Below are 461,373 nucleotides of genomic sequence, written 5' to 3'. Positions count from 1 at the left end.
ATGTTCATGGGACCATTAGATGCTTCAATCGCTTGGTCTGAAAATGGTCTTGACGGAGCTCGTCGTTTCCTAGACCGTGTATGGCGCCTATTCATTCAAGATAATGGTGAATTAAGTGAGAAAATCACTGATGCACCAAATAAAGAGCTTGAAAAAGCTTACCACCAAACAGTGAAGAAAGTAACAGAAGACTATGCAGAGCTTCGCTTCAACACAGCGATTTCTCAAATGATGGTATTCATCAACGATGCATACAAAGCTGAGACACTTCCGAAAGAATATGTAGAAGGTTTCGTGAAAATGATTGCACCAGTTGCACCTCATATCGGGGAAGAACTTTGGAGCAAGCTTGGATACAATGAAACAATCACATATGCAAGCTGGCCAACATTTGATGAGTCTAAACTTGTAGAAGATGAAGTTGAAATCGTTGTTCAAATCATGGGCAAAGTTCGTGCAAAATTAACAATGAGTAAAGACGCATCAAAAGAAGAAATGGAACAACTTGCACTTGAGGAAATCAAAGAACAAATTGAAGGAAAAACAGTTCGTAAAGTAATTGTCGTTCCTGGTAAACTTGTTAACGTTGTTGCAAACTAATTAATTATTAATAAAAGCTCAGAGCGTTTATGCTCTGAGCTTTTTTATGTGAAAAATAATCTCAGGATCACCTTCATCTAAGTTTTCGATCATTCCACTACGCATAAATCCATTCGCTTTAAAAACTTTTTGCATATTTGTATTCGATTCGTTCGTTGAAGAAAATATTTTTTGAGTAGGAAAATGCCTTAACATATATGAGATTAATGAGCTTGCATGACCTTGTCTTCTTTTCGTTGGCGAAACAATGATTAATGAGAGGAAAGTAGAACCAAAGAAATTTGTATCGTATGTTAGAAAACCAGAAATGGAATTGTCCTCTTTTGCAATTATGCAGTTTCCTTCATCGATAGCATGTTTAATATAATTTCGTCTACTATCGTCTCCGATTACAGCGACATCTATATGTAAGATTGAATCTAAATCATCAATTGAAGCTTTTGCTACGTTCTCCAACGAAAACGCCTCCTTTGAAAAAAATAATCAGTTAATTTAGTTTATCATGAATGAAGAACGAAGAAAAAGGTGCGGAATTCCCATATAGACAAACACCTATTCTTCTATAGGAAATATGATAAAAAAGGTAGGTTAAATTGAGCAGAAGAGGTGAAAGGAATGAAAGGGATGGACAATAATGCACCACATAGTTTCTTCGGAGGTGGATCGGATAGTTATGGACAAATGATGTTCATGGGCGGAGATGGTCAACACGGATATGGCGGAATCCCAAGTTGGATGGGAGGAGATGGTCAACACGGATATGGTGGAATCCCAAGTTGGATGGGAGGAGCAGCTGGAGGATTTCCGACGTCAGTGGCTGGAGCACAGACAGGAATTCCGACATTGGTAGGAGGAGCACAAGGAGGAGTGCCTGTAGGCATGCCAACTACATTTCCATCTTTCGTAGGAGGAGCACAAGGAGGAGTACCTGTAGGTATGCCAACTACATTTCCATCTGTTGTGGGAGGCGTACAAACAGGATTTCCTGTAACAACTGGCGTCGGTGTTGTAGCTGGTGTCGGCGGCGTTCCTCAAGGTGTTCACGGTCATCATGTGCACCACGGTCATCATCAACATCATGGCCATCAACAGCATCACGGTCATCATATGCACCACGGTCATCATCAACATCATGGCCATCATCAACAGCACCATGGTCATCAACAACAAGTACATCACCAAGGCCACCACCAAATTCATCCGCAGGCTGTTCTTTATCAAACTCATCAAACTCATCATGGTCACCACGGTCAACATCATCACCACGGTCAACATCATCACCACGGTCAACATCATCACCACGGTCAACAGCACCACCACGGTCAACATCATCACCAAGGCCACCATCAGCAACAAGTACATCACCAAGGTCATCATCAAATTCACCCGCAGGCTGTCCTTTATCAAACTCATCAAGGTCAACACCATCACCAAGGCCAACATCATCACCAGGGTCAACATCATCACCAGGGTCAACATCATCACCAAGGTCAACACCATCACCAAGGTCAACACCATCACCAAGGCCAACACCAACATCAAGGTCAACAACAACATCAAGGTCAACAACAATACCAACAGTATCAGCAGCAACAACAGCCTTGGGCAGGTGGAATTGGAGCAGGAACGGCAGCAGGAGCAGCAGCTGGTACTGCAGGAGCAGCTGGACACGCGGGACACGTGGGTCATTAATAGGCCAAAGGAAAAAAGACATAATAAAAAACTGCTAGGAGATCCTAGCAGTTTTTTTCCGCCTCTTGACGTTGGCGTTCAATTTCCGCACGAAGTTGTGGTTCCGGTGCTTGCCATCCTTCTGGTTTCATAATTTTGCCGTCGCCCTCGCGGAATCGAGGCTTTCCATCAGGGAATAGTTTTGCCATGTTAGCATTGTTTACAATTTCGAATCCTTTATCTGGACGTACGCCCATTTCTGCAAACGTTCCGAATGCAAAGTAAATAAGGTCAATAAGTGCATCATATTGATCTTCAACAGTTGTGGCTTCTAGAAATTCTTCTAGCTCTTCTTGCATAAAGCTAGCACGAATTTTTGCACGCTCTTCTGTTAGTTTTGTTGGAGTACTTGTCACAGGATGTCCGAATTCTTCATGCATTTTTGCAACAAGTTCGTATCCTTTATCTAAACCTTTTTCGTTTGTCATGTTGTTTCATCCTTTCTTACGTTATGCCGAATTTTATCCCGCATTAACGGGCAGTAAGACTCCCACCTCAAAAGTCGCAAATGCGAGGAAGCGAGGTGGGAGATAACTGCCCGTAAAAGCCCGATTGGTCAAGGCTAATAATCAGTGGGGAATGGACAAAATCCCCACTGATTAAAGTTTCACTTTATTGTAACATAAGGTAGTTATTAAATAAAAAGAACATCTTATGAGAAATAAGATGTTCGCTCGTTATTCTTCTTTCTTAATTAAAACGGATAAAATAAGATCGATGCCAAATATTCCGATGAGTAGCATTGGTATAACTACAAGTAAATAACGTGTGAAAGAAACATTTTTTAAGTATGTATGAGCAAATAAAAAGACGCCGAGAAATAAAATACCATTTAAAATAGGTTTTACTAATTTTTTAGACATAAGCTCCCCCGTGAATATCTTTTCTATCTATATTTGGTAATAAAAAACTCCTCTCTCCGTTGTATCATGCTGGAGAGAGGAGTTCAATCATTATCATTCAATTACACCAGAATTTGTAATGTTGACAGTGTATTTCACTTTAATTGGAACATCTTTATACATTTTTCGCCACTCTTCTAATTTGAATGAGCGATAATGTTCTTTATATCTTGCACCAAGGCCGAGCGGATCCACATTTAAAGATTTAAACTGTTTAATTAGTTTGTTAGCTGTTGCATCTAATTGTTTTTCAACCGATTTTTCTATTTTTTGTGTATTCTTTTTATTGTCTAAGTTGAACTGTTTAGATAGTTCTTGAATACGCGCTTCTAGTTTGACGTGTATGAAAAATGATGGTTTCCCGTTTTCTATATTTACTTGGTAAGTTGGGACGGATCGAATGTTATTAATGATTGTGTATCCAGAGTTTGCTTTAAATTCATGTGAATCTAATCGGTGTTTTTCCAATAAGCCTTTAAAGGCAAACATATCATGATAATTAATTTTGCCAATATATTTATCTCCTTTTAAAAGGCCGATGCCAGTAATTTTTATTTTATCTTTATCTTTTTTGAGAATTGGTAAATAGGAATCTTGGCCTTCACGATAATATCGATAGGCTCCTAGATGTAGATTGTCAGTAGGTAAAGGGCCTGTTTGCATATTATGGTCTAACATTTTCTTTATATAAATGGCAACGTTAGATGATGTTGTATATTTACCTTTTAGTAAGTCCATCCCAGTTCCTTCTAATAGACCGACATACATTGAGTTCCCGATGTTCACATCTCGAATTAATGTGTCAAAGGAAGTAGATAATCCTTTTTTAGCAATTCTTGTAGTAAATAGAGCAACACGCATTTGTCCGCTGGCAAATGGTTGAGAAGACTCTAAAGATGTGTCTGCTTTTACTTGTTTTACTGCGTTTCCTACTCCTTCAAAGACTTGAACTTTATTACCTTTTTTCTGTATAGGACAAACGAATGTGACTTTTACTTTATTATCTTTTGCTGTATCAAAAACAGTCCCTTGAATTAGGTTGACATCATCGATAATATTTTTTTGTAAGCAACCAGTTAGACTGAAGATGCTAATACAAGAAAGAAGAATTAATTTTCTTTTGATTTTTTCCATTTTCTTTTCACCCACACAATAATAAATAGAATTGGGATGTATATGTAAATAAGCCAAAAACTAACTTTTGATGCATTACTAATAAAATTATTAATATCATGTCTGTTCGTTAAAAGCTCTGAAACAATGAGGGTAATGAGCAAAAAAGTAATTAAAACACCTCTTTGTTTTACACGAAATACTTCGTGTGTTCCTCTTGTCGCAGCCCATAAAGGAAGAATGAAGCTTGTAACAATAACGAGAGCGTAAGCTGAGATTGCAATGTACTCTAGCCTTTCTATGAAAGGAAGTTGGATTACTTGGGTCATGGAAAGTTGTGACCATATTGTTTTTGATAATTGTTTTTCACTAAAAAACGAAAAAGCTAAAAGTGTACTAAATAAATATAGAAGGTTTGAAAATAGTGCTCCGTATTGAGCGAATTTATGAGATTGCTTAGGATTTTTCACAAATGGATAAATCATAAGATAAATCTCAAACCCTGTCATACTGTAGATTGACAGCTGGGCGGCTTTTAAAATATCTGAAAAAGAATGTGTGAAAATAGGTAGTAAATTAGGCCAATGTGAGTATTTCAAAACGAATAGGCTAAGAAATAAATATCCCAATGTACCACCAACAGAGATGACGCAAATACCAGTAATTACACGAAATCCAGAAGAAATAATGTAATAGCTAACTAAGCATAAAAAGAGTGTTAACATCCAAGTTGAAGCGGTAGGAAACATCCACACTTGAATAATTTCAACGTATGTTCGAATGACAGAAATGCTGACGGTTAAAAAATAGGCTATAAAGATGAGATTAATGCCGTTTCCTAGCCATTTTCCAAACGTTTGTCGCTGTAAATCAATTAAATTTCCATTTGTTTCTTTTAACAAGAAATACATCATCCATAGGAGAATATGAATGATGATCCCTGTGATGAGAACTCCTATCCAACCGTCATATCCAGCAGCCTTAGCAATAATACGGGCAAACCCAAGGACGCCGGCACCGAATTGTGCACCGTGAACTAAAAAGAAAACGAAGACGGGTGATATTTGGTGTTCTGCTTTAATTTTACTCATCGATGCACCTCATTTCTTAATCATCAAAATCTGACGTATGTTTCGTAGAAATTCCATTAGTTGCTTTCTTTACGTGTTGCGGTCTTGCTTGAACATCTCGTGTATCAATCATTGTTAATGGAAAACGAATCCAAGAATCTTTAAAGGATTGTTGTCTCGTTGGATAAAAGAGAGCGTACGGCTTACGTAAAGAAGTAAGTCTAAACAAATGGGTAAATAAAAAGATAAATCCAAGAGAGATACCAAATAGACCACCTATTTCTGCAAATGCGAGAAATGGGAAACGTAGTAAACGAACGGCGTTTCCCATTTTATAAATGGGCGTAATAAAGGAAGCTAACGCTGATAAGGCAACGATAATTAATAAAATATTACTCGTTAAACCAGCTTGCACGGACGCTTGCCCGATTACGATACCGCCTACAATACCGAGTGTTTGTCCGACTTTCATCGGTAACCTTGCCCCAGCTTCTCTTAATAAATCAATTGCAAGCTCTAAAAAGAGTGCTTCAATTAAAGGGGGAAACGGTACTTGTGCCCTTGATAAAATCAAAGTTTCAAGTAAATCACTTGGAATGAGTTCATAATGATAATTTAAAACTGCAACGTATAATGGTGTAGCACAAATTGAGAATAGAACAGCGATCAATCTTAAAATCCTTGAGAATGTAGCGTACAGCCAAGAAACGTTATAGTCTTCTGGCGAAATGAAAAAATCGAAATATGATACAGGTGTTAATAGGACACTCGGAGAACCATCAACAAAAATAGCTATTTTCCCATCAATAAGTGCTTTTGTGACTCTATCAGTGCGTTCTGTATTTATATAGAGAGGGAAAATTGACTTTTCACCCATTAATTCTTGTATATAAGCACTATCATTAATTTGATCATATTCAAGAGCGCGTAATGATTCCTCTAGAAAATCTACATTATCTTTTTCAGCTAGGTTGTCTAAATACATCATGATAACTTTTGTTTTTGAAAACTCACCGATAATCATTTCTTTTGTGTGTAAATCTAAAACAGGAAGGCGTTTTCGTACTAAATTAATATTCGTATCAATATCTTCTACGAATCCTTCTTGTGGCCCGATAACGGTTGATTCGTTTAATGGAGGAGTTGGTGCACGATAATTATCAATTGCAATGTTTGCAAGCATACATTTTTGATCTTGTTGGTTCAATTGAATAATCGCATGTCCCTTTAAAACCATGTCCTCAATTTTTTGTAAGTCGTTCGTAATTGTAATACCACTCATCGGAATATGTTCTTTCAGCTCTTCTAGTGAAGCGCATGGTCGTTCTAAAAGAGTAGGCATTAAATATTTTTGTAATTTCTCCCCATCAAGTGAAGGGCGATAGTAAGAAATCCAGTAAGGCATCGTTTCATCGTCAGATGTATGGTAATTAATAAAATCACTAGACTTTTTTAGCTTCGTTATTAAGTCTTGTAGAGAATGGATGCGGTCCTTTTTTGGCTTACTAAAGTCATAAATGCTGTTACTTCCAGAGCTTTGCTGCTTATCTTGAGAAGAATTGTCTTGCTTAGAACCTTGTTGCTTGTTTTGAGAAGGCTCGTCTTGCTTAGAACCTTGCTGTTTGTTTTGAGAAGGCTCGTCTTGCTTAGAATCTTGTTGTTTGTTTTGAGAAGGCTCGTCTTGCTTAGAATCTTGCTGCTTGTTTTGAGAAGGTTCGTCTTGCTTAGAATCTTGCTGCTTGTTTTGAGAAGGTTCGTCTTGCTTAGAATCTTGCTGTTTGTTTTGAGAAGGCTCGTCTTGCTTAGAATCTTGCTGTTTGTTTTGAGAAGGCTCGTCTTGCTTAGAATCTTGCTGTTTGTTTTGAGAAGGCTCGTCTTGCTTAGAATCTTGCTGCTTGTTTTGAGAAGGTTCGTCTTGCTTAGAATCTTGCTGCTTGTTTTGAGAAGGTTCGTCTTGCTTAGAATCTTGCTGCTTGTTTTGAGAAGGTTCGTCTTGCTTAGAATCTTGTTGTTTGTTTTGAGAAGAATCCTCTTGCTTAGAAGGCTCCTCAGTTTGTTCCGTATTTTTTTGTTGGTTATTCTCATATTTACTCTGTTTCATGCTTCTAGTCTGCTTTTTGTTATTGTTCTCTTGTTCGTTAGGCTGTTGTTCCGAGTCATTTGTCTCTTTTGCATCTGCTGTATTTGAGTTTTTTTTCTTACGTAACCAATTCCAAATCATATGTATTCCCTCTTTAATCTTGTAATATAGTGCTATTTTGTGGCTAATTTTGTATATTATTCATTTATTTATGAAAAGAAGAAGGAGAATTCTTTCCGCAGAAAAAAATCCTGTAGTAAGGAGTTCATAATATGACGGGAAGAAGGCGAGTCAATGCAAATTGTAAAGAAGGAGAAGTTTGTTTTAAAAGAGTTTATTTTTGAAAATGGTAGGGGAATTCCTGTTCAAATGGGGTATGAGACATATGGCACTTTAAATAGAGAAAGATCCAATGCGATTTTGGTTTGCCATTATTTTAGTGCAACGAGTCATGTGGCAGGAAAATATACAGCGCATGACGAGGAGTCTGGTTGGTGGGATGGATTAATTGGACCTGGGAAAGCAATTGATACAAATAAGTATTTTGTTATATGTACTGATAACCTTTGTAATGTACAGGTGAAAAACTCATACGTTATTACTACTGGACCAAAATCGATTAATCCAGAAACAGGAGAAGAATACGCTATGGATTTCCCTGTATTTACATTTCTTGATGTAGCTCGTATGCAATATGAGTTAATAAAAAATATGGGGATTTCAAGGTTACACGCTGTAATGGGGCCATCGGCAGGTGGGATGATTGCACAACAATGGGCTGTTCACTATCCTCATATGATAGAGCGAATGATTGGAGTTATTACGAATCCACAAAATCCAATTATAACGTCGGGCAATGTAGCGCAAAATGCGATCGAAGCAATTCAGCTGGATCCAAATTGGAAAGGTGGGAAGTATGGAGAAGAGCAGCCAACGAAGGGGCTTCATTTAGCAAGTCGAATGATGTTTATGAATGCGTTTGATGAACATTTTTATGAAACGGTATTCGCGCGTAATAGTATAGAAATGGCACCTTATCAGGAATTTTCTGCATTAACATCATTTGAGAAAGAGATAAATAAAGTGACATGCAAAAGTATAGATTTAGTAGATGCAAATTCATGGATGTACACTGCGAAAGCAGTCTTATTGCATGATATAGCGCATGGATTTTCTTCTTTAGAGGAGGCTCTTTCTAATATAGAAGCGAATGTACTCATGATTCCGTGCAAGCAAGATTTACTTCAGCCACCTCGTTATAATTATAAAATGGTAGACATTTTGCAAAAACAGGGGAAATATGCAGAAGTACACGAGATAGAAAGTATAAATGGGCATATGGCTGGGGCATTAGATGTTCATTTATTTGAAAAGAAAGTTTACGAGTTTTTAAACCGGAAAGTATCTAGTTTTGTATAGAAAATAAATGATGTGGAAAAGGTGCATTGTTTGTAGTAGGCACCTTTTTTTACATGATTTGCAGACGGAAAATATATGTAGCGATTGATAAGCCGAAGAAAGCTATACTAAGTAATAGAAATAAGAATGACATTTCTTGAGGGGATTTTATCTTTTTATTATTTTTCATACTAAGAGCAATAACTGCAGAAACTAAGAAAATGATGCCCATAATGAAAAGAAAAATTGTCATTTTAACTGGCTCCTTTCATCAAACAAGTATATTGAGGATACAATGCACTAGTTATATTTGTAAAGAATAAGTTTTGCGAGAAAATTGAGAAATAAAAACCCCGTTCTTTGCGTTCCTTCTTTCACGTGCTAAAATTGATGGGAAATGTTTGTTTAAAGAAGAAACTGAAGGTTCTATTGTATATAAGGAGGAACTACATATGACAGAAGTAAAAACGATTACTACAGAAGAAGTGCAAGAGCGATTAGAAAATGGAGAAACATTATTTTTAGTAGATGTAAGGGAAGATGAGGAAGTAGCGGCAGGGAAAATCCCAGAAGCTGTACATATTAAAATGGGCGATATTCCAAATAAAGTAGATTTCTTTGAGAAAGAGAATGAATATATCTTTATTTGCCGCTCGGGAATGCGTAGTGAAAACGTATGCCATTATTTAAATGAGCAAGGATTTAAAACAGTGAATATGGTTGGCGGTATGCTTCAATATGAAGGTGAAACGAAATAGTTAATTGTTAAAAACTTGAAACGAGTCTGTTTCAAGTTTTTTTCTTTTGCATACAGTATACAAAAGGGGGAGGCGAAATGGGAATTAACATGCGTAAAGTAAAAATTATTAATAATACAGGAGCTGTTAATGTCGGCGACTGTTATAATATCTCACCTTTAGCTGTGGCAAAAATATATGCCGGTGCTGGAGGATCAAGTACGGCTATTTTTTTAAATGGAAAGCGGCAGCCAGAAGCGGTGATTAGAACGTCAGTATTTCTTCCACCGTTAGCGACGAGTACACGTACATTAGGTTCGTAAAGGAGAGGTAGAGTGTAAGTATGCCAGCACGTATAAAAGAGTTTATTATCGTTAATAACACTGGGAATATATTTACGGGTGATAATTTGAGGGATACTTCGTTTACTGCCTCGAAATCGTATAGTGGTTCAACGGGTTGCACTTGGATTGATGTTGTTACAGTAATAGGGACGGAGACGAAGCTTTGTTTACAGCCGGGGGATTCTGTGACGACAACATATACGAGAGGTATTTCTGCTAGTACTTTAACAGGAGGGAATACGGGCCAAAGTGCAAATGCGTCGAGTACTACGCAAGCAGCACCAAATACAGATAATACAGATTCAGTTGCAGGACTCCCCTAAGACATAGGGGAGTTTTTATTTAGAAAAAGAACTTGTGTTACATAAAAATAGCAGGAATTGTTTTAAAAGTAGTATTGGAGACAGTTTTAGAAAATACAATTCAAATGGAGGGTGAATTTTTATATAGAACATATTTTGCAGCTGTAGTTTGCTTTTGAGGGGTGGAAGTGGTGGGAAAAAATGATGGAAAACAAAAAATACAAGCGTCGATAAATTCTAATTTTAAAATATCGCCAGATCTTGTCGGCCCAACTTTTCCTCCAGTGCCAACTGGAATGACAGGGATAACAGGGGCGACAGGAAGTACGGGAGCGACAGGAAGTACAGGTCCAACCGGAAGTACGGGTGCAGCGGGAGATACAGGTCCGACGGGAAATACAGGAGCAACGGGAAGTACAGGAGTGACAGGCCCGACAGGAAATACAGGAGCAACGGGAAGCACGGGTCCGACAGGAAATACAGGAGCCACAGGAAGTACGGGAGCAACGGGAAGCACGGGAGCAACAGGAGTCACAGGTGCAACCGGAAGTACTGGAACAACGGGAGATACAGGTCCGACAGGAAATACAGGAGCGACGGGAAGTACGGGAGCAACAGGAAACACGGGAGCAACGGGAAGTACGGGTCCGACGGGAAGTACAGGGGCAACGGGAAATACAGGAGCCACAGGAAGTACGGGAGTAACTGGAAATACAGGAGCGACGGGAAGTACGGGAGTAACGGGAAGTACAGGGGCAACGGGAAGTACGGGAGCCACAGGAAATACGGGAGTCACAGGAAGCACAGGTCCAACGGGAAGTACGGGAGCCACGGGAGATACAGGTGCAACAGGAAGTACTGGATCAACGGGAGATACAGGTCCAACCGGAAATACTGGATCAACGGGAAGCACGGGAGCAACCGGAAGTACGGGAGCCACAGGTCCGACCGGAAATACAGGAGCAACGGGAAGCACAGGAGTGACGGGCCCAACGGGAGATACAGGTCCAACGGGAAATACGGGAGCAACGGGAAGTACGGGTCCGACGGGAGATACAGGTCCAACGGGAAATACGGGCCCAACGGGAAGTACGGGAGCCACAGGTCCGACCGGAAATACAGGGTCAACGGGAAGCACAGGAGTGACAGGAAACACAGGTCCAACAGGAGTCACAGGCCCGACAGGAAATACGGGATCAACGGGAGATACAGGTCCAACAGGAAATACGGGATCAACGGGAAATACAGGAGCAACAGGAAACACGGGATCAACGGGAAGTACGGGAGCAACAGGAGTGACGGGCCCGACGGGAAATACAGGAGCAACGGGAAGCACAGGAGTGACAGGAAACACAGGTCCAACGGGAAGTACAGGGGTGACAGGGAACACTGGTCCAACGGGAAGTACGGGAGCAACAGGAGTGACGGGCCCGACGGGAAATACGGGAGTCACAGGAAGCACCGGTCCAACGGGAAGTACGGGAGCAACGGGAAGTACAGGGGTGACAGGAAACACTGGTCCAACCGGAAATACAGGTCCAACGGGAAGTACGGGAGCAACGGGAAGCACCGGCCCAACGGGAAGTACGGGAGCCACAGGAAGCACCGGTCCAACGGGAAGTACAGGGGTGACAGGGAACACTGGTCCAACGGGAAGTACGGGAGCAACAGGAGTGACGGGCCCGACGGGAAATACGGGAGTCACAGGAAGCACCGGTCCAACGGGAAGTACGGGAGCAACGGGAAGCACCGGCCCAACGGGAAGTACGGGAGCAACAGGAAATACGGGAGTCACAGGAAGCACCGGTCCAACAGGAAGTACGGGAGCAACGGGAAGCACCGGCCCAACGGGAAGTACGGGAGTCACAGGAAGCACCGGTCCAACGGGAAGTACAGGGGTGACAGGAAACACTGGTCCAACCGGAAATACAGGTCCGACGGGAAGTACAGGAGCAACGGGAAGTACGGGAGTCACAGGAAGCACAGGTCCAACGGGAAGTACGGGAGCAACGGGAAGTACGGGAGTCACAGGAAGCACAGGTCCAACGGGAAGTACGGGAGCAACAGGAGTGACGGGTCCGACGGGAAGCACCGGTCCAACAGGAAGTACGGGAGCAACGGGAAGCACCGGCCCAACGGGAAGTACGGGAGCAACAGGAAGCACAGGCCCGACGGGAAATACGGGAGTCACAGGAAGCACCGGTCCAACGGGAAGTACGGGAGCAACGGGAAGCACCGGCCCGACAGGAAGTACGGGACCAACAGGAGGCACCGGGTCAACAGGGAGTACGGGAACGACTGGAGTTAGTACAACGGCTACGTATGCTTTTGCTAATAATACATCTGGAACAGCTATATCGGTTCTTTTAGGGGGGACAAATGTTCCTTTACCAAATAACCAAAATATTGGACCGGGAATTACGGTAAATGGTGCTAATACGGTATTTACAGTTGCAAATGCAGGCAATTACTATATTTCATATACAATTAATATAACTGCTTCGCTATTAGTAAGTTCGCAAATTATTGTTAATGGAACTGCTTTGTCTGGAACTGTTAATTCACCAGCAGTAGCTACAACTGCTTTTAGTGCTACGGTTATTTCAAATATTCCAGCAGGAGCGACTATAAGTTTACAATTATTTGGTTTAATTGCTATTGCGACATTGTCAACGACTACACCAGGAGCGGTATTAACAATTATTCGCTTAAGTTAATAAAAAAGGGAGCCTTGAAGCTTTTATGCTTCAAGGCTTTTTATTTGTTTGAGCAAAAACATCGCAGTTCGAAAATATATTATAATAGAATGAAAAGAGAGAAATTTGGCAGAAAGGGAGGGTGGCGATGCAGGAGAAGGTTAAAGACTTTTTTGGACGTCCACTTCAAGATTTGCGCATCTCTGTCATTGATCGATGTAATTTTCGGTGTACGTATTGTATGCCGGCAGAAGTGTTTGGTCCTGATTATGCTTTTTTGAAAGATGAGTTTTTACTGACATTTGATGAAATCGAGCGATTAGCAAAAGTATTTGTTAGCATCGGTGTACGGAAAATTAGACTTACTGGTGGCGAGCCATTGCTCCGTAAGGATTTAACAAAACTTATCGCACGTCTTGCAAAGCTTGATGGCTTAGTAGATATAGGATTAACGACAAATGCAATTCATTTAACGAAACAAGCGAAGGCGTTAAAAGAAGCTGGATTACACCGAGTAAATGTTAGTTTGGATGCGATAGATGATGAGGTGTTCCGTACAATTAATGGCCGGAATATTAATACGAAGCCAGTGTTAAAAGGAATTATGGCAGCGAAAGAAGTAGGGCTTGAAGTGAAGGTAAATATGGTTGTGAAAAAAGGGATGAATGATCATCAAGTACTTCCGGTGGCTGCGTATTTTAAAGAACAAGGAATCACGCTTAGATTTATTGAGTTTATGGATGTTGGCAGTACGAATGGGTGGAATTTTGATCAAGTTATTACGAAACGAGAATTGATTGACATAATTCATCGAGTATATCCAATTGAGCCGACTGAAGCTCATTATTTTGGTGAAGTTGCGAAGCGGTATCGATACGTTGGAACGAATGTAGAGGTTGGTTTTATTACCTCTGTTTCTGAGTCATTTTGTTCTTCTTGTACGAGAGCAAGAATTTCAGCAGATGGAAAGTTTTATACTTGCTTGTTTGCGACAGAAGGCATGGATTTAAGGAAACTTCTCAGGGAAAACCTTTCGGATAATGATTTATTAAAAGCCATACAAGGTGTATGGGAGGATAGAAAAGATCGATATTCAGATGAACGGACGGAAGAAAGTGCGAAAAATCGTCCGAAAATTGAAATGTCTTATATAGGAGGATAAGAAAGGGGGATGTCGAATGAAAGAGCGATATTCAAGACAAATGTTATTTTCTGGTGTTGGGGAAGAAGGGCAACGGAAAATAAGAGAGAAGCACGTGCTCGTTATTGGTGCTGGTGCACTTGGAGCGGCGAATGCTGAAGCGATTGTTAGAGCGGGTGTTGGAAAAATAACAATTGCTGACCGTGATTATGTCGAATGGAGCAATTTACAAAGGCAACAATTATATACAGAAGAAGATGCAAAGCATTATAAGCCGAAAGCAATTGCGGCAGCAGAACATTTAAAAGCTATTAATTCAGAAGTAGAAATTGTACCGGTTGTGACCGATGTAACGGTGCAAGAAATGGAAGAGTTAATTAAAGGGGTCGATTTAATATTAGATGCGACGGATAATTTTGAGACGCGTCTTCTTATTAATGATATATCCCAGATGTATAACGTTCCGTGGATATACGGAGGATGCGTTGGAAGCTACGGAGTAACATATACAATTTTGCCAGGAAAAACACCATGTTTTCGATGTTTAATGGAACATCCAGCGAGCGGAGCGACATGTGATACGGCCGGTATTATACAGCCAGCAGTGCAATTAGTAGTTGCACATCAAATAACAGAAGCCTTGAAAATATTAGTAGAAGATTTTGAGGCACTTCGTGAAACGATGCTATCATTTGATCTTTGGAATAATCAGCAGATGGCATTTAAAGTGAATAGGCAGAAAAAGGATACATGTTTATCTTGTGGAAAGTTACGTACATATCCGAGTTTAACATTTGAAGCACAAACGAAAACAGAAGTATTATGTGGGCGAAATACAGTTCAAATCCGTCCAGGTGTGCGTCAGGGTTTTAATTTAGAAGAAATTAAAAAGCGCTTACAAAAAAGTGTGGATGTAAAAGCAACGCCGTATTTATTATCATTTTCAGTGGAAGAATATCGTTTTGTTTTATTTACAGATGGCAGAGCGTTTATTCATGGTACGAATGATATGAATGTTGCGAAACGACTATATGCAAGATATATAGGTTGAACCTAAAGGGGAATCCTTTAGGTTCAAATAGAAAAGGTAGGATTAAGAATTTCTAATATAATCTCCATTTTTTCCGCCCGTTTTTTCAAGTAAGTACGTTTCGCCAATAATCATACCCTTATCAACCGCTTTACACATATCGTATACAGTAAGAGCGGTAGCGGAAGCAGCTGTTAAAGCTTCCATCTCAACGCCGGTACTACCTTCTGTTTTAACTTTTACTTCAATAAGTAGTCGATATTGTTCTTCTGACTGTTTCCAATCGAAAGAGACATCAACACCTTTTAATAATAAAGGATGGCACATTGGGATAATATCAGAAGTACGTTTTGCAGCCATAATGCCTGCGATTTGTGCAACAGCTAATACATCACCTTTACCAATTTCGTTGCGTGAGATTTTATCAAAAATTTCTTTCGTAACGAGGATGCTAGAGCATGCTATTGCTGTTCGAACGGTTATTTTTTTGTCACTTATATCAACCATTTTAGCGCGTCCTTGGTCATTGAAATGTGTAAATGAAGACATGGAATTCCTCCTTGAAGTAATTGCTATTTAATATATAAAGTGTAATCGAGATTAGATATTTTGCAAATATGAGGTGAGAAACAATGGTAGAAAAACGAATCCCGATTCAAGTTGCTGAGGCAGTAGACCGGGTTATGAAATACGCTAAGCATGGTGAAGTAGAAGAAGTTTCTATTACAGAAAGTTATGGGAGGATTCTTGGGGAGGATGTTGTCTCAGATCACGACGTTCCTCACTTTGATCGTTCTCCTTACGATGGTTTCGCAATTCGAGCAGAAGATACGAAGGAAGCGAGTCAAGAGCAGCCGGTTGAATTTGAAGTAATAGGAGAGATCGGGGCAGGATCTATTTTTACAGAAGAAGTAGGAGCTTTTCAGGCGGTTCGTATTATGACAGGAGCAGCTATTCCAGAAGATTGCAATGCAGTCGTAATGCTAGAACTGACGGAAGGATTCGAGAGGAACGAAAGTACATATATGAAGTTAAAACGTCCTTTCCAAAACGGTGACAATGTGTCATTTAAAGGAGAAGATATAAAACAAAATCAAGTACTCGTTAAGAAAGGTGTTGTAATCAATCCAGGTATTGCCGCACTATTAGCGACGTTTGGATATAGCGCTGTGAAAGTTGTAAAACAGCCTGTTGTCGGTATTGTAACGACAGGAAGTGAATTACTAGAAGTGCATGAGGCGTTAGAGCCAGGGAAAATTAGAAATAGTAACTCTTATATGATTGCCGCTCAAATTATGAAAGCTGGCGGAAAAGTGCGTTACTATGGACAACTTGCAGATGAGCTAGATGCATGTTTTACAGCTGTTAAATCAGCGATGGATGAGGTTGATATTTTAATTACAACGGGCGGTGTTTCAGTAGGAGATTACGACTATTTACCAGCTATTTATGAAAGGCTACAGGCGAATGTACTCTTTAATAAAATAGCGATGAGGCCGGGGAGTGTAACGACAGTAGCTGAAGTTGATGGAAAGCTACTCTTCGGTTTATCAGGTAATCCGTCAGCTTGTTATGTAGGTTTCGAATTATTTGTGCATCCAATTATGAAAACGTATTTGCATGCGAAGGAGCCCCACGTATATAGAGCTGATGCTATTTTGCAAAAAGATTTTCCGAAACCAAATCCGTTTACTCGTTTCGTAAGAGCGAAAGTAACTATCGTCAATGGTTCATTGCAAGTAACGCCAGTCGGCTTAGATAAATCGAGTGCGGTATCTTCACTTGCGGATGCAAATGCGTTTATCGTGCTGCCTGGAGGGACGAGAGGATTTGAAGCAGGAATGAAAGTGTCTGTATTATTGTTAGAATGCTCTGAGGGAAGTGATTGGCCGTGGGCAAAGCCTCTTCAATCTTACAAATAGTAGGGTATCAAAATAGCGGGAAAACAACACTTGTGGAGAAGATGGTACATGCATTAGCTGAAAGAGAAATAAAGGTTGCTACAATTAAACATCATGGTCACGGGGGCTTTCCTGAAGTAGCGCAAAAAGATAGTGAAAGACACCGAAAAGCTGGTGCTGTAGTAAGTAGTGTAGAAGGCGCTGGATTACTATCTCTGTCCTCTTTACGAGATGAATGGTCCTTGCAAGAAATTATTCGCTTGTACGAATTTTTTGAAGTGGATACGATTTTAATAGAGGGCTATAAAGCTGAGGAATATCCAAAAATAGTGTTACTTCGTTCTGCGGAAGACGCTGAACTTTTACATAAGGTAGAAAATATAGCGGCGGTTATTACGTGGTATGATGCTCCGTCAAATGTACGAGAAGAATATAAAGTATTTCATATAACAGAAGAAAAATTGTATATAGACTGGTTTTTACAAACGGTTAGGGGTGCAAAATGATAAATACGTATTATGAAGTAATTGATACAGAAATCTCGATTGAAGAGGTGGCAAAGAAAGTAGTTCGCCGTGAATGTGGTGCTGTCACAACATTTATCGGAACAGTTAGGGAGTTTACGAAAGGGCGTCGTACACTATACTTAGAGTATGTAGCTTATAAGACGATGGCAGAAAAGATGCTACAGAAAATTGGGTCAGAAGTGAAGGAGAAGTGGCCCGGTACACATGTTGCGATTACGCATCGCATCGGCACGCTGCAAATTTCTGATATAGCGGTTGTTGTTGCTGTATCAACGCCTCATCGCAAAGAGGCTTATGAAGCGAATGAATATATTATGGAGCGTATTAAGCAAATTGTTCCGATTTGGAAAAAGGAGTTTTGGGAAGATGGTGACTCATGGATTGGTGACCAATTAGAAAAAACACCATATCCAGCAGGAGAGCCTGGGAAGGAGTTATAAATATGATTCGAGTATTGTTATTTGCGAACTTGCAAGAAGAAGCAGGGACGAGTGAATTACAAATAGAGAAAGAAAATATTACTGTTGCAGAGTTAAAAGATATTGTTGCGAAAGAATATAATGTACCAGTGTCAGCGCCAATTATGGTTGCGATTAATGAGGAGTATGCAAATGAAGATGATACGATACAATCTGGTGATGTAGTTGCACTAATACCACCAGTGAGCGGTGGTTAATATTGGATTTTTGCTATAAAAAACGACTTTCCTAAATAGGGAAAGTCGTTTTTTTATGGCATTTTGGAGAACACTATCTTATAGGAAAAGGAGGAAGTTATGAAAAAGATATGTGTAATGATTTCAATGATATGTTCTGTTTTTTTCTTTTCTCCAAGTAATTCTTTGGCAAAAGAATCGACGGAACAGCTTTTAGAAAGTGCGTTACTGAATAGGTACTATTCAGTTATTAGGCAAGCAACGGAAGATCAATATGAATGTGATTCAGTTATAAATATAAAACGTCTGGGTAAGAAAGATGAGTTCGTTCCTAGATTTGAAATTACGCTACAATTTCTTACGTTTCAAGGTGCACATAATCCGCCGAATGATAAAGTTACACTTACTTTGGAAGATAATTTAGATCACGTAAAGATAAAGAAAGTGGAACGAGAAAAGAATGTTTCTGGTGCTATTGTAGAAAAGATTTGTGCACGAGAAAACGAAAAAATAAAAGCTCACTCTAATGATTTAGAGCGATAACCTATGACATTTTGTAGAGAAAGGTAATGAGCGATGGATATACTTTTAGCGATTTTACCAGCTATATTTTGGGGGAGTATTGTGCTATTTAACGTGAAACTGGGCGGGGGACCGTATAGTCAAACGCTCGGTACAACGTTTGGTGCACTTATCTTCTCAATTGTTGTTTATATTTTTATGAAGCCGGTATTAACTCCGACCGTTATTGGAGTCGGAATTGTATCCGGCTTATTTTGGGCACTTGGTCAAGCGAATCAATTAAAAAGTATTGATTTAATGGGTGTTTCCAGAACGATGCCGATTTCAACAGGGCTTCAATTAGTCGCGACAACATTATTTGGGGTTATCGTGTTTCATGAATGGTCAACGACGATATCGGTCGTCCTTGGAGTTTTGGCGCTCGTTTGTATTATTATCGGGGTTATTTTAACATCGCTTCAAAGTAAAGAAGAGAAGAATGCAGAGCAAGCAGGAGATTTCAAAAAAGGAATTATTATTTTATTAATTTCAACAGTCGGTTATTTAGTTTACGTAGTGGTTATCCGGTTATTTAACGTGAACGGTTGGTCGGCTTTATTACCACAAGCGGTCGGTATGGTATTAGGCGGGGTTTTACTCACATTTAAACATCATCCATTCAATAAATATGCGATTCGAAATATTCTTCCAGGATTGATTTGGGCAGCTGGAAATATGTTTTTATTCATTTCGCAGCCAAAAGTTGGGGTCGCAACAAGCTTTTCCCTTTCGCAAATGGGAATTATTATTTCGACGCTTGGCGGGATTTTTATATTAGGTGAAAGGAAAACGAAGCGTCAATTAACTGGGATTGTTATTGGTATCGTTTTTATCATTGCAGCTGGAATTATGCTGGGGATTGCGAAAAGTTAAGGAGGTATTAAAATGTATAGCGATTTAGAAGGGAAAGTCGTCGTTATTACAGGATCAGCAACTGGTCTTGGAAGAGCCATGGGAGTAAGGTTTGCTAAAGAGAAGGCGAAAGTTGTTATTAACTATCGCTCAAGAGAGTCAGAAGCGAACGATGTATTAGAAGAAATAAAAAAGGTAGGCGGAGAAGCGATTGCTGTAAAAGGTGATGTCACGGCCGAGGCAGATGTTGTGAATCTCATTCAATCCGCTGTTAAAGAATTTGGTACGCTCGACGTTATGATTAATAATGCAGGGATAGAAAATGCGGTACCATCGCATGAAATGCCGTTAGAGGATTGGAATAAAGTAATTCATACGAATTTAACAGGTGCTTTTTTAGGAAGTCGTGAAGCGATTAAATATTTTGTAGAACACGATATTAAAGGTTCGGTTATTAATATGTCTAGTGTTCATGAGAAAATCCCGTGGCCATTATTTGTGCATTATGCGGCTAGTAAGGGGGGGATTAAGCTTATGACAGAAACGTTAGCTTTAGAATATGCACCAAAAGGTATTCGGGTAAATAATATTGGGCCTGGTGCAATTAATACGCCAATTAATGCTGAAAAATTTGCTGACCCGAAAAAACGTGACGACGTAGAAAGTATGATTCCGATGGGGTACATTGGGAAGCCCGAAGAAATCGCAGCAGTAGCAACGTGGCTCGCTTCAGCAGAGGCAAGCTACGTGACCGGAATTACGTTATTTGCAGATGGTGGAATGACTTTATACCCATCGTTTCAAGCAGGGCGTGGGTAATATGAAAGGCCAAAGAGATTTAACTCTTTGGCCTTTTTTACGCAAAAAAAAATAGCGGTCGGCTATTTTTAAAATTAATGATTGATTGTATCTTGAAGAAATTCTGTTGCTTGATGTTCTGAAACATTCTGTACGAGCGCAACTTCACTAATAACCATTTTACGCGCATTATCTAGCATTTGTTTTTCGCTCGCATTTAATGCTCTTTCTTTATTGCGACGAAGTAAATCACGAACAACTTCTGCACTATCTTGAAGATTGCCGTTCTTCATTTTTTCCATATTCATTGTATATCTTTGTTTCCAAGAGAGTGAGGGGTCTGATTCCCCATGATGAAATTCAAGAAGTATACCATCTAACGTACCTTTATCGACGATATAACGTATACCTGATTTTTGTAATTGATTCATCGGAAGCATTACTTGCATATCTTTACTAATGATACGTATAACACAATATTGACGCGTAGTGCCTAATATTTCTTTCTCTTCAATTGCTTCGATGATTCCTGCACCGTGCATTGGATAAACGATTTTATCACCAATTTGAAACAAATCATCCACCTCCATATGTGGTAACCATTTTTAATAATAACATACGAGGATAAAAATGTCAAATTTTATATAATATCACATCTGATATGCTGTAGTCAATATATAAAAGTTGGTTTTTTTCTCTTATAAGTTGAATAAATAGGGGGAATTTTTTTAGAAAAATAGTACAGGCACAGAAAGAAGGCATATCCACTTATTTTTAAGCATAAAATATAAAATCGCTAATACAATATACCTAAATCCGTTCTTTGCAAGGGAGGGAGAGAAGGTGGGGCGCACAATTAGAATTGATATTACAAATAAAGTTGTAGCTAAATTTAGGCAAGATTATTTAGAATTATATACGAGTAAGTTTATGATAGGTAAGTTTTATGTCTATACTGAAGATAAACAATATGTGTTAGAAGACGGATATATATATGAAGATGGAAAGTTTTATCGCATCATAGATACGCACCGTGGCAATAAACAAGCGGCGGAGGGCTGCGATCTAGGATGGTGTTAACATGATTCGTGTGAAAGTGTTTGATGAAAGTCATGAAAAAGACTTAGAAGATGCTGTAAATATATTTTTGAAAAAAATTGATGATGGAAATTTTGTAGATATAAAGTATCAAGTTGGTGTTTCAATTAACGATGATGAAAATCAAATTTATTGTTTTTCAGCGATGATTGTTTATAAAGCATAAAAAAGAGCTGGGGATCCAGCTCTTTTTTATGTTTTACGTTGGGACAACGTGTGTCGGTAAAATATTCATAATAGATTGAGTTTCATCTATCTTCTTTGTCGTTAAAAGAACTTCCTCTGTTGCATGCTCCTGAGCATCAGCGCACATGCCGAGGTGATAACGATCACCTAAAAATGGATCAATATAAAAACCGTTTTTAAATACTTTATCATTCGGATGTTTTTCGTGGTGAATTTCGGAACAGTTAATGCAGTAGAACATAGCTTTCATCCCCTTTTCATTGTTGGTTAAAAAAGTGAGTGGGTAGTCATTTCGCTCCTAAGGAAATGCTGAGGAGAAGAGAAATAACTACCTACCCAAAATGGTGGGCATATTCCTTCTGATTTTACATATCTCGCGTATTGTCCCCGAGGGAAGGAGGAGAGACGAAGTACAGATGAGATAAGTTAGGCACTTCGCTCAATATGAATGATGGAGTTTCGTATTGAGCGAAGTTTTTATTTTTTATTGCCTTTGTGAGTATATTATGAAGGAATGGTGAGAGGGTGTTTGTCCTGTTGAAAAAATGTTGAGAATTTCTCAACAGTGAAAAAAATCATCGTTGACATGAAACTAAAAGGTGTTATATTATTTAAATATAACCAAAAGGTGTTACGTTTTAATGCCGAATAAAGGAGATATAAAATGGAACAACAAAATACATTAAATGATATTAAACAAACAATCGTTTTTAACGCGCCTATTCAAAAAGTATGGAATGTAGTATCAACTGCAGAAGGAATTTCGTCATGGTTTATGCCAAATGATTTTGAATTAAAGATAGGACATGAGTTTCAGGTGCAATCACCATTTGGGCCATCACCATGTAAAGTGTTAGAAATTGATGAGCCAAACCATTTATCTTTCTCATGGGATACAGATGGCTGGATTGTTTCATTTGATTTGAAAGACTTAGGAGATAATAAAACAGAATTTACGTTAATACACGGCGGCTGGAAGCATCCTGATACAATTCTTCCAAAACCAAATGCGAAGAGCTCTATTATTCGCGAAAGAATGAGTGGTGGCTGGGTAGCGATTGTAAATGAAAAACTGAAAAAGGTTGTCGAAGGTTAAGTGGCATCATCGGCAGCCAAATACGATGTATTTCAAGCGATTGCTGATCCAACCCGCCGAGAAGTATTACGGTTGTTAAGTGATAAAGAGTTGCCAATTTCCAAAATAACGGATCATTTTCCGATGAGTCGTACTGCAGTTGTGAAGCATCTTCATATTCTTTCGGAAGCAAACTTAGTGAGTGGAAGAAAGAACGGAAGAGAAAAGATATATCGTTTGCAGCCAGAGCCGTTAGAAGAATTACAGCAGTGGCTCTCTTATTATGAGCGATTTTGGGGTAATAAATTGTCCATGCTTAAACATATTGTGGAGAATGAAGAGTAGATTTTATGCAAAGAGGATGACCAAAATGGTCATCCTCTTTTTATTGTTCACTTGTTTGTTTAGCTGGCTTTAATAAGATCCAAGCGATAATTAATGTAAATACTGCTAATACGAAAGTACTCATATAAATGACGTGTACACTTGCTGCTAATGCGGATTGTGATTCGGTTGCTACGTTTGCTGTAGTTCCTCCATGTCCGCCAGAAGAAACAAGATCAAGGTTTTTAATGCCACGTGCATGAATCATCGTATTGAAGATCGTTCCGAAGATTGCAGCTCCTAGTGTTTGACTAAATGTATTAATAAATGTGTTTAAACCAACTGCCGTTCCGCGCGTATGGGCCGGTACAGCTGCTTGAATTGTTACCATGTAAATTGGTGTAACAAGCCCCATTCCTAAGCCGAATAATCCGACTGCAACATAAATGAGGAATGATGGTGAATCTGTTGATAATGTAAATAATAAGAAGGTAGCAACTGATAAAATGCTAGCTCCAAGTAAAATAATTTGTTTCGTTTGTAACTTGCCAACTAAGTTACCGGAGAACATAGCACCAAATGTCCACATAACAGGAATCGGCATTAAAATGAGTCCAGCCTCTGTCGCATTTTTTCCTAAAACACCTTGGCTCCAAATTGGAAGATACACTGTAATACTAATAATCATTGCACCAGCAATAAGTGTTAGTATGTTTATTGTAGATAATGTACGGTTAGAGAAAAGTGCTAGCGGAATTAATGGTTCCGGAGATTTTTTCTCGATGTATAAGAAAATAATGAATGAAACAGCGGCAAAGATTAATAGGCCGATAATTGAAATGTCTCCCCAGTTTTGCTTACTGCTACCTGTTAATAATGCGTATAGCAGAGCGATCGTACTTAATGAGAAGACTGTCGCACCAAGATAGTCGATATGTTGCTTGGCGGCAGACTTAACAGATTCCTTATAAGAAGTGGCAAACATTAAGCAAGCGATAATTCCAAAAGGAACGTTTAAGAAGAAAATATAGCGCCAAGAAAGAGAATCAACTAAAAATCCACCTACTAACGGCCCAATAACACCAGATACACCCCAAACGGCACTCATCCAGCCTTGTGCTTTCGCGCGGTCTTTCGCTTCGCTATATAGGTCTCCAATAATCGTCATTGTGATAGGCATAACAGCACCAGCCCCTATACCTTGAAGAGCACGGAAGAAGATTAATTGTTCCATTGATGTAACGACTCCGCAAAGTGCAGAACCGATTAAGAAGATTGTTGCTCCGATGAGCAAGACTTTTTTACGGCCGAATAAATCGGCTAGCTTTCCGTATATTGGAGTCGAAACAGCTGTTGCAAGCATATAGATTGCATATACCCAACTAACAAGTTCGACGCCTGACAAATCACTCGTTATACGAGGGATCGCTGTACTAACAATCGTTCCTTCTACCGCAGAAAGAAACGTCATTAGCATTAAAGACATCATGACTTTTTTTCTCATTTGTTTTCCCCTTACCCTTTTTTAAATATTCAACAATATAAAATATAAAGGTACTAAGGTATATAAAGCAACAAAAAAGAACGAGGGGTAGGAGGAGGGCATATGTGGCGTTCCTTGTTGGTAAGTCGATATCTCTTGTCAAATCGCCGATATAATTTCATGTACATATAAAAAAAGAAACAGGAACCCCTGTTTCTTTTTTTAATACTGCATTTTTGCGTTTTCTCCAGCTGTTGTTCCGGCAATTCGACCAGTAACAAGGGCAGATGTAATGTTATAGCCACCAGTATAACCGTGAATATCAAGAACCTCTCCGCAGAAATATAAGCCGTTTGTGAATTTCGAAGCCATTTCTTTCGGATTAATTTCTTTAACGGATACCCCTCCGCCAGTAACGAATGCTTTTTCAATTGACTGTGTACCATTTACATTCACAGTAAATTCTTTAAAGTCTTTCACAAGTGCACGAATCTTCTCATGAGAAACTTGTCCAGCTTGTTCGCTACCGTCAATTTCATTTTTTTCTAATAAGAATAAGAAGTAACGCTCAGGAACATAACCTTTTAAAACATTTTTAATTCCTTTTTTCGGATCTTCTTTCATTTGTTTCAGCATACGCTGGAACAGTTGCTCACTATTTTCTTCTGGCAATGCATCGATACTCATGTGCACTGTGTTCGTTTTAAACTTTTTCATCGCTTTCACAACGAATTGGCTACAGCGAAGAGCAGCAGGACCAGATAGGCCGAAGTGAGTGAAAAGCATGTCCATTTTATGAGAAATGATAACTTTTCCTTTCGGGTTTAATACACTTAAGTTTACATCTCGTAAAGCAAGACCTTGTAATGTGCGGTCACGAATAAACGGTTCGTTTGAAAGGATTGGTACTTCTGTTGGGAAAAGCTCTGTAATTGTATGCCCAGCTTTTTCAGCCCAAGCGTATCCGTCTCCAGTAGAACCAGTTTGAGGAACAGATTTTCCGCCAACAGCGATAACGACGTGATTCGTTTCTAACACTTCGCCTGTTTGCAGAATAACAGCCTTCGTTTGACCGTTCTCATACTCGATCGTTTCAACAGGCGTATTCGTACGTATTTTCACACCTAAGTCTTTTAATCGTGTTAACAGTGCATCTACAACAGATTGCGCTTTATTTGATACTGGGAACATGCGGCCATGATCCTCTTCTTTCAGTTTTACACCGAGATTTTCGAAGAATGTAATAATATCTTCATTACTGAAAATAGAAAAAGCACTGTATAAGAAGCGACCATTTCCAGGTATATGTTTAACGATTTCATCAAGTGGTAGACGGTTCGTTACGTTACAACGACCACCACCAGAAATCGCAAGTTTACGTCCTAGTTTATTTCCTTTATCAAGAAGTAAGACGCTTGCGCCTTCTTCAGCAGCACCGATTGCAGCCATTAGCCCTGAAGGACCGCCGCCGATGACAATAACATCATAATGCATAATATATCGACCTCATTTTCTACATTTCCTGCCTAAAAGAATAGCATGTTTTCCTTTAAAAGAAAAATAGAGTGAAGTACTGCTTCAGGAGAGAATTGTGGTACAATACAAAAGTTAGAGTTCAGCACTATCCTGCTATTTATGGGCAATAAGACTACCATCTTAAGATTTATGAGAAGTAAAGAGGGCGTTGAAACGGTCCATAAATACTCGAATGATTAGTAGGAGGGGAGTCTCCCACTAATTATAGTTTTACTTTATCCCGCTATTTGTGGGCAGTAAAACTCCCACCTCAAAATTCGGCTAGAGCCAGGAAGTAAGGTGGAAGATAAACTGCCCGTAAACGCCCGATTGGTGCGGGCTAATAATCAGTGGGGATGAACAAAATCCCCACTGATTATAGTTTCACTTTATGTAGATGTAGGAGGATTTTTTGTATGTCCGATTCAAAATTTCTGCGCGGAACGCTGATTGTGACGTTAGGGACATTTTTAGTAAAGTTCTTAGGCATGATTTACGTTTTTCCGTTTCATGCATTAGTAGGCACAGAAGGCGGAACGCTCTATACATATGGATACATTCCATATACGATATTTTTAAGTATCGCAACGGCAGGGGTGCCGCTTGCTGTTTCGAAGTTTGTTTCCAAATATAATGCACTTGGAGATTATAAAACGAGCCGGAGAATGTTCCGCTCGGGAATGGTTATGATGATAGTAACAGGAGTTCTTTCCTTCTTAGTACTGTACATGACCGCACCATTATTTGCAGAAGCAATGCTTGGTAAACAAAGTTTACAAAATAAGATAGAAGAAGTTACGACGATTATTCGTCTCGTAAGTTTTGCGCTTATTGTTGTACCGGCAGCAAGTTTGATTCGTGGTTATTTCCAAGGCCACCAATCGATGGGACCGACTACGGTTTCACAAATTATTGAGCAAATTATTCGTATCGTCTTTTTATTAGCGGGTAGTTTCATCGTTATTAAAGTACTTGGCGGTACAGTAGCAACGGCAGTTGGGGTTGCGACATTCGCTGCGTTCGTTTCAGCAGTTGGAGCACTTGGCGTATTAATTTGGTACTGGTTAAAACGTAAAAAATATTTGGATCAATATTTAATTGAGCAAACTGTACCAGAATCAACGGTGAGTACCGCTCAATTGTTTAAGGAGTTGTTTGCATATGCAATTCCTTACGTTGTAATTGGATTAACAATTCCTTTATATCAACAAATTGATACATTGACATTTAACTCTATTATGCAGGCGATTGGTCAAGGAGATATCGCAGAGCGGGCACTTGGTATTTTCACGATGTGGACGCATAAATTAATTATGATTCCGGTATCACTTGCAACAGCGTTTAGTTTAACGCTCGTACCAGCGATTACAAAGTCGTTTACTGAAAAGCAATACCGTTATTTGAAATTACAAATTACACAAACATTCCAGGCGAATATGTTTTTAACATTGCCAGCAGTTATCGGTATTTCTACACTTGCATATCCAATTTACACCGCTTTCTACGATTCAGATCCACTAGGTGGACAAGTATTAATGTGGTATGCACCAGTTGCATTGTTATTCGCTTTATTTACAGTAACAGCAGCTATCTTGCAAGGGATTAACAAGCAGAAACATGCGGTTATTGCGCTTGTGATGGGTGTTATTTTGAAATTTGTATGTAACGTAATCTTTATTCGTTATTTCGGTACAGTTGGGGCGATTTTAGCTACTGCAGTCGGCTTCTTAGCTTCCGTATGGTATACGAATAGACAAATCAAAAAACATGCAAACTATTCATTTGGTGTTGTATATAAGAGAACATTCCAAATTGCAGTATTAACACTTGTAATGGTTATTGCTGTAAAACTATCACAATGGCTTCTATCCTTCATGATTTCGCCTGATGATCGTATTGGTGCTCTTATTACAGTTGCGATTTGTGCAGGTATTGGTGGCCTTGTTTACGGATTGATAGCGATTCGCACAGGAGTACTAGAAAGAGTATTTGGCGGAGAAGCTTTAGAGAAAATCCAGCGTAAACTTGGTAGTAGATTCAAAATAAAGTTGAAATCAAAAGGGGCGTAAATACGTCCCCTTTTCTATGATAAATAAAGAAGGTGAAGAATATGAGATTAGATAAATTATTAGCGAATATGGGACACGGAAGTAGAAAAGAAGTAAAGAAATTATTGAAAGACGGCGTTGTGAAGATTGATGGAACGCCAGTGAAAGATGCGAAGTTTCATGTGAATGTAGAAGAGCAAGAGGTTATGATTCACGGTGAAGTTGTGGAATATAAAGAGTTTGTTTATTTAATGATGCATAAACCACAAGGTGTTATTTCAGCGACAGAAGATGATAACCACGAAACAGTAATAGATTTATTAGAATTAGAAGATGCGATTTTCGATCCATTCCCTGTTGGAAGGCTTGATATTGATACAGAAGGTTTCTTATTAATCACAAATGATGGAAAGTTAACGCATCAACTATTATCTCCGAAAAAGCATGTGCCGAAAAAATATTATGCACACATTTCAGGCGTTGTAACGGAGGAGGATGTAATAGAATTCGCTAAAGGTGTTATTTTAGAAGATGGCTATGAAACGAAGCCAGGCGAACTTACAATTTTAAAAAGTGATGATATTTCCGAAATTGAGCTTGTTATTACAGAAGGAAAATTCCATCAAGTGAAGCGTATGTTTGAAGCTGTAGGGAAAAAAGTAGTGTATTTAAAGAGAACAGAGATGGGACCTTTAGTGTTAGATGAAGAGTTAGAACTTGGGCAATATCGTGAATTAACAGATGAAGAAGTTGAAATGTTAAAGACGTATCAAGTAGATAACGAAAAGTAACGCCAATTTCAAAGCATAGAAAAGACCCCTTTCTAATGAGTTAGAAAGGGGTATGTATTTATTTACATACAATTATTTTTTGTTATGAGGTCATTCTCACTTTCTTTCCTGTTGTTGTCCACTTACCGCGGCAGGGGCTATACACGAGTTCATTAAACTGCAACACATTTAGATCACGTTGTATCGTTCGTGGTGTGATCCCGAACTCATCTACAAGGTCTTTCGTCGTTACCGTTCCGTTTTCATTGATGTACATATAAATTGATTTAATGCGTGTTAGCATACGAGTAGTTGTAGGTTTCAAGAGAAAACCACTCCTCTACTAGTTTTTTTGACCCCATTCAGGAAAGAAGGTCGTTACTACCATTGTACTCTACGTGATAAAATTCATGCTTTAATCTACTTAAATTTTACAAAAGTTTAACAAATATTCATATAGAAAAATATTGGTAGTTGACATTTTATATTTGGTCAGTCAACTAACTCATAAATTTCTACGTAAAACGCCAAATTCCTGCAAATTTTTTTGAGAAAATAAAAGAAAAACTAATAAGAAAAATCTGAAATATTATAATTGTTTGTTATTGGATTTTCATGTATGGCATAAGAGATTTTCGTTTGCTATGATAAAAGAGACAATATAGTGAAGGATGGATGCGTGATGTCGACGATTAATTGGACAGAAGAAGTTACAAAACGAAAAGATGATTTAATTCGTGATACACAACAATTTTTACAAATTAAAAGTGTATGGGAAGAAGAATCTGCGAAAGAGGGCGCACCATTTGGTGAAGGTGTAGAAAAAGCCTTATCTTTCATGTTACATAAAGGATACGCAGAAGGTTTCGCTTCTAAAAATTTAGAAGGATATGCAGGTCATCTTGAAATGGGACAAGGAGAAGAATTAGTAGGTATTCTTTGTCACGTTGATGTTGTACCAGAAGGAGATGGCTGGACAACTCCTGCTTATAGTGCGGATATTCGCGACGGGAAGATTTTTGCACGCGGTGCAATTGATGATAAAGGGCCGACGATGGCAGCTTATTATGCGATGAAAATCGTTAAAGAATTAGGCTTACCTCTTTCAAAACGTGTTCGTATGATTTTAGGAACAGATGAGGAAAGTAATTGGAAGTGTGTAGATCATTATTTTAAAAATGAAGAAATGCCAACAATCGGTTTTGCGCCGGATGCAGATTTTCCAATTATTAATGCGGAAAAAGGAATTTCTGACATACAAGTTGTGCAAAATGGTGGCGAAGAGAAAGACGGCGCATTTAAGCTTATTTCATTTGAGTCAGGTCGTCGTTTAAATATGGTTCCTGATTTTGCAGAAGCAGTTATTACAGGAGAAGATGTAAATGCACTTACAGTAGCATATGAAGAGTATTTACAAACTGCTCAAAAAATAGGTAAAGCAATTGTAGAAGGAAATACGGTGACGTTGCAAACCAAAGGGATTTCAGCTCACGGATCTACTCCAGAAAAGGGAGAAAATGCAGGTTTATTATTGGCAAACTTCTTAATGAAAGTTTCTCTTGATGGAAAAGGGGATTCATTTGCATCGTTTGTAACAGAGACATTTACAGGTGATATTATTGGAGAAAAAGTTGGTATTTCTTATAAAGATGATATTAGCGGTCCGTTAACAGTGAATGTTGGTCGCTTGTCTTATTCGCAAGAAAACGGTGGTAATTTAGGATTAAATGTGCGCTATCCAGTTACGACTAACTTTGAAGAGACGATTGCAAAGTTAAAAGAATATGTTGGTACTCATGGATTTGAAGTAGCGGATTATTCTAACTCTCGCCCGCATCATGTTGACAAAGATCATACATTAATTCGTACTTTGCAACGCGTATATGAAGAGCAAACTGGTGAAAAAGCTGAATTGTTAGCAATTGGCGGTGGTACGTATGCTCGTTCATTGAAAGCTGGCGTTGCATTTGGCCCGTTATTCCCAGGAAAAGAAGAACTTGCGCATCAAAAAGACGAGTACATTGAAATTGAAGATTTATTAAAAGCAACAGCGATTTATGCGCAAGCAATTCATGAATTAGCGAAATAAAGTGAAACTTTAATCAGTGGGGGTACCCCCACTGATTATTAGCCTTCACCAATCGGGCATTTAAGAGCAGCCCGACGCCCACCTAACTTTTGTACTTTATAGGTGAGTTTTGAGGAGGGAGTCTTACTGCTCGCAAATAGCAGGATAAAAGATATGTAAATAATGACCGCTCTCTATTTTAGAGGGCGGATTCTTTTTAGCTGAATGAGATAAGAAAGAAAAGCAACAATAACATAAAGGGGGCGATATAGATGGTGCCACATTATTTTGTCGCAATTACTTTACCAAATCATATAAAAGAAGTGCTCTCAAATTATAAAGAGGACATGAAGGATGAATTACCATTTCGCTCGTGGGTACATGAAGAAGACTATCATATTACCCTTTCATTTTTAGGAAGTGCGGCGCAGGAACAATTAGAAGGAATAAAGAATGGATTACAAACACTTACAGAAACAAAAGAACTATCGTTCACGTTACAAGAATTTTCAACGTTTGGCCGTGAAGAAGAGCCGCGTATTTTTTTGGCGAAGGTAAGTGAAAATCCTGATTTGGTTCAGTTGCAAAAACAAGTGCATGCAATTTGTGAAGAAAATGGTTTCTCTCTAGAGACACGTCCTTATCATCCACATATTACTGTTGCTCGTAAATGGGTAGGAAAAAAAGTGTTTGATTTGACAAATGCAAAAGATTTACCTGTAACATCATTTCAAGCAGATACGATTACTTTGTATGAATCTCACGTTAAGGAAACGCCGAAGTATAAATCGATTACTGAAATAAAACTACAAAAATAGAATGTATGAAAACGTTTTTTATACAGGTGAATATACTATAGGGAATAATGTGTTACTGTATAGAGCTTCGCTGATAAGAAAACCCTTATCATTTGCAGCTCGTTTCATTTTAATTTTAAGAATGATGGTGATTTTTTATGTTGAAAGTAAAACGTCCATTTGATGCCTATTTAGATGAAATGAATAAAATTACAATTTTGCTCCCACATGCGTATGGAACAAGCCGGACATTTCGTTTACAAGAAGGAAGCAATGTGAAAGAGTTACCGATTGTTCATACTATTGCTCTTCCAGATGCAACGAAGTATGAATGTTTTATAGAAGAGCCGCTAGATGTGGGGAAGTATTATACAGTACGGGATGAACGGAATGAAGAAACCGATTTACAAATAGGCGCTGTGATTCGAACAGTAGTTTTCGATGAAAAATATTATTACGAAGGCACCGACTTAGGTGCTGTGCATAAAAAAGAAGAGACAATATTTAAAGTATGGGCTCCGACCGCAAGGCTTGCGAAAGTACGGATTTATAAAAGTGATAAAGAATATATTGATTATGAAATGTACAGAGAAGAAAACGGAGTGTGGATTCATACATTACAAGGTAATCATGATGGAGCACGATATACATTCCTTGTTTGCATTAATTTAATATGGAACGAAGCGGTTGACCCTTATGCAAAGTCTGCGACGATAAATGGAAAATACGGCGTTGTTATCGATTTGGAAAAAACGAATGTGACAAAACGAGTAGAATTATCACCATTACAGTCAATGACAGATGCCATATTGTATGAACTGCATATTCGTGACGCTACTATTCACCCAAACAGTGGGGTGAATAAGAAAGGAACATATAAAGGGCTAAGGGAAGAGGAGACAACGGGACGAAATGGGACATTAACAGGATTGTCTCATATAAAAGATTTAGGCGTTACACATGTTGAACTATTACCTTTACATTGTTTTGGTGGTATAGATGAAGTGAATCCTGCTTCCGCATATAATTGGGGTTATAATCCGTTATATTACAATATACCAACAGGATTTTATGTTACAAACCTTTCTGATCCGTATAACAGGATAGTAGAGTGTAAACAACTAATTGAAACATTTCATGATCACGGCATCAGGGTGATTATAGATGTTGTATATAATCATGTTTATGAACGAGAATTATCATCATTTGAGAAGCTTGTCCCGGGATATTATTTTCGTCATGGGGAAGATGGTATGCCTTCTAATGGGACGGGAGTTGGAAATGATATAGCATCTGAACGGAAAATGATGAGGAAATTTATTATAGAATCTGTTTTATATTGGCTTACTGAATACAATGTTGATGGATTCCGATTTGATTTAATGGGAATTTTAGATGTTGAAACGATGAACGCGTTAGAAAAAGAAGTGCGAAAAATAAAGCAGGATGCGCTGTTATTAGGCGAAGGATGGGATTTACAAACACCGCTTCCTCTTGAAGAGAAAGCGACGTTAAATAATGCGAATAAAATGCCATGTATCGCGCAGTTTAATGATCAATTTCGTGATGGAATAAAAGGAAGTACTTTTAATATAAATAAACGAGGCTTTGCATTTGGTGGACATGTGGACTGTAATCATTTGCAGTATATAGTAGCTGGTAGCCTTTTAAGTATGAAAGAAACAGGATTGTTCCTAGAGCCAATGCAAAGCATCAACTATGTAGAATGTCATGACAATATGACGATGTGGGATAAACTAGTGCAAAGTAATCCAGAATTAGAAGAAATTTTGAAAAGGCGTCATCGTTTAGCAACTGCAATGGTTATTCTTTCACAAGGGATTCCTTTCTTACATGCGGGGCAAGAGTTTTATCGTACGAAACAAGGGAATGAAAATAGTTATAATGCAAATGATGAAATCAATCGATTAGATTGGGATCAAAAAGAAAAAGAGATGGAGACAGTTAACTATATAAAAGGTTTAATTGCGATTCGGAAGGAGCATGGGGCATTCCGATTAAAAAGCGCTGACCTTATAAAAAAGCATATGACTTTTTTGCAAACATCAAAAGAAGCACTTGCATACCATTTGCGAAATGTAGAATCTTTCGGACCATGGAAAGAGATTGTTGTGCTATTCAATAGCGGTTTGCAAAATGAAATAGTTCAGCTCCCAAAAGAAGAAACGTGGCATGTATTAGTAAACGAAAAGCAAGCAAAAACACAGCCAATTTCTTCATTTAGAGGAAAGGAACTTCGAATGGCTCCAACTAGCACGTATATATTGACGATAATGTGACAAATCGATACTTGACGATGAGAATGTAATAAATGTAGAATTGATAAAGGTGACGATTTTGATAAGTTGTCATTCTATGAGTGATTTTGTAAAATAAACTAGAAGAACAGGTGATTTATCCTGTTTTCGGCTTATGCCAAGTTTTTTCATTCAAATACAGTAAAATATATGAATCCACAACATGTGTAGAAATGTTGCGGTTTTTCTTTTCATAACTATAAAAGATAAGGATTTGTTAACGGGTAATGAATATGGAATGGTTGGAACAATTATTAGGAAAAGAGTGGAGTCTTATACCGGCTGGTGGAGTAACGGGCGATGCATATATTGCGCAAAACGGACAACAAAAGTTATTTTTAAAGCGGAATACATCGCCCTTTTTAGCGGTATTGTCAGCAGAAGGAATTGTTCCAAAATTACTTTGGACAAGAAGGGTAACGAACGGTGATGTAATTTCTGCTCAAAAATGGCTTCCGGGACAGAAGTTAGAGCCAGAGGATATGAAACTAGAACGTGTTGCGAAACTTTTGAAGAAAATACACTCCTCTAAAGCGCTTGTGCAGATGATTCAAAGGCTAGGAAAGCAGCCGCTTCATGGGCAAGAGTTATTACAACAATTACAGCTCGTTTTAAGAGGAGATATAAGGGTTGATGAAACAATTCAGCAAGGTCTTCAATATTTAACTGAGTCATTAAAAGATATTGAGTACAATGAATTCGTTGTATGCCATTGTGATGTAAACCATAACAATTGGATATTGTCGGATGAAGATGAATTGTTTTTAATTGATTGGGATGGAGCTGTTATTGCTGACCCAGCTCTGGATCTTGGTATGTTATTATATTGGTATGTTCCGCGCCATGAATGGAGTGAGTGGCTCGGATATTATGAGGTTGAACTAGATGAATCATTGCTTAGGCGTATGAGATGGTATGTGATAGCACAAACGATTTTATCTATTCAATGGCACACAACAAAAAAGCAGCAAGCAGAAGCTAAATATTGGCACCAATATTTACAGCAACTACTTGCTTCAGAATAATACTTAAGAAAAATTGTCCATTCCAGCAATCCACTGAGTAAGTTGTTCTTGATTATTGGAAATATGGTTGTCCAAATTAGAGGAAGATTTACCCGATTGACTATAAGAATATACATCGTTTAGCATTGCTTTAGCGTCACTACTTATACTATCGTTTGCGAGTAACGATTGAATGAGGCGCTCTAATTGCTCGCATTCAGAAACTGTCCCGCAGCAATCACTTTGATGATTGATTAAAATATCTTTTAACACTTCTAATTGATGCTGTTGATTAATTGGCATGAACGGATCATCCTTTCGAGTGTTTTTCTCTCTCTGGAAATGTAAGAGAAAAAGCTGTTTCGTCATGGAATGTTTAATGCTTTATGTAGTTTTTATCAAAATGGTGCATCTTATACTTGAAAGAAACGGACCGAGTGCTCGTACGTACTTGGTTTTTTATTTGATAGATTGATTAAAACAGAAAGAAGGAATTTTTCCTTTAAAATAGTTTTGTAAAGAGAGGGAGACATCTATGCGTTTAAGACATAAGCCTTATGCAATGGATCGAATTAATGAGTATTCACATATCGTAATTGGGAACCCAGAGGAGTGCGCTGGTAACTGGAAAGAAGTATTTGGAAATGAACAGCCAATTCATATTGAAGTAGGTACAGGACGTGGCCGCTTTATGTATGATATGGCAAAAGCAAATCCGCATATAAACTATATTGGAATTGAAAAATTCACAAGTGTCGTTGTAGATGCACTTGATAAATTAATTGAAGAAGAAGTACCGAACTTAAAGTTAATTAATAAAGATGCTGAAGATTTAACAGTTTTCTTTGCGAAAGGTGAAATTGATCGCGTTTATTTAAACTTCTCAGATCCATGGCCGAAGAATCGTCATACGAAGCGTCGTTTAACGTATAAAACATTTTTACGCAATTATGAAGAAGTGTTAGTAGATGGCGGAGAAATTCATTTCAAAACTGATAACCAAGGCTTATTTGAGTATTCTCTTATGAGTATGGCTGAGTATGGTATGTTATTAACTTACCTTAGCCTAGATCTTCATAATAGTGATTATGAAGGAAACATTATGACAGAATACGAAGAGAAATTCTCTAGTAAAGGTCATCGTATTTACCGAGTTGAAGCAAAATACCGTACGGAGCCTATGCAGTAATGCATAGGTTTTTTATATGAAAAATAATCGGAATATTATGTTAAAATTAAATGGAAAAGGGGGATGGGATATGGAACAGTTACAAATTGGAAATATAAAAGTGACATGGCTAAAAGGTGGGAATACACATTTAGATGGAGGCGCCATGTTTGGAGTTGTGCCAAAAGTACTTTGGTCACGCAAATATAAACATAATGATACAAATCATATTTATTTACGAACAGATCCGTTACTCTTACAAACGAAAGAAGGAAACATGCTTATTGATTCAGGGATAGGGAACGGTAAATTGAATGAGAAAATGAAGCGGAATCAAGGTGTAACAGAAGAATCATCAGTTAAGGAATCTTTAGAAAAACTGGGACTGCGTACTGAAGATATTCATTACGTCCTAATGACGCATCTTCATTTTGACCATGCATCTGGTTTAACAAAGTGGGAGGAAGATCACCTTGTTCCGGCGTTTCCGAACGCAACGATTTATGTAAGTGAGACTGAATGGAACGAAATGAAAAATCCGAATGTTAGATCGCGTAATACATATTGGAAAGAAAATTGGGAGCCAATCGTTGATAAGATTGTTACTTTTCAGCAAGAAATAGAAATTACGGATGAAATAAAGATGGTGCATACGGGTGGTCATAGCGATGGACATGCCGTTGTCAGTCTTGAAAGTCAGGGTGAAACGATGCTTCATTTAGCGGACATTTTACCGACGCATGCACATCAAAATGTATTATGGGTAATGGCATACGATGATTATCCGATGACATCGATTGAACATAAACAAAAGTGGATGAAGTATGGTGCTGAAAAGGAGGCGTGGTTTACTTTTTATCATGATGCATATTACCGTGCAGTAAAGTGGAATGAGGAAGGGCATATCGTAGAAAAAGTAGAGAGAAAAGCGAGTATAGAAGCTTAATAAGAGGAGGTTGTTCTGGAACAACCTCCTCTTATTAAAAAATCGCTGATATAATTTCAATTACTATCGGTGATGAAAAAAAGAGGTTCACCTAATGGGAAACCTCTTTTTTATGCTGCTATAACCTCTAAAACAGTACCTGTTTTAGCATCAACTAAAAATTCAAATCGTTCTTGTATATCATCTAACATTGTTGTAAGACCGCCGCGATAAACTTCATATGCGACATCATATTTTTCAAATGTCTCTGGAACCATATGTACCCAAGAGCCAGTAATTTCACCTTTATGACTTAATGCTTGCTTCACCATTTTCAATGCTTTTTCTGAAGAAATATGGGATTGTTCTTGTACTTTGTTGGCAACGAGATAACCAGCTGCGAATCCAACGCCAAGACCTGCTACTAAACCTTTCCAGCTCATATATTCACCTCAATTCTATAAAATAAAAATAGTGTACCAATAATAATTATAATGCAAACGCAACTAAAAAAGAAGAAACTAGAAACATTTCGAAAATTTCGTTACAATAAAAGAGGTATTCTACTAAGGTTTGAAAGAAGGGGACTTCGTGAATAAAGAGACATTACAATTATTTCGTACGTTAACAGAATTACAAGGTGCGTCAGGTTTTGAACATGATGTGCGCCGTTTTATGAAGCAAGAATTAAGCAAATATGCTGATGAAATTGTTCAAGACGGTTTAGGTAGCGTATTTGGTCTGAAAAAAGGGGACGAAACTGGACCACGCGTTCTTGTAGCAGGTCATATGGATGAAGTAGGTTTCATGGTTACGCAAATTACGAAAAATGGGATGCTTCGTTTTCAAACGTTAGGTGGCTGGTGGAGCCAAGTGTTATTAGCGCAGCGTGTACAAGTTATGACAAAGAATGGCCCTGTTATTGGGGTTGTTGGTTCTATTCCTCCTCATTTATTAAGTGATGCGCAACGTGCAAAACCGATGGATATAAAAAATATGTTAATTGATATAGGTGCAGATAGTTATGAAGATGCGATTGAAATTGGCATAAAGCCAGGGCAACAAATCGTTCCAATCTGCCCGTTTACACCGATGGCAAATGAGAAGAAAATTATGGCGAAAGCTTGGGACAACCGCTATGGATGTGGCCTTGCTATCGAATTGCTAAAGGAATTAAAAGATGAAACATTACCAAACACATTATACTCTGGTGCGACTGTACAAGAAGAAGTAGGTCTTCGCGGAGCCCAAACTGCTGCAAATATGATTCAACCAGATATTTTCTATGCGCTTGATGCAAGTCCAGCAAATGATGCATCTGGTGATAAGACGCAGTTCGGTCAATTAGGAAAAGGAGCGCTTCTGCGTATTTATGACCGCACAATGGTAACACATAGAGGAATGCGCGAATTCATTTTGGATACAGCAGAAACACATAACATTCCGTACCAATACTTTATTTCACAAGGTGGTACAGATGCGGGCCGTGTACATACAAGTAACTCTGGTATCCCATCAGCAGTAATTGGTGTTTGTGCACGCTACATTCATACACATGCTTCTATTTTACATGTTGATGATTATGCGGCAGCGAAGGAACTAATTACGAAGCTTGTGAGAGCGACGGACAAAACGACGTTAGAGACAATTAAGAATAACGCGTAGAAAGGAAGGGCTGAAGAGCCTTTCTTTTTTTAGGTAGGAGAGATGGCCCAGCGATGCATTTAAACCCCGGATAGGAAGAAAGCGGGAGACTGTTTTTGTGTTCGGGGCTGAAAATATTGTGGAAAGCTACTTTCTTTTTTTGATGGGAGAGATGACAAAGCGATGCGTGTGTGCGATCAGTTGCACTACGTATAAGCCTCAGTCATAAAGGCCGATTTGGTGTTCGAGGCTAGTATTAGGACAGAATAATGAATTTTTGTAGAGGTGAATGAAATGAAAGTAGTAGTTGGATCGAAGAATAAAACGAAAGTTGGGGCTGTGGAGAAGGTTTGGAAAGATGCTGAAGTTACATCTCTTTCTGTTCCATCAGGAGTAGCAAACCAGCCTTTTTCAGATGAAGAGACGATGCAAGGAGCAGTAAATAGAGCGAAGAGAGCATTGCAGGAAGGTGCAGCTCATATCGGCATTGGGCTAGAAGGCGGCGTTATGAAAACGGAGCATGGGTTATTTATGTGTAACTGGGGTGCTTTAGCGACGATTGACGGTAAAACATTTGTTGCGGGCGGGGCACGTATTAAGTTACCAGACGATTTTTTAGCACCGCTTGAAGAAGGAAAAGAGCTAAGTGAAGTGATGGAAGAGTTTGTAGAGCGAAAAGATATTCGTAGTCACGAAGGTACTATCGGTATTTTTACAGATGATTATGTTGACCGAACGGAATTATTTGTACACGTTGTTAAGTTACTTGTTGGGCAATATAAGTATGATGAAAAGCAAGCATAAACCTTGCACCATGCGCGATGTATGGTAGTATAAAGAAAAGATTAAAGTGTGAAAAAGAGCACTCGTTAGAGGAGGAAATATAGATGAAATCATTAGAAAGCATGGAACAATTCCAAGAATTAAAAAATGAAGAGAATGTAGTCTTCATGTTCTCAGCAGAATGGTGCCCAGATTGCCGTTTCGTTGATCCATTTATGCCAGAAGTAGAAGAGAAGTATAGTGATTTCTCATTTTACTATGTAGATCGTGATGAGTTTATTGATCTATGCGTGAAAGTAGACGTATTTGGCATTCCAAGCTTTGTAGCGTACAATAAAGGTGAAGAAACTGGACGCTATGTAAATAAAGATCGTAAAACACAAGAGCAAATCGAAGAGTTTATTGAAGGTTTAAAATAAGACAATTAGCCAATTGAATTGTAAAAACAACCTCTACCTTCGCGGGGGAGGTTATTTTTTTGGAAGGGAGGAAAAAGAGATGAAAATGACAAGTAAAAAGATGAAAGACGAGTTAATGAAGAAATTATCTCGACCAGAATGGGGCTTTCATTATGATAGCGAGAAAGAAGTTCTTCGTATTGAACAAACAGACTCGAAAAAAGGTATTAACGTATCACTTCCAGGAGTAGTGGCAAAATGGGAAGTGAACAAAGAAAAAGCGATTGAAGAGGTCGCTTATTACGTACAAGAAGCGCTAATTGCGATGCATAAAGAAGAAAATAGCACGGCGAAAATTTTACCTGTTATTCGCTCTACTTCTTTCCCGAAACAATCAGAAGAAGGAAATCCGTTTATTATGACGGACCATACGGCGGAAACACGTATTTACTATGCGCTAGATTCTAATAAAACTTATCGATTAATTGATGAGCACTTATTGCAAAAATTAGAGCTTACAGAGGAACAAGTACGTGAAATGGCATTATTTAATGCTCGCTCATTAGGCTATGAATTTAATCAGGACACAGTAGCAGGTAATACATTCTACTTTTTAAACACAAATGATGGATACGATGCGAGTCGTATTTTAAACGAATCGTTACTACACTCGATGCGTGAAAAGATCTCTGGTGATATGGTTGTTGCAGTTCCTCACCAAGATGTATTAATTATTGCTGATATCGTCAACGAAATCGGTTATGATATTATTGCACAAATGACAATGAAATTTTTTGCCGAAGGGCATGTTCCGATTACATCACTTTCATTCGTATATGAAGATGGGGACTTTGAACCAATCTTTATTTTAGCGAAGAATCGGAAGAAGACAGATGGAAAAGAGAAAGGATGAACGAAGTGAACGTTTTTTACAACCTTGAAGGAATTGGTGACACTTTAATTGTTACCTTACAAGATATTACTTTAGAAAACCGTACATTTGACCGCAAAGGAGATGTTGCTCGCGTTTATGATCGTGAAAGCAACGTAACAGGAGGATTCAACATCTTTAATGCGTCTTCTTATGTAGAAGTAACAGACAACGGAAACGTTACATTAACGAAAGAGTTTGTTGAAAAAATTAACGACATTTTAGCAAAGAACGGCTTTGAAGAAAAAGTAGAAGCTGATTTCACGCCGAAATTTGTTGTAGGTTATGTAGCTGAAAAAGAAAAGCATCCAAATGCTGATAAATTAAACATCTGTACAGTAGAAATCGGTACAGAAACATTACAAATCGTATGTGGTGCACCAAACGTTGATGCAGGACAAAAAGTTGTCGTTGCAAAAATCGGTGCTGTAATGCCAAGCGGTATGTTAATTAAACCAGCTGAACTTCGCGGTGTTCCTTCTTCTGGAATGATTTGCTCTGCACGTGAATTAGAGCTTCCAGACGCTCCAGAAGAAAAAGGTATTCTTGTATTAGAGGATAGCTTTGAAGTTGGACAAGAATTTAAATTTTAATTGATATTAGAAAAGTAGTCTCGCATATGTGAGGCTATTTTTTTGTGTGAAATTCCTAGGGTTGTAACGTTTTCTCTCAAAATCTATATTGTATTTCAAAAATAGATTAGGTAAAATTTAGAAAAAAGAAGGGGATAGACGTATGAAACAACAACCAAAAATCGCAGAACTTCTGAAACGAATTGAAACTTCAAAACAACAAGATATCGAGTTAGGTTCCTATGAAATATATTTATTTAGCGAAGATGAATTAGAAAAAGGACAAATCGGTTACCAATATGATAAACATAAAAATTCATTAATAAGTAAAGAAAGCGGAAAATGGCAAGAAGGATGGATTGTTATCGGATATGAAACGGATATGGGCGATCCTATTTTCGTTAATGTAGATGAAGATACTTACCCTATTTATACAGCTGAGCGCGGTACGGAAACGTGGCAACCGATTTATATCGGGAATATAGATGATATTGTAAAAATACTATAAGAAAATGCTTTGAGTCCGGTGCAAAGTGATAGGAGAGAAAAATGAAGTATATAAAAATAATGAGCGCTATTGCAGTCATTGGAGTATATATGGGAGGTTGTTCACAAGAACAACCTAAAAAGGAAACGACATCTTCTGTACGAGAAACAAGCAAAGAGAATAAGGAAGACGCACCGGTAGAAAAGCAGCAGGAAGAGCAAGAAAAGAAAGAAGAGCCGCAAGCTATTCAAACGATTGAGCAAGCGGAGCCTAAGCAGGAGGAAGTGCCGACCCCAGAAAAGAAAGAAGCAGTCCTACCTGCGCAGCAAACTGAACAGCCCGTACAAAATAATGAACAAAAAGTAGAGAGTAAGGAGAAACAAGAAAAGTTTCTCGTCGTTATTGATCCAGGGCATCAACAAAAAGCGAATTTAAATTTAGAGCCAATTGGTCCAGGAGCAACTACGAAAAAATATAAAGTAACAGACGGAACAACGGGAGTTGTAACGAAAAAGAGGGAATCAGTTCTTGTATTAGAGATGGCTTTTATATTGAAAGAAAAACTGGAAGCAAAAGGTATACAAGTATTGATGACGAGAACGTCACATGAGGTTGATATAAGTAATAAGGAACGAGCGACATTCGCGAATGATCATAAGGCGAATTTATTTTTACGTCTTCACGCGGACGGTTCTGAAAATCCAAACCAAAGTGGGTTCGCTGTATTGACGCCAGCAGAAGGAAATCAATATACGAAAGAAATCTATACTGAAAGTCTTCAAGTCTCCCAAACAATTGTAAACAAAATGAGGGAAAATCATCAGGTGAAAGTAAATGGAATTAAATTTCGAGATGACCTTTCTGGATTTAATTGGTCGAAAGTACCTGGAGTACTATTAGAACTTGGATTTATGTCAAACCCAGAAGAAGACAAAAAATTATCTGACCCACAGTATGTAAATTCTTTATTACAAAGCGTGACGGATAGTGTAGATGAATATCGGAAAAATAAAGCTTAAACTGCAGTCTTATATGGAAGGCTGCTTTTTTCTATATACAAAACACTCGTAAATTAGAATATTATGGATAAAGTTAATATGCTTAATTTTACCTGCACTTTTTGCCGAATGCTGATACAATAAAGGTTGTTACTATTTAGTAGAAAGAGTGGTAAGCATGTTAGATTGGATGAAAAAGCTGTTTAACAAAGAGGAAGAAAAAACAGCGATGAATAAAGAAGTACCAAAGCAAATTGTAAGTCAGCCGAAAATTCCTCGTGTAAACCACTACACTGAAGCAAGAGAAGCACAAATGGCAAATCGGAATGCAGGGAAATGTCGTTTTCCATTAATACCAGATAATGGCTTCGATGAGGAGGATGTAAGAGAACAGCCTAACTTTGAAGAACAACCTATTCAAAGAGGAGCATATGAAGAACAGCCTACTCAAAGAGGAATAAAGGTGGAAAGAAACAGACGACCGTATGTGGAAACAGAAGCACCTACATATGAGGAACCGGAATTGCAATATGAACCGGAACTAGAGCCTGTCGTAAAAAAAGCATTCGTACCGTCGCAAGAAAGTAACCGTAGACCATTTCGTCCAACAGAAATGATTTCTCCGATTTATGGATATAACCGTCCTTCAGTAGAAACGAAGGTTGTGCAGGAGGAAGAAAAGGAAAGAGAAGATCTTGAAATATCTGTTGAAGGAAAAGCTGTTGTTGACGCATGGTTAGAGAAAAAGGGATATACATTATCTGACTTTTCGGGAGTTCTACAAGGAAGTTCATCTGTTAAGAACGGAGTGAATGAACGAAGTAATAAAGTAGAAGAAAAATCGGTTGTGGATACATGGTTAGAGAAAAACGGTTACGAAGTTGAACGTCAAGCCCCTTCATTAGAAGAAAGCCTAAGTGATGATTTGCTTCATAAAACAGTAGGACAGCATGTGGAAGAAGAGGCTACAATTGTACAAGCCTTGAAGCAGGAGCAAGATGTAGTGGCGTTATCATCTACAGAAGATAACGAAGAAACTTTACAAGAAGAGTCAATAGATTCTAAAGTAGAGCACGTGTATTCGATATTAACAGAAGAAAATGAATGTAATACAGAAATAGAAGAAACTGTTGCTGAAGTTGCAGCAAATCAAGTTGAAGAAGACCCCTTAGAAGATGTAGTGATTGTAAAAGCAGATGAAAAGCTTGAGGAAACAATTACTATAGAAATACCAGATGCTTTTGAAGAAGAATCTAAGGAAGAAGCAGGAGCTGTGGAATTAGAGGAATCTGAGGAAGCAGAAGAAGTTGTGGAGTTAGAAGAAGCTAAGGAAGCAGAAGTTGTGGAGTTAGAAGAAGCTAAGGAAGCAGAAGTTGTGGAGTTAGAAGAAGCTAAAGAAGCAGAAGTTGTGGAATTAGAGGGATCTGAGGAAGCAGAAGAAGTTGTGGAGTTAGAAGAAACTAAAGAAGCAGAAGTTGTGGAGTTAGAAGAAGCTAAGGAAGCAGAAGTTGTGGAATTAGAAGAATCTGAGGAAGCAGAAGAAGTTGTGGAATTAGAAGAATCTGAGGAAGCAGAAGAAGTTGTGGAATTAGAAGAATCTAAGGAAGCAGAAGAAGTTGTAGAATTAGAGGAATCTAAGGAAGCAGAAGTTGTGGAATTAGAAGAATCTAAGGAAGCAGAAGTTGTGGAGTTAGAAGAATCTGAGGAAGCAGAAGAAGTTGCGGAATTAGAGGAAACTAAAGAAGCAGAAGAAGTTGTGGAATTAGAGGAATCTAAAGAAGCAGAAGAAGTTGTGGAATTAGAGGAAACACCACAAGAAGAATTAATTGAAGAAACGATGAATACAGAGTCGTTAGAAAATATAGCAGTTGAAGAACAACCAGTGATTTCTCAGCAAGAAACAATTGAGTTCATGGAAGAAAGTGAAGTATTCGTGCCAGTTTCAGAAGCAGATGAGCAAACGAAGAAAGATGTTCAAAGCTTTGCGAATGTTTTAATTGAAGAAGCTGAAGAAAAGAAACAAGTTGTTGAAGAACAGCCGGCTGCACAAAAAGAAGAGCCGAAACGTGAGAAAAAGCGTCATGTTCCATTTAACGTTGTCATGTTAAAACAAGACAGAAAGAAGTTAATGGAAAGACATGCGGTACGAGCGAACGTAACGCAATCTACTGTCGGTGAACGAGTAACGGAAAACCGGATGCAGCAAGTAGTGGTAGAAACCCAAGTGGAAGAAAACCCGATGCAGCAAGTGGTAGTAGAAGCTCAAGTGGAAGAAAACCCGATGCAGCAAGTGGTAGTAGAAGCTCAAGTGGAAGAAAACCCGATGCAGCAAGTGGTAGTAGAAGCCCAAGTGGAAGAAAAACTAATGCAACAAGTAGTGGTAGAAACCCAAGTGGAAGAAAACCGGATGCAGCAAGTAGTGGTAGAAACCCAAGTGGAAGAAAACCCAATGCAGCAAGTAGTTGTGGCTGAACAAGTACAGGAGCCAATTTCAAGTACGGAAGTACAAGAGAAAGCATATGTTGTAAATCGAAAAGAGAACGATATGCGCAACGTACTACAAACACCACCGAAATATGAACTTCCGTCATTAACGTTGTTGTCGATTCCACAGCAGGCAGCATTAGATAATACGGAGTGGCTAGAAGAACAGGAAGAATTATTAAATACGACATTTAATAATTTCCATGTTGGAGCACATGTTATTAATGTGTCACAAGGGCCGGCGGTAACTCGTTTTGAAGTACAACCAGACCCAGGTGTGAAAGTAAATAAAATTACAAATTTAAGTGATGATATTAAGTTAAGTTTAGCTGCGAAAGATATTCGAATTGAAGCGCCAATTCCAGGGAAGAGTGCAATTGGAATTGAAGTTCCAAACAAGGAAAGTAAGCCAGTATTCCTGCGTGAAATTTTAAGAAGTCCTGTATTTACAAAGAGTGAATCACCGCTTACAGTTGCGCTGGGGCTTGATATTTCAGGTGATCCAATTGTGACGGATATTCGAAAAATGCCACATGGACTTATTGCGGGTGCAACTGGTTCAGGGAAAAGTGTGTGCATTAACGCGATTTTAACAAGCATTTTATATAAAGCGAAGCCGCATGAAGTGAAGTTGATACTAATTGATCCGAAGATGGTTGAGCTTGCACCATATAATTCTGTTCCACATCTTGTAGCACCTGTTATTACTGATGTAAAAGCAGCAACAGCTGCGCTAAAGTGGGCAGTTGAAGAGATGGAACGTCGTTATGAATTGTTTGCGCATGCTGGTGCTCGTGATTTAACTCGTTACAATACGATTGTAAGTGGTAGAGAAATCCCAGGTGAGACATTACCTTATATTGTAATCGTCATTGACGAGTTAGCGGACTTAATGATGGTTGCTCCTGGTGATGTTGAGGAAGCGATTTGTCGTATTGCACAAAAAGCACGTGCTTGTGGTATTCACTTATTAGTTGCGACGCAGCGTCCATCTGTAGACGTTATTACAGGTTTAATTAAATCAAACATTCCAACGCGTATTGCGTTTACAGTATCATCTCAAGTTGATTCGCGTACGATTATCGATATTGGGGGCGCGGAGAAATTACTTGGCCGTGGTGATATGCTATTTTTAGGAAACGGCACGTCTAAACCAGTTCGTGTACAAGGTGTATACGTATCAGATGATGAGATTGAAAGAACAGTTGATCATGTGAAAAAGCAAATGAAGCCAAACTATTTATTTAAGCAAGAGGATTTATTAGCAAAATCAGAGCAGAGTGAGTCTGAAGATGAACTGTTTTTTGATGCATGTCAATTTGTTGTAGAGCAAGGGGGAGCGTCCACATCTTCTGTACAGAGAAAATTCCGCATTGGTTATAATCGTGCGGCACGTCTAATTGAAGAGATGGAGTCGCAAGGGATTATTTCTGAAGCAAGAGGAACGAAACCGAGAGATGTCCTTATTTCCGAGGATGAATTTGCCGCTATGCAGGAAACGAATGTATAGTAAACGGTTTTGCTGTATACTAAGAGAAAATGTTGGATAGTAAAGTAGGGAGTAAAGCGACATGAAAGAAATTGAATTAAAATTAAAAGGTGAAATAAATCGACTAACAAATAAAACATTTAAATTTGATGAACGTGTTGGAGAAGGCTGGTTCTCTGCCGTTTACTTTTTAAAAACTAGAGAAATCATTGAAGAATTTCGCCCGAACAGTGTTGTAACAATGCAGTTTTTCCAAAAAGAACATTCAGTTCTTTGCGGAGCAGATGAGGTAATCGCATTGCTACAAACATTCGCCAAAAATCCTGAGGAATTAGAAATTCATTCTTTAAAGGATGGCGATAATATTAGTCCGTTTGAAACAGTTCTAACAATTCATGGTCCTTATGAATACTTCGGCTTTTTAGAAGGTGTAATTGATGGGATTTTAGCTCGTCGTACATCAGTTGCGACAAACGTATATAACGTTGTCCAAGCTGCACGTAGTGTAGATAAAGAAAAACCGGTTATTTTCATGGGAGATCGTGACGATCATTATACTCAACAAGCTGGTGACGGCTATGCGGCATACATCGGAGGTATGAGCGCGCAAGCGACGCATGCAATGAATGAATGGTGGGGCAGAAGTGGTATGGGGACGATGCCTCACGCTTTAATTCAAATGTTTAATGGTGATGTTGTTGAAGCAGCAAAGGCATATCATAAAAAATTCCCAGAAGATGAATTAGTCGTACTAATTGATTACAACAATGATGTCATTACAGATGCACTTCGCGTAGCACGTGAATTTGGATCAACATTAAAAGGTGTACGTGTAGATACGTCTCGTACAATGATTGATCAATATTTCATTCGTCATCCAGAAGTACTTGGAACATTCGATCCGCGTGGCGTAAATCCATCACTTGTATTTGCACTTCGTAAGGCTCTTGATGAGGAAGGTTTCCAACATGTAGATATCGTTGTAACTGGTGGGTTTGATGAGAAACGTATTCGTGAATTTGAAGCTCAAAATGTTCCTGTCGATATATACGGAGTAGGAAGTAGCTTATTAAAAATGAATATTGGTTTTACTGGTGATAACGTAGAATTAAATGGAAAACCAGAAGCAAAAGCTGGTCGTAAATACCGTCCGAATCCACGTCTAGAGCGTGTTCAATTAGAAACAAAAAAAGATATGTAAAAGCGAGAAAAACTGATAGGTGATTGACCCTATCAGTTTTTCTGTTATCATAGTATAGCGGCTTGTTTTTTGCTATAATAAATGTGTTATGGACATAAAAGAAGTACGTACGAGTTTATCACTGATAAGTGAATATAAAAAGAAATTCACTGCATCAGAAATGTATGATGATTACCAAAATAAGAAAAGATTCATATACTGTCTTATAGATAGGCCGTTGTATTAGTTCGAAATGTTGGAGGTTCTTTAAGATGACAGTTTACCATTTTGTAGGAATTAAAGGAACAGGAATGAGTTCATTAGCACAAATTCTTCATGACATGAAGCATACTGTTCAAGGGTCTGATTATGAAAAGCGTTTCTTTACACAAACAGCATTGGAAAAGCGTGGTATTTCCATCCTTCCTTTTGATACAAATAATATTAAAGAAGGACAAGTGATTATCGCGGGAAACGCATTTCCTGATACGCATGAAGAAATCGTAGCAGCAAAAGAATTAAATATCCCAGTACATCGTTATCATCACTTCTTAGGTGACCTTATGAATCAGTACACAAGTGTTGCAGTAACTGGTGCACATGGAAAAACATCAACTACAGGTTTGTTAGCCCATGTAATGCAAGGTGCACACCCAACATCTTACCTTATTGGAGATGGAACTGGGCATGGGGTAGAAAATAGTAAGTATTTTGTATTTGAAGCTTGTGAGTATCGTCGTCATTTCTTGTCTTACTATCCAGACTATGCAATCATGACAAATATCGATTTCGATCACCCAGATTATTTTACAGACATCAATGATGTATTTAATGCATTCCAAGAGATGGCATTACAAGTGAAAAAAGGTATTATTGCATGTGGTGATGATGAAGAACTTCAAAAAATTCAAGCGAAAGTACCTGTTATTTTCTATGGATTTGGAGAAGATAATGATTTCCAAGCACGTAACATTCAAAAGAGAACTGATGGTACTATATTCGATGTATTCGTTCGTAATACGTATTATGACACGTTCAAAATTACAGGATACGGCGATCACAGCGTATTAAATGCATTAGCAGTTATCGCGCTTTGCCATTACGAAGACGTTGATGTAGAAGCGGTTAAACATCAACTAACAACATTTGAAGGTGTTAAACGTCGCTTTAATGAAAAACCGATGGGAGAGCAAGTTATCATTGATGACTATGCACACCATCCGACAGAAATTAATGCAACGATTGAAGCAGCTCGTCAAAAACATCCAGAGCGTGAAGTTGTTGCTGTATTCCAGCCACATACATTCTCACGTACAGAAAAGTTCTTAGATGAGTTCGCAGAAAGCCTAAGTAAAGCGGACCAAGTATACTTATGTGATATTTTCGGATCGGCACGTGAAAACAAAGGTGAATTAACAATTGAAGATCTGCAAAAACGTATCGATGGCGCAGAGCTTATTACAGATACAACAACAGAGGTATTAAAGAAACATAAAAACGGCGTTCTTATTTTCATGGGCGCAGGTGACATCCAAAAATTCGAAGCAGCTTATGTAAAAGAAGTTCAAGTTGCAGAGAAGTAAGAAGAAAGACGCATAGCGGTGGCTGTGCGTCTTTTTTGTTGTATTCGATATATTTTAAAAAGCGTTGATATGTTGGTATTGTTTATTTTTTTGGTATAGTTGTTTTAATAAAACGATATAAATTGAACTAAAAAGTATATATCCGATTAAATAATAGAATGAAAACATATCGAATTGTTTTGTTATCATAATTCGAATAGCGAAAAAGCTGAATGGGAGAGCAATTAGCAGTCTTGAACTGATGAAAATAATTGTTTTAAAGTATTTTAATAAATCTATATTCCAATGGTTTTCTCTAAAGATAAACCAAATGTTGCTTGCAATAAAGGCTAGTAAAAATGGTGAATTAGCAGAAAAATTTATAAAACCGAGTACAATAGGCACTGATAAAGCGCCGAGTGGACCGATAGATAGGCCGGAATAATATTTAATAAATGTATTTGTAGATTGCTGTGCATCTTGAATAACATCTGTATATTCTCCTGCAATTTCCTTTGCTAATTCTTTTGGAGGAAGAAATTCTTCAATCACTTGTGAAGGGATGATTTCTAATGGTATCCCTTCACTTTCTTTACTTAATGCATTTTCATATAAATCGGACTTGATTTCTAGCACATGTTGTTCTCTTGCTGATATAGGTAAGTTCATTAAACCTTTATGAAGATCATGTAAGAAAGAAGTAATGAGTTCATTTGAAAAGAATTGTTCTTTGTTCATTTTTTATCCTCTCCTTTAGCTAGTAACATTAGAGCATGATACACTGCATCATAATCATGTAAGCGACTATTTAAAATTTCTCTCCCTTCGTCTGTAATGCGATAGTATTTTCTTTTTGGCCCATCACCGGACTCTTCCCAATAGGAAACAGCCCAATTGTTTTTCGTGATTCGATTTAATATAGGGTAAATCGAACCGTTCGGGATATGAAACACGGGGATATCTTGTAATGAGCTTGTAATTTCGTATCCGTACATAGGTTGTTTACTTATTAAAGACAAAATAGCGAGATCAAAAATACCTTTACGTAATTGAATTATAAAATTATCATTTTTTTCCATACTTTAACTATATATGATTCATATCTAGATATCAATCATATATAGTTGTTTTTTATTTACGTATTGACCTAGAGCTAACTCTAGGTTGTAAGATGAAAATGTAAAAACAAGGGGGAGAGAACATGTATAAAATCGGTGAAGTAGCAGAGTTAACAGGGATGGGCATTCATACTTTGCGTTACTATGAGAAATTAGGATTATTACCACCACCAACGCGAAATAGCGGGATTCGTCAATATACAGAAGGTGATGTGCGCCTATTAAAATTTTTATATTCGTTAAAACAAACTGGAATGTCATTAGAAGAGATGACCGAGTTTGCAAGTGATGGATGTATTATAGAGGAAATTAGGCAGAGAAAAGAGGAAGTACCAGCGAAAGTAAAAAAGAGAATTTCAATTTTAACAACTCACTTGGAGCGATTAAAAGAACAACAGGAACAATTGCAAAAAGTTGTTCAGCTAACGGAGGAGAAGTTAGGAATTTATTATGGTTTTCTAGAAGAGAAAAACTCGGAGGCTGACAATGAATAATAAAGTATACGCTCAGTTACTTGGATTTGCGATTTGCACTGGTGGGACATTTAATGCTTCGAAATATGCCGTGCAGTATTTCGAAGCGATTCATATAGCAGCATGGCGCTTTGGAATTGCTGCACTTGTGATGTTATGTTTGTTAAAAATACGAAAAGATTTTGAAGTAGCGGTATGGAGGGAGAATAGGGCTTATTACCTGTTGTTAGGTATTGTTGGTGTATTCGGTTTTAATTTCTTTTTCTTTTTAGGTATGAAACATACAGAAGCCATGAATGGTGCACTGATTATGGCGACGAATCCGCTCGTTACGACGCTGTTAGCACGTTTTATTTTACGAGAAAAAATTATAAAACGTCAGGCTATTGGAATGTTACTTGCATTACTTGGTGTTGTTTTTGTACTTACACAAGGTTCGTTTACAATACTACAAAACTTATCATTTTCAAAAGGGGATTTTTATATTTTATTAGGGAATATTTGCTGGGCGTTATACGGTGTATTAAGCAGAAGGTTTATTAAAACGGGGAGTCCAATACAAACTACGATATATACGATGACTATTGGTGCTCTTGCCTTTATTATGATATCTTCTACGCAAAAAAGTATAGTACCAGTTTTGGAAATTCCCCTATTAGCTTGGGGAGCGATTCTCTTTATGGCAATCGGAATGAGTGTGCTCGGTTACTTATGGTGGAATAATGGGGTTGCTCAAATTGGTGCAGCGAGAACATCTTTATTTTTTAATTTAGTGCCTGTTGTTACAATGCTTATTTCTTATATTGAAGGAGTCAATATAACATCCGCACAATCTGTAGGAATGATATTAGTTGTTACGGGAGTATTGTGTTCTTCTGGTTTTATACAAAGAAAACCAAAAGAAAGTGTGAATATTTAACAATTTACATCTATAAGTGTTAGAATAATAAGAAAACTAAAAGGGGCTAAAAAGCATGTTCACACTTCGAGTAGATGACGAAATCGAATTACAGTTATTAGAGAAGCATCATAAAGAGGAACTATATCAATTAATAAACCAAAACCGTAACCATTTAAGAAGATGGCTTCCTTGGGTAGATGGGATGAAATCTGCTGGTGCGTATGATGAAATTTGTCCGATGTGGTTAAAGAAGTTTGCAGAGGGAGACGGTTTTGAAAGTGGTATACGTTACAAAGGAAAGCTCGTTGGGATGGTAGGTATTCATCCAGTAAGTTGGGGGAAGAAAGCAGCAAGTCTCGGATATTATCTGGCAGAAGATGCTGGTGGGACAGGTATTATGACGCGTAGCGTGAAAGCTGTACTTCACTATGCATTTGAGAATTTAAAATTAAATAAAATAGAAATTAGATGCGGTGTTGAAAACGTGAAAAGCCGCGCTATTCCAGAGCGTTTAGGTTTTAAGTTAGATGGTATTTTAAGAGATGATGAATGGCTATACGATCATTTTCACGATATCGCTGTATATAGTTTACTAGCTTCAGAGTGGAAGGAGATCCGATGAACGAGAAGATACGCATTATTCCATATGAAAGTACGTTTCAAGATGAAGTAATAGATCTTATCGTTCATATTCAGCAAAAAGAGTACAATGTTCCCATTACGAAAGAAGAGCAGCCCGACCTGCTTGAAATAGAAACGTTCTATCAAAGGGATCATGGAAACTTTTGGATAGCAACTTATGATGATAAAGTAGTTGGAACAGTAGCTTTATTAGATATTGAGAATCAACAAGTAGCGCTAAGAAAAATGTTCGTAAAAAAAGAATTTCGGGGAAAAGGGTGGGGCGCATCACATAAGTTGCTCCAAACAGCAATTTCGTGGGCTGAGAATAAAAAGCTGAAAGATATTTACTTAGGAACGACAGTGAAGTTTTTAGCAGCGCATCGTTTTTATGAAAAGAATGATTTCCAAAGTGTGAGTATAGATGAGCTGCCAAAAAGTTTTCCAGTGTTACAGGTAGATAAGAAATTCTATAGGTATATCGTTTAAGAAGGTCATTCAGAAATGGCCTTTTTTCATGACTAAAATGGAAAAAGTGGTATAATTTAGGTTAGGGGGTGTAGGTATGGACTTTCCGATTCAAAGAAGTAAGTCAGTAGTAATTTTCGTTTGTCTCACGTTAGTTTTTATGTTCGTATATCCACTTGTCATGATTATCTCAAATAAAGAGCAGTGGATGTCAGCGTTAATTGGAATGGGTTTATGCTTCCTTGTAAATGTGCCACTCGTTTGGGAAGTATTTATTAAAAAGCATAAAGTAGAAAATGGTGTATTAAAGTACGGCATTTTAAATGACGATATCGTATTGAAAGAGATAAGAATCATTCGTCAAGTTGGGAAATACCTTGAAATTACGACGAATGCATACAAAGTACATATGGTTACGATGCCGCAACATATGAATGAATTTTTGGCGCTTATCGAGAAAGAGAACCCAAATGTGAAAATAGAAATGGTAGGTAAGAAATGAAATATGTAAAACCTTTATTCTGTTTAGAAATTTTGTTTGTGCTCGTTGGTTGCACTAGAGTATATATGAAATGGGATCTGCCTCTATATGTACCAATATTAATAGGTACTATTGCAGTGGCGCTTTTATATTATTTTCATTTTCAGCAAACAAAAAGCGAGAAAAGTGGTTCCGTATAAGGGGGGATTAGAAATGAAAAAAGTCTGTATGTTATTTTTGCTTCTGTTAACGGCATCCGTTCTTTTCGTAGGGTGTAGTGCGAAGAAGGAAAAGGAAGATATGAACTTAGAAAAAGCGCAAAAAATTGAAATTGAATCGTTTACTGATTCGAGTGATAAAAAAACAATTACTGATAAGAAAGAAATTAAAAAGTTGTTTGAAGTAATGAAAATGGATGAGTGGGAAATGGAATCGGCTCCTATGGATACTCCGCAAGGGAAAACGTTTAAAATGTATCAAGAGGATACACCGAAATTATTGGATTCGAGTAAAGGTAAAAAAGAGTTACATGAAATTGGTACTATGACAGTATATAAAGATGTTCCTTATGTTGAGATTGAAATGAACAATAAGAAAATGAGTTTTAAAGTACAAGAAGATGTGGCTAAAAAGTTATTAGAGTATTAATGAAAAAAGCGCTCGGATAGAATTCCGAGCGCTTTTCATATTATTTTAAGTTCTCTGGGTTTAAAGCTTCTAGTTCAGTTACAACGAATCGTCCGTCTTTACGGATTAATACGTCGTCGAAGTAAATTTCACCGCCGCCGTATTCAGGGCGCTGAATGCATACTAAATCCCAGTGGATGTTAGAGTTGTTGCCGTTCCATGCATCGTCATAGGCTTGTCCAGGTGTGAAGTGGAAGCTGCCATCGATTTTTTCATCGAATAGAATGTCTCCCATTGGATGTAAGATGTATGGGTTTACGCCGATTGCGAACTCACCAACGTAGCGTGCGCCTTCGTCTGTATCGAAGATTTTGTTAATGCGCTCTGTATCGTTTGCAGTCGCGTTAACGATTTGGCCATTCTCAAACTTAAGTTGTACATTTTCAAATGTATAGCCGTTGTAAGGTGATGGTGTGTTGTAAGAAACTGTACCGTTAACAGAATCGCGAACTGGTGCAGAATATACTTCACCATCTGGAATGTTTAAATGACCTGAGCATTTAATAGCTGGAATGTCTTTAATAGAGAATGTTAAGTCAGTTCCAGGGCCAGTTAAGCGAACCTTATCTGTTTTATTCATTAATGTAACAAGGCTATCCATTGCCTTATCCATTTTACCGTAATCTAAGTTACATACCTCGAAGTAGAAGTCTTCGAAAGCTTCTGTGCTCATTTTAGCAAGCTGTGCCATAGAAGCATTTGGGTAGCGAAGAACAACCCAGCGTGTTTTCGGAACACGGATGTCTCTATGAACCTTTTTACCAACTGTTTGGCCGTGAACTTTCATACGTTCACTTGGAACATCGGCTTGTTCGTTAATGTTATCACCAGAGCGAAGGCCAATGTAAGCATCCATATCTTTCATTACGCTCGCTTCATATGCAGCGATTTGTTCGAAATGTTCTTCAGTAGCACCCATTAATAAAGAGCGATCTACTTGATGATCTTTTAAAGAAACGAATGGGAAACCACCAGCTGCATATGCTTCTTTTACAAGTGCTGTTACAAGTTCTTTTTGTAAGCCAAAGTTTTCAATTAATACTTTCTCACCTTTTTGTAATCGGATAGAGTAGTTAATTAAATTGTATGCTAACTTTTCAATACGTGGATCTTTCATATGTAAAGCCTCCCTACTAATTATGTATCCTCTCCTATTGTAACCTACTTAGTGGAATTTGTTGAATGATTTATGTTACAGTTAACGAATAAGTATGAAAATTCTAATGATAAGATAGGGATTAGAACGAAACGGAAAATGATTGTATAATAAGAGAAAGTATGAAAAAGATAAAGGAAGTGATGAAATGCAAGTTCTTTTATATGTAAGTGCGGCTATTATTGCGGTTGCTTTCGCTGTATTAGTAGTGTATGTATGCAGAACGTTGTTATCGGTTCAGAAGACGTTAGAAAACGTTGCAAGCACGTTAGAAGGTCTAGAAAAGCAAATGCAAGGAATAAGCGTAGAGACGGAGCAATTATTACATAAGACAAATGCGTTAGCTGATGATATTCAACAGAAGTCACAGTCGCTAAATAAAGTAGTAGAAGGTGTAGATGGAATCGGAACGACGATTCACTCTTTAAATACGAAGCTTCGCAATGTTTCAGAGTCTGTTACGGACGAAATTGAAAATAATGCGGATAAAGTAGCACAAGTTGTACAGTGGAGCAGCGCAGCAATTGAAGTATACAACCATTACCGTGCTACGAGACAAGAGAAAAAGGTTGAAAAAGAAGAGCGTAAACTTGAGAGAGCTGAGCAGAAGGCTGAAAAGAGAGAGAAGCGCTCTAGACTTCGCATGAGAGGTGAGTAACGATGAGTATGATGAAGATTGAAACGATTGAAGAACTTGAAGCGTTAGTAGAAAAGAACGAGCCTTATGTTCTTTTTAAACATAGTACGACATGTCCAATTAGTCACGGTGCATATACAGAGTTTCAAGCGTATTGTGGTGAAGAAAGAGAAGTGCCAGCATATTATTTATACGTACAAGATGCGAGAGATGTTTCGAACCATGTTGCAGAGCAGTACAGCATTAAACATGAATCTCCGCAAGTGTTATACATAAAAGATGGAATGGTAGTATGGCATACATCGCATTGGAATATTAAAAAAGAGGCTTTAGAAGAGAATGTAAAATAGGGGGAGGCAAGCGAAGGGCTTGCTTCTTTTTTATTTTGTTGCAATATATTTAATGGTACACTATAGATACATTAAAACTAAGTAAATTGACTTTTGAAAGTGGGTTTTAAGCAATGAAGAAAATGGCGTTATGCATCGCAAGCTTAAGTTTATTACTGGGGGCTTGCAGCAATAATACTATTGAGAAGAAAGATGAAGTTGTACAGAAAGATACGAAAGAAAAAAGTATGATTCCAAGAAATGCTGTTTCTAAGGATTACTATAGAACTGTTATTCCTTTAAAAGAACAAAAGGTAATTAATACAGTTAATGTTAAAACTAATTCTAAACTAGATTTGGCAGAATATGAAAATGGTTTAATGAATATTGCTTCAAAACAATTCGATACAGAAAATTACGTATTACAATTAAATCAATATATTCCAGAGAAAACAATTGATGAATTAGTTACGAAACAAGAAGTACCAGTTTTGACTAATATTATAGAACAGGACTACTTCGGCAAACAGAATTCAAATGAACTAAGCTTATCTGGTGTTGTTATTGGTTTATCTATGTCTTCAAGTGTATCTAATGAGGAAGCTATTTCTAAAGGCACTGAAGTCGCTAAGGGGCTTATAGAAGCTATTAATAAAAATGATAAATATAACAAATCTCCAATTACATTTGCTATATTCAAGCAAGAAAGTACAAGTTCTTTGAAGAATGGTACTTATATTTCAAGCGCTACTGTTCAAAAGAACGAGACTAACCTTGGAAATTGGGATACTATTGATGAAAAGTCGTATTCGTATCCTTCTCAAGAATTTGAGGGGGCACATGGGGAAGATAATGATAAGCTAAAGAATTTTTCTAAAGCAATGAAGGCATTTTCTCCAGGAGATTATATCCCTGTTAATGCTAAGATTTCTTATAAGCAAAATAAGATGGATAAATTAAAGATGGATATTGTCGTTAAATATAATGGTAAGTCAGAATTAATGGCATTCTCTCAAATAGCTGTTCAAAGTATGTTAGAACAATTCCCTAAAGATGCTAAAGTTCAATTACAGATAAAGTCCGAGAGTAAAATCGAGGCTGTTATTATAAAAGAGAAGAACAGCGATAAACCGTTTGTTTCTTTCCTATAAAATAAAAAAGACAGTTTTTAAGCTGTCTTTTTTATTTTATTTTATTTTATAAATTTTCCGCAGTTCAATGAGTTTATGAAAGAATTAAAAGTATTCGGAAGTAAATTATAAAAAGATTTCTTAGTCTATGTAGCCCGTGTTACATAGCTTTTTTACAAAAATTGCCCTTTTTTGCATAAAAAATACGAAAATACGAGAAAAGAAGCGAATTTTTTCGAAACTTTTGCGGGAAAATATTGTATGACCCAGCGTTTTTATCGTATCATTAGTAAAAGGAAGAACTCGGGACGATTGTTGGCATCTGCAAATAGAGTTGATGTCTTTTTTTCATTCAAGTGAACCGATACATAAAAATAGATAACATAAATAGAAGGAGTGTGCGAAGAGATGAACGTAACAATCTATGATGTAGCGCGTGAAGCAAATGTTTCAATGGCTACCGTATCACGTGTTGTGAATGGTAACCCAAATGTAAAGCCTACAACAAGAAAGAAAGTATTAGAAGCAATTGATCGTTTAGGATACCGCCCGAATGCGGTAGCACGTGGACTAGCAAGTAAGAAGACAACTACAGTGGGTGTTATTATTCCTGATATCTCAAATACGTTTTATGCAGAACTTGCTCGTGGAATTGAAGATATCGCAACAATGTACAAATATAACATCATTTTAAGTAACTCTGACCAAAACAAAGAGAAAGAGTTCCACTTATTAAATACGATGCTTGGGAAACAAGTGGACGGAATTGTTTTCATGGGTGAAGATATTACAGATATTCACGTTGAAGAGTTCAAAAAATCTCCAGTACCAATTGTATTAGCTGCGTCATTTGATGAGCAAAATGAAACGTCATCAGTAAATATTGATTATACACAAGCGGCTTACGATGCAATGAAGCATTTTATTGAGCAAGGACATAAACGTATCGGTTTCGTCTCTGGTCCTTTCATTGATAAAGCAGGAAGCGCGAAGAAGTTAGAAGGTTATAAAAAAGCTTTAGAAGAAGCAGGTATTTCATATGATGAAAATCTTATAATTGATGGAGATTACACATATGATTCAGGTATAGAAGCGTTTGAAAGACTTTGGAGCATTGATGAAAAACCAACAGCAATCTTCGTATCTTCTGATGAAATGGCACTAGGTGTAATCCACGCAGCACAAGACGCGGGATTAAACGTACCAACTGATATCGAAGTGCTTGGTTTTGATAACACACGTCTTGCATTAATGGTTCGTCCGCAACTTTCAACAGTTGTACAACCAATGTATGATATCGGTGCAGTAGCAATGCGTCTACTAACGAAATATATGAACAAAGAAAAAGTAGAAGATCACTCAGTTATCTTACCTCACCGTATCCAATTTAGAGATTCAACGAAGTAAGAATAAGGGAGCTCACAGCGATAGCTGTGAGCTCTTATTCATATTCAGGGTAATAGTGTTTAACTACTGTATCTACACTTTCAGTTTTCTTAACATGTAAAAGGCGTGCATATAATTCTTTTCCTGTTTCAAATGGTGTGTCATCTAGTTCGAAAACATGCAACACTTTTCGAAACGTCCATGTTACTTGCATATCGTACATATTATCGTACGTATCTTCAGACTGTAGAGCTATCTTTTCACCTAGCTCGTGAGCTTCCTCTAAAGTGTTCGCCTTAACGAGAATGATACTTTCTTCAAAAAGTGTATCGTGATTCTCTTCATAATGTTCATCAATTTTACTAGGATTAGGTTCACCTGAATGAACAGATTCAAATAATAATTTTACAGCGTACATATGAGATCAATCTCCTTATGCTGAATGTTTTACTTTATAAACAATACTCGCGATAAGTGAAGCCGGTATTGTAAATACGTTGCTTTGATAATGGTAATGGTAATGTATTTGGGATTCTTCATAAGACATTCGCTACAGTTGGGGTTATTCCTTGTTATATGTCACACAAGTGCAAATTTAACTATTATAGGGCAATGTCATGTATAATAGAAAGAAAAGGCTTGTGAGGGGGGAGAAGAGATGATCGTTCTTTGGATAATTACGCTTTGCATGACTGCTATTTTTGCATATATGACGTTAAAACAAAATGGCTTAAAGCGATTTGTTCCAGGAAGTATTCTTGCAGGAATCGCCCTTATCACGTATGTAATTTCAATTTTTACTGAAAGTATTTCGATAGATTTAAGTACGAGTTTAATGTTTATCGGTATTACACTATTTGCAGGTAGCATTATGGTACTTATGGTTGCAGGTATTATTGCATTTATTCATATGAATTCAGAAACGTTATAGCATATAAAAAAAGGCATGTCCCGAGAGGGGCATGCCTTTTATCCGTTCAATTATGCTCTATCTTTAGAAGAGTTTTGTTGTTTTAGTAAGTCGCGAATTTCGCCAAGAATTTCTTCTTCTTTTGTTGGTTCTGGAAGTTCTTCTTTCTTTTCTTCTTCTTCTCTTTTAGATGTTAGTTTGTTGAAAACTTTAACAAACATAAAGATAGCAGCTGCAATAATTAAGAAATCAAAAATAGTTTGGATGAAGTTACCATACATAATAGATGATTTACCGAATGTAAGTTTTAAATCTGTAAAGTTAACGCCGCCCAGTATCATACCAAGTAATGGTGTGATGATATCTTTTACTAAAGAACTAACGATTTTACCGAATGCAGCACCGATTACAACCCCGACAGCTAAATCGATTACATTCCCTTTGAATGCGAATTTTTTAAACTCGTTCCACATGTGTCAATCCCATCCTTTCCACGATTCATTATGAAATTTATAATTCCTATCAACATATTCTATAGAAATTTGTGATAGAAATAAAGAGGAAATGGGAATGAAAGTAAATTCTGAAAAATGTATCCGTTTTAATTTTTGCTTACAGCTTGTAGTAGAGATTGGAGCATTTGTTGAGATTTTAATCCTTCTAATCCATCTACAATAGGCTTTGTATCACCTTGTACACATTCGATAAAATGATGAACAGCATCTTCAAATCCGCGCTGCTTTAACGTTGTCTCCCATGATGGTGAACCACTTTGTGAAACGGAGTTTTCTTGCTCAACTTCAAATGTGTTCATATTTTTTACGCGAATGATTTTACCTGTCGTTACAAGTTCAACTTGTTCTAAGTTTGTACCAGCATGACGGTGCATCGCTGTAGAGAGTAACATTCCATTTGCAGTTGTGTACGTATGATGTCCGTAAAGGAGTTCATTTTTTTCGTTTATTTGCATCATATTATGAACGACGTTAAGGTCATCGTTAGCTAACCAACGAGCGGTATCTACAATATGTAAGTAATCATCTAACATCGTAAAGTCATACGTATATGGCCCTACTTTATTTGTGCGGTGCTTTTCAATTCGAATCCATGAAATATCATGAGCTTGTTCTTTGGCAGCGACGTACATAGGAACGAATCGACGGTTAAATCCGACCATTAATTTTCGGTTATGCTTTTCGCTCATTTCGACTAGCTCTTTAGCTTGATCTACTGTAGCTGCTAACGGTTTATCGACATAAACGTCGATACCTTTTTTTAGAAGTGTAGAAACGATTTCATAATGTGTAGCAGTTGAACTATGAACGAAGATTGCATCACATTCAGAAGCTAGTGTGTCCATAGAATGAAAGTCTTGAATACGATATTGTTGGCAAATTTGTTTTCTTTTCTCGGGGTTAGGTGTAAAGGCCCCTACAAAATTCCAATCTGTTTCTTTTGTAAGTGTTGGGAGATAGGCTTTTTGTGCAATATTTCCAAGACCAATCATTCCAATTTTAGGTTTGTTCATGTTTATTCCCACCCTATCAATATTGATGTAACGGGTTAAATGTAGCATAGGGTGGGGGAGGAAGGCAAAAATTAGCTTTTTACTTAGGTCCTTCTAGCAAGCCCTTCTCTATTTCTTTAAAGTTATGAGCATGTTGCAATGAAGGGAACATCATTATTGTCGTGTATATCGGAATCTGTAAGTAAAAGGATATATAAGGTAATTTATGTTAAAATGTAAAAGGGGATAAAACATCTGTGTCAACACGCACGATAGTTTGAGAGGGAGTGCTAGATTTTGGGGGCGGAATTAAAGAATAATAAATCAAACAAGGTTTTAAAGATTGGAACTAATATCATACTTATTTTATTAATTATTGGTGCAATACAAATGTTTTATGATGAAAATTATACAAATGACCATTTCGGTTGGTTATTTTTGGTCGCATTTTGGATGGTTAAAAGTATTTCTGATTTTACGATAAGTTTAAAAGAGGGAGATAAAAAGTCGGTATTAATTGATTTAGGTTTAGTGCTCTGTTCCTTTTATCTTTTTTTTGTTTATAGTATGAAATATTTCTTCTGAAAATCAACTCACTAACGAGGCTTTAATGGAATAAGCCTCGTCTCTTTTTATCTATGTTATTCAATATTTTCGCCAATTGTAAAAGTTGATTCCATATTAGAACGATCGATATATTTTATTGTGATAGTAAGTATTTTTCTTTGAAAATAGGACTCAATTCACTCCAAACATCAAATTTATTCCCATCTAAATCGTAAAAAATAAAATTCTTTCCAGTATGTCCTCTGTCTTCAATCTCTCCAACCATTATTTCTTTTTTCATAAAGTCTTTATGAATGGATTCAAGTGCATTCAAGCCATTAACTTCAAATGTTAAAGAAAAGCGTTCTTCACCGTGAAAATCGAAAAAATTTAAGCTTTGATTATTTTGAGATTTAATCAGAAAAAAGCTTTGGTTTGCAAAGTTAATAATAGCCTTGTCTTCGTCTTTAAAGCTCAACTCTGCTCCCAATTTGTTTACATACCAGTTTGAAGACAGTTCTACATTGGTAGCTGGAATATAAGTCGTTCCAACTCTTAATAATTTTTCTTTCACTCTATTCTCCCCTTTTAGCAAAATAGCACTCATAAACTAACTTGTTCTCTCTTTATGTACGTATTGCCTTTGTGAGTTTGTAATTTCTTTTACGTCCATAAAGATTGTTGAGTGGTAGTAGTGAAATGAGTGGCTTCTTCTAAAAAAGGATAATGGTTACTATACTCAAATGGCACAAAAATAGAATTACGTATACCCTCATGTATCTCAATGGAATATTGAATCGGGCACTGCACATCATGTCTTCCACACATAATGAGCGTCTTTGTTTTGATAGAAGGTAAACACTTTCTTAAATCAAATGACGGATATTCTTGAGAGAAGGCATTCATCCGGCTGACGGACATTGTTTTTTGGATGGGCTTAAAAAAATAAGAGTTGTAGTTTTCAGGTTTATACAAAGATAATTTTGTCCTCTTAGTAGAGAGTTCCTTTCGTTCTTCATTTGTAAGGTGAGGGCTTTTTAAATTTTCGATGAGTTGTTGCATATAGTGAAACTGTGGATGTTCTGGATGATAAATACAAAATGGTGTTTCGGTATAGTTACTTGCTGCAGCTCCAACGACAACCAATGATTGCAGTGAATTTGGATATGTAATCGCATATAAAAGTCCCAGCATACCGCCTGTTGAATGACCAGCGAAATGCCATATAGGAAGTTGTAAAGCTTCTTTTATTGCTTCTAAGTCGTGAATCGTTTCGAGCATATTTAATTCGTTTTCTGACTGGGCCTTTACAGAGTTACCAGCGTCTCGTAAATTAATGAGGAATACACGATGCGTGGAGGTGAAAACATCTGCAAAATAATCACCAGTTTCATTAAATTGTGAATAGTGATGTGTAATACAAAGCGGCTCACCATCGCCTTTTGTAAAGAGTTCGAATGTGCCACGTTTTGTGTGAATTATTTGTTGTTTCCACATAATATCACTACCTTGTCTTATAAGATTTAGACCAGTCCATTAGTAAATGAAAATATATCAGCGATTTTTAAAATATATTAACTTAACGACAGAAACCGACAATAAATAAAAGGAGGCCGTTCGAACATGAGCCTCCTTTCTGCTTAGTACAAAGATTTTGTCATATTATTCCGAATAATTTCGAGAGATTTCGCTACAGTTAATGTGTTTTTTTCTTCGATTTCTGGTTTTCTAGGGATAGGTTGATACATGTTGTCTGGATCTTCCCATGTGAGGGGAAGTTCTGTTTCTGCTTGTCCTTTCCAAGCGTCAATCCATTCTGGAGGGAGGTAACCTGAGATGTTTTGGATGTTGTTCATTTCGAGCCAAATAAGTGCCCAAGCTCTTGGTACGACGCGCCAGTGATCATAGCCACCACCGCCGACAGCAATCCAGCGACCTTCGCAATATTCATTAGCGATTTCACGAGCGAGCTTCGGTATTTCACGGTAAATGTTCATTGTTGCGCAAAGGTGTGTAAGTGGATCGTAATAATGTGCATCAGCACCATTTTGGGTTAAAATAATATCCGGTTTAAAGTATGCTGCCACTTCTTTTACAACTGTTCGATATGAATTTAAAAACGATTCGTCTTCTGTAAAAGCGTCGAGTGGAACGTTAAAAGAATAACTATATCCATTACCTTGTCCACGTTCATTTACTGCGCCAGTTCCAGGGAATAAATAACGTCCAGTTTCATGTAATGAAATGGTGCACACGTTAGGATCGTCGTAAAAAGACCATTGTACCCCGTCACCGTGATGAGCATCTGTATCAATATATAAAACACGTAAACCATATTTCTTCTGAATATATTTCATTGCGATAGAGCTATCGTTATAAATACAAAAGCCAGATGCTTTACCGCGAAAGCCATGATGTAAGCCGCCGCCTAAATTGAGGGCGTGCTTTACTTTCCCGGAAAGAACAGCATCTACAGCTGTTAACGTACCGCCAACGAGTAATGCACTTGCTTCGTGCATATTTGGAAACATCGGTGTATCTTCTGTTCCGAGTCCATATGTCATCGCAATTGATTTTTCTAACTTACCTTCTCCAGCACGTTTTACCGCATTTATGTATTCCTCTGTATGAACGTAGGCAATCTCTTCATCTGTAGCCATCCGTGGCGCGATGACTTGAGAGGGAGAGATAAAACCGCTCTTTTGTAATAAATCATACGTGAGTGTGACGCGCAGTTGGTTAAAAGGATGATCAGGGCTAAATGAATAGCCCCGAAAGTCATCCGAATAAATGAAGGCGCTACTCATGCTTGCATCCCCATTATGTTCGGCCATAATACGCGGTAGCCTTCTGCTTCAAGTGCATCAATCACTTTTAGCGGATTCATCGTTTGAATGCGGAAAACGAGTACTTTATCATTCTCATCTTTTGCTGGATAGACGAGAACGCTCACGATATTTATTTGTAAATCACTAAAAATAGCAACGACTTTTCCAAGAATACCAGGTTCATTTTCCACTTGAATTTCGATTTGCGAACTAGGCTGATGTGCTCCTGTTAATTTCACTAATGTGTGCAAGACCGTAGATTCAGAAATGATTCCAACTAACTTCCCGGCCTTTGTAACAGGAAGACAGCCAATTTTATTTTCAAAAAATAAAGTAGCAATTTCCTCAACGAAATCGAGAGGATGACAAGTCATCACAGGGTGTTTCATTATGAGTTCAAGCGGTTGCTTCAGCATATCGAGTGAAACTTGTTCATCTAAAATAGACGGACTTGCATCTCTTACATCCCGATCAGAAATAATGCCTACGACATGATTATTTTGATCGACAATTGGAATGTGCCGAATGCCTTTCGTACGTATCGTTCGGATTGCTGTTTCGATTGTATCGTTTGGATGTAGTGTTACTACATTTTGATTCATAATTTCTTCTACAATCATTCCAGTTGCCCCCTTTATTAATACATAAAACGATTGTGAAAACGTAGACGATCAAATGCTTGAATAGAATCCGTATCAACGCGTTTACCGATGCGGACCATTAAACAGTTAGCAGGGTGTGAACAAATTTCAGGATCATCTGTAGCCATCCATTGTAAACCACCAGCATTCATCATTTTTTCCATTACTTTTCGGTATTCCCAAACGTTTAAGCCTGTTTGTTTTAAATCCCAGTGCCAATAATATTCAGTCGTTAATATAATGTAATCTTCCATATGATCGTCCATCATTGAAACTTCTAATAAGTTTTTTCCGACAGAGCAACCACGAAAGGCTGGGACAACTTCAATCGCCCCGAGCTCAATTAAGTCTTCCATTTTTCCTTCTGACCATCGCTCGAGCGGATCAGGATACAAGTATGTAACATATCCAATGATCGTTTGGTCATGTCTAGCAATAATGAGACGAGCTTCTGGTAATTTAGAAATTTCGACAATTGCTTTATATTGCTGCTCGGCAGGACGAAACGCAATTAAGTCTGGATGAAATTCATACATTTCAAGATTATGTGTAGAGACAGGACCTTCAATAATTAAAGTGCCTTTCGCTGTTTTTAAATTTCTAGCATTATATATTTTTTTATGAATCAATGTATTGCTCACCACCTTGAGGGTTTGTGAATCTATTAATATCGTACTTTATAATATATGCGATGTGAATCGAATTTTGTCATTAAAAATTTGTCTAAAAATCAACAAATATACTGAAAATTTTAAATAATATCATTATAATAGATAATAGAATACATAGGAGGGGGATGTAAAGTATGAAAGTAGAAACGCTTCCTGTCATTAAAGGGGAAAATAATTTGCCGAATTATGAAGAGGCATACGCGAATTTTAACTGGGAAGAGGTTAATAAAAATTTTACTTGGAATGAAACAGGCCGAGTGAATATGGCGTATGAGGCAATTGATAAGCATGCGAAATCCGATCGAAAGAATAAAGTAGCCCTTTATTATCAAGATGGATCGCGAAAAGAGAAATATACGTTTAAGGAAATGAAGGATTTTTCTAATAAAGCAGGAAATGTCCTGAAAAACTATGGCGATGTTGAGAAAGGCGATCGCGTTTTTATTTTTATGCCACGTTCTCCAGAATTATATTTTGCACTTCTTGGTGCAGTGAAATTAGGAGCAATTGTTGGACCGCTATTTGAAGCATTTATGGAAGGTGCAGTTCGCGATCGTCTAGAAGATAGCGAAGCAAAGGTGTTAATTACAACGCCTGAATTGTTAGAGCGCATACCATTAAATGATTTACCTGCTTTAAAAACAGTCTTTCTTGTTGGAGACAATGTAGAAGAAGGTGGTAAAACTGTAGCGTTCAATCCTTTATTTGAACAAGCTTCAAAAGAATTACATATCGAATGGTTAGGCCGCGAAGATGGTTTAATTCTTCATTACACGTCTGGTTCTACTGGTAAGCCAAAAGGCGTCCTTCATGCGCAAAACGCAATGGTTCAGCACTATCAAACAGCGAAATGGGTATTAGATTTAAAAGAAGATGATGTATATTGGTGTACAGCTGACCCAGGCTGGGTAACTGGAACTGCTTACGGTATTTTTGCACCGTGGTTAGTCGGAGCATCAAATGTTATTTTAGGCGGGAGATTTAGTCCAGAAGCGTGGTACGAAGCGTTACAAGATTACGGTGTGACAGTTTGGTATAGCGCACCGACAGCTTTCCGTATGTTAATGGGAGCTGGACAAGATGCAATTAAAAAATACGATTTATCACAAGTACGCCACGTATTAAGCGTAGGTGAGCCATTAAATCCAGAAGTAATTCGCTGGGGTATGAATGCATTTGGTCTTCGTATTCATGATACGTGGTGGATGACAGAAACAGGTGGACAAGTTATTTGTAACTATCCTTGTATGGAAATCCGTCCAGGTTCAATGGGTAAACCAATTCCAGGTGTGAAAGCAGCGATTGTTGATAATGAAGGAAATGAAGTGCCTCCATACACAATGGGGAACTTAGCAATTGGTAAAGGTTGGCCAGCTATGATGCGTGGAATCTGGAATAACCAGCAAAAATATGAGTCTTACTTTATGCCAGGAGACTGGTACGTATCAGGTGATTCAGCTTATATGGATGAAGATGGATACTTCTGGTTCCAAGGACGTATTGACGATGTAATTATGACGTCAGGTGAGCGCGTTGGACCGTTTGAAGTAGAAAGTAAATTAATCGAGCATGCTGCTGTAGCAGAAGCTGGTGTAATTGGTATTCCTGATCCAGTACGCGGGGAAATCATTAAAGCATTTATCGCGCTTCGCGTGGGATACGAACCGTCTGATGAATTAAAAGAAGAAATTCGTCAATTTGTAAAGAAAGGCCTAGCAGCTCATGCAGCGCCAAGACAAATCGAATTTAGAGATAAATTACCGAAAACGAGAAGTGGTAAAATTATGCGCCGCGTATTAAAAGCGTGGGAATTAAACTTACCAACAGGCGATTTGTCGACGATGGAAGATTAAGAGAGAAAGGTCTGAACGAAATGACGTTCAGACCTTTCTTTTTTTATGGTATCATAAACTTATATATACGTGTTGGAAGGGGAGAAGGAAATGAAAACAGAAAAAGACAAGATGATACAAGGGTAACTAACTGTTACGATTTATTTAACCAATTATAACTAAAGTTAATTAAATATATCAGTAAGCCCTGCTAGTCAAGTGATTGGCTAGTAGTGAGGGTTAACTGCGGGCAATCCCTAAAGCTGATTGAACTACAACGTGGCTAGAAATAGTGAGCGTGAATGTTGCGAAAGCAGAAAAAATCAATCAGATCGTGCACGGTTAAATCCTAAACACTAGAATAATGGGTCTTCCGCATCGAATCGTCTAAGTCAAAATGGATAAGATGAACGTTCAACGACTATCTCGTATAACTGACGAGAGTACATCACAAGCCTATGGTGATGGAAAAATCCTCTATCTCTAAAGAGATAAACATATAGTCTGCGCTCATGTGAAAACATGAGAAGTTCATAAGAGAACTGGCTAAGGAATTGCGCCCTTAGTTGAACGAGATAAATTTTATTGAATCTATCAAACTTCATTGAATATGACGAACGTATGTGCTATGGTGGATTCAATGAGGTGAGAATAATAATGAAATTTTCACGAGTTAGTCAAGTATCGAAATTAACAGGTTTGTATCCTAGTAGTCTCAGGAGAATGCTGGTGGAACACGCTACTATTCAGAAGAATCAATCTTTCATTATCTGAAAGGTGAGTGCCCGAATAATCGCACAGTAAAGGAGTTAAATTCTGATGATATTGGCGAAGAAAGTCAGACTGATTCCAACGCCTGAACAAGAAAAAGTGCTTAGAAACCATGCTGGTGCTGCAAGATTTGCTTATAACTATTGTAAAAGAATGAGTGATAGATATTATAAGCTATTTGGAAAATCTGTTTCACAGTTAGCTTTACAGAAACGATTTACAAAGATCAAGAAGCGAAAGAGATATGAGTGGTTAAAAGACATCAATGCACAAGTTCCCAAACAGGCTTCAAAAGATTTTGACAAGGCGAGGAAAAATTCGTTCGAAAAGTACAAAAATGGTTATCGCACTTCTTATAAATCCAAAAAAGATTTAATCCAAGGATTTTATGCCAATTATGAAAGACTGATTATAGGAAAGAAAGTGGTTCATATTCAGTCCATTGGAGAAGTGAAAACAAGCCAACAACTACCAAGAAACAAAAAAACATCAAATCCAAGAGTTACCTTTGATGGTCGTCACTGGTGGATTTGTGTAGGGTTCGAAGAATCCTTTGAAGCACAAGAACTAACCAATGAGTCGATTGGTGTGGATGTTGGTTTAAAAGAGCTGTTTGTAGCTTCTAATGGTACGAAAGAACGAAATATAAACAAAGATGCCAAGGTTAAAAAACTTTTGAAAAGGAAAAAGTCAGCGCAAAGAGATATGTCTAGGAGATTTACAAAAGGTGTAAAAGTTCAATCCGCAGGATATGAAAAAGCAAAAAACGAACACCTTCGGTTGTCTAGGAAAATTACGAATATCCGAAATAACCATATCCATCAAGCAACAGCTAAATTGGTGAAAACCAAACCAATGAGGATTGTTGTGGAAGACTTATCTATCTCAAACCTGTTAAAAAACAAAAAACTATCGAAAGCATTTTCATTTCAAAAATTAAACTTCTTCTTTCAATGTTTATCATACAAGTGCGAGAAGTATGGCATTGAGTATGTAAAAGCTGATAAATGGTTCGCCTCAAGCAAGATTTGCTCATGTTGCGGAGTAAAATACGACCATTCAGTTCAACTAGAAGGACAGTGGAGTTTAAAAATACGTGAGTGGCGTTGTGTTTCATGCAATAGCCATCACGATAGGGATGTAAATGCTTCGATAAATTTATCAAGATGGGTAAAATAAATGCTTGATAATAGGAGGTAACGATACTGCCTCGTGTGGAGTGTTATACCCCTCGTCCCTTCGGGGTTGCGAGAACACTTTGAAGCACTAACTTGTATAAATTTGATTGAATTGTATAGATTTAGTTAAGTTTATCGTATCGGGAAATGTACATACCGGCTGATCCAGTTTTAGTTCAAGAGAGGGAGCAGGCTCGTATATTAACGAGAAAATTCAATGATACGCCAGAAGTACAATTAAAAGAGCGTAGCGAAATCATAAAAGAATTATTCGGAACGACTGGAGATAACATTCATCTTGAATCTTCTTTTAGATGCGATTATGGCTATAACATTCATGTCGGTGAAAATTTTTATGCGAACTTTGACTGCACCATTTTAGACGTATGCCCAGTTACAATCGGAGTAAACTGTATGTTAGCTCCAGGAGTTCATATTTATACGGCAACGCACCCGCTTGATCCAGTAGAACGCATAAGTGGATCTGAATACGGAAAACCCGTTACAATTGGCGATAACGTATGGGTTGGCGGAAGAGCGATTATTAATCCAGGCGTAACAATTGGAGACAATGCGGTTATCGCATCTGGCGCCGTTGTAACGAAAGATGTGCCGGATCATGTAGTAGTTGGCGGGAATCCTGCGAGAATCATAAAAAAAATAAAATAATATTTGAACGAAGTGCCTTCCTCGTCTGTATACATTTATGAAAGAATAGATGAGGGAGGCTTTTTATATGTCTAATAAATTGATGCTTACTTTTGCTTTAGTTGGAATTATAGTTGTATTTTCTGGTGGATTATTTTTGCCAATACCAATTGGATTTAAAGTTTCAATGATTACAGTTGGAGTCATAATGATTGTTATGTTTTCAATCATTATTCCGTTTGATAGAAAACATATAGTACGAAAAAAAGGATATAAAATTGATTTTACAAAAACAAAAGTGTATTTTCGCTGGAATGTATTTGATACGATTTCGGCTTGTCTTGCAGTGTATGCATGCATATGCGTGCAAGCATTAAATATTTTAGTGTTAAGTGGTCATACAATACAAAACTCATATGTTCAATTTTTTACGCTTCAATCACAAGCGTGGATTATTGTCGCAAGTGTATATTTAATTTCCCGCATTTCGTTAACGTTAAAAGGAATAAAGGAGATCAAAAATCATGGCGCAGATTGGGATTGAGGAAGACCTCATGCTTGCGTACCAAAAGGGAGATAAGCAGGCTGGGGAAAAACTATATGTTTTAATTAAACCAGCGCTATACACATTTTTATATCGATTTAACCGAGATGAACAATTAAGTAGCGACCTTGTGCAAGATACGTTTTTGACGTTAGAGCGCAAGAAACATATGTATGAAACCGAAAAAGGAAAAATAAAAACGTATTTATTTCAAATTGGTTATCGTCTTATGATAAATAAATTGAATAGAAGAAAGAAATGGCGTTCTCTTTTACCGTTTTTAGTGCCGATTCAGGAAAAGGAGTTTTCCCATGAAGACCGTCTTACAGTAAGAGAAGCAATTTTGAAAGTTCCTGAAGAGCAAAGAGCTGTTCTCATTCTTTCTTATTATCATGATATGCAGCAAAAAGAGATTGCAGATGTACTAGATATTCCTGTTGGAACAGTGAAGTCGAGACTCCATAATGGGATAAAGAAATTAAAGCAATTGCTGGAGGTGGACGAAATTGAGTGAAAATCCCTTTAAGAATGAATATAAATTACAGCAGCATTTAGATAGTGACCATGTAGAAATACCGGATTTTCCAAAAACGGTAAGTCGCTTCGATCGATTAATCGGATTTCTTGGTTCTCCAGCGAAAGATCCTGTGGAAGCGACGATTGGAAATGATTTATCTATTGTTTTTCATATTTCACTATTAGTCGGTGTTCCAATTCTTTCTCTTATTACGATACTCTTTGCGACGTTGTAAAGGATTGGCAAGGAGAGAAATCCGGCCCTTATTTGACACGCCTATATAAATGATGGTATAAAGAAAAGTATATGAATAATTGAGCGTGGAAAGGGAGAAGTAGTGATCATTTCCCTGTTTTAGAGAGCTGATGGCCGGTGAAAATCAGCACATAGATGATCGCGAATTACGCCCCTAGAGCATCTTTTTTCGATTGAATTGTATTCAAAAGGGAAAAGACGGTGCTAAGCCGTTATGTAAATAAGGTGGTAGGCTTTTTTTTGCCTGCAACTAGGGTGGTAACGCGATAATCAAAATCGTCCCTTATTTCAAGGGGCGATTTTTTTATGTTTTCAACCTTCACGCCAGTAATGAACTTAAAGGAGAGTATGTAGGATATGGGTATTTTACAAGATCTTGAATTTCGCGGTCTAATTAATCAGCAAACAGATGCTGAGGGATTAGAGCAATTATTAGAAAAAGAAAGCGTTAAATTATATTGTGGTTTTGATCCGACAGCAGATAGCTTACACATCGGTCATATGTTACCAGTATTAATGTTACGTCGTTTCCAATTAGCTGGTCACCAACCAATCGCACTTGTTGGCGGTGGTACTGGTATGATCGGTGATCCAAGTGGTAAAAAAGCAGAGCGTACATTAAATACGAAAGATACAGTTGCTTACTACACAGAAAGCATTAAAAACCAACTTTCAAACTTCTTAGAGTTTGAAAACGTGGAAAACCCAGCAACAATGGCTAATAACTATGATTGGCTTGGTAACTTAGATGTAATTTCATTCTTACGCGATATCGGTAAAAACTTCGGTTTAAACTATATGTTAGCAAAAGATACAGTAGCATCTCGTTTAGAAACTGGAATTTCATTTACTGAGTTCAGTTACATGATTTTACAATCATACGACTTCTTGAACTTATACCAACAACATAATTGTCGTCTTCAAATCGGTGGTAGTGACCAATGGGGTAACATTACAGCTGGTCTTGAATTAATCCGTAAATCAGAAGAAGATGCGAAAGCATTCGGTTTAACAATTCCGCTTGTTACAAAATCTGACGGTACGAAGTTTGGTAAAACAGAAGGCGGCGCAATTTGGTTAGACCCAGAGAAAACAACTCCTTATGAGTTCTACCAATTCTGGATCAATACAGATGACCGCGATGTAGTTAAATACTTAAAATACTTCACATTCTTATCTCATGAAGAAATTCTTGAGCTTGAGAAGCAAGTAACGGAAGCACCAGAAAAACGTGCAGCACAAAAAGCATTAGGATCTGAAATGACAAAACTTGTTCACGGCGAAGAAGCGTTAGAGCAAGCAATTAAAATTTCAGCTGCATTATTCAGTGGTTCTGTAGCAGAACTTACTGCAAGCGAAATCGAGCAAGGATTCAAAGACGTACCATCTGTAGAACGTACTGCAGAAGATACAGTATTAATCGACTTACTTGTAGAAAGCAAAATCTCTCCATCAAAACGTCAAGCACGTGAAGATGTAACAAACGGTGCAATCTACGTAAACGGTGAGCGTACACAAGCGTTAGACTACGTTGTAACAGAAAACGACCGCATCGAAGGTAAATTTACAATCATTCGCCGCGGTAAAAAGAAATATTTCTTAATTCGCTACTAATCAGAAACGAATGTAAAACAAATAGTACCCCGAATTGTAGGCTGAAAAGTCTATGATTCGGGGTTTTTTATGTATGAATTTAGATTGCCTCATGATTTCTTTTAAATAGAATATGAAGAATTAATATTAGCATATAAAGTAAGCTAATTAGCATAACGACAAATGCTACGGGATAAAATTTTGCCGCATATATAAAGAAATCAATTTGATAAATATCGTCATAATGTGAAACGGGCCCTTTAAAATAATTCGTAAACTTCGCGCTATATTTCCATTCATCAGGGCTATCTATTAAATTACTCCCTTGATACCAACTCATAAGCGCGGAAGTAATAAATAACATAAATGCACTACCTAACTGAACCATTTGGTTTATTGTCAAAATGAATCGCACCTCCATTTTCTGGTATTATATCGTAAGAATTTACTTTAATAAACCATTTCAGCAATAAAATACAGTTAGCAGTTCTGTAACTTTTTTGTTTTAATCTCCTTTTCGAGTTCATACGGAAATCACATGTAAGCGGTATGATAAACGTATAACAAATAGAAAGGAGTGGTAAAACAAAATGTCACTAGAAGCGCTCATTATTTTTTCTTTGCTAAATGCAGGTCAGCTTGCAGAGCATTCGAAGGTTGATGTACATAAAGAGCAGAAAGATGCTTATGTATATGTTCAAAAAGAGGAAAATAAATAATTTTATTTTAAATATAAATGTAAAAAGCCAATCCAGGGGATTGGCTTTTTCTATCGTTGTAAAATTTTCCGAATTCATAATATAACAGAAGTTCTGTATGAAAATAAGAAGGTTATTCTTTTTGTTTGAATTTGATTAAATAAAAAATATTTATTTTAGGTGAGGGTGTGGAGTATTGGAATTTTTATATTACTTGGGATATAAAAAATAATGGTGGGAATTGAAAAAAGCCAATCCAGAGGATTGGCTTTTTGTCATTAACGAGAGTAGAACTCTACGATTAATGCTTCGTTGATTTCAGCTGCTAACTCAGAACGCTCAGCGTGACGAGTGTAAGTAGCTTCTAACTTATCAGCATCGAAAGTTAAGTATTCTGGTACGAAGTTGTTAACTTCGATCGCTTCTTTAACAACAACAAGGCTGTTAGATTTTTCGCGAACGCTGATAGTTTGGTTAGGTTTTACACGGTAAGATGGGATGTCTACGCGAGCTCCATCAACCATGATGTGACCGTGGTTTACTAATTGGCGAGCTGCGCGACGAGTGCGAGCTAAGCCCATGCGGTAAACTAGGTTGTCAAGACGAGCTTCAAGAAGGATCATGAAGTTTTCGCCGTGCTTACCAGGCATTTTACCTGCTTGGTCAAATGTGCGACGGAATTGACGCTCAGTCATGCCGTACATGTGACGAAGTTTTTGTTTCTCTTGTAATTGTAAACCGTATTCTGAAAGTTTCTTACGTTGGTTAGGACCGTGAGGACCTGGTGCGTAAGGGCGTTTTTCTAATTCTTTTCCTGTGCCGCTTAGAGAGATTCCAAGACGACGAGACAGTTTCCATGCTGGACCTGTATAACGAGCCATAGTTGACTCCTCCTTTAAAAATGTTTTTATTTTCGTAAAATAAAAACAGACGTAATCGATATTTACGGGTATTTTGTTTTCATGTACCTTCGCTCCAGCAGCAGGGAGTTACGAGATACACCTCCGCAGAGGAACAAAATACAAACGATAAACTCACATTACAAGGCTGCCTTTTTATTTTACACAAACGCTATTATATCTTTTACCCAGAGTTTCGTCAAGTGACTCCCTTTTTGTTTTATGCATATAAATTTTGGAAATTAACAAGAAGGAATTTAAAACAATATAAAAGAAGAGATAGAAACATAAATAAAACGCTTACATAAAATGTAGTAAAAACGTTCATCAGTTTTTTACTGGTGAATATGCGGGATAAAAACATAAAGGGGATGTTTTTATGAAAAAGAAGCATATGGAGACAGCGTTAATTCATCACGGTTATACATCTGAGGAACATAAAGGAAGTTTAACACCACCTTTATTTCAAACCTCTACGTTTACATTTGAGACTGCGCAGCAAGGAGAGGCAAGTTTTGCAGGAGTGGATCCATCTTATATGTACTCAAGACTTGGAAATCCAACTGTAAAATTATTTGAAGAACGTATGGCGGTGTTAGAAGGAGGAGAAGAAGCGCTTGCCTTCGGATCTGGCATGGCGGCTATTTCAGCAACTTTAATTGGCTTTCTAAAGGCTGGAGATCATATTATTTGTTCAAATGGATTATATGGGTGTACGTACGGCTTTTTAGAAGTGTTAGAAGAGAAATTTATGATTACGCATTCGTTTTGTGATATGGAAACAGAGGCTGATATTGAAAATAAAATCCACCCAAATACAAAGCTTATTTTCGTTGAAACACCGATTAATCCAACAATGAAATTAATTGATTTAAAACAAGTTATTCGGGTTGCGAAGCGAAATGGCTTACTTGTAATTGTTGATAATACGTTTTGTTCACCTTATTTACAAAGACCACTTGAACTTGGCTGTGACGCTGTTGTTCATAGTGCGACAAAATATATTGGTGGTCACGGTGATGTTGTAGCCGGTGTAACGATTTGTAAAACGAAAGCGCTAGCTGAAAAAATCCGTCCGATGCGAAAAGATATCGGTGGTATTATGGCGCCGTTTGACGCGTGGTTATTGTTACGCGGATTAAAAACATTAGCGGTAAGAATGGATCGTCATTGTGATAATGCGGAAAAAATTGTATCGTTTCTGAAAAATCATGAAGCGGTAGAAGGTGTTTGGTATCCAGAGGGTGATATAGCATCTCGGCAAATGAAACGAGGCGGGGGCGTTATTTCTTTTTCGATTAAAGGTGGAAAAGAAGAAACGCAAGCTTTTATAAATGACCTTCATTTTATTACGATTGCGGTAAGTTTAGGTGATACAGAAACGTTAATCCAGCATCCGGCAACGATGACGCACGCTGCGATTCCGGCAGAACTAAGAAAAGAAATGGGTATTTTCGATAATTTAATACGCTTATCTGTCGGTTTAGAATCGTGGGAAGATATCGTTTTTGATTTAGAGCAAGCGTTAAAGAAAATATCTACTGTTAGTAATCAATAAAAAAGAGTGAGCTATCGGTTTCGTACGTGATGTACGCAATCGATAACTCACTCTTTTCTTTTTAAATATGTTTTAGGAGTGTTTCCACAAACTTTTCTAAATAGTACTGATCTACTTCATCGAAACGATTTTTTTCAGGGCTATCAATATCAAGTACACCAATGATATTTCCTTCTTTCATAATCGGTACAACGATTTCAGAATTAGAGGCACTATCGCAAGCGATATGTCCTGGAAATTGGTGAACATCTGCTACAAGTTGCGTTGTTTTCGTTTCAGCTGCTACGCCGCAAACGCCGCGTCCGAATGGAATGCGCACGCAGGCTGGCATTCCTTGGAATGGCCCAAGAACAAGCTGATTTCCTTCTGTTACATAAAAGCCAACCCAATTAACGCGATCTAAAAATTGGTTTAATAATGCGGACGCATTTGATAAATTTGCGACTACGTTTAATTCGCCAGTTAATAATGCATCCAGTTGTTTAATTACCGTCTCATACTGTTTTTCACGAGATCCTGCATAACTTTCTTTTGTAAACATGGAAACAACTCCCTTTTTATCGAGATGTGTAAAATATTAGCAAAATACGATGTATTTCACATGACTTTGTCGATAGAAAATTAAAGGAATTTGTCTTAAAAGTCAAGAAATTTAAACTATAGCTGTTCAGTGAGAGGAAGTGAGCGCATGAAGCAGACGAAACAAAAAGTAATTGATGCGGCAATATCGTTGTTTAATACGAAAGGGTATGATGGGACATCAGTGCGAGACATTGCAAAGCGAGCGGATGTGAATGTAGCGAATATTTCATACTATTTTGCTGGAAAGCAAGGCCTATTAGAGCAGCTTATTACTGATTTTTTAGAAGGATATATTCATGTGATTGAAACATCCTTTGAACAGAGAGAGTATTTGTCGGCTAAAGATGTGATGGTGCAAATGGTGCGTGGGATTTTACGATATCAATTTGATAATAGAGAACTGACACGTTTTTTTTATAGAGAGCTTTCGCTTGATACGACATTAATTCGTGAAGTGATGACCGTTTATTTTTCTAGAGAAAGATATTATATAGAGCAAATCATTAAACAAGGACAAATGAAGCAAGAATTTAAAAAGGTATCTTTTACAATGTTTATGACGCAATTAAAAGGCATGATAAATATGCCGTTTTTATATCCACAATATATATCAGAGGTGCTACACTCATTTCCGTCTGAGACGTTTTTCTTAGAAATGTATACGAAGGAAATTGAGCAATGGATGGAACGAACATTATATAAAGCGAGTATGTATTATGAACTGCCAAGAGCTGTTCATATGTGAAAAATCCCCACCTAACGAACTGAGGTGGGGATTTTTATATGTTGTTTTCTTTGCCATAAATTGTTGCATACTAGCGCAATAATTGTTAATGAGGCGCCGGCAATTTCTATGTTATCGACAGTATAACCTTGAAACATAGAACCGATAAGTGCAAGTACAGGAACTAAATTCATAAATAATATGCCATTAATAGATGAAATATATCGATTTCCCGTGTTCCAGCAAAATACAGCGATAACCCCCGCAACAATCGACATATAAAAGAGTTCAAAACGAACGCTCATAACTGTATGTAGTGACGGTACAGAAATTATATTTGCGATTGTTAATGCAGTAACGATTATAATGAGTGAAATAGAACCGAATAAACAAGTTAATGTTGTGTACCTAAGTGGTGACCAAGACTTGAAATTAGCACCGCCGTTCGTGTAAATTACCCAGCAAGTAACGCCGCATAACATAAATATATTCGTTGATACGTGACTGGCAGCTCCGAATAATAAGTCAATATTTCCTTTTGAAATGACAAGCATAACACCGAGTAATGCAACGAACATACAGAGAAATGTGTAGTACCCTGGACGGTGATTTTTTGTTATCCATTGTAATAATAGAGCAATAATTGGCATAAGAGACTGAATCATAGCCGCATGAATCGCTCCGGAAGGCCCAGCAAGTTGTTGTCCGTAAAAAATGAGAAATCCATACCCAGCGAAACCGAATGTTCCGTAAAAGAATAAAGAAAGTGTTCTTTTTTCTAAGTGGAGAGAATTTTTCCCTTCGATAATTAAGAGCAGAATAAGAAAAATAATAGCTGCTGATCCGTATCGGATAGTTGTGAAGAAGAACGGATCGATAAATTGTAAGGCATTTGCCATTACAGGAAACATAAATCCCCAAGCTGTTACAGCAAGTAAGCATAGAAGGGATCCGAGTAGCATTTGTTTTTTTTCCAAGAGTTTCATTCTCCTTTCTATTTCGTTATAGTAAGTTGATGAAATAAGTATAAAGAGTAATTCTTTGTAGAAGGAAATATCGATTTTTTATGGCAGTTATAACTTTTTGTTAGAGGTGTGTATGATGGATTTGGAGGCAGTACGATCGTTTATTGAAGTAAAGCATACGCGAAGTTTATCAAAGGCGAGTAAGCTTTTACATATTTCACAACCAGCGCTTAGTAAACAAATTCAAAGATTAGAAGCTGACTTAGAGGTTACTTTATTAAAACGTTCCGCTCAAGGGGTAGAATTAACAAAAGCTGGAGAGTTATTTATAAAAAGAATGTTACCGATTTTGGAGCAAATAAATGCAGTGAAAACGGAAATGAAGGAATATCAAGAGAAGCGGAAAATTTCAATAGGTATATTACCGAGTTTAGCGGCTCATTACATATCAAAGTGTAAAGATTTATTAGAGGGTACATATGAAATAGAATGGCAAATTGAGCATACGAAAGTATTAATGGAGTTATTTAAAGAGCGGAAAATTGAAGCTATGTTCATCGATTCAGTAGTAGAAGGCGCTACATATATAAAAGAAATGCGGGAAGAAAAAATTGTTTGTGCTGTTTCGAATGATCATCCGTATAGAGCGAAAAGGGTAATCCAAATGGAAGAGTTGCAAAATGAAAAGCTAATTGTATACCCAGAAATATGTGATGTAAGGAAAATGATCATGAATGTGTTTCAATGTATGGGCGTGAAACCAATAATTGCAGTTGAAACATCTTATGCAGAACCGATGATTGCAATGGTAGGAGCTGGACTTGGTATAACATTGCTTCCGGAAACCGCTGTACAGCAAGCCGTAATGCAAGGTAACCTGCGTGCGATTTCTGTAGAACCACCACTAATGCGAAAGATTTATTTCGTCTCTCATATGAAAGAGAGCTCTTTATCATGCATTAACTGCCCGTAAAAGCATTCACTTTATTGCATTCATTTGAGGATGGAGAATAGAATAGGTGGAATATTAAGAAATATTACATTTACATTTAAAGAAACATGAAATTTTAAAAAAAACTAGGTCAAAAACACGCCATTACATGGTATGATTAGAACATTGTTAGTTGTTAAATATAGGGGGATTCCCTTTTTATACATAATGCCTTCCAATTCATAAACGGAACGGACAAAAAAAGAGATATAACTAGGAGGCTTTTTTGCATGGATTCTATCCTGACGATCGTTATCATTGTAGTAAGCTCTATTCTAGTGCTGCTCATGATAGAGCTTGTGATAAGAAATCGTTCATATAAAGATATTGAAGCACTCGAGCAGTGGAAACAAGAGATAAAAGATAAACCTGTGGCAGATGAACTAAAGCGGGTAAAAGATTTAAATATGACAGGTCAAACAGAAGAACTGTTTGGTAAATGGCGTGAAGAGTGGGATGAAATTGTATCAACAACTCTCCCGAAAGCTGAAAAAGATTTAGGGCAAGCGCGAAAATTCGCCTCGCAATTCTCCTTCCGCAAAGCAAAGCATGCGATGAAAGAATCCATAGGTGGTTTAGATGACGCTGATAATCGTATTACAGACATTTTAAATGAATTACAGCAACTGTTAGAAAGCCATGAGAAAAATAGCTCGGAAATTGAAGGGTTACGTGATACATATCGTAGTATGAAAAAGAGCGTTCTTGCTCATCGACACATGTATGGAGCAGCTGAGCAAAAAATTGAAGAGATGTTAGATGTTGAATCCGAGAAGTTCAAAACTTTTGAAGAGGCAACAGATAATGGTGATTATTTAAAAGCGAGAGAAATTGTTATTAGTTTAGAAGAAGGTTTAGCAAGTTTAGAAATCGTTATTCATCAAATTCCAGATTTATTGGTAGAGTGTCAAGCGACATTACCAGTTCAGTTGGAAGATTTATTACAAGGCCATGATGATATGATAAGACAAGGCTATGTATTAGAGTATTTGGAAATTCCTAAAGAAGTCCGCGATATGACGACACAACTACAAACATGTTTAATGGATATACAGGAGCTGCATATAACGGAAGCAGCAGAAAAAGTAGAGAACTTAAAAACTCGTTTAGACAGTTTTTATGATCAACTTGAACAAGAAGTGCATGCGAAACATTATGTGGAGCAAAAAACACTGTCTGTTTATGAAGATTTAGAAGAAATTCGTACAGAAACAATTGAAACGAAAATAGAAACACAACTTGTGAAACAAAGTTATCAATTACAAGACAAAGACATTGAGTCACAAAAAGTAATTGAAAAGCAAATGCATATTTTAATGAAACGTTTTGAAGTGTTGCAAATACGCGTTGCTGAACAAGATATTGCATTCTCTATTATTCGTGAGGAACTAGAAGAGGTTTATGAGCAATGTGAAACTTTAAAAGTACTTCATGCAGAATATAAAGAAATGCTGCAAACGATGCGCAAAGAAGAATTTGAAGCACGCGAGAAGTTACAAGAAATGCGAAATACAATTTTTGAGACGAAACGTTTTATGCAAAAGTCGAACTTACCAGGTCTTCCAGAGAGTATTATGGAAGATTTACAAAAAGGGCAAATGGCGATGCAAGCTGTATATGAGCAATTAGAAGTAAAGCCGTTAAATATGAATACTGTAAATAGCAGTTTAGAAGAAGCATACACAACTGTTAATGGTGTATCTGAAATGACGGAAGAATTAATTGGACAAGCGTATTTAGTTGAAAAACTAATTCAATATGGTAACCGATACCGCAGTCATGATGAGAATCTTGCAGAAAGCTTAAATTATGCGGAGAAATTATTCCGTGAATATCAATACGATGCAGCTTTAGAACAAGCGGCTTCTATATTAGAGCAACTTGAACCTGGCGTTGTTCAAAAAATAGCTGAATATGTAGACAATGAGCAAACCCTTTAATAAAGGGTTTGTTTTTTTGTGTAATTTTGAAGTCGATGTTGCTATAATGAATAGCGGAATACAGTAAGGTTGTTCGTTTTAAAATATAACGGAACCTTTGAGTAGTTTTAGCGTAATTACACGTATTTATGATATGATTATACGATGTGACAGCGCTGAAAGGGGAAGAACGATGATCTATTTTGATAATAGTGCGACGACAAAGCCATATCCAGAAGCTCTTCAATCGTATGTAACGGTTGCAGGGAAATATTTTGGAAATCCTTCTTCTATTCATTCGCTTGGAGGAGAGGCAGAGCGTCTATTAACACAATCTAGAACGATTGCAGCACAGCTTCTTCACGTTAAACCTTCTGAAATTATTTTCACATCAGGTGGAACGGAAGGGAATAACCTTGCGATTAAAGGGATAGCAATGAGGAATCGTTCGCGCGGCAAACATATCATTACAACAAATATTGAACACGCGTCTGTGTTTGAGGCATATAAACAATTAGAAGATCTCGGCTTTGATGTGACATATTTACCGGTTAACGAGCACGGTGTTGTATCGGTAGAAGATGTAAAACGAGCGCTTCGTGAAGATACGATTCTTGTGTCAATTATTCACGTGAACAACGAGACTGGAGCGATTCAGCCCGTTGCTGAAATTGGAACATTATTAACGAACCATCCGAAAGTAAGATTCCACGTGGACCATGTACAAGGGATAGGAAAAGTACCACTTGATTTATACGCTTCTCATATTGACCTTTGTTCGATATCTGGACATAAATTTCATAGCGTAAAGGGGACAGGTCTTCTTTATATACGTGATGGTGTAAGATTAGATCCAATCTTATCAGGTGGTCAACAAGAGCTTAAGTATCGCTCTGGTACAGAGAACTTACCTGGCATTGTAGCGATGGTGAAAGCACTTCGCATGACAATGGAACAAGTGAAAGAAAAGATAGCTCATTTGCAAAGTTTACAAACAGAGCTTGTACGTTTCTTTAAAGAGATGGAAGATGTAACGATTAATACGTCGCTTGCATATGCAGCACCACACATTTTAAATGTGTCGTTTGTCGGTTTAAAACCGGAAGTGGTCGTTCATGCTCTAGAAGAGCATGGTGTATATGTATCGACGAAGTCTGCTTGTTCTTCAAAAGCAAATGAAGTGAGCCGAGTACTAGTTTCAATGGGAGTACCGCACGCCGCAGCTACAAGTGCGATTCGCATTAGTTTAGCACCGGACAACACGATGGAAGAAGTAAAACAATTTGAAGGTATTGTTAAAGCGACAATGCCAAAATTATATGAAGTGATGAGGTAAAGAAATATGATGACATATGAATATATTTTAGTTCGTTATGGAGAGATGACGACAAAAGGAAAGAACCGCTCTAAGTTTGTAAGTACGTTAAAAGATAATGTGAAATTCAAATTAAAAAAATTCCCAAACATTAAAATTGATGCAACACATGATCGTATGTACATTCAGTTAAATGGTGAAGACCATGAAGCAATTTCAGAAAGATTGAAAGATGTATTTGGTATTCATAAGTTTAACTTAGCAATGAAAGTACCATCAGAATTAGAAGATATTAAAAAAGGTGCATTAGCAGCTTTCTTACAAGTAAAAGGTGATGTAAAAACATTTAAAATTACAGTGCACCGTTCTGATAAGCGCTTCCCAATGAAGACGATGGAGTTACTTCCAGAAATCGGTGGGCACATTTTAGAAAATACAGAGGATATCACAGTAGATGTTCATAATCCAGATGTGAATGTACGTATAGAAATTCGCAGTGGTTACAGCTATATTATGTGTGGTGAGCACATGGGAGCTGGCGGTTTACCAGTTGGCGTTGGCGGAAAAGTAATGGTACTTCTTTCTGGTGGTATCGATAGCCCGGTAGCAACTTACTTAACGATGAAACGCGGCGTATCTGTAGAAGCAGTTCACTTCCATAGTCCACCTTTCACAAGTGAGCGCGCGAAACAAAAAGTAATCGATTTAGCACAAGAGTTAACGAAATACTGTAAACGTGTAACACTTCATCTTGTTCCATTTACTGAAGTGCAAAAAACGATTAATAAAGAAATTCCATCTAGCTATTCTATGACGGTTATGCGTCGTATGATGATGCGTATTACAGAGCGTATTGCAGAGGAGCGTAATGCACTTGCGATTACGACTGGTGAAAGTCTTGGACAAGTAGCGAGCCAAACGTTAGATAGTATGCATACGATTAACGAAGTGACAAACTATCCTGTTATTCGTCCGCTTATTACGATGGATAAATTAGAAATTATTAAAATTGCAAAAGAAATTGGAACGTATGATATTTCAATTCGTCCATATGAAGACTGCTGTACAGTATTTACACCAGCAAGTCCATCGACGAAACCGAAGCGTGAGAAAGCAAATCGTTTTGAAGCGAAGTACGATTTCGCGCCGTTAATCGAAGAGGCTGTAGCGAACAAAGAAACAATGGTATTACAAACAGTAGAAGTAGTGGCCGAAGAAGAAAAATTCGAAGAACTTTTCTAAACCCATAAATTACCACATTCAAATGTGTATGAAGTCATGTTGTTTATCACACTCTATACTCACAAGGAGGTGATACAACATGGCAAGCACAAATAAATTAGCAGTGTCTGGTGCTCAAGCAGCATTAGATCAAATGAAATACGAAATCGCTCAAGAGTTTGGTGTTCAACTTGGAGCTGATGCAACATCTCGCGCTAACGGATCTGTTGGTGGCGAAATTACTAAACGTCTAGTTTCACTAGCTGAGCAACAATTAGGCGGTTACCAAAAATAATCCCATATACGATGGCTTAGAAAGAGCGGGTTCTCCCGCTCTTTCTTTTTTTGTTTTTTTCGTCATTATTTGCTTGTGAATCGATATATTAAAAACATCGTCGCTATAAATTCATGCATCATTTCGACATAAATATAAAAAAATTGTCAAAAGAAGAGGGTTCAAAATTTACTGAAAATTCTTTATTATATAAGAGAGGCATAGAAATAAAGGAGGATGTTTATGAAGAGAGAGGAATTGTTGGCGCCGCCGTCTTATAACTTAGTTTCGGAAATAGAGAAATATACGAATGATAAAGAGAAGCTTGCTTTAATTTGGCAAGATGATAAAGGGAATAGACGAGAAGTTACATATTGTGAATTAATGCAAGGTGCGAATAAAATTGGAAACGCTTTTATAAAAAGTGGCTTACAAAAAGGGGACAAGCTCCTCATTATGATGCCACGCTTAATTGAAGCTTACATGACGTATATCGCTGCGATTAAAGCAGGATTTGTCGTAATTCCGAGTTCGGAAATGTTGCGCAAAAAAGATATCGAATATCGCATTGGGCACGGGGAAGTAAAAGCAATCGTAAGCTATGAGCCGTACATTGGACAGTTTGACGATATAGAAGCAATGGAATCTCTTCAAAAGTTCGTCCTGAGCGAGCAGTCAGTAGATGGATGGATTAATTTAAAAACAGCATTAGAAACAGAAAGTGACATGTTAGAAATGGCGAAGACAGATAAAGAAGATATGGTCTTTTTATCTTACACGTCAGGGACGACAGGAAACGCGAAAGGTGTTGTGCATACACATGCGTGGGCATACGCTCATTTACGTACGAGCGCTCCAAACTGGCTCGGAATTGAAGAGAATGATGTTGTATGGGCAACGGCTAGTCCAGGCTGGCAAAAGTGGATTTGGAGCCCGTTTTTAGCAACTCTCGGTTCAGGCGCGACAGGATTTGTATACCATGGTAAGTTTGAACCGAAAACATATTTAAATTTATTAGATGATAATAAGGTGAATGTGCTTTGTTGTACGCCGACTGAGTATAGATTAATGGCAAAGGTAGAAGATTTAACTGAGTACAATTTAGAAGCGTTACATAGCGCTGTATCCGCAGGTGAGCCGTTAAATAGAGAAGTCATTGAAACGTTCCAAAAGCATTTTGATATTACAGTAAGAGACGGCTATGGGCAAACGGAAAACACATTACTTGTTGGCGTAATGAAAGGGATGGATATTAGACCAGGGTCAATGGGAAAACCAACGCCAGGTAATCACGTTGATATCGTAAATGAAGAAGGTATTCCAGTGCAGGTAGGAGAAGTTGGTGATATTGCAGTTCACATTGAAACACCAGCACTCTTTAAACAATATTATAAAGACGATGAGCGTACAGCAATGCAATTCCGCGGTGATTATTATATTACCGGTGATAAAGCGAAAAAAGATGAAGACGGATATTTCTGGTTTGAAGGACGCGGAGATGATATTATTATTAGCTCTGGTTATACAATCGGTCCGTTTGAAGTAGAAGATGCACTTGTAAAACACCCATACGTAAGAGAATGTGCGGTTGTTGCAAGCCCTGATGAAATTCGCGGAAGTGTCGTGAAGGCATTTATCGTGTTAAGAGAGAATATAGAAAAGAACGAAGAAACATTGATTCCAGTACTTCAACAACACGTCAAAGAACTGACTGCACCATATAAATACCCTCGCAAAATTGAATTTGTAGATGAACTACCGAAAACGATTTCTGGAAAAATTCGCCGTATTGAACTTAGAAAACAAGAGATGGAGCTTCCTTCAAAATAATTTCGAAAATAGTGAAGTAAATAGTTGAATGAAATATAAAACGTATGATAATATAAAAACGAACACAAGTTCGATTTCGTAAAATAAAAAAAGAGGTGTCCGTATGATTTTAGGTATTAATCCGTACTTAGTTTTAGATGGTGGTGGGCAAGAGGCTGTACAACTTTATAAAGAGGCGTTAGATGCGAAAGTAGAAGTAATGCAAACTTTTGGTGACATGCCTGAAAATCCAGAATACCCGATTCCAGCTGAAGCGAAAGAGCGCGTTGCACATGCTACTTTAAAAGTTGGTAATACGGAACTTATGATTTCTGATACATTCCCAGGTAAAGGGCATGCAATCGGATCTCAAGTAACAATCGCAATTCAAATTAGTAACGCGGAAAAAGCGAAAGAAGTATTCGATAAGTTACAAGAAGGCGGAGAAGTTATTATGCCACTTCAAGAAACGTTCTGGAGCCCAGCATACGGACAATTGAAAGATAAATTTAATATTGAATGGCAAATTACAACGTCTACTACTGAACAAAATTAATTTTTAGAAAAGCACCATTTTTAATCGAAATGGTGCTTTTTTTATACGTTCTAATTTCGTAGACTAAAGGAAAAAGGGGATGAGTATATGGGAGAAATTTGGCATGGTGGAACCATTTATACAATGCGAGAAGAAAATGAAAAAGTGGAAGCTGTTTACGTTGAAAATGGCATAATTGTGGATATCGGGAATAAGGAAGAGTTAGAAAATCTATATTCTGCGGAGAAGTTGTATGACTTAGAGGGAAAAACAATGATTCCAGGTCTCGTTGATAGCCATATGCATCTTATTGGGCATGGAGAGAGATTGCTTCGTCTAGATTTATCAAATTGTACATCATATAGCGAAGTGCTTACCCTTGTTAAGAAGCGAGTAGAAGGAGCACCACAAGGAACATGGATTATCGGAGAAGGATGGAATGAAAATAATTTTACAGATACAAAACAAGTTCATGTACGTGATTTAGATGAGATTTCTAAAGAGCATCCGATTTTATTAAAGCGCGTTTGTCGTCACGTGACATGGGTGAATTCATACATATTGGGACAAACGAACATAACAGAAGCGACGCAAGATCCGAAGGGCGGGAAAATTGGTCGTGATGCGTCTAATAAGTTAACAGGACTTTTATATGAGCAAGGACAAGAGCTAATAAAACATGTACAGCCTGAAATAGATGAAGCGTATTTGCGAAGAGCTCTGCAAACAGCGATTTCAGACTGCTGGCAATACGGATTAGTTGGGGGGCATACGGAAGACTTAAATTATTATGGAGGCTTTCAAAAAACGTACAATGCGTTTTCACACGTTATAAAAGAAATGCCATTTAAAGCACATTTGCTCGTTCACCATGAAGTAGCGAATGAGCGAAAAGAATATGAAAATGAGCACTATATTGAATTTGGGGCGATGAAGATCTTTTCTGATGGCTCTTTTGGCGGAAGAACAGCTTTATTAAGTGAGCCGTATGAAGATGCGCAGGAAACGAATGGAGTTGCGATTTTTTCACGTGAAGAGCTTGCAGGATTAGTGAAGAAAGCACGTGATTTACATATGCCAGTTGCCATTCATACAATCGGTGACTTATCGCTTGAATATGTCATTGATGCACTTGAATTATATCCACCAGCAGAAGGATTACGTGACCGCATTATTCATTGTCAGCTCGCTCGTGAAGAGTTGATTGAAAGAATGAAAAACTTGCAAGCCATTATTGATATTCAACCCGTCTTTGTTTCATCGGATTTTCCGTCAGTTATTGAAAAACTAGGAAAGCATCGTCTTCGTTACGCGTACGCTTGGAAGACATTACTCGGCGCAGGGCTACATTGCAACGGTGGATCTGATGCTCCAATTGAACAAGTGAATCCGTTTTTAGGTATATATAGCGCTGTTACACGTAGAAGTTTTATTGATGGCGTATGCTATATGCCAGAAGAAAGATTAACGGTATATGAGGCTGTTTCTTTATTTACAACAGGAAGTGCCTATGCAATCGGAAAAGAAGCGAAGCGAGGACAAATCGCAAAAGGATATGAAGCGGACTTTACTATATTAGATCGCAATATTTTTGAAATAGAGGCAGAAGAAATAAAAGAAGTACAAGCAGCGATGACCGTAATTGATGGCCGGGTTGTCTATAAAAAAGTATGTGAAAATATATCAGCGATTATTGAAACATATCTACCGTGACTCGAAATATATCAGCGATTATTAAAAGATATCGACTTACCGACAAAAAATAACAAGAATAGTGGCTGGTAGCGAGAGAAATAAAAACCGCCGAATTATGGAATCCCATAATTCGGTGGTTATTTTCATGCTATAAAAATGTTCTCTGTACTTTTTCCCAGAAGGAATTGTTTTTTAATTTAACAGTTTTAATTTGTTTATCGCTTAAACGAACAACGGCTTTTTCCACTTGTTTAATGCTAAGTGCTTCGTTATCCATTCCGATAACAGGATAATCATTTCCGTCTGGTTTAAGTGTTAAAGTTAACGTACGCTCGTGATTTAAAAGGAATGGTGATCCGAGTGTACGGTATGTGTTGTTATTTAAAGATGCTAGTTCGCTTACTTGGAAACATGGGATAAGTGGATCGACAACTGCACCATGTAATGATTTATTGTAAGCAGTACTTCCTGTAGGTGTGGAGATAACTAATCCATCACCTCTAAATGTTTCAAAATGTAAATTGTCGACGTGTACATCTACGACAAATGTTTTAATGATACTAGAGCGTAATGTGAATTCATTTAAACAATGGAAAGATGTACCGTGATCTACATCTACTTTAATTGTTGGATATTTTCGCACTTCAATTTCGTTTTTGGTAATTTCTTGAAGGGCTGTATCAACGTGATCGATGTGGAAATCACAGTAGAAAGAAATTTCATCTTTCGTAGAAATACCTGCGTATAAGCAATCTTCTCTAAAGCCAGTTTTACGAACGGCTTGTAAGAAAGTCCCATCATCTCCAACGCTGACGATAGCGTTTGCATTTTTTGGATGATCTAATATGGTAAATCCATTCTCCTCTAAAATACGATATACTGGTTTCATTTTTTCAACGAGCGTTACTCTGTCATCACCATAAAAGAAAAATAAATTGCGACGATCTGCCATTATGTATCCCTCCACTGCAGTTAAATTTTCTAGTTTTAGTGCTGCATACCATCAATGTGTATTCTGAATGATATGCTCAAATAGTATATTTCGATATGAAATGTCAAAACCCCTTTTTATTTTTAGAAAAATTTTTATATTCAATTTTATCAAAGATTGTTTAATGTTGAATAAACTTGTCGATAATGGGTATGGAGTGAAAGGATGGTATGAATGAAATGGCTCGTAATTGGAATGATAATTCTTCTACTTTTTATTTTGCTAATACTATTATCGAAAATATCGCTTAAGGTGACGTTTTTATATTCAGAAATGGAAAAGCAATGTTTATTTCAAGTGAAAATATGGATGATTCGATATACGTTTGATGTATTGGAAAGAATTGAAAAACAGCAGAAAAAGACAGGACAGAAAATCGAAAAAGCTGAAGAGGACGGCGGAATAGATAATAAAATTATGGCACAACTTGATAGCATTGGAGAACTGATAAAAAAGCTTCAAGAAGTTCATACTATCGTTAAAGATTTTCTCAAACGAGTGAAAATCAATGGTTGGAAATGGCACTCGCAAATTGGAGTAGGCGACGCAGCTAGTACTGGGATTGTCACCGGATATGCATGGGGGACAAAAGGAATGGCTGCTGGAGTTGTAGGACAATATATGCATATTGTCGACGTACCAGAATTTGAAATTACACCTGTTTTTCAAGGGAAGGGATTTGCATCCAGATGTGAATTAACAGCTTCCTTTCATATATTTCGTACTGTGAAAACAGCGGTAAAACTACTCATGTTTATGAGAAAGCAAAAGTCTGGTATGACAGATAAATCTATTCAAGCATAGGGGGGATATAGAATGGACCATCCAATTCAAGGTTTAATGACAACAGCAATGCAGCACTTAAAACAAATGACTGATGTAAATACAATAGTTGGTGATCCAATTAAAGCGGCAGATGGAAGTGTAATTCTTACCGTTTCGAAAGTAAGTTTTGGATTTGCTGCTGGTGGAAGTGAATTTGGAAAAGTAGAACATTCTGGTCGTCATCCTTTTGGAGGAGGTAGCGGTGGTGGAGTTTCCATTAATCCTGTTGCCTTTCTCGTTATAAATGGAGATGGTGTGAAAGTTTTACATTTAGATAAACAAACACATGTCATTGACAAAATAATTGAATTAGCGCCACAAGCTGTTGATAAAGTGAAAGAAATGATGGATAAACGAAAAGAAGATGATCCGGAATTTCAAATTTAACGAGTAAAGAAGCTAATCAATGAATTAGCTTCTTTATTTTTTTGTAAATAAAGCGATTTTATTTGCATTATCGATAGGGACAAACTATGATTTACATTGTACATATTTTGTTTAAATAAGGGAGGATTTTTAAGTGGCAAATGTAACTTTTAAAGGTAATCCAATGACTTTAGTTGGAACAGAAGTTAAAGTTGGCGATCAAGCGCCTAACTTCCAAGTATTAGCAAATGACTTATCTCCAGTAAGTTTAGAAACATACAAAGGTGAAGTGAAATTAATTAGTGTTGTACCTTCAATCGACACAGGTGTATGTGATGCACAAACTCGTCGTTTTAACGAAGATGCAGCAGGTATTGAAAATACGAAAGTATTAACAATTAGTGCTGATTTACCATTCGCTCAAAAACGCTGGTGTGCAGCTAACGGTTTAGAAAACGTTGCGACACTTTCTGATCACCGTGACCTTTCATTCGGTGAAGCTTACGGCTTAGTAATGAAAGAACTTCGTTTACTTGCTCGTGCAGTATTCGTAGTAGATAGCAATGACAAAGTAGTTTACGTAGAATACGTAAGCGAAGGTACAAGCCATCCAAACTACGAAGCAGCATTAGAAGCAGCAAAAGTGGCGAAGTAATGGAAATGAAGACGACCTCTCATTAAAGTTTCACTTTAGAAGAGGTCGTCTTTTCTCATGTATTGTTAACTGAACCAATATATGAGAAAAGACGTTACATCATAAACAACTTGAAGGGGAGCTCTTTGCAAGAGGTCGCTTTTTCTTTTGGGAAAAATTTAGATTATGGTATGATATAAGTTATGTGTAAAAGAGAGAAGGAGGAATGTACGTGAGTCAGGCAGTAGAAACATTATTTTCTATTTTTGATTCTTCTACGGTAGTTTTACGTAAAGAATTAGATGTAACATATTTAGAGGCGCTTGTAGAAACAGGTGATAACTTGTTTGAGGGAGCGATTTTACAAGAGGAATTATCCGAATCAACAATTGAAAGGTTGAATCGTGAATATAGTACGTTTAATGAAGAAACATATAAAGGGGAAGAAATTCGTAAAGCATTTCAGCTAGCCATTTTAAAAGGAATGAAAGAAGGCGTACAAGCGAATCATGAAATGACGCCAGATGCAGTTGGAATGTTCATGAGCTACTTATTCCATAAATTTATGCAAGGTCAAAAAGAAATTACTGTTTTAGACCCTGCAATCGGAACGGGTAACTTAATGACTACAGTGTTTAATAGCGCCAAAGAAGAACTAGCAATGAGTGGATTTGGTGTAGAAGTGGATGAAGTGTTAATTAAACTTGCTTTAGTAAATGCGAATTTACAAAAGCATGCAATCGAATTCTTCCATCAAGATGGACTAGCACCACTTTATATCGATCCAGTGGATGCAGTCATTTCAGACTTACCAATTGGTTACTATCCAAATGAAATCGGTGCGAGTGAATATAAGTTAAAAGCAGATGAAGGAATGTCATATGCACATCACTTATTTATTGAACAAAGTGTGAAACATACGAAAGAAGGCGGGTATTTATTCTTCTTAGTACCAAACTTCATTTTTGAAAGTGATCAAGCGCCAAAGCTACATGCATTCATTAAAGAGACATGCTTTATTCAAGGATTGTTACAGCTACCTGTTTCCATGTTTAAAAACGAGAAAAATGCAAAAAGTATATTTGTTCTCCAAAAGAAAGGCCAGGATGTAACAATGCCGAAACAGGCACTACTAGTGGAGTTACCTAAATTCTCTAACATGAAGGCTATGGAGAACATTATGGATCAATTGAATACTTGGTTTGCAACACATAAATAATACGATATATATGTAACAGGGTTAGTGATTCATGTAGTACAGTTGTATAGGATTTGTCATATTTTTTAATATATATATAAGATTTAACTGAATTTTTTTGAAATCTGTAATATATTTTTTTTCTTGGTGTTACAATTTTTTCACTTGAAATATATGTCGGACGATGTTTAAATTAAAATCGTGAGTATAAAATTTACTGATGATGAAACGTTTTCATAGTGAGTGAATTTAATTAGATAAAATCGAGCGGTTTGTGGAATGATCCACACAACTACCAAGAGAAAAAGGGGCGAAAGACTAGATGTCAAAAATCATCGCGATTAACGCAGGAAGCTCTTCCTTAAAGTTCCAATTATTTGAAATGCCAAGTGAAACAGTATTAACAAAAGGTTTAGTAGAACGTATCGGTTTAGAAGATAGTATCTTCACTATTACTGTAGATGGCGAAAAACAAAAAGAAATTACAAACATCCCAGATCACGCAGTAGCAGTTAATATGCTTCTTAAGAAATTAACTGAAAACGGAATCGTAAAATCTCTTGATGAGATTGGCGGTATCGGTCACCGTGTTGTACACGGCGGCGAAAAATTTGCTGATTCTGTTTTAATTGATGATGAAGTATTAGCTGATATCGAAGAATTAAGCGATTTAGCACCACTTCACAACCCAGCAAACCTTGTTGGTATTAAAGCATTCCAAGAAGTACTACCAAACGTACCAGCAGTAGCAGTATTCGATACAGCATTCCACCAAACAATGCCGGAATCTGCATTCCTATACAGCTTACCGTATGAGTACTATGAGAAATTTGGTATCCGTAAATACGGTTTCCACGGAACTTCTCATAAATACGTAACAGAGCGTGCGGCTGAATTATTAGGTCGCCCAATTGAAAGCTTAAGCCTACTTTCTTGTCACTTAGGTAACGGTGCAAGTATCGCAGCAGTAGAAGGCGGTAAGTCTATCGATACTTCTATGGGCTTCACTCCACTTGCTGGTGTAACAATGGGTACACGTTCTGGTAACATTGACCCTGCGTTAATTCCATACATCATGGAAAAAACAGGCCAAACTGTAGAAGAAGTAGTTAGCGTATTAAACAAGAAGAGTGGTATGTTAGGTCTTACTGGTTACTCTAGTGACCTACGTGACATCATTGCGAAAGAAGAAGAAGGCGACCACCGTGCGAAAGTAGCACTTGACGTGTTCGTAAGCCGTATCCATAAATACATCGGTTCTTACACAGCTCGTATGAAAGGCGTTGACGCTATCATCTTTACAGCTGGTGTAGGTGAAAACAGTGCAATTATTCGTGAGCGCGTATTAGAAGGCCTTGAGTATATGGGCGTATACTTCGACGCAAAACGCAATAACGTATTCGGTGAAGAAGCATTCATCAGCTTCCCTCACTCTCCAGTGAAAATTATCGTAATTCCAACTGACGAAGAAGTTATGATCGCTCGTGACGTACTACGTCTTGGAGATATTGGTTAATATATGAAAAGAAAGACGAAATCCTAAAGGATTTCGTCTTTTTTCTTTTGGATATATTTTATTATTCCATCCGGATATAGCACTTTTTCCTTCTGAATGAATGCAGTGCTGGGAATCCATTTTGCATATGACGCTGTTTGTTCATCTTTTATATTCATTATTTCCATTTCATATAGTGATGTGTCTAATAAGCGCAAAGAATATAGTTGGATGATCTCATGACCAATTGCTCCATCTAGAGGAAAGATGTTTTCTAAGCAACCTAAATAATCGATAATTTCCACTTCTGTATGAAGCTCTTCTTTAAACTCACGAATGACTGTGTTGGCCGATTTTTCGCCGAGTTCAATTGATCCACCAAGAGGTCGGTAATAGGTTTCAGCGCCCGTATTATATTCTTGTACGAGAAGTCGATTGCGATGTATAACAATACCAAAAGCTTTTGCACGTGGATACATATGTATAATCGCTCCTTATTTGTTTGTATAAGGACGATTATAATGTAGTGCTGGATAAAAATCATCGTGTATTTAAGCATCCGGACCAATTGTAACCCCTTCTAAGAGATCCGTCCAAAACTTCTCGTTATATTGGTATAGGTCCATAATAGGGCAGTTCATAACACAAATGTTTTGGAGTCCCCAGTCCTCCTCAACAATAGTAGGTATATCGGCAGGGATAAGTAAAAGGACAGAGAAGTTATTCTTTACTAGTTGGGATAAAATAAGTTGAAGTGTGTGTGCCTCTTCATATGTTCCTCCAGTTCGAATAAATAATATTGATTCTTCCATTTCAATCGTAGTTAGAAAACGATTAATCCGATGCTCATAATTTGACTTAATATCTGCATAGGACGGCCAGAAATTTGGTGTATTAACATCTGTTTTAAAATCATGGCAGGAGTCAATTTCATAAATGTTGTCTCGTAGTCTTAATTTCGCATCATCATCCCAAAATGAGATGAAGGACAAATTTTCTAATTCTAAAAAACGGTGAAAGCGATTTTGTAATAATAAATTTACTTTCTTTAATGAAGGACTTAGCATAAAATCAATAACGCCAAAGAATGGGGATAATCCTAGTTGATATAAAGCCCAAGCAGGCCAGCAGTTTTGTCCTAAGCTAAATACAGCATTATACTTTTGTTTTATATTGGATAGATTCATGTGATTCATCTCATCCTTTTTGCTAATATTTTATGTCATTAAAAAATGGTATGTGAATAGAGATAGACAAGCATATTTGCAAAGAGTAAGCAGAAATATGATACAATAGAAAAAAATCGAACGAGGTGGTTGTTGCGATGCGATCGAAGCGAGAACAAGCCATTTTAGATAATATAAAGGAATGGGAAGCGCAATTAGTTGAGCAAGAAGCGACCGATTTTCAAAAAGTGTTTGATAAATGGTTACATACTACAGTTGCGAAATTACCTGAGAAAAAACGAAAAGAATTCTTTACGAAAGCAGATGGATGGCTCTTTCATTTGCATGCGCTGATTCAAAGTTCACAATCACAATTAGATGCGCGTAATCGTATTTTAGGAACATCGAGATTATTTGATGAATCAATTGAACAACTTGAAGATTTGAAAGCATTATCTATTGATCAGTTAACATACATAGCAGAGCAGCAAACAGCACGTCATCGCCTATATTCATTCGTGCAAGGCGGAGCAACGGGTGCTGGAGGATTATTATTATTGACAGCTGATTTTCCGGTTATGATTGCGTTAAATGTGAAGGCTGTACAACTTATTGCAACATCGTTTGGGCATGATGTGAACAAGCCTTATGAAATGATGCTTGCGCTAAAGGTGTTTCATGCGTCATTACTGCCAGGAAGACTTCAGCAATACGCTTGGTACAACTTGCTGCGAGAGCTGGAACAAGAAGATTCGTTCTTTTATGAAGGAGACGAAGCAGTGTTACAAACAGCTTCGACTGAGGTTGTATTAAAACAAATTTTGAAGACATTTTCGATTTATGCTCTTCGTCGTAAATTATTCCAAGGCATCCCTGTAATTGGAATGGCAATCGGATCTACAGTGAATTATCGTTTAACAAGAAATGTTACTGAATTTGCGAATAGATTTTATCAAGTGCGCCACATAATCGAGAAAGAAAAGAGAGCATGAAAAAAAAGCGAGAGGCCGAAGCCTTTCGCTTTTTAGTTTGTCGCATGTTTTTTGGATATTGAAATAGAAACGGGCTGCTTTGCTGCTTTCTTTTCTGTTTTTGGATAGTAAATTAAATCCAATGTTTTTGCCTGTACGGCAATCGAAAGAATAGTAAAAGCAATTTCCGTCCAATTTAAATAATATAATGAAAGCGCAAGAACAATCGCGTCAAAGACGAAGAAAATTTGCCCAATTGTAAAACGAGTTCGTTTACTTAATATAATTGTTAAAATATCGTCTCCACCGGTTGCACCGCCAAATCGCAATATAAAACCGAGTCCAATACCAGCTAATGCACCGCCAACTACTGCAGCTACAAATAAATTATTTGATAAATCTACCGTAAAAGGAGAATAATTTTCCATAAGGGAATAAAATACTCCGAATGAAATCGAACCTAAGAATGAATAGCCAACCATTTTTCTACCTAAAAATGAAGCACATAGTAAAATAATAGGGATATCCATTACTACAGTTGAAATAGATGGTGAAATATCATAAAAATTTTGGATAAATAGTGCAATACCTACAAAGCCACCTTCTGTTAAGTGGTTTTGGAAGTGAATGTGATATAGCGCTGCTGCTAAAATAAATGAACCGATTAAAACCATAAAAACTTCTTTAATAATTTGTCGACTTTGGATGTTCCTCATCGTTATTCCTTCTTTCCGTAGTTAGTAGTCCTTTTGGTGTTGTAAACTAACTACGAGCTCACATGTAGCTTTCAGTTAGTTTACGAAAAAACTAACTACGCTATATGTCGCTGAAGAAATAACGAATAATCCTCTCGTCCATCAATTCTCCCTACCTTCGTTTTAGTTTAAGTCTTAAAGCGACTAAACAAAACGTGGAGTAGAATTCTTCATTTAGCAATCCTGCTCTTCTTTGTTTTGTTTAGCTAGTAACAATTAAGTCCTAAACAAAACGCTATGTGTAAGAAGAGTCTTTTTTTTGCCAAATTATCCTTCGGGCAATCATAATTTCCCCACTCTCGTATTTTTTTCGCTAGACTAAAGTATCTGAGCTGAAAAATACGCTACGTGTATGATTCGTCAATACGATGCCACATGCTCCTTCGAGCGATCATGATATCAAAATCCCTTCCTTCAAGATTTATATTATTATATCATACTTTCAAAAAATGTATGCGGATGGAAACCGACAATAACCGGAGGGAATCTACAAAAATTGTTATGTTTAAATATTTTTGTAGAAAAGCCTAAGCTATTCCGTAAGATTGGACAGTTTTTTTAGTTTGTCCAATAAGTAAGAAAAGATGGGGATTTATTCGGTTGTATTATTTTCGTCACTTTTATCTTTAAAAAATGCATCCCAGCTAATCACACTTAAAAATGTTAAAGCGACAATAATGAAAGCTTGCATCATTTTGAGGCCTCCTTTTGTACATAGTATATGAATACTTTACTTTGCAATGTGTCATTTTTTACATATTATATTAATATAGATAGATGAAAGGGAGAGTGGAGATATGCTAAAAGACATGTTTAAAAGAAGAGAATTAAAATGCGTTTCATGTCAGAAAAAGATTGAATATGAAGAAGAGCTAGTTGCTTTTGTGAAGTTGCCAAAAGAAAGAAGTATATTAGTAGGCCCGTTTGATGTATGTTTAGCAAAAACGGCGGAAGAAATATATTGCAAAGCTTGTTACGACAAAAAAGCATGACCCAAATTAATTGAGGGGCATGCTTTTTTCATTGGTGTGCTTTTCCCTCAGATACGTTTTGAGTGAGGCGATACCAAAGCCAAAGGTCGTTAATAATAGAGGCTAAATCAGCTATTTCAGAATTAAGCCTACAGGAAATTTCAAAATTTTCTTCGTTATTTAAACGATGTTGTTTTTGATTAATGTAATGTTCAAGCTCTTTTATACGATCAGGTATTTTCCCACGAATTTGCTCCCATTTTAATAAAATAGCGTGCTGCGTTTGTTCAGAGATGTCTTCCCATTCTTCTTGTATGTTCGGCACTGCAATTCCTAGATGTTCATTGTATATAAAATACTTTTCCATAGACAGCCCTCCATTTTCCTGCCTCTATTTTACATAAAAAAAGAAAGGAATTCGACGAAATTGTTTGAAAAAAATTATGAATTCCCCTTGATTCATTTTATGAAAGGTGATAAAGTTTGAATTATTATAAGAAATAGTGAATATTTATTCTTTAGGGGGATGCAAAATGGAGAAGAAAAAAGTTGTATTAGCATATTCCGGAGGTCTTGATACTTCCGTTGCAATTAAATGGTTACAAGAGAAAGATTATGATATTATCGCGCTTTGCTTAGATCTAGGGGAAGGTAAAGACTTAGCGTTTGTAAAAGAAAAAGCACTTTCAGTAGGTGCAATTAAATCATATATGATTGATGTTCAAGAAGAATTTGCGAATGAATATGCATTGATAGCGATGCAAGCTCATACGTTATATGAAGGGAAATATCCTCTTGTCTCTGCATTATCTCGTCCGCTTATTTCGAAAAAATTAGTAGAAATTGCAGAGCAGGAAGGTGCAAGCGCAGTTGCACATGGATGTACAGGGAAAGGGAATGACCAAGTTCGTTTTGAAGTTTCTATTCAAGCGTTGAATCCATATTTAGAAGTTATTGCGCCTGTACGTGAATGGAAGTGGTCACGTGAAGAAGAGATTGCATATGCAAAAGAAAATGATATACCGATTCCAATTAATTTAGATAGCCCGTTTTCAATCGATCAAAACTTATGGGGACGCAGCAATGAATGTGGAATTTTAGAAGATCCATGGGCAGCGCCGCCAGAAGAAGCATACGAGATGACATTGGCATTAGAAGATACACCGAATAAACCAGAGTTTGTAGAAATCGGATTTGAAGCAGGAGTACCGACGACTTTAAACGGCGCTGCATATTCACTTTCAGAATTAATTAAAACGTTAAATGCACTTGCTGGAAAACATGGCGTTGGACGTATTGATCATGTAGAAAATCGTCTTATCGGTATTAAATCTCGTGAAGTGTACGAATGTCCAGCGGCAATGACATTAATAACAGCGCATAAAGAACTTGAAGATTTAACACTTGTGAAAGAGGTTGCTCATTTCAAACCGATGATTGAGCAAAAACTAACAGAATTAATTTATAACGGTTTATGGTTCTCACCTTTAAAACAAGCACTCAATGCATTCTTACAAGAAACGCAAAAAAATGTAACAGGTACAGTACGTGTGAAATTATTTAAAGGTCATGCGATTGTAGAAGGACGTAAATCTGAGTACTCGTTATATGATGAAAAGCTTGCAACGTATACTGCCCAGGATGAATTTAATCATGATGCAGCAGTTGGTTTCATTTCATTATTCGGTTTACCTACAAAAGTATACAGCCAAGTGAATCAAAAGAAGGTGGAAGCGTGAGCAAACTTTGGGGCGGACGTTTTACAGAAGAAGTAGAAGCATGGGTAGAAGAATTCGGAGCTTCTATTTCCTTTGATAAGCAATTGGTTAGCCAAGATATAAAAGGGAGTATTGCACACGTAACGATGTTAGCAAAGCAAGGCATCGTTACGAAAGAAGAAGCAGAGAAAATAAAGATAGGGCTTCAATATTTATTAGAGGAAGCGAAACAAAATAAATTGAATTTCTCGGTCGAAGCGGAAGATATTCATTTAAATATTGAAAAGATGTTAATTGAAAGAATCGGTGAAGTAGGAGGGAAACTTCATACAGGCCGAAGCCGTAACGATCAAGTAGCGACAGATATGCACTTGTATTTAAAAGAAAAAGTAGAAGATATTATAAAAGCTACAAAACAATTGCAAACTGTTCTTGTTCATCAAGCGGAAAATAACATAGAAACTATTATGCCTGGTTATACGCACTTGCAGCGTGCGCAGCCTATATCATTTGCGCATCATATTCTTGCTTACTTTTGGATGTTAGAGCGCGATGTGAATCGTTATGAAGATTCATTAAAGCGCATTAACATTTCACCATTAGGAGCAGGGGCCTTAGCTGGGACAACATTCCCGATTGACCGAGAATATAGTGCGGAACTTCTCGGATTTAATGGAATCTATGAAAATAGTTTAGATGCGGTAAGCGATCGTGATTTCATACTGGAGTTCTTAAGTAACTCATCTATGCTCATGATGCACTTATCACGCTTTTGCGAAGAACTTATTTTATGGAGTAGCCAAGAGTTTCAATTTATTGAAATGAGCGATCAATACGCAACGGGAAGCAGCATTATGCCGCAAAAGAAAAATCCAGATATGGCGGAACTAATCCGCGGTAAAACAGGCAGAGTGTACGGTAATTTATTCAGTTTACTTACAGTAATGAAAGGATTACCGCTCGCTTACAATAAAGACTTACAAGAAGATAAAGAAGGAATGTTTGATACAGTAAAAACAGTAGAAGGATGCCTTCATATTATGGCAGGCATGTTAGAGACGATGACTGTCAACAAAGAAAAGATGGGGCAAGCTGTAACGCAAGATTTCTCTAACGCAACAGAAATTGCTGACTACTTGGCAAGCAAAGGACTACCATTCCGTCAAGCTCATGAAATTGTCGGGAAATTGGTTCTGCATTGTACGCAAAAAGGAATTTATTTATTAGATGTACCACTAGCAACATATAAAGAAATGAGCTCATTATTTGAAGAAGATTTGTATGAAGTTCTTTCACCATATGCAGCTGTAAAGCGTCGTAACAGTGCAGGCGGGACAGGGTTTGAACAAATTGAAAAAGCTTTGGAGAAGGCGAAGGGGTTAACTATAGAGTTTGTTGGAAGTTAAATGATGTATGATATAGAAGGTAAGGTGCCTTTTTAGAAAGTACCTTACCTTTTTGTATTTAGATTTTTAGGTATGTATCTATCATTTCATAATTATTCTTCATAATCATAAAATGATGCTTCTCATGAATCGCTAAAAGTTGAATAGATTGAATAAGGTTAGGATAGTGAGCAATCGGATCTAAAAATACGATATGTCCTGCAATATTTTCTTCTATATTTTGAACTAGTTTTTTTATTTCATCTGTTTCACGTGAAAGTAAGTCTTCTAATTTTGTTACATTCATAGAATCATAAATTTTTTTTGAAGGGATTAAAATCCAAGGTGCTTTCATTCCTCTGCCATGCTTCTCCTTGTATTCGGCATAAATGTCATGAATTTCAGTTGCGAATGGGGTGTTTCTTCTTAGTTTGGCATAGGGGATAAGAGTGAAAGAGAATTTAATCGCTACTTTTAGCATCCTTGTAATTAAATATAAGTGATAAAAGTGCTCCCCAATAGACCATTTTTCGTCCTCTTTCCTATACCATAGTTGTTCTTGTGATAGTGAATGGAGATGGGGAAGAAACTGATTTCTTTGTACATGTAATGTATGAAAATGTTTTGAGATATTTTCAGATTTCATAGTAGAGCATCCTCCATACCTGTTTTTTCCTAATTATAACATTTTTCGTATAGATTTAATTAAGCCTAGAGCAATATGTTCTAGGCTTAAAGCTTCATTGATTAATCATACTTATGTCGATCTTCTGTGATACGAATATACTCAATATCCATTAAATCTCGAAACAGCGCACCATGACTTAGCTCAACGCCATGTTTTTCTTTAAAATGTGAGCATATTGTATTTAACATTTCAATCTCTTGCTCGTTGACATCTAAAATAATACGTTCATGATCTCCCATATAAATCCTCCTTTTCTAAACACATATATTTTGTCCGTCTATTTCTAAAAAATGTATGTTAATGTAATGTTAGGAAATGAGAAAGGAATGGAAGATGAGACGTATTTATTTTATAGGGTTAATTTTGTACACATTAATTGTGCTACATGTGGCATTCCCATCAATATTTTCATTTGCGAATGTAAAAACAATACATATAGCAATATCTATCTTTACTTTATTTGTATTAGATTGCTGTATTTCTGTATGGCTTTCTAGAAAAAAGAAAGTACAAGAAGTAAAAGATAAAAAAGAAATAGAACGGAAAAAGAGAAAACGTTCATTTTGGATGATGACGTATTGTTTTTCTTTAGTGATTGCTGCTGCATTTTTTAGTGAGCATATTCCACTAGAAAGATTGGATATTGAATTTTGGGCAATTATATTTGCATGTTATTTTTTCATGCACTTTCTTCCTTATATGAAAGAAAAGCGAGGAGAAGAGGAAGATCCGCTTGTAGAAGAAGCGAGAGAACAAGAACATAAGAGAATAGAAGAAGGTATACAGAAACTCGGAGAACAAAAATGGTATTTAAAATCTAAAATCATATATGTTCTTTGTTTTATTACGCCGCCAATTGGTTATTTGTATGTTTTTTTACTTCGCAAAAAAATGACAGAAGATGCAAAGCAAACGTACTTAACGGTTGCGACGTTAATGATGGCGTTATGGTCTTTGAAGTTCCTTCCGCCTTATGTGTTTGCAGTTGTCATTCTTGTTCTAGCTTGTCTCGTATTTGTAGTGAAATATGTGAAATGAAAAACACCAAGCCCATGTGGACTTGGTGTTTTTTTTATTATAAATTAAAGATCACCTTGCTCCTCATCACCACGAACAACAAGGACATCGCATTTCGCATAGCGAATAATATGTTCAGAGACGCTACCAATTAGGAAACGTTCTACAGCATTTAAACCAGTTGCACCACACATAATTAAATCTACTTTATTGTTTGGAGCAATTTCTTTTGAGATTTTAGATTTTGGATTACCAAATTCTAATACAGTTTCTACTTTCTCAAGACCAGCTTCGATTGCAGTCTTTTTGTAGTCTTCTAATAAGTCTTCTGCAAATAAATTTGCACGTTCAGCAATTGCGCGGCTATAAGCCTCTACTGCGGAATATGCTTTCACATCAACGATATGAGCAATTGTTAATGTTGCATTGTTTCGTTTTGCAACTTGAATTGCTTTTCTAAATGCCTTTTCTGCTTCTTTGGAACCGTCCACTGCAATTAAAATATTTGTATATGTATTGTTCATAGTAGATTCCTCCCAATTCATTTTTATAACCGTTTACAACTTAATTATAAAACAAATTCTGGTAATGTGCTTGCTAAAACGTTACAGAATTTTGAAAACTCTGTTTTGATTCTTTTTAGTTGTAATTGGGGCGAGAACTTGTTACATATGAAGTATAGCAATTTAAAAGGAGGCAGTTTTGTGAGACATGCGCTCATTACAGCCGGTACGAAAGGTTTAGGAAAGAAAGTAACAGAAAAGTTATTGGCTAAAGGATATTCAGTAACAGTAACGTATCATAGCGATATAGCTGCTATGGAAACAATGAAAGAAACATATAAAAATATGGAAGAGCGTCTACAGTTCGTGCAAGCGGATGTCACGAAAAAGGAAGATTTACATAAAATAGTAGAAGAAGCGATGAGCCGTTTTGGCAAAATTGACTTTTTAATTAATAATGCTGGTCCTTACGTATTTGAAAGGAAAAAATTAGTCGATTACGAAGAAGACGAATGGAATGAAATGATCCAGGGTAATTTAACAGCGGTGTTTCATTTATTAAAACTTGTCGTACCGATTATGAGAAACCAGCGATTTGGCCGTATTATTAACTATGGATTTCAAGGGGCAGATAGCGCACCTGGATGGATTTATCGTTCAGCCTTTGCGGCTGCGAAAGTAGGACTTGTCTCATTAACGAAAACAGTAGCTTACGAAGAGGCGGAATATGGTATTACTGCGAATATGGTTTGCCCTGGTGATATAATTGGTGAAATGAAAGAAGCAACGATTGAAGAAGCGCGAAATCTGAAAGGTAGTAACACACCAATTGGTAGATCTGGAACAGGCGAAGATATCGCAAGAACCATTTCGTTTTTATGTGAGGACGATTCTGATATGATTACTGGTACGATTATTGAAGTAACAGGCGCTGTTGATGTTATTCATAGACATCGATAGAATTAAATAAAATGAAGTTTCGAATAATTGGACAGTTTATCCTTTATACTGAGAAGTACGGATAATACTGTCCTTTAATGTAAGATTAAATCTATCGGAAAACTTGTATTATTTTTTGTCAAATATTGAGATATTATGTTAGAATATAAGAGTGTAGAAAGCGCTTTAAAAAATGATTCAGGGGTCATTTCATAACTCAAGGGGGAACTAATAATGCGTATCGGTATTCCAACAGAAATTAAAAACAATGAAAACCGTGTGGCAATGACGCCAGCGGGAGCTGTACATTTAGTACAAAATGGTCATGAAGTTTTTGTTCAAAAAGGATCAGGTGTAGGATCAGGCTTTACAGATGAAGAATACGTACAAGCTGGTGCGAAACTTGTTGAAACTGCTGAAGAAGCATGGAATCAAGATATGGTTATGAAGGTAAAAGAGCCAGTTGAAAGTGAATACGGTTATTTCCGCGAAGGTTTAATTTTATTCACATACTTACACTTAGCTCCAGAGCCAGAATTAACAAAAGCATTAATTGATAACAAAGTGGTATCAATTGCATATGAAACAGTGCAACTAGAAAATCGTTCTTTACCATTACTTGCACCTATGAGTGAAGTTGCAGGTCGTATGTCTGCGCAAATCGGTGCACAATTCCTTGAGAAAAACAAAGGCGGTAAAGGTATTTTACTTGCAGGTGTTCCAGGGGTTAAACGCGGCAAAGTAACAATTATCGGCGGTGGTCAAGCTGGTACAAACGCAGCGAAAATTGCAGTAGGTTTAGGTGCAGATGTAACAATCATCGACTTAAGTGCAGAACGTCTTCGTCAATTAGATGACATTTTCGGTAACCAAGTAAAAACGTTAATGTCTAATCCTTACAATATTGCAGAAGCTGTAAGAGAATCTGATCTTGTAATCGGTGCAGTATTAATCCCAGGTGCAAAAGCGCCAAAACTTGTAACAGAAGAAATGATTCAATCAATGGAAACAGGTTCTGTCGTTGTAGATATTGCGATTGACCAAGGTGGTATTTTCGAAACAACTGACCGTATTACAACTCATGATAATCCAACTTACGAAAAACATGGTGTTGTTCATTATGCAGTTGCAAATATGCCAGGTGCGGTTCCACGTACATCAACTCTTGCATTAACAAACGTAACAGTACCATATGCAGTACAAATTGCTAACAAAGGCTATAAAGAAGCTTGCCTAGGCAACTCTGCATTATTAAAAGGTATTAACACATTAGATGGATATGTAACATTCGAAGCAGTTGCAGAAGCGCACGGCTTACAATATGCTGATGCGAAAGAGCTTCTTGAAAAAGCTCCTGCTTTATCATAATAGAAATATATGTAGAGCCTTCCTTTTATTAGGAGGGCTTTTATTTGGGATAAAAACATCGTATAATATAAATAAAGAGAAATAAAGATGGAAATAGGAGGGGCAATATGGGGTATATTTATGAAATTTTGTCATCGAGTTTGCTTATAGCAGGAATTATTACAATGGTTGTAGGCAAAAAGAAGAATGATTTGAAATTAAGGGGAATTGGTATTGGGATTGTAACCGCAGTACTTATCATTGGATTACCAGATTTTGCAAAAGGTTATATGGAAGGTGTACTTTCTGCTGGAGATAGTGCATTTCCGATAAAATAGAAAAGATGATCTTTAATTTCTCTTATAGTTAGGAGAGATTGGAGGTCATTTTTTATTTGAGTTTTTTATATGGGATTTTTTTCTTGTTAGTAAAATACCTCTTATGCTAATTTAAAGATAAGTATATAAAGGGGTGTAAAGAGGGGGATTCTATGGAAAAGATAAATTTAATAGATTTAACAAAAGATATTAAAGACCAACATAAAAACTTTGTCGTTTCAAATGTAAATAGTCATTGCTTACGAATTGCTGTATTTACTGGTGAATATGATTGGCACTACCATTCTAATTCGGATGAATTATTCATTGTGTTAGAGGGAGAATTACTTATCGATTTTCAAGATAGAGAGACAGCAGTTTTAAAGCCGAATGATTCTATTTTAATTTCAGCAGGTACAATTCATAGGACGAGAGCATTGGAGAGAACGGTAAATCTTTGTTTTGAAAATGTAGAGGCGGATACAGTAATTGTGGAGGGCGTATGAGAAGGTTACAGATTGAAGAATACGATAAAGTAATTCCTCTTTTAGAAGGGAACCACCGAACAACAACTTTTGCGTATGCAGTTTGTAATCAAAATATAAATGGTGAGATTTTTATAAACGAGAAGTTAACAGCAGGACTAATCGTCACCACTAATGGTATTTATTATTTGTTTGGTGACACTCGAGACCAAAGTTATAACGAAGATTTATTTTCGTATATAAAAACAGCTATTGAAAAAACAGAGAAACGATTTACACTGTTCACTTCGAGTGAAGAGTGGGAAATGATGATTGAAGAGTGCTTTAGTAATGCATTTCGGAAAATCCCACGAATGACATTTCAATTTCAAAGAGAAGTTTTTGAAGATAGAAAAATAGAATTAAACAAAAATACATATGAAATTAAACGTATTGATAAAAGTGATATAGAACGAAGCAATGAATTTACAGAGGACTATTACAAAGAGTATTGGGGATCAAAAGAAGCATTTTTAAATGGTGGCTTTGGATTTTGTATAGAACAAGATGGGATGATTGTAGCTGAATGCGTCTCAATATTTAACGGGAATAGATTTGCTGAAATTGATATTGCAACACATGAAGCGCATCAAGGAAAAGGATTAGCTCAAGCTGTCGCAACACGTTTCATTGAACATTGTATACAAAATGATATTACACCGTGCTGGGATTGTAATACAGATAATATACCTTCGAAAAAGTTAGCTAGTAAATTAAGTTTTCATAATCCAGTAGAATATGATTTATTTGTCCGCAAGAAAATGGGGGAATAAAAATGAATGTAGAATTAACAAGATTCAAAGTCAAGCCAGGTAAAAGCCATCGTGTAGATGAATGGATGCAGCTTCTTAATGACAATATGAAAGAAGTGCTTTTGACATTAAACGACGAAAAGATGTATGTAGAGACAATTTTCCGGGAAATAAGAAAGGAAGAAGAGTACTTATATTGGTATTCTGTGCAAGGAGAATGCGGTACCCTTGTCGAAAACTCTCATCATGAAATTGATAAAAAACATTTAGAGTTTTGGTATGAATGTATTGATGAAAAAGCACCGGCTGTCGATCTGAAGACGGAAGTCGTTATGATTCAAGATGTTGTGAAAGAAGCGATGAAATAATAGAGTAGTATTTTGTAAAGATAAACCATCCTCTTTTTTGGTGAAATATATATTATTGGAGATGCTGTAAGATGCGAATTAGTCATAAATATATCACTCTCGATGAAATAGAGATAATCAGAGACTCATTAGATAAATTGCATGAATATCATAACAGTAAATCAAAATATTTTTCTGGTGATTATCCAAGAATGACATTTGAGGAACGTATTGAAGATTATAAAAAAAATTCAAAGTACGGAGAATATAGAATTGAACTATTGATTGAGTCAGAAACAGATAATATATTAGGCCTTTGTATAGCGTATAGTAAAAGCGTAAGTGGGAAGATTGAAGTTTTATTTGTTGATGAAAAATATCGAAGAAACGGATTCGGTTTGAAATTAATGAATAGTGCAGTGGAATGGTTTAAAGAAAAGCAAGTAGATGACATTGAATTAATAGTAGTGTACGGAAATGAAGCTGTATCGTTTTATCAAAAGCTGGGATTTTATCCACGTTCAATTATTATGACAACTAAATCATAAAGATATTATGAGAATATATCTTTTAAATGAGTGGAAGTTTTTATTTCGAAAAAATTGATTTGTATGTTGAAAAATTAAAATATATGTGAGAAGCACATTAAAATAGATGTGCTTTTTATTATGAAAATTTTTTGGGAAAAGTAGAAGGTATTGTGTAAGATACGTTGTATAAAGCTTTAGTGCTTATATAGAGTTAAAAAATCCTAGAAGTGGCACAAAATTAAATGCTGAAATGGTTATAAAGTTTTTTTTGATTTGAAGGGAGTTATGCAAAAGTAAAAGAAGGTGTGAAAAATGATTTAACAATAAACTCAAAAGAGTTTCTGTACCAAATGAAGTCTTTAGCAAAAAAATAGTGAAGGTATACCAAGTGATTATTTTGAACAATATTATAAAGAAATAAAAAACATCAAACCAAAAGACCTACCAATATACGGTGTAGTCGTAACAGGAAAAACAGAGAATTTACAAGGTTTACAAGGAGCACCATATATTAAGGCGGCTGTAAGAGGCGTAACAGTTGAGAAATATTGATTACAATTAATTAATGTGAATAATCAGAAAATTATGTTATAATATGGGAAAAGGAGGCTTATATGAGGCAAATACATGGAGCAATTTATATTTACATAACAATGTTTTTCGTAGGAGCATCTTATGGATTAGGGCATGTGTATTCGCATCCTATATTAACTTTTTTAAGCGGAGCATGTATGGCGTTTGCGCTTCTTGTCCACCTTTTCTCAGTTTGGATCGTGAAATTTCAAATTAATATTAGTGAAATAGAAGAAGGCACTTTTTGAGTGGCCTTCTTTTTTAATAATATTGGCGAAGCCCCTGCAGTAATTTTTCAATTTCGCATTCAGTTTCTTTACATATAGACATTGTACGTAATCTGAAAAATAAACTACGTAAGAAAGATTTTATATTTCCGTATAGAAATTCGTACGAGTCAATATGTAGTGTCGGTTTTTGAACTTGTAATTGAGCTATTAAATTATGAAGGGCTAATATGAGTGCTTTTTCCTCTAAGCCATTTTGTAGCATTGCGACAATCGGATAAACAATACGCTCATCTTCTTCATATTTGTAATAAATGGAATGGACACAAACTTTGTTTAATAAAGTTTGTAGTATTTCTTCGTAATGTGAAGTTTCCAGTTTAGGATTATTAACAAGCGCTTCAAATGTATCGGAAGCATGAGCGATACTATGTGCCCAGCCGTGGTCTTGCACATACCCACGGAAATCCTGTTCTTTGTTCATATATAGAATTAATTTATCTTTCACATTTAAAATATCAGCCTGTGATAAGAAATTATGTTTTGTATCAGCATCGATAATGAGTGCGATTAATAATGTTGTAAATGCACGGGTAAATACAGCGTTAGCGTCATCTGCATGAATTTTATAGAATAAATAGTTTTCACTGATGCTTTCTGATAATAGTTTCTGTAAGTGAGTGTGTGAAATATAGTCCTTCTTGATTAGATGGTAAAAAGTAGAGTAAATGAGTTTGTCTCTTAAATAGCTATCAGTAACACCGATATGTTGAAGCATACTTGAACTTAATGAATCAATATGAAGTGTGCTGTTGATTATGTAATCATTATTACGAATTTCTTCTAACTGTTGTTGTAACATATAAACCCTTCTATTTTAGAAAATTCTGTATTTTTATAATATAATAAGAGGAAGAAATAGACAATAAATAAGTGCATTTGAATGGAGGGGCATGGTGAAGAGAGCATTATTTTTTTTCATTAGTATTTTCTTTTTAGGAAGTTGTTCAATTTCATATGTTACTTTTTCTAGCGAGAGTAAAAGTTGGAAGGGTCAATATAAAGGCCATATTAAGGATGACAGTGAAGATGGCATGTTTACGTTTCAATATAAAGGCGGAGATGGAAATACAGAATTTAAAAATTTAGAGATTGCTATTAATGAAACCTTTAGTGCAATGACGCAAACTTCAGAAGTTCATAAAGGAGCAAGGATTGAAATGAAGTCTTCTTGTGTAAGTTGCGCACCCCTATCTAAAGATGAACCGATAGAGGTTGTGATTAAATGGGATGATAAGTATGAGGAGAAGATGGTTTTAAGGCGAAAATAGAGAAATAGAAAAAGGCAGCAATCACGCTGCCTTTTTCTTATTTCACAAATTGTAATTCTTTCGGGAACTTCGTTAAGATTTCTGATCCGTCTTTTGTGATGTAAATATCATCTTCAATACGAACGCCGCCTACGTTTGGTACGTAAATACCTGGTTCGATTGTGAAGACCATACCTTCTCTTAATAGAGACTCGTTGCCTTCTTTTACATCTGGGTATTCGTGTACGCTAATTCCAAGTCCGTGACCAAGGCGGTGTGGGAAGAAGTCTCCGTAACCTGCATCTGCGATAACAGAGCGAGCAGCGTTGTCAATTGCACCAAATGTAACACCTGGTTTACATGCTTCAACTGCTTGTAGTTGTCCAGCAAGTACAGTGTTGTAAATGCGAGTTTGTTCTTCAGAAATATCACCAAATGCTACTGTACGTGTAATGTCAGAGCAATAACCTTCAATGATTACACCTAAATCAAATAGTACGAAATCGCCGCGTTTCATTTTATTTGCACCCGGAATACCGTGTGGAAGAGCAGAGTTTGCACCTGCTAATACCATCGTATCGAATGACATTTTATGGATGCCTTTTGTTTTCAATTCATGCTCAATAATTGCTAATACTTCTAGTTCGCTGCGATTTTCTTTAATTGCATTTACACCAACTTCAACAGCATAATCTGCCATTTTAGCTGCTTCACGTAAAATAGAAAGTTCTTTTTCATCTTTAATTAAGCGAAGCTCACGAACTTTCTCTTCAGCTGATTTGAAAGCTGCATTTGGGAATAATTTTGTTAATTCTTCGTAACGTTCTACGTTTAAATGTTCTTTTTCAATTGCAACTGCATTTGCATCAATACCACGATCTTTAATTGCTTTTGCGATCATATCCCATGGTCTGTCAGTATCAGTAAATCCGATAATTTCATGTGCCCAGCCAGCGTTACGTGCTTGGCCTTCTTCCATTTTAGGACAAATTAAAATAGGTTCTTTTTCTTGGAATACAAACATACCAAGTAGTCTTTCATGTGGTTCGCAGTGGAAGTTCGTCATGTAGAAAACGTTTGGTGTAGAAGTTAAGAACGCAGCTTCTACGTTTTTTTCTTTTAGCCATTGCATTAAATTTTCTAATCTAGCATTCATCGATTGGCACCCCCGAGATATTTAATTACAGATATAACTTTACATCGGATGAAAGCGTTATGACAAGTAAATCGATGTTAGAAAAGACAGGGAATTAAGAAATCATGTAGAATAAAAAGTGAGAATGTGAATAGGGGGAGGAATGTAATGATGAAAGTATCTTATCACGGGCATTCAGTTGTAAAGATTGAAACGAATGGAAAAGTTATTTTAATTGATCCATTTTTAACAGGAAATCCGAAAACAGATTTAAAGGCTGAAGATGTAAAAGTTGATGCGATTATTTTATCGCACGGACACGGTGATCATGTCGGCGATACAGTAGCGTTAGCAAAGAAAAATAATGCGGTTGTTGTAGCGCCATTTGAATTAGCGACATTTTTAAGTTGGCAAGGTGTAAATACACATCCAATGCATATTGGAGGTTCGCATGAATTTGACTTTGGAAAAGTGAAATTTACACAAGCTTTCCACGGCTCTAGTTATATTGATGAAGAAAATAAGACGATTACATATACAGGTATGCCAGCTGGTATTTTGTTTACAGCAGAAGAGAAAACGGTATATCATGCAGGAGATACAGCTTTATTCTCTGATATGAAGTTAATTGGAGAACTTAATAATATTGATGTAGCATTTTTACCAATTGGTGATAATTTCACAATGGGGCCAGAAGATGCTGTGTTAGCAGCAAAATGGATTGGTGCGAAAACGGTTGTACCGATGCATTACAATACGTTCCCAGTTATTGAACAAGATCCATATCAATTTGTGGAAAAGCTACAAAATTGTACAGGGAAAGTATTAGAAGCTGGAGAAAGTATTACACTATAAAAGAGAAACCCTTCATTTGAAACGACAAGTGAAGGGTTTTTTATGTGTGTAGTACAGTTTTTAAAGTCTGTATTTGTTTAGGTGATTCTTCTCTTTTTGTACGTGGCTGTTCGGGTGTTTCATTCAACTCCATTGCAACTTTTTTTCCATCTACGAAAGCTAAAAATACAGCACCTACAACCTCTAAAATTTTTTTCATCATGTATTCGCTCCTTTGTTTCATTTCTTGTCTTAACTGTATATGGAATCGAGTGGACAAACTATCGAACGAGATGACAACAGCATTACATTGTTGTAATAGAGTGACTGGTGGAATGTAAGGGTTATTTTGTTATAAAAAAAATAGTACAGATATATATAGAGAGAGTGTAACAGTTTTGAAAATATAGTATACTGAGAATACAACACATGAAGAATTTAGGGAAAAGAAAGTATGGTGAAACCATTTGGCTACCAAACATAATCAAATTTTAGAACATATTAATAGCCTGCCAGTAGGGCATAAAATTTCTGTGCGGCAAATTGCGAAAGATTTAAGTGTAAGTGAAGGGACAGCTTACCGTGCAATTAAAGACGCAGAAAATAAGGGGTATGTTAGTACAATTGAACGTGTCGGAACAATTCGAATTGAACAAAAGAAGAAAGAGAATATCGAAAAACTGACATATGCAGAAGTCGTTAACATTGTCGATGGTCAAGTACTTGGGGGCAGAGAAGGACTACATAAAACATTAAATAAATTCGTTATTGGGGCTATGAAATTAGAAGCGATGATGCGCTATACAGAAGCGGGGAACTTACTTATTATCGGTAACCGTACGAACGCACATCAATTAGCATTAGAAACAGGGGCTGCTGTATTAATTACAGGTGGATTTGATACAGAAGAGCATGTGAAAAAGTTAGCAGATGAATTAAAATTGCCAATTATTTCGAGTAGTTATGATACATTTACGGTCGCAACGTTAATTAACCGTGCAATTTATGATCAACTTATTAAGAAAGAAATTGTACTAGTTGAAGATATTTTAACACCAATTGAAGAAACACTATATTTAAAGCCTAGTGACATAGTGCAGAAATGGCATGAGTACAATGAAGAGACGATGCATGGACGCTATCCAATTGTGGATGAAAATAAAAAGGTGTTAGGTATCGTAACTTCGAAAGATATGATTGGTGTTGCGAAAGATACACCGATTGATAAAGTGATGACGAAACACCCTATTACGGTAAATGGAAAAATGTCTGTCGCAGCTGCAGCACGTATGATGGTGTGGGAAGGTATTGAATTACTTCCTGTTGTGGAGGATGGAAATAAATTGCAAGGTATCATTAGTCGTCAAGATGTACTTCAGGCCTTGCAGATGATTCAGCGTCAACCACAAGTTGGTGAAACGATTGATGACATTGTAACGAATCAATTTATGACGCCGAAAGAAGCAAAAAATGAGCATTTATATCAATTTTCAGTGACACCACAAATGACGAATTCAATCGGGACGTTATCTTACGGTGTATTCACAACAATTGTGACGGAAGCAACAAACCGTGTTATTCGTGCGCAGAAGAAGAGCGATTCAATTGTTGAGAACTTAACAATTTATTTTGTAAAACCGGTTCAAATTGATAATGTTGTATCGGTTCATCCGAAAGTATTAGAAATTGGCCGTAAATTTGGTAAGGTTGATGTAGAAGTGCATCATGAAGGTAATGTTGTCGGGAAAGCATTGTTAATGGTGCAACTGATCGATAAATAAAAAGATGGAACAAATCGCTTTGATTTGTTCCATCTTTTTTTGTTTTAGTGGGTTTTGAAGCTGTTGCTAAAGATGTGGAAGAGTTTTAGCGGGAAAGCAAAGAAATAGCAGGGTGTATATGTGGAGAAGCAATTATATGGTTAAAAAACAGAATATTAATTTAATTGTAGTTTATACTATGTTATAATTATATTGTAAGATAATGGATGTCGAAAGGTGGTATGCCATATGTCATCAGAAGTACTCTTTTTTGGTGGTATCGCACTCTTTTACTTTCTTGTGATGATACCAATTCAATACTTATACTTACAAGGATTGCATGAAAAAAAGAAAAGAACAGGATTATCTCAGCAAGAATTATACAAACAGATGTCTTTTGAAGAAGAACAATTACATTTTCACGTGCAAGGTAACCTCTTTAATATACCATCTGCGTTTGTTGCATATATGATTTTGAAAGTTAAGGGACGTAAAAAAGCATCACAATATTGATGCTTTTTTTACGTTGTTTTATAAGATTCGGCTTCTTTGACTGCTAATGGTAGAAAGTGTTTATATTGGCGGAATCCATTAAATGTACTCGCACTGCCAAGTAAAATAAACAAAACACCAACGATAATGCGTGCAGTTGAAAGTTCTAAAAAGAATTGGTTTATCCCAAAGAATAGGACGAATAAGCCGAGTGCCATTGCGGATTTTCCTGAGAGCCAACCTTTCTCCATTGGACGGTTTGTACGAAAGAATTTTGTTTTGTAGAAGAGGTACAACACAAATGAGATGATAATACAAAAGACGAATACAGGCATAATACACGCTCCCATTGATTGGTATAAAAATAACGATTTAGAAAAAAGAAAAATCTAAACTTTCTAATTTTTATTATAAAGCAATTGTTCGCATGTATGAAATGTTTTCCGTTATAATGGGGGATAAAGTGAAACTTTAATTAGTGTGGGGAGATCCCACGTACTAATTATTAGCCCTCACCAATCGGGCTTTTACGTGCATCCGGGCTCCAAATTAATTTTGCCCCATTGTTTTTAATACTTTTGAGGTGGGAGTCTTACTACACGTTAATGCGGGATAAAATGAAGAAGTTGAATAAAAAGGAGATTATACATATGCATGAACAAATTTTAGGAGCAATTAAAGAGTTTGATACAATTATTATTCATCGTCATGTACGTCCGGATCCAGATGCGTTAGGTTCTCAGTGCGGACTTGGTACAATTCTGCAAGAATCGTTTCCAGAGAAAAATATTTATATGGTTGGGTACAACGAGCCTTCTTTAGCGTTTTTACGAGTAATGGATGATATTGAAGATAGTGTATATGAAGATGCACTTGTTATCGTTTGTGATACAGCAAATCAAGAGCGTGTTTGTGATCAACGTTATGCAAAAGGAAAGATGTTAATTAAAATTGATCATCATCCGAATGAAGACCCGTACGGAGATATTACGTGGGTGGATACGACAGCTAGTTCTACAAGTGAAATGATTTATGAGTTTTACAGTTATGGAAAAGATAAAGGATTAACGATATCAAAGGAAGCAGCTCGCCTTATTTTAGCGGGTATTGTCGGTGATACAGGTCGTTTCTTATTCCCAAACACAACAGCGAAAACACTTCGTTACGTAAGTGAACTTGTTGATATGGACGTGAAATTCACAGATTTATACAATGAAATGTATAAGACAAAAGAAAAGATTGCTCGTTTAAACGGTTATATTTTACAAAATTTCACGATGGTAGAAGAAGGCGCAGCATACATTAAATTAACGAAAGAGGTACTAGAAGAGTTTGATGTACTTTCTACTGAAGCATCTGGTGTTGTCGGGGCGCTTGGTAATATTGATGGATTAAAGGCATGGGTTCTATTTTTAGAGGAAGATGATGTTATTCGTGTTCGTCTTCGCTCAAAAGGACCAGTTATTAATAAATTAGCAATGCAATATAATGGCGGAGGACATCCGATGGCTTCTGGTGCAAAAGCATCTTCTTGGGAAGAAGCGGATCGCCTTTTTGCTGATTTACGTGAGCTGTGTAAATAAAGAAGTTGTATGTTGAACGAAAGAGAAGGAGAGGCGCTGAAGCCCTCCTTTTTTTATTTTTCTTTCTCTATATCAATGCTAATTTCAAGTACGGTATCAAAAGAGACTGTATCTACTTTAAAGCGGTATATACGATCGTAATGTTTGTACGTTTTATTTTCGATGACTTTTTTGAGCAGGTCTTTATTTTTTGCGATGCTTTGAATGTTTTTCGTTAAAAGATGCTGGAGATCATTATGGATAGAAGTGGTCATGTTTTCAAGTGTAAGATTGTCTAAATCATATTTTTTTCGATTTATAATTTTTATTTTGATTTCTTGAATTGTTAAGAGCCGTTTATTTTCTGTGTTCAATTTCTCTTGGTCTTCGAGAAGGACGTGGAGTTTTGCTTCTTGTTTTTCGATAATTTCTTTTTGTTCTGCTATTTTACTAGCTTGTTCTTCTTGAAATACACCGTATATGTACAAAAAAACAAACCAGCTCAACACTCCCCCAACAGCAGCGCCAGCTAAAACTAAATACCACCTTTTGGCTGTATTGGCACTGGGTACTCTCATACATGTTCCTGTGTAAGCCATTTAATAATAATAAGACCAGTTTGCATACCGCCAGTTGCAAAAAAAATAAGGAGAATTTGTTTTACGATATCTTTCATATCTCCGCCAAAGAAGCTTCTTTCAAAGCTATAAAAGGTATCGAACGTTCCGCCAATTGCTGCAACGAGTGCCCAAATTCTTAAATTTTGGGCAAATTGATTAATATAAGTTAGAGCTGGTTTTCCGACGAGAAATGCACCAAATCCGCCAATTAATGAACCACCAAGTATAACTCCAAAGGCAATAAAGTAACTAATAATAAGCAGAGAGAAAAAAGTATGTTCTCTTACATCCATCGTCATTCCCCTTTCTTCTTCATATATATGGACAAAGTATGAGAAGTATGTTTTGATTTCCGCTTTCCTCATCACCTATAATAAAAGTAGTCACATAGGTAAAGAGAGGGTACAACAGTGAAGTTTGTGCATTTACAATGTCAAACCGTTTTTAGTTTATTAAAAAGTGCTTGTAAAATCGATGAGCTTGTCATTCGGGCGAAAGAGCTTGGATTTTCATCGCTGGCCATTACAGATGAAAATGTTATGTATGGAGTTATTCCGTTTTATAAAGCATGCAAGAAAAATGGTATACAGCCTATTATCGGCTTAACAGCTTCTATTTTTAGTGAAGAAGAAGAAAGGTCTTATCCACTCGTCTTACTTGCTGAGAATGAAATAGGCTATCAAAATTTATTAAAGATTTCTAGCAGCATTATGACGAAGTCAAAAGAAGGTATCCCGAAGAAGTGGCTTGCTCATTATGCGAAAGGATTAATTGCAATTTCACCAGGGAAAGACGGAGAGATTGAACAGCTATTATTAGAAGACAAAGAGAGTCAGGCTGAAGAAGTAGCTCGTACGTATCAAAATATGTTCAGCAATTTTTATATAAGTTTGCAGCATCATGCAATTCAAGATGAACTGCTTTTACAAGAAAAACTGCCAGAATTTATTAATAAGGTAAACGTTCCAGTCGTTGCAACAAATGATGTTCGCTATATTAATCAAAGTGACGCACTTGTTCATGAATGTTTATTATCTGTTGAAGGCGGAACGAAAATGACTGATCCAGATAGACCGAGAATGAAAACGGATCAGTATTATTTAAAGTCATCGGATGAAATGGGAGCACTATTTTCTCATGCTGAGGAAGCGGTTCAAAATACAATAACAATCGCGGAACGTTGCCAAGTAGAAATTCCTTTCCATGTAAATCAATTACCGAAATTTCCTGTTCCATCTAACGAGACGAATGATACGTATTTGCGCCGTGTTTGTGAAGAAGGCTTGCAGAAACGTTATGGTACGCCGAAAGAAGCGCATATAAGACGTTTGGATCATGAATTAAATGTTATTTCTCGTATGGGATTTAGCGATTATTTCCTCATCGTATGGGATTTTATGAAATATGCACATGAAAATCATATTTTAACTGGGCCAGGCCGTGGATCGGCAGCTGGTTCACTCGTTTCTTACGTATTGGAAATTACAGATATTGATCCAATTGAATATGAATTATTATTTGAAAGGTTTTTAAACCCTGAACGTGTGACACTTCCAGATATTGATATTGATTTTCCAGATATAAGACGTGACGAGATGATTCGATATGTGAAAGATAAATATGGTCAGCTTCGTGTTGCTCAAATTGTAACGTTCGGAACTCTTGCAGCGAAAGCCGCAATTAGAGACATTGCTCGTGTAATGGGGCTCCTGCCAAGAGATATTGACATATTTTCAAAACTTATCCCATCAAAGCTTGGTATAACGTTAAAAGATGCATATGAGGAATCGCAATCGCTCCGTGAGTTTATACAAGGGAATCTTTTGCATGAGCGTGTGTTTGAAATTGCAAAACGTGTAGAAGGCTTACCGCGTCATACGTCTATTCATGCAGCTGGCGTTATTATGAGCCAAGAACCATTAACGGGAAGTGTAGCGATTCAAGAAGGGCATAACGATGTTTATGTTACGCAATATCCAGCTGATGCATTAGAAGAGCTTGGGTTGCTCAAGATGGACTTTTTAGGCTTACGTAATTTAACGTTACTTGAAAATATTATAAAGTTTATTGTTGAAAAAACTGGGAAACAAATTGATATAAGAAATTTACCTCTCCAAGATGAAAAGACATTCCAATTGCTAGGGAGAGGGGATACAACGGGGGTCTTCCAGCTTGAATCAGGTGGTATGCGAAATGTACTTCGCGGATTAAAACCGAATGAGTTTGAAGATATTGTCGCTGTTAACTCGTTATACAGACCAGGACCGATGGAACAAATCCCAACCTTTATTGAATCGAAGCACGGAAAAAGAAAAATTGAATATTTACATCCGGATTTAAAGCCGATTTTAGAAAGAACATACGGTGTAATTGTATACCAAGAACAAATTATGCAAATTGCATCGAAGTTAGCAGGATTTTCGCTCGGAGAAGCGGATTTATTACGCCGAGCAGTGAGTAAAAAAAATCGTGATATTTTAGATCAAGAACGTAAGCATTTTGTACAAGGTTGTTTGGAAAATGGATACGACGAGACATCCTCAGAACAAATTTACGATTTAATTGTAAGATTTGCGAATTACGGTTTTAACCGAAGTCACGCTGTAGCTTACAGTATGATCGGATATCAGCTTGCATATTTAAAAGCAAATTATACGCTGGAATTTATGACAGCACTATTATCAAGCGCAATTGGAAATGAAGATAAGATTGTGCAGTATGTACGAGAAACGAAGCGGAAAGGTTTTCACGTTTTACCGCCGTCTCTTCAGAGAAGTGGTTACAACTTCCAAATAGAAGGGAATGCGATACGTTACAGCTTACTTTCGATTCGAAATATCGGAATGGCTACCGTGACGGCATTACTCGAAGAACGAGAGAAAAAAATGTTCGAAGATTTATTCGAGTTTTGTCTTCGTATGCCATCAAAATTTGTAACAGAGCGAAATTTAGAAGCGTTTGTTTGGTCTGGGTGTTTTGACGATTTTGGTGTTTCGAGGACGACGTTATGGAAAAGTCTTAAAGGAGCGTTGGAGTATGCAAATCTTGCACGTGATTTTGATTTAGGGGATGCTGTTCCGAAATCAAAATACGTACAAGGAGAAGAGCTATCCTTTATTGAACAGTTAAATAAAGAGAAAGAAGCACTCGGTTTTTATTTATCTAGCTATCCGACAGCGCAGTATGCGGAGTTAGGAGAAGAATTAGAAATCCCATCTCTTGCTCAGGCGATGCGACATAAGAAAAAAGTACAAAGAGCGATCGTATATATAACAAGTGTGAAAGTTATTCGTACGAAAAAGTTACAAAAGATGGCGTTTATTACATTCTGTGATCAAAATGATGAAATGGAAGCCGTTATTTTTCCAGAAACGTATATACATTTTTCACACAGGTTACAAGAAGGTGCAATTGTTTTAGTTGATGGTACGATCGAGCAAAGAAATCATAAGTTGCAATGGATCGTGAATGGACTATATCCGCTAGAAGAAATGGATGTTTATGAAGGAATGAAAGAAGCATCTGTTTACGTGAAATTGCCGTCTCAATATGAAAAAAAGCTTGTAAATCAAGTTACGAAAATATTGTTTGATTATTCAGGTTTCACGAAAGTACTAATTTATTATGAAAAGGAACATAAAATGGTACAATTATCTCGAAGTTTATCGATTCATCCAAGTGAAGAATGTCTAGGAGCACTTCGTGAAATTGTCGGTGACGAAAATGTCGTTGTGAAAATATAATGGACAATTTCCCTACACTTCGATTATTATAGTAGTAGTGTTCGTGGTCAGACCACTTGGAGAAATTGATATCAGCAAGAATAATTTGAGGAGAGTGGATAGTTTGTCAACACTTCGTGAAGAAGCACTTCACATGCATAAAGTGCATCAAGGAAAATTAGAAACTGTATCAAAAGTAAAAGTAGAAAATGCAAAAGATTTAAGTCTTGCATATTCTCCAGGGGTTGCAGAGCCTTGTAAAGAAATTTATGACGATAAAAGTAAGGTATATGAATATACAATGAAGGGAAATATGGTAGCAGTTGTGACAGATGGAACAGCTGTACTTGGTCTTGGTAACATTGGACCTGAAGCATCTCTTCCAGTAATGGAAGGTAAAGCTGTATTATTCAAGAGCTTTGCTGGTGTAGATGCATTCCCGATTGCCTTAAATACAAACGATGTAGATAAAATTGTTGAAACTGTAAAATTAATGGAGCCAACTTTTGGCGGTGTAAACTTAGAAGATATCGCAGCACCAAACTGCTTCGTTATTGAAGAACGTTTGAAAAAAGAGACAAACATTCCAATATTCCATGATGATCAACACGGAACAGCTATCGTAACAGTAGCAGGCCTTGTGAACGCGCTGAAGTTAGTTGGAAAGAAAATGTCTGACATTAAAGTTGTCGCAAATGGTGCAGGTGCAGCAGGTATTGCAATCATTAAACTTTTATATCGCTATGGCGTACGTGACGTTATTATGTGTGACCGTAAAGGTGCAATCTATGAAGGGCGTCCTGTCGGTATGAATCCGGTGAAAGATGAAGTTGCAAAATATACAAATAAGAATCGTATAGAAGGTTCTTTAGCTGACGTTTTACAAGGTGCGGACGTATTCATTGGTGTATCTGCAGCAGGTGCATTAACTGAAGAGATGGTTCGTACAATGAATGACGATGCAATTATTTTTGCAATGGCGAATCCGGTTCCAGAAATTATGCCAGAATTGGCAAAAGCAGCGGGCGCAGCTGTTGTTGGAACAGGTCGTTCTGACTTCCCGAACCAAGTAAATAATGTACTAGCGTTCCCAGGTATTTTCCGCGGTGCACTTGATGTACATGCGACACAAATTAATGAAGAAATGAAGATGGCAGCTGTACAAGCCATTGCAGAGCTTGTATCAGAGGATGAGTTGAATGCAGATCATATCATTCCAGCGCCATTTGACGCGCGTGTAGCGCCTCAAGTAGCGGCTTACGTTGCGAAAGCAGCAATGGAGACAGGAGTAGCTCGCCGTCAAGTAGATCCAAATGAAGTCGCTGAGAAAACAAAACAATTAGCGCTGATTGGTAAAGAATAAGCGAGGAATTTCCATTGACATCATCAAATACAAAAGTATATCTCGAAATTGTAAAAAAAATCCGTTCCATTATGGAAGAGGATTGTTTAGTAGCAGGGGATCGTTTGCCATCTGAGCGTGAGTTAAGTTCACGCTTAAATGTTGGGCGTTCCTCTGTAAGAGAAGCATTACGTGCGTTAGAACTGGTAGGATTAATTGAAACGAGACGTGGTGAGGGGACGTTTATTCGAAACTTTTACGATAACGGTCTTGTACAATTAATTGCTCCGTTCTTGCTGCAAGATGAGAAAACAATTCGTGATTTATTACAAACAAAACGATTGCTTGAGAAAGATATGATTCGAATTGTATGTAATTTACCGAAAGAAACGTTTTCTAAAGTACTAAGTAAATTACACCAAGTGCTTGAAGAAAATGAAAGTTCAATTCTAATGCTTCATCAAACGTTCTTTAAAACACTTATTGAACAATTCGATAATTATTTACTATATCGCATTTGGATGATCGTAAATGATTACGTTGCAACTCTTTCTTGTGAAGTTTCAGGAGATTCTATCGAAATGTATAGAAAGCTTTATGCTACTTTGGAAGTGAAACAAGAAAATGATGCGTTAAAAATTTACGATGAATTAGTAGAGAATATACAGTTTCACTCGTAATGTATAAAATTTGTCGAAATGACCATGACACGTTATGACAAACATTCTACCGCATAGCGGTTAAAGTTAAACGTAAAGAGAGAGGTTATTAGACAGATTGAGAAGATAAGGCTAACATCAAACATTGGTGTTAGCCCCATTTTCTTCTTACGCTAACCTTAGCTCTCAACGAAGGGGGTCAAATTGTGCTAAGAGATTTATTCGTGAAAAAGAAAAAGTACGCTGCAATACCTTCAGAACAAGTACGAAAAGATGTACCAGATGGCGTTATGACAAAATGTCCGAAATGTAAAAAAATCATGTATACGAAAGAGCTTCTTAAAAATTTAAAAGTATGCGTGAATTGTGGATATCATCATCCGATGAATGCATGGGAACGCCTTGATAGTATATTGGACGAAGGTTCATTTCGAGAGTATGACAAAGAGATGGTTTCACTAAATCCACTTGAGTTTCCGGGATATGAAGAGAAACTAGAAAACGATCGTAAGAAGACTAAATTGAATGAAGCGGTTGTAACTGGTGAAGGAACAATTGATGACATGCTTGTTGTTGTTGCAGTAATGGATTCTCGTTTTCGAATGGGCAGCATGGGCTCTGTTGTAGGAGAGAAAATTGCTCGTGCGGTTGAAAAGGCATACGACTTACAAGTTCCATTTATTATCTTTACTGCGTCGGGTGGTGCTCGTATGCAAGAAGGGATATTAAGTTTAATGCAAATGGCAAAAACAAGCGTAGCTTTGAAAAAGCATAGTAATGCAGGAGGATTATTTATTTCTGTTATGACTCACCCAACGACGGGCGGGGTTTCAGCGAGTTTCGCTTCACTTGGTGATTACAATCTTGCAGAGCCAGGTGCACTTATCGGATTTGCTGGTAGACGCGTAATTGAACAAACAGTGCGTGAGAAACTGCCGGAAGATTTCCAAACGGCAGAATTTTTACTAGAGCACGGTCAATTAGATGCGGTGGTGCATCGTGATGATATGAGAGAATCACTCCGTAAGATTTTAGAAGTTCATCAAGGAGGGGAAATGGCTGTATGGCAGAGCTAGAATTTGAGAAACCAGTTGTTGAGCTAAGAAATAAGATTCGTGAACTGAAAGACTATACGAAAAACAGCCAGATGGACTTCAGTGAGGAGATTCGTATTTTGGAAGACAAGCTAGAAAAACTAGAGGAAGATATATACGGCAATATGAAAGTATGGGACCGTGTTCAAATTGCTCGTCATGCAGAACGACCGACAACGCTCGATTATATTGAGCACTTATTTACTAATTTTTTTGAATGTCATGGAGATCGCCTATTTGGCGACGATGCAGCGATTGTCGGCGGCATTGCGAAATATAAGGGGATGCCTGTAACTGTAATTGGGCACCAACGCGGAAAAGATACGAAAGAAAATATTCGTCGTAATTTTGGGATGCCTCATCCAGAAGGATATCGAAAAGCGCTGCGTCTAATGAAACAAGCGGAGAAGTTCAATCGTCCAATTATTTGTTTCATTGATACGAAGGGAGCTTATCCTGGTAAAGCAGCTGAAGAACGTGGACAAAGTGAGGCAATTGCCCGTAATTTATTTGAAATGGCGGGTTTAACTGTACCTGTTATTTGTATCGTTATCGGTGAAGGTGGTAGCGGTGGTGCGTTAGGTCTTGGAGTAGGAGATTACATTCATATGCTAGAAAATTCCACTTATTCTGTTATTACACCAGAGGGTGCGGCGGCAATTCTTTGGAAAGATGCTGGTAAAGCAAAAGAAGCTGCAGAAGCGATGAAAATTACAGCATTAGATTTGAAAGAATTAGGTGTAATTGACGAAATTATTCCAGAGGCAAAAGGCGGAGCACATCGTAATGTTTTGAAACAATCAGAAAATATAGATTTAATGCTTAAGAAAACTTTTGAACAATTAAGCGGAATTTCGAAAGATGAATTAATCGAAAAACGTTATGAAAAATATATGAAAATTGGGCAAGTTTCGTTTTCAAACGCTTCCATTGGGATAAAATAAGAAAAGCGTGCGTTCCTCTTCGCGAATGCACGTTTTTATTATGAAAAGACACATCTTCTCCATTGTGTTTTTGTATTTTTTCGTGTTATTTTATTATAAGGCAAATAATCTTTATGAGGTGAGTACAAATGAAACGTATTGGTGTATTAACAAGTGGTGGAGATTCACCTGGTATGAATGCTGCCATTCGTGCAGTTGTTCGTAAAGCGATTTTCCATGATATTGAAGTATATGGTATTTACCATGGATACGCTGGTTTAATTTCTGGTCATATTGAAAAATTAGAACTTGGTTCTGTTGGCGATATTATCCACCGTGGTGGTACAAAATTATATACAGCAAGATGTCCTGAGTTTAAAGACCCAGAAGTACGACTAAAAGGAATCGAGCAATTAAAGAAACATGGTATTGAAGGACTTGTTGTTATTGGTGGAGATGGTTCTTACCAAGGCGCAAAAAAATTAACTGAGCAAGGATTCCCATGTGTAGGTGTACCAGGTACAATCGACAATGATATTCCTGGAACAGACTTCACAATTGGTTTCGATACAGCTTTAAATACTGTTATTGATGCAATTGATAAAATCCGTGATACAGCTACATCTCATGAACGTACATATGTTATCGAAGTAATGGGACGTCACGCTGGAGATATCGCATTATGGGCTGGTTTAGCTGATGGTGCAGAAACTATCTTAATTCCAGAAGAAAAGTATGACATGGAAGATGTTATCGCTCGTCTGAAACGCGGTAGTGAACGTGGCAAAAAGCACAGTATTATCGTTGTAGCTGAAGGTGTTGGAAGTGCAATTGACATCGGTAAGCACATTGAAGAAGCAACAAGCTTTGATACTCGTGTAACTGTATTAGGTCACGTACAACGTGGTGGATCACCAAGTGCACAAGACCGTGTATTAGCTAGTCGTCTTGGCGCAAGAGCAGTTGAATTATTAATTGCTGGTAATGGCGGACGTTGTGTTGGTATTCAAAATAATAAACTTGTTGATCATGACATTATCGAAGCGTTAGCTCAAAAGCATACAATCGATAAAGATATGTATCAATTATCTAAAGAATTATCTATCTAATCGGCTTAATGCCTTGTATTTGGGAACGGTTTCATAATTTTCGGAGGTGCAATATGCGTAAAACTAAAATTGTATGTACTATAGGTCCTGCTAGTGAAAGTATTGAGAAATTAGAGCAATTAATGGAAGCGGGTATGAACGTTGCTCGTTTAAACTTCTCTCACGGTAGCCATGAAGAGCATGGAGCTCGTATTAAAAATATTCGTGAAGCTTCAAAGAAAACTGGTAAAACAGTTGGTATCTTACTTGATACAAAAGGTCCAGAAATCCGTACACATGACTTCGTAGACGGACAAGCTGAGCTTGTAACAGGTGCAGAAGTAATTCTTTCTACTGAACAAGTATTAGGAACTGCAGAGAAGTTCTCTGTATCTTATGCTGGTCTTTATGATGATGTTGATCCAGGTTCTCGTATTCTAATCGATGACGGTCTTATCGAACTAGAAGTAATCGAGAAAGCTGATGGAAACATTCGTACAAAAGTATTAAACAGCGGAACTGTAAAAAATAAAAAAGGTGTTAACGTACCAAACGTAAGCATTAAGCTTCCTGGTATCACTGAAAAAGACGTACAAGATATCGTTTTCGGTATCGAGCAAAAAGTTGATTTCATCGCAGCATCTTTCGTACGTAAAGCATCTGACGTATTAGAAATTCGTGAGTTATTAGAAGGTCATAACTCTCAATACATCCAAATCGTACCAAAAATCGAAAATCAAGAAGGTATCGACAACATCGATTCAATCTTAGAAGTTTCTGACGGTTTAATGGTTGCTCGTGGTGATATGGGTGTAGAAATTCCACCAGAAGAAGTACCGTTAGTACAAAAACGTCTAATCAAAAAATGTAACGTATTAGGCAAACCAGTTATTACTGCAACACAAATGTTAGATTCTATGCAACGTAACCCACGTCCAACTCGTGCGGAAGCAAGTGACGTAGCAAACGCAATCTTCGATGGAACAGATGCAATCATGCTTTCAGGTGAAACTGCTGCGGGTCAATACCCTGTAGAAGCGGTAACAATGATGGCTAACATTGCGGTACGTGTTGAAAAATCATTACAATATGAAGATATGTTCAAAAAACGTATTAAAGAGTTCACTCCAACAATTACAGATGCAATTAGCCAATCTGTTGCGCACACAGCACTTGCTCTTGATGTAGCTGCAATCGTAGCTCCAACAGAAAGTGGACATACTGCGAAAATGATCTCTAAATACCGTCCGAAATCTCCAATCGTAGCTGTAACATCTGACGAGCAAGTAGGACGTCGTCTTGCACTTGTTTGGGGTGTACAAGCGTTTATGGCTGGGAAACGTGCAGCTTCTACTGACGAAATGTTAGATACAGCAATTCAAACAGGTATGGATGCGGGTCTAATCGGACTTGGAGATACTGTAGTAATCACTGCGGGTGTTCCAGTTGCTGAAACTGGTACAACAAACTTAATGAAAATCCACGTTGTTGGTGAAGAAGTTGCTAAAGGACAAGGAATCGGTCGTAAAGCTGCAAAAGGTAAAGTAGTTGTAGCGAAAACAGCTGCTGAAGCTGTAGCGAACGTAAACAAAGGTGATATCCTTGTTACAACAAGCACTGATAAAGATATGATTCCTGCGATTGAAAAAGCTGCTGCTCTAGTTGTAGAAGAAGGCGGTCTAACAAGCCATGCAGCTGTTGTAGGTGTATCAATCGGTATTCCTGTTATCGTTGGTGTAAACGGCGTAACAACAACTTTAAAAAGTGGCCAAGAAGTAACAGTTGATGCAGCACGCGGAATTGTTTATAATGGACATGCGGAAGTGCTATAAGAAGTAATACGGAGAGAAGGATCGGAGTCCTTCTCTTTTTTTTACACAAAAAAGGATAGAGATAGCTTTAAATGCCTGAAATCGCTTTGAGAAACGTTTGTTATAATGTTTAGTGGAAAGAGGGTTATTTGTCCTTTGTAAAGCTTGTATGAGCGTTTTAAGGGGCTTATAAGGGGTTTTGTAAAATGATGATTTCAAACCTTTTGAATGAAATGTGAAGGAGTGTGGAGTTGTGAAGTGGTTGCTATTCTTACTTATTGTAATACCGGCGATTGAGATTACGGTATTGATAGGATCGAGTCATGTAATAGGTTTATGGTCTACGTTCGCTATGATTGTATTTACTGGTATTGTGGGTGTATATTTGGCGAAACGACAAGGGTTTAAAGTACTTAGAGAGATTCAATTTAGGTTAAATAGAGGAGAAATGCCGGGTGATACGGTTCTAGATGGTATTTTTATATTCGTAGGAGGTATTCTTTTAGTACTGCCTGGATATGTGACGGATATAATAGGTTTTATCTTTGTTGTTCCTGTAACGAGGGCTTTATTGAAGCCGGTTGTTATGAAGTGGATTGATTGGAAATTTAGAAAGAGAACTACTATTATTGTTCAGAAATAACGCGTAGATTATAGCGATCTACGCGTTATTTTTTTGTTTGCTATTTATAGTCAGTTGTTAGCTTCCTGCTCGGGTTGGATTTTTGTTAGTTATTAAACGATAGGATGCAGAGGGTTCTTGTGAATTAAAAGTGTTACATTAGGGTGGTGTTCTTGCTTGTAGTAAGATTCGACTAGTGAGAAGAAGTTAGATGGGAGAAGAAAAATTACTGATTAAAGGGTTCACCTGCCTCGATTTGTATATTTATTCATTTACATAAAAAGTAATAAATGTAAGTGATAATTATAGAATAAATAGTATAAAAATGTATTTATGTTCTAAAATATGCGTTTTTATGCAAAAAAATAAGAGGATTATCCTTTTTTAGGAAATTCTCTTTTGGATGTAGGTAGTACAAAAAAGTACAGTGAATAATCAGTGGGGAATTCCCACTGATTATATTTGGTTTTTTGTTGTGTATGAATTAGAAAATATTATTTTGATGGTGAACCCTTAATGAATTTCCATAAGTCGTGGAATACATGAGCTTTGTGTAATGTATTAAGTAGTACTAATATGACTGGACCGATGATTAATCCTAAAAAACCAAAGAGCTTAAAGCCGACAAATAGAGCGATGAGTGTCGCTAATGGATCGAGTCCAATATTAGATGAAAGTACTTTTGGCTCCATGATTTGTCTTTGGACAATCACGACGATGTATAGGATGAGAAGACCGATGGCGAATGCAGTATCGCCTGTGAAAAATACGTATATAACCCAAGGAACAAAGACGGCTCCAGTTCCTAAATACGGGAGTAGATCTACAACCCCTGTAATAATCGCGATAGTAATTGCGTATGGCACGCGTAATATTAAAAGGCCGATTAGTACAATAATAGTTGTCATAGATACAAGTGTAAGTTGCGCTTTAACAAAACCAAACAAAGCTTTTCTTAAATCGACAAAAATAGTTTTTCCGTATCCATGTACACGATTAGGTAGAAGTTTTCTTACTTTATGAGCAAGACGGTGCCAATCGTAACTAATGAAGAAGGTGGCTAATAAGACGAATACAAGGACAGTTAAAGTTGTTGGTAATGCACTAATGAAATTTGTTAATCCGCTTATAATGGCGGTTAAAAGTTCTTTCATTTGTGTCGTTGCTTCGGTGCCTAAGTTTTGAATGTTTTGTGTAATAGTGTATCGCTGTGGTTCACCGAGATGATTAAATTTAGAGATTAAATCATCATAGAGAGGCATAATATGATTAAGTGCAAATTCTTGGGCGAATGCAACGATATCTGGAAACTTCACTGTAACAATTTGTAGTAAGTATGTTGTGGCGGATATTGCTTCAGTTACAAGGTATGTAACAAGTCCAACGATAGCCCCGAATACGAGAATTAAGCTAACGAGTACCGATAACGCACGAGGAAATTGTAGTTTTTGATTAAGGAAATTGACGACAGGATTAATTAAATAAGCGAATGCAAAAGCAATAATAAAAGGGTAAATAAGGCCTGACATGTAAAGTAAGGCATAGAACCCAGCTACCGTTGCTACAATGACGAATATGAGTCGTAATATCATATATAGTAAGTTTCGGTTCAAAGATGTATACCTCCCATTCCGATTTGGATTATCCTAATTCGTTCAACTTATAACTAGTGATGAGATTCACTAATCAAAGTTTCACTTTATGTTATAGTGGAATGATGGATTTAGCCTGCTTTTGCAGCGGATTAATGACCACAGAAGCTTGTTGATGATGCTTCTACTATATGGTAAAAACTTCATTTTCTCTCCTTTTTATTTTACCTGTTTCTTATTATAAAAGAAAGGAGAGACATCCGCTTTTAAATGTATATGCATGCTTTATTTTTTTTCTGGTTAAAGTCTTGTTTGTAATTTTGAAATGTATATTAAAATCAATTTGTTCCTTTATTATAATTAACAAATATACATCGATATAGCATGTATAACGATAGGTTTAAAGGTATTTTTGTTTGGAAGCGAGTTCATTATTTTCAGAAAGGAAGTGCAATCATGATTAGTCAGTCAACGTTATTTTTATTCATACTACTTATTATAGGATTAATTGCTAAAAATCAATCGCTTACTGTAGCTGTTGGAGTGTTATTTTTATTGAAGTTTACGTTTTTAGGCGATAAAGTTTTTCCTTATTTACAAACGAAAGGAATTAACCTCGGTGTGACGGTTATTACCATTGCGGTGCTCGTCCCAATTGCGACGGGGGAAATAGGGTTTAAACAACTCGGAGAAGCGGCGAAATCATACTATGCATGGATCGCTTTAGCCTCAGGAGTGGCGGTTGCTTTGTTGGCGAAAGGTGGGGTGCAATTATTAACGACTGATCCTCATATTACAACTGCACTTGTTTTTGGGACAATTATAGCTGTAGCTTTATTTAATGGAGTCGCTGTAGGTCCATTAATTGGGGCTGGAATTGCCTATGCAGTTATGAGTATTATACAAATGTTTAAATAAGGAATTTTATAGTAATATAAAATTTTTGAATTCTTTCTGTTCACAAAAGTCAGATAATTGTTTATAATAGGATTAGAAACTTTGAAAAGTTACATAACAGCAGAGACTTTACACCAGATAAAATAAAAACAACATAAAACAATTTTATAATGATATTGTTTTATGTTGTTTTTATCATAAACTCTTCGGAATTTATTTTCCTCACTAACTTGTTGTTTTGAGCGTGAGGATTCGGGGAGACATTCACGCTCATGCTTTCCATGTAAGTAATGGACAACAGAGGGGAACATTGCAACAAATTTGCATGAACGTGCATTTTGCTTGCCTAAAGAGTGAACGAGCGTTCATAATTTATAAGGGGAGCAAATAGATATAAGGAGCAAGGTTGGGAGAATTTTCAGAAAAAGGAGAGAATGTCATGACTGTTATTCGAGGTTTAGAAGGGGTAGTAGCAACAACATCATCTGTGAGCTCTATTATTGATGATACATTAACTTATGTTGGGTATAATATTGATGATTTAGCTGAGAATGCTACGTTCGAAGAAGTAGTGTACTTATTATGGCACCGCAAGCTGCCGAACGAAAAAGAACTAGCGGAATTTAGTGAAACTGTATCTGAATACTATAAAGTACCGGGTGAGATTTTAACATATTTGAAACAAGTAGATTTAAAAATCGCGCACCCGATGTCGGTTTTACGAACTGCGATTTCCATGCTATCATTATATGATGAGAGCGCTGAAATAATGGATGTAAAATCCAATTATTTGAAAGCGGTTAAATTACAGGCTCAAGTCGGAACTTTAATTGCGGCTTATGCAAGAATTCGCAAAGGTTTAGATGTTGTTGAGCCAAGAAAAGATCTATCATTAGCTGCAAACTTCTTGTACATGTTAAATGATCGTGAGCCAAATGAAGTTGAAATTGAGGCTTTTGATAAGGCACTTTTACTTCATGCAGATCATGAGTTAAACGCTTCTACATTTACTGCACGTGTTTGCGTAGCTACACTTTCAGATGTGTATTCTGGTATTACAGCAGCAATCGGTGCATTAAAAGGTCCTCTTCACGGCGGGGCAAATGAAAATGTAATGAAGATGTTAACTGAAATTGGCGAAGAAGAAAATGTAGAATCATATATTCATAATGCTCTTCAAAATAAAGTAAAAATTATGGGATTTGGTCATCGTGTATATGAGCATGGTGATCCACGCGCGAAACACTTACGCGAAATGTCTAAGAGATTATGCGTGCTTTTAGGAGAAGATAAATGGTATAATATGTCTATCAAAATTGAAGACATTGTAACAAAAGAAAAAGGTCTTCCACCAAATGTTGATTTCTATTCAGCTTCTGTATACCATTGTTTAGGAATTGACCATGACTTATTTACACCTATCTTTGCAATTAGCCGTATGTCAGGCTGGTTAGCTCATATTCTAGAACAATATGAAAACAACCGCTTAATCCGTCCACGTGCTGATTATAATGGACCAACACATCAAGTGTATGTTCCAATTGCACAACGATAAGCGAAAAACACTATTTTGATAGTGAAAATACGCTTTCAAAAGTCTGATTTTTCCGGGAAGATGTAATGATTAGAATATTTAAATTTGACTAACGGTTTGAACTGAGGGGTTATTCCCTCAGTTTCATACATATGAAATTTCAAACATGGGGGTTATCACATTGACAACAGGTGAAAAAATTACTGTAACTAATGGTGTTATGAATGTACCAAACAATCCGATTATTCCATTTATCGAAGGAGATGGAATTGGTCCTGATATTTGGGCTGCAGCATCTCGCGTACTAGAAGCAGCAGTTGAAAAAGCTTATGATGGTGAGAAGAAAATCGTTTGGAAAGAAGTGCTTGCAGGGGAAAAAGCATTCAACCAAACAGGCGAGTGGTTACCAGAAGAGACTTTAAATTTAATTCGTGAATATTTAATCGCAATTAAAGGTCCACTTACAACTCCAGTTGGCGGTGGTATTCGTTCTCTAAACGTAGCGCTTCGTCAAGAATTAGATTTATATGTATGTCTACGTCCAGTTCGTTACTTTGAAGGTGTTCCTTCACCTGTAAAACGTCCGGAAGATACTGATATGGTTATTTTCCGTGAAAATACAGAAGACATTTACGCTGGTATTGAATATGCACAAGGTTCTCCAGAAGCGGAAAAAGTTCTTGCATTCTTAAAAGAAGCAATGGGCGTTAATAAAATTCGTTTCCCAGAAACATCAGGGATTGGTATTAAACCAATTTCAGAGGAAGGGACAAAGCGTCTTGTTCGCGCCGCAATTCAATATGCAATTAACGAAAAACGTTCTTCTGTTACATTAGTTCATAAAGGAAACATTATGAAATTTACAGAAGGTGCTTTCAAAAACTGGGGTTACGAAGTAGCTGAACAAGAATTTGGCGACAAAGTATTTACTTGGGCTGAATATGATCGTATCGTTGAAAAAGATGGTAAAGATGCAGCGAATAAAGCGATGGCAGACGCAGAAGTGGCTGGGAAAATCATCGTAAAAGATTCTATTGCAGACATCTTCTTACAACAAATTTTAACTCGTCCACGTGAGTTCGATGTTGTTGCAACAATGAACTTAAATGGAGACTACATCTCGGATGCACTTGCTGCACAAGTAGGTGGAATTGGTATTGCACCTGGTGCAAATATTAACTATGTGACTGGACATGCTATCTTTGAAGCTACACACGGTACAGCTCCAAAATATGCAGGTTTAGATAAAGTAAATCCATCTTCTGTTCTTCTTTCTGGTGTATTATTATTAGAGCACTTAGGATGGAACGAAGCTGCGAATTTAGTAACTGATTCAGTTGAGAAAACAATTGAATCAAAAGTAGTAACTTATGATTTCGCGCGCTTAATGGAAGGTGCAACAGAAGTAAAATGTTCTGAGTTTGCTAATGAACTTATTAAAAACATGGATGTAGCGATAATCAAAAACGCATAATTAAAGCGGGGGGTAAATTATGACAATCAAACGCAAGAAAGTTTCAGTCATCGGTGCAGGATTTACAGGAGCAACAACAGCATTCTTATTAGCACAAAAAGAACTTGCAGATGTTGTATTAGTGGACATTCCACAGCTGGAAAATCCAACAAAAGGGAAAGCGTTAGATATGTTAGAAGCGAGCCCAGTACAAGGTTTTGATGCTAACATTATTGGTACATCTGATTACGCAGATACTGCTGATTCTGACGTTGTCGTTATTACAGCAGGTATTGCGCGTAAGCCTGGTATGAGCCGTGATGACTTAGTGGCAACAAACTCTAAAATTATGAAAAGTATTACGCGCGACATTGCAAAACATTCACCAAATGCGATTATTGTTGTATTAACAAATCCAGTTGATGCAATGACATATTCTGTATTTAAAGAAGCAGGATTCCCGAAAGAGCGTGTTATCGGTCAATCGGGCGTATTAGATACAGCTCGTTTCCGTACATTTATTTCACAAGAGTTAAACCTTTCTGTGAAAGACATTACAGGATTTGTTCTTGGTGGACATGGTGACGATATGGTACCTCTTGTACGCTATTCCTATGCAGGTGGCATTCCGTTAGAAACATTAATTCCAAAAGAGCGTTTAGAAGCAATCGTAGAACGTACACGTAAAGGTGGCGGTGAGATTGTAGGCTTATTAGGAAACGGTAGTGCATATTATGCGCCAGCAGCTTCTTTAGTTGAAATGACAGAAGCGATCTTGAAAGATCAACGCCGTGTATTACCAGCTATTGCGTACCTTGAAGGTGAATATGGTTATAGTGACCTTTACTTAGGGGTACCAGTAATTCTAGGTGGTAACGGAATTGAAAAAATTATTGAATTAGAACTTCTTGCAGATGAGAAAGAAGCGTTAGATCGCTCTGTAGAATCTGTACGTAACGTTATGAAAGTTCTTGTTTAATAATTAAATATAAGTGGAAAAAGATTCGGGGCCCCGAATCTTTTTCTACTATATATTGAAATGTTTTTTTGAAATAATATGAAAACGCTATCATTTGGTGTATCCTATAATGAAACTATAGACTTATACTATACATTGCCCTCATCACAGTAAATTTCGGATAAGGTATCGCTTTTAGTAGGATAATAAGGTGAAAAAATCGGAGGGGGTTGTAACATGTTAAAGAAAAAAGTTCAAATTGGTCGTAGAATGGATGAAATTACAGTAGGAGAGAAATTATCTATCACTGAAAAAATTGAGGATAAAGATTTGTTATTGTACTTAGGGTTAACGAATGATGCCAATCCATTATATATTCAGCATGATTACGCATCCCAAACTCCGTATGAAAAGCCGATTGTCCCAAGCATTATGCTAACGGGGCTGATTACAACGGCGGTTACGAAATATTTACCAGGTCCAGGTAGTCATATTACTAGGAAGGACCTTACGTTCGTGAAACATGTTCACCATTATGAAACGTTACAAATCCACTTTGAAGTTGTGGCTGTTTCAGAGGAGGAACATACAATTGATATGCTTGTATTTGCTCATGATGAAAAAGGAGAAACTGTTGTAAAAGGTTCATTAACAGTAACACCACCCTTTAAATCTGTTTCCATTATGGAAAAAGCATTAGATAATTTTTAAAAAATGAAAGTTAGAATGATATAAAAGTAGCGTTAGTCATATTCTTATTAAGGGTATGCTAGCGCTACTTTTTGTTTGGAAAGGGTGATATAACTGTGAAATGGGAGAGGGAAGACATTATTTTTGAAACGATAAGAGAAGCTGAAGTATGGGCCGATTCAATCGCGAATGAAATGTACGGGAAAGTATTTGATGGATATGAAACACCAGATTATAAAATAGCGTATGCTCTTTCGTTTTTCCTAGCGCAAAATCGAGATTTTATAGTTTATACGGAAGTGAGCTTTAAAAAAGAGAGAGCAATCTATAAAGTTTGGAAAAATCCTGTGTAGCTGAAGGTGAGTCATAATTACTTCTATTTTCTCAATTTTACACAAACGAGCTCCATGAATAGACAATTATATTGAGGGGGACCTTGTTTTCTAGTATGATGAGAATAACGGGGAAAATACTAGGATGAAGAAGGTTTCAAGTCTATAACTTGGAGGAAAAGAATGAACAATCGTATTTTAGTAGTTGATGATGAGGAATTTATCTTAACTTTAATTGAATTTAATTTACAACAAGCTGGGTTTGAAGTTATAACAGCGATGGATGGAGAAATGGCGCTTCAAAAAGCGACAACAGAACGCCCAGATTTAATTATATTAGATTTAATGCTTCCAAAAATGGATGGTATGGAAGTTTGTAAAGAATTACGATTGCAGCGTGTTATGACGCCGATTTTAATGCTAACAGCAAAAGATGATGAATTTGATAAGGTGCTAGGTCTTGAGCTTGGGGCTGATGATTATATGACGAAGCCGTTTAGCCCAAGGGAAGTTGTTGCTCGTGTGAAAGCGATTTTGCGCCGCACGAAATTACAGCAAGAAGAAAAAGTTTCGGAAACGCCAGATGAAGATAGTATCATAATTGCAGAGCTTAAAATTTTACCGGAGTTTTATGAAGCGTACTTCCAAGGCAGGAAACTGGAACTAACACCGAAAGAATTTGAGTTACTTGTTTATCTTGCAAAAAATAAAAGTCGTGTATTAACTCGTGACCAATTATTGAGTGCTGTATGGAATTATGATTTTGCCGGTGATACAAGAATTGTTGATGTCCATATTAGCCATTTGCGCGATAAAATTGAACAAAATACGAAAAAACCGACGTACATTAAAACGATACGTGGTTTAGGTTATAAATTAGAGGAGCCAAAAGGGGATGAATAAATTTCGTTCCAGGCTTCTTTTTACATTTGTTTCTCTTATCGTTTTTATCTTAGTTGGACTAGGTGTATTATTAGAAACCGTATTTGAAAATTACTATATAGATCATGCTAAAGAGAGAATGGTAAAAGAGACACAGTATGTTGCGGTATTAGCAGAAGAGCAAGGGTTTGATGCTGTTTTAAAAAAGCCTTATGTCTTTGAAAAGTTAGAAGAAAAAATACCAGCTTCTATTATATTTGTTGATGAAAAAAAGAAAGTTCAATATAGCGGAGGGCAACCATCTGCATTTAGTCAAGAGATGATTAAAGAACTTTCTTCCGAAACAGCAAAGAAAGAAAATAAAGTCATTACGAAAGAAACAGATCAAAAGAATGAATTTTATCATGCTGTGTTCGTCCAGGATGTAGAAGGGAAACAAGGATACATTTTGGTGAAAAGTACAATTGATACTTTGAGGGACGTTCACCAAAAAACGTGGGGATTATTAATTATCGGATTTGTCATTGCTTGTCTTGTAGTTGTATTCCTAGGTGTCAAAATTACAGGACAATATATTAGGCCGATTGAATCAGTTACGAAAGTTGCGATTGAATTAGCGAAGGGTAATTATAAAGCGCGTGCATATGAAAGTCATTCGGATGAAACAGGAATGCTGAGTAAAGCAATTAATATTTTAGCTCGTAATTTACAAGAGATGACACTCGAACAAGAAATGCAACAAGATCGTTTGCACACATTAATTGAAAATATGGGAAGCGGAATGATTTTAATTGATAGCCGTGGTTATATAAACCTTGTAAACCGTTCTTATAAGGAGACTTTCCACGTAACAGATGAAGAATATTTAGACCGTTTATATTATGAATCATTTCACCATACGGAAATTATTGAGCTTGTGGAAGAAATTTTTATGACAGAAGTGAAAGTGCGTAAACAAATGTTATTGCCACTTAGTATTGAGCGAAAGCATTTCGAAGTATATGGAGCGCCAATTATTGGGACGAACCATGAGTGGAAAGGGATTGTTCTCGTATTCCATGACATTACTGAGCTGAAGAAATTAGAACAAATAAGAAAAGACTTTTTAGCGAATGTTTCTCATGAATTGAAGACACCAATTACTTCTATTAAAGGTTTTTCGGAAACACTATTGGACGGAGCGATGGATAATAAAAAATTCTGTGAACATTTCTTGCATATCATTTTAAAAGAAAGTGAGCGTATGCAAGGATTAATTGAAGATTTATTAGATTTGTCAAAAATCGAGCAGCAAGGGTTTAGATTAAATATGGGTACGGTTGATATGAAGGGGATTCTTGAAGACATTCACATGGTGCTTGATAATAAAGCGGGTGAAAAAGAAATCTCTTTACAAGTGAATGTATTGAAACGAGTTTCCGTTATTGGAGATCCGAGCCGCTTAAAACAAATCTTTATTAATTTAATTAATAATGCAATCGTATATACGCCAGCTGGAGGCGTTGTTTCAGTTGAATTATTAGAGGATAAATATAATGCGTATATAAAGGTGTCTGATACTGGAATTGGTATTAGTAAAGAAGAAATCCCTCGTATATTTGAACGTTTTTATCGAGTTGATAAAGCGAGAAGTAGAAATACGGGTGGAACGGGTCTTGGTTTATCAATTGTAAAGCATTTAGTTGAAGCGCATCAAGGTACGATTACGGTGGATAGTGAGGTTGGAGAAGGAACAACATTTACAGTTGTTTTACCGAAATCAGCTACTGAAAAATAGGATGAAGGATATTTACAATATATTAACATTGTCTTAATTAAATATTAATAAAGCTCTGTTAATATAATAAATGAAAACCCCTTCATCCAAGGAGTAATTTTGGACGAGAGTAGTTATGCTATTCTCGTCACTTCCCTTTATGCCAATGTAAGTCTGTTTATATATGATAGAAAAAAACCGTTATTTTTCTTCTCTCTATTAGTCATGTTAATATAGAGAGAGGATAGGAACGGTTTTTTTTCTGTGGAAAAATCGTTTCAAATTTGTATGGGGAGGTTTGTAGTTTGGAAAAAAAGGTCGTATTAGTAGATGGTAATAATATCGCGTATCGTGCTTTCTTTGCACTACCGCTTTTAAATAACGACAAAGGTATACATACGAACGCAATTTATGGTTTTACGATGATGTTAATGAGAATATTAGAGGAAGAAAAACCGACGCATATGCTTGTAGCGTTTGATGCGGGGAAAACAACATTCCGTCATAAAACGTATAGTGATTATAAGGGAGGGCGTCAAAAGACTCCACCTGAACTATCTGAGCAATTCCCGTTTATTCGTGAGATGCTTGATGCATTCAATGTACCGCGTTATGAGCTGGAAAATTATGAAGCGGATGACATTATGGGGACGTTAGCGAAAGAAGCGAGTGAGCAAGGGTTTCATGTTAAAGTTATTTCAGGAGATAAAGATTTACTGCAACTTGTTTCAGATAATACACTCGTATGTATTCCTCGCAAAGGGATTACGGAAGTAGATGAATATACGAAAGAAGCTTTATTTGAGAAATATAGCTTATCACCAAAGCAAATTATCGATATGAAAGGTTTAATGGGAGACCAATCGGATAACATTCCAGGTGTACCAGGTGTTGGTGAGAAGACAGCCATTAAATTATTAACGCAATTTGAAACGGTAGAAGCAGTATATGAAAACTTAGATCAAGTGAGTGGAAAGAAATTAAAAGAAAAGTTAGAAGCGAATAAAGAACAAGCTCTTATGAGTAAAGAACTTGCGACTATTATTACAGACGCACCGATTACTGTGCATGTAGATGATATGGCATATAAAGGGTATGAACCAAGCGATTTGATTCCAATGTTCGAGAATTTAGGATTTACATCCCTTTTAAATAAATTAGGTGTTACGCCGGAGGAAACGGCTCCAGCTGAATTAGATGATATTACATTTGATATTGTAGAAGACGTTACAGAAGAAATGCTTCAGCAAGATAGTGCGCTTATTGTTGAAGTGCAAGAAGATAACTATCATAAAGCCGATATTCAAGGTTTTGGTATTCAAAATGAAAATGGTTGTTACTTCATTCCGACCGATGTTGCTCTTAAATCAGATGGTTTTAAAGAGTGGCTTGCAAATGGAGAAATGAGAAAACATACATTTGATGCGAAGCGTGCTATCGTTGCCCTCAAGTGGAAAGGTGTAGATATTCAAGGGATTGACTTTGATTTATTAATTGCCGCTTATTTACTTGATCCAGCCGATACAGATAAAGATTTCCGTGCTGTTGCGAAAATGAAAGAAACACATGCGGTAAAATCTGATGAAGAAGTTTACGGGAAAGGTGCGAAGCGTGCTGTTCCTGAGCAAGAGGTAGTAGCTGAGCATGTCGCTCGTAAAGTACATGTATTATATGATGTGAAGCAAACATTCGTAGAAGAAATAGAAAAGAATGAGCAATATGAACTGTTTACAGAGTTAGAATTACCGCTTGCTCGTGTATTAGCTGACATGGAAGTGAAAGGTGTTACAGTTGATACGGAGCGTCTTCGTAATATGGGAGAAGAGCTTGCGGGTAGATTAAAGGAAATGGAACAAGAGATTTATGAGCTTGCAGGAACGGAATTTAATATTAATTCACCGAAGCAGCTCGGGGTTATTCTGTTTGAAAACTTAAATTTACCTGTTATTAAAAAGACGAAAACAGGTTATTCTACGTCTGCTGATGTACTAGACAAGCTTATGGATCATCATGCAATCATTCCGAAGATTTTACACTACCGTCAATTAGGGAAACTAAACTCTACATATATTGAAGGGTTATTAAAAGTTGTACATGACGATTCATCTAAAATTCATACTCGCTTTAACCAAGTGTTAACGCAAACGGGACGACTAAGTTCAACGGAACCAAACTTGCAAAATATCCCGATTCGCTTAGAAGAGGGAAGGAAGATTCGTCAGGCGTTTATTCCTTCAGAAGAAGGATGGATTATGTACGCAGCCGATTATTCACAAATTGAACTTCGTGTGCTTGCTCACATTGCAAAAGATGAAGGTTTAGTTGAAGCGTTCCAACATGACATGGATATTCATACGAAAACAGCTATGGATGTATTCGGTGTTGGAAAAGATGAAGTGACATCTAATATGAGACGACAAGCAAAAGCTGTAAACTTCGGCATTGTATACGGTATTAGTGATTACGGTCTTTCGCAAAACTTAGGAATCACGAGAAAAGCGGCAGGGGAATTTATTGAAAGGTATTTAGAAAGCTTCCCTGGAGTACAAGAATATATGGCTGACATTGTAAAAGATGCGAAGCAAAAAGGATATGTTTCAACGTTATTAAATCGCCGTCGTTACATTCCAGAAATTACGAGCCGTAACTTTAATTTACGTAGCTTTGCAGAGCGTACAGCAATGAATACACCAATTCAAGGTAGTGCGGCGGATATTATTAAAAAGGCTATGATTATTATGGCGGATCGCTTAGAAGAAGAAGGCCTACAAGCTCGCCTACTTCTGCAAGTACACGATGAATTGATCTTTGAAGCGCCAAAAGAAGAAGTGGAAAAATTAGAGAAGCTTGTACCTGAAGTAATGGAGCATGCAATTGAACTAGCAGTTCCGTTAAAAGTTGATTATTCTTACGGTCCAACTTGGTACGACGCGAAATAAGGAAGTGATAAAATGCCAGAATTACCAGAGGTTGAAAATGTTAGACGGACACTTGAAAATCTTGTAACTGGAAAAACGATTGAAGATGTTATTGTTACCTATCCAAAAATAGTGAAACGACCGGACGATGCAGAAATCTTTAAAGACATGCTAAGAGGCGAGATGATCGAGAATATAAAGCGAAGAGGTAAGTTTTTGCTTTTGTATGTAACGAACTATGTAATTGTTTCACATTTGCGTATGGAAGGTAAGTTTTTACTTCATCAAGAGGATGAGCCAATTGATAAACATACACACGTACGTTTCTTATTTACAGATGGAACTGAATTACATTATAAAGATGTGAGAAAGTTTGGTACGATGCATCTCTTTAAGAAAGGTGAAGAGTTTGCTCAAATGCCTCTTGCTGATTTAGGACCAGAGCCATTTGATGCTGAATTGACACCGCAGTACTTACAAGAAAGATTGCAAAAGACAAATCGCAAAATAAAAGTCGTATTATTAGATCAGCGTCTTTTAGTAGGACTTGGAAATATATATGTAGATGAAGTATTATTCCGTTCGCAAATTCATCCAGAACGAGAAGCTGCATCTTTAACAGAAGAAGAAGTAGAAAGAATTTATGAGGCGATTGTTACAACGCTAGGCGAAGCTGTTAAGCGAGGCGGAAGTACAATTAGAACGTATATTAATTCGCAAGGACAAATTGGTTCGTTCCAGGAACTTCTAAATGTATATGGGAAAAAAGGAGAACCGTGTGTGACTTGCGGTACGCTATTAGAAAAAACAGTTGTTGGCGGAAGGGGAACACATTACTGCCCAATTTGCCAACCTAGAATATAGAAAAGGGATAACATCGGATAGGCATTTGTCATATACATAGAGCAGAGCTATGTATAAGGGAGGAGCTTACCGATGTACCTTTATTTATCTCTTATTTTATTAGCTTTTACATTAAGCTTAGATAGCTGTAGTGTGGGGCTAACATATGGGTTAAGGAGCGTAAGAATTCCACTAAGATCAATTATAATTATCGGGATCTGTTCAGCAGCTGTCATGCTCGTTTCCATGGGAATTGGACATATGATCGCGAAAATATTTTCACCTGTTATCGCAACGCGTATCGGTGGGCTTGTTCTTATTGGAATAGGTATTTGGGTATTATATCAATTTTTTCGAAGTGATAAAAAAGAAGAACCGAAGCAAGAGGAGAAGGTTTGGAAATTAGAAATTGCTTCACTAGGGTTAGTGATTCAAATTTTGCGGAAGCCGACTGTTGCGGATTTTGATAAATCAGGAACCATCTCTGCAGGAGAAGCACTACTTCTCGGTATCGCTCTTTCTATAGATTCGTTTGGTGCTGGAATTGGTGCATCTTTATTAGGTTATGCACCTGCTATGATGGCGCTGTTAGTTGCGGTTATGAGTTCTTTGTTTTTATTTATTGGAATGAAACTTGGAACGTTTTTATCCAATATGAAATGGTTACAAAAATTTACATTCCTGCCTGGGGTTTTACTAATTATTATTGGAATTTGGAAAATGTAAGTATGGGCGTGGAACATTAGTTTCGCGCCTTTTATTATGAGGAGGATTGTTATGACAGTAGTAATTGGATTAACAGGAGGCATTGCAAGCGGAAAAAGTACGGTATCAAAAATGTTTCGTGAAATGAGTATCCCAGTTATTGATGCAGATATTATTGCGCGAGAAGTTGTAGAACGAGGAAAACCAGCATATAACAAAATTGTAGAAGTCTTTGGAACGGAAGTACTACAAAAAGATGGAGAACTTGATCGTCCGAAGCTTGGAAGTGTTGTTTTCTATAATGAAGAAAAGCGATTGCACTTAAACAAAATTGTTCATCCTGCGGTACGAGAAGAAATGAATGCACAAAAAGAGTTATACATAAAAGAAGGTATGCAATCGGTTGTGTTAGATATCCCTCTTTTGTTTGAAAGTAAATTAACAAATCTCGTTGATCGAGTATTAGTTGTAGCGGTTACGCCGAATACGCAATTAGAACGTTTAATGAAACGGAATAGTTTTTCAGAAGAAGAAGCAACGGCGCGTATTCAATCTCAAATGCCACTAGAAGAAAAAATAAAGATGGCGGATGAAGTGATTTATAATGATGGCACAATTATGGAAACGAAAACACAATTGGCTGCTATTTTGAAGGAATGGAACATTATTGATTAAAAAATTGTGAAATTAATGAAAATGCTTAGTGACATATCCCCTTTTTGTGTTATACTATTATTGGGATTGGAGATAAATAGTATAACGTATTCAAGGGGGATAACATATTATGACTCGTGTGGCAATTAATGGATTTGGACGTATTGGGAGAATGGTATTTCGTCAAGCAATAAAAGAAAGCGCTTTCGAAATTGTGGCAATCAATGCAAGCTATCCATCCGAAACGTTAGCACATCTAATTAAATATGATACAGTACATGGTAAGTTTGACGGAACAGTGGAAGCATTTGAAGATCATTTATTAGTTGATGGGAAAATGATTCGCCTTTTAAACAACCGCGATCCAAAGGAATTGCCTTGGAAAGATCTAGGTGTTGAAGTTGTAATTGAAGCAACTGGCAAATTTAATTCGAAAGAAAAAGCAATTCTTCATGTTGAAGCTGGAGCGAAAAAAGTTATTTTAACAGCACCTGGCAAAAATGAAGATGTAACTATTGTAGTTGGTGTGAACGAAGACCAATTAGATATTACAAAACATACTGTTATTTCAAATGCATCTTGTACAACAAACTGTTTAGCACCTGTTGTAAAGGTGTTAGATGAGCAGTTCGGAATTGAAAACGGCTTAATGACAACTGTTCACGCTTATACAAATGACCAAAAAAATATTGATAACCCACATAAAGATTTAAGAAGAGCACGTGCTTGTGGACAGTCTATCATTCCGACAACGACGGGTGCTGCGAAAGCGCTAGCAAAAGTTCTTCCACACTTAAACGGAAAACTTCATGGTATGGCACTTCGTGTACCAACACCAAACGTGTCTTTAGTTGACTTAGTAGTAGATGTAAAACGTGATGTAACAGTTGAAGATATTAATGAAGCGTTCAAAACTGTTGCAAACGGTGCGTTAAAAGGAATTGTAGAATTCAGCGAAGAGCCTTTAGTGTCTATCGACTTTAATACAAATACACACTCAGCTATTATTGATGGTTTATCTACAATGGTAATGGGTGACCGTAAAGTGAAAGTGCTTGCTTGGTATGATAATGAGTGGGGCTACTCTCGTCGTGTTGTAGATCTTGTAACGTTAGTTGTTGATGAATTAGCGAAACAAGAAAATGTTCAACATATTTAAGTGAAATAAAGGGAGGGCAAGTGAACATTTGCCCTCTTTTTTTATTTTTTTCTGAAAAGGAAAAAAATTATATAAGTATATTTTAAAAAGTGGACATACCACGAAACGTTGGGATTACTGCATTCGTGAATCGTTTCTTTTTTTTAGGGAAAAGTAAAGAGGAAAATATGACAGAAAATCGAAAAAACTGTTGTTGCAAAATGAAAATAAACAAAGTATACTAACACTCGTAAACTTAAGAGCTGAGGTACGTAGTCACTACTTAAAGGGTTAGGACCTCTCTGGACTAACTTTCCCCCGTGGTAGTGGAGCAAGCCAAATTGCAAATTAGTTTTCAATTCGAACAGTTAGATTAAATTTACAAGGGGGAACTGTAGAATGGATACTATGGATACGATGGGTCGTCACGTGATTGCTGAACTTTGGGATTGCGATTTCGACAAGCTTAATGACATGCCGTATATTGAACAATTATTTGTGGATGCAGCACTAAGAGCTGGTGCTGAAGTACGTGAGGTTGCTTTTCATAAATTTGCACCACAAGGTGTAAGTGGAGTAGTAATTATCTCGGAATCACATTTAACAATTCATAGCTTTCCGGAGCACGGTTACGCAAGTATTGATGTTTATACTTGTGGGGATCGTATTGATCCAAATGTTGCTGCAGAATATATTGCAGAAGGTTTAAACGCGAAAACGCGTGAGAGCATCGAGCTTCCTCGAGGCACTGGTAGCTTCGAAATTAAGCAGAGAGAAACAAAAGCTCTTTAAAAAAGAACATAATTGATTTAAAATGTAAAGAGGTGTATAATGCACCTCTTTTTTAGTTTATATAAAACAGGATCACGATATGTAATAACTTAGAGTGGTCATTATAGAAGAATGAGTTATATAATATTGTATATATATTTTCACATGTAGGTGAGTAGCGAAAGAATAAAGATTATAGTGTAAAGGAGTGAATGAATTGCGTTGTCCATCCTGTTTTCATAATGGAACAAGAGTGTTAGATTCGCGTCCGGTAGACGAGGGGCGCTCTATTCGAAGAAGAAGAGAGTGTGAAAGTTGTTTAAGTCGCTTTACGACATTTGAAAGAGTAGAAGAATCACCTCTTATCGTTGTAAAAAAAGAAGGAACACGAGAAGAGTTTAATAAAGAGAAAATTTTACGCGGTTTAATTAAAGCGTGTGAAAAAAGGCCTGTATCTTTAAGGCAGCTAGAGGAAGTAACACAAAGTGTGGAGCGTGAACTTCGTAACTTAGGTATATCAGAAGTGAAAAGTGATATGATTGGTGAAATTGTTATGGAGGAACTTCGTGATATTGATGATGTTGCTTACGTACGTTTTGCTTCTGTGTATCGTCAATTTAAAGATTTAAATGTATTTATTGAAGAATTAAAAGATATACTGCAAAAAGAGAGAGAGTAGAAGGAATCTCTTTATATACTGTAAGTAAACGAGATAAGAGAGCTAGAAGCGGAAGCTAATAGCTCTTTTTCGCTAATAAAGTGAAACTTTAATCATTGGTGGGTTCATCCCCAATGATTATTAGCCTTCACCAATCGGGCATTTACGGGAAGTTATCTCCCACCTAACTTCCTCGCATTCGCCGAATTTTGAGGTGGGAGTCTTACTGCCCGCAAATAGCGGGATAAATTATATAATAAAGATAGAACGAGTGAAATATAGGTTAGATTGGATGAGAGAAAGGAAAAGCAAGAATGGAAAAACAGTCATGGATGGAGCTATTGCCGATTGATCGTTATAAAGTAAGTGCGAAAGGGTTGTTACATAATTACGACCGGAAAGTATTAACGATGTTGTATCAGCCGTTAATAGGTAGTAGAGCTTTTAGCTTATACATGACGCTATGGGGAGAGTTAGAGCAAGATCGTGTGTTTGGAAAAGAGAATACACATCACTCCCTTATGGTGACTATGCAAATGCAACTTCCTGAAATATATGGGGAACGAGTAAAGTTAGAAGCGATTGGTCTTTTAAATGTATATATTAAGAAAGAAAAAGATATTCGAATGTTTATATATGAATTGCAACCACCTTTATCTCCGAAGCAGTTTTTTGATGATATTGTTTTAAGTATCTTTTTATATAATCGCTTGAGTCGGACAAAATACAACCAAGTAAAACAATATTTCTTAGAAGAAGAATTCGATTTTGCTTCTTATGAAAATGTTACGCGCTCTTTCAACGATATATTTGATTCGTTCAACCCAGGTCAGTTTGAACATGCGCAAGAAGAACTGCGTATCCCGAAAACGACAACTATGCCAAATAACGAGAATGGGGATGCCCCGAAAGTTTGGAATGATTTCTTTGATTTCTCTTTATTTGTAGACGGATTATCAGCGCTTGTTCCTAAAAAGGCGATTACAGATCAAGTGCGAGAATGTGTCATTACACTCGCTTATGTGTACGGTGTGGATGTGTTATCGATGCAAAATATCGTTCTTGGCGCAGTGACAGAGATACAAACTATTGATATCGAAAGGCTTCGGAAGGGAGCACGCGATTGGTATCAATTTGAAAATGGTCAAGCGCTACCTGTATTAAGTGAAAGGGTGCAACCTCATGCTGCTCGTACAATGAAAGAGAAAGAGCCATCTACACAAGAAGAGATGCTAATGAAGCAGTTAGAGGAAATCTCGCCAAAACAACTATTGAAAGAGATTTCAGGCGGTGCAGAGGCGACGAAAGCGGACTTGCAAATCGTTGAGGATGTAATGATAAACCAAAAGTTAACGCCAGGGGTTGTGAATGTACTTATTTATTACGTTATGCTACGCTCAGATATGAAGCTTGCTAAAACGTATGTCGAGAAGATTGCTGGACATTGGGCGCGAAAAAAGGTCGGTACAGTAGGCGAGGCGATGGCGCTAGCGAAAGAAGAGAATCGTCAATATCAAGAGTGGGCTGAGACGAAGAAAAAAGGTCGTACAGCGAAGAAAACAGTGCGAAAAGAAATGGTACCAGATTGGCTTAAAGAAGAGTCGAAAGAAGAAGAGAAAGCACCTGTAAAAAATGACGTAAGTGCGAAAAAAGATGCAAGTACGTTAGAAGATGAACGGAAACGATTAGAAGAAGTATTGAAAAAATATAAGCGTGATTAATAAAAGAAAATGAACGCTCTTTGAGGTGAGAAAATGGAGCATATTCAAAATTCATTTACGAAATTAATGGAAAATAAAAACTTTAAAAATAGATATGAAGTCTTAAAGGCAGAAGTGATGGCGCACCCTCGTGTGAAAGAATTTATAGACGAACATAAAGGTGAAGTAACGACTTCTATGATTGAACGAAGTCTTGTGAAGTTATATGAATATATTGGACAAAGTGTAGGGTGTGCGGATTGTCCAGATTTAGGGTCATGTAAAAATATGCTACAAGGATATGAGCCGAAGCTCGTCATTCAAGGTAAGATGATTGATATTCAATACGATCGTTGTATTAGAAAAGTAGCATATGATGAGAGAAAGAAATATGAAAAACTCGTTCAAAGTGTATATATGCCAGTTGACATTTTGCAGGCAACTATGGAGAATTTAGACCCTTCAGATTTAGATGCACGTATTGATGCAATAGGTGCAACGAATGAATTTTTAAACACATACGAACCAGGTAAAAAAGCACAAGGTTTATATTTGTACGGTAAATTTGGTGTAGGGAAAACGTATCTTTTAGGGGCAATTGCAAATGAGCTTGCGCGAAAGAAAATTAGTTCGATGCTCGTATACTTCCCAGAATTTTTACGTGAAATCAAAAGTTCGATTCAAGATAATTCGATTAGCGGAAAGATTGATGCTGTCAAACGTGTACAAGTATTAATGTTAGATGATATCGGGGCAGAAGCGATGTCAAGTTTTGTACGTGATGATGTACTCGGTGCAATCTTGCAATTCCGTATGTTGGAAAACTTACCGACGTTCTTTACATCTAACTTTGATTTCAAACAGTTGGAACATCATTTAACGTATACACAGCGCGGTGAAGCAGAAGAGATGAAAGCGGCCCGTATTATGGAACGAATTAAATATTTAGCGAAGCCAATCCCAATTGGCGGGAAGAATCGTCGTAATAAGTAAAGAGCGAGCTGAGAAGCTTGCTCTTTTTTATCCCGCTATTGGCGGGCAGTAAGACTCCCACCTCAAAATTTGGCTGTAAAGCAAAGAAGTTAGGTGGGAGCCTTACTGCCCGTAAAAGCCCGATTGGTGCGGGCTAATAATCAGTGGAGGATGGACAAAACCTCCACTGATTAAAGTTTCACTTTATTTTAATCATTTTTTCAGAGTAGCTTGTATCATTTTTTTCTCCCTCCCTTAATATATATAAAATTAGCAAGCCATATCGAGTGGATGTTCTAACGATGGGAGATAGATTTCTACTAAGAGTGAACTTCCATAGATCGGACTCTTATAGGATTTGTAACGTATAGATGCAATCCTTTAGAGCGGGGATAAAAGGGGGGACAAAAGTGATTGAAATTTGCTTCGAAGAAAAAAATGATGCTGTGCACGTATACAGACAACTAACGAAAAGAACGGAATCCTTATATAAGGAAACAAGTGTATATTTAAACGAACAAAAGGTTATTATTCATATACCATTATGTGAATCGAATTATATTGAAAAGATTTTATTGCCAGTATTACTATATTTCATTATGAATGTGAAACAAAATGAATGGATTCATACCATTTTAAAGGAAAAGTTTTTTTATGAAGAACAAGAAGAGTGTCATCAAATATTGCATATGGCACATGAGATTTTAAAGGAAAGAAGAAAAGGAGTAGCTCGTGATTTAACACGCCAAAAATTTGAATCTTATATTGCGTCGTCTTTGAATGATTGGCTTTGTGATCCGCTCTCATTCTCATTTTCATCATACGTTCGTTTTCGTCTTCGTACATATAGGGAAATGGTAGGTGAGCTTGCTGAAGTTGCAATTGATGAGTATAAGATGGAGCAGGAATATCAGATGTTCATTGAGACACTTCGCCAACAAGTAAGGAGCCGGAAATCACGTTTGTCCTGTGTACATCTTGTTTTTGATGAAAGTTTTATTTTCTATGATGATAAAGGTAGACGTTTAAAACAGGAGAAATTGGTTCAATATATAGATGAAGAATTATTAAAGAAACAGGATGTATATATCGATACGAAAGTAATTGCACCACTTCTTTCTATTTCGCCGAAAAAGATTTATTTATATACGAAAGAACAAGATCATAATATGATTATTACTTTGCGAAATGTGTTTCAGGAACGAGTGCAACTACATGGATTACATGAATTTGAGCGCAACGTGAAAAATTTAAAAAATAAAGGTAACGCCCTTGATTTTCTAAGTTTTTGAGCATATAATTACCTACATAAATGAAATATATTGAAATGTCATGATGAGGACATGAGTAGTTTTCTACGATTTTCAGAGAGGGAAGCCTTAGGGTGTGAGCTTCCTAGTACGGGATTATTACTTACCACCTCTAAACTTTAGCAGTGAACGATTTTTCTAGTAATTGCTAACGGACAACACCGTTATGTTGAACTTGAGCAATTAACAATTATGTTAATTGGAACAAGGGTGGAACCACGAATTCAACACTCGTCCCTTTTTATGGGATGAGTGTTTTTTATTTTGAGAAAAAGAGGAGTGACCAGTGATGGCAGATGTAGTTAAAATTACTTTCCCTGATGGAGCTGTGAAGGAGTTTCCAAAAGGCGTAACAACTGAAGAAATCGCAGCTTCTATTAGCCCAGGCTTAAAGAAAAAAGCTGTGGCTGGAAAATTAAACAATGAGATGATCGATCTTGTTACACCAATCGAAGAAGATGGTGCAGTTTCTATTATTACATTAGATTCTGAAGATGGCTTATACATTCTACGCCATTCAACAGCCCACCTTTTAGCACAAGCGTTAAAACGTTTATATAAAGATGTTAAGCTTGAGCTTGGCATTGGCCCAGTAATCGAAAATGGCTTCTACTACGATATTGATATGGAAGAAGCAATTACAGTTGAAGACTTCAAGAAAATCGAAAAAGAAATGCAAAAAATTGTGAACGAGAACTTAGAAATCGTTCGTCATGAAGTACCGCGTGCAGAAGCACTTCGTCGCTTTGAAGAAATCGGCGATGAGTTAAAATTAGATTTAATTAATGATCTTCCAGAAGATGCAGTTATTTCAATTTACGAGCAAGGCGAATTCTTCGACCTTTGCCGTGGTGTTCACCTTCCATCTACAGGGAAAATTAAAGTGTTTAAATTATTAAGCGTTGCAGGGGCTTACTGGCGCGGCGATAGCAATAATAAAATGTTACAACGTATTTACGGTACTGCATTCGTTAAGAAAGCAGAATTAGATGAGCACTTACGTATGCTTGAAGAAGCGAAAGAGCGCGATCACCGTAAACTAGGTAAAGAGTTAAAACTATTTACTAATAGCCAAAAAGTAGGACAAGGTTTACCACTTTGGTTACCAAAAGGTGCAACAATTCGCCGTATTATCGAGCGTTACATCGTTGATAAAGAAGCAAGCTTAGGCTATGATCACGTATACACTCCAGTACTAGGAAGCAGAGAGCTTTATGAAACTTCTGGTCACTGGAACCATTACCGTGATGGCATGTTCCCATCAATGGAAATGGACAATGAAGAGTTAGTTCTTCGTCCAATGAACTGCCCTCACCATATGATGGTTTATAAAAATGATATTCACAGCTACCGTGAATTACCAATCCGTATTGCGGAACTTGGAACAATGCACCGCTATGAGATGTCTGGAGCATTATCTGGATTACAACGTGTACGCGGAATGACTTTAAACGATGCGCACATTTTCGTTCGTCCAGATCAAATTAAAGAAGAGTTAAAACGTGTTGTAAACTTAACTTTAGAAGTGTATAAAGATTTTGGTTTAGAAAACTATTCATTCCGTCTATCTTATCGTGACCCAGCAGATACTAAAAAGTATTATGCTGATGATGAGATGTGGGAAAAAGCACAAGGTATGTTAAAAGAAGCTATGGATGAAATGGGTCTTGATTACTATGAAGCTGAAGGTGAAGCGGCATTCTATGGTCCAAAACTTGACGTTCAAGTTCGTACTGCTCTTGGAAAAGACGAAACACTTTCAACTGTACAATTAGACTTCCTACTTCCAGAACGCTTTGAATTAGCTTACGTTGGTGAAGACGGTAAACAACATCGTCCAGTTGTAATTCACCGTGGTGTTGTATCAACTATGGAACGTTTCGTAGCCTTCTTAATTGAAGAATACAAAGGCGCATTCCCGACTTGGTTAGCTCCAGTTCAGGCGCAAGTAATTCCAGTTTCTCCGCAAGTACATTTAGACTATGCGAAGAAAGTACAAGATGAATTACGACGTGCTGGTATCCGTGTTGAATTAGACACTCGTGAAGAGAAAATTGGTTACAAAATCCGTGAAGCGCAAATGCAAAAGATTCCATACATGCTTGTAGTAGGTGACAATGAAGTTACTGAAAATGGCGTTAACGTACGTAAATATGGTGAACAAAAATCAGAAACAATCGCATTAGATGCGTTTGTTGACATGATTAAAGTAGAAGGAAAACGATAAGAAAGAGCCGCGGTATACCGCGGCTTTCTTATGTATTATAAAAAAGAAAATCTAGAAAAAATAACCAAGCAATACTTATCATAAAAAAGTATTGCAAGTATGCTAGTTGTTTGTTACAATATTTCTTGTTGTTAGTAAAACACATCGCGTCTTCTTGACAGACGTCATGTCCTATGATAAACTCATCAAGGATAATAGAATATGGTTTTGGAACAAGTAGAAGCACCCGCTTCTCACCTGATGGACGCATTCGCAGTTAGCAGGTAAATGTATTTCTTACTAGAGATATTACAAGTGTGGGTGCGTATGCCCGCACTTTTTTTGTTCGGGTTCTACAATTACAAAACGTATTCTAAGAAAACCTTGGAGGTGGCTTACTATTAGCAAGGATATGATGATTAACGAGCAAATTCGTGCACGTGAAGTACGCTTAGTTGGCGCAAACGGCGATCAACTTGGAATCAAGTCTCGTAATGACGCTTTAGACTTAGCTGCAAATCTTAATCTTGATTTAGTATTGGTTGCTCCAAATGCGAAACCACCAGTATGCCGCATTATGGACTACGGTAAATTCCGCTTTGAGCAACAGAAGAAAGAAAAAGAACAGCGCAAAAATCAAAAAGTAATTAGCATGAAAGAAGTTCGTTTAAGTCCAACAATTGATGAACATGACTTTAACACAAAACTTCGTAATGCTGTCAAGTTTTTAGAGAAAGGCGACAAGGTTAAAGCGTCAATTCGCTTTAAAGGACGTGCCATTACTCATAAAGAAATCGGTCAACGTGTTTTAGATCGCTTCTCAGAAGCTTGTGCTGAAGTTAGTACAATTGAATCTAAGCCTAAAATGGAAGGACGCAGTATGTTCTTAGTTTTAGCACCGAAAAACGATAAGTAATAGATAGAGGAGGAAATACCTATGCCTAAACAAAAAACTCATCGCGGCGCTGCAAAGCGTTTCAAAAAGACTGGATCTGGTAAACTGAAGCGTTCTCACGCTTACACAAGCCATTTATTCGCTAACAAATCTACAAAAGCTAAACGTAAACTACGTAAAGCTGGTGTAGTTAGCGCTGGTGACTTCAAACGCATTCGTCAAATGCTTGACAACTTAAAATAAGTTCGGCTGATATATAGAACAAACTAGGAGGTAATATTATGCCAAGAGTAAAAGGTGGTACAGTTACTCGTCAACGTCGTAAAAAAGTTATAAAATTAGCAAAAGGTTACTACGGTTCTAAGAGTACATTATTTAAGGTTGCTAACCAACAGGTTATGAAATCTCTAATGTATGCATTCCGTGACCGTCGTCAAAAGAAACGTGACTTCCGTAAATTATGGATTACACGTATCAACGCAGCAGCTCGTATGAATGGTCTTTCTTACAGCCGCTTAATGCACGGTTTAAAAAATGCTGGCATCGAAGTTAACCGCAAGATGCTTGCTGACTTAGCTGTTCATGACGAAAAAGCTTTCGCTGAATTAGCAACAGTTGCAAAAAACAACATTAACTAATTGTTTAAAACCTTAGAAGATCTTTCTTCTAAGGTTTTTTTATTTGTATTCATTATAACGATTCAATAACTTGTGAAATTTCCCGCTTAGTGTCATCACAATTAAATGAGTTATTTCTATCTAGTATATTAAGGTGTGCTTGTAAAAGCTTTTGTAACGATAACGAGGAGGCTTTTGCATGAAAGCAGGAAAGATTAACGGACGTGTCGTTATCGATATGACAAAATCAATATAAAAGCTATAGCGATATAAAAGAATGTATATATATAAAGTCAGGAGAATCCTCCTGACTTTTTTTATCCCGCTATTTGCGGGCAGTAAAACTCCCACCTCAAAATTCAGGTGGAGCAAAGAAGTTAGGTGGAAGCCCTGCTGCCTGTAAACGCCCGATTGGTGAGGGCTAATAATCAGTGGGGGATGAACAAAACCCCCACTGATTAAAGTTTCACTTTATTTGAACTCATTCGTGAGGAAGTGTACCTTTCCTAGTAGAAACGACACTGCTATAATGGAAAGATGATATGGAACTTTCATCAAGTGAACAATTTATGAGTGATGATTGAAACGTATTTGCAAATTAAGGACAAGCTATCTTTATAAAGATGTAGGTAGCTGACTTGTTAATTAGAAACGAAAAATAATAATGAACTTTGAGATGAAACAACATTGTTGCGGAAAATGCGATGTTGGAGGAGGATAATAGAATGGACTTACTACAACTATTTAAATTACAAAAAGAATTAGATGACCGTATTGTGAAAGAACATGACTTACAACCAAAGAAATTGTTAAAAGAAAAAATGTTAGCTCTTCTTGTAGAAATTGGAGAACTTGCAAATGAAACACGTTGTTTTAAATATTGGAGCAATAAACCAGCGTCAGAGCGTGAAGTAATATTAGAAGAATATGTAGATGGTTTACATTTTATTTTATCAATCGGAATCGATTTAGGAATTGATAAAAACTTCTTATTCTATAAATGTGCGCAAACGAATAAAACACAAGTGGAAATTTTCTTAGACACATATGCGAAAGTAATTCGTTTTACAGATCAACCTTCTATTACGAATTATATTGAACTATTTACAAGCTATCTTCGCCTTGGACAAGCGCTTGAATTTGAACAAGAAGAAATTGAAAAAGCATATTTAGATAAAAATGAAGTAAATCATCAGCGTCAAACACAAGGATACTAATTTAATTTTTGAATATTTCAATTTCCTTTTGTATAATAAAGTGACTGAAGAAAAAGGAGGGTGTTGGCAATGACAAAATTAGACGAGACATTGACAATGCTAAAAGAATTAACAGACGCACGCGGTATTGCGGGTAACGAGCGCGAACCACGTGAAGTAATGAAGAAATATATTGAGCCGTTTGCAGATGAACTTTCTACTGATAATTTAGGAAGTTTAGTTGCGAAAAAAGTTGGGGAAGAAAACGGCCCGAAAATTATGGTTGCAGGTCATTTAGATGAAGTTGGCTTTATGATTACGCAAATTGATGACAAAGGCTTCCTTCGTTTCCAAACGGTTGGTGGCTGGTGGTCGCAAGTTATGCTTGCACAGCGCGTGACAATTGTAACGCGTAAAGGAGATGTAACAGGTGTAATTGGTTCAAAACCACCGCACATCTTGCCTCCAGAAGCTCGTAAAAAGCCAGTTGATATTAAAGATATGTTCATCGATATTGGTGCTTCTAGCCAAGAAGAAGCAATGGAGTGGGGCGTAAGACCAGGAGATCAAGTTGTACCGTACTTTGAATTCCAAGTGATGAAGAATGAAAAAATGCTACTTGCAAAAGCATGGGATAACCGAATTGGTTGTGCAATTGCAATTGACGTATTAAAACAATTAAAAGATGAAAAGCATCCGAACGTTGTATACGGCGTTGGGACTGTACAAGAAGAAGTTGGTCTTCGTGGTGCGAAAACATCTGCAAACTACATTAAGCCAGATATCGCATTTGCAGTAGATGTAGGTATTGCTGGTGATACACCGGGTGTAACAGCCAAAGAAGCACAAAGTAAAATGGGCGATGGACCGCAGATCATTTTATATGATGCTTCTGTTATTGGTCATACAGGTTTACGTGATTTCGTTGTTGATGTTGCTGATGAATTACAAATTCCATATCAGTATGACTCTGTAGCAGGCGGGGGAACGGATGCAGGAGCAATTCACATTTCTGTAAATGGTATTCCGTCTATGGCAATTACGATTGCGACACGCTACATTCATTCTCATGCAGCGATGTTACATCGTGATGATTATGAAAACGCAGTGAAGTTAATTGTAGAAGTTATTAAACGTCTTGATAAAGAGGCTGTACATAACATTACATTTAATTAATAGAAAAAAGCGAAGGATAATTTCCTTCGCTTTTTCCATTTTTAAAACGGTCTTTCCAATCCTGCTGCAGTATGGGCTCCTAAAATAATTAAGCGAGTTAATTGCATTGCCATGAAATGCGGGGTATAAATCATGCCTCTTTTTAACCATGACATAATCATTCCGATATGAGCCCCTGTAACATAACTAATAAGAATGTCACGAGGAACCATGAGTTCTTCATCATCAGGCTGTGAAATAGATAAGCTTAATGTTAAATGTGTTTGGACTGTTTTCATCATTTTATAAGAGTAATTTCCAGCGGCTTTATCACCAAGCATAACGTTATAGAAGTTCACATTTTCTGCTATATGTTCAAATAGAGCTAAAAAGGTTGGATGTGGTGAGTCAAATGTGAGCTGAAAATCTTCTTTATTTCGTTTTTGTGGTTTAATTACTTCAGCTAGTTTTTCTAACATTTCTTCTATGCTTTTTTCTAATAAATCATATTTATCATGGTAATGGCTATAAAATGTAGCACGATTTACAGGAGCACGTTCCGCGATATGTTGCACAGTTACATTTTCAAAGCCCTTTTCGCCTACTAAAGCGACAAAAGCATCCTGTATGAGTTGTCTCGTTCGTTTTACACGTGGATCACTTGTATTTTTAATAGACATTTTTACTTCACCTCGTTTAATTTTTTTAACTTAAACAACACATGTATAGTGTCATGTTGTTTAAACAACATATAGGTTTAAATTGTTGGTTGTAGATTCGGGATAATTATTTATAATTATAAACGATAGTCCTTTAGAAATCAGCACCGCTAGGATGCAGACAAAGCATAGTTTGTGTCGTAAAAGGTGTGCTTTTTTTGTTTAAAGGTTAATATAATTAACAATTAAACAATATAAACAATAAGGATGTAAATAGTTTAGAAAAAAATTATATGCGATATAAGGAGAGGAATGCAATGAATCAGTTTCGAAGAATGGTAATTATCAACATTATCACATTAATTGTATTAGTTGGCGGCGGTATTGGCGGTTATTACTATTACAATCAAACAGAAAACTATTTAAAAACAGAAAATGCAAAGATTGACGGGAAAGTAATCCCAATTGCATCACCAGCAGCAGGTAAATTAACAGACTGGAAAGCTGAAGTCGGAAAAAACTACAATGAGAACGATAAATTAGGTGCGGTTACTGTAGCAGGAGCAAATGGTGAGCAAACAGTAGATGTAACAATTCCGCAAAATGCAACAGTTGTACAATCAAACGCAACAACAAATGCGTTCGTTGGAGCAGGAAGTCCAATTGCTTACGCATTTGATATGAACAATTTATGGGTAACAGCAAATATTGAAGAAACAAATATTGATGATGTTCAAAAAGGCCAAACAGTAGATGTGTATGTAGATGCATATCCAGATACAACATTGACAGGAAAAGTGGAACAAGTTGGATTAACAACAGCGAATACATTCTCGATGTTACCATCAAGTAACGCAACAGCGAACTATACGAAAGTAAAGCAAGTTGTACCAGTTAAAATTTCTTTAGATCATAGTAAATCAGTAAATATTGTTCCTGGAATGAATGTGTCAGTTCGTATTCATAAGTAAGGGGGAGATGAGATGTCCTCAATTGCAATTGTAGGATATGCACTATTTTGTATAATCGTCTTCTTCCTTGTAAATCGTCTTTTACGAAAGAAAAAAACGAATGTGGGAGAAGAACAAGTCCCAGCCGTAAGTAAGATAGAAGTAAGTCAAGCAGAAACAGTAGAGAAAGAACTTGAACAAAAACAAGAAACAGAAGCTTCTAACGTAGTGGAATTAGAAACAGGGAAGCAAGAGCAAGTAAAACAGGAAAAAGAAATGCTGAAGAGACAATTGCCGGTAGAGAATGTGAATGTAAAAGCAGTTGTAGCTGTATTAATTCTTGGTATGTTCGTTTCTATTTTAAACCAAACGATCATTAATGTTGCACTGCCTCCATTAATGAACGAATTTAACGTATCAACTTCAACAGCACAATGGTTAATTACAGGCTTCATGCTTGTAAACGGAATTTTAGTACCGATTAGTGCATTTTTAGTTTCACGGTTTACGTATCGTAAATTATTCATAGCAGCAATGTTATTCTTCACTGTAGGATCTATCATTTGTGCTACATCAGGAAACTTCACAATGATGATGACGGGCCGCGTTATTCAAGCGGTTGGTGCAGGTATTTTAATGCCAGTTGGTATGAATATCTTCATGACATTATTCCCTCCTAATAAGCGCGGAGCAGCTATGGGACTACTTGGGGTAGCGATGATTTTAGCACCAGCTATCGGACCAACTGTAACAGGTTGGGTAATTGAAAACTATAGCTGGAACTTAATGTTCTATGGGATGTTTGTTGTTGGTTTAATTATTACGTTCTTATCTTTAAAATTCTTTACACTAGCTCAGCCAGTGTCTAAAACAAAGTTAGATGTATTCGGTGTTATTAGTTCAAGTATTGGACTAGGTAGCTTACTGTACGGATTTAGTGAGGCTGGAAATAATGGCTGGACTAGTGCAGAAGTTGTTATAACACTTATCATCGGTGTCATTGGTTTAGCTGTATTTATTTGGAGAGAGTTAACAACGGACAATAAAATGCTTGATTTACAAGTATTTAAATATCCAACGTTCACTTTCACATTAGTAATTAACGCAATCGTAACGATGGCATTATTCGGAGGTATGTTATTACTTCCAGTATACTTGCAAAACATTCGCGGTTTTACACCGATGGAATCAGGTTTATTATTACTTCCAGGATCATTAATTATGGGGATTATGGGACCAGTTGCAGGTAAACTATTTGATAAGTATGGTATTCGTCCGTTAGCAATTGTTGGATTAGCCATTACAACATTTGCGACATATAAATTTACAACGTTATCGATGGATACACCTTATAGCGTTATTATGACGGATTATATTATACGCTCAATTGGTATGTCATTCATTATGATGCCAATTATGACAGCTGGTATGAACGCGTTACCGATGAAATTAATTTCTCACGGTACAGCAACGCAAAATACGTCAAGGCAAGTAGCTGGTTCAATTGGAACAGCAATATTAATTACACTTATGACGCAACAAACTACTGCTCACGTAGCAGATTACGGCAATATGTTAACAACGTCAAACCCAATTTTAGTTGATAAAGTACACGGTATGGGCCAAAGCTTAGCGGCATTAGCCGGGTCAGTTCAAGCTGGAGATGCGATGAGCACGCAACTATTATTCGGACAAATTTCAAAGCTATCTGCAATTAACGGTATTAACGATGCCTTCTTAATTGCAACAATATTAGCCGGTATTGCTTGGGTGTTATCGTTCTTCTTACCATCAGGCAATAAACGAAATAAAAAAGCAGGGAATTAATTTCCCTGCTTTTTTATTTAGTTAGATATAAAAGGTGATAAGCAGTCAAAGAGCAAAATCCCGTTATAAACAAGATTATCCCCATAGAACGAATATGTGTGAATTGTCTCCCGCTTACAATAGCTAATAGTCCGGCTAAAGGGAAGAAGCTCCAATATAAAGTTCCTGAAATTGGGAGCATCCGCTCTAAATCTATTCCATAGCCTATACAAATGATAGGAACAACGATAAGCAATATACTAATCAATCCCGCTATAAAGGTAAGTAATTTTCGGTATTTAATTCCGGCAGCAATTAAAAAAATGCCAACGATGACTTCACATAGCATCAAAGTAGGGCCTAAGATAATCCAAACTAACAATCCGGTAACTTCCATGTGTAATAACTCCTTAACGAATGAAATATGAATCAGGCATAGACATGAGCTGATAACAAATAGCTGCGAACAGTCCTACCGAGAAAATAATGAATCCCATATTACGTATACTTTTAATTTTTGAACGTGCCCCATTAATCCCTGCTAATAAACCAGCTAGAGAGAAAAGCATCCAATATAGAACCGCTGGAATATGAAGAACATCCTCTCCGTTTATACCTTTGTTCAAAAAAATAAAAGGTATTATAACGAATGAGCAGCAAATAATCCCCATTAAAATAGCAAGGAATTTACGATGAATAATTCCGGTTACCACTAAAAAAATACCACCAGCAATTCCGCACAACATGAGAAGTGGCATGAAAAGCATCCAAATAATACTGAACATATGTAAACTCCTTTTATGTTAATTAAGTAATATTTTACTACATGAGGTTTATTTTGGATATTATTAATGAATGTGAATAATTTGATAGAAATGAGTAGTAAAGATACGAATGATCGAAAAGTGTTAAGAGAAGAAGAGTTTGAAGTTGTTATAAAAGAATGAAAGAGGTATCGGGATGATACCTCTTTTTTACGTTGAAAAGGCGATTATATTAGTCAAAATATGTAATAGTATAGCTGGAATAATAGATTTAGTTTGTTTGTACAATAAACAAGCAAATATTCCCGTCATAAATGCGCTAACCATAATTCCCACAGAGTACGTATGAGCAATCCCGAAAATTAAACTTGAGAGAATTACAGCTGGCCAAAAGGTAAACTTCTCTTCGAAAAAACGAAGAAGAATACCTCTGCATACAAGCTCTTCAAAAATAGGTGCAAAAATCCCACCAGCTAGAAGTAAGAGAAGTGGATAGTGCTCTAGTGTTGAAAGTTGCAATGCATCAGACTGTTCTTGTACGGATGAAGGGAATAATTTATCTAATACAAACATATCTACAAACAAGGTGAGTACATAATAAATGAGAACATAGATGTACATCTGAAAAGATTTTAAAACTCGAAAATCAAATATAGGTAATACTAGTTCTTTCAGTGGTTTATATTTCATGATATATACGATTAGTAAAAGTAGGGCAACTAATTCATAACTTACATTTTTTATAGATTCAAGCAAAGGTTTATTTGTATCTGGGTTAATGTATCCATATAACTCAATAGGTAAAAATGTAAAGAGTATATTTATTAATGAGAGACACGGAAAGAGAATGAATAAAACTCCAAGAAATTGTAACCATGACATGGAGTTTTTCTGTTCGTGTGGAATCTGTGCAGCGGGTTGCATATGTTCAAATCACCTCTTTATATTTATATATAAAATTATAGTTGATTTGAATTTGGAATGTTACGTTTAAATATTACATACAAGATTAAAATTTGAAATATTTCGTGTCTTTTTAGGGGAAAATAATAAAAGAGGTATCACTCTGTAGTGATGCCTCTTTCTCATTGGTAACTATGTTCTGTTTTGTTATTCGATTTCGATTGCTCTATTTGCAATTCACGCTCTACCAATCGATCTAACTGCTGCATTGCTTTTAGTGCTTTTTCATAAGAAATCGTTCTATAATGGTGTGCTCCGCCTGGTTCTTCATCGGCTTCATCGGCCCACTTAATAACGTTTTGTAGAGGTGTTCTTTCAAGCGTTTGTTCTAGTAGGAAAGAATCAGTGTGCAGAAGAATTGCAACAGAAATTTCTTTTGCTAGTTTCGGGTGTTCCCCTAATCTAATAAGCAATTTATGAGCTCTTTCCGCTCCTTTAATCGCATGTATATCATTCTTTTTATACAAGTCATAGTCCCATTCTCCCTCACTGTACCATGTGTGATGTCCGATATCATGAAGGAAACCAGCCTTTGTCGCAGCATCGACTGAGGCGTGATGCTTTTTAGCTAAGTGAAACGCATGGTAAGCGACAGCAATCGCGTGGACCATTCCAGAACGGTTTACATATTTTTGTGTAATGTGATGTTTAAAAATTTGTTCAAGCGTAATACGGTGCATAAAACATTCACTCCTTTTATCCATTGATGTATATGAAGAAAATCAATCGGTTTAAATGTATTTTGAACATTGTACTCCATCAATTAGCTTTTAGTAAAGTAGAAATGTTTAGGAGAAGAAAAATTTTATCCCGCATTAACGGGCAGTAAAACTCCCACCTCAAAATTCGGCTAGAGCAAAGAAGTTAGGTGGGAGATAAACTGCCCGTAAACGCCCGATTGGTTCAACTAATAATCAGCGGGGGATGAACAAAACCCCCACTGATTAAAGTTTCACTTTATAGAAATAAAAGGTCACCTTAGTTTTTCTCTAAGGTGACCTTTTATTGTTTATTTTTTTAATCCTTGCTCCAGTGTTCCTAACATTTCGTGTTTTTCATTTTCATCAGCATTTTTCCAAATGACTTCAAATAAAACGCCAAGACCTGGAAGCATTTTTTCTTCACCGCTTTGAATTGCATCGACAATCGTTTCTTGTAATTGGTCTTGTGAATTTCCAGATACATTCGCTAATACAGCGCCGCGTAAATTAAAACTCATTATCTTCACCTCTTCTTCAGAATTGAAACTGACGTTAGTTTTTGTTCTTTTTTATGTAAATATGTATGAAAAATAGGCTATAATGATAAGACAAGAAGAGAGGGAAATACATATTATGAAAAACATTGATTCAGTACAAAACCCGCGTGTGAAGCAGTGGAAAAAGCTGCAGACGAAAAAAGAGCGCGATAAAAAAGGTTTATTTTTTGTAGAAGGATTCCATTTAGTAGAGGAAGCGTTAAAGGCGGGAGTTGTAACAGAACTTATCGTTTCAGATCAGACAGATCTTCCGAAAGATTGGACAGTTAATGATGTTGAAATGTATATCGTGCCTGAAGCAATTGTAAAAGTACTTCGCGAAACAGAAACAACGCAAGGCGTATTTGCTGTTTGTGAGAAACATGAGAAAGAAGTAGCTCTTACTGATGGGAAATTTCTTTTATTAGACGGCCTTCAAGACCCAGGTAATTTGGGAACGATTATTCGTACAGCTGATGCAGCTGGTATTCATGCCGTTGTGCTTGGAGAAGGGTGCGTTGATGTTTATAATAGTAAAGTACTACGCTCTACACAAGGTTCTATTTTCCACTTACCGGTTGTAAAAGGGAACTTAGAAGAGTGGGTAGACAAGTTAAAAGAAAATAACGTCCCTGTATATGGAACAGCTCTTGAAAATGGAGTTCCGCACGTTGAAGTAACACCGGCCGGAAGTTTTGCATTAATTGTAGGAAATGAAGGAAGCGGCGTACGCCAAGAAATTCTTGCAAAGACTGATCAAAACTTGTATATTCCGATTTATGGTGGGGCAGAATCATTAAATGTTGCGGTTGCAGCAGGGATTTTAACGTATTATTTACAAAGCCCAGTTGCGAACAAATAAAAAACTTCTTATAATAAGTTGAAGTATATGTTCGTAATGAACATACAATAAAAGTTAAATAACGAAAAACGTTGATAGAGAAGAGTAGCTTACAAAATCGCCATATAGGGAGAGAGTGCCGTAGACTGAAAGCATTCTTATGGTAGACGGAAGTGAATTCACCTCTGGAGTTGACGCCAGGACCATTTATATGTAAAGGCGTTCCGGTCAGAATTGATCGTTATAACTAATGAGTGGGCAGACTTGTTCTGTCAATTTAGGGTGGTACCGCGAATTTACCTCGTCCCTTTTTGGGAGCGAGGTTTTTTTATTTTTAAAATTAGGAGGGTTCCAAATGGAAGCACGTTTAAAAGAGCTAAAGCAAAAAGCGTTAGAGCTTATTGAAGAAGCGAAAGAGCTAAAGGGCTTAAACGACGTACGCGTAGCGTATTTAGGAAAAAAAGGTCCAATTACAGAAGTATTACGCGGCATGGGAAAATTATCAGCAGAAGAGCGTCCACGTATGGGAGCATTAGTAAATGAAGTACGTGAAGCGATTCAAACGCGTCTAGAAGACAAAATTGGCAACTTAGAAAAAGCAGTAATTGAAGCGAAATTAGCTACTGAAACAATTGATGTTACACTGCCAGGTCGACCTGTTGAAACAGGTTGTCACCATCCGTTAACAGCAGTTGTTGAGCAAATTGAAGATGTATTTATCGGTATGGGTTATGAAGTAGCTGAAGGAACAGAAGTAGAAAAAGACTACTACAACTTTGAAGCATTAAACTTACCGAAAGATCACCCAGCGCGTGATATGCAAGATACATTTTACATTACAGAAGAAACGTTATTACGTACACATACATCTTCTGTGCAAGCACGTACGATGGAAAATAACAAAGAAAAAGGACCAATTAAAATTATTTGTCCTGGTAAAGTGTATCGACGCGATGATGATGATGCGACGCATTCACACCAGTTCATGCAAATTGAAGGTCTTGTAATTGATAAAAACATTCGCATGAGTGATTTAAAAGGTACATTACAAGTATTCGTGAAAAAGATGTTCGGTGAAGATCGTGAAATCCGTCTTCGTCCAAGTTTCTTCCCATTCACAGAGCCATCTGTCGAGATGGATATTTCTTGTATGATGTGTCACGGTAAAGGTTGCGGCACTTGTAAAGGAACTGGTTGGATCGAAATTTTAGGCGCAGGTATGGTTCACCCGAACGTACTTGAAATGGCTGGTTATGATTCAAAAGAATATCAAGGTTTCGCATTCGGTATGGGCGCAGAGCGTATCGCAATGTTGAAATACGGCGTTGATGACATTCGTCATTTCTATACAAATGATGTACGTTTCTTACAACAATTCAAACGAGCGTAAGGGAAGGAGAGGATAAATATGTTCGTATCATATCGTTGGTTACAAGAGTATGTAGATATTAAAGATGTAACAGCACAAGAACTAACAGACAAAATCACGAAAAGTGGTATTGAAGTAGAAGGCGTTGAAGTATTAAATAAAGGTGTAAAAGGTGTTGTAGTTGGTCACGTATTAGAATGTGAAAAACACCCAGAAGCTGACAAATTAAGCAAATGCTTAATCGATATCGGTGAAGAAGAGCCAGTACAAATTATTTGTGGAGCTGCTAATATTGCAAAAGGTTTAAAAGTACCGGTTGCAAAAGTTGGCGCTGTACTTCCTGGTAACTTCAAAATTAAAAAAGCAAAACTACGCGGTGAAGCTTCTCATGGTATGGTTTGTGCCCTTCAAGAGCTTGGCATTAATGGGAAACTAGTTGCGAAAGATTACGCAGATGGAATCTTCATCTTCCCAAGTGACGCTGAAGTTGGTGCAGATGCACTTGAAATTTTAAACTTACATGATGAAGTACTTGAGCTTGGTTTAACACCAAACCGTGCAGATTGCTTAAACATGTTAGGTGTTGCATATGAAGTAGCTGCTATTTACGGCCGTGAAGTAAAACTTCCAGCTATCAACTTACAAGAAACAGCAGAAAAAACTTCTGATTACATTTCTATAAGTGTAGAAGCGAAAGAAGAAAATCCGTTATACATTGCGAAAATGGTTAAGAACGTAAAGATTGGTCCATCACCAATGTGGATGCAAACTCGCCTTATGGCAGCTGGTATTCGCCCAATTAGCAATGTAGTTGATATTACAAACTATATTTTAATGGAATACGGTCAACCGTTACATGCATTCGATTACGATAAATTAGGTTCAAAAGAAATCGTTGTTCGTCTTGCAAAAGAAGGCGAAAAAATTGAAACATTAGATGATCAAGAACGTACGTTACAAAGCCACCACCTTGTAATTACAAACGGTACAAAAGCTTTAGCTGTTGCTGGGGTAATGGGCGGAGCTGATTCTGAAGTTACAAATGAGACGGTAAACGTTTTAATCGAGTCTGCATACTTTGCAGGTCAAACAGTACGCCGTACATCAAAAGACTTAGGTCTTCGTAGTGAATCAAGTGCACGTTTCGAAAAAGGAATCGACCCAACACGTACATTTGAAGCGATTCAACACGCAGCTGCTTTAATGGCGAAATACGCTGGTGGTGAAGCACTTGAAGGTGTAGTAGAAGCTGATAACTTACAAGTACAAGAGCGTACAGTATCTGTTACAGCTGAGAAAGTAAACCGTGTATTAGGTACAGATATTTCTGCAAGTGAAATGGGTACAATGTTCACAAACTTGAAATTCCCATTCACAGAAGTTGAAGGCACATTCCATGTAAATGTACCGGCACGTCGTCCTGATATTACAATTTCAGAAGACTTAGTAGAAGAAGTGGGCCGTCTGTATGGTTATGATCACATTCCAGTTACATTACCTTCTGGAACGATGACTCGTGGTAAATTAACAGCAGCACAAACGAAACGTCGTAAAGTACGTCGCTTCTTAGAAGGTGCTGGTTTATATGAAGCAATCACATATTCATTAACAAGCGCTGACAAAGCAAAACAATATATGGTAGAGCCGAACGAAAAAGCTCCTGTAAATCTTGCGCTTCCAATGAGTGAAGAGCGTAGTCAACTTCGTTTAAGCTTAGTACCACAATTGTTAGAAGCAGTTTCATACAATAATGCTCGTAAAAACGATAGTGTTGCTTTATACGAAGTAGGTTCTATCTTCTTACCGACAGAAGCAGGAGAACTTCCGAAAGAAGAACAACATCTTGCAGGTGTTATGACAGGTCTTGCTCTTCACCATGCATGGCAAGGTGAGAAGAAAGTAGTAGACTTCTTCGTTATGAAAGGTGTGCTAGAAGGATTATTCGACATACTTGGCGTTGCAAATCAAATCGCATATGCACCAGCAAAACGTGAAGGTATGCACCCAGGCCGTACAGCTGACATCGTATTAGATGGCGAAGTAATTGGATTCATCGGTCAATTGCACCCAGAATCGCAAAAACAATTAGATGTGAAAGATACATTCGTATTCGAACTATCTCTTGCAAAAGTATTTGGTGCAGACGTGGAAGAAACTTACTACTCAGCAATCCCACGTTTCCCATCTATGACACGTGATATGGCTGTTGTAGTAACAACAGAAACAAAAGCTGGTGAAATGAAGCAAGTCATTGCTGAAGCTGGCGGAGAACTTCTGAAAGACGTAACACTATTTGATTTATACGAAGGTGAAAAAATGGAAGAAGGCAAGAAATCACTTGCATTCTCTATGACCTACTTCGATGCAGAACGTACGTTAACAGACGAAGAAGTAACAGAAGCACATAACCGTGTATTAACAGCGGTAGAAGAGAAATTTGGTGCGGAGTTACGTAAGTAATAAAAAAAGCTGCCGGAATTTTTCCGGCAGCTTTTTTATATATCGCCGTTTCAACAAGATATATCGACTTATCGACAGAGAACGACAAAATTATTCTGTTATTAGACGAGGTGTTAAACAGTTGATATACACCTTGCATCTTTCCCTCGAATGTAGTACATTAATTTTAGTTTAACAAAACGAAAGACGATGATAAGGAAAAGTAGTATATACTATAATCCAAAGCGAGTCAGGGGCGGTGAGAGCCTGATGAGGCGGTATATGTGAAGAACACCTTGGAGTTGCTAACCGAAATTGGATTTTGTATTCAAGAGTAGACTTAGACGGGAATCCGGCCTGTTACAAACCGGGAAGTATGTATTACATACGAGTTAAAGTTGGTCTTTATGACAAATTGGGTGGTACCGCGAAGTTTAACCTTTCGTCCCTTTATGGATGAAAGGTTTTTTTGTATTTAAATATATCAGCAAAGGAGAATTTCACTATGGAAAACACATTAGTAAAAAGTCTGTATAGAGATACAGAAAAGTATGCAGATCAAACAGTACAAGTATCAGGGTGGATTCGTAACTTACGTGATTCAAAAGCATTTGGTTTCATCGAATTAAACGACGGTAGCTTCTTCAAAGGCGTTCAAATCGTTTTCGATACAGAATTAGAGAACTTCAAAGAAATTGCAAAACTTCCACTTAGCTCTTCAGTTAAAGTAGAAGGTAAAGTAATTGCAACGCCTGGAGCGAAGCAACCATTTGAAATTAAAGCAGAAAAAATTGATATCGAGGGCTTATCAGATTCTGATTACCCACTTCAAAAGAAGCGTCACACGTTTGAATACTTACGTACAATCGCTCACTTACGTCCAAGAACAAATGCATTCTCAGCAACATTCCGCGTGCGTTCTATCGCAGCATTTGCAATTCACCAATTCTTCCAAGAGCGTGGATTTGTACATGTTCACACACCAATCATCACTGGTAGTGATACAGAAGGTGCAGGCGAAATGTTCCGCGTAACAACGCAAGATTTAAACAACGTACCAAAAGGTGAAGACGGACAAGTTGACGAATCAAAAGACTTCTTCGGTAAAGAAACAAACTTAACAGTAAGTGGACAGCTTAATGCTGAAGCTTATGCATTAGCGTTCCGTGATGTGTACACATTCGGACCTACATTCCGTGCAGAAAACTCAAACACAACTCGCCACGCAGCGGAGTTCTGGATGGTTGAGCCTGAGATTGCATTCGCTGAATTAGGCGATGTAATGGATCTTACAGAAGATATGCTGAAATATGCAATGAAATATGTATTAGAACATGCACCAGAAGAAATGGACTTCTTCAACAGCTTCGTTGATAAAACAGTTCTAGAGCGCATGAACAACGTAATTAACTCTGACTTCGGTCGCATCACTTATACAGAAGCAATTAAAGTACTTCAAGAATCAGGTGCTGAATTCAAATACCCAGTAGAATGGGGTATTGACTTACAAACAGAGCACGAAAGATACTTATCAGAAGAAATCTTCAAACGCCCTGTATTCGTAACTGACTATCCGAAAGACATTAAAGCATTCTACATGCGTATGAACGAAGATGGTAAAACAGTAGCAGCTACTGACCTTCTAGTTCCTGGCATCGGCGAATTAATCGGCGGTAGCCAACGTGAAGAAAGAATAGACGTTTTAGTAGACAGAATTAAAGAATTAGGTATGAACGAAGAGGACTACTGGTGGTACTTAGAACTTAGAAAATACGGCGGTACAAAACACGCTGGATTCGGTCTAGGTTTTGAGCGCTTCCTAATGTACATCACTGGTATGGCTAACATCCGTGACGTAATTCCATTCCCAAGAACTCCAGGTTCTTCGGAGTTTTAAGATAAAAAAAGCGAGAGCAACTGCTCTCGCTTTTTTTGTTTGGAAAATGTTGTTCATAGGTTCGTTCATCTCTCACATATAGTAAAACGAATGAAATATTTATGGGCAAGGGAAGGGGTTTTTGTACAATGGGGGAAATTCCAAGTCAGACAAAGTGGACATTGCGTGACAAGTATATAGTAATCACTGGTGCAACAAGTGGTATTGGATTATCGGCAGCTAAGGTATTTGCAGAACGCGGTGCCAAGCTAGGAATCATTGCACGTAATGAAGTAAAAGCGAATGATGTTATGACTCAACTCGAAAATTTAACGAATGGGAATGTGACGGTAGATTTATTTCTGGCTGATATGGCTTCCCAACAATCTATACGCCGGGTAGCTACTGAGATTTTAGAACGGTGCCCGAGAATTGATATATTAGTGAATAATGCTGGTGCTTTATTTCAAACAAGGCAAATTACGGAGGACGGTTTGGAGATGACCTGGGCAGTAAACCATTTAGGTCCATTCTTACTCACTAATTTGTTGTTGGAGCGTTTAAAAGAAAGTGCTCCTGCTCGTGTCATTACCACCGCATCTCACGGTCACAAAATGGCTAAAAAGGGAATTGATTTCGGTGATCTAGATGCAGAACAACTGTATCGCGGTGTTAAGAAGTTCATGGGCGGTCCTACAATGCGTTATGCGCAAACAAAACTAGCTAACATTTTATTCACCTTTGAATTGGCACAGCGGTTGGAGGGAACGGGTGTTAGTGCTTATAGCTTTGACCCGGGGCTAGTGAATACGAATTTTAACCAGGACAATGGTCTGGTTGCTCGCTTAACTATGGCAGCAATGAAACCTTTCTCTCGTACACCCGAGGAAGGTGCGGAAACTTTAATATGGCTAGCAGAATCAAATGGATTCATTGACCATAGTGGCTGTTACTATGCCGACAAGCAAGTGGGGAAAACATCTGAAGCCGCTTTGGATAAGGATGTCGCAAAACGTCTATGGGACATTAGTGAAAAACAGACAGGAGGATAAAAGAGTAGCCAGTATATGTTCAGATGGTTATGTTGAATAGTTTTTTACCCTTAAGTAAAAAGTAATCTTGGGGGTGATTGTAATGAGTAAGAAAGTGAAAACAGATCATTCTAGATCAAGCCTAGGTTCTTCAGAGGTGGAAGGACAAGGAACAACTACGCATGAAACGGGTTCTCATAAAGTATCTTCATCAAATAAGAAGCAGAAGCGAAGTTAACACAAAAAGGAGAGTCTTGGCGGCTCTCCTTTTTTATATGTATTACATCTTGTTGTTATGAATCTCTTGTATAATCTTATCGACGTCTTTGTCTAATCGACCTAAATAGAAAAACCACAGTAAGCTTATAAACACGTAATAGATGGCCATCACACAAAGATTATCAGATATATTTTCGAATGTAGATTTGGAAGTGAAAAAAGCTCCCCAAATGGTAGAGATAATGAGGTAAGAAAGCGGGCCTACGAGGTGTACGAAAACATATAATAACTTTTTAACCTTTTCAGAGTTCATATGAATTCTCTCCTTATTTAAACAATCCTCTTCTTTTAATCATAAATTCAAGTTCCTCACAGAAGTATTGTAGCTTGACTGGATTTCGAATTAACAAGTGGGCATCGTGTTTCCCGATAAATTTTCGAATCCGAAAGTTTAATAAAAAAGATCGACCATAGCGCTCTATTAAATTGTTGAATTCTCGTTGTTCACTTAGTAGCTGAACGTTTTCTCTAATTTTGAATTGGCGTTCATGTGGATCCCCTAGTAAAATATTTAGAATCATTTGTAGAAGTAGCAATAGGAATCTCTCCTTGGGCTATTTATATTCTGTATATTTAGATTATAACAAAAATAAGAGGTTTTTACTATTGATTATAACAAAAATGGGATTTTTTACATTTTTGAGTACTGTGATGAAATAAAGGGTAATTTCTAGGTTGTTATATCATCCATAAAAGGCGAAAAGAATCCAATTCTTTTCGCCTTGTTTAGTTCATCCATATCCTGTCGATACTAAAAAGTAGTTATTTTTTCAGTAAGCGAAACGCTTTCTCTGTATTAGCAAAATGCAGTTTCACAAACTCAGGTAGTCTTTCTTTTCCGATCTTTTGAATTAATTTAGCAGCGGCGATATCAACTTGTTTACCTGCACCTTTTGGAAGTGGCATACCAGCTTTTTTGCTTAGTTCGTCAAATTGTTTTACGAATGAGTAACGAGCCAAAATGGAAGCGGCGGCTACTGCTAAATGGACGCTTTCACCTTTTGTAGCGAAATACACATTTTCACGCTGTACCTGTTTTTGTTTCGCTAAATATTTATAGTATGTATCAGGCTGTGTAAATTGGTCGATTAAGATGCCTTCTGGTTTTGTAGGTGCAATTTTTGCCAATAAGTTTGTAATTGCTTTATTATGCAGTAAAGCTTTCAGTTTACCTTGGTTGTTTCCTTTATCAAATAGCTCATTATATTTTTCATTGTGAAGAACGAGGGAGCTGTAAGGAACAACGTGAAGGAGTTGTTTTGCAATCTCAGCAATTTGAGCATCGTTTAAGTTTTTTGAGTCTTTTACACCAAGTTCTTTTAAAAGTGGAATTTGCTTCGCATCCACATATACAGCAACTACTGTCATCGGTCCGAAGTAATCACCAGTACCTACTTCGTCTGATCCTAGAATAGACATTGTACCGATGGAAGTGGGCGGCGCATAACGATGTGAATCAACCGATTTTTTCACAGCTGATTTCGGTGTTTGAGAGACAGTTTGCCAACGAGCAGCTTCAGCTTCAGCACGGCCTCCTTGGAACATTACTTTTCCTGATTTATAAGCTGTAATTGTGCAAGATTGAACTTTTGCCATAAAGATACCGCCTTGCGGAATTTTGGGGCTAAGTGCTTGTTTGTATTGTTGTTTCATGTCTTCAATTACTGTAGAACTTGTTTGTATTACGATAGAATTTGACAAAATGGTCGCTCCTTTTTTATGTTGTTATTTTTATCATATCGGATTGTTCTTTCTGTTTCCATATTATGATGGTTCATGGTATGATAAACTTTAGGATTCTGTACGTGATTGGAGGCCGGTGAGTTGTCACAACAAAAGGGAAATAAAAGTCGAATTAATGTAGAAATATATGGCCAACAGTATTCAGTTGTTGGCGATGAAAGTACAAGTCATATCCGCATGGTAGCAGCGATTGTGGATGATAAAATGCGCGAACTCAATGCCAAGAATCCTTCGCTTGATACAAGTAGACTAGCGGTATTGACGGCGGTAAACGTCATACACGATTACATAAAATTAAAAGAAGAACATGAGAAATTGAAAGAAAGTATGACACAAAAAGGAATTGAATAAACATGATTGATATTATTATCATTTTATTGCTTGTTATGGGATTCTTCCTCGGTTTACGCAGAGGATTTATTTTGCAACTTGTAAAGTTAACAAGCTTTATTATCGCATACCTCGTTGCATACTGGTATTGTAAAGATTTAGCGCCAGCACTTGCGAAAATTATTCCGTATCCATTTGATAAGAATGTTTCTGTTCCAGAATGGATAGATGCGAATAATATTGAGGGTGTCTTCTATCAAGCAATTGCGTTTATCGTATTATTTATTATTACAAAAATCGCACTTTCACTACTTGGTAATTTACTGAATATGTTTGCAGAAATCCCAGTTTTAAAGCAAGTCAATGCGGTTGCTGGGGCACTTCTTGGCTTTTTAGAAGTGTATATCATTCTGTTTGTCTTAATTATTGTTGGATCAATTCTTCCAATTGAACAAATACAAACACCATTACAAAAATCATCAATTAGCAAAATAATTGTAGACGATACACCGATTCTTTCTGAAAAGGTGAAGGAACTATGGCAGACAGGTAGCAGAGTGTAACTTCTCTTTTTTCGGAAAGAGAAGTTTTTTTCTATGAAAGAAAGGCGGGGCAATGATGAAAGTGAATAAAAAACAAGTTATCAAATTACTAGAGACAATCGGCCTGTTTATGGAACTAAAGGGCGCGAATCCATTTAAAATATCTGCATTCCGTAAAGCGGCGGCAGCACTGGAAAGTGATGACCGTAGTCTTTCTGAAATTGAAGATTTCACAAAGATTCCAGGTATCGGAAAAGGAACGGCAGCAGTTATTCAAGAATATATAGAATCGGGAACATCTGAAGTACTACAAGAACTTGAAAAAGAAGTACCAAGCAGTTTATTACCACTATTAAAACTACCAGGACTTGGTGGTAAGAAGGTGGCCAAGTTATACAAAGAACTTGGTGTTGTTGATATGGAAACGTTAAAAGCTGTTTGTGAAGAAAATAAAGTGCAAGCTTTAGCGGGATTCGGTAAGAAAACAGAAGAGAAAATATTAGAAGCAATTGATCAAGTAGGCTCTCGTCCAGAGCGTTTACCAATTGCGATGGTATTGCCTATTGCCGGGGAAATAGAGGAGAAATTGTCGAATGTTGCTGAAATAATTCGTTTCTCACGCGCTGGTAGTTTACGCCGTGTTCGTGAGACAGTGAAGGACTTAGATTTCATCATTGCAACGACGGAGCCAGCAGTAGTACGTGAACATTTACTACAATTTGATAATATGATTGAAGTGATTGCAAGTGGAGATACGAAAGTGTCTGTTCGTCTTCAATATGAATATGATATTTCAATTGATTTCCGCTTAGTAAAACCAGAAGAGTTTATTACAACTCTTCACCATTTCACAGGATCAAAAGACCATAACGTAAAAATGCGCCAAATCGCGAAAGATAGAGGCGAGAAAATTAGTGAATATGGTGTGGAAATCTTAGAGACAGGTGAAGTGAAAACATTCGACACAGAAGAAGCATTCTTCGCCCACTTTGGTCTTCCATTCATCCCACCAGAAGTGCGTGAAGATGGAAAAGAAATTGAATTAATTAAAGAGTATCCGAACTTAATTCAGTTCTCTCATATACAAGGTGATTTACATATGCATACAACGTGGAGTGACGGTGCTTTTTCAATCGAGGAAATGGTACAGGCATGCCGTGCTCGTGGGTATAAATTTATGGCAATTACTGATCACTCGCAATACTTGAAAGTAGCGAACGGTTTAACGAAAGAGCGTCTTCGTGAACAAGCGAAAGAAATTGAACGTATGAATGAAAAGTACCCAGACATTACAATTTTGCGCGGGATCGAAATGGACATTTTACCAGATGCAACACTTGATTTTGATGATGAAGTATTAGCAGAACTAGATTATGTTATTGGAGCGATTCATTCTAGCTTCTCACAAGACCGTGAAACGATTATGAAACGTCTTCGCACTGCACTTGAGAATAAGCATGTTACAATGATTGCCCATCCGACAGGACGTCTTCTTGGGCGTCGTGAGGGTTACGATGTAGATACAGATTTATTAATCCAACTCGCAAAAGAAACAAATACAATTTTAGAATTAAATGCAAATCCAAACCGTCTAGATTTAAGTGCGAAATTATTAAAACAAGCACAAGATGTTGGTGTAAAAGTAGCGATTAATACGGATGCCCATACATTTGAAATGTTAGAAGATATGGAAACAGGTGTAGCAGCAGCGCGTAAAGGTTGGATTCAAAAAGATAACGTGATTAACACATGGGATATTGAACGTTTATTAGACTATATTAAACGTAATAAGTAACACAAGGGGGACTTGCAACATGTTAGAAAGAACGTTGCGTGTATTAGAATACAATAAAGTAAAAGAACAATTACTTGAACATACAGCATCTTCACTTGGTCGTGACAAGGTGAAGAATTTAGTGCCAAGCACAGATTTTGAAGAAATTGTGGAACTGCAAGAAACAACGGATGAGGCAGCGAAAGTTATCCGTTTAAAAGGACATGTACCACTTGGAGGGATTTCTGATATTCGCTCAAATGTTAAGCGTGCGAAAATTGGGAGTATGTTAAGTCCGCATGAGTTAATCGAAATCGCAAGTACGATGTATGGTAGCCGCCAGATGAAACGATTTATTGAAGACATGGCTGAGAATGGCGTAGAGCTTCCGATTCTAGAAGGACATGTTGCGCAAATTATATCTTTATATGATTTAGAAAAGAAAATTACAAATTGTATCGGTGACGGCGGTGAAGTAGTCGATAGCGCAAGCGACAAATTGCGTGGTATTCGTAACCAAATTCGTACTGCGGAAAGCCGTATTCGTGAAAAATTAGAAAACATGACGCGTTCTTCAAACGCACAAAAAATGTTATCAGATGCAATTGTGACAATACGTAACGACCGTTACGTAATTCCAGTAAAACAAGAGTACCGCGGTGTATATGGTGGTATTGTTCATGACCAATCGGCTTCTGGACAAACATTATTTATCGAGCCGCAAGTAATTGTGGAACTAAATAACGCACTGCAAGAAGCACGTGTGAAAGAAAAACAAGAAGTAGAACGCATTTTAATGATGTTAACGGAAGAAGTAGCAGTGGAAGCTGATATCGTTTTATCGAACGTAGAAGTAGTTGCAAATCTTGATTTTATTTTTGCGAAAGCTCTTTATGCGAAGCGAATTAAAGCGACGAAGCCAATCGTAAATAATGAACGCTACATGGATTTAAAACAAGCACGCCATCCGCTTATTGATCCGGAAATTATCGTGCCAAATAACATTATGCTTGGTAAAGACTTTACAACAATCGTTATTACAGGACCGAATACAGGTGGTAAAACAGTTACACTTAAAACAGTCGGTATTTGTGTCTTAATGGCGCAATCGGGTCTTCATATTCCGGTAATGGATGAATCAGAGATATGTGTATTTAAAAACATCTTTGCTGATATCGGTGATGAGCAATCGATTGAACAAAATTTAAGTACATTCTCTTCTCATATGGTAAACATTGTAGATATTTTAGAACGTGCTGATTTTGAAAGTTTAGTTCTATTTGATGAATTAGGTGCTGGGACAGATCCGCAAGAAGGGGCTGCACTAGCAATTTCTATTTTAGATGAAGTGTATAACCGTGGTGCTCGCGTTGTTGCAACGACTCACTATCCAGAGCTGAAAGCGTACGGATATAATCGTGAACAAGTTATAAATGCAAGCGTAGAGTTTGATGTGAATACATTAAGCCCAACGTACAAATTATTAATCGGTGTACCAGGACGTAGTAACGCCTTTGAAATTTCGAAGCGTCTTGGTTTGTCTGATCGCGTTATTGATCGCGCTCGTAATCATATTAGTACAGATACGAACAAAATCGAAAATATGATTGCAAAGCTAGAAGAAAGCCAAAAAAGTGCAGAGCACGAACGAAAAGAAGCGGAAGAACATCGTAAGCAATCTGAAAAACTTCATCGCGAATTACAACGTCAAATTATTGAATTTAATGATGAGCGCGATGAAAAATTATTAAAAGCGCAAAAAGAAGGGGAAGAAAAAGTCGAAGCTGCGAAGAAAGAAGCAGAAGGCATTATTCATGAACTTCGTCAATTGCGTAAAGCACAGCTTGTAAATGTGAAAGACCATGAGCTTATTGAAGCGAAGAGCCGTCTAGAAGGGGCAGCGCCAGAGCTTGTGAAGAAACAAAAAGTAAACGTGAAAAACACGGCGCCAAAACAACAATTACGTGCAGGCGATGAAGTAAAAGTGTTAACGTTCGGTCAAAAAGGTCAATTGCTTGAAAAAGTAAGTGATACAGAGTGGAGCGTACAAATTGGTATTCTGAAGATGAAAGTGAAAGAATCCAATATGGAATACATTAATACACCGAAGCAAACAGAGAAAAAAGCAGTCGCAAGTGTGAAGGGTAGAGATTATCACGTGTCGTTAGAGCTTGATCTTCGCGGCGAACGTTATGAAGATGCAATGATGCGCGTTGAAAAATATTTAGACGATGCACAGCTTGCAAGCTATCCTCGTGTGTCAATTATTCACGGTAAAGGAACAGGAGCGCTTCGCCAAGGTGTACAAGATTACTTGAAGAAACATCGCGGCGTGAAAAACTACCGCTACGGTGACATGGGTGAGGGAGGCCTAGGCGTAACAGTCGTCGAATTAAAATAGCAAACAACCAAACAAAAGGGGAAACCATTATATGTTTATGGACAAACTTGCAAAAGTATTGTTAGCTTGTTGCGGAATATTTTTGGTGATTGGGGTTATTTATTTAGTTGTTTTTGCGAAGTGAAGGAGCGTCAATCTTGGCATAATGATATTGCCATGGATTGACGCTTTTAATCTATAAGAAAAGGAATAAAACATGAAAATCAACCAATACATAAGCGAAGCAAAGTCCTGCTCAAGACGCGAAACAGACCGTCTCATTAAAGCGGGCCGCGTGGCTATTAACGGCGAAATATGTACGCACGGTGCACTCGTGAGCGATGGTGATATTGTAACGATTGATGGACAGGTTATTGAAAAAGAAGAGAAAGAAAAGGTGTATATTGCCTTTCATAAACCAGTCGGAATTACTTGTACAGCAGCCGATCATATTGAAGATAATATTATTAATTATATCAATTATCCAGAGCGAATCTTTCCTGTTGGGCGATTAGATAAAGCATCGGAAGGACTCATTTTATTAACGAATGACGGTGCGATTGCCAATCAAATTTTGCACGGTGATCATGAGCATGAGAAAGAATATGTTGTTACTGTCGATAAGCCGTTTACAGACTGGTTTATTAATGAGATGTCCAGCGGTGTAAAGATTAAAGGTGGAATGACGAAGCCATGTAAAGTGACGAGAGTCGATCAATCTACATTTCGCATCGTCCTAACGCAAGGAATGAATAGGCAAATTCGTAGAATGAGTCGTGCTTTCGGGTTTACTGTAACAAAGCTAAAGCGAGTGCGCATTATGAATATAGAGCTAAATGAGCTTGAAGCTGGAAAATGGCGAGACATTACAGCTGAGGAATTAGAAATATTAACAGGGCAGTTATAGGGAGGAAAGTTTTCTCCCTATATTTTTTTGTCAGAAAAAATAAAACTATTGATTTTTTAAAAAATAGCCCATATAATAAAAAACAACAAGTTTCGACAAGATATTTTATAAAAGTAATGATGAGGACATGAGTTGTTTTTGACGATTCTCAGAGAGGGAAGCCTTAGGCTGTGAGCTTCCTAATACGGAAAGACAAACTTACCACCTCTAAACTTCAAGAGTGAACTGCATGATGCATTGTAATTCTTGGCGGATAAAACCGTTATCAATTTACACGAGCTATAAAATGAGCTTATTTCGTTATAAATTCATTTTATTAGAATAAGGGTGGAACCACGATTTCAACACTCGTCCCTTTGTTAGGGACGGGTGTTTTTTGCGTTCTTTTACGGGGAAGTATGCTTGAAAGAGGATATGTGACGGATTTTGATTCAGAATATTTTGTTAATCGAACAATTAATTAGGGGGTTAGTAGAAATGAAATCATCTTTAAAGTTTTCTGAGATGTTTGCAATAAGTTTAATGTTATTTGCACTATTTTTCGGTGCAGGTAATATGATTTTCCCACCAGCGTTAGGGCAAGGTGCTGGAACAGATGTATGGATCGCGTTGTTTGGCTTTATCGTAACGGGTGTAGGACTGCCTTTATTAGGGGTTATTGTTATAGCTCTAAAGGGAGATATTAATGAATTGGCAGGACGTGTACATCCTGTATTCGCGCTAATTTTCATTACTGCAATTTATTTATGTTTAGGCGTATTTGTTAGTGTGCCACGTACAGGGACTGTTGCTTATGAAATGAGCATTGCACCATTTTTACCGAGTGAGGTAGCTGGTCAGGCTTATCCACTTGTTATCTTTACATTTATTTTCTTTGCGGTAACTTTCTATTTAGCTTTAAATCCTTCAAAATTAGTGGGACGCATCGGTAAAGTGTTAACTCCAATTTTATTAGCTGTTATTGCAATTATCGTAGGTAAAGCACTTATTACTCCAATTGGAGAATTTGGTTCACCGACAGAAGCGTATAGTGCTCCTCTTTTCAAAGGTTTTATTGACGGATATTTAACTTTAGATGGACTTGCAGCACTTGTTTTCGGAAATGTTGTCATTAATGCTTTAAAAGCAAAAGGTGTTACAAATAAGAATAGCATTGCGAAAGTAACGATCTTTGCAGGATTCATTGCGGCACTTGGTTTACTTCTTGTTTATTTAGCACTTGCTTACCTTGGAGCTTCTAGTGTTTCACTTGGAATGGGAGCAAACGGAGGAATTATTTTAACAAACGTCGTGAATCATTTATTTGGTAGCTACGGAACACTATTACTAGGTATCGCAATTACAGCAGCATGTTTAACAACTTCTGTAGGTATTGTTGCAGCTTGTGGGGAATATTTCTCTTCGTTATTACCAAAGCTTTCTTATCAAAAAGTCATTTTCATTTTCTGTGTATTAGCATTTATGGTAGCAAATCTTGGTTTAACACAGTTAAACGCATTAGCATTACCAATTTTAATTGCAATTTATCCAATTGGTATCGTACTTATCGTATTATCACTCGTTGAAAATTACGTTCGTCTTCCATTAGCAATGTATGTAGGTGGTATTGTAGGGGCATTTGCGATTAGTTTCTTTGATGGATTGCACAATGCGAATCTGCAGATTGCAGCATTAGCACCTATTTTAGAGAAGATTCCATTATATAGTGTAGGGATTGGCTGGTTAGTTCCAGGTATGATCGGTATAGGAATTGGTTATATAGTTTCTAAGTTTCAAAAGCAAAAAATTGCTGTAGAAAAATAGAAAAAAGAGGCTTTCTATGAAAGAAAGTCTCTTTTTTTGTAGGGAAAGCCGTATATAGAGAAATTTAGATATTAAAAATTTTATACATAATATAGTTGACAAAAAAATTAGCATTAGGCTAAGATTGACTTAGTTGTGGAAATGTTGGAAGGGAAGTGACGGGGGCAAGGGAAGAGGTTTTCTATGACTATATCATTTTTGAAGAAGGGGTGATGGAACAGTAGAATAGGTAGTTTATTTTTTTTGTAGTCTGTTGAGAATGATAATCAGTAAAGTGGTTAAATTATTTTAGATTGCTTTTTATAGGGAATATTGAGGGATATTATATTTTTTGACCTCTAGTGAGAATGATAATCAATGATACTTATATTACATAAAGTAATGACAATTAAATAAAGGTAAAAGAGATTATTTTTTTCTTATAAATTGAGAATAATTATCATTTTCAAATTATAAAACGAAAGATAAACAAGGAGGAAGTAAGCAAAATGAGAAAGTTTTCAGTATTATCCGCATTTATTATAACGTTAGTATGTATGCTAGCTTTTCTCGTAATGCCATCTGGACAAGCTTCAGCAAAATTAGCTGACGGTACTTACGATATTAACTACGTTATCAAAAAAGCGGAAGATGATTCAGCTTCAATGGCAAATGATTATTTTGAAAAACCAGCTAAGTTAATTGTGAAAAATGGTGAGATGAGAGTACAAGTTCCAATGAACCATAGTGCTTGGATTACAGAATTTAAAGCACCAGAGAATGGGAACTTCGTTGATTCAAAAGTAATTAGCAAAGACGAAGCAGCTGATAAAAGAACGGTTGAATTTAAAGTTGATGATTTATCTAAGCCGTTAGGAGTAAAGATTCACGTTGTTGTACCAAGTGCAAACTACGACCACCATTACACAATTCGTTTTGCATTTGATGCAAACGTAAAAGCTGTAGGCGGCGATAACAATGCAGCTGGTGTAACAACAACTGATAATCAAACTAAAAAAGATGGCCAAGTAAAAGAAGAGCAGAAGAAAGAAGAGAGCAAAGCAACAAATAAAGATGCAAATAAAGGAACAAATGAAAGTGGAAAGGCTGAAAAAACAGATAACCCAAAAACAGGTGATGATGCTCGCATTGGATTATTTGCAGCGTTAGTTTTAATCTCAGGTATTTTCTTAGTTCGTAAAGTGAAGTTAAGTAAATAAATCTTTGGAAGGGCGATGAATATATGTTTAAACAATTTAAAATGATTATTGCCGTATTTGCTGTCTTATTTACGTTTATAGCAACACTAGGTTTACAAGATGCAAAAGCTGCTACACAACTAGCTGATGGAAAATATAATATTGCTTTTACTGTGTGGAAAGGCGATAAAGATGAATCATCTAGAATGAATAGTTATTTTGAAAGCCCAGCAACATTAACCGTTAAAAATGGAAAACAATATGTTTCATTTAAAGTGAAAGATAGTGCTTCTATTAAAAGTTTTCAAGTAGAAAAAGATGGTCAATTCTTAGAAACAACAGTCTTAAGTGAAAACAAAAAAGAGAATACTAGAGTAGTAGAATTTGAAGTTGCTGACTTGTCAGAAAAACTAAAAGGCAAGGTGAAAATTAATATCCCAATTATTAATTATAACGCTTCATATGATATTCGTTTTGTATTTGATGGGAACAGTATTAAATAATTGGAAATTTTTCGAAAAGGAGAGTCATTCTATTGAACAGATATTTTAAAATTGTCGTTGCAATGTTTTTAACGATATTTACATTCGTGTCGACACTACAACCACTTGCAGTTCAAGCAGCTACCCAATTAGCTGACGGTGAGTATTCAATTGGTTTCAAAGTTTTGAAAGATACATCAGATGAAGAATCAATGATGAATCAATATTCTGTAAGCCCGGGGACTTTGAAGGTGAAGGATGGGAAAAAGAAAGTATCCTTTACGTTAACGCATAGTTCATGGATTACGAAGTTTGAAACAGAAAAAGGTAGTCAATTCGTTGATGTAAATGTAGTTAGTGAAGATAAAGAGAGCGATACAAGGGTAGTAGAATTTGATGTAGAAGATGTAGAGAAAATATTAAATGCGAAAGTAAAAGTTGATATTGATGCTTTTAATTATCATCATTACTATGACATTCGTATTTCATTCGATCAAAATAGCATTACACCAATTCATGTAGAAAAACGAGATGAAAAAGAGGACCCAGCTAATAAGCCAGATCCAAATGAAAATCCGGATCCAAGTCAGAAGCCCGACCAAAAGCCTGACTCAGATCAACAACCAAATTCTAACACAATTAAAGATGGTGCGTACAGCATTCCATTTAAAGTGTTAAAAGATAAAACAGATGAAGAATCTAAGATGAATACTTACATGGAAAATCCAGGGGTATTGAAAGTAGAAAATGGTAAGAAAAAAGCAATTGTAACGCTAAAAAGTAGCTCATTAATTAAAAATTTCCAAACGGAAAAAGATGGTGCATTTGTTGATGCAAAAGTAGTGAGTGAAGATAAAGAAAAAGATACAAGAGTAGTAGAATTTGAAGTAGCTGATTTATCAAAAAAAATAAATACAAAAGTATTTATTGAAGTGGCATCGCAAGGTTACAAGCAAACTCATGACGTACAGCTTGTATTTGAGCAAGATAAACTTGAACAAGTTAAAAATGAAGAGAAACAACCGGATGAAGATAAAAAGCCGGAAGTAGAAAAACCGGATGGAAATAAGAACCCAGATGCTGAAACAATTAAAGATGGTGAATACAGCATCAATTTTAAAACATTAAAAGATCAAACAGACGAAATTTCAATGATGAACACATATACAAAAAATCCAGGTGTATTAAAAGTAAAAGATGGTAAGAAATATGTATCATTTACATTAACGAATAGCGCATGGATTACAAAGTTTGAATTTGATAAAAATGGTTCGTTTGTTGATGCGAATGTATTAAGTGAAGATACGAAAGCTGACACACGCGTAGTGGAAGTAGAAGTAGCAGATTTATCAAAAAAATTAAATGCAAAAGTAAAAGTAGACATCGATTCAATGAATTATCATCATTTCTACGATATTCAATTTGCATTTGATAAAGATAGCATTAAGCCGTTAGATAACCAAGGTGGAAACGACAACCAAGACGGAAACAATAACCAAGACGGAAACAATAACCAAGGTGGAAACGACAACCAAGGCGGAAACAATAACCAAGGTGGAAACGACAACCAAGGCGGAAACAATAACCAAGGTGGAAACGACAACCAAGGCGGAAACAATAACCAAGGCGGAAACAACAACCAAGGCGGAAACGACAACCAAGACAATAACACAACAATTGATCCCAATGCTCTTAAAGACGGTGAATACAGTATCGGTTTTAAAGTGCTAAAAGATAAAACAGACGAAATTTCAATGATGAACACATATACGAAGAGTCCAGGCGTATTAAAAGTGAAAGATGGTAAGAAATATGTATCTTTCACAGTAACGAATAGCTCATGGATTACAAAGTTTGAGTTTGAAAAGAATAATTCGTTTGTCGATGCGAAAGTATTAGGTACAAATAAAGAGCTAGATACAAGAGTAGTGGAAGTAGAAGTAGACGACTTATCGAAAAAGTTAAATGCAAAAGTGAAAGTTGATATTGATGCGATGAATTACCATCATTTCTACGACATTCAATTCGCATTTGATAAAGGTAGTATTAAAGCTTTAGGCAACCAAGGTGGAAACGATAACCAAGGTGGAAATAACAACCAAGGTGGAAACGATAACCAAGGTGGAAATAACAACCAGGGCGGAAACGATAACCAAGGTGGAAATAACAACCAAGACGATAACAATAATCAAGGTGGAAATAATAATCAAAATGGACACACAATAGTTGATCCGAAAAATTTAAAAGACGGTCAATATGATGTTACTTTTAAAGTGTTAAAAGATAAAACGGATGAGATTTCAATGATGAATCAATACGTTGTAAAGCCAGCAAGATTAACAGTGAAAGATGGCAAGAAATATGTTGCGATGACACTGAAAAATAGTGCATGGATTACGAAGTTCCAAACAGAAAGTGCTGGTGCATTTGTTGATGCAAAAGTAGTGAGTGAAGATAAAAATGCAGATACGAGAGTAGTAGAGTTTGAAATCGATGACTTATTTGCGAAATTAAATGCGAAAACAAAAGTAGATATCGATTCAATGAACTACCATCATTTCTACGATGTACAAATTCAATTTGATACAAATAATATTGGTGCAGTAGGAACTATTAAAGAGGATCCGAAAAACGATCCGAAGAATGAACCGAAAAATCCAGTGATTACACCGAAAGTAGACAATGTAAAAACAATCAGTAATCCTGATTTTAACCGAAATGCAGACGGTAAGAAGAAAAATGATGCTACAGATAATGGTGCAAAAAAAGAGAAAAACTCAAAAACTGCAGATACAGCACAGATTGGAATGTATGTATTGCTATTACTAGGATCACTTGCTTTCTTAGTTCGAAAATATAGAGCAGGTAAATTGTAAAATTTGGAGTCTTGATGCATGAAACCGTGCATCAAGACTCGTTTCATATTGTACTGAAAGGAGTGGTGATTGAGAGTGAAGAAAATCATGAGTGTATTCATGGCTATCATTCTTTTATTTAGTATAGCTGGGTGCTCATCACCAAAAAAAGAAACGGCGAAAAAGGTAAAGAGTAATAGTGAGGAACGTGTTATTGCTACGACAGTTGCTGTGACTGAAATTATGGATGCATTAGAAGTAGATTTAGCAGGTATTCCTACAAGTTCTAAAACTTTGCCAAAGCGCTATAAAGGTTTACCTGAAGTTGGGAATCCGATGAGTCCTGATATGGAAAAAGTAAAATCAATGAAACCATCAGAAGTATTATCTGTTACGACGCTTGAATATGAGTTGAAGCCAGTTTTTAATGAAGCGGGCATTAAGGCAAATTTTTTAAATTTAACGAGTTTAAAAAACATGCAAAATTCAATTACAGATTTGGGTAAAAAATATGGGCGTGAGAAACAGGCTGAAGCAGTCGTAACAAAGTTCGATAAAAAAGTTGCAGACATTCAAAAACAAGTGAAAGGGAAGAAAGAACCGACAGTCCTTATTTTACTTGGAGTACCTGGAAGTTATTTAGTTGCGACAGAACACTCCTATATTGGGGATTTAGTAAAACAACTAGGTGGTAAAAATATAGTACAAGGTGAGAAAGTAGAATATTTAGCTTCTAATACAGAGTACTTAAAAAAAGCTGATCCAGATCTTATTTTACGTGCAGCGCATGGTATGCCAGATGAAGTTGTGAAAATGTTCGATAAGGAATTTAAAACGAACGACATTTGGAAGCATTTTGCCGCAGTTAAAAATAATAGAGTGTACGATTTAGAAGAGCGCTTATTTGGAACGACGGGGAATTTAGCAGCTATTGAAGCCTTAGATGAATTAAAGAAAATGATGTATCCATGATGCATGTATAGATAAAGGAAGATTGAGATGAATAAAAAAATTTGGAGTTTCTTCATCGTCACAGTATTACTAGTTATTATGACTACTGTATCCGCTGTGAAAGGTAGTTTAGAAATAGGTGTCATTGATCTTTTTCAAGGTATATTTACAGGGACAAATGAAGATGTTGAAGTCATTAAAGATTTACGTTTCCCGCGCATCATTATTGCACTTTTCACTGGAGCGGCGCTTGCTGTTTCTGGTGTGCTTTTCCAAGCGGTTATGAAAAATCCACTTGCGGATGCTGGGGTTATCGGGATATCTTCAGGGGCCAGTTTTATGACACTTGTTATCATTACACTATTTCCTCAGTTCTTTTTCTGGACACCACTATTCGCGTTTTTAGGCGGTGCGTTTGCTTGTTATCTTGTTTATGCGTTTTCTTGGAAATCAGGTTTAAGTCCGCTGCGTATCATTTTGATCGGTATAGCGATAAATGCGATGTTTACTGGTTTAAATGAATCTTTCGTTACGATTTGCGGATATTTCATTAAAAGTATTAAGCAGACGACAACATCTAATATAACGATGAAGACATGGAGCGACGTGGAAGTACTTGTTACATATGGATCAATCGGCCTTATACTTGCACTGTTTGTAGGGGCATGGTGTAATTTATTATCTTTACAAGATAAAACGGCTAAAAACCTTGGACTTCATGTGACAAGGGTACGTCTTATTATTTCTGCCATTGCTGTCCTGTTAGCAGCTGTATCAACTGCGATTGCGGGCGTTATCGCTTTCGTTGGATTACTTATCCCGCATATTTCAAGGCAATTGGTTGGATCAGATCATAAAGTACTTATTCCGTTTTCAGCCCTTGCAGGTGCGTTATTAATTTTAACGGCAGACACAATCGGTAGGTTAATCGTACCGCCTAATGAAATTCCAGCGGCAACGATTATGGCAGTTATCGGTGGTCCGTTCTTAATATTCTTGCTTAGAAAGAGTGATCGAGTTCATGGAAATTAAAAATGTAACCTTTTCTTATGATAATGTAACGGATCGTTTAAAGTCTGTTAGTAGTGAGATAGAGGTTGGAAAAATCACAACAATTATTGGTCCAAATGGTTGTGGGAAATCAACATTACTAGGTGTTATGTCGCGAAATCATAATCCCCGTAGTGGAGAAGTAATGCTAGATGGGAAAGCTATTAGCCAGTATAAGCCAAAAGAATTTGCTAGAAAGCTAGCGGTCGTTCATCAGCAAAATGAGGCGCCAGCAGATATTACAGTTGAGAAATTGACGAGTTTTGGGCGCATGCCATATAAAAATATTTTTTCTACACAAACGGACGAGGATAGCGAAGCAATCGAAAGAGCATTGACGTGTACGAGACTACAAGATAAGCGTGATAAGCCAATACACGCATTATCTGGTGGAGAAAGGCAACGTGTTTGGATTGCGATGACTTTAGCGCAAAATACGCCCATGCTGTTTTTAGACGAACCGACGACGTATTTAGATATTTACTATCAGCTTGAAATATTAGAGTTAGTGAAAGAGTTAAATGAAGTACATGGTTTAACGATTGTTATGGTATTACATGACATTAATCAAGCAATTCGTTATAGCGATCATATTATCGTTATGAAGGATGGAGAAATAGTTATGAAAGGTACGCCAAATGATGTTGTGACAGAAGATATGATTAAGAGCATATATGGCGTAGAAGTCGTTGTGAAATGCGATGAAGATACAGGGTTGTATATGGTACCAATGGGGATTTGATGAGCCACTAAATCCCTTTGGTAATCCGTTTTGAGGTGATAATTTGAGCGACAAGAAAGAAAAGAAAAAGAATTCCTTTTTTCAAAGAATACTTACAGTTGCTTTTTTAGGTATCTTTTTCTACTCCGTGTATGAATTAGGCGGTATGTTCATGGATTACTATGAAAATCGCAAAGTAATGGCTGAAGCACAAGATATTTATCAAAGGAGTCCGATGGAAGAAAAATCATCAGATGGAGAAGTACGTGCGCAGTTTCAAGCCTTACAAAAAATTAATCCAGAAATAGTTGGATGGATTACGATGGATGATACGCAAATTAATTATCCGATTGTTCAAGCGAAAGATAATGATTACTATTTGTACCGTAATTATAAAGGTGAGGATATGAGGGCAGGCAGTATTTTTATGGATCATCGTAACGATGTGAAATCTCAAAATCGAAATACGATTTTATACGGACATCGTATGAAAGACGGTTCTATGTTTGGGAGTCTTAAAAAAATGCTAGAAGAGGATTTTTTCATGTCCCATCGCAAATTGTATTACGATACTTTGTTTGAAGGATACGATGTAGAAGTATTTTCAGTATATACAACGACAACTGATTTCTATTATATTGAAACGGATTTTGGAAGCAACGAGGACTATGCATCTTTTCTAGAAAAAATTAAGGAAAGATCACTCTATCAAACAGATACAAAAGTGACAGCGGATGATCAAATTTTAACACTTTCTACATGTGATTATGCACTGGATCCAGAGGCTGGTAGACTAGTCGTGCACGCGAAGTTGGTGAAAAGAAATTGAAAAAAGAAAAGGTATAGAAGTAGAGAAGATATATTACTTCTCATACTTCTATACCAATTATTAAAACCGAAATTATTGAGCCGCAGCAATTGGCATACGAACAATTTTAACATCATAGAATGAGATTTTATTATCGATAATAAAATCTGGTAATCCACCACGGTGTGAATGCGCATCTTTAAAGGCCGTACTCTTTGTCCAACCTTGGAAATCTTCTTTTGCATTCCAACGAGTGCTGATCGTCACTTCGTCATAATCAACTGTATTTTCAGTTAGAAGAACTTCTAATCCTAAGAAACCGGGCATCGTTTCAACTTTACCTACTTTATTAAAGCGCTCAATTAATTTATGTGCGTCACCCTTCGTAATTTTAGATGTATTTGTAACAATAATCATTTCTTTATTCCTCCTATAAATCTATCATTATGTTCATCGTTTCATATGTATTAAATGATAATGAAAATCATTATCGTTGTCAATGATAATGATAAAATATATAAGTTTTTTTTCGATTAAGCGAGAGGATGAGCTAGTTGTACTAGCAAAGCAATAATATGGTATAGTGAAACGAGGCTTTTTTCAGTCTCGTTTTTTAAATGCTTCCTACTAATTAGAAAGCATTCAAATGGAAAGGAAGACATTACATGCGATCTGAAGTAACTATAAAAATAAAACCGAAGTTTATAAAAGAAATTAAAGGTGGATATCCACTTATTTTAAAAGATGCAATTCAAAATTTAAATGATGTACGTGAAGAAGGGACAATCATCAACGTAGTGGATGAGAAGAACCAATTCATCGGAAAAGGCTATTATGGAAAACAAAATAAAGGATATGGATGGATTTTAACGAGAAAAGAGAAGGAGGAAGTGAATCAATCTTTCTTTGAAAGTAAAATCAAATCTGCTTTACATAAACGAAAAGATTTTTATAAATCAAATGATACAACAGCATTTCGTGCCCTGAATGGTGAAGGTGATGGCCTTGGCGGTTTAATCATCGATTATTATGACGGCTATTACGTAGTAAGCTGGTATAGTGAAGGGATTTATACTTTCCGAGATGAAATTATAGCAGCTCTTCAAAAAGTAGCAAACTTCAAAGGGATTTATGAGAAAAAACGTTTTGATACGAAAGGAAAGTACATTGAAGGTGATGATTTCGTAACAGGAGAGCGCGGTGAGTTCCCACTTATCGTAAAAGAAAACGGTGTAAACTTTGCTGTATATTTAAATGACGGGGCGATGGTTGGTGTGTTTTTAGATCAGCGTAACGTTCGAAAACAAATTCGTGATAAGTATGCACAAGGAAGAACGGTTTTAAATATGTTCTCTTATACTGGGGCTTTCTCTGTATTTGCAGCGCTTGGCGGGGCAAGTAAAACAACAAGTGTTGACCTTGCCAATCGTAGTTTAAGTAAAACGATTGAGCAGTTCAGTGTAAATGAAATTGATTACGAAGCACAAGATATTATTGTAGAAGATGTATTTCTATATTTCAAATATGCAGCTAAGAAAAAGATGAAATTTGATATGGTGGTACTTGATCCTCCAAGTTTTGCACGCTCAAAAAAATATACGTTCAGTGCGGCGAAAGATTATAAAAACTTATTAAAAGAAACAATTGCCATTACAGAAAATAACGGTATTATCGTTGCTTCTACAAATTGTAGCGCATTCGATATGAAAAAATTTAATGGCTTTATCGATACAGCATTCAAAGAAATGAACGGTAAATATAAAATATTAGAAGAACATTCTTTACCAGAAGATTTCCGTACAATTGATCAATTTAAAGAAGGAGACTATTTAAAAGTAGTTTTCATCGAGAAAATTAAAGGTTAATAAAGAAAAAGGAGCTCAAGTTTAAATGAGCTCCTTTTCTTATTGAATGATATTTTGGACTCTGCCAACTTGCCCGTCCTGCAATCGTACTTTAATGCCGTGCGGATGAGAGGGTGAGTTAGTTAAAATATCTTTTACAATTCCTCTTGTTAGCTTGCCTGTACGTTGATCTTGTTTTAACACAATATCAACCGCAAGACCTGGCGCGACGTTAGATCGTTTTTGCCCGCTCATTTATACACCTGTACGTCTACGTTGGTTGTTTGTTTTCTTCGTTTGTTGGTTTTGTAATTTTTTCGTTTCTTGACTTTGATTTCCATTATTTGAGCCGTTTCCATTTCCTTGCTTTTTCTTCGCAAGTTGTTCGCGCATTAAATCAGCTAAGCTTACTTTTTTGTTTTCTGACATGATAAGTCTCCTTTATATAAAGTTAATTATGAACAATCGTAGTGAATTTCATCATATCATTGTTAGGGAAGGAAGGGAAGTTGGTTTGAAAATTCATATAATTCTTTCCAGTATGCATTCGTTACGATACAATTAAAATGTTAATGTTTGTAAAAAAAGGGGATAGAAATATGTCACATCATATTTTATTAGTTGAAGATGACCTCTCAATTCAAGAGATGGTTGAAACATATTTAATAAAAGAAGGTTTTCAAGTTACAATCGCATCTGATGGAGAAGAAGGAGTTAACGTATTTTTTAAAGGCTCATTTGATTTGATTATCCTCGATATTATGATGCCAAAGTTAGATGGTTTAGAGGTTGTGCGTATTATTCGGGAGAAGAGTGCATTGCCGATTTTAATGATGTCGGCAAAAGATACAGATGTTGATAAAGCTGTTGGGTTAGGACTTGGAGCAGATGATTACATTTGTAAGCCATTTTCTATGATTGAATTGGCTGCACGTGTAAAAGCAGCCATTCGGAGGTCTACAAAATATTCGGCTACAGAAACAACAGAAAAGAGGATTCAAATTGGTGATTTAACAATCGATCCAATTAATTTTACGGTTGAAAAAAATGGGAAGCATCTCAAACTTACGTTAAAAGAATTTGAGATTTTAAAACTGTTCGTAAAGAATCAAAATCGTGTATTTACAAAAGCACAAATATATACGTTAGTTTGGAATGAAGAGTATTACGGTGACGATAACGTTATTAATGTTCATATGAGAAGATTGCGTGAGAAAATCGAAAGTGATCCATCTAATCCAGAATATATTAAAACGTTATGGGGTATCGGCTATAAGTTGGAAGTGATGTAGTATGGTTGTATTTTTAACAGTGGTGATTATTATATTGCTTATCGTTATTTACGTGCAATATAAAATTAGGAAAAATAGTAGTAGGAATTTACGCTATACGTATGAGAAGTTAAATCGAATTGTAAAAGAACAAACTGGTGAGAAGCTATTAATTATGACGGATGATACAGAATTGCAAAAACTATTAGTCGCAATTAATCATCTATTAGATGAAAAGCAGAAAACGAATGCAGATCATGCGAAAGTGGAAATTTCAATGAGAAAAATGCTTTCAAATATTTCACATGATTTAAAAACACCACTAACAGTTATTCTTGGATATACAGAAATGTTAAATAAGGATAAAACGATAAATGAGGAAGAGCAGCAAATGTTGCTTGAAAAGGTGCATACGAAAACGCTGGAAGTTATGGAACTGATTCATAAGTTTTTTGATTTAGCAAAATTAGAATCTGGTGACAAGGCAATTGAGATAACAAAAGTAAATATGAATGAAGTTTGCCGTGAGAAGATTTTATCTTTCTATGATTTAGTGACGACGAAAGGTTTTCATGTCCATATTGATATACCAGAAAGAAATATATATGCACTTGGAAATGTAGAAGTATTAGGCAGGGTATTGAATAATTTAATATCAAATGCGATTACATATGGGGACGATGGAAAGACACTCGGTATGACTTTAAGAGATGATGAAACGAGTGTGTATATAGACGTATGGGATAAAGGAAAAGGAATTGATGAATCTCATATTGATAAAGTGTTTGAGCGTATGTACACACTTGAAGATTCAAGAAATAGATTGTACCAAGGAAGTGGTCTAGGGTTAACGATTACGAAAAGGCTTGTGGAAGCGATGGATGGAGAAATTTATCTTTCTAGTAAGCCGTATGAAAAAACGGTTTTTACAGTTGTATTAACAAAGATGCAGTTTTAGCTTGTAGAGAAGTAGATTCTACAAGCTTTTTTTCAGCGTAAGGAATTTGTAAGGAACGGGTAAGAAAAAAGAGATTTCCGTTGTCTATTATAGAAATATAGAGCAGTGCGAAAGGGGAAAGTGACATGACATATATATTAAAAACGAACCAGTTAACGAAAGTGTTTAAAGGGAATGAAGTTATTTCTAGCGTTAACATGCATGTGAAAAAAGGAGAGATTTACGGTTTTTTAGGACCGAACGGTGCTGGTAAAACAACGATTATGAAAATGATTACAAATTTAATAAAACCGACGAACGGTGATATTGAAATTTTCGGTGAGAAGTTAACAGACACATCTTATGAAGTATTAAAAAGAATGGGGACAATTATTGAATATCCAATCTTTTATGATAAATTAACGGCGAAGGAAAACCTAGAATTACATTGTGAATATATGGGGTATTACGATAAAAACGCAATTGATCATGCTTTAAATTTAGTAAAACTGCACGGTATAGATGATAAAAAAGTAAAAGATTTTTCATTAGGGATGAAGCAACGACTTGGTATTGCAAGGGCGATCATGACAAAGCCAGAACTACTCATTTTAGATGAACCGATTAATGGTTTAGATCCAATTGGTATTAAAGAGTTACGAGATTTATTTAAAATGCTTTGCAAAGAATATGGCATTACGTTATTAGTCTCTAGTCATATTTTAGGTGAGATGGAACAAATGGCAGATACAATTGGTGTGATTCAAAATGGAAAACTAATAAAAGAAGTTTCGATGAAGAGTATTAACGGAAAACAAACAGAGTACATTGAAATCACTGTTCCTGATGTGAAGCGTGCAGCTTATATTTTAGAAGATAAACTCGCTATAAAAAATTACAAAATAATGAGTGGAAACATGATTCGTGTTTATGAAGTGGCGGCGACGCAGCAGGCAATTTCAAAAGCACTTATTATGAACGATGTAGAAATTGAAAGTATTAATAAGAAACATAGTTCTTTAGAGGAGTATTTCTTAAATGTAATGGATGGAGAGGGCATTCATGCTTAATGGATTGTTAGTGAATATAGTAAGTGGATTGATCGTAATGTTCATAAGTGGGATTTTATATTATAGAAAACCTGAGCGGAAATGGATTTTAATTTTATTAGTGATAGGAATGTTAAGCGTAGTTACTGCTGGAATTAGAATGTTAGCAGCGTAGAGAGAGTTATATAAAGAATGGAGGCGTGGTTTGTATGCTTAGATTAATGAAGCTAGAGTGGAAAAGTATGCTTAGATTAATGAAGCTAGAGTGGAAAAAACATAAATTATCTAATTACTTTAAAAGTGTAGCAATTTGTATTATAGCAATTTTTGCTGCGGTAAGTCTTATGGGGTTGGGAGCGAAAGATGAAGTAGATGCGGCGCTCACTGATTTCACAAAATATATGACTTTAGCAAACATCTTTATTAGGATGACATTTCTTATTTTTAGTTCGATCATTTTGTCACGTTTAGTAATTGATGAGTATAGGAACAAAACAATACAACTATTGTTTATGTACCCACTGCAAAGGAAAATGTTAATGAGGGCGAAATTAACAATTGTTTTTAGTTTTTGTTTTGTGAGCATGACTATTGCTACTTTCACTATTAGTTTGCTCATATATTTTATGAACCCAATGATGGGACTGATTGAAACACCTATTACGATGGGTGAAATAATAGCCACCGTTCCGTCTACTTTTATAAGTGCATTTATGATATCTGGTATAAGTTTAATTCCTTTATTTTTTGGGATGAGAAAGAAATCGACACCGACAACGATTACTTCTGCAGTAATAATTGGAATGATAATTAACGGTAATGTTGGTGCTGGAAACGGTCAAGTAAATATGTATGATTTTATAGTTATCCCAATTGTGCTCTGTTTATTAGGAATTTTCATTAGTTATCTATCGTATCGTAAAATCGACAAGATCGATGTGGCGTGAAGCAGGCCTAAAACAACAACAAACTGGGGTATGAATGGTGAAAAAAATAATAGTAAGTGCTATTTTATTGCTTATAATTGCTAGTGTAGTTTTTGGGTTTAAGACATTTCAGGGGAAAGATTTTAAGAAAGAAAAGTCTTTTGAGATAAATAATATAAAAGAAATAGAAGTGGACAATGAAAACTGGGATATTGAATTTAAAAGCACAGAAGCTAACAAAACAGTCATTTCTGCTCAAGGCCAACGAGCAGATAAAGATTTAGATCCCATCGAAATAGAACATGAAGGAAATAAAGTTGTGATTAAGCAAAAACAAAAGGCGACCAGATTTTTTAATGGTTTTACGTTTCGGAAGAAAAATAGTATATCTATAGCTATTCCGAAGAAAGAAATAGATAAAATTGTATTAAATAATAAATCGGGCGATGTGAAAATAAGCGATATAGTAGTAAAAAGTATCGTGACAAAAGGCAAGTCTGGAGATGAAATGATTGTAGGACTATCGGCAGATAAGGGTGAGTTCATATCCGAAAGTGGAGATTTAATGTTAAAAGATAGTTCATTACAAGAAGTAAATATAACTTCTACTACTGGTGATAATTATGTGAAAAATATAAAAAATGAAAATATGAACATCACTTCAACATCTGGTGAAGTATTACTGAAAGATATGACAGAAGGAAAATCATTATTTGTAGAAACAAAATCAGGGGATATTGGCGTACGGTATAAGGGTGTTCCGACTTCTTTGAAACTTATGGCTAAAAGTAATTCGTCTGACATAATGGTGAATGTAAACGGACTTAAGAAAGATAAAAATACAGAAAAGGTAAAAGAAGGAACCATCGGTGATGCAAAAAACGAAGTGAAGATTTTAAGTGAAACAGGGGCGATTTATATCAATTAAATTTAAAATGAAAGGAGGACTATCATGCTACGTCTTATGAAGCTAGAATTGAAGAAGTTTAAGCTCGGATGGTATGTGAAGAGAGCGGTTATTGCGAATATCGTTATACTGGCACTACTAATCTTCGTTAGTATCGTTGCTCAAATAGAAGGGGATCCAAAAATAAGGGATCCGCAGATAATTTTGTCGATGGCTAGTGCGTTAGTAAGAGCAACATTTATTATTTTTGGTGGCGTACTAATAGCCAAGTTAATAATTGATGAATATAAAAGTAAAACAATACTACTCATGTTTTCTTATCCAATTAACCGAAAGAAAATGATGGCTAGTAAGTTGGCTATTACAGCGACATTAACATTTATAACAGTTATTGTATCTAACATTTTAGTAGTAGGAATTTTCTTTGGGATAGATAGTTATTTTTCAATTCTTCCTAATTCATTCACAGTAGATCAATTGATTCAAGAAGGGATAAATCTTATTCCTTTAGCCATTGCCACGGCAGGGATAAGCTTAATTCCTCTATATTTCGGGATGCGTAAACGTTCTGTGCCAGCTACAATCGTTTCTTCTATTATCGTTGTATTAATCGCAATTAATAACCCGCCCATATTTCCTATAGCGACGTTTCTTCCTCTTCAATTCACATTTGCAGCGATTGGAGTTGCGATTGCATATTATGGAATTAAAAATATAGAGAAGGAAGATATAACAGTATGACAAGAATACGTAAAAAAGAGTTGGCGTTATACCAGCTCTTTTTTGTATATGTATGCTTCATTACTACTCTGTAAATTTGTAGTGTTTGCTTAAATACTCTTGAACTCCTGGAGAAATGTTAAAGTTATTGGGACCTTTATATTCGATAGTAAACTCTCCATCTTCAATTGTTTCAAAGGCGATTGCATAGCTATCCATTTTAGAATTGTAAGAAGTATTTTTGACTTTTGCATCTAGATTAAAGTATTTTGTAATATACTCTTTTGATTCAGTAATTGCTGTTTGTTTTCCCCAAGGGGTACCATAACTTGTGAAATAAAGAGATACACCGATAACTCCAATGATTGAAGTTAGTAAGAGAGTTCTTATTGTTATTTTTTTGTTTTTTGTATTCAATTTAGTTCACTCCAATTAATATGAATTTATTTTAACGTATTTTCTCATAAAATACCATTTAGTAGAAAATAGTTTCACATGAAACAAGTTACAGAAAAAGACAAGGTGAGCAATCACCTTGTCTTTTTCTGTCGTTACATTTTAGGAGCTTCCATTCCAGCTGCAGCCCACTCTTCTTTTGCAGGACCATATACGCCAGGAACTGTTAAGTCAGCTTGTCGCATTAAAACGGTCATTTGCCCGCGGTGGTGATTTTGATGATTAATGAGTGTCATTAAAAATATAGAATTCGGCATAGGACGGCCAAAGAAGTCATTAATAGTTGCTAAATCTTTATCAGTCCATTTGCTTTGAAGTGCTTCAACAAAAGCTGCGTTTACTTTACGATACCCATCTGCAATTGTTTTAGCTGAAGTTGGAACAGGATAATCTTTCGTTTCTCCTTCAAATGTAAGTCCCGTACCAGATAGCATAACTGGAATTGCCGTCACGATATGCCAAGCAACCCTTCCTAACGTCCAATGCCCAGGTGCAATTTCTTTTGATAAGGATTCATCGGTTAATGCATTGAGCATCTTCTGAGTAGACTCAGCTTCATATTTCCATGATTGTAAAAAGTCTTCAATTGTTTGGTACATTTTTATCCCCCTCATTTATATTCATAAGTTAAATTCGTGAAGAAAAACGAGGTTCCTTGTAAATAATACAAAAAATAATTAAGGAGGCTTCTAACACGAAGCCTCCTTAATTAACTAACTTTTTCCCATTCTTCCTCATCAACCACAAGAAATAAGGCGCTCCAAGTACAGCAACGTTTAAATTTGCCCTAACGATAAAGATTTGAATAATCGCTGAACCGAGCGCTGAAATTCCGATTCCAATTAAGGCAAGAGCTGTTGGGCTAAATCCTGATTTCCATGAGAAGAAGAGGAAATTCGTTTAATGAGGAAGGCGAAAGTACAAGCGAAAGGAGAGAGAATTGCATGTAATAATTATTAGAATGTTAGGAACGAACCTTTGTCTATAAAAGGTTTGTTTTAGAACGGGTAGTTGATAGTGAAAATAAAACCAAGTTTTTATTAGAAAGATGTTTCTTAATTGTTGGCTGTACTTAAAAGATTGAACACGAAGGAAGGGATCAGCATGTCTTTATGGAGCAATAATTGTGGGTGTAATAATCAAAACGGTGTACATGTTGATTCATGCTGTTTTAGTTGCGATGGGACAGTTCCTAAGTTGGGGCCAACAGGAGCAACGGGTCCAACAGGATCGACAGGAATAACAGGAGCAACGGGTCCAACAGGATCGACAGGAATAACAGGAGCAACGGGTCCAACAGGATCGACAGGAATAACAGGAGCAACGGGTCCAACAGGATCGACAGGAATAACGGGCCCAACAGGTCCAACAGGATCGACAGGAATAACGGGCCCAACAGGTCCAACAGGAGTAACGGGAGCAACAGGCCCAACGGGAGTAACGGGAGCAACAGGTCCAACAGGATCGACGGGAATAACAGGCCCGACAGGTCCAACAGGAGTAACGGGAGTAACGGGCCCAACAGGAGCAACAGGCCCAACAGGAGTAACGGGAGCAACAGGTCCAACAGGATCGACGGGAATAACAGGTCCAACGGGAGCGACGGGAGCAACAGGTCCAACAGGAGTAACGGGAGCAACAGGCCCAACAGGCCCAACAGGTCCAACGGGAGTAACGGGAGCAACAGGCCCAACAGGTCCAACGGGAGCGACGGGAATAACAGGCCCAACAGGTCCAACGGGAGCGACGGGAATAACAGGAGCAACAGGTCCAACGGGAGTAACGGGTCCAACAGGCCCAACAGGTCCAACAGGAGTAACGGGAGTAACGGGAGTAACGGGCCCAACAGGTCCAACAGGAGTAACGGGCCCAACAGGTCCAACAGGAGTAACGGGCCCAACAGGTCCAACAGGAGTAACGGGCCCAACAGGTCCAACAGGAGTAACGGGCCCAACAGGTCCAACAGGAGTAACGGGAGCAACAGGCCCAACAGGTCCAACGGGAGCGACGGGAGCAACAGGTCCAACAGGAGTAACGGGAGCAACAGGCCCAACAGGTCCAACGGGAGCAACCGGAATAACAGGAGCAACGGGTCCAACGGGAGTAACGGGCCCAACAGGTCCAACAGGAGTAACAGGAGTAACGGGAGCAACAGGCCCAACAGGTCCAACGGGAGCGACGGGAGCAACAGGTCCAACAGGAGTAACGGGAGCAACAGGTCCAACAGGAGTAACGGGAGCAACAGGTCCAACAGGAGTAACGGGAGCAACAGGCCCAACAGGTCCAACGGGAGCAACCGGAATAACAGGAGCAACGGGTCCAACGGGAGTAACGGGCCCAACAGGTCCAACAGGAGTAACGGGAGTAACGGGCCCAACAGGTCCAACAGGAGTAACGGGAGCAACAGGCCCAACAGGTCCAACGGGAGCGACGGGAGTAACAGGCCCAACAGGTCCAACGGGAGCGACGGGAGTAACAGGCCCAACAGGTCCAACGGGAGCGACGGGAGTAACAGGCCCAACAGGTCCAACGGGAGTAACGGGAGCAACCGGAATAACAGGAGCAACAGGAGCGACAGGTACAAGTATCACGGCAACATATGCATTTGCAAATAATACGTCGGGTACAGCAATATCAGTACTTCTTGGTGGAACGAATGTCACACTTCCGAATAATCAAAATATCGGCCCAGGTATTACAGTGTCTGGGGGGAACACAGTATTTACGGCTGCAAATGCTGGGAATTATTACATTTCATATACGATTAATATAACAGCGTCGTTATTAGTAAGTTCACGGATTACAATTAATGGAGCGCCGCTTGCTGGGACTATAAATTCTCCTGCGTTAGCAACCACATCTTTTAGTGCAACAATCATTACAACTCTTGCAGCAGGAGATGCTATTAGTTTGCAATTATTTGGATTGTTAGCTGTTGCAACATTATCAACGACTACACCTGGTGCAGTTTTAACGATTATAAGATTAAGCTAAGTAACGTGAACTCTCTTATTCTTTTAAAATTAAGAGAGTTTATACATATAATAAGAAGTTAACGAAGTAAAGCATAGTTATATAAAAGTCAGAATATTATGATTGTAACGTTGTTATGACTATAATATAATGAAAACAACATCATGAATGAACATTCATTTATTTTTACAAGTATTGGAAGGGGGAATGAGAGTGGAAAAACCTTGGCTGCAGAGTTATCCAGATGAAATTCCAGGGACAATTTCTTATGATATTCAGCCACTTCATAGATATTTAGAGAAAATGGCTGCTCGTTATCCAAAAAAGAAAGCGCTTCACTTTTTAGGTAAAGATGTTATATTTTCAGATTTCCATGACAAGGTAAAGAAATTTGCGAATTACCTTCAAAGGCTTGGTATTGAAAAAGGCGATAGAGTTGCGATTATGTTACCGAATTGTCCGCAATCAGTAATTGGTTATTATGGTACTTTGCTTGCGGGGGGAATTGTCGTACAAACGAATCCTCTTTATACAGAAAGGGAGCTTGAGTACCAACTTCATGACTCGGGAGCAAAAGTCATTCTTTGCCTTGATTTAGTGTTTCCGAGAGTTACTAATATTCAAACTGCTACAAAGCTTGAGCACATTATCGTAACCCGTATTGCAGATTTTTTACCATTCCCTAAAAATTTACTTTATCCATTTGTACAAAAAAAGCAGGCAAATCTTGTTGTGAATGTGTCGGAAAGTGAAACAATTCACCTTTGGAAATCAGTAGAAAGGGAAAGTAGTGCTAATGTTGAAGTTCCATGTGACCCTGAAAATGATCTGGCTCTTTTACAATATACTGGTGGAACGACAGGTTTTCCAAAAGGAGTTATGTTAACGCATAAAAACCTTGTTTCCAATACTTTGATGGGTGCACATTGGTTATACAATTGCAAAGAAGGAGAAGAAGTGATCCTTGGTGTCCTTCCGTTTTTTCATGTGTACGGGATGACAGCTGTCATGAATTTAAGTATTATGCAAGGATATAAAATGGTGCTTATTCCGAAGTTTGATATGAAAATGGTTTTTGAAGCAATTAAGAAACATAAAGTTACACTATTTCCAGGAGCACCAACTATTTATATTGCTCTATTAAATAGTCCTCTTTTAAAAGAATATGATATTTCTTCAATTCAGGCTTGTATTAGTGGCTCTGCACCACTTCCTGTAGAAGTACAGGAGGAGTTTGAGAGAGTTACAGGTGGTAAATTAGTAGAAGGTTATGGATTAACTGAGTCATCACCAGTTACACATGGGAATTTTTTGTGGGAAAAACGAGTTCCGGGAAGTATTGGGGTACCGTGGCCAGATACAGAGGCAATCATCATGTCACTTGAAACAGGAGAGGCATTACCTCCGGGTGAAATTGGTGAAATTGTTGTAAGGGGCCCGCAAATTATGAAAGGGTATTGGAATAAGCCAGAGGAAACTGCAGCTGTATTGCAAGATGGATGGCTCCATACAGGTGATGTGGGATACATGGATGAAGACGGATTTTTCTATGTGAAAGATCGTAAGAAAGATATGATTGTTGCTAGTGGTTTTAACGTATATCCTCGTGAAGTAGAAGAAGTGTTATATGAACACGAAAAGGTGCAAGAAGTGGTAACAATCGGTGTTCCTGATCCGTACCGTGGGGAAACTGTAAAAGCGTTTGTTGTTTTGAAAGAAGGCGTAGAATGTTCTGAAGAAGAATTAGATCAGTTTGCACGTAAATATTTAGCAGCTTACAAAGTTCCGAAGGTATATGAGTTTAGAAGTGAGTTGCCGAAGACGACAGTCGGAAAAATTTTACGCCGTGTCCTAATAGATGAAGAGAAGAGAAAGAATGAGGATGAGCAAACGGGCTAAGGCCCTTTCTTTTTGAAAAAATAGGATTGACACTTTTCTAAATAGTCAGTATTATAAGAATATGAATGACTATTCATTCAGTCATCTTTTTGAAGGGGACAGTAAAGTGAAGAAAAATAGACCGAAATACAATCAAATTATTGATGCAGCAGTCATTGTGATTGCGGAGAATGGATACCATCAAGCGCAAGTTTCTAAAATTGCAAAGCAAGCTGGAGTAGCTGATGGCACGATTTATTTATATTTTAAAAATAAAGAAGATATATTAATATCCTTATTCCAAGAGAAGATGGGAGAATTTGTTGAAACAATTCGTCAAAAAATAGCAGGAATTGAAAGCGCTGTAGCGAAGTTATTCATGTTGGTAGAAACGCACTTCTTGCTGTTGTCACAAAATGATCCTCTTGCTATCGTTACGCAATTAGAACTAAGGCAGTCCAATCAAGACTTGCGCCTTAAAATAAATGAAGTATTAAAAGGCTACTTACAAGTTATGGATGAGATTTTAGAGACAGGCATAAAGCAAGGTGAATTTCAGGCGGATTTAAATGTTCGCGTGGCAAGACAAATGATCTTTGGAACAGTAGATGAAGTTGTGACCAATTGGGTAATGAGCGATCATAAGTATGATCTGGTCGCACTTTCAAAAACGGTACACGGGTTACTTATTGCAGCTTGTGGTTATCGTCAATAATGGGAGGGATCATGTTGAAATTCCTATCTGTAAGAGTTGAAGATCATATCGCGGTGGCGACGTTAAACCATGCTCCAGCGAATGCGATGTCTTCACAAGTTATGCATGACGTTACGGAGTTAATCGATCAAGTGGAGAAGGATGATAACATTCGTGTTGTTGTTCTTCATGGGGAAGGACGTTTCTTCTCAGCAGGAGCAGATATTAAAGAATTTACATCTGTTACTGAAGCGAAGCAAGCGACAGAATTAGCGCAACTTGGACAAGTTACGTTTGAGCGCGTAGAAAAATGTTCAAAACCAGTTATTGCGGCAATTCATGGAGCGGCACTTGGCGGCGGCCTTGAGTTTGCTATGTCTTGCCACATGCGCTTTGCTACTGAAAGTGCAAAACTTGGTTTGCCTGAATTGACACTTGGATTAATTCCTGGCTTTGCAGGTACACAGCGCTTACCACGTTATGTTGGGAAAGCGAAAGCTTGTGAAATGATGTTAACAAGTACGCCAATTACTGGTGCTGAAGCATTAAAATGGGGACTTGTTAACGGATTGTTCTCTGAAGAATCGTTTTTAGATGATACGCTTAAAGTTGCAAAACAAATTGCTGGAAAAAGTCCAGCAACAACTCGTGCTGTACTAGAGTTATTGCAAACGACGAAATCGTCTCATTATTATGAAGGTGTACAACGTGAATCACAGATTTTTGGTGAAGTATTTACGAGTGAAGATGGAAGAGAAGGTGTAGCAGCGTTTTTAGAAAAACGTAAGCCTTCATTTAGTGGCAGGTAGTTCAATTATTTTTTTAATATAAATTAACAGAATTTTAAAATTGATAGAATCTTTCTGAAAAATAAGGGGGTAAATGGAATGAACATCTACGTACTCATGAAACGAACATTTGATACAGAAGAAAAAATCGTAATTAAAAACGGTGCAATTTACGATGGCGAAGCGGAATTCATCATCAACCCTTACGATGAATATGCGATTGAAGAAGCAATTCAAGTAAGAGATGCACAAGGTGGAGAGGTTACTGTCGTAACAGTTGGTGGGGAAGATATTGAGAAAGAGCTTCGTACTGCATTAGCGATGGGCTGCGATAAAGCGGTGTTAATTAATATTGAAGATGATGTTGAAAATGGTGACCAGTTCACGACAGCAAAAGTACTTGCTGAATATTTGAAAGATAAAGAAGTAGATTTAATTTTAGGCGGGAACGTTGCGATTGACGGAGCGTCTGGACAAGTTGGTCCACGCGTAGCTGAAGCGTTAAATATCCCATACGTAACGACAATTACAAAACTTGAAATTGATGGTACAAATGTGAAAATTGAGCGTGATGTTGAAGGTGATACAGAAGTTATTGAAACATCATTACCAGTTTTAGTCACAGCGCAACAAGGTTTAAATGAACCTCGTTATCCATCGCTTCCAGGTATTATGAAAGCGAAGAAAAAGCCGCTAGAAGAAGTAGAATTAGATGATTTAGATTTAGAAGAAGATGATGTGGAAGCAAAGACAAAAACAATTGAAATCTATTTGCCTCCTAAGAAAGATGCAGGAAAAGTGTTACAAGGCGAGCTGCAAGATCAAGTAAAAGAACTTGTATCGTTGCTCCATACAGAAGCGAAAGTAATCTAATAAAATACGAAATTATATATGCAGGAGGGAAAATCTATGGCTCGTAAAGTATTAGTAATGGGTGAAGTTCGTGACGGATCACTACGTAACGTTTCGTTTGAAGCGGTAGCAGCAGCAAAAACAATTGCAGAAGGCGGTGAAGTGGTAGGTCTTCTAGTTGGAGACAGCGTGGCCTCTTTTGCAAATGAATTGATTCATTACGGTGCAGATCGCGTTGTGACAGTTGAAAATGATAAATTAAAATCATATACGTCTGATGGTTATGCACAAGCGTTTTTAGCTGTATATGCTGAAGAAAAACCAGAAGGTATTGTATTTGGACATACAGCACTTGGTAAAGATTTATCACCAAAATTAGCAGCGAAGCTTGAAGCTGGTCTAGTTTCTGATGTAACTGCTTTAGAAATTGAAGGTGGAAATGTTATCTTTACTCGTCCAATCTACTCTGGTAAAGCATTTGAGAAGAAGATTGTAACAGATGGTATATTATTTGCGACAGTACGTCCAAATAATATCGCAACTCTTGAAAAAGATGAATCTCGCACAGGTGAAGCGTCTTCTATTACAGTTGATGTGAAAGACTTACGTACAATCATTCAAGACGTTGTCCGTAAAACGGCAGAAGGTGTTGATCTTTCTGAAGCGAAAGTTATTATCGCTGGCGGACGCGGTGTGAAGAGTGAAGAAGGATTTAAACCATTGAAAGAGTTAGCTGACGTACTAGGCGGCGCTGTTGGAGCATCTCGTGGTGCTTGTGACGCTGAGTATTGTGATTACTCATTACAAATTGGTCAAACAGGTAAAGTTGTTACACCAGACTTATACATTGCATGCGGAATTTCTGGTGCGATTCAGCATTTAGCTGGTATGTCTAACTCAAAAATAATCGTTGCGATTAACAAAGATCCAGAAGCAAGTATCTTCAAGGTAGCTGACTACGGTATTGTCGGTGATCTATTTGAAGTATTACCTCTTTTAACAGAAGAGTTTAAAAAGTTAAAAGTACATTCATGATTTGAGTACCCTTGAGTTCCAAGTGAAGTACCCCTATATATAGAAAAAGGTGAGAGATCCCTGTCTCTCATCTTTTTAGTGTTTAATCCATATTTTTATATAGTATAAAGGAACATTTTTTTGTTACAATACATAACGATACATATTATTCGCCACGTATATAAGTTAATGATATACTCTTGGTAGAATATACTTGAAGGAGGAAATAAAATGGCAATTGTAAACGCAAATGACCAAAGCTTCGCATCTGAAACTAGCGAAGGTGTTGTATTATTAGATTTCTGGGCGCCTTGGTGCGGACCTTGTAAAATGATCGCTCCTGTATTAGAGGAAATCGATTCAGAGTTAGGCGAGAAAGTAAAAGTAGTAAAAGTGGACGTTGATGAAAACCAAGAAACTGCTCGTCAATTCGAAGTAATGAGCATTCCAGCTCTTTTCGTATTAAAAGACGGTAAAGTGGTTGATCAAGCGTTAGGATATAAACCGAAAGAAGCGTTAGTAGAATTAGTTTCTAAACACTTCTAAAATAAAGAAGCTGCCATTTGGTAGCTTTTTTTATTTTCTTTTTTACAACCTTTCCGTTACAATAAAAGAACGTATGTTGGGTGTTTTGGCATAGTATGTTTTTATGTGAAAATAAAAATGATAAGCATGTAGAAATGGAGGGAGACGAGTGCACGAGCATTTAAAAGAGAAGTTAGCAATTTTGCCCGATCAACCTGGTTGTTATTTAATGAAGGATAAGCAGGGAACGGTTATATATGTCGGAAAAGCAAAGGTACTCAAAAATCGTGTGCGCTCGTACTTTACTGGTTCACATGATGGGAAAACACTTCGGCTTGTTGGAGAAATTGTTGATTTTGAATATATTGTGACTTCCTCAAATTTGGAGGCTCTTATTTTAGAGTTAAATTTAATAAAAAAATATGATCCAAAATATAATATTCAATTAAAAGATGATAAAACATATCCTTTCATTAAAATTACAGCTGAAAAACAGCCGCGCTTACTCATTACGCGAAATGTAAAAAAGGATAAAGGAAAGTACTTTGGGCCTTATCCAAATGCGCAATCGGCACATGAAACAAAGAAATTATTAGATCGTATGTATCCACTTCGTAAATGTTCAAATATGCCAGATAAAGTTTGCTTGTATTATCATATGGGTCAATGTTTAGCGCCTTGTGTGAAAGAAGTAACGGATGAGCAAAACAAAGAAATTGTGGATGAAATTATTAAATTCTTAAACGGTGGGCATAAAGAAATTCGTTCAGAATTAGAAACGAAGATGTACGAGGCTTCAGAGAAACTAGAATTTGAACGGGCAAAAGAGTTGCGAGATCAAATTGCTCATATTGATGCAATTATGGAAAAGCAAAAGATGATTATGAGTGATTTAGTGGATCGGGATGTGTTTGGATATGCAGTTGATAAAGGCTGGATGTGTGTTCAAGTTTTCTTCGTTCGAAAAGGAAAGCTAATTGAACGTGATGTTTCCATGTTCCCGATATATGATGAACCTGAAGAGGGTTTTTTAACTTTTATCGGTCAATTTTATGAAAACAGTAGTCATTTCAAGCCGAAGGAAATTGTTGTTCCAGGAAGTATCGATTCAGAATTAGTAGAGCGCTTTTTAGAAGTTGAAGCGACACAGCCGAAGCGTGGGAAGAAAAAAGATCTTGTGGAATTAGCAAATAAAAATGCGAAAATTGCACTAGAAGAGAAATTTCACTTAATTGAACGTGATGAAGAGCGAACGATTAAAGCTGTAGATCATTTAGGAAAGCAACTCGGCATTGAAACACCTTATCGTATTGAAGCGTTTGATAATTCAAATATTCAAGGGACAAATCCTGTTTCAGCAATGATTGCTTTTATCGATGGGAAACCAGCGAAGAAAGAATATCGGAAATATAAAATTAAAACGGTCCAAGGGCCAGATGATTACGAGTCTATGAGGGAAGTTGTGAGACGCCGTTATACGAGAGCATTGAAGGAAAATTTACCTTTGCCAGATTTAATAATTATCGATGGGGGAAAAGGACATCTCACAGCTACAAGTGATGTTCTTGAAAACGAGCTTGGATTATATATTCCAATGGCAGGGCTTGTAAAAGATGAAAAACATAAAACATCACATTTAATTATTGGGGATCCGCCTGAGCCTGTTATGCTTGCGAGGAATAGCCAAGAATTTTATTTATTGCAGCGCATTCAAGATGAAGTACATCGATTTGCAATTACATTCCATCGTCAATTACACGGGAAATCTGTTATTCAATCCGCGTTGGATGAAATTCCAGGAATCGGTGATAAACGAAAAAAAGTATTGCTAAAACATTTTGGTTCATTAAAAAAGATGAAAGAAGCTTCCATATCGGAATTTGTCGAAGCGGGTATGCCGAAAAATGTAGCGGAGACAATTTATACTTATTTAACAGATAAGAAGACGTTGTAGTTTACAACGTCTTCTGTTTTTTGGTATAATTTCTGAAGATTTAAAATAAACGCATCTAAATGAATATACAAAAAAGTCAACTAAACTTATATGTCTAGTTGACTGTAAGTAGATGCTACACTTCAATGAGATCTTTTATATCCCATTTAACAAGAAATGTAATAGAGTCTGAACGTTTTTTCTGTTCCTCATAGGACTCTGCAACGACGTTTCTTTGTCTTTGAATTTGCTCGGCGATAAATCCAGCTTCTAATTGATAAGATGAATGTCTTTTTTGTTTTTGACGCTCAGTAATAAGTGTACCTTTAAGTTGAAACTGCATTTCACGACGTTTATGTTCAATGATGCTTAAAGTACCCCAACCAGCTTTTTCAAAAAACTGAATGACTTCTTCAATTGTTTCTAGCGGATATTTTCTCGCAAGGTTTCTACCGGCCCAGTATAAAATACCATCTAAATCGTTACCAATTAAATCAGGTAGTAATTCTTCACGTAGCAATTCATAAGCGAAGGCGTTCAATGAAACATCTTCTAAAGATGTTATATCGATTGTATTTTTGCTCACAATATTCCCCTCTTTCTATAGGGATTATTATATAACATTTTTCATTTATAAAAACAGATTTTTCTTTGGGGAAATCTGAATATATAAGAAGAAAAAAAGAATTGGCAAATTATATGCAAATTATGTATACGTTTTCTTGACGCTTCGACAAAAATAGGGGTAAAATGAACTTGGAATCAAATTATGCTGAAATATTTTGAATAATTTTTTCAGTTTTTCTTATGCCAATAGTGAAAAAACATTATTGTTGTAAATTAATCTGAAAACAGCAGTCAAACATTCAAGGGGGTAATGGGGACATGAAAGGCCGCGAGTATACGTTTCGTAAGTGGCACTCATTAATGGGGGTCATCCCGGTTGGTGTCTTTTTGACGCAACATTTAATTGTAAACAACTTTGCAACAAGAGGAGCAGAGGCTTTTAACAAAGCTGCAGGCTTTATGGAGCTCCTTCCATTCCGGTATGCGCTAGAAATTTTCATCATCTTTTTACCTATACTGTACCATGCTATATATGGCTTATATATTGCATTTACAGCTAAGAACAATGCGGTGTCTTACGGTTATTTCCGTAACTGGATGTTCGTCTTCCAACGAATTTCAGGTATCGTTACGCTGATCTTTATTTCTTGGCACGTCTGGGAAACTCGTATTCAAGCATTGTTAGGTAAAGAGGTAAACTATGATATGATGGCAGATATTTTAAACAACCCATTTATGTTCGGTTTCTATTTAGTTGGTGTTGTTTCAACAATTTTCCACTTTGCAAATGGACTATGGACATTCTGCATAAGCTGGGGAATTACAGTATCTCCACGTTCACAAAGAATCTCTACTTATGTAACATTAGCTATTTTCTTAGGTCTAACTTATGTAGGTGTGAGTGCATTATTAGCGTTCATCGATCCACAGCTAGCAAACCAGTAAGGAGTGGGAGAGCATGAAAGGGAAACTTATAGTAGTCGGCGGTGGCTTGGCCGGCTTAATGGCAACGATTAAAGCGGCAGAAGCAGGAGTAAATGTTGAACTATTTTCTTTAGTACCAGTAAAACGTTCACATTCTGTATGTGCCCAAGGTGGAATTAACGGTGCCGTAAATACAAAAGGTGAAGGGGATTCTCCATGGATCCACTTTGACGATACAATTTATGGTGGGGACTTCTTAGCGAACCAACCACCAGTTAAAGCGATGTGTGATGCAGCACCTGGTATTATTCATTTAATGGACCGCATGGGTGTTATGTTCAACCGTACGGAAGAAGGACTTCTGGATTTCCGTCGTTTCGGTGGAACACAACATCACCGTACAGCATTTGCTGGCGCAACAACTGGTCAACAATTACTATATGCATTAGATGAGCAAGTACGTCGTCATGAAGTAGCAGGACTTGTAACGAAATATGAAGGTTGGGATTTCTTACGAGCTGTTGTAGATGATGAAGGTGTGTGCCGAGGAATCGTCGCGCAAGACTTACAAACTATGGAGATAAAAAGTTTCCAAGCTGATGCCGTGATTATGGCAACAGGGGGCCCTGGTATCATCTTTGGAAAATCAACAAACTCTATTATTAATACAGGTACAGCAGCGTCTGCTGTATATCAACAAGGTGCATATTATGCGAACGGTGAGTTCATTCAAATCCATCCAACAGCAATTCCTGGAGACGATAAGTTACGTCTTATGAGTGAATCTGCACGTGGTGAAGGTGGACGTGTTTGGACGTATAAAGATGGTAAGCCATGGTACTTCTTAGAAGAAAAATATCCAGCTTACGGAAACCTTGTACCTCGTGATATTGCAACGCGTGAAATCTTTGATGTTTGCGTAGAGCAAAAACTAGGTATTAACGGTGAAAACATGGTGTACTTAGATCTTTCTCATAAAGATCCGAAAGAACTAGATATTAAACTTGGTGGAATTATTGAAATCTATGAGAAATTTACAGGTGATGATCCTCGTAAACTACCAATGAAAATCTTCCCAGCGGTTCACTATTCAATGGGCGGATTATGGGTTGATTATAAGCAAATGACAAGTATTCCAGGTTTATTTGCAGCAGGTGAGTGTGATTATTCTATGCACGGTGGTAACCGCCTTGGTGCGAACTCATTATTATCAGCAATTTACGGTGGTATGGTAGCAGGGCCGAACGCAATTGAGTATATGAAAGGTCTTTCTAAATCATCTGATGCTGTTGCATCTACTGTATATGAGCAAAATGAATTAATCGAAACAGAGAAATTTAACAATATTTTAGCGCTTGATGGTAACGAAAATGCATATGTTCTTCATAAAGAGCTTGGAGAATGGATGACAGATAACGTTACAGTAGTTCGTGAAAATAAAAAATTATTAGAAACAGATGCGAAAATTGAAGAGTTAATGGCGCGTTACAAACGCATTAACATTAACGATACAGCAAGATGGAGTAACCAAGGTGCTTCATTTACACGCCAACTTGCAAATATGTTTGAGTTAGCGCGTGTTATTACAATTGGAGCATATAACCGTAATGAAAGCCGCGGGGCGCATTACAAACCAGAATTCCCAAATCGTGATGATGCAAACTTCTTAAAAACTACGATGGCGAAATTTGAGGGAGAAGGAACTGCACCAGCATTCCATTACGAAGAAGTGGATGTTTCATTAATTAAACCACGTAAACGTGACTATTCCTCAAAACATGATGTAGCTGCTAAGGATGAAGAGAAGGGGGATAAACAACATGTCTGAGAAAACAATCCGCCTCATCATTACGAGACAAGATGGACCAGATGCACAAGAGTTTGACCAAGAGTTTGAAATTCCATATCGTCCTAATATGAATATTATTTCGGCGCTTATGGAAATTCGCCGTAATCCTGTCGACTCAAAAGGGAACCAAACAACTCCGATTGCATGGGATATGAACTGCTTAGAGGAAGTATGTGGAGCATGTTCGATGGTGATTAACGGAAAACCACGTCAATCATGTACAGCCCTTATTGACCAGTTAGAGCAGCCAATTCGCTTAAAGCCGATGAAGACATTCCCGATTGTACGTGATTTACAAGTTGACCGTAGCCGTATGTTTAACGCGTTAAAACGTGTTAAAGCTTGGATTCCAATCGACGGTACGTATGACCTAGGACCAGGTCCAAGAATGCCAGAGAAAAAGCGTCAATGGGCATATGAACTTTCGAAATGTATGACATGTGGTGTTTGCTTAGAGTCATGTCCGAACGTAAACAGTAAGTCTGACTTTATTGGACCAGCACCGCTTTCACAAGCGCGTTTATTTAACTCGCATCCAACTGGTGAAATGCATAAAGCAGATCGCTTACGTGCAATTATGGGTGATGGAGGACTTGCAAACTGTGGTAACTCTCAAAACTGTGTGCAATCATGTCCGAAAGGTATTCCATTAACAACTTCAATTGCAGCATTAAACCGTGATACAACAATTCAATCGTTCAAAGATTTCTTTGGTAGCGACAATAACTATTAATAAATATTGCCTCTTCATGTTGAAGAGGCAATATTTATAAGTTTATTTTTCTGTTTATTCTGTTTGTTTTAAAGGCGAAAAGGAGAGGGAACGATGAAGAGAATTCCTTATATTGAAGACTTTGAGCAATGGGAAAGTGGTTTTTCATTTTATAATCCTGTCAAAGTTCGTTTTGGTGAAGTAGATATGTTTGGACATGTAAATAATGTCGTGGCTTTTACATATTTTGAAGAAGCTCGTATCGCATTGTTTAAAGAACTTGGATTTATGCAAGAATGGACACATGAATCATCAGAAACGATGATCGTTGTTGCAGATTTACAATGTAATTTCATTAAGCAAATTTATTTTAATGAACAGTTGAAAGTATATGTAAAAGCGGGAGCAGTTGGGAATTCTTCTTTAGATCTGCATTATATGGTGAAAAATGCAGAAGGAGAAGTTTGTTTAGTTGGACGCGGTATGATGGTCCAAGCATCGAAAAAAACCGGAAGAGGCGAACCGTGGCCTGAGGAATGGAAGGAATTACTACAATAATAGAATAAAAGAAAAATAAGAGAGCGAATCGCTCTCTTATTTTTTGTCCTTCGTTGCCTCTTCTAATGTTAGGTGGTGCTTATATATGTATGCGGCATATGGATTGCCAACGTAGCGTAAGTGCCACGGTTCGTATGAATACTCTGTTGTCTCTGTTTTGTCCTCTAAATAACGAATGACAAATCCGAACTCATGGGCATGTTCTGCAACCCATTTTCCTTCTGCTGTCTCTCCAAAGATTGGTTCTAATTGGAATTTAGCAGATTTTGAGCTAATATCCATTGCTAGACCAGTTTGATGCTCACTTGTTCCAGGAATTGCACTTACCGAATCAGCCTCAGCTTTTCCTTGGCGCTTAATATATGTATTATGTAATGACTGTTGGCGTTTGTAAGAACGGTAACCTGAAACTGCTGTAAGTTCTAAACCTTCTTCTTTCGCTGCTTGGAACATTTTTTCAAGAGCGTCTGCAGCATCTTTACGAAGTAATGTTTTCTCTTTATCTTTTGGACTAGTAAATGGTACGTTCGGTTTCGTTAAATCTTCTGGAATGTACCCATCTGGTAATTTACGATGTTTATTGACTAATACAAGAGCAGAATCTGGATTTGTTACAACGGAAAAATTATCATCTAGTTTCTTTGCATTATGATCAGCTTTTGGAAAAGCAGGAATCTCTTCTTTTGGATGGTTACTATGTTTTTGACTTTCGACAGCTTTCGCCTCATTTTGCAGTGGGGATTTAGAACCAAAGTAAGCGAAAGATGTGATACCGATTACAATAGTAATGGCAGAAATAATTATTATCTTTTTCATGATACCTTGTAATCACTGTCCTTTCTTAATAAAATATGTATCGTTTTTATTATAAGTCTAGTCTATTGAAAAAGAAATATAAGAGTCATAACGTAATAGAAACGCAAAGAAAATGTCAGAAAATGTCAGAAAATGTGTGAAAATGTAGTATTTTTTCATATAATTCATTTCTTATCTTTCATGAAGTTCATTTTTTATGTAATATATGTATATAAGAAGATGTAGCGATTATCGAGAATAAAGGACCTCTTGTATAGACTAGGAGTGAATGGGAATGGATTTTGCAACAATTATTGGACTCATTTTAGGATTTGTAGCGGTAGTAGTAGGGATGGTCGTCAAGGGCGCTGACGTAACAGCCCTACTAAATCCTGCCGCAGCATTAATTATTTTTATCGGTACATTTGCTGCAGTGTGTATTGCATTTCCGATGAATCAACTAAAAAGGGTTCCAAAATTATTTAAAGTTCTTTTTGGTTCAAATAAAAAAGATTTAAGCTATGAACAATTGCTAGAGTTATTTGTTCATTGGACATCTGAGAGTAGAAAATACGGTATTTTATCTTTAGAGCAACAATTAGATAAAATTCAAGATGAATTTCTTTTGCGTGGTATGAAATTTGTTATTGATGGCGTATCTGCGGAAGATTTAGAACAAATTTTAGAAGCCGAATTAGAAGCAATTGAAGAGAGGCATGCAAAAGGAGCTGCTATTTTCTCACAAGCAGGTACATATGCACCTACATTAGGGGTTTTAGGTGCTGTTATTGGTCTTGTAGCTGCTCTTGGTAATTTAACTGATATTGACAAGTTAGGACATGCTATTTCAGGTGCGTTTATTGCAACGATTTTCGGTATTTTTTCAGGTTACGTATTATGGCATCCATTTGCAAACAAATTGAAGCAAAAGTCTGCTGCTGAATTAGAGAAGAAACGTTTAATTATTGATTGTTTATTAATGTTACAAGAAGGTACATATCCATTTATTATGAAAAATCGCATTTTAGGTGCGCTTTCTGCAACTGAGCGTAAAAAGCTAGAAAAAGGAGCAGAAAAAAATGCGGAGTAAGAAAAATAGAAGAGGCAAAAAGAAAAAACATGATGAGCATATCGATGAAACTTGGTTAATTCCATATTCGGATATGTTAACGTTGTTATTTGCACTATTCATCGTATTATTCGCAATGAGTAGTATAGATGCTGCGAAGTTTAAACAGATGGCAGTGGCTTTTAGAAGTGAACTAGCAGGTGGAACAGGAAATAAAGAGTTTTTAAGTGATCAAAAGCCAAAGGAAGAAAAAGAGTTATCCGCAAATGGTTTGGAATCTGAGAATATGAAAAAAAATGCTGAAGCTGAAGTAAAGCAGCAAGAAATGAATGAATTAAAAGCGGTACAAAAAGGTATCGATAATTATATTGAGGAAAAGCAATTATCTTCTTCTTTTAAAACCGATTTAACTGAAAAAGGTTTAATGGTAACAATATTAGAAAATGTACTATTTGATTCAGGGAAAGCAGATGTGAAGTTGGAATCGTTAGGGATTGCAAAAGAGATGTCTAACCTACTTGTTTCCGCATCACCTCGTGAAATTACAGTGTCTGGTCATACAGATACTGTTCCTATCGCAAATGCTCAGTTTGCATCAAACTGGGAGTTAAGTACACAGCGTGCCGTTAATTTTATGCAGGTATTACTTCAAAATAAAGATTTGCAACCAGAAAAATTTAGTGCAATTGGTTACGGAGAATACCGTTCAATTGCACCAAATGATACACCAGAAGGAAAAGCAAAAAATAGACGTGTAGAAGTATTTATTTTACCTTTAACAAGAAATATGCAATAAAAGAGGATGGCGAAAGCCATCCTCTTTGTTATTTTGCATCAAATGATTTTAAATTGTCACGACGAATTTTATCTTTTTCTGCATCTGATTTTTTGAAATCATAGTCATATAAAGCGCCTTCCCAATCGCCATACATCGGATTAGGGAAAATGATGAATTTCTCACCAAATTGTGCTTTTGATTCTGCTACTGTTTCATTGCGATCTTTTACAGATTTTCCATCAAAACCAGTGAAATCAGATAAGTTATCACCGAAGAATAGGACAATATCATGTGTTTGAGAAACAAGTTCACGGCGTTTTTCTTTTCCTTTTTCTTTCGGGTCTTGTAGTAATATGTGTTCTTTCGTTGCTTGAGGAGCACCTACGCGCTCGAGATTTTTAATTGTTGCATCTAGTTGATTCGTTTTACGATTTGAGATGTAGTAAATATCTACACCTTTAGACTCTGTATATTTTAAGAAATCAATCGCTCCTGGAAGAGCTTCAGCTTCAGCCTTATTAATCCAATCGTCCCATTTATAAGGATAGCCTTTTCCTGTTTTTACGCTCATTGCTTGATGAGGACTGTTATCTAAAACAGTTTCATCTAAATCAAGTACGATAGCAGGTTTTTTGTTTGTGCCTTTTGCAAGAGCTGCATCAAGCTTCAATTGACCAATATTATATCCTTGGTAGTATAGTGCTTTCGTTTCACCAGCTGTTTGATACCATAAATCAGCCATCAATTGCTGGTCTGTTAATTTTACTTTTTCTTCTTTTGCCACTGTTTTCTCAGCTGTTCCTGAACATGCTACAAGCGATGTAGAAAGAACGGCTACAGATAATAAAGTGGTAATACCCCTCTTCATCTTCATATGTACCCTCCTTGATGTTAGTAAATCATTTAATATTATATATTAAAATATAAGGCTTTTTATATTTTTTTTTATGAACATTTGCATATTGTCTTTTGTATATATAGTAGTTTGTCCTATATTAGAAAGATGGGTTAAATAATAATAATTATTTTGACAAGTTTTATTGTCGTAATGACAATTATAATTGACAAAAACAGGATTTTTATTTACAATTTTAACTAAATGAAACAAATGATGGGTTAGGTGTAGTGATACATATAAGAGAATGAAATATAATACTATATTTCATTCTGAACAATCATAGGCTTTAACAGAAGGTACGAATGATACTAAAGGGGAGGCTTTATACATTGAGTTTACAAATTCAAAAATTAACAAAAATATTCGGAGAATCTAAAGCAGTTAATGGTTTGCAAATCTCGTTACCGAAAGGTGAAGTATTAGGGTTACTTGGTCGAAATGGTGCAGGGAAAACAACGACAATTAAAATGTTACTAGGTTTATTAACGCCAAATGAAGGTTCTATTACGTGGGATGGAAAATCATTTGGTGATAGCGGGGTAACAATTGGATATTTACCAGAAGAAAGAGGATTATATACAAAAAGTAGAGTAATAGATCAGTTGCGATATTTTGGCAGATTAGAAGGAATGACGAAGAAAGAAGTCGATCTTGCAATTGATCACTGGTTAGAGCGATTAGCAATCCCAGAATATAAATTTAAAACGGCAGGGGAGCTTTCGAAAGGGAATCAACAAAAAATTCAATTGATTGCTGCTCTTCTTCATGATCCAGAACTTCTTATTTTAGATGAACCATTTAGCGGACTTGATCCAGTTAATGCGGGAATGTTAGCTAATATTATTGGAGAACAAGTACAGAGTGGAAAGACAATTATTTTATCAAGTCATCGTATGGAGCAAGTAGAGGCTTTTTGCCAGCATGTATGTATTTTGAAAAAAGGCGAAGCGGTCGTAGAAGGACAGTTAAGTGATATTAAGAAAGAATACGGTTTCCGTAATTTAACTATTGAAGATACAGTAGAGAATGAAAAGGGATTAGAAGCTATACACGTTCCGTATGAAAAACAACAAGGCCTTCTTTATGTAAAAGTACAAGGCGATGCAGAAGCTCTAAAGATTTTGCAACAGTTGCAAGAGCAAGGTATTAGCTTACGACAATTTAAAATGTTAGAGCCGACGTTGAACGAAATCTTTGTAGAGAGGGCGAAATAAATATGCGTAAATTTTCTCATGTATTTTCATTTTATTTTAGGGAAGCATTTTTATCTAAAAAATCATTAATTACGAGTGCGATTTTATTTTTAATTGTGTTTGGTATTTTTGCATTTAATCATTTTACTTCAAGTAATGATAAAAATAAGGATAAAGATAAAATTGCAGTTGTGACGGAGAGTTCCACATATAAAATACAAAAAGAAGAGTTAAATAAATTATTACCATCAGCTAAACTAACAATTGGTTCAAAAGAAGATTTTAATAAACTACATAAACAAGTAGAAGAAGGCGAGTTAGACGGTTTGTTTCGTGTAACTGAAAAGAATGGAGTTCCAGAAGTCACGTATATGTTTAATGGGTTCGCCAGTGAAACAACTTCTACTATTATAGCTAGTTATTTAAAGGGACAATATATGGCGGTAACGGTTGCTAAACATAATGTTTCACCGGAAATTGCACAACAATTACAAACGGAAATTTCTGTGAAACAAGAAGCAATAAAAGATCGTTCTGCCTCTGCCGGAGTTGCATATTTCTTTATATTCGCTTTATATATGTTTATTGTTGCGTTCGGAAGCACAATTGCGATGAATATTGCTTCTGAAAAAGCTTCTCGCGTTATGGAAGTTATGATTCCGAAAGTAAAACCTCTTACGATGATGTATGCAAAAATTTTAGCGGTTGTTTCAACGGCGTTATTACAACTTGTCATATTGGCATGTGGTTATTTAGTTCCTTATTTACTAGGGTGGGTAGATTTAGAAAATGGTTCATTATTTGGCGTAATTGATGTTACAAAGTTAGATGCAAAAGTTATCGGTATGTTCCTAATTTATTTTGTTACAGGGTATTTCCTGTATGCGATGATGTATGCAGCTGCTGGTGCGGTTGTTTCTAAGACTGAGGATTTGCAAGGTGTAATGCTACCGGTGTCGATTTTAATAATTGCAGCATTCTTTATAAGTCTTAAATCGTTAGGTGACCCAAATAGTACTATTGTTGTTATAAGCTCTTATGTTCCGTTCTTCACCCCGATGGTTACATTCTCACGCTTTGTAGCTGGTGAAGCTGGTATGTTAGAAATTACGATAACATTGGCGGGTCTTTTAGCGACAATCGGTATATTAAGTGCTGTTACAAGCCGCATTTACGTAAACGGTGTAATGAATTACTCCGACAAAGTGAAATTTAAAGATTTAGCGAAATTTATAAAGCGTCACTAATAGGAGAAAAGCATGATTTTCTAATGGAATCATGCTTTTTCTTTATGTATAAATTAAAAATAGTATATAATAATAAGAGTTGTCTTTTAATAGAATGAATAAAAAGGAGGGTGTGCAGATGGGAATTAGTAGTCGTTTTACAGTAGGTGTTCATATGTTAACGTTACTTGCGATAGATCGAAACTCTCGCTGTACCTCTGAATGGATTGCTGGTAGTGTGAATACAAATCCAGTTGTGATTCGTCGCATTACAGGAATGTTGAAGAGAGCAGGACTTGTTGATGTACAAGCTGGTAAAGGTGGTACGACACTTGCTCGTGATTTAGATGAAATTACATTACTTGATGTATATAAAGCTGTGGAAGTTGTAGAAGAGGGCCATCTATTTTCTTTCCATGAAAATCCCAACATTGAATGTCCAGTAGGAGCTAATATTCAATCGGTATTAGAGATTGTTTTAATACAATCGCAAGAAGCGATGGAAAACGTACTTGCAAATGTAACGGTGCAGCAGTTAGTTACAAATTTAAAATCGAAAATTAAAGAATAAAAAAAGCGAGCTTCCTCATAAAGAGGGCTCGCTTCTTTTCATATTCAGAAATATTGAAAATTCTATTTTTCAGTATTCAAAATAAACTTTCCTATGATAGCTGCCACGATACCACCAAGAATTGGGGCAACGATGAATACCCATAGTTGAGAAATTGCTTCTCCGCCAGCGAATAAAGCTGGTGCGATACTACGAGCTGGGTTAACAGATGTTCCAGTTAACGGAATACCTAATAAGTGAATTAATACTAACGTGAAACCAATTACTAGTCCAGCTAAAGAAGAACTTCCTTTTTTACCTGTTACAGCAATGATAACTAAAACAAATACGAAAGTTAAAATGAATTCAACTAAAAATGCTCCGGATAAACCAAGAGTTCCAAAACTATTTTGTCCTAAATTATCTAAAGGTAATTTAGCAGATCGTAAAATTGTTACTAACGTTGCAGTTCCTAATAAACCACCTAAAATTTGAGCTAATAAATAATAACTAAGTTCCATAGCGTTCATTCTTTTGTTGATGAACATAGCGATTGATACTGCTGGGTTAATGTGACATCCTGAAATCGTTCCAATGCTATATGCCATAGCTACAATAGATAATCCGAAAGCCATAGCGATACCTAACGTTCCGATCCCTTCAATTCCGCCGCCAGTGACAGCTACTCCCGTTCCGAATAATACAAGCACAAATGTACCAATAAATTCAGAGATTGCTTTTTTTAACATAATTTACCTCCTATTAATGCGCATGAAACGTATTATAACATAGGTTTTAGTATAAACAGCTAATGAAATACTATTCTGATAAGGCGAAATAGGGAGACAATAAAAATAGATATGGTTCTATAAAGAAGAACCATATCCATTTTTATGCTGATTTTTTTTGTTTAATGACTGGAACAGAACGGTTTAAAACACTATTTACGACCATTCCTAACATTATAATAATCATCCCAATCAGTGACAGACCGCTAGGGAATGAACCATTTAAGAAAATAATCTCACCAAGCACAGTGAAGACCATCGTTCCAGCTTGTGTTGCTTCAACAGCTCCAAGTAAAGCAAGATTGTCTTTTGCTAAGTCAGTAGCAAAGAAAAATGTCATCGTCGCAATAACTCCGGAACATAATGCTAACAAAAATCCTTGCATCATTTGACTTGATGATGGAATACCGGTAGTGGAAAATCCGTATATACCAAGTAGAATTGTAATAGGGAGACTTCCGATTGCCATTCCTAATACACGTTGGAATGTATCAAGACGCCCGCCAACAAGTTCCATCATCTTTCGGTTACCGAAGGGATATAAGAAAGCTGCTAAAACGACAGGTGAAAAACCAGAAATGAATTGAGTCATTGTAATATGACCCGCTTCAGTAGCTTGCATACAAAGTACACCAAGTAAAATAAATAAAGCGACGTATAAACTGCGCAGTGGAATTTTTCCGCGTACAAGTTTTGTACCTGATTTTGTTTCTATTTTAATGAAGAATAATGGCGATAAAAGTAAACCTGCTAATATCGTAACTTGCCAAGTTCCAGCAACGAGCCAAGCTGGAGAAAAAACAGCTGCGAAACTTAATAAAGAATAGAAGCCGATGCCAGCGACCGATCCCCACCCGATCCATACCAATGGATGTTTTTTTAATTCTTCCCATAAAGCTCCTAAGTTTTTGCGAAATAAAACGATAAGGAATAAAATAGGGAGAGCAAATAGAAAACGGAAGGAAGCAGTCCAAGCCCAGCTTGTTCCAGATACATTCATTGCTCTGTTAATAATAAAGGTTGCAGAAAAAAAGGCCGATGATAAAAGACCTAGTAGTATTGCGCGCATGAAGTATGGCACTCCTTTCGTAATTGAGTATTTATGTATAGTATAATATACTTAAAGTGGATAAAAGTAAACTATTTTATATTTTAAGGTGGTTTTATAGATGAAAGAAAATGAGGACATGCAAACAAAAGAAGTTATCCAGCAAGTAGGTCAGTTATTAAGACAAATTCGAAATGAGCAAAAATTAAGTTTAGAAGATTTAGCCCAAAAGACAGGTGTTAGTAAATTAACGCTAGGGAAAATTGAAAGAGGTGAAACGAATCCAACCTTAGCTGTTATTTGGAAAATTACGAAAGGGTTATCAATTCCTTTATCGAGATTGATGGTTGTTGGAGAGCCAGTAGCGGTTGCGCGCTGCGGGGAAGGGTTTGCGGTAGATGTAGGACAAGCATGGCATTTAGAAACAATGTTCCGTTACACGAAAGAAACGGGGCTGGAAATGCACCGTGCTTGCTTAAGAGCGCATAGTATATATGAACCGGAAGCTCATCATGAAGGTGCTATTGAGCTTGTAACGGTAATGAAAGGGAAAGTATCCATTCAAGTGGAGAATGATGTATACGAATTAAACGAGTTTGACTCTATTCAATTTGAAGCGAATAAGAAACATAGCTATAAGAATGAAGAAGATGAAGTGGCTGTATTACATTTAACGATGAAATATTCTTCATGAAAAAATCACCTATAGAATTCTATAGGTGATTTTTTATATGCTCTTCTTAAGTATATGAAGTGATGCCATTAGTACGAACGTGGCATAAGTAATAAACAAATAAAATAAACTAAAAATCCCGTTCCAAAACATAAAACAGCAATGACCCAAAGTATGCGAATGAGAGTAGAGCTAATATCGAAATATTCTCCTAGACCACCACATATACCAAATAGCATTTTATCAGTTTCGGATTTACATAATTTTTTTGACATATAACGATCAACTCCTTTTTTATATGAAGCTACATACTTCTATTCTATATGGAAATTTATGAGAAGACTATGAGGTTGTATTACACTTTTTTAGAGAAACGATCATATTAATTGTCTTAATTTTCAGCTGATATTAAAATTATAGTAAGAGGTATGAGGTGATTTTTAATAAAGGGTGGGGAAATAGAGATGACAGTATATTGGTTGACTAATGTAATGGTTGAATCAAGGTATGCATATGAAGAAGGGGAAATTTCACGAACAGAAACAGAATTATGTAGTTTACTCATTGAAGATGGAAGAATTAAAAAAATTATAGAAGGGATTGTTCAAGAGGAAGGGATAGTAACTCTTGATGCCAATCGCTTATTAATTTTGCCTTCTTTCGAAGAGATGCACATTCATATTGATAAAACGTATTATAGTGGGCCATGGAAAGCTTGTATGCCAGCAGAAAGTATTTTTACACGTTTTAATGAGGAAGAGAAGATTTTGCCAAAGCAATTAGCAACTGCTCAAGACAGGGCGGAAAATATGCTAGAGTTACTACTTCGAAATGGTGCAACGAATATTAGAACGCATTGTAATGTTGATCCAATTATTGGACTTAATAATTTGGAGGCGACGTTAGCTGCATTAGAAACATATAAAAATCGGATGTCTGGTAGAATCGTTGCTTTTCCGCAACATGGATTATTACGCAGTAATTCTGTACAACTTGTGAAAGATGCGATGCGTATGGGTGCGAATCTAGTCGGTGGAGTGGATCCAGCTACAGTGGATAATGATATCGAAAAATCATTACATACAATTATGGATATCGCAGTAGAATTTAATGCAGATGTTGATATTCATTTGCATGATGCGAATAATCTGGGAACGTTTACGATGAAGAGGTTGGCGAGTTTAACAGAAGAAGCAGGGTGGCAAGGGCGTGTAACAATTAGTCATGCGCTTGGACTTGGTGGTGTTACTGATAAAGAAGCTGAAGAAGTGGCAGAAAGACTAGCGGCTTTAAGTATTGATATTACTTCAACCGTTCCAATCGGTAAACAAGTAATCCCAATTCCGTTATTAGATCGAAAAGGAGTTAAAGTTTCATTAGGCAATGATAGTATTACAGATCACTGGTCTCCTTTCGGAACGGGAGATATGCTGCAAAAAGCAAATCGACTGGCGGAACGATTTGGTTGGAGTGATGAAAGATCTTTAGGGAAAGCTCTTCGCTTTATTACAGGAGGAAAAGAAACGTTAAATAAAGCAGGAAAACGAGTATGGCCAAATGTAGGAGATGAGGCAAGTTTTGTTTTAACGAATGCAACATGTACTGCTGAAGCGGTAGCGCGTCAAACAGAAAAGCGTTTAGTCGTGTATAAAGGGAATATTGTTGTTGGAAGTTTAAATGAGGTGGAATTAAATAATCTTGTGTAGAAGAATCGTTTAAATAATTTGAGGAGGGTTCTAATTGAGAATATAGAACTCTTCTTTTTTATTCTTACAATATATTTCGTATAGGAAAGCTAGAAGGGATGAAAAATTTGGACAATCAACATAATCAAAATCATATTATGGGAACTTTGCAATGGTTTATATTTTTATTAGCGAATTCAATCGCACTACCAATTGTTGTTGGTGGGTTATTTCATCTTACGACGGAAGAAATATTTTATTTAATGCAGCGTACGTTTTTTGTGGTTGGTATATCTTCTTTTTTACAAGGATGGCTTGGACATAGACTACCAATTGCGGATGGGCCAGCTGGATCTTGGGTTGGTGTATTTACCGTACTTGCTTATGCAACTGTCGGGCAGGATCAATTACATAGTACACTGCAAATTTTGGAATTAGGAATGATCATTTCCGGTGTTATTTTAATAGGATTAGGAGTAACTGGCTTTATAGGACGTATTTTATTTTTATTTACGCCTGTTGTGACAGGGACATTTTTACTTTTATTATGTTTACAATTAAGCGGTGTATTTTTAAAAGGAATGCTAGGAATTACAGCTACTATTTCTCAAATTGATGGATTTACAGCAATAACCGCGTTTAGTATATTTCTGTTCGTTATTATACTATCTAATTTTGGAAAAGGTTTTGTCAAAAGTTATGCAGTTTTAATAGGATTAGTTAGTGGGTGGATTATTTTCCTAATTGCAGGGAAAGTGACGATTCCATCTCAAGTAACTCATTTTGTGCAACTTCCACATATATTTGCTTGGGGACTTCCAAAATGGAATACAGGCATGGCAGTATCAAGTTTAGTTATGGTATGTATTTTAGTTTCAAATACAGTGGCAGCTATTATAGCGATTAATCAAGCTACGATTCATAAAGCGACTATTGAACAAAAACAGTTGAAGGATGGTACGTGGGTTGGAGGGATTTCGCATATCATTTCCTCTGTATTTTCAACTGTAGGTGTCGTGCCGTTACCAGCAACGGCAGGATTTATACGCTTAACAAAACAAAAATATATACGATCGTTCTTAATGGCATGTGCGTTACTAGTCGTAATGTCTCTTTTTCCAAGTATTATTCGTTACTTAGCATCGTTACCATCCGCTGTTGCATCTGCAGTTTTAATGGCTTCGTTCGTACAGTTAATTGGAATCGGGTTTCATAATATAAAACAAGTGCCGATGAGCGAAAGGAATGTAACGATTTTAGGCGTTGCAGTATTATTTGGCAGTGGCGTTATGTTTTTACCGTCTGGAGCACTCCAATCGTTGCCGTCCGTTATGCAATATATATTCGGGAATGGTTTATTTGTAGGTACGGTTGTAAGTATATTACTAGAACAAATATGGTGCATTCGAAAGTAAGTGGATAAAAAGAGTGTCCGCACTGTATAAAAGTCTAAAATAACATAGGAAATAAAGCCCATTTTCATTCACCACCTGCACATTTCGTTCATACAATATCTTGACTAAATAAACACCCAACTTACACATACACGGCTCTGGCTTAAGCAAGGAGGGTTATACCAGTTGAAGGAAAAAGCGTATCAATCTAAACCTTTACTCACAAAGAGAGAAAGAGAAGTATTTGAATTACTCGTTCAAGATAAAACAACGAAGGAAATTGCAGGTGAACTTTTTATAAGTGAAAAGACAGTTCGCAACCACATCTCAAACGCAATGCAAAAGCTAGGGGTTAAAGGACGTTCACAAGCAGTTGTTGAGCTTCTTCGCATGGGAGAGCTCGAACTATAAGAAAGCAGCCGACTTTTATACAAAGAGTCGGCTATTTTTCTGTTTGTTTCATGCTCTATATGAATGATAAGGATGTTTCATACATAAATAGGTAAGGCTATAAAGAACGCGATAAATAAAATATAGAAATAAAACTCCCGCTATTAATAAAGGTAGCGGGAGTTTTGTTTTGAATGAGTATTTTATATAGAAGAAACCGACTTTCATATAGAAGGTCGGTTGTTTTCTGTCTTGCAAATTATAAAAAAAAGGAGCAAAATAAAAAAGGTCCTGATCTATATAGGTACAAATGAAAAATTTTATACAGGGGCATTTTAAGTTAGCGAACTTAAAGTGTGTAAAATATAATGATAAAATAAGATGATGAATGAGAAAACGGGTGATTAAGTTGAATAGAGCGATCGGTGTTATTGATTCAGGAGTGGGCGGTTTAACAGTAGCGAAGGAATTAATTCGTCAGTTGCCGAAAGAGCGTATTATATATTTAGGAGATACAGCACGTTGCCCTTATGGTCCGCGTTCTCGTGAAGAAGTGCGTCAATTTACGTGGGAAATGACGGAGCATTTATTAGATTTAAATATCAAAATGTTAGTTATTGCGTGTAATACAGCAACGGCGGTTGTATTAGAAGAAATGCAGAAACAATTACCAATTCCAGTAGTTGGAGTTATTCATCCAGGATCACGTACAGCTTTAAAAGTGACAAATACGTACCATGTTGGGATTATTGGAACGATTGGAACAGTAAAAAGTGGTGCCTATGAAGAGGCGCTAAAGTCTATTAATAACCGTGTTATGGTAGAAAGTTTAGCGTGCCCACCTTTCGTTGAGCTTGTAGAGAGTGGGAATTTCGAAAGTGAAATGGCATATGAAGTTGTAAGAGAAACATTGCAACCGCTGAAAAGTACTGACATTGATACGCTTATTCTAGGGTGTACACATTATCCGATTTTAGGTCCTGTTATTAAAAAGGTAATGGGGAATCAAGTGCAATTAATTAGTTCGGGTGATGAAACAGCGCGTGAGGTAAGCACGATTTTATACCATAGTAAGATGTTAAATGAGGGAGAAGAACAAAGTGATCACCTCTTTTTAACGACTGGTAAAATAGGTCTGTTTAAAGAAATTGCATCAAAGTGGTTCGGTCAGCCGATTGAAAATGTGAAGCATATTAATTTAGATACAGAATAATAGTAGATTCATATAAGAGAACTCCTGAGAAATCAGGGTTTTTTTCTGTGTAAGTGGCTATAGCTTGTTCTAAAATATGAAACAGCTCGTATACATAATAGTACAAACTTAGATTTTAGGGGGGAATGGCATGCCTAAATCCACTTTTAAATGGGTTGTTGGTGCTACTGTGAGTGCGATTTTATTATCAGGGTGTGGCTTGTTAAATCAAGAGAAAGCGACAGAACAAATTGATCCGCCAAAAAAAGTTACGTATACAGAAGGTGAAAAGAAAGAAACTGCTAAAAAAGATAAACAAGGGCAAACAGTAAATAGAGAGTTATACCTCGTTGATAAAAATGGATATGTCGTACCGCAAACTATTGCAATGCCTACTCCGAAAGCGAATGAAGTTGTACAGCAAACGTTAGAGTATCTTGTGAAAGATGGACCAGTCACAAATTTATTGCCAAATGGATTTCGAGCAGTCCTTCCAGCGAATACGACGATGACCTTGAATTTGAAAAAAGGCGGGACAGCAGTAATTGATTTCTCTAAAGAAATGAAAAATTATTCAAAAGAAGAAGAGCGTCAAATTGTTGAATCAGTAGCGTGGACTTTGACTCAATTTACAGAAATAAAACAAGTGCAGTTCCAAATAAATGGTGAAAAGTTAGCGAAGATGCCTGTTGCGGGTACACCGCTTGGTGAAGGGATAAGTCGTGCGAATGGAATTAACTTTGATGATGAACAAGTAGCAGATGTGACGCATACAAAACCGGTTACACTTTATTTTATGGCGCAAAATAATAATAAGCAGCAATATTACGTACCGGTAACAAGACGCGTTGCAGAAGGAAAAGAAAATGATTATGCGGCCATTGTGGATGAGCTTGTAAAAGGTCCGATTCAAGGATCGCTACTAAATGATTTTAATCCAGGAGCTAAGCTTATTACGAATCCGAAAGTGCAGGACGGAAATATTACATTAAACTTTAATGAAAATATATTTGTGAACCCAGACAAAAATATGATTTCAAATTATGTGTTGAAATCGTTAGTCTTATCTTTAACGGAAAAACAAGGTGTGAAAAATGTTTCTATTGAAGTGAATGGGAAAGCAAATCTTATGGATGAGAAAGGTGAAAAGTTAATAAAACCTGTTGATCGTCCACAAAACGTGAATACAGGTAGTTTTTAATCGCGAATAATTTGATATACTTATGTAAGAAAGGGGAATTGCTTTTTGAGTTCCCCTTCTTTTATTGTTATACATATCGTACATTTAAATTTGGCTATACTAATGAGAGTATTTATGAGGGGGTTATTTTTATGCGAGTAGATGGTAGAGGAAAAGCAGAGCTACGCCATATACATATTCATACAAATTATTTAAAACATCCAGAGGGATCAGTACTAATTGAAGTTGGGGATACAAAGGTAATTTGTTCAGCGACAATTGAAGAGCGTGTACCGCCGTTTATGCGCGGAGAAGGAAAAGGCTGGGTAACAGCAGAATACTCAATGATTCCGCGTGCGACAGAGCAACGTACAATCAGGGAGTCAAGTAAAGGGAAAGTAACAGGGCGCACAATGGAAATCCAGCGTTTAATTGGACGAGCATTACGTGCGGTTGTTGATTTAGAAGCGCTTGGCGAAAGAACGGTTTGGATTGACTGTGATGTAATTCAAGCGGATGGCGGAACGAGAACAGCTTCTATTACAGGTGCTTATGTAGCGATGGTATTAGCTTTTGAAAAATTATTGCAAGTAGACAAAGTATCTAAAATTCCGGTGAAAGATTATTTAGCGGCAACGTCAGTGGGCATTGTTGAAGAACAAGGTGTCGTTTTAGATTTAAATTATGCTGAAGATTCTAAAGCAGACGTTGATATGAACGTTATTATGACTGGAAAAGGTCAGTTTGTTGAAGTACAAGGAACTGGAGAGGAAGCGACGTTTAGCAGAGCTGAATTAAATGAATTACTTGATGCTGCTGAACAAGGGATTTTCCAACTTGTTGAAAAGCAAAAAGAAGCGTTAGGTGACATCGTATCTCATATAGAGTAGAGGTGGAAAATATGAAGCAAGTTGTTGTAGCGACGAAAAACGTGGGGAAAGTGCGTGAGTTTGCTGAGTTATTTGAGAGATTTGACTTAGAAGTGAAATCTTTACACGATTTTCCTCATATTGAAGAAGTCGAAGAAACTGGTGAAACATTTGAAGAAAACGCAATTTTAAAAGCGGACAGTCTTAGTAGGCAATTGAATTCCATCGTAATTGCGGATGACTCTGGTCTTATTGTAGATGCCTTAAACGGGAAACCAGGTGTATATTCAGCTCGTTTTGCTGGAGAACCGAAAGATGATCAAGCGAATATCGATAAAGTTTTACAAGGGTTAACTGACATCGATTTAGAAAAACGTACAGCTCGTTTTTACTGTGCGCTAGCAGTTGCTTTCCCTGAAGCTGATAAAGAGCCGGTTATTGTAAACGGAACGTGCGAAGGAAAAATCTTAGAACAGCGCCGCGGGGAAAATGGTTTTGGATACGATCCGATTTTTTATGTAGAAGAATATAAAAAAGCGATGGCGGAGCTAAGCTCAGATGAGAAAAATGCGATTAGTCACCGCGGGCGTGCTCTTCGTAAATTAGAAGAAAAAATCCCAGAATGGTTTTTAGAAGAATAAGGGAGAGAGATTGATGAAAGCTTTAATCGTAAGCGATAGTCATAGCTCTGTGAAGGAATTACAGCAGTTAAAAGAGAATTACGAAGGGAAAGTAGATGTCATGATTCATTGTGGTGATTCAGAGCTAACGCCTGCTCACGAAGAGCTGCAAGGTTTCCATGTTGTAAAAGGGAATTGTGATTATGCTAACTTTCAAGATGAAATTGTAACTGATGTAGATGGAATTCGTTTCTTAGTTGTACACGGTCATCGTCATAATGTGAAAATGACATTACAAACGTTAGCGTATCATGCAGAAGAAGTAGGAGCGCAAGTAGCATGCTTTGGACATTCTCATGTATTAGGGGCAGAATTAATTGATGGGATTTTATTTATTAATCCAGGAAGTATTTTGCTCCCACGCTCTCGTGTGGAAAAAACATTCGCTTTATTAGAAATGGATGAAAATCATATAGAAGTTCGTTTTGAAACATTAGACGGACAGCTGGTGGAACAAGCAATTTTTAAAAGAGGATAAGAAAAATTATCCTCTTTTAAAAAAGTGTTGACTTTATAAGTAGTTATGAATATAATAAATATTGTCGATAGGGCAACGGCGCTAACGAAGAAAAATAAAATAACATATGCGGGTGTAGTTTAGTGGTAAAACAAGAGCCTTCCAAGCTCTGGTCGAGAGTTCGATTCTCTTCACCCGCTCCATGTCCCAGTAGCTCAGCCGGATAGAGCATACGCCTTCTAAGCGTACGGTCGGGAGTTCGAATCTCTCCTGGGACGCTAAGAAAACCTTGTTATCTTTTGATAACAAGGTTTTTTGTTTGTTTAAATTAGTTATTAATAAACTTGTCAAAGACAAAACCATAATCTTTCACATTATATTGCTTTTTCGTATCAACGAGCCAGTTAAAGGCAATCTCGTTCATCTCTTTAAATTGCTCTGCTAAATTTACTTGTGCGTTTGAAATACGGCTGAAAGCGTTAGATGCCATATCTAAACTTTTATGCGCATACTGCAATGTAATATCGTTGTCGTATGAAATTTCTTCGATTTTAAGAAGAGCCTTATATAAATCTTTTAATTCTTCAATATGTTTTTTGTGAACATCAATTGAGTAATACTCATCTCCCATTTGAAACTTAATTTCTACATCTAAATCAATTGTACCTGCAGTTTCAAGTGCTACGTTTTTAATTTGATACTTACTATAACTAAAGCGGCGTAGTGTACGTTTTTTGCTTGTCGCGCTTGTACCATCTAGGTGGATTAATCCTTTGTTTGTGAAACAATATTCATCTGATTTTGATTTAATTAGAAAATAAATTTTCTCCCCGTCTTCATGCATTACGTAATCATCAGCATCAACCTTATCATAATCTTTCGGTGTGATAACGGAACCTACATCGCTTAATCCTAAAACATCAGCAGCCATTTTTTTGAACATATATAATCCCCCTTATAAATTAAATTCTTAATTGTACAAAAATATATTAACATGATTTTAAACTTATTTTTGAAATCTTACAATTCTGTAAGGTAAGTGTAAGGAAGTTCGATGGTAACAAATTACTAATCTTATATAATGAAGATAACAACGATAAATGAGGAGGAAGAGATGATGAAAGGATTAATCGTAACGGGTTTAACAGTAGCTTTTGGGTTTGTAGCGTATGAAAAGTTGACATATGTAATTGATGTTGTAAAACATTTAGTAGCGTAGAAAAAACCGCCATGAGAGGGAAAGGGAATGAGTGAATGAATGGAATGGTTATTTGGAATTATAGGTACTTGTAGTGTAGTTTTATTGTTCTTTGTCCCAAGTGGTATACTTAGCTCGACAACAAGTCTGTTCTTTTTAAGCTTGTTTGCTTGTACGATGCTTATTATTATGTTTTTAATGAAGCGAAGTAAACCAATCTTCTATTTTAGCATGATTGTTATGGCAATTATTGTTCTCCAAATTATTACCCTTGTTATATACCCCACAATTATAAAAGCTTTCCATTAATGATGAATCCTCTGCGTCTGTTGCTGAGGGTTTTTGTTTGTGAAAAATGAATTTCATTTAAAAGTTGTTGCTTTTTTGTTATAAAAATAGAATATTCCTATATTTCAAATAAATAATTTCGGAATGTTGTGTTCTCATTACGCATTTGATATATTTACTTTGAAGATCATTAAAATCTAGAAAAAGAGGCGGACGTATGGATAAAAAAGAAAATACGGTCGTATTGTTTCCGCAACTATCAGAACGCTATATTGATAAAGGTTTTTTAGCGTTGAAAGAGCGGGAATTCGAAGATGCATTGCGCTGCTTTGAAATATTACGTCAGTATAATGCAGAAACGGAGCAAACAGAATTAGCTTCCGTTATTTGTTTGCTAGAATTAAAACGTATGGAAGAAGCGAAAGAAAAATGTGAGCAGTTGCTTGAAACAGGGGCTGTACTATTTGGTGATATTCTTGAAACGTATGTAACTATTTTAGTTCAAACAAATGATTATGAAGGTGTCATCGAAACTGTTGAGGAAGTTTTGCAAACGAAAGATATAATTCCTGAGCAAAGGGAAAAATTGGCGCAGCTTGCTTTGTTTGCGCAAGGGATGCTGAATGAAGAAGATATACCGCTAGTGGATTCGAATTTTGAATTAGAAGAATTTACCAATGATCTTTATGGAGAAAACTTTGGTCAAAAGCTAAGAGTGATCCAGAAACTTTCGTTAAAAGACTTGGATCTCGCACTTCCTACTTTAAAGAAATTTTTAATAGACGAAGATCAGCACCCGTATTTAAAAACTTCTATTTTGTATAAAATGGTAGAAAATCAAATAGAAGAAGAGATAGAAGTAGAGAAGTTTGGAAATACGATAAAGGTGATTCCAGCATTTACAGGTCATAATGAGGAGCAATCCGATAAAATTATACATAAATTCTCAAACCGATTAGAGCAAAATTATCCAGATATATTTAGTGCGATGGTTACATACTGGAAAGAATTACAAATTAGCATTTTCCCATTCCCTCTATTAATGGATAAAGTAGAAATTTGGGCTGCCGTCTTAGAGAGAATTGGAAGAAAGCGTTTCGGATTGGCTATTGATGAAGAAGAACTTATGACAGCATACAATATTGAGTTTGAGGAATTTCATATTGCCTATCAATGGTTACTGCGCATTGAAAGAGAAGGGTATTTGCCCGTATAATTATGAAAAAGAATCGTTCAGTTATTGAAACGAGCACATTCTATGTTATAATGTAAGGGTTGCAAAAGGCAGGAATCTGCCTGTTTGTAAGAGAAGAGGAGTATAATTCTCTTACTTAATATGTTTCATATTAGTCTCGAACAAAATATACCGTAGTTGTCTTTTAGACAATTAGTAGATTGGAACATTGTATCTGAAAGCTTTTGCTAGAGGGTTATTTGTACATTTGTTATTTCAAGAAAGAGATAATAAAAATCTTAATCTATAGAGGTATGTGCATACATTATTATAGTTGGAGGGAAAGAATAAATGTCTACAAAATGGGAAAAATTAGAAGGTAACGTTGGCGTTTTAACAATCGAAGTTGATGCTAAAGAAGTAAATAACTCTATCGACGCTGCATTCAAAAAAGTAGTAAAAACAATTAATGTACCAGGTTTCCGTAAAGGAAAAATGCCTCGTCCATTATTCGAACAACGCTTTGGTATTGAATCTTTATACCAAGATGCTTTAGATATCATCTTACCAAAAGCATACGGTGAAGCAATCGATGAAGCTGGTATCTTCCCAGTTGCTCATCCTGAGATTGACATCGAGAAATTCGAAAAAGGCCAAAACTTAATTTTCACTGCAAAAGTTACTGTAAAACCTGAAGTTAAATTAGGTGATTACAAAGGTTTAGCAGTAGAAAAAGTTGAAACAACTGTAACTGACGAGGATGTAGAGAACGAAGTAAAAGCTTTACAAGAGCGTCAAGCTGAACTAGTTGTTAAAGAAGAAGGAACTGTTGCAGATGGTGATACAGCTGTAATCGACTTCGAAGGTTTCGTTGATGGCGAAGCATTTGAAGGCGGAAAAGGCGAAAACTATTCTCTTGCAATCGGTTCTGGTACTTTCATCCCAGGTTTCGAAGAGCAAGTAATTGGTCTTAAATCTGGTGATTCTAAAGAAGTTGAAGTATCATTCCCAGAAGAGTACCATGCTGCTGAATTAGCTGGTAAACCAGCAACATTCAAAGTAACAATTCACGAAATCAAAACAAAAGAACTTCCTGAGTTAAACGACGAGTTCGCTAAAGATGCTGACGAAGAAGTTACAACTCTTGATGAATTAAAAACAAAACTTCGTACAAACTTAGAAGAAGGCAAAAAGCACGAAGCTGAGCACAAAGTACGTGACGAAGTAGTAGAATTAGCTGCTGCTAACGCTGAAATCGACATTCCAGAAGCTATGATCGACACTGAGTTAGATCGTATGGTTCGTGAATTCGAGCAACGTTTAAGCCAACAAGGTATGAACCTTGAGCTTTACTACCAATTCACAGGTACTGACGCTGACAAATTAAAAGAGCAAATGAAAGAGGATGCACAAAAACGTGTAAGAATCAATCTTGTTCTTGAAGCTATCATTGAAGCTGAAAACATCGAAGTTACTGAAGAAGAAGTAACTGCAGAAGTTGAAAAAATGGCTGAAATGTACGGTATGCCAGTAGACGCTATCAAGCAAGCTCTTGGAAGCGTAGACGCTTTATCTGAAGATCTTAAAGTGCGTAAAGCTGTAGACTTCTTAGTAGACAACGCTGCATAATAAAATAACAAGGCGCGATTTTAATCGTGCCTTGTTTTATAAATATAGAAATATATTTATAAAACTTTTCGATGAAGAAGGAAAAGTTCCTTTGTAAGTCGAATATACATATTTCAAAAGTTTTAAAAATTTTTTATTTGTACATAACTAGTCATATTATTTGTATTTCTCGCCACGTAGTGACATAATATGTATTTACATACGATACATTTATCGTGTACATACGAAGGCAAGAGATTAGCACTTTGTAAGGGGTGTGAAAATATGTTTAAATTTAATGATGAAAAAGGTCAATTAAAATGTTCTTTCTGTGGTAAAACACAAACGCAAGTTCGAAAGTTAGTTGCAGGTCCAGGTGTTTACATTTGTGACGAGTGTATCGAGCTTTGTACTGAAATTGTACAAGAGGAGCTTGCGAAGGACGAAGAAGTAGAATTCAAAGATGTACCGAAACCGGTAGAAATTCGTGAAATCTTAGATGAGTATGTCATCGGGCAAGATAACGCGAAAAAAGCACTAGCGGTAGCGGTATATAACCATTACAAACGCATTAATTCTAACAGCAAAATTGATGATGTAGAATTGGCGAAGAGTAATATTTCACTTATTGGGCCAACTGGTAGTGGTAAAACATTATTGGCGCAAACATTAGCGCGTATTTTAAATGTTCCATTTGCGATCGCGGACGCAACATCTTTAACAGAAGCTGGATATGTAGGGGAAGATGTAGAAAACATCTTACTAAAATTAATCCAAGCAGCTGATTATGATGTAGAGAAAGCGGAAAAAGGAATCATTTATATTGATGAGATTGATAAAGTGGCACGTAAGTCCGAAAATCCATCAATTACACGTGATGTATCTGGTGAAGGCGTACAGCAGGCACTTCTGAAAATTTTAGAAGGTACTGTAGCAAGCGTTCCACCTCAAGGTGGTCGTAAGCACCCGCATCAAGAGTTTATTCAAATTGATACAACGAACATCCTATTCATTTGTGGTGGAGCGTTTGATGGCATCGAACCTATTATTAAACGTCGCCTTGGTGAGAAAGTAATTGGATTTGGTGCTGAGAAGAAAAATGCTGATGTAAATGAGAAGCATGTTTTATCTCACGTTTTACCAGAGGATCTTTTAAGATTCGGTTTAATTCCGGAGTTTATCGGTCGTCTTCCAGTTATTGCGAACCTAGAGCCGCTTGATGAAGATGCTCTTGTAGATATTTTAACTAAACCGAAAAATGCACTTGTTAAGCAGTTCCAAAAGCTATTGGAGCTTGACGATGTTGAGTTAGAGTTTGAAGAAGGTGCACTAGTTGAGATTGCGAAAAAAGCAATTGAACGTAAAACAGGTGCTCGTGGACTTCGTTCTATTATTGAAGGCTTGATGCTTGATGTAATGTTCGAACTTCCATCTCGCAAAGATATCGAGAAGTGTATTCTTACGAAAGAAACAGTAGCTGATAATGAACCGCCGAAATTGGTGTTACAAGACGGTACTGTACTTGATACAAAAACATCTGCATAATGCGAAGAAGAAACAGCAATTTTTATAATTGCTGTTTTTCTTTATGTTTAGCACTATTCCTCCCAGGAAATACTAAAAGATAAAACATAGCGGGAGGAAATGAATTATGAGCTGGACAAATATATTTTTACTTGTTCAACTTGTTTTTGGCGTAATTGTCGGATTGTATTTTTGGCATTTACTTCGAAATCAACGAACACAAAAAGTTTCAATTGATCGAGAATCGAAAAAAGAATTAGAGCAGCTTCGTAAAATGCGTGAGGTTTCTTTAACGGAGCCACTTGCGGAAAAGGTACGTCCTACATCCTTTATAGACATTGTAGGGCAGGAAGACGGGATTAAGTCGTTAAAAGCGGCTCTTTGTGGTCCTAATCCGCAACATGTGATCATATACGGTCCGCCAGGTGTCGGAAAGACAGCGGCGGCACGCCTTGTTTTAGAAGAAGCGAAACGAAATCCGAAATCTCCATTTCGTACAAATGCAACATTTATCGAACTTGATGCAACGACAGCTAGGTTTGATGAGCGTGGTATTGCGGATCCATTAATTGGTTCAGTGCATGATCCAATTTATCAGGGAGCAGGTGCAATGGGGCAAGCGGGTATCCCGCAACCGAAAAAAGGGGCTGTAACAGATGCGCATGGTGGTATTTTGTTCATTGATGAGATTGGTGAATTACATCCAATTCAAATGAATAAAATGCTAAAGGTGTTAGAAGATCGGAAAGTGTTTTTGGAAAGTGCGTATTATAGTGAAGAAAATTCGATGATTCCAACGTATATACATGATATTTTCCAAAAAGGTTTACCTGCAGATTTTCGCTTAGTTGGTGCAACGACGCGTTCACCAGAGGAAATTCCTCCTGCAATTAGGTCGCGTTGTTTAGAGGTGTTCTTCCGTGAGTTAGATACAGAAGAAATTCAAAAAGTAGCGAAAAATGCAGCTGACAAAGTGGAGATGCAAGTAGGTGAGAACGGTATCGAAATGATTGGAATGTATGCAAGAAATGGACGAGAAGCAATTAATCTCGTGCAAATTTCTGCTGGTATGGCGATAAATGAAGAACGACCTTTCATTAAAGATGAAGATATTGAGTGGGTTGTTCATTCTAGTCAGCTTACACCAAAGTATGAAAAACGTATTTATCCAATTCCAAGAATCGGTCTTGTGAACGGGCTTGCTGTATATGGGCCGAATACAGGTGCGTTATTAGAAATTGAGGTAACAGCTATTCCTGCGAAAGATAAAGGGTCAGTAAATGTCACTGGAATTGTAGAAGAGGAAAGTATTGGTAGCCAAACGAAATCAATCCGCCGGAAAAGTATGGCGAAAGGTTCTGTTGATAATGTTTTAACAGTACTTCGTTCTCTAGATGTGTTGCCAGAAGGGTATGATATACATATTAATTTTCCTGGTGGTATCCCGATTGATGGTCCTTCAGCAGGTATTGCTATGGCAACAGGTGTCTATTCAGCAGTGCATCGTACGTATGTGAATAATGAAGTAGCGATGACAGGTGAGATAAGTATCCACGGGGAAGTGAAGCCTATTGGTGGTGTGTACGCAAAAATAAAAGCTGCGAAAAAAGCGGGAGCTAAGAAAGTCATCATCCCTGCTGAGAACATGCAACCATTTTTGTATACAATAAAGGGAATTGAGATCATTCCTGTTCGCAAATTAAAAGAAGTATTTGAATTAACATTTATGCAGGAAAATATGCATCGTGAGCTTGATGCACATACTGCTTTGGACGAAACAGATGCACAATCAATGTGAGAATATACAATAATAAAATTTGCCAGACTTCGTTTAAGTTTGTATGCTTAAACGAAGTCTTTTTTCTTTTCGTGAGGCACAAAAAAACAGGGGATTTACAATTGCGAAGAATCTCTGCAATTGCATCTAGATGTATTGTAATATAAAATAGTTGAACAGGAGTTTAATTTATTATGGAGGTGCTATGTCTAGTATGAATACGAATGAAAGAATTGTGCCCCTCCTACCATTAAGAGGCATTCTCGTATATCCAACGATGGTTCTGCATCTTGATGTAGGACGTGATAAATCGATACAAGCACTAGAGCAGGCGGCAATGGATGAAAATATCATCTTTTTAGCAATGCAAAAAGAAATGAATATCGACGATCCGAAAGAAGATGACATATATAGTGTAGGCACAGTGGCGAAAGTGAAGCAAATGTTAAAATTGCCGAACGGTACGCTTCGTGTCCTTGTAGAAGGTTTACATAGAGCAGAAGTAGTAGAGTTTATCGAAGAAGAAAATGTGGTACAAGTTTCTATTAGAACAGTAACTGAAGAAGTAGAAGATGATTTAGAAGAGAAGGCTCTTATGCGTACGTTACTGGAGCATTTCGAACAATATATTAAAGTTTCGAAAAAAGTTTCAAATGAAACATTTGCAACGGTAGCTGATGTAGAAGAACCCGGAAGACTAGCTGATTTAATTGCTTCTCACTTACCGATTAAAACGAAGCAGAAACAAGAGATTTTAGAGATTGTATCTGTGAAAGAACGACTACATACACTTATTTCAATTATTCAAGATGAACAAGAGTTACTTAGCCTAGAAAAGAAAATTGGACAAAAAGTGAAACGTTCAATGGAACGCACGCAAAAAGAATATTTCTTACGTGAGCAAATGAAGGCGATTCAAACTGAACTTGGTGATAAAGAAGGCAAGGGTGGGGAAGTTGAAGAACTTCGTGAGAAAATTGAACAGTCGGGGATGCCTGAAGAAACAATGAAGGCTGCACTGAAAGAGTTAGATCGTTATGAAAAGTTACCTGTAAGTTCTGCTGAGAGTGGTGTCATTCGTAATTATATTGATTGGTTATTAGCTCTCCCATGGACAACAGCAACAGAGGATATGATTGATCTCTCTCATTCGGAAGAAATTTTAAATAAAGATCATTACGGTCTTGAAAAAGTGAAAGAGCGAGTACTTGAATATTTAGCTGTACAGAAGTTAACGAATTCATTAAAAGGACCAATTCTTTGTCTAGTAGGACCTCCTGGGGTTGGGAAAACTTCGTTAGCACGTTCTATTGCAACATCGTTAAATCGTAATTTTGTACGTGTTTCTCTTGGTGGTGTGCGTGATGAATCTGAAATTCGTGGTCACCGTCGTACATATGTAGGAGCGATGCCGGGACGTATTATTCAAGGTATGAAAAAGGCGAAAACAGTTAATCCAGTCTTCTTATTAGATGAGATTGATAAAATGTCCAACGATTTCAGGGGAGACCCATCAGCGGCGTTACTTGAAGTGTTAGATCCAGAACAAAACCATAACTTCAGTGATCATTACATTGAAGAGCCATATGATTTATCGAAAGTTATGTTCGTTGCAACTGCTAATACACTTGCAAGTGTTCCGGGCCCATTGCTTGACCGTATGGAAATCATTTCGATTGCTGGTTATACAGAACTTGAAAAGGTGCACATTGCTCGTGAGCATTTATTGCCGAAACAATTAAAAGAGCACGGTTTGCGAAAAGGTAATTTGCAAGTGCGTGATGAAGCGCTTCTTGAAATTATTCGTTATTATACACGCGAGGCTGGTGTTCGTACGTTAGAGCGTCAAATTGCAAAAGTTTGTCGTAAAGCAGCAAAAATTATCGTTACAGCAGAACGCAAGCGCATTGTTGTAACAGAGAAAAATATTGTTGATTTACTTGGTAAGCATATATTCCGTTATGGTCAAGCTGAAAAAACAGACCAAGTTGGTATGGCAACAGGTTTAGCTTACACAGCAGCGGGCGGCGATACACTTGCAATTGAAGTGTCTGTAGCGCCAGGAAAAGGGAAATTAATTTTAACAGGGAAACTTGGGGATGTTATGAAAGAATCCGCACAAGCCGCGTTTAGTTATATTCGTTCTCGTGCAGAAGAACTTCATATTGATCCGGATTTCCATGAGAAAAACGATATTCATATTCATGTTCCAGAAGGAGCAGTTCCAAAAGATGGACCGTCAGCAGGTATTACGATGGCAACGGCACTTATTTCTGCACTAACAGGTATTCCTGTAAGTAAAGAAGTTGGTATGACAGGTGAAATAACACTTCGTGGCCGTGTATTACCAATTGGTGGTTTGAAAGAAAAAACATTAAGTGCTCACCGCGCAGGTTTAACAAAAATTATTTTACCGGCGGAAAATGAGAAAGATTTAGATGATATTCCAGAGAGCGTAAAAGAAAACCTTACGTTTGTGCTTGCATCTCATTTAGACGAAGTATTGGAGCACGCATTAGTAGGAGTGAAACAATGAAAGTAACAAAAGCAGATATTGTAATTAGTGCCGTTAAGCCGGAACAATATCCAGACAGTGATTTACCAGAAATTGCATTAGCGGGTCGTTCTAATGTCGGGAAGTCTTCCTTTATTAATAAAATTTTAAATCGTAAAAAGTTAGTACGTATTTCTTCTAAACCAGGAAAAACGCAAACGCTGAACTTTTTCTTAATCAATGAAATGATGCATTTTGTTGACGTTCCAGGTTATGGATATGCGAAAGTATCTAAAACAGAGCGCGCGGCATGGGGCAAGATGATTGAGACTTACTTTACAACACGTACGCAATTAGACGCAGCTGTATTAGTAGTTGATTTACGTCACCAACCAACAAAAGATGACGTGATGATGTATGATTTCTTAAAGCATTATGAAATCCCAACAATTATTATTGCAACGAAAGCCGATAAAATTCCGAAAGGGAAATGGCAAAAGCATTTAAAAGTTGTAAAAGAAACGCTTGCTGTTGAAATTGGCGATGAAATCGTTCTATTCTCTTCTGAAACAGGACTTGGAAAAGAAGAAGCGTGGAAGGCAATTCATAGAATGACAAAAACAAAAAACGCGTGACGAATGTCGCGCGTTTTTTTTATTTACTAAATTCTTTTATCTTACGTTTAACGTAACCTCAATATTACCTCTTGTTGCTTTCGAATAAGGACATACACCGTGAGCAGCTTCTACAAGTTCTTGTGCTTCAGCGTGAGAAACGCCAGCAACATGTACGTCAAGTACAGCGGATAGTCCGAAACCACCATCTGTATCTTTGCCGATAGAAACGTGTGCAGTTACTTCTGTACTTTCCACTTTCATACGTTTTGTACGAATGACAAGTTGCAATGCACTGTCAAAACAAGCTGCATAACCAGCTGCAAATAATTGTTCTGGATTTGTTGCCTCCCCACCAGCACCACCTAGTGCTTTCGGCATTTTCACATCAAGATTTAATATGCCATCATCTGAAACTACTTTCCCGTTTCTTCCACCTGTTGCTGTTACTGAAGCAGTATATAATTTATCCATGTTTATTCCCCTTTTCTATCATTAATTGTTTTCATCGTTTCAATTAATTTATTTAATTGGATTAGTAAAGAACGATATTCTTGCTCTGTAATCCCTAAATTTGCAGCCATTGTTGTCGGTAATGAACAAGCCTTTTCTTTTAAATCTTTACCTTGTTCTGTTAATTCAATACAAACTTTTCGCTCATCTTCTTTTGAACGAACACGTTTTACAAAATTTAATGATTCCATCCGTTTTAACATAGGTGTTAACGTGCCGGAATCTAGAAATAGACGTTCTCCAATTTCTTTTACTGTTAGTCCGTCTTGTTCCCATAGTACGAGTAAAGTAATGTACTGGGGGTACGTAATGCCCATTTCGTCTAAATACGGCCGATAAAAACGTGTAACCTCTCTAGAACAGGCGTAAATAGAAAAACAAAGTTGGTTATCTAGATGCAAAGAATCTTCTGTCATGAATAACTCCTTTCTAATTAAGTTGTACACAATTTAATTTTGTAAAATCAATATAACGAAAAAGAAACACAATGTCAAATACATTGTATTGAGAAAGTGTGTACTATATTTTGGAACAATCATACATATTTTCCTTCATGATGAAAGAAGATAGAAAAGATGATGTTATAATTAATATGGAATAGTTTCCATCACTTGATTATGAGGACTTTTTTTGGTAACGTACAAATAGAGTTATTATTTTATAATTATTATAAAGTAGAGAGTTCTTTATTAATCTTACTGAAGCTCCTTTATTACATATGGAGAATAAATAAAAAATAATCAGTTGTTCACACGATTGTCAGATTCATAAGAGGAAAGTTGTATTATGATAGTAGATAAAGTGATAAAACGGGTGAAGGGGGACATGCTGCGTGCATATTCTTGTTGTTAGTGTAAATTATCGAACAGCCCCTGTAGAATTTCGTGAGAAACTCACATTTCAGGCAGCAGAGCTAGAGCAAGCAATGACTACATTACAAAACCAAAAGAGCGTGCTAGAAAATGTCATTGTATCAACTTGTAATCGCACTGAGATTTACGCTGTTGTCGATCAATTACACACGGGACGGTATTACATTAAGAAGTTTTTAGCTGATTGGTTTCAGCTTGAAATAGAAGAAGTCGCACCATACTTGTCTATTTTTGAACAAGATGGCGCAATAGATCATTTATTCCGCGTAACGTGCGGTTTAGATTCTATGGTTGTTGGAGAGACACAAATTTTAGGTCAAATAAAAGATAGCTTTTTAGAAGCACAACAAGTAAAAGCGACAGGTACAATTTTTAATGAGTTGTTTAAGCAAGTGGTTACGTTAGCAAAACGTGCGCACTCAGAAACAACGATTGGTGAAAGTGCGATGTCTGTTAGTTATGCTGCTGTTGAGCTCGGAAAGAAAATATTTGGCGATTTAACAGATTGTCATGTACTTATTCTTGGTGCGGGTAAGATGGGTGAACTTGCACTGCAAAACTTATACGGAAGTGGAGCTCGTAAAGTAACAGTTATGAATAGGACGCTTACGAAAGCGGAAGTGATGGCTGAGAAATATATGGGACATGCAAAGCCTTTAAGTGAATTGCAATGTGCATTATTAGAAGCGGATATTTTAATTAGTTCAACGGGTGCATCAGAATATGTTATTACGAAAGAAATGATGACAAAAGTAGAGAGAATGCGCTCTGGTCGTCCGTTATTTATGGTTGATATTGCAGTACCACGTGATATTGATCCTGCGATTGATGAATTAGAAGGCTCTTTCTTATATGATATCGACGATCTGCAAGGTGTAGTTGAAGCAAACCGTGCTGAACGTTTAAAAGAAGCAGAGAAAATTCAATTTATGATTGAAGAGGAAATGGTTTTATTTAAAACGTGGTTAAGTACGCTTGGTGTTGTGCCGTTAATATCGGCTCTTCGTGATAAAGCGCTAGCAATTCAAAGTGATACGATGGAAAGTCTTGAGCGAAAAATACCAAACCTTAGTGATCGTGAGAAAAAAGTAATTAGTAAACATACGAAAAGTATTATTAATCAATTGTTAAAAGACCCAATTTTAGTAGCTAAAGAACTAGCTGTTGAAGAGGGAGCCGACGAAAAATTAGCTTTATTTGCGAAGATTTTTGATTTAGAAGTGGAAGAAGCGGGAAATACGGAAGAAGTAGAACATAAAAGAGCGTGGACACCATCCGTTCCATCTTTATAACTTGGAAGGATGATCGGATGAGTTTTTTAAATAACAGTATTATTTATCATATTGCAATTATTTTATATGCTTGTAGCATTAGTTTATATTTTATAGATTATTTTCAAAGTAACCGAAAGGCGAACCGATTTGCTTTTTGGTTACTTTCGATTGTATGGGTATTGCAGTCTATCTTTATGTTGCTGAGGGCTACAGATTCAGAAACGAATCCTATTTTAACTTTATTGTCAGGGATTTATTTTTATGTTTGGTTATTGATTACGATGTCATTAGTCATTAATCGATTTATGCGCATTGACTTTTTAGTTTTTTTTACAAATGTTGTAGCATTTGGCGTAAGCGCTTTTTCTATTTTTACACCGCTCGGAAAGATGTCGCCAGTACTTGCAGAGCAATTAGTTTCAGAACTTGTATACGTGCATGTCGGTATGGCGATTATTTCTTATGCAACATTTACTGTATCGTTTATTTTTTCTATTATGTATTTATTGCAATATCGTCTATTAAAAAAGAAAAAGTGGAATGCGAGATTAAGAAGATTAGGGAATTTGCCGAAGCTTGAATCTATGTCTTACGGATTAAATTTATTTTCTGTTCCGTTTTTCTTATTAGCAATTATATTAGGATGCATATGGGGATATACAAAATTGGATAATTTCCATTGGTATGATACGAAGGTAATCGGGTCCTTTGTCGTTCTATTTGTATATTGCGTGGGCTTATATTTACGAGCGGCAGATGTGTTGCAAGGTAAGAAAATTGTGCAGTGGAATATCGGGGCATTTCTCGTAATGCTAGTTAACATTTTTCTATTAAGCAGTTTATCTAATTTCCACTTTTGGTATTTATAATGAGGAGAGAGAATTATGCGCAAAATTATTGTAGGTTCACGAAAGAGTAAACTAGCATTAACACAAACTAATTGGTTTATTGATCAATTAAAAGCGCTTGGTTTACCATATGAATTTGAAGTGAAAGAAATTGTCACAAAAGGTGATGTTATTTTAGATGTTACTCTTTCAAAAGTAGGCGGAAAAGGTTTATTTGTAAAGGAAATTGAACACGCGTTACTTACGAAAGAAATTGATATGGCTGTACATAGTATGAAAGATATGCCAGCTGTACTTCCAGATGGATTAACGATTGGTTGTACACCAAAGCGCGTTGACCCTCGTGATGCTTTTATTTCTAAAAACGGAGAATCGTTTAAAGACTTAGAAGAAGGCGCGATCTTAGGGACGAGTAGTTTGAGACGTAGTGCACAATTACTAGCTGCGAGACCAGATTTACAAGTGAAATGGATTCGCGGGAATATCGATACCCGCTTACGTAAGTTAAAAGATGAAGATTACGATGCAATTATTTTAGCGACAGCTGGATTACAGAGAATGGGCTGGGACGGAGAAGTTATTACAGAACATTTAGATGAAACGTTATGTGTACCAGCCGTAGGACAAGGTGCATTAGCGATTGAATGTCGTGAGGATGATAAGGATTTACTTCAGTTGTTATCGCATATGAATGATGCAGTAACAGAAAGAACAGTGGCAGCGGAGCGAGTATTTCTTCATAAACTTGAAGGTGGATGCCAAGTTCCAATTGCTGGGTATGCAACTCTTACAAAGGATGATGCAATCGAATTAACAGCACTTGTCGGTTCTATGGACGGCTCTGTTTTATTGAAAGAGATAGTAGTAGGCAATGATCCGAAGCAAGTTGGATTAGAGGCTGCGGACCGTTTAATTAAACAAGGAGCGAAAGAGCTCATCCTTGCTGCAAATAAGGAGCAACAATAAATATGGATGCTCTCGCTGGCAAAATAGTATTGATTACACGTGCCCAGCATCAAGCGAAACAAATGAGTGTAGCAGTGAAAGAAAGGAGCGGAATTCCATTGGAAATTCCGCTTTTGCGTATGGAAGGCACATCTCATAGGCGAATTCAACGTATAACAAGGCAACTACATTCGTATGACTGGGTTATTTTTACGAGTAAAAATGGTGTAGCTTTTTTTCTAGATGATTTGAAAAAGAAAATGCCATTAACTATTAAAATCGCTGCGGTAGGCGTGAAAACAAAATTAGAGTTAGAAAAAAGGGGCTATCAAGTTCATTTTGTTCCGACCTCATTTGTTGCAGAAGCATTTGCCGAAGAGTTTCTAAAAGAATTAAGTGGAAACGAGCGTATTTTATTTCCGAAAGGGAATTTAGCAAGAGATGTAATCCCGGTTAAACTTAGGGAGTTTGGTGTTTTTCTAGATGAGCTAATCGTATATGGTACGAAGGTGAATGTAGAGAAAAAACAAGAACTTATAGCAGCATTGAAATTAGGGGAAGTAAATATTATTACATTTACGAGCCCTTCAACTGTTGATAGTTTTGTTCGTTTACTTGAGGGCACAAACTGGAGAGAATGGACAAAAAAATGTACAATTGCTTGTATAGGGCCTATTACGGAAAAAGAGGCGCTCCTTTATTTTCCACATGTTATTGTGCCGAAAGAGTACACTGTAGAAGCATTACTACAATGCATTTGTGAATATATAAAGTGAAACTTTAATCAGTGGGGGTTTTGTTCATCCCCCACTGATTATTAGTTGAACCAATCGGGCGTTTACGGGCAGTTGATCTCCCGCCTAACTTCTTTACTCCAGCCGAATTTTGAGGTGGGGGTCTTACTGCCCGTTAATGCGGGATAAAATAAAAGAATGGGGATAGAAATCTATGAACTCTTTACAATTTAATCGTCATCGTCGCTTAAGACAAAGCGGGGGCATGCGTGCGCTTGTGCGTGAAACGTTTTTACATACGGAAGATTTTATTTACCCTATTTTTGTATTAGAAGGAGAGAATGTTCGTAATGAAGTTCCTTCTATGCCAGGCGTATATCAAATGTCTTTAGATTTATTGCAAGCTGAAATACAAGAGGTTGTTGATTTAGGTATTCGTTCTGTTATTGTATTTGGTTTACCTGCTGAAAAGGATGAAGTTGGATCATCAGCATATTGTGATCATGGAATTGTACAGCGTGCCATTAAGCAAATTAAAGGTGAGTTCCCTGAGTTAGTAGTAGTTGCGGATACATGTTTATGTCAATTCACAAGCCATGGTCATTGCGGTGTAATTGAAGATGGTATTATTTTAAATGACGAGTCTCTTGCAGTTCTTGCGAAAACAGCTGTAAGTCAAGCGAAAGCAGGAGCGGACATTATTGCGCCATCAAACATGATGGACGGATTCGTAACAGCAATTCGCCATGCGTTAGATGAAAATGGTTTTGGACACGTACCAGTTATGTCGTACGCTGTGAAATATTCATCAGCATTTTATGGACCGTTCCGTGATGCTGCACATGGTGCACCGCAGTTTGGTGACCGTAAAACATATCAAATGGACCCGGCGAACCGTATGGAAGCATTCCGTGAAGCAGAATCAGATGTAATGGAAGGTGCTGATTTCTTAATTGTAAAGCCAGCTCTTTCTTACTTAGATATCATTCGTGATGTGAAAAATAACTTTAATTTACCAATCGTTGCTTACAACGTAAGTGGTGAATATTCAATGATTAAAGCGGCAGCGCAAAATGGTTGGATTAATGAAAAAGAAGTTGTGCTTGAAAAATTGATTAGCATGAAACGTGCAGGAGCAGACTTAATTATTACGTATCATGCGAAAGATGCAGCAAGATGGTTACAAGAAGGGGGCGCTAAATAATGAAAAAGTTTGATAAGTCGATTGCGGCGTTTGAAGAGGCTCAAGATTTAATGCCTGGAGGCGTAAATAGCCCTGTTCGTGCTTTTAAGTCTGTTGGTATGAATCCGCTGTTTATGGAGCGCGGAAAAGGCTCTAAAGTATATGATATCGATGGGAATGAATACATCGATTACGTATTATCGTGGGGACCTTTAATCCATGGTCATGCGAACGATCGTGTTGTTGAGGCTTTAAAAGCTGTTGCTGAAAAAGGAACAAGCTTTGGTGCACCAACAGAAATTGAAAATAAATTAGCGCAGCTTGTTATTGAGCGTGTACCATCAATTGAGATTGTGCGTATGGTTAACTCTGGAACAGAGGCGACAATGAGTGCATTGCGTTTAGCTCGTGGTTACACTGGACGTAACAAAATTTTGAAATTCATTGGTTGTTATCACGGCCATGGTGATTCTTTATTGATTAAAGCAGGTTCGGGTGTAGCGACGCTAGGTTTACCAGATAGCCCTGGTGTACCAGAGGGTGTAGCGAAAAATACGATTACAGTAGCGTACAACGATTTAGAAAGTGTAAAATATGCTTTCGAACAATTCGGTGATGACATCGCTTGTATAATTGTAGAACCAGTGGCAGGGAATATGGGTGTTGTTCCCCCGCAACCAGGATTTTTAGAAGGACTTCGTGAAGTGACAGAGAAAAACGGTGCACTACTTATTTTTGATGAAGTAATGACAGGATTCCGTGTTGCGTATAATTGTGGACAAGGTTACTACGGCGTAACTCCTGACTTAACTTGTTTAGGTAAAGTAATAGGTGGTGGCTTGCCGGTAGGAGCATACGGTGGTAAAGCAGAAATTATGCGTCAAGTTGCACCAAGCGGACCGATTTATCAAGCCGGAACATTATCGGGTAATCCACTTGCAATGACAGCAGGTTATGAAACGCTAGTGCAGTTAACGCCAGAATCATATGTGGAATTTGAGCGTAAAGCAGAAATGTTAGAGTCTGGACTACGTAAGGCAGCTGAAAAGCATAATATCCCGCATCACATTAATCGTGCAGGTTCTATGATTGGCATTTTCTTTACAGATGAGCAGGTTATTAATTATGATGCAGCAAAATCTTCAAACTTAGAATTCTTTGCAGCTTACTATCGTGAAATGGTAGAACAAGGTGTATTTTTACCACCTTCTCAATTTGAAGGTTTATTCTTATCGACAGCACATAGTGATGCAGATATTGAGGCGACAATTGCGGCGGCCGAAATTGCAATGTCAAAATTAAAAGCATAATTTCTTAGAGAAAATCGCTTTCCATTAGGGGAGCGATTTTTTTTATTCATAAAGTAGCCTTAGGGAACATAAATCTGTAATGACATATAGTTTGGGAGGGGGAAAAGAAGTGGCAACAGATCATTCATTACGATTTTCGTTAAAAGAATCTGTTTGGTTCCAAAAGGGACAGGAAGTCGAAGAACTTTTGTCAATTTCGTTAGATCCAGACGTTGAGATAGAGGAGCTCGATCATGAAGTTATCGTGAGAGGGCAATTAGATTTAACGGGAGAGTATGTTGCACGGCAAGATGATTCAGCTTATTCATTACGAGAGCTATCACCAGCAAAGGCAATTGATTATGTAGAAACAAGGGAAGACGGGGTTAATGAGCTTGTCCATTCCTTTCCGCTCGAAATATCAATTCCAAGAAATCGAGTGAAAGTAATTGAAGAATTATATGTATCAATTGAGGAATTTGATTATGAATTAAAGGAAAATGGTTGCTTACAACTATTAGCGGATATATCTATTACAGGTTTATGTGACGAGGAAAGAACCGAGGATGAAGAGGAAGAGACGGTGTATGCCGAGTTAGAGGGTGATTCAGCTGAAGAGAATGAAAATAGACCCACGCAGTACGAAGAAGTACCAGCCTATAAAGAATCAGATGGATGGGAAGATTATGCATTTGAACCGTTCCAGCTAGAAGAAAGAAAAGAGCAAGAAATAGAGGAAGAGGAATTAGAAGAACATGAATTTGCGGGGCGTGAAGAGGAGAAAGAAACGACGCCACAATTTGAATTGTTCGGGCGAAAAAATTTCAAGAAAGAAAAAGCGAAAAAGCAGGAAGAGCCAGAGGAAGAAGCATATTCACAGCGAGATGAAAACGCACTTTATTTAACGAAATTATTTACGAAAGAACCAGAAGAAGAATTTACGAAGTTAAGAATGTACTTCGTACAAGAAGGAGATACAATTGAATCTGTTGCAGAACGTTATGAAACGACTATACAAAACTTATATCGTGTAAATCAATCAGAAGATATATATTTAACTACAGGGCAAATTATATATATTCCTGTTTCAAAAGCAAAGGCGAAATAAGTGAGTGAGTTTTTTCACTCACCTCTTTTCTTTTCCTAGAAGCTATGTTTTGAATAAGAAAGGGTTATTCGTATGGATATTGAATTACGAAATCGCTATGAACCCATTGTCAGGCAATATAGATTGGACACTCAGCATATAGAAGAGCACGGAAGTGTAATGAAAATTTATACGAATCAAGGTCCGTATGCGTTAAAGAAAATACAAGATAGAAAATTAGAGCGGAATAATTTTTTGCACCATATTCAATATTTGAAGGAGAAAGGTTTTTCGAATTATGTACCTATCTATCATACGACGGACGGGAATTATGTTTTAAGTGATGGGACGTATAGTTATTATTTAATGCCTTGGTTAGAACGTGCGGAAGGAAATGGCGAAGATAATGATCAATACCATAAGATGTTTCAAACGCTCGGGACGTTGCATCAAAAAACGGTGAAAGAGGAGACTTATACAGAAGAAGATTTAGAAAAACATTATACAAATATATCCGACCGCTGGGAAAATGATGGTGAGATATTAGAAGAGTTTCTTGTAGAATCTGAAGCGAAGTGGTATATGTCACCATTTGAATTACAATATTGTACGTATTATCACCATGTTATGAGAGCGCGTGAGTTCGCAACGAAACAATTAAGTGAATGGCATGATGCAATGAAAGAAAAGGAAAAAACACGTACTACTTTCGTTCATGGAAATGTATCGCTCAATCACTTTTTATTTGATTATGAACGAAACGGTTATTTTATTAGTTTAGAAAAGTCTCGGTTTGCTACACCGGTACAGGATATCGTCAGCTTTTATTCAAGATCTTTAAACACATATCCAATTGCGCGGAGTGACCGCTTTGAATGGTATCAAATGTACCAAAAAAATTTTCCATTTACGAAAGAGGAGCAACTTCTTATGTTTGCGTATATGACGTACCCGTCGCATTTTATTCGGCAAATTCAGTCATATACGAAAAGAAGAAAGAGTCGTAATGAAGATAATGAGCTTCGCGGAGTGAAAAGCCTACAGCAATCGCATTGGCTCGTTAGTAATACAGAATATTTCCTTTCACAATTACAAGCTGCCCAGCAAGGGAACGGATAAAGTGAAACTTAAATCAGTGGGGGGGGTTCATCCCCCGCTGATTATTAGCCCTCATCAATCGGGCGTTTACGGACAGCAGGGCTCCCACCTAACTTCTTTGCTTCAGCCGGTGGGGTTCTTACTGCCCGCAAATAGCGGGATAAAGAAGGTAAGTAGGGAGAACCCTGCTTATCTTCTTTTTATTAGTTCCATAAAGAGATAAAGGTCGCAGTTTCAAATTTATCTTGACGAATAAGGTTTCGTTTTTTACACTATTGTATATAATAATTAACAATCATATAAATGCCTTGAAGGGGAAGAGTATAACATGAAACGTCTTCAGAGAGGAGAATCATTAGCTGGGAGATTCTCTAGATAGTTATGTTAGAAGGTAGCCCTGGAGCATCTTTTCTGAACGGAATAGTTCTCATTAGGAAAAGACGGATTTGTCCGTTATCAAATTAAGAGTATAAGCAAATTCTGAATTTGTTTGTAAATAAAGGTGGTACCGCGATGTCCCTCGTCCTTTTTTGGATGAGGGACATTTTTCATTTTAAGGAGGGAAAATAATGTCAAACACGGAAAATAATTTACCAACTAAATATGATCATATGTCCGTTGAAGAAGGCCTTTATAAGTGGTGGCTTGAAGGCAAATATTTCGAAGCAACAGGAGACGAGAAGAAACAACCGTATACAATTGTAATTCCACCTCCGAACGTAACTGGTAAGTTACACTTAGGTCATGCTTGGGATACAACTCTTCAAGATATTTTAACTCGTACGAAGCGTATGCAAGGATACGATGTATTATGGCTTCCAGGAATGGACCATGCTGGTATCGCAACACAAGCGAAAGTAGAAGGGAAGCTTCGTGAAGAAGGTATTTCACGTTACGATCTTGGCCGTGAGAAATTCCTTGAAAAAGCTTGGGAGTGGAAAGAAGAGTACGCTTCTCACATTCGTCAACAATGGGGAAAAGTTGGTTTAGGACTAGACTATTCTCGTGAACGTTTCACATTAGACGAAGGTTTATCTGATGCAGTTAATAAAGTATTCGTTCAATTATACGAAAAAGGCTTAATTTACCGCGGTGAGTATATCATCAACTGGGACCCAGCAACACGCACGGCTCTTTCTGATATTGAAGTAATTCATAAAGAAGTTCAAGGTGCATTCTACCATATGAACTATCCGTTAACAGACGGTTCAGGTCACATTCGCCTTGCTACTACTCGTCCAGAAACGATGCTTGGTGATACAGCGGTAGCGGTTCATCCAGAAGATGATCGTTACAAACATTTAATCGGAAAAACAGTTACACTTCCAATCGTAGGCCGTGAGATTCCGATTATTGCTGATGAGTACGTAGAAAAAGACTTCGGAACAGGTGTTGTAAAAATTACACCAGCTCATGACCCGAATGACTTTGAAGTAGGTAACCGTCATGACTTACCACGCATTTTAGTAATGAATGAAGATGGATCGATGAACGAAAAAGCTGGTAAGTATAACGGTATGGATCGTTTCGAATGCCGTAAAGCGTTAGTGAAAGACTTACAAGAGGCTGGCGTATTAGTAGAAATCGAGCCTCATATGCATTCAGTGGGTCATAGTGAGCGTAGCGGTGCAGTAGTTGAGCCTTACTTATCAACACAATGGTTCGTAAAAATGGCTCCACTTGCAGAAAAAGCAGTAGCACTTCAACAAAAAGAAGAAGAAAAAGTAACGTTCGTACCAGAGCGTTTTGAAAACACATACTTACGCTGGATGGAAAACATTCATGACTGGTGTATTTCTCGTCAATTATGGTGGGGACACCGCATCCCAGCTTGGTATCATAAAGAAACTGGTGAAGTATACGTAGGTACAGAAGCACCAGCAGATATTGAAAACTGGAATCAAGATAATGACGTACTTGATACATGGTTCAGTTCAGCGTTATGGCCGTTCTCAACACTTGGCTGGCCGAATGAAGATGCAGCAGACTTTAAAAAGTTCTATTCAACAGATGCTTTAGTAACTGGTTATGACATCATCTTCTTCTGGGTATCTCGTATGATTTTCCAAGGTTTAGAGTTTACAGGAGAGCGTCCATTTAAAGATGTATTAATTCACGGTTTAGTTCGTGATGAGCAAGGGCGTAAAATGAGTAAATCTCTTGGTAACGGTATTGATCCGATGGATGTTATCGAGAAGTACGGTGCAGATGCAATGCGTTACTTCTTATCAACAGGAAGTGCACCAGGTCAAGATTTACGTTTCAGCATGGAAAAAGTAGAATCTACTTGGAACTTCATTAATAAAATTTGGAATGCATCACGTTTCGTATTAATGAACATGGATGACATGAAGTATGAAGAAATCGATTTAACTGGTGAAAAATCAGTTGCAGATAAGTGGATTTTAACTCGCTTAAACGAAACAATCGAAAGTGTAACACGTAACATGGATAAATATGAGTTCGGTGAAGCTGGTCGTTCATTATACAACTTCATTTGGGATGATTTCTGTGACTGGTACATTGAGATGGCGAAACTGCCACTATACGGTGAAGATGAAGCAGCTAAGAAAACAACTCGTTCTATTTTAGCTTACGTATTAGACCAAACGATGCGTCTATTACACCCATTCATGCCATTTGTAACAGAGAAAATTTGGCAGCATTTACCGCATGAAGGCGAGTCTATTACAGTAGCGGCATGGCCAACAGTTCGTGAAGATTTACAAGATAAAGAAGCGGCAGCAGAAATGCACCTTCTAGTTGATATCATTCGCTCTGTTCGTAACATCCGTGCGGAAGTAAATACACCAATGAGCAAAAAAGTTCAAATGCAAATTAAAGCAAAAGACGAGGCAGTACTAGCTCAGCTTACGAAAAACAGTTCTTACATTGAGCGTTTCTGTAACCCAAGTGAACTAACAATTAAGATTGATTTACAAGCGCCAGAAAAAGCGATGACTGCAATCGTATCAGGTGCAGAGTTATTCTTACCATTAGCTGATCTTATCAATCTTGATGAAGAGAAAGCACGTCTTGAAAAAGAACTTGAGAAGTTCGATAAAGAAGTAGAGCGTGTACAGAAGAAACTTTCAAACCAAGGATTCGTAGCGAAAGCTCCTGCAGAAGTTATTGACGGAGAGCGTGCGAAAGAGCAAGATTATCTAGAAAAACGCGAAGCGGTTCGTCAACGTCTAGCTGACCTTGAAAAATAAAAATGTTTTTCAGAGACTCACTATATTGGTGAGTCTCTTTTCTTTGCGTATAATAGAATTAAGAAGTTTGTCTTTTGAAAGGGGAATAGCAAACGTGATACATACATACGAAGAAGCGATAAGCTGGATTCATAGCCGATTGAAATTTGGGATAAAACCAGGACTAGAAAGAATGCAATGGATGTTGGAAGAACTCGGAAATCCAGAGCGTCATATAAAATGTGTTCATCTTGCCGGTACAAATGGAAAAGGTTCAACTTTAACATATATGCGCTACATGTTAGAAGGCGCGAAATATAAAGTAGGAACGTTTACATCGCCTTATATAGAAACATTCAATGAACGTATTAGTGTAAACGGGATACCGATTGCAGATGAAGAGATTGCGGAACTTGTAAATATGGTAAAGCCAGTCGTTGAAAAATTAGATGAGACGGACTTAGGAGAAGCGACTGAGTTTGAAATCATTACAGTAATGGCAATTTGTTATTTCGGTAAAATTAATTTCTGTGATGTTGTTTTATTTGAAACGGGGCTTGGGGGAAGATTTGATTCTACAAATGTTATTCATCCGGTTCTCACGATTATTACGAACATCGGTCACGATCATATGCATATTTTAGGCAATACACTAGGAGAAATTGCATATGAAAAGGCAGGAATTATTAAGTCTGGTGTTCCAGTTATTACTGGTGTGAAAAATGAAGAAGCATTACAAGTAATTCAAAAGGTTGCTAAGGAAAATCATGCAAGCTTATATGAACTTGGAAAACAGTTTACAACGTTACATAAACATTCTAATGAAGATGGGGAACATTTTGATTTTGCATGTCCATTCGCCTCGTTTGAAAATGTTCAGATTTCAATGAAAGGTATTCATCAAGTAGGCAATGCAGCGCTAGCACTTATGGCAGTAATGTATTTAAAAACATATTTATCATTTTTAATTAATGAAGAGGAAATGAAAGCTGGTTTACAAGAAGCCTACTGGATTGGTCGATTTGAAAAGTTACAAAGCAATCCAGATATTATAATAGATGGTGCTCATAATCCAGAAGGTATTGAAAGTCTTGTAACAACAGTAGAGGCACATTATAAAAAGAAGAATGTAATAATTTTATTTACTGCTCTTGGTGACAAACAGTTACATAACATGGTAGGGCAATTAGAAAAAGTTGCTGATGAAATAATATTTACGACGTTTGCCTTTGATCGTGCCATTTCTGCTGACAAGCTTGCATCGTATTCACAACAAGAGTCAAAATTAGTTTTTGAAGATTGGAAAGAGGCAATTGATACAAAGGTTGAAATGATAGGAGAACATGATGTCTTTATTATAACGGGTTCTTTGTATTTCATTTCCGAAGTTAGAAAATATATTCGCGAGAAAAACTAGATAGTCTTTGCTATCTAGTTTTTTGTTCTACAAATGAAGTCAAATGCATACATATAAGATAATAATATAGGGTTATTTGACGAATTCCTCTGACAAATATCTCGTTTTTTTGTGGAATGAATATGATATGATGCGGACAACGACAAGAGGTGAGGTGTGAGTGTATGGACAAGCAATCACGAACAATCTCGGTGAAAGTAAATGGAACAGAAGCGAAGTATGAGGAAAAAAAGAAGGATGAGTTTGACTGGATGGTAGCAGAAAGTGAGAGACCGAAAAATGTCGTTCCGTTTCAAAAAGCGAAATCAGTATCTATGGAAAAATATCGAAAGAAGTGGAGTAATACATTAATTGCAATCGTTGCAACTGCAATTATTATTGGTACGGCGTTTGGAATGGGAATGCTGCATCTACTTAAAGGACAAGGGACGACAGGGGAAAGCGAAGTAACAGCTTTGAAGCAGACGGGGAATGAAGAACCAAAGGTGGGAGGAACGGCAGAACAAACAGTAGCACCAAAAGAGGAAAAACCAAAAGCACAGGTAGGAACGTCATTAGACCCGATGAAACTATTTTTCGTTCAAGGAGGGCTTTATTCCTCGGAGGAAAAAGGACAGGCTGCTATTGAAGAGTGGAAAAGTAATGGGGGCGTGGCTACTTTGAAACCGAGTGGCGATAAGTATGCTTTAGTTGTTGCTATTACGAGCGATGAACAGGCTGTTAATCAATTAATAGATCAGTATAAGCAAGATGGTGTTTCAGTTTTGAAAAAAAATTGGGATATTACAGATAAAGCATTGCTCAAAACGGATAAAGAAGTGGGAGGGTTTTTAGCGAAAGTGCAGCCATTATATACTCATTTAGTAAAATATGTGTCCAGCGTACAAACTAGTGGAAAAAGTAATCCCAAAGATGTAGAAGCGATTCAAAAAGAGTGGAAAGCTATTGAACAGGAAGGCAAGAGTATGAAGCGTGAAGATGCGAAGAAGCTTTATACGTATACGTCAGTAGCGGTGCAAACGATTAAGGAAGGAAAGAGCGATAAGGAATCTGTAGCTAAATTAAATCAAGTTATTATTGATGGATTACTTTCGTACGAAAAAATGGTTTCACAAAAAGTAAAAGAATAAGATAATAAGATGAAGGGGAAAGAAGTACATATACTTCTTTCTTTTCTTTTGAATTTAGAGCAAAGTGCTTTCTGTATGGGCAGAATATAATCGTATTTAAACAGAACTATTATTTTGTCTAGAGAAAATGATATTTCTAGAATTTGTGGGGAAACTATTCCTTTGATACGATTGATTTGAATTATTCTGCTTCATGTGAGAAGGGAAGGAGAAAATATGAGGAAAATTATTTTAGCTTCAGGATCACCTAGGAGGAAGGAACTGCTTGAATTAGCTGATGTGCCATTTGAAATCGTTATTAGTGAAGTAGAAGAGACGATTGGTGCATATTCATCACCTTCTGATATTGTTATGTCGCTTGCTTTGCAAAAAGCATCTGCTGTGGCAGAAAATCATAGTGATCACGTTGTACTAGGTGCAGATACAATTGTTACATATGATTCGCGTATTCTTGGAAAGCCGTCTAATGAGCTTGAGGCGAAAGAAATGCTACAATTATTATCAGGGAAAACACACGAAGTATACACAGGTGTTGCAATTATATCGAAAGAAAAAACGGCAACTTTTTATGAACGTACAGAAGTAACATTTTGGGAATTAACAGAAGAGGAAATAGACGTATACGTTGCAACGAAGGAACCACTTGATAAAGCAGGAAGCTATGGAATTCAAGGTAAAGGGTCTATTTTTGTTCAACATATTCAAGGGGACTACTACAGTGTAGTTGGCTTACCAATTGCGCGTCTTGTCCGTGAATTAAAACAGTTTGATAGCGATGTAACCCATGCGTAAAATTGCATGGGGTTTTCTTTAGGAGAAATCGTAAAAGGGGTGGAGAGATGAACGGTATTCGTGATGTTGTGAGAGAAGAACAGCCACGGGAGCGTTTATTGTTAGAAGGAGCAGGAAGTTTATCGAATCGAGAACTTCTTGCAGTTTTACTCAGAACGGGTTCTAAAGAAGAAACGGTGTTAACGTTATCGGATAATATTCTACATCATTTTGACGGCTTACGAATGTTAAAGGATGCAACGTTAGAAGAGATGATGAGCATTCATGGTGTTGGAATTGCAAAGGCGTCGCAGCTTATGGCTGCTTTTGAATTGGGTAGAAGAATGGTACGTTTAGAATATCAAAATAGATACAGTATTCGAAGTCCAGAAGATTGTGCGAGTTATATGATGGAAGAGATGCGTTTTTTGCAACAGGAGCATTTTGTTTGTTTATATTTGAATACGAAAAATCAAGTTATACATAGGCAAACGATTTTTATTGGAAGTTTAAATACGTCGATTGTGCACCCAAGGGAAGTTTTTAAAGAAGCGTTCCGTCGGGCAGCAGCCTCTATTATATGTCTTCATAACCATCCCTCAGGAGATCCGGCGCCGAGCCGTGAAGATATTGAAGTTACAAAACGATTAGTAGAATGTGGTCGAATTATCGGAATTGAAGTACTTGATCATATCATAATAGGTGACCATAAATTCGTGAGTTTAAAGGAGAAAGGTCATATTTAAGACTATTCTTTTTACTTATTTTGTTTTATAATGTGACTTATGAGTTTTTTGTAGAAAATTATCTACAAAAAGGATGCAGATATAAAAAAACGTACTGTTTTTATAAATATAAAGTAAGAAAAATGAGTCCGTGAAAATAAGAAGGGAAGATAAATGATATGTTTGGATTTGGTGGATTTACTCGCGATCTTGGAATAGACTTAGGAACAGCGAACACGCTTGTATATGTGAAAGGAAAAGGTGTAGTTTTACGTGAACCTTCAGTAGTAGCATTACAAACTGATACGAAACAAATCGTTGCGGTAGGTAGCGATGCAAAACAAATGATTGGTCGTACACCAGGTAACGTAGTGGCACTTCGCCCTATGAAAGATGGTGTAATTGCTGATTACGAAACAACAGCAACAATGATGAAATACTACATTCAACAAGCTCAAAAATCAAATGGATTCTTCTCACGTAAACCATACGTAATGGTATGTGTACCATCTGGTATTACAGCTGTAGAAAGACGTGCAGTAATCGATGCGACTCGTCAAGCTGGTGCTCGTGATGCTTATCCAATCGAAGAGCCATTTGCAGCAGCAATTGGCGCAAACTTACCTGTTTGGGAGCCGACTGGTAGTATGGTTGTTGATATCGGTGGTGGTACAACAGAAGTTGCAATTATTTCTTTAGGTGGTATTGTAACAAGTCAATCAGTTCGTGTTGCTGGTGATGATATGGATGATTCAATCATTCAGTACATTAAGAAAAGCTATAACTTAATGATCGGTGAAAGAACAGCTGAAGCATTAAAATTAGAAATCGGTTCTGCAGGCGAGCCAGAAGGTATCGAGCCTATGGAAATTCGCGGTCGTGATTTAGTAAGTGGTTTACCAAAAACAGTACTAATTCAACCAGAAGAAATTGCAGATGCATTAAAAGATACAGTAGATGCGATTGTAGAATCAGTTAAAAATACGTTAGAGAAAACTCCACCTGAATTAGCGGCAGATATTATGGACCGTGGTATCGTATTAACAGGTGGTGGGGCATTATTACGTAACTTAGATAAAGTTATTAGTGAAGAAACAAATATGCCAGTTCTTGTTGCAGAAGACCCATTAGATTGCGTAGCAATTGGAACGGGTAAAGCATTAGACAATATCGATCTTTTCAAAACTGCTGCTCGATAATATGGCAAAATAAAAATCTGTAAAATTAAGAGGGTGTGAAAGTGCCACAGTTTTTCTTAAACAAAAGATTAATTGTTTTGTTAGTTAGTATTATTCTTCTCGTGGCATTGATTGGAATCTCATTGAAAGAACGGAACAGTTTATCATGGCCAGAGCAGTTTATAAAAGATACTGTCGGTGTTGTAGAACGTGTATTCCAAAAGCCAGCGAATTATGTTGCGGGATTCTTCGAAAACGTAGAAGATGTAAAGCGCACGTATGAAGAGAATAAAAAGCTGAAAGCAAAATTAGATACTACCGCAAATTTATCTATAGTAGTGAAAAATTTAGAGGATGAGAATAGAAAGCTACGAGAATTATCTGGTAAAGAACAGTTACCTGGTGATTATACGGAAGTGCAAGCTACAGTTGTTTCTCGTAATCCCGATAAATGGTACGATCTAGTTGGAATTGATAAAGGTGCACAGCAAGGGATCAAAAAAGATATGGCTGTTGTAACTCCGAAAGGTTTAGTTGGACGCGTAAAAAGTGTATCTCAGTTTACATCGTCAGTAGAGTTGTTAAGTTCGATGAGCCGAACAAACCGTGTTTCTGCTATTGTACAAGGACAAGAAAATATCTTTGGATTGATTGAAGGTTACGATAAAGAAAAACAATTACTTCTTTTCACAAAGATTAGCTCTGATGCAAAGGTAGAAAAAGATCAAATAGTTGTAACATCTGGACTTGGTGATATCTTCCCGAAAGGTCTTGCGATTGGGAAAATTGTTGATGTTCAGCCAGATCCGTACGGTTTAACAAAAACAGCTTATGTAAAACCATCCGCTGATTTAAATGATGTAGAGCATATTATAGTTGCAAAACGTGATATGCCTACAGCGCCGTTAGAATAGGAGGGAGAGAAGAGATGATGAAGGTTTTAAAAAGAGCAGCTCTTCCTCTTTTGCTCCTTTTTGTTTTTTTATTTGAAAATATGTTTTCTACTGTTGTTCCGACAGATGTCTTTTGGAAAGGCAGTATAGCAGCACCTCATTTCTTTATAATTGTGTTATGTTTTATTACAGTGTACTATAGTCCGGCTCAAGGGATTTACTACGGACTATTATTTGGTTTCTTATTTGATACCGTATACACAGAACTTGTCGGTATATATATATTTGCTTATCCGATTTTAGCTTATTTAGTTTATAGTGTGATGAAGGTATTACAATTGAATTTATTTATTGTTGCTTCTATCGTACTGGCTGGCATTGCAGCATTAGAGTATTATGTGTATGGATTTTTAACTTTGTTAGGACGTACTCACATGTCAGCATCTGTCTTTTTCACAGATCGTCTCCTTGCTACTTTATTGCTAAATGGAATTTTCTTATTAATAGTTTGTTTCCCACTGAGACGATATTTAGTGCGTCTTTCAAAAGCGATGGAAGAAAAAGAAAAAAGGATTTTCTAATTTTATGTCGAATTGAATCGGTGGGGTGAACTTTAGTGGAAGAAAAAAAGCAACACAATGTAACGATAAAAGGGACAAAAGATGGAATAACGCTTCATTTAGATGATTGCTGTTCATTCTCTGAACTACTAAAAGAATTGGATGAAAAGCTTTCTACACATTACTATGACGGTGACGGACGTTCTTTAATTGAAGTGCGTGTTAAAGTAGGAAATCGCTATTTAACAGAAGTACAACAAGAAGGGATTCGTACGTTAATTCGGAATAAGAAGAACCTTGTTGTAGAATCAATCGAAAGTGATGTTATAACAAAAGCAGAAGCAATAGCTTGGAAAGAAGAAACAGAAATTGTCCCTATTTCCAAAATTGTTCGCTCTGGACAAGTGTTACATGTAAAAGGCAATTTATTATTAATTGGAGATGTTAATCCAGGCGGAACGGTTATCGCTGGGGGGAATATTTTTGTCGTGGGATCATTAAGAGGAATTGCACATGCGGGGTATGATGGAGATTCAGAAGCTGTTATTGCTGCATCTATTATGACCCCTATGCAACTCCGAATTAGTGATGTGACAATGCGGGCTCCGGAAGAGAAAGAAGACGGAGCAGAGGCGGCAGAATGTGCGTACATTAATGAGAACAATCACATTGTTGTCGATCGCCTGCAACTTCTCACTCATCTTAGACCTAATTTAACAAAGTTAGAAAGGGGAATTGTATAGCTGTGGGAGAGGCAATAGTAATTACATCTGGAAAAGGCGGAGTAGGTAAAACTACAACGTCTGCGAACATTGGTACAGCCCTTGCGTTATCTGGAAAAAAAGTGTGTTTAATTGATACAGATATCGGTTTACGCAATTTAGACGTAGTAATGGGGCTGGAAAATCGTATTGTATTTGATCTTGTTGATGTCGTTGAAGGGCGTTGTCGTTTACCTCAGGCTCTTATTAAAGATAAGCGTTTTGATGATCTTTATTTATTACCTGCAGCACAAACGAGCGATAAATCAGCGGTAACACCTGAACAAATGGATGAATTAATACAAGTATTACGTCAAGATTATGATTACATATTAATTGATTGTCCTGCGGGGATTGAGCAGGGATTTAAAAATGCAGTAGCAGGTGCGGATAAAGCAATCGTTGTAACAACACCAGAAGTATCCTCAATGCGTGATGCGGATCGTATTATCGGGCTTTTAGAGAAAGAGGATATTGAACCACCGAAACTTGTCATTAATCGTGTGCGTAGTCATATGCTTCATGAACAGGATATGTTAGACGTTGATGAAATCGTACGTACACTGTCAATCGAGCTTCTTGGGGTTGTCGAGGATGATGATGAAGTTATTCGTGCTACGAATACAGGTGAACCTGTTGCACTGCAACCTAGTGGGAAAGCAGCAATAGCTTATCGTAATATTGCAAGACGCTTATTAGGTGAGAATGTACCATTACAAGCATTTGAACAAGAAAAAGTATCGGTATTTACAAAGATGAAGAATTTCTTTGGAATCCGTTAAAAGCACTTCGCATAAATGCGGAGTGCTTTCTTTTTTCTTCGCATGAATATCTTTCTTCTCTAACTCATACATATGTACAAACTGTATATAACTGTTTCTATTTGAATAAGGCTAACGAAAGAAAGGAGACAGTATGAAGAATAGACGTGTGGAAGAAATTAAAAAGCGGATTGCGAAAAGGAAAGCAGAGCAAGAAAGGATGGAGGAAGAGCGGTATTTTGCGGGAGGAGATTTTGATAGCGAAACGGTCTTTATTGAAGAGGGGGAGAAGGAAATTCATCCTCTATTTCGAAAAGAAGTTTTTCTCTTCAAAGTTTTGCTATCAGCAATATTAGTTCTTTCGGTTGCTATTTTATTTAAGAACGCACCTTCTTCTTTTGATGGTACTAGAGCTGTGACAGAAAAAGTTATGCAAGAAGAATTTCAATTTGCTACTATATCGAAATGGTATGAAAAACAGTTTGGAAAACCTCTCGTGTTCTTTTCTCCAAATGAGAAAAAAGAAGAGGCTATTCAGCAAAAAGATTATGCGATTCCTGCCTCTGGAAAGGTGATGCAAGGATTTCAAAAAAATGGTCAAGGTGTATTTGTTCAAACGGCTACAAATGCAACGGTGGAGTCAGTAAATGAAGGTATAGTTGTTTTTGCGGGCAAGAAAGAGGAACTTGGAAATACAGTTCAAATTCAGCATGCTGATGGTACGGAATCTTGGTACGGAAATTTAAACGATATGTCAGTGAAGTTATATGATTATGTTTCGAAAAAACAAAAAATCGGAACGGTGAATAGTGACGAAAATAATAAAAACGGTAAATTTTATTTTGCGATGAAAAAGAATAAAAAATTTATTGATCCTATTCAGGTGATTTCATTTGATTAAATATAGGGATATTTTCACGAAAATTTCCGTGCATCCGTTGTTTTGGGTTATTATTGTCATTGGTATTTTTACGGCGCGTTTCAAAGAGTTACTATTGTTATTTTGTATCGTTCTCATTCATGAACTTGGGCATGCTTTTGCCGCAGCGTATTATAATTGGCGTATTAAACAAATTCAGCTTTTGCCGTTTGGTGGCGTAGTTGAGATGGAGGAACATGGGAATAAATCATTAAAAGAAGAATTAATTGTCGTTATGGCGGGGCCAATTCAGCATATATGGATGATTGCGGTCGCTTATATTTTGTATCAATCAGGCTGGGTAACTGATGATTTGTACCATTTCTTTGTGTGGAATAATGTCATTATTTTAGGGTTTAATTTATTACCTATTTGGCCACTTGATGGCGGAAAAGTATTATTTAATGTATTATCATATCGTTTTCCCTATTTACAAGCACATGAAAAGATGATGAAATTGTCATGTGTTTTTTTTAGTGTAATATTAGGATGGCAGTTACTTTGGAATAGTAATAACATTATGATGTGGGTATTACTCGTTTTTCTAGCGATTTCTTTATATCAAGAATGGAAACAAAGACGGTACGCATTTATGCGTTTTTTATTAGAACGTTATTATGGGAATAAAAGAGATATTGAAAAAATAGCACCTATTGAGGTGAAAACGGAAGATCATTTATATACGATTTTCACAAAATTTCGCAGAGGATATAAACACTCTATTATCGTCCATGGAAAATATAAAGAGCATTACACATTGGACGAAAATGAATTGTTGTATGCGTATTTTGCTGAAAAACGAACAACCTCATCTGTTGAAGAATTAATTGGTTAGTGTTGACGACGACACTAACCTTTTATATTGTAAGGAAAAGAAGTGAAAAGTGAGGAAATAATTTTGAAGACGTTATATATTAATTACACTGGTTCGGAAAAGCGTGTTGCGATAGAAGAGAAGCAAAAAGTTGTCGAGCTTTTATGGAAACGGAATGAAGAGCAGGAGATTGTCGGGCATATTTATGTTGGGCGTATCGTAAGAACAATTGCTGGAATGAACGCAGCCTTTGTAAATATCGGATTAGAAAAACATGCATATCTTTCGTATGATGATGTACCATCTTCATATCGCATACATGAAGGACAGGCGATACTTGTACAAGTTGTTAAAGAGGCAATTGATACGAAAGGGCCAAAATTAACAGCGAAGATAGAATTTACTGGGAAGTATGTCGTTTACATGCCGTATGATGACATGCGCGCGGTTTCTCGGAAAATAAAAAATAATAAAAGAAGACAACAGTTACTCGAAATTGAAGTAGAAGGAGCGGGTGGATACATTTTTCGTTCTGCTTCTGAAAAAGGAGAAATTGAAGAAATACAAGCCGAAATGCAAGAGTTGCAGCAGTCATATGAAGAGTTAAAAAGAAAAGAAGGTCAAGGGAAGGCGCCCTTACTACTTCATCAACCAGCGACGTTTTTAGATCGTGTATTTCAGGAGAACCCAATTGAAACGATTGAAAAAGTAGTTGTAGATACGAGAAGTATAGTAAAAGAATTAGAAGAAAAAGTAGGGGAAGAAAGAGTATCCTTTTATAATGAAAAATCTTCGATGTTTAACTATTTTGGAATAGATCGTGAGATCGAGAAAGCACTTCAAAAAATTGTGTGGCTACCAAATGGTGCCTATCTAATTGTAGAACAAATGGAGACGATGACTGTAATTGATGTGAATACAGGTAAATTTACTGGAAAACAAAATTTACAAGATACCGTATTTCGCACAAATGAAATAGCTGCTGAAGAGATTGCTCGTCAATTAAGACTTCGTGATATTGGAGGGATGATATTAATTGATTTTATTAATATGAAAAGACGGGAAGATAAAGAGAAGGTAAGAGAACGCCTCATAGCTGCTATGCAAGATGATCGCACATATACAAGAGTGCTTGGGTTTACAGAGTTAGGTATTTTAGAGATGACGCGAAAACGTAAGAAACATTCGTTACGTGACGTATTATTAGAAGAATGTGTACCTTGTAAAGCGACGGGGTATGTTATGTCTTATGAAACAATTGCATATGAGCTAGAGAGAGAGTTAATTACATATGGCAATATAGAAGATGAAGCAGTATTAATCGCTGCACCAAAAGTTTTGCAAAAACATTTTTCACAAAAAGAATTACAAAAAAATATTCCATTTGAAATTTATTTCAAAGATGATATTATCGAAAAGTACGCTATTATCCGTTTTGGAAGTAAGAAAGAAATTGTAGAACGGAAAAAATAGTTAGCAGAACATTCATTGACAACAGTCAATGATTCATGGTAACATCTTTATGTTATAGTTTATAGCACCTAAACTGCTATATGCTACAACCGCACAAGACAGGTTCCCTAAAGACATTTTATGTCTACCTCGTTTTTGGCGAGTCTTAGTAATTAAGAGGAGGTGCAAGTATGTACGCAATTATCGAAACAGGTGGAAAACAAATTAAAGTTGAAGCTGGTCAAGCAATCTACATTGAAAAATTAGATGTTGAAGCTGGTGAAACTGTTACTTTTGACAAAGTTCTTTTCGTTGGTGGCGAAAACGTGAAAGTTGGTAGCCCAGTTGTAGAAGGTGCAACAGTTACTGCGAAAGTTGAAAAACAAGGTCGCGCTAAGAAAATCATCGTTTTCAAATACAAAGCGAAAAAGAACAATCGTAAGAAACAAGGTCATCGTCAACCTTACACTAAGCTAGTAGTTGAAGCTATCAACGCTTAATTCTGGTTAAGATGATTAAGATTACGATAAGTCGCACGAAACTAGGAAGTATCCAATCATTTAAAATGACTGGACATGCCAATTATGCGCCACATGGACAAGACCTTGTCTGTGCTGGAACTACAGCGGTCGTGTTTGGTTCTATAAATGCAGTGGAAGAACTTTGTAAAGTGCAGGCAACTATTGAACTTGGAAGTGATGGTGGATTCTTAACGTATGAATTGCCTAATGATTTAGACGTTCATGCAGCAGAAAAAGCACAGATACTTTTAGAAGGATTGGTTGTTTCGCTTAAGACGATTGAACTTGATTACGGAAAGTATATCCGTTTAATAGAAAAAGTGCAGGAGGTGTAACGTATGTTAAGATTAGATCTTCAGTTTTTCGCATCTAAGAAAGGTGTAGGTAGTACAAAGAACGGTCGTGACTCTCAGTCAAAACGTCTTGGTGCTAAACGCGCAGATGGTCAAACGGTTTCAGGTGGTTCAATTCTTTACCGTCAACGCGGTACAAAAATTTATCCAGGTGTTAACGTTGGTCGTGGTGGCGATGACACTTTATACGCGAAAGTTGACGGCGTAGTACGCTTTGAGCGTCTTGGTCGTGACCGCAAACAAGTGAGCGTATATCCTGTTGCTCAAGAAGCATAAGAACTCACGGAAAACTCTAACCTGAGTGCAGGTTAGAGTTTTTCTATATTAAGGGGTATCTAAATGAATGAAAAATGGACAATTATAGATGCTTTGAGCCACTCAAGACATGATTGGCTCAATCGTTTGCAGATGGTTAAAGGAAATCTTTCCCTTGGAAAAGTGGAAGAGATTCATAGGCTCATCGATCGTTTTGTCCAAGAAGCGAGACAAGAATCCAATCTGATGGGGCTATCAATGCCTTTATTTTCAGAGTGGATTTTAACATATAATTGGAAACAGCAACCGTGCTTATTGGAGTACGAAGTATTAGGGAAATTACATAACTTATCTCATCTAGATGAGACTGTATGTACATGGACGAATCAGTTTTTCTTAATGCTTCAGCATAGTTTAGACGTATATGTTGAAAATTATGTTTGTATCACAATTGAATGTGACGCGGAGAATGCTCGTTTCTTTTTTGATTTTCGTGGAAAGCTAACGAATGTAGAAGAACTACAAACGTGGCTTGCGAACCAAAACAATAAATGGTATTCCATTTCTTATACAGTACGAGACGAAGAAGTCTCAGTTATATTACAACTAATCGAAAAAAGTGTGGTGAAATAATGTTTGTAGATCAGGTCAAGATATATGTAAAAGGCGGCGACGGTGGTAACGGAATGGTTGCGTATCGTCGTGAGAAGTATGTACCTAAAGGTGGCCCAGCAGGTGGCGACGGTGGTAAAGGTGCAGATGTTGTTTTTGTTGTTGAGGAAGGCTTACGTACATTAATGGACTTCCGCTACCAACGTCATTTTAAAGCTGATCGCGGTCAGCACGGAATGAGTAAAGGTCAGCACGGCCGTAAATCTGAAGATTTAATCGTAAAGGTTCCACCAGGAACAATAGTAAAAGATGAAAAAACAGGTGAAATTCTTGCCGATTTAGTAACGCATGAACAAACAGCTGTAATCGCAAGAGGTGGCCGTGGTGGTCGTGGTAACTCACGTTTCGCAACAGCGACGAACCCGGCGCCAGAAATCGCTGAGAACGGGGAACCAGGTCAAGAACGTGATGTCACGCTAGAACTTAAAGTGCTAGCAGATGTTGGACTTGTTGGATTCCCAAGTGTAGGTAAATCTACATTATTATCTGTTGTATCATCAGCGCGTCCGAAAATTGCAGAATATCACTTTACAACAATCGTTCCGAATCTTGGTGTTGTTGAAACTGGTGATAACCGCAGCTTCGTTATGGCTGACCTTCCTGGACTAATTGAGGGGGCACACTCCGGCGTTGGACTTGGACACCAATTCTTACGTCATATCGAACGTACACGTGTAATTGTGCACGTTATCGATATGTCTGGTTTAGAAGGACGTGAGCCATATGAAGATTATGTCACAATCAATAATGAACTAAAAGAATACAATATGCGTTTAACTGAGCGTCCACAAGTTGTTGTTGCAAACAAAATGGATATGCCAGATGCAGAAGAAAACTTACAAGCATTTAAAGAGAAATTGGGAGACGAAGTAAAAATTTTCCCAATCTCAGCTGTAACGAAACAAGGTGTTCGTGACTTACTATTTGAAGTAGCGAACTTATTAGAAACAACACCAGAATTCCCAATGTACGATGATGTAGAAGAATCAGAAGCAAGTGTAATGTACAAATTTGAATCTGAATCTAATTTTGAAATTACACGCGAAAGTGATGGTACATTTGTTATTTCTGGTTATGACATTGAGAAAACATTCAAGATGACAGACTTCTCACGTGATGAATCTGTACGCCGATTTGCTCGTCAAATGCGTGGAATGGGTATTGATGAAGCCCTTCGTGCACGTGGTGCAACAGACGGAGATATTGTAAAAATTCTTGAATATCAATTTGAATTTATCGATTAAGACTGCCGAAATATGGCGGTCTTTTTTTTTCGCTATTTGAGTCCAGTAAGGATCCGATTCGTATAGGCGAACCATAAGTCAATATAGGAAAAAATCCCCATTGATTAAAGTTTCAATTTATAATAGAAAAAGGAGTGGTTTTAGGAGAATATTTTATGGGGAGAAAAGGGACATGTATAAAATATTAATTGTAGAAGATGATGAAAAAATTGCAGAGATATTAGAGGAGCATTTAGAAAGGTATGGATATCAATCTTTTAGAGTAAGCGACTTACGGCATATAAAAGATGAGTTTGTAAAAGTAAGTCCTCATCTTGTGTTACTTGATATTAATTTACCATACTTTGATGGCTTCTACTGGTGCCGTCAAATCCGCATTGTATCGAATGCGCCAATTATTTTCGTTTCTGCAAGGACAGGGGAAATGGATCAAGTGATGGCGATTGAGAATGGCGGGGATGATTATATTACAAAGCCGTTCCATTTAGATATCGTAATGGCAAAGGTGAAGAGTGCACTTCGCCGCGGATATGGTGAGTATGCTTTGGCCGCGGAAAGTGATTGTTTAGGTGTTAATGGATTGTTATTATTTCCATCACAGCACACAGTAGAATGGAAAGGGCAACAAACTGAACTTACAAAAAATGAATTTTATTTATTAGAATGTTTAATGAAACAAGCGAACCAATATGTAACACGTGAAGAGCTGTTAGAGGCTTTATGGGATGAAGTAGCTTTTGTTGATGATAATACATTAACTGTGAATGTAAAGCGTGTAAGGAAGAAACTTGAGGAGTTAGGCATTAAAAATGCAATTGTCACAAAGCGTGGGTACGGTTATGCTCTTCTTACTGAGTGGGGCGAAGGGCATGAAGGTTAAAAGCTACCTCATAGACCGTTTTTCCTTAATCCTTTCTTACATTATAAGCCTTTGTTTGTTTGGGCTCGTATTGCAGTTGCAAAGTCTTTTAGAAAAGCGTTCGCTGGACTGGAGTACATGGCTATACGGCCTTTTATTAGGGACAGTTGTGTTTAGTGTATACCTTATTTACGATTACCGAAAACGGAGTGTGTTTTTAAAGAGAATAGAACAGTATATTGCCGGTGGACATACATTACATGACTCTTTACTTATCGATACTTCTTATACGTCAGAGCAAGAACTGGTTGTTGAAGCGTTTACGCTATTAAGGCAGCAATATATGAATGAGGTTCATAAGCAGCATGCAAAAGAGCAACAGCAAATGATTTTTATGAATCAATGGATCCATCAAATGAAAACACCAGTATCCGTTATTGAATTATTGTTACAGAAATATGGTAAGGAACACCGTGAAGCAAGGGGAACGATTGAAAGTATTCGTGAAGAAAATAACCGTATTTTAAATGGGTTAGATTTAGCGTTACATATGGCAAGGTTAGATCAGTTTTCGAAAGATTATAAAGTAGAAGTAGTAAATGTTATAGAGGTCATTCGAGATATTATTAATGAAAATCGAAAGTCGTTCATTCAATCTTCTGTATTTCCGAAAATGATGTTTGAAGAAGAGACTTGTATGATTGCGTCTGATAGAAAGTGGCTTAGTATCGCTATGAGCCAAATTGTTGTGAATGCAATTAAGTATACAAAAATTTCAGAAGCAGGGAAAAAAGAAATTCAATTTCAAATTGAAGAGAAAGATCAAAAGGTGCTATTACATATTAAGGACAATGGAATCGGTATTCCAGAGCAAGATGTAAAGCGTATATTTGACCCATTCTTTACGGGGGTAAACGGCCGTAAAACGAGGGAAGCGACTGGAATGGGCTTATATATTACGAAAGAAATTTGCGATAATTTACATCATAGAATGTATGTTCAATCGGCTGAAGGAGAAGGGACAACTTTTACGTTCCAATTTGCAAAAGATGAAGAATATCATACATTAATGAGAAAAATGACAAAACTGTAAGATAACAAAACGTTTTGTAAGGAAAATCACTCGTTTCTTTTTCTTATTTTTCTTATAGTGAATGTAAGAAGAAAACACATAGGGGGATTAGAAATGAGTGTTCTTGAGGTAAAGGGATTAACGAAGGTATATCAATCAAAAGGTTCAGTAGCGACGACTGCTTTAAACGATATAAATTTTAAAATTGAAGAAGGCGAATTTGTAGGGATTATGGGTCCTTCAGGGAGCGGTAAAACAACGCTTTTAAATTTATTAGCGACAATTGATAAGCAAACTTCAGGTCATGTGCTTGTAAATGGTGAAGAAATTAATCAAATGCGTGCTGCAAAATTGGCGGAATTTCGCCGTACACATTTAGGATTCATTTTCCAAGATTTCAACTTACTTGATACGTTATCCATTAAAGAAAATATTATTTTGCCGCTTGTAATGGCGAAGAAGTCTGTAAAAGAAATTGATGCGAAAGTGCTGGAAATTGCGAAGTTTTTAAACATCGAAGAAATTTTAAATAAAAAAGTATACGAAGTATCGGGAGGACAACAACAACGTGCAGCAGCAGCGAGAGCGATCATTCATGAGCCGACGTTAATTTTAGCAGATGAACCAACTGGAAACTTAGATTCTAAGTCAGCTAAATCATTAATGGGAGCACTTCAAGATTTACATGAGCAAAAGAAAGTAACGATTGCAATGGTAACGCATGATCCGGTAGCAGCTAGTTATTGTGAACGTATCCTCTTCATACGTGATGGAGAGATCTTCTCAGAAATACATAAAGGAAGAACGAAACAAGCCTTTTTCCAAGAAATTTTGGACGTACTTGCGATGCTAGGGGGGGAATATCATGAACTTTCGCCAGCTCGCGCTTAACAATGTAAAAGGAAATTGGCGTAATTATAAAGCGTTCCTTATTAGTAGTTGTTTATCGATTGTCGTATTTTTCATGTACGCTTCCTTCATTTATCATCCAGATGTCGTAAGCGGTAATATTAGTATGAAGACGATGATTACAAAAGGGTTAGAATCAATGAATTATATCGTAGTCATCTTCTCAGCACTCTTTATTTTATATGCGAATTCAACGTTTTTACGAGCAAGAAAAAAAGAATTCGGTTTATTAACATTAATAGGTGGAACGAAGTCTCAGCTCGGCCGAATGATTATATTAGAGCAACTGATGTTAGGTAGTATTGCCATTGTAGTAGGTATTGGGATTGGAATGCTTTGTTCAAAACTTTTCTTCCAAGCACTCAGTGTCTTACTAAAAATTGATAAAACACTGCCGCTTGTGTGGAATGGAAAAGCAGTTCTTATTACAGCTGGTATATACTTTATCCTCTTTTTAATACTATCATTGTTTAGTGTTTGGACAGTAGGACGCTTACAAATTATTGATTTATTAAGAGAAGCAAGAAAACAAAAAATAGAGCCGTTTGCATTTACATGGTTATGTGTAGCCGGTATAGGATGTATCATTGCTGCATATGTCCTTTGCTTCCAAGTAACAATTATGAATTTTATTATATATTTCTTACCAATTGTAGGATTGACCATTGGCGGAACGTATTTACTATTTACGCAAGGAAGTACAGTCGTATTAAAAGCATTGCAAAAAAGAAAACAATCTTTTTATACGTACCCAAATATGTTCGTGCTTAGTAATCTTATTTATAAAATGAAAGATAATGCTCGTTTTCTATTTATCATTTCTATTATTACGGCGGTTGTTTCCTCAGCAGTTGGTACGCTTTATGTATATTATGAAAATATGAGTGCAAAAACGGTAGAGCTTACGCCGCATGCTATTTCATATGAGGAAAAGGGGTTAAATACGCATAGTCTTATTAATGAAGAAAAAGTACAAGAGATTGTAAAAAAACATGGGTTTGAAGATGCACGAAAAGTAACCTACGTAAAACTACCTGCAACACAGAAAATAATGTTGTTTAACAGTGAACGTGAAGTACCAATGACGATTATTTCAGAAAAAGAATATAACGCAGAAGTGCGTAAACAAAAGAAAGAGCAAATTACAGAGGTTCATAATGCGCCAGGTAGTGCGACGATGGTTATGGTTGATGCAGCAAATGAACTTATGAAAATAGATCGTACGAAACCGTATGAATTTACAATTAATGGACAAAAGCAGTCTGTTCAATTAAATGAGCCAACGTCATATTCTGTTTTTAACGATAGCGAATATCTCATTGTGAATGATCAAGATTTTGAGAAGTATGCAAAGCTCGTACCAGATGAAGAAAAGACGAAATATTACGGTTATTATATTGAAGACTGGAAAAGTACGGAAGACCTTGTGCTAGATTTGAAAAAGCAAATTGCACCAGAAAAGCAAGGAGAACTGAAAAATTCAGTGTTTGCTTATAAAGATATAAGAGAATCTGGAGCAATTACAATGTTCATCGGTTTCTTCGTAGCAGTATTGTTCTTCTTCTTCGCTTGTAGCATGACATACTTTAAATGGTTTAACGATAAAGAACAAGATCGTATTCAATTTAAGTCATTGAAAAGAATTGGTATGACTGATAAGGAAATCCGTAAAATTGCAATTCGGCAAATGGGCGTTATCTTCTTTATCCCAATCTTAATCGGTACAATTCATAGTGGATTTGCTCTTCATACGTTAGGGAAAATGCTTTATATCGATTTATGGAAATCAGGTGCGATTGTAATAGGGGCTTATATTTTAGCTTCTGCCATTTACTTTATGATCGCGCAAAGAGGATATTTAAAACACGTGAAAAGCTAGGGGAACCTCTAGCTTTTTACCTATGTAGTAAGGTACAGGAGGACGATAGATGAACATTTGGCAACTGGCGCTACAAAATATAAAGGGAAATTGGCGTAATTATAAAGTGTTTTTCTTAAGTAGTTGTTTTGCAATATTTGCGTCTTTTGCATATATGTCTGTTATTGTACATCCGTATATGCAAGAGACGATGTGGTATCAAAATGTACGCTGGGGACTTATCATATGTAATGTTATAATTATTTCTTTTTTCGTTATATTTATTTTGTACTCTACTTCTATTTTTATAGAAGCACGTAAGAAAGAATTAGGGTTATATATGTTAATGGGAGCAACGAAATCTAACGTAATAGGAGTGATTATGACCGAGCAAATATTGATCGGAATTTTCGCTAATATTTTCGGTATTGGGCTTGGCATGATTTTTTTGAAACTCTTTTTTATGGTATTTAGTATGTTACTTCATCTTCCGAAAGAACTCCCTGTCATATTTGACATGAGAGCGGTTGGTGTAACGTTTGTTACATATATGCTCGTCTTTGTTCTGTTATCTTTTATAAGTGCTTTACGTATATGGAATATAAAAATCATACGGTTATTAAAAGAATTTCGAACAGATAAACGAGAGAGGAAAACATCAAAATGGCTTTGTTTATTCGGTTTTGCTTGTTTAGGGACGGGATATGCGTTAGCGCTACAAGTGACGATGACAACGATAGCATTATACTTTTTTCCTGTTGTTATATTAATTTCTTTTGGAACGTATTTCTCATTTACACACGGCGTTACACAAATATTAGAAATGCTAAAACGAAATAAAAAGATTATGTATACATATCCGTATTTATTTATAGTGAATCAATTATCACATCGCATGAAGGAAAATGGTCGCTTTTTCTTCATGCTGTCTATGGCAACGACGTTTGTAGTTACAGCAACAGGTACAGTGTTCTTATATTTTTCTAGTATGCAAGATATGTGGCGGGACGGAGGAGTACACTCATTTTCATACATAGAAAAAGGTGCTTCTTCCCATGAAGTTTTTGAGGAGGGGGCGGTTGGAAAATTACTACATCAATATGGGTATGATGATTTTCAATTTATGAGTTTTGTTGGAGTGTATGCATCCTTTCAATCCAATAAGGGAGAAACAGAAGCGGCACCGCTTATAAAGGAAAGTGAATATAATCAAGAGGCGAGAAAACAAAAACAGAAAACATATTATCCTAAAAAAGGAACAATTACACTTGTTTATTATAATAAACGCAATCATCCGAATGTATATAATCAAAAAGAGATTCAATTACAAGTAATGAATCAAATGCATCAATTCGCATTTAACGGTCAGAAAGAAGGGATACAATTTAACTATCACCCTGCGCACATTAATGGTCTGTTCTTCGTCATGAATGATGCGGATTTTGACAGTATAGCAAATACAATTCCGGATTCTGAAAAAATGATATATAGAGGCTACACATTACCAAATATTGAAAATACGAAGAAATTAAATGAAGATTTACGGAAACATATGAAACAAGATAATAATGATGCATTTCGAAGTAATATGGAGTTATATGTGAATATGAAAGAAGGCGGCGATATTACTCTATTTTTAGGTTCATTCATTAGTATATTATTCTTTCTCACTTCATGTAGTATCGTATATTTTAAATGGTTCCATAATATTGCATCGGATCGAAAGCAGTACGGAGCACTATCTAAACTTGGAATGACGAAGGAAGAAGTATGGAAAATTTCTCGTTGGCAATTATGTATGTTATTTTTTGCGCCTATTATAGTAGGAAGTATGCATAGTGCTGTTGCGTTATATACGTTTCATAATACTTTCTTTATGGACGGTTCATTAAGAAAAGTGGGCTTGTTCATTCTGTTTTATATCTCTGCATGTATCATCTATTTCTTCTTCGCTCAAAGAGAATATAGAAAACATATAGACTAGTGAAGACTAGTCTTTTTTTAATATTCGAAATTTACATAGAAGAATATAAAAAAGTATGGTATAACAGTAAGAAAACGAAAAAGAGGGGAAAAGACGATGATTCGAGTAGGATATTTAGGACCAGAGGCAACATTTACAAATATGGCGGTGAGTCGTTTTTTTCCGGAAGCAGAGCATGTGCCGTACCGAACGATTCCAGATTGTATAGATGCAGCTGCAAATGAAAATGTAGACTTTGCAGTTGTACCGTTAGAAAATGCGATTGAAGGTTCAGTAAATATAACGGTTGATTACCTCGTACATGAGCAACCACTTTCCATTGTAGGAGAAATTACAGTACCAATTCAGCAGCATTTACTCGTGCATCCACATTATGCAGAAGTATGGAAAGAAGTATATGCAGTGCATTCTCATCCACATGCTATCGCTCAGTGTCATAAATTTTTAAATGAAGAATTAAAAGGGGTAACCGTTCGAGATATGACATCAACAAGTGCCGCTGCACAATATGTGAAAGAACATCCTGAAGAAAAAATCGCCGCCATTGCAAATGAAGCAGCGGCAGAAAAGTACGGATTAACAATTGTAAGACGTGATATTCATACGCATAAAAACAATCATACACGTTTCCTTGTTCTCCATAAGAAAAGGAAAGCAGTACTCCCGAATAACGGAGAAAATCGCGGCGAGAAAACGACGCTTATGATAACGTTACCTGCAGATTATGCGGGAGCGCTATATCAAGTGTTATCAGCTTTCGCATGGAGAAAATTAAACTTATCCAAAATTGAATCGCGCCCGATGAAAACAGGTCTTGGAAATTACTTTTTCTTAATCGATGTCGATAAAGCATACGATGACGTATTATTGCCAGGCGTAACGATGGAACTTGAAGCACTTGGTTTTTCTGTTACTGTATTGGGGAGTTATTCTTCTTATTGGTTGTAAGATGTGAGGGGGCTGTTAAACTTGCTTGAAACGAAACGTTGTTTATTAAATCCAGTTCATGAATTAGATTACGAAAGTATAAAAGAACTATATTTAAATGAAGAAGTGAGAAAATATCTTGGTGGACCGCGTGAAAAAGAGTCGATTAGAGATGTTTTGAATGATATGTTGCATCCGGAAGAAAACTGTTGGTATTGGATTGTTAAAGAGAAGGAAACAAAAGCGTTTTTGGGAGTAGTATCGCTCGATCCAAATGATGTTAATAAAGATATTGAAGTATCTTATCAATTTTTACCGATGTACTGGGGAGTTGGCTATGCAACAGAAGTTGTTCAAGCTGTAATTCAGTATGGTTTTCGGGAATTACATTTATCAAAAGTAATTGCAGTAACACAAATGGCTAATATACCTTCGCGTAAACTTTTAGAACGGTTATGTATGAAATTAATTCAAACGTATTATCAGTTTGGGGCAGAGCAAGCTGTCTATTCTATTGAATCAACAGAAATAATTTTGCTAGATTAATAAAATCCCACCTGCAGAAGGTGGGATTATTTATTTTAACTTCGCAAGACGATCCTCTAACTGACCACGCCAAATATCCGCTAGTTCAGGGACAGCGAGAATCTTTTCAATGCCATCTTTATCTTTTCTATTATGGAAATAGATTTCGTTAGAGAACAAAACAGATACATTGTTTGATGGACGCTCTAGTAATGTAATTTTAGAATCTTTACGTACAGTACCTTCTTGAAGAACGCGGCATAAGTAGCCAGTAAATCCAGTTGCTACAATGCGTGGTAAAATGCCAGGAATACCGAGACGTTTTGAAATTGTACTACAAGGTACGCGAGCTTGTGTTACTTGAATGATTGCTTCGCCTAGTTGATATGTATCTCCGATGCATACGTCACGCTCTAACATATTTGTTACGGTAATGTTTTCGCCAAATGTGGAAGCAGGGAGCGCTGTTTGAAATTCCTCTTCCCATAGTGCGTAATGCTCGTGTGGGTACACACAAACGGCGCGGTCAGGTCCGCCGTGGTGTTTTAAATCCGCTACGTCATCACCACGGAATCCATCTTTTGAGAGAAAAGCTTCTTCTGTAAGTTCTTTACATATACCAGTAATCATTTCTTTATCTTCGCCATATTTCATTTGTTTCGGTTTACCGGTGCTAAAGTGAACGAGTTCAATTCCCATATTTGATCCCCTTTACAATTGATTACAATATTATAACATTAAAAAAAGCACAGAGAATGATAAAAAACTCTGTGCTTTACATTAATAAACGAGAAATCCAGCGCGGTCCAGTGCATCACAAGCGGCATCTAATTTCTCTTTAGAATCTGCTTCAATTGTATGTAAGTGAATGCCATCTGTTAGTTGTGAAAGATAGGAAGCGTTTGTGTTTTCGATTTTTTGTAAATATTGCTCTACATCAAAGCGATTACTTACCATAATTGATGCTGTTAAGTCACCGTATACAGGATGCTCAACTTTTACGTCTTTAATCGTAACGCCGTGGTCAACTAACATGGTAAGCTCTTGACGTACTTCTGCTGGTTTGTGTTGGCATACGATTACGCGTTCAAAAGCTTGTTGCCTTGTTTGTGGTTTTAAATATAAATACCCTTGTGCAGTCGCAATAATTGGTTCATTTCGTGCTTTTAGTAAGGAAATGTCTTGAACGATAACTTGCCTACTTACGTTTGTCTTTTTAGATAGTTCGTTTCCAGATAACGGTTCATTTGCAGCGAGAAGCCACTCGAGGATGAGTTGTCGTCTTTCTTCGCCTAAAATCTTTTTTTGATCATTTTGTTTCATTATGATTTAACACCTCTATAAAATTGATTTCCAATTGTGTGTAGTGCATGAATAGTTGTATCAATTTGTTCTTTCGTTGTGTGATGTCCGAAAGAAAAGCGGACATATTGTTTTGCCTCTTCATACGTTTTTCCAATTGCGAGCATTGTTTTTGAAGGTTCTTGTTTACCGACTTGGCAAGCACTACCAGTTGAAACGGCAATACCATGTCGATTACATTCTAACATCGTATATTGACCTTCTATTCCTTTTATTGTAACCCCAATAATATGTGGTAAACAAGCTGTAGAATGTCCTTCCACTTCAATTTCTAGCGGAATTGTTTGCAATTGCTCTAAAAAATAAGATCGTAATTGTTTAAAACGAAAGCCTTCTTCCTTTTGATTCTTTAATATATGCTCTGCGGCTGTTAAAAAAGCAGCAATTCCAGGAACGTTCACTGTACCAGGGCGAAAGCCTTTTTCATGAGAAGTTCCCGGAAATACTTGTTCCCAGCGAACTTGCGGATTTATATAGCAAGCTCCAACTCCTTTTGGTCCGTATATTTTATGGGCTGAAACAGAGAGACTATCAATGTCCATCGCTGTAACGTCTATTGGAAGTTTACCAAACGTTTGAACACAATCCGAATGAAATAAAACATTATATTTTTTTAAAAGTGCCCCGATCTCTGCAATGTTTTGAACGGTCCCGATTTCAGAGTTTCCGTGCTGTATACTTGCTAGAGCAGTATCTTCTGTAATAGCTGCTTCTAAATCTACTAAATGAATTATCCCACTTTTATCGACAGGAATCTCAGTAATAGTATAACCTTGCGATTGTAAGGATTGAAAATAACTTCGAATCGATGCGTGTTCCATAGGTGTCGTAATAATGTGCTTTCCATTTCTAGCATTTAGAAGGGATTGAATCGCAAGGTAGTTAGATTCTGAACCGCCGCTTGTAAAGAATACACCTTGTTCCTTACCCCCAATCATTTCTGCAAACGTTTCTCTACAAACTTGTAATAAAGATGATGCGCTTCCGCCGATATCGTGTAAACTTTGTTCATTTCCGAAATATGTTTTTGCCGCTGCTATATATGTTTCTAAAGCTTCTTCGCTCATAGGTGTTGTTGCTGCGTAATCAAGATATATCATTATATAATTTCCTCTCTTTAGTAAGAGTGATATTAATTTTCGTTCTTAGAATGATAATGAAAATAAGAATTGTAAAAAAACTCTTGTCATTATTTTAAAACTATGTAAATATAGGTGTCAAGACAGTTGAAAAGTGTAAAGTAGGAGGCAATAATTATGCCAAGTGCAGATGTCTTAATTATTGGAAGTGGCGTTGCAGCGCTTCGTGTTGCGAAGGAGCTTTGTCACGAGAAGAATGTGATAATTATCACAAAAAAAACAGGATGTAATAACAATACACATTTAGCTCAAGGAGGAATTGCAGCAGCTGTTGCTACATATGACGATCCGAGTGGGCATTTTGAAGATACATTAGTGGCAGGTTGCCATTATAACAACGAAGAAGCAGTTTGTTATTTAGTTGAAGAGGGACCTAAAGAAATAAGTAAGCTTATTACAAATGGAATGAAATTTGATGGGGATGAAAAAGGGCTCCACCTTGGTAAAGAAGGAGCGCATCAAAAACGGCGTATTTTACATGCGGGAGGAGATGCAACTGGTAAAAATTTATTAGAGCATTTAATACAAGAAGTAGTTCCGAACGTTACTTTCGTTGAGCATGAAATGGTGCTCGATTTTATTATAGAAAATAATAAATGCATAGGAGCTTTAACGCGAAATAGTGAAGGGAAGCTGAAGCATTACTATGCTGATAATACGGTGTTAGCATCAGGAGGAATAGGTGGTTTGTACGCCTTTACATCGAATGATGAGACAATTACAGGCGATGGACTTGCGATGATATATCGAGCTGGGGGAGAACTTGTTGATTTAGAATTTGTACAATTTCATCCGACGATGTTATACGTGGACGGGCGATGTTGTGGTCTCGTTTCTGAAGCAGTCCGTGGTGAAGGAGCTGTCCTTATAAATGGAAAAGGACAGCGTTTTATGATGGATATACATCCCGGGAAAGATCTCGCACCGCGTGATGTAGTGGCAAGGGCTATTCATGAACAACTTCTTGCGGGTGAAAAAGTGTACTTAAACATCGAAACCATTCAAAACTTTGAACAACGTTTTCCGACCGTCTCATCATTATGTAAAAAGAATGGTGTGGATATAAAAGAAAAGCGTATTCCAGTCGTACCTGGTGCTCACTTTCATATGGGTGGCGTGAAGACGAATTGTGACGGGGAGACGTCTATTTCAAATTTATATGCAGTCGGTGAAGTGGCTTGTAATGGTGTTCATGGTGCGAATAGATTGGCGAGTAATTCATTATTAGAAGGTCTTGTGTTTGGAAGACGAATTGGAAAACACATTTTAGCTAAACCAGCACAAGAAAGAAAAAGTCTGCCAGAAGAGAGAGAAAAAAGCTTTATAGCTCTTAATGATTTACCGTTGAAAGAAGAAATACAGGAATACATGATGAAGTATGTTGGCATTGTGCGAACAGAGAAAAATTTATCATATGCAAAGAGATGGTTTAGTAGGTACGGTGTGCGAAATATGATATTACAATATGATGCTCTTACAAATGATGAGATAACGCTTATTAATATGTTAACAGTTTGTGAGCTTATAACAGTATCAGCTTTGGAAAGAGAAGAAAGTATTGGTGGCCATTATCGCATTGATTATCCAAAAAGAAATAAAGTAAGGGAAGAAATTGTTCGAGTGAGAAAAAAACTACAACTTGTTTAATAGGGGAAGAGGGGTTTTATGAACACGTTAAAAGTTAAGGAAGCACTAAATAGATTTTTTCTAGAAGATATAGGGGAAAGAGATGTAACATCTCAGCTTATTTTTCCAAACAATTTACTTTCGAAAGGAACGTTTCTTGCGAAGGATACAGGGGTCTTTGCGGGACGCTTAATAATTGAAGAAGGATTTAAATTAATTGATCAGAGAATTGAAGTTGAGCTTCATAAAAAAGATGGGGATCTTGTAGAAAAAGGTGAAATAATTGCAACCGTGCAAGGCCCAATCGCATCATTATTAACGGCAGAGCGCGTTATATTAAACGTTATTCAGCGTATGAGCGGGATAGCGACGATGACACGTAAGGCAGTTCTTGCTTTAGATAGCAGTCATACACGCATTTGTGATACGCGAAAAACGATGCCAGGACTACGTATGTTTGATAAGTATGCAGTCGTGTGCGGAGGTGGATTTAACCACAGATTCGGTTTATATGATGGTGTCATGATTAAAGACAATCATATTGCTTTTGCTGGCTCGATTACAAAAGCTGTTATATCGGTAAAAGAAAGATTGGGACATATGGTGAAAGTAGAAGTCGAAACAGAGACAGAGGCGCAAGTGAGAGAAGCGATAGAGGCCGGCGCAGATATTATTATGTTCGATAATCGCACGCCAGATGAAATTCGTGAGTTCTCAAAAATTGTACCAAGTGCCATCGTTACGGAGGCGTCAGGCGGCATTACAATTGAAGATTTAGCGAAGTACGGAAAAACAGGGGTAGATTATATTTCACTTGGAGCGTTAACACATTCGGTAAAAGCACTCGATATTAGTTTTAACATTGAGGCGTAATGAAAGTGATTTAGAGGGGGAGGATCATAAATGAGTATTTTAGAGAAGGTTCAGCCGATTGAAGTAATGTTACCAGAGCGTTATCAAACGATGTCTACATTAGAGATGGAGGAGCGTGTCCGTGAAATTAAAGGAAAAATGGGGGCATTACTATTTATTCCAGGTCACCATTATCAAAAAGATGAAGTGGTACAATTTTCAGATGCAGTAGGGGACTCACTGCAACTCGCGCAAGTTGCAGCGAGTAATAAAGAGGCAAAATATATTGTGTTTTGTGGTGTGCACTTTATGGCAGAAACGGCAGATATGTTAACGACAAATGATCAAATTGTCATCTTACCAGATATGCGTGCCGGCTGTTCTATGGCAGACATGGCAGATATTGAACAAACAGAAAGAGCGTGGAAAGAGCTCACGAAATTATTTGGGGATACGATGATTCCGTTAACGTATGTAAATTCAACAGCTGCGATCAAAGCGTTTTGCGGTCGTAATGGAGGGGCAACAGTAACCTCTTCCAATGCAAAACAAATGGTGTCTTGGGCGTTTACACAAAAAGAGCGTCTCGTTTTTTTACCAGATCAACATTTAGGAAGAAATACAGCGTATGATTTAGGTATCCCTTTAGAGAAAATGGCAGTGTGGAACCCGCATACAGATTCGTTAGAGTACGATGGAGATATAGAAGAAATTCAAGTGATTTTATGGAAAGGCCATTGTTCTGTTCATCAAAATTTCACTGTGAAAAATATTGAAAATGTGCGAAAAAATCATTCGGATATGAATATTATTGTTCACCCTGAATGTTGTTATGAAGTTGTTGCCGCTTCCGATTATGCAGGATCGACGAAATATATCATTGATATGATTGAAGCTGCTCCAGCGGGAAGTAAGTGGGCGATTGGTACAGAGATGAATTTAGTGAACCGAATTATTCAGCAACATCCTGATAAAGAAATTATTTCGCTAAATCCGTTTATGTGTCCTTGTTTAACAATGAACCGAATTGACTTACCTCACCTATTATGGGTACTTGAGAACATAGAAAGAGGAGAACAAATTAACGTTATTCGTGTAGAGAAACAAGTAACAGAAGAGGCAGTTTTTGCATTAAATCGTATGTTAGAGCGTGTTTAAAGCAGCGGAATTTCCGTTGCTTTTTTTCGTACATATAATCATAAGAAGAATGAAAGAGGCATACATTGTGTTGAGGAAATCATTGCGATTTTTCTATGCTTATTCCACTTCGAATCATATTGAAAATAGAAGAAGTGATAAAAGTAAAAGAAGTAAAAGAAGTTAATGTTGTTTAGAAAGTGTTACTTCAAAGTGTTTTTTACTTATAGATAAGTTATACAGGAGGGGGAAAATTTGAAAATTCATATCGTCCAAAAAGGGGAGACCCTTTGGAAAATTGCAAAAAAGTATGGAGTGGATTTTGAGACGCTAAAAAAAACAAATACACAGCTTAGCAATCCAGACCTAATTATGCCAGGGATGAAAATTAAAGTGCCATCGAATAGCGTTCATGTGAAACAACAGACTGGATCGGGTTCAGCGCCCCCGAAACAATATGTAAAAGAGGTACAGCAAAAAGAGTTTGCATCAACACCAACTCCACTTGGAATAGAAGATGAAGATGAAATTATGTACCAATCAGTACCTATTACACAGCAACCAGCTATGCAACAAACACAAAAAGAAATGCAGGTAAAGCCGCAAAAAGAAATGCAGGTAAAGCCGCAAAAAGAAATGCAGGTAAAGCCGCAAAAAGAAATGCAGGTAAAGCCGCAAAAAGAAATGCAGGTAAAACCGCAAAAAGAAATACAGGTGAAGCCGCAAAAAGAAATGCAAGTGAAACCACAAAAAGAAGTACAGGTGCAGCCACAAAAAGAAGTACAAAAAGAGAAACCAGTTGAAAAACCGTCAATTATTCAAAAACCATCTGTTATAGAAAAACAAAAGCCAACTACGAAGGAGAACACTAAATTTTCCGTTAATGTATTGCCACAGCCACCGCAACCACCAATTAAAGCGAAAAAAGAATATAAAATTTCAGATGTAATAAAAAAGGGAAGCGAGTTAATTGCTCCTCAAATTAATAAAATGAAACCTAACAACGTCATTTCTCCGCAAACGAAAAAAGAGAATATAGGGAACATAGTCTCACCACAAGTGAAGAAAGAGAATGTAGGGAACATAGTCTCACCACAAGTAAAGAAAGAAAATGTAGGGAATATAGTCTCACCGCAAGTAAAAAAAGAAAATGTAGGGAATATAGTGTCGCCGCAAGTGAAAAAAGAAAATGTAGGAAGCATAGTGTCGCCGCAAGTGAAAAAAGAAAATGTAGGAAGCATAGTGTCGCCGCAAGTGAAGAAAGAGAATGTAGGGAATATAGTGTCGCCGCAAGTGAAAAAAGAAAATGTAGGAAGCATAGTGTCGCCGCAAGTGAAGAAAGAGAATATAGGGAACATAGTCTCACCAAACGTATCAAAAGAAAGTGTTATTATCCCGCAAGTAATACCGCCTAATATTCAAGTACCGAACATAATGCCAATAATGGATAACAATCAAATGCCAAATATAATGCCGATAATGGATAATAATCAAATGCCAAATATAATGCCGATAATGGATAATAATCAAATACCAAACATGATGCCAATAATGGATAACAATCAAATGCCAAACATAATGCCGATAATGGATAACAATCAAATACCAAATATAATGCCGATAATGGATAACAATCAAATACCAAATATAATGCCGATAATGGATAACAATCAAATGCCAAATATAATGCCGATAATGGATAACAATCAAATGCCGAACATGATGCCGATAATGGATAACAATCAAATGCCGAACATGATGCCGATAATGGATAACAATCAAATGCCAAACATGATGCCTATAACGGATAACAATCAAATGCCAAACATGATGCCAATAATGGATAACAATCAAATGCCGAACATGATGCCGATAATGGATAACAACCAAATGCCGAACATGATGCCGATAATGGATAACAATCAAATGCCAAACATGATGCCGATAATGGATAACAATCAAATGCCAAATATGATGCCGATAACGGATAACAATCAAATGCCAAACATGATGCCAATAATGGATAACAACCAAATGCCGAACATGATGCCAATAATGGATAACAATCAAATGCCGAACATGATGCCAATAATGGATAACAATCAACCACCGAATATGATGCCATATCAAATGCCATATCAACAGCCAATGATGCCGCCATATCCGCATTATCAGCAACAAAATCCATACAATCAAATGCTGCCACAATATACTTCTATGCCAAATCCAAATATGATGCCAATGGATAATAATATGCCACCACTTGTGCAAGGGGAAGAAGATTGTGGGTGCGGAGGAGAGAGTAGGTTATATAGTCCTCAGCCAGGTGGACCACAATACGCCAATCCTTTATATTATCAACCGACTCAGCCAGCATATGCACCGCAGCCAGGAACGATGTATTATCAGCCAGATCCACCAAATGTATTTGGAGAACCAGTTTCAGAAGAAGAGGATGAAGAGGAAGTTTAAAAAAGGTGGGGTTATTCCCGCCTTTTTTGTATTCGTGATGGTCAGGAATATGGTGAATTTGCATTAAATGCTAGAAAATTCCTAGTGAAATATTAACAGTGTAAAAAACCTCTCTATTACTCATCATAAGGGGGAGCTTTTCGAAAGAGAAGTTCATTCTAACAAGGGGGGTTTTTGTATTGAATACGAAAGTAAAAGTTATTGCTGCTTCTTTGTTAGTTACCAGTGCGTTAGCTGCATGTGGTACACCTAAAGAGAAAACTGCGATGGACGGGCGTAATTATAATTACGAGCGTACATCTTATAATGATACACATCCAAATCGTGATAATGTAACGCGTAACGGTTATACAGATTATGTAACATACCGAAATGGAAACATGTATGATTACCGAAACGGTACTGGATCTAATTATTATCGTGATGTAAATTACAATGGACAAATTGCTAATCCGCATCCAACACGTAATATTACAATGAACAATTCATACATTAACAATGATGGTAAAACTGCAGAAAAAATTACGAATCGTGTGAAACGTATGAATAACGTAGAGCGAGTTTCTACAGTTGTATATGGAAACGATGTAGCGATTGCGGTAAAACCACGTAATACAGGGACAGATGAAACAGCAATGGCAAACGAAATTCGTCAAGCTGTTGTGAATGAAGTTGGAAACAGAAATGTGTACGTCTCTGTAAGAAATGACATGTTTACTCGTGTCGATGCAATGAGTACACGTCTACGTAATGGTACAGTTACAAATGATTTCAATCGTGACATAACAAATATGTTCCGAGACATTCGTTACGGTCTGACTGGTACAGTACGATAACAAATCAAAGAGGAAGGGATAGCCCTTCCTCTTTATTCGTCTTTATCTGCTAAACGACGTTTTTTAATGAAATAACTAATGGAATAAGAAGCTAGAAAGCATACGAAGAGGACACTACCTGTAAGGATAGCCTCAAACAGCGGTCTCTCGGGACTGAAAATGATATAAATAATAGCCATAATAATTCCAATAATAAGAGAGCGTAAGACGATTTTGTAATAAGGAGTTAACTTCATTTCTTTTTCGTTTTCTTCTACATCGATTGAAACGCTTAACTGTAAATAACTAAGTAACATACTTGTAAGTATAAATAATAACCATAATGGAGATTTTGTAATTTGATCGATTCCTTCAGAAAATCCGATATAGCCTAAAATTCCGATTATCCCAAGTGATTGAAAGAGAAAGGCAATACGTATGTTTTTTAACGTTTGAAGAATGAGGCGTTCATCTTTAATTTTTTTCAAAGTATTCATCTCCTGTTTATTATGATTTCGCTGTTATACTAATTGTAATATATACATTACATTTATCCATTTATAATTTACATATACTTCGATTGGATGAAAAGAGAAAGAAAAATATGTTTAGAAACATGTTGCGCTTTTATCTTATTAATGTTATATTAGCAAAGCGATGAGCTAATTTACGTAAGTCGAGAGATATGCTTAAGTGCTAAACACGCGAATGTGGTCGCCTGGTCTCTCGCCGTAAACGCATCAAGACGCCTGCTTTGCAGGCGTCTTTCATTTTATACAAATGCAAAGAGAAGAATGGAGGAATGATATGATCCCCTTATAGTAGACAGGAAAAAGAAAGCGCATTACCCTGTTTACTATGGAGGGGATTTTTTATGGGGAAAATTAGAGTCACTTACGATGTAGAATTTAAGAAACAAGCTATAGATTTATACTTAAAAGACGGCATGAGTTATAAAAACATTGCGAAAGAATTAGGTATTCATCACTCGGTTGTAAGTCGTTGGGTGAAACACTTTGAAGCTGAAGGAATCAAAGGACTAGAAGAAAAACGCGGTAAAGCGAAAGGACCAGGTTTAGGTAGACCAAGGGTTAGACCCGAAGATCCAGAAGCTAAGATCAGACGATTAGAAGCGGAAAATGAAATGTTAAAAAAGCTCTTAGGGATGTAAAAGGAGGAATGAAAGTCGTATCCAAAACGAAAAAATTCGAAGTCATCCATGAAATGACAAAAACAGGTTATACAGTGACCATTCTATGCGATATTGCTGGTGTAACCAGAAGTGGGTACTACAAATGGATAAAACGGCATACGACGCCTTCAAAAAAACAATCAGAGGATATCGAAATTAAGAAAAAGATATTGGCGTGTCATAAAAAATTAAGAGGAATTTATGGATATAGAAGAATACAAGTGTGGCTGAAAGCCACATATAACCTTTATTTGAATCATAAGCGCATCCAAAGATTGATGCGTGAACTAGGTATCAAAGCCGTAATTAGGAAAAAACGACCTTATTACGGAAAAAAAGAAGCTTATGTGATTTCAGAGAACCATCTAAATAGGGAGTTTCAAGCTTCAAAACCGAATGAGAAATGGGTAACCGATATTACCTATTTGATTTTCAATGGACAGCGCTTGTACTTATCCGCTATTAAGGATTTATACAATAATGAAATTGTTGCCTATGAAACCAGTCGTAGAAACGACTTGAAACTTGTGTTAGATACACTGAAAAAGGCAAAGAAAAAACGAAATGTGAAGGGAATCCTTTTACATAGTGATCAAGGGTCCCAGTATACATCTCGTCAATATAATCAATTACTTAAAAAATATCAGATGAAGGCAAGTATGTCTCGAAGAGGCAACTGTTGGGATAATGCTTGTATGGAAAACTTCTTCAGTCACTTTAAGGCAGAGTGTTTTCATTTACACTCCTTCCATAAAGCGAATGAGGTCAAACTTGCCGTGCGTAAATATATGCACTTTTATAATCATCAAAGATTTCAAAAGAAATTAAATAACCTGAGTCCATATAAATATAGAACTCAGGTTGCTTAGTTGCGCTTTTTAAATACTGTCTACTTGACAGGGGTCACTGCAGAATCCGGTCTTCTCTTTTTTTATTGCTTTAAAGTCAGAAAATAAAGTTATTTACAAGTGTATGTGAAAGGGTTACTATTGGGTGGTAATATATTACATGTATTTCAGGTGTAAAAGGTTGGGATGAAGAGAATATGAAGAATTTTGAATGTAGAAATACGGAAGTGGTGTTAGAAAAATTTCAGATCGTAACACCTATATTTCAGGCGCTAGGAGATGCGAATCGTCAGCAAATTATTATGTTGTTATTAGAAAACAAACAGATGAATGTAACACAAATAACAGATGAAATGGGGATTTCTAGACCAGCTGTTTCACATCATTTGAAAATTTTAAAACAAGCAGAACTAATTGTAGCGGATCGAAATGGAAAAGAAATTTTTTATTCTATAATAGCCGGAGAATTTTTAAAACAGGTAAAGGATTTACTTCAAGCAATAGAGTCAAATTATTAATTTTTTTTAACTAACATGTAAACAAGTTTAAACTTTTAAACTTGTTTACATGAAAGGGGTAATAAAAATGAACAGAATAAACCGTATGTATGTAATTATGTTACTTGTTCCTTTGTTTTGGGGTGGATCTTTTGCAACAGCAGAGCATGTTATTACTGAAATTCCACCGATTACCGCGGCAACAATTCGTTTTGGTTTAGCTGGTTGTATTTTAATAGGCATAGTTTTTATGAAATCTGAGTGGAATACAAGTTTGTTATTAAAGAATTGGAAAGGGTTGCTATTTGTATCACTAACAGGTATTTTTGGCTACAATGTTTTTTTCTTTATGGGACTTAACTATACTTCCACTATGAATGGCTCACTTATTATTGCTACAATGCCCGTTTTTGTAACATTGGGAGCAATATTATTTTTTAAAGAGTCTTGGAGTATAAAAGTGGGAATAAGTTTAATTTTGTCCCTTATCGGTGTAATAGTTGTTATTACGAGTGGTTCAATGAATATACTTATGTCTTTGTCATTTAATAAGGGAGATCTTTTATTTATAGCGGCTTTAATTTGTGGGGTGTTATATAGCTTAACAGGAAAAAAAGTTATGCGTGGCATATCCCCTTTGTTAATTACAATGAGTATGACGGTATTAGGTACTGTGTTTTTAGCAGGCCTTTCTCTATATGAAGATGGATGGAGAAAGGTTTTAACGCTTTCTTTACAAGGATGGATAGAAATGTTGTATATGGTCATATGTGGAACGTTAATTGGATATATCGTGTTTAATAAAGGAGTAGAAGAGCTAGGTGCAAGCAAAGCGAGTATGTATTTAAATCTAACTCTAACTCCTATTGTGGCTACTGGTATATCAGTCGTATTATATGGAGCAGCTGTTACGTGGCAACAAATAGTTGGGATGATAATCGTATTAATTGGGGTTTATATAGCAACGGTACAATCAAATAAAGATATAAAAAAGCTTTCACATAATCAATATGTTTCGAAATAGGTAGAAATAATTGGACTCTATAAGTCTTAATGGGAGCAATCTATGAATTAGGGATAAAACCCCCATTTCCGGAAAAACTACAAATGAAAGTATGATTTTGCCTAGAAGAGGTGAACGGAAATGAAATGGATACTAATTGCATTGCAAGCTTTCGTTATGATGTTTTGCTTAGCTTATGGATCCGATGTGAGGGCAGAAGTAGTAGAAAAAGAACCTCAAGTTACAATTTTATTAGAGCGCATGTATGTTGATGGAGAAGTAAGTGAGGAAATACTGACAGAAAAAGTAGCGGATTTAGAAAAGTTTTTGCAGCAATATAAAGAATGGCAACTTGTTGATCGTGATGATGTACAAATTGTATTACAAAAGAAAGTTGATGATATTTCTCCTTTACTGAAAACGAGCGGTTATTTTGGTGTTTCAGAGGAAGGGATATTGCAAATTTTCAAAGGGGTACCGAAAAGTGATAACGCGATCCACTCCTTCTTTCAAATTGATATGAAAAAGCTTGAGAGTTATGAGCGTGCGAAATTGAAACGTGGTATTCGCATAAAATCAAAAGAAGGTTTTGTGAAGACAATCGAAAAAATGAAGCAGTACGCAGTGCAAAATAAGAAAAAAAGCAGCTCATGGTGAGCTGCTTTTTTTTATTTATTTTTAGCTAAAATTTCTTTTGCAATTTCATCAATTAGCATATCTTTTCCGATTGGATTGAATGCTTTCGTATTGAAGGATTCATTTGATACTTCATATACGTGATTGTTTTTTACTGCTTTATTATCTTTCCAAACGGCACTGTTTTTATAGTCTTCGTACACTTTATCAGCTTCTCCGCCGAAGTTTACAATAAACATTTGATCAGGCTGGAATGCAACAAGACCTTCTAGTGATACTTGTGCCATCGTTTGTTTTAAATCTGTACCTTTTGTTGCTGGAAGCTTTAGATCGTTAAAGAGTATGTCACCATATCCGAAGCTACCGTATACACGGAAGTTTTGTGGTGTTACTGCAACGAACATAAAGTTCTCATCTTTTGTTTTTTCTTTAATTTTTTTAGATAAAGACTCTGCTTTTTTATCGTAGTCTGCAATCCATTTATCAGCTTTTTTCTCTCCGTCAAATAGTTTACCTACTTCTTTAAACTTATCGCGCCAGTCTTCTAGATTTGTTTCTAGAACAACTGTCGGTGCAACTTTTTCTAGTTGATCATAAATTTTCAATTGACGATTGTTTAAAATAATTAAGTCTGGTTTTAAAGCAGTAACAGCCTCTAGGTCAACTTTAGGCGCCCAGTACCAGCCGACTGCTTTTACTCCGTCTAGTTTGTCTGTTAAGTGATTTTGGATTTTATCTTTATATGTGTTTGCTGTACCAACAGGTTTATGTCCAAGGATTAATAATTCCTCTGTTGATCCAGATAAATCAACAATTCTCTTTGGATTAACTGGAATTGTTGCTTCCCCTTTAGCGTGTTTTACAACTTTCGTTTTCGGTTGTTCTGTTGCTTTTGATTCTTCTTTTTGAGAAGAACAGCCAACGATAGAAAGAACAACTAGCATAATAGTAAATAAAATAAATAGCTTTTGTTTCATCCTGATGTAACCCCTTTAATTAATATTGATAATCATTATCGACATTTGTATATTAAGGGGCTTTATACTTTCTGTCAATGGAAAATAACAGAAGTTTCAAATGGAGAACATTTGTTGGGGCATTCTCGCTTTTCTATTGTTAAATATGTTAAAATGGAATACATGATTTGAGAGGGAGAGATCGTATTTTGTTTGAATATGTTACAGGTTACGTGGAGTATGTAGGACCGGAATATGTCGTAATTGATCATAATGGAATTGGTTATCAAATTTTCACACCAAATCCGTATGTATTTCAAAGAAGTAAGCAAGAAATTCGTGTCTATACATATCATTATGTGAGAGAAGATATTATGGCACTTTACGGATTTAAGACACGTGAAGAGCGTTTATTATTTACAAAGTTGTTAGGTGTGTCTGGCATTGGACCAAAAGGTGCTCTTGCAATTCTAGCTTCTGGTCAAACAGGACAGGTTGTTCAAGCTATTGAACATGAAGATGAGAAGTTTTTAGTTAAATTCCCAGGTGTTGGAAAGAAAACGGCACGCCAAATGATTTTAGACTTAAAAGGAAAACTAGCAGATGTCGTGCCAGATGCATTTGTTGATCTGTTCTCAGATGCCGAAAGTTTTGATCAGAAGAAAGGTTCATCAACTGAGCTTGATGAGGCGCTTGAAGCACTAAGAGCACTTGGTTACGCAGAGAGAGAAGTTTCTCGCGTTGTACCAGAATTATTAAAAGAATCACTTACAACGGATCAGTATATCAAAAAGGCACTTAGTCTTTTACTAAATGGTAAGAGGTGAGTATAATGGACGAACGTCTCCTTTCAGGGGAATCTGGATACGAAGATGCGGATTTAGAGTATTCATTACGGCCACAGACGCTCCGTCAGTATATTGGCCAAGATAAAGCGAAACATAATTTAGAAGTGTTTATTGAAGCGGCGAAAATGCGTGAAGAAACGTTAGATCACGTACTTTTATATGGACCACCTGGACTTGGTAAAACGACGTTGGCAAATATTATTGCCAATGAAATGGGTGTTAACATTCGAACAACGTCAGGTCCTGCAATTGAAAGACCAGGAGATTTAGCAGCGGTATTAACAGCACTTCAGCCTGGAGATGTATTATTTATTGATGAAATTCATCGTTTGCATAGATCAATTGAAGAAGTGTTATACCCAGCGATGGAAGACTTTTGCCTTGATATCGTTATTGGAAAAGGACCGTCAGCACGTTCTGTACGTCTAGACTTACCTCCATTTACGCTAGTTGGGGCAACGACGCGTGCAGGTGCATTATCAGCACCACTTCGTGACCGTTTTGGTGTACTTTCACGATTAGAGTACTATACAGTAGATCAGCTTTCTGCGATTGTAGAACGTACAGCAGAAGTGTTTGAAGTTGAAATAGATTCGTTAGCTGCATTAGAAATTGCAAGACGTGCCCGTGGTACACCTCGTATTGCGAATCGTCTATTACGACGTGTACGTGACTTCGCACAAGTTCGCAGTGACGGAACGATTGCGATGGAAATTACACAAATGGCGTTAGAATTACTGCAAGTAGATAAATTAGGACTTGATCATATCGATCATAAATTACTGCTTGGTATAATTGAGAAATTCCGTGGTGGCCCAGTTGGGTTAGAAACAGTTTCGGCAACGATTGGAGAAGAATCTCATACGATTGAAGATGTATATGAGCCGTATTTATTACAAATTGGCTTTTTACAACGAACTCCAAGAGGCCGGATTGTAACTCCGCTTGCATATGAACATTTCGGAATGGAGATGCCAAAAGTATGACGGAGATGCCCAAATTGCTTATAACAGCAGGTATCTTACTCATTGTTGTTGGCTTAGCTTGGAAGTTCATTGGAAGGCTTCCAGGCGATATTTTTGTGAAAAAAGGTAACGTTACCTTTTATTTTCCTATCATTGCATGTATTGTGTTAAGTATTGCATTATCTTTTATTATGTATATAATAAATCGATTCAAATAAGAAATAGGTGGATACAGTTATGGATATTAATCTGTTTGATTTTCATTTACCAGAAGAACTTATTGCACAAGTCCCGCTAGAGGAGCGTGAAACATCAAGATTAATGGTGTTAGACCGTGAAACTGGCGATATTGAGCATAAACATTTTACGGACATTCTTTCTTACTTACATGAGGGGGATTGCTTAGTTTTAAATGAAACGAAAGTTATGCCTGCTCGCTTGCACGGTGTGAAAGAAGATACAGGCGCGCACATTGAAGTGCTTCTTTTGAAACAAGAGGAAGACGATAAGTGGGAAACGCTTGTTAAGCCAGCGAAACGTGTAAAAGAAGGGACTGTAATTTCTTTTGGCGAAGGGAAATTAAAAGCAACTTGCACAGGAACTGCAGATCAAGGTGGACGTCAGCTTGAATTTTCATATGACGGCATCTTCTATGAAATTTTAGATGAACTTGGGGAAATGCCACTTCCTCCATATATTAAAGAGACACTGGAAGATCGCGATCGCTATCAAACAGTATATGCGAAAGAAATCGGTTCAGCAGCAGCGCCGACGGCTGGACTTCACTTTACAGAAGAGTTACTCGAGAAATTGAAGCAAAAAGGCGTCGGGTTAGCGTTCATTACACTTCATGTAGGGCTTGGAACATTTAGACCAGTTTCTGCTGATACGATTGAAGAACACCATATGCACGCAGAATATTACCATATGTCTGAAGAGACAGCGGCATTATTAAATCGTGTGAAAGAGAATGGTGGACGTATTATTACGGTAGGTACGACATCAACTCGTACGTTAGAAACAATTGCGACAGATCATGAAGGCAAGCTTTGTGCTGCTTCTGGCTGGACAGATATTTTTATGTACCCAGGTTATGAATTTAAAGCAATTGATGGTTTAATTACAAACTTCCATTTGCCGAAATCAACATTAATTATGCTTGTAAGTGCATTTTCAAATAGAGATAATGTACTTCATGCTTATAATGAAGCAGTAAAAGAAAAATATCGTTTCTTTAGCTTTGGTGATGCGATGTTCGTTGCATCTCACGCCAAAATGAGAAACAAATAAAAGGAGTAAATTATGACAGCAATTCGGTATGAATTTATTAAAACTTGTAAACAAACGGGTGCGCGTTTAGGCCGAGTACATACGCCGCACGGCTCATTTGATACACCAACATTTATGCCAGTTGGTACACTTGCAACAGTTAAAACGATGTCACCAGAAGAATTAAAGGCAATGGATTCGGGTATTATCTTAAGTAATACGTATCACTTATGGTTACGTCCAGGTCATGAAATTGTACGCGAAGCAGGCGGTTTGCATAAATTTATGAACTGGGACCGTGCGATCTTAACGGATTCTGGTGGTTTCCAAGTATTCAGTTTAAGTGACTTCCGCCGTATTGAAGAGGAAGGCGTTCACTTCCGTAACCACTTAAATGGAGATAAATTATTCTTATCACCAGAAAAAGCGATGGAAATCCAAAATGCATTAGGTTCAGATATTATGATGGCATTTGATGAGTGTCCACCATTCCCAGCTACTTTTGAATATATGAAGAAATCTGTAGAACGTACAAGCCGCTGGGCAGAACGTTGCTTAAAAGCACATGAACGTCCACAAGATCAAGGTTTATTCGGTATCGTACAGGGCGGAGAGTTTGAAGAGCTTCGTCGTCAAAGTGCGAAAGACCTTGTTTCAATGGACTTCCCTGGTTATGCTATAGGCGGTCTATCTGTTGGTGAACCGAAGGATATTATGAATCGTGTACTTGAGTTTACAACACCACTTCTTCCAGATAATAAACCACGTTACTTAATGGGAGTAGGTTCTCCTGACTCGTTAATTGATGGTGCAATTCGCGGTGTTGATATGTTTGACTGTGTACTTCCAACTCGTATCGCTCGAAATGGTACATGTATGACAAGTGAAGGTCGTTTAGTTGTGAAAAATGCGAAATTTGCTAGAGACTTCGGTCCGCTTGATCCAAACTGTGATTGTTACACATGTAAAAATTACTCTCGTGCGTACATTCGTCACTTAATGAAATGTGATGAAACGTTCGGAATTCGTTTAACGTCTTATCACAACCTTCATTTTCTGTTAAACTTAATGGAGCAGGTGAGACAAGCTATTCGTGAAGACCGTCTTGGCGATTTCCGCGAAGAGTTCTTTGAACAGTATGGCTTTAATAAACCGAATGCTAAAAACTTCTAATACATAATTTAAAAGGAGGAACACAAGATGAATCCAGGTATGATGAATATCGTTATGATTGTTGCGATGTTTGCGATTTTCTATTTCTTATTAATTCGCCCGCAGCAAAAGCGTCAAAAAGCAGTTGCTCAAATGCAAAATGAAATCAAAAAAGGTGATGCTATCGTAACAATCGGTGGCTTACACGGTACAATCGAATCAGTAGATGAAACTTCAATCGTTGTTAAATCTGGTGGTTCACACTTAACTTTCGATCGCAATGCGATTCGTGAAGTTGTGAAAAACTAATGAGGAAGGCCCTGCATGAAATGTGCAGGGCCTTTTTTTAGTTATTTTGCTTTGACATATTTACACCGAAAATACCACCGAGTGTACTCGCACCCATTAATGCTAATTGGTAGAGTAACTGTGAGTTCGATAAAGTTTGAGAGAAGCCTAAATAGTTAACTAGAAAAACAAGTATGGCGAATGTAAGTCCCGTTGTGAAACCTACTAGCCAACCTTTACCTTGCGCCTTTTTGCCAGCAATAAACCCAGACATAAGCATAGATAGAAGAGCTAGTATCAAAATAGTAACGGTTAATGTCCCTTCATTCATATTCGTAAACTTTAATAATAGAGCTATAACCATGCTAGTAATAGATGCGAGGATAAGTAGTGTAATAATGCCGAAGCCGATTGCACTCGATAATTTTTTCGTTCCATCCATTATGCATTCCCCCTTTTTAATACAAGCATATTTTCATTTTGTTTAAGTTAGACTAGTTTCTTTTTTGTAGGGGAGCCTATAAGTAAAAAAAGGGGATGTAGAAATGGAATGGGTATCAATAATCGGACGAACCATGCTTTTGTATACAATCATTTTAATTATTTTTCGTTTTATGGGTAAACGTGAAATTGGAGAATTAAGTGTATTAGATTTGGTTGTATTCATTATGCTCGGTGAAATGGCTGTAGTGGCAATTGAAAATACAGATAAATCACTTTGGCATCAATTAGTTCCAATGACTTTTCTTATGTGTATACAAATCGTTTTGTCGGTCATTTCTTTAAAGTTTCAGCGTTTTCGGCATTTAATAGAAGGGGAGCCTGCGATTCTTGTGAATGCAGGTAAAATTGATGAAAAAAAGATGCGGAAGCAGCGATATAACATAGATGATCTATTGATGCAACTACGTGAGCAAGGAATCGGAGATGTGCGTGATGTAGAATACGCTATTTTAGAACCATCTGGAAAGTTATCTGTCTTTCAAAAACAAAAAAGTAAAAAGAGTAAAAATGATACACCAATTTTTACACTCCCACTAATTATTGACGGAGAAATTCAATACAATCATTTGCAAATGATTGAGCATACAGATGAATGGCTCGTTGAGAAATTGAATAACTTAGGCTATAAAGATGTGAAACGAATTTTATATTGTAGTTTTCAAAATGGACAATTTTTTGTTGATTTGAAAGAAAACTAGAGGCTTACCATTTTGAATGGCAAGCCCGCTTACTTCAAAAATGAAAGTTTACGAATGATAGGGAGCCGACTTAATTCTTCTTTTCGAATGAGTTTGAAAACGAAGAGGAGAACGATATAAACGATTGTTGTTAAGGTGATCTCCCATAATGTTTGTACGCCAAGTGAATGAGAAAAAACGATATGCTTATGAAGATAAAAACCAAAGGTACCAGCAATCCCGATAGCAATTCCGCCGAAAATATAGTCTTTTGCATAAATGGTAAATGTAATTTTCTTTAAAACAGTGGCGTAGTGAAGGAATGTTACCGTCACTATATTTGCTGCGATGGCGAGAGCAACCCCCATCATTTGGAACTCTGGGCGTGAAGCGAGTACAAAGATAACGATTAATTTTACGATAGCGCCAATAAATGTGTTCATCATAGCAGCGCGTGCTAAGTTTAAAGCTTGCAACACAGATGTAAGGGGACTTTGGAAATAATGAAATAAAAAGCAAGGTGCAAGAAGCTGGATGAATGCGGTCGCGTTGTCTGAACCGTACATGAGAGTTAAAACAGGAGAAGCAAATACATATAATATAACGACTGACCATCCGCCGGTTATTAATGAAATGCGAAGTGCTTGTTGTAATCGGTGTTCCACTAATTTGTGTTGTCTCTTTGCCATTGCCTCGCTAATTGATGGGACGAGTGCTGTAGAAAGAGCGTATGTAATAAAGGCTGGCAGTGATAGAAGCGGGAACGCATAACCGTTTAACATACCGTATTGCTGAGTTGCAACAGAAGCAGCAACGCCGGCGACCGCTAAGCTTTGCATAACGACGATAGGTTCAAAGAAATAAGAAATGGAACCGATCAAACGGCTTCCTGTAGTTGGGAGTGCAATGTCCATAAGGGAATAAAATGTATTTTTGCTCTCCTTTACAGTAGTGAAAAATCCAGAGCGTATAGATAAATGTTTTTCGCGTTGGAATAAAGTAAGTAAAAATAATAAAGATGCAACTTCGCCAAGAACAGCTGATAGCATGGCGCCGGCTGCAGCATATTCTACGCCATAAGGTAAAAATAAACGAATGCATACAGCGATAATTGTAATGCGGACCACTTGCTCCAAAACTTGGGCATAAGCACTCGGTTTCATATTTTGTTTCCCTTGGAAGTAACCACGTAAAACAGAAGAAACTGCAATAACTGGAACGACAGGTAAAATAGCCATTAATGGATAGTAAGTTCTTTCATCTGTTAATAATGTTTTTGCTAAAATAGGTGTGAGTAGCATAATCGCAATTGTTAAAATGATACTAATAATGGATGTAACGGCTAGCGAGACAGTTAATATTTTTTTAACTCTTTGTTTATCGTTCACTGCTTCCGCCTCTGCTACAAATTTTGCGATTGCAACAGGAAGGCCAATTTGTGTTAGTGTAATTGCTAAAATGAAGGTGGGGACAGCCATCATATAAAGACCAACGCCTTCTTCGCCTAAAATACGTGCCATTACAATGCGGTTAATAAATCCAAGGATTTTTGTAATAAAGCCAGCTATCATTAAAATAAATGCACCTTTTAAAAAGCTTTGTCTCGTCATACTCTTCTCCTACCTTCTCAAAATCAATGGAATGATTTACAATAATTTATATGCACGTATGAGACAAGAATGACAAGCATTTAAGAGAGTAAAGTGTGAATGGTACTCTTGAAAGAAGTTATTACTGTCCATTAGAGCGGGATTAAAAGCGACTTTTCGTGCTGAAATAAGAAGGAGATGTTTATATATGTTGGATAAAGAGGCTTTGGTAGAATCATACCGCGGACAGTTACAAGTCGTTTTAGAAAGTAAAGTAGAAGAGTTTCAAATGTTCGGTTACGACCGAGTGACAGATAATGATATTTGGAAGTTTCTCAAGGCGAAAAAGTGGAAAAAGATAGACAGTGATGTTAGGTTATATGAATTAGTAAATGATGTATTAAGAGTAAGTACTAATGAATATATGAATTATTTAACTGTTGAAGCATATCAAGCACCACTTTGGTCGTTTGATGAATATGAAAATAAATAACCGACTGCAATTGGTTTGTTCTTCCTTTTGCAGTATAATGATAGGTATTGATAAAGAGGAATTAATTATGTCTAAGATTATATATAAAGGAGGTAGTGAAGAGGAAAAATAAATAATGAAAGTGTAGGTATTGTGAAAAGCTTACCGACACAGCTAGTGATGAACTAGCGGAAATACATGTATTTTATAGAAAGTAAGTCTACTAACTAGGCGTATGCACACGTGCAAAAATGAATCGTAAGAGATTTATTGAAAGTGTTAGTAGCAGAAAGAGGGTACATATGGCAAAGCGTGGTACAAGAATTGCCGCCTTTTTCCTCATCGTTTTATTAATTGGTGGAGTAATTGGTGCGGCAGGAAAAGACATAGCAAAAGGAATTAGTCTAGGACTAGACCTTCGCGGTGGTTTTGAAATTCTGTATGAAGTAAAACCAGCCAAAAAAGGTGATAAAATCGATCGTGATGCACTTGTAAGTACAGTAGGTGCTCTTGAAAATCGTGTCAATGTTCTTGGTGTAAGTGAGCCGAACATTCAAATCGAAGGGGAAGATCGAATTCGTGTACAGCTTGCTGGTGTACAAGATCAGCAAAAAGCACGTGAAATGTTATCAACACAAGCGAAATTAACATTCCGTGATGTGGATGACAATCTTCTTATGGACGGAACGGATTTAAAAGGCGGCGGAGCGAAGCAAACATTTGATGAGCAAGGCCGGGCGAGCGTAGGTCTTACACTAAAAAGCGCTGAAAAATTCCGTGAAGTAACTGAAAAAATTTCAAAAATGCCACCACCAACGAATTTAATGGTAATTTGGCTTGATTTTGAAGAAGGAAAAGATTCGTATAAAGCAGAAGCTGCAAAACCGAATCCGAAGTTTTTATCAGCAGCAACAGTAAGCCAAGTATTTAACCAAGCTGAAGTATCTATCGTAGGTGGAAACTTCACAGTTGAAAGTGCGAAAGAACTTTCATCTTTATTAAATGCAGGTGCACTTCCTGTTGATTTAAAAGAAATGTATTCAACATCTGTTGGAGCAAAATTTGGTCAACAAGCATTAGAGCAAACGATTTTCGCTAGTGCGATCGGTATTGCTATTATCTTCTTATTCATGCTTGTATTCTACCGTTTACCAGGATTTGTAGCGGTTATTATGTTAGGTTTATACATTTTCGTTACATTACTTGTCTTTAACTGGATGCATGCAGTTCTTACGTTACCAGGTATTGCGGCATTAGTGCTCGGGGTTGGTATCGCAGTTGATGCGAATATCATTACGTACGAGAGATTGAAGGAAGAGCTTAAAATTGGTAAGTCGATGATGTCAGCATTCCGTGCTGGTAACCATCGTTCATTAGCGACAATTTTAGATGCGAATGTTACAACAATTGCAGCAGCTGGTGTATTATTCGCTTACGGTAATAGCTCTGTAAAAGGATTCGCAACAAGTTTAATCGTAAGTATTTTAGTTGGTTTCATTACGAACGTATTCGGTACTCGTTTCTTACTAGGTTTACTTGTAAAGAGCCGTTACTTTGATAAGAAACTATCTTACTTTGGTGTTAAGGAAAAGGATATTATTCCATTAACAAAAGGTGTAGTACATCCACCGACGAGATTTGATCGTATTAACTTTGTAAATATCGGTCATAAATTTTTCTTATTCTCAATTGTAGTTGTAATTGCTGGGGCAATTATATTACCGATTTTCAAAATGAATCTTGGTATTGACTTTGCAAGTGGTACACGTATCGACTTGCAATCAAAACAAGCAACTACTGTTTCTAATGTTCATAAAGATTTGAAAGAATTGAACATCGATGTGAAGGAAGAAGATATTGTACCGACCGGAGATGACAATAAAGGTTTCGCGGTTCGTACATTAGGTGTTCTATCGAAAGATGAAATTGCGAAAACAAAAACATTCTTCCATGATAAATATGGTACGGAGCCAAACGTAAGTACAGTTTCACCGACAATCGGTAAAGAGATTGCACGAAATGCATTTATCGCAGTATTAATTGCTTCTGCAGTAATCGTGTTATACGTAAGTATTCGTTTCCGTCTTACGTACGCAGTATCTGCAGTAATCGCATTATTACATGATGCGTTCGTTATGATTGTTGTATTTAGTCTTTTCCAGATAGAGGTAGACTTAACGTTTATCGCTGCGGTATTAACGATTATTGGTTACTCTATCAATGACTCAATCGTTACGTTTGATAGAAACCGTGAGTTATACAAACAGAAAAAACGAGTTCGCGACATAAAAGACCTAGAAGAAATCGTAAACTCAAGTATTCGCCAAACAATTGGTCGTTCAATTAATACAGTGTTAACAGTGCTGTTCCCAGTAATTGCACTACTTATTTTCGGTAGTGAATCACTGCGTAACTTCTCACTTGCACTATTAATTGGATTAGTTGTAGGTACGTACTCTTCTATTTTCGTTGCTTCTCAAATTTGGTTAATGCTTGAAAACCGCCGTTTGAAAAAGGGCAAAAACAAGAAGAAGGTTGAGAAAGAAGTATCTGAACCGCAAGTATAAAAAAGGTGATGCCTCATTATGAGGCATCTCTTTTTTCGTTTGTGGATACAATAAGATAGCAACTTTTGAAAGAATAAAATGGAAGAAAGTGGTGGTGTTATCGTTGTTTTTGTTACAATAAAAAGATAGGTTAAGAAAAGAAGGGATTTTAATTATGGAAAAAGATGAACGTTTTAAACAGGCCGAGTTTGGTGCCATCGTCGGGATCGTTGGTAATATTATATTAGCGATTATAAAAGCGGTAATTGGTTATATCGGGAACAGTAAAGCGCTATTGGCGGATGCAGTGCATTCTGGATCAGATGTAATTGGTTCGCTAGCTGTACTTTTTGGATTGCGAGCAGCAAAGCAGCCGCCTGATGAGGATCATCCGTATGGTCATGGTAAAGCGGAATCGATTTCAGCAATTATTGTTGCGGTATTATTATTTATTGTTGGATTGGAAATCGCGATTTCGTCTATAAAAGCTTTTTCGCAAGAACTAGAACCGCCGAAAGGAATTACGATTTTTGCTGTTATTTTTTCTATTATCGTGAAAGAAGGAATGTTTCAATATAAATTCCGGTTAGGGAAGAGGATAAAAAGTGATGCAATTATTGCAAATGCATATGAACATCGTTCGGATGTGTTTTCTTCAATTGCAGCTTTAATCGGCATTTGTGCAGCTATTATCGGTGGTAAGTTAGGTATAGATTGGCTTGTATATGCCGATCCAATTGCGGGATTATTTGTTTCGATTCTCGTTGCTAAGATGGCGTGGAGTATTGGAGCAGAAGCTATTCATGCAACGCTCGATCATGTTCTGCATGAAGAAGATGTTGTTCCGCTTAGGGAGGCAGTTTTTCAAGTGGAAGGTGTGAAAAAAATCGGCTCTTTATATGCAAGGGAACATGGTCACTATGTTATTGTTGATATTAAAATATCTGTAGATCCATATATCACTGTAGAAGAAGGTCACCGCATTGGAAAACATGTAAAAGAAACACTTATGAAACAAGATAACGTACAAAATGTTTTTGTACATATTAATCCGTATTCTCCAAATTAAACATAACTAATATTTAATTATATAGATATTGAATCGTAGTTTGCATTATATTGTCACCCCTTAATCTGTCTTGTATAATGGATAGGTTAAGGGGTGATTTCGTGTTACAACCGAAGACGCGTTGGAAAGAAAAAAAATATAATGAGGAACTAGTGAGTGAATTAGCAAATAAATTGCAACTATCACCTCTTGTGACTTCATTATTTCTCGGCAGAGGCTTAAATACAGAAGATAAGATTGTAGACTTTTTAAATATAGCAGATCAAGAATTTCATGATCCATTTTTACTTGAAGGAATGGATCGGACTGTAGAACGTGTGAAAAAAGCTATTGAAAATGGAGAACAAATATTAATATTTGGCGATTATGATGCGGACGGAGTAAGTAGTACGACTGTGTTATATCTTGCTCTCAAAGAATTAGGTGCAGAAGTAGAGTTTTATATTCCAAATCGTTTTACTGAAGGTTATGGACCAAATGAAGAAGCGTTTCGTTGGGCGCACAGTGCAGGGTTCTCACTAATTATCACTGTCGATACTGGTATCGCAGCGGTACATGAAGCGAAGGTAGCGAAGGAACTTGGAATAGATCTTATTATTACAGATCATCATGAGCCACCACCAGAATTACCAGAGGCACTTGCCATTATTCATCCGAAATTAGAAGGCGGTGTTTATCCGTTTCATTATTTAGCGGGTGTTGGTGTTGCATTTAAAGTTGCACATGCACTTTTGGGCCGTGTACCAGAGCATTTGTTGGAAATTGCAGTAATCGGTACGGTAGCCGATTTAGTATCGCTTCACGGTGAAAATAGATTGTTAGTACAGCGTGGACTGAAGCATATGCGAATGACTCGAAATATCGGTTTAAAGGCGTTATTTAAAGTTGCTAACGTTTCGCAAAGCGAAATTACAGAAGAAAGCATCGGATTCTCACTCGCACCTCGTATTAATGCAGTTGGTCGTTTGGAGGATGCAACACCTGCTGTACACCTTTTATTATCAGAAGATCCAGAGGAAGCGAAAGAGCTAGCTGAAGAAATTGATGAGCTGAACAAACTTCGAAAAGATATTGTAAAGCAAATTACAGAAGAAGCTATCGCTGAAGTAGAAAATAAATTCCCGCCGGAAGAAAATAAAGTATTAGTCCTTGCAAAAGAAGGTTGGAATCCAGGGGTAATTGGAATTGTCGCTTCTAAGTTAGTTGAACGTTTTTATCGTCCGACGATTGTATTAAGCATTGATCCTCATAAAGAAACAGCAAAGGGATCGGCTCGTAGTATTGCAGGATTTGATTTGTTTGCAAACCTTTCAGATTGCCGTGAATTGTTACCGCATTTCGGAGGTCATCCGATGGCGGCGGGAATGACGCTTAATATGAATGATGTGGATGAATTAAGACGCAGGTTAAATGAGCAAGCAGATGTAATTTTAACAGCAGAAGATTTTATTCCGATTACAGCAGTGGATGCATTTTGTAAGGTAGAGGATGTAACGCTTGCCGCGATTGAGGATATGCAAAAGTTAGCGCCATTTGGCGTAGGAAATCCGAAACCACGTATTGCGGTGAAAGATGCTGACTTAGAAAGTATCCGTGCAATTGGATCTGATGGTTCGCATTTAAAAATGGCTCTTCGTGATGGACAAGCAACACTGGACACGATTGGATTTGGATTTGGTACTTATGCGAAAGAAATCTCTCCAGTTGCGAAGGTTTCTGTAGTAGGAGAAGTGTCCATTAATGAATGGAATAACTTTAAAAAGCCGCAATTAATGGTGCAAGATATTGCTGTAGAGGCATGGCAATTATTTGACTGGCGTAGTATGCGTAATGTAGAAGCAAATTTAGCAGAACTTCCGAAAGAAAAAATAACCATGGTGTATTTTTCTGAAGAGGTATTGAATAAGTTTTCTGTAGACGGCTATAAAGAACAGCTCGTGCATGCATCAGAGGTAGCTCATTTTGAGAATCAATACATTGTGCTACTTGATTTGCCGAAAGGAACAGATGAATTAGGTGATGTATTTAAGACTGGATTCCCAGCTCGAATTTACACGCTATTTTATCAAGAGAATAATCATTTATTTAGTACGGTCCCAACGAGGGAACACTTTAAATGGTACTATTCTTTCTTAAGCCAAAAAACACCATTTTCTTTAAGGCAATATGGGGAACAACTGTGTCGTCATAAAGGTTGGTCAAAAGATACAGTAAATTTCATGACACAGGTGTTTTTTGAGTTAGAATTTGTTACAATAAAAGACGGTGTCATTTTTATGGCCGACAAAAAACAAAAGCGTGATTTAATTGAATCGAACACATATCGTGAGAAAATGAACCACTTACAATTAGAAAAAGAATTGGTTTATAGCACATATCAGCAACTATATACATGGTTTGAAACGATTCGTAATCATAAATAAGTAGAACAGTTAGGGTAAAGGATTTGTATTTACAAACCTTTTATATCTGAGGAGGATTCAGAAATATGGATTTCAAGCAACATATCGCAATTGTACCAGATTATCCGAAAGAAGGTATTGTGTTCAAAGACATTACACCTTTAATGAATGACGGAAAAGCATATAAAGCAGCAACAGATGCAATCGTTGAGTATGCAAAAAAAAGAGACATTGATGTTGTAGTAGGACCAGAAGCACGTGGTTTTATTATCGGTTGCCCAGTTTCTTATGCATTAGAAGTAGGTTTCGCACCAGTTCGTAAATTAGGAAAATTACCACGTGAAGTAATTACAGTTGACTACGGTAAAGAATATGGAACGGATGTTTTAACAATCCATAAAGATGCAATTAAGCCAGGTCAACGTGTATTAATTACAGATGATCTATTAGCTACAGGTGGAACAATCGAAGCGACAATTAAACTAGTTGAAGAACTTGGCGGAGTTGTAGCAGGAATTGCATTCTTAGTAGAGCTTACTTACTTAGATGGTCGTAAAATGTTAGATGGTTACGATGTATTAGTATTAGAAAAATACTAATCATTATATAGGTGAAACTACGGTGATAAAAAAAGTACCCGTGAATCTCTTGGAGAGGAGCGGGTACTTTTGTATAATTGCACAAAAAAACATGGTGAAATGTCAGTAAAATCTTTTCCTTTTCACAATTCACAATCATTGGGTTATAATGATAGAATATAATTTATTCTACTTAATAAAGATAAAGTCAATTTTCAATAAAAGGTGATTCGATGGCAAATGAGCAAGTACTAACAGCTGAACAGGTACTCGAGAAAGCAAGTCAATATTTAGCGGATGAAGATATTGAGCTAGTGGCACGTGCCTATGAATATGCGCGCGATGCACATAGCGAACAATATAGAAAATCGGGTGAACCATATATTATTCACCCAATTCAAGTTGCAGGTATTTTAGTTGATTTACACATGGATCCAGCTACAGTTTCGGCAGGTTTCTTGCATGATGTAGTGGAAGATACAGAAATTACACTAGAAGATATTGAACGGGAATTTAATAAAGAAATCGCTATGCTTGTCGATGGTGTTACAAAGCTCGGAAAGATTAAATATAAATCTCATGAGCAGCAACAAGCAGAAAACCATCGCAAAATGTTTATCGCAATGGCTCAAGATATTCGAGTTATTTTAATTAAACTAGCTGATCGTCTTCATAACATGCGTACATTGAAACATTTGCCTCAAGAGAAGCAGCGTCGCATTGCGAATGAAACGTTAGAAATCTTTGCACCTTTAGCACATAGACTCGGAATTAGTACTATTAAATGGGAGTTAGAGGATACGTCACTTCGCTATTTAAACCCGCAGCAATATTATCGTATTGTAAATTTAATGAAGCGTAAACGTGCAGAGCGTGAAGAATATTTAGATGAAGTAATGACTGGTATTCGTGAGAAATTAAAAGAGGTTTCAATTCAACCTGAGATTTCTGGAAGACCAAAACATATTTACAGTATTTATCGTAAAATGGCATTGCAAAATAAACAGTTCAATGAAATTTACGATTTATTAGCTGTACGTGTCGTTGTAAATAGTATTAAAGATTGTTACGCGGTGCTTGGAATTATTCATACGTGCTGGAAGCCAATGCCGGGTCGTTTTAAAGATTATATTGCAATGCCGAAAGCAAATCTATATCAATCTCTTCATACAACTGTAATTGGACCGAAAGGTGATCCGCTAGAAGTGCAAATTCGTACGAAAGAAATGCACGAAATTGCAGAATTCGGTATCGCGGCACACTGGGCGTATAAAGAAGGGAAAACAGCAGAAACAACTGGTACATTAGAGAAGAAACTAACTTGGTTCCGTCAAATATTAGAATGGCAAAATGAAGCTTCTAATGCAGAAGAGTTTATGGAGTCATTAAAAATTGATTTGTTCTCTGACATGGTATTCGTCTTCACACCGAAAGGCGATGTAATGGAATTACCACTTGGATCTGTTCCAATTGACTTTTCGTATCGTGTCCATTCAGAGATCGGGAATAAAACAATTGGTGCAAAAGTAAATGGGAAAATGGTGACGCTTGATTATAAATTAAAAACAGGTGACATCATTGAAATTTTAACATCGAAACATTCGTATGGACCGAGTCAAGATTGGGTAAAACTTGCTCAAACATCTCATGCGAAAAATAAAATTCGTCAATTCTTTAAGAAACAACGTAGAGACGAAAATATTGAAAAAGGCCGTGAACTTGTTGAAAAGGAAGTACGTGGTCTAGAGTATGAGATGAAAGAAGTGTTAGCTCCTGACAATTTAAAACGTGTTGCTGAGAAGTTTAACTTTGCAAATGAAGAAGATATGTTTGCAGCAGTTGGATATAGCGGGATTACAGCGTCGCAAATTGTTACGCGACTAACGGACAAGTTCCGCAAACAACGTGAAGAAGAAGAAATCGTTGAAGTTAAAGAAGTTCGTAAACCGATGAAAATTCGAAAATGGGATTCTGGTGTAAAGGTAAGTGGTGCAGATAATTTATTAATCCGTTTATCGAAATGCTGTAACCCGGTTCCAGGCGATGATATTGTTGGGTATATTACGAAAGGCCGAGGTGTATCGATTCACCGCCGTGATTGTGTAAATGTTCATACAGAAGAAGCTGTAGAGCGCTTATTAGAAGTAGAGTGGGAAGGTAGCCCTGAAAAAGAAATTGAATACAATGTTGATATTGAGATTTCAGGTTACGATCGCCGTGGTTTATTAAATGAAGTATTGCAAGCTGTTACGGAGACGAAAACGTACATTTCAGCTGTTTCTGGTAGAAGTGATCGTAATAAGATGGCAACGATTAACATGTCGATTTCTATTCGAAATTTACAGCACTTGAAGAAAGTAGTAGAGCGCATTAAACGTGTTCCAGAAATTTATGCCGTACGACGCATGATGCATTAATAGGGAGTGTAGAAAAGATGAGAGTTGTTTTACAACGATCAAAAGAAGCGTCTGTCACAGTAGATGGTGAGATTGTAGGACAAATTCCATTCGGTTTAACACTACTAGTTGGCATTACGCATGAAGATACAGAAAAAGATGCAACTTACATCGCTGAAAAAATTGCAAACTTGCGTATTTTTGAAGATGAGAGCGGAAAGATGAACCATTCAGTACTTGATGTAGAAGGACAAGTTCTATCTATTTCGCAATTCACATTATACGGAGATTGCCGCAAGGGAAGACGTCCAAACTTTATGGATGCTGCGAAACCTGACTATGCAGAGCGTTTATACGATTTCTTTAATGAAGAAGTTCGTAAGCAAGGATTGCATGTAGAAACAGGGAAGTTCGGAGCAATGATGGAAGTTTCTTTAATCAATGATGGTCCGGTGACCTTAATTGTGGAAAGTAAATAGTGTTGCCGGGGAAGAGAGGATTATATGATCCTCTCTTTTTTATACTTTGTTGTATGTTTTGTTCATTTATCCCGCATTAACGGGCAGTAAGACCCCCACCTCAAAATTCAGTGGAAGCAAAGAAGTTAGGTGGGGGATCAACTGCCCGTAAAAGCCCGATTGGTTCAACTAATAATCAGTGGGGGATGAACAAAACCCCCACTGATTAAAGTTTCACTTTATCATAGGATTAATTTGAAGGGGAATAAAAGGAAAAGAAGGTGTAGCATGCTTCAAGAATTCAATATAGCTTTACGTTTTATGCTAGAGTTATGTGTTCTTGGGATTGTTGGGTACTGGGGATTTCGAGTAGGAACAATAACGGCTATAAAAATTACACTTGCGATTATTCTTCCGATTATTGTTGCTGTCATATGGGGGGTATTTGGAGCACCACATGCAGAATGGGAAGTACAAGGTATATTGCATACGCTGTTAGAAATTATCGTGTTTGGAATAGGTGTTGCAGCGTTGTATCATTTGAAGCATCCTATGCTGGCGAGCGGACTGGCTATTATTATTGTTGTAAATCGAATATTAATGTTTATTTGGAATCAATAGCTCGGGTCATTAAGTATATAGTATAATGTAAAAAATGGTAAAAGTATTTGAATGTATGTGTGGAAAGGGGAGATAGTATATGAATTGGTCAATCTTTAAAGATTTGAAGTTTTCATTGCGATTGAGCTTAGCTATTCTTTTACATGCATTAGGAGTTACTTTCGCAGTGTTAAGTTACAGTACTTGGGTAGTATTTGTAATTGCAGCAATGGTTGTAACATTATTTATGATTCAAAGAGCGGATTACTTATATAAGAGTAGTATGGAATAACGTTATTTGTTTGTACGTATAACTAACTCATCAATATGGAACAATAAAAAGTAAAACATCCATATTGAATGTGAGGGATATAGTATGCGTATGAATGAAAAAGGGCATTCTGTTACAAATGGTGCAAATCAACTGTTTAACGTGAATTTTCATGATTTTATTTCAAAAGAGCAAAACAATACTTCAATGGAACTTGCTTCTGAGTTCGGAATTTCTCTTCAAGATGTAAAGCGTCTAAAGAAGCAGATTGAACGCTCTTAGAGCACTTGACAATCCTACTCAACAAACGTATAGTAATTTTATATTTACATATGAATATAACCGTTGATAGAGAAGAGTAAATGAGACACACATGGAAAGAGAAGAAATGTCTTAGGCTGAAAACATTTCTACATGATGACTGATTGAATGACACTCTGTAGGTTTCAACTTGAACAGCATATATGCTTAGTAGAGATGAACGCATATTTAAGCGTTATTAAAAAAGTGGAAGCATACGTGCTTCAATTAGGGTGGCACCACGGGTATAATACTCTCGTCCCTACTGTTTAAACAGTAGAGACGGGAGTTTTTTTATTTTTATTAAGATTAAAACAATTTGAGGAGGAACTGAATATGTCTATTCAAATCCCACGCGGAACGCAAGATATCCTTCCGGGTAGCGTTGAGTTATGGCAGTATATCGAAGGGCAAGCACGCGAAATTTGCCGTCGTTACAATTATAAAGAAATTCGCACACCAATTTTTGAACACACTGAGCTATTTTTACGTGGTGTTGGTGATACGACAGATATCGTACAAAAAGAAATGTACTCATTCCAAGATCGTGGAGAGCGCAGTTTAACATTACGTCCAGAAGGTACTGCACCTGTTGTACGTTCTTACGTTGAAAATAAAATGTTCGGTGATGCAACACAACCAACGAAATTATACTATATCGGTCAAATGTTCCGTTACGAAAGACCACAAGCAGGTCGCTATCGTCAATTCGTACAATTCGGTATTGAAGCAATTGGTAGTAACGATCCAGCAATTGATGCAGAAGTAATTGCACTTGCTGTAGAGTTTTACCGCGGTATGGGCTTAAAAAATATTAAAGTTGTATTAAATAGCTTAGGTGATGCAGCGAGTCGTCAAGCACACCGTGATGCGTTAATTGCTCACTTTGAGCCGCGCATCGGAGAATTCTGCTCTGACTGTCAATCTCGCTTAGAAAAGAACCCTCTTCGTATTTTAGACTGTAAGAAGGACCGTAACCATGAATTAATGGGAACAGCACCATCTATTACAGAATACTTAAATGAAGATTCAGCAGTATACTACGACAAAGTACAAGAACTACTAACGATGATGGATGTTCCATTTGAAAAAGATCCAAACTTAGTACGTGGTTTAGACTACTACCAACACACTGTTTTTGAAATTATGAGTGAGGCAGAAGGTTTCGGTGCTATTACTACATTAAGCGGTGGTGGCCGTTATAACGGACTTGTACAAGAAATCGGTGGACCAGAAATGCCAGGTATCGGTTTTGCGATGAGTATCGAGCGTTTAATTATGGCGCTGAAAGCTGAAAACATTGAGTTGCCAATTGAACATAGCATTGATTGTTACGTTGTAGCGCTTGGTGAAAAAGCGAAAGACCGTGCTGCAAAAGTTGCGTTCGATCTTCGTAAAGCTGGATTATCAGTTGAAAAAGATTATTTAGATCGCAAAATGAAAGCACAATTTAAATCTGCAGATCGTTTAAATGCGAAATACGTAGCTGTATTAGGGGAAGATGAGCTAGATAAAGGTATCATTAACTTAAAAGATATGGCAACGGGCGGACAAGAAGAAGTAGCGTTAGATGTATTTGCTTCATATGTAGCAGAGAAATTAATATAGGGGGAACTTAAAGTGGCTGAAAGAACACATGCATGCGGAAAAGTAACAGTAGAAGCGGTTGGACAAACAGTTCAATTAAAAGGTTGGGTACAAAAACGCCGTGATTTAGGTGGATTAATCTTTATCGACTTACGTGACCGTACAGGTATCGTACAAGTTGTATTTAACCCAGAAACATCAAAAGAAGCGTTAGAAGTAGCAGAAACGATTCGTAGCGAATACGTATTACACGTAGAAGGTACAGTTGTTGAACGTGGTGAAGGCGCAATTAATGACAATATGGTAACTGGTCGTATTGAAGTACAAGCAACGAAAGTAAACGTATTAAACGCAGCGAAAACAACGCCAATCATTATTGCTGATGATACAGATGCGTCAGAAGATGTGCGTTTAAAATATCGTTATTTAGACTTACGTCGTCCTGCAATGTTCAACACATTCAAAATGCGTCATGACGTAACGAAAACAATTCGTAACTTCTTAGATACAGAAGAGTTTTTAGAAGTTGAAACACCAATTTTAACGAAGAGCACGCCAGAAGGAGCTCGCGACTATTTAGTACCAAGCCGTGTGCATGATGGTGAATTTTATGCATTACCTCAATCTCCGCAGCTATTTAAACAGCTTCTTATGGTCGGTGGATTTGAGCGTTACTATCAAGTAGCACGTTGTTTCCGTGACGAAGATTTACGTGCGGACCGTCAACCAGAATTCACGCAAATCGATATCGAGGCATCATTCTTAACGCAAGATGAAATTTTAGAAATGATGGAGCGTATGATGACGAAAGTTATGAAGGATGCAAAAGGTGTAGAAGTTAATGCGCCATTCCCTCGTATGAAATATGCTGATGCAATGGCTCGATACGGTTCTGATAAGCCGGATACACGCTTTGAAATGGAACTAACAGACCTATCTGAATTTGCAGCAGGCTGTGGCTTTAAAGTATTTACAAGTGCTGTAGAAAACGGCGGACAAGTAAAAGCAATTAATGCAAAAGGCGCTGCGAGCAAATACTCTCGTAAAGATATCGATGCATTAACTGAATTCGTAAAAGTATACGGTGCAAAAGGTCTAGCTTGGCTTAAAGTTGAAGAAGATGGCCTAAAAGGACCGATTGCAAAATTCTTCGGTGAAGAAGATGCAAACGTGTTAATGAGTACATTAGAAGCTAATGCTGGCGACTTATTACTATTCGTAGCAGATAAAAAGAGCGTTGTTGCAGATAGCTTAGGTGCACTTCGTTTACGTCTAGGTAAAGAGCTTGAGTTAATTGACGAAAGTAAATTTAACTTCCTATGGGTAACAGATTGGCCACTTCTTGAGTACGATGAAGATGCAGATCGTTACTTCGCAGCTCACCACCCATTCACAATGCCATTCCGTGAAGACGTTGAGTTATTAGAAACAGCGCCAGAAAAAGCACGTGCACAAGCATATGACCTTGTATTAAACGGTTATGAGCTTGGTGGTGGATCACTTCGTATTTACGAGCGTGACGTACAAGAAAAAATGTTCAAAGCACTTGGATTCTCACAAGAAGAAGCGCAAGAACAATTCGGATTCTTATTAGAAGCATTCGAATACGGTACACCACCACACGGCGGAATTGCATTAGGTTTAGACCGTCTTGTTATGTTACTTGCAGGTCGTACGAACCTTCGTGATACAATTGCATTCCCGAAAACAGCAAGCGCAAGCTGCTTGTTAACAGAAGCGCCAAGCCCAGTTGCAGAAGCTCAGCTTGAAGAGCTAAGCTTAAAATTGAGCGTGAAAGAAGAGAAGTAAAAATAGAGTCTAGATGGTTATACTAACCCCATCTAGGCTTTTTTTGAAAGGTTGTTTAAAAAGTCCGGTTCAGATAACTGTCGCAGCTCATCGTTACGTATGCTAGTCCGGTGCTCGAGTAGTAAAGCTACACTGCGCTCCTCCTTTTTAAACGTATATTGAAGAGTTTATTTAAAAAGTTCGGTTCAGATAACTGTCGCAGCTCATCGTTACGTATGCTAGTCCGGTGCTCGAGTAGTAAAGCTACGCTGCAATCCTCCTGGCGACAGTGCCTCGATCTGCTCGGCCATCTGAATCCTCCTTTTTAAACGTATATTGAAGAGGAAGTTAAAAAAAGTCTGGTTCAGCTAGTGGTCTTATGTTTTATTTTTTCTCTTTGAATATGTATTTTTAGGAATTCTATAACTTTTTCTATACAAATAGTCGGAAAAACGCTAGAATACATGGTAGACCATTTTTGTAATAGGAGTGTAGAGCTGAATGTTACATCAATTTTCACGTAATGAATTAGCCTTTGGAAAAGAAGGCCTTGAAATATTAAAAAATAGTACAGTCGGTATTTTAGGAATTGGCGGCGTAGGGTCATTTTCGGCAGAAGCGTTAGCACGTTCTGGCGTAGGACGTCTTGTATTAGTTGATAAAGACGTTGTAGATATTACAAACGTAAACCGTCAAATCCACGCGTTAGTATCTACTGTAGGACGTTCAAAAGTAGAATTAATGAAAGAGCGTATTGCAGACATTAATCCAGAATGTGAAGTAATTGGACTAGAGATGTTTTATACAGATGAAACATATGAAGAGTTTTTTAAACACGGTTTAGATTTCGTAGTAGATGCATCTGATACGATTACGTTCAAAATTCATTTAATTAAGCAATGTTTACGTCGTAAAATCAAAATTATCTCATGTATGGGTGCGGCAAATAAAATGGACCCAACTCGTTTCCGTATTGCGGACATTTCTAAAACACATACAGATCCAATTGCGAAAGTAATTCGTACGAAGCTTCGTAAAGATGGTATTAAAAAAGGTGTAAAAGTTGTCTTCTCTGACGAAAACCCAATCGTAATTCGTGAAGAAGTACGTAAAGAAATCGTACCAGACGAAAATGCAAAAATTCGTAAAGCGAAATTACCGCCTTCTTCAAATGCATTTGTACCATCTGTGGCTGGTTTAATTATGGCGAGTCACGTTGTACGTGAACGTATTAAAAACGTAGAAGTGAAGCGTGTAGGGCAAGAATAAAAAAGAAAGCATATATCCGCCTGGGGTATATGCTTTTTGTATGTTTTAAAGAAATATTGATGTCGAATCGTTAATATAATTTCATTTAATGTGGTGCTGTTTCACTAAGGGGGAAAAAATAGGGATGTCACTTAGTTGAAAAAGTGGCATCCCTGTTTTTAATTTTCTGCAGAATATATAATATCTAAATTTCCATTTTGATCGGTTTTGAAAATCGGAGCAATTTGCTCTTCTTGTTCTTCGACCGAAACAAGTTTTCGAGCACGATCCATAATTCTAACAAGCATTGCATAATCTTCTTCGATTGCTTGTTGTTTTTTTGTGAGAACAGCTAATTTTGCTTCAAGTTCATTATTCGTTTTTTTCAGGGAAGTGAGCTGATCTTGTAATACGTCATTTTCAGTTTGTAACTTTGCGAGTGAAGGGTTATTGTGTTCCAAGTTTTGCAAAAATGAGATGACATTTTGCATTGTAAGATCTTGTTTATTTGGGGCAATATCTTCTGAAAACTCGGCATCGATTACGAGTTGCCGAGTTTGTGTGAACTGCTCTTTTTCTATTTTAGCTTCCGAACGCTTTAATTCTTTACGTTGTTTTTTTGCAATTTGCACCGCATCTTCATAATATGGTCTTACTTCAGCATTCCATCTAAAGCCACAAGCTGCTGAAGTTCGGTTTAATGTATCACCAACTTCATCGAATGCTTTTATTTGTGTACTTCCACTGCGAATATGTCGTAAAACAGTTTCAGCTAACAGGAGATCGTCTTCTTTTGTCCATGCATCTTGACGTGTTTTCATAAGCGAAGCCTCCGTAATGGTGACGTTTTCGCTTATATTACCCTTTATTTTTCGTTTTATGCGAACTTTGTAATCTTTCATAAACTGTAGAAAGTGCTTGTTCAAATTTTCCTGTCGTTTTCGGTTTGTAATATTGCTTGTTTTTAATTTTATCAGGTAAGTATTGTTGTTGTACCCACCCATTTGGCTGATCGTGTGGATACAAGTATCCGATACCCCTACCTAACGATTCGGCGCCTTTGTAATGACTATCTTTTAAATGACTTGGAATGTCACCTGTTTGACCGTTACGCAAATCGTGTAATGCAGCATCAAGCGCTTTATAAGCTGAATTTGATTTTGGTGATAAGCAAAGCTCGATAACGGCATTTGCAAGTGGTATGCGTGCCTCTGGGAAGCCGACTCGTTCAGCTGATTCAATTGCTGCAAGTGTACGTTGTCCAGCTTGTGGGCTAGCAAGTCCTATATCTTCATATGCCATAATAAGCAGACGTCTACCGATGCTTTGTAAGTCACCTGCTTCAATAAGACGTGCTAAATAATGAAGTGCGGCGTTCACATCACTTCCGCGTACTGATTTTTGAAAAGCAGATAGAACGTCATAGTGAGCATCGCCACCTTTGTCGTGAACGAAACTCTTTTTCTGTAAACATTCTTCAGCAATTTCAAGTGTAATTTCCGCAGCTTTATCGTCAGTTGTAAAGCTAGATAAAACAGCTAGTTCAAGTGCATTATAAGCTGAGCGCATATCACCGCCTGATGCATTTGCAAAGTGATGTAATGCTTCAGCCGTGACAGTTACATCATATTCCCCAAGCCCTTTTTCGTTATCTTCAAGCGCTCGTTTTAAGCCAATTAAAATATCATCTTCTGTTAATGCGTGTAATTCGAAAATTTGACAACGACTTCGAATAGCAGAATTAATAGCATGGAATGGATTGCTTGTCGTTGCACCAATTAAAGTAAGAAGTCCGCTTTCTAAATGGGGTAATAGAAAGTCTTGCTTCGCTTTATCTAGCCTATGAACTTCATCCAAAATTAAAACGAGGTGTCGATGCATCTTCGCTTCTTGTATGACAACTTCCATATCTTTTTTATTATGAGTAACAGCGTTTAAGAGGCGAAACGGGGTTCCAGTACTTCCTGCAATTGCGCTAGCGATTGATGTTTTTCCTGTGCCTGGAGGACCATATAAAATCATTGATTGAAAATGATTTGCTTGGACCATTCGCCATAAAATCTTGCCTTCACCAACTAAATGTTGTTGTCCGATAATTTCTTGAATATTTGTAGGGCGCATTCGATGTGCGAGTGGTTGTTTCATTTGACCCTCTCCCTTAATGTATAATCTCATTCTATCGTATCATTTTTTTTGATGAAATTTGAAATAGGATGCTGTTTTGTGGGAAAAATGAATATTAATATTTTCATTTTTCTTTCAATTGTAATAATTTCCGAGTTTTTCAATGTGATTTTATGTTATCATTTTGATACACAAGTTGAAATTTCTTATAATACTATATTATGCTATAATTTCATAGGATTTTAAATTGTGTTCTTTTATAAATAGGATATAACCAATAGAAGTGAAAATTTGAAATGAGGTGCAAATAGATGAAGATTTCAACGAAAGGCCGCTACGGCTTAACAATTATGATCGACCTTGCAAAAAAGTTTGGTGAAGGCCCAATTTCATTAAAATCAATAGCGCAGGCACATGACCTATCTGAGCATTATTTAGAGCAATTAATTTCACCACTCCGTAACGCTCGTCTTGTAAAGAGTACGCGCGGGGCATATGGCGGATATGTATTATCTGATCAGCCAGTCAACATTACAGCTGGAGATGTAATCCGTGTACTAGAGGGTCCAATTAGTGTTGTAGAAATGATAGAAGAAGAAGAACCAGCACAACGCCAATTATGGATGCGTGTTCGTGATGCGGTGCAAGAAGTATTAGATAGTACAACTTTAGAAGATTTAGTACGTTATGAGGAAGAAAATCACGGGGGCTATATGTTTTACATTTAATTCCTTGTGAAACGATTTGGAAAGAAGGAGATTTAATGGAACGCATTTACTTAGATCATGCTGCGACATCTCCGACTCACCCAGAAGTGGTCGAAAAGATGATTCCATATATGACAGAAATATTTGGAAACCCGTCTAGTATTCACTTTTATGGGCGTCAAACGCGCCATGCGGTAGATGAGGCGAGACGTGTGTGTGCACGTAGCATTCACGCGAGTCCAAATGAAATTATATTCACGAGCGGTGGTACAGAAGCTGATAATTTAGCACTTATAGGTGTAGCGCGCGCGAATCGTCACAAAGGTAACCACATTATTACAACGCAAATTGAACATCATGCGATTTTGCATACGTGTGAATTGTTAAAGCGTGAAGGATTTGAAGTGACGTATTTACCTGTTGATGAAACAGGGCGTGTTCAAGTTTCTGACATACAAAAGGCACTAACAGAAGAGACGATTCTTGTATCTATTATGTTCGGGAATAATGAAGTAGGGACAATGCAACCAATTGCGGAAATAGGTAAGCTGTTAAAAGAACATCAAGCTTATTTCCACACAGATGCTGTACAAGCCTACGGTTTATTATCGATTGATGTGAAAGAATTTGGAATTGATTTATTATCAATTTCAGCTCACAAAATTAACGGGCCAAAAGGTGTCGGGTTCCTATATGCTGGTGCAAATGTGAAGTTTGAACCGTTATTAATAGGCGGAGAGCAAGAAAGAAAACGCCGTGCTGGTACTGAAAATGTACCTAGTATTGCCGGACTGCAGCAAGCAATTTTGATAACTGAAAAAACTCGTGAGCAAAAAAATGCCCAATATGAAGAGTTTAAAGATATAATGGTATCTGTCTTCAAAAATGAAGACATTACTTTCGAGGTAAACGGAAACTTGGAATATCGCTTACCACATGTGTTTAATGTAAGTTTTACAGGAATGAATATTGAACCATTTCTTGTAAACTTAGACTTAGCTGGCATCGCAGTATCAAGTGGTTCTGCTTGTACAGCTGGTTCGATTGACCCATCACATGTATTAGTGGCGATGTTCGGAAAAGACTCCGATCAAATACGTTCATCCGTACGCTTTAGTTTCGGTCTTGGAAATACGAAAGAGCAAATTGAAAAAGCGGCGTACGAAACAGTGAAAATCGTGAAGCGATTAACACAAAATTAGCATGGGAGGTGACATGATGAACAAACTACCTCACGAAACACGCGTTGTCATCGGGATGTCCGGTGGCGTCGATTCATCTGTAGCAGCTCTTTTATTAAAAGAGCAAGGTTATGATGTAATCGGAATTTTTATGAAAAACTGGGATGATACAGATGCAAATGGTGTCTGCACAGCAACAGAAGATTACAATGATGTAATTGAAGTGTGTAACCAAATCGGCATTCCGTATTATGCAGTAAACTTTGAAAAACAATACTGGGATAAAGTATTTACGTACTTTTTAGATGAGTACCGAGCTGGTCGTACACCAAACCCAGATGTAATGTGTAACAAAGAAATTAAATTTAAAGCATTTTTAGAGCATGCAATTGCACTTGGTGCTGATTATGTAGCAACAGGCCATTATGCACGTGTTGCTTATATGGACGGCGAATATAAAATGCTTCGCGGCGTTGATGACAATAAAGATCAAACATATTTCTTAAATCAATTAAGCCAAGAGCAATTATCAAAAACAATGTTCCCATTAGGTGAATTAAAGAAACCACAAATTCGCGAGATGGCGACAGAAGCTGGTTTAGCGACAGCAGCGAAGAAAGATAGTACTGGTATTTGCTTCATCGGTGAGCGTAACTTTAAAGATTTCTTAAGTAACTATTTACCAGCGCAACCAGGTGTGATGCAAACATTATCTGGTGAAGTAAAAGGGAAACATGATGGTTTAATGTACTATACAATTGGACAACGTCATGGTCTTGGTATTGGTGGTAATGGTGATCCATGGTTTGCTGTTGGAAAAAACTTGAAAGAAAACATTTTATATGTTGACCAAGGATTCCATAACGAACTTCTATATGGTGATGAAGTTATTGCTACGAATGTAGGCTGGGTAAGTAATAAAGCGAAGGAAAAAGAATTTACGTGTACAGCGAAATTCCGTTATCGTCAAGCAGACAATAAAGTAACGGTTCAAATCGTTGATGAAAATACAGTTCGTATTCTTTGTGATGAGCCAATTCGTGCGATTACGCCAGGCCAAGCAGTTGTTTTCTATGATGGAGATGAGTGCTTAGGCGGCGCTACAATTGATGAAGTATATCATAGTGGTAAGAAATTAGATTATTTAGGATAACACGAGAAGCCTCTGCCGATTAGCGGTTAGAGGTTTCTTTTACATAAAGCGAATTTTTGTTCGCTTGGAAAATACATTCTTTGTTATAATTTGTTGTAGAGGTGAAGGACATGTCAAACAAACTTGAAACAGGTATTAAATATATGCGAGAAGGAAACTGGGAAGAAGCAGCTAAAAATTTCACAGAAGCAATCGAAGAAAATCCGAAAGATGCGCTTGGATACATTAACTTTGCGAATTTATTAGATGCATTAGGTGATAGTGAGCGAGCAATTTTATTTTATAAACGTGCATTAGAATTAGATGATAAATCTGCGGCTGCTTATTATGGTCTAGGAAACGTATATTACGGTCAAGAGCAATTTGCAGAGGCGAAGGGTGTATTTGAACAAGCGATGCAAGCGGGATTACAATCAGCGGATGTAACATTTATGTTAGGTATCACACATGTGCAACTTGGAAATGATCGTCTTGCACTTCCATTTTTACAAAGAGCGACGGAATTAGATAAAGACGATGTAGAAGCTGTTTTCCAATGCGGACTTTGCTTCGCGCGACTAGAACATATTCAAGAGGCAAAACCTTATTTTGAAAAGGTATTAGAAATGGATGAAGAGCATGCAGATGCGTATTATAATTTAGGTGTTGCGTACGTATTCGAAGAAGATAACGAGAAAGCTCTTACTTTATTTAAGAAAGCGACTGAAATTCAGCCAGACCACTTTTTAGCTGGTAATGGTATTCGTTTATTAGAGCAAGAAGCTGAATAAAGTGAAATTATAGTTTAATGCGCAGTTACCCCTCATCTAAAGATTGTGAAAGAGGTGGGGGATGTACTGCTCATTAAAGTGAAAAGAACTCGGAAAGGAGAGGAAATATGGGAAATCAACATGCAATGGATTTGTTTGAGGAAGAGAAAAAATTTATAAAAGCGCAAGTTCTTCATACCATTTTCCACAACGAAGAAAACCTCTATTCCGTTGTCAGTATGAAAGTCATTGAAACGAATGAAACATACGACGAAAAAAAAGTAATGATAAACGGTCATTTTCCCCGTATGCATGAAGATGAAGTGTTTACATTAACAGGTCATTTTAAAGACCACCCAAAGTATGGGAAACAATATTTAGTTGAAACGTTTAAGAAAGAATTGCCACAAACAAAAGCAGGTATGGTGCAATATTTAGCAAGCGATTTATTTAAAGGGATTGGAAAGCGTACAGCCGAAAAAATCGTTGATCATCTAGGTGAGCATGCGATTTCTAAAATTATGGATGATCCCGATGCGTTAAATGGTGTTGTAAACAAGCAAAAAGCGCAGGAAATATATGAGACGATTATTGAGCATCAAGGGCTAGAGAAAGTGATGAGTTTTTTAAATGGCTACGGTTTTGGAACAAAACTTTCTATTAAAATTTATCAGCAATATAAAGAGATGACATTAGAAGTGATTCGTAATAATCCATATAAGCTTATTGAAGAAGTGGACGGAATTGGGTTTGGAAGAGCAGATGATATAGGGCGTGCAATCGGAATAACGGGCAATCATGACGACCGTGTACGTGCAGGGTGTTTTTATACGTTAGAGAATATTTCATTACAACTCGGTCACGTGTATATGGAAAAAGGTCAGCTTGTAAGAGAAACGATGTCACTTTTAAATAATCAAGAAGGCAGAGTGACTGAGGAAGATATTGTAGGCTGCGTTGAAATGATGCAAAGTGAAGGGAAAGTCATAATAGAAGAAGAGCGAGTGTATTTAGCTTCTTTATTCTATTCTGAGAAAGGCGTTGTAAAGTCAATTCGTCGTCTTATGAATCAAGAAGAAACCCCGGCATTCCCTGAAGCAGAAGTGTTAAAAACATTAGGAGAAATTGAAGAACAGCTAAAGGTGCAGTATGCGCCGCTTCAGCAAGAAGCAGTTCAAACTGCACTTCATAAGCCGATGATGTTATTAACAGGTGGACCAGGAACGGGGAAAACAACAGTTATTAAAGGAATTGTTGAAATGTATGCATCACTTCACGGAGTATCCTTAAATCCGAATGAATATAGTGATGATAATCCATTTCCAATATTATTAACGGCTCCAACTGGAAGAGCAGCGAAGCGAATGAGTGAATCGACAGGGCTTCCGGCGTGCACAATTCATCGTCTGCTCGGTTGGACGCCAGAAGGGTCTTTCCAGCGTAATGAAACCGATCCAGTACAAGGAAAGTTACTCATTATTGATGAGTTTTCAATGGTTGACATTTGGCTTGCAAATCAGCTATTCAAGTCACTTCCGACAAATATTCAAGTTATCGTTGTAGGTGATGAAGATCAGTTGCCATCTGTAGGACCTGGACAAGTGTTAAAAGATTTATTGAATGCAGGTGCGGTTCCAACGGTCAAGCTTACAGAAATTTATCGTCAAGCGGAAGGGTCATCTGTTATTCAACTTGCCCATGCGATAAAAGACGGAACACTTCCACCAGATTTAGCGCAAAATAAAAAAGATCGTTCATTTATCAGCTGTACAGGAGCCCAAATCGTTGAAGTTGTAAAAAAAGTATGTGAAAATGCCAAGACAAAAGGATTTAGTGCAAGAGATGTACAAGTATTAGCGCCGATGTACCGTGGGCCTGCTGGTATTAATGTGCTGAATGAAGCATTGCAAGAAGTGTTTAATCCGAAAAAAGAAAAGAGTAAAGAAATTGCTTACGGTGATGTTGTATACCGCAGAGGTGATAAAGTACTGCAACTCGTTAATCAGCCAGAGAGCCAAGTGTTTAATGGTGATATCGGAGAAATCGTTTCGGTGTTTTATGCGAAAGAAAACGTTGAGCAACAAGATATGATTATCGTTTCATTTGATGGGATTGAAGTAACCTATACAAAGCCAGATTTAAATCAAATTACACATGCATATTGCTGCTCGATTCATAAATCACAAGGTAGTGAATTTCCGATTGTTATTATGCCGATTGTAAAAAGCTATAACCGTATGTTACGTCGTAATTTAATTTACACGGGTATTACAAGGAGTAAGAAATTCCTTATTATTTGCGGGGAGGAAGCAGCTTTTCAATCCGGTGTAAATCGTCTTGATGATGCAATGCGTCAAACGACTTTAGCTGGTCGATTGCAAGAATCACAAGGCGAAGTGCAGTTGGTGACGGTTAATGGTGAAGAAATGGACGTGGAAAACATTTCACCGTATGATTTCATGTAACAAGGTGAAATTATATAATGAAACTTTCAAACGTATAACGTTGGAAGGCTCTAGCAATGTATAAATGAATGCAGTTTGGACATAATGGCGAATAGAATCTGGGAGACTGTAAGGAGATGAAAGCCATATGTTCAGTTGTCCAAATTGCAAAGGGAAAGACATCGGAAAAATAGGTGTCAACCAATTTTATTGCTGGAATTGTTATATCGAATTATCGGTTTCAAAGGGGAAAATCCATACACATCAAGTAGAGGAAGATGGTTCATTAAGCTCTCTTGATGATTTATTTGATGATAATGAAAGAACGATCGGATAACGAAAAGGGGGATTTACTTTGAATCTACGCAATTCATTAATCGCATTAGGTGTTGGAGCTGCAGCGTATCAATATGCTCGCAAACAAGATGTATTCTCAAAACGCAATGTGAAAAAAGCACGTAAGATGATTAAGTCTTATTTATAAGGTGTAAAAAACTCCCTTCATGATAAGGGAGTTTTTTTTATGCGCTTGTATGCAAATATAAAAGTCCGATTTCAGAGAAGAGATAAGATAAACCGTAACATCCAACGCCAAGCATTCCATAATGCCATAAGTGCTTCGCTCTTTCTTTTCGCGAGGAGCGAATAAAGAAGCCTTTCCAAATACCAAACCCGATACAAATCCATTCAAGAAGCATAAAAAGTGCGGATAATACAAGCATAAATAAGACCATTATGAGCCCTCCTGATTATATTTTGACATTTTGTATTTTCAGGGGTGGTTGTCCTTATTATGTTAAATATATGTACGTCTTTAAAAAACAGTATGGTCTGTATAAAAAGATTTTAAAACTTTTGCACATAACCTAACCTATTTATTTTCAAAATAAAGGTGGAGGAGGTTTTTCGTGTGAAGAATCTTAAAATTATTTGGATATATCGTTTAGGATTATTGTTACTCGTTTTTCTTTGTTTGCTTGTCTTTTTAAAAATTAAGCCATTATGGGCACCGATTATTTTTGTATTTAAAGTGGCAATTACACCGTTTCTTATCGCGTGTTTCATTGCGTACTTATTGCATCCTTTAATTGAAAAAATCCATAAAGAAGGGATGCCTCGCACACTTGCCATTTTGCTCATTTACGTACTTTTCTTCGGCGGGATTGGCTATGGAATTTATAAAGGAACGCCAATTGTTATTAAGCAGTTGCAAGAGATTAATGAACAATTTCCGCAGTTTACAAAAATGTACGATTCTTGGATGGATGGGGTAACGGAACAAACAGCGAATTTCCCATCATTTATTCATGAAAAGGTGAAACAAATTTTTGGTGGTGTAGAAACGAAGATCCAAGCGCTTTTAAATAAAGTCATGAGCACAGCTCGTGGTGTACTGGATTCGTTACTCATTATTTTCTTAATTCCATTCATTGTATTTTACATATTAAAAGATTACGGTGAGTTTTATCATATCTTTTGGAAATTAGTTCCGAGTAAGTGGCGTGGTACGGGTCAAATGCTTGCGAAAGAAATTGATAAATCACTCGGAAGTTATATTCGAGGACAGTTATTTGTTTGCTTAGTATTAGGGGGAGTATCTGTTCTTTCTTTTTGGTTTATCGGTATGAAATATCCATTGCTGCTCGGCATTATTATTGGGGTAACGGATATAATCCCGTACTTTGGTCCTATTTTAGGGGCGATTCCCACGTTGATGATTGCGGCAACGGTATCAACGAGCTTACTCATTAAGGCGGGGATTACAATTGCTATTTTGCAATTTTTGGAAAGTAACATTTTATCTCCTTACATCGTTGGTAAGTCGCTTCGTATGCACCCTGTGATCATTATGCTTGCATTACTAGTTGGAGGAGAAGTGGCAGGAATTGTAGGATTATTAATATCAGTTCCTGTTTTAGCTGTCATTCGTACAGTGATTGTTCATGTAAGGCCTCTTTGGAAAAAAGAAGATGTGTAATATAAAAGCCCTCTACTTATAAAAGTAGAGGGCTATAATTATTTAGAGAGTTGCTCGTGTATTTGTTGAACGAGAGAGCTTACATCATTTGTTTGAATATGTTTTATTTTTTTCCATTCCGTATCATACATAAATACAATTTGATTGCTGAAAAGATGCTTCTGTTCTTTTAGATTAAAAATGTTTGCGAAAGAGTACTCTTCAAATATTGGGTTTTTGCTTACGTCAGGGCCATAAAAGAAGAGCCTTTTGTTCGTTAAGATTAACAGTCCTGGCCTTGCGACGGAACGGTATATAAATATATTTAATGAGCATGCTGCATAAAAAAGGATTTTTTCATCAGTTGTTAACATTTCTTTAGCTTGATTCAATAAAGTTGTCATTGTAATCGCTCCTTTATTGTTAATAATTTAAGTGTAACAAATAATGTAATATTTAGAAAAATGTATAAAGTATTTTTTGTGAGGCGATTCCTATTTAGTAATAAATGCATAATATATTTAAAGGCTGTTAAGAATGAACAGTAGAATAACTATGAGTAATAAGTAATTGATACAATATAAATGATTATCTACATTGACAAACTTAAGAGAATTCTATTATATTTAGTCATATAATACATTAAATCAATGACGGAACAAGTACGTTACAGTCCATTTGTAGAGAGAAGCTTCCACTGGCTGAAAGGAGCTTTAAATGAAGGGTAACAGAAAGCTAATCCTGAGAGCAGCTAATCACTGCCGTCTTGCCACGTTACGGCACCATGAGGTGATGAATTGATTGTTATAATAATCAATTCATAATTAGGGTGGTATTCGCGAGTTAACTCTCGTCCCTTTTATAGGGGCGGGAGTTTTTTATATTTAAGGAGGAAAATACAATGAAACAACTAACAGGCGCACAAATTCGTCAAATGTTTTTAGACTTTTTCCAAGAAAAAGGACATGCAGTAGAACCTAGTGCATCACTAGTTCCACATGAAGATCCATCTCTTCTATGGATTAACAGTGGTGTAGCAACATTAAAGAAATATTTTGACGGACGTGTAATCCCGCAAAACCCACGTATTACAAATGCACAAAAATCAATTCGTACAAACGATATTGAAAACGTTGGGAAAACGGCTCGTCACCATACATTCTTTGAAATGTTAGGGAACTTCTCAATCGGTGATTACTTCAAAGAAGAAGCAATTACTTGGGCTTGGGAATTTCTAACGAGTGACAAGTGGATCGGATTCGATAAAGAATTACTATCTGTTACAATTCATCCAGAAGATGAAGAAGCATTCACGATTTGGAATGAGAAAATGGGTGTTCCAAAAGAACGCATCATCCGTTTAGAAGAAAACTTCTGGGATATCGGTGAAGGACCAAGTGGACCGAATACAGAGATTTTCTATGACCGCGGTGAAGCTTACGGTAATGACTTTAGTGACCCAGAATTATATCCGGGCGGAGAAAACGAGCGTTACTTAGAAGTATGGAACCTTGTATTCTCTCAATTTAATCATAACCCAGACGGTTCATATACGCCGCTTCCTAAGAAAAACATCGATACAGGGATGGGTCTAGAGCGTATGACATCTATCGTTCAAGATGTACCTACGAACTTTGATACAGATCTATTCATGCCGATGATTGGTGCAACAGAATCAATTTCTGGTGAGAAATATCGTAATGGCGATTTAGAAAAAGATATGGCGTTTAAAGTAATTGCTGACCATATCCGTACAGTAACATTCGCTGTTGGTGACGGTGCTCTTCCATCTAACGAAGGCCGTGGTTATGTATTACGTCGTTTATTACGCCGCGCTGTTCGTTATTCTAAGAAATTAAATATCAACCGTCCATTCATGTTTGAATTAGTACCGGTTGTTGGAGAAGTAATGAAAGACTTCTATCCAGAAGTACTTGAAAAGAAAGATTTCATCGCAAAAGTTGTGAAGAATGAAGAAGAGCGTTTCCATGAAACACTTCATGATGGTGAATCAATTTTAGCTGAAGTAATTGCAAAAGCGAAAGAAGAAGAAACAACTGTTATTTCTGGCGTGGATGCGTTCCGTCTATACGACACGTACGGTTTCCCGATTGAATTAACAGAAGAATATGCAGAAGAAGCTGGTATGACAGTTGATCAAGCAGGCTTTGAAAATGAAATGGAGAAACAACGTGAGCGTGCACGTGCTGCTCGTCAAGACGTTGACTCTATGCAAGTTCAAGGCGGTGTACTTGGTGAAGTTAAAGTAGCGAGCGAATTCGTTGGTTACGGTACAGTTGCAACAGAAAGTAATGTTGTTGCACTTGTGAAAAATGGTGAGTACACAGATAGCCTACAAGCAGGTGAAGAAGGACAATTAATGCTTGATGTAACGCCATTCTACGCTGAGAGCGGTGGGCAAATTGCAGACCGTGGTTACCTTCTTGCTGATGGCGTGAAAGTTGTTGTAAAAGATGTACAAAAAGCACCAAATGGTCAAAACTTACACAAAGTAGTTGTGGAAGAAGGTACATTAACGAAAGATGCGGCTGTAAAAGCTGTTATCGATACGAAAAACCGTAGTAGCGTTGTGAAAAACCATACAACAACTCACTTACTACACCAAGCGTTAAAAGATGTACTTGGAACACACGTTAACCAAGCAGGTTCTCTTGTAACTTCTGAACGTTTACGCTTTGACTTCTCTCACTTCGGTCAAGTACAAGCTGACGAATTAGAAAAAATTGAGCGTATCGTAAACGAGAAAATTTGGGAAAGTATTAACGTTGAGATTTCTCAAAAATCAATCGAAGAAGCGAAAGAAATGGGCGCAATGGCATTATTCGGTGAAAAATACGGAGATGTTGTACGCGTTGTACAAGTAGGCGATTACAGCTTAGAACTTTGCGGTGGTTGTCACGTTGATAACACAGCTTCTATCGGTATTTTCAAAATTGTTGCCGAGTCTGGTATCGGTGCAGGAACACGTCGTATTGAGGCGGTAACTGGTAAATCTGCATATGAATTAATGAACGATCAAGTAGGTTTATTAAAAGAAGCAGCAGGAAAAATGAAAACAAATCCGAAAGATATTTTAACAAGAGTAGATGGTTTATTTGCTGAAGTAAAACAACTTCAAAAAGAAAACGAATCTCTTGCTGCGAAATTAAGCAATATCGAAGCTGGAAACTTAACTGATTCAGTAATGACAGTTGATGGCGTGAACGTATTAGCGGCGAAAGTAAATGTTGCAGATATGAACAACTTACGTACAATGATGGACGACCTTAAAAATAAATTAGAGTCTGCAGTTGTTGTATTAGCGTCTGTAAATGACGATAAAGTAAATATTTTAGCTGGCGTAACGAAAGATTTAATTAGTCAAGGTTACCATGCAGGTAAACTTGTGAAAGAAGTAGCTTCTCGTTGTGGAGGCGGCGGTGGTGGCCGTCCTGACATGGCTCAAGCAGGTGGTAAAAACCCAGCGCAAGTAGAGGAAGCTTTAGCATTTGTACAAGAGTACGTTAAATCTGTTTCAAAATAAAGAGATAGTAGTGTACAATGGTAGGGAGAGGAGAAGTTCTTCTCCCTATACTTACTACTTACAAGTGAGGTGCTTGAAATGGACGGTTTTGATAAAACAATGAAGTTTAGCATTCAAGATGAAAAACAGAGTGTCCATGTAAATGATGTACTTTTAACTGTGTATGATGCACTTCAAGAAAAAGGTTATAATCCGATTAACCAAATCGTCGGTTATTTATTAAGTGGAGACCCAGCATACATACCTCGCCATAAAGATGCACGAAGCATCATTCGCAAGCTTGAACGTGATGAGTTGATTGAAGAGCTTGTGAAGTCTTACTTGAAACATCATCGTGAGGAGTAGTTTATGCGGATATTAGGTTTAGATGTTGGTACTAAAACAGTCGGTGTTGCAATGAGCGATGAAATGGGCTGGACAGCACAAGGACTGGAAACAATCAGGATTAACGAAGAACGAGGCCACTTTGGTTTTGATCGTATTTCTGAGTTAGTAAAACAGTACAATGTGGACAAAATAGTAGTGGGTTTACCTAAAAATATGAATGGTACAATTGGCCCGCGTGGTGAAGCGTGCCAGCAATTTGCAGAAAACCTGCGAAATCTGTTACAATTAGAAGTTGTAATGTGGGACGAGCGTTTGTCGACGATGGCAGCGGAACGTCTGCTCATTTCAGCTGATGTAAGCCGTAAGAAGCGAAAACAGGTAATCGATAAGATGGCTGCAGTCGTAATCTTACAAGGATTTTTAGATAGTAAATAAGAGGTGACCAAAATGGAAGAAAATCAAATTACAATTGTAGACGAAAAAGGAAACGAACATTTATGTGAAATTATTTTCACTTTTGATGCTGAAAAATTCGGCAAAAAATCATACGTAGTCTTCTCTCCAATCGGTGAAGTAGACGAAGATGGAGACCAAATCTTCGATGCAATGGCATACGAGCAAAGTGAAGACGAGGGCGGAACATTACTTTCAATTGAATCTGAAGAAGAGTGGGAAATGGTACAAGAAATGTTTAACACTCTTGCTGATGAGCAAGAAGAAGAAGAATAAGTACTGAAAAGATGGACGACATACAGTCCATCTTTTTTTGTATTTATATGTAAAATGAAAGATTTTTTGTCGAAACTGTGTAAGTCTTTGTAGTATAATGAGACGGATTGTAGAAAAATAAAGTGTCTATTAAAAAGATAAGTGAATTTGTTGCGTTTTTACATCGTGCTGTATAGAAAGGTGTACATACGGTCTACAATTAAGTAAGGAGGAAATGTTTTGATAGAGAATCAAGTGAAAAAGAAGCGTAGACGCATCTTTTTATTTTCGATTATTGCACTGCTTTTAGTTTGTGGTTCAGTCTATGCGTATATTTTATCGGCATTAGGACCGGTTGATAGCGGGGATAAAAAAGAGATCGAGGTAGAAATTCCGAAAGGATCATCTACAAGTAAAATTGGAGAAATTTTAGAAGAAAAAGGTGCTGTGAAAAACGGTACAGTTTTTAGTTTTTATACAAAGGCTAAATCGAAAAGTTTACAAGCAGGTACATATTTATTAAATCCTTCGATGGATGCTAAAGATGTTATCGAACAAATGTCATCTGGCAACGTGCATCGCCCAGCTCTTTATAAAGTGACGATCAAAGAAGGGGCGCAAATAACTGAAATTGCAGAAACGATTGCGGCAGAACTAAAGTGGAATAAAGATGATGTTACGCGTCAATTAAACGATAAAGCATTTATTCAAAAAATGCAGCAAAAGTATCCGAAGTTATTAACGGATAAAATCTTTGATAGTAATATTAAATACCCATTAGAAGGTTATTTATATCCTGCGACGTACTCATTCTATAAGAAAGATACGACGCTAGAGGAAATTGTAATTCCAATGCTAGAGAAAACAAATGCAATCATTGTTCAAAATGAGGCGAAAATGAAAGCGAAGAACTGGGATGTTCATCAACTTCTCACGTTGTCTTCACTTATTGAAGAAGAGGCCACTGGCTTTACTGATCGCCAGAAAATCTCTAGTGTTTTCTATAATCGTTTAGCGAAAGGTATGCCGCTTCAAACGGATCCGACGGTATTATACGCGCTTGGAAAGCATAAACAACGTGTATTATACGAAGACTTGAAAGTAAACTCACCGTACAATACGTATGTTGTGAAAGGATTGCCGGTTGGACCGATTGCAAACTCTGGTAAACATTCAGTGGAAGCAGCGTTAGATCCTGCGCAAACAGATTATTATTATTTCTTAGCTGCACCAAGTGGTGAAGTGTATTATGCGAAAACATTAGAAGAACATAATGCATTAAAGCAAAAATACATTACGAAAAAACAGTGAAATGGGGAGGGGTAGCGAAAAAAGTCGCACATCCCTCTTTTTTATGGTAAAATATATCGGGTTAAAAACTGGCAGAAGAATCGTTTTTAATATCAAAACGGGACGTACAAACTAAGGGTGAAACTGGCTTGTATTTTTATTGCATTCTATGTGTGAAAAGACAAAGGTTGACGCGTCATAGAGGCACTTCTCCATGTAAATAAGGAGGACCAATTATGGAGGATGCAGTTAACGAGTACCTATTATCATTTATTGATCCAAAAGATAAATTAATTCTTGAAATGGAAGAGTATGCAACTGAAAACCATGTGCCGATTATGGATCGACTTGGGATGGAATTTATGCTGCAATTTTTACGTTTAATTGGACCGGAAAGTATTTTAGAACTTGGAACAGCAATCGGTTATTCTAGTATTCGTATGATGCAAGCTATTCCGAACTCTCGCATTGTGACAGTAGAGCGCAATCGTGAACGATATGAAAAGGCACTTGAATATATAGAACGTTCCTCGGTAACAGACCGTATTTCTGTTATTTACGGTGATGCTTTAGAAACGGGCGAACAAGTGAAAGAACATGGAACATTTGATGTTATTTTTATTGATGCAGCGAAAGGGCAGTATCGTCGCTTTTTTGACTTATACGAACCGTTATTAAATCCTGGTGGCGTTATTATTTCAGATAACGTTATGTACCATGGTCTTGTAACGACAAAAGAGAAAATTGAAAATAGACGTACGCGTGGTTTGATTCGTCGTATTAAGACGTACAATGAATGGCTTATGAACCATGAAGGATATGATACAACGATTTTCCCAATTGGCGATGGAGTGGCTGTAAGTAAAAAGAGAGGGTGACAAAAGTATGAAGAAACCTGAATTGTTAGTAACGCCTAGAGCGGTGGCGGATATTGAACCTCTTGTGAAAGCAGGGGCAGATGCAGTAATGGTTGGTGAACAAAAGTTTGGTTTACGTTTGGCAGGAGAGTTTTCACGTGAAGATGTGAAACAAGCTGTAAACATTGCACATGAAAATGGTGTGAAAGTATACGTTGCAATGAATGCGATGTTCCACAATGATAAAGTGGAAGAATTAACGGACTACGTTGCCTTTTTAAATGAGGTAAATGTAGATGCAATTGTTTTCGGAGATCCAGCGGTATTAATGGCTGTTCGTGAAGTTGCACCAAATATGCAACTTCACTGGAATACAGAAACGACAGCAACAAACTGGTTTACTTGTAACTATTGGGGGCAAAGAGGGGCGAAACGTGCTGTATTAGCTCGTGAGCTTAGCTTAGATGAAATTGCTGAATTAAAAGAAAATGCTGAAGTGGAACTTGAAGTGCAAATTCACGGTATGACTTGTATGTTCCAATCGAAGCGTTCACTAGTAGGAAACTACTTTGAATATCAAGGGCGTAATCTCGACATCGAAAAGAAAAAGTATGAAGAGAATATGTTCTTATACGACCCAGAACGTAATAACAAATATCCAATTTATGAAGATGAAAATGGTACTCACATTATGAGTCCGAATGATATTTGTTTCATCGATGAGTTAGAGGAACTAATCGATGCTGAAGTCGATAGCTTAAAAATTGATGGTGTCCTAAAAAGTTCTGAATACATTGTTGAGGTAACGAAGAAATATCGTAAGGCGATTGATTTATGTGTAGAAGATCGTGATGCGTATTATGACGTGAAAGATGATTTATTGAAAGAGATAGAAGAAATACAACCGGTAAATCGTCCGTTAGATACAGGATTCTTCTTTAAAGAAACGGTTTACTAAACGAGGAGGGTGTAGGAAATGACTGTACAAGAAATTTCACGAGTGATCGATGGCAAACGCGTTATTGTGAAAAAACCTGAACTGTTAATCCCTGCGGGTAACTTAGAAAAATTAAAAGTAGCTATCCATTACGGGGCAGATGCTGTATATTTAGGTGGACAAGAATTTGGTCTTCGTTCTAATGCAGGTAACTTTACGCTGGAAGACATGGCAGAAGGCGTTGAATTTGCAAAGAAATATGGAGCAAAAATATACGTAACAACAAATATTTTTGCGCATAATGAAAATATGGATGGGCTAGAGGAATATTTAAAAGGGATTGAAAAAGCTGGCGTAACGGGAATTATCGTTGCCGATCCGCTTATTATTGAGACATGTAAACGTGTGGCGCCTTCTGTTGAGGTGCATTTAAGTACACAACAATCACTATCCAACTGGAAAGCAGCACAGTATTGGAAAGAAGAAGGTTTACATCGTCTTGTATTAGCTCGTGAAGCAAGCTATGAAGAAATGAAAGAAATTAAAGAAAAAGTTGATATTGAAATTGAAGCATTCGTCCATGGTGCAATGTGTATCGCGTATTCAGGGAGATGTACATTAAGTAACCATATGACAGCGCGTGACTCTAACCGTGGTGGTTGTTGTCAATCTTGCCGCTGGGATTATGATTTAGTTCAAACGGTATCACAACATAAAGATGCAAAAGAGCTTCCTCTATTCCAAGAAGAAGACGCTCACTTTGCGATGAGCCCAAAAGATTTAAATTTAATCTTATCAATTCCGAAAATGATTGAAATTGGAATTGATAGCTTAAAAGTTGAAGGACGTATGAAATCTATCCATTACGTAGCGACTGTAGCAACTGTATATCGTAAAGTAATTGATGCATATTGTGCGGATCCAGATAACTTTGAGTTTAAACAAGAATGGTTAGATGAACTTGATAAATGTGCAAATCGTGATACAGCTCCTGCATTCTTTGAAGGGGTTCCAGGACATCAAGAGCAAATGTTTGGAAATCATAGTAAGAAAACAACGTATGATTTTGCTGGTTTAGTGTTAGATTATAATGAAGAAACGGGCATCGTAACGCTTGAGCAACGTAATCACTTCAAACCAGGACATGAAGTGGAGTTCTTTGGGCCAGAAATAGAAAACTTTACGCAGACGGTGGAGAAAATTTGGGATGAGGATGGAAACGAATTAGATGCAGCGAGACATCCGTTGCAAATCGTGAAATTCAAAGTGGATCAACCAGTGTATGTGAATAATATGATGCGCAAAAACATACTTCAATAAGAAAGAGTGGTAGTCGAATGGGGACGAATAAGCCTGTTGTAATTGGAATCGCTGGTGGTTCAGGATCAGGAAAAACAAGTGTAACGAAAGCGATTTTTGACCATTTTAAAGGTCATTCCATTTTAATCTTGGAGCAAGATTATTATTACAAAGATCAAAGCCATTTACCAATGGAAGAACGTTTAAAAACAAATTACGATCATCCGTTAGCGTTTGATAATGATTTGTTAATTGACCATTTGCAGCAGTTGCTTGCATATGAGCAAGTGGAAAAGCCTATATATGACTATACAGTGCATACGCGTTCAGAAAAAATTATTCCAGTTGAGCCGAAAGATGTAATTATTTTAGAAGGAATTCTTATTTTAGAAGACCCACGTCTTTGTGAGTTAATGGATATTAAGGTGTTCGTTGATACAGATGCGGACCTTCGTATTTTACGCCGCATGCAGCGCGATATTGAAGAGCGCGGTCGTACAATGGATTCAGTTATTGACCAATACGTAAACGTTGTACGCCCAATGCATAATCAATTTATTGAGCCTTCTAAGAAATTCGCGGATATTATTATCCCTGAAGGTGGACAAAATCATGTTGCAATTGATATTATGGTTACAAAAATTGCAACAATTCTTGAACAAAAAGTAAATTTGTAATAGCATAGTAAAAGATATACGATAGGAAGGGATTTTTTCCCTTCTTATCGAATACAATGAAACATGAAACCTCACCTACCAATAGGTGAGGGCATATTTATATCAACTTTCCATACATACCTTCTTTATATAAGGAAGAATTGGAGAATAAGGGGTTGTATGTGACAACTCCACTAGTGCACGTGTGCTAGAAACCTCCGCTATATATAAGCGGAGGAGTTTTCATATGGAACTCCTCTTTTTTTCAGGGGATTGGTATATAAAAGGAGTGGAAAACATGGCAACAGAAAAAACATACCCTATGACGCAAGAGGGTAAGCAAAAACTAGAGAACGAAGTTGAACAATTAAAGACAGTAAGACGTAAAGAAGTTGTAGAGCGTATTAAAATCGCACGTAGCTTCGGAGATCTTTCTGAGAACTCTGAGTACGATGCAGCGAAAGATGAGCAAGCATTCGTTGAAGGGCGTATTACACAACTAGAAAATATGATTCGTAACGCAGTTATCATTCAAGATAATGGTGAAGAGTCTACAGTTGTAACATTAGGTAAAACAGTAACATTTAAAGAGTTACCAGGTGGAGACGAAGAAGCGTACACAATCGTAGGTAGCGCAGAAGCTGATCCATTTGAAGGAAGAATTTCTAACGATTCTCCAATCGCAAAAAGCTTATTAGGTAAGCAAATTGGTGAGAAGGTAGCAATCCAAACACCGGGCGGAGAAATGCAAGTAGAGATTATCTCTGTAAAATAACGTAAAAATCACTCGTGTTAAAACGAGTGATTTTTTATTTGTATAAAAGGTGAAATACCTCGTCTAAACTACAATAGACGAGGTGTTTTTTATGAAAATGAAACGGAGAATTATAATTGTTTTAATTTGTTTTATGGGTGTGATTTTTTTATTACTTTGTCGTTTAATCCAAATACAGATTATAGATACGGAATCATTTACTGATCGAAACATCAATTTGATTGAAAAAAGTGTTACGCAACGAACACAATCACTTACAGTAGATAATGGAAGAGGGCATTTTACAGATCGAAATGGTAAGGAAATTGGTGAAGAGAAATATCCAGTCTTAATTGTTTTTCCATTTTTACAAATAAAAAATGACATGTTAGAGAAAATTGCGCATATCATTGGTGTGTCGAGACAAGAGATAAGACTGCAAATGAAAAATAAGAATCAAGCATTTATATTAAGAAGGGGGAATATCCCATTTCAATTAACGCTCGAGCAAATGGAGAAGGTAAATCAATTAGATATTTTAGGTATTGTAGCAGCAGAAGTTCGACTGAAGCAAACGGGAGAGGCAAATCATTTAATTGGTGATGTGGGAGAGAATGAACAGGAATTTCAAAAGCGTTATGGAGAAATGAAAAAAACTTCGAAACAAACGCCAATTGGTATTTCGGGATTGCAACAATCATTTGATGAATTTTTACTGACTGATGGAGAAGCGAAAGTACTATATCAAGTGGATCGACAAGGAGAACCGATTTTCGGGAAACAGGCGAAATACACTTCACCAGGAAATCCATTTTATCCAGTTACTATTCAAACAACAATACATAAAACGTTGCAACGACGAGCGGAGAGGATTATAGATGAAAATGGAATAAAAAAAGGTGGGTTAGTATTACTAGACATAAAGAATAGTGAAGTTTTAGCAATGGTAAGTAAGCCTTCTTTACAGATGAACGATAAGAGGATATATAAAGCTACACTTGAAAATCAAATGTTAACTCCTCATTTTCCGGGGTCTGTTTTTAAAACAGTAGTTGCAGCAGCAGTAATTGATGAGAATTTGGTGCGGTTTAATCGTACATTTAACTGTAATACGGATTTATACGGTGAAAATCTTCCACAAGTTATGATGGGGTCATTAAACTTTAAGGAAAGCTTTGCTAGTAGCTGTAATCGAACGTTTGCTGTATTAGGTGATGAACTAATGCAAAAGGATAGGGACGTATTAGAAACGTATTTAGAGGCCTTAGGAGCAAGTAAGAAGGTAGGATGGAAAGGTCCGGTATTTCATACACCGGAATTTGAGCAATTGCCAGAAGAAAAGAGTGCTATTATTTGGGGGAGCGAAGAAAATAAAGATAGTAGAAAAGCGATTGCTCAAACGATGGTCGGACAAAAAAATGTGCGTGTGTCACCTCTAGCTATAGCGAATATGATGGCGACAATTGCTAGAGGCGGGGAGAAGATGGAAGTGAAAGCTGTGAAAAAAATAGTGTATAAAAATGGAAGCGACTTTTTTACATTTGAAAATCATAAATTAAATGGGAAACAGCTTTCTTATGAAACGATGAAAAAATTACAACAGTTGTTAAGAGGCGTTGTAACGATGGAGAAAGGAACGGGAACCGCATTCCGTTCGTTGCCACTAACTGTCGCTGGAAAATCTGGGACGGCACAAACAGGAAAAGGAGAGAAGGTGAATCGCTGGTTCGCAGGTTATTTTCCATATGAAAACCCAAGATATGCTTTAGTTGTAGTTGATATAGAAACAGATAATGTAAATGTAGTTACACCAGCTTTTGCAGAAATGGTAGAAGCAATTCATCAATTAGAAATTGAAAAGTAATCTTGCAATTATTTATGAAATGTTTTCATTTCGTGAAAATATTATTGTAAATGTTCAACCTTTCTAGATTTAATGTTACAATAGCAAGTATGAAAAACTGCATGGAGGTTTGAAGAATGGCAGGAGGATCTAGATTCCAACAGAAACAACAAAAACGTCGTCAAAACGGTGTTTTAAATATTGCGATTGCTATTGTATTAGTAGCAGTAGCTATTGTAGCATATCAATTGTTTGTTCCTGGTACAAAAGAGCAAGCGTCTTCTAGTGATAAAAAAGTAACTCAGCAAACAACAAAAGAGAATAAAGCTGAGAAAGCTAAAGGTAAAGAAGAGACGAAGAAGAACGAGCAAGAGAAAACAGAGGCTAAGAAGAAGGAAGAAGAGAAGCTAAAGGCTGAAGAAGAAAAGAAAAAAGCTGAAGAGGAAGCGAAAGCTAACGAGAAAGTAACAGCTGAAAAAACACAGCCAAAGGCAACAGATGCGTATACGAAATCCTCTTGGAAGCCAGTAGGTACGCAGCAAGGAGCAACACCTGCGATGACGTTTAAAAAAGGTACAGCAGATTGGAATGAAATGAATCAAGCGATTTCCACTGCAATTGACGTTCCAGTAGAGCAATTAGTTATTCATAGAATCGGAAATAACGGTAAGAATAAAGCGTACGGTAATGTCCAAGATAAGCAATCAGGTAAAAAATATTATGTAAATATTGATTGGGTAGACAATGAGGGCTGGAAACCAGTACTCGTTCAAACTCTAAACTAAAAAAGAGAGGCTCTTATGAGCTTCTCTTTTTTAGTTAGCGTAATTTCTTTAATTTAAAATGAACAATCGCACTATAATAAGGTCTTTTGCTTTCAGGATCCATAACCATTTGATGCGAGATGTGATGAACTTCAAGCATAAGTGCTTTATTATTATCGATTTGTTCACTAATTTTTCGTTCTAAAGAAGCTAAGTCCCCCGCTTCAAAAAATTCTACTTTATCTTCTAACATTTCAAAGGTAAATGACATGAAGACGCCCCCTCTCCTATGTAATCACCTATAGTGTAACAAAGAAAAGAAGGAAATACTACGTACATTTCAATTGACATTTTTAGAAAGAGGGAATATCATACTGATAAAACCGATAAGAAAAAGGGGAATTTTTATGGGAACAGAATTTAATGGTTTATTTGATGAATGGGCTCATACGTACGACTCATTTGTACAAGGCGAAGACATACAATATAAAGAAGTTTTCGCCCGTTATGAGGACATTTTAGAGGATGTAGTTAACAAGTCATTTGGCAACGTATTAGAATTCGGTGTTGGTACTGGCAATTTAACAAATAAATTATTACTTGCTGGTCGCACAGTTTACGGTATAGAACCGTCACGCGAAATGCGTACTATTGCAAAAGAGAAATTACCAAAAGAGTTTTCAATTACAGAGGGTGATTTTCTTTCATTTGAAGTCCCAAATTCAATCGATACTATTGTGAGCACTTACGCATTTCATCATTTAATAGATGAAGAAAAAGACGTAGCAATTGCGAAGTATAGTCAATTGCTAAACAAAGGTGGTAAAATAGTGTTTGCTGATACGATATTTGCAGATCAAGATGCATATGATAAAACTGTCGAAGTAGCAAAACAAAGAGGTTTTCATCAGTTAGCAAACGATTTGCAAACAGAATACTATACACGTATTCCGATCATGCAATCTATTTTTGAAAACAATGGCTTCCACGTAACGTTTACGAGATTAAATCATTTCGTTTGGGTAATGGAGGCAACTAAGCAATAGAAAGAGGGATTAGATTGAGAATTGCTGTAATTGGAGCAATGGAAGAAGAAGTACGTATTTTACGTGACAAACTAGAACAAGCAGAAACAGAAACTGTTGCAGGTTGTGAATTTACGAAAGGGCTATTGGCAGGACATGAAGTAATCTTGCTAAAGTCTGGTATTGGTAAAGTAAATGCAGCGATGTCAACGACAATTTTATTAGAAAGATATAAACCTGAAAAAGTAATCAACACTGGTTCAGCTGGTGGATTCCATCATTCTTTAAATGTTGGAGATGTGGTTATTTCAACAGAAGTTCGTCACCATGACGTAGATGTAACAGCATTTAACTACGAATATGGTCAAGTGCCAGGAATGCCACCTGGATTTAAAGCTGATGAGGCATTAGTTGCATTAGCTGAGAAATGTATGCAGGCAGAAGAAAATATTCAAGTCGTAAAAGGTATGATTGCAACAGGCGATTCATTTATGAGTGATCCGAACCGTGTTGCAGCAATTCGTGATAAATTTGAAGATCTTTATGCAGTAGAAATGGAAGCTGCAGCTGTTGCACAAGTATGCCACCAATATGAAGTTCCGTTTGTTATTATTCGTGCACTTTCTGATATTGCTGGTAAAGAATCAAATGTTTCATTTGATCAATTTTTAGATCAAGCAGCACTTCATTCTACAAACTTTATCGTAAAAGTACTAGAAGAGTTAAAGTAATGTAACAAAAAGGCAACTGTCTCATATAAAGAAAATACATACAGTTGCCTTTTCTTTATTGGCAAATAAGGGGGAGAACACGATGAATGTATATCGTGGAGTTCATGAGTTGATTGGTCATACACCAATCGTGGAAATTACTCGTTTTTCACTTCCAGAAGGAGTCCGTTTATTTGCAAAGCTTGAATTTTACAACCCAGGCGGAAGCGTTAAGGATCGTTTAGGAAGAGAATTAATCGAAGATGCGTTAGAAAAAGGGCTTGTTACCCAGGGCGGAACAATTATTGAACCGACGGCTGGAAATACTGGCATTGGACTGGCACTTGCAGCGTTACAACATGATTTACGCGTCATCGTTTGTGTACCAGAGAAATTTAGTATTGAAAAGCAAGAATTAATGAAAGCGCTAGGTGCAACGGTTGTGCATACACCGACTGAGCAAGGAATGACCGGCGCAATTGCAAAAGCAAAAGAATTAGTAAAGGAAATACCAAATTCTTACTCTCCAAGTCAGTTTGCTAATGAAGCAAACCCACGTGCTTATTTCAAAACACTAGGTCCTGAACTTTGGTCGGCACTGAATGGAGAGATTAACATATTTGTTGCGGGTGCAGGAACTGGCGGTACGTTTATGGGAACTGCGTCTTATTTAAAAGAAAAAAATATTGATATTAAAACGGTGATTGTAGAACCAGAAGGATCTATTTTAAATGGCGGCAAAGCTGGTTCACATGAAACAGAAGGCATTGGTCTTGAATTCATTCCACCATTTTTAAAAACATCTTATTTTGATGAAATTCATACGATTTCTGATCGAAATGCATTTTTACGTGTAAAAGAATTGGCACAAAAGGAAGGCCTTCTCGTTGGGAGCTCTTCAGGGGCGGCATTTCATGCGAGCTTACTTGAGGCAGAGAAAGCAGCACCAGGTACAAATATTGTAACGATTTTTCCTGATAGTAGTGAGCGCTATTTAAGTAAAGACATATACAAAGGATGGGAATAAAAAATGAGAGCAAAGACAAAGTTAATTCATGGTATTCGCATAGGAGAACCTTCAACTGGATCTGTAAACGTACCGATCTATCAAACAAGTACGTATAAACAAGAAGCAGTTGGTAAGCATCAAGGATATGAATATTCACGTACAGGCAACCCAACACGTGCAGCTTTAGAAGAAATGATTGCCGTATTAGAAAACGGTCATGCTGGATTTGCATTTGGTTCAGGAATGGCTGCTATTACAGCGACAATTATGTTGTTCTCAAAAGGTGATCATGTCATTTTAACAGATGATGTTTATGGCGGAACGTACCGTGTTATTACGAAAGTATTAAACCGCTTCGGTATTGAGCATACATTTGTAGATACAACAAACCTAGAGGAAGTTGTAGAAGCGATTCGTCCAAATACGAAAGCAATTTATGTAGAAACACCAACGAACCCATTACTAAAAATTACTGATATTAAGAAAATATCTACTCTTGCTAAAGAGAAAGATTTATTAACAATTATTGATAACACATTCATGACGCCATATTGGCAGTCGCCAATCTCTTTAGGAGCAGATATTGTACTTCATAGTGCAACGAAATATTTAGGAGGACATAGTGACGTAGTTGCAGGCCTAGTGGTTGTAAATAGCCCGCAACTGGCAGAAGACCTTCATTTCGTGCAAAACTCAACAGGAGGTATTCTTGGCCCACAAGATAGCTTCTTACTACTTCGCGGTTTAAAAACATTAGGAATTCGTATGGAAGAACATGAAATAAATTCACGCGCCATTGCTGAATTCTTAAATAACCATCCAAAAGTAAATAAAGTATATTATCCAGGTCTTGAATCACATCAAAACCATGAATTAGCAACAGAGCAGGCGAATGGATTTGGTGCTATCATCTCATTTGATGTAGATAGTGAGGAAACATTAAATAAAGTACTTGAGAAACTGCAATACTTTACACTTGCTGAAAGTTTAGGAGCAGTAGAAAGTTTAATTTCTATCCCGTCTCAAATGACACATGCATCCATCCCAGCAGATCGCCGTAAAGAATTAGGAATTACAGATACATTAATTCGAATCTCTGTTGGTATTGAAGATGGAGAAGATTTAATTGAAGATTTAGCACAAGCACTAGCATAATAAAAATGCACTGCTAATATAGAGCAGTGCATTTTATTATATTAATTTGTGAAACATTTCACAAATTAGACATACACAAATGAAATGATTTCATGTATATTGAATTCATGAAATGTTATTTACGAACAAACTTGTGAAATGTTTCACAAACAATGAGATTCATGTAGGACGGTAACTCTATTTTTTTTTCACTAATCGGGACTTATTATGACCTATAGGGACTTATAAAGACCGTGATAACAGAATAGGAGGAAATTTACATGGTAGTCAAAGAGAAAGTTGTAAATGAAATGCAAGAGGTAAAAGAGATGATTGATACGTTAGTAAATAACGGTCAAGAAGCTTTACAAGCATTAGAAAGTTTTACACAAGAGCAGATTGACAACATTGTTCATGAAATGGCACTTGCGGGTGTCGATCAACATATGCCGCTTGCGAAGTTGGCTGTTGAAGAAACGGGCCGTGGTGTATATGAAGATAAATGCATTAAAAATATTTTTGCCACTGAATATATTTGGCATAGTATAAAGAAAGATAAAACGGTAGGAATTATTCATGAAGATCCTCATGAAGAAGTAATAGAAATTGCAGAACCTGTCGGTGTAGTAGCTGGGGTAACGCCAGTAACGAACCCAACGTCGACAACAATGTTTAAAGCGTTAATCGCGATAAAAACGAGAAATCCAATTATTTTCGCATTTCATCCTTCGGCACAAAACTGTTCCATTGCAGCGGCGAAAACAGTATATGATGCAGCAGTGAAGGCTGGTGCACCAAAGCATTGTATTCAATGGATTGAAAGACCTTCTGTGGAAGCAACGAAACAACTAATGAACCATGATGGTGTCGCACTCGTTCTAGCAACTGGAGGGGCTGGTATGGTGAAATCGGCTTATTCTACTGGTAAACCAGCACTAGGTGTAGGTCCTGGTAATGTACCGTGTTATATAGAGAAATCAGCACATGTAAAACGTGCTGTTAATGATTTAATTTTATCGAAAACATTTGATAACGGTATGATTTGTGCATCGGAACAGGCAATTATTATCGATAACGGAATTTATGATGATGTTAAAGCAGAAATGATTGCAAATAATTGTTACTTTGTAACAGAAGAAGAGAGAAAAAAATTAGAAAAGCTTGTTATTAATGAAAATACATGTGCAGTAAATAGTGATATTGTTGGGAAATCAGCACAGTATATTGCTGAATTAGTAGGAATTACTGTACCTGAACATACAAAAATGCTTGTAGCTGAAATTAAAGGTATCGGGGCAGCATATCCACTATCTCGTGAGAAACTGAGCCCAGTGTTAGCTTGTGTAAAAGCAAATTCACTAGAAGAAGGATTTACATATTGCGAAGAAATGTTAGAGCTTGGTGGCCTAGGGCATTCAGCGGTTATCCATTCTACAAATAAAGAAGTACAAAAACAATTTGGGTTACGTATGAAAGCCTGCCGTCTCATTGTAAATGCACCTTCATCACAAGGTGGAATTGGTGATATATATAATGGGTTTATTCCATCACTTACGCTTGGTTGTGGCTCCTACGGGAAAAACTCAGTTTCCCAAAATGTAACGGCGACTCATTTATTAAATATAAAAAGGCTGGCAAATAGAAAAAAGAATATGCAGTGGTTCAAATTACCACCCAAAATTTATTTTGAAAAACATGCGACAGCATATTTAGCAAACATGCCTAACATTTCCCGCGCATTTATTGTAACGGATCCAGGGATGGTTGAGCACGGTTATGTAGATACAGTTACGCACTATTTACGTAAGCATGCAAATGATGTGAAAGTTGAAGTTTTCTTTGAAGTTGAGCCAGATCCATCAGATGAAACTGTATTTAAAGGTGCGGACATGATGAAAAGCTTTAAGCCTGATGTAATTATTGCACTTGGTGGCGGTTCAGCTATGGATGCAGCAAAAGGGATGTGGTTATTCTATGAGCACCCAGAAACAACATTCTATGGCATTAAACAGAAATTTTTAGATATAAGAAAACGTACATGTAAATATCCGGAATTAGGAAATAAAGCGCAGTTTGTTGCCATTCCAACAACATCAGGAACAGGATCAGAAGTGACACCATTTGCGGTTATTACAGATAAGAAAAATAATATAAAGTATCCGCTCGCGGATTATGAATTAACGCCAGATGTAGCGATTGTTGATCCACAATTTGTAATGACAGTACCACCTCATGTAACAGCAGACACTGGTATGGACGTATTAACGCATGCAATCGAGGCGTATGTGTCTGTTCTGGCAAATGACTATACTGATGGTTTAGCGTTAAAAGCAATTGATCTCGTATTTAAATATTTACCGAGAGCATATAAAGATGGAAATGATGAAGAGGCACGAGAAAAAATGCATAACGCTTCTGCGATTGCAGGGATGGCATTTGCTAATGCTTTCCTTGGTATTAATCATAGTTTAGCGCATAAAATTGGACCGGAATTCCATATTCCACACGGACGTGCAAATGCAATTCTTATGCCGCATGTAGTCCGCTATAATGCTATTAAGCCAAGAAAGCACGCATTGTTCCCAAAATATGAGCACTTTGTGGCTGATGAACGCTATGCACATATTGCGAGAATGCTCGGGCTTCCAGCAAGTTCAGCGGCAGAAGGTGTGGAATCACTCGTCCAAGCAATTATTGAGCTTGGAAAAAGCTTAAATATAAATATGAGTATTGCAGGACAAGGAGTTGCTAAAGACCAATTTGAAGAGGTTGTTGGATTATTAGCAGATAGAGCTTTTGAAGATCAATGTACAACAGCTAATCCAAAATTACCGCTCATTTCAGAGCTGAAAGAAATCTATATGGAAGCATATAAAGGCGTATAATAGATAAAAAAGAGCCGCGAGTAAGCGGCTCTTTTTTACTTTGGAAAACATCTCCCAGATTGGTTCTATTTACTTGTCTTTAAGCTTGATAGAATGTGATAAAGTGAGGATGGGAGTGATAAAGAGATGAAAGAATTACAAGAAAAAATAGCAGATTATACCCGCTTCGGACAAGTGCTTCTCGCAGTAAGTACATTTTTGATGGTTGGTTTATTAATTCCGAATGGAGCAAAAGAGACGGTACAAACTTTTGTTATGATGGGGAGTGTCATTGGATTTTTATGTTTTTCTTTTTTCTTCTTTAAGCGTGTGAAAGCGATGCGTGATCAACTAGAGGAGAGCGAATATGAAGAAAATTGTTAAATAGAGCGCTACGAAAAGAAGAAATCTTTTTGTAGCGTTTTTTTGTTTTTTGTAGAAAATGTATGCGTTTTATGTTGACAATGATAATCCTTATCAATTAAAGTAGAATAGTAGTAAGTGATTATCATTATCAATTAGAGGTGGAAGAATGAAAAAATCTATTACGCTGTTCACAGCGATCTTATCTATTTTTTTCTTGTTAATAGGTTGCAGTGCAAAAGAAAACGAAAAAGCATCCGCAACAAAAACAGAAAAAGGAACAGACAAAATCGAAATTACCGATCTCTCAGACAGAAAGATAACATTCAATAAAGTTCCTGAAAGTTTTGCGACGTTAAGTATGGGTGATATGAATATTATCCACGCTTTAGGAGGGGAAATCGTCGGTCGTCCAGATGCAAAAATTCCCCTTCCAGAAGATTTGCAAAAAACACAAGTAATTGGAAATGCACATCAGCCAAACTTTGAACAAATTGCTAGTTTAAAGCCAGACGTACTTGTTGCTAATAATGGGTTCCAAAAAAATATTCCAACGGTTGAAGGGCAAGGAACAAAAGTAATCATTTCTTCAGCAAACTCTGTAAAAGATATTCAAAAGAGTATTGAAATGTATGGAACAGTAATGAAGAAAGAAGATAAAGCAAAAGAGCTTAACCAAAAAATTAATGATCAAATGAAGAAATATGAGAAAAAGAGCGATATTAAAGCGTTGCTAGTTTATGGAGCACCGGGCACTTATTTAGCAGCATTACCGACATCTCTGTCAGGTGACATTTTAGAGAAAACGGGCGGGAAAAATATCGCAGCTGGTTTTCCAGAAATGAAAGAGTATCCGCAATATGCACAGCTAAGTGTAGAACGTATTATTGAAGCGAATCCAGATGTAATTTATTTAATTACACATGGAGATCCCAATAGTGTGAAAAAAGCATTTGAAGGCGAAATGATGAAAAATGAAGCATGGAAAAATTTAGATGCAGTAAAACAAAATCGCGTAGTTATTTTACCACCAGATTTATTTGGATCAAATCCTGGGACAAAAGTAACAGAAGCGCTGGACTTTATGTATAAAAGTATACAAGATGTAAGGAAATGATAAGTATGGAGAGTAGTGAAATAGCAAGAGAAAAGGAGCATCCTTTTGCAAAGAAAAGATGGATAATAACAGTTACTTTAGTCATATTAACTGTTCTAGGTCTTTTTTACGGTCTTTTCGCAGGTAGCTTATCTTTTTCTTTACGAGATATTATAGAGGGTATACAAGATGAAGGTTCGACAGTTCATCGAATTGTGTGGGATCTTCGGATACCGAGAGTGCTCGTTGGGTTTATAGTAGGAACGTGCTTAGCTACATCTGGAGCATTACTGCAAGGGGTTATGAGAAACCCTCTTGCAGACCCTGGAATTATTGGAGTTTCATCAGGAGCAGGCCTTGTAGCAATAATAATCATGATTTTATTTCCACAGCATATGGCTTTTTTACCACTAGGAGCTTTTTTAGGAGCTTTCATAACAGCGATGGTCATTTATGCTTTATCATGGCAAAAAGGGGCACCACCTTCAAGAATCGTCTTAGTAGGTGTGTCAATCAATGCATTAATTGGTGCAGCAACGTCAGCATTAATGTTATTACATAGTGACAAAGTACAATCCGTGTTACCGTGGTTAGCCGGCGGTATTGGTGGTGTGAGTTGGGCTCATTTGAACATGATTATTTATTATGCAATATTCGCTATTATATTAGCTTTCTTCGGTATTAAACACATCCGAGTATTAATGCTCGGAGATGAAATGGCGAAATTATTAGGGCATAACGTGGAAAGAAGCCGGTTTTATTTAATAGTAGTAAGTACAATGCTAGCTGGAATAGCAGTTAGTGTTTCTGGTCTTATTGGATTTGTCGGTCTCGTTGTACCACATATGCTACGTTTATTAGTCGGAAATGACTATAAATATTTGCTGCCATTATCATGCCTTGGCGGCGGAATATTACTTGTTTTCGCAGATGCGATAGCTCGAAGTTGGTTTGATCCAATCGAATTACCAGTTGGTATTTTATTGTCCTTCTTAGGTGGTCCGTTCTTCTTATATTTAATTCATAGAGGAGGAAAACAACGTGATTTCCGTTAACAAAGTGTTTTACGCGCATTCCGAAAGATTTCAAATGCAAAATATGAATGTACATATTAAAGCTGGGGAAATCGTTAGTTTAATCGGTCCAAATGGGTCAGGGAAATCTACTTTGCTTCGTTTAATGGCAAGGCTACTTAAACAAAGTGAAGGGGACATCATTTTAGATGGAAAAGATATTCATATGATGAAGAGTGCTGATGTAGCGAAGCAATTAGCGATGTTACCACAAATGCATGATCATCAATTAGATTTAACAGTGAAAGAGTTAATACAGTTCGGAAGAGGTCCTCATAAATCATGGAGTAGTCGCTTGAATAAAGAAGATGAAGAAATTGTTGATTGGGCATTGTCTGTTACAAATCTTGAAGGGTATGAATATCGTCTTTTACAGTCTTTGTCAGGAGGAGAAAGACAACGTGCTTGGATTGCGATGACGCTAGCACAACGTACAAATGTCTTATTGCTAGATGAACCAACAACCTTTTTGGATATCGTTCACCAGTTGGAAGTAATGGAACTTGTGAAACGATTAAACGAGGAGTTTGGTATGACAATTATAATGGTTTTACATGACATTAACCAAGCGGCTCAATATAGTGATCGTTTACTCGTATTAAAGCGAGGAAAGATTCAGTATGACGGTGTACCAGAAGAAGTATTATGTCAACAAATGTTTCAACATGTATTTGGCATAGAAGTAGATATTTTTCAAGGAAGCGACAAGCCATTTTTTACACCGAAACGAATTTCTAAAAAAGGAGCAGAGCGATGCAAACAGAAGAACGTATTACCACTGAATTAGTAAGAGAATTCGTTATGGCAGCTCACGGAGATCTAGAAAGGGTACAGGAGATTTTGTTCGAATCACCTAGCTTACTTCATGCTTCTTATAATTGGGGCGGTTCAGATTGGGAAAGTGCGTTAGGAGCAGCAGCACATGTAGGCCGTAAAGATATTGCTCTTTATTTACTAGAAAAGGGTGCTCGGATGGATATTTTCGCAGCAGCTATGCTTGGAGAGTTAGAAGTTGTACAAGCTATTTTAGTGGCACAACCAGAAGCATTACGTGCATCTGGCCCACATGGTATTTCCCTTCTTCAACATGCTCGAATGGGTGGAGAAAAAGCACAGCGTGTATTTGAGTACTTAACGGTGCTCTCTTAATAACCGTAAAAGTTCTTATGTGCGGTAAACTTTCCACTCAAAAGATTGGAAAGTTTACCGCCCGTTAGAACGGGATAAGTATCTAGTATATTTGAAAATCCTACACCCCCCTCAGTTGTAGTTTTCTTTTTGCTAGTTATGATATGGATGCAGTAGACAATATTTGTCTACTGCTTTTTTTACGTTTGTAAAGAGTGAATATTCTCTATGTTAATGTTGGTTCATTTATAATAGAGAGTAACACTTACTATACATCCAAAATATGATCGTGTAATAAAGAACAGAATGCTGGGAAGGAGTTTAAAAATGTTCCATACAGATCGCCTACAATTTCGTAAATATACAATGGATGATTTACAGTTCTACGCTTCGTTATGGGGGAACGAGAAAGTAATGCGCTATATTGGAAATGGGACGTTAAAAACATATATGCAATGTAAAAAAAATTTGGAGGAGTGGGTGCTTCCGAATTATAAAAATGGTCTCGGTTTATTTGTAATGATTGAAAAGGAAACAGGGATACGAATTGGTCATGCAGGGCTTGTCAAGCAGAAGGTAGATGGAAAAGAGGAAATTGAGATTGGCTATTGGCTACTTCCTAAGTACTGGGGGAAAGGGTATGCGAAAGAAGCAGCGGCGGCATTTCGAGACTATGGTTTTCAAGTATTACAAATGAATAAATTAATTTCACTTATTAATCCGAACCACCCAGCTTCAATATTTGTAGCTAGAAAAACAGGACTTAGCTATGAAAAAACAACTGCATTTCATGGGATTGATGTCTTAGTTTATTCTATTAAGAGAGTTGGATGAAAAAGTTCACTTTTTTAAAGGTGAAATATACTTTTTGAAGAATGGTATATAAAAATAAAAGGAGGGATTACATGTATATTTATCATAATGGACTAATTATTCGTGAAGGAACGGATGGAGTGCCAGCCTATGCAATTAAAACATTATTTGAAGATGCTGGTTGGAGTAATGATGATATCCCTTCTTGGCAAATTGAAAAATTTTCGATAGCATTTGAAAATTCAACATGGGCTTTCACAATTTGGGATGAAGAAGAGATGGTCGCGATGGTTAGAGTAATTTCTGATCAAATCATGGTTGCTAATATAGTAAATTTAGTTGTGAAGTATGAGTATAGAGGGAAAGGATTAGGTAAGAAACTGGTAGCTCTTTGTTTACAAAAGCTTCCTCATGGTGATTGGTTTGCACATACAGCCGCTAACAATTTTGATTTTTATAGAAGTTGTGGTTTTGAAGTAAGAGAGTTATCAAGAAATGGGACATGTGCGTACTACGGGTACCAAGTAGCAAAAAAGGATGGGCACCGATAAACTTATAAGGTAGTGAAGAAAAAGGATTGCTATTTTAATGATATAAACTGAATTGAGACTCATTTTATGATAAAATAAAAGAAAATTCAGTTTACTAACGGGGGATAAAAATGAATGTAAAAGTTGGGGATGTATTTAAATATGAAAGAAGATTTACCGAGGAAGAAGTTTTCGAATTTGCCAATATTACAGGTGATAAAGGTAGGCATCATATGGAATATGATGAGAATGGAAGGTTAATGGTTCATGGTTTATTGACGGCTAGTATTGGTACGAAAGTAGGCGAAGAGTTACATTACATAGCAAGGGAATTAGTAAGCGAATTTATTAGGCCAGTTTTTACAGGGGATACGATTACTTGTGAATTAACTTTAACAAATATTGAACAAATGGAAGGATATAAAAAAGTTTCAATTGAGTCAGTATATCGTAATCAACATGAAAAGACCGTACTAGTTGGGACAAGTTATGGAATTATAAGGGGATAAAAAAGAAGCCTGTTACGAAACAGGCTTCTTTTTTTGTCAATTAGTAAACGCGTTTTCGATTTTCCGCATGACTAGAGATAAGTAATAACGCAGACTCTTCACCTATATTACGAACAATATGAGGAACGCATGCATTCCAGGAGAAAGAATCACCTTCTTCTACAATTGCAATATCTTCACCATGTTGAACTTCCAGTTTTCCGCGTAATACAAGATGGCACTCTTCGCCTTCATGAGCATTTGGTGAGTTTTCTTTCGGGAATCCGGCAGAAATTTCTACTAAAGATAGGCGGAGACCACCTTGCTCAGCAACATGCTCAATTCTTTGTTCATCTTTACCGTATACGCTGTATTTCCGTTCTTCTTTTTTTATAATTTTCATTCGATCCTTTTGTTCTAACAGTAAATAAGGAAGGGGAACATTTAAAAAATTAGAGATCGTTTCTAAAGTTGAGATAGATGGTGATGTTTTATTGTTTTCAACTTGACTCATAAAACCTTTAGAAAGACCTGTTCCTTCACAAATTTGTGCAATTGTTATGCCTTTACGTTGACGAATTTCACGCATTGCAGAACCAATATTCATAAAATCAAGCTCCTTTTTGTAAACAACTATTTGTATCATAGCAAAAAAAATATATATTTTCTCATGAAAAATGAATTGACGAATAAAAATAATTAGTGTATGTTTTGTAATGTGAATAAAAGTTTTGTATAAGAAAACTACAAAGGGGAGAAAGAAATGAATCAACATATTGGTAACTTAATTATTCGTATCGTGTTAGGGGTAACGTTCTTTATGCACGGTTTAACAAAATTCCAATCAGGAATTGACAATATTGCAGGGTGGTTTACAAGCATTGGTTTACCAGGAGGACTTGCATACGGTGTAGCAACAGTGGAATTAGTTGGTGGTCTATTGTTAATTCTAGGTTTAGGTGTAAGATATATTGGATTATTATTTGCACTTGTTATGGTTGGAGCAATTGTAAAAGTGAAATGGTCAGCTGGTTTATTAGGAGATGGGAAAAATCCTGGCTTCGAATTAGAACTTGCATTATTAGCAATGGGTGCTTATTTATTTATTGCGAAAGCTGATGGTTTTGTAGATAATTTCTTAAAAGAGAAAATGTTAAAGAAGAATTAATTAAAATGGGGGTATAACAAAATGGGCTTTCAACTTCATCCCGAAACAACACTTGGGGTTGTTCATTTATATGTATCAAATTTAAAGAAATCGCTAGAGTTTTATACAGAAGTATTGCGTATGAAGGTATTGGAAGAAAAAAGTACAATCGTTACGTTTGGTAATGAGGAAAATGAGCCACTTCTCATCATAGAAGAAAAGGAAGACGCTCTTCCGAAGCAAAGAGGTCGAACTGGTTTATATCACTATGCAATTTTATTACCAAACAGACAAGACTTAGCAAATATTCTTCGTCATTTTGTTGAGAGAGTACACCCATTACATGGTGGGGCTGACCATTACTTTAGTGAAGCTCTTTATTTAGCTGATCCAGATGGAAACGGGATTGAAATTTATCATGATCGCCAAAAAGAAGTTTGGCATGATGAGAATGGAGAGCTACCATTTGTTAGTAACCCGTTAGACGGCGAAGGATTATTACAGCAAGGCAGTACATGGAATGGATTCCCAGCTGGTACTGTAATGGGGCATATTCATTTACATGTAGCTGACTTAGAAGAAGCAAAACGTTTCTATGTTGATGGTCTTGGTTTTGATGTAACAATCCCAGCTCGAAATGGAGCGTTGTTCGTATCAGCAGGTGGTTATCATCATCATATCGGTTTAAATACATGGCAAGGTGAAGATATACTACCGCAAATGCCAAATTCCGTTGGCTTGAAATATTTCACAATTGTACTAGCAGATGAAAAACAAAAAGAGCAAGTATGTGAACGCTTAAAAAATATTGGCAAAATTGCTACGTACAAAGATGGAATATTACAGGTCAAGGATCCATTTGGACATTGTATATATTTCAAAATAAAAGGAGAAGCCTAAAATGATATGATCCCCTTATAGTAGACAGGAAAAAGAAAGCACATTACCCTGTTTACTATGGAGGGGATTTTTTATGGGAAAAATTAGAGTCACTTACGATGTAGAATTTAAGAAACAAGCTATAGATTTATACTTAAAAGACGGCATGAGTTATAAAAACATTGCGAAAGAATTAGGTATTCATCACTCGGTTGTAAGTCGTTGGGTGAAACACTTTGAAGCTGAAGGAATCAAAGGACTAGAAGAAAAACGCGGTAAAGCGAAAGGACCAGGTTTAGGTAGACCAAGGGTTAGACCCGAAGATCCAGAAGCTAAGATCAGACGATTAGAAGCGGAAAATGAAATGTTAAAAAAGCTCTTAGGGATGTAAAAGGAGGAATGAAAGTCGTATCCAAAACGAAAAAATTCGAAGTCATCCATGAAATGACAAAAACAGGTTATACAGTGACCATTCTATGCGATATTGCTGGTGTAACCAGAAGTGGGTACTACAAATGGATAAAACGGCATACGACGCCTTCAAAAAAACAATCAGAGGATATCGAAATTAAGAAAAAGATATTGGCGTGTCATAAAAAATTAAGAGGAATTTATGGATATAGAAGAATACAAGTGTGGCTGAAAGCCACATATAACCTTTATTTGAATCATAAGCGCATCCAAAGATTGATGCGTGAACTAGGTATCAAAGCCGTAATTAGGAAAAAACGACCTTATTACGGAAAAAAAGAAGCTTATGTGATTTCAGAGAACCATCTAAATAGGGAGTTTCAAGCTTCAAAACCGAATGAGAAATGGGTAACCGATATTACCTATTTGATTTTCAATGGACAGCGCTTGTACTTATCCGCTATTAAGGATTTATACAATAATGAAATTGTTGCCTATGAAACCAGTCGTAGAAACGACTTGAAACTTGTGTTAGATACACTGAAAAAGGCAAAGAAAAAACGAAATGTGAAGGGAATCCTCTTACATAGTGATCAAGGGTCCCAGTATACATCTCGTCAATATAATCAATTACTTAAAAAATATCAGATGAAGGCAAGTATGTCTCGAAGAGGCAACTGTTGGGATAATGCTTGTATGGAAAACTTCTTCAGTCACTTTAAGGCAGAGTGTTTTCATTTACACTCCTTCCATAAAGCGAATGAGGTCAAACTTGCCGTGCGTAAATATATGCACTTTTATAATCATCAAAGATTTCAAAAGAAATTAAATAACCTGAGTCCATATAAATATAGAACTCAGGTTGCTTAGTTGCGCTTTTTAAATACTGTCTACTTGACAGGGGTCACTGCAAAAAAGGCTTCTCTTTTTTATTTTCTTATAATTGCTTTTTCGTTTTGTAAAAATAGTTCATCAAATTGCTTTGCAAGTTCAAAATCTAGTTTCGTTAAACCTTTTGCATTCCATGATGACAAAGTAATAATGACTGCTTTATACTGGATAAGGATAAATGGGTGGTGATTATGTTCTTCTGATAGTTTGGCGGCTTCAGAGACAAATTCGACTCCTTTTAAGTAGTCGGAAAACATATATTTTCTTTCAATCCATTTTTCATCTTTCACTGTCCATTTATCCAGCTTTGTTAATTCCTCTTGTACTTCTTCATTAGTTAATCGTAGCATCATTTTTCACATCCTTTACCTGCAGTAACGCAAGACCATTGTTAATAAGACGTGTTACAGATTCTTCAGTTGTGAAAGTAGAAAGTTGTTGTAATAATGCTGCTGATGCTTCGTGACCTTTGTTATGTTCTAAAAGCAATTCTAAAATTTCAAGACGAAGCAACCATTCTTTCGGATGAAATTTATTTAATACTTCTTGAATAGCTATTAATTGATCAGTATGAGTATCGTGTAAAATACTATCGTTACGTATATCTCGAACTGTTTGATACATACGTTCAAGTTCATTCAGTACAAGTGGAGCAGGAATTTCTTGTACTTCTTCATCCATTGGGAAAAATGCTGCGGCATCTGCGGCACCTGGGAATACGGAAGTAATTGTTGAACCAACAGCCATATCAAATGCGCCCCATGAAGCATCAAATAGTAAACGATCTTTATAAGTAACTGTACAATCTATAAACGAGATAAGGGCAATTTTATTATCATTCTTTACAATGTCAGTTACTGTTCCTTTTACATGAATGTCACTTGCAAAAGTAAAATCTGCACCGTTTCCAATTGTAATGCCTAATGACTGTAACTTTTCTTCTGTACAATCTTCTAGCGCGATATTACCATTTAGTAATCCGACCGGTGTCCCGAATCCATCGCTGTGTACAGAGATAGAATGATTTGCCAACTGCTTATTATGAATTGCTAATGCAGTTGGAGAGCTTGTTCGCATGTAAATGACTTCACCGGCATCATTTTTAATTGTTTCTGTAAATGTACCTGTAATTTGTAATCCGCTATTTAACTCAGTTGTGGCATGATTTTCGGAGTGAATTGCTTTTTCTAACCCTTCTGTGCCACCTGTTTTGAATGCCATCGTTTCAGAGAACGTCTCAAGCGCCTCAGTTAACTCTTCAAATGATTGACAAACAAATAGCTGTGGTTGCATTTTTGTCACATCATAAGTTGTCCCTGTGCAAGCTTCAATTGAGAAAGGAACTTTTTCTACAGCATCTGTTAAGCAATGTTTGCTTTCGCCGACAGAGGAAAGAAGGCCAGCACCGTAGATTTTTGGATCGTCAATATTTCCAATTAACCCGTACTCCACTGTCCACCAGAAAAGACGTGAAATTTGTTCAGCTTCTGATAAACCAGAAACTAAGTTTTGTTTTTCAATTACAGCATTTTCAGCAGCTGTAACTTCATCAGGAGTAGAAGTAGGGCTTTCTTTGACAATCGTTAATGTACGAACAGCTTCAAATGCATCATGTTCTTCTTTTGTTGAGAAAGCTTTCGCACCAATTTGTCCAAAACGTTTCACATATTTTGCATATGTAGAATCAAGTAAAATCGGTGCGTGTCCTGCCGCTTCGTGTACAATATCTGGAGCTGGTGTGTACTCAATATTTTCTACTTTACGAATATCTGTTGCAATTGGTAGTAAGCCGTGCCCCTGAAAGTCAAAGAATGCGACGCCAGGAATAAGGCCATCAATTGTTACAGCTCCCCAGCCGCTTGGTGCTAAGCATTCATTCATTTCTTCTACCTTTGGAATTGCATCTATATTAATACCAGATGATTGTAGTCCATTCACATAGGCTGGATGGGCAACGTCTTTTAAGAAGCTATGATTTTGTCTCATAATGTAACGCCACACAGCGTGATTCACCGGTGTGTATTGATCATAATGTTGTGTGGATACGAATGGTTTTAAATGCGATGGGATTTCTGTTTTCTTTGTCATTTAGACATCCTCCTTGTTTTCTATAAAATTGAATATGGGTTTCGTATAGCTTATACCACCCCCTTTCAAATTGTAAGCGTTTATAAAATTTTATCATAAGATTCGGAATTATTTAACATTTGTTTCTTTGAGAAATAGAAAAAGCCCCTATCGGAAAATCCGATAGGGGCGAAAGAATCGCGGTACCACCCTATTTGTAAGTGAAAATACACTTACATCTCAATTCATGATAACGGAAAAACTCCGTCTTTTCCTTCATGCATAAAAGCACTACGAAAAAGAAGCTCCAGAATTGTAATTCGTACTTATATATGTGCTAATTTCCACCGACCACTAGCTCTCTATACTACTGCGATTCTTTCAATGCGTATATATGAAGTTGTATAAAAGGAAAGGACGCAAAAAAGCCCCTATCGGAAAATCCGATAGGGACGATAAAAATCGCGGTACCACCCTAATTGTAAACAGAAAAATTGTTTACCACTCACTTTAAGATAACGGAAAACTCCGTCTTTCTCTTCATGCATTATGTGCACTACGGGAAAGAAGCTCCAGAATTGTAATTCACGCTTGTATGTGTACTGATTCGCACCAACCATCAGTTCTCTGAGACAGGGATATAAGTCGCTACTAGTATTCCTTCAAAGCCGATATATAATTCGTTCAACTAAACTATGTTTTGTATTATAAAACTATATTTAAAATCTTGTCAACAATAATTTTATTATTTTATTTCTAAATCAACGTTTAAATCAGATTTATTTCCAGCTGCATCAGTTGCTACAATGTGAATTGTATTCTTTCCTTGCTGTAATTGACTACGATCGAAATAAATTTCGTAGTTTTTCTCCCAATGGTTCAGGAATGCATTTTCCCATGTACCATTCCCGTTAATTTCATACTGTATCGTGACAGGATGTCCTGGAGCAACCCATCCGGATTCTGTCATCCAATCTAACAGTATATCAGTTACTTTTCCTCTAATTATGAGATTTTCTTGATCAACTTCGTGTGTTAATTTAGGTGCAGTGCGGTCGACAAATACAGCTCCTGTTTGTTTCGTTTCTCCTCCAGAATTAGAAGCAACAGCTTCAATTTGGTATAAGCCATCAGGTAGAGGTGATCCATCAGTTTTTGTACCATTCCATTTGAAAGATTTATAACCTGGTGTTTCACAAGGGCGAACTTACCTTTTACATCTTGTTTAGCATAATCGCTTGAATTACCGTAGCCAACATAGACAAGCTGAGCATCGTTTCCTACTTGGAAGTCTGCTTTTGATAACGGTAATCCTTGGTAAGATTTATTGGAACCAGTTACTTGGAATGTTGGAAATGGAATAGAAACAGTGGATGCTCCAACAGAGATGACACTACTTGCGTTACCAGGAGCGTCAACAGACCAAGGTTTTGGTCCATCATTTCCATTTGAGACGACCGCAGTAACACCAAGTTTTGCTGCACGTTCTAGCGTCATTGTTACAGGTTGATCAGGTACATTCAAATCTTGACCGAGAGATAGATTTAAAACATCGGCACCATCTTGAATAGCGCGCTCAATACCTTGAAGAATATCTTCTGTCGTACCAGTTCCACCGTCATTCATAACACGATAGGCTAGAATAGAAGCATTTGGAGCAACGCCTTTAATTTTTCCATTACCAGCAATAATTCCAGCTACATGGGTACCATGTATGTTACCGTCCATTGGATCGTTATCTTCATCGACTGTGTCATATCCACCAATATAATTTGCTTTTAGGTCAGGGTGCGTGTAGTCTACACCTGAATCGATAATAGCAACTTTCATCCCTTTTCCATCAAGAGGATTGCCAGATGGATCTTTGAAATTCCATGCTTCAGGTGCACCAATTGTCGGTCCGCCGATATTTGGAGCTTCTTCGTTAGTAGCGCTTTTTGATGTTTCATGTAATTTATATGTTAAGTTCGGATAAATTGCTTTTACTTCAGGTAAAGAAGCTAAAGCAGCAATTTGATCTCCTGGGATAGAAATAGAGAATCCGGAAAATAACGTATTATACGTTTCTTTTATCTTTGCCTTTGGTGCTTTTTCTTTAATTTTCTTTGTTGTATCCTCTTGTGCTTTTTTTAGTTGTGCATGGTATGATTGCACATTGCTATTTTTTAGGTCCGGAGCATGCTGAATGTTACTTTGTGAAGCGAGTGGAGCATGTTGCAATTCTACAATGACTGAAATTTCTTTTGATGTTTTTGTTTCAACATTTTGCGCGATTTTGTTTTCGCCCCATTGTTCAATATTCGCTTTTAACTGTGGACTAAATTGCTTCTCTTTTTGCAGTGACTCAGCATGGGCGCTTAAAGCTCCAAAACTCGAAAAGACGAGCGCCATACTTAATAGTGTAGATGTAGTTTTTTTCATTGAAACTCCCCCTAATAAAAAGTGCCAATATTCAGAAAAATAATCTTACATTTTTATCATTAAATATAAAAACTAATGTTGGATAAACTATATTTTCGACATAATTCATACCAATCCTCTTTGAATTGAAAATTTCTTGGGAAATTTTCGGGGACTATGTCGAATGGATATTTTTCACATATTTTAGGTGGAAAGTGAGAAATGCTATGAGGGAAATGGGGGTGCTATATGAAAAGGTTTATAGTAAGTGGAATCGTGATTCTGTGCCTTTTTTTCTGTTTAACTTCTATTACTAGCGCAGAAAATAATGGAGTGAAAGTTGCTTTTATTCGTAATCATAATATATGGATTAAAGTCGGTGAGAAAGAAAAACAAATTACAAAAGGAGAGTACATAACAGGGCCGAAATGGTCACATAATGGAGAATGGCTTGCATATGCAAAAGGAAAGAAGCGAAATCATTTTGAACTGTATCGGCTGAAAGATGGAAAGAAAGTTACACCATCTCAATCAGAAGCATCGAATTATCAATGGTCACCAACAGAGAATATAATTGCCTTTGTATTTGCACGTACATTAAATATATTTGATGCTGAAAAAAAGAAAGCAGATTTTGAAAATGTAGCCAATGGTGTAGGTGACTATGCATGGTATCCTGATGGTAAGAAGTTTCTTGTATCATCAGAAGCGTACTTGCTTCCAACAGGATGGACAGGTGCTCAGTTATATGAAATACAAAAGGATGCAAATATGAATCCTCATAAGATGAAACATTTATATGCACTACCGAATGAGCATGATGACTTTTTAGCATTAGTTGGAAGTGGATTTAAGTGGTCGCCAGATCAAAAATGGATTTCGTTTTTGGCAGTACCAACAGCTTCTTTGTCAGCGGATAGTAATACACTTTGCTTAATTCGATCAGACGGCAATCGTTTTGAAACAGTAGATCAAATGGTATTAAACACACAATGGTTCAAATGGACGCCATCAAAAAATACATTAGCCTATATTGAAGGCAGCGGGAGAGTTGCTTTAGAGAATAAGCATTTAAAAATAAAAGAATTGCCGGCTCTCCAGCAAAATACATTTACTCCAAAAGGCTATGTTGATTGGGATTTCACATGGAAGAACGATAATGTAATTATCGTTTCAAGGGCAAAGGAAGCAGAGCTATCGGCCCCTCTAGAAAAAAGACCACTACCATCTTTATATGCAGTAAATAGTATAAACGATGAACAAAATCAAATTACAAAGCCATCAAATAGCCAAGGCGATTATAACCCTATTTTTATTAAGAAGAGCAACCAATTAATGTGGCTCCGTTCAAATCGTAAGAAAGCTGATGTATGGCTTGCTCATAGCGATGGGAAATATGAAAAGAAGTGGATTGAAAATATAGATGTGCCAGAGTGGTATTATGAGAAATGGAATTGGGAAGATGTCGTTTCGGTTAAAGACGAGTAAAAAAACCTGCCTAAAATATAATTTTTAGGCAGGTTTTTCAATGTTATTTATGTGTTTTATTTGGCTTTTTTTTCGCGGGGTTCCCGTTTCCTTGGCGCTTTCTATTTTGTTCATCTTTTGCTTGTTTTTCATGTAATGTATCTAAAAAATCATTTGAGTTACTCATTTTTATATCTCTCCTTTTTTCATTGCGTCCTAGTTACTATAACCATTTAGGAGGATAATCATGAGATAAAAGTTAAGTGCTTAGTTTTCTTCGGTAGTATAAGTAAAAGAGTCCATACGTAATGAATAACATAAGTAAAACTTGTAACTCTACATTTTCTTTTAAAATAGTTGCGACAGGATCTGGTAAGTAAAGTGATGTATCGCTCGCTCCTAAACCTAACCATTTGTTTAAGAGGTTAATGATACAAAATATGAAAACAACAGACCAGCTTGCGATAATTGCTTTTTGCTTAATTTTTGTTTCACGCTCATCATCTGTAATCCAAGGATTAGCAGTTTTATCACTATTAAAAAAGCCATTTATGTATCCCCATATGATCATTCCGATAAAGAAGATAATCCATTTCATATTTATAATCCTCCTTTTCTTGTAAAAAGTATTTTACATGTATAATTGTAATATTTTCCAAATGTTGATATCAAACACTTTTTACATTTTGCTTTTTAAAATAGCAGGAGTAAAGAAAAAAATAGGGAAGAAATATGTGAGACTATTTCCTAGTGAGAGGAAGAGGAGAATGAAACTTATCTTTGTTCGGCATGGTGAAGGTGAGCATACGAAAGATTTACCATTAAGTTTACAAGCAGTGAATCCGCCATTGACGGGTGTGGGAAAGAAGCAGGCAAAATTGCTTCAGTACGATGTACCATTACAAGAAAAGGATATATTAATCGTTAGTCCTACACTTCGAACTTTACAAACCGCGACAATATGGAGTGCGGAAGTTGCTTGTCAAAAAATTGTTCATCCGTGTATATCCCCGCGTATTTTTCCTTATCGGGAATCCGCCAAAACATTGCCATGCGATCAATTGTTAGATCGAAAGATAATGAAAAATTTATTTCCACATTTTTCATTAGAAGAAAGTACGAATGAATTGTTATGGAATGAGGGAATCAATATCATCTCAGAGAAGGAATTTCAGCAAATAGTAGAGGAATTTCTGCATTGGTGCGATCAGTTAAAAGCAGAAAAAATTTGTATCGTTTCACATGATGGAACAATTACAGCGTATAGGCAATATTTACAGAAAGTTGCTTTAACTAGAGCAGATTTTTTGAAAGAAACGGGTATGTATGAAATTGACTTATAGGGTAGGAAATTTGTAATGGAAGAGTTGGGGGAAAATGTATACGACTTAAACGAGCAGAGGGTATACTTTGGCGTAGCGAAAATTAAGTAATATGCAAAATTGCATATTGTACATATTGTAAATAATTTGTTTAAGTTTTGGGAGCTGAAGCTAGTAGAATCGATTTTGCATAATGATGCAAAATCATATGTTAGATCGATAGATTATGTAGGTGGAAATTTAGCACTTATGTTTACAATACGCTTATTTTACAGGCTTATTAACCATAACAAAACGTTAGGAGAAGCTGTTCGAGAAGCGAGATTAATCGATGAGGAGACATGTACATTTCGAGTATATAAACAACATGAAACGCATTTTTTCTATATTCGAATGAATGCGTTTCACATTTAACTCACATTTTTTTTACATTTTCTTCAATGAAAATGATTATCACCTGTGGTATGATATGTTCAAGTTTTTATAGGTAATAAAAGTTACTATATAAACGTTAGTTTTTAATATTTAATATGTATGTCACAAATTATTCATAATTAATGTTTGAAAAATAAGTAACTAATGTTATTATATTACCTGTAACTGGTTTAATTACACCTTTAGGAGGAAGATATGGTTATTCAATTTTTAAGAGAAAACAAAGCAGTTTCTTTTGTATTAGCAGTAATTCGAGTATATCTTGGTTACACATGGTTAATGGCTGGAATCGGTAAACTACAAGGAAAAGGATTCGATGCAACGGGTTATTTACAAGGTGCAATTGAAAAATCTAAAGGAGCACAACCGGCTGTTCAATCTTGGTGGGCATCATTCTTACAAGATTTTGCAATTCCAAACGTTGATTTATTTAATACACTTGTGACGTGGGGAGAAATTTTAGTCGGAATTGGTTTAATTGTAGGCTGTTTAACAAAAACAGCGGTCTTTTTCGGCCTTTTAATGAACTTTTCCTATATGTTTAGTGGGTCAATTGGTGTGAACCCTGAGATGGTTATTTTATCGATGTTCGTTCTTGTTTCCGGTATGAACGCTGGGAAATTTGGAATGGATGGTTTCGTTATCCCGAAAGTATTGGGATCAAAAACTCAAAATCGTCAAAAGCAAGCTGCTTAATATATGAAAACGGGTATCTCAAAATGAGATACCCGTTTATTTTTCAGCATTTATAGGATTTTTCTCGAAGAAATCTTTTACATACCCTACAAATTCTTGTGGCTCTTGACGAAATGGAGCATGATAACCTTTTTCAATAATATGGAAAGTGCTATTTTTTAAGAATTGATGATAAGTTTCTCCCTCTTTCCAAGAAACGCTACTATCATTTCTTCCCCATATAATTAAAGTGGGTTGTTTTATTTCATTTGCATTGATTTGAAGACGTCTAGGCCACAACTTCATTTTATTATAATGTTCTTCATCATTGCGCTTGAATTTAACTTTGCTCTCATCATAATCTGCAATAGAAGAAATGGCATTTAAATCAGTCGACAACTTTGGTTTTGGTGAACCTTGTTTATTAACGAACGTATGAGGGCCGCCTGTAGCATCAGTTAAAATAAGGTGGGTAACCGCTTCAGGGTATAAATATGTTAAATTAAGAGAAATTTCTCCGCCCATCGAATGTCCCAGTATTGCGAATGAGTCATACCCTAGTTTTTTCATTAACTTATAATACAAATTTGCATGAGTTGGGAAAGAATAATAAAAATCCATCGGCTTAGAGGAACGTCCGAATCCTAAAGCATCAACAGAAATAATCGTATGATTTTTTGCTAAATCTGAGTAAATCTTTTGAAAACCATCGGATGATCCTCCAAATCCATGGATCATAAGTAAAGGTGGTTTTTCATCACCAATTTTTTTAAAGTAAATCGTTTGACCATCTATCTCTACCATTTTTTCCTCGGTAGCTAGTTTCGCTGTAATTGTATTTTTAACTTGTTTTACTTGTTCTACTGGCTTTTCTGCTGCACTACATCCTACTAATAGTGTAAGAGTAAGACAACCTACCATAAAATAGCTAAATCGCTTCAATTAGGTGTCCCCTTTCTAACATAACGCTGCATCTATCATAGCAAATAGCATATTACGATTTCCAGGAAGTTGATTACCATTCTTTATCATAAGAGGTGAAAGGAGCGTTTCCTGGAAATTTGCTGTTTGAAGAAATTGGCGGAAAATGAATTGTGAATGCGGAACATCAATGCGTATTGTCCCATTCCACGATTTACAAATCATTTCTAATAACTGAATAGAGTCTTTTTCTTTTTTTGAAATAAGTGGAGTGATGCATAGTACATCTCCTTTTTGTATGCATAAAGCAAAAGCATCTATTTGATTATCTCGTTCTATTTTAAAGGAGTAAGTTGCTCTCGATAGTAGCGATGAATAAAGCTTAGAACGATATGCACCAGTCGTAGTTTCATCAAGAGAAATTAGAGATGGAACATCCGTCTGCTGAATTTGTTTTATGGGAACAAAATTTGTATTTTTGTAAGTCGCTTGTTTTTCGAAACGATGAATGGTTGTTATTGATTGAAATCCATAAGATTCATATAAGGATTCACCAGCTTTTGTTGCAATGAGCGTAATAGGGAGCGATGGATGAGTTACTTTTAAGCTATTGTTTAACAAAATACGGCCAATTCCTTTTCTTTGAAAATCAGGATGCACGATTAACATACCGATAGAAGAAAATCCAGGGGCAAATGAAAAGACCCCGCCCGCTGCAATAAGTTTATTCTCATGTACATAGCCAAAAATTGTGCCAATGGAAAGGTACATATGGAATTGCTCTTTCATAAAAATCTCATGCTGTAACCACCCGACTGATTTGCAAAGAGAGAGTAAATCTGGAATGGAAGATTCGTCTAGTTTTACTGTTTTCATAAAGTTCACCATATTTCTATTTAAATTAGAAAAAATAAGAATAATATTACGAAATGTAAAATAATAGGTTCGTATTAAAAGAAATCCAACATGTTTATATTTTTCTTTGTAAAGGGGAGTATGCTTGATATGAAAAGACAAACTTATACAAATTATAACTTAAATTTACATAAGTTAACAAAAAATTTACATATAACTCATTTTCTCTTAACAGTCTTCTATTAAATTTGATAGTGGGAAATGAATAACCTAATTAGGGGGACAAGACAGTGAAAAAGTTTGTAAAAAAAGCATGGCCATTTGCAGTTGTGGCGTCGTTAGCAGTTACTTCGGTAGCAACATGGAATTTTACGCGTTCTAGTGAGGTTAATGCGGATGAGAACGGAAACAATGCAAAAATTAAAAATGTCATTGTATTAATTGGGGATGGTATGGGGCCTTCATATATGACAGCTCATCGTTATATGAAAGATAATCCAAAAACATTTGAGATGGAATCTACAGAATTTGATAAGCATCTTGTAGGAACACAAAAAACATATCCAGAAGATGAACATGAAAATATTACAGACTCTGCATCGGCAGCAACTGCGATGTCAGCAGGTATAAAAACATATAATGCAGCAATTGCAGTTGATAATGATAAAGCTGAAGTGAAAACAGTGTTGGAGCAAGCGAAAGAAAGAGGGAAATCAACGGGACTCGTTGCGACTTCTGAAATTACGCATGCAACGCCAGCCGCTTTCGGTGCACATGATATTAGTCGTAAAAATATGGATGCAATTGCAAATGATTACTTTGATGAGAAAATTAAAGGTAAGCATAAAATAGATGTTATGCTTGGCGGTGGCGTCAATAACTTTGTTAGAAAAGACCGCAATCTTACAGAAGAGTTTAAGAAGTCCGGTTATAGTTATGTAACAGATCGTAATCAATTATTAAATGATAAAAGTGATCAAGTTCTTGGTTTATTTGCACCAGGTGGTTTAGATAAAATGATTGACCGTAATGATAAAACACCGTCATTAGAAGAGATGACAAATGCAGCGATTGAGCGCTTGAACAAAAATAAAGATGGTTTCTTCTTAATGGTCGAAGGTAGTCAAATTGATTGGGCTGGACATGATAATGATATTGTCGGTGCAATGAGTGAAATGGAAGACTTCGAAAAAGCATTTAAAGCAGCAATTGAGTTTGCGAAAAAAGATAAGAACACATTAGTTGTTGCAACTGCGGATCATTCTACTGGAGGTTTATCTTTAGGTGCGAATGGTGAGTATAACTTTAAAGTAGAACCGATTAAAGCTGCGAAACGTACACCAGACTTTATGGCAAATGAGATTGTAAAAGGTGCAAATGTAGAAGAAACATTGAAAAAGTATATTGATCTACAATTAACACCAGAAGAAATTAAAGCTGTAAATGATATAGCTCCATCAAAAGATGTAACAAAGATTGATAATGCAATTGAAGATATCTTCAATAAGCGTTCGGTTACAGGTTGGACAACGGGTGGACATACAGGTGAAGATGTGAACGTATATGCATTCGGACCAGGTAAATACTTATTCTCTGGCGTTCAAGAGAATACAAATATAGCTAAACGTGTCTTTGACATTGTTGGCGGCGGCGACCCGAATAAAGGAAGACGCTAATTATAAATGAAAGTGAGGCGAAATGCCTCACTTTTCTTTTTAGGAGATGGAAAGATGAGAGTTTTTTTAGGGAAATTAAGATTCCTTCTAGTATTTGTATTATTGCTAGTTGGATGTCAATCTCAAGAGAATAATATAGAACAAAAATCTGCTGAAAAAACTGAGGAAAAGGTACATATAACGAAAGAAGAAGAGAAATCCATTCAAGATGTTATTGAGGCATTTGTACGGACGACGAATGAAAAAAATCTTGCTGAACATATGGAGTTATTTTCAAAGAAGATGCCTAGTGCTGAAGACTTAAAAACACAAAAGGAAGCGGCATTTCAAAAGGGAAATAAGAAAATAGAATTAGAACATATGAATATGAAAGCTCTTAAAGGTGGGCTTGTTATTGTTGAAACGGCGGAAAAAGAAGTAGATGGAGGGATTACTCTTCAGAAGAAAATGCAGTACGCACTTGGAAAAGAAGAAGAAGGGTGGAAGATTGAAGAGGTGCGTACGATAGGGAAGAAATAAAGTGAAACTTTAATCAGTGGGGGTTTTGTCCATCCACCATTGATTATTAGCCTTAACCAATCGGGCTTTTACGGGATAAAAAAAGGTTCTCATAGGAGAGAACCTTTTTAAAGTGGTAATAAAATTTGATTTGAACATGCTTCAATGTCATCAATATCTTGACGGATTGTTGCCATCTTATTATCGAGGTCTTCAGCTTTCATAGCAGCGTCATGTAGTTCATCTTTCAAATAGTCAGGTATATTTCCTTCATATTTGTAGTAAAGTTTATGTTCTAAACTTGCCCAAAAGTCCATGGCAAGTGTACGTAATTGAATTTCTGCAAAGACATCTTTCGTACCAGAATTTAGTGACAATGGATATTTAATAATCATATGCAAACTTTTATAGCCATTTCCTTTTGGATTAGCAATATAATCTTTTACTTCCACAATTTCCATGTCTCCACGATTTTCAATAACTTCTTTTAAATGATAAATATCTTCTACAAAGCAACATGTAATACGGATGCCAATAATATCTTGTAATTGTGTTTGAGCATTTTCAACTGTTGGTGATAAGTTTTTACGTTCAAGCTTCCTAATGATACTTTCGGGTTGTTTAAGTCTTGTTTTTATATGTTCAAACGGGTTGTAGTCTTCTAAAAATTGAGCTTCCCGGTTCATAATTTCAAATTTAGTTTTTAACTCTTCTAAAGCGAATGTATAAGGTAATACAAAAGCTTTCCAGTAGTTAACGGTTGATTGGTTATATTCCATTTATATACACACCTTTTCTTATTTACAAGTGAAGTTGTTATTATACTAAACACCAAATCATGTAGGCGCAAGCAGCAAATGATGAGATCATAAAGCGATATTTAGTTTTCATATTTTCAACCCCTTTCAAATGAAATTATATATGAATAAACGTCATTGTTAGTAACTTCACTATGTACAATTCTTATAGTAATAGATTCATGTGAAATTCGTATGAACTAATTGTTTCAGCTTTTTGTCTTTTTGTTAATGGGTTTTGGTTTTGTTTGTTATAATTACCTTAAATTGTAATGAAGGAGAGGTATAATGAATCAAAAAGATAAAGAAAGAATGGTGAGGAAGTAAAAGGGCATCATCTTGTATATGAACCAGAACCTAGTCATGCATCTATTGATGCAAGTACGGGAGAAGATTTATTTGGACCAGAACACTATAAATTACCGCCAACAGTAGCTGTTGAAAAAACAAAAAAAAGTAGCCGGCAAGATGATATATTCGATTTATTTGACTGGGATAAAGAAAGTTTTACAAAAGTAGATGAGACAGAAAATGAAGATGGAATAAGGATGAAATTTGTTTCGAAAGAGGAATTACAAAAACAGAAAAAAGAAGAAAAGAATCCATATTTAATGAATGAATTCTTTAAAAAGCATTTACCGATGTTAAAATATAATAATTTAGTTGGCATTACGATTGATAAATCAACCAATGAATTAATTGGTTTTATAAAACTGACAGACGATAAAGAAGTAAAACAAATACTGTCTAGAGAGGAATGTTTACAAAAAGTACTTCAATTTCTAGAACGAGTGATTCCGGATATCACACAATATCTTCGTCTTTGGGAGGAACGTGAAGAAGCAGAAGATGGGATTGAAAGATTTACCTTTTCCGTATATGTGAATGGTATTCCAGCAGAGTATAACCAGTTTAGGGTCAATATCAATACAGAAAATGGTGCTGTGATGCACTACTCTGGAGAGTCTAGCAACTTTATAAAAGAATTACTTACATATGAAACAACACCAAAAGTAACACAAGAAGAAGCGTTAGAAATATACAGAGAGGCTATCCGAGTTAAATTAGAATGGTCTATAGATCATGACGTAGAGGAAACGGTATATCAATTGCTGTATAAACAAACAACGGATGAAAATTATAAAGAATTCTTCGACTGTAGTCGAGAAATTCGTTATATTGATGCGCATACTGGGGAGAAAATTTGGAGTGAATACTAGTAAAAGCCAATCGATACGTATCGATTGGCTTTTACTATGTTCTTAGAATTATTTATTAATTGCCGTTAAGTGGTTGAAGAATACCATCTTGAGCTTTTGACCAATCATATAGGTTTCCATCAGATCCCACTGCAAAATTTAGAGCACGCGAGTTCTCAGGAGATTCGCGTCCGTATAAGACGTCGTATAGTTTAATACCATTTATTGTGCCAATTAGTTTGTCTTCGCCGGAGCCGTAACGAATTTCATCTGAGCGAGCTCCCATTCTTTTTTCTAGAACTTTTACAGCATCTTCACTTGTGAATGTAATAGTATCAGTTTGTTTATTTGGTTGCTTAGCTGGTTGTTGTTCTTTTTGTGTGTTTTTAGATTCTGCTTCAGGTTTTGTATTATTTTTAACTGTGTCGTTATCTTCATTTTTTTTGTTATTTTCAGTAGTTGCGTTGCTCTCAGTTTTTGTATTGTTTTTAGGTGTTGCATTGTTTTCATTTTTTTTGTTGTTTTCAGTAGTTGCGTTGTTCTCAGTCTTTGGATGGTTTTCAGTTTTTACGTTATTCTCGTTTGTTGCATTTTCATCAGTTTTTACACTGTCTTCATCTTTTTGTTTATCTTCTGTTTTTGTGCTGTCTTTTGATGCTGCAGTATCCTGTTTAGTCGTTTCAGTTTTTGTGGGCGAAGTTTGTTGTCCGCAAGCTGACAGTAAGAAAAAAGATAGTGTGAGTACTACTAGTTTTGTTATTTGTGAAGTAAAGTATTGCATGAAAACACCTCTTTCAAAATTTTGGAACTTAACATATTGTAATACATTGGAAAAAATATTCAAGGTATGAAAGACTTATTTCGTTCGACAAAAAGCTAAGGATTCCATATTTATATTGTACAGACACAAACAACCTCATGCCCACATACACATAGTAAAGACCACTATTTTGGCGGAGGTGAAAGGTTTGAGTCTATTCGCCGCAATTGGATATATGGTTCGAGAAGTGTTTGTATTTGTTTCTTATGTGAAGAACAATGCGTTCCCGCAGCCGTTATCATCAGATGATGAGAGAAAGTACTTAGAGTTAATGGAGCAAGGTGATGCTCAAGCGAGAAATCTTTTAATTGAACATAATTTACGGCTTGTAGCTCATATTGTTAAGAAATTCGAAAACACTGGTGAAGATGCAGAAGATTTAATTTCAATTGGTACCATTGGGCTTATTAAAGCGATTGAAAGCTATTCAGCAGGGAAAGGAACAAAGCTTGCAACTTATGCAGCACGCTGTATCGAAAACGAAATTTTGATGCATTTACGTGTGCTGAAGAAAACGAAAAAAGACGTTTCACTTCATGATCCGATCGGGCAAGATAAAGAGGGGAATGAAATATCGCTTATTGATATATTAAAATCAGAATCTGAAGATGTAATTGATATGATTCAGCTTAGTATGGAGCTAGAAAAAATCAAAGAGTATATCGATATTTTAGACGAACGAGAGAAAGAAGTAATTGTGAAGCGTTTTGGACTGGGGCTTGATAAAGAGAAAACACAGAGAGAGATTGCGAAGGCACTCGGTATTTCAAGAAGCTACGTATCGCGAATTGAAAAGCGTGCTTTAATGAAAATGTTCCATGAATTTGTGCGAGCTGAAAAAGAGAAAAAAGCAAAAGAATAATGTATATTGTAGGCAGCTACACTTTAAAAGTGGCTGCTTTTCTTTCGAGAAAACGGAAAGAAAACGAGCTGTTCTAAGAAGAAATACATGTTCACTGTTGAAAATGGCGGGTTCTATCTGTAATATTAGAAGGTGCTAAACAATTTAAGAATAAAAATTATACTTAGTTTTTCTTCGTGTATAACGAGACGGCTCCATTCTATATGTGGGAATAAGAACCAATTTTACATATGATATAGAGAGAAAAGAAGGGGAAACTAAAGTTATAGGCTGATTAGGAGGTTTCGTAATTTGCGACGGACATTATATCGACTTATGATCGAACTTACAAATGGTCGCTTTACTTCTTATATATTACGTAAATTTGCACAATCTCGTTTGAGCTCTATCATTATTCCATCGTATGCGAAAGTTTTTCAAATTAATCAAGATGAGATGGAAAAGGGTTTGAAGGAATATCGAACATTGCATGATTTATTTACACGTAGGCTAAAAGAAGGAAAGCGTAGTATTGATACTGATGCATCGAGTATCGTTAGTCCTGTTGATGGTGTTTTTGCTGATCAAGGTCCTATTGAGGATACAAAAGCATTTGATATTAAAGGCAAGCGTTATTCAATTGTGGATATGCTAGGTAATGAAGAACGTGCAAAGCGATATGCAGGCGGTACATATATGGTCATTTATTTGAGCCCAAGTCATTATCATCGCATTCATAGCCCGCTTTCTGGTTCTGTGACTGAAAGATTTGTACTCGGTAGAAAATCATATCCGGTAAATGCAGCTGGTATGGAGTACGGGAAAGAACCACTGTCAAAAAATTATCGTTCTGTTACAGAAGTGAATAGTGACGGTGAACATATGGCACTTGTAAAAGTAGGTGCTATGTTTGTTAATAGTATTGAGCTTTTGCATGAAAGAAGTACTGTTCAAAAAGGTGAAGAGATGGCATACTTTACATTTGGCTCAACAGTTGTTTTGTTATTTGAAAAAGATATGATTAAAGTAGTGCAGGAATTGACAAGTGGGCAAGAGCTGCGTCTTGGTGAAAAAATTGCAACCCGAGTATCTCATAAGTAAAGAAAAGATTTTATAATATACTTATGAAGCTCTAATTAAGAAATGTGGACAAAGATGCTTAATGAAGAAATCCCCTAGATGGGAGTACTTGTTTATTCGAGAGCCATCGCAGGATGGCTCTTTTTACAGGTCAATCAGCAATCTATATGTACTCAAGAAGATTTGACGAGCTTGTCCTCTAACGAGCGTCTAATAATTTCTTGTTTTATAAGTAAAATGAAGTCGGGATTTAATTTTAGTTCTTTTGCTTTATAATAAGACTCAGTGAGTAAATCAGTAGATAACTGTTCCATGTGTTTTGTTTTCAAGGTGAGTCACCTCCTAATAATATAAGGATTGATTCGTTGTTGCATTTAATGTACCAAAAAAATATGACAGTCACAAACAAGGAGTTATCCACATACCTAGGTGGATAAAATGTGTATAGAATGTTAGTAAATTCCGAATTGACTGAAAAATTAATGTGGAAAGTGTGCACAAGTTTATCCACAGGTTATCTATCGAAAAATGTTGTCGAAAAATTTTATGGAAAATCCTCAAAGAGGTGAAAGAAATTGAAGCTATTTTTACCAAATGAATATGTGAAAAATGTATATCATGTTCAACCAGAAGATTTGAAAAAACGTGGAATTAAAGGAGTTATTACTGATTTAGATAACACTTTAATTGAATGGGATCGTCCAAACGCAACACCACAGCTTGAAGAGTGGTTTTTGAAAATGAAAGAAAATGATATTCAAGTAACGGTCGTTTCAAATAATAACGAGCAACGCGTTAAAGACTTCGCTGACCCATTAGGTATTCCGTTTATTCATAGTGCGCGCAAACCGTTTGTTCGCGCATTTAAGCGTGCGATACACGAGATGCGCCTGCAGCCAGATGAAGTTGTAGTAATTGGAGATCAGTTACTAACGGATGTGCTCGGCGGGAATCGTGTGGGACTTCATACAATTTTAGTTGTACCGGTAGCGCAAACGGACGGATTGGTGACACGCTTTAATCGAAAAATTGAACGAAGAATTATGAGAAACATGAAGAAAAAAGGCTTAATTAACTGGGAGGAATAAAGGTTGACTGAAACAATTAAATGTATTGGTTGCGGTGTAGAAATTCAAACAGAAAATAAAAATGAAGTAGGATACGCTCCTGCATCATCTTTAGAAAAAGAACAAGTAATTTGCCAACGTTGTTTTCGTTTGAAACATTATAACGAAATTCAAGATGTATCTTTAACAGATGATGATTTCCTTCGTATTTTGAACGGAATTGGACAATCAGACGCACTAGTGGTTAAAATCGTAGATATTTTCGATTTCAATGGTAGCTGGTTACCGGGCTTACATCGTTTTGTAGGGAACAATAAAGTATTACTTGTAGGGAATAAGGCTGATTTAATTCCAAAGTCAGTTAAGCATGATAAAGTAAAACATTGGATGCGCTATAGTGCAAAGCAACTTGGTTTAAAACCAGAAGATGTCTTTTTGATTAGTGCAGCTAAAGGACAAGGAATCACTGAACTTGCTGATGCAATTGAGTATTACCGCGAAGGTAAAGATGTTTATGTTGTTGGATGTACGAATGTTGGTAAATCAACATTTATTAATCGTATGATTAAAGAGTTTAGTGATGAGACTGAGAATGTAATTACGACATCACATTTCCCAGGAACAACGCTTGATTTAATTGATATCCCATTAGACGAAACATCATCTTTATACGATACACCAGGTATTATTAATCATCATCAAATGGCGCATTATGTTGGGAAACAAAGCTTAAAGCTTATTACACCGACTACAGAAGTTAAGCCAATGGTATTCCAATTAAATGAAGAACAAACATTATTCTTTGGTGGATTAGCACGATTTGATTATGTAAGTGGAGGCCGTCGTGCATTTACTTGTCATTTCTCAAACCGTTTAACAATCCATCGTACAAAGCTTGAAAAGGCTGATGAATTGTACGAAAGACACGCTGGAGGATTATTGAATCCACCGACACCAGAAGAATTAGAAAATATGCCTGAGTTTGTGAAATATGAATTTAATATTCGTGAGCCAAAAACGGATGTTGTATTCTCTGGATTGGGCTGGGTTACTGTAAATGAATCAGGAGCGAAAATTGTTGCTCATGTACCAAAGGGAGTAAGTGTTTCATTACGTAAATCTTTAATTTAATATGGAGAGGGATTTATGAAACAATTATATGGTGTAATCGGAAATCCAATTGGACATTCATTATCACCCGTTATGCATAACGATGCATTTGAACACTTGAATATGGATGCCCATTATCATGCGTTTCTTGTAGAAGAAGAAGCGCTAGGGGAAGCAGTAAAAGGTTTGAAAGCATTAGGTATTTCAGGATTTAATGTAACGACTCCGCATAAAGTTGCAATTATGGAGTACTTGGATGAGGTTGACCCGCTAGCAAGGCAAATCGGTGCGGTAAATACAGTAGTTCATCGAGATGGAAAATTGATTGGGTATAATACAGATGGAATTGGTTTTGTTCGTGCCCTGCAGTCAATTAGTGAAGATCCACTTCAAGAGAAACGTATTTTATTAATCGGTGCAGGTGGTGCTAGTCGAGCTATTTACTTCTCGCTTGTAGATGTAGGTGTGAAAGAAATTGATATTGCTAATCGTACGAGAGATAAGGCGGAAAATCTTATCGCTGGGTGCATGGCAAATGTTAATTCGCATGCGCTATCGTTAGAATTTGCAGCAGGAAATCAAGGGGAATATGATATCATCATCCAAACAACAACGATAGGTATGCATCCACATGTTGAGTATACGCCGCTGGAAATTCGTTCATTGAAACAAGGAACGATTGTTTCTGATATTATTTATAATCCATTTGAGACGAAAATTTTAGGCGATGCGAAAGTACAAGGTGCAATAATTCAAAATGGAATCGATATGTTCGTTTATCAAGGTGCACTTGCATTTGAAATGTGGACAGGGTGTGTGCCAAATATTGATAGAATGAAACAATTAGTAATGAGAGAGCTTGGAGGCTAATTATATGTTAACAGGAAAACAAAAAAGATTTTTACGTGCAAAGGCACATCATTTAACACCAATTTTTCAAGTTGGAAAAGGTGGCGTGAATGAAAATATGGTGAAACAAATTGGAGAAGCATTAGAAGTTCGTGAACTATTTAAAGTGAGCGTATTACAAAACTGTGAATTTGATCGTCGTGAAGTTGCAGAAGAGCTTGCACAAGGTGCACGAGCTGAAATCGTTCAAGTAATCGGAAGCACAATTGTTTTATACAAAGAATCAAGAGAAAATAAGCAGATTAAGCTTCCACGATAAATTGAAACTTTAATTTGTGTTTTTTAGTCTTCACCAATTGGGCTTTTGTGTGCAGTTAATTTCCCATCTAACCTAGTTATTGTCAGTGACTTTTGAGGTGTTGGCAAATAGCAGGATAAAAAATCACGTCAATTATTTCCATAATTGACGCTTGATAGATAGAGAGTGAAATCAATTGAACTTTTATTAACAGTAGGCTCTCTTCGAATATTTATGGGGAGAGTTGCTGTATGTAAAAGGAAGGGGCGTTTCTTTTGAGAAAAATTGGCATTATTGGTGGCACGTTTGATCCACCTCATAATGGACATTTGTTAATCGCAAATGAAGTGTATCATGCTTTAGGATTGGAAGAGGTATGGTTTTTGCCGAATCAAATTCCACCGCACAAGCAAGGACGTAACATTACGAGTGTGAAAAGTCGATTGAACATGCTGCAAATAGCGACTGAGGAAGAAGCATACTTTTCAATTTGTTTAGAAGAGCTAGACAGAGAAGGCCCATCTTATACATACGACACTATGGTACAATTAACAGAGAAGTATCCGGATGTGCAGTTTCACTTTATTATTGGCGGAGACATGGTTGAGTACTTGCCGAAGTGGTATAACATTGAAAAGTTACTTAATCTTGTGACTTTCGTTGGAGTTGCAAGACCAGGTTATACATTACATACGCCTTATGATATCGTAAAAGTGGAAATTCCGGAGTTTGCAGTTTCTTCTTCTCTGTTACGGGAGAGATATATGACGAAGAAAACGTGCAAATATTTACTCCCTGAAAAAGTACAGGTATATATCGAGAGGAATGGGTTGTATGATTCGTGAGGAAGCACTTAGTATTGTCAAACAACAAATGCATGAAAAACGTTATATACACACGATTGGTGTAATGGAAACTGCGACTGAACTTGCTCGGTTATATGGTGTAGATGAGAAAAAGGCAGAGACGGCTGCTATATTTCACGATTATGCAAAATGTAGAGCGATTCCAGAAATGGAAGAGATTATTAAGAGAGAAGCTTTGCCTAAGGATCTACTGCACTATAACAAAGAGTTATGGCATGCACCTGTTGGGGCATACTTAGTAGAAAAAGAAGTAGGCATTACTGATCCTGAAATTCTACAAGCTATTACATATCATACAAGTGGCCATGAAAAAATGACAATGTTAGATAAAGTTATTTATGTAGCGGATTACATTGAACCAGGACGTAAGTTTCCTGGTGTGGAAGAAGCGAGGAAACTCGCATATAAAGATATAAATCAAGCTTTACTGTTTGCTTTAAAGCGAACAATTCAATTTTTAATGGAAAAAGATCAAACGATTTATCCATTAACATTTCAAACATACAATGCAGTTATCAAGGAGGAAATTAATAAATGAAAGATAAAGAGTTATTAGTATTAGCGGCAAAAGCAGCTGATGATAAGAGAGCAGAAGATATGGTTGTACTAAATATGCAAGGTATTTCACCGATTGCAGACTATTTTATTATTTGTCACGGAAATTCAGACAAGCAAGTACAAGCAATTGCACGTGAAATTAAAGCGAAGGCACATGAGTTCGAAATTAACGTACAACGTATGGAAGGCTTTGATGAAGCGCGTTGGGTTTTAGTAGACCTTGGTGATGTGGTTGCTCATGTATTCCATAAAGATGAGCGTAATCACTATAATTTAGAGCGTCTATGGGGCGATGTGCCACGTGAAGATATTGCAGATGAGCTAGATCAATGAAATACGAACAATTTGCTTTGCTGTATGACGAACTGATGAATGATGTCCCTTATGATAAATGGGTGGAATTCACAGAGGAAAGTTTACAACAGGCATCTATGAAAGAGGCAAAAATTCTTGACGTAGCATGTGGAACTGGTAACGTAACACTTCCGCTTGTGCGAAAAGGTTATGATTTAATTGGTGTAGATCTTTCGGAAGAAATGTTAACTGTCGCACAGCAAAAATTAGGGAGAGAAGGTTATTTTATTCCTTTTTACCAACAAGACATGAGAGAGCTCGATGTTCCTGGTGAATTTGATTGTGTGACAATCTTTTGTGACTCATTAAATTATGTATTGCAAGAAGATGGAGTGCAAGAAGCATTTAGAAGAGTTTTCCACCATTTACGTCAGGATGGCTTATTTTTATTCGATGTACACTCTTTATATAAAATACATCACGTATTTCAAAATGAAACATATACAGTGAACGGCGAAGAAATATCACTTATTTGGAACTGCTTCCCTGGAGAAGAATCAGATAGTGTGGAACATGATTTGACATTCTTTGTACAAGATTCAGAAGAAGATGTGTATCATCGTTTTGACGAATGTCACGTGCAACGTGCGTATTCGGTTGAAGTGTTAACAAAATGGCTTGAAGAAGCTGGGTTTACAGTACTTCGCGTCACAGGTGACTTTGAACGAATTGAAGTGACAGAACAAACAGAGCGCATCTTTTTTATGGCGAAGAAGAATGGATAAAATAAAAGCAACCGATAAGGTTGCTTTTATTTTATAGAAAAGATGTAGTTTTAGTTCTGGAAAAATAAAAAGATGATATGTGTAAAGTGTAAAAATGCTAGTTTTAGTGAAAATGTAGCATGAAAAAGATAAGTATTAATAAAAAGGGTTTGGGATTACGATGGCGTATTTATTATGTGTGTTTATTGAATTGCTGCTCAACGCATTTTAAATCTTCATCGAATTTCTCATGTGTCCGTTCGATTAATTTATGAAACATATCCCCAACATGCTCTTCTAAAATACGAATACCTTCTCCTGTAACACCGCCTTTAACGCATACCTTTTCTTGTAAAGTAGGTAATGTAAAAATTTCTTTTTCAAGTAATTTCCCCATTCCAATGACCATTTCACTTACTAAAGTAGTGGCTTCTTCGTGTGTAATATTTGTTTTATCTACAGCAGCGTTAATGAAACATTGCAATAAGTAACTAAAAAAAGCAGGGCCGCAGCTTGCTATATCAGATGAAACGCGCGTTATATCTTCTTCTATAATAAGGGGAGTAGAAATGTTTTTGAATAGACGAAATAGTTTTTGTTGCCATTCTAGAGAGCAGTTATTTCCAAATGTAAATAGTGATGCGCCGGACAAGGCGCGGTTTGTGATGCTTGGAATGATACGAGCGACGTGGCAAGGTATAAGTGTTTCTAATTGTGATGGAGATATGGGGCTTGTGATAGAAACTAAGCAATCTTCGTCTGAAAAATGGTCAGCGTATTTTTTTAGAATAGGGTATATATCTATCGGTTTTACGCAAACGAAAATAAGCTGGGATTGTTCGATTACCTCTTGGATTGTTTTGGCTATATGAACAGAAGGGTATTTTTCTTTTATATGATATGCTTTGGCAGGCGTCCGATTAATAATAGTAAGGCACGAAGGTTTGACAGCACGGGTTTCTAAAAATGCATCGATTAGTATATTCCCCATGTTCCCTGTCCCTATAATTCCTATGTTCAATGTTTCATCCCTCCTTCGTAACAGCTTTCTCCTAAACAATATGAACGATGTTATAAAATTATGATTAGAGGTGTAAAATGATGTGGGATTTTCCAAAAAAATGGTTGGGATTAGTGGTTATTATTGGCACTTTGATTTTTCTTTTTTTCTGGAAAACGAATCAGCAAACAGAGCAATCGCTCATTACAACGGAAGTTCAAGTGAAAGATGTGGAGAAAAAAAGTAAACCGAAAGTATTGGATACAAAGGAGCAGAAAAAAATAATTATAATTGATGTGAAAGGGGCGGTTTTTAAAGAGGGTGTGTATGAAATGAAGGAAGGGGACAGGGTAAAGGAGGCGGTTGAAAAAGCTGGTGGTTTGCTGCCGGATGCAGATATGAAGAAAGTGAATTTGGCGCAAATGGTCCAAGACCAAATGCTTCTTTATGTTCCTAACAAGAATGAGCCAGTGCAAGAAGGGGCTGTTTTTTCAAAAAACGAGGGTAAAGTGCAAATAAATACAGCTTCTAAAGAGCAACTTGAAAAAATAACAGGTATTGGTTCTCGGAAAGCGGAAAGTATTTTGAAATACCGAGAAGAACATGGTCCGTTTCAGAAAATAGAAGATTTATTAGAAATTGATGGGATTGGTGTGAAGTCTTTAGAGAAAATAAAAGATCAAATTATTATTCCGTAAAAGATTGACGAAGTTTTTCTTTTTTCGCTACACTACAAGTAGACAAAAAAGAAGGTGAAAAATATGGAACGAATTTCATGGGATCAATATTTTATGACGCAAAGCCATCTACTATCTTTACGTAGTACATGTACAAGGCTTGCGGTAGGAGCGACAATCGTTCGTGATAAACGAATTATTGCTGGTGGATATAACGGCTCAATTAAAGGTGGTGTACATTGTATAGACGATGGTTGCTATGTCATTGATAATCATTGCGTTCGTACAATTCATGCGGAAATGAATGCTTTATTGCAATGTGCGAAGTTTGGTGCAAAAACAGAGGAAGCGGAAATTTATGTCACACATTTTCCTTGTTTGCAGTGCTGTAAGGCGATTATTCAAAGTGGTGTTACAGCAGTTTATTATGCACAGGATTATAAAAATCATCCGTATGCCATAGAGTTATTTGAACAAGCGAGTGTAACAGTAAAGCACGTTCCGTTAGAATATGATATTACATCGCTAGAGGAACAAGAGCGTCATTTGCAGCTAAAGGAACTATTCAAATCTTTAGAAAAAGATAATTTATCAATGGAAGAATTACAGCGTGTATTCACTAAAGCGAAAATGATGCTATAAGGAGTGAGTATGAGTTGAATGGACAATGGGGCTATGTTGCAATCTCGTTTATAATTGGGATTGCAATTACCTTTTCCGCATCGCATTTGTTGACTGCTTGTTGTTTCGTTTGTTATGTTTTATTTTGTTTATATCGTACTTCGCGTAAAACCTTCATTTTTTGTATAATAGCGTGTTTTAGTGGCGCTATGTACACCACGTATGTTCAGAGTCTAAACAAGCCGCTAGGGGAGCCCTACGAAGTTACACGAGGGGTCGTGCAAAATACACCTCTAATTAATGGGGATCGTCTCTCTTTTCAAATCGAGGATCAGAATAAAAACTTAGTACAGTTAAATTATAAAATACAATCTGCTTCGGAAAAGAAGCAGTTGCAACAATTACATGCAGGTATATCGTGTACATTTAAAGGGGAGGTGAAAGAACCACAAACTGCCCGGAATTTTCATGTTTTTGATTATCGTAATTATTTATATCAGCAAAAAATACATTTTATATTTGATGTGACATACATTTCTGAATGTCAAAAAACATCGTTGTCACTCGTGCAATGGATTTTCCTTCTCAGGCAACAAACCATCTCGAAAGTTACAGAGATGTTCCCGGAACAATCAGGTGCATTTATGAACGCATTATTATTTGGAGATCGACAACAAATGACGTTTGAAGTAGAAGAGCAATATCAACAATTTGGTCTTATACATTTGTTAGCAATTTCAGGATCGCATATCGTATTATTAATGGTTATAATGTATTTTATTTTACTAAGAAGTGGTGTGACGAAAGAGATAGCAACAGTATGCCTTATAGTTTGCATTCCTCTGTATATGATCATAGCTGGGGCGTCGCCATCTGTTGTGAGGGCTTCTATAACAGGAGTTTTATTGTTGGTAGCTTTCATCTGCTCTGTTCGCTTATCTAGTCTAGACGCCTTAAGTATAACAGCTATATGTATGCTTACATACGATCCGTATCTTATTTTCAACATTGGATTTCAATTCTCATTTGTAGGTAGTTTTGCTTTACTACTATCTGCGCCGATATTATTAGGGTGTAGTAATGGGGTAGTTCGAAATTCTATTTACATTTCTATAATTTCACAGCTCGCTAGTACCCCCATCTTGTTATATCATTTTGGTTATTTTTCTCCTTATAGCATTTTCCTCAATCTTATATATGTTCCTTTTCTATCCATTATTGTATTGCCGTGTAGCATTATTATTCTTATGTGTATGCCGGTTATTCCATTGTTCGCAAAAGGAATTGCATATGTACTTTCATTATGTTTAACCATTTCTAATGATTTTCTAAGTTACTGTGAAAGTTTCCCTTTCATCCGACTTACTTTTGGTCAAACTCCTTTATTTCTTGTGGCTATATATTGTTTTAGTATCGTTAGTATATTTGTGATTTGGGAAAGAGTAATAACGAAAAAAATTTTGTGCATAGTCGTGGGTGTGTTTCTTTTTATTAGTACTTGTCATTATGTATATCCATATTTTCGCGAAAGTGGGAGTGTTACATTCCTTGATGTTGGACAGGGAGATGCAATATTAATTCGTCTTCCGTACGATAAAGAGGTTTATCTTATTGATACAGGAGGAGCCCTTCATGTCAAGAAGGAAGCGTGGCAACAGAAAAAGCATGAATTTTCTGTTGGGCATGATATTCTTGTTCCTTTTTTACAAAAAGAAGGTATAAAAAAGATTGATAAATTAATTGTAACGCATGGAGATGCGGATCATATAGGTGCTGCGCTGGAGTTACTGTCATCTATTATTGTAAAAGAAGTTGTATTTGGGAGAAAGGAACAAGATGCTGTATTGGAAAAAGTGGTGAAGAAAAAGGCGTTAGAAAAGAGCATGAAGATAAGTGTAGTAGGAGAAGGGGAAGGGTGGAGGGTAAATGAAGCGGAATTTTTCGTATTAGCTCCAAGGGGGAAAGAAAAGGGAGAAAATGACTCTTCGATTGTAATACGGGCCCGACTAGGAGGGCTAACATGGCTATTTACGGGTGATTTAGAAGAAGGAGGAGAGAAGTTTATAGTATCGACATATCCTGATTTACGGGCTGATATTTTAAAAGTTGCCCACCATGGGAGTAAAACATCGTCTACAGATCCTTTTTTAAGCCTTGTACAGCCTGGTATAGCGATTATTTCTGTGGGGGAGCGTAATAGGTATGGGCACCCGCATAAGGAAGTTATAGAGCGTTTTAAGAAGATGGGTATTGATATATGGCGTACGGATAAACAAGGTGCTATTTCCTATGTTTTTAATGGAGAAAAAGGAACCTTTCAAAGTAAAATCACATATGATGAAACACATAGAAGATGAAAAAAGAAGGCTGCCATTAAGCAGCAGCCTTTAAGAACCGATGAATTTAATAACAGTTGCAATAATGAAAAGTGTTGCGAAAAAACCAAATGAGACGATAAATCCTACCCCTGAATCAATAGCGTCATTGCGTTTACTTTGAACGTTTTGTTCAAAATCATTCATTTAGAATCCCTCCCCAACATTCCATTTTAGTATAAAATATTGTCAGAAAAAAATCTACAATTTCCATATGAAGCGAAATAGAGTATTTTTACACTTTTTCTAGTTAGTTAAGTAGCGTGAATTTTTCATTTCCAATCATGTTAACAGTTGGCACTTATACTAAGATTGTTATTGTAAATAATAAAGGGAAGGTGATTACCGCACACCAATAAGAAATCCGGGGCTTATTGCGTGGCGTTTTATATAAATAAAGGGGCGGGTTATAAAGCCCGTCCCTTTGTACTTGTAAAACAAAAGCTAGGGCATTAGTATAAATATATATTGCCAAGTTAGGGAGTAGGAAAAAATATGAGTGATATACATAAGAAGATTAAAAAGAAACAGTTTGCTCCGTTATATGTACTGTATGGAACGGAAGCCTATTTTATAAATGAAACGATAAAACTTATTACAACGTACGCGCTTGAAGAGGAAGATCGAGAGTTTAATGTTGTGACATACGATTTGGAAGAAGCGTATTTAGAAGATGTAGTTGAGGATGCACGTACGCTTCCTTTTTTTGGAGACCGTAAAGTTATATTAATAAAATCACCATTATTTTTAACGGCACAAAAAGAAAAATTAGAACAAAATATAAAAATTTTAGAAGAATATATTGGGGAGCCATCTCCTTTTTCTATTCTTGTTTTTGTTGCGCCTTATGAAAAATTAGACGAACGAAAAAAAATTACAAAACTATTAAAGAAAACAGCGGATGTAATAGAAGCAAATGCGATGCAAGTGCAGGATGTTCAGAAGTGGATTGTTTCTCGTGCGGATGAAGTGCATGTGCATATTGATAATGCAGCTGTTAGTTTGTTGTTAGAGCTTGTGGGAAGTAATATAACAATGTTGGCGAAGGAAATGGACAAGTTAACGTTATACGTCGGTATGGGCGGAGAAATTACGCCAAAACTTGTCACGGAACTTGTGCCGAAATCTGTTGAGCAAAATGTGTTTGCTTTAACAGAAAAAGTGGTAAAAAAAGATATCGCTGGTGCGATGCAAATTTTAGATGGATTATTTACACAGCAGGAAGAACCAATTAAACTGCTCGCGTTATTAGTAAGTCAATTCCGCTTGTTGCATCAAGTGAAAGAGTTGCAACAGCGTGGTTACGGACAAAATCAAATCGCGTCACATATTGGTGTACATCCGTACCGGGTAAAGTTGGCGATGAATCAAACGAAGTTTTTCTCTTTTGAAGAATTGAAAAAAGTTATTATAGAATTAGCGGAAGCTGATTATAGTATGAAGACTGGAAAGATGGATAAGAAACTTGTGCTTGAATTTTTCTTAATGCGGTTAAATCATATGTAGTGATACAAAAAAGTTCGCGTACTTAGTACGTGAACTTTTTTGTGTATATAAAAAACGATCCGAATGGATCGTTTTTTAAACGCCTTACGCGTTTACTTGTTTCGCTAAGCGAGATTTTTGACGAGCTGCAGCGTTTTGGTGGATAAGACCTTTACGAGCTGCTTTGTCAAGTTTTTTAGAAGCAGTTTTGAAAGCTTCTTTAGCATTTTCAAGATCGTTATTAGTAACTAAAGTTTCTACAGTTTTAACAGCAGTACGCATGTCAGACTTGATAGAAGCGTTATGTGAACGACGCTCTTCGCTAAGTTTAGCGCGTTTGATAGCAGATTTGATGTTTGCCATACTTTTCACCTCCCTGGTGCAATCGAATGACTCGATTCTTACATAGAACAAGTGATATTCTATCAAACGGTGAAGAGAATTGCAATAGTATATCAATGAAATTTCACGTAAAGGAAAGAATGACCTAATATAACTTGGGGAAATCTAACGATATTTACTATGAATTACGGAGGAGATACGATGAAAGAACCATTAGATTTAAGTAAATATAGTGTTAGAACTGACCTGGCTGTAGAGGCGCACCAAATGCTGCAAGAGCGCCAAGAAGAACAAAAAGGGATACAGGGAGTTATTGTAAAAGAGAGGGAAGAAGAGGGAGTTACAATTACAAAAGTAACTATTGATGAAATTGCATCTGAGTCGATGGGGAAAAAACCTGGGAGTTATTTAACTCTTGAGGTGCAAGGTATACGTCAGCAAGACACGGAACTTCAACAAAAAGTAGAGCGTATTTTTGCGAAAGAGTTTTCTTATTTTTTAGAAGAGGTCGGAGTTACAAAAGAGGCGAGTTGTTTAATCGTTGGTCTTGGAAATTGGAATGTAACACCAGATGCACTCGGACCGATAGTTGTAGAAAACGTAATGGTGACGAGGCATTTATTTAAATTGCAGCCTGAAAGTGTGGAAGAAGGTTTCAGACCTGTTAGTGCGATTCGTCCAGGGGTAATGGGAATTACAGGGATTGAAACGAGCGATGTCATTTACGGAATTATTGAGAAGACAAAACCAGACTTTGTCATCGCAATTGATGCATTAGCTGCGCGTTCTATTGAACGAGTAAATAGTACGATACAAATTTCTGATACAGGAATTCATCCAGGATCTGGTGTTGGGAATAAGCGTAAAGAACTAAGTAAAGAAACATTAGGTATTCCTGTTATCGCAATTGGTGTGCCAACTGTGGTAGATGCCGTTTCGATTACGAGTGATACAATTGATTTTATTTTGAAACATTTTGGCCGGGAACTGAAAGAAGGAAACAAACCGTCACGCTCTTTATTGCCAGCAGGTTTTACATTTGGAGAAAAGAAAAAATTAACAGAAGAAGATATGCCGGATGAAAAGAGTCGGAATATGTTTTTAGGAGCTATTGGTACGTTAGAAGAAGAAGAAAAGAGAAAGTTGATTTACGAAGTGTTATCTCCTCTTGGTCATAATTTAATGGTAACCCCAAAAGAAGTAGATGCGTTTATCGAGGATATGGCAAATGTAATAGCAAGCGGTTTAAATGCAGCGCTGCATCATCAGATTGATCAAGATAATACAGGGGCATATACACATTGATGGAAAGAGGCATAAATAGTTTGAGTCGATTTACGTTGTTATGTATATGCAGTACAGTCTTATGTTTGCTTATGATGATAGCTGGAGTGGGACTTGCTAATCATGGTCTGAAAAGTATGAAGGGGTATCGTCAGCTGTCATATGAACAAATTGCTCATATGACAGGGACAGAAGGCGCTGGGGCCGAATCGGAAATTTCGGGAGAGACGTTTTCGGCTATTGAAAAACAAAAACAGTTAGAGAGCTTAAGAAGTTTTAATGTTGTAGAAGGTATCGGTATGGCGATAGCAAGTGTTGCTCGTGATATGACAGAGTTTGGAACGGATATAGTTGTTGGGGCAATAAAAGGAATTTTTAGTTAAGGATAGCGGAAGGGTGGTTGTCTTATGTTTGTAAGAGAGCCGTCCTTTAATTTGAAAAAGGTTTGTCTCTTATGGTTTGTTCGCATAAGATATAGATAGAGTGATTTGTATTGTAAGCAGCACGAGTTTTCATTGAATCTTTGCTGCTCTATTGATATAATCAGTGCTAGTGTATATTGGCGAGACTATTAGGAGTTGAGAACATAGATGAATAAAGAAGAAAGAGCAAAAAGACAGTCGAAAATTCGTAACTTCTCCATCATTGCTCACATTGACCACGGGAAATCAACGTTGGCGGACCGTATTTTGGAGAAAACAAACGCGTTGGCACAGCGCGAAATGAAGGCGCAATTGCTTGACTCTATGGAGTTAGAGCGTGAGCGCGGTATTACAATTAAATTAAATGCAGTACAATTAACGTATAAAGCGAAAGACGGTGAAGAATATATTCTTCACTTAATCGATACTCCAGGACACGTCGACTTTACGTATGAAGTATCTCGTAGTTTAGCGGCTTGTGAAGGTGCAATTCTTGTTGTGGATGCAGCGCAAGGAATTGAGGCGCAAACATTAGCGAACGTATATTTAGCGCTTGATAATAATTTAGAAATCTTACCAGTTATTAATAAAATCGACTTACCAAGTGCAGACCCAGAACGCGTACGTCAAGAGGTAGAAGATGTAATTGGTTTAGATGCATCGGAAGCTGTACTTGCTTCAGCGAAAGCTGGCATTGGTATTGAAGATATTTTAGAACAAATCGTTGAAAAGGTACCAGCTCCAACAGGTGATTCAGAAGAGCCGTTACAATGTATGATTTTCGATTCTTTATATGATCCGTACCGTGGTGTAATTGCATATATCCGTGTTGTAAATGGAACGGTAAAAGTTGGCGATAAAGTACGTATGATGGCAACTGGAAAAGAATTTGAAGTAACAGAAGTAGGTGTGTTCACACCAAAAACAACGCAACGTGACGAGTTAACAGTAGGTGATGTAGGTTTCTTGGCAGCGTCTATTAAAAATGTAGGCGATACACGTGTTGGTGATACGATTACACATGCGAAACGTCAGGCTGTAGAGCCGTTAAAAGGATATCGTAAATTAAACCCAATGGTATTCTGTGGTTTATATCCAATCGATTCTGCGCGTTATAACGACTTACGTGATGCGTTAGAAAAACTAGAATTAAATGATTCTGCTCTTGAATTTGAGCCTGAAACATCTCAAGCTTTAGGTTTTGGTTTCCGTTGTGGTTTCTTAGGGTTGCTTCACATGGAGATTATTCAAGAACGTATTGAACGTGAATTCAAGATTGACTTAATTACAACAGCGCCAAGCGTTATTTATAAAGTGTATTTAACAAGCGGTGAAGATCTTATTGTTGATAATCCATCTAATATGCCAGATCCACAGTCTATCGATCGTGTAGAAGAGCCGTTTGTGAAGGCTGCAATTATGGTTCCGAATGACTATGTTGGAGCTGTAATGGAAATTTGCCAAGGGAAACGTGGAACGTTTATTGATATGCAATATTTAGATGAAACACGTGTTACATTGACATATGAAATCCCGTTATCAGAAATCGTATATGATTTCTTCGATCAATTGAAATCAAATACGAAAGGATATGCATCATTTGACTACGAGTTAATTGGTTATAAACCATCTAAACTTGTGAAAATGGATATTCTTTTAAATAATGAACAAGTGGATGCTTTATCATTTATTGTACATCGTGATTCAGCGTATGACCGTGGTAAAGTAATTGTAGAGAAATTACAGAAATTAATTCCAAGACAACAGTTTGAAGTGCCAATTCAGGCGACTATCGGAAATAAAGTTGTATCTCGTTCTACAATTAAGGCGATGCGTAAAAACGTACTTGCAAAATGTTACGGTGGTGACATTTCTCGTAAGCGTAAACTTCTTGATAAACAAAAAGAAGGTAAAAAACGTATGAAGTCTGTTGGTTCTGTAGAAGTGCCGCAAGAAGCATTCATGGCTGTACTGAAAATGGATGATAACTAATAGAGTGAAACTATAATTAGTGGGGATTTTTCTATTCTTCGCTAATTATTAGCCAGCACCAATCGTGATAAAAGTAGAAGCCGTTCGCTCGGCTTCTTTTTTATATGCTAAGTACTTTTTAGACATCTTAGCATCTCTCATTTACAATAGTGAGAGAGCTTTTTAGTGATTGATATAGAGTTAGGAGATTATTAATGTCCGAAAATATTCGAAAAGATATTCGAGAGAAAATACAAAATGGTAATTTTAATTGTGAAAAGGAACTGACGCTTTCTATTATTAGTGGGAAGTGGAAAGTTGTGATATTGTGGCATCTCGGTGTGGAAGGGCCTCATCGTTTTAGTGAATTACAGCGACTATTCCCGAGCATATCTCATAAAGTGTTGTCGAATCAATTAAAAGAGTTGATGGAGGATGGGATTATTGATCGAACAGTATACCCGGAAATCCCTCCGCGAGTTGAGTACTATATGACAGAATTAGGTATGTCGCTTTTGCCAATCGTTGAAATGATGTATGATTGGGGAAAAATGCGAATGGAACAAATTCGTAACACGTTATAAAAGTAAAGGACCCTCCGGAGCGCGGAGGTTTTCTTTTTAGAAAGGTAGGAGTTATATTTGGTACAAGCTGCATATATTCATATTCCATTTTGTCAGCATATTTGTCACTATTGTGATTTTAATAAAGTGTTTATTGAACGCCAACCGGTAGGTCAATATTTAGAGTATTTAGAAAAAGAAATAATAAACACGGTTCAAAAAGTACCGTTTGATAGTATGAAAACGATTTTTGTTGGTGGAGGAACTCCGACAGCACTAAACATGGAACAGACAAAAAAACTACTCGATATCATTAATCGTCGTTTGCGTCCGTTTGCTCCGAATTGTGAATTAACGTTTGAAGCGAATCCAGGCGACTTACCGAAAGAGAAGTTGAACTTATTACTAGAAGGTGGAGTAAACCGAATTAGTTTTGGTGTGCAAACGTTTCGTGATGAGCTACTTGAGAAGATTGGGCGTAAACATACGAGGGAAGATGCATTTGTAGCAATTCGAGAAGCGCAGGAAGTGGGCTTTACAAATATTAATGTAGATATTATCTATGCTTTGCCAGGACAGACGATAGAAGATGTAAAAGAAACATTAGACATTGCCTTTACGCTTGGTGTACAACATTTCTCAGCATATTCATTAATTGTGGAACCGAAAACAGTGTTTTATAACTTAATGAATAAAGGGAAGTTGAGACTTCCGGGTGAAGACCATGAAGCGAAAATGTATGAAATGGTAATGGATGAAATGGAGAAACATGGTTATAGCCAGTATGAAATTAGCAACTTCTCAAAAGGTGATAATGAAAGTAGACATAATCTCACATACTGGAATAATGAAGAGTATTATGGGTTTGGAGCTGGAGCGCATAGTTATGTAAATGGGGAACGTATCCAAAATGTAGGGCCGCTCAAGCAATATTTCACGAAAATTGATGAAACAGGCTTTCCTTATTTAGATGTTCATGAAGTGACTGAGAAAGAAAAATGGAAGAAGAGTTGTTTTTAGGACTTCGAAAAACAAAAGGTGTTTCCAAGATAGAGTTCCAAAAGAAATTCAATATGGAGATGGGTCAAGTTTTCGCGAAGCAGTTACAAAGCAATCAAGAACAAGGGTTGCTTGAAGAAAGAGATGGATATGTACGTTTAACACGAAAAGGAAAATTATTAGGAAATGAAGTGTTCCAGTCATTTTTGATTGACTAATTAAATGTTCCCATAAACGTGAAAAAATTTCATTATTTCGTGACGTTTCCGTTGACAATTGAATGTCAATTTTGGTAAGTTATTAATAGATTTAGCACTCGAAGACAAAGAGTGCTAACAGAGGTGATGATGAGATGCTTACGGAACGTCAGCTCTTAATTTTACAAACAATTATTGATGACTTTATTGGATCAGCGCAGCCCGTTGGGTCTAGAACGTTGGCTAAAAAAGAAGAAATCACATTTAGTTCAGCTACTATTCGAAATGAAATGGCTGATTTAGAAGAATTAGGTTTTATTGAAAAAACGCATAGTTCTTCTGGACGTGTTCCTTCTGAGAAAGGATACCGATTTTATGTAGACCATCTTTTAGCGCCGCAAAACTTACCGAACGATGAAATTGTACAAATTAAAGATTTATTTGCTGAAAGAATTTTTGAAGCAGAAAAAGTTGCACAGCAATCTGCTCAAATTTTATCAGAGCTTACGAGCTATACGGCCATTGTTCTCGGGCCTAAGTTAAGCACAAATAAACTTAAAAACGTACAAATTGTGCCGCTTGATCGTCAAACAGCAGTCGCTATTATTGTAACGGATACAGGGCATGTACAAAGTAAAACGATTACCGTTCCGGAATCTGTTGATTTATCAGATTTAGAAAAAATGGTTAACATTTTAAATGAAAAGCTATCTGGTATACCTATGGCAGAACTTCATAATAAAATCTTTAAAGAGATTGTTACAGTTTTACGTGGGTATGTTCATAATTACGATAGTGCGATAAAAATGTTAGATGGTACATTTCAAGTTCCGTTATCGGAAAAGATATACTTTGGAGGGAAAGCGAATATGCTTTCGCAACCGGAGTTCCATGACATTCACAAAGTAAGATCTTTGCTGACGATGATTGATAATGAGGCTGCGTTTTATGACATTTTGCGTCATAAACAAGTCGGAATTCAAGTGAAAATTGGTAGAGAAAATTCTTCTACGGCAATGGAGGATTGCAGTTTGATTTCTGCAACGTATTCGATTGGAGAAGAGCAACTTGGAACAATTGCAATTTTAGGTCCGACGAGAATGCAATACTCTCGTGTAATTAGTTTACTGCAGTTATTTACAAGACAATTTACAGACGGACTTAAAAAGTAAATGAGAGTAATACATTCGCTCAAGTGATGAAATTTTCATTGCTGTGTGTAATATATAATGCTTAGGTAATCATGCTAAGCATGATACCTAATACCTTTTAAGGAGGTGAAAATTGTGGAAGAGCGTAACGAACAAGTGGTAGAAGAAGTGAAAGAAGCGCAAGTTGAAGAAGCTGTCACGCCAGAAAACAGTGAAAAAACTGTAGAAGAAAAAAGTGAGGCTGCTCTTTTACAAGAAAAAGTAGATGAGTTACAAGCGAAACTAACGGAAACGGAAGGTCGCACATTACGTCTACAAGCTGATTTTGAAAATTATAAGCGCCGTGTCCAAATGGATAAACAGGCTGCTGAAAAATATAGAGCACAAAGTCTAGTTTCAGATATTTTGCCAGCTCTTGATAATTTTGAAAGAGCGATGCAAGTGGAAGCGACTGACGAGCAAACGAAATCCTTGTTACAAGGTATGGAAATGGTGCATCGTCAATTGCTAGAAGCGTTGACTAAAGAAGGTGTTGAAGCGATTGAAGCTGTTGGTAAACAGTTTGATCCGAATGAACACCAAGCTATTATGCAAGTGGAAGACAGTGAATTTGAATCAAACGCGGTAGTTGAAGAATTCCAAAAAGGTTATAAACTAAAAGACCGTGTGATTCGCCCGTCAATGGTAAAAGTAAATCAATAATTTACATAAAAGTAGGAGGATTCGCCATGAGTAAAATTATCGGTATTGACTTAGGTACAACAAACTCTTGTGTAGCTGTTATGGAAGGTGGAGAACCAAAGGTTATCCCAAATCCAGAAGGAAACCGTACAACACCTTCTGTTGTAGCTTTCAAAAATGAAGAGCGTCAAGTTGGGGAAGTTGCGAAGCGTCAAGCGATTACAAACCCAAATACAATCATGTCTGTTAAACGTCATATGGGTACAGACTACAAAGTAGAAGTTGAAGGTAAAGATTATACACCTCAAGAAATTTCTGCAATCATTTTACAAAACTTAAAAGCTTCTGCTGAAGCATACTTAGGTGAAACAGTAACGAAAGCTGTTATTACAGTACCTGCATACTTCAACGATGCAGAGCGTCAAGCAACGAAAGATGCTGGTCGTATTGCTGGTTTAGAAGTTGAGCGTATCATTAACGAACCAACAGCAGCAGCACTTGCTTACGGTTTAGAAAAACAAGATGAAGAGCAAAAAATCTTAGTATATGACTTAGGTGGCGGTACATTTGACGTATCTATCCTTGAGTTAGCAGACGGCACATTCGAAGTTATTTCAACTGCTGGTGACAACCGTCTTGGTGGAGATGACTTTGACCAAGTTATCATCGATCACTTAGTAGCTGAATTCAAAAAAGAAAACAACATTGATTTAAGCCAAGATAAAATGGCACTTCAACGTCTGAAAGATGCAGCTGAAAAAGCGAAGAAAGATCTTTCTGGTGTAACACAAACACAAATTTCATTACCATTCATTAGTGCTGGAGCTGCTGGTCCATTACACTTAGAATTAACGTTAACAAGAGCTAAATTCGAAGAAATTTCAGCAGGTCTTGTTGAAAGAACATTAGAGCCAACTCGTCGTGCATTAAAAGACGCTGGTTTTTCTCCAAGTGAATTAGATAAAGTTATCCTTGTTGGTGGTTCTACTCGTATCCCAGCTGTACAAGAAGCAATTAAACGTGAAACTGGTAAAGAGCCATACAAAGGTGTAAACCCAGATGAAGTTGTAGCATTAGGTGCTGCAGTTCAAGGTGGCGTACTTACTGGTGATGTAGAGGGCGTTCTATTATTAGACGTAACTCCACTTTCTTTAGGTATCGAAACTATGGGTGGTGTGTTCACGAAATTAATCGAGCGTAACACTACAATTCCAACAAGTAAGTCACAAGTATTCTCAACAGCTGCTGATAACCAACCAGCGGTAGACATTCACGTACTACAAGGTGAGCGTCCAATGTCAGCTGACAACAAAACATTAGGTCGTTTCCAATTAACAGACCTTCCGCCAGCACCACGTGGAATTCCACAAATCGAAGTAACATTCGATATTGATGCGAACGGTATCGTTAACGTACGTGCAAAAGACTTAGGAACAAGCAAAGAGCAAACTATTACAATCCAATCTTCTTCAGGTCTTTCTGATGAAGAAGTAGATCGTATGGTACAAGAAGCTGAAGCAAATGCTGACGCTGACCAAAAACGTAAGGAAGAAGTTGAACTTCGTAACGAAGCTGACCAACTTGTATTCCAAACAGACAAAGTTGTAAAAGATTTAGAAGGTAAAGTAGATGCAGCAGAAGTAGCGAAAGCAACGGAAGCGAAAGAAGCATTACAAGCGGCAATCGAGAAAAACGAACTTGAAGAAATCCGTGTGAAAAAAGATGCTCTTCAAGAAATCGTACAACAACTAACTGTTAAATTATACGAGCAAGCTCAAGCGGCTGCAGGGCAAGCGGAAGGTGCACAAGGAGCACAAGACGCTGGCGCGAAAAAAGATAATGTAGTAGACGCTGAATTTGAAGAAGTAAAAGAAGACAAGTAATACAGTGAAATAAAATAAGTAAGATGACAAAAAGTCAAAGTCAAGCGTGCCTTGGCTTTGGCTTTTTTCATGAATAAGAAGAAATGTGTGAGGATCTTAAGTTTTTTATTTTGCATACTGTAAGTGAGGAAACTTTGTTGCAAAGCACTTTCTTTCGGTGTTAAAATTACGTTTATGTGAAAGATTCGGGGGTTGCAAATTTATGAGTAAACGAGACTATTATGAGGTCCTTGGACTTAGCCAGGGCGCTTCAAAAGATGAAATTAAAAAAGCGTATCGTCGTTTGGCTAAAAAATACCATCCAGACGTAAGTAAAGAAGAAAATGCAATTGAAAAGTTTAAAGAAGTACAAGAGGCATACGAAGTATTGAGCGATGATCAAAAGCGTGCGCAGTACGATCAATTTGGTCATGCTGGTGCAAATCAAGGCTTCGGTGGCGGAGGAGACTTCGGCGGTGGCTTCGGTTTTGAAGATATCTTTAGTTCGTTCTTTGGCGGCGGTGGCGGCAGACGTCGTGATCCAAATGCTCCGCGCCAAGGTGCTGATTTACAATATCAAGTTACTTTAGAGTTTGAAGAAGCTATTTTTGGTAAAGAATTAAACGTTGAGATTCCAGTGGAGGATCCATGTGATACTTGTAAGGGTAGTGGAGCAAAACCAGGGACTTCAAAAGAAACATGTAAACATTGTTCAGGATCAGGGCAAATAAGTGTAGAACAAAATACACCATTTGGGCGTATTGTAAACCGTCAAGCTTGTGGGCATTGTTCAGGAACAGGTCAAATGATTAAAGAGAAATGTACGACATGTCATGGTTCTGGTAAAGTTCGTAAACGCAAAAAAATCAATGTTAAAATTCCAGCGGGTATCGATAATGGTCAACAAATTCGTGTATCTGGAAAAGGTGAAGCAGGCGTAAATGGCGGACCGGCAGGTGACTTATATGTTGTTGTTCATGTGAGAAATCATGAATTCTTTGAACGCGAAGGGGATCACATTATTTGTGAAATGCCATTAACATTTGCGCAAATGGCACTTGGTGCGGAAGTAGAAGTTCCTACCGTTCATGGCAAAGTGAAGCTGAAAATTCCAGCAGGAACACAAACGGGAACAGAATTCCGCTTAAAAGGAAAAGGTGCTCCGAACGTACGTGGATATGGTCAAGGAGATCAATATGTAGTCGTTCGTGTTGTTGTACCAACGAAATTAACTTCGCATCAAAAAGATTTATTGCGTGAATTTGCAGGGCAAGAAGAGCAGGATGATAGCTTATTCAGAAAGCTTAAACGTGCTTTCAAAGGGGAATAATGGAAATAAAAAATGGAGTTGGTAAATTGTGAAATGGTCAGAAATTAGTATTCATACAACAGAAGAAGCAGTAGAAGCTGTCTCTCATATTTTGCATGAAGCAGGCGCTAGCGGGGTTGCGATTGAGGACCCAGCGGAGTTGACGAAAGAGCGCGAGCAACAATACGGTGAGATTTATGCACTTAATCCAGATGAATATCCAAGTGAGGGTGTTTTGGTAAAAGCATATTTCCCACAAACGGATTCTTTACACGAAACGGTTGCAGGTGTAAAATCATCTATTGATGCACTACCATCTTTCGACATCGAAATTGGTACAGGAAATATTACAATTAATGAAGTCGATGAGGAAGATTGGGCTACTGCTTGGAAGAAGTATTATCATCCAGTTCAAATTTCTGATACATTCACAATTGTGCCGACGTGGGAAGAGTATACACCGTCTTCTCCAGATGAAAAAATTATTGAATTAGATCCAGGTATGGCGTTTGGTACAGGGACACATCCAACAACAACGATGTGTATTCGTGCATTAGAAAAAACGGTTCAGCCAGGTGATACTGTTATTGATGTGGGGACAGGTTCGGGAGTACTTAGTATTGCTGCAGCAAAATTAGGTGCGGCTTCTGTTCAAGCGTATGATCTAGACCCAGTTGCAGTTGAAAGTGCAGAAATGAATGTGCGCTTAAATAAAACAGATGACATTGTAAATGTTGGACAGAATAGTCTATTAGAAGGTATTGAAGGTCCAGTTGATTTAATTGTAGCAAATTTACTAGCGGAAATTATTCTTCTATTCCCTGAAGATGCAGCGAGAGTTGTGAAGCCAGGTGGATTATTTATTACATCTGGTATTATTGGGGCGAAAGAAAAAGTGATTTCTGAAGCGTTAGAAAAAGCTGGATTTACAATTGAAGAAGTGCTTCGAATGGAAGATTGGGTAGCAATTATTGCACGAAATGCGTAATATAGATTTTAGTCTATAAAGAACAGGGGGAGTCTCTCACCGTATAAGGTGAGGGACTTGCCGTTTGTTATATGAAAATGATAACGTTTCGTTCTTTTCGTAAGTGTTGACTTACGAAAGGAACGAAACTCTACTAAGGTGATTATATGCAACGTTATTTTGTAGAAGAGAAATATGTAAATGAGACAAGTATTCGCATAATGGGTGATGATGTCCATCACATCGCAAGAGTGATGCGTATGTCAGCTGGTGACCACATTTATTGCTGTGTAAATGGTAAAACAGCAGAGTGTTCAATTGCTGAAATTACCAGTGAATTTGTGGATACCACTATTGTAGAATGGGTAGAGGCGTCAAGCGAACTTCCTGTGTTCGTGACGATTGCAAGTGGACTGCCGAAAGGAGACAAGCTAGAGTTAATTTTTCAAAAAGGAACTGAGCTTGGGGCAGCTGCATTTTTACCATTTCAAGCATCTCGATCTATTGTAAAGTGGGATGCGAAAAAAGCAGATAAAAAAGTTGAGCGTTTGAAAAAAATTGTAAAAGAAGCTGCGGAACAATCGCATAGAAGTGAAATTCCAGAAGTACACGTTCCCTCATCATTTAAACAATTGCTGTCGATGAGTAGCGAGTATGATGTTTGTCTTGTTGCATATGAAGAAGAAGCGAAACAAGGTGAGAAATCTAATTTTGCGAAAGCTTTATCGACGATTAAACCAGGACAAAAGCTGCTGATTGTATTTGGACCAGAAGGCGGTTTAGCGGAGGAAGAGATTACTGCACTTCGTGAACATAAATTTGTACCATGTAGTTTAGGACCAAGAATTTTAAGAACAGAAACGGCTCCGCTTTATGCGTTAAGTGCCGCTTCTTATCATTTTGAATTGATGGGGTGATAATCAATGGCAACTGTTGCGTTCCACACGTTAGGTTGTAAAGTAAACCACTATGAAACAGAAGCGATTTGGCAATTGTTTAAACAAGGTGGTTATGAAAGAACTGAATATGAAAAAAAATCTGATGTATATGTTATTAACACATGTACAGTAACGAATACTGGAGATAAAAAAAGCCGTCAAGTAATTAGACGTGCTGTACGTCAAAATCCAGATGCGGTAATTTGTGTAACTGGATGTTATGCACAAACATCTCCAGCAGAAATTATGGCAATTCCAGGTGTAGATATTGTTGTTGGTACGCAAGATCGTGAGAAGATGTTAGGATACATCGAAGAATTCCGTAAAGAGCGTCAACCAATTAATGCTGTCCGCAATATTATGAAAACACGTGTATACGAAGAACTTGATGTACCATATTTCACGGACCGTACACGTGCATCTTTAAAAATACAAGAAGGTTGTAATAACTTCTGTACATTTTGCATCATTCCTTGGGCGCGTGGTTTAATGCGTTCTCGTGATGGAAAAGAAGTTATTAAACAAGCGCAGCAATTAGTAGATGCGGGCTATAAAGAAATCGTATTAACAGGAATTCATACAGGTGGGTACGGTGAAGATATAAAAGAGTATAACTTAGCGGGATTACTGCGCGATATGGAAGCGGAAATAGACGGATTGAAACGTCTTCGTATTTCTTCTATTGAGGCGAGTCAAATTTCTGATGAAGTAATTGAAGTGTTGGATAAATCAGAAGTAGTTGTACGTCACTTGCATATTCCATTACAGTCAGGATCTAATACTGTATTGAAACGTATGCGCCGTAAGTATACGATGGAATTTTTCCAAGAGCGTTTAGATCGTTTGAAAGAAGCGTTACCAGGTCTTGCGATTACATCAGACGTAATTGTTGGATTCCCAGGTGAAACAGAAGAAGAATTCATGGAAACGTACAATTTCATTAAAGAGAATCGTTTCTCTGAATTACACGTTTTCCCTTATTCAAAACGTACAGGTACTCCAGCAGCACGTATGGAAGATCAAGTTCCTGAAGACGTGAAGAACGATCGTGTTCACCGTTTAATTGAGCTATCAAATCAATTAGCGAAAGAGTATGCTTCTGGATTTGAAGGTGAAGTACTTGAAATCATTCCGGAAGAGACATTTAAAGATGGTGACCGTGAAGGTTTATATGTAGGTTATACAGATAATTACTTAAAAATTGTGTTTGAAGGATCTGAAGAATTGATTGGTAAGCTAGTAAAAGTGAAAATTACAAAAGCTGGTTATCCATATAACGAAGCGCAGTTTGTTCGTGTTCTTGAAGATGATATAAAAAAAGAATCAGCAAGCGCATAATAAAGTGAAACTTTAATCAGTGGGGGGTGTTCAACCCCACTGATTATTAGCCCTTACCAATCGGGCGTTTACGGGCAGCCCGACTCCCATCTAACCTTTTTGCTCCAGCCGAATTTTGAGATGGGAGTTTTACTGCCCATAAATAGCGGGATAAAAAGCATGCAAACGACAAGGGTTTGCATGCTTTTTTCGTTCATGGAGAAGTTAAGTATTGAAAGAAGATGCAGTAGGTTGTTCGTTAAATGAGTGATTTTTGAGCGTATCTTTGCATAAAAAAGATCCAGTGATAAAAATATATTTATTTTTAGGGGAAGAGATAAAGGCTATCAACATAGTTTTTGAAAAAGGAAGAGCATCAATTCTTCTTTTATTCTGCCAAATAGTTGACCTGAAGTGATAAAATGTATTATAATCGTAAAAGACATGCTGAAGAAGTGTTTCTTTTTGCATGCTGAAGTTAGTATGTAAGTGTGATGTTTCGGAGGGAGGGAAAGAGAATGTCAAAAACAGTCGTTCGTAAAAACGAGTCTTTGGAGGATGCACTTCGCCGTTTTAAAAGATCGGTTTCTAAAACTGGTACACTTGCTGAAGCAAGAAAGCGCGAGTTTTATGAAAAGCCAAGTGTAAAACGTAAGAAGAAATCTGAAGCGGCAAGAAAGCGTAAGTTCTAAGAGAGGGTGTAAGTTATGAGTCTTCTCGGTCGTTTAAACGATGATATGAAACAAGCGATGAAGAATAAACAAAAAGAAAAATTAACCGTTATTCGTATGGTTAAGGCTGCTTTACAAAATGAAGGTATTAAACTGCAACATACTCTTACTGAAGAAGAGGAATTAACAGTTTTAGCTCGTGAAGTAAAACAGTATAAGGACTCCCTCCTTGAATTTAAAAAAGCTGGTCGTGAAGACCTTGTTGATAAACTGCAAAGTGAAATTCAGATTTTAAGCGCATATTTGCCGGAGCAATTAACAGAAGAAGAACTAGCGGATATAATTAAGCAAGTTATTTCTGAAGTTGGTGCTACATCTAAAGCAGATATGGGTAAAGTGATGACTGCTGTTATGCCGAAAGTAAAAGGTAAAACAGACGGATCACTTGTGAATAAGCTGGTTATCCAGCTATTAGCATAAAAAAGCGTCTCATTTCGTATGAGACGTTTTTTTATGCTTTTTTCAGTTTGGACGTGATATTACAAGCTCTTTTTTCATACATATGGGATGAGAGGGGGTCTTTTGAGATGAAAAAATTAGAACAAATGAAGAATTGGTTAACGAAGCAAATAGACCTGCCAGTGGATGTGTTAATGGATCTACCTCGGATCACGCTTGTTGGGCAAGTACATATCTATATAGAAAATCATCGAGGATTATTAGTATTTTCAGATAAAGAGGTAAGATTGCTATTGAAACATGGTCAATTATTAATTAGAGGTCAATCCTTTGTTATTAAAACAATCCTTCCAGAAGAACTGTTGCTTGAAGGGATTATTGAACAAGTGACGTTTTTAGAAAATGAAAAGAAAGAGGAGTGAGGAGGAACTTCCGTTTGTGAAGTTTTTCTTCGTTACCTTGTATTAACAGGTGGTAACGTTCTGGCCTCAATATTCGGTTCGTACAAAGAGGATAGGTGGGAATTGAGCTCCACGTAAAAAAACTGGCTCGTGAAGGTTAATAATTAGTGAGGGTCAAGGAATCTCCTAATGAGAATTTTAGTACGAGCTAGTTTGATAATCGAATTGAAAAGTAGTGTATCTACTTTTAGAAAGGTAGTGGAGATAGTCGATGAAAAATAAATGGTTTATAAAATGGCTTGGGTATGTAAAGGTGCGAATTGAAGGTAAAGGAGCGGAACGCTTTGTTAACGAGTGTGTGCGGAGGAAATTACTCGTTTGGGATGTAAAGAAGATAGCTGATGAAACGTTAGTTTTTTGTATGTTATTACGAGATGTGAAAAAGATAAAACCAATTTATAGAAAAAATGAATGTAAATTATATTTTATTGGACGTTACGGCTTTCCATTTTGGAATAAGCGTGTAATTAAAAATAGTGGATTTTTAATTGGCTTTTTAATATTTTTTTTCGGAATGATCGCATTGTCAAATATGGTGTGGAAAATTGAAATTACAGGAGCAAAACCTGAAACAGAATATATATTGATGAAAGAATTGGACAAAATGGGTATAAAAAAAGGGAAATTACAGTTCCAAATGCCGAGTGTAGAAGATGTTCAACGTCATTTGACAGACAATATTAATGCGATTACTTGGGCGGGGCTAGAAATAAGAGGGACAACATATCATTTTAAGATTGTTGAAAAAAATGAACCGAAAAAAGAAAGTGAACAACAGCCACAAAACTTAGTAGCAAAAAAAGAAGGGATTATTACAAAAACATTTGTGGAAGTTGGGAAGCCTGTTGTCATGAAAAATGACCATGTAGAAAAGGGGCAACTTCTCGTATCGGGGATGTATGGTAATGAGGAGAATCCGACAGTTGTTTCAGCTAAAGGGATTGTATATGGAGAAACGTGGTACAAATCTGAGGTGGATGTTCCGTTAAAGACACAATTTCAAGTGTATACTGGGAATGCATACAATGAATATTTCCTTAAATTTGGGAGTGCTAAAATAAAAATATGGGGATTTCGACAGGATAAGTATAAGCGCTCTCGTACTGAAAGTGTAAAACATGATGTGAAATTATTTGGATTTACATTACCAATTGCATACGAGAAGGATATTGTACGAGAAGAGGAAGAAGCGAACCGAGAATATACGGAAAAACAAGCAATGAGAGTAGCGAAAGAGATGGCAGAAAAAGAACTGAAGAAAAAATTGGATGAACATGCTATGATTGTAAGTGATAACATTTTGAGTAAAGAGGTTGAGGCGGATCATCTAAAGGTTACATTACATTATACAGTGATTGAAAATATTGCAGAGCCACAACCAATATCTGAATCCGATATTCAAGGAGACTGAGTAATGGCAGAACAATTAGTAGAAATGAACCAACAATTGGAAAATCCCAACGAAGCAATCGCTCTTTTTGGGGTAAATGATGCTCATTTAAAAGTAATTGAACGAGAACTTAGTGTATCGATTGTGACTAGAGGAGAATCTGTTCGTGTATCTGGAGCAGATGAAACTGTGGTGCTCGTAGAAAAAATCTTACAACAGTTACTTGTTGTTATCCGTAAAGGTGTATCAATTTCGGAAAGAGATGTTGCGTATGCGATTCAGCTTGGGCAACAAGGGAAAATCGCTCAATTCGAAGAGTTATATGAAGAGGAAATTTTTAAAACGGCAAAAGGTAAATCCATTCGTGTGAAAACGATGGGGCAAAGACGATATATTCATGCAATGAAAAAGAATGATATTGTATTTGGGATAGGACCTGCTGGGACAGGGAAAACATACTTAGCCGTAGTAATGGCTGTGAGAGCTTTAAAGCAAGGGTATGTAAAGAAAATTATTTTAACAAGACCTGCTGTAGAAGCTGGAGAGAGCTTAGGGTTTTTACCAGGCGATTTGAAAGAAAAAGTAGATCCGTATTTACGGCCGCTATATGATGCGTTACATGATATTCTTGGACAAGAATATACACAACGTATGATGGAACGTGGTGTAATTGAAATTGCACCTCTTGCTTATATGAGAGGGCGTACACTTGATGATTCATTTGTTATATTAGATGAGGCGCAAAATACAACTGGTGTTCAAATAAAAATGTTTTTAACACGATTAGGTTTTAGTTCGAAAATGGTTATTACGGGAGATCCCTCACAGGTAGACTTGCCAAAAGGGGTAAAGTCAGGTCTTTCGATTGCTGCTAATATTTTATCTGGTGTATCAGGTCTTTCGTTCATTACGTTGGAACAAACGGACGTTGTGAGACACCCGTTAGTGCAACGTATTATTGAGGCATATGATAAAATGGAATGATCCTATTTGTCAGGATCATTTCTTTTTGTATGATAAGGTTGGCGAATGACATATTTTTTACTATCATTAAAGACGAGGGAAATAAACTATAGGTGATGGTCTATAAAAATATGGTCCGAAAAAGCATCGTTGGCTGGAAGAAATGAAAGCTATAAATAGTTTCACTTTATTTTTGGAGAGGAGAAGGTATTGAAATCATGTCAAAATCTCAAGAAATTTCTAAGTGGTTTCGTAATTTACAACATTCGAAAAAACTAAGTTGGATTTCTTACGTTTTATTAGGAGCAGTACTGTTTTTTGCACTTATGAATAATGTGAAACCAGAGCAATTAGATGTTAAAGAGCTCGATATTGCTAAAAAAACAATTCACTCTCCTATTAAAATTGAAGATAAAGCCGCAACAGCGAAAAAGAAAAAAGAAGCCGCTCAAAAGGTTGAGGATAAATATACATATAAAAGCGAATATAAGCAAAATAAAGTGGATATTGTAAATTCCGTCTTTGATGCGGTAAGTGAAGTAGAGGCAGAGGCTAAGTCGACTGGCCCAGACGAGTATAAAAAAATTTCTGATGTGGACAAATTGGACAAGTTAAAGAAGAAATTACCAACAGATTTAGCGAAAAGCTTAACAGATTCAATATTGTTGAAATTTATTAATGCTGATTCAAGTCAATTGTCATTGTCGAAGGATGCGGCTGTAACAGCGGTTAATAAAATTATGAGTGAACACATTAAGATGGATCAAGAAGAAGTTGCAAGAGAACGATTTGTTACTGAAATGAGTAGCGTAGGTATAAGTAGTGATTTAAAAGTTGCGGTGAATGCACTAGGGAAGTATGCGATTGCAGCGAACTATTTTTATGATTCAGCTGCGACGAAAGATAGTCAAAAAATAGCGGAAGATTCAGTTGCATCAGTTTTTATCCTTCAAGGGCAAGTTCTTGTGAAAGAAGGCGATACGATTTCACGAGAAGCATATGAGCAGTTGAAGTTAGCTGGATTGTTAGAGAAGGGCAATACCTTCCAACCTTATGTTGGTCTGGCTGTACTTATTTGTGTGTTATTGTACTTTATGCATAAGCAGTTTGAAGTGTTTTTACAGCGAAAAAGAGAAGATAGGCCGTATGTTTTAGCGTATATCACAATTTTGTCTATCACGATTGTTTTAATGAAAATCATTAGTTTGTTTCAAAAGCTTGAATATGCAGGAATCGCGTATGTTGTTCCGGTTGCGATGGGAACAATACTTGTAAAATTAATGATTGGTGATCGATTTGTATTTTTAACGAGTATGATCTTTTCTGTGTGCGGAAGTATTATGTTTAATGAAGGTGTAACGAGTACACTGAATTATAGTGTGGGGATTTATGTTTTATTAAGTTCATTATCAGTTAGTATTTTCTTGAGAGAAAAAAATCGTCGTACAATGATTTTACAAGCTGGTATACTCGTTTCTGTATTAAATGTAGTCGTATTAGCGGCGTTGTTATTATTGCGAAATGGGAACTTTTCGCCTCTTGAAATTGGGGTACAATTATTAATGGCTGCAGTTTCAGGGATTATCTCTTCTGTTCTAGCTATGGGGATTTTACCGTATTTAGAAAGTGGCCTTGGGATTGTATCGAGTATGAAGTTGATGGAACTTTCAAGTCCGAATCATCCGCTCTTGCGCAAAATTTTATTAGAAGCACCAGGTACATATCACCACAGTGTAATGGTAGCTAATCTTTCAGAAGCTGCATGTGAAGCAGTTGGAGCGAACGGAGTATTAGCGCGTGTAGGGGCGTATTATCATGATGTAGGGAAAACAGTACAACCGCAGTTTTTTATTGAAAACCAGATGGGAATTGAAAACCCGCATGATAGATTAGACCCTGTAACGAGTAAAGATATTATAATTGCTCATGTAACCGATGGGGTGAGAATGCTAGAAGAAAACCATATACCTCAAGAAATTATCGATATCGCTGGACAGCATCATGGTACAACGTTACTTAAATATTTTTACTATAAGGCGATTAAAGAAGATAAAGAGAAATATACTGAGGAAATGTTCCGCTATCCAGGATCAAAAGCAACTTCTAAAGAGTCGGCAATCGTTGGTATTGCTGATAGTGTAGAAGCGGCGGTACGTTCAATGAATCATCCAACGCCAGATCAAATCAATAATTTAGTGCAAAGTATCATTAGAGATCGTTTGCAAGATGGTCAATTTAGCGAATGTGATTTGACATTTAAGGAACTACAAATCGTTGGAAAAACGTTATGTGAAACGTTAAATGGTATTTTCCATTCCCGTATTACATATCCGGAACCGCCGGAAGAAAAGGAGCAAGAATGAGTTTATTAATTGATTTTATTGATGAAACAGAAGAAGTAAAAGATGAATATATAAGTTTGATTCGAGGTTTAGTAGAGAAAGCAGCCCGAATGGAGAACATAGAAGAAGGCGCGGAATTATCGGTTACATTTGTAGATAATGAACGTATTCGTGAAATAAACCGTGATTACCGAGATAAGGATCAGCCTACGGATGTTATTTCTTTCGCTATGGAAGAAATGGGAGAAGGCGAAATGGAAATTGTCGGTGCGGAGATGCCGCGTATGTTAGGAGATCTTATTATTTCTATTCCAAGAGCAAAAGAACAAGCTGAAGAATATGGACATTCTTTTGATCGAGAACTTGGGTTTTTAGCATTACATGGCTTTTTGCATTTGCTTGGTTATGATCATATGACAGAAGAAGATGAAAAAGAAATGTTTGGAAGACAAAAAGAAATTTTAGAGGCATTTGGATTAGGACGATGAAAAAAGGAAAACTTTTAGATAGTTTTGGATATGCTATAGCTGGTATATACTTTTGTCTTCGTCATGAACGAAATATGAAAATTCATTATTTAGCCGCAGTCATTGTTATATGCTGCGGCTTTTATTTCCATATTACAACAACGGAATGGATTGTATTACTTATTGTGATAGGGATTGTAATGAGTTTAGAGATGGTGAATACGGCTATTGAAAAAACAGTAGACTTAGCAACCGCCGATATTCATCCGTTTGCAAAAATTGCAAAGGATGTTGCGGCGGGGGCAGTTTTATTGTTTGCAATTATAGCTGCTGTAATTGGTGCTATTATCTTTTTACCGTATATGGTATAGTTGCATTCCGAAGTTTTTATTAAGCTTTGGGAGCGCCGTGAAGGCCTTTAGTGAAAGAGTGTATCTATTCACATCTGTGAACGGAAAGGATGCGGGAATATGAATAGCAAACAATTAATTCAAGAAGCAACCGAAGCGCGTAAACGAGCGTACGTACCATATTCTAAATTTCAAGTAGGTGCAGCTTTACTAACTCAGGACGGAAAAATATATCGTGGATGTAATGTTGAAAATGCATCATATGGTTTATGTAACTGTGCAGAAAGAACAGCGTTATTTAAGGCAATTTCTGAAGGAGATAACGAGTTTGTAGCTATTGCAGTCGTAGCGGATACAAAGCGTCCAGTACCTCCTTGTGGAGCATGTCGACAAGTTATGGTAGAATTATGTAAACAGGATACGAAAGTATACCTATCAAACTTACATGGTGATGTTCAAGAGACAACAGTCGGAGAATTGTTACCAGGAGCATTTTTAGCGGAGGATTTACATGAATAGAAAAGGTTATAAATCAGGTTTTGTCTCTATTATTGGCAGACCGAATGTTGGGAAATCTACATTTTTAAATCGTATTATTGGCCAAAAAATTGCCATTATGAGCGATAAGCCACAAACAACACGTAATAAAATTCAAGGTGTATATACAGAAAATGATTCACAAGTAGTTTTCATTGATACACCAGGAATACATAAACCTAAACATAAACTAGGCGATTTCATGGTGAAGATGGCTCAAACGACATTAAAAGAAGTTGATATTGTTTTGTTTATGGTCAATGCAACTGAAGGATATGGTCGTGGTGAGGAATTTATTATTGAGAAATTACAAGAAACGAAACAACCGGTATTTTTAGTAATTAATAAAATTGACCAAGTTCATCCAGAGCAATTGCTGGAGTTGATTGATCAATATCGTAAATTATATGAGTTCGCGGAGATTGTGCCAATTTCTGCATTGGACGGTAATAACGTTGAAGCGTTAATCGGAGCAATTAAAAAGTATTTGCCAGAAGGACCGCAATATTACCCGGATAATCAAGTAACGGATCATCCAGAGCGATTTATTATTTCAGAGCTTATTCGTGAAAAAGTATTACATTTAACACGTGAAGAAGTGCCGCATTCTGTAGCGGTTGTTATTGATGCAATTCAAAAACGTGAGGGCGGAGCGGTTTATATAAACGCAACGATTGTTGTTGAACGTGCATCACAAAAAGGAATTATTATAGGTAAGCAAGGGAAAATGTTAAAAGAAGTCGGTAAGCGAGCTCGCTTTGACATTGAAGCACTTCTTGGTTCTAAAGTATTTTTAGAAGTATGGGTGAAAGTGCAAAAAGATTGGCGTAATAAGATGTCACAGCTTCGTGACCTTGGTTTCCGTGAAGACGAGTATTAATATGAAGTAAATTTGTGATCAGTGGATGTTGTGTTCATCCACTGATTATTGGTTTTTATGAACCTTGATAAATTAGGAAAAATTTTTCTCACATGAAAATGAACAAAATGGGTCAATTTAATAACAACAAAAGAAATTGGTTTATAGGCTACGCTTATTGAGAAAGGTGGATTCTTATGCTAGATTTTACCTGGAAGTTTTTCTCCAAAACAGGAAGCATTGAAACGTATTTGCTTTTAAAAGAAATGGAAAAAGACGTAAACGATGAGATGGATCAACATGAAGAGGAGTTAGCGCATCTAGACTCTCCAATTTCTTGACCCGTTTTGTTCAAACCTTGGATGGTGACGAACATGTTTCAAAAAGTTGAGGGCATTGTTATCCGTACGACAGATTACGGAGAAACAAATAAGATTGTTACAATATACTCACGGGAATTTGGTAAGGTAAGTGCAATGGCAAGAGGGGCGAAAAAGCCGAAGAGTCGGTTAGCGGCTATTTCGCAACTTATGACACATGGTCATTTTCTTATTCAAATGGGATCTGGACTTGGAACTTTGCAACAAGGCGAGATTATTTCATCTATGAAAGAAATTCGTGAGGATATATTTTTAACTGCTTATGCATCATTTATTATTGAACTAACCGATAAAGCAACAGAAGATAAGAAGCATAATCCGTATTTATTTGAAATGTTATATCAAACGTTGCATTATATGTGTGAGGGTGTTGATCCAGAAGTATTATCATTAATTTACCAAACGAAAATGCTTCCGGTATTAGGGATGCGCCCGTACTTTGATACATGTGCTATTTGTCATCAAGAAACAGATTTTGTCGCCTTCTCTGTCCGGGAAGGCGGTTTTCTGTGCTCGCGTCATGCGGAGCAAGATCCGTATCGTATTCCGGTGGGAGAGGCTGTTCATAAATTATTACGTCTCTTTTTTCACTTTGATTTACACCGGCTCGGTAATGTATCGGTGAAGGATAGTACAAAAAAACAAATGCGCACAGTATTGAATACATATTATGATGAATATTGTGGGATTTATTTGAAAACAAGGCGTTTCTTGGAGCAACTTGATAAGTTTCAAATATAAAAAGGGCCGTATAGGGTCCTTTTTACATACTTTCTTTTTCGAATAGCATATTTAGTATATAATATTTAAGAGATAGTATAACTTTTTTCGTTGTGCATTAAAGGTGGTGATTATCATAGAGCTGAATAAACGGCAAGAACATATCATTCAGATTGTAAAAGATCACGGTCCTATTACAGGGGAGTCAATTGCTGCGCAATTGGGTTTAACACGTGCAACGCTAAGACCAGACTTAGCAATTTTAACGATGGCTGGTTATTTAGAAGCGCGTCCACGTGTAGGTTATTTTTATACGGGTAAAACTGGGGGACAGCTATTATCTGAAGCTGTTAAGAAAATTAAAGTGCAAGATTATCAATCTAGACCGGCTGTAATTGATAAAAATGTATCAGTATACGATGCAATCTGTACTATGTTTCTAGAGGACGTTGGTACATTATTTGTTGTAGATCAATCTACTTTATTAGTTGGCGTTGTATCCCGTAAAGATTTATTACGAGCTAGCTTAGGAAAGCAGGATTTAACCTCTCTTCCGGTTAATATTATCATGACAAGGATGCCAAACATTGCGATGTGTCGCAGGGAGGATTCTTTATATGATATTGCGATGGAATTAATAGAAAGACAGATTGATGCGTTGCCAGTTGTGAAGGATACGAAACAAGGTTTAGAAGTGATTGGGCGAATTACAAAAACAAATATTACACGTGCGTTTGTAAATTTAGTAAATAACGAATAAGTGTAATTTGTTTAAAGTGAGGTAATGTAATGGATAATAAAATCGTATATGTCGTATCTGACTCTGTAGGAGAAACGGCTGATTTGGTTGTTAGAGCGGCAATGGGACAGTTCCCATTCGCTCCTGATATTAGACGTGTACCGTATGTAGAAGATACAGGGACATTAAAAGAAGTAATCTCGATTGCCAAGAGCAATCAAGCGCTTATTTGTTTTACGTTAGTAAAGCCTGATATGCGTCAATATTTATTGACAGAAGCGGCAAAAGAAGGAGTAGAGGCATACGATATTATCGGACCTCTTATCGATCAAATTGAAGGAATTACAGGGCAAGTACCAAGGTATGAGCCAGGTGTCGTTCGAAGATTAGATGAAGAGTACTTTAAAAAAATTGAAGCGATTGAATTTGCAGTTAAGTATGATGATGGTAGAGATGCCCGTGGTATTTTAAAAGCTGATATCGTGTTGATTGGAATTTCACGTACATCAAAAACACCACTTTCACAATATTTAGCGCATAACAAACGTTTGAAAGTTGCGAATGTACCACTTGTACCGGAAGTGGATCCGCCTGAGGAATTATATCAAGTGGCAAAAGAGAAATGTTTCGGTTTGAAAATTATACCGGATAAGTTAAATCATATTCGAAAAGAACGATTGAAATCACTTGGATTAAGTGATGGAGCAACATATGCAAATATTAATCGTATTCAAGAAGAAATTGATCATTTTGAGGAAGTAATTAGTAAAATAAATTGTCAAGTGATTGATGTATCAAATAAGGCGATTGAAGAAACAGCAAATATTATTGTGAATGCAGTGCAAAACCAAAAAATGTTTTAGCACATTTACCAAAGGTGAATGTGTTTTTTTCGCTCGTGAGAAGGCGGTAGAGGAAGATGCGAAGTAGAGCATTAACTTTCGGCTTAGTAATAGAATATAGCGGAATGGTTATACTTATATTCTTCTGTTTTTTAATTATGCTAAAGGAACGATTTCGTTATCTTTAAATGTAAGATGAAAATTAAAGGGATATGTAGCGTAGTTGAAGAAAATATATTATAATAAAAAATTGTGATAAAAACCTATATTTTACGTTTAGACTTTAATTTTTCAGAATAAACTAGGGATAGGATTTTCGAAAAAGACATGTATTTACGTTAAATCGACAAAATCTAGACAAGAAAACGCACATTATGGAAGGATTCACAGAAGGGATGTAGAATACAGAAATATGCAAAACATCAGCAAGATATTAGTTGGTGCAGATGCGTATCCCGTGAAGAATGCAATTGTGCAAGTTGGAACAAAATTTTATGTCGAAATTTTGTTTGTCACATCCTATGCTCATCGTTTAAGAAAACAGCAAGGTAATTGGGTCTATGTAGATTCTGAGCAAGGTGAAGTTGGCTGTTATATTTATTAACATGCAAAAGCTACAGATCTCATGATCATACAGGTTATAGTGCTTGCTAGTCTTCTTGTGAAAAAGGAGTATATGTATTGTCTCCAAGAGATACATTTGTAACAGATGAGCAAATGTATACAATTTTATATAGTAGTATGTATCTGCGAATTTACGCAGACAGGGACTTATACGAAAAGTCCAAAATCGTTTACACAATGTGATCGACAGTACTTTCTAACAAATTTAGAAAAAAATTGTCGAATTATAAAGGAATCTTTTAATTTATATCGAATACAAAATACGACACGGAGATGGAGTTATGGGGAACAGAATTCCCGAAGAAGTTGTTGAACAGATTCGGACATCATCTGATATTGTAGAAGTGATTGGTGAGTATGTTCAACTTAGAAAGCAGGGACGTAACTATTTCGGCCTTTGTCCATTTCATGGTGAGAATTCTCCTTCATTCTCTGTTTCATCTGATAAGCAAATTTTTCATTGCTTTGGATGTGGAGAAGGTGGAAATGTCTTTTCTTTTCTTATGAAAATGGAAGGACTTGCTTTCACCGAGGCTGTTCAAAAGCTTGGCGAAAGAAATGGAATTGCAGTTGCAGAATATACATCAGGGCAAGGACAACAACAACAACAAGACATATCTGATGACACTGTCATCATGCAACAGGCTCATGAACTTTTGAAAAAGTATTATCATCATTTATTAGTAAATACAGAAGAAGGAAATGAAGCACTTTCATATTTATTAAAACGTGGTATTACAAAAGAGATGATTGAGAAATTTGAAATTGGTTATGCATCACAAGCTTGGGATGCAGCAACGAAAATTTTACAAAAAAGAGGTTTGTCGCTATCTAGTATGGAACAGGCTGGCCTTCTTGTAAGAAGTGAGAAGGATGGCAGTCATTATGACCGCTTCCGCGGAAGAGTTATGTTTCCGATTTATACTTTACAAGGTAAGGTGATAGCGTTTAGTGGAAGGGCGTTAGGAGATGACACTCCGAAATATTTAAATAGTCCTGAAACACCGATTTTTTACAAAAGTAAGTTGTTGTATAATTTCCACCAAGCAAGGCCGTTTATTAGAAAACGTGGGCAGGTTGTCCTTTTTGAAGGTTATGCCGATGTACTAGCCGCGGTGAAAAGTGGTGTGGAAGAAGCTGTTGCGACAATGGGAACAGCCTTAACTGAAGAACAAGCGAAACTTCTGCGACGTAACGTTGAAACTGTTGTTCTTTGCTATGATGGTGATAAAGCAGGGCGAGAAGCGACGATGAAAGCAGGGCAATTACTATTGCAAGTTGGTTGCCAAGTGAAAGTTACATCCTTGCCAGATAAGCTTGACCCTGATGAATATGTGCAACAATATGGAACAACCGCTTTTGAAAATCTTGTGAAATCAAGTATAAGTTTTGTTGGTTTCAAAATAAATTATTTGCGTTTAGGGAAAAATTTGCAAGATGAGTCTGGCAAAGAAGAATATGTAAAAAGTGTTTTAAAAGAGTTATCATTGCTACAGGATGCGATGCAGGCGGAATCATATTTAAAATCATTATCGCAAGAATTTTCGTATTCAATGGAAACACTTTTGAATCAATTGCACCAATATCGCAAAGAACAAAAGGTACAGCAAAAACAAATAAAGCAGGTTTCTAAACCATCTCAAATTGTTCAAACGAAGCCGAAGTTAACAGGTTTTGAAAGGGCAGAAAGAGAAATTATTTACCATATGTTGCAAAGTGCAGAAGTGGCAGTGCGTATGGAAACTCATATAGAAGATTTTTATACAGAAGAACATAAAGGGATTTTATATGAACTATACGCATATTATGAAAAGGGAAATGAACCCTCAGTCGGAACATTTTTAAGTTGGCTCTCTGATGAAAAGTTGAAAAATATTATCACTGATATTTCGACGGATGAATTTATTAATCCAGAATACACAGAAGAAGCGTTGCAAGGCCATTTGGAGGCGCTCAGACGTCATAAGGAAAAACTTGAAAAGATGGAGATTATCTTTAAAGTAAAACAAATGGAAAAAACAGATCCTGTAGAGGCTGCTAAATATTATGTAGCGTATTTACAAAATCAAAAAACAAGAAAATAGCTTTTTCGATAAAATTTTAGTATAATGAATGTTTGTATCTCGCGTAAGGAGGGGAACAGATGGCTGACAAACCAGCTCGTTCTAAACAAATTGAAACTGAAATGACCCTTGAGCAAGTGAAAGAACAACTCACTGAGCTCGGAAAAAAACGTGGCGTTCTTACATATGAAGAGATTGCAGAACGCATGAATGGATTTGAAATTGAATCCGACCAAATGGATGAATATTATGAATATTTAGGTGAACAAGGAATTGACTTAGTTGGTGACAATGACAACGACGAAGGTCCTAATAATCGCCAAATTACAAAAACGGAAGAAGAATTCGACCTTAATGATTTAAGTGTGCCACCAGGTGTGAAAATCAATGATCCTGTTCGTATGTACTTAAAAGAAATTGGTCGCGTTGACTTACTATCCGCTGAAGAAGAAATTCGACTTGCGACACGTATTGAAGAAGGCGATGAAGAAGCAAAACGCCGTCTTGCAGAAGCAAACTTACGTCTTGTAGTAAGTATTGCAAAGCGTTACGTGGGCCGCGGTATGCTTTTCTTAGACTTAATCCAAGAAGGAAATATGGGTCTAATTAAAGCGGTTGAAAAATTCGACTATCGTAAAGGTTTTAAATTTAGTACGTATGCAACTTGGTGGATTCGCCAAGCTATTACACGTGCGATTGCAGACCAAGCGCGAACAATTCGTATTCCAGTTCATATGGTTGAAACCATTAATAAGTTAATTCGTGTACAACGTCAATTATTACAAGATTTAGGACGCGAACCATCTCCTGAAGAGATTGGTGAAGAAATGGATCTTGCTCCAGAAAAAGTACGCGAAATCTTAAAGATTGCACAGGAGCCAGTTTCTCTTGAAACACCAATTGGTGAAGAAGATGACTCCCATTTAGGTGACTTTATTGAAGACCAAGAAGCAACATCGCCTGCGGACCATGCAGCGTATGAATTGCTAAAAGAACAATTAGAAGATGTGTTAGATACACTAACAGATCGTGAAGAAAATGTTCTGCGTCTTCGTTTTGGTTTAGATGATGGACGAACTCGTACGCTTGAAGAAGTTGGGAAAGTATTCGGCGTAACGAGAGAACGTATTCGTCAAATTGAAGCGAAAGCACTTCGCAAATTAAGACATCCGAGCCGTAGTAAACGTCTTAAGGATTTCTTAGAATAGGTTATTTTGAGTTTACTTCACGATTGTGAAGTAAACTTTTTTCTTTTGTTAATTTTTATTAAAATTTATCTATCGGCAACGATTACAATTTCTTGTAATTTATTTTACAGAATTGTCTTTTGATTTGCAAATGCTCATTTTTCGATTTTTCGATTAATTTTGTTTATTCTATACAAAATAATATGTAGAAAAGTAAAAAATATGATGAGAAACGTTAGTAATTATCGAAATAATATGCGATATAATAGTGAAAATCAATAAAATGAATTTACGGAATATTTTTTACAATTAGTAGTTTACTCTTTTATGATAGAGTGTTTTCAAGTACAATATAAATGACTGAATCATCTAACTATTTAGTGGTATAGAGGGGGGAGAAGAGATATGAAACGTAATCCGTTGATTCCGTTCGCTCTTATTGCAGCATTGGGTATTATCGTTATGTTTGTATTTTCATTTCAGGGGCTAAATAAATCTAAAGAGTTAGCTGATGCAAAAAATGGCGGGAAGCCAGCACAAACAGCATCAAAGCCAGAGGATATTGTAAAGCAAAGCTGTACGAGCTGTCATGGTGATCAGTTACAAGGGGCGGTAGGACCTAATTTACAAAAAATTGGTGGGAAACTTTCGAAAGATGAAATTAAAGAAGTTATTTCAAAAGGAAAAGGAAATATGCCGCCAAATATAGTTCCAGCTGATCAAGCGGCAAAAGTAGCTGATTGGTTATCGAAGAAAAAATAAAGTTTCGTATTACAAGCCTTTTGCTTTTGTGCAAAAGGCTTGTTTTTCTATACTTTCTAAAATACGATTAGTAATAGAGAATTGAAGTATTGTTATGGACTTGCAACAACTACTATAAATTCATTATCATGGAGACAGACTGACAAGAGAAGGAGTAATGGAAATACATGAATGAAGTAAAGCTTTCGAAACGATTAGAAGAAGTTGTGAGGGAGATTCCGGTAGGCTCTACAGTAGCTGATATTGGATCGGATCATGCGTATTTACCGTGTTATACAATTATAAATAATATTGCTACAAAAGCAGTTGCAGGAGAGGTTGTAGATGGACCGTTTCGCTCTGCACAAGCAACTGTAGCTGAAAGTGGCTTACAAGATAAAGTAGACGTTCGTAAAGGGAATGGATTAGCTGTTATCGCGCCAGGAGAAGTAGATGTTATTACGATTGCTGGTATGGGTGGAGCGTTAATTCGTGACATCTTAGAAAGTGGTAAAGAAAAATTAGAAGGTGTAACACGTTTAATCTTACAGCCGAATATTGCAGCACACCATATCCGTGAATGGTTTATTGAAAACGGATGGGAGCTTATCAGTGAGAAAATTGTAATAGAAGACGGAAAGATTTACGAGATTTTAGTCGGAGAGCGAGGAGATACAGCAGTACCTTACTCTGAAAATAAACAAGTTGAATTGTTTATGGGGCCATTTCTAATAAAAGAAAAAAGTGAAGCTTTTGTTGAAAAGTGGGAAGGGGAATTGAAAAACTTCCAAAATATTTTAAAACAGTTAGAGCGTGCAGCAGAGTCTGAAGAGACAAAAGCGAAGCGCGCAGAAGTAGAAGCGAAAATGAAAATGATAGGAGAGATTTTATCATGAGTAAAATTCCGAATGGCCATGAAATTATTTCTTTATTTGAAGGTATGTATCCGAAGCATTTAGCGATGGAAGGGGATAAGATTGGCTTACAGATTGGAGCGCTTAATAAACCTGTGCAGCACGTATTAATTGCATTAGATGTAACTGAGGGAGTTGTGGACGAGGCGATCCAATTAGGAGCGAATGTCATTATAGCGCATCATCCTTTAATCTTTAATCCGTTAAAAGTGATTCATACAGATAAGGCGTACGGAAGAATTATTGAAACGTGTATTAAAAATGATATTGCAATTTATGCCGCACATACAAATGTAGATATTGCTAAGGGCGGGGTAAATGATTTACTTGCTGATGCGTTAGGGTTACAAAATACAGAAGTATTAGCTCCTACATATGCAGAAGAAATGAAAAAAATTGTTGTATTTGTACCAGTAACTCATGCGGAAGAAGTGCGTAAAGCACTAGGAGACGCAGGCGCTGGTCATATCGGCAATTATAGCCACTGTACGTTCAGTAGCGAAGGGTCAGGCGCGTTTGTACCTCAGGAGGGAACAAATCCTTATATCGGGGAAACTGGGCAGCTAGAACGTGTGGAAGAGGTACGTATCGAAACGATTATTCCAGCTTCACTACAAAGAAAAGTTATGAAAGAGATGTTAGCAGCTCATCCATACGAAGAAGTGGCTTATGATGTGTATCCGCTTGATAATAAAGGCGAAACATTAGGTCTCGGAAAAATAGGATATTTACAAGAAGAAATGACGCTTGGGCAGTTTGCAGAACATGTGAAACAATCATTAGACGTGAAGGGTGCAAGAGTTGTTGGAAAGTTAGATGATAAAGTGCGTAAAGTCGCTGTACTTGGTGGAGATGGCAACAAATATATAAATCAAGCGAAATTTAAAGGGGCAGATGTATATGTAACAGGTGACATGTATTATCATGTTGCTCATGACGCAATGATGCTCGGTTTAAATATAGTTGACCCAGGACATAACGTTGAAAAAGTAATGAAGCAAGGTGTGCAAAAGCAATTGCAAGAAAAAGTGGATGCAAAGAAATTTAATGTGCAAATTCATGCTTCGCAGTTACATACGGATCCTTTTTCGTTTGTATAAGAAAAATAAAAACCGTTGCTCAATTAGGGCAACGGTTTTTATTATTGTTGTTTTTTTACTTTTACACGTGGCAATATCTTTTGAAGCGGTACTTTTCGAATTCTTTCCCAAGTAGCCGGATTCATTGGATCATATTGCTCTAAGAAAGCGATAACTTCTTTCGTGATTGGCGTTGGAGTAGAAGCGCCAGCTGTAACTGCGACATTTTCTATACCTTGTAGCCACTCTAATTGAATTTCACTTACATCTGCAACACGATATGCTGTTGTGCCAGCGATTTCTTGTGATACTTGTGCTAAGCGATTTGAATTGTTACTTTTCGGATCACCAACAACAATTGTTAAATCTGCGACGTCAGCTTGTTTAGCGACAGCTTCTTGGCGAACTTGAGTTGCTAAACAAATTTCTTTATGAAATTCTGCTGTTGGGAATTTTTTCTGAATGTCTTCCATTAAATGTTGAACGTCCCATTGGCTCATCGTTGTTTGATTCGTAACTAAAATTTTATCCGTTGGGATTTCTAATGTTTTTAAATCATCGGCTCTTTCGATAAGGTGAACGATGTCAGGTGCAATACCAACTGCGCCTTCTGGTTCTGGATGGTTTTTTTTGCCGATATAAATGACATGGTAACCTTCAGCTTTCTTTGCTTCAATAAGGTCATGTGTTTTTGTAACATCTGGACAAGTTGCATCGATTGTTGTTAAACCTTTTTCTTTTGCACGTTGTTTAACTTCTGGAGAAACACCATGTGCAGTGAAAATAACAGTACCAGAATCGATTTTATCTAAAATTTCTAATCGACTTGGACCGTCTAATGTAATGATGCCATCTTCTTCGAACGCATCTGTTACATGTTTGTTGTGAACAATCATGCCTAAAATATAAATAGGTCTCGGTAATGATGTATCTAATGCGGCGTTACGTGCAATAACCATCGCGTCAACAACACCGTAGCAATAACCACGAGGGGAAATTTTAACAATTTTCATGTGAGTAATCCTCTCCTTCTAAACAAGGGATACTTTTGTGCATAGTCTTTTACATTATAAAGGAGGAGTGGATAGAAAACAAAGGATTGTTACACATATAGTTTTGGTTTTGTTGCTATTTGTTGAACAGGCTCCTCTGGTGATTCTTTTTCTATGACTGGCTCAATCACTATTTTTTTTCTTTTCCGTTTTCTTTTTTGGGGTGGAGGAGGTGGAGTTGCTACTTCAACCTTTTCTGTTAGGTCTTCAGTTTGACTCTCTTCCGTACTTTTTCCAGAGGTGAGGATTTGAACAATGCTTGGTAGGTTACGCATAATGGGACTGTACTGTTCGACGACAGGACCTACAGATTGGACGACTTGGGATACTTTTTCGATATTGCTTATCATATTAGTTGGATTCGAAATTAGGTTCGAAAAAAAACTTCCGATGCCGCTGCTTGATGTTGCTGCAGCTGTAGTTGATGCTGCGCCGCGCGTTTCATTTGATTCATACATTTGAGGCGGTATCATTTGTTGGGGATGATGCTGCTGCATGTATGGTTGATATTGTTGATATTGTTGATATTGCTGGTGTTGCTGGTGTTGCTGATGTTGCTGGGGGTATTGTTGTTGATATTGCGGTTGATATTGCTGGGGCGATTGCTGATGCATCATCGGTGGTCCTTCCATTTGTCGATAAGGCGGGACCATTTGCATGAAAGGTTCGGTGGGATCGTGTTTTTTAAAGAGTTTAGAAAGAAAACCTTTCTTTTTTTGTGCCATTGGTGGTAGTTGTGGAATTGGGTATGGTGTATAAGAATGCTGTCCTTGATTAGGATACATTTGCCCTATTGGGGATTTCGGATACATATGAGAAATCCTCCTTTCTTCAGTTAGGTATATACACATACAATATGCAATGGAAGGAAAGAAGGTTAGTTTTTGCGATAAAAACCTAAACTAAAGATGGATTTTACTTGTAGATTTCGATATAATGTAGACTTGACTGATTTGTGCGCAGTAGAAATTTTAGAAAGAAGGTGTAACTTATGACACTACAAACTTTTACACAGTATGATTTTAAACCATTTTTAATAGATGCAATTCGTGAACTACGCTTTTCAGAGCCGACAGGGATTCAAAAGAAAATTTTCCCAGTCGTGAAAAAAGGTGTGAGTGTAATTGGACAATCCCAAACTGGTTCTGGGAAAACACATGCATACTTACTTCCTACATTAAACAGAATTGATGCAAGTCGCGAAGAAGTACAACTTGTTATTACAGCGCCTACTCGTGAGTTAGCGCAACAAATTTATCAAGAAATTGTGAAATTAACAAAGTTCTGTGCAGAAGATCAAATGATTACAGCACGTTGCTTAATTGGTGGAACTGATAAACAACGATCAATTGAAAAGCTGAAAAAACAACCTCATATTGTAGTTGGAACGCCAGGACGTATTAAAGACTTAGTAGAAGAAAAGGCGCTATTTGTTTATAAAGCGGATACTATTATTGTCGATGAAGCGGATTTAATGCTTGATATGGGATTCATTCAAGATGTAGATAAAATTGCAGCACGTATGCCTAAAAACCTGCAAATGTTAGTTTTCTCTGCAACAATTCCTCAAAAATTAAAACCATTTTTGAAGAAATATATGGAGAATCCAGAACATATTCATATTAATCCGAAGCAAGTTGCAGCAGGAAATATTGATCATTACCTTGTGCCTTCAAGACACCGTAATAAAACTGAATTAGTGAAAAATATGCTACTTCAATTTAAACCATATTTAGCAATTATCTTTACAAACACAAAGAAGAAGGCTGATGAAGTAGCCGATGGATTAGCAGAACGTGGGTTAAAAGTAGGGCGTATACACGGTGATTTATCACCACGTGACCGTAGAAAAATGATGAAACAAGTTCGTGATTTAGAGTTCCAATACATTGTCGCAACAGATTTGGCGGCACGCGGTATTGATATTGAAGGAATTAGCCATGTTATTAACTATGAACTTCCACCAGATTTAGATTTCTTCGTTCACCGTGTTGGAAGAACTGCACGTGCGGGTCATTCAGGTATTGCAGTGACGATTTATGATCCAGCAAACGAAGAAGCATTAGATAGCTTAGAAAAACAACGTAATATCGAGTTTAAGCATGTAGATTTACGCGGAGATGAATGGGCGGATTTAGGTGACCGTCGTCGTCGTAAGAGCCGTAAAAAACCAAATGATGGACTAGATGTTATGGCAACAAAAGTTGTTAAAAAGCCAAAAAAAGTAAAACCAAACTATAAACGCAAACTTGCAACAGAACGTGACAAAGTGAAGAAAAAATATAGTAATAAAAAAAGATAAGGGATTTCCCTTATTTTTTTTATTTATTTATCTCACTACTTGAGAGAAAATCGATTAATGCAGACTAATAATTAGTGAGGGGTAGAAAAAACGTTGACTAAAGTTTCACTTTATCCGGTTAATTTAATTGTAAACTAAATATCATTAGAATAGTCAGTTTAGTTTATGTAGTGCCTTTTGTGTGAACAAACAATTCACTACATATTTCTACAAATTATGCTATCATTATATCTATTGTATATTGAAGAGGTGATTGTATGTTAAAGATTGGATCTCATGTTTCAATGAGTGGAAAGAAGATGTTATTAGCGGCAAGTGAAGAGGCTGTTTCATACGGTGCAACAACGTTCATGATTTATACAGGTGCGCCACAAAATACACGAAGAAAACCAATTGAAGAATTGAATATAGAAGCAGGAAGAAAACATATGGAATTAAACGGTATCGAGGAAATTATCGTTCATGCTCCGTATATTATTAATGTTGGGAATACGACGAAACCTGAGACGTTCCAATTAGGTGTTGATTTCCTGCGTATGGAAATTGAAAGAACGGCAGCATTAGGGGTAGCAAGACAAATTGTTCTTCACCCAGGAGCTCACGTTGGTGCAGGAGCAGATGCTGGTATTCAACAAATTATTAAAGGGCTTAATGAAGTAATAACGCCAGAACAAACGGTTAATATTGCGCTAGAAACGATGGCAGGAAAGGGAACAGAATGTGGTCGTAGCTTTGAAGAAATTGCGAAAATTATTGATGGTGTGAAATATAATGAAAAACTATCTGTATGTTTTGATACGTGTCATACGCATGATGCAGGTTATGACCTTGTAAATGATTTTGACGGTGTGTTAAACGAATTTGATAAAATTGTTGGGATAAATCGTTTACAAGTACTTCATATTAACGATAGCAAAAATGTCCGCGGAGCTGGAAAAGACCGTCATGAAAATATTGGTTTTGGTCATATTGGCTATAAGGCATTGCATCACATTGTGCATCACCCACAACTTACGCACGTACCAAAAATTCTTGAAACACCGTATGTAGGTGAAGATAAAAAAGATAAGAAGCCACCATATAAATTAGAAATCGAAATGCTGAAAAATGGTACTTTTGATGAAGGAATTCTTGAAAAAATTAAAGCGCAATAAGGAGGGGATTTTCCCCTCCTTATTTTAATAGCTGCTGAAATAAAGTATTTACTTGTTGGGCAGTGGCAGGAGAAGTTACTTTAGCGATTTGTTTTAACAAATCTAGTCGCTCGATATTATCGTAAATGTTAATATTTTTCCCTTTCATAAGTAAAACGATTTTATCAGCTTGTGCAGTTGTGATTGGAACTTCGTATTCTTTACTATATTTCAATAACTCTTTTGTGGAAATATGATTTAATTTTTTGTTTACAATTTGTTTAATGAGGTTCATCGTGTTGTCCTCCTTTACACGTTCTTCTATCGAAATATATGTACGCATAGCTTGTACATATTCGTATAAAGGTGCATTTTTTCAATGGGAAAAAGAAGCGTATGTTATAATATAAGGACAAAACTATAGATAAAGAGTATAAGGAGGACTTATGGAAAAAAAGCAACATCGAAAAGAAAGTGTTATTCATCTTGTATATCGTTTAGTTATGATTGTCTTTGGGGCAGCGTGTGCGGCGGTAGCGATTGAACTATTTTTAATGCCAAATAAAATTATTGATGGTGGAATTATTGGTATTTCTCTTATATTAGATTATCTTACTCCTAATATTTGGTGGCTAAGTTTTTCTACTTTAGTTGTTATCCTAAACATTCCGTTTATGTACTCTGGGTATAAACAAATTGGAAAAACATTCATGTTATCTTCAGCATTCGGAATTGTAGCTTTAGCATTTATTGAATCAACGTTGCATGCTATCCCGCCATTTACAACTGAGCCAATTTTAGCAACAGTTTTTGGTGGCCTTATTTTAGGGCTTGGTGTAGGGCTTGTTATTCGTCATGGTGGATCGTTAGACGGAACAGAGATTATGGGAATTCTATTAACGAAGAAATTACCGTTTTCTGTTGGTGAATTCGTAATGTTTGTGAACTTATTCATTTTTGCATGGGCAGCATTTGTATTTGGTGTTGAACAAGCGATGTATTCTGTTATGACGTACTATATCGCATTCAAAACAATTGATACGGTAATTCAAGGATTGGACGAAACGAAAGCAGTTTTAATAGTATCGGATCAATATGAGGAAGTATCAAATGCAATTTTACATCGCCTTGGTCGTGGAACAACAAAACTTGTTGCTAAAGGTGGCTATACAGATAAAGAAAAAGAAGTTATTTATGCAGTTGTAACACGTCTGGAAGTGACGAAGTTAAAATCAATTGTGCATGAAATTGATGAAAACGCATTTGTTACGATTATGAATACGCAAGAGACAAATGGTGGTAAGTTTAAATCAGCAATTCACTAAAAAGTTAACTGTAATATCTTTTGAAAGCAGAGAATTCTTCTCTGCTTTTTGTTATAATAATAAGGTTTCTTGAAATAAAGAATATATTTTAGGCAGATTGGTTTACAACTATAATAAGCTGTACTATAATTCAAATAGAGATAAATCGGAATCATTCTGAATTAAAATAGGTGAGATAATATGAATAATATATTGGAAATAGAAGGATTAACGTTTCGATATGAAGATCGCAACGTGCTAGAAGATATTAATTTGCAAGTTCCGAAGGGAGCTTTTTTAGGTTTAGTTGGACCAAATGGTTCAGGGAAATCGACTTTACTTAAATGCTTATTGGGTGTTTTAAAACCAAAGCAAGGAAGTATTCGATTGTTTGGCATTGATAGTAAGAAATTTAAAGAGTGGAATAAAGTTGGTTATGTATCCCAAAAGGCAAGTAGTTTTAACTCAGGTTTCCCGGCAACTGTTTTTGAAGTTGTTTCAATGGGGCTCGTTTCGAAAAAGGGGCTTTTTCGCTTTTTTACGAAAGACGATAATGCGAAAGTAGAAAAAGCGATTGCTGATGTAGGCATGAGTGAGTTTCGAGGTCGCAACATTGGAGAACTTTCTGGTGGACAACAACAGCGTGTATTTATTGCTCGTGCACTTGTAAGTGCTCCGGAATTGCTTATTTTGGACGAACCTACTGTTGGGATCGATGTGAAAAATGTGGAAAGCTTCTATGAGATACTAGAGGATTTAAACAAAAGGCTCGGGATTACGTTAATTCTTGTTACGCACGATATGGGTGCTGTAACAGAGAAGGTGACGCATGTTGCATGTTTAAATCAGCATCTACATTTCCATGGGAATGTAGAGAAATTCCGAGAGTTAGAAGATGCAGAAATGTCGATTTTATATGGACATCATGTTCATCGCTTAGAACATGAACATGGGCATCACGGGAGGATATAATGATACAGGATTTTTTACAATATGATTTTTTACGTAATTCTTTATACGCTGGTGTTTTAATAGGGCTTGTCGGACCACTTATCGGCGTGTTCGTTGTAATTCGCCGCATGTCGCTTATTGCGGATGCATTAAGCCATGTTACGTTATCAGGAATTGCAGCTAGTTTATTACTTGAAAAGACAATCTTTACTGGTGGGTTTTTAAACCCTTTATATATGGGAATGTTTTTTTCAATCGGTGGAGCATTGCTAATTGAAAAATTACGTACTGTATATAAACATTATCAAGAGTTAGCAATTCCGATTATACTTTCAGCTGGGATGGGAATCGGTGTTATTTTTATTTCACTTGCAAATGGATTTAACACAGATTTATTTAGTTATTTATTTGGTAGTGTAAGTGCTGTGACAAGTACGGATTTAATTATTATCGGTGTTGTAGCAATTGTTGTTATTGCAACGATTGTTTTATTATACAAAGAGTTGTTTTTACTATCATTTGATGAGGAATACGCTGTATCAACCGGTTTGAGTGCAAAGTGGATTCACTTTATTTTCATTATATTAGTTGCTCTTGTAATTGCGGTATCGATGCGTGTTGTGGGTGTTCTTCTCGTATCATCTTTAATGACGTTACCAGTTGCAGCAAGTATTCGTATTGCAAAAGGATTTAAACAAACAATTTTCTTTTCCGTTTTATTTGGTGAAATTGCAGTAATTGGTGGAATGTTTGCTTCGTATCAACTTGATCTAGCACCAGGTGGTACAATTGTTATGATAGCGGTTCTTATTTTAATCGGTGCGATTTTATGGAAGAAGAAAAAAACTGCATAAAGTAGGGATAGGTATGAATCTAACAGAAGCTTTACGCCTAATGAAGGAAAAAGGATACAAACATACGGGGAAAAGGGAAGAGATGCTAAGATTATTCGCGGCGCATAATCGTTATTTAACCGCAAAAGATGTTTTAGAACATATGAAGGATGATTATCCAGGACTTAGTTTTGATACGATTTATCGTAACCTAACGGTTTTTGCTGAAATTGGTGTTTTAGAGCAAACCGAGTTAAATGGTGAAAAGCATTTTCGTTTTACGTGTTCTATTATGGAACATCATCATCATTTCATTTGTTTAGATTGTGGTGGTACGAAAGAAATCACTTCTTGCCCAATGGATTTTATGAATAAAGATTTTAAAGGTTATGAGGTAACTGGGCATAAATTTGAAATATATGGTCGTTGTCCAAAATGTGCAAAATGAGAGGGCTCGTCGGTTATATAACTGACGAGCTTTTAATTTAAATGTAAAAAAGGTTGCTCACAAAAATTGTAGGCAACCTTTTTTTTATTGTTCTTGTTTTTCTTTTTCTTTATCTCGTTCGGCAGCCATTTCAGCAGCGATTACATCAATTTCTTTTTTCAGTTCTTCTACCATTGTTTCTTCTGGTACTTTACGAACGACTTGCCCTTTACGGAATAATAAACCTTCTCCGCGTGCACCAGCAATGCCGATGTCAGCTTCACGAGCTTCACCCGGACCGTTTACGGCGCAGCCGAGTACTGCAACCTTAATTGGAACTTTAAGCGTAGAGATGTATTCTTCGACTTCATTAGCAATGCTAATGAGGTCGATTTCAATACGACCACAAGTTGGACAAGAAATAAGTGTTGCGGCATTAGATGCAAGGCCGAATGACTTTAATAGTTCACGTGCAACTTTTACTTCTTCAACTGGATCAGCACTTAAAGAAATACGAAGTGTATTTCCGATGCCTTTACTTAAAATTGCTCCAAGACCGGCGGCGCTTTTTACAGTTCCAGCAAACAATGTTCCTGATTCTGTAATACCTAAATGTAATGGATAATCAAAAGCGCGAGCAGCTTTTTCGTATGCTTCAATTGCTAAGTTAACATCAGAGGCTTTCATTGATACGATAATATCGTGGAAATCTAAGTCCTCTAAAATTTTAATATGGTGCAGTGCGCTCTCGACCATACCATCAGCAGTTGGATATCCATACTTTTCTAAAATATGACGTTCTAATGAGCCGGCATTTACACCGATACGGATTGGAATGCCACGCTCTTTCGCTGCATTTACAACAGCTTCTACTTTATGGCGACGTCCAATGTTACCTGGATTGATACGTACTTTATCAATGCCGCCTTCGATTGCTTTTAAAGCAAGGCGATAATCAAAATGAATATCAGCAACAAGTGGAATGTTGATTTGTTTTTTAATATCAGCAATAGCATTTGCTGCGCGTTCGTCTGGAACAGCAACACGAACAACTTGACAGCCAGCTTCTTCTAAACGTTTAATTTCAGCAACTGTAGCCTCAACATCATGCGTTTTTGTTGTTGTCATACTTTGTATAATTAATTCATTGTTACCGCCAATTGTTAAATTACCGACTTTAACTGGACGTGTTTTTGTACGTTGAGTCATTTCATTCACGAATTGATCGCTCTCCTTATAAAAGAAGTTTCTTATTTTAGTCCCTTACATCAATGATAGTATGTGTGAGAAAGGGCTATAGAAACCAAAGTACTCGGTTTCACTTTTACTATTGTATCAGCGCCTTTATGTAATTGACAAGGATTAAGTGATTGCTTATTGATATAACGGGAATTTATAAGACTTTCCAACTTGGATTTTTGTAGCAGATGTATTTTTATTTAATTGCTTAAAATCATCAATTACTTTTTCAATAGAAGGAATTTTTTTCTTATTAATCGCTTCTGTAATAGAAAGAACTGTATCGCCAGTTTTTACTTCGATTGCTTTATAAACTGTATCCGTTTCTGTTTCTTTCTCTTTATTTTGTTTTGCATCTGTATTTTCTTTTTTTATCGTTTGGGCAGCAGAGGTTTTTTTGTATGAACTTAACATCGGTAAAGTACCGATTTTTATGTCGTAATAAAATATATAACCGAGGACAAGCACGAATAAGAGTACACCTAATCTCTTCATATCCTTCACTCCTTTGCTAGGAATATATGCTTGTCCAAAAAAAAAATGCCTATTTAGGCATTTTTTTATAGTTCTTGTTTTTCTTTCGGTTTTGGAACTTCTTTAATTGTTAAATATAGAACGATTAAAACAACTGCAATGTAAATGAATGTTGCACCAGGTACGTTTATTTTGAATAAATCCATAATCATAAAGAAGAGTGTTGGAATTGTGTAGCTGTAAGCAGTTAATGTCCAAACTTGTTTATAAGATAATTTGCGTTGACCGCTCATCGCAGAACCGATGAAGGCAAGCAATGTAACTCCTACAAAGGTAATAAATAATTGGAACAAGTACAGTAAGACCCCAATAACGAATAATAAGATTGGATAAATACTGTCAAATAACGAAATGAAATCTTGTAAATCTTTTTTCTCAAGAGATGCGCCTAATAAGTCATTATAGGAGTATGTTTGGGTTTGACCATTTCCCATGGAGACTACTTTATCTTTTAAAACAAATAAACCTGTTTTATTTTGATATTTTTCTAAGTCTGTTGAATTTGGATCAAATACGAAAAGGGCATTTCCGTCTTCTTTTTCGATAGGTTGATCAATATCAGCTTGTAGCTCGCCGTTTTCGATTTTGAAATCAGGTAAATCTTTTTCGATTACTGTATTTACCATATTAACACCATCTTGGATGACGCTACCGTACAAGAAAGTTCTTGGAATAGTAGTGATTAGGCAAAGAAGCATAATATACAAGATGGTTTTACCGATCTTTTGAAAACGGAAAAGTGCCATATCTTTAGGCGAATATACACTTTTTGCTAGCTGTGTAAAAATGGACATAGATTCACTTCCTTTATGTATGTATAAAATCATTGTAACGTACGAATCTAGAGAAGCTCAAGATATATTATATTTACATATAGTAGAGAGGACTAAATTTCTTCTTATTAATTTACTTCTTTTAGTAGAGAAAAATACAATTGACACTTTTCTTTTGTATATGGTAAATTTATCTTACATTTTTCAAACGATATATCCGATGGGAATTTAGTTGTTTTTAATGGTACATACATAATCGTGGACCCTTAGCTCAGTTGGTTAGAGCAGACGGCTCATAACCGTCCGGTCGTAGGTTCGAGTCCTACAGGGTCCATATCCATTTCACATGTTTATTATGTCAGCAGGAAGCTTCCTTGTAGAAGGAAGTTTTTTTTACGGAATATATGAGCATTTTAATTGAAAAGAAGTGGGAATTTTGCTACTTTAATGATAGCAAGACAAAGCGATTTATTTGTTTGCACCCTATGGCAATTAGGGTAGAATGAAGTTGTAGGTCACATATGTAGTGACAATACATAAACCGGGAGGAATATAACAATGGCAAAACACGAATTACCAAATTTACCTTATGCGTATGATGCTTTAGAACCTCACTTTGATAAAGAAACAATGAACATCCATCATACAAAACATCACAACACGTATATTACAAACTTAAACGCTGCTTTAGAAGGTCATGCAGAATTAGCAGACAAAAGCGTTGAAGAATTAGTTGCAAACTTAAACGAAGTACCTGAAGCAATCCGCACAGCAGTACGTAACAATGGTGGCGGACATGCTAACCATACATTCTTCTGGACAATCCTATCTCCAAACGGCGGGGGACAACCAGTAGGCGAACTTGCAACTGCGATTGAAGCGAAATTCAGTAGCTTCGACGCATTCAAAGAAGAATTCGCAAAAGCTGGCGCAACTCGCTTCGGTTCTGGTTGGGCTTGGTTAGTAGTAAACAATGGTGAGTTAGAAGTAACAAGCACTCCAAACCAAGATTCTCCTTTAACTGAAGGTAAAACTCCAGTTATCGGTTTAGATGTTTGGGAGCATGCTTACTACTTAAATTACCAAAACCGTCGTCCTGACTACATCGGTGCATTCTGGAACGTTGTAGATTGGAACGTTGCTGAAAAACTTTACCAAGAAGCAAAGTAATTAAAGTTAATACAGCTAGAAAAAAGCTAGGATTTTCTCCTAGCTTTTTTCTATGCTCTCCTTTTACATAATTGAGCTTGTCTTTGGAAGACTAGAAGATGAAGTAAAGGAGAGTTGTGTATGAAGTGGAAACATGTAATTGGTGATGTTGAAGTGAATCGGGATTTAGTATTATTGCTCGTTATAGGAGGTTTATACACGCTCGCAATTTCTTTATCGAATACGTTTGTAAACATTTATTTATGGAAGCAAACACAAAATTATGTAAATCTGGGCTTGTATAATTTGGCCAGCGTTGTATTGCAGCCTCTAACATTTCTTGTGGGCGGGAAATTAGCGAAACGTATTGATCGCTCGATTTTATTGCGAATCGGTGTAGGCACGTTAGCTGTTTTTTTTATCGTCGTTTTAGTAGCGGGAAAAAGTGCATCTCACTATATTTTACTAATGGGAGCCCTTTTAGGAGTTGGTTATGGTTTCTATTGGCTCGCTTTTAACTTGTTGACATTTGAGATTACAGAACCAGAAACAAGAGATTTTTTTAACGGTTTTCTCGGACTTCTTACATCTTTCTCTGGAATGATTGGACCGATAGCAGCAGGATATACAATTTCACGTATGGAAAAATGGAGCGGTTATACTGTCGTTTTCTTCCTCTCGTTAATGCTATTTGCGGTTGCAGTCGTTCTAAGCTTTTTTTTATCGAAGAGGGAATGTGAAGGACGCTATGAAATTGTGCAAGTATTGAAAGAGCGGCAAGTTGATGAAAACTGGGGAAGAATTACGCGTGCTCATTTCTTCCAAGGTTTGAGAGAGGGAACGTTTATTTTCGTTATTTCGGTATACGTCTATTTAGCATCTGGTAGCGAGTTAGCACTAGGGAAGTATAGTTTAGTGAATTCTGCAGTATCATTTGTATGCTATTATTTAGTTGCTCGTCTGTTAAAGAAAGAATGGCGAAAAAAAGCAATTTTACTTGGTGGCATTATTTTATATGCGGTCGTATTCTTAGTTATTTTCAATGTTACATATACGAAATTACTTATTTATGCAGCATGTATCGCGGTTGCATATCCCATTTTACTCGTTCCGTACGGATCCATGACATACGATGTAATCGGTAGAGCAAAACAGGCGAGGGAATGGCGTGTAGAATATGTAGTTGTCAGGGAATTATGGTTAAATGCCGGAAGAATTTGTTCCATTTTAAGTTTTTTATGTGCTGTCATATTCTTTCCTCCTGAAAAAAGTTTACCGTTCTTACTATGTATTTTAGGAGCTGGACATTTTCTTATTTATTTTGCAGTTAAAAATGTCAAATATGATGAGGGAAATGGGAACAAAACCAGCGTTGTAGCGCAAGGAACCACGCAGAATCAAACTGAACCAGAAGGTTAACTTATCGTTTGTTTTATGCTAGAATAGAAAAAGATGTAAGACAGCAGTGAGGGCACCTGTATGAAGGTGTCCCTTTCACATTACATAGCTGTTGGTAGAGGGGGTTTGTATGAGCAAGAAGCAGAAAAAGAACCAGACAAAGACAAAAACCCACGTTCCCTTTCGGTTAAACGTGTTGTTTTTTTGCGTGTTTTTAATGTTCTCCGCGGTTATTGTAAGGCTTGGATACGTACAAATTGTTCGTGGCGAGGAATATAAAAATGAAGTTGAGAAAAAAGAAAATTCAACGATAAGTAATCCTGTACCACGCGGGAAAATATTTGATCGTAATGGGCAACCAGTCGTAGATAATGAGCCTATTCGTACAATTACATTTACAAAAATGAAGGGATCAACTGCAGATGATCGCTTAGAAACGGCGAAAAAGTTAGCAGATTTGATTGATGTCCCAACAGATAAGTTAACAGATCGCGATAAAAAAGATTATTGGCTTGCTTTACATAAAGAAGAAGCAAAAGCAAAAATCACAAAAAAAGATCGTGAAGAGTTGAAAGCGAATAAAATTGAAGAGAAAGAGCTAGATGAGCGTCAACGAAATCGTGTAACAGAAGAAGAGATTAGTCAATTTTCAGCAAAAGATTTAGAAATACTGGCAATTAAAAGTAAGATGGAAAGCGGATATGCAATGACGCCGCAAATCGTTAAAAAAGATGCAACACCGGAAGAATATGCGATTATTAGTGAAAATTTAGCGAAATTACCAGGTGTAGATACAAATGTCGACTGGGAACGAAAATATAAGTATGATGATACGTTCCGAAGTGTACTTGGTGGTGTAACGACTGCTGATGAAGGGTTACCGAGAGAGCGATTAGATTACTACCTTGTTCGCGATTATAATCGTAATGATCGCGTAGGGAAAAGTTACCTTGAGCAACAATATGAAGATAGTTTACACGGTACAAAATCCGAAGTGAGAAATGTTACAGATAAAGACGGAAATATTTTAGAAACTATTAATGTGTCACAAGGACAACGAGGTAACGATTTGAATTTAACAATCGATATGGAATTACAAAAGCGCGTAGAAGAAATTCTTGCGAAAAACTTAATGAGATTTAAAGGGAGCGAACCTCTTTTAGACCGTGCATTCGTTGTAATGATGAACCCGAAAAATGGTGAAGTTTTATCTATGGCGGGGAAACAATTAGTTAACGAAGATGGTCAAACGAAAGTAAATGATTTCGCATTAGGAACGATGACGAGTTCTTATCCGATGGGTTCAACTGTAAAAGGTGCGACAGTACTTACGGGATATCAAACTGGTGCGATTCAACCTGGATCTGTACAGTTAGATGAACCGATTAGATTAAAAGGGACACCTACGAAGTCATCTTGGAAAACGATGGGGTATATTAATGACCTTACAGCGTTAAAACAGTCTTCTAACGTTTATATGTTTAAAACAGCGATGAATATCGCTGGGGTTCCATACGTACGAGGTGGTACGTTAGATATCCCGCAAAAAGCATTCGATACTATGCGTTACTATTTTGGCCAGTTTGGACTTGGTGTGAAAACAGGAATTGATTTGCCGAATGAAACTGCTGGTCAAATGGGTAGAGGAAATCAACCAGGTTTCTTATTAGATTTATCAATCGGGCAGTATGATACGTATACACCGCTTCAATTAGCACAATATATTTCGACGATTGCCAATGGTGGATATCGTATGCAACCGCAAGTTGTAAAGGAAATTCGTCAGCCATCGGCGAAGCCCGAGGAAGTTGGAAAAGTTGTTCAATCCATGGAACCGAAAGTATTAAATCGTGTTGATATGCCTGAATCACAAATTAAACGTGTTCAAGAAGGATTTAGACAAGTGTATAACGATACAGGTGGTACAGCTACAAAATACTTTACTGGTGCAAAATATAAAGCTGCAGGGAAAACTGGTACAGCGCAAACTGTATATGGCGGAGATAAAGAGATTGGTAAAAAAGCAGATGGTCAGCGTGTGGAGACTTATAACTTAACATTAGTAGGTTATGCCCCGCTCGAAGATCCAGAAGTAGCATTTTCTGTTGTTGTGCCATGGGTACATGATGATAAAACAGGGATTAATGGATATATTGGTCGTGAAATAATGGACGCTTACTTTGATTTGAAAAAACAAGCATTAACTGGTGAAGCTCCAAAAGATGAAAAAGAGAAAAAAAGTAATGCACAAGATGATGAATAAAAAAGTTGTAAAAAAAGCACACTATCTGAAAAGATAGTGTGCTTTTTTTTATGCTTTATGCATATGGTCTAGTAAATGTGGACAAGCGTAAAATGTTGAAAAAACATGTAGTTTCAAAAACGATGAACACAATAAGATTAGTGGATACGCTCTAAGTTTGTCTTGTGTGATAGAAGATAGCAGTTTTATGGATGATTAGAAAATTTCCTGCATCTAAAGTACAAAAGTGAAAATAAAGTTTGTGTATACAGTTGTTTTTGTGGAACTTTACAAAACTTTTACAAACAATTAAAACCGAATTAATAGTTTAGCAGTATTCTTATATCTGTAATCCTGTTATTTCCGGTTACTTCTAGGAGGAAGAACACGTGAAATGGATGAGCACATCGATTAAAGTTTTGACATTATCGACATGTTTCCTTTGTTTTAATATGTCTACTGCATTCGCTACAAATGAAATGGGAGAAGTGAGAGTTGATGGATCCTCAACGGTTTTTCCTATTATAGAGGCAGTAGCAGAGGAATATACAAAGGCCCATCCAAACGTGAAAATTTCTATTAGTATTTCTGGGACAGGAGGAGGATTTAATCGTTTCAGTAAAGGAGAAGTAGATATAAACAATGCTTCGAGATTGATGAAACCGGTAGAAGAAAATGAAATGCAGAAAAACTCCATTCAATTTACACCATTTGAGGTTGCTTATGATGGTCTAACGATTGTTGTGAATCGTCAAAATACGTGGGTAAACAATATGACGATAGACGAGTTACGTCTATTATGGAGTGAAAATGGAAGATTGAAACGATGGTCACAAATTCATTCATCATGGCCACGTGAACAAGTTAAATTTTATGCGCCAGGCGTAGACTCAGGTACTTATGATTATTTCCAAAATGTTGTCTTACAAAATAATCGCCTTGTAAAAAAGGTTTCTTTGTCTGAAGACGATCAAGTTATTATGCAAGGGGTAATGAATGATAAAAATGCCATTGCTTTTGTAGGATATGCTTATTATATGGCCAATCGAGATAAGGTAAAAGCAATACAGGTGGATGGTGTATTTCCAACGAAAGAGACCATTCAATCGGGTATGTATAAGCCCTTATCTAGGCCGCTATTTACGTATGTGAATCATGCATCTATCAGAAATAAAATTAATGTAGAAAATTATGTTGAGTTTATGATTAAGCATGTTGGAAGCCTTGCTGAAGAGGTCGGATATGTAAAATTACCAAAAGAAAAATATAATGAACAGCTGCGAATGTTAACAGAAATAAAAAGGTAATGTCAGGGTGGAAAGGGGTTTTCATCTTTGGCTCATAATGACAAAAGTCAAATTACATTTTCTGTACAACATTTGATTGAGAGAAATACAAATAGAAGAAAAAAAACGCAGCGAATCAATCGAATTGTTCCGTTAATACTAAAAGTCATTGCTAGCGTGTCCATTGTAACGACACTTGGAATTATTATTACGTTGGCAAATGAAACAATTATGTTTTTTCAAAAGATATCATTGTATTCTTTTTTGACAGAGAAAGAATGGTTACCTTTTTTTGAAGATCCGAAATTCGGTATATTACCACTTATATGTGGAACAATCCTTGTAACAGCAATTTCCATGTTCGTAGCAATTCCTATTGGTTTAGGTTGTGCCGTGTTTTTAAGCGAATACGCTTCGAATGGCGCTCGGAAAATATTAAAACCGTTGTTAGAGCTACTTGCCGGCATCCCGACAATTGTATATGGTTTTTTCGCGTTAACAGTTGTCACACCACTTTTACAACGCGTTATACCAGATTTGCAGTTTTTTAATGCTATTAGTCCGGGTATTGTTATAGGGTTCATGATGATCCCGACGATTGCGTCTCTCTCTGAAGATGCGATGAGAGCTGTAGAAAAAGGAATTAAAGAAGCCTCATTAGCGCTAGGAGCGACTCGTTTTGAGATGGTAAAACAAGTGGTGTTTCCATCGGCTTTTACGGGCATAATGGCAGCGATTATATTAGCAGCTTCCAGGGCGATTGGTGAAACGATGATTGTTGTTATTGCAGCTGGATCCACACCTAATGTATCGATAGATCCGACTCATTCTATTCAAACATTAACAGCCTATATTGTACAAGTGAGTTTAGGTGATGCTCCGCACGGAACGATTACTTATTACAGCATGTATGCTGTAGGTGCAACGCTATTTATGTTTACTTTTATGATGAATATCATTTCGCAATATATTATGCGCCGTTTTAGGAGGGTGACATAATATGCGAATGTTAAACCATAAAAAAATACAAGAAAATATGGCATCGCGTTTTTTAAAGGATCGGATTTACAAGTGTTTGTTTTATATAGCAATTTTATTTTCAGTAGTAATACTTTTTATATTGCTTTTTCAAATTTTTGAAAAAGGTATAAGTTATCTTTCAATAGATTTCTTTACAAACTTCGCCTCACGTAATCCGAGAGAAGCTGGGATTGTCGCTGCTTTGTCAGGAACAATACTATTTATGAGCATTGTTATACCGGTCTCTTTTATATTTGGAGTCGGAACAGCTCTTTATTTAGAGCATTATGCGAAGGAGTCCGTTTTTAAAAAGTTAATTGAATTAAATAATCAAACATTAGCAGGGGTACCTTCCGTTGTGTTTGGTTTACTCGGGTTAACTATTTTCGTATACGCTCTCCATTTAGGAGAGAGCATAATGGCAGCGGCACTGACGATGAGTTTACTCGTCTTACCAACTGTTGTTGTAGCTAGTCAAGAAGCGATTCGAACTGTGCCGAGCTCATTACTAGAGGCTTCTTACGGATTAGGTGCTACGAAGTGGCAAACGATGTATCAAATTGTATTGCCAGTAGCTTTACCAGGGATTGTAACGGGATGTACGTTAGCGGTATCGAGAGCAATTGGTGAGGCTGCACCATTATTAGTCATTGGGGCTCTTGCCTTTGCAAATTATGTTCCGTTCAGTATGTTTGATAGATTTACGGTTTTACCAATTCAAATTTTTAATTGGATGAGTAGACCACAAGAAGAATTTCAGTATGTAGCAGCAGCTGGGATGATTGTTTTGTTAGGGTTGCTGCTCTTTATAAATATATTTGTCTTATGGTTACGAAATCGAAAATAAGTTGGAAGTGGATGAAAGGGGAATTCAAATGGTAGCAACAGTAGTAAATGTACAGGTGAAAAACGAGAAAAAGATTGAGACAGCACCAAAAAAAGTGGTATTTGATACGAAAAATTTAAATTTATGGTACGGAGAAGACCACGCTTTAAAAGATATCAACTTAAGTATCCATGAGAATGAAGTAACAGCGATTATCGGTCCAAGTGGTTGTGGTAAATCAACGTACTTAAAAACACTAAATCGTATGGTAGAGTTAGTGCCTATCGTTCGAACTACGGGCGTTATCGAATATAGAGAACGAAACATATTCGAAAAGTCATATCCGGTTGAAGAATTACGTACGCATGTGGGTATGGTATTCCAAAAGCCAAATCCATTCCCAAAATCTATTTATGAAAATGTAGCATATGGCCCGAAAATCCATGGTGTTCGTGACAAAAAAACACTTGATGAAATCGTTGAAAAGAGCTTGCGCGGAGCAGCGATTTGGGATGAGTTAAAAGATCGTTTGCACGATAATGCATATGGTTTATCAGGTGGGCAGCAACAGCGCCTATGTATTGCACGCTGCTTAGCGATTGAGCCAGACGTAATTTTAATGGATGAACCAACATCGGCGCTAGATCCAATTTCAACATCAAAAGTAGAAGAGCTAATTCAGGAGTTAAAGAAAGACTTTAGTATTGTTATCGTGACGCACAACATGCAACAAGCAGCACGTATTTCAGATAAAACTGCTTTCTTCTTAAGTGGAGAAGTTGTGGAATATACAGATACGAACAAATTATTTACAACACCTACAGATAAGCGTACAGAAGACTACATTACAGGAAGATTTGGTTGATATCGCTAGCAAGGCTAAGAGTAAATGCCCCTTAACAGAGGGCATTTCTCACTTTCACCTCATTCTAATAGGGGAGTAATATTTCTCTTTTCTCAAGGCTTAATAAACATACAAGAGGCTGGGTAGGGGATTTATATAAAATAGCGCATAATATTGAGGGGGAAGAAACGATGGTAAGAGAACAGTTTCAATGTGATTTAAAAACGTTACAGCAAAAGGTGATCGAGCTTGGTGAGTTAGCAAGGGAAGCTTTATTGATTGCTATGGAAGGTCTTCACAACAGGGATGTAGAGAAAGCGTTAGAAGTCATTGATGGGGATTATCGCATGGATAATTTAGAAGAGGAAATAAATGACCTTGCGCTTATGCTTATTACAAAGCAGCAGCCTGTAGCAAGTGATTTAAGAAGGATTTTCATTTCAATTAAAACAGCGACAGATTTAGAACGTATTGCAGACCATGCTGTTAATATTGCGAAATCAACAATTCGTCTTGGTGAAAAAGAAGTGGTCGTTAGCTTGCGTAATCTTGAGGAAATGTTTGAGATTGCTCATAAGATGTTAAATTTAGCATTAGAAGCATATGAGCAAGAAAATTTAACTTTTGCTAAACAAATTGCTGAAATGGATGATTCAGTTGATGAAATTTATGGGAAAGCGATTCGTGAATTTATTTCCTCTGTCCCTGGACAACCAGAAGCGATTACACAAATTACACAGCTATCCTTTGTTGCAAGATATATTGAGCGTGTAGCAGACCATGTTACAAATATTGCTGAGAATGTATTTTATTTAGTAAAAGGAAAGCATTATTTATTGAATGAGTAGGGGGAAAAGTAGGTGATGAGAAATCACCTACTTTTTTTAGTCAAAACATGACAAAAAAAGCTCGTTGTTTCCTTTAGTCTATGATGATAAGATGTATCATAATTAATGGAAAAAGAAGTACATATGTGTTAGTTATGTCTTATTAATTATTTTACTAAGTTAATGGTAAGCGCTTTCTTTTTTTATCGGGAGTTAAAAGGTATATTTATTCATAAAGTGAGGCTTTAATTAGTGGGGCTGTCTCTCACTGATTGTTAGATTTACCAAACCGGACTTTTCCTGCAGTTAATGTGGGATAAATGATATACGGAGTTCTTGAACATTATATAAGTGGAGGCTGAAGTATATGAAGGGGGTTATTTTAGCTGGAGGAAAAGGGAGACGTCTTAGACCATTAACATGTAATACTCCAAAACCGATGTTACCATTGTTAGAAAAACCAGTTCTTGAATATAATATTGAATTATTACGTCAGCATGGTATTCGTGAAATTGCAATTACAGTTCAATATATGAGTACTGCCATTAAGCAATACTTTGGTGATGGTAGTAAGTGGGGAGTTAACTTGTATTATTTTGAAGATTCTCCTCCGCTTGGAACAGCAGGGAGCATTAAGCAAGCGGAAAGTTTTTTAGATGAAACATTTGTTGTTATTAGTGGGGATGCATTAACTGACTTTCAATTATCAGAAGGAATTGCATTTCATGAACAGAAGAAGAGAATGGTAACGATGTTTGCGAAAGAAGTAGAAAATCCACTCTCATTTGGGTTAGTTGTAATGAATAAAGAACAAGAAATTATACGATATATAGAAAAACCGAGCTGGAATGAGGTAGTTTCTAATATTGTGAATACAGGTATTTATATAATGGAGCCAGAAATCTTTTCTTACATACCATCCATGGGATTTTCGGATTTCAGTCATGATGTGTTTCCGTTATTGGCAAATGAAAATGCTTTATTTGCATATTTATCAGAAGACTATTGGCTAGATATTGGTACACTTGATCAATATAGGCAGGCTCAATTTGATTTGTTGACGAAAAAATTGAAGGTGCCTATTCCATATACAGAAATATTACCAATGGTGTGGATGGGAGAAGGCGTAACGATAGGAAAAGGGACGAAAATTCATGGCCCTTCTTTTATTGGAGAAGGGGCAATGATTGGTGCGGGGGCTATAATTGAACCGTACTCTATTATTGGGAAAAATAGTATCGTTTCAAGCTATTCTCATCTTCAAAAAAGCATCATTTTTGCAAACGCTCATATAGGAAAAAATTGTGAGTTGTTAGAAACAACAATAGGAGATCATACAATGGTCGAAGATGATGTTACACTTTTTCAAAAAAGTATTGTAGCGGACCATTGTCATATAGGGAAAAGTACAGTAATTAAGCAAAAAGGAAAAATATGGCCATATAAGGAGATAGATAGTCATTCGATAGTAGGTTCTGCCGGTGTTAAAGAGAGTGAAAAGAGTGCAGGGTGGTTACAAAAAAGCCGGATTGTAGGAAGGGGTAATGTTGAAATTACTCCTCAATTTATTGTGAAAGTTGCAATGGCTTATGGATCTCTTTTTGCTAAAGGAGAGAGTATATTGATTGGAAGTCAGGAAAATATAGAAACAACTTCCTTTAAAAATTTATTCCTCCATGCCATTCATGGCAGCGGGATTCATACGATGGAATGTAAAGAAATGAATGAGTCGCTTTTTCAGTATGCCATTCATAATTTGCAATGTGCAGGTGGAGTTTTCGTTCAAGTGGAAAGCGAAAGAGGGATTGTTATACAATTGTATGGTAAGGAGGGCTCATTTTTAACGTATAAGCAGCAAAAAGCGATAGAACAAGTATATATGTCTGAGTCGTTTTATTACGCTTGTGAGAAAGAAATGGGACGAAATAAGCTAGTTCACGTTTCTGTAAATAATTATGTAGAAGCTGTGTTAGAGCGTATTGATATTGAAACGATACAAAAACAGAAGTTTCATCTTCTTATTAATAAGAGAAATGATATGTTACAACATTTACTTATGATTTTTTTGCAAAGGCTCGGATGCACAGTTACATGGATTTATGCGGGCGAACAAAAGCATCATGTGAAAGCCTTGATGAAATCAAGTAAAGCAAATATGGCACTTATGTTTTCAGAGCAAGGAAATTATTTCGAGTTATATGATAATCATAGTAATATTTACCAGGGAACAGATTTTGAAGAGGTAGATATTCCAGATTTATTACTTGAATCGGCAGGAAATATTTACCCGATGTCTTTGAAATTAGGAGAATGTTACCTTCTATTTTATACGCAGGATGAAAAAAAGTCGTTTCAAGCGAGATGGAAGCGAGATATTTTATATCGAATTGGAAAATTATTCGAGCTAATAGCATTGCAGGGAAAAACATTTCTCAGCATAGTAGAGCAATCACCTCCGCTCTATCTACTTTGTGATGAAGTTGTATGTTCATGGAATGAAAAAGGGAAAGTAATGAGGAAATTATTGGCTGATATGGAAAGAAAGGAAGAAGGTATATTTGAAGGAGTACAGTTCAAATATACCGAAAAAGAGTGGTCTTATATCGTTTCTGACACAAAACAACCGAAATTTTTAGTGTATTCGCATGCTAGAAACCCAGTAATAGCAAGGGAAAACATGAAAAATCTTATAGAAAAAATTAGACAATATCAAAAGGTGTAGAATTTTTATTTTAAAAGTGGTATTATAGTATAGTCTGATTTAAGTTATTAGTACTGGAGGGAAATAAGAATGCGTGTGAATATTACTCTAGCATGTACAGAATGCGGAGATCGTAACTATATCTCAAAGAAAAACAAACGTAACAACGCTGAGCGTATCGAGCTTAAAAAGTATTGCAAGCGTGACAAGAAGTCTACGTTACACCGTGAAACAAAGTAAGCAGTAGGAATATTTTCCTACTGTTTCTTTTTTTATTCGGTTCCTCTGTTAAAAGTGATACACTATCATCGTAGAGCAAAGTGTCACTGTGAGGGGGAAAATGTGTGAGAGAAGAGAAACTACGTTTACGTAAACAAATAATAGAACACATGAATTCTTTATCAGAAGAACGGTATACAACTTTATCAGAGCAAATTGCAGCTTCGTTGTATGCGCAAAAAGAGTGGGTTGAAGCTAAAACAATTGGAATCACCCTCTCAATGGAAAATGAAGTGAATACATATCCTATTATCGAAAAAGCTTGGGAAGAAGGAAAGAAAGTTGTCGTTCCGAAGTGTAATAAAGGAACACGAACGATGTCTTTCCGGAAAATTAGTAATTTTAATCAATTAGAAACAGTGTATATGAATTTACGTGAACCAATTCCAGCGCTTACGGAAGAAGTGAATGCAGATGAAATTGATCTTCAAATCGTGCCAGGCGTAGCTTATACAGAGCGAGGAGAACGGATTGGATATGGCGGTGGCTATTATGATCGTTATCTCGTGCATTATAAAGGGAAAGCGCTATCATTAGCTTATAGTTTTCAAATGGTAGAACATATTCCAGTAGAGCCATTTGATAAAAATGTAGAAAAAATTATTACAGAAAAAGGAACAATGGTTAAAAATGGGCTTGTATAGACAAATAAAAATTGACGAGACTTTTTCTTCGTGATTATAATAAAATATGTGAACGTTTTCTTATTATAATTTTTTATAGTAAGTGAGCATAGAGGGTGATGAAATGGTATCTATTTATGATATTCAGCAATTGCTAAAGAAATTTGGTACGATTATTTATACGGGTGATCGAATTGCAGATTTACAATTAATGCAAGATGAATTGCGTGAATTAAATCAATCACAGCTAATCGATCCACAAGACTATCAAACAGCTTTATTTTTATTGAAGCAAGAAATTCAAAAAGAGCTAAATAAGAATTAGATAAAGGTAGGTAAGTAACATGGAAGAGAAATGGTTAGTTGGTGTTGACCTTGGTGGTACAACGATTAAATTAGCATTTATTAATGTGTACGGTGAAATTTTACATAAGTGGGAAATCCCTACGAATACAAATGAACAAGGAAAACATATTACACTTGATGTAGCGAAAGCTATTGATAAAAGGTTAGAAGAATTAGGTGAATTAAAAAGCAAGCTAATTGGTATTGGTATGGGAGCTCCTGGTCCTGTACATGTGGCATCTGGAATGATTTATGAAGCGGTTAATTTAGGATGGAAAAACTATCCTTTAAAAGATTTACTAGAAGTAGAAACGGGATTACCTGTTGTTATTGATAATGATGCAAACTTAGCAGCGCTTGGTGAAATGTGGAAAGGTGCTGGTGAAGGAGCAAAAGATTTAATTTGTATGACACTTGGCACTGGTGTTGGTGGTGGTGTTATCGCCAATGGTGAGATTGTACATGGTATAAGCGGTGCTGCTGGTGAGATTGGACATATTACAGTTGTTACAGAGAACGCTTTTCCATGTAATTGCGGGAAGTCGGGTTGCTTAGAAACGGTGGCCTCTGCAACAGGTATTGTGCGTGTTGCTATGCAAAAAATACAAGAGACAGATAAAGAAAGTGTTTTACGTTCTATGTTAGCAGAAGAAGGGCTTATTACATCAAAAAATGTGTTTGAAGCGCTTGGACAAGGTGACGAACTAGCAGGTGAAGTAGTGGAAAAAGTAGCTTCTTATTTAGGCTTAGCTGTAGCGAACCTTGCTAGTACGTTGAACCCAGAGAAAATCGTAATTGGTGGTGGCGTATCTAAAGCTGGGGATGCACTATTAGAGCCAATCCAACGTTATTTCGAGCAATATGCTTTCTCTCGTGCTGTAAAGAGCACAAAGTTAGCAATTGCAATACTTGGTAATGATGCAGGTGTAATTGGAGGAGCGTGGCTTGTAAAAAAGCACAAATACGAGGCGAAGATGATATAAGTTGTGAATAATGAGAAGAGGAAGGGACCCCCTTCCTCTTTTTATGCAAGATCTTGTTGGAGAATAAAAATGTAAATGGATTAAGCTGTTGGTGGGTACCCATTATATAGAACGGTCATGATTGTAAACCATCCGAAAACAAGTACGGTTGCAATAGCGAAGCCGCCCGCGAATAAGTTTTTTTCGCGAAGTGTTCTAAGCGTAGCAAATACAGCTAACAGAGTGACTAGCGTAAAAATAATAACAAGGCCCATACAATATCCTCCTCTGTCTACTCATTCCTTAGGATGAGTTTTTAGAATATTTACTCTTTTATATTGTACATGTTTTAAAAATGATTGTCGAGATAACACCGCTTCTTTTCCTAAGAGAAAGAAATGTTGTATCATTAAAAGTAAATTAAATAACTGGAGGAGATTTTCATATGAAATGGATACAAATGCCGTTAGGCCCATTACAAACAAATGCTTATATTTTAACGAATGATCAAAATGAGTGTATTATCTTTGATCCTGGCCATGAAGGAGAGAAACTTGTTACATATTTACAAGAAGCACAGTTAAAACCACTTGCGGTTTTATTAACACATGCTCATTTCGATCATATCGGTGCTGTTGATGCGGTGAGAGACGCTTTTCATATTCCTGTATACGTACATAAAGAAGAAGCGGATTGGTTAGGCGATGCAACTGTGAATGGCTCGCAAATTTTTATGATGAACCGCAGTATTACAGCGAAACCAGCAGATCATATTATTGACGAAGAGGGTACATTAACGATTGATTCTTTTAGTTTTGAAATTTTTGAGACACCAGGGCATTCTCCAGGAAGTATTTCTTATTATAGTAAAGAAGCGAATGCTGTATTTTCTGGAGATGTATTGTTCCAAATGAGTATTGGAAGAACGGATTTACCTGGTGGAAGTTTTGCTGAATTAATTGGAAGTATTGAAGAGAAATTATTTGTATTACCAGATGAAACAGCGGTGCTATGTGGACACGGTCCAGAAACAAGCATTGGTTTTGAAAAAGAAAACAATCCATTTTTACAATAAGGAGTCATTATGGGGATGGAGCTCATTTTAAGAGAATGGATGGGAAAAGAAAAGGATCATTCGATTTCATATAGTACGTATATGAACCTCGTATTATATGCAGAGGAACATGGGTATTATATGAGAGAACGTGAAAAAATTGGAAGACAGGGAGATTTTTTTACGAGTAGCAATGTATCTTCTGTATTTGCGAAGACTTTTGCTAAGTTTTTTATTCGGCTTGTTGAAAAGGGAGAAGTTTCTCCAAATATTTGTGAGATTGGTGGGGGAACAGGAAAGTTTGCCTATGATGTTTTACAAGAATGGAAACAATTATCTCCGGAAACCTTTATCAATTTAAACTATTCAATTATTGAAGTGAGCCCTTTTCATAGAAGGCTACAAAAGGAGAGTCTTTGCTTATTTGATAATGTGTCGTATTATACATCTTATATTGAAATGGGAGAGTCTTTCGAAGGAATTATTTTTTCGAATGAATTATTTGATGCGTTTCCTGTTGAAATAGTTGAGAAAAGAAATGGAATTTTGTATGAAGTACGTATCACGTATACAGATGAGGGGAACCTTACAGAAGTATTTAGACCGATAGAGAAAAGAATCGGTCGTTACTTATTGAAATATAACATTCACATTGCTGAGGGGCAGCGCTTTGAAGTGCCTATTGCAATGGAAGAGTATATAGAAGAGATTACGACATGGTTTCAGAAAGGTATATGTATTACAGTTGATTATGGATATACAAAAGAAGAATGGATGCATCCTGCACATCATGAAGGAAGTTTAAGAGGATATTATAAGCACAAGCTAATTCGTAATCCGCTTGCATATCCAGGAGAAATGGACCTTACTACGCATGTTCATTGGGATGAGTTGAAGATGAATTTTGAGCTACAAGGAATTAATACGATATGGCATAGGAAGCAATCAGAGTTTTTGTTAGCAGCAGGAATATTAGATCAGCTTGCTAGCCATCAAGATACCAATCCTTTTTCTGAAACTCAAAAACTAAATCGAGCAGTTCGTTCTATGATTTTGAACGGAGGATTAGGTAATGCTTTCGATGTTGTTATACACACGAAAGATATGAAGAATTTACTTTTGAATCAATATTTAACAATATGAAAAAAAACAAGACACAGTATTTTCTGTGTCTTGTTTTTTAATACGACTTTTAATTATGTAGCATTATATATTTTCTCTCATGATATATATTTATATTAAAGATATGAGATGAAAAATATAGAATACGCTCTTTTTCTCTGTCTATAGGTCCCTAACCTAATAATACGCGAACGAGTTGAATAATTGTTTCGTTTTCTACTTTGTAGTAAATTTCCAATCCTTTTCTTTCACTAGAAACGATTTTAGCACTTTTTAACTTGGCTAAATGCTGTGAAATTGTAGATTGTGGCATGTTTAAGCCTGTGTACATTGTAGAAACGTTGCTTGGGCCACGTTCAATTAATCCCTTTACAATACATAAGCGAACAGGATGAGCAAGCACTTTCAATAATTCTGCATTGCTTTCATATAGTTCTATTTCTTTTTGAAAGGTTTCTAACATGTTCTTTTCCACCTCCGTGTGAGCTGTTATACCATACTATACATACCAAAAAATCAAAGAAAAGAAAACAGTTGTTGCAGAAAAAAAGTCCTAAAGTAAAGAAATTGTAAGAAAAGAGACCCTGATGTAAATAAAATAGATAAATTTGCACAGTTTTGTAAAATGACATTTTTGGGTGAAAATTTTGATGCGTTTCAAAAATTGAAAGATATAGATATATTCGTAACACAATTTTATCATGATTTTCTTATTCTTTCAAATGAATATACAAAATTTTTAAAATAATATGACAAAGGAATTATAATGTTATATATAGAATATATAACAGTTTAAAAGAAGCCCAATGTAATCAGCTTCTTTATGATGATAATGAGACACTTGAGTGTAGCTGATAAATCTTAGAATAATCAAGTCATTAGTCATTTATTCTAGAGTTCATCTTTTATCAACTTTAAAAATCTGTGGTTCCATATATTCTCATGAAAATCAATTGTCTCTTTTGCAGACATAAATGAATTATTCAAAGTAGAGGTTGCTTTCTGTACCATGAAGTTTTCGTATCCTAGTCCGTGGGCAAATTTAATCGTAGCATCCATGCAGTATTCTGTTTGGGCACCACAGAATTCAATACGATGTACAGATAATTGATCTAAAATTTCTTTTAAGTTTGTTTTATAAAATGAATTTGCATGTGTTTTTCTTACAAAAAAATCTTGTTCTTGAACATCTAGATCGGTATGAATAGCCCAAAGTTCTTTTTCGGGTACTAAATCATCATCACAATGTTGAACAAAAATGATTGGTTTATTTGATTTTCTGTATGAAGAAATTCTTTTATTTACTTTTGTAAGCAAGTTTTGTAAATCAAATAAATGCTCTCCGCTATAACATACCCCATTTTGTAAATCGATAACGATTAAAATATCTGCACAAGTCTCCATTATTTTTACCCCTTTTTTATTTCTTAATATATCAATTAATCCATTACTTGGAAATAGATGATATACTTTTATTTTTTAATGAACTATACAAAAAGAAAAAACATTAAAATGAATATGCTAGACAGCATAAAAAGAAGATATGAAAACTTAATTTCATATCTTCTTTTCTCTCTATGCATTTACAGGTTCTTCTACATAAGAAAGAGCATTTTCGAAATCGGATATTAAATCGTTAACATTTTCAAGACCAACCGATAAACGGAGTAATGAATTAGAAATCCCTCTTTCATCACGTGCTTCCTGTGATAAGGCTGCATGTGACATTTTTGCTGGATATGAAAGAATAGATTCAACAGCTCCTAGACTAACCGCAAAAACGGGTAGTTTAACTTTTGATAAAAATTGGCGCAATGCATCTTCGGATTGTAAGGTGAAAGATAAAACAGCCCCAGCTGATGTTGCTTGAGTTTGTTGAATACTATAGCCAAAATGTGATTGTAATCCAGGGTAATAGACATTTTGAACTTTAGCGTGCTCTTGTAAATAATGTGCAATTTTATTGGCACCTGCAGCTGAGTGCTCGAGACGTACATGCAATGTTTTAATGCCGCGAAGTACGAGAGAACAATCTTGAGGTCCTAAAATAGCACCAAAAGCATTTTGTAGAAAGCCGAGCTTTTGAGCGAGTTCTTCATCTTTTACGACAGCTAATCCAGCGGTGACATCGCTATGACCGGCAATGAATTTTGTGGCACTATGAAGGACGACATCGGCGCCAAGATCAAGTGGCTTCTGGAATAATGGTGTCAAAAATGTATTATCAACAAAAGTAAGAGCGCCAATAGATTTTGCAAGTTTAGAAACCTCGCGAATATCTGTTACTTTTAAAAGTGGATTAGAAGGCGTTTCTACATAAAAGAGTTTTGTATTTGGTTTAATGTTTTGCTTTATTTCTTCTAAATTGGTCATATCAACAAATGTATGTGAAACACCGTAACGGGAGAGAACTTCAGTTATAATTCGGTAAGTGCCTCCATATACATCTTCTGAAATAAGAACATGGTCACCTTGTGAAAGAAGGAGAAATGCAGTAGAAATTGCTGCAATGCCTGATGCAAAGGCAAATCCTTTTGTCCCGCCTTCTAATAAAGCAATGATATCTTCAAGAGCTTCACGTGTTGGATTTCCAGATCTACTATAGTCATACTTTCCGAAAGCATCTACATCAAACTGATGAAATGTTGATGTGTTATAGATGGGAACGTTAACAGCTCCTGTGTGTGAGTCATGCTTGTATTGATTATGCAGTAAAAGCGTATCTATGGAATAGCTCATATTCTTACACCTTCTTTTACAAGTTTAATTGCTTGCTTTAAGTCTTGAATTAAATCATTGCTATTTTCGATGCCGACTGAAAAACGGAGAAGACGATTACACACACCGCGTGCTGTTCGAATATCTTCTGGAATATCGGCATGAGTTTGCGTTGCTGGATAAGTCATTAAACTTTCGACGCCGCCAAGACTTTCAGCAAATGTAATTAAGGATAAAGATTGTAAGAAAGGATTAATCCAAGTTTCATCTTGAAGGCGAAATGAAATCATACCACCTCTTCCTGGATAAAATACATCTGTCACACCATCTTCATCATTTAAATAAGCAACAATTGCATGAGCGTTTTCTTCATGCTGTTTCATGCGAAGTGCTAAAGTTTTCATCCCTCGAATTAATAGCCATGAATCAAACGGGCTTAAGACAGCACCAGAGGCATTATGATAATGAGCAAGCTCCTCGCAAAGAGATTTCCCTTTCGCAACGACAAGTCCGCTTAGTACATCGTTATGTCCGCCTAAATATTTAGTTGCGCTATGAAGGACGATATTTGCACCTTCTGTTAATGGTTGCTGTATATAAGGTGTATAGAACGTGTTGTCTACAATAAGAAGTAGTCCGTGCCTTTTCGCTACACTTGCTACACTTACGATATCAGTTACTTGCATTAATGGATTAGTCGGTGTTTCTATGAAAATAGCCTTCGTTTGAGATGTGATTGCTTGCTCAATTTGTTTAATAGATTGTGTATCTACGTATCTACATCGAATATTCCACTTGTCTTCATGTTCGGAAAATAGACGATATGTTCCTCCGTATAAGTCTTCAGATACGATAAGTTCATCTCCGGAACGGAATAGTGAAAGGACAAGGAGAACAGCGGCCATTCCTGAGCTACAGGCATACCCTTGCTCACCGCTTTCTAAATCTGCAATTGCCTGTTCTAAAAGACCGCGAGTCGGATTTCCAGTTCTTGAATAGTCAAAGCCAGTAGATTTACCAATTCCTTCGTGACGATAAGCAGTTGAGAAATAAACAGGTGGATTAACAGTTCCTGTTGTAGCTTCGCTACGGTTCCCGATTTGTGCTAGTTTTGTTTCGATTGTTGACATGTGAAAATTCCCCCTTTTAAAGTGAAAGACTAAGTGAATTTAAAATAAAAAAAGCCTTCTAAGAAGAAGGCTTTCGGATTGAATAGAGTCTTCTTCTCATCTGTCAAATCTTTCACAATTTGCTGGAATTAGCACCTTATTAACGAATGAATGTTAATGGTTGCTGAGGCGTCATAGGGCCAGTCCCTCTACCTCTCTAGATAAGAATGTTCGTATGAAATTTTTATTATGTTTTTAACTTTACAACAAAAGATAATTGAATTGCAACTTTATTTTAAATAATTTTTATTTTTCCGCAAGTGTCATTGACTTTTATTTTAGTGCATGCTAAATTTATAAAAAATTAACAAACATTGTTAAAAGGGGAACGTATTTCCTTTTAACTACATAAATAAAATAATAAAGACAAACTCTTATTGAGAGCGGTGGAGGGAAAGGCCCTGTGAAACCCGGCAACCTTCAAACTAAATGTTTGAAACGGTGCTAAAACCTGCAAAACGTGTGTTTTGCATAATAAGAGGAGGAACAATTATGTCCCCCTCTTCAAAGTGAAGAGGGGGTTTTTATATTGATAGAAATGAGGGAGATTCGTGAAATTACTAGATTTATTATCAAAAGGAATTGTAATAGGTGATGGAGCAGTTGGAACTTTATTACATTCACATGGTTTACAAAGTAGTTTTGAAGAATTGAATTTGTCTGATCCAGACTTAATTATATCGATCCATAAACAATATGTAGCTGCTGGAGCGGATGTTATTCAAACGAATACGTATGGTGCGAATGAAGCGAAACTCCGCATGTATGGTCTAGAAAATCAAGTCGCCCAAATTAATAAAGCGGCAGTGAATATTGCGAAAGCATCAATAACAGAGCGGAATGCAATTTTAGGGACAATTGGAGGTATGAAACATATTGGTGCTGTTACAACGACTGATATAGAGAGAGAATTTATGCTACTTGAACAGGCAGGTGCTTTACTAGAAGAACAGGTTGATGGATTACTATTAGAAACTTTTTATGATGAATTTGAATTATTGCATGCCGTTAAAGTGTTGCGTAAACAAACGAATATTCCGATTGTTGCTCAGTTAGCGTTACATGAGGCAGGTACGACTCAAAATGGGAATGATGTCAATGAAATATTAAAACAGCTTTTAGATTACGGTGCCAATGTTGTTGGATTGAACTGTCAACTAGGGCCACTTCATATGACGGAAGCTTTCAAAATGATATCGATTCCTCAAAATGGCTATTTATCAGCATATCCGAATGCAGGTCTCCCAAATTATGTGGAGGGGCGCTACGTATATGAGGGAAGTCCAGCGTATTTTGAAGAGATGACACCAAACTTTATTGAACAAGGTATTCGTTTATTAGGTGGTTGTTGTGGTACTACCCCGGAACATATTGAAGGAATGAAACGTGCTATTGCAAATGTTGCACCTGTAATAGCAAAAGAGACGATTCAAAGGCCTAAAGTGGTCCATACACATGAGAAGCGTTCGAGAGCTCATGTTACTCTCGCAGAAAAGGCAAAGAAACAAACGACAGTTGTAGTGGAATTAGATCCACCGAAAACGTTAGACACGCAGCGTTTTTTTGAAGGGGCAAGAGCACTGAAAAGGGCTGGAGCGGATGCTATTACTCTAGCAGATAATTCATTGGCATCGCCTCGCGTTTCTAATATGGCTATGGGTGCATTATTAACGAAGCACGATATTCCAGTATTGACGCATTTAACGTGTAGAGACCATAACGTCATTGGATTACAATCTCATTTGCTAGGGTTATCAGTGTTAGGTATGGAGGAAGTGCTAGCTTTAACTGGTGATCCAGCGCGTGTTGGTGATTTTCCAGGTGCAACTTCTGTATATGATTTGTCCTCTATTGAGCTCATTAAAATGATTAAAGAAATGAACGATGGGCGTTCCATTTTAGGAAAATCAATTGGTCCAGCAACAAGGTTTTCAGTGGGAGGCGCCTTTAATCCGCATGTAAGGCATTTAAAAGCAGCGGTTAAGCGAATGGAGCGAAAAATAGATGCTGGAGCGGAGTATTTCTTAACTCAGCCAATTTACGATATAGCGTTAATTGAAGAAGTGTATGAAGCGACAAAGCATTTGGAACAACCTATCTTTATTGGAATTATGCCATTAATAAGTAAGCGGAATGCAGATTTTCTTCATTTTGAAGTGCCGGGTATTACGCTCCCTGAAGAGATAAGACAAAGAATGGATAGACATGAAACGAAAGAGGCAGCCATAGAGGAAGGGATTCGTATTTCACAAGAGTTGATCGATGCGGCGATGAAATACTTTAACGGTATTTATCTTATTACACCGTTTTTAAAATATGAAATTACAGAACATCTCGTGAAATATGTGAGAGAAAAGCAAGAAGTGAAAGAAGGTATTAATTGATGAAACGAATAGAAGAGAGATTACAATATGAAATTTTAATATTAGATGGTGCAATGGGAACGATGATCCAGCAAGAAGACTTAACAGCGGAAGATTTTGGAGGAGAAGAATACGAAGGTTGTAATGAATATTTAGTAAAAACAAGACCGGATGTTATTTTAAATATTCATAAAGTCTACATTGAAGCTGGGGCAGATATTATTGAAACGAATACGTTTGGTGCAACGAATATTGTATTAAGTGATTATGCATTGTCTCATTTAGATGAAGAGTTAAACGAAAAGGCAGCGATTTTGGCGAAGCAAGCGGTTAAAGAAAGTGGGAAAGAAGTATATGTTGCGGGAGCGATGGGACCAACGACGAAAGCAATTAGTGTTACAGGCGGTGTGACTTTTGAAGAGTTAATCGAAGCCTATACAAGGCAAGCGAGAGGATTATTAAGAGGAGAAGTTGATGTATTGCTCGTTGAGACGAGTCAAGATATGCGTAATGTGAAAGCTGCGTACCTTGGAATTCAATCGGCGTTTGAAGAACTAAACAAAATAGTACCTATTATGATTTCTGGAACAATTGAACCGATGGGAACGACTTTAGCGGGTCAAACGATCGAAGCCTTTTATTTATCGATAGAGCATATGAAGCCATTATCGGTTGGATTAAACTGTGCCACTGGTCCAGAATTTATGAGGGAACATATCCGTTCTCTATCTGATTTATCAGAGTGTTATATTTCTTGTTATCCGAACGCTGGTCTTCCTGATGAAGATGGGCATTATCACGAATCTCCGGCGTCACTTGCTGAAAAAGTAAAACGTTTTGCTGAAGAAGGATGGATTAATATTATTGGTGGTTGTTGTGGAACAACACCAGAACATATAAGTGCAATGAAATTGGCACTTGCCTCGATTAATCCTCGTGAGCATCATGAAAGGGTTGGACATGGAATTAGTGGACTAGAAGCGTTGCAATACGATGATTCCATGAGACCTTTATTTGTTGGAGAAAGGACGAACGTAATTGGATCGCGTAAGTTTAAAAGATTAGTAGCAGAAGGGAAATTTGAAGAGGCTGCTGAAGTGGCAAGAGCGCAAGTGAAGAAAAATGCTCATATTATTGATATTTGTATGGCAGACCCTGATCGTGATGAAATAGAAGATATGGAAAGATTCTTGGCAGAAGTTACGAAAGTGTTAAAAGTACCGATTATGATTGATTCAACAGATGAAAATGTTATGGCGAAAGCTCTTACTTATATTCAAGGAAAAGGTGTTATCAATTCTATTAATTTAGAGGATGGAGAAGAACGTTTTGAAAAAGTGACACCCCTTCTTCGGAAGTACGGTGCTGCGATAGTTGTAGGGACAATTGATGAAGATGGTATGGCAGTTAGTGCAGAAAGAAAGATAGAAATTGCTAAAAGAAGCTATGAGTTACTAACGAAGAAGTATGGTATACGTCCATCTGATATTATTTTTGATGCACTTGTGTTTCCTGTAGGGACAGGTGATGAAGAATATATAGGTTCAGCGGCAGCGACTATAGAAGGAATTCGTCTTATTAAAGAAGCGTTACCAGAATGTTTAACGATTCTAGGGGTGAGTAACATATCTTTTGGTTTACCACCAGCTGGACGTGAAGTATTAAACTCTGTCTTTCTATACCATGCAACGAAAGCAGGATTAGATTATGCGATTGTTAACACGGAAAAATTAGAGCGCTATGCGTCAATCCCAGAGGAAGAAAAACGTCTTGCGGATGCATTATTATTTGAAACGACGAAAGAGACGTTAGAAAAATTTACAAACTTTTATCGTGTTGCCAAAAAGAAAGATGTCGCTCCACAAGAAACGCTAACACTTGATGAACGACTGGCAAACTATATTGTAGAAGGTACGAAGCAAGGACTACAAGAAGATCTAAGTCTCGCGCTTACAGAAGGACGAAAACCTCTGGATATTATTAACGGACCGCTTATGACAGGAATGGATGAGGTGGGACGATTATTTAATGGTAATGAGCTTATCGTTGCTGAAGTATTGCAAAGTGCTGAAAGTATGAAAGCTGCCGTAAGTTATTTAGAGCCACATATGGAATCTAGTGATAGTGCAAAAAAAGGGAAAGTGTTATTAGCGACTGTAAAAGGTGACGTACATGATATCGGGAAAAATCTCGTTGAAATTATTTTATCAAATAACGGATATGAAATTATTAATTTAGGAATTAATGTTCGTTCGGATCGAATTGTTCAAGAAGTACAAGAAAAGAAACCTGATATTATTGGTCTTTCTGGTTTGTTAGTAAAATCCGCACAACAAATGGTAACGACTGCTGAAGATTTAAAAGCAGCGAATATTGATATTCCAATTGTTGTAGGTGGTGCAGCACTAACGAGGAAATTTACAGATAATCGTATTTCTCCATCTTATAAAGGGCTCGTATGTTATGCAAGTGATGCAATGACAGGTCTTGATATTATTAATAAACTTCAAAAAGAAGAAGAGCGTGAGAAGATGAAACAAGATAAAAAAGAACGTCATCTTCATATCGTGAAAAAAGAGGAGAAGAAAGTGGAGATTCCAGCAGTAATTGAGCCGTTGCCAAAAGCAACTGTTATAGTGCCAGATTCGACGAAACGAGTTGTATTACGGGATATTCCTGCCCTTCATCTTGCACCGTTTTTAAATAGACAAATGTTAATTGGACACCATCTTGGGTTAAAAGGAAACGTAAAAAAACTCCTGCAAGAAGGGGATAAAAGAGCGCATGAGCTAAATGATTTAATTGATGAATTATTACAAGAAGGACAATCTTGGTTACGTCCAAAAGCGGTGTATCAATTTTTCCCGGCGCAAAGTGATGGGAAAAATATAATTATATACGATCCGGAAGATCACACACGTATTATAGAGCGATTTGAATTTCCGAGACAAGGGAAAGCACCATACCGTACTTTAGGGGATTATATACGCCCTATTGGAGATGAGATGGACTATGTTGCGTTCCTATCTGTTACTGTTGGGGAAGGAGTGCGGGACATTGCAGAGGAATGGAAGGCGAAGGGAGATTACTTACGCAGTCATGCAATTCAATCGTTAGCACTTGAATTAGCAGAAGGACTTGCTGAAAAAACACATATGCTTATTCGTGACCGCTGGGGCATTCCAGATTCGCCTGAACTGACGATGGAGGAGCGTTTCCGTACAAAATATAGAGGAATACGCGTATCATTTGGTTATCCAGCATGTCCAGAACTTGCTGACCAGGAAAAATTGTTTCGCTTAATTCATCCAGAGGAAATAGGTATTACATTAACAGAAGGATTTATGATGGAGCCAGAAGCGTCTGTAACGGCTATGGTATTTTCTCACCCTGAGGCAAGATATTTTAGTGTATTATAGTGTTGAAGGGGGAGACGTATGAAAAAAATAGTCTTTACAGGTGGTGGTTCGGCAGGGCATGTAACACCTAATTTAGCCATTATTCCACATTTACAGGAAGAAAATTGGGACATCTCTTATATTGGTTCTCATGAAGGAATTGAGAAAACGATTATAGAAAAGGGAGGCATTCCGTATTATAGTATTGCAAGTGGAAAGCTACGTCGTTATTTTGATTTAAAAAATATAAAAGATCCCTTTCTTGTAATGAAAGGTGTTATGGATGCGTATGTAAGGATTCGAAAACTAAAACCGGATGTGATTTTTTCAAAAGGTGGTTTCGTATCTGTACCAGTCGTAATTGGAGGATGGTTAAACAGGGTGCCAGTTTTATTACATGAATCTGATATGACGCCAGGACTAGCAAATAAAATTGCGCTCCGTTTTGCTTCGAAAATATTTGTTACATTTGAAGAAGCAGCGAAACATTTACCGAAAGAAAAAGTAATATATACGGGATCTCCTGTACGTGAAGAAGTGCTAAAGGGAAATCGTGAAAAAGGTTTAGCGTTTTTAAGTTTTTCACGTAAAAAGCCAGTTATTACAATCATGGGAGGAAGTTTGGGCGCGAAGAAAATTAATGAAACGGTTCGATCCGCGTTGCCAGAACTTCTTAAAAAGTATCAAATTGTTCATCTTTGCGGAAAAGGTAATCTTGATGAAAGTTTACAAAATAAAGAAGGGTATAAACAATTTGAATATATACATGGGGAGTTGCCAGATATATTAGCGACAACAAATTTTGTTATTTCACGTGCGGGATCCAATGCGATTTTTGAGTTTTTAACATTACAAAAGCCAATGGTTTTAATTCCATTATCGAAATTTGCGAGCCGTGGAGATCAAATTTTAAATGCTGAATCCTTTAAAAGACAAGGGTATGCATCGGTATTATATGAAGAGGATGTAACGGTGAACTCGCTTATAAAGCATATAGAAGAGCTATCTAATAATAATGAAACGTATAAAACAGCATTGAAAAAATATAATGGAAAAGAAGCGATTAAAACTATCATTCAACATATTTCAGAGACATGATTAAACAATCATGTCTTTTTTAGTAGGATGAAAGATTCCAAGAATTGATATTTTTATGTTACAATAAAGTGAAACTTTAATCAGTGGGGGGGTCATCCCCCACTGATTATTAGCCTTCACCAATCGGGCTTTTACGGGCAGTTAATCCCACATCTAACTTCTTTGCTTTTGCTGAATTTTGAGGTGGGGGTCTTACTGCCCTCAAATAGCGGGATAACAAAAGGTTAATAGGGAAATTCCAATTGATTAAGCGTGAAAATACGAATGGATTAGGAGTGACTGTGTTGGAGCTAAGTCTCTATGAAAATACTGCACTTATTATATGCTTTGTGTTGTACGTTGGTAGTGTTATTGTTTATATTTCACGGAAATTTTCACAAGAACGAGAGCTTGAAAAATCAGAAATAACAGCTGAACTAGAAATGTTAGCTGATGAAAGTTATAAAAAACAAAAAATAAAAGAAGATCATGAGGCACCCCATCATTGAAACGCAAATAAGTTCTAAAGATGGGGATTTTTTTTTGAAAAAATCCTATTAACGCTAAAACGGAGTTTCCCCATGTATATTTAAGGAGTGGGTATAAATGAAATTTTATATTGCTTCGGGATTTCAAAATAAGCATCTTGTACGTTTCGTATCAAGTCAGTTGAAAGAAGTAGGATGGCATCATACATATGATTGGACGAAAAATGAAAGAGCAGTCGATCAAGAACAATTAAGAGAAATTGGTCAAGCAGAAAAGACGGCTATAAAAGAAGCAGATGTCTTTTTACTTATATTAGATGGCGGAAATGGAAGTCATACAGAGTTTGGAATGGCGATTGCGTTAGAGAAAAAGGTATATATTTATCATGAAGGAAACCCACTGCAAACAACGTTTTATCATCTACCAGAGATAAATATTTTTGAAGGAGATGCAACTGAGTTTGCATCTTATGTTATGAAGCATATGGAATAATAGTAATTACCTAAAAGGTTATAAAAGTGATCTTTTGGGTACAGTGATGATAAGAAAAGCCCATAAAGGAGTTATGTTATATGAAATTAGAAAATGGTTGGGAAACGAGTTTTTTAGAAGTTGTACAAAACAGTGAATTTAAGAAAGATGCAATTCTTAGTCAATTGCTTTTTGCGGATAGTGAAGAAGTAGAAGAGCTTGTTGATGATTATGGTTATGAAGAGATTATTGAACGCGAACATGATGATGAGTTAGCAGGAATTTTAGGAGAAGAACTTTTTAGTGAGATGGAGCAAAACGTATTCTTATCTTCACAGCCAGAAGAAAAACTTATTTCATTCGTAAATGGATTAGGTTTTCATGTGTTAGATTGGATTGTGCTTCTTGAAACAGAATTTGGCATTGATAGCGCAAATTTCACATCAGATGCGGTGAAAATGTTAGAAAAGCGTTTTAGACAGTTTCCGTATATAGAAGAGAAGACAATTTTTGATATGAAGCTTGAAGAAACAATGGATGTATTAGAGTCTGTAACAGGTTTGCATTTAAAAGAAAAGATGGGTGTTTAAAAAAAAGAACGTGATAGCTTCACGTTCTTTTTTTTACATAATAATAATTTTATCATCTAGCTTTGTTTGTCCAGTAAGAAGTGCATTTAAATACTCTACTTTTCGTATGCAAGCTTGTATATGTCTTTCAACCTCTTGTAACTCTGCTTGGTGATGCGTTTCAATTGGATGAATTTGTACGTTAAATTTTTCGAATTGACTATTATATGTTATTTCTGCATAGCCGCTCATAATATCGGTTTCGTTATGAAATAAAAATTGCTTCGTTTCTTCACAGAATGATACATCCTGAAAGCCATATACTTTTAATGCTTCAATTACTTTGTTAATCATTTTTGTATTCATTTTTTAACCCTCTTTACGAAGTTCTACTTTTATATTATAACATAAAAAATTACGTAGAAAGCGCTTCCAAGTGTATTTTATTATAAACTTTACGTTCCAATCATAAAAATGAAACAAAGAAAAAATAATTGTAAAGAAGGAAGGACTCTTTTATTGTTTCGTCATATATATAGAGAAATAGTGCAATGAAAGGAAATTTTCCGAGGTGGAGATTGTATTTCCAATTTGAGCGCAGTAAAAGAGGTGAGAATCTTGAACTTTGATATTGTAGGACAAAAAGCATATATAAAAGATGGGCCGCATCGGAACCGAATTGGAACTGTAAAGAAAAATGAAAAACAATTAGAACCCCACTTTGCTATTGTAATTGGAGAACAAAGTATTGCTGTAGAGCTAAAGGATATCGTTTTAGTTGGAGTAGATGTAGGACAATTTCATAAATGGTGCGAGCAGAATGGTTATTTGTGAAAGGGACGGGCTGTGAGATAATGAAGTATATTTGAGAAAAGAGAATATGTTATTGTATTCTCTTTTTTTGTGTGTAAGGAGGCGGAAATGAAGTATAAAGAACAAGATTTCACATTGGAATTGAAAGAGAAAATTCAATGTATGGAAAAGGAAATAGAGCGAATATCATTTAAACTGTATAAAGAGTATTCGCATTTATACATAGAAAAAAACATGGAATTAGATATGGGATTTGTAAGAGACAAAGAAAATCCCTTTGGGATGGGTTATTATTCATCAGTTGCGATAGCTATATTAGATGAAGAACAAGAGATGATTGAGTTTCACAATATTCCAATTTGGAAATGCGAAAGACTCTTTTTAGGAATGCAAATTCAATCACGGATTTGGGGGAGTAAGAAAATAGGGGGAACTAGTTGAGGAATCTTACTATGAGATTGAGGAAGAGTTAAAAGAGCAACTAGAAGAGTTTTTGGTAGAAGAATAAAGTTTGGATTTTAATGTAAAACATTACAAAAATGTAATTTTTATAAAAGTCAGAAAGGATATATAATTTATTTATAATTATCTATTCTAATATACAGGTGGTGTTTTTAACATGGCTGAAGTAATCGGTAGAGCGTTATTCATAGTGTTTGAGACAATATGTTATGCCCTGTGTTTAAAAGATAAAGAGGAAGATGGAGAGAAATGAAAAAGGACGCTAACATTTTTGTTAGCGTCCTTTTCATTATGAAGCAATTTCACCAGTTTTTACATCGTCTTGATTGTACGTATCTTGATCTAATTCACCAAGCCATTTACTAGAAATAAGACCTGCTGTCATAGAACCACTTACGTTAAGAGCTGTACGACCCATATCGATTAATGGCTCAACCGAGATAACAAGAGCGACAATGCCGATTGGTAAGTTCATTGTAGATAGTACGATTAATGCTGCGAATGTTGCACCGCCACCAACGCCGGCAACACCGAATGAGCTAATAGCAACGACAGCGATTAAAGTTAAAATAAATTGTGGTTGTAATGGATCAATTCCTACGGTTGGAGCGACCATCATAGCAAGCATTGCTGGGTAAATACCTGCGCAACCGTTTTGACCGATAGATACCCCAAAGGATGCAGCGAAGTTAGCGATTCCTTCAGAAATACCAAGTTTTTCTTTTTGTGCTTCAATATTTAATGGCATTGCACCAGCACTAGAGCGAGATGTGAATGCAAATGTTAATACAGGGAACACTTTTTTCAAATATTGAATTGGATTTAAACCAGATAGTGTGATTAATAATAAGTGAATGATAAACATTACGATAAGTGCTACGTAAGATGCTAACACGAAGTTACCAAGTTTTAAAATAGCGTTTATATCACTACCAGCAACTGTCTTTGCCATAAGGGCTAATACGCCGTATGGAGTAAGACGTAAAATTAATGTTACCATATGCATTACGATTGCATATACAGCATCAAGCATCTTTTTAAATAGCTCCGCTTGTTCTGGATATTTTCGTTTTACACCGATAAAGGCGATACCGATAAAGGCTGCAAATATGACAACAGAAATTGTTGATGTTGGACGAGCGCCTGTTAAATCAAGAAACGGATTTGTAGGCAACAGTTCTAATAATTTGTCTGGAATTGTTGTCTTTTCGATAGAAGTAAATCTTTCTTCAACTAGCTTCAGACGAGCAGATTCTGCATCACCTTGTTGTAATCCTGTTGCTGATACATCAAATCCTGCGCTTGCTGCGATACCGACAGCTGCGGCAATTCCTGTAGTAAGAATTAAAATTCCGATAATAAGACCACTGATTTTACCAAGATTTTTCGTTAACTGTAATTTTGTAAAGGCTGAAATAATAGATACTAAAATAAGTGGCATAACAATCATTTGAAGTAATTTTACATAACCGTTACCAATTAAACTAAACCAGGTATTTGATTCGATAATTACTTTAGAAGTAGGCTCATAAATAAATTGTAATATAAGACCGAATATAATTCCGACTCCTAAAGCAGTAAATACACGTTTATTAAAAGACACATGCTTACGTTGCATATAATACAATACGCCAACTAAAATGAGCATGACTGTGATGTTAATTCCGACAAGCAGTGTATTCATGGTGATTCCCCCCTAATTCCAATGTGTTATATAGAATATAAGGTAATAAAACCTATAAGTCAACTAGGGAATTACGGAATTAAAAAAAAGATGGCAAATTGCCATCTTTTAATGTCCAGCTCCAGGGACAAGTAAAAATGTTGTGTACCATGTAAATCCGATGAAGAAAACGGTTAAATATGCCCCGAATACGTATATATACATACGCTCTGTTAATTTTAAATAACTTAAAAGTACGAAGAATCCTGTTTGTCCTAAAAATAGTAGTGCGGTCGAATGCATATCTCCTACGTAAAACATAACCGAGAAAATTCCAGTCCAAAAGCCGAGAACGCGAAACATGCGCTCCATGCCATCTCCCTCCTTTTCTAAAAAATAAAACCTCTTTTCATTATAGTTTATTTTTCTAACTATTGTAAATATTCATTCATATAAAAGAAAGAAGCCAATTATAATATTGACTTCTTCTTAGTTGAAAAACTAAATTTGAACTTTATAGTTACAAGATTTGCATCCATCTAGTAGACTATCGTTTCGAGTTAATTCCACGTTTGGGAATAGGATTTCAAAAATCCCCTTCATCATATCTCCGTGCATATTACAAATTTCAGTCGGATGATGCGCAGCAACTTCTTTAAATGGGCAATTGTGTACATCATAGAAAATTTTTGTGCCATCTGTACTTAATTCAAAAGCAGGAGATAAACCAGCTGTTGAGAATGCTTCTTTTGCGATTTGGATTTTTTGTTCTATCGTCAATGCTTCTGCACTTACATTTAAACGATGCATATGTTGTTGCATTAATTCTTTGCCGAATTGTTTCCCTGTTTCATATAGCGCTTTTTCGCCAGCGCTACCTAAGCTTAGCAGTGAATTAAATGCTATCTGCGCTAATAATTGATAATCGCGAAATGGGAATTGTAACTGGATGACATCTTGAGACAAGACGTATAGTCTGCTTGGTCTGCCGCCTTTCCCAGTTTTTTTTGTTTCTGATTTGAGCATATTAACATCTTCTAATTTAGATAAATGTAAACGCGCTACGTTTGGATGAATGTTAAACTCATCTGCAATTTCTTGTACAGTTACGTAATTATGTTTTTGCGAAATATATTTATAAATGTAATAACGAGTAGGGTCAGATAATACACCTGTAATTTTTAAAGCTTGTTCCATTAGGATCTCCACCTTTATCACTTTATCCAAGATATTAACATTATAATACAGATAAACATACATATAGGTAATTTCAGACAATAATTCGGAAATTGTTCATAATTTCACAAACATATTTTTCCTTTTTATCCTAGTGAAAATACAAAAGTCCTAATTTTTCTTTTCTAGTTCTTCATGATATATACATGGTGAGGAGGGGAATTTGATGAATGGTATCGAGCTTTTTGCGAATACGATTATGAAAGAAGCTTGTGGGGTGCAAGCATCGGACTTACATATTGTGCCCAGGCAGAAGGATGTGGCAATTCAATTACGTATAGGAAAAGATTTAATTACGAAACGGTGTATTGAAAAGGAATTTGGAAAAAAGCTTGTTTCGCACTTTAAGTTTTTAGCATCAATGGATATAGGAGAGAGGAGAAAACCTCAAAATGGTTCGTTGTACTTACAAATTGATGGACAAGAAGTGTATTTACGCCTTTCAACACTTCCAACAGTATATCAAGAAAGTCTCGTTATTCGCCTCCATTTACAAGCATCTGTTCAGCCATTGTCTCATCTTTCGTTATTTCCAAGTTCAGCGGAAAAATTACTCTCTTTTTTAAAGCATTCTCATGGATTACTCGTATTTACTGGGCCGACTGGTTCTGGAAAAACAACAACAATGTATGCGTTATTAGAAGTAGCTAGAAAAGGGCAAACACGTCGCATCGTTACACTTGAAGATCCAGTTGAGAGAAGAAAGGACGGTTTATTACAAATTCAAATTAATGAAAAAGCAGGTATCACATATGAGACAGGATTAAAGGCTATTTTACGTCATGATCCAGATATTATATTAGTTGGTGAAATCCGTGATGAAGAAACAGCAAAAGTAGCTGTAAGAGCAAGTTTGACAGGCCATTTAGTAATGACGACGTTGCATACAAATGACGCGAAAGGGGCGATATTACGATTTATGGATTATGGTATTACAAGGCAAGAAATTGAACAATCATTATTGGCTGTAGCTGCTCAGCGGCTCGTCGAATTAAAATGTCCGTTTTGCAGAGGGAAGTGTTCAACTTTATGTAAATCAATGAGGCAAGTAAGGCAGGCGAGTATTTATGAACTGTTATATGGATATGAATTAAAACAAGCGATTAAAGAAGCAAGCGGAGAACATGTTACGTATCACTATGAAACATTGGAAGCATCAGTGCGAAAAGGATATGCTTTAGGTTTTTTAGAAGAAGATATTTATGTTTAAGAGAAAATGGAGTTTAAGTGGTCAAGTATTATTGTTGAAAAGGCTAGGGGGATTATTAGAGAAAGGTCACTCACTTTTACAGGCATTAGAATTTTTGCAGTTCCAATTACCAGTAGGAAAGAAATTGCAGTTACAGCGTATGATTGAGGGATTGAAAAATGGACAAAGTTTGCATGCTTCTTTTGATCAATTAATGTTTCATCCGGAGATGCTAAGTTATTTATTTTATGCAGAGCGACACGGTGACATTTCTTTTGCTTTACAACAAGGAAGTGTGCTTCTTTATAAAAAGGATAAGTATAGGAAAGATGTGATGAAAGTAATGCGGTATCCTATGTTTTTAACCTTTTTTTTAATGATTATGCTGTTTGTCTTTAACCTCATTTTATTGCCTCAGTTTGAAATGATGTATAGTTCTTTACGTTCTACAGCACCACCACTTACGGAACAAATTTTAGTCGCAATTAAATTATTACCCTACTTTATTTATATCATTTTTCTTATCATTATAACGGGATTTAGTTTATATATATTTTATTTCCGAAAACTTCCGCCTACTCAAAAGGTAAAGATTATGATCCGTATTCCCCTTATGAAAACATTTCTTATTTTAAAGCATTCGCATTATTTTTCCGCTCAATTAAGTGGTTTATTACACGGTGGATTGTCGGTACACGAAGCATTAACAATAATGATGAAGCAAAAGTATCATCCGTTCTTTCAGTATGAAGCAGCCCGAATTGAGCGGCAATTAATTGCAGGAGAGCCGTTACAATCTATTATTGATAAAAGCGGTTATTACGAGAAAGAACTTTCTTATATCATTACACATGGACAAGCAAACGGTAATTTAGCAAATGAGCTTGGTGATTACAGTGAGCTCATTATTGAAAAGGTAGAAGAAAAAATTAAACGTATGTTATTTGTGATTCAACCCATTTTATTTACATGTCTTGGGGGTATAGTTATTTTGATGTACTTAGCGATGATTATGCCGATGTTTCAAATGATGAATTCTATTTAGGGGGCATTTACATGCAGAATGAGGAGGGTTTTACTCTTTTAGAAATGTTATTAGTTATGGTTGTCATAACTGTATTATTACTATTAATTATTCCAAATGTAGTTACACAGCGCTCATCCGTCCAAGGAAAAGGATGTGCAGCCTATGTGAAATCTATAGAAGCACAAATACAAGCATATCACTTGCAGCATAATAAGATTCCATCAATAGAGGAACTTGAAACAGGAAAGTATATTACTTCTAAAACTTGCCCGAAAGGTGAACCCATCCATATTTCCGATGATGGTACGGTATCAGCTGGGAAATCGTGAAGCAAAAAGGTTTTACTCTTTTAGAAATGCTACTTGTCTTATTCGCTATTTCTGTACTGAGTGTTGTTACGTATTTTAACGTTACTTCATTACATGAAAAGCAAAGAGCCGAGCAGTTTTTGAAGCAGTTTTCAAATGATATTTTGTATATGCAGCAGTTGGCGATTAAGCGTCAAAAACATTATACGTTACGCTGGTTTAAAGAGAAACATATGTATTATATCTCGGAATCGGAGACCGGATTTTTAATTGCTAAGAGAGAATATGATAAAGATATCCAAATTGATTTGCATACCTTTTCAAATCCAATGACATATAATCCGAGCGGAAATATTAATAGAGGTGGTACGATTTTACTTTCCTATCGAGGGTATAAATATGAGATTGTATTTCAGCTTGGAAGAGGGAGATTTACGTATCGTGAAGTGTCAAAAAGGATCAGTAATGGTTGAAATGGTTGTAGCGTTAAGTTTAATAATGATGGCGGTATCGTTATTGCTCCCGCAAACATTATTAATTATGCAAGAAAGAAAAAATATAAAAATGAGCTATAAAGCATTAATATTATTAAAAAAAGAAGCGGCCTTATTTAAGTATGAGAATGAAGAAAAGCGAGTAAAAGAGCAAGTCATAAAAGGAATTGTATATTACACATATTGGAGAGGAGATGAAGTTTGTACGATGTGGAAAGATATGAGAGGAAAAGCGATGGAGCAATGCCTTTATGCAGAGAAAAGATAAAAAAGAAGCGGGATTTACATTAATAGAAATGATTGCATGTTTGTTGCTTTTATCAATGTTCTTTTTACTTTTACCGCGTCTTCATATTATGGGGATAGAAAATACACATTCAAACGGATTAAATGACTGGGAGTGGGATGTGTTTTTAGGACAAATGCAATTAGAGTTTCGTGAAGTATCAAGTGGGAGGAAGATAGCGCTAGAAAATGGTGGGAATATTTTACGCTTCCAACTTCGTAATGGTGATCAGGTGACGTATGAAAAGGTGAATAGTAATTTAATAAGAAAAGTAAATATGCGCGGCAGGGAATTTATATTACAAAGGATTGAAGCGATTTCGTATAAATTAACACCTCATTTGCTATATATATATGTGAAAGATATAGGTGGTGAAATATATGAAGGCGTGGCTGTGCGCTATAGTGAAATTGAGATAGAAACATGAGAAAACAAGATGGATTTGCAATGCCAGGAACAATTATTTTTCTTATTTTATTCATTTCTTTTTTGATGTACGAAACGAATATGTTACTTTCGGATAAAAAATTTTATTCTGAAATAGAACAAAGTTTTTTCATGGAGGAACTTGTTGATCGAGCTATTTCAGATATAAAAAAAGACTTACAGCAAAAAGAAAAAGAGGATGTTTTTTTATTTCAGTATGAAAGAGGAGAAGTGAGTGGGAAGTACATCTTTGAAAATGATGGTATTATCATTTCGTTGCAATGTGTTACAAAACAGAGAGTTTTCTATAAGGTGAGCTTTCGCTATAGGAAAAGGGATAATAAAATATTGGATTGGGTAGAAGGATAAGATGTAAAATACGGGGAGAGACCCCTTAATTCCTATTGTGGAATGAGTCAATTTCTTTATGGAAAAGGATAAAAATGATGTTCAAAAGTTTAAATTTTCTCAAAAAAGAGAAAGGTAGAAAGAATATGATATATTCATGCTATCCAATCATTTTTTCTAGGGAGATAAAGAAATGACAAATAACAATCAAATAGGTGAAAATAAGGAACAAACTATTTTTGATCATAAAGGAAATGCGTTTATGACAGAAGATAGGGAAATACAAATTATTTCAAAATTCGAAGAACCACTTATTGTCGTATTAGGAAATGTATTAAGCGATGAAGAGTGCGATGAATTAATTGAAATGTCTAAAAATAAAATAGAACGTTCTAAAGTTGGTTCATCACGTGATGTAAATGATATTCGGACAAGTAGTGGTGCATTTTTGGAAGACAATGAACTTACTTCGAAGATTGAAAAACGAATTTCATCTATCATGAATGTTCCTGTAGCGCATGGAGAAGGATTGCACATTTTAAATTATGAAGTGGATCAACAATATAAAGCACACTATGATTATTTTGCGGAACATAGTAGATCAGCTGCTAATAATCGTATCAGTACTCTTGTGATGTACTTAAATGATGTAGAAGAAGGCGGGGAAACATTCTTCCCGAAATTAAACCTTTCTGTGCACCCTAGAAAAGGAATGGCAGTATACTTTGAGTATTTTTATCAAGACCAATCACTAAATGAGCTTACGTTACATGGAGGGGCACCTGTAACGAAAGGTGAGAAATGGATTGCAACGCAGTGGGTGAGAAGAGGTACTTATAAGTAAAAGCGAGTATATTACGTTTTGTTCTTCATTTTATAAGAAGAACAAAACGTTTTTTTTATCATTTCCCGACAGACCCCCCACTTCAAACAGCTCGTTAGAGTGATAAGTGGGGGTAGTTCAATAAATAAAGTAACATCTTTTGTTATAATAACAAATAATAACGGATGATTGAGAGGAACGAAAATGAAATCTATATACATAACCGGCTATATGGGAGCTGGGAAAACAACAATTGGAAAAGCGTTAAGTAAAGAACTTCAAATGGATGTTGTAGATACAGATCAAAAAATCGAAGAGCAGAAAGAGAAAGCGATTCGGCATATTTTTGCAGAAGAAGGCGAAATGATTTTTCGGGAATATGAAAGTGAAATGTTACGTTCACTACCGGTTCAAAATGTAATTATTACAACTGGTGGAGGGATTATTGAACGAGAAGGAAATCGAAAGTGGATGAAGGAAAATGGAACTGTTGTGTATTTATATTGTGATCCACATGTAATTGCAGAAAGGCTTCGTGAAGATACGACACGTCCACTATTTCAGAAGAAAGATATAGATGCATTTGTAACGAAATTTGAATCGCGCCGAGCTTATTATGAAGAGGCTGATATTCATATCGATACGACAAATAAGTCGGTCGAAAAAATTATGAATGAATTAAAGGAAAAGATTAATGAATAAAAAAGTGGACATACTAATCAAGTAGAGGTGATGATAATATGTCTACTAATGATTATGTACGCTTTGTGACACAGCAATTTGTGTCATATATGGATGCTCCAAAAGAGGATCGAAAACAACAGAAACAACAACGTCGTGCGGAGAAAGAGCCATTCTTAAATAAATGGTTTGGTGTTATGCCACTGAGCGCTGCTTTGTTTTATCGAAATGTAAAAAATAAAAGAAAAAAATCAAGCTAACTTTTTCGTAATATGTCTAGCAAAATAAAAATCCCCTAGTAGTATCCTATACTAGGGGATTTTTATTTACTGCACGGATTCTTTTTCCTCAGTAACTGCATGTATTTTATTGTTTACCCAGACAAACCCAATTCCGATACAAATAGAAATTCCCCAGCCAACAGCGGTCATAATAGCTCTCATTTCACCATATCCATCCACACCGAAAACAGAGATGAAATAGATTTTTAAGAAACTTTTTAATATAAATTGAAGACCGAAAAATAGTGTTAAATATTGCAGTGCTGGATATATGCGACTATCCCGGTAAAGCTCACGACTTTTATCGCGGTCATGGCCTTGCAGTGCTGAAATGTCCGCTGCGAAATATAACATAAGTGGTTTTTTTATAAAGATTGTACATATAACGATGCAGCCAAGTACGATATGATAATATGCATCATTCCATAGCATTCGTTCCGCTGATCCAGATATTAAGTCTACCGTTGTATTAGAAATGAGTGTAATTAAAATAAAGAACCCTGTAACGTTAAACTGTTTTTCTTTTTTAAAGGTATACAGTGTATAAATAATCCCCGGAACAGAGGAAATTAACATTGCGTAATAAGGATCGAT

482 protein-coding genes, 3 tRNA genes, 8 pseudogenes, 2 riboswitches and 11 other annotated features (2 of these 506 only partly in view) are annotated in these 461,373 nt (G+C 36.8%); of the genes and pseudogenes, 382 read left to right on the top strand and 111 right to left on the bottom strand.

Features of this window, described 5'->3' with window-relative positions:
* Positions 1-600: the final stretch of a leucine--tRNA ligase gene (leuS, locus tag KPL75_RS10335; protein ID WP_219920592.1), read on the top strand. It extends 1,809 nt beyond the left edge of the window; only the last 600 of its 2,409 coding nucleotides appear in the window; its start codon lies beyond the left edge, outside the window; the stop codon is at positions 598-600.
* Positions 601-627: 27 nt separating this feature from the next.
* On the opposite strand, the gene KPL75_RS10330 is transcribed toward leuS, so the two are convergent.
* Positions 628-1,056: a GNAT family N-acetyltransferase gene (locus KPL75_RS10330; protein ID WP_219920591.1), complete on the bottom strand. Its 429-nt coding sequence runs from the start codon at positions 1,054-1,056 to the stop codon at positions 628-630.
* A 159-nt stretch (positions 1,057-1,215) separates the two neighbouring features.
* Between KPL75_RS10330 and KPL75_RS27675 the strand changes: the two genes are divergently transcribed.
* Positions 1,216-2,292, top strand: a complete 1,077-nt coding sequence (locus KPL75_RS27675) for a VrrB protein (RefSeq protein WP_309137451.1) — start codon at positions 1,216-1,218, stop codon at positions 2,290-2,292.
* A gap of 44 nt (positions 2,293-2,336) precedes the next feature.
* Here the strand turns inward: KPL75_RS27675 and KPL75_RS10320 are convergent, their stop codons facing one another.
* The 5 genes from KPL75_RS10320 to KPL75_RS10300 form a co-directional block, all read right to left on the bottom strand.
* A complete protein-coding gene (locus tag KPL75_RS10320; RefSeq protein ID WP_002034433.1) occupies positions 2,337-2,759 on the bottom strand; it encodes a pyrophosphohydrolase domain-containing protein in 423 nt (140 codons plus the stop codon).
* A gap of 249 nt (positions 2,760-3,008) precedes the next feature.
* A complete protein-coding gene (locus tag KPL75_RS10315; RefSeq protein ID WP_002089083.1) occupies positions 3,009-3,194 on the bottom strand; it encodes a hypothetical protein in 186 nt (61 codons plus the stop codon).
* A gap of 93 nt (positions 3,195-3,287) precedes the next feature.
* Positions 3,288-4,367 (bottom strand): Ger(x)C family spore germination protein, encoded by a 1,080-nt coding sequence (locus tag KPL75_RS10310; protein ID WP_219920589.1) that lies wholly within the window; start codon positions 4,365-4,367, stop codon positions 3,288-3,290.
* Positions 4,343-5,437: a spore germination protein gene (locus KPL75_RS10305; RefSeq protein ID WP_219920588.1), complete on the bottom strand. Its 1,095-nt coding sequence runs from the start codon at positions 5,435-5,437 to the stop codon at positions 4,343-4,345. Before KPL75_RS10305 ends, KPL75_RS10310 begins: the two co-directional genes overlap by 25 nt.
* Positions 5,438-5,453: 16 nt before the next feature.
* Positions 5,454-7,637, bottom strand: a complete 2,184-nt coding sequence (locus KPL75_RS10300) for a spore germination protein (RefSeq protein WP_219920587.1) — start codon at positions 7,635-7,637, stop codon at positions 5,454-5,456.
* Positions 7,638-7,790: 153 nt separating this feature from the next.
* Here KPL75_RS10300 and KPL75_RS10295 point away from each other — a divergent pair, with 153 nt between their 5' ends.
* Entirely contained in the window at positions 7,791-8,915 is a 1,125-nt protein-coding gene (locus KPL75_RS10295; protein ID WP_219920586.1) for a homoserine O-acetyltransferase family protein, read from the top strand.
* Between the two features lie 49 nt (positions 8,916-8,964).
* Here KPL75_RS10295 and KPL75_RS10290 read toward each other — a convergent pair whose 3' ends face one another.
* Complete coding sequence (locus KPL75_RS10290; RefSeq protein WP_219920585.1) at positions 8,965-9,147, bottom strand: hypothetical protein; 183 nt, start codon at positions 9,145-9,147, stop codon at positions 8,965-8,967.
* Between the two features lie 199 nt (positions 9,148-9,346).
* On the opposite strand from KPL75_RS10290, the gene KPL75_RS10285 reads away from it, so the two are divergent.
* From KPL75_RS10285 to KPL75_RS10260, 6 genes are all read left to right on the top strand, one after another.
* Positions 9,347-9,652: a rhodanese-like domain-containing protein gene (locus KPL75_RS10285; protein WP_000141214.1), complete on the top strand. Its 306-nt coding sequence runs from the start codon at positions 9,347-9,349 to the stop codon at positions 9,650-9,652.
* A 77-nt stretch (positions 9,653-9,729) separates the two neighbouring features.
* Positions 9,730-9,954 (top strand): spore germination protein, encoded by a 225-nt coding sequence (locus KPL75_RS10280; RefSeq protein ID WP_002145303.1) that lies wholly within the window; start codon positions 9,730-9,732, stop codon positions 9,952-9,954.
* Between the two features lie 20 nt (positions 9,955-9,974).
* On the top strand, positions 9,975-10,298 hold the full coding sequence (locus tag KPL75_RS10275) for a hypothetical protein (protein ID WP_219920584.1): 324 nt from the start codon (positions 9,975-9,977) through the stop codon (positions 10,296-10,298).
* Between the two features lie 170 nt (positions 10,299-10,468).
* A complete protein-coding gene (locus KPL75_RS10270; RefSeq protein ID WP_219920583.1) occupies positions 10,469-12,994 on the top strand; it encodes a beta strand repeat-containing protein in 2,526 nt (841 codons plus the stop codon).
* 127 nt (positions 12,995-13,121) lie between these two features.
* On the top strand, positions 13,122-14,135 hold the full coding sequence (moaA, locus tag KPL75_RS10265) for a GTP 3',8-cyclase MoaA (RefSeq protein ID WP_219920582.1): 1,014 nt from the start codon (positions 13,122-13,124) through the stop codon (positions 14,133-14,135).
* 16 nt (positions 14,136-14,151) lie between these two features.
* Positions 14,152-15,165: a molybdopterin-synthase adenylyltransferase MoeB gene (locus KPL75_RS10260; protein WP_219920581.1), complete on the top strand. Its 1,014-nt coding sequence runs from the start codon at positions 14,152-14,154 to the stop codon at positions 15,163-15,165.
* 42 nt (positions 15,166-15,207) lie between these two features.
* Here KPL75_RS10260 and moaC read toward each other — a convergent pair whose 3' ends face one another.
* Positions 15,208-15,693, bottom strand: a complete 486-nt coding sequence (moaC, locus tag KPL75_RS10255; RefSeq protein ID WP_002129484.1) for a cyclic pyranopterin monophosphate synthase MoaC — start codon at positions 15,691-15,693, stop codon at positions 15,208-15,210.
* 83 nt (positions 15,694-15,776) lie between these two features.
* Between moaC and glp the strand changes: the two genes are divergently transcribed.
* The 7 genes from glp (at position 15,777) to KPL75_RS10220 (ending at position 20,459) form a co-directional block, all read left to right on the top strand.
* On the top strand, positions 15,777-17,066 hold the full coding sequence (gene glp / locus KPL75_RS10250) for a molybdopterin molybdotransferase MoeA (protein ID WP_219920580.1): 1,290 nt from the start codon (positions 15,777-15,779) through the stop codon (positions 17,064-17,066).
* Complete coding sequence (gene mobB, locus KPL75_RS10245) at positions 17,030-17,551, top strand: molybdopterin-guanine dinucleotide biosynthesis protein B (protein WP_219920579.1); 522 nt, start codon at positions 17,030-17,032, stop codon at positions 17,549-17,551. Before glp ends, mobB begins: the two co-directional genes overlap by 37 nt.
* Positions 17,548-18,012 carry a molybdopterin synthase catalytic subunit MoaE gene (gene moaE, locus KPL75_RS10240; protein WP_002112357.1) on the top strand — a complete coding sequence of 155 codons (465 nt, stop codon included), beginning with the start codon at positions 17,548-17,550 and terminating at the stop codon, positions 18,010-18,012. Before mobB ends, moaE begins: the two co-directional genes overlap by 4 nt.
* A 2-nt stretch (positions 18,013-18,014) precedes the next feature.
* A complete protein-coding gene (gene moaD, locus KPL75_RS10235; protein WP_000621795.1) occupies positions 18,015-18,248 on the top strand; it encodes a molybdopterin converting factor subunit 1 in 234 nt (77 codons plus the stop codon).
* A gap of 99 nt (positions 18,249-18,347) precedes the next feature.
* Complete coding sequence (locus KPL75_RS10230; RefSeq protein WP_219920578.1) at positions 18,348-18,770, top strand: DUF3888 domain-containing protein; 423 nt, start codon at positions 18,348-18,350, stop codon at positions 18,768-18,770.
* A gap of 33 nt (positions 18,771-18,803) precedes the next feature.
* The gene (gene glcU / locus KPL75_RS10225; RefSeq protein WP_219920577.1) at positions 18,804-19,661 is read left to right on the top strand and encodes a glucose uptake protein GlcU; all 858 of its coding nucleotides are present in this window, start codon (positions 18,804-18,806) and stop codon (positions 19,659-19,661) included.
* Positions 19,662-19,673: 12 nt separating this feature from the next.
* Entirely contained in the window at positions 19,674-20,459 is a 786-nt protein-coding gene (locus KPL75_RS10220; protein ID WP_060750861.1) for a glucose 1-dehydrogenase, read from the top strand.
* A 74-nt stretch (positions 20,460-20,533) separates the two neighbouring features.
* Here KPL75_RS10220 and KPL75_RS10215 read toward each other — a convergent pair whose 3' ends face one another.
* Positions 20,534-21,028 (bottom strand): CarD family transcriptional regulator, encoded by a 495-nt coding sequence (locus tag KPL75_RS10215; RefSeq protein WP_087947353.1) that lies wholly within the window; start codon positions 21,026-21,028, stop codon positions 20,534-20,536.
* Between the two features lie 253 nt (positions 21,029-21,281).
* Here KPL75_RS10215 and KPL75_RS10210 point away from each other — a divergent pair, with 253 nt between their 5' ends.
* Both KPL75_RS10210 and KPL75_RS10205 read left to right on the top strand, forming a co-directional pair.
* A complete protein-coding gene (locus KPL75_RS10210; RefSeq protein ID WP_002089059.1) occupies positions 21,282-21,518 on the top strand; it encodes a DUF2553 family protein in 237 nt (78 codons plus the stop codon).
* A 1-nt stretch (position 21,519) separates the two neighbouring features.
* Positions 21,520-21,702: a sporulation protein Cse60 gene (locus tag KPL75_RS10205; RefSeq protein ID WP_219920576.1), complete on the top strand. Its 183-nt coding sequence runs from the start codon at positions 21,520-21,522 to the stop codon at positions 21,700-21,702.
* Between the two features lie 33 nt (positions 21,703-21,735).
* Here KPL75_RS10205 and KPL75_RS10200 read toward each other — a convergent pair whose 3' ends face one another.
* Positions 21,736-21,963, bottom strand: coding sequence for a DUF3973 domain-containing protein (locus KPL75_RS10200; protein ID WP_219920575.1), 228 nt, complete (start codon positions 21,961-21,963; stop codon positions 21,736-21,738).
* A gap of 423 nt (positions 21,964-22,386) precedes the next feature.
* Here KPL75_RS10200 and KPL75_RS10195 point away from each other — a divergent pair, with 423 nt between their 5' ends.
* A complete protein-coding gene (locus KPL75_RS10195) occupies positions 22,387-22,818 on the top strand; it encodes an SRPBCC family protein (RefSeq protein WP_219920574.1) in 432 nt (143 codons plus the stop codon).
* The gene (locus tag KPL75_RS10190) at positions 22,819-23,142 is read left to right on the top strand and encodes an ArsR/SmtB family transcription factor (RefSeq protein WP_219920573.1); all 324 of its coding nucleotides are present in this window, start codon (positions 22,819-22,821) and stop codon (positions 23,140-23,142) included.
* Positions 23,143-23,182: 40 nt separating this feature from the next.
* On the opposite strand, the gene KPL75_RS10185 is transcribed toward KPL75_RS10190, so the two are convergent.
* Both KPL75_RS10185 and KPL75_RS10180 read right to left on the bottom strand, forming a co-directional pair.
* Positions 23,183-24,625 carry an MDR family MFS transporter gene (locus KPL75_RS10185; protein ID WP_219920572.1) on the bottom strand — a complete coding sequence of 481 codons (1,443 nt, stop codon included), beginning with the start codon at positions 24,623-24,625 and terminating at the stop codon, positions 23,183-23,185.
* A 201-nt stretch (positions 24,626-24,826) separates the two neighbouring features.
* On the bottom strand, positions 24,827-26,098 hold the full coding sequence (locus KPL75_RS10180) for a BaiN/RdsA family NAD(P)/FAD-dependent oxidoreductase (protein WP_219920571.1): 1,272 nt from the start codon (positions 26,096-26,098) through the stop codon (positions 24,827-24,829).
* A 437-nt stretch (positions 26,099-26,535) separates the two neighbouring features.
* On the opposite strand from KPL75_RS10180, the gene KPL75_RS10175 reads away from it, so the two are divergent.
* Positions 26,536-28,188 carry a putative polysaccharide biosynthesis protein gene (locus KPL75_RS10175; RefSeq protein ID WP_219920570.1) on the top strand — a complete coding sequence of 551 codons (1,653 nt, stop codon included), beginning with the start codon at positions 26,536-26,538 and terminating at the stop codon, positions 28,186-28,188.
* A 41-nt stretch (positions 28,189-28,229) separates the two neighbouring features.
* Complete coding sequence (locus KPL75_RS10170; protein ID WP_002123145.1) at positions 28,230-28,958, top strand: pseudouridine synthase; 729 nt, start codon at positions 28,230-28,232, stop codon at positions 28,956-28,958.
* A gap of 82 nt (positions 28,959-29,040) precedes the next feature.
* On the opposite strand, the gene KPL75_RS10165 is transcribed toward KPL75_RS10170, so the two are convergent.
* The gene (locus KPL75_RS10165; RefSeq protein WP_000805512.1) at positions 29,041-29,262 is read right to left on the bottom strand and encodes a DeoR family transcriptional regulator; all 222 of its coding nucleotides are present in this window, start codon (positions 29,260-29,262) and stop codon (positions 29,041-29,043) included.
* A gap of 357 nt (positions 29,263-29,619) precedes the next feature.
* Between KPL75_RS10165 and pepV the strand changes: the two genes are divergently transcribed.
* The 4 genes from pepV (at position 29,620) to KPL75_RS10145 (ending at position 35,145) form a co-directional block, all read left to right on the top strand.
* Positions 29,620-31,026 carry a dipeptidase PepV gene (pepV, locus tag KPL75_RS10160; RefSeq protein WP_219920569.1) on the top strand — a complete coding sequence of 469 codons (1,407 nt, stop codon included), beginning with the start codon at positions 29,620-29,622 and terminating at the stop codon, positions 31,024-31,026.
* A gap of 251 nt (positions 31,027-31,277) precedes the next feature.
* A complete protein-coding gene (gene thpR / locus KPL75_RS10155) occupies positions 31,278-31,823 on the top strand; it encodes an RNA 2',3'-cyclic phosphodiesterase (RefSeq protein ID WP_219920568.1) in 546 nt (181 codons plus the stop codon).
* Positions 31,824-31,960: 137 nt separating this feature from the next.
* The gene (gene pulA / locus KPL75_RS10150; RefSeq protein ID WP_258237022.1) at positions 31,961-34,102 is read left to right on the top strand and encodes a type I pullulanase; all 2,142 of its coding nucleotides are present in this window, start codon (positions 31,961-31,963) and stop codon (positions 34,100-34,102) included.
* A 245-nt stretch (positions 34,103-34,347) separates the two neighbouring features.
* Positions 34,348-35,145, top strand: a complete 798-nt coding sequence (locus tag KPL75_RS10145; RefSeq protein ID WP_105586008.1) for a phosphotransferase family protein — start codon at positions 34,348-34,350, stop codon at positions 35,143-35,145.
* A gap of 3 nt (positions 35,146-35,148) precedes the next feature.
* Here KPL75_RS10145 and KPL75_RS10140 read toward each other — a convergent pair whose 3' ends face one another.
* The gene (locus KPL75_RS10140; protein WP_002112336.1) at positions 35,149-35,427 is read right to left on the bottom strand and encodes a YtzH-like family protein; all 279 of its coding nucleotides are present in this window, start codon (positions 35,425-35,427) and stop codon (positions 35,149-35,151) included.
* A 232-nt stretch (positions 35,428-35,659) separates the two neighbouring features.
* Between KPL75_RS10140 and trmB the strand changes: the two genes are divergently transcribed.
* Both trmB and KPL75_RS10130 read left to right on the top strand, forming a co-directional pair.
* The gene (gene trmB, locus KPL75_RS10135; RefSeq protein WP_219920567.1) at positions 35,660-36,313 is read left to right on the top strand and encodes a tRNA (guanosine(46)-N7)-methyltransferase TrmB; all 654 of its coding nucleotides are present in this window, start codon (positions 35,660-35,662) and stop codon (positions 36,311-36,313) included.
* A gap of 37 nt (positions 36,314-36,350) precedes the next feature.
* Complete coding sequence (locus KPL75_RS10130) at positions 36,351-37,238, top strand: YtnP family quorum-quenching lactonase (protein WP_219921093.1); 888 nt, start codon at positions 36,351-36,353, stop codon at positions 37,236-37,238.
* 110 nt (positions 37,239-37,348) lie between these two features.
* On the opposite strand, the gene KPL75_RS10125 is transcribed toward KPL75_RS10130, so the two are convergent.
* Complete coding sequence (locus tag KPL75_RS10125; RefSeq protein ID WP_000118541.1) at positions 37,349-37,660, bottom strand: PepSY domain-containing protein; 312 nt, start codon at positions 37,658-37,660, stop codon at positions 37,349-37,351.
* 148 nt (positions 37,661-37,808) lie between these two features.
* On the opposite strand from KPL75_RS10125, the gene KPL75_RS10120 reads away from it, so the two are divergent.
* The 10 genes from KPL75_RS10120 to murC all read left to right on the top strand — a co-directional run bounded on the left by KPL75_RS10120 (position 37,809) and on the right by murC (position 49,766).
* The gene (locus KPL75_RS10120) at positions 37,809-38,882 is read left to right on the top strand and encodes a M42 family metallopeptidase (protein WP_002123132.1); all 1,074 of its coding nucleotides are present in this window, start codon (positions 37,809-37,811) and stop codon (positions 38,880-38,882) included.
* A gap of 273 nt (positions 38,883-39,155) precedes the next feature.
* A complete protein-coding gene (locus KPL75_RS10115) occupies positions 39,156-39,665 on the top strand; it encodes a DUF84 family protein (RefSeq protein ID WP_219920565.1) in 510 nt (169 codons plus the stop codon).
* 83 nt (positions 39,666-39,748) lie between these two features.
* The gene (locus KPL75_RS10110) at positions 39,749-40,063 is read left to right on the top strand and encodes a thioredoxin family protein (protein ID WP_002015619.1); all 315 of its coding nucleotides are present in this window, start codon (positions 39,749-39,751) and stop codon (positions 40,061-40,063) included.
* Positions 40,064-40,142: 79 nt separating this feature from the next.
* The gene (locus KPL75_RS10105) at positions 40,143-40,955 is read left to right on the top strand and encodes a DUF1444 domain-containing protein (RefSeq protein WP_219920563.1); all 813 of its coding nucleotides are present in this window, start codon (positions 40,143-40,145) and stop codon (positions 40,953-40,955) included.
* The gene (gene ytpR / locus KPL75_RS10100; RefSeq protein ID WP_002112328.1) at positions 40,952-41,566 is read left to right on the top strand and encodes a YtpR family tRNA-binding protein; all 615 of its coding nucleotides are present in this window, start codon (positions 40,952-40,954) and stop codon (positions 41,564-41,566) included. Before KPL75_RS10105 ends, ytpR begins: the two co-directional genes overlap by 4 nt.
* A 142-nt stretch (positions 41,567-41,708) precedes the next feature.
* Positions 41,709-42,053: a thiamine transporter gene (locus tag KPL75_RS10095; RefSeq protein ID WP_219920562.1), complete on the top strand. Its 345-nt coding sequence runs from the start codon at positions 41,709-41,711 to the stop codon at positions 42,051-42,053.
* A gap of 41 nt (positions 42,054-42,094) precedes the next feature.
* On the top strand, positions 42,095-43,051 hold the full coding sequence (locus tag KPL75_RS10090) for an N-acetylmuramoyl-L-alanine amidase (protein WP_219920561.1): 957 nt from the start codon (positions 42,095-42,097) through the stop codon (positions 43,049-43,051).
* Positions 43,052-43,208: 157 nt separating this feature from the next.
* The gene (locus tag KPL75_RS10085) at positions 43,209-47,024 is read left to right on the top strand and encodes a DNA translocase FtsK (protein ID WP_219920560.1); all 3,816 of its coding nucleotides are present in this window, start codon (positions 43,209-43,211) and stop codon (positions 47,022-47,024) included.
* Positions 47,025-47,085: 61 nt separating this feature from the next.
* Positions 47,086-48,204 (top strand): nicotinate phosphoribosyltransferase, encoded by a 1,119-nt coding sequence (locus tag KPL75_RS10080; protein ID WP_219920559.1) that lies wholly within the window; start codon positions 47,086-47,088, stop codon positions 48,202-48,204.
* A gap of 251 nt (positions 48,205-48,455) precedes the next feature.
* A complete protein-coding gene (gene murC, locus KPL75_RS10075) occupies positions 48,456-49,766 on the top strand; it encodes a UDP-N-acetylmuramate--L-alanine ligase (RefSeq protein ID WP_219920558.1) in 1,311 nt (436 codons plus the stop codon).
* 54 nt (positions 49,767-49,820) lie between these two features.
* On the opposite strand, the gene KPL75_RS10070 is transcribed toward murC, so the two are convergent.
* Together KPL75_RS10070 and KPL75_RS10065 are read right to left on the bottom strand one after the other, a co-directional pair.
* Positions 49,821-50,483, bottom strand: coding sequence for an HAAS signaling domain-containing protein (locus tag KPL75_RS10070; protein ID WP_219920557.1), 663 nt, complete (start codon positions 50,481-50,483; stop codon positions 49,821-49,823).
* The gene (locus KPL75_RS10065; RefSeq protein ID WP_219920556.1) at positions 50,480-50,824 is read right to left on the bottom strand and encodes a PadR family transcriptional regulator; all 345 of its coding nucleotides are present in this window, start codon (positions 50,822-50,824) and stop codon (positions 50,480-50,482) included. Before KPL75_RS10065 ends, KPL75_RS10070 begins: the two co-directional genes overlap by 4 nt.
* Positions 50,825-50,946: 122 nt before the next feature.
* Here KPL75_RS10065 and KPL75_RS10060 point away from each other — a divergent pair, with 122 nt between their 5' ends.
* The 7 genes from KPL75_RS10060 (at position 50,947) to KPL75_RS10030 (ending at position 54,455) form a co-directional block, all read left to right on the top strand.
* Positions 50,947-51,357 (top strand): MerR family transcriptional regulator, encoded by a 411-nt coding sequence (locus KPL75_RS10060; RefSeq protein WP_219920555.1) that lies wholly within the window; start codon positions 50,947-50,949, stop codon positions 51,355-51,357.
* The gene (locus tag KPL75_RS10055; RefSeq protein ID WP_219920554.1) at positions 51,350-52,255 is read left to right on the top strand and encodes a DMT family transporter; all 906 of its coding nucleotides are present in this window, start codon (positions 51,350-51,352) and stop codon (positions 52,253-52,255) included. The genes KPL75_RS10060 and KPL75_RS10055 overlap by 8 nt, the downstream gene beginning before the upstream one ends.
* 55 nt (positions 52,256-52,310) lie before the next feature.
* Positions 52,311-52,859, top strand: coding sequence for a GNAT family N-acetyltransferase (locus tag KPL75_RS10050; RefSeq protein ID WP_219920553.1), 549 nt, complete (start codon positions 52,311-52,313; stop codon positions 52,857-52,859).
* The gene (locus tag KPL75_RS10045) at positions 52,856-53,347 is read left to right on the top strand and encodes a GNAT family N-acetyltransferase (protein WP_219920552.1); all 492 of its coding nucleotides are present in this window, start codon (positions 52,856-52,858) and stop codon (positions 53,345-53,347) included. The genes KPL75_RS10050 and KPL75_RS10045 overlap by 4 nt, the downstream gene beginning before the upstream one ends.
* 76 nt (positions 53,348-53,423) lie before the next feature.
* A complete protein-coding gene (locus tag KPL75_RS10040) occupies positions 53,424-53,828 on the top strand; it encodes a PH domain-containing protein (RefSeq protein WP_219920551.1) in 405 nt (134 codons plus the stop codon).
* Positions 53,825-54,007 carry a hypothetical protein gene (locus KPL75_RS10035; RefSeq protein WP_219920550.1) on the top strand — a complete coding sequence of 61 codons (183 nt, stop codon included), beginning with the start codon at positions 53,825-53,827 and terminating at the stop codon, positions 54,005-54,007. The genes KPL75_RS10040 and KPL75_RS10035 overlap by 4 nt, the downstream gene beginning before the upstream one ends.
* Before the next feature lie 13 nt (positions 54,008-54,020).
* Positions 54,021-54,455, top strand: a complete 435-nt coding sequence (locus KPL75_RS10030; RefSeq protein WP_219920549.1) for a hypothetical protein — start codon at positions 54,021-54,023, stop codon at positions 54,453-54,455.
* A gap of 40 nt (positions 54,456-54,495) precedes the next feature.
* Here the strand turns inward: KPL75_RS10030 and KPL75_RS10025 are convergent, their stop codons facing one another.
* Positions 54,496-55,611 (bottom strand): aminopeptidase, encoded by a 1,116-nt coding sequence (locus KPL75_RS10025; RefSeq protein WP_219920548.1) that lies wholly within the window; start codon positions 55,609-55,611, stop codon positions 54,496-54,498.
* 187 nt (positions 55,612-55,798) lie between these two features.
* On the opposite strand from KPL75_RS10025, the gene KPL75_RS10020 reads away from it, so the two are divergent.
* The 4 genes from KPL75_RS10020 (at position 55,799) to ccpA (ending at position 59,153) form a co-directional block, all read left to right on the top strand.
* Positions 55,799-56,308 (top strand): DUF948 domain-containing protein, encoded by a 510-nt coding sequence (locus KPL75_RS10020; RefSeq protein ID WP_083595995.1) that lies wholly within the window; start codon positions 55,799-55,801, stop codon positions 56,306-56,308.
* A gap of 2 nt (positions 56,309-56,310) precedes the next feature.
* Positions 56,311-56,637, top strand: coding sequence for a bacillithiol system redox-active protein YtxJ (gene ytxJ, locus KPL75_RS10015; protein WP_002145356.1), 327 nt, complete (start codon positions 56,311-56,313; stop codon positions 56,635-56,637).
* A gap of 113 nt (positions 56,638-56,750) precedes the next feature.
* A complete protein-coding gene (locus KPL75_RS10010) occupies positions 56,751-57,767 on the top strand; it encodes a CamS family sex pheromone protein (RefSeq protein ID WP_219920547.1) in 1,017 nt (338 codons plus the stop codon).
* A 387-nt stretch (positions 57,768-58,154) separates the two neighbouring features.
* A complete protein-coding gene (gene ccpA / locus KPL75_RS10005) occupies positions 58,155-59,153 on the top strand; it encodes a catabolite control protein A (RefSeq protein WP_219920546.1) in 999 nt (332 codons plus the stop codon).
* Positions 59,154-59,187: 34 nt separating this feature from the next.
* Here ccpA and KPL75_RS10000 read toward each other — a convergent pair whose 3' ends face one another.
* Both KPL75_RS10000 and KPL75_RS09995 read right to left on the bottom strand, forming a co-directional pair.
* Entirely contained in the window at positions 59,188-59,550 is a 363-nt protein-coding gene (locus tag KPL75_RS10000) for a DUF4288 domain-containing protein (protein WP_219920545.1), read from the bottom strand.
* A 15-nt stretch (positions 59,551-59,565) separates the two neighbouring features.
* Positions 59,566-59,679: pseudogene (locus KPL75_RS09995) on the bottom strand (DUF3949 domain-containing protein); the annotation flags it as partial.
* Between the two features lie 111 nt (positions 59,680-59,790).
* Between KPL75_RS09995 and KPL75_RS09990 the strand changes: the two are divergent.
* Positions 59,791-60,063 (top strand): DUF3917 domain-containing protein, encoded by a 273-nt coding sequence (locus tag KPL75_RS09990; RefSeq protein ID WP_002112306.1) that lies wholly within the window; start codon positions 59,791-59,793, stop codon positions 60,061-60,063.
* Positions 60,064-60,113: 50 nt separating this feature from the next.
* On the opposite strand, the gene mscL is transcribed toward KPL75_RS09990, so the two are convergent.
* Positions 60,114-60,515 carry a large-conductance mechanosensitive channel protein MscL gene (gene mscL, locus KPL75_RS09985; protein ID WP_144504702.1) on the bottom strand — a complete coding sequence of 134 codons (402 nt, stop codon included), beginning with the start codon at positions 60,513-60,515 and terminating at the stop codon, positions 60,114-60,116.
* A gap of 128 nt (positions 60,516-60,643) precedes the next feature.
* Positions 60,644-61,570, bottom strand: coding sequence for a Gfo/Idh/MocA family protein (locus KPL75_RS09980; RefSeq protein ID WP_219920543.1), 927 nt, complete (start codon positions 61,568-61,570; stop codon positions 60,644-60,646).
* Positions 61,571-61,846: 276 nt separating this feature from the next.
* On the opposite strand from KPL75_RS09980, the gene KPL75_RS09975 reads away from it, so the two are divergent.
* A complete protein-coding gene (locus KPL75_RS09975) occupies positions 61,847-62,134 on the top strand; it encodes a hypothetical protein (protein WP_219920542.1) in 288 nt (95 codons plus the stop codon).
* Between the two features lie 115 nt (positions 62,135-62,249).
* Here the strand turns inward: KPL75_RS09975 and KPL75_RS09970 are convergent, their stop codons facing one another.
* The 5 genes from KPL75_RS09970 to acuA form a co-directional block, all read right to left on the bottom strand.
* The gene (locus KPL75_RS09970; protein WP_219920541.1) at positions 62,250-62,669 is read right to left on the bottom strand and encodes a VOC family protein; all 420 of its coding nucleotides are present in this window, start codon (positions 62,667-62,669) and stop codon (positions 62,250-62,252) included.
* An 89-nt stretch (positions 62,670-62,758) separates the two neighbouring features.
* Complete coding sequence (locus tag KPL75_RS09965; protein WP_219921092.1) at positions 62,759-63,613, bottom strand: alpha/beta fold hydrolase; 855 nt, start codon at positions 63,611-63,613, stop codon at positions 62,759-62,761.
* A gap of 122 nt (positions 63,614-63,735) precedes the next feature.
* Positions 63,736-64,902 (bottom strand): acetoin utilization protein AcuC, encoded by a 1,167-nt coding sequence (gene acuC / locus KPL75_RS09960; RefSeq protein WP_219921091.1) that lies wholly within the window; start codon positions 64,900-64,902, stop codon positions 63,736-63,738.
* Entirely contained in the window at positions 64,899-65,543 is a 645-nt protein-coding gene (locus tag KPL75_RS09955) for an acetoin utilization AcuB family protein (protein ID WP_219920540.1), read from the bottom strand. The genes acuC and KPL75_RS09955 overlap by 4 nt, the downstream gene beginning before the upstream one ends.
* A 17-nt stretch (positions 65,544-65,560) precedes the next feature.
* The gene (acuA, locus tag KPL75_RS09950; protein WP_219920539.1) at positions 65,561-66,193 is read right to left on the bottom strand and encodes an acetoin utilization protein acetyltransferase AcuA; all 633 of its coding nucleotides are present in this window, start codon (positions 66,191-66,193) and stop codon (positions 65,561-65,563) included.
* A 176-nt stretch (positions 66,194-66,369) separates the two neighbouring features.
* On the opposite strand from acuA, the gene acsA reads away from it, so the two are divergent.
* The 7 genes from acsA to tyrS all read left to right on the top strand — a co-directional run bounded on the left by acsA (position 66,370) and on the right by tyrS (position 73,594).
* The gene (gene acsA, locus KPL75_RS09945) at positions 66,370-68,088 is read left to right on the top strand and encodes an acetate--CoA ligase (protein WP_219920538.1); all 1,719 of its coding nucleotides are present in this window, start codon (positions 66,370-66,372) and stop codon (positions 68,086-68,088) included.
* 798 nt (positions 68,089-68,886) lie between these two features.
* Positions 68,887-70,017 carry an RNA-guided endonuclease InsQ/TnpB family protein gene (locus tag KPL75_RS09940; RefSeq protein WP_219920537.1) on the top strand — a complete coding sequence of 377 codons (1,131 nt, stop codon included), beginning with the start codon at positions 68,887-68,889 and terminating at the stop codon, positions 70,015-70,017.
* A 146-nt stretch (positions 70,018-70,163) separates the two neighbouring features.
* Complete coding sequence (locus KPL75_RS09935) at positions 70,164-70,685, top strand: sugar O-acetyltransferase (protein WP_219920536.1); 522 nt, start codon at positions 70,164-70,166, stop codon at positions 70,683-70,685.
* A 67-nt stretch (positions 70,686-70,752) separates the two neighbouring features.
* Positions 70,753-71,208, top strand: a complete 456-nt coding sequence (locus KPL75_RS09930) for a hypothetical protein (protein ID WP_219920535.1) — start codon at positions 70,753-70,755, stop codon at positions 71,206-71,208.
* Positions 71,189-71,722, top strand: a complete 534-nt coding sequence (locus KPL75_RS09925) for an RNA polymerase sigma factor (RefSeq protein ID WP_219920534.1) — start codon at positions 71,189-71,191, stop codon at positions 71,720-71,722. The genes KPL75_RS09930 and KPL75_RS09925 overlap by 20 nt, the downstream gene beginning before the upstream one ends.
* Positions 71,715-71,960 (top strand): hypothetical protein, encoded by a 246-nt coding sequence (locus tag KPL75_RS09920; protein ID WP_219920533.1) that lies wholly within the window; start codon positions 71,715-71,717, stop codon positions 71,958-71,960. Before KPL75_RS09925 ends, KPL75_RS09920 begins: the two co-directional genes overlap by 8 nt.
* Positions 71,961-72,037: 77 nt before the next feature.
* Positions 72,038-72,267 (top strand) — a binding site (T-box leader).
* Between the two features lie 70 nt (positions 72,268-72,337).
* Positions 72,338-73,594 (top strand): tyrosine--tRNA ligase, encoded by a 1,257-nt coding sequence (gene tyrS, locus KPL75_RS09915; RefSeq protein ID WP_219920532.1) that lies wholly within the window; start codon positions 72,338-72,340, stop codon positions 73,592-73,594.
* Between the two features lie 79 nt (positions 73,595-73,673).
* Here the strand turns inward: tyrS and KPL75_RS09910 are convergent, their stop codons facing one another.
* Complete coding sequence (locus KPL75_RS09910) at positions 73,674-73,976, bottom strand: YjdJ family protein (protein WP_219920531.1); 303 nt, start codon at positions 73,974-73,976, stop codon at positions 73,674-73,676.
* A gap of 187 nt (positions 73,977-74,163) precedes the next feature.
* On the opposite strand from KPL75_RS09910, the gene KPL75_RS09905 reads away from it, so the two are divergent.
* Positions 74,164-74,292 carry a hypothetical protein gene (locus KPL75_RS09905; protein WP_000050938.1) on the top strand — a complete coding sequence of 43 codons (129 nt, stop codon included), beginning with the start codon at positions 74,164-74,166 and terminating at the stop codon, positions 74,290-74,292.
* 257 nt (positions 74,293-74,549) lie between these two features.
* On the opposite strand, the gene rpsD is transcribed toward KPL75_RS09905, so the two are convergent.
* Positions 74,550-75,152 carry a 30S ribosomal protein S4 gene (gene rpsD, locus KPL75_RS09900; RefSeq protein WP_097833087.1) on the bottom strand — a complete coding sequence of 201 codons (603 nt, stop codon included), beginning with the start codon at positions 75,150-75,152 and terminating at the stop codon, positions 74,550-74,552.
* Positions 75,153-75,549: 397 nt separating this feature from the next.
* Between rpsD and megL the strand changes: the two genes are divergently transcribed.
* Positions 75,550-76,728: a methionine gamma-lyase gene (gene megL, locus KPL75_RS09895; RefSeq protein WP_219920530.1), complete on the top strand. Its 1,179-nt coding sequence runs from the start codon at positions 75,550-75,552 to the stop codon at positions 76,726-76,728.
* A 61-nt stretch (positions 76,729-76,789) separates the two neighbouring features.
* Here megL and KPL75_RS09890 read toward each other — a convergent pair whose 3' ends face one another.
* A complete protein-coding gene (locus tag KPL75_RS09890) occupies positions 76,790-77,269 on the bottom strand; it encodes a GAF domain-containing protein (RefSeq protein ID WP_219920529.1) in 480 nt (159 codons plus the stop codon).
* A 147-nt stretch (positions 77,270-77,416) separates the two neighbouring features.
* Between KPL75_RS09890 and refZ the strand changes: the two genes are divergently transcribed.
* Positions 77,417-78,055: a forespore capture DNA-binding protein RefZ gene (refZ, locus tag KPL75_RS09885; RefSeq protein WP_219920528.1), complete on the top strand. Its 639-nt coding sequence runs from the start codon at positions 77,417-77,419 to the stop codon at positions 78,053-78,055.
* Positions 78,056-78,066: 11 nt separating this feature from the next.
* Here refZ and KPL75_RS09880 read toward each other — a convergent pair whose 3' ends face one another.
* Positions 78,067-79,011, bottom strand: coding sequence for a DMT family transporter (locus KPL75_RS09880; protein ID WP_219920527.1), 945 nt, complete (start codon positions 79,009-79,011; stop codon positions 78,067-78,069).
* Between the two features lie 121 nt (positions 79,012-79,132).
* Here KPL75_RS09880 and KPL75_RS09875 point away from each other — a divergent pair, with 121 nt between their 5' ends.
* The 8 genes from KPL75_RS09875 (at position 79,133) to KPL75_RS09840 (ending at position 88,776) form a co-directional block, all read left to right on the top strand.
* Positions 79,133-79,972, top strand: coding sequence for a LysR family transcriptional regulator (locus tag KPL75_RS09875; protein ID WP_219920526.1), 840 nt, complete (start codon positions 79,133-79,135; stop codon positions 79,970-79,972).
* 248 nt (positions 79,973-80,220) lie between these two features.
* Complete coding sequence (gene ezrA, locus KPL75_RS09870) at positions 80,221-81,930, top strand: septation ring formation regulator EzrA (RefSeq protein ID WP_219920525.1); 1,710 nt, start codon at positions 80,221-80,223, stop codon at positions 81,928-81,930.
* Positions 81,931-82,102: 172 nt separating this feature from the next.
* Positions 82,103-83,245: a cysteine desulfurase family protein gene (locus KPL75_RS09865; protein ID WP_219920524.1), complete on the top strand. Its 1,143-nt coding sequence runs from the start codon at positions 82,103-82,105 to the stop codon at positions 83,243-83,245.
* Positions 83,246-83,251: 6 nt separating this feature from the next.
* Positions 83,252-84,466, top strand: a complete 1,215-nt coding sequence (thiI, locus tag KPL75_RS09860) for a tRNA uracil 4-sulfurtransferase ThiI (RefSeq protein ID WP_002067574.1) — start codon at positions 83,252-83,254, stop codon at positions 84,464-84,466.
* Between the two features lie 79 nt (positions 84,467-84,545).
* Positions 84,546-84,740 carry an alpha/beta-type small acid-soluble spore protein gene (locus tag KPL75_RS09855; protein WP_000168891.1) on the top strand — a complete coding sequence of 65 codons (195 nt, stop codon included), beginning with the start codon at positions 84,546-84,548 and terminating at the stop codon, positions 84,738-84,740.
* Between the two features lie 222 nt (positions 84,741-84,962).
* A complete protein-coding gene (gene mbcS, locus KPL75_RS09850; protein ID WP_219920523.1) occupies positions 84,963-86,549 on the top strand; it encodes an acyl-CoA synthetase MbcS in 1,587 nt (528 codons plus the stop codon).
* A gap of 103 nt (positions 86,550-86,652) precedes the next feature.
* Complete coding sequence (locus KPL75_RS09845) at positions 86,653-87,084, top strand: VOC family protein (protein ID WP_219920522.1); 432 nt, start codon at positions 86,653-86,655, stop codon at positions 87,082-87,084.
* An 87-nt stretch (positions 87,085-87,171) separates the two neighbouring features.
* A complete protein-coding gene (locus tag KPL75_RS09840; protein ID WP_219920521.1) occupies positions 87,172-88,776 on the top strand; it encodes an amidohydrolase in 1,605 nt (534 codons plus the stop codon).
* 130 nt (positions 88,777-88,906) lie between these two features.
* Here KPL75_RS09840 and KPL75_RS09835 read toward each other — a convergent pair whose 3' ends face one another.
* A complete protein-coding gene (locus KPL75_RS09835; RefSeq protein WP_219920520.1) occupies positions 88,907-89,710 on the bottom strand; it encodes an NAD kinase in 804 nt (267 codons plus the stop codon).
* Between the two features lie 213 nt (positions 89,711-89,923).
* On the opposite strand from KPL75_RS09835, the gene KPL75_RS09830 reads away from it, so the two are divergent.
* From KPL75_RS09830 to ackA, 5 genes are all read left to right on the top strand, one after another.
* Positions 89,924-90,553: a DUF2953 domain-containing protein gene (locus tag KPL75_RS09830; RefSeq protein ID WP_219920519.1), complete on the top strand. Its 630-nt coding sequence runs from the start codon at positions 89,924-89,926 to the stop codon at positions 90,551-90,553.
* A 12-nt stretch (positions 90,554-90,565) separates the two neighbouring features.
* On the top strand, positions 90,566-90,961 hold the full coding sequence (ytfJ, locus tag KPL75_RS09825) for a GerW family sporulation protein (RefSeq protein ID WP_000350003.1): 396 nt from the start codon (positions 90,566-90,568) through the stop codon (positions 90,959-90,961).
* A gap of 133 nt (positions 90,962-91,094) precedes the next feature.
* A complete protein-coding gene (gene tpx, locus KPL75_RS09820; RefSeq protein WP_219920518.1) occupies positions 91,095-91,595 on the top strand; it encodes a thiol peroxidase in 501 nt (166 codons plus the stop codon).
* 211 nt (positions 91,596-91,806) lie between these two features.
* Positions 91,807-92,793, top strand: a complete 987-nt coding sequence (locus KPL75_RS09815; RefSeq protein ID WP_219920517.1) for a class I SAM-dependent methyltransferase — start codon at positions 91,807-91,809, stop codon at positions 92,791-92,793.
* 301 nt (positions 92,794-93,094) lie between these two features.
* Entirely contained in the window at positions 93,095-94,288 is a 1,194-nt protein-coding gene (ackA, locus tag KPL75_RS09810; RefSeq protein ID WP_002145389.1) for an acetate kinase, read from the top strand.
* A 23-nt stretch (positions 94,289-94,311) separates the two neighbouring features.
* On the opposite strand, the gene KPL75_RS09805 is transcribed toward ackA, so the two are convergent.
* Together KPL75_RS09805 and KPL75_RS09800 are read right to left on the bottom strand one after the other, a co-directional pair.
* Entirely contained in the window at positions 94,312-94,746 is a 435-nt protein-coding gene (locus tag KPL75_RS09805) for an NUDIX hydrolase (RefSeq protein WP_219920516.1), read from the bottom strand.
* Positions 94,747-94,818: 72 nt separating this feature from the next.
* On the bottom strand, positions 94,819-95,454 hold the full coding sequence (locus KPL75_RS09800) for a DUF1796 family putative cysteine peptidase (RefSeq protein ID WP_219920515.1): 636 nt from the start codon (positions 95,452-95,454) through the stop codon (positions 94,819-94,821).
* Between the two features lie 137 nt (positions 95,455-95,591).
* Here KPL75_RS09800 and KPL75_RS09795 point away from each other — a divergent pair, with 137 nt between their 5' ends.
* Positions 95,592-96,425: an EcsC family protein gene (locus tag KPL75_RS09795; protein ID WP_219920514.1), complete on the top strand. Its 834-nt coding sequence runs from the start codon at positions 95,592-95,594 to the stop codon at positions 96,423-96,425.
* 32 nt (positions 96,426-96,457) lie between these two features.
* On the opposite strand, the gene KPL75_RS09790 is transcribed toward KPL75_RS09795, so the two are convergent.
* Positions 96,458-97,120, bottom strand: coding sequence for a YitT family protein (locus KPL75_RS09790; RefSeq protein WP_219920513.1), 663 nt, complete (start codon positions 97,118-97,120; stop codon positions 96,458-96,460).
* An 836-nt stretch (positions 97,121-97,956) separates the two neighbouring features.
* Here KPL75_RS09790 and KPL75_RS09785 point away from each other — a divergent pair.
* Positions 97,957-98,151 carry a hypothetical protein gene (locus tag KPL75_RS09785; protein ID WP_219920512.1) on the top strand — a complete coding sequence of 65 codons (195 nt, stop codon included), beginning with the start codon at positions 97,957-97,959 and terminating at the stop codon, positions 98,149-98,151.
* A gap of 28 nt (positions 98,152-98,179) precedes the next feature.
* Here KPL75_RS09785 and KPL75_RS09780 read toward each other — a convergent pair whose 3' ends face one another.
* Entirely contained in the window at positions 98,180-98,497 is a 318-nt protein-coding gene (locus KPL75_RS09780) for a radical SAM protein (protein WP_219920511.1), read from the bottom strand.
* Positions 98,498-98,663: 166 nt separating this feature from the next.
* Here KPL75_RS09780 and KPL75_RS09775 point away from each other — a divergent pair, with 166 nt between their 5' ends.
* Together KPL75_RS09775 and argH are read left to right on the top strand one after the other, a co-directional pair.
* Complete coding sequence (locus tag KPL75_RS09775; protein WP_219920510.1) at positions 98,664-99,869, top strand: argininosuccinate synthase; 1,206 nt, start codon at positions 98,664-98,666, stop codon at positions 99,867-99,869.
* The gene (gene argH, locus KPL75_RS09770; RefSeq protein ID WP_219920509.1) at positions 99,866-101,254 is read left to right on the top strand and encodes an argininosuccinate lyase; all 1,389 of its coding nucleotides are present in this window, start codon (positions 99,866-99,868) and stop codon (positions 101,252-101,254) included. The genes KPL75_RS09775 and argH overlap by 4 nt, the downstream gene beginning before the upstream one ends.
* A 58-nt stretch (positions 101,255-101,312) precedes the next feature.
* On the opposite strand, the gene KPL75_RS09765 is transcribed toward argH, so the two are convergent.
* Together KPL75_RS09765 and KPL75_RS09760 are read right to left on the bottom strand one after the other, a co-directional pair.
* Positions 101,313-101,879, bottom strand: coding sequence for a DinB family protein (locus KPL75_RS09765; protein WP_219920508.1), 567 nt, complete (start codon positions 101,877-101,879; stop codon positions 101,313-101,315).
* Between the two features lie 101 nt (positions 101,880-101,980).
* Positions 101,981-102,160, bottom strand: a complete 180-nt coding sequence (locus KPL75_RS09760) for a ProA domain protein (RefSeq protein WP_070145106.1) — start codon at positions 102,158-102,160, stop codon at positions 101,981-101,983.
* A gap of 94 nt (positions 102,161-102,254) precedes the next feature.
* Here KPL75_RS09760 and KPL75_RS09755 point away from each other — a divergent pair, with 94 nt between their 5' ends.
* On the top strand, positions 102,255-102,959 hold the full coding sequence (locus KPL75_RS09755) for a hypothetical protein (RefSeq protein WP_219920507.1): 705 nt from the start codon (positions 102,255-102,257) through the stop codon (positions 102,957-102,959).
* Positions 102,960-103,003: 44 nt separating this feature from the next.
* Here KPL75_RS09755 and KPL75_RS09750 read toward each other — a convergent pair whose 3' ends face one another.
* Positions 103,004-103,462 (bottom strand): universal stress protein, encoded by a 459-nt coding sequence (locus KPL75_RS09750; protein WP_219920506.1) that lies wholly within the window; start codon positions 103,460-103,462, stop codon positions 103,004-103,006.
* 147 nt (positions 103,463-103,609) lie between these two features.
* Here KPL75_RS09750 and KPL75_RS09745 point away from each other — a divergent pair, with 147 nt between their 5' ends.
* The 9 genes and pseudogenes from KPL75_RS09745 (at position 103,610) to KPL75_RS09705 (ending at position 109,018) form a co-directional block, all read left to right on the top strand.
* Positions 103,610-104,401 carry an SDR family oxidoreductase gene (locus KPL75_RS09745; RefSeq protein ID WP_219921090.1) on the top strand — a complete coding sequence of 264 codons (792 nt, stop codon included), beginning with the start codon at positions 103,610-103,612 and terminating at the stop codon, positions 104,399-104,401.
* Positions 104,402-104,614: 213 nt separating this feature from the next.
* Positions 104,615-105,748: an alanine dehydrogenase gene (ald, locus tag KPL75_RS09740; protein WP_219920505.1), complete on the top strand. Its 1,134-nt coding sequence runs from the start codon at positions 104,615-104,617 to the stop codon at positions 105,746-105,748.
* 107 nt (positions 105,749-105,855) lie between these two features.
* Positions 105,856-106,065 (top strand): hypothetical protein, encoded by a 210-nt coding sequence (locus KPL75_RS09735; RefSeq protein WP_219920504.1) that lies wholly within the window; start codon positions 105,856-105,858, stop codon positions 106,063-106,065.
* Positions 106,066-106,217: 152 nt separating this feature from the next.
* Complete coding sequence (locus KPL75_RS09730) at positions 106,218-106,550, top strand: cupin domain-containing protein (RefSeq protein ID WP_219920503.1); 333 nt, start codon at positions 106,218-106,220, stop codon at positions 106,548-106,550.
* Positions 106,547-107,341, top strand: coding sequence for a GNAT family N-acetyltransferase (locus tag KPL75_RS09725; protein ID WP_219920502.1), 795 nt, complete (start codon positions 106,547-106,549; stop codon positions 107,339-107,341). The genes KPL75_RS09730 and KPL75_RS09725 overlap by 4 nt, the downstream gene beginning before the upstream one ends.
* A 2-nt stretch (positions 107,342-107,343) precedes the next feature.
* Positions 107,344-107,688, top strand: a complete 345-nt coding sequence (locus KPL75_RS09720; protein WP_219920501.1) for a DUF6176 family protein — start codon at positions 107,344-107,346, stop codon at positions 107,686-107,688.
* Between the two features lie 71 nt (positions 107,689-107,759).
* A complete protein-coding gene (locus KPL75_RS09715; protein ID WP_219920500.1) occupies positions 107,760-108,215 on the top strand; it encodes a GNAT family N-acetyltransferase in 456 nt (151 codons plus the stop codon).
* A gap of 181 nt (positions 108,216-108,396) precedes the next feature.
* Positions 108,397-108,749, top strand: a pseudogene (locus KPL75_RS09710) (anti sigma factor C-terminal domain-containing protein); the annotation flags it as partial.
* Between the two features lie 62 nt (positions 108,750-108,811).
* A complete protein-coding gene (locus KPL75_RS09705) occupies positions 108,812-109,018 on the top strand; it encodes a hypothetical protein (RefSeq protein ID WP_219920499.1) in 207 nt (68 codons plus the stop codon).
* Positions 109,019-109,031: 13 nt separating this feature from the next.
* Here KPL75_RS09705 and KPL75_RS09700 read toward each other — a convergent pair whose 3' ends face one another.
* Positions 109,032-109,859, bottom strand: a complete 828-nt coding sequence (locus KPL75_RS09700) for a DUF2785 domain-containing protein (RefSeq protein ID WP_219920498.1) — start codon at positions 109,857-109,859, stop codon at positions 109,032-109,034.
* A gap of 94 nt (positions 109,860-109,953) precedes the next feature.
* Here KPL75_RS09700 and KPL75_RS09695 point away from each other — a divergent pair, with 94 nt between their 5' ends.
* Entirely contained in the window at positions 109,954-110,328 is a 375-nt protein-coding gene (locus KPL75_RS09695; RefSeq protein ID WP_375141020.1) for a hypothetical protein, read from the top strand.
* Positions 110,329-110,365: 37 nt separating this feature from the next.
* Here KPL75_RS09695 and pepQ read toward each other — a convergent pair whose 3' ends face one another.
* Entirely contained in the window at positions 110,366-111,463 is a 1,098-nt protein-coding gene (gene pepQ, locus KPL75_RS09690; protein WP_070145095.1) for a Xaa-Pro dipeptidase, read from the bottom strand.
* A gap of 150 nt (positions 111,464-111,613) precedes the next feature.
* Between pepQ and KPL75_RS09685 the strand changes: the two genes are divergently transcribed.
* The gene (locus tag KPL75_RS09685; RefSeq protein ID WP_219921089.1) at positions 111,614-112,297 is read left to right on the top strand and encodes a metal-dependent hydrolase; all 684 of its coding nucleotides are present in this window, start codon (positions 111,614-111,616) and stop codon (positions 112,295-112,297) included.
* Between the two features lie 40 nt (positions 112,298-112,337).
* On the opposite strand, the gene KPL75_RS09680 is transcribed toward KPL75_RS09685, so the two are convergent.
* Complete coding sequence (locus tag KPL75_RS09680; protein WP_002145419.1) at positions 112,338-112,499, bottom strand: hypothetical protein; 162 nt, start codon at positions 112,497-112,499, stop codon at positions 112,338-112,340.
* A gap of 244 nt (positions 112,500-112,743) precedes the next feature.
* Between KPL75_RS09680 and KPL75_RS09675 the strand changes: the two genes are divergently transcribed.
* Both KPL75_RS09675 and KPL75_RS09670 read left to right on the top strand, forming a co-directional pair.
* Positions 112,744-114,057, top strand: a complete 1,314-nt coding sequence (locus tag KPL75_RS09675; RefSeq protein WP_000201581.1) for a DRTGG domain-containing protein — start codon at positions 112,744-112,746, stop codon at positions 114,055-114,057.
* Between the two features lie 228 nt (positions 114,058-114,285).
* Positions 114,286-114,549, top strand: a complete 264-nt coding sequence (locus KPL75_RS09670; protein ID WP_199671999.1) for a DUF3949 domain-containing protein — start codon at positions 114,286-114,288, stop codon at positions 114,547-114,549.
* Positions 114,550-114,557: 8 nt separating this feature from the next.
* Here KPL75_RS09670 and KPL75_RS09665 read toward each other — a convergent pair whose 3' ends face one another.
* Entirely contained in the window at positions 114,558-114,863 is a 306-nt protein-coding gene (locus KPL75_RS09665) for a YtpI family protein (RefSeq protein ID WP_002088950.1), read from the bottom strand.
* A 315-nt stretch (positions 114,864-115,178) separates the two neighbouring features.
* Here KPL75_RS09665 and KPL75_RS09660 point away from each other — a divergent pair, with 315 nt between their 5' ends.
* On the top strand, positions 115,179-116,111 hold the full coding sequence (locus tag KPL75_RS09660; protein ID WP_215554379.1) for a DHH family phosphoesterase: 933 nt from the start codon (positions 115,179-115,181) through the stop codon (positions 116,109-116,111).
* Between the two features lie 53 nt (positions 116,112-116,164).
* Here the strand turns inward: KPL75_RS09660 and ytrI are convergent, their stop codons facing one another.
* Both ytrI and KPL75_RS09650 read right to left on the bottom strand, forming a co-directional pair.
* Positions 116,165-116,668, bottom strand: coding sequence for a sporulation membrane protein YtrI (ytrI, locus tag KPL75_RS09655; RefSeq protein WP_002145421.1), 504 nt, complete (start codon positions 116,666-116,668; stop codon positions 116,165-116,167).
* A complete protein-coding gene (locus tag KPL75_RS09650; RefSeq protein ID WP_309137450.1) occupies positions 116,665-117,078 on the bottom strand; it encodes a YtrH family sporulation protein in 414 nt (137 codons plus the stop codon). Before KPL75_RS09650 ends, ytrI begins: the two co-directional genes overlap by 4 nt.
* A 42-nt stretch (positions 117,079-117,120) precedes the next feature.
* Between KPL75_RS09650 and dnaE the strand changes: the two genes are divergently transcribed.
* The 8 genes from dnaE to KPL75_RS09610 all read left to right on the top strand — a co-directional run bounded on the left by dnaE (position 117,121) and on the right by KPL75_RS09610 (position 127,992).
* Positions 117,121-120,453 (top strand): DNA polymerase III subunit alpha, encoded by a 3,333-nt coding sequence (gene dnaE / locus KPL75_RS09645; RefSeq protein WP_219920495.1) that lies wholly within the window; start codon positions 117,121-117,123, stop codon positions 120,451-120,453.
* A gap of 133 nt (positions 120,454-120,586) precedes the next feature.
* Positions 120,587-121,795 carry an NADP-dependent malic enzyme gene (locus KPL75_RS09640; protein WP_165763976.1) on the top strand — a complete coding sequence of 403 codons (1,209 nt, stop codon included), beginning with the start codon at positions 120,587-120,589 and terminating at the stop codon, positions 121,793-121,795.
* 14 nt (positions 121,796-121,809) lie between these two features.
* Positions 121,810-122,454, top strand: coding sequence for a FadR/GntR family transcriptional regulator (locus KPL75_RS09635; RefSeq protein ID WP_219920494.1), 645 nt, complete (start codon positions 121,810-121,812; stop codon positions 122,452-122,454).
* A 185-nt stretch (positions 122,455-122,639) separates the two neighbouring features.
* On the top strand, positions 122,640-123,509 hold the full coding sequence (gene accD, locus KPL75_RS09630) for an acetyl-CoA carboxylase, carboxyltransferase subunit beta (RefSeq protein ID WP_002015500.1): 870 nt from the start codon (positions 122,640-122,642) through the stop codon (positions 123,507-123,509).
* Positions 123,497-124,471, top strand: a complete 975-nt coding sequence (gene accA / locus KPL75_RS09625) for an acetyl-CoA carboxylase carboxyl transferase subunit alpha (RefSeq protein WP_000818787.1) — start codon at positions 123,497-123,499, stop codon at positions 124,469-124,471. The genes accD and accA overlap by 13 nt, the downstream gene beginning before the upstream one ends.
* 128 nt (positions 124,472-124,599) lie before the next feature.
* On the top strand, positions 124,600-125,559 hold the full coding sequence (gene pfkA / locus KPL75_RS09620) for a 6-phosphofructokinase (protein ID WP_002034288.1): 960 nt from the start codon (positions 124,600-124,602) through the stop codon (positions 125,557-125,559).
* Between the two features lie 53 nt (positions 125,560-125,612).
* On the top strand, positions 125,613-127,370 hold the full coding sequence (gene pyk, locus KPL75_RS09615) for a pyruvate kinase (RefSeq protein ID WP_219920493.1): 1,758 nt from the start codon (positions 125,613-125,615) through the stop codon (positions 127,368-127,370).
* Between the two features lie 232 nt (positions 127,371-127,602).
* Positions 127,603-127,992 carry an FxsA family protein gene (locus tag KPL75_RS09610; protein ID WP_105586878.1) on the top strand — a complete coding sequence of 130 codons (390 nt, stop codon included), beginning with the start codon at positions 127,603-127,605 and terminating at the stop codon, positions 127,990-127,992.
* A gap of 473 nt (positions 127,993-128,465) precedes the next feature.
* Here the strand turns inward: KPL75_RS09610 and ytvI are convergent, their stop codons facing one another.
* Entirely contained in the window at positions 128,466-129,584 is a 1,119-nt protein-coding gene (gene ytvI / locus KPL75_RS09605; RefSeq protein WP_193645352.1) for a sporulation integral membrane protein YtvI, read from the bottom strand.
* Positions 129,585-130,019: 435 nt separating this feature from the next.
* Between ytvI and KPL75_RS09600 the strand changes: the two genes are divergently transcribed.
* From KPL75_RS09600 to KPL75_RS09485, 24 genes are all read left to right on the top strand, one after another.
* Positions 130,020-130,481 carry a DUF441 domain-containing protein gene (locus KPL75_RS09600; RefSeq protein WP_002112200.1) on the top strand — a complete coding sequence of 154 codons (462 nt, stop codon included), beginning with the start codon at positions 130,020-130,022 and terminating at the stop codon, positions 130,479-130,481.
* 385 nt (positions 130,482-130,866) lie between these two features.
* Entirely contained in the window at positions 130,867-132,015 is a 1,149-nt protein-coding gene (gene citZ / locus KPL75_RS09595) for a citrate synthase (protein ID WP_219920492.1), read from the top strand.
* A gap of 160 nt (positions 132,016-132,175) precedes the next feature.
* A complete protein-coding gene (gene icd, locus KPL75_RS09590) occupies positions 132,176-133,468 on the top strand; it encodes an NADP-dependent isocitrate dehydrogenase (RefSeq protein ID WP_219920491.1) in 1,293 nt (430 codons plus the stop codon).
* 19 nt (positions 133,469-133,487) lie between these two features.
* A complete protein-coding gene (gene mdh / locus KPL75_RS09585) occupies positions 133,488-134,426 on the top strand; it encodes a malate dehydrogenase (RefSeq protein WP_000153239.1) in 939 nt (312 codons plus the stop codon).
* A 216-nt stretch (positions 134,427-134,642) separates the two neighbouring features.
* A complete protein-coding gene (locus KPL75_RS09580) occupies positions 134,643-135,116 on the top strand; it encodes a MaoC/PaaZ C-terminal domain-containing protein (RefSeq protein WP_002015489.1) in 474 nt (157 codons plus the stop codon).
* Between the two features lie 95 nt (positions 135,117-135,211).
* Entirely contained in the window at positions 135,212-135,448 is a 237-nt protein-coding gene (locus KPL75_RS09575) for a hypothetical protein (RefSeq protein WP_219920490.1), read from the top strand.
* A 162-nt stretch (positions 135,449-135,610) separates the two neighbouring features.
* Complete coding sequence (gene phoP, locus KPL75_RS09570; protein WP_002112195.1) at positions 135,611-136,330, top strand: two-component system response regulator PhoP; 720 nt, start codon at positions 135,611-135,613, stop codon at positions 136,328-136,330.
* Positions 136,323-138,086 (top strand): sensory box histidine kinase PhoR, encoded by a 1,764-nt coding sequence (gene phoR / locus KPL75_RS09565; RefSeq protein ID WP_219920489.1) that lies wholly within the window; start codon positions 136,323-136,325, stop codon positions 138,084-138,086. Before phoP ends, phoR begins: the two co-directional genes overlap by 8 nt.
* A 284-nt stretch (positions 138,087-138,370) precedes the next feature.
* Entirely contained in the window at positions 138,371-141,004 is a 2,634-nt protein-coding gene (gene polA, locus KPL75_RS09560; RefSeq protein ID WP_219920488.1) for a DNA polymerase I, read from the top strand.
* 12 nt (positions 141,005-141,016) lie between these two features.
* The gene (gene mutM, locus KPL75_RS09555) at positions 141,017-141,847 is read left to right on the top strand and encodes a DNA-formamidopyrimidine glycosylase (protein ID WP_219920487.1); all 831 of its coding nucleotides are present in this window, start codon (positions 141,017-141,019) and stop codon (positions 141,845-141,847) included.
* Between the two features lie 72 nt (positions 141,848-141,919).
* Positions 141,920-142,552, top strand: a complete 633-nt coding sequence (gene ytaF, locus KPL75_RS09550) for a sporulation membrane protein YtaF (RefSeq protein WP_219920486.1) — start codon at positions 141,920-141,922, stop codon at positions 142,550-142,552.
* A 51-nt stretch (positions 142,553-142,603) separates the two neighbouring features.
* Positions 142,604-143,206, top strand: coding sequence for a dephospho-CoA kinase (gene coaE, locus KPL75_RS09545; RefSeq protein WP_219920485.1), 603 nt, complete (start codon positions 142,604-142,606; stop codon positions 143,204-143,206).
* Positions 143,207-143,315: 109 nt separating this feature from the next.
* Positions 143,316-144,344, top strand: a complete 1,029-nt coding sequence (locus tag KPL75_RS09540) for a glyceraldehyde-3-phosphate dehydrogenase (RefSeq protein ID WP_219920484.1) — start codon at positions 143,316-143,318, stop codon at positions 144,342-144,344.
* Between the two features lie 387 nt (positions 144,345-144,731).
* Positions 144,732-145,115, top strand: a complete 384-nt coding sequence (speD, locus tag KPL75_RS09535; protein WP_002003660.1) for an adenosylmethionine decarboxylase — start codon at positions 144,732-144,734, stop codon at positions 145,113-145,115.
* A 196-nt stretch (positions 145,116-145,311) separates the two neighbouring features.
* Entirely contained in the window at positions 145,312-145,773 is a 462-nt protein-coding gene (gene nrdR, locus KPL75_RS09530) for a transcriptional regulator NrdR (RefSeq protein ID WP_001203686.1), read from the top strand.
* Positions 145,774-146,066: 293 nt separating this feature from the next.
* Entirely contained in the window at positions 146,067-147,473 is a 1,407-nt protein-coding gene (locus KPL75_RS09525) for a replication initiation and membrane attachment family protein (protein ID WP_219920483.1), read from the top strand.
* 33 nt (positions 147,474-147,506) lie between these two features.
* Positions 147,507-148,445, top strand: coding sequence for a primosomal protein DnaI (gene dnaI, locus KPL75_RS09520; RefSeq protein WP_002015473.1), 939 nt, complete (start codon positions 147,507-147,509; stop codon positions 148,443-148,445).
* Between the two features lie 389 nt (positions 148,446-148,834).
* The gene (ytxC, locus tag KPL75_RS09515; RefSeq protein WP_219920482.1) at positions 148,835-149,716 is read left to right on the top strand and encodes a putative sporulation protein YtxC; all 882 of its coding nucleotides are present in this window, start codon (positions 148,835-148,837) and stop codon (positions 149,714-149,716) included.
* Between the two features lie 31 nt (positions 149,717-149,747).
* Positions 149,748-149,976, top strand: a binding site (T-box leader).
* 47 nt (positions 149,977-150,023) lie between these two features.
* Positions 150,024-151,961, top strand: a complete 1,938-nt coding sequence (gene thrS, locus KPL75_RS09510) for a threonine--tRNA ligase (RefSeq protein ID WP_219920479.1) — start codon at positions 150,024-150,026, stop codon at positions 151,959-151,961.
* Positions 151,962-152,169: 208 nt separating this feature from the next.
* Positions 152,170-152,289, top strand: a sequence feature (ribosomal protein L20 leader region).
* Positions 152,290-152,352: 63 nt separating this feature from the next.
* Positions 152,353-152,856, top strand: a complete 504-nt coding sequence (infC, locus tag KPL75_RS09505; protein ID WP_205685964.1) for a translation initiation factor IF-3 — start codon at positions 152,353-152,355, stop codon at positions 152,854-152,856.
* A gap of 21 nt (positions 152,857-152,877) precedes the next feature.
* The gene (gene rpmI, locus KPL75_RS09500) at positions 152,878-153,078 is read left to right on the top strand and encodes a 50S ribosomal protein L35 (RefSeq protein ID WP_001125945.1); all 201 of its coding nucleotides are present in this window, start codon (positions 152,878-152,880) and stop codon (positions 153,076-153,078) included.
* Positions 153,079-153,116: 38 nt separating this feature from the next.
* On the top strand, positions 153,117-153,473 hold the full coding sequence (gene rplT / locus KPL75_RS09495) for a 50S ribosomal protein L20 (protein ID WP_001138364.1): 357 nt from the start codon (positions 153,117-153,119) through the stop codon (positions 153,471-153,473).
* Between the two features lie 704 nt (positions 153,474-154,177).
* Complete coding sequence (locus KPL75_RS09490) at positions 154,178-154,669, top strand: dUTP diphosphatase (protein WP_000365057.1); 492 nt, start codon at positions 154,178-154,180, stop codon at positions 154,667-154,669.
* Positions 154,670-154,738: 69 nt separating this feature from the next.
* Positions 154,739-155,824 (top strand): M42 family metallopeptidase, encoded by a 1,086-nt coding sequence (locus KPL75_RS09485; RefSeq protein WP_002122951.1) that lies wholly within the window; start codon positions 154,739-154,741, stop codon positions 155,822-155,824.
* A 41-nt stretch (positions 155,825-155,865) separates the two neighbouring features.
* On the opposite strand, the gene KPL75_RS09480 is transcribed toward KPL75_RS09485, so the two are convergent.
* Positions 155,866-156,483, bottom strand: coding sequence for a TetR/AcrR family transcriptional regulator (locus tag KPL75_RS09480; protein ID WP_219920477.1), 618 nt, complete (start codon positions 156,481-156,483; stop codon positions 155,866-155,868).
* Positions 156,484-156,779: 296 nt separating this feature from the next.
* On the opposite strand from KPL75_RS09480, the gene KPL75_RS09475 reads away from it, so the two are divergent.
* Together KPL75_RS09475 and KPL75_RS09470 are read left to right on the top strand one after the other, a co-directional pair.
* Positions 156,780-157,433 carry an HlyD family secretion protein gene (locus tag KPL75_RS09475; protein WP_002145447.1) on the top strand — a complete coding sequence of 218 codons (654 nt, stop codon included), beginning with the start codon at positions 156,780-156,782 and terminating at the stop codon, positions 157,431-157,433.
* Positions 157,434-157,445: 12 nt separating this feature from the next.
* Positions 157,446-159,239 carry a DHA2 family efflux MFS transporter permease subunit gene (locus KPL75_RS09470; protein WP_219920476.1) on the top strand — a complete coding sequence of 598 codons (1,794 nt, stop codon included), beginning with the start codon at positions 157,446-157,448 and terminating at the stop codon, positions 159,237-159,239.
* A 13-nt stretch (positions 159,240-159,252) separates the two neighbouring features.
* Here KPL75_RS09470 and KPL75_RS09465 read toward each other — a convergent pair whose 3' ends face one another.
* The 5 genes from KPL75_RS09465 to sspI all read right to left on the bottom strand — a co-directional run bounded on the left by KPL75_RS09465 (position 159,253) and on the right by sspI (position 162,164).
* Positions 159,253-159,615 carry an ammonia permease gene (locus tag KPL75_RS09465; RefSeq protein WP_219920474.1) on the bottom strand — a complete coding sequence of 121 codons (363 nt, stop codon included), beginning with the start codon at positions 159,613-159,615 and terminating at the stop codon, positions 159,253-159,255.
* A 13-nt stretch (positions 159,616-159,628) separates the two neighbouring features.
* The gene (locus tag KPL75_RS09460) at positions 159,629-160,003 is read right to left on the bottom strand and encodes an ammonia permease (protein WP_219920471.1); all 375 of its coding nucleotides are present in this window, start codon (positions 160,001-160,003) and stop codon (positions 159,629-159,631) included.
* Positions 160,004-160,192: 189 nt separating this feature from the next.
* Positions 160,193-160,906 carry a CPBP family intramembrane glutamic endopeptidase gene (locus KPL75_RS09455; protein ID WP_219920469.1) on the bottom strand — a complete coding sequence of 238 codons (714 nt, stop codon included), beginning with the start codon at positions 160,904-160,906 and terminating at the stop codon, positions 160,193-160,195.
* Positions 160,907-161,067: 161 nt separating this feature from the next.
* Entirely contained in the window at positions 161,068-161,625 is a 558-nt protein-coding gene (locus tag KPL75_RS09450; protein WP_128280774.1) for an HD domain-containing protein, read from the bottom strand.
* 329 nt (positions 161,626-161,954) lie between these two features.
* Positions 161,955-162,164 carry a small acid-soluble spore protein SspI gene (gene sspI / locus KPL75_RS09445; RefSeq protein ID WP_000009511.1) on the bottom strand — a complete coding sequence of 70 codons (210 nt, stop codon included), beginning with the start codon at positions 162,162-162,164 and terminating at the stop codon, positions 161,955-161,957.
* Positions 162,165-162,246: 82 nt separating this feature from the next.
* On the opposite strand from sspI, the gene KPL75_RS09440 reads away from it, so the two are divergent.
* The 6 genes from KPL75_RS09440 (at position 162,247) to KPL75_RS09415 (ending at position 169,976) form a co-directional block, all read left to right on the top strand.
* On the top strand, positions 162,247-163,044 hold the full coding sequence (locus KPL75_RS09440; RefSeq protein ID WP_219920467.1) for a TrmH family RNA methyltransferase: 798 nt from the start codon (positions 162,247-162,249) through the stop codon (positions 163,042-163,044).
* Between the two features lie 62 nt (positions 163,045-163,106).
* Positions 163,107-163,335, top strand: a binding site (T-box leader).
* Positions 163,336-163,378: 43 nt separating this feature from the next.
* Positions 163,379-164,413 (top strand): phenylalanine--tRNA ligase subunit alpha, encoded by a 1,035-nt coding sequence (gene pheS / locus KPL75_RS09435; protein ID WP_000388220.1) that lies wholly within the window; start codon positions 163,379-163,381, stop codon positions 164,411-164,413.
* 18 nt (positions 164,414-164,431) lie between these two features.
* The gene (pheT, locus tag KPL75_RS09430) at positions 164,432-166,852 is read left to right on the top strand and encodes a phenylalanine--tRNA ligase subunit beta (protein ID WP_219920466.1); all 2,421 of its coding nucleotides are present in this window, start codon (positions 164,432-164,434) and stop codon (positions 166,850-166,852) included.
* A gap of 180 nt (positions 166,853-167,032) precedes the next feature.
* Positions 167,033-167,284, top strand: a binding site (T-box leader).
* 52 nt (positions 167,285-167,336) lie between these two features.
* Positions 167,337-168,728 (top strand): asparagine--tRNA ligase, encoded by a 1,392-nt coding sequence (gene asnS, locus KPL75_RS09425; protein WP_219920465.1) that lies wholly within the window; start codon positions 167,337-167,339, stop codon positions 168,726-168,728.
* Positions 168,729-168,856: 128 nt separating this feature from the next.
* Complete coding sequence (locus KPL75_RS09420) at positions 168,857-169,759, top strand: SDR family oxidoreductase (RefSeq protein WP_219921088.1); 903 nt, start codon at positions 168,857-168,859, stop codon at positions 169,757-169,759.
* An 82-nt stretch (positions 169,760-169,841) separates the two neighbouring features.
* Entirely contained in the window at positions 169,842-169,976 is a 135-nt protein-coding gene (locus KPL75_RS09415; protein WP_219920463.1) for a YuzL family protein, read from the top strand.
* Positions 169,977-170,018: 42 nt separating this feature from the next.
* Here KPL75_RS09415 and KPL75_RS09410 read toward each other — a convergent pair whose 3' ends face one another.
* From KPL75_RS09410 to rnhC, 3 genes are all read right to left on the bottom strand, one after another.
* Positions 170,019-170,270 (bottom strand): hypothetical protein, encoded by a 252-nt coding sequence (locus KPL75_RS09410; RefSeq protein ID WP_219920462.1) that lies wholly within the window; start codon positions 170,268-170,270, stop codon positions 170,019-170,021.
* Between the two features lie 13 nt (positions 170,271-170,283).
* Positions 170,284-170,553, bottom strand: coding sequence for a hypothetical protein (locus KPL75_RS09405; protein WP_219920461.1), 270 nt, complete (start codon positions 170,551-170,553; stop codon positions 170,284-170,286).
* 226 nt (positions 170,554-170,779) lie between these two features.
* The gene (gene rnhC / locus KPL75_RS09400; RefSeq protein ID WP_219920459.1) at positions 170,780-171,718 is read right to left on the bottom strand and encodes a ribonuclease HIII; all 939 of its coding nucleotides are present in this window, start codon (positions 171,716-171,718) and stop codon (positions 170,780-170,782) included.
* Positions 171,719-171,841: 123 nt separating this feature from the next.
* Between rnhC and zapA the strand changes: the two genes are divergently transcribed.
* The 13 genes from zapA (at position 171,842) to srtB (ending at position 187,562) form a co-directional block, all read left to right on the top strand.
* The gene (gene zapA / locus KPL75_RS09395; RefSeq protein ID WP_002112165.1) at positions 171,842-172,111 is read left to right on the top strand and encodes a cell division protein ZapA; all 270 of its coding nucleotides are present in this window, start codon (positions 171,842-171,844) and stop codon (positions 172,109-172,111) included.
* 2 nt (positions 172,112-172,113) lie between these two features.
* Complete coding sequence (locus tag KPL75_RS09390; protein WP_002015450.1) at positions 172,114-172,653, top strand: CvpA family protein; 540 nt, start codon at positions 172,114-172,116, stop codon at positions 172,651-172,653.
* Positions 172,654-172,708: 55 nt separating this feature from the next.
* Entirely contained in the window at positions 172,709-174,427 is a 1,719-nt protein-coding gene (gene polX, locus KPL75_RS09385; RefSeq protein ID WP_219920458.1) for a DNA polymerase/3'-5' exonuclease PolX, read from the top strand.
* Positions 174,428-174,446: 19 nt separating this feature from the next.
* Positions 174,447-176,807: an endonuclease MutS2 gene (locus tag KPL75_RS09380; protein ID WP_219920457.1), complete on the top strand. Its 2,361-nt coding sequence runs from the start codon at positions 174,447-174,449 to the stop codon at positions 176,805-176,807.
* 196 nt (positions 176,808-177,003) lie between these two features.
* Positions 177,004-177,693, top strand: a complete 690-nt coding sequence (locus KPL75_RS09375) for a 23S rRNA pseudouridine(2604) synthase RluF (protein ID WP_219920455.1) — start codon at positions 177,004-177,006, stop codon at positions 177,691-177,693.
* A 107-nt stretch (positions 177,694-177,800) separates the two neighbouring features.
* Positions 177,801-178,052, top strand: a binding site (T-box leader).
* Between the two features lie 118 nt (positions 178,053-178,170).
* On the top strand, positions 178,171-179,496 hold the full coding sequence (gene brnQ, locus KPL75_RS09370; RefSeq protein ID WP_219920454.1) for a branched-chain amino acid transport system II carrier protein BrnQ6: 1,326 nt from the start codon (positions 178,171-178,173) through the stop codon (positions 179,494-179,496).
* A 488-nt stretch (positions 179,497-179,984) separates the two neighbouring features.
* Complete coding sequence (gene isdC / locus KPL75_RS09365) at positions 179,985-180,695, top strand: heme uptake protein IsdC (protein WP_219920453.1); 711 nt, start codon at positions 179,985-179,987, stop codon at positions 180,693-180,695.
* Positions 180,696-180,718: 23 nt separating this feature from the next.
* A complete protein-coding gene (locus KPL75_RS09360) occupies positions 180,719-181,177 on the top strand; it encodes an NEAT domain-containing protein (protein WP_002145465.1) in 459 nt (152 codons plus the stop codon).
* A 32-nt stretch (positions 181,178-181,209) separates the two neighbouring features.
* Positions 181,210-184,032 carry an NEAT domain-containing protein gene (locus KPL75_RS09355; protein ID WP_219920452.1) on the top strand — a complete coding sequence of 941 codons (2,823 nt, stop codon included), beginning with the start codon at positions 181,210-181,212 and terminating at the stop codon, positions 184,030-184,032.
* A 69-nt stretch (positions 184,033-184,101) separates the two neighbouring features.
* Positions 184,102-184,983, top strand: a complete 882-nt coding sequence (gene isdE, locus KPL75_RS09350; RefSeq protein WP_219920451.1) for a heme ABC transporter substrate-binding protein IsdE — start codon at positions 184,102-184,104, stop codon at positions 184,981-184,983.
* 27 nt (positions 184,984-185,010) lie between these two features.
* On the top strand, positions 185,011-185,994 hold the full coding sequence (locus KPL75_RS09345; protein ID WP_144506940.1) for a FecCD family ABC transporter permease: 984 nt from the start codon (positions 185,011-185,013) through the stop codon (positions 185,992-185,994).
* The gene (locus tag KPL75_RS09340; protein WP_219920450.1) at positions 185,984-186,754 is read left to right on the top strand and encodes an ABC transporter ATP-binding protein; all 771 of its coding nucleotides are present in this window, start codon (positions 185,984-185,986) and stop codon (positions 186,752-186,754) included. Before KPL75_RS09345 ends, KPL75_RS09340 begins: the two co-directional genes overlap by 11 nt.
* Before the next feature lie 43 nt (positions 186,755-186,797).
* Complete coding sequence (gene srtB / locus KPL75_RS09335) at positions 186,798-187,562, top strand: class B sortase (RefSeq protein WP_219920449.1); 765 nt, start codon at positions 186,798-186,800, stop codon at positions 187,560-187,562.
* Positions 187,563-187,634: 72 nt separating this feature from the next.
* Here the strand turns inward: srtB and isdG are convergent, their stop codons facing one another.
* Positions 187,635-187,958 carry a heme oxygenase gene (isdG, locus tag KPL75_RS09330; protein WP_002112144.1) on the bottom strand — a complete coding sequence of 108 codons (324 nt, stop codon included), beginning with the start codon at positions 187,956-187,958 and terminating at the stop codon, positions 187,635-187,637.
* Between the two features lie 248 nt (positions 187,959-188,206).
* Between isdG and KPL75_RS09325 the strand changes: the two genes are divergently transcribed.
* Positions 188,207-189,406 carry a class I SAM-dependent rRNA methyltransferase gene (locus KPL75_RS09325; RefSeq protein ID WP_219920448.1) on the top strand — a complete coding sequence of 400 codons (1,200 nt, stop codon included), beginning with the start codon at positions 188,207-188,209 and terminating at the stop codon, positions 189,404-189,406.
* A 39-nt stretch (positions 189,407-189,445) separates the two neighbouring features.
* Here KPL75_RS09325 and KPL75_RS09320 read toward each other — a convergent pair whose 3' ends face one another.
* Together KPL75_RS09320 and KPL75_RS09315 are read right to left on the bottom strand one after the other, a co-directional pair.
* On the bottom strand, positions 189,446-189,640 hold the full coding sequence (locus tag KPL75_RS09320; protein WP_002160297.1) for a YwbE family protein: 195 nt from the start codon (positions 189,638-189,640) through the stop codon (positions 189,446-189,448).
* A complete protein-coding gene (locus KPL75_RS09315; RefSeq protein WP_002112138.1) occupies positions 189,641-189,814 on the bottom strand; it encodes a hypothetical protein in 174 nt (57 codons plus the stop codon).
* A gap of 170 nt (positions 189,815-189,984) precedes the next feature.
* Between KPL75_RS09315 and KPL75_RS09310 the strand changes: the two genes are divergently transcribed.
* From KPL75_RS09310 to KPL75_RS09280, 7 genes are all read left to right on the top strand, one after another.
* Positions 189,985-190,677, top strand: a complete 693-nt coding sequence (locus KPL75_RS09310; RefSeq protein ID WP_219920447.1) for a response regulator transcription factor — start codon at positions 189,985-189,987, stop codon at positions 190,675-190,677.
* A gap of 1 nt (position 190,678) precedes the next feature.
* Positions 190,679-191,614, top strand: a complete 936-nt coding sequence (locus KPL75_RS09305) for a HAMP domain-containing histidine kinase (protein WP_219920446.1) — start codon at positions 190,679-190,681, stop codon at positions 191,612-191,614.
* Positions 191,615-191,739: 125 nt separating this feature from the next.
* Positions 191,740-192,663, top strand: coding sequence for an ABC transporter ATP-binding protein (locus KPL75_RS09300; protein WP_219920445.1), 924 nt, complete (start codon positions 191,740-191,742; stop codon positions 192,661-192,663).
* Entirely contained in the window at positions 192,656-192,817 is a 162-nt protein-coding gene (locus tag KPL75_RS09295; protein WP_219920444.1) for a hypothetical protein, read from the top strand. The genes KPL75_RS09300 and KPL75_RS09295 overlap by 8 nt, the downstream gene beginning before the upstream one ends.
* Positions 192,818-192,884: 67 nt before the next feature.
* Positions 192,885-193,589 (top strand): ABC transporter permease, encoded by a 705-nt coding sequence (locus tag KPL75_RS09290; RefSeq protein ID WP_219921087.1) that lies wholly within the window; start codon positions 192,885-192,887, stop codon positions 193,587-193,589.
* Positions 193,590-193,623: 34 nt separating this feature from the next.
* Entirely contained in the window at positions 193,624-194,496 is an 873-nt protein-coding gene (locus tag KPL75_RS09285; RefSeq protein ID WP_219920443.1) for a DUF4097 family beta strand repeat-containing protein, read from the top strand.
* A gap of 24 nt (positions 194,497-194,520) precedes the next feature.
* Positions 194,521-195,216, top strand: a complete 696-nt coding sequence (locus KPL75_RS09280; RefSeq protein WP_219920442.1) for an ABC transporter permease — start codon at positions 194,521-194,523, stop codon at positions 195,214-195,216.
* A gap of 63 nt (positions 195,217-195,279) precedes the next feature.
* Here KPL75_RS09280 and KPL75_RS09275 read toward each other — a convergent pair whose 3' ends face one another.
* Together KPL75_RS09275 and KPL75_RS09270 are read right to left on the bottom strand one after the other, a co-directional pair.
* The gene (locus KPL75_RS09275) at positions 195,280-195,612 is read right to left on the bottom strand and encodes a YfjL-like protein (RefSeq protein WP_219920441.1); all 333 of its coding nucleotides are present in this window, start codon (positions 195,610-195,612) and stop codon (positions 195,280-195,282) included.
* A gap of 134 nt (positions 195,613-195,746) precedes the next feature.
* Positions 195,747-196,250 (bottom strand): DinB family protein, encoded by a 504-nt coding sequence (locus KPL75_RS09270; RefSeq protein WP_219920440.1) that lies wholly within the window; start codon positions 196,248-196,250, stop codon positions 195,747-195,749.
* 874 nt (positions 196,251-197,124) lie between these two features.
* Between KPL75_RS09270 and KPL75_RS09265 the strand changes: the two genes are divergently transcribed.
* The 8 genes from KPL75_RS09265 (at position 197,125) to uvrC (ending at position 206,329) form a co-directional block, all read left to right on the top strand.
* Positions 197,125-198,645 carry a BclA C-terminal domain-containing protein gene (locus tag KPL75_RS09265; protein ID WP_375141024.1) on the top strand — a complete coding sequence of 507 codons (1,521 nt, stop codon included), beginning with the start codon at positions 197,125-197,127 and terminating at the stop codon, positions 198,643-198,645.
* Between the two features lie 192 nt (positions 198,646-198,837).
* Positions 198,838-200,523, top strand: coding sequence for a long-chain-fatty-acid--CoA ligase (locus KPL75_RS09260; RefSeq protein WP_219920438.1), 1,686 nt, complete (start codon positions 198,838-198,840; stop codon positions 200,521-200,523).
* Positions 200,524-200,584: 61 nt separating this feature from the next.
* On the top strand, positions 200,585-201,217 hold the full coding sequence (locus KPL75_RS09255) for a fatty acid metabolism transcriptional regulator FadR (RefSeq protein ID WP_219920437.1): 633 nt from the start codon (positions 200,585-200,587) through the stop codon (positions 201,215-201,217).
* Between the two features lie 11 nt (positions 201,218-201,228).
* Positions 201,229-202,005: an enoyl-CoA hydratase gene (locus tag KPL75_RS09250; RefSeq protein WP_219920436.1), complete on the top strand. Its 777-nt coding sequence runs from the start codon at positions 201,229-201,231 to the stop codon at positions 202,003-202,005.
* A 78-nt stretch (positions 202,006-202,083) separates the two neighbouring features.
* Positions 202,084-202,857 (top strand): electron transfer flavoprotein subunit beta, encoded by a 774-nt coding sequence (gene etfB / locus KPL75_RS09245; protein WP_219920435.1) that lies wholly within the window; start codon positions 202,084-202,086, stop codon positions 202,855-202,857.
* 36 nt (positions 202,858-202,893) lie between these two features.
* Positions 202,894-203,871 carry an electron transfer flavoprotein subunit alpha gene (etfA, locus tag KPL75_RS09240; protein WP_002145490.1) on the top strand — a complete coding sequence of 326 codons (978 nt, stop codon included), beginning with the start codon at positions 202,894-202,896 and terminating at the stop codon, positions 203,869-203,871.
* A gap of 210 nt (positions 203,872-204,081) precedes the next feature.
* A complete protein-coding gene (gene trxA / locus KPL75_RS09235; RefSeq protein ID WP_002122861.1) occupies positions 204,082-204,396 on the top strand; it encodes a thioredoxin in 315 nt (104 codons plus the stop codon).
* 148 nt (positions 204,397-204,544) lie between these two features.
* Entirely contained in the window at positions 204,545-206,329 is a 1,785-nt protein-coding gene (gene uvrC, locus KPL75_RS09230; protein ID WP_219920434.1) for an excinuclease ABC subunit C, read from the top strand.
* Positions 206,330-206,444: 115 nt separating this feature from the next.
* Here uvrC and KPL75_RS09225 read toward each other — a convergent pair whose 3' ends face one another.
* Positions 206,445-206,894, bottom strand: a complete 450-nt coding sequence (locus tag KPL75_RS09225; protein ID WP_002015405.1) for a YslB family protein — start codon at positions 206,892-206,894, stop codon at positions 206,445-206,447.
* A gap of 299 nt (positions 206,895-207,193) precedes the next feature.
* Here KPL75_RS09225 and sdhC point away from each other — a divergent pair, with 299 nt between their 5' ends.
* From sdhC to KPL75_RS09205, 4 genes are all read left to right on the top strand, one after another.
* A complete protein-coding gene (gene sdhC / locus KPL75_RS09220; protein WP_219920433.1) occupies positions 207,194-207,820 on the top strand; it encodes a succinate dehydrogenase cytochrome B558 in 627 nt (208 codons plus the stop codon).
* Positions 207,821-207,833: 13 nt separating this feature from the next.
* The gene (gene sdhA / locus KPL75_RS09215) at positions 207,834-209,627 is read left to right on the top strand and encodes a succinate dehydrogenase flavoprotein subunit (protein WP_219920432.1); all 1,794 of its coding nucleotides are present in this window, start codon (positions 207,834-207,836) and stop codon (positions 209,625-209,627) included.
* Complete coding sequence (gene sdhB, locus KPL75_RS09210) at positions 209,620-210,381, top strand: succinate dehydrogenase iron-sulfur subunit (RefSeq protein ID WP_002088861.1); 762 nt, start codon at positions 209,620-209,622, stop codon at positions 210,379-210,381. The genes sdhA and sdhB overlap by 8 nt, the downstream gene beginning before the upstream one ends.
* A gap of 93 nt (positions 210,382-210,474) precedes the next feature.
* On the top strand, positions 210,475-210,918 hold the full coding sequence (locus KPL75_RS09205) for an acyl-CoA thioesterase (RefSeq protein WP_219920431.1): 444 nt from the start codon (positions 210,475-210,477) through the stop codon (positions 210,916-210,918).
* Positions 210,919-210,954: 36 nt separating this feature from the next.
* Here KPL75_RS09205 and KPL75_RS09200 read toward each other — a convergent pair whose 3' ends face one another.
* Positions 210,955-211,734: a M15 family metallopeptidase gene (locus KPL75_RS09200; protein WP_219920430.1), complete on the bottom strand. Its 780-nt coding sequence runs from the start codon at positions 211,732-211,734 to the stop codon at positions 210,955-210,957.
* A 274-nt stretch (positions 211,735-212,008) separates the two neighbouring features.
* Between KPL75_RS09200 and motA the strand changes: the two genes are divergently transcribed.
* Together motA and motB are read left to right on the top strand one after the other, a co-directional pair.
* The gene (motA, locus tag KPL75_RS09195; protein WP_219920429.1) at positions 212,009-212,803 is read left to right on the top strand and encodes a flagellar motor stator protein MotA; all 795 of its coding nucleotides are present in this window, start codon (positions 212,009-212,011) and stop codon (positions 212,801-212,803) included.
* Entirely contained in the window at positions 212,793-213,578 is a 786-nt protein-coding gene (gene motB, locus KPL75_RS09190; protein WP_002138514.1) for a flagellar motor protein MotB, read from the top strand. The genes motA and motB overlap by 11 nt, the downstream gene beginning before the upstream one ends.
* 28 nt (positions 213,579-213,606) lie before the next feature.
* Here motB and KPL75_RS09185 read toward each other — a convergent pair whose 3' ends face one another.
* Positions 213,607-214,434, bottom strand: coding sequence for a 5'-nucleotidase, lipoprotein e(P4) family (locus KPL75_RS09185; protein ID WP_002015415.1), 828 nt, complete (start codon positions 214,432-214,434; stop codon positions 213,607-213,609).
* Between the two features lie 353 nt (positions 214,435-214,787).
* Between KPL75_RS09185 and KPL75_RS09180 the strand changes: the two genes are divergently transcribed.
* From KPL75_RS09180 to KPL75_RS09170, 3 genes are all read left to right on the top strand, one after another.
* Entirely contained in the window at positions 214,788-215,672 is an 885-nt protein-coding gene (locus KPL75_RS09180; RefSeq protein WP_219920428.1) for an ABC transporter ATP-binding protein, read from the top strand.
* A gap of 2 nt (positions 215,673-215,674) precedes the next feature.
* On the top strand, positions 215,675-216,898 hold the full coding sequence (locus KPL75_RS09175; RefSeq protein ID WP_219920427.1) for an ABC transporter permease: 1,224 nt from the start codon (positions 215,675-215,677) through the stop codon (positions 216,896-216,898).
* Positions 216,899-217,016: 118 nt separating this feature from the next.
* On the top strand, positions 217,017-217,448 hold the full coding sequence (locus tag KPL75_RS09170; RefSeq protein WP_002112095.1) for an Rrf2 family transcriptional regulator: 432 nt from the start codon (positions 217,017-217,019) through the stop codon (positions 217,446-217,448).
* Between the two features lie 62 nt (positions 217,449-217,510).
* Here KPL75_RS09170 and KPL75_RS09165 read toward each other — a convergent pair whose 3' ends face one another.
* Positions 217,511-218,176: an MIP/aquaporin family protein gene (locus KPL75_RS09165; RefSeq protein ID WP_219920426.1), complete on the bottom strand. Its 666-nt coding sequence runs from the start codon at positions 218,174-218,176 to the stop codon at positions 217,511-217,513.
* Between the two features lie 142 nt (positions 218,177-218,318).
* The gene (locus KPL75_RS09160; RefSeq protein ID WP_219920425.1) at positions 218,319-219,284 is read right to left on the bottom strand and encodes a DMT family transporter; all 966 of its coding nucleotides are present in this window, start codon (positions 219,282-219,284) and stop codon (positions 218,319-218,321) included.
* A 100-nt stretch (positions 219,285-219,384) separates the two neighbouring features.
* On the opposite strand from KPL75_RS09160, the gene KPL75_RS09155 reads away from it, so the two are divergent.
* Positions 219,385-219,957: a helix-turn-helix domain-containing protein gene (locus tag KPL75_RS09155; RefSeq protein WP_219920424.1), complete on the top strand. Its 573-nt coding sequence runs from the start codon at positions 219,385-219,387 to the stop codon at positions 219,955-219,957.
* Positions 219,958-220,025: 68 nt separating this feature from the next.
* On the opposite strand, the gene KPL75_RS09150 is transcribed toward KPL75_RS09155, so the two are convergent.
* The gene (locus KPL75_RS09150) at positions 220,026-220,211 is read right to left on the bottom strand and encodes a PspC domain-containing protein (protein WP_098268772.1); all 186 of its coding nucleotides are present in this window, start codon (positions 220,209-220,211) and stop codon (positions 220,026-220,028) included.
* Between the two features lie 189 nt (positions 220,212-220,400).
* Here KPL75_RS09150 and KPL75_RS09145 point away from each other — a divergent pair, with 189 nt between their 5' ends.
* From KPL75_RS09145 to KPL75_RS09100, 10 genes are all read left to right on the top strand, one after another.
* Positions 220,401-221,642 (top strand): amidohydrolase family protein, encoded by a 1,242-nt coding sequence (locus tag KPL75_RS09145; RefSeq protein WP_219920423.1) that lies wholly within the window; start codon positions 220,401-220,403, stop codon positions 221,640-221,642.
* Positions 221,643-221,740: 98 nt separating this feature from the next.
* Positions 221,741-223,036 (top strand): purine/pyrimidine permease, encoded by a 1,296-nt coding sequence (locus tag KPL75_RS09140; protein WP_219920422.1) that lies wholly within the window; start codon positions 221,741-221,743, stop codon positions 223,034-223,036.
* A 165-nt stretch (positions 223,037-223,201) separates the two neighbouring features.
* On the top strand, positions 223,202-223,426 hold the full coding sequence (gene gerE, locus KPL75_RS09135) for a spore germination transcription factor GerE (protein ID WP_000659484.1): 225 nt from the start codon (positions 223,202-223,204) through the stop codon (positions 223,424-223,426).
* A 379-nt stretch (positions 223,427-223,805) separates the two neighbouring features.
* A complete protein-coding gene (racE, locus tag KPL75_RS09130; protein WP_375141019.1) occupies positions 223,806-224,618 on the top strand; it encodes a glutamate racemase in 813 nt (270 codons plus the stop codon).
* A 130-nt stretch (positions 224,619-224,748) separates the two neighbouring features.
* Positions 224,749-225,798, top strand: coding sequence for a GerMN domain-containing protein (locus KPL75_RS09125; RefSeq protein ID WP_219920421.1), 1,050 nt, complete (start codon positions 224,749-224,751; stop codon positions 225,796-225,798).
* Between the two features lie 131 nt (positions 225,799-225,929).
* Positions 225,930-226,667: a ribonuclease PH gene (gene rph / locus KPL75_RS09120; protein ID WP_219920420.1), complete on the top strand. Its 738-nt coding sequence runs from the start codon at positions 225,930-225,932 to the stop codon at positions 226,665-226,667.
* A gap of 11 nt (positions 226,668-226,678) precedes the next feature.
* Positions 226,679-227,287: an XTP/dITP diphosphatase gene (locus KPL75_RS09115; protein ID WP_219920419.1), complete on the top strand. Its 609-nt coding sequence runs from the start codon at positions 226,679-226,681 to the stop codon at positions 227,285-227,287.
* 13 nt (positions 227,288-227,300) lie between these two features.
* Positions 227,301-227,804: a metallophosphoesterase gene (locus tag KPL75_RS09110; RefSeq protein WP_070145014.1), complete on the top strand. Its 504-nt coding sequence runs from the start codon at positions 227,301-227,303 to the stop codon at positions 227,802-227,804.
* 108 nt (positions 227,805-227,912) lie between these two features.
* Positions 227,913-227,986: transfer RNA gene (locus tag KPL75_RS09105), tRNA-Gly, on the top strand.
* A 1-nt stretch (position 227,987) separates the two neighbouring features.
* A tRNA-Arg gene (locus KPL75_RS09100) sits at positions 227,988-228,061 on the top strand.
* Between the two features lie 50 nt (positions 228,062-228,111).
* On the opposite strand, the gene KPL75_RS09095 is transcribed toward KPL75_RS09100, so the two are convergent.
* Positions 228,112-228,726: a PH domain-containing protein gene (locus KPL75_RS09095; protein ID WP_219920418.1), complete on the bottom strand. Its 615-nt coding sequence runs from the start codon at positions 228,724-228,726 to the stop codon at positions 228,112-228,114.
* 315 nt (positions 228,727-229,041) lie between these two features.
* On the opposite strand from KPL75_RS09095, the gene KPL75_RS09090 reads away from it, so the two are divergent.
* From KPL75_RS09090 to ysxC, 7 genes are all read left to right on the top strand, one after another.
* Positions 229,042-229,290 carry a hypothetical protein gene (locus tag KPL75_RS09090; protein WP_001983650.1) on the top strand — a complete coding sequence of 83 codons (249 nt, stop codon included), beginning with the start codon at positions 229,042-229,044 and terminating at the stop codon, positions 229,288-229,290.
* Between the two features lie 196 nt (positions 229,291-229,486).
* Positions 229,487-230,485, top strand: coding sequence for a hypothetical protein (locus KPL75_RS09085; protein ID WP_219920417.1), 999 nt, complete (start codon positions 229,487-229,489; stop codon positions 230,483-230,485).
* Between the two features lie 309 nt (positions 230,486-230,794).
* Positions 230,795-232,072, top strand: coding sequence for a trigger factor (tig, locus tag KPL75_RS09080; RefSeq protein WP_219920416.1), 1,278 nt, complete (start codon positions 230,795-230,797; stop codon positions 232,070-232,072).
* A gap of 264 nt (positions 232,073-232,336) precedes the next feature.
* Positions 232,337-233,596: an ATP-dependent protease ATP-binding subunit ClpX gene (gene clpX, locus KPL75_RS09075; RefSeq protein ID WP_000472285.1), complete on the top strand. Its 1,260-nt coding sequence runs from the start codon at positions 232,337-232,339 to the stop codon at positions 233,594-233,596.
* Positions 233,597-233,702: 106 nt separating this feature from the next.
* Positions 233,703-235,373, top strand: a complete 1,671-nt coding sequence (lonB, locus tag KPL75_RS09070) for an ATP-dependent protease LonB (RefSeq protein WP_199675092.1) — start codon at positions 233,703-233,705, stop codon at positions 235,371-235,373.
* A 184-nt stretch (positions 235,374-235,557) separates the two neighbouring features.
* A complete protein-coding gene (gene lon / locus KPL75_RS09065) occupies positions 235,558-237,888 on the top strand; it encodes an endopeptidase La (RefSeq protein ID WP_219920415.1) in 2,331 nt (776 codons plus the stop codon).
* On the top strand, positions 237,885-238,481 hold the full coding sequence (ysxC, locus tag KPL75_RS09060) for a ribosome biogenesis GTP-binding protein YsxC (RefSeq protein ID WP_219920414.1): 597 nt from the start codon (positions 237,885-237,887) through the stop codon (positions 238,479-238,481). Before lon ends, ysxC begins: the two co-directional genes overlap by 4 nt.
* 36 nt (positions 238,482-238,517) lie before the next feature.
* On the opposite strand, the gene KPL75_RS09055 is transcribed toward ysxC, so the two are convergent.
* Positions 238,518-238,934, bottom strand: coding sequence for an organic hydroperoxide resistance protein (locus tag KPL75_RS09055; RefSeq protein ID WP_002015349.1), 417 nt, complete (start codon positions 238,932-238,934; stop codon positions 238,518-238,520).
* A 2-nt stretch (positions 238,935-238,936) separates the two neighbouring features.
* A complete protein-coding gene (locus KPL75_RS09050) occupies positions 238,937-239,389 on the bottom strand; it encodes a MarR family winged helix-turn-helix transcriptional regulator (RefSeq protein ID WP_219920413.1) in 453 nt (150 codons plus the stop codon).
* A gap of 416 nt (positions 239,390-239,805) precedes the next feature.
* Here KPL75_RS09050 and hemA point away from each other — a divergent pair, with 416 nt between their 5' ends.
* The 33 genes from hemA (at position 239,806) to KPL75_RS08885 (ending at position 274,078) form a co-directional block, all read left to right on the top strand.
* Positions 239,806-241,137 carry a glutamyl-tRNA reductase gene (gene hemA / locus KPL75_RS09045; RefSeq protein WP_219920412.1) on the top strand — a complete coding sequence of 444 codons (1,332 nt, stop codon included), beginning with the start codon at positions 239,806-239,808 and terminating at the stop codon, positions 241,135-241,137.
* A gap of 17 nt (positions 241,138-241,154) precedes the next feature.
* Positions 241,155-241,988: a cytochrome c biogenesis protein gene (locus tag KPL75_RS09040; protein ID WP_002015354.1), complete on the top strand. Its 834-nt coding sequence runs from the start codon at positions 241,155-241,157 to the stop codon at positions 241,986-241,988.
* 15 nt (positions 241,989-242,003) lie between these two features.
* Positions 242,004-242,933, top strand: a complete 930-nt coding sequence (hemC, locus tag KPL75_RS09035; protein ID WP_219920411.1) for a hydroxymethylbilane synthase — start codon at positions 242,004-242,006, stop codon at positions 242,931-242,933.
* Positions 242,934-242,935: 2 nt separating this feature from the next.
* Entirely contained in the window at positions 242,936-243,688 is a 753-nt protein-coding gene (gene hemD / locus KPL75_RS09030; protein ID WP_219920410.1) for a uroporphyrinogen-III synthase, read from the top strand.
* A 172-nt stretch (positions 243,689-243,860) separates the two neighbouring features.
* Positions 243,861-244,850 carry a porphobilinogen synthase gene (hemB, locus tag KPL75_RS09025; RefSeq protein WP_219920409.1) on the top strand — a complete coding sequence of 330 codons (990 nt, stop codon included), beginning with the start codon at positions 243,861-243,863 and terminating at the stop codon, positions 244,848-244,850.
* Entirely contained in the window at positions 244,850-246,139 is a 1,290-nt protein-coding gene (gene hemL, locus KPL75_RS09020) for a glutamate-1-semialdehyde 2,1-aminomutase (RefSeq protein ID WP_219920408.1), read from the top strand. The genes hemB and hemL overlap by 1 nt, the downstream gene beginning before the upstream one ends.
* A 79-nt stretch (positions 246,140-246,218) precedes the next feature.
* Positions 246,219-247,226, top strand: a complete 1,008-nt coding sequence (gene spoVID, locus KPL75_RS09015; protein WP_219920407.1) for a stage VI sporulation protein D — start codon at positions 246,219-246,221, stop codon at positions 247,224-247,226.
* Between the two features lie 72 nt (positions 247,227-247,298).
* Positions 247,299-248,324, top strand: coding sequence for a spore coat protein YsxE (gene ysxE, locus KPL75_RS09010; RefSeq protein WP_219920406.1), 1,026 nt, complete (start codon positions 247,299-247,301; stop codon positions 248,322-248,324).
* A 278-nt stretch (positions 248,325-248,602) separates the two neighbouring features.
* Positions 248,603-248,834, top strand: a binding site (T-box leader).
* Between the two features lie 38 nt (positions 248,835-248,872).
* On the top strand, positions 248,873-251,518 hold the full coding sequence (locus KPL75_RS09005) for a valine--tRNA ligase (RefSeq protein ID WP_219920405.1): 2,646 nt from the start codon (positions 248,873-248,875) through the stop codon (positions 251,516-251,518).
* A gap of 94 nt (positions 251,519-251,612) precedes the next feature.
* Complete coding sequence (locus tag KPL75_RS09000; RefSeq protein ID WP_219920404.1) at positions 251,613-252,914, top strand: bifunctional folylpolyglutamate synthase/dihydrofolate synthase; 1,302 nt, start codon at positions 251,613-251,615, stop codon at positions 252,912-252,914.
* 164 nt (positions 252,915-253,078) lie between these two features.
* Positions 253,079-254,044: a stage II sporulation protein B gene (locus tag KPL75_RS08995; protein WP_219920403.1), complete on the top strand. Its 966-nt coding sequence runs from the start codon at positions 253,079-253,081 to the stop codon at positions 254,042-254,044.
* Between the two features lie 216 nt (positions 254,045-254,260).
* Positions 254,261-254,836 carry a Maf family protein gene (locus tag KPL75_RS08990; RefSeq protein WP_219920402.1) on the top strand — a complete coding sequence of 192 codons (576 nt, stop codon included), beginning with the start codon at positions 254,261-254,263 and terminating at the stop codon, positions 254,834-254,836.
* Between the two features lie 47 nt (positions 254,837-254,883).
* Positions 254,884-255,561, top strand: a complete 678-nt coding sequence (gene radC / locus KPL75_RS08985; protein WP_002015368.1) for a DNA repair protein RadC — start codon at positions 254,884-254,886, stop codon at positions 255,559-255,561.
* Between the two features lie 158 nt (positions 255,562-255,719).
* Entirely contained in the window at positions 255,720-256,739 is a 1,020-nt protein-coding gene (mreB, locus tag KPL75_RS08980) for a cell shape-determining protein MreB (RefSeq protein WP_000466737.1), read from the top strand.
* A gap of 41 nt (positions 256,740-256,780) precedes the next feature.
* Entirely contained in the window at positions 256,781-257,632 is an 852-nt protein-coding gene (mreC, locus tag KPL75_RS08975) for a rod shape-determining protein MreC (protein WP_219920401.1), read from the top strand.
* Positions 257,633-257,646: 14 nt separating this feature from the next.
* Entirely contained in the window at positions 257,647-258,192 is a 546-nt protein-coding gene (mreD, locus tag KPL75_RS08970) for a rod shape-determining protein MreD (protein ID WP_219920400.1), read from the top strand.
* Positions 258,193-258,227: 35 nt separating this feature from the next.
* Positions 258,228-258,914, top strand: a complete 687-nt coding sequence (gene minC, locus KPL75_RS08965) for a septum site-determining protein MinC (RefSeq protein WP_219920399.1) — start codon at positions 258,228-258,230, stop codon at positions 258,912-258,914.
* A gap of 2 nt (positions 258,915-258,916) precedes the next feature.
* On the top strand, positions 258,917-259,714 hold the full coding sequence (minD, locus tag KPL75_RS08960; protein WP_000503308.1) for a septum site-determining protein MinD: 798 nt from the start codon (positions 258,917-258,919) through the stop codon (positions 259,712-259,714).
* A 133-nt stretch (positions 259,715-259,847) separates the two neighbouring features.
* On the top strand, positions 259,848-260,594 hold the full coding sequence (locus tag KPL75_RS08955; RefSeq protein ID WP_070144992.1) for a M23 family metallopeptidase: 747 nt from the start codon (positions 259,848-259,850) through the stop codon (positions 260,592-260,594).
* Positions 260,587-261,447 (top strand): M50 family metallopeptidase, encoded by an 861-nt coding sequence (locus KPL75_RS08950; protein WP_219920398.1) that lies wholly within the window; start codon positions 260,587-260,589, stop codon positions 261,445-261,447. Before KPL75_RS08955 ends, KPL75_RS08950 begins: the two co-directional genes overlap by 8 nt.
* 63 nt (positions 261,448-261,510) lie before the next feature.
* On the top strand, positions 261,511-262,899 hold the full coding sequence (locus KPL75_RS08945) for an Rne/Rng family ribonuclease (protein WP_219920397.1): 1,389 nt from the start codon (positions 261,511-261,513) through the stop codon (positions 262,897-262,899).
* A gap of 77 nt (positions 262,900-262,976) precedes the next feature.
* Positions 262,977-263,055, top strand: a sequence feature (ribosomal protein L21 leader region).
* A 14-nt stretch (positions 263,056-263,069) separates the two neighbouring features.
* Positions 263,070-263,378 carry a 50S ribosomal protein L21 gene (gene rplU / locus KPL75_RS08940; protein WP_000270907.1) on the top strand — a complete coding sequence of 103 codons (309 nt, stop codon included), beginning with the start codon at positions 263,070-263,072 and terminating at the stop codon, positions 263,376-263,378.
* Positions 263,379-263,389: 11 nt separating this feature from the next.
* The gene (locus tag KPL75_RS08935) at positions 263,390-263,734 is read left to right on the top strand and encodes a ribosomal-processing cysteine protease Prp (RefSeq protein ID WP_070144990.1); all 345 of its coding nucleotides are present in this window, start codon (positions 263,390-263,392) and stop codon (positions 263,732-263,734) included.
* Positions 263,735-263,737: 3 nt separating this feature from the next.
* The gene (gene rpmA / locus KPL75_RS08930; protein ID WP_000944957.1) at positions 263,738-264,028 is read left to right on the top strand and encodes a 50S ribosomal protein L27; all 291 of its coding nucleotides are present in this window, start codon (positions 263,738-263,740) and stop codon (positions 264,026-264,028) included.
* Positions 264,029-264,091: 63 nt separating this feature from the next.
* The gene (locus tag KPL75_RS08925) at positions 264,092-264,640 is read left to right on the top strand and encodes a sporulation initiation phosphotransferase B (protein WP_002145594.1); all 549 of its coding nucleotides are present in this window, start codon (positions 264,092-264,094) and stop codon (positions 264,638-264,640) included.
* On the top strand, positions 264,640-265,923 hold the full coding sequence (obgE, locus tag KPL75_RS08920; protein ID WP_002015378.1) for a GTPase ObgE: 1,284 nt from the start codon (positions 264,640-264,642) through the stop codon (positions 265,921-265,923). Before KPL75_RS08925 ends, obgE begins: the two co-directional genes overlap by 1 nt.
* 172 nt (positions 265,924-266,095) lie before the next feature.
* The gene (locus KPL75_RS08915; RefSeq protein ID WP_002112034.1) at positions 266,096-266,803 is read left to right on the top strand and encodes a response regulator transcription factor; all 708 of its coding nucleotides are present in this window, start codon (positions 266,096-266,098) and stop codon (positions 266,801-266,803) included.
* Complete coding sequence (locus KPL75_RS08910; protein WP_219920396.1) at positions 266,793-267,875, top strand: HAMP domain-containing histidine kinase; 1,083 nt, start codon at positions 266,793-266,795, stop codon at positions 267,873-267,875. The genes KPL75_RS08915 and KPL75_RS08910 overlap by 11 nt, the downstream gene beginning before the upstream one ends.
* A 93-nt stretch (positions 267,876-267,968) precedes the next feature.
* Complete coding sequence (locus KPL75_RS08905; RefSeq protein WP_070144986.1) at positions 267,969-268,745, top strand: ABC transporter ATP-binding protein; 777 nt, start codon at positions 267,969-267,971, stop codon at positions 268,743-268,745.
* On the top strand, positions 268,720-270,642 hold the full coding sequence (locus KPL75_RS08900; RefSeq protein WP_219920395.1) for an ABC transporter permease: 1,923 nt from the start codon (positions 268,720-268,722) through the stop codon (positions 270,640-270,642). Before KPL75_RS08905 ends, KPL75_RS08900 begins: the two co-directional genes overlap by 26 nt.
* A gap of 49 nt (positions 270,643-270,691) precedes the next feature.
* Entirely contained in the window at positions 270,692-272,605 is a 1,914-nt protein-coding gene (locus KPL75_RS08895; protein ID WP_219920394.1) for an ABC transporter permease, read from the top strand.
* Positions 272,606-272,701: 96 nt separating this feature from the next.
* Positions 272,702-273,553 carry a prephenate dehydratase gene (gene pheA / locus KPL75_RS08890; RefSeq protein WP_219920393.1) on the top strand — a complete coding sequence of 284 codons (852 nt, stop codon included), beginning with the start codon at positions 272,702-272,704 and terminating at the stop codon, positions 273,551-273,553.
* Between the two features lie 21 nt (positions 273,554-273,574).
* The gene (locus tag KPL75_RS08885; protein WP_219920392.1) at positions 273,575-274,078 is read left to right on the top strand and encodes a GNAT family N-acetyltransferase; all 504 of its coding nucleotides are present in this window, start codon (positions 273,575-273,577) and stop codon (positions 274,076-274,078) included.
* A 30-nt stretch (positions 274,079-274,108) separates the two neighbouring features.
* Here KPL75_RS08885 and KPL75_RS08880 read toward each other — a convergent pair whose 3' ends face one another.
* From KPL75_RS08880 to KPL75_RS08870, 3 genes are all read right to left on the bottom strand, one after another.
* Positions 274,109-274,756 carry an MOSC domain-containing protein gene (locus tag KPL75_RS08880; RefSeq protein WP_219920391.1) on the bottom strand — a complete coding sequence of 216 codons (648 nt, stop codon included), beginning with the start codon at positions 274,754-274,756 and terminating at the stop codon, positions 274,109-274,111.
* An 81-nt stretch (positions 274,757-274,837) separates the two neighbouring features.
* Positions 274,838-275,380: a transcription repressor NadR gene (locus KPL75_RS08875; RefSeq protein ID WP_002122754.1), complete on the bottom strand. Its 543-nt coding sequence runs from the start codon at positions 275,378-275,380 to the stop codon at positions 274,838-274,840.
* Positions 275,380-276,522: an IscS subfamily cysteine desulfurase gene (locus tag KPL75_RS08870; RefSeq protein ID WP_219921085.1), complete on the bottom strand. Its 1,143-nt coding sequence runs from the start codon at positions 276,520-276,522 to the stop codon at positions 275,380-275,382. The genes KPL75_RS08875 and KPL75_RS08870 overlap by 1 nt, the downstream gene beginning before the upstream one ends.
* A gap of 153 nt (positions 276,523-276,675) precedes the next feature.
* Between KPL75_RS08870 and nadB the strand changes: the two genes are divergently transcribed.
* From nadB to KPL75_RS08845, 5 genes and pseudogenes are all read left to right on the top strand, one after another.
* Complete coding sequence (gene nadB, locus KPL75_RS08865) at positions 276,676-278,205, top strand: L-aspartate oxidase (RefSeq protein ID WP_219920390.1); 1,530 nt, start codon at positions 276,676-276,678, stop codon at positions 278,203-278,205.
* Positions 278,206-278,223: 18 nt separating this feature from the next.
* Positions 278,224-279,057: a carboxylating nicotinate-nucleotide diphosphorylase gene (gene nadC / locus KPL75_RS08860; RefSeq protein ID WP_219920389.1), complete on the top strand. Its 834-nt coding sequence runs from the start codon at positions 278,224-278,226 to the stop codon at positions 279,055-279,057.
* A 30-nt stretch (positions 279,058-279,087) separates the two neighbouring features.
* Complete coding sequence (nadA, locus tag KPL75_RS08855) at positions 279,088-280,194, top strand: quinolinate synthase NadA (protein ID WP_219920388.1); 1,107 nt, start codon at positions 279,088-279,090, stop codon at positions 280,192-280,194.
* Positions 280,195-280,428: 234 nt separating this feature from the next.
* Positions 280,429-280,585: pseudogene (gene safA / locus KPL75_RS27795) on the top strand (SafA/ExsA family spore coat assembly protein); the annotation flags it as partial.
* Between the two features lie 2,239 nt (positions 280,586-282,824).
* The gene (locus KPL75_RS08845) at positions 282,825-283,481 is read left to right on the top strand and encodes a YhcN/YlaJ family sporulation lipoprotein (protein WP_219920386.1); all 657 of its coding nucleotides are present in this window, start codon (positions 282,825-282,827) and stop codon (positions 283,479-283,481) included.
* Positions 283,482-283,513: 32 nt separating this feature from the next.
* Here KPL75_RS08845 and KPL75_RS08840 read toward each other — a convergent pair whose 3' ends face one another.
* Complete coding sequence (locus tag KPL75_RS08840) at positions 283,514-283,948, bottom strand: branched-chain amino acid ABC transporter substrate-binding protein (protein ID WP_219920385.1); 435 nt, start codon at positions 283,946-283,948, stop codon at positions 283,514-283,516.
* A 386-nt stretch (positions 283,949-284,334) separates the two neighbouring features.
* Here KPL75_RS08840 and KPL75_RS08835 point away from each other — a divergent pair, with 386 nt between their 5' ends.
* The 5 genes from KPL75_RS08835 (at position 284,335) to KPL75_RS08815 (ending at position 287,657) form a co-directional block, all read left to right on the top strand.
* Positions 284,335-284,631, top strand: coding sequence for a transposase (locus tag KPL75_RS08835; RefSeq protein ID WP_016096828.1), 297 nt, complete (start codon positions 284,335-284,337; stop codon positions 284,629-284,631).
* A gap of 8 nt (positions 284,632-284,639) precedes the next feature.
* The gene (locus KPL75_RS08830; protein ID WP_219917553.1) at positions 284,640-285,521 is read left to right on the top strand and encodes an IS3 family transposase; all 882 of its coding nucleotides are present in this window, start codon (positions 284,640-284,642) and stop codon (positions 285,519-285,521) included.
* A 176-nt stretch (positions 285,522-285,697) separates the two neighbouring features.
* The gene (locus KPL75_RS08825; protein WP_219920384.1) at positions 285,698-286,018 is read left to right on the top strand and encodes an ArsR/SmtB family transcription factor; all 321 of its coding nucleotides are present in this window, start codon (positions 285,698-285,700) and stop codon (positions 286,016-286,018) included.
* 67 nt (positions 286,019-286,085) lie between these two features.
* On the top strand, positions 286,086-287,021 hold the full coding sequence (locus KPL75_RS08820; RefSeq protein WP_219920383.1) for a DMT family transporter: 936 nt from the start codon (positions 286,086-286,088) through the stop codon (positions 287,019-287,021).
* Positions 287,022-287,141: 120 nt separating this feature from the next.
* Positions 287,142-287,657 carry a BofC C-terminal domain-containing protein gene (locus tag KPL75_RS08815; protein WP_097830581.1) on the top strand — a complete coding sequence of 172 codons (516 nt, stop codon included), beginning with the start codon at positions 287,142-287,144 and terminating at the stop codon, positions 287,655-287,657.
* A gap of 11 nt (positions 287,658-287,668) precedes the next feature.
* On the opposite strand, the gene KPL75_RS08810 is transcribed toward KPL75_RS08815, so the two are convergent.
* Positions 287,669-288,613, bottom strand: a complete 945-nt coding sequence (locus KPL75_RS08810; protein WP_219920382.1) for an iron-hydroxamate ABC transporter substrate-binding protein — start codon at positions 288,611-288,613, stop codon at positions 287,669-287,671.
* Positions 288,614-288,801: 188 nt separating this feature from the next.
* Here KPL75_RS08810 and ruvA point away from each other — a divergent pair, with 188 nt between their 5' ends.
* The 6 genes from ruvA to yajC are packed head-to-tail and all read left to right on the top strand — an operon-like array spanning position 288,802 to position 293,135.
* Positions 288,802-289,419, top strand: a complete 618-nt coding sequence (gene ruvA / locus KPL75_RS08805; RefSeq protein WP_002112013.1) for a Holliday junction DNA helicase RuvA — start codon at positions 288,802-288,804, stop codon at positions 289,417-289,419.
* Between the two features lie 5 nt (positions 289,420-289,424).
* A complete protein-coding gene (gene ruvB, locus KPL75_RS08800; protein WP_000344470.1) occupies positions 289,425-290,426 on the top strand; it encodes a Holliday junction branch migration DNA helicase RuvB in 1,002 nt (333 codons plus the stop codon).
* Positions 290,423-290,623, top strand: a complete 201-nt coding sequence (locus KPL75_RS08795) for a DUF2905 domain-containing protein (protein ID WP_219920381.1) — start codon at positions 290,423-290,425, stop codon at positions 290,621-290,623. Before ruvB ends, KPL75_RS08795 begins: the two co-directional genes overlap by 4 nt.
* Positions 290,624-290,642: 19 nt before the next feature.
* Positions 290,643-291,695, top strand: a complete 1,053-nt coding sequence (queA, locus tag KPL75_RS08790; RefSeq protein WP_219920380.1) for a tRNA preQ1(34) S-adenosylmethionine ribosyltransferase-isomerase QueA — start codon at positions 290,643-290,645, stop codon at positions 291,693-291,695.
* Between the two features lie 12 nt (positions 291,696-291,707).
* Positions 291,708-292,847, top strand: a complete 1,140-nt coding sequence (tgt, locus tag KPL75_RS08785; RefSeq protein ID WP_000125371.1) for a tRNA guanosine(34) transglycosylase Tgt — start codon at positions 291,708-291,710, stop codon at positions 292,845-292,847.
* 27 nt (positions 292,848-292,874) lie between these two features.
* Positions 292,875-293,135 (top strand): preprotein translocase subunit YajC, encoded by a 261-nt coding sequence (yajC, locus tag KPL75_RS08780; protein WP_087982119.1) that lies wholly within the window; start codon positions 292,875-292,877, stop codon positions 293,133-293,135.
* A gap of 37 nt (positions 293,136-293,172) precedes the next feature.
* On the opposite strand, the gene KPL75_RS08775 is transcribed toward yajC, so the two are convergent.
* Positions 293,173-293,556: a TIGR04086 family membrane protein gene (locus KPL75_RS08775; protein WP_219920379.1), complete on the bottom strand. Its 384-nt coding sequence runs from the start codon at positions 293,554-293,556 to the stop codon at positions 293,173-293,175.
* A gap of 103 nt (positions 293,557-293,659) precedes the next feature.
* On the opposite strand from KPL75_RS08775, the gene KPL75_RS08770 reads away from it, so the two are divergent.
* Positions 293,660-294,316: a DUF421 domain-containing protein gene (locus tag KPL75_RS08770; protein WP_219920378.1), complete on the top strand. Its 657-nt coding sequence runs from the start codon at positions 293,660-293,662 to the stop codon at positions 294,314-294,316.
* Between the two features lie 29 nt (positions 294,317-294,345).
* On the opposite strand, the gene spoVB is transcribed toward KPL75_RS08770, so the two are convergent.
* On the bottom strand, positions 294,346-295,905 hold the full coding sequence (gene spoVB, locus KPL75_RS08765) for a stage V sporulation protein B (protein ID WP_219920377.1): 1,560 nt from the start codon (positions 295,903-295,905) through the stop codon (positions 294,346-294,348).
* A 187-nt stretch (positions 295,906-296,092) separates the two neighbouring features.
* On the opposite strand from spoVB, the gene KPL75_RS08760 reads away from it, so the two are divergent.
* The 13 genes from KPL75_RS08760 to KPL75_RS08700 all read left to right on the top strand — a co-directional run bounded on the left by KPL75_RS08760 (position 296,093) and on the right by KPL75_RS08700 (position 311,620).
* Positions 296,093-296,377 carry a post-transcriptional regulator gene (locus KPL75_RS08760; protein WP_002112000.1) on the top strand — a complete coding sequence of 95 codons (285 nt, stop codon included), beginning with the start codon at positions 296,093-296,095 and terminating at the stop codon, positions 296,375-296,377.
* Between the two features lie 281 nt (positions 296,378-296,658).
* Positions 296,659-298,923, top strand: a complete 2,265-nt coding sequence (gene secDF / locus KPL75_RS08755) for a protein translocase subunit SecDF (protein ID WP_219920376.1) — start codon at positions 296,659-296,661, stop codon at positions 298,921-298,923.
* A 154-nt stretch (positions 298,924-299,077) separates the two neighbouring features.
* On the top strand, positions 299,078-299,971 hold the full coding sequence (locus KPL75_RS08750) for a cation diffusion facilitator family transporter (RefSeq protein WP_219920375.1): 894 nt from the start codon (positions 299,078-299,080) through the stop codon (positions 299,969-299,971).
* A gap of 101 nt (positions 299,972-300,072) precedes the next feature.
* Positions 300,073-302,394, top strand: a complete 2,322-nt coding sequence (recJ, locus tag KPL75_RS08745) for a single-stranded-DNA-specific exonuclease RecJ (protein WP_219920374.1) — start codon at positions 300,073-300,075, stop codon at positions 302,392-302,394.
* 65 nt (positions 302,395-302,459) lie between these two features.
* On the top strand, positions 302,460-302,972 hold the full coding sequence (locus tag KPL75_RS08740) for an adenine phosphoribosyltransferase (RefSeq protein ID WP_000346222.1): 513 nt from the start codon (positions 302,460-302,462) through the stop codon (positions 302,970-302,972).
* 212 nt (positions 302,973-303,184) lie between these two features.
* Entirely contained in the window at positions 303,185-305,368 is a 2,184-nt protein-coding gene (gene relA, locus KPL75_RS08735) for a GTP diphosphokinase (protein WP_002145623.1), read from the top strand.
* A gap of 17 nt (positions 305,369-305,385) precedes the next feature.
* A complete protein-coding gene (locus KPL75_RS08730) occupies positions 305,386-305,826 on the top strand; it encodes a D-tyrosyl-tRNA(Tyr) deacylase (protein ID WP_046197788.1) in 441 nt (146 codons plus the stop codon).
* Between the two features lie 267 nt (positions 305,827-306,093).
* Positions 306,094-306,426, top strand: coding sequence for a YrdB family protein (locus KPL75_RS08725; protein WP_219920373.1), 333 nt, complete (start codon positions 306,094-306,096; stop codon positions 306,424-306,426).
* A gap of 79 nt (positions 306,427-306,505) precedes the next feature.
* Positions 306,506-306,697: a damage-inducible protein DinB gene (locus KPL75_RS08720; protein WP_219920372.1), complete on the top strand. Its 192-nt coding sequence runs from the start codon at positions 306,506-306,508 to the stop codon at positions 306,695-306,697.
* 84 nt (positions 306,698-306,781) lie between these two features.
* Complete coding sequence (locus KPL75_RS08715) at positions 306,782-306,958, top strand: hypothetical protein (protein ID WP_001242605.1); 177 nt, start codon at positions 306,782-306,784, stop codon at positions 306,956-306,958.
* A 54-nt stretch (positions 306,959-307,012) separates the two neighbouring features.
* Positions 307,013-307,243: a binding site (T-box leader), on the top strand.
* A gap of 69 nt (positions 307,244-307,312) precedes the next feature.
* A complete protein-coding gene (gene hisS, locus KPL75_RS08710) occupies positions 307,313-308,584 on the top strand; it encodes a histidine--tRNA ligase (RefSeq protein ID WP_033728251.1) in 1,272 nt (423 codons plus the stop codon).
* A gap of 12 nt (positions 308,585-308,596) precedes the next feature.
* Positions 308,597-310,372 carry an aspartate--tRNA ligase gene (gene aspS, locus KPL75_RS08705; RefSeq protein ID WP_219920371.1) on the top strand — a complete coding sequence of 592 codons (1,776 nt, stop codon included), beginning with the start codon at positions 308,597-308,599 and terminating at the stop codon, positions 310,370-310,372.
* Between the two features lie 480 nt (positions 310,373-310,852).
* The gene (locus KPL75_RS08700) at positions 310,853-311,620 is read left to right on the top strand and encodes a tRNA threonylcarbamoyladenosine dehydratase (RefSeq protein WP_000903181.1); all 768 of its coding nucleotides are present in this window, start codon (positions 310,853-310,855) and stop codon (positions 311,618-311,620) included.
* A 158-nt stretch (positions 311,621-311,778) separates the two neighbouring features.
* On the opposite strand, the gene KPL75_RS08695 is transcribed toward KPL75_RS08700, so the two are convergent.
* Positions 311,779-312,420 carry an RsfA family transcriptional regulator gene (locus KPL75_RS08695; RefSeq protein ID WP_002145629.1) on the bottom strand — a complete coding sequence of 214 codons (642 nt, stop codon included), beginning with the start codon at positions 312,418-312,420 and terminating at the stop codon, positions 311,779-311,781.
* 37 nt (positions 312,421-312,457) lie between these two features.
* Positions 312,458-313,744 carry a replication-associated recombination protein A gene (locus KPL75_RS08690; RefSeq protein ID WP_219920370.1) on the bottom strand — a complete coding sequence of 429 codons (1,287 nt, stop codon included), beginning with the start codon at positions 313,742-313,744 and terminating at the stop codon, positions 312,458-312,460.
* Positions 313,745-314,034: 290 nt separating this feature from the next.
* On the opposite strand from KPL75_RS08690, the gene cymR reads away from it, so the two are divergent.
* From cymR to KPL75_RS08655, 7 genes are all read left to right on the top strand, one after another.
* On the top strand, positions 314,035-314,451 hold the full coding sequence (gene cymR / locus KPL75_RS08685; RefSeq protein WP_000704117.1) for a cysteine metabolism transcriptional regulator CymR: 417 nt from the start codon (positions 314,035-314,037) through the stop codon (positions 314,449-314,451).
* Positions 314,452-314,486: 35 nt separating this feature from the next.
* Entirely contained in the window at positions 314,487-315,632 is a 1,146-nt protein-coding gene (locus KPL75_RS08680; protein WP_219920369.1) for a cysteine desulfurase family protein, read from the top strand.
* Positions 315,633-315,648: 16 nt separating this feature from the next.
* A complete protein-coding gene (gene mnmA / locus KPL75_RS08675; protein WP_002160392.1) occupies positions 315,649-316,764 on the top strand; it encodes a tRNA 2-thiouridine(34) synthase MnmA in 1,116 nt (371 codons plus the stop codon).
* 110 nt (positions 316,765-316,874) lie between these two features.
* A complete protein-coding gene (locus tag KPL75_RS08670) occupies positions 316,875-317,534 on the top strand; it encodes a tetratricopeptide repeat protein (protein ID WP_219920368.1) in 660 nt (219 codons plus the stop codon).
* Between the two features lie 107 nt (positions 317,535-317,641).
* Positions 317,642-319,978, top strand: a complete 2,337-nt coding sequence (locus tag KPL75_RS08665) for an SF1B family DNA helicase RecD2 (RefSeq protein WP_219920367.1) — start codon at positions 317,642-317,644, stop codon at positions 319,976-319,978.
* A gap of 127 nt (positions 319,979-320,105) precedes the next feature.
* Complete coding sequence (locus KPL75_RS08660) at positions 320,106-320,294, top strand: hypothetical protein (protein ID WP_002015288.1); 189 nt, start codon at positions 320,106-320,108, stop codon at positions 320,292-320,294.
* Between the two features lie 18 nt (positions 320,295-320,312).
* Entirely contained in the window at positions 320,313-320,441 is a 129-nt protein-coding gene (locus KPL75_RS08655; protein ID WP_002015286.1) for a YrzQ family protein, read from the top strand.
* Positions 320,442-320,478: 37 nt separating this feature from the next.
* Here the strand turns inward: KPL75_RS08655 and KPL75_RS08650 are convergent, their stop codons facing one another.
* On the bottom strand, positions 320,479-320,691 hold the full coding sequence (locus KPL75_RS08650; RefSeq protein WP_002122697.1) for a hypothetical protein: 213 nt from the start codon (positions 320,689-320,691) through the stop codon (positions 320,479-320,481).
* Between the two features lie 176 nt (positions 320,692-320,867).
* On the opposite strand from KPL75_RS08650, the gene KPL75_RS08645 reads away from it, so the two are divergent.
* Positions 320,868-321,935, top strand: a complete 1,068-nt coding sequence (locus KPL75_RS08645) for an AI-2E family transporter (protein WP_219920366.1) — start codon at positions 320,868-320,870, stop codon at positions 321,933-321,935.
* Positions 321,936-321,973: 38 nt separating this feature from the next.
* On the opposite strand, the gene KPL75_RS08640 is transcribed toward KPL75_RS08645, so the two are convergent.
* Complete coding sequence (locus KPL75_RS08640) at positions 321,974-322,318, bottom strand: PH domain-containing protein (RefSeq protein WP_219920365.1); 345 nt, start codon at positions 322,316-322,318, stop codon at positions 321,974-321,976.
* 497 nt (positions 322,319-322,815) lie between these two features.
* On the opposite strand from KPL75_RS08640, the gene alaS reads away from it, so the two are divergent.
* From alaS to KPL75_RS08580, 12 genes are all read left to right on the top strand, one after another.
* Positions 322,816-325,458, top strand: a complete 2,643-nt coding sequence (gene alaS, locus KPL75_RS08635; protein WP_219920364.1) for an alanine--tRNA ligase — start codon at positions 322,816-322,818, stop codon at positions 325,456-325,458.
* Between the two features lie 78 nt (positions 325,459-325,536).
* Positions 325,537-325,803 carry an IreB family regulatory phosphoprotein gene (locus tag KPL75_RS08630; protein ID WP_000348590.1) on the top strand — a complete coding sequence of 89 codons (267 nt, stop codon included), beginning with the start codon at positions 325,537-325,539 and terminating at the stop codon, positions 325,801-325,803.
* A 3-nt stretch (positions 325,804-325,806) separates the two neighbouring features.
* Positions 325,807-326,220: a Holliday junction resolvase RuvX gene (ruvX, locus tag KPL75_RS08625; protein ID WP_001221204.1), complete on the top strand. Its 414-nt coding sequence runs from the start codon at positions 325,807-325,809 to the stop codon at positions 326,218-326,220.
* A gap of 12 nt (positions 326,221-326,232) precedes the next feature.
* The gene (locus tag KPL75_RS08620) at positions 326,233-326,514 is read left to right on the top strand and encodes a DUF1292 domain-containing protein (protein WP_219920363.1); all 282 of its coding nucleotides are present in this window, start codon (positions 326,233-326,235) and stop codon (positions 326,512-326,514) included.
* A gap of 219 nt (positions 326,515-326,733) precedes the next feature.
* A complete protein-coding gene (mltG, locus tag KPL75_RS08615; RefSeq protein ID WP_219920362.1) occupies positions 326,734-327,804 on the top strand; it encodes an endolytic transglycosylase MltG in 1,071 nt (356 codons plus the stop codon).
* Positions 327,805-328,019: 215 nt separating this feature from the next.
* Positions 328,020-328,661, top strand: coding sequence for an O-methyltransferase (locus KPL75_RS08610; protein ID WP_219920361.1), 642 nt, complete (start codon positions 328,020-328,022; stop codon positions 328,659-328,661).
* A gap of 7 nt (positions 328,662-328,668) precedes the next feature.
* Positions 328,669-329,598: a peptidase U32 family protein gene (locus KPL75_RS08605; protein ID WP_219920360.1), complete on the top strand. Its 930-nt coding sequence runs from the start codon at positions 328,669-328,671 to the stop codon at positions 329,596-329,598.
* Between the two features lie 18 nt (positions 329,599-329,616).
* Positions 329,617-330,897: a peptidase U32 family protein gene (locus KPL75_RS08600; protein WP_002111968.1), complete on the top strand. Its 1,281-nt coding sequence runs from the start codon at positions 329,617-329,619 to the stop codon at positions 330,895-330,897.
* Positions 330,898-330,914: 17 nt separating this feature from the next.
* Positions 330,915-331,553 (top strand): uridine kinase, encoded by a 639-nt coding sequence (gene udk, locus KPL75_RS08595; RefSeq protein WP_002145642.1) that lies wholly within the window; start codon positions 330,915-330,917, stop codon positions 331,551-331,553.
* Positions 331,554-331,830: 277 nt separating this feature from the next.
* Positions 331,831-332,307: a transcription elongation factor GreA gene (gene greA, locus KPL75_RS08590; protein ID WP_131232081.1), complete on the top strand. Its 477-nt coding sequence runs from the start codon at positions 331,831-331,833 to the stop codon at positions 332,305-332,307.
* A gap of 91 nt (positions 332,308-332,398) precedes the next feature.
* On the top strand, positions 332,399-334,150 hold the full coding sequence (locus KPL75_RS08585) for a peptidoglycan D,D-transpeptidase FtsI family protein (RefSeq protein WP_219920359.1): 1,752 nt from the start codon (positions 332,399-332,401) through the stop codon (positions 334,148-334,150).
* A 116-nt stretch (positions 334,151-334,266) separates the two neighbouring features.
* The gene (locus KPL75_RS08580) at positions 334,267-334,914 is read left to right on the top strand and encodes a YrrS family protein (protein WP_219920358.1); all 648 of its coding nucleotides are present in this window, start codon (positions 334,267-334,269) and stop codon (positions 334,912-334,914) included.
* A gap of 34 nt (positions 334,915-334,948) precedes the next feature.
* Here KPL75_RS08580 and KPL75_RS08575 read toward each other — a convergent pair whose 3' ends face one another.
* The gene (locus KPL75_RS08575; protein ID WP_090977026.1) at positions 334,949-335,164 is read right to left on the bottom strand and encodes a YrzA family protein; all 216 of its coding nucleotides are present in this window, start codon (positions 335,162-335,164) and stop codon (positions 334,949-334,951) included.
* A gap of 136 nt (positions 335,165-335,300) precedes the next feature.
* Between KPL75_RS08575 and KPL75_RS08570 the strand changes: the two genes are divergently transcribed.
* The 13 genes from KPL75_RS08570 to KPL75_RS08510 all read left to right on the top strand — a co-directional run bounded on the left by KPL75_RS08570 (position 335,301) and on the right by KPL75_RS08510 (position 347,147).
* Positions 335,301-335,939 (top strand): class I SAM-dependent DNA methyltransferase, encoded by a 639-nt coding sequence (locus KPL75_RS08570; RefSeq protein WP_219303571.1) that lies wholly within the window; start codon positions 335,301-335,303, stop codon positions 335,937-335,939.
* Positions 335,940-335,953: 14 nt separating this feature from the next.
* Complete coding sequence (gene mtnN / locus KPL75_RS08565) at positions 335,954-336,649, top strand: 5'-methylthioadenosine/S-adenosylhomocysteine nucleosidase (protein ID WP_002088741.1); 696 nt, start codon at positions 335,954-335,956, stop codon at positions 336,647-336,649.
* A gap of 82 nt (positions 336,650-336,731) precedes the next feature.
* Positions 336,732-337,655 (top strand): O-acetylserine dependent cystathionine beta-synthase, encoded by a 924-nt coding sequence (locus KPL75_RS08560; RefSeq protein ID WP_219920357.1) that lies wholly within the window; start codon positions 336,732-336,734, stop codon positions 337,653-337,655.
* A 3-nt stretch (positions 337,656-337,658) separates the two neighbouring features.
* Positions 337,659-338,792, top strand: coding sequence for a bifunctional cystathionine gamma-lyase/homocysteine desulfhydrase (locus tag KPL75_RS08555; RefSeq protein WP_219920356.1), 1,134 nt, complete (start codon positions 337,659-337,661; stop codon positions 338,790-338,792).
* Between the two features lie 260 nt (positions 338,793-339,052).
* A complete protein-coding gene (gene adhE, locus KPL75_RS08550) occupies positions 339,053-341,656 on the top strand; it encodes a bifunctional acetaldehyde-CoA/alcohol dehydrogenase (protein WP_219920355.1) in 2,604 nt (867 codons plus the stop codon).
* A gap of 126 nt (positions 341,657-341,782) precedes the next feature.
* Positions 341,783-342,019 (top strand): YrhC family protein, encoded by a 237-nt coding sequence (locus KPL75_RS08545; RefSeq protein ID WP_128280885.1) that lies wholly within the window; start codon positions 341,783-341,785, stop codon positions 342,017-342,019.
* A 148-nt stretch (positions 342,020-342,167) separates the two neighbouring features.
* The gene (locus KPL75_RS08540; protein ID WP_219920354.1) at positions 342,168-343,115 is read left to right on the top strand and encodes an ABC transporter substrate-binding protein; all 948 of its coding nucleotides are present in this window, start codon (positions 342,168-342,170) and stop codon (positions 343,113-343,115) included.
* A gap of 5 nt (positions 343,116-343,120) precedes the next feature.
* Complete coding sequence (locus KPL75_RS08535) at positions 343,121-344,149, top strand: FecCD family ABC transporter permease (RefSeq protein ID WP_219920353.1); 1,029 nt, start codon at positions 343,121-343,123, stop codon at positions 344,147-344,149.
* Positions 344,136-344,954, top strand: a complete 819-nt coding sequence (locus tag KPL75_RS08530; RefSeq protein ID WP_219920352.1) for an ABC transporter ATP-binding protein — start codon at positions 344,136-344,138, stop codon at positions 344,952-344,954. Before KPL75_RS08535 ends, KPL75_RS08530 begins: the two co-directional genes overlap by 14 nt.
* A complete protein-coding gene (locus KPL75_RS08525; RefSeq protein ID WP_219920351.1) occupies positions 344,921-345,316 on the top strand; it encodes an ankyrin repeat domain-containing protein in 396 nt (131 codons plus the stop codon). Before KPL75_RS08530 ends, KPL75_RS08525 begins: the two co-directional genes overlap by 34 nt.
* 285 nt (positions 345,317-345,601) lie before the next feature.
* Positions 345,602-346,129 carry a GNAT family N-acetyltransferase gene (locus tag KPL75_RS08520; RefSeq protein ID WP_219920350.1) on the top strand — a complete coding sequence of 176 codons (528 nt, stop codon included), beginning with the start codon at positions 345,602-345,604 and terminating at the stop codon, positions 346,127-346,129.
* 71 nt (positions 346,130-346,200) lie between these two features.
* On the top strand, positions 346,201-346,659 hold the full coding sequence (locus tag KPL75_RS08515; RefSeq protein WP_219920349.1) for a GNAT family N-acetyltransferase: 459 nt from the start codon (positions 346,201-346,203) through the stop codon (positions 346,657-346,659).
* Positions 346,660-346,769: 110 nt separating this feature from the next.
* Positions 346,770-347,147 (top strand): hotdog family protein, encoded by a 378-nt coding sequence (locus KPL75_RS08510; RefSeq protein ID WP_071747409.1) that lies wholly within the window; start codon positions 346,770-346,772, stop codon positions 347,145-347,147.
* 40 nt (positions 347,148-347,187) lie between these two features.
* Here KPL75_RS08510 and KPL75_RS08505 read toward each other — a convergent pair whose 3' ends face one another.
* Positions 347,188-347,733: a helix-turn-helix domain-containing protein gene (locus tag KPL75_RS08505; RefSeq protein WP_219920348.1), complete on the bottom strand. Its 546-nt coding sequence runs from the start codon at positions 347,731-347,733 to the stop codon at positions 347,188-347,190.
* 156 nt (positions 347,734-347,889) lie between these two features.
* Here KPL75_RS08505 and KPL75_RS08500 point away from each other — a divergent pair, with 156 nt between their 5' ends.
* The 4 genes from KPL75_RS08500 to KPL75_RS08485 all read left to right on the top strand — a co-directional run bounded on the left by KPL75_RS08500 (position 347,890) and on the right by KPL75_RS08485 (position 350,433).
* The gene (locus tag KPL75_RS08500) at positions 347,890-348,294 is read left to right on the top strand and encodes a DoxX family protein (RefSeq protein WP_219920347.1); all 405 of its coding nucleotides are present in this window, start codon (positions 347,890-347,892) and stop codon (positions 348,292-348,294) included.
* A gap of 21 nt (positions 348,295-348,315) precedes the next feature.
* Positions 348,316-349,173, top strand: a complete 858-nt coding sequence (locus KPL75_RS08495; protein ID WP_219920346.1) for a VOC family protein — start codon at positions 348,316-348,318, stop codon at positions 349,171-349,173.
* Between the two features lie 73 nt (positions 349,174-349,246).
* Positions 349,247-349,543 (top strand): transposase, encoded by a 297-nt coding sequence (locus tag KPL75_RS08490; RefSeq protein ID WP_016096828.1) that lies wholly within the window; start codon positions 349,247-349,249, stop codon positions 349,541-349,543.
* Between the two features lie 8 nt (positions 349,544-349,551).
* Entirely contained in the window at positions 349,552-350,433 is an 882-nt protein-coding gene (locus KPL75_RS08485; protein WP_219917553.1) for an IS3 family transposase, read from the top strand.
* A gap of 59 nt (positions 350,434-350,492) precedes the next feature.
* On the opposite strand, the gene KPL75_RS08480 is transcribed toward KPL75_RS08485, so the two are convergent.
* From KPL75_RS08480 to KPL75_RS08470, 3 genes and pseudogenes are all read right to left on the bottom strand, one after another.
* Entirely contained in the window at positions 350,493-350,807 is a 315-nt protein-coding gene (locus KPL75_RS08480; protein WP_219920345.1) for a 4a-hydroxytetrahydrobiopterin dehydratase, read from the bottom strand.
* Positions 350,788-352,542 carry an aromatic amino acid hydroxylase gene (locus KPL75_RS08475; protein ID WP_219920344.1) on the bottom strand — a complete coding sequence of 585 codons (1,755 nt, stop codon included), beginning with the start codon at positions 352,540-352,542 and terminating at the stop codon, positions 350,788-350,790. Before KPL75_RS08475 ends, KPL75_RS08480 begins: the two co-directional genes overlap by 20 nt.
* A 161-nt stretch (positions 352,543-352,703) precedes the next feature.
* Positions 352,704-352,915, bottom strand: a binding site (T-box leader).
* 51 nt (positions 352,916-352,966) lie between these two features.
* Positions 352,967-353,196, bottom strand: a binding site (T-box leader).
* A gap of 70 nt (positions 353,197-353,266) precedes the next feature.
* Positions 353,267-354,942 (bottom strand): annotated as a pseudogene (locus KPL75_RS08470) (S8 family serine peptidase).
* Positions 354,943-355,170: 228 nt separating this feature from the next.
* Here KPL75_RS08470 and KPL75_RS08465 point away from each other — a divergent pair.
* Positions 355,171-356,409, top strand: coding sequence for a TolB family protein (locus KPL75_RS08465; RefSeq protein WP_219920343.1), 1,239 nt, complete (start codon positions 355,171-355,173; stop codon positions 356,407-356,409).
* A gap of 43 nt (positions 356,410-356,452) precedes the next feature.
* Here KPL75_RS08465 and KPL75_RS08460 read toward each other — a convergent pair whose 3' ends face one another.
* Together KPL75_RS08460 and KPL75_RS08455 are read right to left on the bottom strand one after the other, a co-directional pair.
* Entirely contained in the window at positions 356,453-356,575 is a 123-nt protein-coding gene (locus KPL75_RS08460; protein ID WP_000071861.1) for a DUF4023 domain-containing protein, read from the bottom strand.
* 72 nt (positions 356,576-356,647) lie between these two features.
* On the bottom strand, positions 356,648-356,986 hold the full coding sequence (locus tag KPL75_RS08455; RefSeq protein WP_219920342.1) for a DUF2178 domain-containing protein: 339 nt from the start codon (positions 356,984-356,986) through the stop codon (positions 356,648-356,650).
* Between the two features lie 169 nt (positions 356,987-357,155).
* Here KPL75_RS08455 and KPL75_RS08450 point away from each other — a divergent pair, with 169 nt between their 5' ends.
* The 3 genes and pseudogenes from KPL75_RS08450 (at position 357,156) to KPL75_RS08440 (ending at position 358,841) form a co-directional block, all read left to right on the top strand.
* Positions 357,156-357,731 (top strand): histidine phosphatase family protein, encoded by a 576-nt coding sequence (locus tag KPL75_RS08450; protein ID WP_002111936.1) that lies wholly within the window; start codon positions 357,156-357,158, stop codon positions 357,729-357,731.
* A 6-nt stretch (positions 357,732-357,737) separates the two neighbouring features.
* Positions 357,738-358,124 (top strand): annotated as a pseudogene (locus KPL75_RS08445) (hypothetical protein); the annotation flags it as partial.
* Between the two features lie 216 nt (positions 358,125-358,340).
* Positions 358,341-358,841: a DoxX family protein gene (locus tag KPL75_RS08440; protein WP_219920338.1), complete on the top strand. Its 501-nt coding sequence runs from the start codon at positions 358,341-358,343 to the stop codon at positions 358,839-358,841.
* Positions 358,842-358,877: 36 nt separating this feature from the next.
* On the opposite strand, the gene KPL75_RS08435 is transcribed toward KPL75_RS08440, so the two are convergent.
* Both KPL75_RS08435 and KPL75_RS08430 read right to left on the bottom strand, forming a co-directional pair.
* Positions 358,878-359,762 (bottom strand): alpha/beta fold hydrolase, encoded by an 885-nt coding sequence (locus KPL75_RS08435; RefSeq protein WP_219920336.1) that lies wholly within the window; start codon positions 359,760-359,762, stop codon positions 358,878-358,880.
* A gap of 15 nt (positions 359,763-359,777) precedes the next feature.
* Positions 359,778-360,617, bottom strand: coding sequence for a GNAT family N-acetyltransferase (locus tag KPL75_RS08430; RefSeq protein ID WP_219920334.1), 840 nt, complete (start codon positions 360,615-360,617; stop codon positions 359,778-359,780).
* Between the two features lie 269 nt (positions 360,618-360,886).
* Here KPL75_RS08430 and KPL75_RS08425 point away from each other — a divergent pair, with 269 nt between their 5' ends.
* Both KPL75_RS08425 and KPL75_RS08420 read left to right on the top strand, forming a co-directional pair.
* Positions 360,887-362,272, top strand: coding sequence for an alkaline phosphatase (locus KPL75_RS08425; protein WP_219920329.1), 1,386 nt, complete (start codon positions 360,887-360,889; stop codon positions 362,270-362,272).
* Positions 362,273-362,326: 54 nt separating this feature from the next.
* Positions 362,327-362,791: a hypothetical protein gene (locus KPL75_RS08420; protein WP_219920327.1), complete on the top strand. Its 465-nt coding sequence runs from the start codon at positions 362,327-362,329 to the stop codon at positions 362,789-362,791.
* Positions 362,792-362,898: 107 nt separating this feature from the next.
* On the opposite strand, the gene KPL75_RS08415 is transcribed toward KPL75_RS08420, so the two are convergent.
* Complete coding sequence (locus tag KPL75_RS08415) at positions 362,899-363,549, bottom strand: GTP pyrophosphokinase (RefSeq protein ID WP_002015229.1); 651 nt, start codon at positions 363,547-363,549, stop codon at positions 362,899-362,901.
* Between the two features lie 326 nt (positions 363,550-363,875).
* Between KPL75_RS08415 and KPL75_RS08410 the strand changes: the two are divergent.
* Positions 363,876-364,787: pseudogene (locus KPL75_RS08410) on the top strand (YcdB/YcdC domain-containing protein); the annotation flags it as partial.
* Between the two features lie 55 nt (positions 364,788-364,842).
* On the opposite strand, the gene KPL75_RS08405 reads toward KPL75_RS08410, so the two are convergent.
* A complete protein-coding gene (locus KPL75_RS08405) occupies positions 364,843-365,547 on the bottom strand; it encodes a hypothetical protein (protein ID WP_219920325.1) in 705 nt (234 codons plus the stop codon).
* Between the two features lie 187 nt (positions 365,548-365,734).
* Here KPL75_RS08405 and sigK point away from each other — a divergent pair, with 187 nt between their 5' ends.
* Positions 365,735-366,448, top strand: coding sequence for an RNA polymerase sporulation sigma factor SigK (gene sigK, locus KPL75_RS08400; protein ID WP_000051382.1), 714 nt, complete (start codon positions 365,735-365,737; stop codon positions 366,446-366,448).
* 291 nt (positions 366,449-366,739) lie between these two features.
* Positions 366,740-367,528, top strand: a complete 789-nt coding sequence (locus KPL75_RS08395; protein WP_219920323.1) for a phosphatidylserine decarboxylase — start codon at positions 366,740-366,742, stop codon at positions 367,526-367,528.
* A gap of 152 nt (positions 367,529-367,680) precedes the next feature.
* Here the strand turns inward: KPL75_RS08395 and KPL75_RS08390 are convergent, their stop codons facing one another.
* Positions 367,681-367,836, bottom strand: coding sequence for a sporulation histidine kinase inhibitor Sda (locus KPL75_RS08390; protein WP_002015226.1), 156 nt, complete (start codon positions 367,834-367,836; stop codon positions 367,681-367,683).
* Between the two features lie 246 nt (positions 367,837-368,082).
* On the opposite strand from KPL75_RS08390, the gene KPL75_RS08385 reads away from it, so the two are divergent.
* The 8 genes from KPL75_RS08385 to KPL75_RS08350 all read left to right on the top strand — a co-directional run bounded on the left by KPL75_RS08385 (position 368,083) and on the right by KPL75_RS08350 (position 373,334).
* Positions 368,083-368,595 (top strand): YqeG family HAD IIIA-type phosphatase, encoded by a 513-nt coding sequence (locus KPL75_RS08385; protein WP_219920321.1) that lies wholly within the window; start codon positions 368,083-368,085, stop codon positions 368,593-368,595.
* Positions 368,596-368,598: 3 nt separating this feature from the next.
* Positions 368,599-369,705, top strand: coding sequence for a ribosome biogenesis GTPase YqeH (yqeH, locus tag KPL75_RS08380; protein WP_219920319.1), 1,107 nt, complete (start codon positions 368,599-368,601; stop codon positions 369,703-369,705).
* A gap of 15 nt (positions 369,706-369,720) precedes the next feature.
* Positions 369,721-370,554: a shikimate dehydrogenase gene (aroE, locus tag KPL75_RS08375; RefSeq protein WP_219920317.1), complete on the top strand. Its 834-nt coding sequence runs from the start codon at positions 369,721-369,723 to the stop codon at positions 370,552-370,554.
* Between the two features lie 4 nt (positions 370,555-370,558).
* On the top strand, positions 370,559-370,852 hold the full coding sequence (gene yhbY / locus KPL75_RS08370) for a ribosome assembly RNA-binding protein YhbY (RefSeq protein ID WP_000955223.1): 294 nt from the start codon (positions 370,559-370,561) through the stop codon (positions 370,850-370,852).
* A gap of 254 nt (positions 370,853-371,106) precedes the next feature.
* Positions 371,107-371,676 (top strand): nicotinate-nucleotide adenylyltransferase, encoded by a 570-nt coding sequence (locus KPL75_RS08365; protein WP_219920315.1) that lies wholly within the window; start codon positions 371,107-371,109, stop codon positions 371,674-371,676.
* Positions 371,666-372,235 (top strand): bis(5'-nucleosyl)-tetraphosphatase (symmetrical) YqeK, encoded by a 570-nt coding sequence (gene yqeK, locus KPL75_RS08360; protein ID WP_219920313.1) that lies wholly within the window; start codon positions 371,666-371,668, stop codon positions 372,233-372,235. The genes KPL75_RS08365 and yqeK overlap by 11 nt, the downstream gene beginning before the upstream one ends.
* A complete protein-coding gene (gene rsfS / locus KPL75_RS08355) occupies positions 372,232-372,588 on the top strand; it encodes a ribosome silencing factor (RefSeq protein WP_000653209.1) in 357 nt (118 codons plus the stop codon). Before yqeK ends, rsfS begins: the two co-directional genes overlap by 4 nt.
* Positions 372,585-373,334, top strand: a complete 750-nt coding sequence (locus tag KPL75_RS08350; RefSeq protein WP_219920310.1) for a class I SAM-dependent DNA methyltransferase — start codon at positions 372,585-372,587, stop codon at positions 373,332-373,334. Before rsfS ends, KPL75_RS08350 begins: the two co-directional genes overlap by 4 nt.
* 172 nt (positions 373,335-373,506) lie before the next feature.
* Here the strand turns inward: KPL75_RS08350 and comER are convergent, their stop codons facing one another.
* The gene (comER, locus tag KPL75_RS08345; RefSeq protein ID WP_219920308.1) at positions 373,507-374,334 is read right to left on the bottom strand and encodes a late competence protein ComER; all 828 of its coding nucleotides are present in this window, start codon (positions 374,332-374,334) and stop codon (positions 373,507-373,509) included.
* A 77-nt stretch (positions 374,335-374,411) separates the two neighbouring features.
* Between comER and KPL75_RS08340 the strand changes: the two genes are divergently transcribed.
* The 3 genes from KPL75_RS08340 to KPL75_RS08330 all read left to right on the top strand — a co-directional run bounded on the left by KPL75_RS08340 (position 374,412) and on the right by KPL75_RS08330 (position 377,968).
* Positions 374,412-375,011, top strand: a complete 600-nt coding sequence (locus KPL75_RS08340) for a helix-hairpin-helix domain-containing protein (protein ID WP_219920306.1) — start codon at positions 374,412-374,414, stop codon at positions 375,009-375,011.
* Positions 375,012-375,074: 63 nt separating this feature from the next.
* Positions 375,075-375,632, top strand: a complete 558-nt coding sequence (locus KPL75_RS08335; protein ID WP_219920303.1) for a ComE operon protein 2 — start codon at positions 375,075-375,077, stop codon at positions 375,630-375,632.
* A 14-nt stretch (positions 375,633-375,646) separates the two neighbouring features.
* On the top strand, positions 375,647-377,968 hold the full coding sequence (locus KPL75_RS08330; RefSeq protein ID WP_219920300.1) for a DNA internalization-related competence protein ComEC/Rec2: 2,322 nt from the start codon (positions 375,647-375,649) through the stop codon (positions 377,966-377,968).
* Between the two features lie 30 nt (positions 377,969-377,998).
* On the opposite strand, the gene KPL75_RS08325 is transcribed toward KPL75_RS08330, so the two are convergent.
* On the bottom strand, positions 377,999-378,133 hold the full coding sequence (locus KPL75_RS08325; RefSeq protein ID WP_000997609.1) for a YqzM family protein: 135 nt from the start codon (positions 378,131-378,133) through the stop codon (positions 377,999-378,001).
* Between the two features lie 348 nt (positions 378,134-378,481).
* On the opposite strand from KPL75_RS08325, the gene holA reads away from it, so the two are divergent.
* The gene (holA, locus tag KPL75_RS08320) at positions 378,482-379,492 is read left to right on the top strand and encodes a DNA polymerase III subunit delta (RefSeq protein WP_219920298.1); all 1,011 of its coding nucleotides are present in this window, start codon (positions 378,482-378,484) and stop codon (positions 379,490-379,492) included.
* 84 nt (positions 379,493-379,576) lie between these two features.
* Here holA and rpsT read toward each other — a convergent pair whose 3' ends face one another.
* A complete protein-coding gene (rpsT, locus tag KPL75_RS08315) occupies positions 379,577-379,834 on the bottom strand; it encodes a 30S ribosomal protein S20 (RefSeq protein ID WP_002088694.1) in 258 nt (85 codons plus the stop codon).
* Positions 379,835-380,014: 180 nt separating this feature from the next.
* Between rpsT and gpr the strand changes: the two genes are divergently transcribed.
* The 32 genes and pseudogenes from gpr to KPL75_RS08155 all read left to right on the top strand — a co-directional run bounded on the left by gpr (position 380,015) and on the right by KPL75_RS08155 (position 411,283).
* The gene (gpr, locus tag KPL75_RS08310) at positions 380,015-381,118 is read left to right on the top strand and encodes a GPR endopeptidase (RefSeq protein ID WP_219920295.1); all 1,104 of its coding nucleotides are present in this window, start codon (positions 380,015-380,017) and stop codon (positions 381,116-381,118) included.
* Positions 381,118-381,480 (top strand): YqxA family protein, encoded by a 363-nt coding sequence (locus tag KPL75_RS08305; RefSeq protein ID WP_219920293.1) that lies wholly within the window; start codon positions 381,118-381,120, stop codon positions 381,478-381,480. The genes gpr and KPL75_RS08305 overlap by 1 nt, the downstream gene beginning before the upstream one ends.
* Positions 381,481-381,687: 207 nt before the next feature.
* Positions 381,688-383,511, top strand: coding sequence for an elongation factor 4 (lepA, locus tag KPL75_RS08300; protein ID WP_219920291.1), 1,824 nt, complete (start codon positions 381,688-381,690; stop codon positions 383,509-383,511).
* 194 nt (positions 383,512-383,705) lie between these two features.
* Complete coding sequence (locus KPL75_RS08295; protein WP_070144903.1) at positions 383,706-384,074, top strand: winged helix-turn-helix transcriptional regulator; 369 nt, start codon at positions 383,706-383,708, stop codon at positions 384,072-384,074.
* Positions 384,075-384,131: 57 nt separating this feature from the next.
* A pseudogene (gene hemW, locus KPL75_RS08290) lies at positions 384,132-385,270 on the top strand (radical SAM family heme chaperone HemW).
* A 134-nt stretch (positions 385,271-385,404) separates the two neighbouring features.
* Positions 385,405-386,421 (top strand): heat-inducible transcriptional repressor HrcA, encoded by a 1,017-nt coding sequence (gene hrcA / locus KPL75_RS08285; protein WP_219920289.1) that lies wholly within the window; start codon positions 385,405-385,407, stop codon positions 386,419-386,421.
* A gap of 114 nt (positions 386,422-386,535) precedes the next feature.
* Positions 386,536-387,102 (top strand): nucleotide exchange factor GrpE, encoded by a 567-nt coding sequence (grpE, locus tag KPL75_RS08280; RefSeq protein WP_219920287.1) that lies wholly within the window; start codon positions 386,536-386,538, stop codon positions 387,100-387,102.
* 26 nt (positions 387,103-387,128) lie between these two features.
* Positions 387,129-388,964, top strand: a complete 1,836-nt coding sequence (dnaK, locus tag KPL75_RS08275) for a chaperone protein DnaK (protein WP_219920285.1) — start codon at positions 387,129-387,131, stop codon at positions 388,962-388,964.
* A 202-nt stretch (positions 388,965-389,166) separates the two neighbouring features.
* Positions 389,167-390,273 (top strand): molecular chaperone DnaJ, encoded by a 1,107-nt coding sequence (gene dnaJ, locus KPL75_RS08270; RefSeq protein ID WP_219920283.1) that lies wholly within the window; start codon positions 389,167-389,169, stop codon positions 390,271-390,273.
* Between the two features lie 28 nt (positions 390,274-390,301).
* Positions 390,302-391,240 carry a 50S ribosomal protein L11 methyltransferase gene (gene prmA, locus KPL75_RS08265; protein ID WP_002145700.1) on the top strand — a complete coding sequence of 313 codons (939 nt, stop codon included), beginning with the start codon at positions 390,302-390,304 and terminating at the stop codon, positions 391,238-391,240.
* 146 nt (positions 391,241-391,386) lie between these two features.
* Positions 391,387-392,136 (top strand): 16S rRNA (uracil(1498)-N(3))-methyltransferase, encoded by a 750-nt coding sequence (locus KPL75_RS08260; RefSeq protein ID WP_002111902.1) that lies wholly within the window; start codon positions 391,387-391,389, stop codon positions 392,134-392,136.
* A 6-nt stretch (positions 392,137-392,142) separates the two neighbouring features.
* Positions 392,143-393,495 carry a tRNA (N(6)-L-threonylcarbamoyladenosine(37)-C(2))-methylthiotransferase MtaB gene (mtaB, locus tag KPL75_RS08255; protein WP_219920281.1) on the top strand — a complete coding sequence of 451 codons (1,353 nt, stop codon included), beginning with the start codon at positions 392,143-392,145 and terminating at the stop codon, positions 393,493-393,495.
* Positions 393,496-393,992: 497 nt separating this feature from the next.
* A complete protein-coding gene (rpsU, locus tag KPL75_RS08250) occupies positions 393,993-394,166 on the top strand; it encodes a 30S ribosomal protein S21 (RefSeq protein WP_000048061.1) in 174 nt (57 codons plus the stop codon).
* Positions 394,167-394,181: 15 nt separating this feature from the next.
* A complete protein-coding gene (locus KPL75_RS08245; RefSeq protein ID WP_000054578.1) occupies positions 394,182-394,625 on the top strand; it encodes a GatB/YqeY domain-containing protein in 444 nt (147 codons plus the stop codon).
* A 107-nt stretch (positions 394,626-394,732) separates the two neighbouring features.
* On the top strand, positions 394,733-395,026 hold the full coding sequence (gene yqfC, locus KPL75_RS08240; RefSeq protein WP_219920278.1) for a sporulation protein YqfC: 294 nt from the start codon (positions 394,733-394,735) through the stop codon (positions 395,024-395,026).
* Positions 395,027-395,276: 250 nt separating this feature from the next.
* A complete protein-coding gene (gene yqfD / locus KPL75_RS08235) occupies positions 395,277-396,476 on the top strand; it encodes a sporulation protein YqfD (RefSeq protein WP_219920276.1) in 1,200 nt (399 codons plus the stop codon).
* Positions 396,477-396,479: 3 nt separating this feature from the next.
* Positions 396,480-397,439, top strand: a complete 960-nt coding sequence (locus KPL75_RS08230) for a PhoH family protein (RefSeq protein ID WP_002015189.1) — start codon at positions 396,480-396,482, stop codon at positions 397,437-397,439.
* Positions 397,440-397,636: 197 nt separating this feature from the next.
* Positions 397,637-399,781 carry an HD family phosphohydrolase gene (locus KPL75_RS08225; RefSeq protein ID WP_002199327.1) on the top strand — a complete coding sequence of 715 codons (2,145 nt, stop codon included), beginning with the start codon at positions 397,637-397,639 and terminating at the stop codon, positions 399,779-399,781.
* The gene (gene ybeY, locus KPL75_RS08220; protein ID WP_002199328.1) at positions 399,778-400,248 is read left to right on the top strand and encodes an rRNA maturation RNase YbeY; all 471 of its coding nucleotides are present in this window, start codon (positions 399,778-399,780) and stop codon (positions 400,246-400,248) included. Before KPL75_RS08225 ends, ybeY begins: the two co-directional genes overlap by 4 nt.
* On the top strand, positions 400,245-400,598 hold the full coding sequence (locus KPL75_RS08215) for a diacylglycerol kinase family protein (protein WP_144504834.1): 354 nt from the start codon (positions 400,245-400,247) through the stop codon (positions 400,596-400,598). The genes ybeY and KPL75_RS08215 overlap by 4 nt, the downstream gene beginning before the upstream one ends.
* Before the next feature lie 99 nt (positions 400,599-400,697).
* Positions 400,698-401,096 (top strand): cytidine deaminase, encoded by a 399-nt coding sequence (locus KPL75_RS08210; protein ID WP_002111886.1) that lies wholly within the window; start codon positions 400,698-400,700, stop codon positions 401,094-401,096.
* Entirely contained in the window at positions 401,089-401,994 is a 906-nt protein-coding gene (gene era, locus KPL75_RS08205; protein WP_002122584.1) for a GTPase Era, read from the top strand. The genes KPL75_RS08210 and era overlap by 8 nt, the downstream gene beginning before the upstream one ends.
* A 176-nt stretch (positions 401,995-402,170) precedes the next feature.
* Positions 402,171-402,314 (top strand): YqzL family protein, encoded by a 144-nt coding sequence (locus KPL75_RS08200; protein WP_000883924.1) that lies wholly within the window; start codon positions 402,171-402,173, stop codon positions 402,312-402,314.
* A gap of 33 nt (positions 402,315-402,347) precedes the next feature.
* Positions 402,348-403,094 (top strand): DNA repair protein RecO, encoded by a 747-nt coding sequence (recO, locus tag KPL75_RS08195; RefSeq protein WP_002129136.1) that lies wholly within the window; start codon positions 402,348-402,350, stop codon positions 403,092-403,094.
* 106 nt (positions 403,095-403,200) lie between these two features.
* Entirely contained in the window at positions 403,201-403,833 is a 633-nt protein-coding gene (locus KPL75_RS08190; RefSeq protein ID WP_105584761.1) for a transcriptional regulator CcpN, read from the top strand.
* A gap of 29 nt (positions 403,834-403,862) precedes the next feature.
* Complete coding sequence (locus tag KPL75_RS08185; RefSeq protein ID WP_070144890.1) at positions 403,863-404,675, top strand: pyruvate, water dikinase regulatory protein; 813 nt, start codon at positions 403,863-403,865, stop codon at positions 404,673-404,675.
* Between the two features lie 391 nt (positions 404,676-405,066).
* A complete protein-coding gene (locus tag KPL75_RS27405; RefSeq protein ID WP_258237020.1) occupies positions 405,067-405,258 on the top strand; it encodes a DUF188 domain-containing protein in 192 nt (63 codons plus the stop codon).
* A gap of 301 nt (positions 405,259-405,559) precedes the next feature.
* Entirely contained in the window at positions 405,560-407,362 is a 1,803-nt protein-coding gene (dnaG, locus tag KPL75_RS08175) for a DNA primase (protein WP_219920272.1), read from the top strand.
* Positions 407,363-407,421: 59 nt separating this feature from the next.
* Complete coding sequence (rpoD, locus tag KPL75_RS08170; RefSeq protein ID WP_000764062.1) at positions 407,422-408,549, top strand: RNA polymerase sigma factor RpoD; 1,128 nt, start codon at positions 407,422-407,424, stop codon at positions 408,547-408,549.
* A 384-nt stretch (positions 408,550-408,933) separates the two neighbouring features.
* The gene (gene cccA / locus KPL75_RS08165; RefSeq protein ID WP_002129130.1) at positions 408,934-409,290 is read left to right on the top strand and encodes a cytochrome c550; all 357 of its coding nucleotides are present in this window, start codon (positions 408,934-408,936) and stop codon (positions 409,288-409,290) included.
* Positions 409,291-409,457: 167 nt separating this feature from the next.
* Positions 409,458-410,165: a tRNA (adenine(22)-N(1))-methyltransferase gene (locus KPL75_RS08160; protein WP_219920271.1), complete on the top strand. Its 708-nt coding sequence runs from the start codon at positions 409,458-409,460 to the stop codon at positions 410,163-410,165.
* The gene (locus KPL75_RS08155) at positions 410,162-411,283 is read left to right on the top strand and encodes a Nif3-like dinuclear metal center hexameric protein (protein ID WP_219920268.1); all 1,122 of its coding nucleotides are present in this window, start codon (positions 410,162-410,164) and stop codon (positions 411,281-411,283) included. The genes KPL75_RS08160 and KPL75_RS08155 overlap by 4 nt, the downstream gene beginning before the upstream one ends.
* A 41-nt stretch (positions 411,284-411,324) precedes the next feature.
* Here KPL75_RS08155 and KPL75_RS08150 read toward each other — a convergent pair whose 3' ends face one another.
* A complete protein-coding gene (locus KPL75_RS08150) occupies positions 411,325-412,275 on the bottom strand; it encodes a 4-hydroxy-3-methylbut-2-enyl diphosphate reductase (RefSeq protein WP_219920264.1) in 951 nt (316 codons plus the stop codon).
* Positions 412,276-412,364: 89 nt separating this feature from the next.
* Entirely contained in the window at positions 412,365-413,126 is a 762-nt protein-coding gene (locus tag KPL75_RS08145; RefSeq protein WP_219920261.1) for a VrrA/YqfQ family protein, read from the bottom strand.
* A gap of 179 nt (positions 413,127-413,305) precedes the next feature.
* On the opposite strand from KPL75_RS08145, the gene KPL75_RS08140 reads away from it, so the two are divergent.
* A complete protein-coding gene (locus tag KPL75_RS08140) occupies positions 413,306-414,616 on the top strand; it encodes a DEAD/DEAH box helicase (RefSeq protein ID WP_219920257.1) in 1,311 nt (436 codons plus the stop codon).
* A 257-nt stretch (positions 414,617-414,873) separates the two neighbouring features.
* Positions 414,874-415,770, top strand: a complete 897-nt coding sequence (locus KPL75_RS08135; RefSeq protein WP_219920255.1) for a deoxyribonuclease IV — start codon at positions 414,874-414,876, stop codon at positions 415,768-415,770.
* A gap of 19 nt (positions 415,771-415,789) precedes the next feature.
* On the opposite strand, the gene KPL75_RS08130 is transcribed toward KPL75_RS08135, so the two are convergent.
* A complete protein-coding gene (locus tag KPL75_RS08130; RefSeq protein ID WP_219920253.1) occupies positions 415,790-416,044 on the bottom strand; it encodes a DUF2624 domain-containing protein in 255 nt (84 codons plus the stop codon).
* A gap of 151 nt (positions 416,045-416,195) precedes the next feature.
* Between KPL75_RS08130 and KPL75_RS08125 the strand changes: the two genes are divergently transcribed.
* The 4 genes from KPL75_RS08125 to KPL75_RS08110 all read left to right on the top strand — a co-directional run bounded on the left by KPL75_RS08125 (position 416,196) and on the right by KPL75_RS08110 (position 419,285).
* Positions 416,196-417,074: a YitT family protein gene (locus KPL75_RS08125; protein WP_219920251.1), complete on the top strand. Its 879-nt coding sequence runs from the start codon at positions 416,196-416,198 to the stop codon at positions 417,072-417,074.
* Positions 417,075-417,254: 180 nt separating this feature from the next.
* Positions 417,255-418,025, top strand: coding sequence for a metal ABC transporter ATP-binding protein (locus tag KPL75_RS08120; RefSeq protein WP_219920249.1), 771 nt, complete (start codon positions 417,255-417,257; stop codon positions 418,023-418,025).
* Positions 418,025-418,858, top strand: a complete 834-nt coding sequence (locus tag KPL75_RS08115; protein WP_219920247.1) for a metal ABC transporter permease — start codon at positions 418,025-418,027, stop codon at positions 418,856-418,858. The genes KPL75_RS08120 and KPL75_RS08115 overlap by 1 nt, the downstream gene beginning before the upstream one ends.
* 13 nt (positions 418,859-418,871) lie before the next feature.
* Complete coding sequence (locus KPL75_RS08110) at positions 418,872-419,285, top strand: Fur family transcriptional regulator (RefSeq protein WP_071747162.1); 414 nt, start codon at positions 418,872-418,874, stop codon at positions 419,283-419,285.
* 84 nt (positions 419,286-419,369) lie between these two features.
* Here KPL75_RS08110 and ispG read toward each other — a convergent pair whose 3' ends face one another.
* The 3 genes from ispG to KPL75_RS08095 form a co-directional block, all read right to left on the bottom strand.
* Positions 419,370-420,473 (bottom strand): flavodoxin-dependent (E)-4-hydroxy-3-methylbut-2-enyl-diphosphate synthase, encoded by a 1,104-nt coding sequence (gene ispG, locus KPL75_RS08105; RefSeq protein WP_219921084.1) that lies wholly within the window; start codon positions 420,471-420,473, stop codon positions 419,370-419,372.
* A gap of 165 nt (positions 420,474-420,638) precedes the next feature.
* Positions 420,639-420,998, bottom strand: a complete 360-nt coding sequence (locus tag KPL75_RS08100) for a hypothetical protein (protein WP_219920245.1) — start codon at positions 420,996-420,998, stop codon at positions 420,639-420,641.
* Between the two features lie 65 nt (positions 420,999-421,063).
* Complete coding sequence (locus KPL75_RS08095) at positions 421,064-421,831, bottom strand: DUF1189 domain-containing protein (protein ID WP_219920244.1); 768 nt, start codon at positions 421,829-421,831, stop codon at positions 421,064-421,066.
* A gap of 239 nt (positions 421,832-422,070) precedes the next feature.
* On the opposite strand from KPL75_RS08095, the gene KPL75_RS08090 reads away from it, so the two are divergent.
* From KPL75_RS08090 to glcK, 14 genes are all read left to right on the top strand, one after another.
* Positions 422,071-422,144, top strand: a tRNA-Ile gene (locus tag KPL75_RS08090).
* A gap of 224 nt (positions 422,145-422,368) precedes the next feature.
* Positions 422,369-422,980: a superoxide dismutase [Mn] gene (sodA, locus tag KPL75_RS08085; protein ID WP_219920242.1), complete on the top strand. Its 612-nt coding sequence runs from the start codon at positions 422,369-422,371 to the stop codon at positions 422,978-422,980.
* A 120-nt stretch (positions 422,981-423,100) separates the two neighbouring features.
* The gene (locus KPL75_RS08080) at positions 423,101-424,378 is read left to right on the top strand and encodes an MFS transporter (RefSeq protein WP_219920240.1); all 1,278 of its coding nucleotides are present in this window, start codon (positions 423,101-423,103) and stop codon (positions 424,376-424,378) included.
* Between the two features lie 109 nt (positions 424,379-424,487).
* Positions 424,488-426,620 carry a peptidoglycan D,D-transpeptidase FtsI family protein gene (locus KPL75_RS08075; protein ID WP_219920238.1) on the top strand — a complete coding sequence of 711 codons (2,133 nt, stop codon included), beginning with the start codon at positions 424,488-424,490 and terminating at the stop codon, positions 426,618-426,620.
* A 368-nt stretch (positions 426,621-426,988) separates the two neighbouring features.
* Positions 426,989-427,906 (top strand): PstS family phosphate ABC transporter substrate-binding protein, encoded by a 918-nt coding sequence (locus tag KPL75_RS08070; RefSeq protein ID WP_219920236.1) that lies wholly within the window; start codon positions 426,989-426,991, stop codon positions 427,904-427,906.
* 27 nt (positions 427,907-427,933) lie between these two features.
* Positions 427,934-428,884, top strand: coding sequence for a phosphate ABC transporter permease subunit PstC (pstC, locus tag KPL75_RS08065; protein ID WP_219920234.1), 951 nt, complete (start codon positions 427,934-427,936; stop codon positions 428,882-428,884).
* Between the two features lies 1 nt (position 428,885).
* Entirely contained in the window at positions 428,886-429,752 is an 867-nt protein-coding gene (gene pstA, locus KPL75_RS08060) for a phosphate ABC transporter permease PstA (RefSeq protein WP_070144872.1), read from the top strand.
* A 28-nt stretch (positions 429,753-429,780) separates the two neighbouring features.
* Positions 429,781-430,596 (top strand): phosphate ABC transporter ATP-binding protein, encoded by an 816-nt coding sequence (gene pstB / locus KPL75_RS08055; RefSeq protein WP_002111857.1) that lies wholly within the window; start codon positions 429,781-429,783, stop codon positions 430,594-430,596.
* Between the two features lie 170 nt (positions 430,597-430,766).
* Entirely contained in the window at positions 430,767-431,423 is a 657-nt protein-coding gene (gene phoU / locus KPL75_RS08050; protein WP_002145720.1) for a phosphate signaling complex protein PhoU, read from the top strand.
* A gap of 346 nt (positions 431,424-431,769) precedes the next feature.
* Positions 431,770-434,124, top strand: a complete 2,355-nt coding sequence (locus tag KPL75_RS08045; protein WP_219920233.1) for a sugar phosphate nucleotidyltransferase — start codon at positions 431,770-431,772, stop codon at positions 434,122-434,124.
* 69 nt (positions 434,125-434,193) lie between these two features.
* Positions 434,194-434,343: a 50S ribosomal protein L33 gene (rpmG, locus tag KPL75_RS08040; protein ID WP_001265616.1), complete on the top strand. Its 150-nt coding sequence runs from the start codon at positions 434,194-434,196 to the stop codon at positions 434,341-434,343.
* A 104-nt stretch (positions 434,344-434,447) separates the two neighbouring features.
* Positions 434,448-435,026: a 5-formyltetrahydrofolate cyclo-ligase gene (locus KPL75_RS08035; RefSeq protein WP_219920232.1), complete on the top strand. Its 579-nt coding sequence runs from the start codon at positions 434,448-434,450 to the stop codon at positions 435,024-435,026.
* A gap of 103 nt (positions 435,027-435,129) precedes the next feature.
* The gene (locus KPL75_RS08030) at positions 435,130-435,330 is read left to right on the top strand and encodes a YqgQ family protein (RefSeq protein WP_000253699.1); all 201 of its coding nucleotides are present in this window, start codon (positions 435,130-435,132) and stop codon (positions 435,328-435,330) included.
* 19 nt (positions 435,331-435,349) lie between these two features.
* A complete protein-coding gene (glcK, locus tag KPL75_RS08025; RefSeq protein WP_219920228.1) occupies positions 435,350-436,333 on the top strand; it encodes a glucokinase in 984 nt (327 codons plus the stop codon).
* An 80-nt stretch (positions 436,334-436,413) separates the two neighbouring features.
* Here glcK and KPL75_RS08020 read toward each other — a convergent pair whose 3' ends face one another.
* Positions 436,414-436,587: a DUF2759 domain-containing protein gene (locus tag KPL75_RS08020; protein ID WP_002015138.1), complete on the bottom strand. Its 174-nt coding sequence runs from the start codon at positions 436,585-436,587 to the stop codon at positions 436,414-436,416.
* Between the two features lie 170 nt (positions 436,588-436,757).
* Between KPL75_RS08020 and KPL75_RS08015 the strand changes: the two genes are divergently transcribed.
* Entirely contained in the window at positions 436,758-437,387 is a 630-nt protein-coding gene (locus tag KPL75_RS08015; RefSeq protein WP_016106164.1) for an MBL fold metallo-hydrolase, read from the top strand.
* A gap of 9 nt (positions 437,388-437,396) precedes the next feature.
* Positions 437,397-438,509 carry a class I SAM-dependent methyltransferase gene (locus KPL75_RS08010; protein WP_219920226.1) on the top strand — a complete coding sequence of 371 codons (1,113 nt, stop codon included), beginning with the start codon at positions 437,397-437,399 and terminating at the stop codon, positions 438,507-438,509.
* A 151-nt stretch (positions 438,510-438,660) separates the two neighbouring features.
* On the opposite strand, the gene KPL75_RS08005 is transcribed toward KPL75_RS08010, so the two are convergent.
* The 4 genes from KPL75_RS08005 to metI all read right to left on the bottom strand — a co-directional run bounded on the left by KPL75_RS08005 (position 438,661) and on the right by metI (position 442,336).
* Positions 438,661-438,951 (bottom strand): ArsR/SmtB family transcription factor, encoded by a 291-nt coding sequence (locus KPL75_RS08005; RefSeq protein WP_000894375.1) that lies wholly within the window; start codon positions 438,949-438,951, stop codon positions 438,661-438,663.
* 428 nt (positions 438,952-439,379) lie between these two features.
* Positions 439,380-439,892 carry a cysteine hydrolase family protein gene (locus tag KPL75_RS08000; RefSeq protein ID WP_219920218.1) on the bottom strand — a complete coding sequence of 171 codons (513 nt, stop codon included), beginning with the start codon at positions 439,890-439,892 and terminating at the stop codon, positions 439,380-439,382.
* 171 nt (positions 439,893-440,063) lie between these two features.
* On the bottom strand, positions 440,064-441,227 hold the full coding sequence (gene metC / locus KPL75_RS07995; protein ID WP_219920216.1) for a cystathionine beta-lyase: 1,164 nt from the start codon (positions 441,225-441,227) through the stop codon (positions 440,064-440,066).
* Complete coding sequence (metI, locus tag KPL75_RS07990) at positions 441,224-442,336, bottom strand: cystathionine gamma-synthase/O-acetylhomoserine thiolyase (RefSeq protein ID WP_219920212.1); 1,113 nt, start codon at positions 442,334-442,336, stop codon at positions 441,224-441,226. The genes metC and metI overlap by 4 nt, the downstream gene beginning before the upstream one ends.
* Positions 442,337-442,429: 93 nt before the next feature.
* A riboswitch (SAM riboswitch) is annotated at positions 442,430-442,543 on the bottom strand.
* A gap of 203 nt (positions 442,544-442,746) precedes the next feature.
* Positions 442,747-442,856, top strand: a riboswitch (SAM riboswitch).
* A 70-nt stretch (positions 442,857-442,926) separates the two neighbouring features.
* On the opposite strand from metI, the gene KPL75_RS07985 reads away from it, so the two are divergent.
* From KPL75_RS07985 to KPL75_RS07960, 6 genes are all read left to right on the top strand, one after another.
* Positions 442,927-444,759: a bifunctional homocysteine S-methyltransferase/methylenetetrahydrofolate reductase gene (locus KPL75_RS07985; RefSeq protein ID WP_219920209.1), complete on the top strand. Its 1,833-nt coding sequence runs from the start codon at positions 442,927-442,929 to the stop codon at positions 444,757-444,759.
* Complete coding sequence (gene metH / locus KPL75_RS07980; protein WP_219920206.1) at positions 444,759-448,157, top strand: methionine synthase; 3,399 nt, start codon at positions 444,759-444,761, stop codon at positions 448,155-448,157. The genes KPL75_RS07985 and metH overlap by 1 nt, the downstream gene beginning before the upstream one ends.
* A gap of 18 nt (positions 448,158-448,175) precedes the next feature.
* Positions 448,176-449,234 carry an undecaprenyldiphospho-muramoylpentapeptide beta-N-acetylglucosaminyltransferase gene (locus tag KPL75_RS07975; protein WP_219920204.1) on the top strand — a complete coding sequence of 353 codons (1,059 nt, stop codon included), beginning with the start codon at positions 448,176-448,178 and terminating at the stop codon, positions 449,232-449,234.
* 245 nt (positions 449,235-449,479) lie between these two features.
* Entirely contained in the window at positions 449,480-449,722 is a 243-nt protein-coding gene (locus KPL75_RS07970; RefSeq protein WP_085960924.1) for a DUF3966 domain-containing protein, read from the top strand.
* A gap of 97 nt (positions 449,723-449,819) precedes the next feature.
* A complete protein-coding gene (locus KPL75_RS07965; protein WP_219920203.1) occupies positions 449,820-450,194 on the top strand; it encodes a nucleoside 2-deoxyribosyltransferase in 375 nt (124 codons plus the stop codon).
* An 80-nt stretch (positions 450,195-450,274) separates the two neighbouring features.
* Positions 450,275-450,763 carry a hypothetical protein gene (locus tag KPL75_RS07960; RefSeq protein ID WP_219920201.1) on the top strand — a complete coding sequence of 163 codons (489 nt, stop codon included), beginning with the start codon at positions 450,275-450,277 and terminating at the stop codon, positions 450,761-450,763.
* Between the two features lie 33 nt (positions 450,764-450,796).
* Here the strand turns inward: KPL75_RS07960 and KPL75_RS07955 are convergent, their stop codons facing one another.
* Entirely contained in the window at positions 450,797-451,108 is a 312-nt protein-coding gene (locus KPL75_RS07955) for a hypothetical protein (RefSeq protein ID WP_219920199.1), read from the bottom strand.
* A 252-nt stretch (positions 451,109-451,360) separates the two neighbouring features.
* On the opposite strand from KPL75_RS07955, the gene KPL75_RS07950 reads away from it, so the two are divergent.
* Together KPL75_RS07950 and KPL75_RS07945 are read left to right on the top strand one after the other, a co-directional pair.
* Positions 451,361-451,576: a DUF3912 family protein gene (locus KPL75_RS07950; RefSeq protein ID WP_219920197.1), complete on the top strand. Its 216-nt coding sequence runs from the start codon at positions 451,361-451,363 to the stop codon at positions 451,574-451,576.
* Between the two features lie 87 nt (positions 451,577-451,663).
* Positions 451,664-452,063, top strand: a pseudogene (locus KPL75_RS07945) (hypothetical protein).
* Between the two features lie 243 nt (positions 452,064-452,306).
* Here the strand turns inward: KPL75_RS07945 and KPL75_RS07940 are convergent.
* From KPL75_RS07940 to KPL75_RS07930, 3 genes are all read right to left on the bottom strand, one after another.
* Positions 452,307-453,701 (bottom strand): L-cystine transporter, encoded by a 1,395-nt coding sequence (locus tag KPL75_RS07940; RefSeq protein WP_219920195.1) that lies wholly within the window; start codon positions 453,699-453,701, stop codon positions 452,307-452,309.
* A 108-nt stretch (positions 453,702-453,809) separates the two neighbouring features.
* Positions 453,810-454,052, bottom strand: a complete 243-nt coding sequence (locus KPL75_RS07935) for a DUF2626 domain-containing protein (RefSeq protein WP_002015110.1) — start codon at positions 454,050-454,052, stop codon at positions 453,810-453,812.
* Between the two features lie 129 nt (positions 454,053-454,181).
* Entirely contained in the window at positions 454,182-454,877 is a 696-nt protein-coding gene (locus KPL75_RS07930) for a helix-turn-helix transcriptional regulator (RefSeq protein ID WP_219920193.1), read from the bottom strand.
* Between the two features lie 205 nt (positions 454,878-455,082).
* Between KPL75_RS07930 and comGA the strand changes: the two genes are divergently transcribed.
* From comGA to KPL75_RS07880, 10 genes are all read left to right on the top strand, one after another.
* Positions 455,083-456,126: a competence type IV pilus ATPase ComGA gene (gene comGA / locus KPL75_RS07925; RefSeq protein WP_219920191.1), complete on the top strand. Its 1,044-nt coding sequence runs from the start codon at positions 455,083-455,085 to the stop codon at positions 456,124-456,126.
* Positions 456,113-457,150 (top strand): competence type IV pilus assembly protein ComGB, encoded by a 1,038-nt coding sequence (gene comGB / locus KPL75_RS07920; protein ID WP_309137454.1) that lies wholly within the window; start codon positions 456,113-456,115, stop codon positions 457,148-457,150. Before comGA ends, comGB begins: the two co-directional genes overlap by 14 nt.
* 11 nt (positions 457,151-457,161) lie before the next feature.
* Positions 457,162-457,461 (top strand): competence type IV pilus major pilin ComGC, encoded by a 300-nt coding sequence (comGC, locus tag KPL75_RS07915; RefSeq protein WP_002088623.1) that lies wholly within the window; start codon positions 457,162-457,164, stop codon positions 457,459-457,461.
* Complete coding sequence (comGD, locus tag KPL75_RS07910; protein ID WP_219920187.1) at positions 457,458-457,913, top strand: competence type IV pilus minor pilin ComGD; 456 nt, start codon at positions 457,458-457,460, stop codon at positions 457,911-457,913. The genes comGC and comGD overlap by 4 nt, the downstream gene beginning before the upstream one ends.
* The gene (locus KPL75_RS07905; protein WP_219921083.1) at positions 457,906-458,202 is read left to right on the top strand and encodes a type II secretion system protein; all 297 of its coding nucleotides are present in this window, start codon (positions 457,906-457,908) and stop codon (positions 458,200-458,202) included. The genes comGD and KPL75_RS07905 overlap by 8 nt, the downstream gene beginning before the upstream one ends.
* Complete coding sequence (comGF, locus tag KPL75_RS07900) at positions 458,186-458,647, top strand: competence type IV pilus minor pilin ComGF (RefSeq protein WP_219920184.1); 462 nt, start codon at positions 458,186-458,188, stop codon at positions 458,645-458,647. Before KPL75_RS07905 ends, comGF begins: the two co-directional genes overlap by 17 nt.
* On the top strand, positions 458,644-459,015 hold the full coding sequence (gene comGG / locus KPL75_RS07895; protein ID WP_219920182.1) for a competence type IV pilus minor pilin ComGG: 372 nt from the start codon (positions 458,644-458,646) through the stop codon (positions 459,013-459,015). The genes comGF and comGG overlap by 4 nt, the downstream gene beginning before the upstream one ends.
* Before the next feature lie 172 nt (positions 459,016-459,187).
* On the top strand, positions 459,188-459,838 hold the full coding sequence (locus KPL75_RS07890; RefSeq protein WP_219920180.1) for a 2OG-Fe(II) oxygenase: 651 nt from the start codon (positions 459,188-459,190) through the stop codon (positions 459,836-459,838).
* Between the two features lie 183 nt (positions 459,839-460,021).
* Complete coding sequence (locus KPL75_RS07885; RefSeq protein ID WP_219920178.1) at positions 460,022-460,519, top strand: shikimate kinase; 498 nt, start codon at positions 460,022-460,024, stop codon at positions 460,517-460,519.
* Positions 460,520-460,557: 38 nt separating this feature from the next.
* The gene (locus KPL75_RS07880; protein ID WP_002015009.1) at positions 460,558-460,758 is read left to right on the top strand and encodes a YqzE family protein; all 201 of its coding nucleotides are present in this window, start codon (positions 460,558-460,560) and stop codon (positions 460,756-460,758) included.
* A 66-nt stretch (positions 460,759-460,824) separates the two neighbouring features.
* Here KPL75_RS07880 and KPL75_RS07875 read toward each other — a convergent pair whose 3' ends face one another.
* On the bottom strand, positions 460,825-461,373 hold the 3' portion of the coding sequence (locus KPL75_RS07875) for a VC0807 family protein (protein WP_215586842.1). 84 nt of this gene lie beyond the right edge of the window; 549 of the gene's 633 nt are visible here — the last part of the coding sequence; the start codon falls outside the window, past its right edge; it ends in the stop codon at positions 460,825-460,827.

Source organism: Bacillus sp. NP247, from assembly GCF_018966865.1.
Lineage (GTDB): Bacteria > Bacillota > Bacilli > Bacillales > Bacillaceae_G > Bacillus_A.
Note: the sequence above shows the minus strand (reverse complement) of the source record. Positions and strands in the feature narration are given on the sequence as shown.

What these genes read in the sequence shown, in the direction of transcription:
- mdh (WP_000153239.1), top strand. Translation starts at nt 133,488, where the DNA reads ATGACAATCAAACGCAAGAAAGTTTCAGTCATCGGTGCAGGATTTACA.
- KPL75_RS09455 (WP_219920469.1), bottom strand. Translation starts at nt 160,906, where the DNA reads ATGCAACCCGCTGCACAGATTCCACACGAACAGAAAAACTCCATGTCA.
- KPL75_RS09875 (WP_219920526.1), top strand. Translation starts at nt 79,133, where the DNA reads ATGATGGATTTGGAGGCAGTACGATCGTTTATTGAAGTAAAGCATACG.
- KPL75_RS08795 (WP_219920381.1), top strand. Translation starts at nt 290,423, where the DNA reads ATGACGGAGATGCCCAAATTGCTTATAACAGCAGGTATCTTACTCATT.
- coaE (WP_219920485.1), top strand. Translation starts at nt 142,604, where the DNA reads ATGACAGTAGTAATTGGATTAACAGGAGGCATTGCAAGCGGAAAAAGT.
- lepA (WP_219920291.1), top strand. Translation starts at nt 381,688, where the DNA reads ATGAATAAAGAAGAAAGAGCAAAAAGACAGTCGAAAATTCGTAACTTC.
- KPL75_RS10200 (WP_219920575.1), bottom strand. Translation starts at nt 21,963, where the DNA reads ATGTTCTACTGCATTAACTGTTCCGAAATTCACCACGAAAAACATCCG.
- thrS (WP_219920479.1), top strand. Translation starts at nt 150,024, where the DNA reads ATGGCAGATGTAGTTAAAATTACTTTCCCTGATGGAGCTGTGAAGGAG.
- KPL75_RS10290 (WP_219920585.1), bottom strand. Translation starts at nt 9,147, where the DNA reads ATGACAATTTTTCTTTTCATTATGGGCATCATTTTCTTAGTTTCTGCA.
- KPL75_RS10260 (WP_219920581.1), top strand. Translation starts at nt 14,152, where the DNA reads ATGAAAGAGCGATATTCAAGACAAATGTTATTTTCTGGTGTTGGGGAA.
- dnaI (WP_002015473.1), top strand. Translation starts at nt 147,507, where the DNA reads ATGGAGCATATTCAAAATTCATTTACGAAATTAATGGAAAATAAAAAC.
- hemC (WP_219920411.1), top strand. Translation starts at nt 242,004, where the DNA reads ATGCGCAAAATTATTGTAGGTTCACGAAAGAGTAAACTAGCATTAACA.
- dnaG (WP_219920272.1), top strand. Translation starts at nt 405,560, where the DNA reads ATGGGGAACAGAATTCCCGAAGAAGTTGTTGAACAGATTCGGACATCA.
- phoP (WP_002112195.1), top strand. Translation starts at nt 135,611, where the DNA reads ATGAACAATCGTATTTTAGTAGTTGATGATGAGGAATTTATCTTAACT.
- KPL75_RS08905 (WP_070144986.1), top strand. Translation starts at nt 267,969, where the DNA reads ATGAGTGTTCTTGAGGTAAAGGGATTAACGAAGGTATATCAATCAAAA.
- ruvX (WP_001221204.1), top strand. Translation starts at nt 325,807, where the DNA reads ATGCGGATATTAGGTTTAGATGTTGGTACTAAAACAGTCGGTGTTGCA.
- KPL75_RS08450 (WP_002111936.1), top strand. Translation starts at nt 357,156, where the DNA reads ATGAAACTTATCTTTGTTCGGCATGGTGAAGGTGAGCATACGAAAGAT.
- KPL75_RS08775 (WP_219920379.1), bottom strand. Translation starts at nt 293,556, where the DNA reads ATGGATGGAACGAAAAAATTATCGAGTGCAATCGGCTTCGGCATTATT.
- KPL75_RS08430 (WP_219920334.1), bottom strand. Translation starts at nt 360,617, where the DNA reads ATGAAAACAGTAAAACTAGACGAATCTTCCATTCCAGATTTACTCTCT.
- KPL75_RS08465 (WP_219920343.1), top strand. Translation starts at nt 355,171, where the DNA reads ATGAAAAGGTTTATAGTAAGTGGAATCGTGATTCTGTGCCTTTTTTTC.
- KPL75_RS10050 (WP_219920553.1), top strand. Translation starts at nt 52,311, where the DNA reads ATGTTCACACTTCGAGTAGATGACGAAATCGAATTACAGTTATTAGAG.
- KPL75_RS08575 (WP_090977026.1), bottom strand. Translation starts at nt 335,164, where the DNA reads ATGTCATTTACCTTTGAAATGTTAGAAGATAAAGTAGAATTTTTTGAA.
- KPL75_RS10000 (WP_219920545.1), bottom strand. Translation starts at nt 59,550, where the DNA reads ATGTACGCTGTAAAATTATTATTTGAATCTGTTCATTCAGGTGAACCT.
- KPL75_RS08505 (WP_219920348.1), bottom strand. Translation starts at nt 347,733, where the DNA reads ATGAATATTGGTTCTGCAATGCGTGAAATTCGTCAACGTAAAGGCATA.
- KPL75_RS08520 (WP_219920350.1), top strand. Translation starts at nt 345,602, where the DNA reads ATGCTGGGAAGGAGTTTAAAAATGTTCCATACAGATCGCCTACAATTT.
- KPL75_RS08200 (WP_000883924.1), top strand. Translation starts at nt 402,171, where the DNA reads ATGCTAGATTTTACCTGGAAGTTTTTCTCCAAAACAGGAAGCATTGAA.
- KPL75_RS08640 (WP_219920365.1), bottom strand. Translation starts at nt 322,318, where the DNA reads ATGACAACTTTATTGAATCAAGCTAAAGAAATGTTAACAACTGATGAA.
- pheT (WP_219920466.1), top strand. Translation starts at nt 164,432, where the DNA reads ATGTTCGTATCATATCGTTGGTTACAAGAGTATGTAGATATTAAAGAT.
- ybeY (WP_002199328.1), top strand. Translation starts at nt 399,778, where the DNA reads ATGAGTTTATTAATTGATTTTATTGATGAAACAGAAGAAGTAAAAGAT.
- KPL75_RS09310 (WP_219920447.1), top strand. Translation starts at nt 189,985, where the DNA reads ATGTCACATCATATTTTATTAGTTGAAGATGACCTCTCAATTCAAGAG.
- ispG (WP_219921084.1), bottom strand. Translation starts at nt 420,473, where the DNA reads ATGACTCAACGTACAAAAACACGTCCAGTTAAAGTCGGTAATTTAACA.
- thiI (WP_002067574.1), top strand. Translation starts at nt 83,252, where the DNA reads ATGATGACATATGAATATATTTTAGTTCGTTATGGAGAGATGACGACA.
- hisS (WP_033728251.1), top strand. Translation starts at nt 307,313, where the DNA reads ATGTCTATTCAAATCCCACGCGGAACGCAAGATATCCTTCCGGGTAGC.
- KPL75_RS10280 (WP_002145303.1), top strand. Translation starts at nt 9,730, where the DNA reads ATGGGAATTAACATGCGTAAAGTAAAAATTATTAATAATACAGGAGCT.
- acsA (WP_219920538.1), top strand. Translation starts at nt 66,370, where the DNA reads ATGAAAGTAGAAACGCTTCCTGTCATTAAAGGGGAAAATAATTTGCCG.
- KPL75_RS07885 (WP_219920178.1), top strand. Translation starts at nt 460,022, where the DNA reads ATGAAATCTATATACATAACCGGCTATATGGGAGCTGGGAAAACAACA.
- acuC (WP_219921091.1), bottom strand. Translation starts at nt 64,902, where the DNA reads ATGAGTAGCGCCTTCATTTATTCGGATGACTTTCGGGGCTATTCATTT.
- KPL75_RS09475 (WP_002145447.1), top strand. Translation starts at nt 156,780, where the DNA reads ATGAATCAGTTTCGAAGAATGGTAATTATCAACATTATCACATTAATT.
- KPL75_RS08500 (WP_219920347.1), top strand. Translation starts at nt 347,890, where the DNA reads ATGAATCAACATATTGGTAACTTAATTATTCGTATCGTGTTAGGGGTA.
- KPL75_RS10035 (WP_219920550.1), top strand. Translation starts at nt 53,825, where the DNA reads ATGAAATATGTAAAACCTTTATTCTGTTTAGAAATTTTGTTTGTGCTC.
- KPL75_RS10110 (WP_002015619.1), top strand. Translation starts at nt 39,749, where the DNA reads ATGAAATCATTAGAAAGCATGGAACAATTCCAAGAATTAAAAAATGAA.
- KPL75_RS09485 (WP_002122951.1), top strand. Translation starts at nt 154,739, where the DNA reads ATGACAAAATTAGACGAGACATTGACAATGCTAAAAGAATTAACAGAC.
- ysxC (WP_219920414.1), top strand. Translation starts at nt 237,885, where the DNA reads ATGAAAGTAACAAAAGCAGATATTGTAATTAGTGCCGTTAAGCCGGAA.
- KPL75_RS08605 (WP_219920360.1), top strand. Translation starts at nt 328,669, where the DNA reads ATGAAGAAACCTGAATTGTTAGTAACGCCTAGAGCGGTGGCGGATATT.
- pstB (WP_002111857.1), top strand. Translation starts at nt 429,781, where the DNA reads ATGGTAGCAACAGTAGTAAATGTACAGGTGAAAAACGAGAAAAAGATT.
- ruvB (WP_000344470.1), top strand. Translation starts at nt 289,425, where the DNA reads ATGGACGAACGTCTCCTTTCAGGGGAATCTGGATACGAAGATGCGGAT.
- KPL75_RS08990 (WP_219920402.1), top strand. Translation starts at nt 254,261, where the DNA reads ATGAGGAAAATTATTTTAGCTTCAGGATCACCTAGGAGGAAGGAACTG.
- pstA (WP_070144872.1), top strand. Translation starts at nt 428,886, where the DNA reads ATGCGAATGTTAAACCATAAAAAAATACAAGAAAATATGGCATCGCGT.
- KPL75_RS09990 (WP_002112306.1), top strand. Translation starts at nt 59,791, where the DNA reads ATGATCGTTCTTTGGATAATTACGCTTTGCATGACTGCTATTTTTGCA.
- rpmI (WP_001125945.1), top strand. Translation starts at nt 152,878, where the DNA reads ATGCCTAAACAAAAAACTCATCGCGGCGCTGCAAAGCGTTTCAAAAAG.
- KPL75_RS10175 (WP_219920570.1), top strand. Translation starts at nt 26,536, where the DNA reads ATGTCCGATTCAAAATTTCTGCGCGGAACGCTGATTGTGACGTTAGGG.
- KPL75_RS09415 (WP_219920463.1), top strand. Translation starts at nt 169,842, where the DNA reads ATGAGTAAGAAAGTGAAAACAGATCATTCTAGATCAAGCCTAGGTTCT.
- KPL75_RS10090 (WP_219920561.1), top strand. Translation starts at nt 42,095, where the DNA reads ATGAAGTATATAAAAATAATGAGCGCTATTGCAGTCATTGGAGTATAT.
- sdhA (WP_219920432.1), top strand. Translation starts at nt 207,834, where the DNA reads ATGAAAGGGAAACTTATAGTAGTCGGCGGTGGCTTGGCCGGCTTAATG.
- KPL75_RS09410 (WP_219920462.1), bottom strand. Translation starts at nt 170,270, where the DNA reads ATGAACTCTGAAAAGGTTAAAAAGTTATTATATGTTTTCGTACACCTC.
- KPL75_RS08760 (WP_002112000.1), top strand. Translation starts at nt 296,093, where the DNA reads ATGTTGGATAAAGAGGCTTTGGTAGAATCATACCGCGGACAGTTACAA.
- KPL75_RS09125 (WP_219920421.1), top strand. Translation starts at nt 224,749, where the DNA reads ATGCCTAAATCCACTTTTAAATGGGTTGTTGGTGCTACTGTGAGTGCG.
- KPL75_RS09940 (WP_219920537.1), top strand. Translation starts at nt 68,887, where the DNA reads ATGATATTGGCGAAGAAAGTCAGACTGATTCCAACGCCTGAACAAGAA.
- KPL75_RS09775 (WP_219920510.1), top strand. Translation starts at nt 98,664, where the DNA reads ATGGAGAAGAAAAAAGTTGTATTAGCATATTCCGGAGGTCTTGATACT.
- KPL75_RS08455 (WP_219920342.1), bottom strand. Translation starts at nt 356,986, where the DNA reads ATGAAATGGATTATCTTCTTTATCGGAATGATCATATGGGGATACATA.
- KPL75_RS09085 (WP_219920417.1), top strand. Translation starts at nt 229,487, where the DNA reads ATGGATAAAAAAGAAAATACGGTCGTATTGTTTCCGCAACTATCAGAA.
- murC (WP_219920558.1), top strand. Translation starts at nt 48,456, where the DNA reads ATGACAGTTTACCATTTTGTAGGAATTAAAGGAACAGGAATGAGTTCA.
- KPL75_RS08510 (WP_071747409.1), top strand. Translation starts at nt 346,770, where the DNA reads ATGAATGTAAAAGTTGGGGATGTATTTAAATATGAAAGAAGATTTACC.
- KPL75_RS07975 (WP_219920204.1), top strand. Translation starts at nt 448,176, where the DNA reads ATGAAAAAAATAGTCTTTACAGGTGGTGGTTCGGCAGGGCATGTAACA.
- KPL75_RS09420 (WP_219921088.1), top strand. Translation starts at nt 168,857, where the DNA reads ATGGGGGAAATTCCAAGTCAGACAAAGTGGACATTGCGTGACAAGTAT.
- greA (WP_131232081.1), top strand. Translation starts at nt 331,831, where the DNA reads ATGGCAACAGAAAAAACATACCCTATGACGCAAGAGGGTAAGCAAAAA.
- clpX (WP_000472285.1), top strand. Translation starts at nt 232,337, where the DNA reads ATGTTTAAATTTAATGATGAAAAAGGTCAATTAAAATGTTCTTTCTGT.
- KPL75_RS10070 (WP_219920557.1), bottom strand. Translation starts at nt 50,483, where the DNA reads ATGAACAAAGAACAATTCTTTTCAAATGAACTCATTACTTCTTTCTTA.
- etfA (WP_002145490.1), top strand. Translation starts at nt 202,894, where the DNA reads ATGGCTCGTAAAGTATTAGTAATGGGTGAAGTTCGTGACGGATCACTA.
- KPL75_RS09980 (WP_219920543.1), bottom strand. Translation starts at nt 61,570, where the DNA reads ATGAACAAACCTAAAATTGGAATGATTGGTCTTGGAAATATTGCACAA.
- KPL75_RS08100 (WP_219920245.1), bottom strand. Translation starts at nt 420,998, where the DNA reads ATGAAGAGATTAGGTGTACTCTTATTCGTGCTTGTCCTCGGTTATATA.
- KPL75_RS08210 (WP_002111886.1), top strand. Translation starts at nt 400,698, where the DNA reads ATGAATAGCAAACAATTAATTCAAGAAGCAACCGAAGCGCGTAAACGA.
- KPL75_RS09730 (WP_219920503.1), top strand. Translation starts at nt 106,218, where the DNA reads ATGGAAAAGATAAATTTAATAGATTTAACAAAAGATATTAAAGACCAA.
- KPL75_RS08420 (WP_219920327.1), top strand. Translation starts at nt 362,327, where the DNA reads ATGAGAGTTTTTTTAGGGAAATTAAGATTCCTTCTAGTATTTGTATTA.
- thpR (WP_219920568.1), top strand. Translation starts at nt 31,278, where the DNA reads ATGGTGCCACATTATTTTGTCGCAATTACTTTACCAAATCATATAAAA.
- KPL75_RS08155 (WP_219920268.1), top strand. Translation starts at nt 410,162, where the DNA reads ATGAGTAAAATTCCGAATGGCCATGAAATTATTTCTTTATTTGAAGGT.
- KPL75_RS09905 (WP_000050938.1), top strand. Translation starts at nt 74,164, where the DNA reads ATGTCACTAGAAGCGCTCATTATTTTTTCTTTGCTAAATGCAGGTCAG.
- KPL75_RS08670 (WP_219920368.1), top strand. Translation starts at nt 316,875, where the DNA reads ATGTCAAACAAACTTGAAACAGGTATTAAATATATGCGAGAAGGAAAC.
- KPL75_RS10185 (WP_219920572.1), bottom strand. Translation starts at nt 24,625, where the DNA reads ATGAGAAAAAAAGTCATGATGTCTTTAATGCTAATGACGTTTCTTTCT.
- KPL75_RS08340 (WP_219920306.1), top strand. Translation starts at nt 374,412, where the DNA reads ATGATGTGGGATTTTCCAAAAAAATGGTTGGGATTAGTGGTTATTATT.
- KPL75_RS10320 (WP_002034433.1), bottom strand. Translation starts at nt 2,759, where the DNA reads ATGACAAACGAAAAAGGTTTAGATAAAGGATACGAACTTGTTGCAAAA.
- KPL75_RS09050 (WP_219920413.1), bottom strand. Translation starts at nt 239,389, where the DNA reads ATGACAGAAGATTCTTTGCATCTAGATAACCAACTTTGTTTTTCTATT.
- infC (WP_205685964.1), top strand. Translation starts at nt 152,353, where the DNA reads ATGATGATTAACGAGCAAATTCGTGCACGTGAAGTACGCTTAGTTGGC.
- KPL75_RS08690 (WP_219920370.1), bottom strand. Translation starts at nt 313,744, where the DNA reads ATGAAACAACCACTCGCACATCGAATGCGCCCTACAAATATTCAAGAA.
- KPL75_RS08080 (WP_219920240.1), top strand. Translation starts at nt 423,101, where the DNA reads ATGAAGTGGAAACATGTAATTGGTGATGTTGAAGTGAATCGGGATTTA.
- ccpA (WP_219920546.1), top strand. Translation starts at nt 58,155, where the DNA reads ATGAACGTAACAATCTATGATGTAGCGCGTGAAGCAAATGTTTCAATG.
- KPL75_RS07940 (WP_219920195.1), bottom strand. Translation starts at nt 453,701, where the DNA reads ATGAATACACTGCTTGTCGGAATTAACATCACAGTCATGCTCATTTTA.
- KPL75_RS09160 (WP_219920425.1), bottom strand. Translation starts at nt 219,284, where the DNA reads ATGCGCGCAATACTACTAGGTCTTTTATCATCGGCCTTTTTTTCTGCA.
- lon (WP_219920415.1), top strand. Translation starts at nt 235,558, where the DNA reads ATGTCTAGTATGAATACGAATGAAAGAATTGTGCCCCTCCTACCATTA.
- motB (WP_002138514.1), top strand. Translation starts at nt 212,793, where the DNA reads ATGCGGAGTAAGAAAAATAGAAGAGGCAAAAAGAAAAAACATGATGAG.
- KPL75_RS09780 (WP_219920511.1), bottom strand. Translation starts at nt 98,497, where the DNA reads ATGGAAAAGTATTTTATATACAATGAACATCTAGGAATTGCAGTGCCG.
- KPL75_RS10055 (WP_219920554.1), top strand. Translation starts at nt 51,350, where the DNA reads ATGAATAATAAAGTATACGCTCAGTTACTTGGATTTGCGATTTGCACT.
- KPL75_RS09175 (WP_219920427.1), top strand. Translation starts at nt 215,675, where the DNA reads ATGCGTAAATTTTCTCATGTATTTTCATTTTATTTTAGGGAAGCATTT.
- KPL75_RS09580 (WP_002015489.1), top strand. Translation starts at nt 134,643, where the DNA reads ATGTTAAAGAAAAAAGTTCAAATTGGTCGTAGAATGGATGAAATTACA.
- ytrI (WP_002145421.1), bottom strand. Translation starts at nt 116,668, where the DNA reads ATGAGAGTACCCAGTGCCAATACAGCCAAAAGGTGGTATTTAGTTTTA.
- KPL75_RS09490 (WP_000365057.1), top strand. Translation starts at nt 154,178, where the DNA reads ATGGACTTACTACAACTATTTAAATTACAAAAAGAATTAGATGACCGT.
- moaE (WP_002112357.1), top strand. Translation starts at nt 17,548, where the DNA reads ATGATAAATACGTATTATGAAGTAATTGATACAGAAATCTCGATTGAA.
- KPL75_RS09830 (WP_219920519.1), top strand. Translation starts at nt 89,924, where the DNA reads ATGAAATGGCTCGTAATTGGAATGATAATTCTTCTACTTTTTATTTTG.
- refZ (WP_219920528.1), top strand. Translation starts at nt 77,417, where the DNA reads ATGAAGCAGACGAAACAAAAAGTAATTGATGCGGCAATATCGTTGTTT.
- KPL75_RS08325 (WP_000997609.1), bottom strand. Translation starts at nt 378,133, where the DNA reads ATGAATGATTTTGAACAAAACGTTCAAAGTAAACGCAATGACGCTATT.
- KPL75_RS08955 (WP_070144992.1), top strand. Translation starts at nt 259,848, where the DNA reads ATGAAGAATAGACGTGTGGAAGAAATTAAAAAGCGGATTGCGAAAAGG.
- KPL75_RS10130 (WP_219921093.1), top strand. Translation starts at nt 36,351, where the DNA reads ATGTTAAAATTAAATGGAAAAGGGGGATGGGATATGGAACAGTTACAA.
- KPL75_RS08120 (WP_219920249.1), top strand. Translation starts at nt 417,255, where the DNA reads ATGAATAATATATTGGAAATAGAAGGATTAACGTTTCGATATGAAGAT.
- yqfD (WP_219920276.1), top strand. Translation starts at nt 395,277, where the DNA reads ATGAAAAATAAATGGTTTATAAAATGGCTTGGGTATGTAAAGGTGCGA.
- KPL75_RS09765 (WP_219920508.1), bottom strand. Translation starts at nt 101,879, where the DNA reads ATGAAATCTGAAAATATCTCAAAACATTTTCATACATTACATGTACAA.
- KPL75_RS09200 (WP_219920430.1), bottom strand. Translation starts at nt 211,734, where the DNA reads ATGAAAAAGATAATAATTATTTCTGCCATTACTATTGTAATCGGTATC.
- KPL75_RS09270 (WP_219920440.1), bottom strand. Translation starts at nt 196,250, where the DNA reads ATGTACCAAACAATTGAAGACTTTTTACAATCATGGAAATATGAAGCT.
- KPL75_RS07905 (WP_219921083.1), top strand. Translation starts at nt 457,906, where the DNA reads ATGGTTGAAATGGTTGTAGCGTTAAGTTTAATAATGATGGCGGTATCG.
- sdhC (WP_219920433.1), top strand. Translation starts at nt 207,194, where the DNA reads ATGAAAGGCCGCGAGTATACGTTTCGTAAGTGGCACTCATTAATGGGG.
- KPL75_RS08750 (WP_219920375.1), top strand. Translation starts at nt 299,078, where the DNA reads ATGGAAAAAGATGAACGTTTTAAACAGGCCGAGTTTGGTGCCATCGTC.
- spoVB (WP_219920377.1), bottom strand. Translation starts at nt 295,905, where the DNA reads ATGACGAGACAAAGCTTTTTAAAAGGTGCATTTATTTTAATGATAGCT.
- ald (WP_219920505.1), top strand. Translation starts at nt 104,615, where the DNA reads ATGCGTATCGGTATTCCAACAGAAATTAAAAACAATGAAAACCGTGTG.
- KPL75_RS08335 (WP_219920303.1), top strand. Translation starts at nt 375,075, where the DNA reads ATGGAACGAATTTCATGGGATCAATATTTTATGACGCAAAGCCATCTA.
- KPL75_RS10220 (WP_060750861.1), top strand. Translation starts at nt 19,674, where the DNA reads ATGTATAGCGATTTAGAAGGGAAAGTCGTCGTTATTACAGGATCAGCA.
- metC (WP_219920216.1), bottom strand. Translation starts at nt 441,227, where the DNA reads ATGAGCTATTCCATAGATACGCTTTTACTGCATAATCAATACAAGCAT.
- ytfJ (WP_000350003.1), top strand. Translation starts at nt 90,566, where the DNA reads ATGGACCATCCAATTCAAGGTTTAATGACAACAGCAATGCAGCACTTA.
- KPL75_RS08650 (WP_002122697.1), bottom strand. Translation starts at nt 320,691, where the DNA reads ATGGTCTTATTTATGCTTGTATTATCCGCACTTTTTATGCTTCTTGAA.
- KPL75_RS09840 (WP_219920521.1), top strand. Translation starts at nt 87,172, where the DNA reads ATGGGAGAAATTTGGCATGGTGGAACCATTTATACAATGCGAGAAGAA.
- KPL75_RS09750 (WP_219920506.1), bottom strand. Translation starts at nt 103,462, where the DNA reads ATGAACAATACATATACAAATATTTTAATTGCAGTGGACGGTTCCAAA.
- cymR (WP_000704117.1), top strand. Translation starts at nt 314,035, where the DNA reads ATGAAGATTTCAACGAAAGGCCGCTACGGCTTAACAATTATGATCGAC.
- relA (WP_002145623.1), top strand. Translation starts at nt 303,185, where the DNA reads ATGGCAAATGAGCAAGTACTAACAGCTGAACAGGTACTCGAGAAAGCA.
- KPL75_RS08140 (WP_219920257.1), top strand. Translation starts at nt 413,306, where the DNA reads ATGACACTACAAACTTTTACACAGTATGATTTTAAACCATTTTTAATA.
- KPL75_RS09720 (WP_219920501.1), top strand. Translation starts at nt 107,344, where the DNA reads ATGAATGTAGAATTAACAAGATTCAAAGTCAAGCCAGGTAAAAGCCAT.
- KPL75_RS08570 (WP_219303571.1), top strand. Translation starts at nt 335,301, where the DNA reads ATGGGAACAGAATTTAATGGTTTATTTGATGAATGGGCTCATACGTAC.
- KPL75_RS10205 (WP_219920576.1), top strand. Translation starts at nt 21,520, where the DNA reads ATGATTCGTGTGAAAGTGTTTGATGAAAGTCATGAAAAAGACTTAGAA.
- radC (WP_002015368.1), top strand. Translation starts at nt 254,884, where the DNA reads ATGAACGGTATTCGTGATGTTGTGAGAGAAGAACAGCCACGGGAGCGT.
- KPL75_RS09540 (WP_219920484.1), top strand. Translation starts at nt 143,316, where the DNA reads ATGACTCGTGTGGCAATTAATGGATTTGGACGTATTGGGAGAATGGTA.
- KPL75_RS08925 (WP_002145594.1), top strand. Translation starts at nt 264,092, where the DNA reads ATGAATGAAAAATGGACAATTATAGATGCTTTGAGCCACTCAAGACAT.
- KPL75_RS08000 (WP_219920218.1), bottom strand. Translation starts at nt 439,892, where the DNA reads ATGGAGACTTGTGCAGATATTTTAATCGTTATCGATTTACAAAATGGG.
- KPL75_RS09150 (WP_098268772.1), bottom strand. Translation starts at nt 220,211, where the DNA reads ATGTCAAAAAAATTATGTAAATCCGAAACTGATAAAATGCTATTTGGT.
- moaA (WP_219920582.1), top strand. Translation starts at nt 13,122, where the DNA reads ATGCAGGAGAAGGTTAAAGACTTTTTTGGACGTCCACTTCAAGATTTG.
- KPL75_RS08440 (WP_219920338.1), top strand. Translation starts at nt 358,341, where the DNA reads ATGGTTATTCAATTTTTAAGAGAAAACAAAGCAGTTTCTTTTGTATTA.
- KPL75_RS08415 (WP_002015229.1), bottom strand. Translation starts at nt 363,549, where the DNA reads ATGGAATATAACCAATCAACCGTTAACTACTGGAAAGCTTTTGTATTA.
- KPL75_RS08720 (WP_219920372.1), top strand. Translation starts at nt 306,506, where the DNA reads ATGAATTGGTCAATCTTTAAAGATTTGAAGTTTTCATTGCGATTGAGC.
- isdG (WP_002112144.1), bottom strand. Translation starts at nt 187,958, where the DNA reads ATGATTATTGTTACAAATACATCTAAAATTACGAAGGGTGACGCACAT.
- KPL75_RS09805 (WP_219920516.1), bottom strand. Translation starts at nt 94,746, where the DNA reads ATGTATCCACGTGCAAAAGCTTTTGGTATTGTTATACATCGCAATCGA.
- KPL75_RS08405 (WP_219920325.1), bottom strand. Translation starts at nt 365,547, where the DNA reads ATGCAATACTTTACTTCACAAATAACAAAACTAGTAGTACTCACACTA.
- KPL75_RS09465 (WP_219920474.1), bottom strand. Translation starts at nt 159,615, where the DNA reads ATGGAAGTTACCGGATTGTTAGTTTGGATTATCTTAGGCCCTACTTTG.
- glp (WP_219920580.1), top strand. Translation starts at nt 15,777, where the DNA reads ATGGTAGAAAAACGAATCCCGATTCAAGTTGCTGAGGCAGTAGACCGG.
- sspI (WP_000009511.1), bottom strand. Translation starts at nt 162,164, where the DNA reads ATGAGTTTTAATTTACGCGGCGCTGTATTAGCGAATGTATCTGGAAAT.
- KPL75_RS08150 (WP_219920264.1), bottom strand. Translation starts at nt 412,275, where the DNA reads ATGAAAATTGTTAAAATTTCCCCTCGTGGTTATTGCTACGGTGTTGTT.
- KPL75_RS09440 (WP_219920467.1), top strand. Translation starts at nt 162,247, where the DNA reads ATGATAAGACAAGAAGAGAGGGAAATACATATTATGAAAAACATTGAT.
- KPL75_RS09935 (WP_219920536.1), top strand. Translation starts at nt 70,164, where the DNA reads ATGTACATACCGGCTGATCCAGTTTTAGTTCAAGAGAGGGAGCAGGCT.
- KPL75_RS08460 (WP_000071861.1), bottom strand. Translation starts at nt 356,575, where the DNA reads ATGAGTAACTCAAATGATTTTTTAGATACATTACATGAAAAACAAGCA.
- glcU (WP_219920577.1), top strand. Translation starts at nt 18,804, where the DNA reads ATGGATATACTTTTAGCGATTTTACCAGCTATATTTTGGGGGAGTATT.
- KPL75_RS08125 (WP_219920251.1), top strand. Translation starts at nt 416,196, where the DNA reads ATGGAAAAAAAGCAACATCGAAAAGAAAGTGTTATTCATCTTGTATAT.
- KPL75_RS08630 (WP_000348590.1), top strand. Translation starts at nt 325,537, where the DNA reads ATGGACGGTTTTGATAAAACAATGAAGTTTAGCATTCAAGATGAAAAA.
- hemB (WP_219920409.1), top strand. Translation starts at nt 243,861, where the DNA reads ATGAACTCTTTACAATTTAATCGTCATCGTCGCTTAAGACAAAGCGGG.
- KPL75_RS08005 (WP_000894375.1), bottom strand. Translation starts at nt 438,951, where the DNA reads ATGTTAGAAACCTTTCAAAAAGAAATAGAACTATATGAAAGCAATGCA.
- KPL75_RS09890 (WP_219920529.1), bottom strand. Translation starts at nt 77,269, where the DNA reads ATGTTTACAAAAGAAAGTTATGCAGGATCTCGTGAAAAACAGTATGAG.
- holA (WP_219920298.1), top strand. Translation starts at nt 378,482, where the DNA reads ATGAGTGATATACATAAGAAGATTAAAAAGAAACAGTTTGCTCCGTTA.
- motA (WP_219920429.1), top strand. Translation starts at nt 212,009, where the DNA reads ATGGATTTTGCAACAATTATTGGACTCATTTTAGGATTTGTAGCGGTA.
- KPL75_RS10230 (WP_219920578.1), top strand. Translation starts at nt 18,348, where the DNA reads ATGAAAAAGATATGTGTAATGATTTCAATGATATGTTCTGTTTTTTTC.
- KPL75_RS10045 (WP_219920552.1), top strand. Translation starts at nt 52,856, where the DNA reads ATGAACGAGAAGATACGCATTATTCCATATGAAAGTACGTTTCAAGAT.
- KPL75_RS09205 (WP_219920431.1), top strand. Translation starts at nt 210,475, where the DNA reads ATGAAGAGAATTCCTTATATTGAAGACTTTGAGCAATGGGAAAGTGGT.
- tig (WP_219920416.1), top strand. Translation starts at nt 230,795, where the DNA reads ATGTCTACAAAATGGGAAAAATTAGAAGGTAACGTTGGCGTTTTAACA.
- KPL75_RS08015 (WP_016106164.1), top strand. Translation starts at nt 436,758, where the DNA reads ATGAAATGGATACAAATGCCGTTAGGCCCATTACAAACAAATGCTTAT.
- KPL75_RS08825 (WP_219920384.1), top strand. Translation starts at nt 285,698, where the DNA reads ATGAAGAATTTTGAATGTAGAAATACGGAAGTGGTGTTAGAAAAATTT.
- KPL75_RS09340 (WP_219920450.1), top strand. Translation starts at nt 185,984, where the DNA reads ATGGAAATTAAAAATGTAACCTTTTCTTATGATAATGTAACGGATCGT.
- KPL75_RS09165 (WP_219920426.1), bottom strand. Translation starts at nt 218,176, where the DNA reads ATGTTAAAAAAAGCAATCTCTGAATTTATTGGTACATTTGTGCTTGTA.
- queA (WP_219920380.1), top strand. Translation starts at nt 290,643, where the DNA reads ATGGATATTAATCTGTTTGATTTTCATTTACCAGAAGAACTTATTGCA.
- cccA (WP_002129130.1), top strand. Translation starts at nt 408,934, where the DNA reads ATGAAACGTAATCCGTTGATTCCGTTCGCTCTTATTGCAGCATTGGGT.
- rpmG (WP_001265616.1), top strand. Translation starts at nt 434,194, where the DNA reads ATGCGTGTGAATATTACTCTAGCATGTACAGAATGCGGAGATCGTAAC.
- KPL75_RS08680 (WP_219920369.1), top strand. Translation starts at nt 314,487, where the DNA reads ATGGAACGCATTTACTTAGATCATGCTGCGACATCTCCGACTCACCCA.
- KPL75_RS09845 (WP_219920522.1), top strand. Translation starts at nt 86,653, where the DNA reads ATGATTTTAGGTATTAATCCGTACTTAGTTTTAGATGGTGGTGGGCAA.
- KPL75_RS10095 (WP_219920562.1), top strand. Translation starts at nt 41,709, where the DNA reads ATGAAACAACAACCAAAAATCGCAGAACTTCTGAAACGAATTGAAACT.
- KPL75_RS10085 (WP_219920560.1), top strand. Translation starts at nt 43,209, where the DNA reads ATGTTAGATTGGATGAAAAAGCTGTTTAACAAAGAGGAAGAAAAAACA.
- KPL75_RS09680 (WP_002145419.1), bottom strand. Translation starts at nt 112,499, where the DNA reads ATGATGAAAAAAATTTTAGAGGTTGTAGGTGCTGTATTTTTAGCTTTC.
- brnQ (WP_219920454.1), top strand. Translation starts at nt 178,171, where the DNA reads ATGAAATCATCTTTAAAGTTTTCTGAGATGTTTGCAATAAGTTTAATG.
- metI (WP_219920212.1), bottom strand. Translation starts at nt 442,336, where the DNA reads ATGTCAACAATCGAAACAAAACTAGCACAAATCGGGAACCGTAGCGAA.
- yhbY (WP_000955223.1), top strand. Translation starts at nt 370,559, where the DNA reads ATGTTAACAGGAAAACAAAAAAGATTTTTACGTGCAAAGGCACATCAT.
- KPL75_RS09380 (WP_219920457.1), top strand. Translation starts at nt 174,447, where the DNA reads ATGTTAGAAAGAACGTTGCGTGTATTAGAATACAATAAAGTAAAAGAA.
- etfB (WP_219920435.1), top strand. Translation starts at nt 202,084, where the DNA reads ATGAACATCTACGTACTCATGAAACGAACATTTGATACAGAAGAAAAA.
- KPL75_RS09140 (WP_219920422.1), top strand. Translation starts at nt 221,741, where the DNA reads ATGAAAAATTTGGACAATCAACATAATCAAAATCATATTATGGGAACT.
- aroE (WP_219920317.1), top strand. Translation starts at nt 369,721, where the DNA reads ATGAAACAATTATATGGTGTAATCGGAAATCCAATTGGACATTCATTA.
- KPL75_RS08010 (WP_219920226.1), top strand. Translation starts at nt 437,397, where the DNA reads ATGGGGATGGAGCTCATTTTAAGAGAATGGATGGGAAAAGAAAAGGAT.
- KPL75_RS09345 (WP_144506940.1), top strand. Translation starts at nt 185,011, where the DNA reads ATGAATAAAAAAATTTGGAGTTTCTTCATCGTCACAGTATTACTAGTT.
- KPL75_RS10065 (WP_219920556.1), bottom strand. Translation starts at nt 50,824, where the DNA reads ATGGAAAAAAATGATAATTTTATAATTCAATTACGTAAAGGTATTTTT.
- KPL75_RS08730 (WP_046197788.1), top strand. Translation starts at nt 305,386, where the DNA reads ATGAGAGTTGTTTTACAACGATCAAAAGAAGCGTCTGTCACAGTAGAT.
- KPL75_RS09660 (WP_215554379.1), top strand. Translation starts at nt 115,179, where the DNA reads ATGCATGAACAAATTTTAGGAGCAATTAAAGAGTTTGATACAATTATT.
- ysxE (WP_219920406.1), top strand. Translation starts at nt 247,299, where the DNA reads ATGGATATTGAATTACGAAATCGCTATGAACCCATTGTCAGGCAATAT.
- KPL75_RS09315 (WP_002112138.1), bottom strand. Translation starts at nt 189,814, where the DNA reads ATGTCAGAAAACAAAAAAGTAAGCTTAGCTGATTTAATGCGCGAACAA.
- KPL75_RS08900 (WP_219920395.1), top strand. Translation starts at nt 268,720, where the DNA reads ATGAACTTTCGCCAGCTCGCGCTTAACAATGTAAAAGGAAATTGGCGT.
- KPL75_RS10285 (WP_000141214.1), top strand. Translation starts at nt 9,347, where the DNA reads ATGACAGAAGTAAAAACGATTACTACAGAAGAAGTGCAAGAGCGATTA.
- KPL75_RS10300 (WP_219920587.1), bottom strand. Translation starts at nt 7,637, where the DNA reads ATGATTTGGAATTGGTTACGTAAGAAAAAAAACTCAAATACAGCAGAT.
- ytxJ (WP_002145356.1), top strand. Translation starts at nt 56,311, where the DNA reads ATGAGTATGATGAAGATTGAAACGATTGAAGAACTTGAAGCGTTAGTA.
- KPL75_RS07955 (WP_219920199.1), bottom strand. Translation starts at nt 451,108, where the DNA reads ATGAATACAAAAATGATTAACAAAGTAATTGAAGCATTAAAAGTATAT.
- KPL75_RS09450 (WP_128280774.1), bottom strand. Translation starts at nt 161,625, where the DNA reads ATGCACCGTATTACGCTTGAACAAATTTTTAAACATCACATTACACAA.
- obgE (WP_002015378.1), top strand. Translation starts at nt 264,640, where the DNA reads ATGTTTGTAGATCAGGTCAAGATATATGTAAAAGGCGGCGACGGTGGT.
- KPL75_RS07960 (WP_219920201.1), top strand. Translation starts at nt 450,275, where the DNA reads ATGAAATTAGAAAATGGTTGGGAAACGAGTTTTTTAGAAGTTGTACAA.
- glcK (WP_219920228.1), top strand. Translation starts at nt 435,350, where the DNA reads ATGGAAGAGAAATGGTTAGTTGGTGTTGACCTTGGTGGTACAACGATT.
- KPL75_RS08095 (WP_219920244.1), bottom strand. Translation starts at nt 421,831, where the DNA reads ATGTCCATTTTTACACAGCTAGCAAAAAGTGTATATTCGCCTAAAGAT.
- isdC (WP_219920453.1), top strand. Translation starts at nt 179,985, where the DNA reads ATGAGAAAGTTTTCAGTATTATCCGCATTTATTATAACGTTAGTATGT.
- KPL75_RS08490 (WP_016096828.1), top strand. Translation starts at nt 349,247, where the DNA reads ATGGGAAAAATTAGAGTCACTTACGATGTAGAATTTAAGAAACAAGCT.
- KPL75_RS10040 (WP_219920551.1), top strand. Translation starts at nt 53,424, where the DNA reads ATGGACTTTCCGATTCAAAGAAGTAAGTCAGTAGTAATTTTCGTTTGT.
- ezrA (WP_219920525.1), top strand. Translation starts at nt 80,221, where the DNA reads ATGGATTCTATCCTGACGATCGTTATCATTGTAGTAAGCTCTATTCTA.
- KPL75_RS08475 (WP_219920344.1), bottom strand. Translation starts at nt 352,542, where the DNA reads ATGACAAAGAAAACAGAAATCCCATCGCATTTAAAACCATTCGTATCC.
- KPL75_RS09735 (WP_219920504.1), top strand. Translation starts at nt 105,856, where the DNA reads ATGGGGTATATTTATGAAATTTTGTCATCGAGTTTGCTTATAGCAGGA.
- KPL75_RS10080 (WP_219920559.1), top strand. Translation starts at nt 47,086, where the DNA reads ATGAAAGAAATTGAATTAAAATTAAAAGGTGAAATAAATCGACTAACA.
- ytaF (WP_219920486.1), top strand. Translation starts at nt 141,920, where the DNA reads ATGTACCTTTATTTATCTCTTATTTTATTAGCTTTTACATTAAGCTTA.
- rplU (WP_000270907.1), top strand. Translation starts at nt 263,070, where the DNA reads ATGTACGCAATTATCGAAACAGGTGGAAAACAAATTAAAGTTGAAGCT.
- gpr (WP_219920295.1), top strand. Translation starts at nt 380,015, where the DNA reads ATGAAAGAACCATTAGATTTAAGTAAATATAGTGTTAGAACTGACCTG.
- KPL75_RS09665 (WP_002088950.1), bottom strand. Translation starts at nt 114,863, where the DNA reads ATGCCTGTATTCGTCTTTTGTATTATCATCTCATTTGTGTTGTACCTC.
- accA (WP_000818787.1), top strand. Translation starts at nt 123,497, where the DNA reads ATGGCAGAGCTAGAATTTGAGAAACCAGTTGTTGAGCTAAGAAATAAG.
- KPL75_RS10310 (WP_219920589.1), bottom strand. Translation starts at nt 4,367, where the DNA reads ATGGAAAAAATCAAAAGAAAATTAATTCTTCTTTCTTGTATTAGCATC.
- KPL75_RS10315 (WP_002089083.1), bottom strand. Translation starts at nt 3,194, where the DNA reads ATGTCTAAAAAATTAGTAAAACCTATTTTAAATGGTATTTTATTTCTC.
- KPL75_RS07935 (WP_002015110.1), bottom strand. Translation starts at nt 454,052, where the DNA reads ATGGAGCGCATGTTTCGCGTTCTCGGCTTTTGGACTGGAATTTTCTCG.
- KPL75_RS09795 (WP_219920514.1), top strand. Translation starts at nt 95,592, where the DNA reads ATGCGATCGAAGCGAGAACAAGCCATTTTAGATAATATAAAGGAATGG.
- KPL75_RS08225 (WP_002199327.1), top strand. Translation starts at nt 397,637, where the DNA reads ATGTCAAAATCTCAAGAAATTTCTAAGTGGTTTCGTAATTTACAACAT.
- KPL75_RS09095 (WP_219920418.1), bottom strand. Translation starts at nt 228,726, where the DNA reads ATGTTCAAAAAAATGGCTGCTGATGTTTTAGGATTAAGCGATGTAGGT.
- KPL75_RS08485 (WP_219917553.1), top strand. Translation starts at nt 349,552, where the DNA reads ATGAAAGTCGTATCCAAAACGAAAAAATTCGAAGTCATCCATGAAATG.
- KPL75_RS07965 (WP_219920203.1), top strand. Translation starts at nt 449,820, where the DNA reads ATGAAATTTTATATTGCTTCGGGATTTCAAAATAAGCATCTTGTACGT.
- KPL75_RS08545 (WP_128280885.1), top strand. Translation starts at nt 341,783, where the DNA reads ATGAAAGAATTACAAGAAAAAATAGCAGATTATACCCGCTTCGGACAA.
- tyrS (WP_219920532.1), top strand. Translation starts at nt 72,338, where the DNA reads ATGGGTATTTTACAAGATCTTGAATTTCGCGGTCTAATTAATCAGCAA.
- KPL75_RS08580 (WP_219920358.1), top strand. Translation starts at nt 334,267, where the DNA reads ATGGCAGGAGGATCTAGATTCCAACAGAAACAACAAAAACGTCGTCAA.
- KPL75_RS08600 (WP_002111968.1), top strand. Translation starts at nt 329,617, where the DNA reads ATGACTGTACAAGAAATTTCACGAGTGATCGATGGCAAACGCGTTATT.
- dnaK (WP_219920285.1), top strand. Translation starts at nt 387,129, where the DNA reads ATGAGTAAAATTATCGGTATTGACTTAGGTACAACAAACTCTTGTGTA.
- KPL75_RS10145 (WP_105586008.1), top strand. Translation starts at nt 34,348, where the DNA reads ATGAATATGGAATGGTTGGAACAATTATTAGGAAAAGAGTGGAGTCTT.
- nadB (WP_219920390.1), top strand. Translation starts at nt 276,676, where the DNA reads ATGCCAAGTGCAGATGTCTTAATTATTGGAAGTGGCGTTGCAGCGCTT.
- KPL75_RS07880 (WP_002015009.1), top strand. Translation starts at nt 460,558, where the DNA reads ATGTCTACTAATGATTATGTACGCTTTGTGACACAGCAATTTGTGTCA.
- dnaJ (WP_219920283.1), top strand. Translation starts at nt 389,167, where the DNA reads ATGAGTAAACGAGACTATTATGAGGTCCTTGGACTTAGCCAGGGCGCT.
- KPL75_RS08910 (WP_219920396.1), top strand. Translation starts at nt 266,793, where the DNA reads ATGAAGGTTAAAAGCTACCTCATAGACCGTTTTTCCTTAATCCTTTCT.
- KPL75_RS09640 (WP_165763976.1), top strand. Translation starts at nt 120,587, where the DNA reads ATGCATAAAGTGCATCAAGGAAAATTAGAAACTGTATCAAAAGTAAAA.
- KPL75_RS08820 (WP_219920383.1), top strand. Translation starts at nt 286,086, where the DNA reads ATGAACAGAATAAACCGTATGTATGTAATTATGTTACTTGTTCCTTTG.
- KPL75_RS09745 (WP_219921090.1), top strand. Translation starts at nt 103,610, where the DNA reads ATGAAGTATAGCAATTTAAAAGGAGGCAGTTTTGTGAGACATGCGCTC.
- KPL75_RS08740 (WP_000346222.1), top strand. Translation starts at nt 302,460, where the DNA reads ATGGATTTCAAGCAACATATCGCAATTGTACCAGATTATCCGAAAGAA.
- KPL75_RS10115 (WP_219920565.1), top strand. Translation starts at nt 39,156, where the DNA reads ATGAAAGTAGTAGTTGGATCGAAGAATAAAACGAAAGTTGGGGCTGTG.
- ackA (WP_002145389.1), top strand. Translation starts at nt 93,095, where the DNA reads ATGTCAAAAATCATCGCGATTAACGCAGGAAGCTCTTCCTTAAAGTTC.
- rplT (WP_001138364.1), top strand. Translation starts at nt 153,117, where the DNA reads ATGCCAAGAGTAAAAGGTGGTACAGTTACTCGTCAACGTCGTAAAAAA.
- KPL75_RS09725 (WP_219920502.1), top strand. Translation starts at nt 106,547, where the DNA reads ATGAGAAGGTTACAGATTGAAGAATACGATAAAGTAATTCCTCTTTTA.
- KPL75_RS08540 (WP_219920354.1), top strand. Translation starts at nt 342,168, where the DNA reads ATGAAAAAATCTATTACGCTGTTCACAGCGATCTTATCTATTTTTTTC.
- KPL75_RS08895 (WP_219920394.1), top strand. Translation starts at nt 270,692, where the DNA reads ATGAACATTTGGCAACTGGCGCTACAAAATATAAAGGGAAATTGGCGT.
- KPL75_RS08130 (WP_219920253.1), bottom strand. Translation starts at nt 416,044, where the DNA reads ATGAACCTCATTAAACAAATTGTAAACAAAAAATTAAATCATATTTCC.
- KPL75_RS08135 (WP_219920255.1), top strand. Translation starts at nt 414,874, where the DNA reads ATGTTAAAGATTGGATCTCATGTTTCAATGAGTGGAAAGAAGATGTTA.
- KPL75_RS08995 (WP_219920403.1), top strand. Translation starts at nt 253,079, where the DNA reads ATGGACAAGCAATCACGAACAATCTCGGTGAAAGTAAATGGAACAGAA.
- KPL75_RS08610 (WP_219920361.1), top strand. Translation starts at nt 328,020, where the DNA reads ATGGAGGATGCAGTTAACGAGTACCTATTATCATTTATTGATCCAAAA.
- rsfS (WP_000653209.1), top strand. Translation starts at nt 372,232, where the DNA reads ATGAAAGATAAAGAGTTATTAGTATTAGCGGCAAAAGCAGCTGATGAT.
- mreB (WP_000466737.1), top strand. Translation starts at nt 255,720, where the DNA reads ATGTTTGGATTTGGTGGATTTACTCGCGATCTTGGAATAGACTTAGGA.
- KPL75_RS10025 (WP_219920548.1), bottom strand. Translation starts at nt 55,611, where the DNA reads ATGAAAGATCCACGTATTGAAAAGTTAGCATACAATTTAATTAACTAC.
- moaD (WP_000621795.1), top strand. Translation starts at nt 18,015, where the DNA reads ATGATTCGAGTATTGTTATTTGCGAACTTGCAAGAAGAAGCAGGGACG.
- KPL75_RS10010 (WP_219920547.1), top strand. Translation starts at nt 56,751, where the DNA reads ATGAAGAAAATGGCGTTATGCATCGCAAGCTTAAGTTTATTACTGGGG.
- KPL75_RS10170 (WP_002123145.1), top strand. Translation starts at nt 28,230, where the DNA reads ATGAGATTAGATAAATTATTAGCGAATATGGGACACGGAAGTAGAAAA.
- hrcA (WP_219920289.1), top strand. Translation starts at nt 385,405, where the DNA reads ATGCTTACGGAACGTCAGCTCTTAATTTTACAAACAATTATTGATGAC.
- KPL75_RS09865 (WP_219920524.1), top strand. Translation starts at nt 82,103, where the DNA reads ATGATCTATTTTGATAATAGTGCGACGACAAAGCCATATCCAGAAGCT.
- phoU (WP_002145720.1), top strand. Translation starts at nt 430,767, where the DNA reads ATGGTAAGAGAACAGTTTCAATGTGATTTAAAAACGTTACAGCAAAAG.
- KPL75_RS09855 (WP_000168891.1), top strand. Translation starts at nt 84,546, where the DNA reads ATGGCAAGCACAAATAAATTAGCAGTGTCTGGTGCTCAAGCAGCATTA.
- lonB (WP_199675092.1), top strand. Translation starts at nt 233,703, where the DNA reads ATGAGCTGGACAAATATATTTTTACTTGTTCAACTTGTTTTTGGCGTA.
- pulA (WP_258237022.1), top strand. Translation starts at nt 31,961, where the DNA reads ATGTTGAAAGTAAAACGTCCATTTGATGCCTATTTAGATGAAATGAAT.
- KPL75_RS09800 (WP_219920515.1), bottom strand. Translation starts at nt 95,454, where the DNA reads ATGAATCTATCCAATATAAAACAAAAGTATAATGCTGTATTTAGCTTA.
- KPL75_RS08665 (WP_219920367.1), top strand. Translation starts at nt 317,642, where the DNA reads ATGGGAAATCAACATGCAATGGATTTGTTTGAGGAAGAGAAAAAATTT.
- adhE (WP_219920355.1), top strand. Translation starts at nt 339,053, where the DNA reads ATGGTAGTCAAAGAGAAAGTTGTAAATGAAATGCAAGAGGTAAAAGAG.
- KPL75_RS08830 (WP_219917553.1), top strand. Translation starts at nt 284,640, where the DNA reads ATGAAAGTCGTATCCAAAACGAAAAAATTCGAAGTCATCCATGAAATG.
- KPL75_RS08660 (WP_002015288.1), top strand. Translation starts at nt 320,106, where the DNA reads ATGTTCAGTTGTCCAAATTGCAAAGGGAAAGACATCGGAAAAATAGGT.
- KPL75_RS09685 (WP_219921089.1), top strand. Translation starts at nt 111,614, where the DNA reads ATGAAAGTATCTTATCACGGGCATTCAGTTGTAAAGATTGAAACGAAT.
- KPL75_RS09715 (WP_219920500.1), top strand. Translation starts at nt 107,760, where the DNA reads ATGCGAATTAGTCATAAATATATCACTCTCGATGAAATAGAGATAATC.
- recO (WP_002129136.1), top strand. Translation starts at nt 402,348, where the DNA reads ATGTTTCAAAAAGTTGAGGGCATTGTTATCCGTACGACAGATTACGGA.
- KPL75_RS08585 (WP_219920359.1), top strand. Translation starts at nt 332,399, where the DNA reads ATGAAAATGAAACGGAGAATTATAATTGTTTTAATTTGTTTTATGGGT.
- KPL75_RS10305 (WP_219920588.1), bottom strand. Translation starts at nt 5,437, where the DNA reads ATGAGTAAAATTAAAGCAGAACACCAAATATCACCCGTCTTCGTTTTC.
- yajC (WP_087982119.1), top strand. Translation starts at nt 292,875, where the DNA reads ATGAATCCAGGTATGATGAATATCGTTATGATTGTTGCGATGTTTGCG.
- KPL75_RS08185 (WP_070144890.1), top strand. Translation starts at nt 403,863, where the DNA reads ATGGATAATAAAATCGTATATGTCGTATCTGACTCTGTAGGAGAAACG.
- comGF (WP_219920184.1), top strand. Translation starts at nt 458,186, where the DNA reads ATGCAGAGAAAAGATAAAAAAGAAGCGGGATTTACATTAATAGAAATG.
- pepQ (WP_070145095.1), bottom strand. Translation starts at nt 111,463, where the DNA reads ATGAATGCTAGATTAGAAAATTTAATGCAATGGCTAAAAGAAAAAAAC.
- comGC (WP_002088623.1), top strand. Translation starts at nt 457,162, where the DNA reads ATGCAGAATGAGGAGGGTTTTACTCTTTTAGAAATGTTATTAGTTATG.
- KPL75_RS09280 (WP_219920442.1), top strand. Translation starts at nt 194,521, where the DNA reads ATGCTACGTCTTATGAAGCTAGAATTGAAGAAGTTTAAGCTCGGATGG.
- nadC (WP_219920389.1), top strand. Translation starts at nt 278,224, where the DNA reads ATGAACACGTTAAAAGTTAAGGAAGCACTAAATAGATTTTTTCTAGAA.
- KPL75_RS09700 (WP_219920498.1), bottom strand. Translation starts at nt 109,859, where the DNA reads ATGTTACAACAACAGTTAGAAGAAATTCGTAATAATGATTACATAATC.
- nadA (WP_219920388.1), top strand. Translation starts at nt 279,088, where the DNA reads ATGAGTATTTTAGAGAAGGTTCAGCCGATTGAAGTAATGTTACCAGAG.
- KPL75_RS08700 (WP_000903181.1), top strand. Translation starts at nt 310,853, where the DNA reads ATGTTACATCAATTTTCACGTAATGAATTAGCCTTTGGAAAAGAAGGC.
- KPL75_RS10140 (WP_002112336.1), bottom strand. Translation starts at nt 35,427, where the DNA reads ATGCCAATTAATCAACAGCATCAATTAGAAGTGTTAAAAGATATTTTA.
- KPL75_RS10180 (WP_219920571.1), bottom strand. Translation starts at nt 26,098, where the DNA reads ATGCATTATGATGTTATTGTCATCGGCGGCGGTCCTTCAGGGCTAATG.
- KPL75_RS08620 (WP_219920363.1), top strand. Translation starts at nt 326,233, where the DNA reads ATGGAAGAAAATCAAATTACAATTGTAGACGAAAAAGGAAACGAACAT.
- rpsT (WP_002088694.1), bottom strand. Translation starts at nt 379,834, where the DNA reads ATGGCAAACATCAAATCTGCTATCAAACGCGCTAAACTTAGCGAAGAG.
- rpoD (WP_000764062.1), top strand. Translation starts at nt 407,422, where the DNA reads ATGGCTGACAAACCAGCTCGTTCTAAACAAATTGAAACTGAAATGACC.
- KPL75_RS08810 (WP_219920382.1), bottom strand. Translation starts at nt 288,613, where the DNA reads ATGAAACAAAAGCTATTTATTTTATTTACTATTATGCTAGTTGTTCTT.
- KPL75_RS10215 (WP_087947353.1), bottom strand. Translation starts at nt 21,028, where the DNA reads ATGGAGGTGGATGATTTGTTTCAAATTGGTGATAAAATCGTTTATCCA.
- KPL75_RS09460 (WP_219920471.1), bottom strand. Translation starts at nt 160,003, where the DNA reads ATGTTCAGTATTATTTGGATGCTTTTCATGCCACTTCTCATGTTGTGC.
- KPL75_RS09295 (WP_219920444.1), top strand. Translation starts at nt 192,656, where the DNA reads ATGCTTAATGGATTGTTAGTGAATATAGTAAGTGGATTGATCGTAATG.
- KPL75_RS09290 (WP_219921087.1), top strand. Translation starts at nt 192,885, where the DNA reads ATGCTTAGATTAATGAAGCTAGAGTGGAAAAAACATAAATTATCTAAT.
- mutM (WP_219920487.1), top strand. Translation starts at nt 141,017, where the DNA reads ATGCCAGAATTACCAGAGGTTGAAAATGTTAGACGGACACTTGAAAAT.
- hemD (WP_219920410.1), top strand. Translation starts at nt 242,936, where the DNA reads ATGGATGCTCTCGCTGGCAAAATAGTATTGATTACACGTGCCCAGCAT.
- KPL75_RS07890 (WP_219920180.1), top strand. Translation starts at nt 459,188, where the DNA reads ATGACAAATAACAATCAAATAGGTGAAAATAAGGAACAAACTATTTTT.
- KPL75_RS09480 (WP_219920477.1), bottom strand. Translation starts at nt 156,483, where the DNA reads ATGTCTATTAAAAATACAAGTGATCCACGTGTAAAACGAACGAGACAA.
- KPL75_RS09930 (WP_219920535.1), top strand. Translation starts at nt 70,753, where the DNA reads ATGTCTAATAAATTGATGCTTACTTTTGCTTTAGTTGGAATTATAGTT.
- KPL75_RS08115 (WP_219920247.1), top strand. Translation starts at nt 418,025, where the DNA reads ATGATACAGGATTTTTTACAATATGATTTTTTACGTAATTCTTTATAC.
- KPL75_RS08915 (WP_002112034.1), top strand. Translation starts at nt 266,096, where the DNA reads ATGTATAAAATATTAATTGTAGAAGATGATGAAAAAATTGCAGAGATA.
- KPL75_RS09390 (WP_002015450.1), top strand. Translation starts at nt 172,114, where the DNA reads ATGATTGATATTATTATCATTTTATTGCTTGTTATGGGATTCTTCCTC.
- KPL75_RS27675 (WP_309137451.1), top strand. Translation starts at nt 1,216, where the DNA reads ATGAAAGGGATGGACAATAATGCACCACATAGTTTCTTCGGAGGTGGA.
- phoR (WP_219920489.1), top strand. Translation starts at nt 136,323, where the DNA reads ATGAATAAATTTCGTTCCAGGCTTCTTTTTACATTTGTTTCTCTTATC.
- polX (WP_219920458.1), top strand. Translation starts at nt 172,709, where the DNA reads ATGAAAGTGAATAAAAAACAAGTTATCAAATTACTAGAGACAATCGGC.
- alaS (WP_219920364.1), top strand. Translation starts at nt 322,816, where the DNA reads ATGAAACAACTAACAGGCGCACAAATTCGTCAAATGTTTTTAGACTTT.
- KPL75_RS08725 (WP_219920373.1), top strand. Translation starts at nt 306,094, where the DNA reads ATGCTTCAAGAATTCAATATAGCTTTACGTTTTATGCTAGAGTTATGT.
- KPL75_RS09790 (WP_219920513.1), bottom strand. Translation starts at nt 97,120, where the DNA reads ATGAGGAACATCCAAAGTCGACAAATTATTAAAGAAGTTTTTATGGTT.
- KPL75_RS10195 (WP_219920574.1), top strand. Translation starts at nt 22,387, where the DNA reads ATGGAACAACAAAATACATTAAATGATATTAAACAAACAATCGTTTTT.
- KPL75_RS09470 (WP_219920476.1), top strand. Translation starts at nt 157,446, where the DNA reads ATGTCCTCAATTGCAATTGTAGGATATGCACTATTTTGTATAATCGTC.
- KPL75_RS08030 (WP_000253699.1), top strand. Translation starts at nt 435,130, where the DNA reads ATGGTATCTATTTATGATATTCAGCAATTGCTAAAGAAATTTGGTACG.
- mnmA (WP_002160392.1), top strand. Translation starts at nt 315,649, where the DNA reads ATGAACAAACTACCTCACGAAACACGCGTTGTCATCGGGATGTCCGGT.
- KPL75_RS08480 (WP_219920345.1), bottom strand. Translation starts at nt 350,807, where the DNA reads ATGATGCTACGATTAACTAATGAAGAAGTACAAGAGGAATTAACAAAG.
- KPL75_RS07930 (WP_219920193.1), bottom strand. Translation starts at nt 454,877, where the DNA reads ATGGAACAAGCTTTAAAAATTACAGGTGTATTATCTGACCCTACTCGT.
- KPL75_RS08260 (WP_002111902.1), top strand. Translation starts at nt 391,387, where the DNA reads ATGCAACGTTATTTTGTAGAAGAGAAATATGTAAATGAGACAAGTATT.
- rpsD (WP_097833087.1), bottom strand. Translation starts at nt 75,152, where the DNA reads ATGGCTCGTTATACAGGTCCAGCATGGAAACTGTCTCGTCGTCTTGGA.
- KPL75_RS08230 (WP_002015189.1), top strand. Translation starts at nt 396,480, where the DNA reads ATGGCAGAACAATTAGTAGAAATGAACCAACAATTGGAAAATCCCAAC.
- tgt (WP_000125371.1), top strand. Translation starts at nt 291,708, where the DNA reads ATGACAGCAATTCGGTATGAATTTATTAAAACTTGTAAACAAACGGGT.
- KPL75_RS09155 (WP_219920424.1), top strand. Translation starts at nt 219,385, where the DNA reads ATGAAAGAAAATGAGGACATGCAAACAAAAGAAGTTATCCAGCAAGTA.
- KPL75_RS09005 (WP_219920405.1), top strand. Translation starts at nt 248,873, where the DNA reads ATGTCAAACACGGAAAATAATTTACCAACTAAATATGATCATATGTCC.
- KPL75_RS08560 (WP_219920357.1), top strand. Translation starts at nt 336,732, where the DNA reads ATGAATGTATATCGTGGAGTTCATGAGTTGATTGGTCATACACCAATC.
- KPL75_RS08770 (WP_219920378.1), top strand. Translation starts at nt 293,660, where the DNA reads ATGGAATGGGTATCAATAATCGGACGAACCATGCTTTTGTATACAATC.
- KPL75_RS09055 (WP_002015349.1), bottom strand. Translation starts at nt 238,934, where the DNA reads ATGGATAAATTATATACTGCTTCAGTAACAGCAACAGGTGGAAGAAAC.
- KPL75_RS09255 (WP_219920437.1), top strand. Translation starts at nt 200,585, where the DNA reads ATGAATGACTATTCATTCAGTCATCTTTTTGAAGGGGACAGTAAAGTG.
- KPL75_RS08875 (WP_002122754.1), bottom strand. Translation starts at nt 275,380, where the DNA reads ATGAAACAAAATGATCAAAAAAAGATTTTAGGCGAAGAAAGACGACAA.
- KPL75_RS08020 (WP_002015138.1), bottom strand. Translation starts at nt 436,587, where the DNA reads ATGGGCCTTGTTATTATTTTTACGCTAGTCACTCTGTTAGCTGTATTT.
- trxA (WP_002122861.1), top strand. Translation starts at nt 204,082, where the DNA reads ATGGCAATTGTAAACGCAAATGACCAAAGCTTCGCATCTGAAACTAGC.
- KPL75_RS09325 (WP_219920448.1), top strand. Translation starts at nt 188,207, where the DNA reads ATGCGATCTGAAGTAACTATAAAAATAAAACCGAAGTTTATAAAAGAA.
- KPL75_RS09170 (WP_002112095.1), top strand. Translation starts at nt 217,017, where the DNA reads ATGGGAATTAGTAGTCGTTTTACAGTAGGTGTTCATATGTTAACGTTA.
- yqeK (WP_219920313.1), top strand. Translation starts at nt 371,666, where the DNA reads ATGATTCGTGAGGAAGCACTTAGTATTGTCAAACAACAAATGCATGAA.
- mtaB (WP_219920281.1), top strand. Translation starts at nt 392,143, where the DNA reads ATGGCAACTGTTGCGTTCCACACGTTAGGTTGTAAAGTAAACCACTAT.
- KPL75_RS10105 (WP_219920563.1), top strand. Translation starts at nt 40,143, where the DNA reads ATGAAAATGACAAGTAAAAAGATGAAAGACGAGTTAATGAAGAAATTA.
- KPL75_RS09285 (WP_219920443.1), top strand. Translation starts at nt 193,624, where the DNA reads ATGGTGAAAAAAATAATAGTAAGTGCTATTTTATTGCTTATAATTGCT.
- KPL75_RS08515 (WP_219920349.1), top strand. Translation starts at nt 346,201, where the DNA reads ATGTATATTTATCATAATGGACTAATTATTCGTGAAGGAACGGATGGA.
- pfkA (WP_002034288.1), top strand. Translation starts at nt 124,600, where the DNA reads ATGAAACGTATTGGTGTATTAACAAGTGGTGGAGATTCACCTGGTATG.
- pepV (WP_219920569.1), top strand. Translation starts at nt 29,620, where the DNA reads ATGTCGACGATTAATTGGACAGAAGAAGTTACAAAACGAAAAGATGAT.
- comGG (WP_219920182.1), top strand. Translation starts at nt 458,644, where the DNA reads ATGAGAAAACAAGATGGATTTGCAATGCCAGGAACAATTATTTTTCTT.
- KPL75_RS08525 (WP_219920351.1), top strand. Translation starts at nt 344,921, where the DNA reads ATGCAAACAGAAGAACGTATTACCACTGAATTAGTAAGAGAATTCGTT.
- KPL75_RS08835 (WP_016096828.1), top strand. Translation starts at nt 284,335, where the DNA reads ATGGGGAAAATTAGAGTCACTTACGATGTAGAATTTAAGAAACAAGCT.
- mscL (WP_144504702.1), bottom strand. Translation starts at nt 60,515, where the DNA reads ATGTGGAACGAGTTTAAAAAATTCGCATTCAAAGGGAATGTAATCGAT.
- pyk (WP_219920493.1), top strand. Translation starts at nt 125,613, where the DNA reads ATGCGTAAAACTAAAATTGTATGTACTATAGGTCCTGCTAGTGAAAGT.
- KPL75_RS09360 (WP_002145465.1), top strand. Translation starts at nt 180,719, where the DNA reads ATGTTTAAACAATTTAAAATGATTATTGCCGTATTTGCTGTCTTATTT.
- KPL75_RS09110 (WP_070145014.1), top strand. Translation starts at nt 227,301, where the DNA reads ATGAAAGCTTTAATCGTAAGCGATAGTCATAGCTCTGTGAAGGAATTA.
- mreD (WP_219920400.1), top strand. Translation starts at nt 257,647, where the DNA reads ATGATGAAGGTTTTAAAAAGAGCAGCTCTTCCTCTTTTGCTCCTTTTT.
- rph (WP_219920420.1), top strand. Translation starts at nt 225,930, where the DNA reads ATGCGAGTAGATGGTAGAGGAAAAGCAGAGCTACGCCATATACATATT.
- pheA (WP_219920393.1), top strand. Translation starts at nt 272,702, where the DNA reads ATGATTCGAGTAGGATATTTAGGACCAGAGGCAACATTTACAAATATG.
- KPL75_RS08295 (WP_070144903.1), top strand. Translation starts at nt 383,706, where the DNA reads ATGTCCGAAAATATTCGAAAAGATATTCGAGAGAAAATACAAAATGGT.
- rpmA (WP_000944957.1), top strand. Translation starts at nt 263,738, where the DNA reads ATGTTAAGATTAGATCTTCAGTTTTTCGCATCTAAGAAAGGTGTAGGT.
- KPL75_RS08880 (WP_219920391.1), bottom strand. Translation starts at nt 274,756, where the DNA reads ATGGGAATTGAACTCGTTCACTTTAGCACCGGTAAACCGAAACAAATG.
- KPL75_RS08215 (WP_144504834.1), top strand. Translation starts at nt 400,245, where the DNA reads ATGAAAAAAGGAAAACTTTTAGATAGTTTTGGATATGCTATAGCTGGT.
- megL (WP_219920530.1), top strand. Translation starts at nt 75,550, where the DNA reads ATGAAAAAGAAGCATATGGAGACAGCGTTAATTCATCACGGTTATACA.
- sodA (WP_219920242.1), top strand. Translation starts at nt 422,369, where the DNA reads ATGGCAAAACACGAATTACCAAATTTACCTTATGCGTATGATGCTTTA.
- KPL75_RS09925 (WP_219920534.1), top strand. Translation starts at nt 71,189, where the DNA reads ATGGCGCAGATTGGGATTGAGGAAGACCTCATGCTTGCGTACCAAAAG.
- KPL75_RS09835 (WP_219920520.1), bottom strand. Translation starts at nt 89,710, where the DNA reads ATGGCAGATCGTCGCAATTTATTTTTCTTTTATGGTGATGACAGAGTA.
- KPL75_RS10060 (WP_219920555.1), top strand. Translation starts at nt 50,947, where the DNA reads ATGTATAAAATCGGTGAAGTAGCAGAGTTAACAGGGATGGGCATTCAT.
- KPL75_RS09955 (WP_219920540.1), bottom strand. Translation starts at nt 65,543, where the DNA reads ATGATTGTAGAAGAAATTATGAATCAAAATGTAGTAACACTACATCCA.
- KPL75_RS08075 (WP_219920238.1), top strand. Translation starts at nt 424,488, where the DNA reads ATGAGCAAGAAGCAGAAAAAGAACCAGACAAAGACAAAAACCCACGTT.
- moaC (WP_002129484.1), bottom strand. Translation starts at nt 15,693, where the DNA reads ATGTCTTCATTTACACATTTCAATGACCAAGGACGCGCTAAAATGGTT.
- KPL75_RS09670 (WP_199671999.1), top strand. Translation starts at nt 114,286, where the DNA reads ATGTCATCAGAAGTACTCTTTTTTGGTGGTATCGCACTCTTTTACTTT.
- KPL75_RS08145 (WP_219920261.1), bottom strand. Translation starts at nt 413,126, where the DNA reads ATGTATCCGAAATCCCCAATAGGGCAAATGTATCCTAATCAAGGACAG.
- yqfC (WP_219920278.1), top strand. Translation starts at nt 394,733, where the DNA reads ATGAAAAAATTAGAACAAATGAAGAATTGGTTAACGAAGCAAATAGAC.
- KPL75_RS08160 (WP_219920271.1), top strand. Translation starts at nt 409,458, where the DNA reads ATGAATGAAGTAAAGCTTTCGAAACGATTAGAAGAAGTTGTGAGGGAG.
- KPL75_RS08715 (WP_001242605.1), top strand. Translation starts at nt 306,782, where the DNA reads ATGCGTATGAATGAAAAAGGGCATTCTGTTACAAATGGTGCAAATCAA.
- KPL75_RS08350 (WP_219920310.1), top strand. Translation starts at nt 372,585, where the DNA reads ATGAAATACGAACAATTTGCTTTGCTGTATGACGAACTGATGAATGAT.
- KPL75_RS09300 (WP_219920445.1), top strand. Translation starts at nt 191,740, where the DNA reads ATGACATATATATTAAAAACGAACCAGTTAACGAAAGTGTTTAAAGGG.
- KPL75_RS10275 (WP_219920584.1), top strand. Translation starts at nt 9,975, where the DNA reads ATGCCAGCACGTATAAAAGAGTTTATTATCGTTAATAACACTGGGAAT.
- KPL75_RS08535 (WP_219920353.1), top strand. Translation starts at nt 343,121, where the DNA reads ATGGAGAGTAGTGAAATAGCAAGAGAAAAGGAGCATCCTTTTGCAAAG.
- KPL75_RS09305 (WP_219920446.1), top strand. Translation starts at nt 190,679, where the DNA reads ATGGTTGTATTTTTAACAGTGGTGATTATTATATTGCTTATCGTTATT.
- sdhB (WP_002088861.1), top strand. Translation starts at nt 209,620, where the DNA reads ATGTCTGAGAAAACAATCCGCCTCATCATTACGAGACAAGATGGACCA.
- KPL75_RS09600 (WP_002112200.1), top strand. Translation starts at nt 130,020, where the DNA reads ATGATTAGTCAGTCAACGTTATTTTTATTCATACTACTTATTATAGGA.
- mbcS (WP_219920523.1), top strand. Translation starts at nt 84,963, where the DNA reads ATGAAGAGAGAGGAATTGTTGGCGCCGCCGTCTTATAACTTAGTTTCG.
- KPL75_RS27405 (WP_258237020.1), top strand. Translation starts at nt 405,067, where the DNA reads ATGCAAAACATCAGCAAGATATTAGTTGGTGCAGATGCGTATCCCGTG.
- KPL75_RS09755 (WP_219920507.1), top strand. Translation starts at nt 102,255, where the DNA reads ATGAGACGTATTTATTTTATAGGGTTAATTTTGTACACATTAATTGTG.
- KPL75_RS10295 (WP_219920586.1), top strand. Translation starts at nt 7,791, where the DNA reads ATGCAAATTGTAAAGAAGGAGAAGTTTGTTTTAAAAGAGTTTATTTTT.
- secDF (WP_219920376.1), top strand. Translation starts at nt 296,659, where the DNA reads ATGGCAAAGCGTGGTACAAGAATTGCCGCCTTTTTCCTCATCGTTTTA.
- KPL75_RS10030 (WP_219920549.1), top strand. Translation starts at nt 54,021, where the DNA reads ATGAAAAAAGTCTGTATGTTATTTTTGCTTCTGTTAACGGCATCCGTT.
- KPL75_RS08695 (WP_002145629.1), bottom strand. Translation starts at nt 312,420, where the DNA reads ATGAAAACACGTCAAGATGCATGGACAAAAGAAGACGATCTCCTGTTA.
- metH (WP_219920206.1), top strand. Translation starts at nt 444,759, where the DNA reads ATGAAACGAATAGAAGAGAGATTACAATATGAAATTTTAATATTAGAT.
- rpsU (WP_000048061.1), top strand. Translation starts at nt 393,993, where the DNA reads ATGTCAAAAACAGTCGTTCGTAAAAACGAGTCTTTGGAGGATGCACTT.
- ytpR (WP_002112328.1), top strand. Translation starts at nt 40,952, where the DNA reads ATGAACGAAGTGAACGTTTTTTACAACCTTGAAGGAATTGGTGACACT.
- pheS (WP_000388220.1), top strand. Translation starts at nt 163,379, where the DNA reads ATGGAAGCACGTTTAAAAGAGCTAAAGCAAAAAGCGTTAGAGCTTATT.
- KPL75_RS08495 (WP_219920346.1), top strand. Translation starts at nt 348,316, where the DNA reads ATGGGCTTTCAACTTCATCCCGAAACAACACTTGGGGTTGTTCATTTA.
- comGA (WP_219920191.1), top strand. Translation starts at nt 455,083, where the DNA reads ATGAATGGTATCGAGCTTTTTGCGAATACGATTATGAAAGAAGCTTGT.
- KPL75_RS08110 (WP_071747162.1), top strand. Translation starts at nt 418,872, where the DNA reads ATGAATCTAACAGAAGCTTTACGCCTAATGAAGGAAAAAGGATACAAA.
- KPL75_RS09145 (WP_219920423.1), top strand. Translation starts at nt 220,401, where the DNA reads ATGACAGTATATTGGTTGACTAATGTAATGGTTGAATCAAGGTATGCA.
- KPL75_RS09040 (WP_002015354.1), top strand. Translation starts at nt 241,155, where the DNA reads ATGAGTTTTTTAAATAACAGTATTATTTATCATATTGCAATTATTTTA.
- KPL75_RS08555 (WP_219920356.1), top strand. Translation starts at nt 337,659, where the DNA reads ATGAGAGCAAAGACAAAGTTAATTCATGGTATTCGCATAGGAGAACCT.
- KPL75_RS09090 (WP_001983650.1), top strand. Translation starts at nt 229,042, where the DNA reads ATGGAATGGTTATTTGGAATTATAGGTACTTGTAGTGTAGTTTTATTG.
- KPL75_RS08935 (WP_070144990.1), top strand. Translation starts at nt 263,390, where the DNA reads ATGATTAAGATTACGATAAGTCGCACGAAACTAGGAAGTATCCAATCA.
- KPL75_RS09785 (WP_219920512.1), top strand. Translation starts at nt 97,957, where the DNA reads ATGCTAAAAGACATGTTTAAAAGAAGAGAATTAAAATGCGTTTCATGT.
- KPL75_RS08815 (WP_097830581.1), top strand. Translation starts at nt 287,142, where the DNA reads ATGAAATGGATACTAATTGCATTGCAAGCTTTCGTTATGATGTTTTGC.
- KPL75_RS09185 (WP_002015415.1), bottom strand. Translation starts at nt 214,434, where the DNA reads ATGAAGATGAAGAGGGGTATTACCACTTTATTATCTGTAGCCGTTCTT.
- hemL (WP_219920408.1), top strand. Translation starts at nt 244,850, where the DNA reads ATGAAAAAGTTTGATAAGTCGATTGCGGCGTTTGAAGAGGCTCAAGAT.
- era (WP_002122584.1), top strand. Translation starts at nt 401,089, where the DNA reads ATGAATAGAAAAGGTTATAAATCAGGTTTTGTCTCTATTATTGGCAGA.
- spoVID (WP_219920407.1), top strand. Translation starts at nt 246,219, where the DNA reads ATGACATATAGTTTGGGAGGGGGAAAAGAAGTGGCAACAGATCATTCA.
- KPL75_RS09320 (WP_002160297.1), bottom strand. Translation starts at nt 189,640, where the DNA reads ATGAGCGGGCAAAAACGATCTAACGTCGCGCCAGGTCTTGCGGTTGAT.
- asnS (WP_219920465.1), top strand. Translation starts at nt 167,337, where the DNA reads ATGGAAAACACATTAGTAAAAAGTCTGTATAGAGATACAGAAAAGTAT.
- KPL75_RS09760 (WP_070145106.1), bottom strand. Translation starts at nt 102,160, where the DNA reads ATGGGAGATCATGAACGTATTATTTTAGATGTCAACGAGCAAGAGATT.
- KPL75_RS10125 (WP_000118541.1), bottom strand. Translation starts at nt 37,660, where the DNA reads ATGAGCTGGAAAGGTTTAGTAGCAGGTCTTGGCGTTGGATTCGCAGCT.
- speD (WP_002003660.1), top strand. Translation starts at nt 144,732, where the DNA reads ATGGATACGATGGGTCGTCACGTGATTGCTGAACTTTGGGATTGCGAT.
- KPL75_RS09250 (WP_219920436.1), top strand. Translation starts at nt 201,229, where the DNA reads ATGTTGAAATTCCTATCTGTAAGAGTTGAAGATCATATCGCGGTGGCG.
- KPL75_RS08305 (WP_219920293.1), top strand. Translation starts at nt 381,118, where the DNA reads ATGGAAAGAGGCATAAATAGTTTGAGTCGATTTACGTTGTTATGTATA.
- KPL75_RS09115 (WP_219920419.1), top strand. Translation starts at nt 226,679, where the DNA reads ATGAAGCAAGTTGTTGTAGCGACGAAAAACGTGGGGAAAGTGCGTGAG.
- KPL75_RS09525 (WP_219920483.1), top strand. Translation starts at nt 146,067, where the DNA reads ATGGAAAAACAGTCATGGATGGAGCTATTGCCGATTGATCGTTATAAA.
- KPL75_RS09705 (WP_219920499.1), top strand. Translation starts at nt 108,812, where the DNA reads ATGAGGCAAATACATGGAGCAATTTATATTTACATAACAATGTTTTTC.
- KPL75_RS08045 (WP_219920233.1), top strand. Translation starts at nt 431,770, where the DNA reads ATGAAGGGGGTTATTTTAGCTGGAGGAAAAGGGAGACGTCTTAGACCA.
- trmB (WP_219920567.1), top strand. Translation starts at nt 35,660, where the DNA reads ATGCGTTTAAGACATAAGCCTTATGCAATGGATCGAATTAATGAGTAT.
- udk (WP_002145642.1), top strand. Translation starts at nt 330,915, where the DNA reads ATGGGGACGAATAAGCCTGTTGTAATTGGAATCGCTGGTGGTTCAGGA.
- KPL75_RS09375 (WP_219920455.1), top strand. Translation starts at nt 177,004, where the DNA reads ATGAAAATCAACCAATACATAAGCGAAGCAAAGTCCTGCTCAAGACGC.
- KPL75_RS10020 (WP_083595995.1), top strand. Translation starts at nt 55,799, where the DNA reads ATGCAAGTTCTTTTATATGTAAGTGCGGCTATTATTGCGGTTGCTTTC.
- KPL75_RS08245 (WP_000054578.1), top strand. Translation starts at nt 394,182, where the DNA reads ATGAGTCTTCTCGGTCGTTTAAACGATGATATGAAACAAGCGATGAAG.